374 protein-coding genes, 16 tRNA genes, 2 rRNA genes, 3 pseudogenes and 2 riboswitches (2 of these 397 cut by a window edge) are annotated in these 418631 nt (G+C 50.6%); of the genes and pseudogenes, 265 read left to right on the top strand and 130 right to left on the bottom strand.

What is annotated here, in order from left to right; genetic code table 11:
* Window positions 1-2811 (top strand): 23S ribosomal RNA (locus ACJJIO_RS03890); it begins 71 nt to the left of the window's first position.
* A 203-nt stretch (window positions 2812-3014) separates the two neighbouring features.
* Window positions 3015-3130: ribosomal RNA gene (gene rrf, locus ACJJIO_RS03885) — 5S ribosomal RNA — on the top strand.
* 924 nt (window positions 3131-4054) lie between these two features.
* Here rrf and ACJJIO_RS03880 read toward each other — a convergent pair.
* Window positions 4055-4192: a thiamine pyrophosphate-binding protein gene (locus ACJJIO_RS03880; RefSeq protein WP_444910973.1), complete on the bottom strand. Its 138-nt coding sequence runs from the start codon at window positions 4190-4192 to the stop codon at window positions 4055-4057.
* 414 nt (window positions 4193-4606) lie between these two features.
* Here ACJJIO_RS03880 and ACJJIO_RS03875 point away from each other — a divergent pair, with 414 nt between their 5' ends.
* A complete protein-coding gene (locus ACJJIO_RS03875; RefSeq protein WP_444910201.1) occupies window positions 4607-6175 on the top strand; it encodes a thioredoxin domain-containing protein in 1569 nt (522 codons plus the stop codon).
* A gap of 78 nt (window positions 6176-6253) precedes the next feature.
* Here the strand turns inward: ACJJIO_RS03875 and ACJJIO_RS03870 are convergent, their stop codons facing one another.
* Window positions 6254-7180 carry an SGNH/GDSL hydrolase family protein gene (locus tag ACJJIO_RS03870; RefSeq protein WP_444884140.1) on the bottom strand — a complete coding sequence of 309 codons (927 nt, stop codon included), beginning with the start codon at window positions 7178-7180 and terminating at the stop codon, window positions 6254-6256.
* 273 nt (window positions 7181-7453) lie between these two features.
* Window positions 7454-7552: riboswitch (TPP riboswitch) on the top strand.
* Between the two features lie 84 nt (window positions 7553-7636).
* Here ACJJIO_RS03870 and thiC point away from each other — a divergent pair.
* The 7 genes from thiC to ACJJIO_RS03835 all read left to right on the top strand — a co-directional run bounded on the left by thiC (window position 7637) and on the right by ACJJIO_RS03835 (window position 14860).
* The gene (gene thiC / locus ACJJIO_RS03865) at window positions 7637-9547 is read left to right on the top strand and encodes a phosphomethylpyrimidine synthase ThiC (protein ID WP_444910200.1); all 1911 of its coding nucleotides are present in this window, start codon (window positions 7637-7639) and stop codon (window positions 9545-9547) included.
* Window positions 9548-9653: 106 nt separating this feature from the next.
* The gene (thiO, locus tag ACJJIO_RS03860; RefSeq protein WP_444910199.1) at window positions 9654-10730 is read left to right on the top strand and encodes a glycine oxidase ThiO; all 1077 of its coding nucleotides are present in this window, start codon (window positions 9654-9656) and stop codon (window positions 10728-10730) included.
* Window positions 10730-10930, top strand: a complete 201-nt coding sequence (gene thiS / locus ACJJIO_RS03855; RefSeq protein WP_444910198.1) for a sulfur carrier protein ThiS — start codon at window positions 10730-10732, stop codon at window positions 10928-10930. The genes thiO and thiS overlap by 1 nt, the downstream gene beginning before the upstream one ends.
* A 2-nt stretch (window positions 10931-10932) precedes the next feature.
* Window positions 10933-11739: a thiazole synthase gene (locus tag ACJJIO_RS03850; protein WP_108734076.1), complete on the top strand. Its 807-nt coding sequence runs from the start codon at window positions 10933-10935 to the stop codon at window positions 11737-11739.
* 8 nt (window positions 11740-11747) lie between these two features.
* Window positions 11748-13301 (top strand): thiamine phosphate synthase, encoded by a 1554-nt coding sequence (thiE, locus tag ACJJIO_RS03845; protein ID WP_444910197.1) that lies wholly within the window; start codon window positions 11748-11750, stop codon window positions 13299-13301.
* Window positions 13295-14044, top strand: coding sequence for a HesA/MoeB/ThiF family protein (locus tag ACJJIO_RS03840; protein ID WP_444910196.1), 750 nt, complete (start codon window positions 13295-13297; stop codon window positions 14042-14044). The genes thiE and ACJJIO_RS03840 overlap by 7 nt, the downstream gene beginning before the upstream one ends.
* Window positions 14045-14386: 342 nt before the next feature.
* Window positions 14387-14860, top strand: coding sequence for a Dps family protein (locus ACJJIO_RS03835; protein ID WP_252082742.1), 474 nt, complete (start codon window positions 14387-14389; stop codon window positions 14858-14860).
* A 38-nt stretch (window positions 14861-14898) separates the two neighbouring features.
* On the opposite strand, the gene ACJJIO_RS03830 is transcribed toward ACJJIO_RS03835, so the two are convergent.
* Window positions 14899-15780: a LysR family transcriptional regulator gene (locus tag ACJJIO_RS03830; RefSeq protein ID WP_444910195.1), complete on the bottom strand. Its 882-nt coding sequence runs from the start codon at window positions 15778-15780 to the stop codon at window positions 14899-14901.
* 158 nt (window positions 15781-15938) lie between these two features.
* Between ACJJIO_RS03830 and ACJJIO_RS03825 the strand changes: the two genes are divergently transcribed.
* From ACJJIO_RS03825 to ACJJIO_RS03810, 4 genes are all read left to right on the top strand, one after another.
* Window positions 15939-17918 (top strand): acetoacetate--CoA ligase, encoded by a 1980-nt coding sequence (locus ACJJIO_RS03825; protein WP_444910194.1) that lies wholly within the window; start codon window positions 15939-15941, stop codon window positions 17916-17918.
* A 108-nt stretch (window positions 17919-18026) separates the two neighbouring features.
* Window positions 18027-18407 (top strand): hypothetical protein, encoded by a 381-nt coding sequence (locus tag ACJJIO_RS03820; RefSeq protein WP_252082736.1) that lies wholly within the window; start codon window positions 18027-18029, stop codon window positions 18405-18407.
* Between the two features lie 130 nt (window positions 18408-18537).
* The gene (locus ACJJIO_RS03815) at window positions 18538-20373 is read left to right on the top strand and encodes an autotransporter assembly complex protein TamA (RefSeq protein WP_444910193.1); all 1836 of its coding nucleotides are present in this window, start codon (window positions 18538-18540) and stop codon (window positions 20371-20373) included.
* On the top strand, window positions 20373-24401 hold the full coding sequence (locus ACJJIO_RS03810; protein WP_444910192.1) for a translocation/assembly module TamB domain-containing protein: 4029 nt from the start codon (window positions 20373-20375) through the stop codon (window positions 24399-24401). The genes ACJJIO_RS03815 and ACJJIO_RS03810 overlap by 1 nt, the downstream gene beginning before the upstream one ends.
* 237 nt (window positions 24402-24638) lie before the next feature.
* Here the strand turns inward: ACJJIO_RS03810 and ACJJIO_RS03805 are convergent, their stop codons facing one another.
* The 3 genes from ACJJIO_RS03805 to ACJJIO_RS03795 form a co-directional block, all read right to left on the bottom strand.
* The gene (locus ACJJIO_RS03805; protein WP_444910191.1) at window positions 24639-25241 is read right to left on the bottom strand and encodes a hypothetical protein; all 603 of its coding nucleotides are present in this window, start codon (window positions 25239-25241) and stop codon (window positions 24639-24641) included.
* A 351-nt stretch (window positions 25242-25592) separates the two neighbouring features.
* Window positions 25593-26171: an HD domain-containing protein gene (locus tag ACJJIO_RS03800; protein ID WP_444910190.1), complete on the bottom strand. Its 579-nt coding sequence runs from the start codon at window positions 26169-26171 to the stop codon at window positions 25593-25595.
* A gap of 106 nt (window positions 26172-26277) precedes the next feature.
* A complete protein-coding gene (locus ACJJIO_RS03795; protein ID WP_444910189.1) occupies window positions 26278-27135 on the bottom strand; it encodes a M90 family metallopeptidase in 858 nt (285 codons plus the stop codon).
* A gap of 738 nt (window positions 27136-27873) precedes the next feature.
* Between ACJJIO_RS03795 and ACJJIO_RS03790 the strand changes: the two genes are divergently transcribed.
* On the top strand, window positions 27874-28638 hold the full coding sequence (locus tag ACJJIO_RS03790; RefSeq protein ID WP_444889715.1) for a substrate-binding periplasmic protein: 765 nt from the start codon (window positions 27874-27876) through the stop codon (window positions 28636-28638).
* A 199-nt stretch (window positions 28639-28837) separates the two neighbouring features.
* On the opposite strand, the gene ACJJIO_RS03785 is transcribed toward ACJJIO_RS03790, so the two are convergent.
* Window positions 28838-28914 (bottom strand) — tRNA-Arg (locus tag ACJJIO_RS03785).
* 368 nt (window positions 28915-29282) lie between these two features.
* On the opposite strand from ACJJIO_RS03785, the gene ftsH reads away from it, so the two are divergent.
* The 3 genes from ftsH to ACJJIO_RS03770 all read left to right on the top strand — a co-directional run bounded on the left by ftsH (window position 29283) and on the right by ACJJIO_RS03770 (window position 35546).
* The gene (gene ftsH, locus ACJJIO_RS03780) at window positions 29283-31241 is read left to right on the top strand and encodes an ATP-dependent zinc metalloprotease FtsH (RefSeq protein WP_252082722.1); all 1959 of its coding nucleotides are present in this window, start codon (window positions 29283-29285) and stop codon (window positions 31239-31241) included.
* 786 nt (window positions 31242-32027) lie between these two features.
* The gene (locus ACJJIO_RS03775) at window positions 32028-34322 is read left to right on the top strand and encodes a TonB-dependent receptor (protein ID WP_444910188.1); all 2295 of its coding nucleotides are present in this window, start codon (window positions 32028-32030) and stop codon (window positions 34320-34322) included.
* A 246-nt stretch (window positions 34323-34568) separates the two neighbouring features.
* A complete protein-coding gene (locus ACJJIO_RS03770) occupies window positions 34569-35546 on the top strand; it encodes an NAD(P)H-quinone oxidoreductase (protein WP_444910187.1) in 978 nt (325 codons plus the stop codon).
* Window positions 35547-35571: 25 nt separating this feature from the next.
* Here the strand turns inward: ACJJIO_RS03770 and ACJJIO_RS03765 are convergent, their stop codons facing one another.
* The gene (locus ACJJIO_RS03765; RefSeq protein ID WP_444884156.1) at window positions 35572-37887 is read right to left on the bottom strand and encodes a transporter substrate-binding domain-containing protein; all 2316 of its coding nucleotides are present in this window, start codon (window positions 37885-37887) and stop codon (window positions 35572-35574) included.
* A 66-nt stretch (window positions 37888-37953) separates the two neighbouring features.
* On the bottom strand, window positions 37954-39306 hold the full coding sequence (xseA, locus tag ACJJIO_RS03760; RefSeq protein ID WP_444910186.1) for an exodeoxyribonuclease VII large subunit: 1353 nt from the start codon (window positions 39304-39306) through the stop codon (window positions 37954-37956).
* Between the two features lie 172 nt (window positions 39307-39478).
* On the opposite strand from xseA, the gene guaB reads away from it, so the two are divergent.
* Both guaB and guaA read left to right on the top strand, forming a co-directional pair.
* The gene (guaB, locus tag ACJJIO_RS03755) at window positions 39479-40966 is read left to right on the top strand and encodes an IMP dehydrogenase (RefSeq protein WP_444886843.1); all 1488 of its coding nucleotides are present in this window, start codon (window positions 39479-39481) and stop codon (window positions 40964-40966) included.
* A gap of 87 nt (window positions 40967-41053) precedes the next feature.
* Window positions 41054-42631, top strand: coding sequence for a glutamine-hydrolyzing GMP synthase (gene guaA / locus ACJJIO_RS03750; RefSeq protein ID WP_444910185.1), 1578 nt, complete (start codon window positions 41054-41056; stop codon window positions 42629-42631).
* A gap of 368 nt (window positions 42632-42999) precedes the next feature.
* Here the strand turns inward: guaA and rlmB are convergent, their stop codons facing one another.
* From rlmB to ACJJIO_RS03715, 7 genes are all read right to left on the bottom strand, one after another.
* On the bottom strand, window positions 43000-43770 hold the full coding sequence (gene rlmB / locus ACJJIO_RS03745; protein WP_444902818.1) for a 23S rRNA (guanosine(2251)-2'-O)-methyltransferase RlmB: 771 nt from the start codon (window positions 43768-43770) through the stop codon (window positions 43000-43002).
* A complete protein-coding gene (locus ACJJIO_RS03740; RefSeq protein ID WP_444902817.1) occupies window positions 43767-44636 on the bottom strand; it encodes a Rossmann-like and DUF2520 domain-containing protein in 870 nt (289 codons plus the stop codon). Before ACJJIO_RS03740 ends, rlmB begins: the two co-directional genes overlap by 4 nt.
* Entirely contained in the window at window positions 44636-45394 is a 759-nt protein-coding gene (locus tag ACJJIO_RS03735) for a pyridoxine 5'-phosphate synthase (RefSeq protein ID WP_444884162.1), read from the bottom strand. The genes ACJJIO_RS03740 and ACJJIO_RS03735 overlap by 1 nt, the downstream gene beginning before the upstream one ends.
* A 3-nt stretch (window positions 45395-45397) precedes the next feature.
* Window positions 45398-45991 carry a peptidylprolyl isomerase gene (locus ACJJIO_RS03730; protein ID WP_444910184.1) on the bottom strand — a complete coding sequence of 198 codons (594 nt, stop codon included), beginning with the start codon at window positions 45989-45991 and terminating at the stop codon, window positions 45398-45400.
* A gap of 125 nt (window positions 45992-46116) precedes the next feature.
* Window positions 46117-46797, bottom strand: a complete 681-nt coding sequence (locus tag ACJJIO_RS03725; RefSeq protein WP_252082703.1) for a TIGR04211 family SH3 domain-containing protein — start codon at window positions 46795-46797, stop codon at window positions 46117-46119.
* Between the two features lie 26 nt (window positions 46798-46823).
* On the bottom strand, window positions 46824-47123 hold the full coding sequence (locus ACJJIO_RS03720) for a YciI family protein (protein WP_444886839.1): 300 nt from the start codon (window positions 47121-47123) through the stop codon (window positions 46824-46826).
* 38 nt (window positions 47124-47161) lie between these two features.
* Entirely contained in the window at window positions 47162-47887 is a 726-nt protein-coding gene (locus ACJJIO_RS03715; RefSeq protein WP_252082700.1) for a VC0807 family protein, read from the bottom strand.
* A 192-nt stretch (window positions 47888-48079) separates the two neighbouring features.
* Between ACJJIO_RS03715 and ACJJIO_RS03710 the strand changes: the two genes are divergently transcribed.
* From ACJJIO_RS03710 to rluB, 5 genes and pseudogenes are all read left to right on the top strand, one after another.
* Window positions 48080-49153, top strand: a complete 1074-nt coding sequence (locus ACJJIO_RS03710) for a PHP domain-containing protein (RefSeq protein WP_444910183.1) — start codon at window positions 48080-48082, stop codon at window positions 49151-49153.
* 14 nt (window positions 49154-49167) lie between these two features.
* A complete protein-coding gene (locus tag ACJJIO_RS03705; protein WP_252082697.1) occupies window positions 49168-49791 on the top strand; it encodes an L-threonylcarbamoyladenylate synthase in 624 nt (207 codons plus the stop codon).
* Window positions 49792-49845: 54 nt separating this feature from the next.
* Window positions 49846-50745 (top strand): annotated as a pseudogene (locus ACJJIO_RS03700) (segregation and condensation protein A); the annotation flags it as partial.
* A 178-nt stretch (window positions 50746-50923) separates the two neighbouring features.
* A complete protein-coding gene (gene scpB / locus ACJJIO_RS03695) occupies window positions 50924-52102 on the top strand; it encodes an SMC-Scp complex subunit ScpB (protein ID WP_444910182.1) in 1179 nt (392 codons plus the stop codon).
* Complete coding sequence (gene rluB, locus ACJJIO_RS03690) at window positions 52099-52956, top strand: 23S rRNA pseudouridine(2605) synthase RluB (RefSeq protein WP_444902814.1); 858 nt, start codon at window positions 52099-52101, stop codon at window positions 52954-52956. Before scpB ends, rluB begins: the two co-directional genes overlap by 4 nt.
* 70 nt (window positions 52957-53026) lie before the next feature.
* On the opposite strand, the gene ACJJIO_RS03685 is transcribed toward rluB, so the two are convergent.
* The 3 genes from ACJJIO_RS03685 to ACJJIO_RS03675 all read right to left on the bottom strand — a co-directional run bounded on the left by ACJJIO_RS03685 (window position 53027) and on the right by ACJJIO_RS03675 (window position 55917).
* Window positions 53027-53734 carry an SRPBCC family protein gene (locus ACJJIO_RS03685; RefSeq protein WP_444910181.1) on the bottom strand — a complete coding sequence of 236 codons (708 nt, stop codon included), beginning with the start codon at window positions 53732-53734 and terminating at the stop codon, window positions 53027-53029.
* Window positions 53735-53824: 90 nt separating this feature from the next.
* The gene (locus tag ACJJIO_RS03680; RefSeq protein WP_444910180.1) at window positions 53825-55201 is read right to left on the bottom strand and encodes an ATP-binding protein; all 1377 of its coding nucleotides are present in this window, start codon (window positions 55199-55201) and stop codon (window positions 53825-53827) included.
* An 11-nt stretch (window positions 55202-55212) separates the two neighbouring features.
* Window positions 55213-55917, bottom strand: coding sequence for a response regulator (locus ACJJIO_RS03675; protein ID WP_444884168.1), 705 nt, complete (start codon window positions 55915-55917; stop codon window positions 55213-55215).
* Window positions 55918-56085: 168 nt separating this feature from the next.
* Here ACJJIO_RS03675 and ACJJIO_RS03670 point away from each other — a divergent pair, with 168 nt between their 5' ends.
* From ACJJIO_RS03670 to ACJJIO_RS03655, 4 genes are all read left to right on the top strand, one after another.
* Window positions 56086-56553, top strand: a complete 468-nt coding sequence (locus ACJJIO_RS03670) for a Spy/CpxP family protein refolding chaperone (protein ID WP_444910179.1) — start codon at window positions 56086-56088, stop codon at window positions 56551-56553.
* 215 nt (window positions 56554-56768) lie between these two features.
* Window positions 56769-57320 (top strand): flavodoxin, encoded by a 552-nt coding sequence (locus ACJJIO_RS03665; RefSeq protein WP_444910972.1) that lies wholly within the window; start codon window positions 56769-56771, stop codon window positions 57318-57320.
* A gap of 6 nt (window positions 57321-57326) precedes the next feature.
* Complete coding sequence (locus ACJJIO_RS03660) at window positions 57327-57704, top strand: hypothetical protein (RefSeq protein ID WP_444910178.1); 378 nt, start codon at window positions 57327-57329, stop codon at window positions 57702-57704.
* A 379-nt stretch (window positions 57705-58083) separates the two neighbouring features.
* The gene (locus ACJJIO_RS03655) at window positions 58084-59877 is read left to right on the top strand and encodes a hypothetical protein (protein ID WP_444910177.1); all 1794 of its coding nucleotides are present in this window, start codon (window positions 58084-58086) and stop codon (window positions 59875-59877) included.
* An 80-nt stretch (window positions 59878-59957) separates the two neighbouring features.
* On the opposite strand, the gene ACJJIO_RS03650 is transcribed toward ACJJIO_RS03655, so the two are convergent.
* The 8 genes from ACJJIO_RS03650 to map form a co-directional block, all read right to left on the bottom strand.
* Window positions 59958-62018 (bottom strand): alpha/beta hydrolase family protein, encoded by a 2061-nt coding sequence (locus ACJJIO_RS03650; protein ID WP_444910176.1) that lies wholly within the window; start codon window positions 62016-62018, stop codon window positions 59958-59960.
* A gap of 138 nt (window positions 62019-62156) precedes the next feature.
* Complete coding sequence (gene dapE / locus ACJJIO_RS03645; protein WP_444910175.1) at window positions 62157-63290, bottom strand: succinyl-diaminopimelate desuccinylase; 1134 nt, start codon at window positions 63288-63290, stop codon at window positions 62157-62159.
* A gap of 90 nt (window positions 63291-63380) precedes the next feature.
* A complete protein-coding gene (dapD, locus tag ACJJIO_RS03640; RefSeq protein WP_252082679.1) occupies window positions 63381-64412 on the bottom strand; it encodes a 2,3,4,5-tetrahydropyridine-2,6-dicarboxylate N-succinyltransferase in 1032 nt (343 codons plus the stop codon).
* A 9-nt stretch (window positions 64413-64421) separates the two neighbouring features.
* Window positions 64422-64775, bottom strand: a complete 354-nt coding sequence (locus ACJJIO_RS03635; RefSeq protein WP_444884175.1) for an ArsC family reductase — start codon at window positions 64773-64775, stop codon at window positions 64422-64424.
* A gap of 2 nt (window positions 64776-64777) precedes the next feature.
* Window positions 64778-65446 carry an endonuclease III gene (gene nth / locus ACJJIO_RS03630; RefSeq protein WP_444910174.1) on the bottom strand — a complete coding sequence of 223 codons (669 nt, stop codon included), beginning with the start codon at window positions 65444-65446 and terminating at the stop codon, window positions 64778-64780.
* A 59-nt stretch (window positions 65447-65505) separates the two neighbouring features.
* Entirely contained in the window at window positions 65506-66684 is a 1179-nt protein-coding gene (gene dapC, locus ACJJIO_RS03625; protein WP_444910173.1) for a succinyldiaminopimelate transaminase, read from the bottom strand.
* Window positions 66685-66714: 30 nt separating this feature from the next.
* The gene (locus tag ACJJIO_RS03620; RefSeq protein ID WP_444910172.1) at window positions 66715-69420 is read right to left on the bottom strand and encodes a [protein-PII] uridylyltransferase; all 2706 of its coding nucleotides are present in this window, start codon (window positions 69418-69420) and stop codon (window positions 66715-66717) included.
* A gap of 79 nt (window positions 69421-69499) precedes the next feature.
* Window positions 69500-70270, bottom strand: coding sequence for a type I methionyl aminopeptidase (gene map / locus ACJJIO_RS03615; RefSeq protein WP_252082672.1), 771 nt, complete (start codon window positions 70268-70270; stop codon window positions 69500-69502).
* 287 nt (window positions 70271-70557) lie between these two features.
* On the opposite strand from map, the gene rpsB reads away from it, so the two are divergent.
* The 16 genes and pseudogenes from rpsB to rnhB all read left to right on the top strand — a co-directional run bounded on the left by rpsB (window position 70558) and on the right by rnhB (window position 87144).
* On the top strand, window positions 70558-71304 hold the full coding sequence (gene rpsB / locus ACJJIO_RS03610) for a 30S ribosomal protein S2 (protein WP_252082670.1): 747 nt from the start codon (window positions 70558-70560) through the stop codon (window positions 71302-71304).
* 113 nt (window positions 71305-71417) lie between these two features.
* A complete protein-coding gene (gene tsf, locus ACJJIO_RS03605; RefSeq protein ID WP_444910171.1) occupies window positions 71418-72281 on the top strand; it encodes a translation elongation factor Ts in 864 nt (287 codons plus the stop codon).
* 162 nt (window positions 72282-72443) lie between these two features.
* Window positions 72444-73181, top strand: coding sequence for a UMP kinase (gene pyrH / locus ACJJIO_RS03600; RefSeq protein ID WP_152452478.1), 738 nt, complete (start codon window positions 72444-72446; stop codon window positions 73179-73181).
* Window positions 73178-73735: a ribosome recycling factor gene (gene frr, locus ACJJIO_RS03595; RefSeq protein ID WP_444886827.1), complete on the top strand. Its 558-nt coding sequence runs from the start codon at window positions 73178-73180 to the stop codon at window positions 73733-73735. Before pyrH ends, frr begins: the two co-directional genes overlap by 4 nt.
* Window positions 73735-74490: a polyprenyl diphosphate synthase gene (gene uppS / locus ACJJIO_RS03590; protein WP_444886826.1), complete on the top strand. Its 756-nt coding sequence runs from the start codon at window positions 73735-73737 to the stop codon at window positions 74488-74490. Before frr ends, uppS begins: the two co-directional genes overlap by 1 nt.
* Before the next feature lie 127 nt (window positions 74491-74617).
* A complete protein-coding gene (locus ACJJIO_RS03585; RefSeq protein WP_252082663.1) occupies window positions 74618-75463 on the top strand; it encodes a phosphatidate cytidylyltransferase in 846 nt (281 codons plus the stop codon).
* A gap of 108 nt (window positions 75464-75571) precedes the next feature.
* Entirely contained in the window at window positions 75572-76756 is a 1185-nt protein-coding gene (gene ispC / locus ACJJIO_RS03580) for a 1-deoxy-D-xylulose-5-phosphate reductoisomerase (protein WP_444910170.1), read from the top strand.
* Window positions 76757-76814: 58 nt separating this feature from the next.
* Window positions 76815-78170 (top strand): RIP metalloprotease RseP, encoded by a 1356-nt coding sequence (gene rseP, locus ACJJIO_RS03575; RefSeq protein ID WP_444884181.1) that lies wholly within the window; start codon window positions 76815-76817, stop codon window positions 78168-78170.
* A gap of 112 nt (window positions 78171-78282) precedes the next feature.
* A pseudogene (bamA, locus tag ACJJIO_RS03570) lies at window positions 78283-79560 on the top strand (outer membrane protein assembly factor BamA); the annotation flags it as partial.
* A gap of 63 nt (window positions 79561-79623) precedes the next feature.
* The gene (bamA, locus tag ACJJIO_RS03565) at window positions 79624-82176 is read left to right on the top strand and encodes an outer membrane protein assembly factor BamA (protein WP_444910169.1); all 2553 of its coding nucleotides are present in this window, start codon (window positions 79624-79626) and stop codon (window positions 82174-82176) included.
* 70 nt (window positions 82177-82246) lie between these two features.
* Window positions 82247-82762 (top strand): OmpH/Skp family outer membrane protein, encoded by a 516-nt coding sequence (locus tag ACJJIO_RS03560; protein WP_444910168.1) that lies wholly within the window; start codon window positions 82247-82249, stop codon window positions 82760-82762.
* 12 nt (window positions 82763-82774) lie between these two features.
* Entirely contained in the window at window positions 82775-83830 is a 1056-nt protein-coding gene (lpxD, locus tag ACJJIO_RS03555) for a UDP-3-O-(3-hydroxymyristoyl)glucosamine N-acyltransferase (RefSeq protein WP_444910167.1), read from the top strand.
* 85 nt (window positions 83831-83915) lie between these two features.
* Window positions 83916-84353 (top strand): 3-hydroxyacyl-ACP dehydratase FabZ, encoded by a 438-nt coding sequence (gene fabZ / locus ACJJIO_RS03550; RefSeq protein WP_444886822.1) that lies wholly within the window; start codon window positions 83916-83918, stop codon window positions 84351-84353.
* A gap of 115 nt (window positions 84354-84468) precedes the next feature.
* A complete protein-coding gene (lpxA, locus tag ACJJIO_RS03545; RefSeq protein WP_444884183.1) occupies window positions 84469-85248 on the top strand; it encodes an acyl-ACP--UDP-N-acetylglucosamine O-acyltransferase in 780 nt (259 codons plus the stop codon).
* A gap of 114 nt (window positions 85249-85362) precedes the next feature.
* Complete coding sequence (gene lpxB, locus ACJJIO_RS03540; RefSeq protein ID WP_252082646.1) at window positions 85363-86511, top strand: lipid-A-disaccharide synthase; 1149 nt, start codon at window positions 85363-85365, stop codon at window positions 86509-86511.
* Window positions 86512-86526: 15 nt separating this feature from the next.
* Window positions 86527-87144 carry a ribonuclease HII gene (gene rnhB / locus ACJJIO_RS03535; protein WP_444900206.1) on the top strand — a complete coding sequence of 206 codons (618 nt, stop codon included), beginning with the start codon at window positions 86527-86529 and terminating at the stop codon, window positions 87142-87144.
* Between the two features lie 23 nt (window positions 87145-87167).
* On the opposite strand, the gene ACJJIO_RS03530 is transcribed toward rnhB, so the two are convergent.
* Both ACJJIO_RS03530 and ACJJIO_RS03525 read right to left on the bottom strand, forming a co-directional pair.
* On the bottom strand, window positions 87168-88442 hold the full coding sequence (locus ACJJIO_RS03530; RefSeq protein ID WP_444884186.1) for an HlyC/CorC family transporter: 1275 nt from the start codon (window positions 88440-88442) through the stop codon (window positions 87168-87170).
* A gap of 219 nt (window positions 88443-88661) precedes the next feature.
* The gene (locus ACJJIO_RS03525) at window positions 88662-89462 is read right to left on the bottom strand and encodes a cytochrome C assembly family protein (RefSeq protein WP_444884187.1); all 801 of its coding nucleotides are present in this window, start codon (window positions 89460-89462) and stop codon (window positions 88662-88664) included.
* A gap of 206 nt (window positions 89463-89668) precedes the next feature.
* On the opposite strand from ACJJIO_RS03525, the gene ffh reads away from it, so the two are divergent.
* The 6 genes from ffh (at window position 89669) to ACJJIO_RS03495 (ending at window position 94354) form a co-directional block, all read left to right on the top strand.
* Window positions 89669-91087 carry a signal recognition particle protein gene (ffh, locus tag ACJJIO_RS03520; RefSeq protein WP_252082643.1) on the top strand — a complete coding sequence of 473 codons (1419 nt, stop codon included), beginning with the start codon at window positions 89669-89671 and terminating at the stop codon, window positions 91085-91087.
* 155 nt (window positions 91088-91242) lie between these two features.
* On the top strand, window positions 91243-91482 hold the full coding sequence (rpsP, locus tag ACJJIO_RS03515) for a 30S ribosomal protein S16 (protein WP_226648429.1): 240 nt from the start codon (window positions 91243-91245) through the stop codon (window positions 91480-91482).
* Window positions 91483-91504: 22 nt separating this feature from the next.
* A complete protein-coding gene (rimM, locus tag ACJJIO_RS03510; RefSeq protein ID WP_444886821.1) occupies window positions 91505-92044 on the top strand; it encodes a ribosome maturation factor RimM in 540 nt (179 codons plus the stop codon).
* A gap of 11 nt (window positions 92045-92055) precedes the next feature.
* Window positions 92056-92820 carry a tRNA (guanosine(37)-N1)-methyltransferase TrmD gene (gene trmD / locus ACJJIO_RS03505; protein WP_444910166.1) on the top strand — a complete coding sequence of 255 codons (765 nt, stop codon included), beginning with the start codon at window positions 92056-92058 and terminating at the stop codon, window positions 92818-92820.
* 74 nt (window positions 92821-92894) lie between these two features.
* Window positions 92895-93251, top strand: coding sequence for a 50S ribosomal protein L19 (rplS, locus tag ACJJIO_RS03500; protein ID WP_286037023.1), 357 nt, complete (start codon window positions 92895-92897; stop codon window positions 93249-93251).
* Between the two features lie 350 nt (window positions 93252-93601).
* On the top strand, window positions 93602-94354 hold the full coding sequence (locus ACJJIO_RS03495) for a DsbC family protein (protein ID WP_252082637.1): 753 nt from the start codon (window positions 93602-93604) through the stop codon (window positions 94352-94354).
* 45 nt (window positions 94355-94399) lie between these two features.
* Here the strand turns inward: ACJJIO_RS03495 and aspA are convergent, their stop codons facing one another.
* The 3 genes from aspA to ACJJIO_RS03480 form a co-directional block, all read right to left on the bottom strand.
* Window positions 94400-95866 carry an aspartate ammonia-lyase gene (gene aspA, locus ACJJIO_RS03490; RefSeq protein WP_444910165.1) on the bottom strand — a complete coding sequence of 489 codons (1467 nt, stop codon included), beginning with the start codon at window positions 95864-95866 and terminating at the stop codon, window positions 94400-94402.
* 128 nt (window positions 95867-95994) lie between these two features.
* Entirely contained in the window at window positions 95995-96807 is an 813-nt protein-coding gene (locus tag ACJJIO_RS03485; RefSeq protein WP_252082633.1) for a helix-turn-helix domain-containing protein, read from the bottom strand.
* Between the two features lie 161 nt (window positions 96808-96968).
* Window positions 96969-97976: an asparaginase gene (locus ACJJIO_RS03480; RefSeq protein ID WP_444910164.1), complete on the bottom strand. Its 1008-nt coding sequence runs from the start codon at window positions 97974-97976 to the stop codon at window positions 96969-96971.
* 384 nt (window positions 97977-98360) lie between these two features.
* Here ACJJIO_RS03480 and ACJJIO_RS03475 point away from each other — a divergent pair, with 384 nt between their 5' ends.
* The 16 genes from ACJJIO_RS03475 (at window position 98361) to ACJJIO_RS03400 (ending at window position 113969) form a co-directional block, all read left to right on the top strand.
* Window positions 98361-99683, top strand: a complete 1323-nt coding sequence (locus ACJJIO_RS03475) for a homoserine dehydrogenase (protein ID WP_444910971.1) — start codon at window positions 98361-98363, stop codon at window positions 99681-99683.
* Between the two features lie 90 nt (window positions 99684-99773).
* Window positions 99774-101186 carry a threonine synthase gene (gene thrC / locus ACJJIO_RS03470; RefSeq protein WP_444910970.1) on the top strand — a complete coding sequence of 471 codons (1413 nt, stop codon included), beginning with the start codon at window positions 99774-99776 and terminating at the stop codon, window positions 101184-101186.
* A gap of 49 nt (window positions 101187-101235) precedes the next feature.
* Window positions 101236-102963 carry a single-stranded-DNA-specific exonuclease RecJ gene (gene recJ, locus ACJJIO_RS03465; protein WP_444910163.1) on the top strand — a complete coding sequence of 576 codons (1728 nt, stop codon included), beginning with the start codon at window positions 101236-101238 and terminating at the stop codon, window positions 102961-102963.
* 77 nt (window positions 102964-103040) lie between these two features.
* Window positions 103041-103952 carry a DMT family transporter gene (locus ACJJIO_RS03460; protein ID WP_444884194.1) on the top strand — a complete coding sequence of 304 codons (912 nt, stop codon included), beginning with the start codon at window positions 103041-103043 and terminating at the stop codon, window positions 103950-103952.
* Between the two features lie 9 nt (window positions 103953-103961).
* Window positions 103962-104582, top strand: coding sequence for a LysE family translocator (locus tag ACJJIO_RS03455; RefSeq protein WP_444884195.1), 621 nt, complete (start codon window positions 103962-103964; stop codon window positions 104580-104582).
* Between the two features lie 33 nt (window positions 104583-104615).
* A complete protein-coding gene (locus ACJJIO_RS03450; protein ID WP_444884196.1) occupies window positions 104616-105065 on the top strand; it encodes a hypothetical protein in 450 nt (149 codons plus the stop codon).
* A gap of 37 nt (window positions 105066-105102) precedes the next feature.
* Window positions 105103-105498 (top strand): MerR family transcriptional regulator, encoded by a 396-nt coding sequence (locus ACJJIO_RS03445; RefSeq protein ID WP_444884197.1) that lies wholly within the window; start codon window positions 105103-105105, stop codon window positions 105496-105498.
* A gap of 100 nt (window positions 105499-105598) precedes the next feature.
* A protein-coding gene (gene prfB, locus ACJJIO_RS03440) for a peptide chain release factor 2 (RefSeq protein ID WP_157533496.1) occupies window positions 105599-106694 on the top strand; the annotation gives its coding sequence in 2 pieces (ribosomal slippage) (window positions 105599-105670 and window positions 105672-106694; 1095 coding nt in all).
* An 84-nt stretch (window positions 106695-106778) separates the two neighbouring features.
* A complete protein-coding gene (lysS, locus tag ACJJIO_RS03435; RefSeq protein WP_444910162.1) occupies window positions 106779-108263 on the top strand; it encodes a lysine--tRNA ligase in 1485 nt (494 codons plus the stop codon).
* Window positions 108264-108432: 169 nt separating this feature from the next.
* Window positions 108433-109299 carry a hypothetical protein gene (locus tag ACJJIO_RS03430; RefSeq protein WP_444910161.1) on the top strand — a complete coding sequence of 289 codons (867 nt, stop codon included), beginning with the start codon at window positions 108433-108435 and terminating at the stop codon, window positions 109297-109299.
* Window positions 109300-109588: 289 nt separating this feature from the next.
* A complete protein-coding gene (locus ACJJIO_RS03425; protein ID WP_444910160.1) occupies window positions 109589-109864 on the top strand; it encodes a hypothetical protein in 276 nt (91 codons plus the stop codon).
* Between the two features lie 977 nt (window positions 109865-110841).
* Window positions 110842-111366: a P-loop NTPase family protein gene (locus ACJJIO_RS03420; RefSeq protein WP_444910159.1), complete on the top strand. Its 525-nt coding sequence runs from the start codon at window positions 110842-110844 to the stop codon at window positions 111364-111366.
* Window positions 111367-111743: 377 nt separating this feature from the next.
* Complete coding sequence (locus ACJJIO_RS03415; protein WP_444910158.1) at window positions 111744-112115, top strand: VOC family protein; 372 nt, start codon at window positions 111744-111746, stop codon at window positions 112113-112115.
* A gap of 171 nt (window positions 112116-112286) precedes the next feature.
* Complete coding sequence (locus ACJJIO_RS03410; RefSeq protein ID WP_444910157.1) at window positions 112287-112625, top strand: hypothetical protein; 339 nt, start codon at window positions 112287-112289, stop codon at window positions 112623-112625.
* 184 nt (window positions 112626-112809) lie between these two features.
* On the top strand, window positions 112810-113553 hold the full coding sequence (locus ACJJIO_RS03405; protein WP_444910156.1) for a sporulation protein: 744 nt from the start codon (window positions 112810-112812) through the stop codon (window positions 113551-113553).
* Window positions 113554-113699: 146 nt separating this feature from the next.
* Window positions 113700-113969 carry a VOC family protein gene (locus ACJJIO_RS03400; RefSeq protein ID WP_444910155.1) on the top strand — a complete coding sequence of 90 codons (270 nt, stop codon included), beginning with the start codon at window positions 113700-113702 and terminating at the stop codon, window positions 113967-113969.
* Window positions 113970-114075: 106 nt separating this feature from the next.
* Here ACJJIO_RS03400 and ACJJIO_RS03395 read toward each other — a convergent pair whose 3' ends face one another.
* The 3 genes from ACJJIO_RS03395 to ACJJIO_RS03385 form a co-directional block, all read right to left on the bottom strand.
* Window positions 114076-115128, bottom strand: a complete 1053-nt coding sequence (locus ACJJIO_RS03395) for an NAD(P)H-dependent flavin oxidoreductase (protein WP_444910154.1) — start codon at window positions 115126-115128, stop codon at window positions 114076-114078.
* A 237-nt stretch (window positions 115129-115365) separates the two neighbouring features.
* Window positions 115366-116103 carry a TIGR04219 family outer membrane beta-barrel protein gene (locus ACJJIO_RS03390; RefSeq protein ID WP_444910153.1) on the bottom strand — a complete coding sequence of 246 codons (738 nt, stop codon included), beginning with the start codon at window positions 116101-116103 and terminating at the stop codon, window positions 115366-115368.
* Window positions 116104-116313: 210 nt separating this feature from the next.
* Window positions 116314-117186: a LysR family transcriptional regulator gene (locus ACJJIO_RS03385; protein WP_444910152.1), complete on the bottom strand. Its 873-nt coding sequence runs from the start codon at window positions 117184-117186 to the stop codon at window positions 116314-116316.
* Between the two features lie 154 nt (window positions 117187-117340).
* On the opposite strand from ACJJIO_RS03385, the gene leuC reads away from it, so the two are divergent.
* From leuC to ACJJIO_RS03280, 21 genes are all read left to right on the top strand, one after another.
* Window positions 117341-118789, top strand: coding sequence for a 3-isopropylmalate dehydratase large subunit (leuC, locus tag ACJJIO_RS03380; RefSeq protein WP_444885613.1), 1449 nt, complete (start codon window positions 117341-117343; stop codon window positions 118787-118789).
* Window positions 118789-119436 (top strand): 3-isopropylmalate dehydratase small subunit, encoded by a 648-nt coding sequence (gene leuD, locus ACJJIO_RS03375; protein WP_444888436.1) that lies wholly within the window; start codon window positions 118789-118791, stop codon window positions 119434-119436. The genes leuC and leuD overlap by 1 nt, the downstream gene beginning before the upstream one ends.
* Before the next feature lie 30 nt (window positions 119437-119466).
* Window positions 119467-120525 carry a 3-isopropylmalate dehydrogenase gene (leuB, locus tag ACJJIO_RS03370; protein WP_444910969.1) on the top strand — a complete coding sequence of 353 codons (1059 nt, stop codon included), beginning with the start codon at window positions 119467-119469 and terminating at the stop codon, window positions 120523-120525.
* An 87-nt stretch (window positions 120526-120612) separates the two neighbouring features.
* Window positions 120613-121728 carry an aspartate-semialdehyde dehydrogenase gene (gene asd, locus ACJJIO_RS03365; protein WP_444888437.1) on the top strand — a complete coding sequence of 372 codons (1116 nt, stop codon included), beginning with the start codon at window positions 120613-120615 and terminating at the stop codon, window positions 121726-121728.
* A 190-nt stretch (window positions 121729-121918) separates the two neighbouring features.
* Window positions 121919-122914 (top strand): Asd/ArgC dimerization domain-containing protein, encoded by a 996-nt coding sequence (locus tag ACJJIO_RS03360; RefSeq protein WP_444910151.1) that lies wholly within the window; start codon window positions 121919-121921, stop codon window positions 122912-122914.
* 197 nt (window positions 122915-123111) lie between these two features.
* On the top strand, window positions 123112-126549 hold the full coding sequence (locus tag ACJJIO_RS03355) for a motility hub landmark protein FimV (protein WP_444910150.1): 3438 nt from the start codon (window positions 123112-123114) through the stop codon (window positions 126547-126549).
* A 163-nt stretch (window positions 126550-126712) separates the two neighbouring features.
* Window positions 126713-127606 (top strand): tRNA pseudouridine(38-40) synthase TruA, encoded by an 894-nt coding sequence (gene truA, locus ACJJIO_RS03350; protein WP_444910149.1) that lies wholly within the window; start codon window positions 126713-126715, stop codon window positions 127604-127606.
* A gap of 138 nt (window positions 127607-127744) precedes the next feature.
* The gene (locus ACJJIO_RS03345) at window positions 127745-128356 is read left to right on the top strand and encodes a phosphoribosylanthranilate isomerase (protein ID WP_444890880.1); all 612 of its coding nucleotides are present in this window, start codon (window positions 127745-127747) and stop codon (window positions 128354-128356) included.
* A 322-nt stretch (window positions 128357-128678) separates the two neighbouring features.
* The gene (gene trpB / locus ACJJIO_RS03340) at window positions 128679-129902 is read left to right on the top strand and encodes a tryptophan synthase subunit beta (RefSeq protein WP_444910148.1); all 1224 of its coding nucleotides are present in this window, start codon (window positions 128679-128681) and stop codon (window positions 129900-129902) included.
* Window positions 129903-129994: 92 nt separating this feature from the next.
* Window positions 129995-130804 carry a tryptophan synthase subunit alpha gene (trpA, locus tag ACJJIO_RS03335; protein ID WP_444910147.1) on the top strand — a complete coding sequence of 270 codons (810 nt, stop codon included), beginning with the start codon at window positions 129995-129997 and terminating at the stop codon, window positions 130802-130804.
* 160 nt (window positions 130805-130964) lie between these two features.
* Complete coding sequence (accD, locus tag ACJJIO_RS03330) at window positions 130965-131819, top strand: acetyl-CoA carboxylase, carboxyltransferase subunit beta (RefSeq protein WP_252085167.1); 855 nt, start codon at window positions 130965-130967, stop codon at window positions 131817-131819.
* Between the two features lie 83 nt (window positions 131820-131902).
* Window positions 131903-133174 carry a bifunctional tetrahydrofolate synthase/dihydrofolate synthase gene (gene folC, locus ACJJIO_RS03325; protein WP_444910146.1) on the top strand — a complete coding sequence of 424 codons (1272 nt, stop codon included), beginning with the start codon at window positions 131903-131905 and terminating at the stop codon, window positions 133172-133174.
* A complete protein-coding gene (locus ACJJIO_RS03320) occupies window positions 133155-133814 on the top strand; it encodes an SPOR domain-containing protein (protein WP_444910145.1) in 660 nt (219 codons plus the stop codon). Before folC ends, ACJJIO_RS03320 begins: the two co-directional genes overlap by 20 nt.
* 365 nt (window positions 133815-134179) lie before the next feature.
* On the top strand, window positions 134180-134674 hold the full coding sequence (locus ACJJIO_RS03315; protein ID WP_252085170.1) for a CvpA family protein: 495 nt from the start codon (window positions 134180-134182) through the stop codon (window positions 134672-134674).
* A gap of 42 nt (window positions 134675-134716) precedes the next feature.
* The gene (purF, locus tag ACJJIO_RS03310; RefSeq protein WP_444885603.1) at window positions 134717-136204 is read left to right on the top strand and encodes an amidophosphoribosyltransferase; all 1488 of its coding nucleotides are present in this window, start codon (window positions 134717-134719) and stop codon (window positions 136202-136204) included.
* 102 nt (window positions 136205-136306) lie between these two features.
* On the top strand, window positions 136307-137488 hold the full coding sequence (locus tag ACJJIO_RS03305; protein ID WP_444898708.1) for an O-succinylhomoserine sulfhydrylase: 1182 nt from the start codon (window positions 136307-136309) through the stop codon (window positions 137486-137488).
* A gap of 178 nt (window positions 137489-137666) precedes the next feature.
* Window positions 137667-138578, top strand: a complete 912-nt coding sequence (locus ACJJIO_RS03300; protein ID WP_252085979.1) for an AAA family ATPase — start codon at window positions 137667-137669, stop codon at window positions 138576-138578.
* 4 nt (window positions 138579-138582) lie between these two features.
* Complete coding sequence (locus ACJJIO_RS03295) at window positions 138583-139584, top strand: DUF58 domain-containing protein (protein ID WP_444910144.1); 1002 nt, start codon at window positions 138583-138585, stop codon at window positions 139582-139584.
* Window positions 139584-141608: a transglutaminase TgpA family protein gene (locus ACJJIO_RS03290; protein ID WP_444910143.1), complete on the top strand. Its 2025-nt coding sequence runs from the start codon at window positions 139584-139586 to the stop codon at window positions 141606-141608. Before ACJJIO_RS03295 ends, ACJJIO_RS03290 begins: the two co-directional genes overlap by 1 nt.
* Window positions 141609-141632: 24 nt before the next feature.
* Entirely contained in the window at window positions 141633-142853 is a 1221-nt protein-coding gene (locus ACJJIO_RS03285; RefSeq protein ID WP_444910142.1) for an MFS transporter, read from the top strand.
* A 72-nt stretch (window positions 142854-142925) separates the two neighbouring features.
* The gene (locus ACJJIO_RS03280; protein WP_444910141.1) at window positions 142926-143219 is read left to right on the top strand and encodes a DUF3175 domain-containing protein; all 294 of its coding nucleotides are present in this window, start codon (window positions 142926-142928) and stop codon (window positions 143217-143219) included.
* Window positions 143220-143254: 35 nt separating this feature from the next.
* Here ACJJIO_RS03280 and sppA read toward each other — a convergent pair whose 3' ends face one another.
* The 4 genes from sppA to arsC form a co-directional block, all read right to left on the bottom strand.
* Window positions 143255-145123 carry a signal peptide peptidase SppA gene (gene sppA / locus ACJJIO_RS03275; protein WP_444910140.1) on the bottom strand — a complete coding sequence of 623 codons (1869 nt, stop codon included), beginning with the start codon at window positions 145121-145123 and terminating at the stop codon, window positions 143255-143257.
* Between the two features lie 83 nt (window positions 145124-145206).
* Window positions 145207-145554: a DUF2069 domain-containing protein gene (locus tag ACJJIO_RS03270; protein ID WP_444888451.1), complete on the bottom strand. Its 348-nt coding sequence runs from the start codon at window positions 145552-145554 to the stop codon at window positions 145207-145209.
* A gap of 10 nt (window positions 145555-145564) precedes the next feature.
* Window positions 145565-146179 (bottom strand): NAD(P)H:quinone oxidoreductase, encoded by a 615-nt coding sequence (gene wrbA, locus ACJJIO_RS03265; protein ID WP_444888452.1) that lies wholly within the window; start codon window positions 146177-146179, stop codon window positions 145565-145567.
* A complete protein-coding gene (arsC, locus tag ACJJIO_RS03260) occupies window positions 146180-146524 on the bottom strand; it encodes an arsenate reductase (glutaredoxin) (protein ID WP_252085180.1) in 345 nt (114 codons plus the stop codon). It abuts the gene before it with no gap.
* A 108-nt stretch (window positions 146525-146632) separates the two neighbouring features.
* Between arsC and ACJJIO_RS03255 the strand changes: the two genes are divergently transcribed.
* The 12 genes from ACJJIO_RS03255 to ACJJIO_RS03200 all read left to right on the top strand — a co-directional run bounded on the left by ACJJIO_RS03255 (window position 146633) and on the right by ACJJIO_RS03200 (window position 155412).
* Window positions 146633-148024, top strand: coding sequence for a YihY family inner membrane protein (locus ACJJIO_RS03255; protein ID WP_444910139.1), 1392 nt, complete (start codon window positions 146633-146635; stop codon window positions 148022-148024).
* Window positions 147942-148400 (top strand): TlpA family protein disulfide reductase, encoded by a 459-nt coding sequence (locus ACJJIO_RS03250; protein ID WP_444910138.1) that lies wholly within the window; start codon window positions 147942-147944, stop codon window positions 148398-148400. The genes ACJJIO_RS03255 and ACJJIO_RS03250 overlap by 83 nt, the downstream gene beginning before the upstream one ends.
* A 145-nt stretch (window positions 148401-148545) precedes the next feature.
* A complete protein-coding gene (locus ACJJIO_RS03245; RefSeq protein ID WP_444885593.1) occupies window positions 148546-149910 on the top strand; it encodes an L-cystine transporter in 1365 nt (454 codons plus the stop codon).
* Window positions 149911-150042: 132 nt separating this feature from the next.
* Window positions 150043-150489, top strand: a complete 447-nt coding sequence (locus ACJJIO_RS03240) for a hypothetical protein (RefSeq protein ID WP_444910137.1) — start codon at window positions 150043-150045, stop codon at window positions 150487-150489.
* A 120-nt stretch (window positions 150490-150609) separates the two neighbouring features.
* Window positions 150610-151149: an RNA polymerase sigma factor gene (locus ACJJIO_RS03235; protein ID WP_252085185.1), complete on the top strand. Its 540-nt coding sequence runs from the start codon at window positions 150610-150612 to the stop codon at window positions 151147-151149.
* Entirely contained in the window at window positions 151146-151511 is a 366-nt protein-coding gene (locus ACJJIO_RS03230) for a hypothetical protein (RefSeq protein ID WP_444910136.1), read from the top strand. The genes ACJJIO_RS03235 and ACJJIO_RS03230 overlap by 4 nt, the downstream gene beginning before the upstream one ends.
* A complete protein-coding gene (locus ACJJIO_RS03225) occupies window positions 151495-151779 on the top strand; it encodes a hypothetical protein (protein WP_444910135.1) in 285 nt (94 codons plus the stop codon). Before ACJJIO_RS03230 ends, ACJJIO_RS03225 begins: the two co-directional genes overlap by 17 nt.
* A complete protein-coding gene (locus ACJJIO_RS03220) occupies window positions 151772-152290 on the top strand; it encodes a DUF3106 domain-containing protein (protein WP_444910134.1) in 519 nt (172 codons plus the stop codon). The genes ACJJIO_RS03225 and ACJJIO_RS03220 overlap by 8 nt, the downstream gene beginning before the upstream one ends.
* A gap of 89 nt (window positions 152291-152379) precedes the next feature.
* On the top strand, window positions 152380-152952 hold the full coding sequence (locus ACJJIO_RS03215) for a glycine zipper 2TM domain-containing protein (protein WP_444888455.1): 573 nt from the start codon (window positions 152380-152382) through the stop codon (window positions 152950-152952).
* Window positions 152953-153015: 63 nt separating this feature from the next.
* Window positions 153016-153333 carry a PepSY domain-containing protein gene (locus ACJJIO_RS03210; protein WP_252085190.1) on the top strand — a complete coding sequence of 106 codons (318 nt, stop codon included), beginning with the start codon at window positions 153016-153018 and terminating at the stop codon, window positions 153331-153333.
* A 39-nt stretch (window positions 153334-153372) separates the two neighbouring features.
* The gene (locus ACJJIO_RS03205; protein ID WP_252085191.1) at window positions 153373-154047 is read left to right on the top strand and encodes a response regulator transcription factor; all 675 of its coding nucleotides are present in this window, start codon (window positions 153373-153375) and stop codon (window positions 154045-154047) included.
* A gap of 12 nt (window positions 154048-154059) precedes the next feature.
* Window positions 154060-155412: an ATP-binding protein gene (locus ACJJIO_RS03200; protein WP_444910133.1), complete on the top strand. Its 1353-nt coding sequence runs from the start codon at window positions 154060-154062 to the stop codon at window positions 155410-155412.
* Between the two features lie 31 nt (window positions 155413-155443).
* Here ACJJIO_RS03200 and ACJJIO_RS03195 read toward each other — a convergent pair whose 3' ends face one another.
* The 6 genes from ACJJIO_RS03195 to ACJJIO_RS03170 all read right to left on the bottom strand — a co-directional run bounded on the left by ACJJIO_RS03195 (window position 155444) and on the right by ACJJIO_RS03170 (window position 161188).
* Entirely contained in the window at window positions 155444-157246 is a 1803-nt protein-coding gene (locus ACJJIO_RS03195; RefSeq protein ID WP_444910132.1) for an acyl-CoA dehydrogenase, read from the bottom strand.
* Between the two features lie 299 nt (window positions 157247-157545).
* Window positions 157546-158619 (bottom strand): MJ1255/VC2487 family glycosyltransferase, encoded by a 1074-nt coding sequence (locus ACJJIO_RS03190; protein ID WP_444910131.1) that lies wholly within the window; start codon window positions 158617-158619, stop codon window positions 157546-157548.
* Window positions 158616-159122, bottom strand: a complete 507-nt coding sequence (locus ACJJIO_RS03185; RefSeq protein ID WP_444888459.1) for a phosphatase PAP2 family protein — start codon at window positions 159120-159122, stop codon at window positions 158616-158618. The genes ACJJIO_RS03190 and ACJJIO_RS03185 overlap by 4 nt, the downstream gene beginning before the upstream one ends.
* Before the next feature lie 253 nt (window positions 159123-159375).
* Window positions 159376-160443, bottom strand: coding sequence for a saccharopine dehydrogenase family protein (locus ACJJIO_RS03180; protein WP_444910130.1), 1068 nt, complete (start codon window positions 160441-160443; stop codon window positions 159376-159378).
* A gap of 161 nt (window positions 160444-160604) precedes the next feature.
* Window positions 160605-160853, bottom strand: coding sequence for a DUF1653 domain-containing protein (locus ACJJIO_RS03175; protein WP_252085197.1), 249 nt, complete (start codon window positions 160851-160853; stop codon window positions 160605-160607).
* A 14-nt stretch (window positions 160854-160867) separates the two neighbouring features.
* The gene (locus ACJJIO_RS03170) at window positions 160868-161188 is read right to left on the bottom strand and encodes a DUF3301 domain-containing protein (protein ID WP_444910129.1); all 321 of its coding nucleotides are present in this window, start codon (window positions 161186-161188) and stop codon (window positions 160868-160870) included.
* 54 nt (window positions 161189-161242) lie between these two features.
* Between ACJJIO_RS03170 and ACJJIO_RS03165 the strand changes: the two genes are divergently transcribed.
* From ACJJIO_RS03165 to tmpT, 3 genes are all read left to right on the top strand, one after another.
* A complete protein-coding gene (locus ACJJIO_RS03165; RefSeq protein WP_444910128.1) occupies window positions 161243-161938 on the top strand; it encodes an SDR family oxidoreductase in 696 nt (231 codons plus the stop codon).
* 290 nt (window positions 161939-162228) lie between these two features.
* Window positions 162229-162756 (top strand): DUF1097 domain-containing protein, encoded by a 528-nt coding sequence (locus tag ACJJIO_RS03160; RefSeq protein ID WP_444910127.1) that lies wholly within the window; start codon window positions 162229-162231, stop codon window positions 162754-162756.
* 274 nt (window positions 162757-163030) lie between these two features.
* Entirely contained in the window at window positions 163031-163669 is a 639-nt protein-coding gene (gene tmpT / locus ACJJIO_RS03155; RefSeq protein ID WP_444910126.1) for a thiopurine S-methyltransferase, read from the top strand.
* Window positions 163670-163700: 31 nt separating this feature from the next.
* Here tmpT and ACJJIO_RS03150 read toward each other — a convergent pair whose 3' ends face one another.
* Complete coding sequence (locus ACJJIO_RS03150; protein ID WP_444885578.1) at window positions 163701-163979, bottom strand: GIY-YIG nuclease family protein; 279 nt, start codon at window positions 163977-163979, stop codon at window positions 163701-163703.
* Between the two features lie 60 nt (window positions 163980-164039).
* The gene (locus tag ACJJIO_RS03145; protein ID WP_444910125.1) at window positions 164040-165128 is read right to left on the bottom strand and encodes a PA0069 family radical SAM protein; all 1089 of its coding nucleotides are present in this window, start codon (window positions 165126-165128) and stop codon (window positions 164040-164042) included.
* A gap of 128 nt (window positions 165129-165256) precedes the next feature.
* Between ACJJIO_RS03145 and ACJJIO_RS03140 the strand changes: the two genes are divergently transcribed.
* Window positions 165257-166405, top strand: a complete 1149-nt coding sequence (locus ACJJIO_RS03140) for an epoxide hydrolase family protein (RefSeq protein WP_444910124.1) — start codon at window positions 165257-165259, stop codon at window positions 166403-166405.
* Between the two features lie 258 nt (window positions 166406-166663).
* On the opposite strand, the gene ACJJIO_RS03135 is transcribed toward ACJJIO_RS03140, so the two are convergent.
* Window positions 166664-167125 carry a hypothetical protein gene (locus ACJJIO_RS03135; protein ID WP_444898689.1) on the bottom strand — a complete coding sequence of 154 codons (462 nt, stop codon included), beginning with the start codon at window positions 167123-167125 and terminating at the stop codon, window positions 166664-166666.
* Between the two features lie 46 nt (window positions 167126-167171).
* Window positions 167172-167642 carry a DUF6841 family protein gene (locus ACJJIO_RS03130; RefSeq protein WP_444910123.1) on the bottom strand — a complete coding sequence of 157 codons (471 nt, stop codon included), beginning with the start codon at window positions 167640-167642 and terminating at the stop codon, window positions 167172-167174.
* 134 nt (window positions 167643-167776) lie between these two features.
* Between ACJJIO_RS03130 and ACJJIO_RS03125 the strand changes: the two genes are divergently transcribed.
* The 4 genes from ACJJIO_RS03125 (at window position 167777) to ACJJIO_RS03110 (ending at window position 173354) form a co-directional block, all read left to right on the top strand.
* Window positions 167777-168376: a LysE family translocator gene (locus tag ACJJIO_RS03125; protein ID WP_444910122.1), complete on the top strand. Its 600-nt coding sequence runs from the start codon at window positions 167777-167779 to the stop codon at window positions 168374-168376.
* Between the two features lie 215 nt (window positions 168377-168591).
* Window positions 168592-169890 (top strand): condensation domain-containing protein, encoded by a 1299-nt coding sequence (locus ACJJIO_RS03120; RefSeq protein ID WP_444910121.1) that lies wholly within the window; start codon window positions 168592-168594, stop codon window positions 169888-169890.
* A 346-nt stretch (window positions 169891-170236) separates the two neighbouring features.
* The gene (locus ACJJIO_RS03115) at window positions 170237-171520 is read left to right on the top strand and encodes a hypothetical protein (protein WP_444910120.1); all 1284 of its coding nucleotides are present in this window, start codon (window positions 170237-170239) and stop codon (window positions 171518-171520) included.
* 589 nt (window positions 171521-172109) lie between these two features.
* Entirely contained in the window at window positions 172110-173354 is a 1245-nt protein-coding gene (locus ACJJIO_RS03110) for a cation:proton antiporter (RefSeq protein WP_444910119.1), read from the top strand.
* Between the two features lie 152 nt (window positions 173355-173506).
* Here the strand turns inward: ACJJIO_RS03110 and ACJJIO_RS03105 are convergent, their stop codons facing one another.
* From ACJJIO_RS03105 to ACJJIO_RS03070, 8 genes are all read right to left on the bottom strand, one after another.
* Window positions 173507-174418: an alpha/beta fold hydrolase gene (locus ACJJIO_RS03105; RefSeq protein ID WP_252085211.1), complete on the bottom strand. Its 912-nt coding sequence runs from the start codon at window positions 174416-174418 to the stop codon at window positions 173507-173509.
* A gap of 372 nt (window positions 174419-174790) precedes the next feature.
* A complete protein-coding gene (locus ACJJIO_RS03100) occupies window positions 174791-175408 on the bottom strand; it encodes a LysE family translocator (protein WP_444910118.1) in 618 nt (205 codons plus the stop codon).
* 118 nt (window positions 175409-175526) lie between these two features.
* The gene (locus ACJJIO_RS03095; protein ID WP_444910117.1) at window positions 175527-176345 is read right to left on the bottom strand and encodes an AraC family transcriptional regulator; all 819 of its coding nucleotides are present in this window, start codon (window positions 176343-176345) and stop codon (window positions 175527-175529) included.
* 158 nt (window positions 176346-176503) lie between these two features.
* A complete protein-coding gene (gene tdh / locus ACJJIO_RS03090; RefSeq protein ID WP_444885566.1) occupies window positions 176504-177529 on the bottom strand; it encodes an L-threonine 3-dehydrogenase, zinc-binding type in 1026 nt (341 codons plus the stop codon).
* Between the two features lie 87 nt (window positions 177530-177616).
* Window positions 177617-178816, bottom strand: coding sequence for a glycine C-acetyltransferase (locus tag ACJJIO_RS03085; RefSeq protein ID WP_444910116.1), 1200 nt, complete (start codon window positions 178814-178816; stop codon window positions 177617-177619).
* Window positions 178817-178896: 80 nt separating this feature from the next.
* Window positions 178897-179112 (bottom strand): hypothetical protein, encoded by a 216-nt coding sequence (locus tag ACJJIO_RS03080; RefSeq protein ID WP_152454298.1) that lies wholly within the window; start codon window positions 179110-179112, stop codon window positions 178897-178899.
* A 58-nt stretch (window positions 179113-179170) separates the two neighbouring features.
* A riboswitch (SAM-I-IV-variant riboswitch) is annotated at window positions 179171-179299 on the bottom strand.
* Between the two features lie 65 nt (window positions 179300-179364).
* Window positions 179365-180798: an aldehyde dehydrogenase family protein gene (locus ACJJIO_RS03075; protein WP_444904296.1), complete on the bottom strand. Its 1434-nt coding sequence runs from the start codon at window positions 180796-180798 to the stop codon at window positions 179365-179367.
* A gap of 1 nt (window position 180799) precedes the next feature.
* Complete coding sequence (locus tag ACJJIO_RS03070; protein ID WP_444910115.1) at window positions 180800-182428, bottom strand: 5-guanidino-2-oxopentanoate decarboxylase; 1629 nt, start codon at window positions 182426-182428, stop codon at window positions 180800-180802.
* A 277-nt stretch (window positions 182429-182705) separates the two neighbouring features.
* On the opposite strand from ACJJIO_RS03070, the gene pdxH reads away from it, so the two are divergent.
* Window positions 182706-183344, top strand: a complete 639-nt coding sequence (gene pdxH, locus ACJJIO_RS03065; RefSeq protein ID WP_444888478.1) for a pyridoxamine 5'-phosphate oxidase — start codon at window positions 182706-182708, stop codon at window positions 183342-183344.
* A gap of 219 nt (window positions 183345-183563) precedes the next feature.
* Here pdxH and ACJJIO_RS03060 read toward each other — a convergent pair whose 3' ends face one another.
* A complete protein-coding gene (locus ACJJIO_RS03060) occupies window positions 183564-185228 on the bottom strand; it encodes a SulP family inorganic anion transporter (protein ID WP_444910114.1) in 1665 nt (554 codons plus the stop codon).
* 260 nt (window positions 185229-185488) lie between these two features.
* On the opposite strand from ACJJIO_RS03060, the gene ACJJIO_RS03055 reads away from it, so the two are divergent.
* From ACJJIO_RS03055 to ACJJIO_RS03020, 8 genes are all read left to right on the top strand, one after another.
* Entirely contained in the window at window positions 185489-187180 is a 1692-nt protein-coding gene (locus tag ACJJIO_RS03055; protein WP_444910113.1) for an Hsp70 family protein, read from the top strand.
* Window positions 187180-188607, top strand: a complete 1428-nt coding sequence (locus ACJJIO_RS03050) for an RDD family protein (RefSeq protein ID WP_444910112.1) — start codon at window positions 187180-187182, stop codon at window positions 188605-188607. The genes ACJJIO_RS03055 and ACJJIO_RS03050 overlap by 1 nt, the downstream gene beginning before the upstream one ends.
* Window positions 188607-188948, top strand: coding sequence for a cupin domain-containing protein (locus ACJJIO_RS03045; RefSeq protein ID WP_444910111.1), 342 nt, complete (start codon window positions 188607-188609; stop codon window positions 188946-188948). The genes ACJJIO_RS03050 and ACJJIO_RS03045 overlap by 1 nt, the downstream gene beginning before the upstream one ends.
* Before the next feature lie 78 nt (window positions 188949-189026).
* Window positions 189027-189626: a hypothetical protein gene (locus ACJJIO_RS03040; protein WP_444910110.1), complete on the top strand. Its 600-nt coding sequence runs from the start codon at window positions 189027-189029 to the stop codon at window positions 189624-189626.
* Between the two features lie 129 nt (window positions 189627-189755).
* Window positions 189756-190184: a hypothetical protein gene (locus tag ACJJIO_RS03035; protein WP_444910109.1), complete on the top strand. Its 429-nt coding sequence runs from the start codon at window positions 189756-189758 to the stop codon at window positions 190182-190184.
* 1520 nt (window positions 190185-191704) lie between these two features.
* On the top strand, window positions 191705-192085 hold the full coding sequence (locus ACJJIO_RS03030) for a hypothetical protein (protein ID WP_444910108.1): 381 nt from the start codon (window positions 191705-191707) through the stop codon (window positions 192083-192085).
* Window positions 192086-193728: 1643 nt separating this feature from the next.
* Window positions 193729-201039 carry an FG-GAP-like repeat-containing protein gene (locus ACJJIO_RS03025; RefSeq protein WP_444910107.1) on the top strand — a complete coding sequence of 2437 codons (7311 nt, stop codon included), beginning with the start codon at window positions 193729-193731 and terminating at the stop codon, window positions 201037-201039.
* Window positions 201040-202127: 1088 nt separating this feature from the next.
* Window positions 202128-202376, top strand: coding sequence for a hypothetical protein (locus ACJJIO_RS03020; RefSeq protein ID WP_444910106.1), 249 nt, complete (start codon window positions 202128-202130; stop codon window positions 202374-202376).
* A 654-nt stretch (window positions 202377-203030) separates the two neighbouring features.
* Here ACJJIO_RS03020 and ACJJIO_RS03015 read toward each other — a convergent pair.
* Window positions 203031-203366: a hypothetical protein gene (locus tag ACJJIO_RS03015; protein WP_444910105.1), complete on the bottom strand. Its 336-nt coding sequence runs from the start codon at window positions 203364-203366 to the stop codon at window positions 203031-203033.
* Window positions 203367-203785: 419 nt separating this feature from the next.
* Between ACJJIO_RS03015 and ACJJIO_RS03010 the strand changes: the two genes are divergently transcribed.
* Both ACJJIO_RS03010 and ACJJIO_RS03005 read left to right on the top strand, forming a co-directional pair.
* Complete coding sequence (locus ACJJIO_RS03010; RefSeq protein ID WP_444910104.1) at window positions 203786-204097, top strand: hypothetical protein; 312 nt, start codon at window positions 203786-203788, stop codon at window positions 204095-204097.
* An 844-nt stretch (window positions 204098-204941) separates the two neighbouring features.
* Window positions 204942-205715, top strand: a pseudogene (locus ACJJIO_RS03005) (alpha/beta fold hydrolase); the annotation flags it as partial.
* A 70-nt stretch (window positions 205716-205785) separates the two neighbouring features.
* Here ACJJIO_RS03005 and ACJJIO_RS03000 read toward each other — a convergent pair.
* The 5 genes from ACJJIO_RS03000 to ACJJIO_RS02980 all read right to left on the bottom strand — a co-directional run bounded on the left by ACJJIO_RS03000 (window position 205786) and on the right by ACJJIO_RS02980 (window position 213295).
* Window positions 205786-206685, bottom strand: a complete 900-nt coding sequence (locus tag ACJJIO_RS03000; protein ID WP_444910103.1) for an alpha/beta hydrolase — start codon at window positions 206683-206685, stop codon at window positions 205786-205788.
* A gap of 231 nt (window positions 206686-206916) precedes the next feature.
* Window positions 206917-207837 carry an ROK family protein gene (locus tag ACJJIO_RS02995; protein ID WP_444910102.1) on the bottom strand — a complete coding sequence of 307 codons (921 nt, stop codon included), beginning with the start codon at window positions 207835-207837 and terminating at the stop codon, window positions 206917-206919.
* Window positions 207838-208042: 205 nt separating this feature from the next.
* Window positions 208043-210547 (bottom strand): TonB-dependent siderophore receptor, encoded by a 2505-nt coding sequence (locus ACJJIO_RS02990; protein WP_444910101.1) that lies wholly within the window; start codon window positions 210545-210547, stop codon window positions 208043-208045.
* A gap of 448 nt (window positions 210548-210995) precedes the next feature.
* A complete protein-coding gene (locus ACJJIO_RS02985; RefSeq protein ID WP_444885547.1) occupies window positions 210996-211979 on the bottom strand; it encodes a glycoside hydrolase family protein in 984 nt (327 codons plus the stop codon).
* Window positions 211980-212074: 95 nt separating this feature from the next.
* Entirely contained in the window at window positions 212075-213295 is a 1221-nt protein-coding gene (locus tag ACJJIO_RS02980) for an ROK family transcriptional regulator (protein ID WP_444910100.1), read from the bottom strand.
* Between the two features lie 263 nt (window positions 213296-213558).
* Here ACJJIO_RS02980 and ACJJIO_RS02975 point away from each other — a divergent pair, with 263 nt between their 5' ends.
* Window positions 213559-215145, top strand: a complete 1587-nt coding sequence (locus ACJJIO_RS02975; RefSeq protein ID WP_444910099.1) for a sodium:solute symporter — start codon at window positions 213559-213561, stop codon at window positions 215143-215145.
* 190 nt (window positions 215146-215335) lie between these two features.
* On the top strand, window positions 215336-216547 hold the full coding sequence (locus ACJJIO_RS02970) for a hypothetical protein (protein ID WP_444910098.1): 1212 nt from the start codon (window positions 215336-215338) through the stop codon (window positions 216545-216547).
* A 170-nt stretch (window positions 216548-216717) separates the two neighbouring features.
* On the opposite strand, the gene ACJJIO_RS02965 is transcribed toward ACJJIO_RS02970, so the two are convergent.
* From ACJJIO_RS02965 to ACJJIO_RS02955, 3 genes are all read right to left on the bottom strand, one after another.
* A complete protein-coding gene (locus tag ACJJIO_RS02965; RefSeq protein WP_444910097.1) occupies window positions 216718-217047 on the bottom strand; it encodes a hypothetical protein in 330 nt (109 codons plus the stop codon).
* Window positions 217048-217236: 189 nt separating this feature from the next.
* On the bottom strand, window positions 217237-217530 hold the full coding sequence (locus tag ACJJIO_RS02960) for a hypothetical protein (RefSeq protein ID WP_444910096.1): 294 nt from the start codon (window positions 217528-217530) through the stop codon (window positions 217237-217239).
* Window positions 217531-217544: 14 nt separating this feature from the next.
* Complete coding sequence (locus ACJJIO_RS02955; protein WP_444910095.1) at window positions 217545-219131, bottom strand: VCBS domain-containing protein; 1587 nt, start codon at window positions 219129-219131, stop codon at window positions 217545-217547.
* 304 nt (window positions 219132-219435) lie between these two features.
* Between ACJJIO_RS02955 and ACJJIO_RS02950 the strand changes: the two genes are divergently transcribed.
* From ACJJIO_RS02950 to ACJJIO_RS02900, 11 genes are all read left to right on the top strand, one after another.
* Window positions 219436-219669, top strand: a complete 234-nt coding sequence (locus ACJJIO_RS02950) for a hypothetical protein (protein WP_444910094.1) — start codon at window positions 219436-219438, stop codon at window positions 219667-219669.
* Window positions 219620-220798, top strand: a complete 1179-nt coding sequence (locus ACJJIO_RS02945) for a TonB-dependent receptor (RefSeq protein ID WP_444910093.1) — start codon at window positions 219620-219622, stop codon at window positions 220796-220798. Before ACJJIO_RS02950 ends, ACJJIO_RS02945 begins: the two co-directional genes overlap by 50 nt.
* Before the next feature lie 8 nt (window positions 220799-220806).
* The gene (locus tag ACJJIO_RS02940) at window positions 220807-221829 is read left to right on the top strand and encodes a sensor histidine kinase (protein WP_252085241.1); all 1023 of its coding nucleotides are present in this window, start codon (window positions 220807-220809) and stop codon (window positions 221827-221829) included.
* A complete protein-coding gene (locus ACJJIO_RS02935; RefSeq protein WP_444910092.1) occupies window positions 221817-222578 on the top strand; it encodes a LytR/AlgR family response regulator transcription factor in 762 nt (253 codons plus the stop codon). Before ACJJIO_RS02940 ends, ACJJIO_RS02935 begins: the two co-directional genes overlap by 13 nt.
* Window positions 222579-222700: 122 nt before the next feature.
* Window positions 222701-223762, top strand: a complete 1062-nt coding sequence (locus ACJJIO_RS02930) for an Ldh family oxidoreductase (protein WP_444910091.1) — start codon at window positions 222701-222703, stop codon at window positions 223760-223762.
* Between the two features lie 348 nt (window positions 223763-224110).
* Window positions 224111-224464: a glutaredoxin family protein gene (locus ACJJIO_RS02925; RefSeq protein WP_444885536.1), complete on the top strand. Its 354-nt coding sequence runs from the start codon at window positions 224111-224113 to the stop codon at window positions 224462-224464.
* A 12-nt stretch (window positions 224465-224476) separates the two neighbouring features.
* Window positions 224477-225805 carry a gluzincin family metallopeptidase gene (locus ACJJIO_RS02920; RefSeq protein ID WP_444910090.1) on the top strand — a complete coding sequence of 443 codons (1329 nt, stop codon included), beginning with the start codon at window positions 224477-224479 and terminating at the stop codon, window positions 225803-225805.
* Between the two features lie 335 nt (window positions 225806-226140).
* A complete protein-coding gene (locus ACJJIO_RS02915; RefSeq protein ID WP_444885534.1) occupies window positions 226141-226749 on the top strand; it encodes a hypothetical protein in 609 nt (202 codons plus the stop codon).
* 23 nt (window positions 226750-226772) lie between these two features.
* On the top strand, window positions 226773-227456 hold the full coding sequence (locus ACJJIO_RS02910) for an ABC transporter ATP-binding protein (protein ID WP_444910089.1): 684 nt from the start codon (window positions 226773-226775) through the stop codon (window positions 227454-227456).
* Window positions 227444-228658 (top strand): ABC transporter permease, encoded by a 1215-nt coding sequence (locus tag ACJJIO_RS02905; RefSeq protein ID WP_444910088.1) that lies wholly within the window; start codon window positions 227444-227446, stop codon window positions 228656-228658. Before ACJJIO_RS02910 ends, ACJJIO_RS02905 begins: the two co-directional genes overlap by 13 nt.
* 64 nt (window positions 228659-228722) lie before the next feature.
* Complete coding sequence (locus ACJJIO_RS02900; protein WP_444910087.1) at window positions 228723-229463, top strand: outer membrane lipoprotein-sorting protein; 741 nt, start codon at window positions 228723-228725, stop codon at window positions 229461-229463.
* Window positions 229464-229481: 18 nt separating this feature from the next.
* Here ACJJIO_RS02900 and ACJJIO_RS02895 read toward each other — a convergent pair whose 3' ends face one another.
* Complete coding sequence (locus ACJJIO_RS02895; protein WP_444910968.1) at window positions 229482-230501, bottom strand: tRNA dihydrouridine synthase; 1020 nt, start codon at window positions 230499-230501, stop codon at window positions 229482-229484.
* Window positions 230502-231092: 591 nt separating this feature from the next.
* Between ACJJIO_RS02895 and ACJJIO_RS02890 the strand changes: the two genes are divergently transcribed.
* The 4 genes from ACJJIO_RS02890 (at window position 231093) to ACJJIO_RS02875 (ending at window position 235293) form a co-directional block, all read left to right on the top strand.
* The gene (locus tag ACJJIO_RS02890; protein ID WP_252085251.1) at window positions 231093-231326 is read left to right on the top strand and encodes an OadG family protein; all 234 of its coding nucleotides are present in this window, start codon (window positions 231093-231095) and stop codon (window positions 231324-231326) included.
* A gap of 56 nt (window positions 231327-231382) precedes the next feature.
* Entirely contained in the window at window positions 231383-233170 is a 1788-nt protein-coding gene (gene oadA, locus ACJJIO_RS02885; protein WP_444910086.1) for a sodium-extruding oxaloacetate decarboxylase subunit alpha, read from the top strand.
* A 19-nt stretch (window positions 233171-233189) separates the two neighbouring features.
* Window positions 233190-234506, top strand: a complete 1317-nt coding sequence (locus ACJJIO_RS02880) for a sodium ion-translocating decarboxylase subunit beta (protein ID WP_444898650.1) — start codon at window positions 233190-233192, stop codon at window positions 234504-234506.
* A 325-nt stretch (window positions 234507-234831) separates the two neighbouring features.
* Complete coding sequence (locus tag ACJJIO_RS02875) at window positions 234832-235293, top strand: THO complex subunit 7 family protein (RefSeq protein WP_444910085.1); 462 nt, start codon at window positions 234832-234834, stop codon at window positions 235291-235293.
* Between the two features lie 107 nt (window positions 235294-235400).
* Here the strand turns inward: ACJJIO_RS02875 and ACJJIO_RS02870 are convergent, their stop codons facing one another.
* The 7 genes from ACJJIO_RS02870 to ACJJIO_RS02840 form a co-directional block, all read right to left on the bottom strand.
* On the bottom strand, window positions 235401-236126 hold the full coding sequence (locus tag ACJJIO_RS02870; RefSeq protein ID WP_444910084.1) for a YoaK family protein: 726 nt from the start codon (window positions 236124-236126) through the stop codon (window positions 235401-235403).
* Between the two features lie 190 nt (window positions 236127-236316).
* Window positions 236317-236616, bottom strand: coding sequence for an alcohol dehydrogenase catalytic domain-containing protein (locus tag ACJJIO_RS02865; RefSeq protein WP_444885525.1), 300 nt, complete (start codon window positions 236614-236616; stop codon window positions 236317-236319).
* A gap of 452 nt (window positions 236617-237068) precedes the next feature.
* Complete coding sequence (locus ACJJIO_RS02860; RefSeq protein WP_444910083.1) at window positions 237069-237602, bottom strand: hypothetical protein; 534 nt, start codon at window positions 237600-237602, stop codon at window positions 237069-237071.
* A 355-nt stretch (window positions 237603-237957) separates the two neighbouring features.
* Window positions 237958-238482, bottom strand: coding sequence for a hypothetical protein (locus ACJJIO_RS02855; protein ID WP_444910082.1), 525 nt, complete (start codon window positions 238480-238482; stop codon window positions 237958-237960).
* A 276-nt stretch (window positions 238483-238758) separates the two neighbouring features.
* Window positions 238759-239193, bottom strand: a complete 435-nt coding sequence (locus tag ACJJIO_RS02850) for a hypothetical protein (protein ID WP_444910081.1) — start codon at window positions 239191-239193, stop codon at window positions 238759-238761.
* Window positions 239194-239633: 440 nt separating this feature from the next.
* Window positions 239634-240281, bottom strand: a complete 648-nt coding sequence (locus ACJJIO_RS02845; protein WP_444885521.1) for a type 1 glutamine amidotransferase — start codon at window positions 240279-240281, stop codon at window positions 239634-239636.
* A 1-nt stretch (window position 240282) separates the two neighbouring features.
* The gene (locus ACJJIO_RS02840; RefSeq protein ID WP_444910080.1) at window positions 240283-240930 is read right to left on the bottom strand and encodes a hypothetical protein; all 648 of its coding nucleotides are present in this window, start codon (window positions 240928-240930) and stop codon (window positions 240283-240285) included.
* A 133-nt stretch (window positions 240931-241063) separates the two neighbouring features.
* Between ACJJIO_RS02840 and ACJJIO_RS02835 the strand changes: the two genes are divergently transcribed.
* Window positions 241064-241966: a LysR family transcriptional regulator gene (locus ACJJIO_RS02835; protein ID WP_444910079.1), complete on the top strand. Its 903-nt coding sequence runs from the start codon at window positions 241064-241066 to the stop codon at window positions 241964-241966.
* Between the two features lie 42 nt (window positions 241967-242008).
* Here the strand turns inward: ACJJIO_RS02835 and ACJJIO_RS02830 are convergent, their stop codons facing one another.
* On the bottom strand, window positions 242009-242626 hold the full coding sequence (locus ACJJIO_RS02830) for a hypothetical protein (RefSeq protein WP_444898639.1): 618 nt from the start codon (window positions 242624-242626) through the stop codon (window positions 242009-242011).
* Between the two features lie 238 nt (window positions 242627-242864).
* Here ACJJIO_RS02830 and djlA point away from each other — a divergent pair, with 238 nt between their 5' ends.
* The 3 genes from djlA to ACJJIO_RS02815 all read left to right on the top strand — a co-directional run bounded on the left by djlA (window position 242865) and on the right by ACJJIO_RS02815 (window position 245629).
* The gene (djlA, locus tag ACJJIO_RS02825; RefSeq protein WP_252085261.1) at window positions 242865-243647 is read left to right on the top strand and encodes a co-chaperone DjlA; all 783 of its coding nucleotides are present in this window, start codon (window positions 242865-242867) and stop codon (window positions 243645-243647) included.
* A 162-nt stretch (window positions 243648-243809) separates the two neighbouring features.
* A complete protein-coding gene (locus ACJJIO_RS02820; protein WP_444910078.1) occupies window positions 243810-244118 on the top strand; it encodes a BolA family protein in 309 nt (102 codons plus the stop codon).
* 611 nt (window positions 244119-244729) lie between these two features.
* Window positions 244730-245629 (top strand): OmpW/AlkL family protein, encoded by a 900-nt coding sequence (locus ACJJIO_RS02815; protein WP_444910077.1) that lies wholly within the window; start codon window positions 244730-244732, stop codon window positions 245627-245629.
* A 103-nt stretch (window positions 245630-245732) separates the two neighbouring features.
* Here ACJJIO_RS02815 and ACJJIO_RS02810 read toward each other — a convergent pair whose 3' ends face one another.
* The 3 genes from ACJJIO_RS02810 to recQ form a co-directional block, all read right to left on the bottom strand.
* Window positions 245733-246005, bottom strand: coding sequence for a hypothetical protein (locus ACJJIO_RS02810; RefSeq protein ID WP_444910076.1), 273 nt, complete (start codon window positions 246003-246005; stop codon window positions 245733-245735).
* Between the two features lie 123 nt (window positions 246006-246128).
* Window positions 246129-247640, bottom strand: coding sequence for a CoA-acylating methylmalonate-semialdehyde dehydrogenase (locus ACJJIO_RS02805; RefSeq protein ID WP_444910075.1), 1512 nt, complete (start codon window positions 247638-247640; stop codon window positions 246129-246131).
* Window positions 247641-247801: 161 nt separating this feature from the next.
* Entirely contained in the window at window positions 247802-249607 is a 1806-nt protein-coding gene (recQ, locus tag ACJJIO_RS02800; protein WP_444910074.1) for a DNA helicase RecQ, read from the bottom strand.
* Between the two features lie 163 nt (window positions 249608-249770).
* Between recQ and ACJJIO_RS02795 the strand changes: the two genes are divergently transcribed.
* Complete coding sequence (locus tag ACJJIO_RS02795) at window positions 249771-250202, top strand: hypothetical protein (RefSeq protein ID WP_444885514.1); 432 nt, start codon at window positions 249771-249773, stop codon at window positions 250200-250202.
* A 2-nt stretch (window positions 250203-250204) separates the two neighbouring features.
* Here ACJJIO_RS02795 and ACJJIO_RS02790 read toward each other — a convergent pair whose 3' ends face one another.
* The gene (locus ACJJIO_RS02790) at window positions 250205-250996 is read right to left on the bottom strand and encodes a glutaminyl-peptide cyclotransferase (protein ID WP_444910073.1); all 792 of its coding nucleotides are present in this window, start codon (window positions 250994-250996) and stop codon (window positions 250205-250207) included.
* Window positions 250997-251005: 9 nt separating this feature from the next.
* On the opposite strand from ACJJIO_RS02790, the gene ACJJIO_RS02785 reads away from it, so the two are divergent.
* Entirely contained in the window at window positions 251006-251638 is a 633-nt protein-coding gene (locus ACJJIO_RS02785) for a DUF502 domain-containing protein (RefSeq protein ID WP_444898634.1), read from the top strand.
* A 50-nt stretch (window positions 251639-251688) separates the two neighbouring features.
* On the opposite strand, the gene mnmC is transcribed toward ACJJIO_RS02785, so the two are convergent.
* The 4 genes from mnmC to ACJJIO_RS02765 all read right to left on the bottom strand — a co-directional run bounded on the left by mnmC (window position 251689) and on the right by ACJJIO_RS02765 (window position 255332).
* Complete coding sequence (gene mnmC, locus ACJJIO_RS02780; RefSeq protein ID WP_444910072.1) at window positions 251689-253668, bottom strand: bifunctional tRNA (5-methylaminomethyl-2-thiouridine)(34)-methyltransferase MnmC2/FAD-dependent 5-carboxymethylaminomethyl-2-thiouridine(34) oxidoreductase MnmC1; 1980 nt, start codon at window positions 253666-253668, stop codon at window positions 251689-251691.
* Between the two features lie 13 nt (window positions 253669-253681).
* Window positions 253682-254221, bottom strand: coding sequence for a flavodoxin FldB (fldB, locus tag ACJJIO_RS02775; protein WP_444885510.1), 540 nt, complete (start codon window positions 254219-254221; stop codon window positions 253682-253684).
* Window positions 254222-254233: 12 nt separating this feature from the next.
* Window positions 254234-254707 (bottom strand): tRNA (uridine(34)/cytosine(34)/5-carboxymethylaminomethyluridine(34)-2'-O)-methyltransferase TrmL, encoded by a 474-nt coding sequence (gene trmL, locus ACJJIO_RS02770; RefSeq protein ID WP_444910071.1) that lies wholly within the window; start codon window positions 254705-254707, stop codon window positions 254234-254236.
* A 94-nt stretch (window positions 254708-254801) separates the two neighbouring features.
* Entirely contained in the window at window positions 254802-255332 is a 531-nt protein-coding gene (locus ACJJIO_RS02765) for a glycine cleavage system transcriptional repressor (RefSeq protein ID WP_252085273.1), read from the bottom strand.
* A gap of 130 nt (window positions 255333-255462) precedes the next feature.
* On the opposite strand from ACJJIO_RS02765, the gene ACJJIO_RS02760 reads away from it, so the two are divergent.
* The 4 genes from ACJJIO_RS02760 (at window position 255463) to ACJJIO_RS02745 (ending at window position 257534) form a co-directional block, all read left to right on the top strand.
* Window positions 255463-255762: an MTH1187 family thiamine-binding protein gene (locus ACJJIO_RS02760; protein WP_252085274.1), complete on the top strand. Its 300-nt coding sequence runs from the start codon at window positions 255463-255465 to the stop codon at window positions 255760-255762.
* Window positions 255763-255784: 22 nt separating this feature from the next.
* Window positions 255785-256597 (top strand): class I SAM-dependent methyltransferase, encoded by an 813-nt coding sequence (locus ACJJIO_RS02755; RefSeq protein WP_252085275.1) that lies wholly within the window; start codon window positions 255785-255787, stop codon window positions 256595-256597.
* An 81-nt stretch (window positions 256598-256678) separates the two neighbouring features.
* The gene (locus ACJJIO_RS02750) at window positions 256679-256903 is read left to right on the top strand and encodes a YheU family protein (RefSeq protein WP_444910070.1); all 225 of its coding nucleotides are present in this window, start codon (window positions 256679-256681) and stop codon (window positions 256901-256903) included.
* The gene (locus tag ACJJIO_RS02745; RefSeq protein WP_444910069.1) at window positions 256896-257534 is read left to right on the top strand and encodes an alpha/beta family hydrolase; all 639 of its coding nucleotides are present in this window, start codon (window positions 256896-256898) and stop codon (window positions 257532-257534) included. The genes ACJJIO_RS02750 and ACJJIO_RS02745 overlap by 8 nt, the downstream gene beginning before the upstream one ends.
* On the opposite strand, the gene ACJJIO_RS02740 is transcribed toward ACJJIO_RS02745, so the two are convergent.
* Entirely contained in the window at window positions 257509-257799 is a 291-nt protein-coding gene (locus tag ACJJIO_RS02740) for an antibiotic biosynthesis monooxygenase family protein (RefSeq protein WP_444888536.1), read from the bottom strand. The two genes, ACJJIO_RS02745 and ACJJIO_RS02740, sit on opposite strands and share 26 nt — an antisense overlap.
* Before the next feature lie 110 nt (window positions 257800-257909).
* Between ACJJIO_RS02740 and tusA the strand changes: the two genes are divergently transcribed.
* Window positions 257910-258140: a sulfurtransferase TusA gene (gene tusA, locus ACJJIO_RS02735; protein ID WP_444885504.1), complete on the top strand. Its 231-nt coding sequence runs from the start codon at window positions 257910-257912 to the stop codon at window positions 258138-258140.
* A gap of 89 nt (window positions 258141-258229) precedes the next feature.
* Here the strand turns inward: tusA and ACJJIO_RS02730 are convergent, their stop codons facing one another.
* The gene (locus ACJJIO_RS02730; protein ID WP_252085280.1) at window positions 258230-258916 is read right to left on the bottom strand and encodes a hypothetical protein; all 687 of its coding nucleotides are present in this window, start codon (window positions 258914-258916) and stop codon (window positions 258230-258232) included.
* A 292-nt stretch (window positions 258917-259208) separates the two neighbouring features.
* Between ACJJIO_RS02730 and ACJJIO_RS02725 the strand changes: the two genes are divergently transcribed.
* The 5 genes from ACJJIO_RS02725 to ACJJIO_RS02705 are packed head-to-tail and all read left to right on the top strand — an operon-like array spanning window position 259209 to window position 263936.
* A complete protein-coding gene (locus ACJJIO_RS02725) occupies window positions 259209-259805 on the top strand; it encodes an elongation factor P hydroxylase (RefSeq protein WP_444910068.1) in 597 nt (198 codons plus the stop codon).
* Complete coding sequence (locus ACJJIO_RS02720) at window positions 259802-260695, top strand: 5'-3' exonuclease (RefSeq protein WP_444910067.1); 894 nt, start codon at window positions 259802-259804, stop codon at window positions 260693-260695. Before ACJJIO_RS02725 ends, ACJJIO_RS02720 begins: the two co-directional genes overlap by 4 nt.
* A complete protein-coding gene (locus ACJJIO_RS02715) occupies window positions 260692-261843 on the top strand; it encodes a 4-phosphoerythronate dehydrogenase (RefSeq protein ID WP_444910066.1) in 1152 nt (383 codons plus the stop codon). Before ACJJIO_RS02720 ends, ACJJIO_RS02715 begins: the two co-directional genes overlap by 4 nt.
* Window positions 261834-262997: an ATP-NAD kinase family protein gene (locus tag ACJJIO_RS02710; RefSeq protein ID WP_444910065.1), complete on the top strand. Its 1164-nt coding sequence runs from the start codon at window positions 261834-261836 to the stop codon at window positions 262995-262997. Before ACJJIO_RS02715 ends, ACJJIO_RS02710 begins: the two co-directional genes overlap by 10 nt.
* The gene (locus ACJJIO_RS02705; protein ID WP_444910064.1) at window positions 262998-263936 is read left to right on the top strand and encodes a class I SAM-dependent methyltransferase; all 939 of its coding nucleotides are present in this window, start codon (window positions 262998-263000) and stop codon (window positions 263934-263936) included.
* Between the two features lie 36 nt (window positions 263937-263972).
* Here ACJJIO_RS02705 and ACJJIO_RS02700 read toward each other — a convergent pair whose 3' ends face one another.
* Window positions 263973-264374: a hypothetical protein gene (locus tag ACJJIO_RS02700; RefSeq protein ID WP_252085286.1), complete on the bottom strand. Its 402-nt coding sequence runs from the start codon at window positions 264372-264374 to the stop codon at window positions 263973-263975.
* Complete coding sequence (locus ACJJIO_RS02695; protein WP_444885497.1) at window positions 264374-265588, bottom strand: pyridoxal phosphate-dependent aminotransferase; 1215 nt, start codon at window positions 265586-265588, stop codon at window positions 264374-264376. The genes ACJJIO_RS02700 and ACJJIO_RS02695 overlap by 1 nt, the downstream gene beginning before the upstream one ends.
* Before the next feature lie 126 nt (window positions 265589-265714).
* Here ACJJIO_RS02695 and msrB point away from each other — a divergent pair, with 126 nt between their 5' ends.
* From msrB to cyoD, 17 genes are all read left to right on the top strand, one after another.
* On the top strand, window positions 265715-266134 hold the full coding sequence (gene msrB / locus ACJJIO_RS02690) for a peptide-methionine (R)-S-oxide reductase MsrB (protein WP_252085288.1): 420 nt from the start codon (window positions 265715-265717) through the stop codon (window positions 266132-266134).
* Entirely contained in the window at window positions 266131-266907 is a 777-nt protein-coding gene (locus ACJJIO_RS02685) for a DUF1499 domain-containing protein (RefSeq protein ID WP_444910063.1), read from the top strand. Before msrB ends, ACJJIO_RS02685 begins: the two co-directional genes overlap by 4 nt.
* Before the next feature lie 161 nt (window positions 266908-267068).
* A tRNA-Glu gene (locus tag ACJJIO_RS02680) sits at window positions 267069-267144 on the top strand.
* A gap of 1 nt (window position 267145) precedes the next feature.
* Window positions 267146-267221 (top strand) — tRNA-Gly (locus ACJJIO_RS02675).
* Window positions 267222-267339: 118 nt separating this feature from the next.
* Window positions 267340-267415 (top strand) — tRNA-Glu (locus tag ACJJIO_RS02670).
* Window positions 267416-267449: 34 nt separating this feature from the next.
* Window positions 267450-267525: transfer RNA gene (locus ACJJIO_RS02665), tRNA-Gly, on the top strand.
* Between the two features lie 114 nt (window positions 267526-267639).
* A tRNA-Glu gene (locus tag ACJJIO_RS02660) sits at window positions 267640-267715 on the top strand.
* A 39-nt stretch (window positions 267716-267754) separates the two neighbouring features.
* Window positions 267755-267830: transfer RNA gene (locus tag ACJJIO_RS02655), tRNA-Gly, on the top strand.
* 200 nt (window positions 267831-268030) lie between these two features.
* Window positions 268031-268966, top strand: coding sequence for an ABC transporter ATP-binding protein (locus ACJJIO_RS02650; protein ID WP_252085290.1), 936 nt, complete (start codon window positions 268031-268033; stop codon window positions 268964-268966).
* On the top strand, window positions 268963-269736 hold the full coding sequence (locus tag ACJJIO_RS02645) for an ABC transporter permease (protein ID WP_444898621.1): 774 nt from the start codon (window positions 268963-268965) through the stop codon (window positions 269734-269736). Before ACJJIO_RS02650 ends, ACJJIO_RS02645 begins: the two co-directional genes overlap by 4 nt.
* A gap of 8 nt (window positions 269737-269744) precedes the next feature.
* Window positions 269745-270575: an NADPH-dependent 7-cyano-7-deazaguanine reductase QueF gene (gene queF, locus ACJJIO_RS02640; protein ID WP_444910062.1), complete on the top strand. Its 831-nt coding sequence runs from the start codon at window positions 269745-269747 to the stop codon at window positions 270573-270575.
* A 292-nt stretch (window positions 270576-270867) separates the two neighbouring features.
* On the top strand, window positions 270868-272430 hold the full coding sequence (locus tag ACJJIO_RS02635) for a hypothetical protein (protein ID WP_444910061.1): 1563 nt from the start codon (window positions 270868-270870) through the stop codon (window positions 272428-272430).
* 85 nt (window positions 272431-272515) lie between these two features.
* Window positions 272516-272992, top strand: coding sequence for a hypothetical protein (locus ACJJIO_RS02630; protein WP_444888547.1), 477 nt, complete (start codon window positions 272516-272518; stop codon window positions 272990-272992).
* 217 nt (window positions 272993-273209) lie between these two features.
* Window positions 273210-274244, top strand: a complete 1035-nt coding sequence (locus ACJJIO_RS02625) for a ubiquinol oxidase subunit II (protein WP_444910060.1) — start codon at window positions 273210-273212, stop codon at window positions 274242-274244.
* Window positions 274241-276316 (top strand): cbb3-type cytochrome c oxidase subunit I, encoded by a 2076-nt coding sequence (locus ACJJIO_RS02620; RefSeq protein WP_444888549.1) that lies wholly within the window; start codon window positions 274241-274243, stop codon window positions 276314-276316. The genes ACJJIO_RS02625 and ACJJIO_RS02620 overlap by 4 nt, the downstream gene beginning before the upstream one ends.
* A gap of 6 nt (window positions 276317-276322) precedes the next feature.
* Window positions 276323-276949: a cytochrome c oxidase subunit 3 gene (locus tag ACJJIO_RS02615; RefSeq protein WP_252085297.1), complete on the top strand. Its 627-nt coding sequence runs from the start codon at window positions 276323-276325 to the stop codon at window positions 276947-276949.
* Window positions 276942-277262: a cytochrome o ubiquinol oxidase subunit IV gene (cyoD, locus tag ACJJIO_RS02610; protein WP_252085298.1), complete on the top strand. Its 321-nt coding sequence runs from the start codon at window positions 276942-276944 to the stop codon at window positions 277260-277262. Before ACJJIO_RS02615 ends, cyoD begins: the two co-directional genes overlap by 8 nt.
* A 13-nt stretch (window positions 277263-277275) precedes the next feature.
* On the opposite strand, the gene ACJJIO_RS02605 is transcribed toward cyoD, so the two are convergent.
* Entirely contained in the window at window positions 277276-278670 is a 1395-nt protein-coding gene (locus ACJJIO_RS02605) for an adenylate/guanylate cyclase domain-containing protein (protein ID WP_252085299.1), read from the bottom strand.
* 241 nt (window positions 278671-278911) lie between these two features.
* On the opposite strand from ACJJIO_RS02605, the gene ACJJIO_RS02600 reads away from it, so the two are divergent.
* Window positions 278912-279478 (top strand): nitroreductase family protein, encoded by a 567-nt coding sequence (locus tag ACJJIO_RS02600; protein ID WP_444910059.1) that lies wholly within the window; start codon window positions 278912-278914, stop codon window positions 279476-279478.
* 140 nt (window positions 279479-279618) lie between these two features.
* Window positions 279619-279706, top strand: a tRNA-Ser gene (locus tag ACJJIO_RS02595).
* Window positions 279707-279856: 150 nt separating this feature from the next.
* On the opposite strand, the gene ACJJIO_RS02590 is transcribed toward ACJJIO_RS02595, so the two are convergent.
* Window positions 279857-280036, bottom strand: a complete 180-nt coding sequence (locus ACJJIO_RS02590) for an AlpA family phage regulatory protein (protein ID WP_444885486.1) — start codon at window positions 280034-280036, stop codon at window positions 279857-279859.
* Between the two features lie 605 nt (window positions 280037-280641).
* Window positions 280642-281253 carry a hypothetical protein gene (locus ACJJIO_RS02585; protein ID WP_444910058.1) on the bottom strand — a complete coding sequence of 204 codons (612 nt, stop codon included), beginning with the start codon at window positions 281251-281253 and terminating at the stop codon, window positions 280642-280644.
* A 433-nt stretch (window positions 281254-281686) separates the two neighbouring features.
* Here ACJJIO_RS02585 and ACJJIO_RS02580 point away from each other — a divergent pair, with 433 nt between their 5' ends.
* Window positions 281687-281971: a D-Ala-D-Ala carboxypeptidase family metallohydrolase gene (locus ACJJIO_RS02580; protein WP_444910057.1), complete on the top strand. Its 285-nt coding sequence runs from the start codon at window positions 281687-281689 to the stop codon at window positions 281969-281971.
* 49 nt (window positions 281972-282020) lie between these two features.
* A complete protein-coding gene (locus ACJJIO_RS02575) occupies window positions 282021-282506 on the top strand; it encodes a 3TM-type holin (RefSeq protein WP_444910056.1) in 486 nt (161 codons plus the stop codon).
* A gap of 28 nt (window positions 282507-282534) precedes the next feature.
* Here ACJJIO_RS02575 and ACJJIO_RS02570 read toward each other — a convergent pair whose 3' ends face one another.
* Window positions 282535-283215 carry a hypothetical protein gene (locus ACJJIO_RS02570; RefSeq protein WP_444910055.1) on the bottom strand — a complete coding sequence of 227 codons (681 nt, stop codon included), beginning with the start codon at window positions 283213-283215 and terminating at the stop codon, window positions 282535-282537.
* Between the two features lie 426 nt (window positions 283216-283641).
* Between ACJJIO_RS02570 and ACJJIO_RS02565 the strand changes: the two genes are divergently transcribed.
* Window positions 283642-283887, top strand: coding sequence for a hypothetical protein (locus ACJJIO_RS02565; protein ID WP_444910054.1), 246 nt, complete (start codon window positions 283642-283644; stop codon window positions 283885-283887).
* A 351-nt stretch (window positions 283888-284238) separates the two neighbouring features.
* Here the strand turns inward: ACJJIO_RS02565 and ACJJIO_RS02560 are convergent, their stop codons facing one another.
* Entirely contained in the window at window positions 284239-284478 is a 240-nt protein-coding gene (locus ACJJIO_RS02560; RefSeq protein WP_444910053.1) for a hypothetical protein, read from the bottom strand.
* 247 nt (window positions 284479-284725) lie between these two features.
* Between ACJJIO_RS02560 and ACJJIO_RS02555 the strand changes: the two genes are divergently transcribed.
* The 5 genes from ACJJIO_RS02555 to hdeA all read left to right on the top strand — a co-directional run bounded on the left by ACJJIO_RS02555 (window position 284726) and on the right by hdeA (window position 289790).
* On the top strand, window positions 284726-284899 hold the full coding sequence (locus ACJJIO_RS02555; protein ID WP_444910052.1) for a hypothetical protein: 174 nt from the start codon (window positions 284726-284728) through the stop codon (window positions 284897-284899).
* Window positions 284900-285321: 422 nt separating this feature from the next.
* Window positions 285322-287286, top strand: coding sequence for an aconitate hydratase (locus tag ACJJIO_RS02550; RefSeq protein WP_444910051.1), 1965 nt, complete (start codon window positions 285322-285324; stop codon window positions 287284-287286).
* A 164-nt stretch (window positions 287287-287450) separates the two neighbouring features.
* Window positions 287451-287885: an HNH endonuclease gene (locus tag ACJJIO_RS02545; RefSeq protein WP_444910050.1), complete on the top strand. Its 435-nt coding sequence runs from the start codon at window positions 287451-287453 to the stop codon at window positions 287883-287885.
* A 461-nt stretch (window positions 287886-288346) separates the two neighbouring features.
* A complete protein-coding gene (locus tag ACJJIO_RS02540; RefSeq protein WP_444910049.1) occupies window positions 288347-289018 on the top strand; it encodes a hypothetical protein in 672 nt (223 codons plus the stop codon).
* A gap of 289 nt (window positions 289019-289307) precedes the next feature.
* The gene (hdeA, locus tag ACJJIO_RS02535; RefSeq protein WP_444910048.1) at window positions 289308-289790 is read left to right on the top strand and encodes an acid-activated periplasmic chaperone HdeA; all 483 of its coding nucleotides are present in this window, start codon (window positions 289308-289310) and stop codon (window positions 289788-289790) included.
* 336 nt (window positions 289791-290126) lie between these two features.
* Here the strand turns inward: hdeA and ACJJIO_RS02530 are convergent.
* A tRNA-Arg gene (locus ACJJIO_RS02530) sits at window positions 290127-290202 on the bottom strand.
* A 432-nt stretch (window positions 290203-290634) separates the two neighbouring features.
* Here ACJJIO_RS02530 and ACJJIO_RS02525 point away from each other — a divergent pair.
* Window positions 290635-290817 (top strand): PA3496 family putative envelope integrity protein, encoded by a 183-nt coding sequence (locus ACJJIO_RS02525; protein ID WP_252085312.1) that lies wholly within the window; start codon window positions 290635-290637, stop codon window positions 290815-290817.
* Between the two features lie 390 nt (window positions 290818-291207).
* On the opposite strand, the gene ACJJIO_RS02520 is transcribed toward ACJJIO_RS02525, so the two are convergent.
* Window positions 291208-291915 carry a 2OG-Fe(II) oxygenase gene (locus ACJJIO_RS02520; RefSeq protein WP_444910047.1) on the bottom strand — a complete coding sequence of 236 codons (708 nt, stop codon included), beginning with the start codon at window positions 291913-291915 and terminating at the stop codon, window positions 291208-291210.
* 320 nt (window positions 291916-292235) lie between these two features.
* On the opposite strand from ACJJIO_RS02520, the gene ccmA reads away from it, so the two are divergent.
* The 8 genes from ccmA to ACJJIO_RS02480 all read left to right on the top strand — a co-directional run bounded on the left by ccmA (window position 292236) and on the right by ACJJIO_RS02480 (window position 298259).
* Window positions 292236-292904, top strand: coding sequence for a cytochrome c biogenesis heme-transporting ATPase CcmA (ccmA, locus tag ACJJIO_RS02515; protein WP_444910046.1), 669 nt, complete (start codon window positions 292236-292238; stop codon window positions 292902-292904).
* Window positions 292891-293604 (top strand): heme exporter protein CcmB, encoded by a 714-nt coding sequence (gene ccmB, locus ACJJIO_RS02510; protein WP_444885466.1) that lies wholly within the window; start codon window positions 292891-292893, stop codon window positions 293602-293604. The genes ccmA and ccmB overlap by 14 nt, the downstream gene beginning before the upstream one ends.
* A 13-nt stretch (window positions 293605-293617) precedes the next feature.
* Window positions 293618-294361: a heme ABC transporter permease gene (locus ACJJIO_RS02505; RefSeq protein ID WP_444885919.1), complete on the top strand. Its 744-nt coding sequence runs from the start codon at window positions 293618-293620 to the stop codon at window positions 294359-294361.
* 1 nt (window position 294362) lies between these two features.
* A complete protein-coding gene (ccmD, locus tag ACJJIO_RS02500) occupies window positions 294363-294587 on the top strand; it encodes a heme exporter protein CcmD (RefSeq protein ID WP_444910045.1) in 225 nt (74 codons plus the stop codon).
* 82 nt (window positions 294588-294669) lie between these two features.
* On the top strand, window positions 294670-295119 hold the full coding sequence (gene ccmE, locus ACJJIO_RS02495) for a cytochrome c maturation protein CcmE (RefSeq protein WP_252085318.1): 450 nt from the start codon (window positions 294670-294672) through the stop codon (window positions 295117-295119).
* Window positions 295116-297101, top strand: coding sequence for a heme lyase CcmF/NrfE family subunit (locus tag ACJJIO_RS02490; RefSeq protein WP_444910044.1), 1986 nt, complete (start codon window positions 295116-295118; stop codon window positions 297099-297101). Before ccmE ends, ACJJIO_RS02490 begins: the two co-directional genes overlap by 4 nt.
* A 17-nt stretch (window positions 297102-297118) precedes the next feature.
* Window positions 297119-297703, top strand: coding sequence for a DsbE family thiol:disulfide interchange protein (locus tag ACJJIO_RS02485; RefSeq protein WP_444885463.1), 585 nt, complete (start codon window positions 297119-297121; stop codon window positions 297701-297703).
* Window positions 297666-298259 carry an IMPACT family protein gene (locus ACJJIO_RS02480; protein WP_444910043.1) on the top strand — a complete coding sequence of 198 codons (594 nt, stop codon included), beginning with the start codon at window positions 297666-297668 and terminating at the stop codon, window positions 298257-298259. Before ACJJIO_RS02485 ends, ACJJIO_RS02480 begins: the two co-directional genes overlap by 38 nt.
* 56 nt (window positions 298260-298315) lie before the next feature.
* Here ACJJIO_RS02480 and ACJJIO_RS02475 read toward each other — a convergent pair whose 3' ends face one another.
* On the bottom strand, window positions 298316-299527 hold the full coding sequence (locus tag ACJJIO_RS02475; protein ID WP_444910042.1) for a CaiB/BaiF CoA transferase family protein: 1212 nt from the start codon (window positions 299525-299527) through the stop codon (window positions 298316-298318).
* A 200-nt stretch (window positions 299528-299727) separates the two neighbouring features.
* On the opposite strand from ACJJIO_RS02475, the gene ACJJIO_RS02470 reads away from it, so the two are divergent.
* From ACJJIO_RS02470 to ACJJIO_RS02460, 3 genes are read left to right on the top strand one after another with little or no spacing between them, the layout of a single operon-like run.
* Window positions 299728-300573, top strand: coding sequence for an HpcH/HpaI aldolase/citrate lyase family protein (locus ACJJIO_RS02470; RefSeq protein WP_444910041.1), 846 nt, complete (start codon window positions 299728-299730; stop codon window positions 300571-300573).
* A 45-nt stretch (window positions 300574-300618) separates the two neighbouring features.
* Window positions 300619-301146 (top strand): MaoC family dehydratase, encoded by a 528-nt coding sequence (locus ACJJIO_RS02465; RefSeq protein ID WP_444910040.1) that lies wholly within the window; start codon window positions 300619-300621, stop codon window positions 301144-301146.
* A gap of 25 nt (window positions 301147-301171) precedes the next feature.
* Window positions 301172-301690: a MaoC family dehydratase gene (locus ACJJIO_RS02460; RefSeq protein WP_444885459.1), complete on the top strand. Its 519-nt coding sequence runs from the start codon at window positions 301172-301174 to the stop codon at window positions 301688-301690.
* Between the two features lie 43 nt (window positions 301691-301733).
* Here the strand turns inward: ACJJIO_RS02460 and ACJJIO_RS02455 are convergent, their stop codons facing one another.
* Window positions 301734-302468 carry a 4'-phosphopantetheinyl transferase family protein gene (locus ACJJIO_RS02455; RefSeq protein WP_444910039.1) on the bottom strand — a complete coding sequence of 245 codons (735 nt, stop codon included), beginning with the start codon at window positions 302466-302468 and terminating at the stop codon, window positions 301734-301736.
* A gap of 214 nt (window positions 302469-302682) precedes the next feature.
* Entirely contained in the window at window positions 302683-303366 is a 684-nt protein-coding gene (locus ACJJIO_RS02450; RefSeq protein WP_444910038.1) for a glutathione S-transferase family protein, read from the bottom strand.
* 601 nt (window positions 303367-303967) lie between these two features.
* Between ACJJIO_RS02450 and ACJJIO_RS02445 the strand changes: the two genes are divergently transcribed.
* The 5 genes from ACJJIO_RS02445 (at window position 303968) to ACJJIO_RS02425 (ending at window position 311542) form a co-directional block, all read left to right on the top strand.
* Window positions 303968-304978 carry a tryptophan--tRNA ligase gene (locus tag ACJJIO_RS02445; RefSeq protein ID WP_444910037.1) on the top strand — a complete coding sequence of 337 codons (1011 nt, stop codon included), beginning with the start codon at window positions 303968-303970 and terminating at the stop codon, window positions 304976-304978.
* Between the two features lie 89 nt (window positions 304979-305067).
* Window positions 305068-306642: an AbgT family transporter gene (locus ACJJIO_RS02440; protein ID WP_444910036.1), complete on the top strand. Its 1575-nt coding sequence runs from the start codon at window positions 305068-305070 to the stop codon at window positions 306640-306642.
* A gap of 436 nt (window positions 306643-307078) precedes the next feature.
* Entirely contained in the window at window positions 307079-309310 is a 2232-nt protein-coding gene (locus ACJJIO_RS02435; protein WP_444910035.1) for a TonB-dependent siderophore receptor, read from the top strand.
* 38 nt (window positions 309311-309348) lie between these two features.
* On the top strand, window positions 309349-309987 hold the full coding sequence (locus ACJJIO_RS02430; protein WP_444910034.1) for a hypothetical protein: 639 nt from the start codon (window positions 309349-309351) through the stop codon (window positions 309985-309987).
* A 46-nt stretch (window positions 309988-310033) separates the two neighbouring features.
* Window positions 310034-311542, top strand: coding sequence for a PepSY-associated TM helix domain-containing protein (locus ACJJIO_RS02425; protein ID WP_444910033.1), 1509 nt, complete (start codon window positions 310034-310036; stop codon window positions 311540-311542).
* An 18-nt stretch (window positions 311543-311560) separates the two neighbouring features.
* Here the strand turns inward: ACJJIO_RS02425 and ACJJIO_RS02420 are convergent, their stop codons facing one another.
* From ACJJIO_RS02420 to ACJJIO_RS02410, 3 genes are all read right to left on the bottom strand, one after another.
* Window positions 311561-312022 carry a GNAT family N-acetyltransferase gene (locus ACJJIO_RS02420; RefSeq protein WP_252085333.1) on the bottom strand — a complete coding sequence of 154 codons (462 nt, stop codon included), beginning with the start codon at window positions 312020-312022 and terminating at the stop codon, window positions 311561-311563.
* 139 nt (window positions 312023-312161) lie between these two features.
* Entirely contained in the window at window positions 312162-312896 is a 735-nt protein-coding gene (locus ACJJIO_RS02415; RefSeq protein ID WP_444910032.1) for an esterase/lipase family protein, read from the bottom strand.
* 110 nt (window positions 312897-313006) lie between these two features.
* Window positions 313007-313504, bottom strand: coding sequence for a PH domain-containing protein (locus ACJJIO_RS02410; RefSeq protein WP_444888583.1), 498 nt, complete (start codon window positions 313502-313504; stop codon window positions 313007-313009).
* A 182-nt stretch (window positions 313505-313686) separates the two neighbouring features.
* Between ACJJIO_RS02410 and ACJJIO_RS02405 the strand changes: the two genes are divergently transcribed.
* Together ACJJIO_RS02405 and ACJJIO_RS02400 are read left to right on the top strand one after the other, a co-directional pair.
* Window positions 313687-314577 carry a patatin-like phospholipase family protein gene (locus tag ACJJIO_RS02405; RefSeq protein ID WP_444898590.1) on the top strand — a complete coding sequence of 297 codons (891 nt, stop codon included), beginning with the start codon at window positions 313687-313689 and terminating at the stop codon, window positions 314575-314577.
* A gap of 344 nt (window positions 314578-314921) precedes the next feature.
* A complete protein-coding gene (locus tag ACJJIO_RS02400) occupies window positions 314922-315380 on the top strand; it encodes a GFA family protein (RefSeq protein ID WP_252085337.1) in 459 nt (152 codons plus the stop codon).
* Between the two features lie 110 nt (window positions 315381-315490).
* On the opposite strand, the gene ACJJIO_RS02395 is transcribed toward ACJJIO_RS02400, so the two are convergent.
* The 6 genes from ACJJIO_RS02395 to ACJJIO_RS02370 form a co-directional block, all read right to left on the bottom strand.
* A tRNA-Asp gene (locus ACJJIO_RS02395) sits at window positions 315491-315567 on the bottom strand.
* Window positions 315568-315615: 48 nt separating this feature from the next.
* Window positions 315616-315691: transfer RNA gene (locus ACJJIO_RS02390), tRNA-Val, on the bottom strand.
* A gap of 471 nt (window positions 315692-316162) precedes the next feature.
* Window positions 316163-316239 (bottom strand) — tRNA-Asp (locus ACJJIO_RS02385).
* 48 nt (window positions 316240-316287) lie between these two features.
* A tRNA-Val gene (locus ACJJIO_RS02380) sits at window positions 316288-316363 on the bottom strand.
* A gap of 442 nt (window positions 316364-316805) precedes the next feature.
* Window positions 316806-316882, bottom strand: a tRNA-Asp gene (locus tag ACJJIO_RS02375).
* Window positions 316883-316930: 48 nt separating this feature from the next.
* Window positions 316931-317006 (bottom strand) — tRNA-Val (locus tag ACJJIO_RS02370).
* A 184-nt stretch (window positions 317007-317190) separates the two neighbouring features.
* Between ACJJIO_RS02370 and ACJJIO_RS02365 the strand changes: the two genes are divergently transcribed.
* From ACJJIO_RS02365 to ACJJIO_RS02305, 13 genes are all read left to right on the top strand, one after another.
* Window positions 317191-317709 carry a cytochrome c-type biogenesis protein gene (locus tag ACJJIO_RS02365; RefSeq protein WP_444888920.1) on the top strand — a complete coding sequence of 173 codons (519 nt, stop codon included), beginning with the start codon at window positions 317191-317193 and terminating at the stop codon, window positions 317707-317709.
* The gene (gene ccmI / locus ACJJIO_RS02360) at window positions 317706-318959 is read left to right on the top strand and encodes a c-type cytochrome biogenesis protein CcmI (protein WP_444910031.1); all 1254 of its coding nucleotides are present in this window, start codon (window positions 317706-317708) and stop codon (window positions 318957-318959) included. Before ACJJIO_RS02365 ends, ccmI begins: the two co-directional genes overlap by 4 nt.
* Before the next feature lie 328 nt (window positions 318960-319287).
* Entirely contained in the window at window positions 319288-322791 is a 3504-nt protein-coding gene (smc, locus tag ACJJIO_RS02355; protein ID WP_444910030.1) for a chromosome segregation protein SMC, read from the top strand.
* Window positions 322792-322814: 23 nt separating this feature from the next.
* On the top strand, window positions 322815-323849 hold the full coding sequence (zipA, locus tag ACJJIO_RS02350) for a cell division protein ZipA (protein ID WP_444910029.1): 1035 nt from the start codon (window positions 322815-322817) through the stop codon (window positions 323847-323849).
* Between the two features lie 155 nt (window positions 323850-324004).
* Window positions 324005-326056, top strand: coding sequence for an NAD-dependent DNA ligase LigA (gene ligA, locus ACJJIO_RS02345; RefSeq protein WP_444910028.1), 2052 nt, complete (start codon window positions 324005-324007; stop codon window positions 326054-326056).
* A gap of 211 nt (window positions 326057-326267) precedes the next feature.
* Window positions 326268-326702, top strand: a complete 435-nt coding sequence (locus ACJJIO_RS02340) for a hypothetical protein (protein WP_152456343.1) — start codon at window positions 326268-326270, stop codon at window positions 326700-326702.
* Window positions 326703-326996: 294 nt separating this feature from the next.
* Window positions 326997-327443, top strand: coding sequence for a DUF4399 domain-containing protein (locus ACJJIO_RS02335; protein ID WP_444885444.1), 447 nt, complete (start codon window positions 326997-326999; stop codon window positions 327441-327443).
* Between the two features lie 58 nt (window positions 327444-327501).
* Complete coding sequence (locus ACJJIO_RS02330) at window positions 327502-328890, top strand: class II fumarate hydratase (RefSeq protein ID WP_444888589.1); 1389 nt, start codon at window positions 327502-327504, stop codon at window positions 328888-328890.
* Between the two features lie 340 nt (window positions 328891-329230).
* Window positions 329231-329431 (top strand): hypothetical protein, encoded by a 201-nt coding sequence (locus ACJJIO_RS02325; RefSeq protein WP_252085344.1) that lies wholly within the window; start codon window positions 329231-329233, stop codon window positions 329429-329431.
* A 4-nt stretch (window positions 329432-329435) separates the two neighbouring features.
* On the top strand, window positions 329436-330506 hold the full coding sequence (locus ACJJIO_RS02320; RefSeq protein WP_252085345.1) for an AraC family transcriptional regulator: 1071 nt from the start codon (window positions 329436-329438) through the stop codon (window positions 330504-330506).
* Window positions 330507-330682: 176 nt separating this feature from the next.
* The gene (locus ACJJIO_RS02315) at window positions 330683-332476 is read left to right on the top strand and encodes an acyl-CoA dehydrogenase C-terminal domain-containing protein (protein ID WP_252085346.1); all 1794 of its coding nucleotides are present in this window, start codon (window positions 330683-330685) and stop codon (window positions 332474-332476) included.
* Between the two features lie 83 nt (window positions 332477-332559).
* Window positions 332560-332907: an SCP2 sterol-binding domain-containing protein gene (locus ACJJIO_RS02310; RefSeq protein ID WP_252085347.1), complete on the top strand. Its 348-nt coding sequence runs from the start codon at window positions 332560-332562 to the stop codon at window positions 332905-332907.
* 140 nt (window positions 332908-333047) lie between these two features.
* Entirely contained in the window at window positions 333048-334682 is a 1635-nt protein-coding gene (locus ACJJIO_RS02305) for an AMP-binding protein (protein WP_444910027.1), read from the top strand.
* Window positions 334683-335253: 571 nt separating this feature from the next.
* Here ACJJIO_RS02305 and ACJJIO_RS02300 read toward each other — a convergent pair.
* Complete coding sequence (locus ACJJIO_RS02300; protein ID WP_444910026.1) at window positions 335254-337017, bottom strand: M28 family metallopeptidase; 1764 nt, start codon at window positions 337015-337017, stop codon at window positions 335254-335256.
* Window positions 337018-337196: 179 nt separating this feature from the next.
* Complete coding sequence (locus ACJJIO_RS02295; protein ID WP_444910025.1) at window positions 337197-338399, bottom strand: phosphatidylinositol-specific phospholipase C domain-containing protein; 1203 nt, start codon at window positions 338397-338399, stop codon at window positions 337197-337199.
* Between the two features lie 545 nt (window positions 338400-338944).
* Here ACJJIO_RS02295 and ACJJIO_RS02290 point away from each other — a divergent pair.
* Together ACJJIO_RS02290 and ACJJIO_RS02285 are read left to right on the top strand one after the other, a co-directional pair.
* Complete coding sequence (locus tag ACJJIO_RS02290) at window positions 338945-340456, top strand: MFS transporter (protein WP_444910024.1); 1512 nt, start codon at window positions 338945-338947, stop codon at window positions 340454-340456.
* Window positions 340457-340645: 189 nt separating this feature from the next.
* Window positions 340646-341527: a hypothetical protein gene (locus tag ACJJIO_RS02285; RefSeq protein ID WP_444910023.1), complete on the top strand. Its 882-nt coding sequence runs from the start codon at window positions 340646-340648 to the stop codon at window positions 341525-341527.
* Between the two features lie 72 nt (window positions 341528-341599).
* Here the strand turns inward: ACJJIO_RS02285 and ACJJIO_RS02280 are convergent, their stop codons facing one another.
* Window positions 341600-342724 (bottom strand): M14 family metallopeptidase, encoded by a 1125-nt coding sequence (locus ACJJIO_RS02280; RefSeq protein WP_444910022.1) that lies wholly within the window; start codon window positions 342722-342724, stop codon window positions 341600-341602.
* A gap of 499 nt (window positions 342725-343223) precedes the next feature.
* Between ACJJIO_RS02280 and ACJJIO_RS02275 the strand changes: the two genes are divergently transcribed.
* Window positions 343224-343706, top strand: a complete 483-nt coding sequence (locus tag ACJJIO_RS02275; protein WP_252085352.1) for a hypothetical protein — start codon at window positions 343224-343226, stop codon at window positions 343704-343706.
* 85 nt (window positions 343707-343791) lie between these two features.
* Here ACJJIO_RS02275 and ACJJIO_RS02270 read toward each other — a convergent pair whose 3' ends face one another.
* Entirely contained in the window at window positions 343792-344424 is a 633-nt protein-coding gene (locus ACJJIO_RS02270) for a LysE family translocator (RefSeq protein WP_252085353.1), read from the bottom strand.
* Between the two features lie 32 nt (window positions 344425-344456).
* Between ACJJIO_RS02270 and ACJJIO_RS02265 the strand changes: the two genes are divergently transcribed.
* Both ACJJIO_RS02265 and ACJJIO_RS02260 read left to right on the top strand, forming a co-directional pair.
* Window positions 344457-345245: a TatD family hydrolase gene (locus ACJJIO_RS02265; RefSeq protein ID WP_444910021.1), complete on the top strand. Its 789-nt coding sequence runs from the start codon at window positions 344457-344459 to the stop codon at window positions 345243-345245.
* Window positions 345242-346906: an aminotransferase class V-fold PLP-dependent enzyme gene (locus ACJJIO_RS02260; protein ID WP_444910020.1), complete on the top strand. Its 1665-nt coding sequence runs from the start codon at window positions 345242-345244 to the stop codon at window positions 346904-346906. The genes ACJJIO_RS02265 and ACJJIO_RS02260 overlap by 4 nt, the downstream gene beginning before the upstream one ends.
* A 5-nt stretch (window positions 346907-346911) precedes the next feature.
* Here ACJJIO_RS02260 and ACJJIO_RS02255 read toward each other — a convergent pair whose 3' ends face one another.
* Complete coding sequence (locus ACJJIO_RS02255; RefSeq protein ID WP_444910019.1) at window positions 346912-348108, bottom strand: acyltransferase family protein; 1197 nt, start codon at window positions 348106-348108, stop codon at window positions 346912-346914.
* A 164-nt stretch (window positions 348109-348272) separates the two neighbouring features.
* Between ACJJIO_RS02255 and ACJJIO_RS02250 the strand changes: the two genes are divergently transcribed.
* Entirely contained in the window at window positions 348273-349124 is an 852-nt protein-coding gene (locus tag ACJJIO_RS02250) for a LytR/AlgR family response regulator transcription factor (RefSeq protein WP_444910018.1), read from the top strand.
* Here ACJJIO_RS02250 and tcdA read toward each other — a convergent pair.
* The 4 genes from tcdA to ACJJIO_RS02230 all read right to left on the bottom strand — a co-directional run bounded on the left by tcdA (window position 349121) and on the right by ACJJIO_RS02230 (window position 351360).
* Window positions 349121-349927: a tRNA cyclic N6-threonylcarbamoyladenosine(37) synthase TcdA gene (gene tcdA / locus ACJJIO_RS02245; protein WP_444910017.1), complete on the bottom strand. Its 807-nt coding sequence runs from the start codon at window positions 349925-349927 to the stop codon at window positions 349121-349123. The two genes, ACJJIO_RS02250 and tcdA, sit on opposite strands and share 4 nt — an antisense overlap.
* Window positions 349914-350369 carry a thiol-disulfide oxidoreductase DCC family protein gene (locus tag ACJJIO_RS02240; RefSeq protein ID WP_444910016.1) on the bottom strand — a complete coding sequence of 152 codons (456 nt, stop codon included), beginning with the start codon at window positions 350367-350369 and terminating at the stop codon, window positions 349914-349916. The genes tcdA and ACJJIO_RS02240 overlap by 14 nt, the downstream gene beginning before the upstream one ends.
* Window positions 350370-350404: 35 nt before the next feature.
* A complete protein-coding gene (locus tag ACJJIO_RS02235) occupies window positions 350405-350869 on the bottom strand; it encodes an FKBP-type peptidyl-prolyl cis-trans isomerase (RefSeq protein WP_252085360.1) in 465 nt (154 codons plus the stop codon).
* Between the two features lie 131 nt (window positions 350870-351000).
* On the bottom strand, window positions 351001-351360 hold the full coding sequence (locus ACJJIO_RS02230) for a globin family protein (RefSeq protein ID WP_252085361.1): 360 nt from the start codon (window positions 351358-351360) through the stop codon (window positions 351001-351003).
* Window positions 351361-351694: 334 nt separating this feature from the next.
* Between ACJJIO_RS02230 and ACJJIO_RS02225 the strand changes: the two genes are divergently transcribed.
* From ACJJIO_RS02225 to ACJJIO_RS02210, 4 genes are all read left to right on the top strand, one after another.
* Entirely contained in the window at window positions 351695-352123 is a 429-nt protein-coding gene (locus ACJJIO_RS02225) for an HIT family protein (RefSeq protein WP_252085362.1), read from the top strand.
* Window positions 352124-352256: 133 nt separating this feature from the next.
* A complete protein-coding gene (locus ACJJIO_RS02220) occupies window positions 352257-353066 on the top strand; it encodes a GIN domain-containing protein (RefSeq protein ID WP_444910015.1) in 810 nt (269 codons plus the stop codon).
* Window positions 353067-353170: 104 nt separating this feature from the next.
* Entirely contained in the window at window positions 353171-354640 is a 1470-nt protein-coding gene (locus ACJJIO_RS02215) for a YcjX family protein (protein ID WP_444910014.1), read from the top strand.
* Entirely contained in the window at window positions 354640-355776 is a 1137-nt protein-coding gene (locus ACJJIO_RS02210; RefSeq protein ID WP_444910013.1) for a TIGR01620 family protein, read from the top strand. Before ACJJIO_RS02215 ends, ACJJIO_RS02210 begins: the two co-directional genes overlap by 1 nt.
* 66 nt (window positions 355777-355842) lie before the next feature.
* Here ACJJIO_RS02210 and ACJJIO_RS02205 read toward each other — a convergent pair whose 3' ends face one another.
* Entirely contained in the window at window positions 355843-356355 is a 513-nt protein-coding gene (locus ACJJIO_RS02205; RefSeq protein ID WP_252085366.1) for a hypothetical protein, read from the bottom strand.
* Window positions 356356-356584: 229 nt separating this feature from the next.
* Between ACJJIO_RS02205 and gorA the strand changes: the two genes are divergently transcribed.
* The gene (gene gorA / locus ACJJIO_RS02200; RefSeq protein ID WP_444910012.1) at window positions 356585-357940 is read left to right on the top strand and encodes a glutathione-disulfide reductase; all 1356 of its coding nucleotides are present in this window, start codon (window positions 356585-356587) and stop codon (window positions 357938-357940) included.
* Window positions 357941-358106: 166 nt separating this feature from the next.
* Here the strand turns inward: gorA and ACJJIO_RS02195 are convergent, their stop codons facing one another.
* Entirely contained in the window at window positions 358107-358460 is a 354-nt protein-coding gene (locus tag ACJJIO_RS02195) for an HPF/RaiA family ribosome-associated protein (protein ID WP_252085368.1), read from the bottom strand.
* Between the two features lie 541 nt (window positions 358461-359001).
* Between ACJJIO_RS02195 and ACJJIO_RS02190 the strand changes: the two genes are divergently transcribed.
* Window positions 359002-359943 (top strand): hypothetical protein, encoded by a 942-nt coding sequence (locus tag ACJJIO_RS02190; RefSeq protein ID WP_444910011.1) that lies wholly within the window; start codon window positions 359002-359004, stop codon window positions 359941-359943.
* A 65-nt stretch (window positions 359944-360008) separates the two neighbouring features.
* On the opposite strand, the gene thpR is transcribed toward ACJJIO_RS02190, so the two are convergent.
* Window positions 360009-360599, bottom strand: a complete 591-nt coding sequence (gene thpR / locus ACJJIO_RS02185; protein ID WP_444910010.1) for an RNA 2',3'-cyclic phosphodiesterase — start codon at window positions 360597-360599, stop codon at window positions 360009-360011.
* Between the two features lie 147 nt (window positions 360600-360746).
* Here thpR and ACJJIO_RS02180 point away from each other — a divergent pair, with 147 nt between their 5' ends.
* Window positions 360747-361238 carry an Hsp20 family protein gene (locus tag ACJJIO_RS02180; protein WP_252085371.1) on the top strand — a complete coding sequence of 164 codons (492 nt, stop codon included), beginning with the start codon at window positions 360747-360749 and terminating at the stop codon, window positions 361236-361238.
* A gap of 1 nt (window position 361239) precedes the next feature.
* Window positions 361240-361893: a class I SAM-dependent methyltransferase gene (locus ACJJIO_RS02175; RefSeq protein WP_444910009.1), complete on the top strand. Its 654-nt coding sequence runs from the start codon at window positions 361240-361242 to the stop codon at window positions 361891-361893.
* On the opposite strand, the gene ACJJIO_RS02170 is transcribed toward ACJJIO_RS02175, so the two are convergent.
* On the bottom strand, window positions 361873-362859 hold the full coding sequence (locus ACJJIO_RS02170) for a GlxA family transcriptional regulator (protein WP_444885423.1): 987 nt from the start codon (window positions 362857-362859) through the stop codon (window positions 361873-361875). The two genes, ACJJIO_RS02175 and ACJJIO_RS02170, sit on opposite strands and share 21 nt — an antisense overlap.
* A 137-nt stretch (window positions 362860-362996) precedes the next feature.
* On the opposite strand from ACJJIO_RS02170, the gene ACJJIO_RS02165 reads away from it, so the two are divergent.
* The 11 genes from ACJJIO_RS02165 (at window position 362997) to ACJJIO_RS02115 (ending at window position 378442) form a co-directional block, all read left to right on the top strand.
* Entirely contained in the window at window positions 362997-364853 is a 1857-nt protein-coding gene (locus tag ACJJIO_RS02165; protein WP_444904395.1) for a beta-ketoacyl synthase, read from the top strand.
* A 93-nt stretch (window positions 364854-364946) separates the two neighbouring features.
* A complete protein-coding gene (locus tag ACJJIO_RS02160; RefSeq protein ID WP_444910008.1) occupies window positions 364947-365576 on the top strand; it encodes a helix-turn-helix domain-containing protein in 630 nt (209 codons plus the stop codon).
* A 279-nt stretch (window positions 365577-365855) separates the two neighbouring features.
* A complete protein-coding gene (gene fadB, locus ACJJIO_RS02155; RefSeq protein WP_444910007.1) occupies window positions 365856-368012 on the top strand; it encodes a fatty acid oxidation complex subunit alpha FadB in 2157 nt (718 codons plus the stop codon).
* Window positions 368013-368023: 11 nt separating this feature from the next.
* Window positions 368024-369199, top strand: a complete 1176-nt coding sequence (gene fadA / locus ACJJIO_RS02150) for an acetyl-CoA C-acyltransferase FadA (protein ID WP_444890727.1) — start codon at window positions 368024-368026, stop codon at window positions 369197-369199.
* Between the two features lie 169 nt (window positions 369200-369368).
* Window positions 369369-369453, top strand: a tRNA-Leu gene (locus ACJJIO_RS02145).
* A 183-nt stretch (window positions 369454-369636) separates the two neighbouring features.
* Window positions 369637-370950, top strand: coding sequence for a trigger factor (gene tig, locus ACJJIO_RS02140; RefSeq protein WP_444885418.1), 1314 nt, complete (start codon window positions 369637-369639; stop codon window positions 370948-370950).
* A 186-nt stretch (window positions 370951-371136) separates the two neighbouring features.
* A complete protein-coding gene (clpP, locus tag ACJJIO_RS02135) occupies window positions 371137-371778 on the top strand; it encodes an ATP-dependent Clp endopeptidase proteolytic subunit ClpP (RefSeq protein ID WP_252085379.1) in 642 nt (213 codons plus the stop codon).
* A gap of 164 nt (window positions 371779-371942) precedes the next feature.
* Window positions 371943-373229: an ATP-dependent Clp protease ATP-binding subunit ClpX gene (gene clpX / locus ACJJIO_RS02130; RefSeq protein WP_252085380.1), complete on the top strand. Its 1287-nt coding sequence runs from the start codon at window positions 371943-371945 to the stop codon at window positions 373227-373229.
* 274 nt (window positions 373230-373503) lie between these two features.
* Window positions 373504-375909, top strand: a complete 2406-nt coding sequence (gene lon, locus ACJJIO_RS02125) for an endopeptidase La (protein WP_252085381.1) — start codon at window positions 373504-373506, stop codon at window positions 375907-375909.
* A gap of 257 nt (window positions 375910-376166) precedes the next feature.
* The gene (gene hbs, locus ACJJIO_RS02120) at window positions 376167-376439 is read left to right on the top strand and encodes a non-specific DNA-binding protein Hbs (RefSeq protein WP_067086576.1); all 273 of its coding nucleotides are present in this window, start codon (window positions 376167-376169) and stop codon (window positions 376437-376439) included.
* A 119-nt stretch (window positions 376440-376558) separates the two neighbouring features.
* A complete protein-coding gene (locus tag ACJJIO_RS02115; RefSeq protein WP_444910006.1) occupies window positions 376559-378442 on the top strand; it encodes a SurA N-terminal domain-containing protein in 1884 nt (627 codons plus the stop codon).
* A gap of 93 nt (window positions 378443-378535) precedes the next feature.
* Here ACJJIO_RS02115 and ACJJIO_RS02110 read toward each other — a convergent pair whose 3' ends face one another.
* Both ACJJIO_RS02110 and gloB read right to left on the bottom strand, forming a co-directional pair.
* Window positions 378536-380092, bottom strand: coding sequence for a LysM peptidoglycan-binding domain-containing protein (locus ACJJIO_RS02110; RefSeq protein ID WP_444910005.1), 1557 nt, complete (start codon window positions 380090-380092; stop codon window positions 378536-378538).
* A gap of 203 nt (window positions 380093-380295) precedes the next feature.
* Window positions 380296-381078 carry a hydroxyacylglutathione hydrolase gene (gene gloB, locus ACJJIO_RS02105; RefSeq protein WP_444910004.1) on the bottom strand — a complete coding sequence of 261 codons (783 nt, stop codon included), beginning with the start codon at window positions 381076-381078 and terminating at the stop codon, window positions 380296-380298.
* Window positions 381079-381301: 223 nt separating this feature from the next.
* Between gloB and ACJJIO_RS02100 the strand changes: the two genes are divergently transcribed.
* Genes ACJJIO_RS02100 through dnaQ form a run of 3 tightly spaced genes read left to right on the top strand, consistent with a single transcriptional unit; the run spans window position 381302 to window position 383320 of the window.
* Complete coding sequence (locus ACJJIO_RS02100; RefSeq protein ID WP_444910003.1) at window positions 381302-382090, top strand: class I SAM-dependent methyltransferase; 789 nt, start codon at window positions 381302-381304, stop codon at window positions 382088-382090.
* Window positions 382091-382140: 50 nt separating this feature from the next.
* Window positions 382141-382572: a ribonuclease HI gene (rnhA, locus tag ACJJIO_RS02095; protein WP_252085386.1), complete on the top strand. Its 432-nt coding sequence runs from the start codon at window positions 382141-382143 to the stop codon at window positions 382570-382572.
* Between the two features lie 19 nt (window positions 382573-382591).
* Window positions 382592-383320: a DNA polymerase III subunit epsilon gene (gene dnaQ, locus ACJJIO_RS02090; RefSeq protein WP_252085387.1), complete on the top strand. Its 729-nt coding sequence runs from the start codon at window positions 382592-382594 to the stop codon at window positions 383318-383320.
* Between the two features lie 113 nt (window positions 383321-383433).
* Here dnaQ and nhaB read toward each other — a convergent pair whose 3' ends face one another.
* Window positions 383434-384969: a sodium/proton antiporter NhaB gene (gene nhaB, locus ACJJIO_RS02085; RefSeq protein WP_444888921.1), complete on the bottom strand. Its 1536-nt coding sequence runs from the start codon at window positions 384967-384969 to the stop codon at window positions 383434-383436.
* Window positions 384970-385341: 372 nt separating this feature from the next.
* On the opposite strand from nhaB, the gene ACJJIO_RS02080 reads away from it, so the two are divergent.
* From ACJJIO_RS02080 to ACJJIO_RS02055, 6 genes are all read left to right on the top strand, one after another.
* Window positions 385342-387051 carry a FimL-related protein gene (locus ACJJIO_RS02080; protein WP_444910002.1) on the top strand — a complete coding sequence of 570 codons (1710 nt, stop codon included), beginning with the start codon at window positions 385342-385344 and terminating at the stop codon, window positions 387049-387051.
* A 20-nt stretch (window positions 387052-387071) separates the two neighbouring features.
* Window positions 387072-387887 (top strand): NAD(+) diphosphatase, encoded by an 816-nt coding sequence (nudC, locus tag ACJJIO_RS02075; protein WP_444885409.1) that lies wholly within the window; start codon window positions 387072-387074, stop codon window positions 387885-387887.
* A gap of 45 nt (window positions 387888-387932) precedes the next feature.
* Window positions 387933-388583, top strand: coding sequence for a cation/multidrug efflux pump (locus ACJJIO_RS02070; protein ID WP_444910001.1), 651 nt, complete (start codon window positions 387933-387935; stop codon window positions 388581-388583).
* 47 nt (window positions 388584-388630) lie between these two features.
* Window positions 388631-389776 carry a protease SohB gene (gene sohB / locus ACJJIO_RS02065; protein WP_444885407.1) on the top strand — a complete coding sequence of 382 codons (1146 nt, stop codon included), beginning with the start codon at window positions 388631-388633 and terminating at the stop codon, window positions 389774-389776.
* Between the two features lie 54 nt (window positions 389777-389830).
* The gene (locus ACJJIO_RS02060) at window positions 389831-390844 is read left to right on the top strand and encodes a YhdH/YhfP family quinone oxidoreductase (RefSeq protein ID WP_444904402.1); all 1014 of its coding nucleotides are present in this window, start codon (window positions 389831-389833) and stop codon (window positions 390842-390844) included.
* Window positions 390845-391012: 168 nt separating this feature from the next.
* Window positions 391013-392278, top strand: a complete 1266-nt coding sequence (locus ACJJIO_RS02055; RefSeq protein WP_444888615.1) for a patatin-like phospholipase family protein — start codon at window positions 391013-391015, stop codon at window positions 392276-392278.
* A gap of 101 nt (window positions 392279-392379) precedes the next feature.
* Here the strand turns inward: ACJJIO_RS02055 and ACJJIO_RS02050 are convergent, their stop codons facing one another.
* Entirely contained in the window at window positions 392380-393120 is a 741-nt protein-coding gene (locus ACJJIO_RS02050) for a pseudouridine synthase (protein ID WP_444910000.1), read from the bottom strand.
* Between the two features lie 454 nt (window positions 393121-393574).
* On the opposite strand from ACJJIO_RS02050, the gene ACJJIO_RS02045 reads away from it, so the two are divergent.
* The gene (locus ACJJIO_RS02045; protein WP_444909999.1) at window positions 393575-394783 is read left to right on the top strand and encodes an RtcB family protein; all 1209 of its coding nucleotides are present in this window, start codon (window positions 393575-393577) and stop codon (window positions 394781-394783) included.
* A gap of 133 nt (window positions 394784-394916) precedes the next feature.
* A complete protein-coding gene (locus ACJJIO_RS02040) occupies window positions 394917-395141 on the top strand; it encodes a hypothetical protein (protein ID WP_444890714.1) in 225 nt (74 codons plus the stop codon).
* On the opposite strand, the gene ACJJIO_RS02035 is transcribed toward ACJJIO_RS02040, so the two are convergent.
* Window positions 395138-395533: a YchJ family protein gene (locus ACJJIO_RS02035; protein WP_444909998.1), complete on the bottom strand. Its 396-nt coding sequence runs from the start codon at window positions 395531-395533 to the stop codon at window positions 395138-395140. The two genes, ACJJIO_RS02040 and ACJJIO_RS02035, sit on opposite strands and share 4 nt — an antisense overlap.
* 172 nt (window positions 395534-395705) lie before the next feature.
* Here ACJJIO_RS02035 and ACJJIO_RS02030 point away from each other — a divergent pair, with 172 nt between their 5' ends.
* From ACJJIO_RS02030 to ACJJIO_RS02005, 6 genes are all read left to right on the top strand, one after another.
* Window positions 395706-396233, top strand: a complete 528-nt coding sequence (locus ACJJIO_RS02030) for a TetR/AcrR family transcriptional regulator (RefSeq protein ID WP_444909997.1) — start codon at window positions 395706-395708, stop codon at window positions 396231-396233.
* 34 nt (window positions 396234-396267) lie between these two features.
* Complete coding sequence (locus ACJJIO_RS02025) at window positions 396268-397332, top strand: efflux RND transporter periplasmic adaptor subunit (RefSeq protein WP_444909996.1); 1065 nt, start codon at window positions 396268-396270, stop codon at window positions 397330-397332.
* A 45-nt stretch (window positions 397333-397377) separates the two neighbouring features.
* Entirely contained in the window at window positions 397378-400485 is a 3108-nt protein-coding gene (locus ACJJIO_RS02020) for an efflux RND transporter permease subunit (RefSeq protein WP_444890713.1), read from the top strand.
* 258 nt (window positions 400486-400743) lie between these two features.
* Window positions 400744-401295, top strand: coding sequence for an HNH endonuclease family protein (locus ACJJIO_RS02015; protein ID WP_444909995.1), 552 nt, complete (start codon window positions 400744-400746; stop codon window positions 401293-401295).
* A gap of 97 nt (window positions 401296-401392) precedes the next feature.
* Complete coding sequence (locus ACJJIO_RS02010; RefSeq protein WP_444909994.1) at window positions 401393-404086, top strand: DEAD/DEAH box helicase; 2694 nt, start codon at window positions 401393-401395, stop codon at window positions 404084-404086.
* 104 nt (window positions 404087-404190) lie between these two features.
* Entirely contained in the window at window positions 404191-404493 is a 303-nt protein-coding gene (locus tag ACJJIO_RS02005) for a hypothetical protein (RefSeq protein ID WP_252085404.1), read from the top strand.
* A gap of 101 nt (window positions 404494-404594) precedes the next feature.
* Here the strand turns inward: ACJJIO_RS02005 and ACJJIO_RS02000 are convergent, their stop codons facing one another.
* Window positions 404595-404900: a DUF6471 domain-containing protein gene (locus ACJJIO_RS02000; RefSeq protein ID WP_252085405.1), complete on the bottom strand. Its 306-nt coding sequence runs from the start codon at window positions 404898-404900 to the stop codon at window positions 404595-404597.
* 148 nt (window positions 404901-405048) lie between these two features.
* On the opposite strand from ACJJIO_RS02000, the gene ACJJIO_RS01995 reads away from it, so the two are divergent.
* Genes ACJJIO_RS01995 through ACJJIO_RS01965 form a run of 7 tightly spaced genes read left to right on the top strand, consistent with a single transcriptional unit; the run spans window position 405049 to window position 410099 of the window.
* On the top strand, window positions 405049-405453 hold the full coding sequence (locus ACJJIO_RS01995) for a DUF2170 family protein (RefSeq protein ID WP_444885397.1): 405 nt from the start codon (window positions 405049-405051) through the stop codon (window positions 405451-405453).
* A complete protein-coding gene (locus tag ACJJIO_RS01990; RefSeq protein ID WP_252085407.1) occupies window positions 405450-406145 on the top strand; it encodes a PspA/IM30 family protein in 696 nt (231 codons plus the stop codon). The genes ACJJIO_RS01995 and ACJJIO_RS01990 overlap by 4 nt, the downstream gene beginning before the upstream one ends.
* A 4-nt stretch (window positions 406146-406149) precedes the next feature.
* Window positions 406150-407223 carry a potassium channel family protein gene (locus tag ACJJIO_RS01985; RefSeq protein ID WP_252085408.1) on the top strand — a complete coding sequence of 358 codons (1074 nt, stop codon included), beginning with the start codon at window positions 406150-406152 and terminating at the stop codon, window positions 407221-407223.
* Complete coding sequence (locus ACJJIO_RS01980; RefSeq protein ID WP_252085409.1) at window positions 407208-407861, top strand: YjfK family protein; 654 nt, start codon at window positions 407208-407210, stop codon at window positions 407859-407861. The genes ACJJIO_RS01985 and ACJJIO_RS01980 overlap by 16 nt, the downstream gene beginning before the upstream one ends.
* 15 nt (window positions 407862-407876) lie before the next feature.
* Window positions 407877-408293 carry a DUF350 domain-containing protein gene (locus ACJJIO_RS01975; RefSeq protein WP_252085410.1) on the top strand — a complete coding sequence of 139 codons (417 nt, stop codon included), beginning with the start codon at window positions 407877-407879 and terminating at the stop codon, window positions 408291-408293.
* A 12-nt stretch (window positions 408294-408305) separates the two neighbouring features.
* Window positions 408306-408929, top strand: a complete 624-nt coding sequence (locus ACJJIO_RS01970) for a DUF1190 domain-containing protein (protein WP_444888622.1) — start codon at window positions 408306-408308, stop codon at window positions 408927-408929.
* A 3-nt stretch (window positions 408930-408932) separates the two neighbouring features.
* Window positions 408933-410099: a glutathionylspermidine synthase family protein gene (locus ACJJIO_RS01965; RefSeq protein WP_444909993.1), complete on the top strand. Its 1167-nt coding sequence runs from the start codon at window positions 408933-408935 to the stop codon at window positions 410097-410099.
* A 101-nt stretch (window positions 410100-410200) separates the two neighbouring features.
* Here the strand turns inward: ACJJIO_RS01965 and ACJJIO_RS01960 are convergent, their stop codons facing one another.
* Window positions 410201-411835: a two-component system sensor histidine kinase NtrB gene (locus ACJJIO_RS01960; protein ID WP_444909992.1), complete on the bottom strand. Its 1635-nt coding sequence runs from the start codon at window positions 411833-411835 to the stop codon at window positions 410201-410203.
* 318 nt (window positions 411836-412153) lie between these two features.
* On the opposite strand from ACJJIO_RS01960, the gene ACJJIO_RS01955 reads away from it, so the two are divergent.
* The 3 genes from ACJJIO_RS01955 (at window position 412154) to ACJJIO_RS01945 (ending at window position 415415) form a co-directional block, all read left to right on the top strand.
* Entirely contained in the window at window positions 412154-413566 is a 1413-nt protein-coding gene (locus ACJJIO_RS01955) for an amidohydrolase (protein WP_444885393.1), read from the top strand.
* Window positions 413563-414864, top strand: a complete 1302-nt coding sequence (locus ACJJIO_RS01950; protein WP_444909991.1) for an amidohydrolase family protein — start codon at window positions 413563-413565, stop codon at window positions 414862-414864. Before ACJJIO_RS01955 ends, ACJJIO_RS01950 begins: the two co-directional genes overlap by 4 nt.
* 155 nt (window positions 414865-415019) lie before the next feature.
* On the top strand, window positions 415020-415415 hold the full coding sequence (locus ACJJIO_RS01945; protein ID WP_444909990.1) for an MAPEG family protein: 396 nt from the start codon (window positions 415020-415022) through the stop codon (window positions 415413-415415).
* 170 nt (window positions 415416-415585) lie between these two features.
* Here ACJJIO_RS01945 and ACJJIO_RS01940 read toward each other — a convergent pair whose 3' ends face one another.
* From ACJJIO_RS01940 to ACJJIO_RS01930, 3 genes are all read right to left on the bottom strand, one after another.
* Window positions 415586-415882, bottom strand: coding sequence for a YebG family protein (locus ACJJIO_RS01940; protein WP_252085417.1), 297 nt, complete (start codon window positions 415880-415882; stop codon window positions 415586-415588).
* 343 nt (window positions 415883-416225) lie between these two features.
* Window positions 416226-416843 carry a LysE family translocator gene (locus tag ACJJIO_RS01935; protein ID WP_444898548.1) on the bottom strand — a complete coding sequence of 206 codons (618 nt, stop codon included), beginning with the start codon at window positions 416841-416843 and terminating at the stop codon, window positions 416226-416228.
* Window positions 416843-417448: a DUF924 family protein gene (locus ACJJIO_RS01930; protein ID WP_444898547.1), complete on the bottom strand. Its 606-nt coding sequence runs from the start codon at window positions 417446-417448 to the stop codon at window positions 416843-416845. The genes ACJJIO_RS01935 and ACJJIO_RS01930 overlap by 1 nt, the downstream gene beginning before the upstream one ends.
* Window positions 417449-417625: 177 nt before the next feature.
* On the opposite strand from ACJJIO_RS01930, the gene ACJJIO_RS01925 reads away from it, so the two are divergent.
* Window positions 417626-417913 carry a hypothetical protein gene (locus ACJJIO_RS01925; protein WP_444898546.1) on the top strand — a complete coding sequence of 96 codons (288 nt, stop codon included), beginning with the start codon at window positions 417626-417628 and terminating at the stop codon, window positions 417911-417913.
* 65 nt (window positions 417914-417978) lie between these two features.
* Window positions 417979-418631: the 5' portion of a DUF6249 domain-containing protein gene (locus tag ACJJIO_RS01920; RefSeq protein WP_444909989.1), read on the top strand. 148 nt of this gene lie beyond the right edge of the window; the window shows 653 of its 801 coding nt (coding positions 1-653); it begins with the start codon at window positions 417979-417981; the stop codon falls past the right edge of the window.

Below are 418631 nucleotides of genomic sequence, written 5' to 3'. Positions count from 1 at the left end.
AAAGTCTAGGGGAGCTGGCACACAAGCTTTGATCCTAGAATGTCCGAATGGGGAAACCCACCTGTTTTACAGGTATCCATAACTGAATACATAGGTTATGGAGGCGAACCCGGGGAACTGAAACATCTAAGTACCCGGAGGAAAAGAAATCAACCGAGATTCCCTGAGTAGCGGCGAGCGAAAGGGGATTAGCCCTTAAGCTCTTTATGTTTTAGTGGAAGGTTCTGGAAAGTACCGCGATACAGGGTGATAGCCCCGTACACGAAAAGGCATTTAGAGTGAAATCGAGTAGGTCGGGACACGTGTTATCTTGACTGAATATGGGGGGACCATCCTCCAAGGCTAAATACTCCCAGCTGACCGATAGTGAACCAGTACCGTGAGGGAAAGGCGAAAAGAACCCCGGAGAGGGGAGTGAAATAGAACCTGAAACCGTATACGTACAAGCAGTAGGAGCCCTTCGGGGTGACTGCGTACCTTTTGTATAATGGGTCAGCGACTTATTGTCTGTAGCAAGGTTAACCGCTTAGGGGAGCCGTAGAGAAATCGAGTCTTAATAGGGCGTTTAGTTGCAGGCAATAGACCCGAAACCCGGCGATCTATCCATGGGCAGGTTGAAGGTTGAGTAACATCAACTGGAGGACCGAACCCACTAATGTTGAAAAATTAGGGGATGACCTGTGGATCGGAGTGAAAGGCTAATCAAGCCGGGAGATAGCTGGTTCTCCTCGAAAGCTATTTAGGTAGCGCCTCGCGTCTCACCCTCGGGGGTAGAGCACTGTTTGGGCTAGGGGGTCATCCCGACTTACCAACCCCATGCAAACTCCGAATACCGAGGAGTGCAATCGCGGGAGACACACGGCGGGTGCTAACGTCCGTCGTGGAAAGGGAAACAACCCAGACCGCCAGCTAAGGTCCCAAATACCAGTTAAGTGGGAAACGATGTGGGAAGGCCCAGACAGCTAGGAGGTTGGCTTAGAAGCAGCCATCCTTTAAAGAAAGCGTAATAGCTCACTAGTCGAGTCGGCCTGCGCGGAAGATATACCGGGGCTAAAACTGGTAACCGAAGCTGCGGATGCTCTTAGGAGCATGGTAGAGGAGCGTTGTGTAAGCCGTTGAAGGTGGATCGGGAGGTCTGCTGGAGGTATCACAAGTGCGAATGCTGACATGAGTAACGACAAGGGAGGTGAAAAACCTCCCCGCCGGAAGACCAAGGGTTCCTGTCCAACGCTAATCGGGACAGGGTTAGTCGACCCCTAAGGCGAGGGCGAAAGCCGTAGTCGATGGGAAACAGGTTAATATTCCTGTACTCGCTATTGCTGCGACGGAGTGACGGAGAAGGCTAGGCCGGCATGGCGATTGGTTGTCCATGTTTAAGGTTGTAGGCTGGGGACTTAGGCAAATCCGGGTCCCTAAGGCTGAGAACTGATGACGAAGCCCACTTAGTGGGTGAAGTGGTTGATGCCCTGCTTCCAGGAAAAACTTCTAAGCTTCAGGCAATAGTGAATCGTACTCTAAACCGACACAGGTGGTCAGGTAGAGAATACCAAGGCGCTTGAGAGAACTCTGGTGAAGGAACTAGGCAAAATGGTACCGTAACTTCGGGAGAAGGTACGCCGGTTTTGGTGATGGGACTTGCTCCCTAAGCTGAGGCCGGTCGAAGTGACCAGGTGGCTGCGACTGTTTATTAAAAACATAGCACTCTGCAAACTCGTAAGAGGACGTATAGGGTGTGACGCCTGCCCGGTGCCGGAAGGTTAATTGATGGGGTTAGCTTCGGCGAAGCTCTTGATCGAAGCCCCGGTAAACGGCGGCCGTAACTATAACGGTCCTAAGGTAGCGAAATTCCTTGTCGGGTAAGTTCCGACCTGCACGAATGGCGTAACGATGGCCACGCTGTCTCCACCAGAGACTCAGTGAAATTGAAATCGCTGTTAAGATGCAGTGTACCCGCGGCTAGACGGAAAGACCCCGTGAACCTTTACTACAGCTTTGCACTGAACTTTGAGCCTACTTGTGTAGGATAGGTGGGAGGCTTTGAAGCAGTAACGCTAGTTACTGTGGAGCCGTCCTTGAAATACCACCCTGGTATGTTTGAGGTTCTAACTCTGGTCCGTTATCCGGATCGAGGACAGTGTATGGTGGGTAGTTTGACTGGGGCGGTCTCCTCCCAAAGAGTAACGGAGGAGTACGAAGGTGCACTCAGCATGGTCGGAAATCATGCAATGAGCATAATGGTATAAGTGCGCTTGACTGCGAGACAGACATGTCGAGCAGGTACGAAAGTAGGTCATAGTGATCCGGTGGTTCTGTATGGAAGGGCCATCGCTCAACGGATAAAAGGTACTCCGGGGATAACAGGCTGATACCGCCCAAGAGTTCACATCGACGGCGGTGTTTGGCACCTCGATGTCGGCTCATCACATCCTGGGGCTGAAGCCGGTCCCAAGGGTATGGCTGTTCGCCATTTAAAGTGGTACGCGAGCTGGGTTTAGAACGTCGTGAGACAGTTCGGTCCCTATCTGCCGTGGGCGTTGGAAATTTGAGAAGAGTTGCTCCTAGTACGAGAGGACCGGAGTGAACGAACCTCTGGTGTTCGGGTTGTCACGCCAGTGGCATTGCCCGGTAGCTATGTTCGGACGGGATAACCGCTGAAAGCATCTAAGCGGGAAGCCTCCTTCAAGATTAGATTTCCCTGACTCCTTGAGAGTCCTAAAGGGCCGTGGAAGACTACCACGTTGATAGGCTGGGTGTGGAAGCGTTGTGAGGCGTTGAGCTAACCAGTACTAATTGCCCGTGCGGCTTGACCATACAACAGAGATGGTTACTAACGACTAGCTAAGCTAGCGGATTGTGGAATGAAAGACACACAATGATCGCTTGCGGTGTATTACTACAGATTGTTTTACCGACTTATTTGGGGTTATCGCCGGTCAACAGACCGAGGCAAACAGCGATAACACGGCAGGCCAAGCAGATTGCTTATAAGACCAACGCCAACCCAAGCCAGTTTGCCTGACGACAATAGAGTTGTGGAACCACCTGATCCCTTGCCGAACTCAGAAGTGAAACGCAACATCGCCGATGGTAGTGTGGGGCTTCCCCATGTGAGAGTAGGTCATCGTCAGGCTTCTAATCCGAAAGGGCCACCCAATAGGGTGGCCCTTTTTTTATGGGCAAAAAAAATATTGAATGCATCAAAAAATAAAAACAGAGAATAAAAAAATAAATTCAAAATACAGAAAAAATAAAAAGCCGAATCGAATTTTTACTCGCAACACTCCCGCCGAAAAATCCAACTCGGTAAAAGCCAATTAAACAAGCGCAGGCTCTAAAAAGTTCTGAGGAGCCTTCCCTCCTATAAATAAAGCGCTTTCTTAGATTTTTTCTGTAAGGAAAAAATGGAAATACAAAAAAATAACGCGCTTTATTTAATCTGCACCCCAAGCACCACCACAAAAACACCTGAAATTAAAAAGTGCTCTTTAGCCTAGAAAAATTATTGCGTTGAAAAAAACGGCGCAGAAATACCAATGAAAATACCGGTGATTTTTTGCACGTTTTAATGAACCTGTGCAACCACGGGGCCTGGCGCGGATATACCGCAGTTATGCACAAGTCTATCCAGACTTTCTGTTAATAACGCCAAGCGCTGGAAAGTGGATAAATGGCTGGTGTTTTTTTACCCGTTGAAAAGGCCTCCGCGGAAACAGGGGCCTGAGCGTGGATATCCCTGAGTTATACACAGCTCTATCCATTTTTGAGCCTTAGTGAATTGAATCAAGGCACCTTGGGTATTGGCTCAAACCGTGCCATGACACAAGGGAAAAATGTCTTCGGGAGCACATAGATAACAGGCTCCTGGCTGATCCTCCTATGAGGTTTAGAAAGCTGCACGTACCAGCTCGGAAGTGAATTCTGGATTTATAATCATTTTTGATGACTTGGTGATGAGCTCAAGCATCTTTACTAGAGCAATATATTGAGACGTTTCTTTATAAAGCCCCTCGATACCAGCTTGAGCACTGATGGGCACGAGAGGTGTGCTATCCGCTTACGTATCCGCGATTTCCACTAGCATATTAGTGGTTTCTGGTCCAAGTGTTCCATAGCAGGCACCGGCGTTCCCAGTTGCCAGGCCATACATAACTGTCATAAATAAAACGGTTTGTTCTGATAAACGAAAACAAATCGTAAGAGGGAGCTATTTTTTACATCGATAAAGCGTATATTTTTTCTGAGGGGATTCCAAATATAAATTTAATCCCTTCATTTTAAAAATAGGAAGTTATATGTTCTGAAACACTTATATGAATCTTATTCATAGATAATTTTTCAGCCAAGGTTTAAATAAGATAAATTTTTAATCTGGGAAGCTGGCCAGTTTCTCATTAAATGTCGATCAGTTTTGCAGGTGTTAGCCGAAGGTATTATCAGTGATGGCGCTAAACACATCTGTCCAGATAGATGTAGATCCATAAAGAAATTTCTGACAGGTAAATGAACAAGGATCCCAATTTTAGGGTGATTTTGGCGCTTATTTTGTAATTGTTAGGTCGCAGGTCGTGAGCTTGTTAGGATCGGCATGGAAGACAGGGGGATTATAATGAAAAATTTTAAGCTGAGATTTCGGCTGATTATATTGGTTATTTTTACCTGTGTTGTTTCTTCGTGTACAGAAGAAGGAAAAGAGGGCTTGCGGAGTCCTAAACCAGGTGTTGGCTCTGAAGTGGTGGCGCGTATTGGCAGTAATAATATTACATTGCAGGAGTTGGATAATGATTTACAGCTGTTTTTTTATGATATTGCAGAGCAAAAATATAATTTGCGTTTGGCTAGGCTGGATGCCTTGGTGAATGAAAAAGCTAATTTTAGTTCGAAGAGGGATGATATAGAGATTTATCTGAAGTTGCCCGAGCCGCCACGAATTCAATTGCCCGAGAGTTCTAAATTTATTAGGGGTAATCAGGATGCTCCAGTCACCTTGGAGATGTATTGTTCTTACCAGTCTCCACATTGCAAAACGATACAGCCTGTAATACGCCGTCTACTAGAGGTTTATAAGGGTTGGGTTCGTCAAACGCACTTTGATTTTCCGCTTAAATTTCATCGTGAAGGAATTCAAGCTGCATCTGCAGCGCGTTGTGCGGCGGTGCAGAATAAATTTTGGGAGTATCACGATGCCTTGTATGTTCTAACTCCTGAGTTTGATAGTGATACTTACCTTCAGTTGGCCAAGCAATTGCAATTAGATATTCATCTTTTTGAAGATTGCTTATCCAGTGATAGCCCAAAAGATTCCGTAGTAGGGTCCCGGGATCGTGCACTAGATCTTGGTCTTAAAAATGTACCGGTCATTTTTATTAATGGGTTGTATCTGAAAGGGGCGCGTAACTTTGAGCAGTATGCTTTTTGGGTGGATAAAGAACTGCAATCTATGGGGATAAAATCAAAAGAAAAGTATAGATGGAAGGATAGCGAAACGATTGATGATAGAAATCTACCGGCTACCAGATTGCCACTAATGTTACTGGGGGTTAGCGAATCAACTGTAGAAGGTAAGTCGAAAGCTTTGATTGCAGTAAAGGAAGCTACTGCGGAGTATTTCAGTGCAGGGCAAAAAATTTCAGACAATATTTTATTGTTGCGCATCCACTCTAATTTCGCAGTGATAGAGAGTAGAGGCGGACTGGAAAAGTTACCCTTAAAGGGGAGAGAGGGCGCTGAGGTTTTACTCACCTACATTCATGGACAAAGTGAGGAGTTGAAGCGACGTATAGAGCAGCCATTGGGCCCTGGAACCCGCAAGTTGATAGCCTCTTCTGGTGTGCTGACTCTAGGGCAGGCTTGGTTAAGTCGTCACTTGGAGCAGCGACAGGCTTTGGAGGCTAAGTTTACCAAGGCCGAATTGGAAGTTGAGGGACACCATTTGATGCGACTTGAAGGTGTCGCAGATAATGAGTTCTTCACTGCCTTGGGTTTTCAAGAAAATGATGTATTACTGAGAGTGAATGATAGTTGGGTACATAGCGGTCAAAATAAATTGTGGGATGCGCTTTCTAGTGGCCAGCTTATTGATGTGGTCTTTATGAGAAAGGGACTACCACAACGTATACAGTATGTAGTTGAAGAGTTTAGCTACTTTGAGAAAAATTCAAACACAGAAAGAGAATAGTTTAGGCTGTGAGATAAACTTGGGCTCTCATGAAAGCTCTAGTCAGAGAGCCCAATGTTCACCGATTAGGGAAGTTATTTACTTATCGGGATTACCCTGCCAAAAGATATCGGCAACGATATTTTGGCCTTGTACACTGGGATGGAAACAGTCTCCACCACCCACATCGTCCTTTCCAAACTGGAAAGTCCCAGCATTTACCTCATCTTCACCAGTGTATTCCGCTATAACCTCAACACCATTAACACCATTGTAACTTTCGGCTTCCTCGGCAAGAATCTCGTTGTAACGCCGCTGGGCTGCAGTAATCGCATTATAGCGGGTGGTGAAGTCCTCTCCGTTCATGATACCGCCGTTGGTTGCAATTCGGCAGATACCAAATGTTGACCAAACGTTTTCACAGTCTACTCGGGAGTTTTCCGCCTGCTTTTCCAGGCCTGCTCCACGAAGATCCTGTACCCTAGGTACAGATCCGAGCAGAATGGTGGAGCCATTGGGAAGGCCGTCGACGAGTTTATCCAAGCCGGCTTGAACAGCTGAGCGCCATTCATTGTCGGTATATAGTGGGTTATTACAGTTGGCTGGATCGGCACAATCTCGGTTGCAGATGTCATTCCCGCCAAGAACGATTTCAACATGATCTGCCACATTGGTTTGAGCCAAAATGCGATCGGCCTGCACTGCAAAATTCTTATTACCTCCACGCATCTCGGCACCGGATTCAGCCGCTTTTTTATTTGCAGCGATATTGGGTGAAATAATTTTATATCTATCGTAAATACTTTCTACAGAATTATTGTCACCATCAAACCAAGAGTGTTCCGGTTGATCTCCACCCAGGAGGCAAAATAGGTCCCAAAAATACTTATTGCGTGTACAGTCTGCACCGAATGCCATGGTAATGCTGTCTCCTGCAGCGACAGATTTTGACGGGGCTGCCATCACTGATGGCAGCGACATAACACTTAAAAAAAAGACTGCTATAACTCCGTATCTTTTCCACATTGTGATTTCTCCCACACCGACTCTCGTCGTAGATAGTTATTGTTTTAAAGCTATATCGGTGAACCTGAGGAGTTTAGGTTGGTGGGTGAGAGGTGCTACTGTGAATGCGCTAGACTAGTTGGTCAGATTTTAATAAGTTGAAGCATGTTGAAATTCTGTCGTCGAGAACATTAAGTGATTTTGGTTTCACCTCAAATGATGGTTGTTGTTAGACCTAGATACGGCTCTTTGATAGACCACCTATTCATATTCGATGGCTTCCTCTATACTGCGCATTACTTGTCGGAGTGCCTGTGGGCTGAGATCGCTGTTGCGAGATCCGTTGAACCTGATCGGGGTAACCCCCGCGTAGGGAACAAGATCTGAAGTCGCCTGTTTTTTACATTTTGGCGTCTTTTCTCTTTGTAACTGCCCTGGATGCTGCGACCTTTAAATTCCCAAGTTTTAAGGTTACGCATGTCTGAGATCATTGAACAATCCGGTAAAGCCGGAAAGTCCTCCCGCGCTGCCAGTCGCGATTCCGCTAAAGAATTTCTTGAGAATCTCACGGTTCAGTCTTTTCCCAATTCGCGCAAGGTGTTTTTGCCTAGTGAAACCCCTGGTATCCAGGTTGGCGCTCGCCAGATTTGTCTTGGGGATAGTGTGGTAGGTGGGGATGCCGATAACCCTATTTTAGAACCCAACGTGCCTCTCACCGTATACGATACCTCCGGGCCATATTCAGAGCCCAATTTTAAAGTCGATGTACGCCAAGGTCTGCCCAAGCTACGCAAAGGCTGGATAGAGGCACGAGGAGATACTGAGCAGCTGGACTCCCGTCAGGCGGCCTATAGTCAGCAGCGTATGGCGGCCCAGGGGCTGGACCACATTCGCTTCGAAAAGCTTCCCAGTCCGCGCCGAGCTAAGCCGGGAAGTAATGTATCGCAAATGCACTATGCCCGCCGTGGCGTTATCACGCCGGAGATGGAGTTTGTCGCAGTCCGCGAAAATATGGGACGCGTAAAGTTAGCGGCGGAGATGAGTGAGAGTGAATACCAAAAAGCACGTGATGGTATTTACATCCCGGAACAAATCACGCCGGAATTTGTTCGTAGGGAAGTTGCAGAAGGACGCGCAATTCTCCCAGCGAATATTAATCACCCGGAAGTGGAGCCGATGATTATCGGGCGCAACTTTCTGTGTAAGGTGAATGCAAATATCGGCAATTCCGCTGTGACTTCTTCCATTGAAGAGGAAGTGGAAAAACTGGTTTGGTCTACCAAGTGGGGGGCAGATACGGTAATGGATCTGTCTACCGGAGCCAATATCCACGAAACTCGCGAGTGGATTCTGCGCAACTCACCAGTCCCCATTGGTACCGTACCCATTTACCAAGCATTGGAAAAAGTAAATGGAATTGCTGAAGACCTCAACTGGGATGTTTTCCGAGATACCTTGATTGAGCAAGCGGAACAGGGAGTGGATTATTTCACTATTCATGCCGGCGTGCTCTTGCGCTATGTACCACTCACAGCCAAAAGAATGACCGGGATAGTGTCTCGTGGTGGTTCCATCATGGCGAAATGGTGTCTCGCTCATCACAAGGAGAATTTCCTCTATACCCACTTTGAGGAAATCTGCGAGATTATGAAAGCTTATGATGTGAGCTTTAGCCTTGGTGATGGCCTGCGTCCGGGCTCTATTGCCGATGCCAATGATGAAGCTCAGTTCGGTGAGCTGTATACGCTTGGTGAATTAACCGAAGTTGCCTGGAAGCACGATGTTCAGACGATGATCGAAGGCCCCGGTCATGTGGCTATCCATAAGATCAAAGAAAATATGGATGAGCAGCTGAAGCACTGCCACGGCGCACCTTTCTACACTCTAGGTCCATTGACCACGGATATTGCTCCAGGCTACGACCACATTACTTCCGGCATCGGCGCTGCACTTATCGGCACTTACGGTTGCGCCATGCTCTGCTATGTGACCCCCAAAGAGCACCTGGGCCTACCCAATAAAGAGGATGTTAAAGAAGGTCTGATGGCCTATAAGATTGCGGCTCATGCCGCAGACTTGGCCAAAGGGCATCCGCGGGCACAGAAGCGCGATGACGCCCTGTCAAAAGCCCGCTTTGAATTTCGCTGGGAAGACCAATTCAATCTCGGTTTGGACCCGGAGCGCGCACGCTCTTATCACGATGAAACCCTGCCGAAGGAATCCGGCAAGGTAGCGCATTTCTGCTCCATGTGTGGGCCTAAATTCTGTTCTATGAAGATTACCCAGGATGTGCGCGATTACGCAGCCAAACAGGAGGCGGAACGCGGGATGGAAGAGATGGCAGTTAAATTTAAGGATATGGGCAGCGAGATTTATCACAAGGGCTGATCGGGTGTTGGGGGAGGGTAACTCCCCCAACATATTAGAAATACAGTGATGTAAAAGGAGCTTGCTATCGCTGGTATCCAATTGGAATTGTGAAGATAGGTAAGCTGTGTCAAACAAAACTAAAGCTAAGGTGGCTATTGCCGGTGGCGGCCTGTTGGGGCGATTACTCGCCTGGAGGCTCTGCCAGCTTGATGTAGATATCACCCTGTTTGAGGCCGGTAACTTATCGGAATCAAAAGGCGGAGCCTGTTGGACAGCTGCGGGAATGATCTCGCCTTTATCGGAGCTGGTACACACTAACAAACACATTTATAGCCTGGGGTTAAAAAGTCTTGAGCTTTGGCCTGAGTGGGCCCGTCAGCTGGAGGAGCAGAGCGGGCAGGACGTGGAATACCGCAGGGCGGGCTCAGTCCTGGTGGCTCACGGCAAGGACAGAAGTGAGCTGCTGCAATTCCTGCGGGAACTACAGGGTAAGCTTGGCGAGTCTGCCAGGGTGCAGGTGCAGCCCCTCGATAGCAATACTTTAGCGAAATTAGAGCCTTGCTTACATGGCTTTGAACAAGGGCTTTACCTGCGGGGTGAGGCGGATATCAATAATCACCGCCTATTGCCCGCGTTACTCAGCGTATTGCACCGAGGTGCAGTCACTCTGCGAGAGCACAGCAAGGCAACTTGCGAAGCCGGGTATATCTCTGTGAACTCGGAGCGCGAACAATTTGATTGCGTGATCGACTGCCGTGGTCTCGGTGCCAAGGGGCAGATTGAAGGCTTACGCGGTGTCCGTGGTGAGGTGATGGTGGTGGAATCCCGGGAAGTGGTTTTGCAGCGTCCAGTGCGCCTGCTCCACCCACGCTATAAGCTCTACGCTGTACCCCGTAGCGATGGACGCACTGTAATCGGCGCCACAGAAATTGAGAGCGAAGATCTGTCGCCCATTTCCGTGCGCTCCAGTATGGAACTCTCTTCCGCGCTTTACTCCCTCAACCCGGCTTTTGCCGAGGCTCGTATTGTTGAGACCCGCGTAAATTGTCGCCCCGCCACTATGGATAATATGCCTTATATCCACGGCGAGTATGGGCTGATTCGAGTGAATGGTCTCTACCGTCACGGTTATCTTTTAGCGCCGGCAGTAGTGGAGCAAGTGGAGAATCAAGTGGCACAACAACTGTTACAGGGGGTTTGATGCAGGTACTAATTAATGGGGAAACACAGAGCCTTGAATCCCCGCTAAAACTCTCTGTGCTTTTACAGCAGCTCGGCTATCGCGGAGAAACGTTTGCCGTTGCGATCAACGGTGGATTTATTCCCCGTACGGAATATAGCAGTACACAGATAAATAACGGCGATAGCCTGGATATTGTTGCTCCGGTAGTGGGGGGGTAAAGGTGAGCGATCTATTAACACTTTACGGAAAAACATTTAACAGCCGACTTTTGGTGGGCACCGCCCTGTATCCCTCCCCAGCGATTATGCGCGAATCCGTGCAAGCTTCAGCTTCAGAAATTATTACTTTGTCTTTGCGCCGGCAAAATCCGGCACAGCAGCAGGACAATCGATTTTGGGATTATATTCGCGAGTCCGGCTGTCAGCTGTTGCCCAATACTGCCGGTTGTAAATCGCCGCGAGAAGCGGTGGAGCTGGCAAAAATGTCCCAGGAAATTTTCCAGACCGATTGGCTCAAGCTGGAGGTGATTGGCGATGATTACAATTTGCAGCCAGACCCCTTTGGTTTGGTAGAAGCTGCGCGGGAATTAATTCAGCTAGGCTTCAAGGTTTTGCCTTATTGCACGGATGACCTGGTGCTGTGTCGAAAACTCTTGGATGTGGGTTGCGAGGTATTAATGCCCTGGGGGGCTCCCATCGGTACCGGGCAGGGGCTGCTCAATAAATATAACCTGCAAACACTGCGCGAGCGCCTGAGTGATGTCCCGCTTATTATTGACGCCGGAATCGGTGCGCCATCACAGGCGGCAGAAGCACTGGAGATGGGCTTTGATGCGGTGTTATTGAATACCGCGATTGCAAAAGCCCAGGATCCGGTGCTGATGGCTAATGCTTTTAAACTGGCTGTGGAATCTGGGCGCGCCGCCTTTAATGCCGGCTTGATGCTCAGGCGTCAAACTGCCAGCCCCAGCACCCCCACCCTGGATATGCCTTTCTGGCAGCAGGCAGAGAGCATATTGCAGGATTAGTATTTTTTATGCGCGATCAACTCCAATTGAAAAAGCCAATTGTCTGGACCATTGCCGGCAGTGACTCCGGCGGTGGCGCCGGCATTCAGGCGGACCTGCTGACTTTTGCCGATCTAGGCTGCCATGGTTGCAGTGTTATCACGGCCAATACCGCACAGAATACGGTGGAAGTAACTGCAATTAATACAGTTTCCCTAGAGGTCTTGGCTTCACAATTGTGGGCCTTACAGTGGGATCTATTTCCTGCCGCAATTAAAATCGGTCTGCTAGCGAATGCTGAACAAGTTGTTGCGGTGACAGATTTCTTGCGCCAGCTGAAAGCGGTGCAGCCGGTTCCGGTTATTTACGACCCGGTTGCTGTTGCTACCAACGGAGCCGGGCTCACCGAAGGGGATATTACCGCAACGGTGTTGGCTCAGTTGATGCCACAGTGTGATCTGGTCACTCCCAATTTACATGAATTGGAATGGCTTACCGGAGCCAGTGTCACGGGTGCGGAATCTATTGTGCAGGCTGCGCGTCAGTTACACGCTCACGGCGGTACCGCAATTTTAGTTACCGGCGGCCATACGCAATTGCGTGCGGGAGAAGTTACCGACTTACTGTTGGATGGTGAAAAAGCCGATTGGTTTATTGGCCGGGAAGTGTCCAGTACAGGCACACATGGCACTGGCTGCACCCTGTCCTCCGCTATTGCCGCTTGTCGCGCTTTGGGCTATCCGTTGCGAGATGCCTGCGTTGTGGGTAAAGCCTATGTACAGCGGGGCTTGCGCCGGGGAAATAATGCACATATCGGCGCTGGTGCTGGACCTGTAGGCCACTGTGGCTGGCCCCTGGATTTAATCGACTTCCCGGAGATTTTGGTGCCGGGAGAAGAGCGTGCTCTGGATTATGGCTTTGATACTGTCCGACCTCTTGTTCGAGGGTTTGCTGAAACAGATACTCAAGCATTGGGCTTATATCCGGTTGTGGATACGGTGGAGTGGTTGCAGCGTCTGGCTGAGCTGGGGGTGCGTACTTTACAGTTGCGAATAAAGAATCCGGGTGGGGACCTGTGCGCACAGATTGAGCGTGCAGTGGCTATTGGCAGGACGTATAACCTGCGCCTGTTTATCAATGATTACTGGCAGTTGGCGATTGAGTGCGGCGCCTACGGTGTGCATTTGGGCCAGGAGGATTTGCAATCTGCTGATCTGAGGGCAATTCAAGCGGCAGGATTAAAACTGGGTATCAGTACCCACGGCTTCTATGAATTACTGTTGGCCTATCGTTATCGCCCCAGCTACTTAGCGATTGGTGCAATTTATGCGACCAACACCAAGGATATGTCGGATCAGTTGCAGGGCGTGCAGAAACTTGCGCGAATGGCAGCACTATTGCCCGATTATCCACTCGTGGCAATTGGTGGTATTAATATGCAACGGGCCAGTGAGGTTATCGCTAGCGGTGTTGGCAGTATCGCCGTGGTCAGCGCTATTACTAAAGCGGAAGATTACAAGCAGGCGGTTGCCGATTTTAATGTCCTGTTGAAAGGAAAGCATGCGGAAGTAGAGCCATGTTAAGTAGTAAGGAATTACAGCGTTACAGTCGCCAGATAATGTTGCCCCAAGTGGGTGAAGAGGGACAGAAAAAGCTGTCTTCTGCGCGAATTATGATTGTTGGTTTAGGTGGGCTCGGCAGCCCGGCAGCGATGTATCTGGCCGCAGCCGGTATTGGAGAGCTGCACCTGGTAGACGGTGATCATATCGACCTCTCCAATTTACAGCGCCAGGTTTTGTACAAAACCAATCACCAGGGAAAATCCAAAGCCATAGTGGCTGCACAACAATTGGCTGCAGCCAATCCAACTATTCGCATTCACCCCCACAGCCAAATGGCGAATGAATCCTGGCTGCGTGAGCAGGTAAAACAGGTGGATCTGGTGTTGGACTGCACCGATAACCTGGAAATCCGCCATACGATCAACCGGGTTTGTTATCAGGCAGGGTGTCCGGTGGTAATGGCATCGGTGCAGGGGTTTTCCGGCCAGCTGATTAGTTTTGATTTTTCTGAAGGAAACGGCCCCTGTTATGCCTGCCTGTTTCCGCCCCAGGAGCAGGCTGAAGTCCAGAACTGCGCTACAGCAGGGGTGATCGGTCCTGCATTGGGGGTCGTTGGCAGTATGCAGGCTCTGGAGGCCATGAAGTACCTGATGGATTTGCCGGTATCGAGCTTGAATAAATTGCACTTAATCGAGACGGAAACCTTAGCTCTGCAAACTTTGCAGCTGCCGAGTCATAGTAATTGCCAGGTTTGTAATACCTAGCTAACTTTGTTTTCTCTTAAATTTTTCTTTCCGTAGATTGATACAGTGCTAGCACTATAAGTGTATGCATAACCAACATGTTTTATTTATTTTTCCTTTTTGGCGGATTAATTAACTTTTCAGTTTGGACACACAGTTGTTCCAGGGCAGGATACCGCTAGATTCAAGGCATGTTCCGAGTTAGTTGCCAGGGTAAATATGTTTGTCTTTTTAGTGTCTTATAAACTTGGCTCGGCTATATAGATAAGCTATCAACCCGATAGCTTGTGGTAAAACCATAAAACTATCAGAATGGGAGTGTAACCATTTCGGTGGCAAAGTCTTGGAAGAAGGATTTGTTTAATGAAAAAAATTGATATTGGTATTAGTGAAAAGGATAGGGAAAAGATTGCTGGCGGCCTCAAGCACTTGCTGGCGGATAGCTACACTCTATACCTGCAAACGCACAACTTCCATTGGAATGTTACCGGGCCATTTTTTCGTGAACTACACCTGATGTTTGAGGAGCAGTACAACGAACTGGCTACGGCGGTAGATGACATTGCAGAGCGAATTCGCACTTTGGGTGTTTCTGCACCGGGCACCTATCAGGCTTTTGGACAGCTGAGTTCTATTGAAGAAGTTGTAGAAGTTCCCGCAGCAGAAGATATGGTGAAAATTCTCACCAAGGGCCATGAGCAGGTAATAAAAACTTGTCGCGATGTATTAAAGGCCGCGCAAAAGGGCGAGGATGAATCGACTATTGCCCTGGTATCTGACCGTATGCGTGTGCATGAAAAAACTGCCTGGATGCTGCGCGCTACCAGTAGTAAATAGTTACTGGCACTCTGGGTAAATGACTATTCCTGTAGTGACTACTGCCCGGTGAGTAATTCCAAGAAAGCGCTGGCGGGTGCAGAGAGGTTACCGCGGCTTTTAAATAGTGCGCCAACTTCTTGCATTACCGCCGGCGCGGTAAGAGGCAAGCAGATTAAACCGTACTCTCGCATTTGTGCCTCACAAAGGCTTGGTACAGCACTGATTCCCATGCCCGCTCTGACCAGCTGCCCGATAGTACTGAGCTGGTTAGCTTCACAAATATATTGAGCAGCTTGTCCACACTGGTCAAAGGCAGTATCCGTCCAGCGTCGCACTGCCGATCCACGGTTCATCGATATAAAAGGATGAGCGGCCAAGTCGCGCCAGCGTACGGCCTTCTTTTCCGCCAATATGTGCTCTTCGGGCATTATTGCGATAAAACGGTCGTGTTCAATGGGTGCGAACTCCATTCCACCCAGTTCGTCCGGGCGAAAGCTAATGCCCAGCTCCGCGCGTCCCTCCTGTACAGATTCTACAACCCGCTCCATAACCACATCTTCCAGCACAATATTGATTTGTGGATATGTCAGGTGAAAGTTAGCTAATAGAGCGGGTACTCGGTTTAAGGCGAAAGCGGGGATAACTGCCAGTTGCAGTTGTCCACGTTCCAGGCGGAAGCGCTGCTGTATAGCATCCAGTGATTGATCCCAGCTGTTAAGTAGTTGCTCCGCACGAACCAGGAACTCACGCCCTTCTGGGGTCAAGACCAGTTGGCGACTGTCGCGACTAAATAGGGGGCCTCCAGCGGCCTCTTCCAGATTGCGGATGGCCACGGAGAGCGCCGGCTGGGAAGTGTGTAATTGGGCACTGGCCTGCGCCAGACTGTGGCTGCGGGCTACAACAACGAAGGCGCGAAGCTGTTTAATGGTGGCGCTCACTATGGCTCCGGATGCATTCTATGAATGTTAAGTTTTATTTAATAAACCATCGAAAGATTAAAATAGTTTAAAGTTGTCGGGCAAGGCATGATTGCCGCTTTCGCCCTGGCGAAGGTCAAACAATCACCAAGAATAATGAATCTACAAGGTCTGCTGAGATGAAGGACAACGCACAAGCCCTTTGGCAACCGAGCCCCAAGGCCGTAGCCGCCACCCAGATGGATGAGTTTCGTCGCCTGGTTAATGTGAAACACCAGCTGCAGCTGGAAGGCTACAGTGCGCTTTACCAGTGGTCTGTAGAAGAGCGTGAGGTCTTCTGGAGCGACTTATGGGATTTCTGTGAAGTGCAGGCCAGTGCGCGTGGAGAAGAGATCTTGGGCCGCGACAACATGCCGGGTGCTGAGTGGTTCCCCGATGCACGACTCAATTTTGCCGAAAACCTGCTGCGCTACCGCGACGATAAGACGGCTTTGGTTGAGCGCCTGGAGAATGGCAGCCGCCGCCGGCTCAGCTACGCGCAGCTGTACGGTCGGGTAGAACGCTTGGCTTCAGCCCTGGCCAATCAAGGCATATCCGAAGGGGATCGTGTAGCTGGCTTTATGCCGAATGTGATGGATACCGTAGTGGCCATGCTGGCAACCACCAGTCTTGGCGCTATATGGACTTCCTGTTCGCCGGATTTTGGTATCAATGGCGTGTTTGATCGTTTCGGCCAAGTAGAACCGAAGGTGCTGATCGCCTGCGAAGGTTACTTCTACAACGGCAAAGTGATTGATTCCCTGCCGCGATTGCGCGAGATAGTGGCCCGTATCGACTCCATTGAGAAGCTGGTAGTGGTGCCTGTTGCCCGCTCGCAGGAAAAAGCGGCTCAGGTACTAGCAGCAGAGCCGCTGGATAAAGCGGTGTTGCTACAAGAGTTCGAAGCCACAGCACCTGAGCGCGAGCTTACCTTTGTTCAGACTGCTTTCGATCACCCCCTATACATCATGTATTCCTCAGGAACTACTGGGGTGCCGAAGTGTATTGTGCACGGGGTGGGTGGCACCTTGCTTCAACACCTGAAGGAGCATCGCCTGCATTGCGACTTGCGTCGTGAGGATTCCCTATTCTACTTCACCACCTGTGGCTGGATGATGTGGAACTGGCTGGTAAGTGGCTTGGCTTGTGGTGCAACCCTGGTGCTGTTCGATGGCTCTCCCTTCTATCCAGAGGCTAGGAGCCTGTGGGATATGGCGGATGAGGAGGGCATCAGCGTATTTGGCACCAGTGCCAAGTATATCGCCGCCTTGGAAAAGAGCGGATGTAAGCCCCGCGAAAGCCACAAATTGGAGAAGCTGCGCGTGGTACTGTCTACAGGCTCGCCACTGGCTCATGAAGGCTTTCTATATGTCTACCGAGATATAAAGGAGGATCTGTGCCTGTCTTCTATTTCTGGAGGCACGGATATTATTTCCTGCTTTGCCTTGGGTAACCCTGCGTTGCCAGTTTATGCGGGAGAACTTCAGTGTCGAGGATTGGGCATGGCTGTGGAAGTCTGGAATGACGATGGCAAGCCGGTAACTTCAGAGAAGGGGGAGCTCGTGTGTGCCAAATCTTTCCCTTGTATGCCGATCGGTTTCTGGAATGATCCCGATGGGGCGAAATATAACAGCGCTTACTTCGAAAATTGGCCGGGAGTTTGGGCACACGGCGACTATGCAGAAATTACTACCCATGGAGGAGTGATTATTTACGGTCGTTCCGATGCGGTACTGAATCCCGGTGGCGTGCGTATTGGTACTGCCGAGATCTATCGCCAGGTAGAGAAAGTTGAGGAGGTGCTTGATAGCATCTGTATTGGTCAGCAGTGGCAAGACGATGTACGGGTTGTACTGTTTGTGGTGTTGCGCGAGGGCGTAGAGCTGAATGATGATCTGGTGCAGAGAATCCGCTCCACCATTCGCGCTAATACGACCCCACGCCACGTACCCGCCAAGGTGATTCAGGTGGCCGATGTTCCGCGTACTATTAGTGGAAAAATTGTTGAGTTGGCGGTTCGCAATGTCGTGCATGGTAAGGCGGTTAAGAATAAAGAAGCTCTCGCCAACCCAGAGGCTCTGGCACTCTATGAAAATTTGCCAGCCTTGGCGGAAGACTAAAGAGATTAAGGGGGGAGGGCGCGTAGACGGGCGTCATTTTGTTTGACTCGGTTCTGCGCTACCCTTGCCCTGTAGTAATACCAATAAATTCAAGGCAGAAGAGCAAGTATGGTTACCTATCTCTACTGGGCAGCGGTTATCGCTCTGGTTATTCTCTCCCTCTTTGCTGGTAGCCGCATGGGCAGCTTGAAAATTGGCGCCATTGTGGCTGCAGTTTTCTTCTTTGCAGGCTGGCTGGCTTATTACTTCCACTATGAACAGGTCTTTGTAAAACGCTTCGGTGGTGTGATGCGTATTTCTGTACCTGACGGTTACCGGCATATTGGCGCCACCTGGAAAGAGGATAACCTCTGGATCGAGAACTACGACCCCAAAACCAATCAATGTATTTTTACTGAATACTCCAAGGGCAATATTCTCGAGGGACGGGTGATTATCAAAGACTGTAATCCGTTACTTGGCAGCCCGAGCACTAGCAGCCAGCCATAAACCATTTGCTTTCTCTCCGCCGGCGATTAAAACGGGACTATTAGCTATATCGTCTCTCGTCGGCAAACTCTACCCGGGCAATATCTGTACCGGGTCATTATCAGGTGTGAAGGGATGGATACCCGGGAGTATGCGGACTAGCCGCCGTAGTCAACGGATTAATATTTTGCGAGTTCTCTTTGCCTTCCTGCTTGTCGGTTTTGTATTACTGCCCTTCCAGCAGGCAGTAGCCATTCCTTTTTTTTCCAAACTTCCAGCTTTTTCACTGTATGTGCAGGGCGACCCGCAATTGCAGGAAAAATTGACTAAAGAGCTCAATGAGTTGCGTAAGAATAGTAGCGCCCTTGAGAGTTATGAAAACCTGCGGGATGTCGCTCATTATGAGCGTGGAAATCTGGAAAAATTACTGCGCGCTGAGGGGTATTACGATGCTACTGTACGGGAATCGGTGCAGGGTAGTGAAATTATTTACCAAGTAATTCCCGGTCCTCAGTATTTGATTAAGAGCCTGGATATTGAAATGCCCGCGAATCTGCGGGCGGGCTTTCCCGGCTTGCCTATTTCTATCGGCGATCCATTACAGGCAGATGAGGTACTCGAAGGTGTGCAGACCATCACCAGGTACCTTAATGAAAATGCCTGTCTGCTCAATGTCGATGTTACCTATCAAGCTACAGTGATTCACCAGGAGGCAGCTGCACGTTTGGTGTACCGTGTGGCACCCAGTCCAGAGGTGTTGGTGGGTGAGGTAGAAATCCTTGGTGCCACTTCTGTTGAAGAAGACTATTTGCGCAGTAAGTTGAATATTAACCCTGGGGATTGTTTCAGTCGCAGTAAGCTGGATGCGGCTCAATTGCGTTTATTGCGCACTAATTTAATTTCCAATGTAACTCACCAGATATCAGAGCCCTATAACGGTCTGGTTGATGTCATCTTTATTGTGCAGGAGCGCAACCACCGCACTATTACTTTGGGGGTGGGGTACACCTCTGATGAGGGCCCCGGTGTATCTGCCAGCTGGGAACATCGCAATATTTTTCACCGTGGCGAAAAGCTGGAAGTGGAAAGTAAAGTGAATAAGGTCAAGCAAACTCTGGAGAGTAAGTTGACCATACCGCGTTTTTTTAGGGATAAACAGCGCTTTACTGCGAGTGTGGCCTTAACCGGTGAGGATGTAGACTCCTACAGTTCCAAGGCCTTGACCCTTAAGGGGCTGGTATCGCGCAAGCTGAGTAAGCACCGTACCATCAGTGGTGGGGCTGAACTGAAATTCAGCCGTGTGGATGAAAAAGTAGATGGTGCTGTGGAGGATGGGGACCCGGATGAAAATTATCATTTATTGGCGTTCCCGTTGGGTTTTAAGTTAAACACAACAGATAAGCCTCTGGATGCCCGTCGTGGCGCCACCACAGCACTGGAGATTAAGCCCTATGTGGATCTCAAAAATAACAGTACTTCTTTTGTCAAAAATATCCTGCAGTTAACCGCTTATAAAACGGCGCTATCGGCGCGCTACGAACCAACTTTAGCATTGCGTATCAAGGCCGGCGCCATTACTGGCGCACCCAATTTGGAACTGCCGGCGGATGAACGCTTTTATGCAGGTGGGGGTGGTTCAGTACGAGGCTATGGGTACCAGGAGTTGGGTCCACGTATTGTTGAAATTAATGAGGACGGCCAGGAATCCCTGTCCGATGCGATCGGTGGGCGCGGCCTCAGCGAAATTTCAATTGAAGGGCGTTTCCGCTTTAGTGAAACTTGGGGCGGAGTCCTGTTTCTCGATGGAGGAAATGCCTATGAGAATCCACGCCCTAACTTCTCTAACCTCTTCTGGGGGGCGGGATTTGGTGTTCGCTACAATACCTCCTTCGCTCCTATCCGCTTTGACTTAGCCTTTCCTCTGGATAGGCGCGACGGAGTAGATGATCACTACCAGGTCTATGTCAGCCTGGGGCAGGCATTTTGATGTCCAGATGGAGTGTATTGGCTCTGGGCTTTGCTGGCGCACTGCTAGGTTTTTTGCGAGGCTTTTTGCGGGGGTTGTGGCGTTCCCTCGGAGCCGGGGGCTACCTGATCACGGGTCTGGTGCTATTTATTCTGCTTTCATTAATTTACTTTCTAGGCACAGAGCAGGGGCGGGTTAATTTGACCCGCACGGCTTTTTACGGTGCAGAACAGGTAATCAACGGCCTTACGATTGAGGCTGAAGGGATTGGCAGCGAGCGCCTCGGGGCCTGGTTTTTTGAACGTCTTCGGGTCGATTTTGAGAACAATACCCTGGCAGAGGGAAGCCAGCTGGAGTTTCAGCTACAGAGTTTTTCCAGTAATCCAGTCAATATTGAGCGTATCGCCGCCAAAGATTTTCTGCTGAATCTCGATGTGCTGGATGAATTACTTAAATCCTTGACTGAAGCAGAGCAAGAAACTGCACAAGTAGTAGAGGATGAGGCGGACACAGTAAAAACCTCCAGCTGGGAAGCCCTGTTGCCGAGTTTTCGCTTAGGAGAGTTAAAGCTTGAGCGATTGCAGTTAATTAGCAGCAAAGTCAGCGATATTCCAGCGCTCTCTGTATCCGCTAATAGCCTGTATCGCTGGGAGGGGCAGCCCACTCAGTTGCAGCTGGAAGTTCGCGAGTTAAAAGGCGGTGATCTGCAGTTTATTGCCGAGGGGCGGGAGCAGCAGCCGGGGCGGTTTGTTCTGGACTTTTCGGCCAGTGAAACAGCTCAGGGCTTTGTGGGTCGCCAGCTACACCTGCCGAAAGGGCAGGCATTGGATACACGTGGCACAATTGCTCTGCGCCGTCGCGATGAGCAGGTACAGATCGATATAGAGTCTATTTCCATTCCACTTTCCCAGCATCAATTGGCATTGACCGGTAGCCTGCTAATTGACCTTTTTCCCTGGCGCATTCACTCCGAAGGTATTTGGTTGCAGGTGGATGGGCGGCGCAGCACTGTTTCAGGCAGTATTGGTGCAAATGAGATCAGTGCTGAGCTTCACCTCAACCGCCTGCCAATTACCCTCTCCCGCCCTTGGCAAGAGCTATTACCCAGTGGCTGGTTTAGTGCTGATTTAACCCTATCCGGTACACTGCCACTACCCAGTATCTCTGGTCAGATTGAGCTGAATAGTCACTATCGGGAGCAGCCACTGAGTCTGCTGGGTGAGGTGAATACTGATCAGGGGGTTATTCTGTTGGAGTCCCTTCGACTGGCGTTTGCCGGTGCGCAAATTCGTACGGCGGGCGCTATTGATACCGACAACAAGTCCCTGGACATCAATGTAGCGGCGCAAGAGCTGGGGGTTGAAGAGATTCGTCGATTGCTATCTGCTTTACCGCAAACAGAAGCACTAAAAATCCCCGATGACTTCTCTGGGACCCTGCATCAACTTCAGCTACAGATAAAAGGGCCCTGGGATAAACCGGTTTTTGATGGGGATGTGAGTGCTGTTACCGCTTACCGAGGCCTACAAAATGAGTTGACGGGCAAGGTGAAGGGTAATTTACAGGGGCTGACAATTACTGATCTGAGCTTGGTGGGGGAAAAGCTGAATGTATTCGGTGGCGGCTCGGTGGATATCGAGGCAAAAATACTGAATTTGCAGCTGCATTTGGATATTCGCAACCTCAGCCCTTACGAAGATCTCGGATTTGTCTCTGCACAGGGGGTTAGCCTGGGTTTAAAGGGGCTGCTGGGTGTCGAGGGCCCTTGGTCTAATCCCTACTTGAATGCCAGCCTGGAATCCGATGGTCTGGTTCAAGAATACCGCTATAACCTGAAAGGTGATGCCAGCGGAAACCTGGAAAAAATTGACCTGCAAGGCTTGCGACTGGAACTCTTTGCCAACGGCACTATGAACTACTTTGGTTCACGACAGTTTCAGGGCCCGCAATCGCCAGTGATTATCCCCGGTATCGCCAAGGGCGCGGTACAGCCTGAGCAGAGCGCGAGTCGCCTGACAGCCCTGGCCGAGGAAGCACAGCGTCTGGGGAAGCAGGGCGTCGTATTGGTGGAGGCGCAGGGAGTAATTGAGCCTAAACAGGACCAGCTCCAGGTGGGAGTGAATGTGCGTAACTTACCCTTGAGCTTGGTGGAAGTGTTTGGAGCAGTATTGCCCAGTACTATGGAGGGTGAGCTGAGTCTGGATGGAGAAATTAGAGGGGCGCTTACTAACCCGGAGGTAAGGGCCAGTGTGCTAGCGCAGGGCGGTTACCGCTATGAGCCCTGGGTGCTGCAGGGCGCTCTGGATTATGCCGATAAGAGTTTGATTGTTGAGGGGCTGGAGTTTTTGTGGGCGGGACGTAACCAATTGTCGGTCCATGGCAGCCTCAATGAACAACGTCTGGACCTGCAAGTTTTAGGTAGGGCTTCTCTGGAAGATCTCTCCCGTGAGGTAGCATTTAATATCCCCGATCAAGGGGATATCTCCCTGCATGTGAGTATTACCGGTAGCCCACGTCAGCCACAGCTTGAGGGCGATCTGCGTCTCAGCGGCTATATGCCAGGCAGGGAAAAAGGGCGGGTTCAGGTACAGCCGCTCTCTATGGCCCTGGAGTGGTATACCGAGGGCGCTGAGTTGCAAGTGTCTCTGGTAGCTGATCATGGCAATCGACGCGCAGTAGATAGCAGCGCTAGCCTGCTTATTACACCCATCATGGAGCGATTGTTCGCAGATAACCCATCTGGACCTATAAGTGATGTTCCCCTGCAGTTAGTCAGTGATGGTACTGCAGACTTGTCTGTGGTTGCGGAGTTTATGGACCCCAGGGTAAATGTTATGCGGGGCCTGTTGAGTTTCTCTGCTGATGGTGCAGGCACGCTTGGCGCGCCCCGGCTCAATGGTGCGATAGAACTCAGCGGGGCCAGCTATGAGCACCGGCCCAGTCACACGCGCATTGCCGATATCGATTTTTATATGCGCCTTACACCAGAGGAATGGCGTATTGAGCGTGGCAGTGCCACTGTTGTGGATGGCGGTACGATTAACCTGGGAGGAGCGGTGTTCTTCCCTGAGCAGTCACCACCACAGATGAGCCTCAATTTAAACCTGAATAGAGCACACTTGTTAAATACTCCGGGGGTGCGCGGTGCCATCTCGGGAGAGGCAATTCTGTCCGGCTCCAGCCAGGATGCGGAAATTACCGGGCGCTTTACTTTACGTCCATTAGCGGTACAGATTGAACAGTGGATCGGTAGCAGTGTTCCGGAAATCCAGGTGGTAGAAGTCCAGGTGGATGGCCCACAAGTGGAGCGCGCTCCACCGCTACTCAGTAAGATTAGTTTGGGAGTGGAAGTGGTTTTAGACCAGCAATCTTATGTGCGTGGTCTGGGGCTCAATTCCCAACTGCGTGGTCAGGTGGATATTCGTGGAACTGCGGCCAAACCCGAGGCTTCAGGAAAGCTGACCATTGTGAGAGGTAGCTTTGATCTACTAGGTAAGAAATTTAATTTGCAGGAAGGGGAGATACGCTTTGAAAATAACGAAGTGGCTGTATTTGTCGAAGGCGTTTACAAATATAGCGACGGTGAAATCACAGCAAATATTTCTGGTTCTGCAACAGATATGGATATTACTTTCAGCTCTGATCCCTCAGCTTCCCAGGATGAAATCTTAGCTCAGCTGTTGTTTGGTAAGTCCTTGTCAGATATTTCTCCGCTGCAGGCGGTGCGTTTAGTGAGTGTGGTTCGCAGCTTGCAAACCGGACGTGCTGTGTTAGACCCGGTAGCCAAAACCCGGGAATTGTTGCGGCTGGATACTCTGAATATTGAGCAAGAGGAAGGTGATGAGGGGGATGAGTATGCTCTGAGCCTGGGAAAATATATTACCAACCGTATCTATGTAGAGTTGCAACGTAGTACTGATCCCCTAAGCCCCTGGCAGGCAGAAATGCAGATAGAGATAGGCGAAGACCTTAATCTGGAGTTTAAAACAGCGGACGAGGGCGATAGTGGCTCCGGTAGTGTGGAATTGCAATGGAAGAAGGATTATTAATTTACAATTATTAAAAGTTATCAATAAGAATGAAAGGGCTTGCTTTCGACTTGGCGGCTGATAACTCGCTTTATTTAAGTCTTTTCGTAAAAAGAACTTTTGGCTGGATCATAGAATGATTCAATTATTTTATCGGTTTTTTGAGATTTTGATATTCTCAAAGACTATATATAAATGGCTGAATTACTTTCTTTTTGCTTTTTTATGGGGAGTGGTAAGGGATGTTCAGAGTTGAGCCTACTCTTTAGAAGGCCTCAAGTGTTTAGTGATTAGCATATTTGTAACCTCTAAAGTGCAGCCCTCTCTTGGTGGGTGATTAACTCCCCAGTTGTCAATAACGATCATCATCGACTTATCAAAAATAGTCGGGCCTTTCTCGCGGTAAGCATGCCAGAGTTGATTAGTGTTTTCACACTTTGTCGCTGAAGGGGCACACACTCGAATGTCCCATTGATAAGTGCCGCTTTTGGGTCCTGAGAGAACTTGGCTGGAAGTAAAAGTGATATGCTGGCTAGTGCCACTATCGACTCTGATGGCGCCATGTTGGTTGATCCACTCTGCCTGCTTGGGGCGACCTCCCCAATTGGAGGCTAGGTCACCGGGGCCATTGGGGCCCATTGTTTCTACAAAGTCCACTTCTCGTTCCCCGCCGCTCCAACATCCCCCTGATTCTCCACACCAGGGGAACATGTATACAGCAATCCACTCGGTTGGGTTACATTTGCCCGCAGGAATAGAGATCTTGAAATCTATCGCAGCAATTTCCTCCATCTGTATGTTTTTATTGCCACATTGGACAGCTGTGGTATAGGCACAAGCCCCCTTGCTATTGCGCCGCATTATGATCGTTGCCGATCCGTCGATACTACTGGGTTGGAAGTCAATTTGGGTGCACCTATTGTATTGAGCAACCTTATCATCCTGATGGTTAAATAAGGGTTGGCAGTTAATAGGCGAATTGGCTGATGCGGTGTGGAGCAAAAAAAGAATAAAGGCTCCGAGGATTGGCAGGGCTACTTTTGGCACGATTTATATTCCAGAAGGAGTTGGAAACTATTCAGATATTGGTAGCAATCAGGGGAAGCTATACAAGAATGGTATTGATTGTAGAACAGGCTAAGGTAGTTGAGCATTACCCTGTGGGAAGCCCATGGCTCAAATTTATATGCTTGATCCTATTCAGGTAGGCCCTTACTTGAGGATGCCATCTTTGATTGCCCCCTCTAGCATGCTACTAATCTCAGACCAAAGTTTTTCACTACCCTTTCCAATACGTGCGTTTAAAGAAAATATTTGATCCTTGGTGATGCCGTATTGTTTCCAACTGTGTCCCTCACCATAAATGTTATGTAGTAGGGGAGGGATTCGGTCAATGGCCTTGGCAAATCGGGCGTCAGCCGTTTCTCCAGACTCGAATTCCTCCCATAATTTCATCAATTCTATATTCATACTTCCAGGTAATAATGATAATAGTCGTTCTAACCCTTTCTTTTCTTTAGTCTTTGTCTCGTTTGTTTCCCCTGAGTAGATTATGGTATCCCCTGTATCAATTTCCCCAAGATCATGTATTAGTAGCATTTTTAAAACCCGGTTTATATCAATTGGGTCATTTGAATAATCTTTCAAAATTAGCGCGCATAGACAGACATGCCAGCTGTGCTCTGCGGAGTTTTCGAAGCGATTCAATCCAACTGGTTTTGTTTTCCGTTGAACGTCTTTGAGCTTCTCTATTTCGATAATAAAGCTAAGCGCTTTCTCAATTGCTTCCATTGATACTTCCTGGTATTAGTTTTCTGGAATTATGCTCGATATCATTTTTCTTTTATAAGCTGCCACTAGCTTATTGTATTTCTATGTTGAATTTAACGAGAAAGAGTTATAGCCCTGGAGAACTATCTGCTTTTCCTCCGACCAGTGTTGCTGGGTCCAGTCGATAGAAGCGGCTCAGTTCCCTGTAGAGCTCTGGATGTAGGGAGCGCATAGCAATGGAGATGGTGTAAAAGCTCTCAGTGGCTACAGCAAAAAATTCAGCGGGCGATTGGGCTCCATATAAATCCAGCACGGAAGGACTGTCACCGGGGAGCTGGCCAAATTCAGCTTTTTGGCGCAAACGATGGAATTCCTGGCTCATTACTGCAGCCCAGTTGTCGCCATCGTTGGACTTCTCAAAGAGTGGGCGGCCATCAAAGTAGCCATCTTCCTCATCTACTTTATGGGCAAATTCATGTAAAGCGACATTGTGTCCTCGCTGAGGGAACTCTAAATCTTCCTCCAAATCACCCCAGGAGAGCACTACGGGGCCGCGATAGTGTGCCTCGCCTTCCCGTGCGCTGTGCTTGTGGGTCTCTATATAACCCTCTCTGTGAGTTTCCTGGGCAACGTAAGTGTCCGGATAGAGTAGTAAGGTGTAGAGGTTGGGGTAACACTCGTTTTTACGACCCAGTAGTAGAAGGCATGCATGGGCGGCGATCGTGACTCTCATTTTTTCATTCACTTGTAAGCCGTCGCAGCCGACAAATTCTTTGTCATGAAGAAAAAGTGCGATATTTCCACGTAGTTCTTTCTGCTGGCCACTATTTAGATAGTGATATAGAGGAAGTGCTTCCTTGAGAAGCTGTAACTGCTCCTGAGTCAGTACTTGTGCACGTCGATAGTTGATGCGCCAGCGGCGATAAAGAATCGGTATTAACCAAATTGCCAGGGCGAGCAGGATAATTGCAATAAAAGCGCTCATAGATTATGTGCCTGCTGTCTGGCTGAATTATTCTCGTCTATAGAAAAAGTTTCACAGGTCGTACCTTGGTGGTACTTTATTTGTTTCTGCCGTTTATTGAATACCCAAATAGAGGGTGGCTTGCAGAACTCATAGAAATTTTCCTGCCGATCGGTCCGATAAAGACGTAACCGAAGGGGGTCGGAGAGTGTTATGTATTTATGATCTTGACTGTGAGCTATCCACTTGCAGTTTTTCTCCATCTGTACCATTGAGGCTATCGATTTAACATTAAAGCTGCGACCAGACTTTCTTACTTCTCGAAACTCAATGTTCAATAGTGAGTCTAGGATTGTCAGATTATTGCGATTATCTGTATTGTGTAGAGTTCTTTTATATTTAGTGAGTTGTTTCTGAATCGATACCATACTGGCTGGCCTTTGCTTCAGTCTCTTTGGGATTCTAGCGGGGGGTATAAACCTGGTTGAGCAAAATACAAGTTTGACTTTGCAGTTCTCAGGAAAAAGATTGATGTTGAGAGTTTTTCAATAGGGGTCTATAGCCATACCGCTTTACTATTTTCTGAGTTGGGGGGATTACGTGCCGTTTTCAAGTTCTTTGGCTAGAAAATATGTCTGGCATAGGGGGTGGCTGAGTATGAGTCTGTTTCTATGGTGGAAAGATGCGACTTGATAAATAGCTATTCGGTGTCAACACTTAGGGCGTCTGGGTGATTTTTCTGTCGCTTTGGAGATGGTTATGCGTATGCGCTCCGTTGTTGTTTTTCTCGGGTTGATGTTCGGTGTTCTTGTTCAGGCGGTTGCCCAATCGGGCGGCACACCCTTAAAGGTGGCAATAGCTGGCGATGCTCCCCCCTATGTGATCAACAATGCTACCAGTGGCTTGGAGGTCGATATTGTACGGGAAGCGCTGCCTGGGTATTCGGTGCAGTTTGAACAGATGGGTTTTGCAGAGACAGCCCCAGCCCTTGAGCAGGGTAAAGTACAGGCAGCTGTTAATGTGATGAAGAAAGATGATGGTCTTTTTTACTCTAATAACATGATCAGTTTTGCCAATTACGCGATTACCAAAGCTACCGATAAAATGAAAATTGATAGCATTGCTGATTTGGCCGGTAAGAAGGTGATTACTTGGCAGGGAGGGCCTATGGATTTAGGGCCGGAATTTGAAAAGATGTATGGACCCAATGGTACGCAGCGCCAGAATATTATTCAGGCTCCAACAGCCCCCGATCTTGTCGCTCAATTTTGGAAAATGAAAGACGTGGTGGCGGTTGTAGATATGGAGCTGTTTAAGCATTTGAGTAATAAAATGGGACATAAAATGGATCAGGTTAATCTTTTCCCGATCTTCGTTCCAATGACCGATTTCCGTGTAGGGTTCCGTGATCAGAAGGTGCGCGATGATTTCAATAGTGGGCTTGCCAAGCTGTGCAGCAGTGGCCGCTATCAGGAGTTGTTGAAGAAATATGATGTTGTACAGAAGGAGAACATCTGCAAGTAAGCAGGTGTGAGAATCTCCGTATTGTACGGCGAGTGAAGGGGCCTCGGTTGTTATCAAGGCTCTTTCAATTTTTCAGGGACTAGCCAAGCTCGGCTATCTTGCCAGCTAACTTAGCTGAAGGTTGTTAGCTATAAGGTAGGTAAAAAGTCAGAAAAATAAAAAGGGCCTGTAACTTCTTGCGTTACAGGCCCTTTTTGTATGGCGCGCTCGGGAGGATTCGAACCTCCGACCGCCTGGTTCGTAGCCAGGTACTCTATCCAGCTGAGCTACGAGCGCGTTATGGGTGCGAACTATAGTCAGTTGATTTGCTTAAGTCAACTGCTTTTAAGGAAAATCCTTTAAAAATCCGCAACTTATCGAACTTTTTCGCCCCTTGGCGCAGGGCCAGAGAGTTCGACAGGGCGCGAATTTTGCCGCGTGGAACGAGAGTTTGCAAGTTCTTTTTAACAATAGTTGTTACAGGCCTTTAGGAGGGGTTGATTGAGACCGCTGAGCGCCGCCCTCATTCGTTAGCCCGAGGCTTTATGGGCCTATACATATGCCGGCTCAGCATAGTTGGCGGAGAACTATACTGATTGTTCCAGCATAAAGGGACTGCGCTTCAATTTTTGGATAGTAGGCTACCCCAATATCAGTGAGATCTTATGGCAATGGCGGATGAAGATGAGAAAGGGAAGAAGTTACCTGCCGAGGAGCCAGGTTCCCCTCTCTCTGGCCAGTCTCAGCAGAGTCCACTTGGTTGGCTGCAGTATGTCGTACTCCTTTTCCTGGTGATCCTCACTCTTCAATACTGTTCGAATGGGCAGTTTGGTTCAGAAAGAGAGGTTTTATCTTACAGTGACTTTAAGAGTGCGCTAAGCAAGGGGGAAATTGCCAGTGTACTTTTTGAAGGACAGCGTATCACTGGAGTCTTCAAACAAGTAGCCAGTAAGCAGCCCGAGGGAAAGAGTGAGACTAAAGATAAAGCCCAGAAGCCAGAAGAAAAACGCTTTGAGACGACCATACCCCCGGTGCAGGACCCAGAGTTAATGCCCTTACTGGAAAAGCAGCAGGTAATAATTGAAGCGGAATCATCCCAGGGCGGATTTTGGCAAAGGATGGCGATCTTGCTGTTGCCGTGGGTTTTGATAATTGCCTTGCTGGTTTGGTTGGGGCGCCGGATGCAGGCCCGAATGGGCGCCATGACCCCAGGCAATCCATTCAGTTTTGCCCGGTCACCGGCCAAACGCTATGAACGCAGTGAATCCGAAGTGACTTTTGCTGATGTGGCTGGCCTTGCCAATGCCAAGAGGGACTTGCAAGAAATAGCCGGATACCTAAAAGACCCTGAACACTACCGTAAACTCGGGGCAAAGATTCCTCGCGGTATTCTGCTGATGGGCCCCCCAGGTACAGGCAAAACATTGATGGCCAAGGCTTTGGCAGGAGAGAGTGATGCTCCCTTCTTCAGTATCAGTGGTTCGGAGTTTATAGAGATGTTTGTCGGTGTCGGGGCATCGCGGGTGCGGGATATGTTTGCTGAAGCCAAGAAAGAGGCTCCCGCAATCATTTTTATCGATGAAATTGATTCAGTAGGGCGGGCGCGCGGCACGGGTCTGGGAGGGGGACACGATGAACGTGAGCAAACCCTGAATCAGATTCTCGGCGAGATGGACGGCTTTGATCCCCAGGAGGCGGTGGTTGTGATAGCGGCAACCAACCGTCCCGATGTGTTGGATGCGGCACTGCTTCGCCCTGGACGCTTTGATCGCAAGATCACCCTGGATTTACCGGATAGGCCTGCTCGAAGGGACATCCTAAGTATTCATACTAAGAATGTCCCACTACATGGGGAGGTCGACCTGGAGCGCTTGGCTGCCTTAACGGCGGGTTTCGCCGGGGCGGACTTGGAAAACCTGATTAATGAAGCCGCGTTGTTGGCGGGAAGGCAAAATAGGACAGCCGTGGATATGGATTGTCTGCTACAGGCCAGGGACAAAGTAGTACTTGGTGGCGAACGGGAAGTGATAATGGGGGAGGAAGATCGAAAGACGGTTGCCTATCACGAGGCTGGCCACGCCCTCACTGCGATGCTACTACCCCATGCCGATCCGTTGGAGAAAGCCACTATTATTCCCAGGGGACACAGCCTCGGGGCAACAGAACAGATTCCACTAGAAAATCACCACAACATGAAAGTGAGCTACCTGCGTGATCGCATCGGTGTGATGTTGGGGGGTAGGGTGGCTGAGCAGGTCGTGTTTAATGAAGTCAGCAGTGGGGCAGAGTCCGATTTGAAGCAGGCCACCCGCTTGGCCCAGCATATGGTAACGCACTGGGGTATGAGTCAGAAACTTGGACCCGTGGCCTTTCGGCGCGGGGAGGAGCATATCTTTCTTGGTAAGGAAATGGCGCAGCAAAAAGATTTCAGTGAGCATACTTCTGAGATTATTGATGACGAAGTCATCGCCCTGGTCAGCGCAATAGAGGCGGAAGTCCAGAATCTTCTACAGGGCCATCGCAAGGAGCTCGATGCCCTGGCACAAGCGCTACTAGAAAAAGAAACCCTCGATGCTTCTGAGATGCATCAAGTAATCACACTTGGGGGCAAAGCAGACTCTTGATCTGCAAGCGGGTAAGGGACTGGATGCATCCTAGCGCTGAATTTGCAGTTGACGAATTGATAAGGCATTGCTGGCCAGCTTACCAGTGGGTCGTTTGCGATGTACTAATAAGGTGAAAATAATTTGTTACTTCTGGCAATAGAGTGGCTGGACTTAATGGTCAAATCTTTTTTTGTATCAAGTAGAGAAATTTGTAATTAGTGTTACACCTTTTTAACAGAATATTCATAAGTACCATTTCTCTGTATCCACACCCAGAAAAATCTAGTCTATTAACCGAGTAATTTTGCTGACTGCTAGGTCTTTTATGTTGAAGATAGAGAGGTTTGAATCTGTATTTCGCCGTTACTGCATTTTTTAAATTCATTAAGCTAGATTTAACTCACGTCTTGGCTGCTTTTAACAAAAATAAATTTTGATTCCTGACTTTTTAAGGGGGATTTTGGGTGTGGGTGAGTAAAAAGCTCGCACTTAAATAGTGCATGTTTAGCTCTATTTTTTTTAGTCAGGATTTAGTTTTCCCTCTTCCAACGAACTTTCCAGACTAATTGAGTTATTTTTATCGTTATCCGCGATAAATAGACTTCCACCGGACGTGGCTAGCCTGTAATCTGTTTGAGTCACAGAAAACATGCGAATTCTGTGCCTCTTTATCAGCGCGGTCTTGGATCGGAATCCCGCAAAGTCGGAATCTCCACAGAGAGAGTAGAGCGGCGGGATAAGGCAGTACCGATTGCGATAAGTCCGTTGTTGTAGATAAAAACAATAAAACAATGGAGAGAAAACATGGGAAGTCCGTCAAAACTTAAGCAGCACTCCGCTCTGCTTTCCGCCTGTTCTGTAGCGACTCTTTGGTTGGCCAGTGGTGCGACCCCCAGCTTTGCCGCTGAGGGTTCGGTAGGTACTCTAATGGAGGAAGTGCAAGTCACCGCCCGCAAACGCGCCGATGCAGAAATCCTGCAGGAGGTTCCCGTAGCGGCCACCGCCTATTCTGGCGATCAGTTAGAGGCACTGCACACCAAGGATCTGCAAAGCCTTTCCTTCAAAATGCCCAATGTTCAATTGGAAGATGTGGGCACGGTAAAAAATACCGCAAACTTCACGGTACGCGGCCTGGGTATCAATAGTTCTATTCCCTCTATTGATCCTACCGTCGGTGTGTTTGTGGACGGTATGTATCTGGGTGTGAACGCCGGTGTGGTGACCGACCTGTTCGACCTGGAAGGTGTTGAGGTCTTGCGGGGTCCACAGGGCCTGCTGTTTGGCCGCAATGTAACTGGTGGTGCAGTGGTCATAAAGACTGCCCGCCCCACAGATGAATTTTCTACACGCTTTAAAATATCCACCACCGACAATCTCGATACAGTCGCAGCCGGTTCCATTAACGGCGCCATTTCCGATACGGTCAACGGCCGTTTAACGGTTTATTACAACGACGACCGCGGATGGTTCGAAAACGTTGCCACTAACAACGACAATGCCGGCGCTTCCGACAGCTGGTTTATTCGGCCGAGTTTTAGTATCCAGCTGAACGACACAGCGGAGCTATTGGTGCGTATGGAGCACGGCCGTATGGATTCAGATGGTGTGGTGGCGCAGAACCGCGGTTCTGAGCCCTATTTCGAAATAACCGACGATGGGGTTGTCCCTTGGGGGAGTCCGACTCAGATAGCCGCCTCATTAGGCATTGATGACTGGGATAATGGCAAGGACTCTTTTGAGGTGGCCCAAAATGAGGAAGGTTACCAGAAAGATGAATGGAGCCAGATCATTACCGAGTTCAATAAGGATGTCGCTTTTGGTGATGGCACCATTACCAATATTCTCGCCTGGCGTGAGTATGAGGCTCACGGGCTGGGTGATATCGACTCTCTACCGGTCACGCTGTTCCATGCTGATTCCAGTGTGGACCAGAGCCAGCTCAGTAATGAGCTGCGTTACTCCGGCCGTTTTGGTCGCACCGCATTGACCACCGGTGTTTACTGGTTTAGCCAAGACGTCACCTATTTGGAAAATCGACTTCTGTTTCAGGGCTTATTCGATTGGACTGGGGGCGGTAAGCAGGACCACAGTACTTATGGCGTATTTGCCCAGGCGGATATCGACCTAAATGAGGCTTGGGTTTTGACCCTGGGGGGACGCTATTCCAGTGAGAAGAAAGATGCCAAGATAGCCTCTATTCCTCTAAATACCTGCACCCTCAGTGGTTGCTCATCTTATGACGAGGACGGTATAGATAGCGAGAGTTGGAATGCCTTTACACCCAAAATAGGTCTTCAGTGGAGTGTCTCTGATGATACCCAGTTGTATACCTTCTGGACCAAGGGCTTCCGTAGTGGTGGGTATAACTTCCGCAATGCTGGTATTAATCCTTTAACTGGAAAACCCTACCCTCCACAGGCTACCGATCAAGAGGAGCAGAGCAGCTTCGAGATTGGCGCAAAAGTGGATTGGCTGGATGGGCGTCTACGCACCAATATGGCGGTTTTCCACAACACTATTGATGACATGCAGCGCGAGGAAAATCTTCCTGATCCATTCAGTGGTGTTGCGCAGATAATTCGCAATACCGCCGATGCAACCATCCGCGGGGCCGAGTTGGAGGCTATGGCGGCCCTTAGTGAAAATCTGCTGTTTACCTTTAATGTTGGCTATGTTGACGGTGACTACGATAAGGTGCTGGGTGATCTGAATGGCGATGGCCTTGTAGATAGTACCGATCTCGGTCTAGAGATTCCCCGTCTGGCCCCCTGGACCTACGGTGTGGGCTTTATCCACGACTTGCAGTTAGGCGCCTACGGCACCCTGACTTCTCGTATGAATTTTAATCATCGAGACGAAGCCCCTTACACCGATGATAACCGCGGTATGTTGTCAGAAGTGGATATGCTGGATTTCAGCATCGGCTATACCCCGGACAATGGTAGCTACACCGTTTCATTATTCGGCAAAAATATGCTGGATGAAATGGCGGAGGGTAACAATACCCAGTTGCCTTACAAAATGGGTGGAGTGGGTGCCAGTTTCACACCACTGAATAAAGGGCGTGTAATGGGAGTGGAGTTCCTATACGAGCTCTAATTGCGGGACTTACCATTTGAATTAATTGAGATATTGGCTCTCAGTTAATGCATTTCTTGGCCGGGCCACTTGCTTACAGGATCTTTCGGTGATTTGTGCAAGTGTTCCCGGCCACATTGCTTTTACCCTCCTGTAATTCCCTCCTATTAGCGGTACAGTAGTGCTCAATATCTCTCTGATGGTTTCAGGGTTTGTCGCCATCACTGAATCGGGTTGTGAAGAATTTAAAGGATAAAGGAGCGAATAATGCGTGCTATTGATCTACCGGAATATGGAGGCCCCGAGGTCATGCAGTTGGCGGACCTGCCCAGACCGGAGGTCGCCCCAGGTGAAGTGTTGGTTGAGGTAGCTGCCGCTGGTGTCAATCGTCCCGATATTGTTCAGCGCAATGGTCATTACCCACCGCCTCCAGGTGCCTCTCCTATTCTTGGGCTTGAAGTTTCCGGTCTGGTGGCCGCAGTGGGTGAAGGCGTTGAACGCTGGCAAGTTGGCGATAAGATCTGTGCCCTAACTAATGGGGGCGGATATGCGGATTTTGTGGCGGTTCCAGAAGGGCAGTGCCTACCAATACCCGGTTCTTTATCTATGGTGGAGGCTGCGACATTACCGGAGACTTTCTTTACGGTTTGGGCCAATGTATTTGATCGGGCTCGTTTGCAAAGTGGAGAGATCTTCTTGGTACATGGTGGTAGCTCGGGTATTGGCACCACCGCTATTCAGTTGGCACACCAGCTGGGGGCCAGGGTTTTCGCCACAGCCGGTTCCGCAGAAAAATGTGTGGCTTGTGTGCAACTCGGCGCCGAGCAAGCAATAAATTACCGGGAAGAAGATTTTGTGCAGGCAGTAAAAGAAGCTACTTCAGGACATGGAGCGGATGTGATTCTGGATATGGTGGGTGGCAGCTACATTGATCGTAATATTCAAGTGGCTGCGAATGATGGCCGTATCGTGAATATCGCCTATCTGCAGGGAGCCAGAGTCGAAGTGAATATGTTACCGGTGATGTTGAAGCGGCTTTCCCTTACCGGCTCAACCTTAAGGCCAAGATCCACACAGGTTAAGGCCAGTATTGCACACTCTTTGGAATCACAAGTTTGGCCATTAATAGAAACTGGTAAAATTCACCCTCAGATTGCTGCGCGCTTCCCTTTGGAGGAGGTTGCCGAAGCACATCGGCTTCTTGAGTCTGGCAAGATCGTTGGGAAAATTGTGCTCACCTTGTGATCTTTGGAGAATCTACGTTATCAGCTTATGGAGCGGAGTAATTGGGTATCTGCTGGATAACCCCCTCTGGGGTGTGGAGTGGTGAGCAATAGCTGATACCCGGTGCTTTCTGTAGGGGCACAGCTACACTGGCATCGTCGCTCATCATTTCTACATAGGCCTTGTAGAGATTGCTGATGTTACGCACATATTGCACGGGCTCCGATCCCCGTACATAGCCATAACGCGCACGCTTAAAATACTGGGGCTGGGCCAGCTTTAACATCGCTACTTCTACATTGTCGAACCAGACGTTGGGGTCTAGGCCCAACTGTTTGGCGAGGCGCTGTGCATCGAGAAGGTGGCCATAACCAGCGTTGTATGAGGCTAGAGTGAACCAGAGCTTGTTTACCGTGGGCAGGGAGGGGTTAAACCGGTCTCTGACCCAGTCCATATATTTTACACCGGCTTTAATGGCGCGCTCAGGTTCAAACAGCGGGGGTGGAAAGCCCATTTCCTCTGCGGTTGCCGGCATTACCTGCATCAAACCTTGCGCACCAACCGGTGAAACCGCTTTCGGATTGAAATTACTTTCCTGCCACATTTGTGCAACGATCATGCGCCAGTCAAAATCATATTTATAAGCCGATTCTTTTACCAGGTCATCATAAGGGGAGAGGTTTTCCCCTGGTATTATTCGGGTGCTAACCCTCTGCATAAAGCGTTTGTTGGGCTCAAAGTAGGCCGCATACTGTTTTTTATACTTCGCAGTTTTTCTATAGCCCTCGATAAATTTATTGAGGTTCTTCAGTAGATGCCAGTTCTGGCGTAGAACCAGCCAGCCTTGGGGCTGGGGGTCTCCGAGTAACGTACCTAGTACCAAATTGGGCTGTACTGAAGCCTCAATTTTTGCGCGCCCAGAATTTGAAATGGTGGCATCGATTAGACCGTCCGAGATCAAAGAGAAAATTTGTGATTGGGACATATCCGGCGGTGCAACCTGAACTTCTACGTCAATACCTGCGTCTCGCAGAGTTTTAGCTGTGTCAATAAAAGAAGAGTAGGCACGTAGAGTGAGTTTTCGGCCGCTCAGGTCCTGAATTTTTTCGATTGGGGGTTTATTTTTGCTACTTATGATTTGCTCTGCCGACTCTACATAGGGCTTGGTGAATACCATCCCTTGTGGCTCATAGGATGGGGTGATATTGAGTTCCGATCCGGCAAAATCCCCGCGTCCGGCCCTGAGCCAGTCCGCTAAGCTCTCTTCATACGGCACCACAATAATTTGTAACTGCAGTTTGTGTTTGTCTGCGAAGGCTTTTGCCAACTCATAGTCAAACCCCATTAACAGACCTTTCCAAATAAAGTAGGTCGTGGGGCCGTTATAAGTAAGCAAGCGAATAACGCCAGATTTTTTAATGCCCTTCCAGTCGGTGATGCGCTCTTCCTGGGCCTTCACCAGATTTCGAGTAATAAAGTTATCCACGGTGGAGTTGAGTCGCTTAGTGTCTTTGCGCATTCCCCAGGCGATATTCTGCATCTCGCTAACATAAGCCCCTAGGCGTAAGTCGTCTCTGTAGTTGCGTAAATCCTCCGCAGAAAAGTTTTCGAGAATCGCGACCCGATTATTTTTCATATTGAGCACATCAATCAAACCATCGCGATTACCGTGAATAACAAATTCACGCACAGAAAGTTTTGCATCAGGATATTTGGCAATTAATTGCTGCGCAGCTTCTATATTGGCAGAGCCCTGCGGAACAATTAATTCAACATCGTTAAGTTTGCTCGGGTCGCTAATATCTGGTCCGGAAGGGCCTGTAACTAGCTGCAGGCGGGATTGACGCATGGGGACGCTGAAATCAATGATTTTCTTGCGCGCATCGGTCACTGTTAGGTTATAGGCAATGACATCAGCTTCACCTGCAATTAGCATTTCTACTGCTTTGTCGGGGGTTGGGGCCTTAATCCACTTGGCCTCCAGCTTTAATTGGTCGGCGAGTTTATTTCCCAGCTCGAAGTGACGTAGGCTGACTACTCCGTCTCTAGGTAATAGGTTTTCCGCTGCTCCGGTCAAGTTCACGAAGCGGATGGTGCCGTGTTTTTTTATTTCCTTGAGGTCTCCGGTTTCAATGTAATTGACCTGTTGTTCTTTTGCAGGAATAACAGTAGGACTTTTTTTCTCCTTGGTTGGGGTATTAGCCTGAGGGCTACTTTCTGAAGAGGCCGTAGGTTGTAAAGTACCTGACTTCTCTGAATCTTCGGGTACTTTTGGGGAGCATCCGGCAAGTGCGAGAATTAGTATAAAAAAGTATAAAAAAATCCAGCAATAGGGGCTGATAGCTTTATAACGGCACCTCATAGATAGCTCCAAAAGCTCTCTATGTGTGGATTATAGTGTCGTGCCTCTTCAGCCCATTTTCTGGTTTTAGTGACTGATGTTCTCTACCTTGGCGGAAAAGTGACCCCGGGCCAATTGAACTTCAATTTCCTGGTTTATTTCGAGCGTGTGGCTGTCTTTTAGAGGTTTACCTTGGGAATCCTTGGCAATAGCATAGCCGCGCTGTAAAACAGCCAGTGGGCTCACATTGTGAAGTAACTGTGCTTGGTGGTTGAGCCTGTCCGCTTTTTGCTGCAAAAGGCGCTCAGCCGCGCGTTGCAAAGTGCTTTGCACAAATTTCAGCTGTTCTCCTTTTTTCTGTAATTGCCTCTGGGGTTGGTAGTGGGTAAAGGCCCGCTGAGCTGCTGCCAATTGGTTGCGGCGCTGCTGAATTTGCTGCTGGCCTGCGGCCAATAGGCGCATCTCCAGGTGGTCCAGGCGTTGCGAGCGGTTTTGCAGTTGTTCGCGCGGGTGGCGTAAACGATTACGGCTCAACATAATTTTCTGCTGTAAGTGGCGAACCTGCTGCTGTATGGCCCTATATAATCGAAGCCTGCTATTTTCCAGCTGTTGATATAACTCAGCGGCATTTGCACTGGCAATTTCCGCTGCTGCTGAGGGGGTGGGTGCGCGTAGATCGGCAGCCAGATCGGAAACGGTCGTGTCTGTTTCGTGGCCTACCGCAGAAATTGTGGGAATGGGGCAGGTGGCCAAGGCTCGCGCAACAACCTCCTCATTGAAAGGCCAGAGATCCTCCAAAGAGCCGCCGCCACGCCCCACGATAAGTAGGTCGTGGCGACCGCTGCGGCCAGCTTTTTCAATAGCGCCGGCGATTTGTTGCGCCGCTCCCTGGCCTTGTACAGCCACTGGCCAGAGTTCAATTCGCGCTCCAGGGTGGCGTCGACCCAATACATGGATCATATCGCGAATCGCGGCACCAGTCGGGGAAGTGATAATGCCAATATTGGTGGGCAAATAGGGCAGCGCGCGTTTTCGGGCGCTGTCGAATAGCCCTTCGGCCTGTAATTTGGCTTTGAGTTGTTCCAGTTGGCGCATCAGGGCACCGAAGCCGGCTTCCTCCATATGTTCCACGATCAACTGGAATTCACCGCGGCCCTCATAGAGGCTAACCCGTGCGCGGATCAGCACTTCTCGGCCGTTTTGTGGGTGAAAAGCCACACTGCGGTTGCGCCCGCGAAACATGGCACAGCGCACCTGAGCGCGGGCATCTTTCAAACTAAAATACCAGTGGCCGGAGCTGGGCACAGTAAAATTGGAGATTTCCCCGCTGATCCACAGTAGTGGAATGCTGCCCTCCAGCAGCTGTTTCACCTCCCGGTTCAAATCGCTTACCGACAGGACACTGCGTTTGCTGTTGGGAGTTGCTGGGCTGGATTGCATCTGTGCCTCTCAAGTGAAAACTGGCGGAGCAATATTGCAGTATCCCCTTTATAGGTAAAGTGCTTTACTCGTTAAATCCGATTTTCTATGAAATGCCATTTGCGCTTTTATTCCTGAGAGGTATAATCGCGCCGATACCCAATCCCGCCTATTCGAGGTTTGAGTGTCAACAATGTCTGAATCCAATCTGCGCATCGCGCGCGAAGCCCTCACTTTCGACGACGTCCTACTTGTGCCCGGTTATTCCGAGGTGACCGCCAAGGATGTCAGCCTTAAAACCCAGCTGTCCCGCAATATCACCCTGAATATTCCCATTGTCTCCGCTGCTATGGATACAGTAACGGAAGCGCGCCTGGCAATTGCCCTGGCGCAGGAAGGTGGTATCGGCATTATCCACAAGAGCATGTCCATTGAAGAGCAGGCTCTTGCGGTGCGTGCGGTGAAGAAATTTGAAGCCGGTGTGGTAAAAGACCCGATTACGATCGAGTCGGATGCCACCGTGCGTGAATTGATCGCCCTGACAACCCATCACAATATTTCCGGTGTTCCGGTAATGGATAAAGGAGATCTGGTGGGTATTGTTACCAGCCGCGATGTTCGCTTCCTTACCGATCTGGATGTGAGTGTTGCCAGTGTCATGACGCCAAAGGAGCGCCTGGTAACTGCACACGAAGATGCCTCTTCTGATCATGTGCGCGAATTGCTGCACAAGCACCGCATCGAGAAAGTACTCGTTGTGAACGATGATTTTGAGTTGCGCGGCCTGATAACCGTTAAAGACTTTAATAAGGCAGAGCAGTACCCGAACTCCTGTAAAGATTCCGATGGCCGCCTGCGTGTTGGCGCATCAGTGGGCACTAGTCCTGACACCGATGACCGCGTAGCGGCTCTGGTAGAGGCCGGTGTGGATGTGTTGGTTGTGGATACTGCCCACGGCCATTCCCGCAACGTAATTGATCGCGTGCGTCGCATTAAGGAAATGCATCCTCAAGTGGATGTAATTGGCGGCAATATTGCCACTGGCGACGCCGCGCGCGCATTGGTTGAAGCTGGTGCGGATGCGGTGAAGGTAGGTATTGGCCCCGGCTCTATTTGCACCACCCGAATCGTGACGGGTATCGGTGTGCCCCAGGTAACGGCAATTGCTGAGGTTTCCACTGCGCTTAAAGGAACAGGGGTACCTATGATCGCCGATGGTGGTATCCGCTACTCCGGTGATATTTCCAAGGCAATTGTTGCGGGTGCATCTTCCGTAATGATGGGCTCTATGTTTGCCGGTACCGAAGAGGCGCCGGGTGAGGTGGAGCTATACCAGGGGCGTACTTACAAGTCCTATCGCGGTATGGGCTCCCTCGGTGCCATGGCGCGCACTCAGGGCTCCTCCGATCGCTACTTCCAGGATGCCAGCAAGGGCGCTGAAAAACTGGTCCCGGAAGGTATTGAAGGGCGCGTCCCTTATAAAGGCCCTCTGTCTGCCATTGTGCACCAGATGCTCGGTGGCCTGCGCTCTGCTATGGGGTATACCGGTAGTGTGGATATTGAAACTATGCGCACCCGTCCAGAATTTGTGCGGGTAACTGCCGCCGGCATGGGTGAGTCCCATGTACACGATGTGCAGATTACCAAAGAGGCGCCCAACTACCCGGTGGGCGGACGCTAAGCCTCTCGGTGAACAACTTTCAGTACCAAGCCGCAAACGGACCTTTCAGGTCCGTTTGCCGTTATTTATTCTGTTAATGAGTCAATCATGAGCCAAGATATCCACTCCAGTCGAATTCTGATCCTCGACTTTGGGTCCCAGTACACCCAATTGATCGCCCGCCGTGTGCGCGAGCTGGGTGTTTTTTCCGAAATTCGCGCCTTCGACATGAGCGAAGAAGAGATCCGCGAATATAACCCGAAAGGTATTATCCTGGCCGGTGGGCCCGAATCTGTACCGGAAGAGGGCTCTCCCCGCGCGCCAGAAGTGGTTTACAGCTTGGGCGTGCCTGTTCTGGGGATTTGCTATGGCATGCAGACCATGGCACACCAGCTAGGTGGTGCCGTACAGGGAAGTAACGTCCGCGAGTTTGGCTACGCCCAGGTAAAAGTAGAGGGCACTTCCAATCTGCTGCGCGATATCAAAGATCACCTCAACGATGAAGGTGAGGCGCTGCTGGATGTATGGATGAGCCACGGCGACAAAGTCGTGCAAATGCCGGAAGGCTTTGCGCTGATGGCCTCCACCGATTCCTGCCCCATTGCTGGTATGTACTCCGCCGACAAGAACTTCTTTGGGGTACAGTTCCACCCGGAAGTGACACATACCCTGCAGGGTATGCGCATCTATGAACACTTTGTCATTGATATCTGCGGTTGTGAAAAGCTCTGGACCCCGGCCAATATTATCGAGGACTCCATTGCCAAAGTGCGCGAACAGGTGGGTGATGGCAAGGTATTGCTGGGTCTCTCCGGGGGTGTCGACAGCTCTGTGGTGGCGGCACTGCTGCACAAGGCTATTGGCGATCAGCTGACCTGTGTTTTTGTGGACAACGGCTTGTTGCGCAAAAATGAGGGCGATCAGGTGATGCAAATGTTTGCCGATAATATGGGCGTGCGGGTTGTTCGCGCCGATGCGCAAGAGGATTTCCTCTCACGTCTGGCAGGTGTGGATGAGCCTGAAGCCAAGCGCAAAATTATCGGCAATACCTTTATCGAGATTTTCGATCGAGAAGCGTCCAAATTGCAGGATGTGAGGTTCCTGGCTCAGGGTACTATTTATCCAGATGTGATCGAATCTGCCGCCGCCAAAACGGGCAAAGCCCATGTAATCAAGTCTCACCACAACGTGGGCGGCTTACCGGAAGATATGCAGTTTGAACTGGTGGAACCACTGCGTGAGCTGTTTAAAGATGAAGTGCGCAAAATCGGCCTGGAGTTGGGCCTGCCTTACGATATGGTTTACCGCCACCCCTTCCCGGGACCGGGCCTGGGCGTTCGCATTCTCGGCGAGGTAAAGAGAGAGTACGCCGATATCTTACGCGAGGCAGACGCCATCTTTATCGAGGAGTTGCACAAGGCTGATTGGTACCACAAAACCAGTCAGGCATTTGTGGTATTCCTGCCGGTGAAATCGGTTGGTGTGGTGGGCGATGGCCGCCGCTATGAATATGTAGTGGCGCTTCGAGCCGTGGAAACCGTGGACTTTATGACGGCGCGTTGGGCGCATTTGCCCTACGAGTTGATTGAGAAAGTCTCCAACCGCATTATTAATGAGATAGAGCATATCTCCCGCGTGGCTTACGATGTATCGAGCAAGCCACCGGCTACCATCGAGTGGGAGTAAGCGCTTAATCTCACTTCTTTAATGGGGCGCTTGGCGCCCCATTTCTCTATTTTCCCCGCCAAGCGTGCCACTTTCCACAGCTGAGCCCTTTGCTTCAAATGGCGCTTAACTGGTGCGCACGTCTCTTGCTTTTATCTTGTAATTCACTGTAACTCGTTGATTTTTTGGGCGTTTCAAAAGCTGGTCATTTTTTCTTCAGATTGTCACATTGGCGCAACCATGGGCCTTTGCGACAGGGAAAGAATAGTTATCCTCAGAGATATCCACAGAATCTGTGGGTAGCCACTCTTCGAGAGGGGTGTAGTTGGTAATTAGGGGGTTGAAAGAGAAAGAAGGGGCACCTTTTGCACAGAGATGCCCTGGGCGGATTAAAGTTGGCGCCGGAAGCTGATCAGTGCCGCAGTAACTGCTACGTTGAGGCTCTCCACACCATTTTGCATGGGGATACGCACTAGCTCGTTACACTGCTTGGTGACCGCATCGCTAACCCCGCGGGTTTCATTACCCAGAACAAAAATAGTTGGTTTGTTACCGGGAACCTCTGCAAGGGTCATTGAGGCATGGGAGGACAGGCCACAGATACGTGCGCCGGAATCGCGAAAATCGCTTAGTGCATCGGTCAGGGTGTCGCACCGTAGTATCTGGGTTTTAAACAGAGTGCCGGTGCTGGCTTTGATCACCAGTGGGTCAATCTGTGCGCAGCCCTTTCTCGGCAGGAGAATACCATCCACACCGCCGGCACAGGCTGATCGGATAATCATGCCGAGATTTTGTGGATTGGTAATACCGTCCAGCGCTAAAAGTTCGTAGGTCTTAGCCTCATTCTTGGGCAGGAAGGCTTTGTAGTTGCCGTAGTTGGGTAGGGCCAGATCCAGCGCTACACCCTGGTCCTGGCGAGAATTTTTCGAGATGCGGGAGAGTTCTTTCCGATCCAAGTAGGAGATTTCTATCTGGCGCTCCTCGGCCAGAGACTCCATTCGACTGATCAGCTGGTCGCGTCGGTTGCTGCTAGCCAGGTGCAGCTTGTGTACCGGAAGTTCTGGGTCTTCCAGTGCTTCGAGCACGGGCTTGCGCCCATAAATAGTTAGTAGGCTGTCGAAAAAGGCCCTTTTTTTTAGGTATTCAGAGGAGTCTTTCACCGCATTGGCTCGCTCAGTAGTTCGATCAATTTGGCCGCGCTCTCATCGGATAGCTGGCCCCGCCGCGCCAACTCTACACAGGCGAGGCCCAGTTGGCGATAGTGGTGCGCGAGTTCCGGGGCTGTGGAGGTTAAGTCTTTCAGCTGGTTGGCTACTGTTTCCAGGTCGCCCCGGGCGATCGGGCCGGTGAGAGAATTCTCCGGTCCAAGAGCCATATTATTCTGTGCGGTCTGCAGAACAATTGGCTCCAGTAACTTGAGGGCACTATCGCGGTCGATACCCGCCGCAGCGAAACTGCTCAGGCTGAGATCTATGAGTACGGTGAGATAGTTGCACGCGATCACCGAACCGGCATGGTATAGAGACTTGTGCTGGGCTTCGATGTTGAGTATTTCACAGCCTATGGTAGTGAAAGCTTCTGCTAAAGCCTTTGTTGCAGAGCTTTCGCCCTCTAGGGCGACGCTACAGCCGGCGAAACTGTCGAGGGAGCGCAGCGGGTCGGCAAAGCTGTGCACCGGGTGGGCGCTGGCGATAGCGGCAGGGCGCAGCACTTCGAGCACTTGTGAGCTCAGGGCGCCACTGCAGTGGAAGGCTGCTATGTTTTCGCGTTCGCCAAGGTGGTTGGCGAGGCGTTCAACTGTTGCGGCAATCTCGCTATCGCTGCAAGCGATTAGCCAGAAGTCTGCGGGCTTCATCAATTCCAGCGCGGCTACTGCGTGCCCGGCGCCGATAAACTCGGCGGCAGCCTGTGCGCTTTCCAGACTGCGGTTAAAAATCGATTGAACTTGAAAAAAACCGGTCTGTTGCCACAAGCGCCCGAGAGTTTTCCCCAGGCGCCCGGCACCAATAATGTTGAGTGTCTTCATTAGTTGCCGGCGAGGCAGTCCAGGTAAGCTTTAACAGCATTCTCCAGCCCCATACCGATGGCGTCTACGGTGAGGGCGTGGCCGATTGAGACTTCCTGTAATCCTGGCAGGGTGCGGTAGCGGGGCAGGTTGACCAGGTTCAGGTCGTGGCCCGCATTTACCCCCAGCCCCAATTGGCGAGCATGCTCGGCGGCGGCGCAGTGAGCGCTGAAGATATCTTCCAGTTCCGCACTCTGTTTTGCGGCTGCTTCTGCATAGGGGCCTGTATACAGCTCAATGCGATCAGCACCCACATCCTTGGCCAGGCTGATCTGCTCTAGATCCGGATCCATAAACAAGCTAACTCGGACACCGGCGTCCTTGAGTCTGGCGATCAGGGGGACCAGGCGCGGGCCATCGAGTTTGAGGTTGAAGCCGTGATCGGAGGTTAGCTGGTCGTTGCTGTCGGGGACCAGGGTGCACTGGTCTGGTTGGGTTTCCAGTACTAACGGCATCAGGCCGGGATAGTCCCCCTGGTGCAGGGCAAAGGGATTGCCCTCAATATTGAACTCAATACCCTGGCGATCGCGGCACAGTGCAGCCAATTCGCGTACGTCATTGGGGCGGATATGGCGCTGATCTGGGCGTGGGTGTACGGTGATACCCTGCGCACCAGCGTCTAGGCATATCCGACCGTGGGCAGTGACATCGGGGAAGTTACCCTCGCGGGAATTGCGGATCAGGGCGATCTTGTTGAGATTAACACTGAGAGCGATCACAGCTTATTCTCCCTTGCTGTTGGTGGCGACGGCGTTGTCACCGGTGTCTATACGTTTGGCCTCAAGGATGCGGATGGGCGTGTTGGGGGCACTTGGGTGCTGTCGATAGAGGCCCCTTGGCTGCTCTACCATCTTTTCCACAATATCCATGCCGGCAATCACCCGGCCAAAAACGGCGTAGCCGGGCTTGTCTTCTTGGGCGTCGAGCCTGGTGTTATCGACCAGATTGATAAAAAACTGAGAGGTAGCGCTGTCTGGGTCGTTGGTTCTTGCCATAGAGAGGGTGCCGCGCAGGTTTTGCAGGCCGTTGGCGGATTCGTTGATGATGGGGTCTTGGGTTTCCTTTCTCTGGAAATCGAAAGTAAATCCGCCACCCTGAACAACGAAGCCCGGTACTATCCGGTGGAAGATGATCCCATTGTAAAAGCCGTTATCGGTATAAGTAAGGAAGTTCTGTACGGTGACCGGAGCTTCTTTGGCGAAGAGTTCGATCTGAATAATGCCCAAGTCGGTTTTAAGTTCCACGCGCGGGTTTTTGGCCAATGCGGGAAGGGCAAGGGTTGCACAGAGTAGCATTGCAAATAGTTTACGCATCATCCTAAGTCCTTTAGGTTTTACGGCAGTGTTTCGACACAGCCGCTTTTGAGTTGGATGTAGGGCCTGGGGGGATATCACTTCCCCCGGGGCTCAATAGTATGCGATTTCGACGAGAGTGGGCGAAATCAGTTCGCCCACTCTGAGTGGCGCTTGCGCGGGCGTAGGTGCGGGGCAATCATTGCAAGGAGGGCGCCCAGTAGTACAGACAGAGCGCCATACATATACCACTTGTGGCTTTCACTGCCGGATAAGCGCTGAATTTCCGCTTCTGCCATGGTCTTCTCCTGCTTGAGTAGTTCGTGCTGGTGCAGGAGCTTCTGGTGGCGCTCATTGAGTGCCAGGGCATCTGCTGATAACGCCTTTAGGGTTTTCAGCTCGGCTGCGAGCGTCTGGCTCTGTTGCTGGGCGGACTCCAGGGAGCTACTCAGCTTGCTATTTTCTTCCTCCAGGCGGCGGACTTCCCCACCGAGGTTGCCTTCCATTTTCTCAAAGCGTGCCAGGTTCGCTTCCGCTTGTTCCAGCTTGAGTTTGGCCACTGGGTCGGAGACCAGGTATTGGCGCCTCACCCACCCCTCTGTGCCACCCTGGGTGCGCACGCGGGTCCAACCCTCTTGCGGGGCATCTTCGAGAACACTGAGCTGGGTGCCGCTGGGCAAGCCGCGGTGCAGGATACGAAATCCATTGCCTTTACCGGCGCGCATGGGCACATGTAGCTGGTCGGTGATATAGCGAGTTTCGGCGGCGGCAGTTGCCGGGACTGCGTTGAGCAGTGTGGCGGCGATCAGGCCGCACAATAATTTCTTCATTGCGATACAGCTTGTGCTTGTTGTTATTAGGGCAGTACTAATTTGAATGGCTTGACAGAAGTTGAAGCGTAGACACCAGCAGCCACATAGGGGTCGCCGTCGGCCCAGGCCTGAGCCTCCTCAAGCGAGGGAAATTCGGCAACCACTAGGCTGCCGCTAAAGCCAGCCTCACCGGGTTCTTCGCTATCAACGGCGGGGTGTGGGCCTGCAACCAGCAGGCGCCCCTCGTCTTTAAGACGGTTGAGTCGGGCTAAATGGTCTGGACGCGCTTTTTTACGCAAAGGGAGACTATCGCTAACATCTTCACTGATGATTGCGTACCACATTGTGAATTTTGCTCTTGTTAGTTGATCAGGAAATTTTGTTATTGGGCAACCATGACTTCTTCCAGCTTCAGCCCGGTAAGCTTGCCGATACGGGAAAAGAGGAAAAAGAGAACCAGCATTAAAATAATGGTGGCCGGCAGGGCGATCACCGGATAGCTGAGTGCGGTCATTTTACCCAGTTCCTCATTGAAGGCTTCCGTACCCGGAGGGCTCTGTAAAATAACTTTCGCCAGTACGTAGTTGAGTACTGAGGAGAGGAAAAAAGAGGCGGCGATCATCCAGGATGCCTGTTGCAAGGTGCGCTCAAAGGCACCCTGGTTGCCTTTGTTGGCGAGACTTTGGGCAATCTTGGCGGTATCCAGTATCTGGTCGTTGTACAAAAGCGTCTTTACCAGTGGCCAGCGGGTGTAGAGGGAGGCAACGGTGGCGATACCCAGCAGGCCTGGAATGGCGGCTTCTTTAATGGCGATATACTGCGGATCCAACTCCAGCAGGCTGATGCCACCGGTGAGCAGGATGCTGATAGTTCCCAGGGCGGAGAAGAAGTTGACCTTGCCAGAGCGAATGAGGTCGCGCAGTCCGTAGCCGAGGGGGAAAGCCAGTGCGACCACTAGGGCCCATTTGGTGCCAAGCCAGTCGTCCCCGGAGAGTTTGGTCAGGACCAGGGTGGGGATAACGATGTTGAGAAGCAGATTGCCGAGAAGGCCCTCTTTCTTCTTGGGCTTCTGTTGGGCTACTGGGGTGGTCGAATTCGTTTCGGTCATACTCAATTCCGGTGATAATGCCCGCGGGAAGCTGGTTGAGAGGTCATATTGCAATGGCTCTCAAAGAAAATCGCTTCCCCACTGACAATACTGCTGTCAGACTCCGGTTCCTCGTGGCCGCCAAGGGAGACCTATGGTCCGGGCCCTATCCTTGAAAACACCGGTTGCGAGTAGGACAGCGCCACCGGATGATTGTTCCAAATAATAGATACTGCGACTTTTAACCCTAGAGAGAGTGAGAGCCTGCTGTTGAGTTTCCTGCCAGAAGATCTGAATACAGACCTTGTAGACCTTCACTGCCACAGTACCGCTTCCGACGGTATTTTAAGTCCTGCTGAGCTGGTGTCGAGGGCGAAATCTCAAGGTGTGACACTGATGGCACTCACTGACCACGATACGGTGGATGGTGTAGCTGAGGCACAGGCGGTTGGTGACCAATTAGGCATTACCGTGATGACGGGGATCGAATTCTCCAGCCTTTGGGGGCGGCGCTCGGTCCATGTAGTTGGATTGAATGTTGACCCGGCAGCCGAGTGCTTGCGGCAGGCAATTGCCCTGCGCGAGCGATTGCGCCAAGAGCGCGCCGAGCGGATTGCCGAGCGTCTAGAGAAGCGCGGTTTTCAGGGCGCTTTGCAGGGGGGGCGTGCGATTGCCGGTGATTCCGTACTGGGGCGGCCGCACTTCGCCCGTTGGCTGGTGCAAGCCGGGCACGTTGAGGACACAGCGCGGGCATTCAAGCGCTATCTGGGCGCCGGCAAGATCGGCGATGTGTGCGTGGAGTGGCCACAATTGCAAGAGACTGTAGAAACCATTCAGTCTGCTGGCGGCTCGGCAGTGTTGGCACACCCTCTCAAGTACAGTCTCACTCGAACCCAATTACTGCGTCTGATGACAGAGTTCTACCGCAGTGGCGGGAATGCTATAGAGCTGCTCTGCGGTCGGCAGAACCCCACGCAGACCAGAGAACTGCGCACCCTCATGGCGTTGGCCGTTGGCGATTCCTGCAAAGCTCCATTGTTGAGCTCTTTGGGGAGTGATTTCCACCAGCCGGAGCAGCCCTGGAGGGAGCTGGGCTGTGTGCGTTTACCCGAAGACGTCGAGCCGGTGTGGAATCTGTGGCACACTCTGCACCGGGATCGACCCGGGGAAGCAGTATCTGCCTCACAGTGTGAATTTTCACATCACACCAGAGGGGGAGTCGGCATTGGTCGAACCCTAATCCCCGGCGGGTATCAGAGCCCGCCGCAAGAGGTTTCAATTGATTAAAGCTTGGGGGCTTTGTGGCGCAGTTCTTTCAAATTCATCCGGACAATCCTCAAGGGCGGCTGATCAGTCAGGCCGCAGATATAGTGACTAGTGGTGGGGTGATTGTTTATCCCACTGATTCTGCCTACGCGATAGGCTGTCGATTAGGGGAGAAGCTAGCGGTTGAGCGGATTCGCGCTCTGCGTCAGCTGGATAAAAATCACAACTTTACCCTGATGTGTCGTGATCTTTCCGAGTTAGCCACTTACGCCAAGGTGGATAACCAGATGTTCCGCCTGCTAAAGAACCACACCCCGGGCTCCTATACCTTTATTATGCCGGCCACCGCAGAGGTGCCTCGCCGTCTAATCCACCCCAAGCGCAAAACCATTGGCATTCGCGTGCCCGACAACCCCATTGCTTTGGAGTTGATTGAGGCGGTGGGTGAGCCGTTGATGAGCTGCAGCCTGATTATGCCTGGCGATACGCAGCCGCTGACCGACCCCTATGATATTCGCGACACCCTTGAGCACCAGGTGGAGCTGGTGATCGATGGTGGCTTTTGTGGAATGGAAGCGACTACGGTAATTGACCTGACAGGCGATGAGCCCGAGCTAATTCGCCAGGGCTGTGGCGCCACAGATGAAATACTGGGCTGATTAGCGCCTCACTGGTGTATAATCGGCCGTTTGCGATTTTGAGGGTGGGGCAGGGTGTCCAGTGAAGAACTAATAGCCGAGGTGGAGGAACGGGTACTCGCCGATGTTGCAGCTACCGAATCTGCCGCCCCTGCTGATTCGCCCACGGAAAACCCGCTCTCCGAGGAGAGCGAAGAGGGCGAAGGCCCTCTCGCACTCGTGTTGGGGGAGGCATTTACCGACCTGCCCCCAGATCTCTTTATTCCACCAGATGCTCTGGAAGTTATCCTGGAAGCCTTCGAAGGCCCACTGGATCTGCTGCTTTACTTAATCCGCCGCCAGAACCTGGATATTTTGGAAATTAACGTCTCGGACATCACACGCCAATATATGGCTTATGTGGAGATGATGACGTCGATGCGCTTTGAGTTGGCGGCGGAATACTTGGTGATGGCGGCAATGCTCGCCGAGATCAAGTCGCGCATGCTGTTGCCGCGCCCGCCAGCAGCGGAAGAAGAAGAGGGTGAGGACCCTCGCGCTGCACTGATTCGCCGCCTGCAGGAATACGAACGCTTCAAAACTGCCGCCGAGGATCTTGATGAAATCCCGCGCATGGGCCGCGATATCCATCAGGCCAGTGCCGAAGGACCGGACCGTAATATTACCCGGCCCGACCCAGAGGTGGATCTCAAGGAGGTATTGGTCGCGCTGGCGGATGTGTTGCGCCGCGCCGATATGTTTGAGAGCCACCAAGTGGAACGCGAAAAGCTCTCTACCCGCGAGCGCATGACTCAGGTGCTGGATCAGATCCGCCACGGCCAGTTTGTGCCGTTCGTGAGTCTGTTCACTGCGGAAGAGGGGCGCCTTGGCGTGGTGGTGACTTTCCTGGCGGTGATGGAGTTGGTCAAAGAGTCTCTGGTCGAGCTGGTACAAAATGAAGCTTTTGGGCCCATTCATGTGCGCGCAGCTAGCCAGGGTAATGAAGCCGGTGATGATGAACTTGACGAAAGTACAGATGACTCCTACGCAGAAGAGCCGGGGGAAGCACCCCAGTTCTCCGATGCCGAAAGTGCCCTGAGTCACGACTTGAGTGATCAGGAGTCACATTCTGAGGGGCAGGTGGAGCCCAGAGAAGAAGAGTTGGAACAATAAGATGACAATCGCTCCGGAATTACTGCGCAGAATCCTGGAGGGCGCCTTGTTAGCTTCGGCTCAGCCCCTTAGTGAGGAAAAATTGTTGTCCTTGTTGGACGAGGAGGAGCGCCCCTCCGCCACAACCCTACGGGATGTGCTCGGTGAGATTGCCGAGAGTTGTGCCGGGCGCGGTTTTGAGCTGAAAAAAGTTGCCAGTGGTTGGCGCTTCCAGGTGCCGGAAGATCTGGCCCCCTGGGTGAACCGTCTATGGGAGGAAAAAGCGCAAAGGTATTCCCGCGCAACTCTGGAAACACTGGCGATTATTGCTTACCGTCAGCCGGTCACCCGTGGGGATATTGAGGAGATCCGCGGGGTTGCGGTCAGCTCCCAGATAGTGAGAACCCTGTTGGATAGAGGTTGGATCAAGGTGGTTGGTCACCGAGATGTGCCCGGCAAGCCCTCCCTCTACGCGACTACCAGGGATTTCCTAGATTATTTCAATCTGTCCTCCCTGGATGACTTGCCCACTTTGGCTGAAATCCGTGATATCGAGAGCTTGAATAAGATTCTCGAATCAGAGGGGCTCCCCCCCGAGGAAATCGCGGCTGCACTCGCCGCTGAGGGAGAGGAACTTTCAGAGGGCGAGCAGGTGAGTGTGGAAACGGAAGAGGAGGCCGGCGCACTGGAAAGTGAGGAGCAGCAGGAATCTGAAGATGCGGAAACGGATACCGATGCTGAGGAGGATGCCCGGGTCGCTGCAGCGCTTGAGGAAATCGCTGCGGAGGCCAATATACAGCTAGAGACCGATGGCGAGCAGCCCGAGATAGAGACCGAAGCTGCCGAAAGTGATGATGTGGCAGTAGCTGAGTTATCCACAGAGGCGCAAGAAGAGATCAAGGATGAGGCGCCGGAAGATGAATGGGAGTTGGCGCAGACGCAGTCTGAAAGCCCAGAGGCTTCTGAGCCTTTGAGTGTTGACGCCGAGGAGGGGTCAACTCCGGAAAAAGAACATGAAAGCGAAATTGAACAGGACGACGACGCTGGGGAGCCACAAGCCCCTATCGCGGCAACACTGCCCAAAAGCAGCCTGTTTGGTGATATCGACACTGAGGCTGCAACCGATCAAGAGGAGCCGGGAAGTAGCGATGTCGATGAAGATTCCCAAGAAGTAGTGCAAGCGGAAAACACCACCCCATGAGTGATGGCACCTCGCCAGCAGGCGAAAAATTGCAAAAAGTATTAGCGCGCAGCGGCCTGGGGTCGCGGCGTGAGATGGAGCGCGCGATCGATGCGGGTCGCGTGACCGTTAACGGAAAAGTAGCGGAACTCGGCGAACGGGTGACCAGTGCGGATCATATTGAATTTGATGGCCAGGGCTTGCCCTCCAGCGGGGAAAACCGCTGCCGGGTAATCCTATACAACAAACCTGTCGGCGAAATCTGCTCGCGCCACGATCCGGAAGGGCGCCCCACGGTTTACGACCGCCTGCCCCGGCTGAAAACCGGCCGCTGGATATCCGTTGGCCGCCTGGATTTCAACACCAGTGGTCTGCTGCTGTTTACCAATAGTGGCGAGCTGGCCAACAAGTTGATGCACCCCTCATCGGTGATCGATCGCGAATACCTTGTGCGCATCCAGGGAGATGTGGATGAGGAGATGAAGCGACGCCTGCTTAAAGGGGTGCTATTGGATGACGGCTCCGCGCGCTTTACCGATATTGTCGAAAGCGGCGGCGAGGGTAGAAACCGCTGGTTTTATTGCGTGGTGATGGAGGGGCGCAATCGCGAGGTGCGCCGTTTGTGGGAGTCCCAGGGGGTGCGCGTGAGCCGCCTGAAGCGGGTGCGCTATGGCAGTGTATTTATTCCATCCCACGTACGTGTGGGCCAGTGGATTGAGATGGAGCCCAGGGAAATTGACGACCTCTGTATCACCGCCGGTCTGCCCAAGCTGGGCCAGCGACCGCTAACCCAGGGGGAGAAACAGAACCTGGAGCGCCAGAGGCGCAAACTGCGCAAGTCACCGGTACCTGCGCAGCGTCGTAATAAGTCCTGATACAGTTAAGTTTTTTTACGAAAAAGCCCGCATCCTGCGGGCTTTTTCGTGCTTGGGTGCTAGCTTTAGCCTACGGCTGGTTCTCCTTTTGCTCTTCATTTTCAGGAGTTTCTCCAGCCTCTTCCTGCTGTTGATTCTGCATCTCAGCCTGTACGCCCTGCGGGCCACCACCCATGGCGTCGTCGACATCGGAGGGAATATCGGACACCGAATTACTGGTGTCATTAGTCTCCTCCTTATTGGCTCCCTCGGTTTTGGTGCTGGACTCCATCAGTTGCTTGAGCTTTGCCAGTCCTTGTTCGTAGGACTCCCCCACCATTTTCTTGATAGCCAGCCCCATCCAGCGCTCCCTTGGGCCGCCACCGGTGTCGGTATTAAAGCTCCAGACAACCTGGGTGCCGCCGTTTTGGGGCATTAACCTGAACTCCGCGGAGGCTTCACTGCCGTCACCAAAATTAAGCTTGTTGAGTACTGTTGAGTCCGGCGTGCTGGCGATGATGGTCTGGGTTCCGCTGCCCTCATTGGAGTTTTCGCCATGCCAACTCATGGTTGCCCCCACCCCCGTTTCTGGACCGCTGTATTTATATTCCATGGCGGGATCTATATGTCGCCAGGGGGACCAGCTGTTGAATTTTCGATAGTCGTTGACGTAAGGGAATATGGTTTGGGGTGGTTTGTCGATGTAGATACTGCGCTCCAAGGAGACTTCACGGGGAAACAGATAACCGGCTAGGAGCAGTAGTATCAGAAATACGAAGATATAGAGTATCCAGCGCATAGCGGGGCCCTTTGCTATTTTCGGGGTCGCTGACCCCGATTGCCGGCGAATAGCCGGCACTAGTCAAGGTTATAGCAGTTCCTCTGCGGTTTAATCGTCGCTGAGATGGATAAGTGGCAGCTTGATCTCGACACAGAGGCCGGCACCGGGGTGATTGCGCGCGGTAATGCTGCCACCGTGATGCAATATCGTGCGTTGGGCGATAGCTAGTCCCAGGCCAAAACCACCACTCTCGCGAGTGCGGGCACTATCTGTGCGGTAGAAGGGGCGGAATATGGCTTCTAGGTCGGATTCTTCCACGCCGGAGCCAGAGTCGATTACAGAGATACTGCAGCTGTCTGCGGACTCCTGTACCAGTACCCGCACGAGTCCGTGGCTGGGGCTGTATTTGATCGCATTGCGCAAGATATTCTCCAGCGCAGCGGTCAGGGAGCTGCCGCGAGTGGCGACAAGCAGCTCTTCACCACTCGCGCTCATATCAAAGCCGAGATGTTTATCCGTCGCTTCGATCTGCAGGTCGTCGATCAGCGCTGAGAGCAAACTGTTGAGCTCTACTACGTCATCCAGTGGGCGCTGCTCTTGGTTGCTGACCGGCAGGGAGAGAACGTCGGCGATAATATCTTCGAGATAGTCCGCCGCTTTGCCGATTTTATCCAGTTCAGTATCGAGCCCTACAACTTGCTTCTGGCGGGCGATGGCAAGGGCTACCTGCAATCGTGCCAGGGGCGAGCGCAATTCGTGGGACACATCTTTAATCAGGCGACGTTGTTCGGACATGGACTCCTGAAGCTGGGCGGTCATGGAGTCGAAGTCCAGCGCCAAGTCGGTCAATTCATCGTTGCGGGTGCGCAGGCTGGGGGCGACCCGGTAATCCAATTCGCCGGCGGCAACACGCTTGGTAGCGGCGCGCAGTTGTTCTAAAGGTCGGCTCAGGTAGCTGGCCAGCCAATAACAGGCAATGCCTGAGGCAATCATCGAGAGCAGCAGCATGGGCCAGAAGTTGCGCCAAAGGAATCGCAGTAGCAGCCCCTCTTTACTATCTCCGGCAACCAGGGCAATACGCAGAGGGTCGCCTGTGCGCAGTGGCAGGAAGAAGCCCACGGTAGGTTTGTTATCCACCAGCATATGGGCCTCGCGATTGCGGTAGTCGAGGCTGTTGATCAGCGGCGCCATGTTCTGCGGCAGTGGTCTCCCCAGCAGGTCGTTGCCTTCGCTATCTATTGCGTAAACCCGCCGCTTAACCTTCTTCGGCGCGCGTTCCAGCCAGTGCTGAAATTGCTCGGGCCCGTGGCGGCGAGCGATACGCATATTGCGCATGACCTCTCGAAACAGTGCGGGCCCCTCCCAGCGCTCTTCCTGGCGGGGGTCACCAAACTCGCCAAAATGGGTAATGTAAATGGCGGCAACCACCATCACCATGGCGGTGATCCATGCGCCAAAAAACATTTTCCAGAAGAGGCTGCGCATTTTGATACTACCTACTGCTTGGCCTGGGTGAGCATATAACCGGCGCCGCGTATATTGATAATCAGATCACGGCTGGCGCCTTTGTCCGCGAGCTTCTTGCGAATGTTGCTGACATGTACATCAATGGAGCGGTCGTAGGGCATCAGTTTACGCCCCAGGGCATTCTCGGTGAGTACCTCTTTGCCCACTACATCCCCAGCACTTTGCACTAACACCTTGAGCACAGAAAATTCGGCCCCTGTCAGGGATAGGGCTTGGTCACTCCAATAGGCCTGATGCTCGGTTGGTAGCAGGCGCAACGGGCCGCTGCTAAGGCTGTCGTCGTTATTTTCTACCTCAACCCGACCGCGACGCAAGATTGCGCGCAGGCGCGCTGCCAACTCGCGGGGATTACAGGGTTTGGGTAAGTAGTCGTCGGCACCCATTTCCAGGCCCACGATTCGGTCTACGGTGTCCCCTTTGGCGGTCAGCATAATAACCGGCAGGGAGCGGCTGGTGGGAGAGGCCTCCTCGCGCAGCTTGCGCAGTACATCAAAGCCATTGTGCACCGGTAGCATCACATCTAACACCAGGGCATCAAAGTGCTGGCTTTGGGCCAATTCCAATCCGCGGCCACCGTCGTTGGCGGCAGTTACATCAAAGCCCTCTCCGGTGAGGTACTCCCTCAGCAGATCAGTTAATTCTGTGTCGTCGTCGATTAGAAGGATGCGGCTCATGATGTTCTCTCAATTGCTGTGGGGCCATTATATGCAAAGCGTTGGCGCTAGTTATCACAGCTCTGCGGCCTTTTTACCGTTCTTAACAAATGTTTACCGGGGTTTGCCCCTGTTTACACAGGCCCGACTTACTATGAAATCACTGAATACAAACGTGAGGACGGAGTGATGAAAAACTGGAAGCTGGTGCTGAGTAGCCTGGCCTTGGCCGGAGTAATGGCTGCCCCTGTAGCTACTATGGCGTTTGGCGCTGAGGACGGCCATCACAAGCGCGGATTTGAGTATATGGCGCGCAAGCTGGAACTGACTGAGGGCCAGAAAGCGCAGTTGAAGGCTAACAGAGATAGCAATAGCGAAAGCAGGAATGCCCAGCGGCAGCAGTTACAAGAGCTGCGCAAGCAAATCCATACGGCTCTGGAGACTGGTGCAGACCAAGCCACCCTAGACCAGCTCGGGGCAGAATTAGGCAAGTTGCAGGTGCAAAAAATGCAGAGCCACTTCCAACTGCGCCAGCAGTTCGAGGCGTTACTCACAGATGAGCAGAAAGCAAAATTTGAAGAGTTGAAAGAGCAGCGCAAAGAGCGCCGCATGAAGTGGCGTGAAGAGCGCCTTGAGCGCCGCGCTACCGAGAGCTGATATCCCCAAATCGCAGACTCCTTGTGCGATCCACCGGGCGCACCCTTCCCCAGAGGCCCGGTCGGTTCATAACCCTTTGCCCCCACAATTATGGGGGCTTTTTTGTGCCGAGGTACAGCCTTGGTCAGCTTGCCGTGCCCCGCCTTTGCTGGGAGAATACGCCGCCCCGCCAATAGGTATCTAGTGTGGCCCGGATTGGGCGAAGAGGAATGACTGTGAGCAAAATCGGCTTGTTTTATGGCAGTGACGAAGGCAATACCGAATCTATAGCCCTGCGCATCCGTGCCCGCCTGGGTGAGGAGCGGGTAGACCTGTTTGATATAGCCGATGTCACACAGTTGGACATTGCCAACTACGAGCAGCTGATTTTTGGTATTCCCACCTGGGATTTCGGCCAGATCCAATCCGACTGGGAGGAGTTCTGGGAGGATGTGCAGGAAATCGACTTCAGCGGCAAGACGGTGGCCCTGTTTGGCCTGGGCGACCAGTTTGGTTATGGCGATTATTTCTTAGACGCTATGGGCATGTTGCACGATGTGATTGTCGGTCGGGGAGCGGCCATTGTCGGTTTGTGGTCGATCGAAGGCTATGAGTTTGAGGCCTCCAAAGCGGAGATCGAGGGCGAGGGCAAATTTATGGGGCTCGCTATTGATGAAGACCAACAGGAAGAGATGACTGCTGAGCGTCTCAACCTCTGGTGCAAACAAATCGCTGATGAGTTCACTCTCGCTGGCGGTGCCGCCAGTGTCGTCGAGCTGGATGACTAAATCTTCATGCCACAGACGATCCCCTTTAAAGATTTCTGGCCCTGGCTGGCCGAGCATCCCAACTGCATTCTCCGAGCTGGTACTCCAGAGAGCGTTGTTTACGATGATGATGACTACTACTGGCGCTTTGCAGAGGAGGATACCCGCACACTGCTTGTACAAGTGATGCGCGGCAAACGCCCGGTAGCGGAGTTCTTTATTGAGCCCTCACATATTGCTTCTGTACAGGTGGGCCCAGGGGAAAGGGGAGAGTATAACTTCGACCTGATGACAGAAATCCATGGGCAGATGCAGGTGATTTATTATTTTGTACTGTCACATGGCTTAGACGAGCCAGTGAGTCCCGTCGAGGAGCCCTCCCAGGCTTCAGGACAGCTCCACTAAAAGGTCGTTTCTTTGTGAAAGCACCAGTTGATAGCTCAACTGGTGCTGGAAAGTCCGGGGTGGTATTAGCTTACTACTAGTTTACAGCCGGCTGTTTTTCTACTGACCCAACACCGATATGCTTATCAATAAAGGCTAAAAGATCTGTATAAGATTTCATATTCTTCTCCTCAATGTAAAAGCTATGGCCTTGTTATCATAAGCGGAAATAAGGTTTTTCTAGCTTTTCTTTTCTCTCAAGTGGTACCAAGTTTAAATCGGAGAGTGATTCTTCCAGTTTATTCGAGACCCCCGACCTCTTGAGGTTGCTTCTTTGTGGGTCGTCTAATGGGTAATTTTAAATTTTATTTAACTTTAATAAGGCCTTTAAGGGATCTAAATGAGCGCCAAAATATTTCACAAGTTCTTATTTTTTAAACCTTTCCCTGTATTTCTTTTCTTTCTTGTTTTCTTTTTTGGAGGGTGTTCTGCTTCTCAAAAATTAATAAGCTCGAATTGGTATGAGGTGGAGACCGAGCATTTTCGCATTGTCACCAATGGGAAGCCGGACAAGGTAGAGAAGTTGGCTGATGATCTTGAAAGACTTAGAGTAGCAGCTACAAAGCATATTAATTTTATTCCAGATCAGCAAAAGTTAACTGTATATGCTCTTTCAGATAGATTGAGTTTTAAAGGAGTTACTGGTAGGGATGATACCCAGAGAGTTGTAGGTTTATTTCAAAATACCTCTCATGGTAGCTTTGCTTTAGTGAACCTATCTGGAAACCAATATTACCCTGGTAACCCGGCACGCCAGATTTTATTTCACGAATATATACATTTCCTTACTTATGGGCGTAACTCATCGAATCTTCCTTATTGGTTTAGTGAGGGTGTGGCGGAAGTCTTTTCAACTGTTAGTTTTCATGGGGAAGAATATGAGCTGGGGATGATACCAGTAAGTCGAGCAATTACTTTAAGTCATTTGGATGAGTTATCTTTAAAGGAACTCCTTACAGCAAAGAATGGCTCTTTAAGTAATAATGAGAGAGAAGCCTTATATGCTAACGGTTGGATGCTGGCGCATTGGCTGCTTTTTGATCCGCATCGTGTTAAAGCTTTGCAGCGGTATTTAGAAGGATATAGTAAGAGCTCAGATGAGGCGCGACCACTTTGGGATGAGTTGGGTATGAGTTTTGAAGAGTTAGAATCCCAATATCTTCGATTATCAAAGTCTGATTTTGGGTACTATACAATGCGCATGCCTAAAATGAATATGGCTAATTTTGCTAAGAGCGTAAGGCAGCTTTCCCAAGAAGATGCAATTTTAGAGATTGCGCAATTTATGGCGGTTTCAGGGCAGAAGTCTAACAAATTAAAAGAATTCATTGATTATGCCAAAGAGCAGGGTGTTCATAGTTATCAGTTAAATTCAGCGATGGCTTCTGCAGAGTTTCAGAGTGGAGATTATCTTCGGGCAAGAGAGTGGTTAAGCTCTATTCCCGCTGAATTTCACGATGAAAAATGGTTCCTGGAAGTTCAGACACGCATAAGGCTAGCTGAAGAACTCTCGAAAGCAGAGGGTCTCAATTTAAGCGTAGTAGCCGATATACGAGATGAGTATATTAAGCTTGTTAATTCCCATGATGATGTGCCTGTTTATTGGTATGAACTTGCAATTGCAATGCAGGTACTAGGGTATCCAAGAGAAAGTTATCTAGAAATGCTGGAGCAGGCTTATTTACGTGCGCCAAGGCACACAGGTATAGCATGGTGGTATGCCCATGAGCTTTATATTAGCCGTGAGAAAGAATATTTCTCTCAGGTTGTCAGCCCCCTAATGGTACAGCTATCCAATTTGGAAAGGGAGGCTCGCCTAAGTTCAATGCGCAGGGAAATTGAAAATGTTAGCAGCCCTCGTTTATCCGCTAAACCTGTGAAAGAAGGTCTGGGAGAAGGCATTACTAAATACCAGGGTATGTCAGGGGAAAAAGCCTTCGCGTTGGCTTTAGATTTTAGGGGGGCTTTTGTTGTGGGCTTTTCTGAGAAGAATGTTAATCAGGAATCTGCAAATGATGATGCCCTTAATCTCTGCGAGAAATCTCGGCAGCGTTATAAGGTTTATGGAAAATGCCGCCTTTATGCAGAGGGGAATAAAATTGTAGACTCAGGGGTGGCTAATAGGCAACTTTGATTCACCCTTAATTTTGTATTAGATGCATTGGTAGGAAAAGTGTGGGCTTTTTGCCCACACTTTTAGTTTAAGAATATTGGCTATTTACTAGCTAAGTTCTCATTTACTCTTTCTCTATCCGGCTTATGCTGATCAAACCAGTACAAAATAGAAGCCACTTTCGCAATCATCTGGCTGGGTCTTGCGGCAATACTGTGAGAGGCGCCTGGAATTCGTACCATTGCAGCTTCCACATCGTTCAACTTCAGTGCCTGGTAAAACTGCTCTGTTTCGGACATCGGTGTGCGGTAATCCTCCTCTCCGGTAAGCAGCATAGTGGGCGTAGTGACATTGCCCACATAAGTCAGCGGTGAGCGGCGTCGATACTCCTCCGGTTTTTCCCAGGGCATGCCTGAGAACCAGTATTTGGTAAAGAACCTGGAGTAATCTGCAGTTAAAACGAAGCTCTCCCAGTTGATTACCGGTTTGGCAACTACTGCTGCGCGGAATCGGTCAGTTTTGCCGATAATCCAGGCCGTTAGGGTGCCGCCGCCGCTGCCGCCGGTAACGAATAATTGCCCCTCATCGATATAACCTTGGTCGATTACTGCATCGACACCGGCCATTAAATCGTCGTAATCCTGGCTCGGGTAATTGTGATGAATCAGGTTGGCAAATTCATGCCCGTAGCTGGTGGAGCCCCGTGGGTTTGTGTAGAGAACTACATAGCCGGCGGCGGCAAAAAGTTGCACCTCGGCGGCAAACCGGGGGCCATAGTTAGAGAAGGGCCCGCCGTGAATTTCCAACAGCAGGGGATATTTTTTCTTCGGGTCGAAATTTGGCGGGTAGGCGACCCAGCCCTGTATATCGCGGCCATCAAAACTGGACTTGTAATTGATTTCCTCCACACGGGCCATATTGCGCAGCGGCATCACATCGTTATTGAGGCTGGTCAGCGCTTTTACTTTGCCATTTTGGGCCAAAGCCAGCTCTGCCGGATGTTGCGGATTGGTTTGCGTGTAAGCAATAGCTCCGCGCTTGGATGTGGCAAAGTGAGTGCCCGAGTAAGGTCGCCCCAGCGATAGACCGCCAGCATCACTGGCGACTACAGTGTCGCTACCACCAATTTTTTTAATGGCAATTTTTGTGGAGCCCTGATCGTCGTAGCTATAAGCGATACGTTTACTGTCGCCGAGCCAGTCGAAGCTGGAGATACTGCGGTCTTTAGCGGTTTGCACTTTGCGAGACTCGCCGCTGTCGAGATCGATGATGCGCAGGCTGTGTTGTTGGTACCCGAGCCGTTGATCCTCGAATCCCAGGTAGGCGAGCTTTTTACCATCGGGGGAAATCTGCGGATGGTGATCGGGCCCGAATCTTTCGGTGATCTGCTCGATTTTGCCATCCTTGAGATTTACTCTATAAATTTCAGAGTTCATCAATTCGATCTCGTGATCGGGGTGGCGGTTTGCAGAAAAGTAAATAGCGTCGTTGTTTTTACTCCAGGCGAGACTACTGCCGTGATCGAACTCACCGCTGGTAAGCTGACGCGGCGTGCCGCCCTCACGGGGGATGACAAATACCTGGGTGTGCCCCTGCTTGAGATAACCCATGCCGTCCGCACGATAAATACTGCGGTCGATAAACTGAGGTGGTTTTGCCCACTCTGCGCCCTCGGGGGCACCGGGTAGTTCAACCGGGAGCGGTTTGCTCTCTGGCACAAACATGGTGAAGGCAATTTGTTTGCCGTCTCGTGACCACTGAATATTTGAAGGGGATTTTGGCAGGTGGGAGATCTGCAGATTTTGGCCGTTGTCGAGCCACATTAGGTGTATCTGGGAGCTGCCGCTGCGGGAACTGATAAAGGCAATTGTTTTACCGTCCGGGGATAGGCGTGGCGAATAATCCGAGTAATCTCCTGAGGTCAGTGGGCGGTGGTCCTTGCCGTCGGCACTGATGCGCCATAGGTTTGCCCGCTTGTTGTCCGCCATTTTGTTCATGGAGTTGCGGACGTAGTAAATACTCTTTCCGTCGTTACTGAACTGAGGGTCGCTGGCATACTCGAGATTGAATACATCCTCATAGCTGAAGTTAGTGGGTTGCTCTTCAGCGAGGGCAGGACTGGCGATTAATATCGCCGCGGCTATTTTCAATAGTCTGTTCATGATCTGCGGGCTCCTCCATTTTGTTATCGGAAGGAGCATACCGCAGAGGCAGTTGGTTAGGAGGCGAATAAGCCGATCCGTGTATTTAGTGGGATAGTCCGTGCAATTAATAAATAATTATCGTCTGGGGCAGTAAGCTCAGGTTAGAAGCTCCCTAAGTACTTCCCGATAGATTTCCTTAAGTATATCCAAATCGTCGGCTTTGACTCTCTCATCAACTTTGTGAATAGTGGCATTGACCGGCCCCAGTTCCACTACTTGCGCTCCTGTTGGAGCGATAAAGCGGCCATCGGAAGTGCCCCCGGCCGTCGATAATTCTGTTTCCTTTCCTGTGATTTTTTGAATCGCTTGCTCTACAGCGTGGACCAGTGGACCCTCGGCAGTGAGGAAGGGGTGCCCGGACAAATTAAAGTTCGCTTCATATTTTAAGTTGTACTTATCCAGGATTGCTCGGGCACGGGCCTCCAGTTCTTCGGCGGTGGATTCTGTAGAAAAGCGCCAGTTACAGAGCAGATCCACCTCACCGGGAATCACATTGGTTGCTCCTGTACCTCCGCTAATGTTGGAAACTTGGAAGCTGGTGGCTGGGAAAAATTGGTTGCCCTGATCCCACTCTTCTGCGGCCAGTTCAGCGAGAGCTGGGGCCAAATTATGAATTGGGTTTTCCGCCAGATGTGGATAGGCCACATGTCCCTGTACACCGAAGACTTTTAATTCAAGGCCCAGGGAGCCGCGTCTTCCATTCTTGATAATATCGCCGACGCGCTCGCTGCTGGAGGGCTCACCGACAATACAGCAGTCTATTTTTTCTCCCTGCTCCTCAAGCCACTCAACGACTTTGACTGTGCCGTTGATTGCCGGCCCCTCTTCGTCGCTGGTGATCAAAAAGGCGATGCGACCGCTGTGATCGGGGTGCTGATGGATAAATTCCTCGCAGGCCACCACCATTGCTGCCAGTGAGCCCTTCATATCGGCCGCACCGCGACCATACAAAAAGTTATCGCGGATTTGTGGTTCGAAGGGTGGGCTGCTCCAGTTTTCCTCCGGCCCGCTCGGCACTACATCGGTGTGTCCGGCGAAGGCGAGCAGTGGGCCTATGCTTTGCCCGTTGCGCACCGCCCAAAAATTATCGGTATCGCCACGGCGCAACTTTGTCACCTTGAACCCAATTTTTTCCAGCCGCTCAATCATCTGATCCATACAGCCTGCGTCCTCGGGGGTTACGGAGCGACGGCGGATAAGGTCAAAGGCCAGTTGCAGTGTGGGGGTCACGGAATAATCCTTTTAGTTGATCAGGTGCGTTGTTATCGGAATTTATGCAGATGGAGAGCGGGCGGGGCCGGGGCCCCGCAGGGTCAGGTTTTAATTGCTGTGCAGAGCTGCATTCAACTCAATGGCACTCTTATTCGTTAAACATTCAACGGCGCCATTGGTGGAATTTCTGCGGAACAGGAGGTCGGACTTTCCGGCCAATTCGCGTGCTTTGATGTATTCGACCAGTTTGCCGCTGTCGTCCAGTAGGGCCACTTTGGTCCCAGCGGTGATATATAAACCCGCTTCCACGGTGCAGCGATCCCCCAGGGGGATGCCGATACCGGCGTTGGCACCCAGCAGGCAGTTGTCGCCCACGGAAATCACTATGTTTCCGCCGCCGGAGAGAGTACCCATGGTGGAGCTGCTGCCACCCAGATCGGAGCCAGCACCGACAAAAACGCCGGCCGAGATGCGGCCTTCGATCATGCCCGGTCCCTCGGTGCCCGCGTTAAAGTTGACGAAGCCCTCGTGCATGATCGTGGTGCCCTCACCGAGATAGGCGCCGAGACGCACACGCGCGGTGTGGGCGATACGCACGCCCGTGGGCACCACGTAGTTGGTCATCTTGGGAAATTTGTCGACACAGGCAACTTCCAAGTGCTCTCCGTTCAGGCGCGCTTCCAGTTGGCGCTGTGGCAGTTCTTCCAGGTCGATCGCGCCCTGATTGGTCCAGGCCACATTGACCAGTTTGCCGAAGATACCTTCGAGATTCGTTTCGTGGGGTTTCACCAGCCGGTGGGAAAGCAAATGTAATTTTAAATAGGCTTCAGGTACTGTCTGTGGCGCCTCGTCGCTGGAAAGTACGGCCACTACCAGAGGTCGGTGGCTGTTGGCGAACTGCTGTAGGATCTCCGCCTGTTCGCCCGCCCCGGCACTGTGCAGTTTTTCAGTGAGGCTGTGGAGCAGGGTCGCGTCGAGAGGCAGGCTGTGGTTGCCGCTTTCGATATGTAGGGTCTCGGTCACCGCTTTGGCTATTTCTGCACTGGGTTTGAACAGCGGTTTTGGATAGAAGACTTCCAGCCAGTCGCCCTTGCTATTACAGGTGCCAACGCCGAATCCAATGCTGTAGATATCGCTCATTTTTTTCTCCTAGTTGGCTTGGCCGGTAAGTGCGGCGAACTCTTGCTCTTTAAAACCGAAGTGGGTAGTGCCGCCTGAGCTGGTCACTGGACGCTTGATCAGGGTGGGGGTCTCGATGGCCAGGGTCAAAGCGCTGGCGTTGTCCATTGTGTTTTTCTGTGCTTCGCTCAGGGCGCGCCAACTGGTGGAGCGGCGATTCAGCACTTCCTGCCAGCCAAATTTATTCAGCCAGGCTTTTAGGGGCACATTGTCCATGCCGTCTTCACGGAAATCGTGAAACTGATAGTCGACCCCATTCTTTTCCAGCCATTTGCGGGCTTTTTTTACGGTGTCGCAGTTTTTAATGCCGTACAGAGTAATCACAGTTACGCCTTTTTGGTTTTCTTGGGGGTTTTGCGGTTGGGATAGCAGGTGGTGCAGATTTCGCAGACTGTGCCGTCGCAGCCGCGTGCCGAGCAGTACTCGCGGCCATAAAAAATAATCTGCAGGTGCAATTTATTCCACTTTTCTCTGGGGAATAGCCTTTTTAGATCTTTCTCGGTCTGGGTGACATTTTTACCGCTGGTGAGTCCCCAGCGCTGCGCCAGGCGGTGAATATGGGTGTCCACAGGGAAGGCCGGGTGACCAAATGCCTGGGACATTACCACACTTGCGGTCTTGTGGCCGACGCCGGGCAGGGTTTCCAGGGCGGCCATATTTTCCGGCACTTTACTGTGGTATTCGTTGACGAGAATTTGTGACAGCTTGCTGATGGCTTTGGATTTTTGCGGTGATAAACCGCAGGGGCGGATAACCGCTTGAATATCCTCCACGGGTACTAGAGCCATATCCTCCGGGTTGTCGGCCAACTGCCAGAGGGCGGGGGTGATCTGGTTTACGCGCTCATCGGTACACTGCGCCGAGAGTAGTACGGCGACTAACAAGGTGTAGGAGTCTTTGTGGTCGAGCGGAATCGGGGTCTGCGGATAGAGTTCTTCCAGGCGCTGTAGAATAAAATCCACGCGCTCTTGCTTGAGTAAATTTTTTACTGCCATTCTCGTCTGTGCCTGGGTGGGGCTCCTGGGTTACGGTGTCTGTTGGATTAGTTCGCCTGTCAGGTTTGCCGGCAAAATTCCTTGATGCGCTCTGCAGCCTCTATGCATTCTTCCAATGTGGCCACCAGGGCCATGCGTACATACTCGCGGCCTGGATTTACTCCCTCGCTATTGCGGGCGAGGAAAGAGCCCGGCAAAACCGTGATGTTTTGCTGGCGGTATAGCTCTCTGGCGAACTCCTCCCCGTTGCCGACTCGCGGCCACAGGTAAAAGCTGGCCTGTGGTTTTTGTACTTCTAAGCAGCCGTCGAGAATATCGAGCACCGCGTCGAACTTTTGTCGGTAGAGTGCGCGATTTTCGCGTACGTGCTCTTCATCCTGCCAGGCGGCAATAGAGGCGTATTGGTTGGGTAGCGGCATTGCGCAGCCGTGGTAGGTGCGATAGAGGAGGAATTTCTCCAGCAGCTGAGCGTCGCCGGCAACAAACCCGGAGCGCAGCCCAGCCAAATTGGAGCGCTTCGACAGGCTGTGAAAAACTACACAGCGGTGATAGTTGCTGCGGCCCATTTGCTCGCAGGCTTGCAGCAGCCCGGCCGGCGGCGCACTCTCATCGAAATAGAGTTCCGAGTAGCACTCATCTGAGGCGATGGTGAAGTTGAAGCGGTCTGCAAGCTTGATGAGTGATTGCAAATCGTCGATCCCTAGCAGGGCGCCTGTGGGATTGCCCGGTGAGCACAGGTAGAGCAGTTCACACTGCTGCCACACCGATTCGGACACCGAGCTGAAGTCTGGGTTAAAACTATTGTCGGCGAGACAGTTGATAAAGTGCGGCTCGGCGCCGGCGAGCAGGGCCGCCCCCTCGTAAATCTGGTAGAAGGGGTTGGGCATCAGTACTTTACTGCCCGGCGTGACTGTGGCCTGTGCGAAGGCGAATAACGCTTCGCGGGTGCCGTTTACTGGCAGCACCTGGGAATCGGCACTCACCTGTTTGAGTTGGAAGCGGGCGCCCAGCCAGTCGGCAATTGCCTGGCGCAGGGGTTCAAGGCCTATGGTGAGCGGGTAGGCGGAGATTTTATCCAGGTACGCGACTAGCGCTCTCTGTACGAATTTGGGCGGCTCGTGTTTCGGTTCGCCGATGGAGAGGGCGATATGGGGTTTGTTCGCCGGCTGCAGGCCCGCTTTCAGTGCCTGTAACTTGGAAAAAGGGTAGGGCTGCAGCTTGTCCAGGTTTGGATTCATGGCGTTCTTATCCGCTCGTCATTGGTGATATTACGGCGCTGTGTGGTCATCCAGCTCCCGGCAAATGGCCTGCTCCAGAGCGCGGTTGGTCTCGGCATTGCAGAGCGCGCGCCCCTCGGCGTCGGTGATATGGAAAATATCCTCCACCCTCTCCCCAAGAGTGGAGATCTTGGCATTGTGCAGGCGCAGATCGTGTGTGACAAAGGTGCGTGCAATCAGGGCCAGCAGGCCCGGTCTATCAGCACTGGTGATTTCCAGCGTGCTGTACTGATCTCCCGGTTCTGTGGATAGGTGCGCGCGGCTCTCCAGTGAAAACATCTTTAGGCGCCTCGGGGTGCGCCGTTGGATCACCTTGGAGTAATCCTCCACCAGTTGCAGCTCCTCTTGTAGGGTTTCGCGAATTTGCTGCAGGCGCTGGGGTTCGTCGAGCAGGGGTTGTCCAGATTCATCCAGTACATAAAAAGTATCCAGGGTATAACCTGAGGCCGAACTGTAAAGGCGCGCGTCGTGCACGTTCAGGTTGAGCATATCGAGTCCGGTGACTGCGGCGGCGAACACATTGGCGCGGTCGGGGGTATAGACGAAAACCTGGGTGGCGCCATCGTGCTCACCGGGGCCCGAGTTGCGCGTTAGTACCAGGGTGTCGCTCGGCAGCAGCGGGCTGTTGCTGTGCAGCTCATGGATGGCTGCTGTGTGCCAAACGATGTTGTCGGCGCTCTCGCGCACAAAGTAGTCCTCGCCCATTTGCGCCCAGATATTTTCTATGGAGGCCTCTGGCAGACCGAGGGCGCTCAGCTTTTCCAGTGCCAGGCTGCGGGTCTCCTCGATGATTTCCTCCCGATCGACGGGATTCTCCAAACCACGGCGCAGGGCGTGTTGGGTGGCCTGGTAGAGTTGGCGCATCAGGCTGGCGCGCCAGCTGTTCCAAAGCTCTGGGTTGGTGGCGTTGATATCGGCTACTGTGAGGGCGTAGAGGTAATCCAGGTGTTCGCGGTCGCCCACCTCGCGGGCGAAGGCATGCACCACCTCCGGGTCGCTGATGTCCTGTTTTTGGGATACCTGGCTCATCAATAGATGCTTTTCCACCAGCCAGCACACTAAGCGGCGGTCGCGTGCTGGCAGTTGGTGGCGCTGGCAGAATTCGGCGGCGTCCACCACGCCCAGCTTTGAGTGGTCGCCGCCGCGACCCTTGGCGATATCGTGGTAGAGACCGGCAATATACAGCAGCTCGGGCTGGCGCAACCGCTCGAGGATCTCCGCGGCGATCGGGAATTTCTCGCGTGCTTCGGGGCCGCGAAAACTGCGCATATTGCGCACCACCTGCAAGGTGTGAGCGTCCACAGTGTAGATATGGAAGAGATCGTGCTGCATTTGCCCGGTAACGCGGCCGAATTCTGGCAGGTAGCGCCCGAGAATACCGTAGCGGGTCATGCGCGACAGCTGTGTGGAGAGTCCGCGCGCAGAACGCAGCAGTTCCATAAACAGCTCGCTGTTGGCGGAGTCCGCGCGAAAGCGCTCATCGATCAAGTGGCGGTGCTCCCGGATCAGGCGGATAGTTGAGGCACGCACCCGGGTAATCTGCGGGTGCCTGGCCATCAACACAAAGATTTCCAATAGCGCAGAGGGGTGCTGATTAAACACCTGCGGATAGGCGGCTTCAATCGCGCCGCCGCGCAGTTGGAAGCGCTCATTGATGGGGGTGATAGCCTGCTCACCCCCTTGTTGGATCACCTCGCCTAAATACTGCAGCAATACATCGTTAAGCTCGCGTAGGGCCATTACGATGCGATAGTAGTTGTGCATAAATTGCTCAACTGCCAGCTGGGTGTCGCTGTCTTCATAGCCAAATTGTTTGGCTAGCTCCCTCTGGTAGTCGAACAGTAGTCGCTCCTCGGCGCGTCCGGCAAGCAGGTGAAGGCCGTAGCGCACACGCCAGAGGAAGCTTTCGCCGGACTGCAGGATGGCGAATTCTTCCTCAGTGAAAAAGGCCTTGCCCTGCAGTTGTCTGAGCGTGCGCACCCGAAAAAAGTACTTCGCTACCCAAGAGATAGTCTGGATATCGCGCAGCCCGCCGGGTGCGTTTTTGATATTGGGCTCGAGAATATATTCCGCTGCCTGCTGGCGGTTGTGGCGCTCATCCTGTTCCGCCAGCTTGGCTTTGAAGAAGTCCTCGGTGGACCAAAGTTTGCCACCCTCCATCCCGGCCGCAAGCCGTTCGCCGGGTTTGCTATCACCCACTACAGTACGGGACTCGGTGAGATTGGTGATGACGGTGATGTCCTCGGCGGCCAGCGCCAGGCACTCTTTTACGTTGCGCACTGAGTGACCGATCTCCAAGCCCAAATCCCAGAGGAAAGTAATAAGGCGCTCTATGTTGTCGACTGTTTCATTATCGGCCCGTTCTTCGGTGAGGATCAACAGGTCGATATCGGAATGGGGGTGTAGCTCCCCGCGCCCATAGCCTCCGACGGCCAGCAAGCTGGCGCCCGGTCTCCAGCTGTACTGATGCCAGGCGTAGTGCAACAGGCAGTCGATGAATAAGGCGCGCTCATGCACGAGGGTGGCCACATCTTCCCCCTCGCGAAAACGTTCAGCCATCTGGTGCTCGGCAGCGCCAATCGCATCTTTAAATACTTGCAAGGGCGGTTTTTCACGGGAAGCCAAGTCCCGGCGAAAGCGGGTTTGATCGAAGAAGAACAGGGGGCGCTCGAAGTAAGGGATATTGGCCGGCTGCATGACTGAAGTCCGTTTGGCAGTGTCCCGCCGCGCGGCAGCGGGACTGTGCATCTTTAATTGGAGCGGGGAGAGTTTGCGATTAAAACTTTTCCTCACCGCGTGCGGTCAGTACCTCAACCCCGTTGCTGGTGACCACCATGGTGTGCTCCCACTGCGCCGATAGGCGGCGGTCCTTGGTGACTGCCGTCCAGCCGTCGCCGAGAACGCGGGTTGCGGCTTTGCCGGCATTGATCATCGGCTCAATAGTGAAGGTCATGCCCTCCTGCAAAACTTCGCCAGTTCCGGGCTGGCCGTAGTGCAATATCTGAGGTTCTTCGTGGAAGACATCGCCGATACCGTGACCGCAGAAGTCGCGTACGACGGAGTAGTAATTCTTTTCGGCATGCTGCTGGATCACATGGCCAATATCACCGAGGCTGGTACCCGGGCGCACTATCTCAATAGCCTTGTACATGCATTCTTGGGTTACGCGCACCAGTCGCTCGGCGTGTGCAGCGGGCTTGCCGACAAAGAACATCTTGCTGGTGTCGCCGTACCATCCATCCTTGATCACGGTGACGTCAATATTAATGATGTCGCCCTTTTTGAGGACTTTGCTTTCAGAGGGTATTCCGTGGCAGACCACTTCATTGACCGAGGTGCAAATGGACTTTGGGAAGCCTCGATAGCCGAGGCAGGCGGGAATGGCTTTCTGCACATTGACAATATGGTCGTGGCAGCGGCGGTCCAGTTCTTCCGTTGTGACACCAGGGACCACATATTCGCCAATCATTTCCAGGACCTCTGCGGCGAGGCGGCCCGCGGTGCGCATTTTGGCAATTTGTTCCGGCGTCTTTATGGCTGAGGTCATGCGTGTCCTTAAGTCTATCTGTGAAGGCGGGCATTGTAGCGGATTGCCGGTGGTGGGGCATAGCGTCAGGGCTTGACACTATTCAGCGAGCGAATCGGCGCACTCATTCGCACCATATTTGTCCGCGTCCTTCACTCAGCTGTGCGATTGTGGTATAAAGCGCGCCGCTCCGGAATGCTTCCGGGGTGAAAATGCCGCACACGCATCGACACATGTGTCTGGGTGCCTCGATAGGGGTTGACGCATGGGATGTGTGGAGGACTAACCCGTATATATAGAGGTTTATTATGCCGCAAGTAAGCATGCGCGATATGCTGCAGGCTGGTGTTCACTTTGGTCACCAGACCCGCTACTGGAACCCGAAGATGGGTCAATTCATCTTTGGTGCCCGCAACAAGATTCACATCATCAACCTGGAGCACACTGTACCGGCCTTCAACGAAGCCCTGCAGGTGATCAAGGGGATGGCTGCTCAAAAGAAAAAGATTCTGTTCGTTGGCACCAAGCGTGCTGCACAGAAATCTATCAAAGAGCAGGCTGAGCGCTGTGGCCAGCCCTTCGTCAGCAACCGCTGGCTGGGCGGTATGCTCACCAACTACAAAACCATCCGCGCGTCCATCAAGCGTTTCCGTGAGCTGGAAGCCCAGTCTCAAGATGGCACTTTCGAAAAGCTGACCAAAAAAGAAGCTCTGATGCGCACCCGTATGATGGAAAAGCTTGACCGCTCCATCGGTGGTATCAAAGACATGGGCGGCCTGCCCGACGCGATTTTCGTAATCGACGTTGAGCACGAGCGCATCGCCATCCAGGAAGCTAACAAGCTTGGTATTCCGGTAATCGGTGTTGTCGATACCAATAGCGATCCCGCTGGTGTTGACTATGTAATTCCCGGTAACGACGACGCTATCCGTGCAATCAAGCTGTACACCACTGTTGCAGCTGACGCGGTGCTCGCCGGTGCAGCGGAAGCTGGCAGCGCGGTGAACAAAGACGAGTACGTCGAAGCTAGCGATGACGAAGCTGCTGCAGAGTAATTTGCAGGGCTAAGTGGTGTAACGGAGTAGCGTTACATTGCGAACTTAAAAAGGGGCCCGAATTACGGCCCCTTTTTTCTAATTTTTAGTGACAGAACCCCGAGGAAAAAATCATGGCGATTACCGCGTCAATGGTAAAAGAACTGCGCGAGCGTACTGGCCTGCCGATGATGGAGTGTAAGAAAGCACTTACCGCAGCGGATGGCGATATCGAGAAAGCGATCGAAGACCTGCGCAAAGCCTCCGGCCTGAAGGCTGCTAAAAAAGCTGGCCGCACCGCTGCAGACGGCGTTGTCGCTGCAAAAGTAGCCGAGGACGGCAGCTACGGTGTGTTGGTTGAAGTGAATTCTGAGACTGACTTCGTTGCCCGCGATGAAAACTTCCAGGCTTTTGTTGCCAAGGTGGTCGATAAGGCATTTGCTGAGCGTCAGCAGGACGTAGCAGCCCTGATGGAAGGTGATCTGGAAACTGCTCGCGAAGCACTGGTTCAGAAAATCGGTGAGAACATCGGTGTGCGTCGAATCCAGCTGGTTGAGGCTCCGGTTGTAGGTGCCTACGTACACTCCAATAATCGTATCGCCGCCCTGGTAGCTCTGAGCGCTGGTGAGGTTGAGCTGGCGAAAGACGTTGCTATGCACGTAACCGCGGTAAATCCCCAGGTGAATAAGCCTGAAGATATGCCTGCTGATGTTCTGGAAAAAGAGAAGGACATCATCAAGGCGCAGCCGGATATGGAAGGCAAGCCCGCTGAGATCGTTGAGAAAATGATGGGTGGCCGTATCAAGAAGTTCCTGAAAGAGAACAGCTTGGTCGAGCAGCCTTTCGTTAAGAATCCTGACGTGAGCATTGGCAAGCTGGTTAAAGATGCCGGCGCTGACGTAGCTTCTTTCGTTCGTTTTGAAGTGGGCGAAGGTATCGAGAAAGAAGAGGTGGACTTCGCTGCAGAAGTGGCTGCACAGGTTAAGTCCTCTTCTTAATTGATAATAGTGGGTGCCCTGTGCGCTCACTCGCGGTGGGGTGCCTTCGCTGGAGCCTATGTGCTTACAGCGGGGCACCCCTCTGTGTAAATGACTGAAAGTGTTGTAATGTTCGGCGGCAATACTTGGCCACTAAACAGGTACATTTGAGAGGACCGAAGAATGCCCGGTATTAAAGACCGCAAATATAAAAGAATTCTGTTGAAACTCAGCGGCGAAGAGCTGATGGGTGATCAGGGTTTTGGTATCAGCCCTAAAGTGCTGGACAAAATGGCCCTGGAGATTGGCCAGCTGGTAGGTATCGGCGTTCAGGTTGGATTAGTTGTGGGCGGCGGCAATTTGTTTCGCGGCGCGGCCCTGAGTGCAGCCGGACTCGATCGCGTGACCGGCGATCATATGGGAATGCTGGCTACGGTAATGAATGCCCTGGCCCTGCGAGATGCGCTGGAAAGGTCCAATATCTCCTCGCGGGTCATGTCCTCTATTCAGATGAGCGGAATTGTGGACCACTATGACCGCCGCGCGGCCATTCGCTACTTGGAGCGCGGTGAGGTACTGATTTTTGCCGCGGGTACCGGCAACCCATTTTTTACCACAGATTCTGCAGCCTGCCTGCGCGGTATTGAAATTGAGGCTGAGTTGGTGCTAAAAGCCACCAAGGTAGACGGTGTTTACTCGGCTGATCCGGTACTGGACCCTACCGCAACCCGCTATGACCAGCTGACTTATGACGAAGTGCTCGATAAAAAACTTGGCGTGATGGATTTGACTGCGATCTGCCTCTGCCGCGAGCACAATATGCCCGTTCGGGTGTTCCGTATGGATAAAACCGGTGCGCTGCTCAATATTGTCGTGGGCGGCGAGGAAGGCACGCTAATCGAAGAGGAAGTGAAATCGTGATTGAAGATATCAAAAAAGACGCTAAGACTCGCATGAGCAAGGCGCTCGACGCACTGGCCAATAATTTCAATAAAATTCGCACCGGCCGTGCGCATCCGAGTATTCTCGACGGTATTCATGTTTCCTATTACGGTTCAGATACTCCACTATCTCAGGTTGCCAATGTCACAGTTGAGGATGCGCGCACCTTATCGGTGACTCCCTGGGAGAAAAACCTGGTTCCAGACATCGAAAAGGCGATTATGAAATCGGATCTGGGCCTCAACCCAAGCACAGCGGGTGCGGTTATTCGTATACCGATGCCTATGCTGACCGAAGAGACTCGCAAGAACTTTATTCGCCAGGCTCGCGGTGAGGCTGAGACTGCGCGTGTGTCCATCCGAAATATTCGTCGCGATGCGCTGGCTGAGGTGAAATCTTTGGTCAAGGACAAGGAGATCTCCGAGGACGATGAGCGTCGTGCAGGTGATGATGTTCAGAAAATTACAGATCAGTTTGTAGCGGATGTCGATAAGGCGCTCACAGCTAAAGAAAAAGATCTGATGGAAATTTAATGGGTAATAGTGGTACCAGCTTGAGCTCCCCAGTCCCCCGACATATCGCCATTATTATGGATGGTAATGGGCGCTGGGCCGCCCGCAGAGGGCTCTCGCCCTCGGCTGGGCACAAGGCTGGAGTTGAGCGCATACGCGATCTCCTGTCTGCGTGTAGGAGTCGCGGTGTAGAGGTGCTGACATTGTTCGCTTTTTCCAGCGAAAATTGGCAGCGCCCTCCTAAGGAAGTGGAGCTGCTAATGACGCTGTTTCACTCCTATCTGCGCAAAGAAGCTAGGCGTATGCGTGATGAAGGCGTGCGCCTGAGAGTGGTAGGGCGCAGGGATCGTTTTTCGCCTCGCTTGCAGCGCGCCATTGCGGAAGCGGAAGAGATTACCCGAGGCTGTACCCAGGGCGACCTGGTTATTGCTGCGGACTATGGCGGTCGCTGGGATATTGCCCAGGCGGCAAAGCAGCTTGCCGAAGAGGTGGTCAATGGCCAGCGGTCCCTCGACTCCATTGATGAGGATGCGGTTGAAAGCCATATACAGCTCGCGGATTTGCCATCGGTGGATCTATTGATAAGATCCAGTGGCGAGCAGCGTATTAGTAACTTTATTCTCTGGCAGGCCGCCTATAGCGAGTTATTTTTTACCGATACGCTCTGGCCGGATTTTGATGAAAGCGCCCTTGATGAGGCGATAAAAGCATTTCAACAGCGCGACCGGCGATTCGGTGGGCGCGCTGAAGGTGATGGCACGGCTGTGCAGGCCTGACGGGGATCGGGCCAAATGCGCGGCCATTTTTTTGTCCGCGAATAATTTTTAGGAATATTACACCGGGGCGTTCAGGCTTGCTGTGCGATAGTAGGCTGAGTGTAGGTCCAGATGAAAGGGGTTTTCGGTGCTTAAACAAAGAATAATTACTGCGCTGGTATTGCTGGTACTTTTCGCTGGAGTTTTGTTCCTGCTACCAATTCAATGGTACACACTGATTTTCGTAGCCGTGATTTTGCTCGGTGGTTGGGAGTGGGCCAATCTTTCCAACCTCAATCGCGCACTGCGTTTTGTCTTTCTCGCCGCACTGGGCGGAACCCTGGTATTCACTGCGGAATATGTTTTTTCCATGGATTTCGGATCCCCGGATATTGATCGGGCCCGTCAAATCCTGGCAGTAGCCTGCGGTTGGTGGGCGCTTGCTTTTCACTGGGTCCAGAGCTACCCCGCCAGTGCCTCGCTGTGGGGCAATCGTTGGGTACGTGGACTGATTGGGCTAGTGGTTCTGGTGCCCAGCTGGTTGTCGCTGGTGGTTTTGCGTGGGCTCGATCACGGGGCCTGGCTGGTATTGTATGTCGTCGCTATTGTTGTCGCTGCCGATGTGGGCGCTTATTTTGTCGGGCGCAAGTTCGGAAAGCGCAAGTTGGCCCGCGAAGTGAGTCCCGGCAAATCCTGGGAGGGTTTTTTTGGCGGTTTGGGAGCCTGCTTGATACTCGCACTGGTTACTTCCTATCTGTTTGATCTTCCTCTGAAAAATACTGTGCTGTTCTCTTTTGGTGTACTGGTAACTGCGCTTGCCTCAGTCATTGGCGACCTGCTGGAGAGTATGTTCAAGCGGCACCGGGGTATCAAAGACAGTAGTCATATTCTGCCAGGGCATGGCGGTGTTATGGATCGGCTGGATAGTCTCACTGCGGCTTTACCGGTTTTCACCATGGCGGCCCTCGCTAGTGAGCTGCCTAAGTACTTATAACGGGTACGCCACACTTCAATTTATATCCAGTACTTGTGACCTGCGCCGCCATTGTCTGTCGGTGCTTTGGTCGAGTTACAAGAAGTTTCGTAGGTAAGTCGAGCACTTATGCAAAGGCAATCTCCACAAGTCGTCACTGTCCTAGGTTCTACGGGCTCTATTGGTGTAAGCACACTCGATGTGCTTTCCCGCCACCCCCAGCGCTATACCATCTATGCCCTGACAGCCCGCGAGCGTATCGCTGAGCTGGCCCAGCAGTGTCGTCAATATAACCCTCGCTTTGCGGTGGTGACTGGTGAAGAGGGGGCCGATCAATTGCGCAGTATGCTGGGGGAGGAAGTTTCTACTGAAGTCCTTTGGGGTTTGGAAGGGCTATGCCAGGTTGCCTCTGCGAATGAAGTGGATGTGGTTATGGCGGCAATTGTTGGTGCAGCTGGGCTGCGTCCAACTTTAGCAGCAGTTGAAGCTGGGAAGAAAGTGTTGCTCGCGAATAAAGAGGCTCTGGTGATGGCCGGCCCAGTTTTCCTGCAAGCTTTGCGTGCAGGAGGTGCCCAATTACTGCCCATTGACAGTGAGCACAATGCCATTTTCCAGTGTCTGCCCCAGCCGTTTGGCAGCTTGGAGGGGGCGGGAGTGGAAAAAATCTTGCTAACCGGTTCCGGCGGCCCTTTCCGCACACGCCTAGCCGGTGATTTACATCGAGTGACCCCCGAGGAAGCTTGCGCACACCCCAATTGGTCGATGGGACGGAAAATTTCAGTAGATTCGGCCACCATGATGAATAAGGGGTTGGAGTTTATTGAGGCCTGTTATTTGTTCAGCGCCAGCCCAGAGCAAATTGAAGTGGTCGTGCACCCACAGAGTATTGTGCATTCCATGGTGCAATATCGGGATGGCTCCCTGTTGGCGCAGATGGGTAACCCAGATATGCGCACCCCCATCGCTCACGCACTGGCCTTTCCCACCCGCATAGATGCTGGGGTTCCTGCACTCGACCTGATAGCGCAGGGCCGCCTGGATTTTGAAGCGCCAAACTATCAGCGATTCCCCTGCCTGCGTCTGGCACGCGAAGCTATGAATGCCGGCGGCAGTGCTCCCACGGTATTGAATGCGGCCAATGAAGTGGCTGTAGAGGCGTTTTTACAAGGACGGTTGGCATTTACTAGTATTGCTGCGGCTATAGAAAAAGTAATGAATAGCACTCCCACCGTTGAACTGACAGGGCTGGACGTAGTCGAAGCCATTGATCTCAATGCGCGGGAGCTGGCCCAACAAGCTGTTGGGGCCCTTTAATTTTGCTGCTGGGCATATAATGCCGGTGTTTGCGCATGAAAAGAGACTGTAACTGAGTATGGATCTGATTCAGACGGTAATCTGGGCCTTGGTAGCCCTCGGTATACTGGTTTCCTTCCACGAGTTTGGACACTTTCTCGTAGCACGGCTCTGTGGGGTCAAGGTGCTGCGTTTTTCTGTCGGCTTTGGCCGCCGCCTTTTCTCTCGCTATGACCGGCACGGCACTGAGTTTGCTATCTCAGCAATTCCCCTTGGTGGCTATGTCAAAATGCTAGATGAGCGGGAGGGGCCTGTCGCCGCTCACGAGCTGAATCAGGCATTTAACCGAAAGAGTGTTTGGGCGCGTATGGCGATTGCTGCAGCGGGTCCCGCAGCTAACTTCCTGTTGGCAATTGTACTGTTTTGGATTGTCTTTATGGGGGGCACGGCGGGTCCGGTGCCTGTCGTAGATTCCGTCAAGCCTGGAAGTATTGCTGAAGCTGCGGGATTGGAGTCCGGGCAGGAAATTATCGCGGTGGATGGCGAAGCTACACCCACTTGGCAAGCCCTCAACTGGCGCTTGGCTAACCGTTTGGGGGACAGTGGCTCTATAGAATTCTCAGTGCGCTACCCGGACTCTAACCTCGAATATCATATGGCGGCTGATATCGACCGTTGGCTCGCAGGGCAGGAAGTCCCTGACCCATTGGGGGAGATTGGCCTCGGCCTCTGGACGCCGCCCATTAGTATGACGTTGCATAAGGTTGTGGAGGGTAGCGCTGCTAGTGCAGCGGGGCTGCGTGCGGGCGATAAGATTGTGGCTACCGACGGGCGAATTTTTTCCGGCTGGGAAGAGTGGAGTCAGTATGTGCGCGCTCGTGCAGGCGAGCCCCTTCAGGTGGAAGTTGAACGACAGGGGCAACGGTTGACCCTGCCGGTTACGCCGGCGCAGGTGACGCTCGACAGTGGTGAGCGTGTCGGCCAGATCGGCGTACAGCCCGTCACCGAGCGCTGGCCCGAGGATCGCGTACGAGTTTTCCACTACGGTGTAGCTGGCGCTCTTTCTCAGGGGGTGCAAGAGACTTGGGATAAAACCCTGTTCACTCTGAACAGCTTGAAGAAATTGATTTTTGGTCAACTTTCGACCAAAAACTTGAGTGGCCCCATCACCATTGCTAAAGTGGCGGGTACTTCCGCAGAGAGGGGGTGGCAGTCTTTCCTGTCGCTTTTAGCTCTGCTTAGTATCAGTCTCGGTGTACTCAATCTGTTACCCATTCCGGTACTCGATGGTGGTCACCTTCTCTACTACGGTATTGAGGCGGTCAAGGGTTCTCCTGTGTCTGAGAGAGTGCAGGTGATCGGTTTACAAGTAGGTATGGCCTTAGTGCTTTGTATTATGGGGTTGGCTCTTTATAACGATATTTTACGTTTGTAGCCTCCTGGAGTGCATTTTCCTATGGCGTTTGGAGTGAGTAGATTTTAAGAGTGAGCGCGGTGCCGGTTACCTTGGGAACCTCTGCTCTTATCAGAAGCGGTTCGGAATTAGTATGAAATATTGGCTGTTAGCGATATCCCTGGGCTTGGTGCTGCCTCTCAGCGCTTTGGCTCAGTCATTCGTTCTCAGCGATATTCGTGTAGAAGGTTTGCAGCGTGTTTCTGCAGGCACCGTTTTTTCAGCTCTTCCGGTGCGGGTTGGCGATGAAATTGAGCTTGCGGATATTCAGGGGGCGACCCGAGAACTGTTTCAAACCGGTTATTTTGAGGATATTCAGATCGGTCGTGAAAGTAGCGTTTTAGTTGTTAACGTGAGAGAGCGGCCAGCCATATCTAAGATAGATATATCAGGAAACAAGGCGATTGCCTCGGAAGATCTGCTAAAGGCGCTGAAGGATTACGGTCTGGCCGAGGGACAGATTTTAAAGCGCTCGACCCTCAAAGGGTTGACCCGGGAGTTTGAGCGCCAGTATGTGGCACAGGGGCGCTATGGCGCTAGCGTCCAAGCAGAAGTTAAAGAGTTACCACGCAATCAGGTTGAATTGAAGGTTATTGTCGAGGAAGGGACCGTTGCTGCGATTAAACATATCAACATCGTAGGGAATCGCGTCTTTTCAGATCAAGAGCTCGGAGAAATTTTTGAGCTTAAAACCACTGGCTGGCTCTCTTGGTTGCGGAGTGATGATAAGTACTCCCGTGAGAAGCTCACTGGTGACCTGGAGCGTCTTGAATCTTATTATCTCGATCGCGGATATCTCGACTTCCAGATCGACTCTACCCAAGTATCTCTTGGGCCGGACAAGAAGAGCGTTTTCATCACTGTTAACGTGATTGAGGGTGATGTTTACACTGTTAGTGAAGTAGAACTTGCTGGAGACCCAGTCGTTCCAGAGGAAGAAATTAAGCGCTTGCTGCTAGTGCGTGAAGGGCAGACGTTCTCCCAGGTCAGGATGACAACGACTTCAGACTATATTTCCAAGCGTTTGGGCAATAAGGGTTACGCTTTTGCCGAAGTAAACGGTATTCCAGAAGCCAATAAAGAAGAGAACACGGTAAAAATCACTTTCTTTATTGACCCTGGCAAGCGCACCTACGTTAGGCGTATTACTTTTCGTGGAAACACTCGCACGGCAGATGAAGTTTTGCGGCGAGAGTTGCGCCAAATGGAGTCCGCTTTAGCTTCTTCGGCTCTTATTGAGCAATCTAAAGTTCGCCTTGAGCGACTTGGTTACTTGAAGGTGGTGAAAGTTGAAACGGTCAAGGTACCCGGGAACTCAGAACGGGTTGATGTCGATTACAAGGTAGAGGGGCAACCCTCAGGTTCCGGGGGAGCTGGGCGCTGAATAAAGCGCTGTAACTCCTGGATTGCGAATAAAAACACTCGGAATTAGTAGATGAAAGATTTCCTCAAAGCGGCCTCCCTCGGCCTGATGTTGCCTTTAAGTGCAATAGCGCAGTCGTTCGTGGTCAATGATATCCGCGTGGAAGGATTGCAACGCGTCTCTGCCGGTACAGTCTTCTCTGCCCTTCCCGTGCGAGTGGGTGATGAAATTGAATCCGTGGAAATCCAGAGCGCTACCCGGGCACTGTTCCGCACCGGCTACTTTGAAGATATCCAAATCGGCCGTGAAAATGGTGTTTTGGTGGTCACTGTTCGCGAGCGTCCAGCAATTTCCAAGATTGAGATCAGCGGTAATAAGGCCATCGCCACCGAAGATTTGCTCAAGGGCATGAAGGATAACGGTTTATCCGAGGGGCAGATCTTTAAACGTGCAACTCTGGAGGGGCTCGCCCAGGAGCTTGAGCGCCAATATGTGGCACAGGGGCGCTATGGTGCAAGTGTTAAGACCGAAGTGAAAGAATTGCCACGCAACCAGGTCGAGCTGCGGGTTATCGTCGACGAGGGCTCTGTTGCGGCTATCAAGCACATCAATGTTGTGGGTAACGAGGCATTTTCCGACGAAGAATTGGCAGAAATTTTCGAGCTGCAGACCACAGGTTGGTTGTCCTGGCTGCGCAGCGATGACAAATATTCCCGTGAGAAACTCACTGGTGACCTGGAGCGCCTAGAGTCCTACTATCTCGACCGCGGCTATCTGGATTTTCAAATAGAATCCACTCAGGTTTCCCTGAGCCCAGACAAGCAGAGTGTTTTTATCACAGTCAATGTGAGAGAGGGGAATGTTTACACCGTCAGTGAGGTGGATCTCGCCGGCGACCCGGTGGTTTCGGAAGAGGAAATCAAGCGTTTACTGTTGGTGCGTGAAGGGCAGACTTTCTCCCAGATTCGGATGACCACCACGTCTGACTATATTACTAAGCGTCTGGGCAATGAAGGTTATACCTTTGCCGAGGTGAATGGCATTCCCGAACCCAATAAAGAAGAGAATACGGTAAAAATTACCTTCTTTATCAACCCGGGTAAGCGCGCCTATGTGCGCCGAATCAATTTCCGTGGTAACACTCGTACTGCCGATGAGGTGTTGCGCCGTGAAATGCGTCAGATGGAATCTGCCTCGGCCTCCTCCGCAAGAATTGAGCAATCCAAGGTGCGCCTGGAACGCCTCGGTTACTTTAAAGAGGTGGAAGTAGAAACTGCAGAGGTGCCTGGTACTTCCGACCAGATCGATGTGGAATATACCGTAGAGGAGCAACCTTCAGGCTCTATTGGCGGCACTATCGGCTGGGCACAGAGTAGCGGCTTGGTACTCGGCGGTAATATCCAGGAAAATAACTGGCTGGGTACCGGCAAGCAGGTAGGTATAGGTTTAAACGTGTCTACCTACCAGACCGCACTGAACTTTTCCTATCTTGACCCTTACTTTACGCCTGACGGTGTGAGCCGCGGGTTTAACGTTTTTTATAGGGAAAATGACTACTCTGAGGTCAACCTGTCGGACTACAACACGACTAGTTATGGTGGTGGTGTTAGCTTCGGCTACCCGGTTTCAGAAATTTCCCGTGTGGGACTGAATGTTAATTTCAGTCATTTGGAGCTCTCGGCCTCGAGTGGTTCTGTACAGGAAATCCAATCCAGCCCATCTCTTTTGGATGACACCTCTCGTGAGGGGGTGACACTCATTGATGCCGAGACGATTGTTGCAGATCTCAATAATGGAGTGGCCAATAATCTTGCAATGACGATTGATCAGAACCAGTTTAATACTTCAGCAGATGGTTTTATCGATCGTTACGGTGATGCGTTTAACAACTTGGCTTTGACCGCTTCTTATGCCCGCTCCACTTTGAACCGCGGTATATTGGCGACTCGCGGGGCATCCCAGAATTTCTCCGCGGAATTTACCGTGCCCGGCAGTGATCTTGAATACTACAAATTTATTTATACTGGTCAGTATTTCCGCCCCCTAACGAAGAGTTTGACGCTACGTCTGCGTACGCGCCTGGGTTACGGGGATGGCTACGGCGATCTCGATCAACTGCCTTTCTTTGAAAATTTCTATGCCGGTGGTTTTGGCTCTGTGCGCGGTTTCAAGCGTAATACACTGGGTCCCCGTTCCACTCCTGCAGAGTTTTATACTCAACTCCCTTGTGCAACCGATGGTGAAAGCATTACACAAAACTGCTATCAGATAGATGAGAATGGGAACCTGGATATCCGTCAGAATGGGGATGCCGACCCCTTTGGTGGCAATATCTTAGTAGAAGGTAGTGCCGAGGTTATTTTCCCGCTGCCGTTTATCAAAGATCAGCGCTCTCTGCAGTCTGCCTTCTTTGTTGATGCGGGTAACGTCTTTGATACCAGTTGTGATGAAACCCAGATCAACTGTTACGATGTGGACTTCGGTAAAATGAATGTTTCCGCGGGCATTGGCTTGACATGGGTTACCGGTTTTGGACCATTGACTTTCAGTTTGGCTAAAGCCTTGAAGGAAAACGAGGATGATGAGACGGAAGTGTTCCAGTTTACCCTGGGTAATAGCTTTTAACTTTATCGAATATAAATGGATTGAGTGCAGCTGCTGCGCATAAAAAATAAAACCAATTGGAGAGACTAAAGTGCTTAAGAATGTAAAGATTTTCGCAATCCTGCTGGCTGGTATAACCCTGTCTGGCGCTGCAATGGCGCAGACCAAGGTTGCGGTATTTAACCTGCAGGCTGCGATTATGAGCACCGATGTGGCCAAGACCAAGGTCAATTCATTGAAGACCAGTTCCGAGTACTCCAAGCTGCAAAGTAGTGCCGAGTCTATTCGTTCAGAATTGCAAAAAATGGCAGAAGATGCGCAGAAAAACAGCGTTACCTGGTCCGATGAGAAGAAAACAGAATATCAGCGTAAGATGAACTTCAAGCGTTCAGACTTTGAAACTACTGTTAAAAAACTGCGCGCAATGGAGGCCCAGGTAGGCCAGGAAATTCAAACTTCTCTGGGGCCCAAGGCTAAAACAGCGCTGGAAGCGATCATTAAAGAGCAAAACCTGGACTTAGTGTTGGATGCCTCTACCGCTTACTTTGCAAATCCTTCGGTCAATCTGACTGAGGCTGTCGTAAAGCGTATGAATGCTGATAAGTAATCGATAGTCTGTATGAGTGACAATTTGTCGTTAACCCAGCTTGCAAATGCTCTGGGTGCTGAGCTGCGTCTGGCCCCCGGGGTAGACGCAGACTATGTAATTTCTGGTCTTAGCACTTTGCAAGATGCTGGGCCCGAGCAGTTGACCTTCCTGGCAAACCCTAATTATCGCCGCTTCCTCAAGACCACGTCAGCGGGCGCTGTATTGGTGACTGCTGAGTTTGTTGAGGAGACACCTGTTAGCGCACTTTGTGTGGATAACCCTTACTTGGCTTTTGCCAGGGCGAGTGCTTTGTTCAATACGGCTCCAACGATTGAGGCGGGTATTCACCCGAGCGCTGTAGTTCATCCGGACGCAGAAGTGGCCTCTAGTGCCTCTATTGCAGCTGGTGCGGTGATAGAGGCGTTTGCGAAAATTGGACCTCAGGCATCGGTTGGCGCCAACTGCTTTGTGGGAGAGGGCAGCACCCTTGGAGAAGGGAGCTGCCTTTATGCGGGTGCAATACTGCATCACGGTTGTCAGGTCGGGCGCGATGTTATCATCCACAGTCATGCGGTTATTGGTGCAGACGGCTTTGGTTTTGCGCTGCATCAGCGTGAATGGATTAAGATTTACCAGCTGGGTGGCGTGCAGGTTGGCGATGAGGTTGAAATAGGCGCCAATACTTGTGTGGATCGTGGGGCACTTGGTGACACTGTGATTGGTCGTGGTGTCAAGATCGACAATTTGGTCCAAATCGCGCACAATGTGCAGATTGGTGACTACTCAGCCATTGCTGCATGCACAGGAATTGCGGGCAGCGCAGTAATCGGTAAGCACTGTGCTTTGGGTGGCAGCTCCCGTATTGCCGGGCATGTAACCATTGCCGATGGCTGCCAAGTTACCGCTAATACTTTTGTGACCAAATCCATCGACAAGCCGGGAATTTACTCCGGCGCTTTACCCTTTGCCGATAGTCAGTCCTGGCGTCGCAACGCGGTGCGCTTCGGGCAGTTGGATAAGGTGGCACGAAGGGTGAAAGATTTGGAGAAGCAACTTAAAGCCCTGTCCCTCGATCGGGATAAATAGCTCACAGCTGCTTTAAGAAAAACAATTTTGATTTGATGTTTTCGGGGCGTTTAACGCCCCGAAGTGGTTTCTGGGGGCATTTGGAATGATGGATGTAACTGAGATTCGCGAGTACCTGCCACATCGCTATCCGTTTTTATTGGTCGATCGTGTCGTTGAACTCGAGGAAGGGAAGTTTATTAAGGGGTATAAAAATATCTCTATTAATGAGGAGCTGTTTAACGGTCACTTTCCACAGATGCCGATTTTCCCCGGTGTTATGATCGTTGAGGCTATGGCCCAGGTTTCAGGAATTCTTGGCTTCAAAACATTTGGCAAGAAGCCCGAGGATGGCTACCTGTACCTGTTTGGCGGTGTCGACAAGGCGCGTTTTAAGCGTCAGGTGGTCCCTGGGGACAGGCTGGACCTGATGTCCGAAGCAGTTTCAGTGCGCCGTAATATCTGGAAGTTTTCCTGTAAAGCGAGTGTCGATGGTGAGCTTGCGGCCTCTGCAGATCTTCTGTGTGCGGTGAAGCAGGTTTAATGCGCTTATTCGTCACTTGACGTGGCTGCTAAGGTGCTTTTGATAACTCTTCCAGTTGTTGTTTATTTGAAGTTGTAGTGTCCGAAGTGTCGCTACCTGAGGAGTAGATTCCAGAATGCAGACAAATATCCACCCCACAGCTATTATCGATCCGACGGCGGTTATCGGTTCCGGGGTGAGTATCGGAGCCTATTCCATAGTTGGCGCCGATGTGGAACTCGGTGATGGCTGTGAAATTGCTTCACATGTTGTATTGAGTGGGCCCACTAAGCTCGGAAAAAATAACCGTATTTACCAGTTTGCCTCGATAGGTCAAGATACGCCGGACAAAAAATATCAAGGTGAGCAGACCACCCTGGTAATTGGCGATAACAATGTTATTCGTGAGGGCGTAACCATCCACCGGGGCACTGTGCAGGATCGTGGGGAAACCACTATCGGCAGTGATAACCTGATTATGGCCTATGCCCATATCGGTCATGATAGTGTTGTCGGTAATCACACCATTCTCGTTAATAATGTGGGGCTCGCCGGCCACGTAATAGTAAAAGATTGGGCAATCCTCAGCGGGTATAGTCTTGTACATCAGCATTGCACCATTGGTGAGCACGCTTTCCTGGGGATGGGCGCAGCGATCGGCAAAGATGTGCCGGCTTATGTCATGGTGGCTGGGAATCCGGCAGAGGCCAAGACTATTAATGCGGAGGGGTTGCGTCGTAGAGGTTTTTCCCGCGAGGACATCTCTTTAATCAACAAGGCATACAAAACGGTTTACCGGCGTGGCCTTACTCTGCAAGAGGCTGTCCAGGCCCTTACGGAACTGCGAGAGCAGTCCCCTGTAATTCAGCCTTGGATTGATTCCCTGCAGACCTCCTCTCGCGGAATTGTCCGCTAAGCACAACCATTTGCGGGAAGTGCTGTTATTGTGCACTTCCTGATTTAGTCTTTTCATATCTTAATCGGTATCTATGAAAATTGAGCCATTTCCACTCTGGGGGAATTGTTAGGCGTGTCAGAAAATAATAAGCCGGTTCGTATTGGTATTGTTGTTGGTGAGGCCTCTGGAGATATCCTCGGTGCAGGTCTTATTGACTCCCTGCAAAAGCGCCTCCCGGGAATTCAGTTTGAAGGGATTGCCGGTCCGCGTATGCAGGCTTTGGGGGCGAAATCCCTTTTTCCAATGGAGCGCCTCTCGGTGATGGGATTGGTTGAGCCGCTAAAACGACTGCCAGAATTATTAAAAATTCGCCGCACTCTGCGCGAGCACTTCACTGAAAATCCGCCGGACCTTTTTATCGGTATCGACTCACCAGATTTTAACTTGTCTTTGGAGGAGTCCCTCAAGGCCGAAGGGGTTCGCACTGTGCATTATGTCAGCCCTTCAGTGTGGGCGTGGCGGCAGGGGCGAATAAAAAAGATTGCTCGTGCTATTGACCATATGCTCACCTTGCTGCCTTTTGAGGCTGCTTTTTATCGTGAAAACCACGTGCCGGTGACTTTTGTGGGGCATCCGTTAGCGGATGATATTCCTCTGCAGGTTAGCAATGTTGCAGAGCGCAAAGAGCTGGGTCTCACAGTTGATGACCGTGTTATTGCGCTGTTACCGGGTAGCCGAGGTGGAGAAGTGCGTTTGCTTGGGCCACTATTTTTGCAGACGGCTCGCTGGTGTTACCAGCGCCATCCCGATCTCAAATTTGTATTGCCGGCAGCAAATGAGCAGCGTTTAGCCGAATTGCGGGAGCAGCTAAAGGATTTTCCGGAACTGCCTGTCACGATATTAGAGGGAGATTCACACAAGGCGCTCAGTGTGTCGGATGCTGTGTTAATTGCTTCAGGAACGGCAACGTTAGAAACCATGCTACTGAAAAAGCCTATGGTAGTTGCCTATAAACTGGGCAAAATTACTTACGCTATCGTATCTCGTATGCTGCACACTCCCTGGGTTTCTCTGCCCAACTTGCTGGCACAAAGGGAGCTGGTGCCGGAAATCCTGCAGAGTGATGCGACCCCGGAGAATCTCGGAGCGGCGTTGATGCGCTATTTTGAAGATCCACTACTGGGTGATCAGTTGCAGCGCGAATTTGACGATCTTCACCAGCAATTGCGTCGAAATGCCTCTGAGCGGGCAGCCGATGCTATCTGTGCTCTTTTGAAGTAATCGGGTTTTTAAACCATGAGTGTTAAAAAAGAATTACCTCCGTACATCTGTCCTTATAAAGGTGATCTTCTCGCTGGAGTCGATGAGGTTGGCCGCGGCCCATTGGCTGGAGATGTAGTGGCGGCTGCAGTAATTCTCGATCCAGCAGAGCCCATTTTGGGGCTGGCTGACTCCAAAAAGCTTAGTGAGAAAAAACGAGAGTCGCTCTTTGAGGAAATTTGTGAGCGTGCGCTGAGTTTTTCTATTGCCCGTGCGACCGTCGAAGAAATTGATCAGATCAATATTCTGCAGGCGAGTTTATTGGCAATGCGCCGTGCAGTGGAGCAGTTGCCACTACAGCCTGAGTTTGTGTTAGTAGATGGTAATAAAAGACCGGACTGGTCTTATCCCTGCGATACTGTGATTAAGGGGGATGGTCGCGTTGCCGCCATTGCTGCGGCCTCAATTTTGGCCAAAGTGACCCGTGATCGAGAGATGGTGGAGTTGGATGCACACTATCCAGGTTATGGACTGGCCGGCCACAAAGGTTATCCAACTAAAGCTCATATGCAGGCCCTTGAAGAATTGGGCCCCAGCCCACTGCACCGGGTAAGTTTTGCCCCGGTAAGGAAGCTCTTAGAGGATATTGCTTAAGCTCAAGGTTGTAGAGCGCTTGACTAGCGCTCAATTTTTTTGATCCTGGCTCTGATAATCATTTTGTCGGAAACCTCTTCAATTTCCACTTGGTAATTATTGAGGATAAATAAACTGATATTACCATCTGGGATGCTTTCAAGGTGCTCCATAAGGAGACCGTTGAAGGTCTTTGGGCCGTCGGTGGTCAGGTCCCAATTTAGCGTGCGGTTGATATCCCGGATAGAGGTTCCACCCTCGATCATATACCAGCCGCTTTCCATGGCGACAATTTCCTCATCGTCGCTGGGAACTGGGCTCGCGGTGAAGTCGCCGACAATTTCCTCCAGTAGATCTTCTAGAGTTACTATCCCCATCACCTCCCCATATTCATCCACAACCAAGCCCATGCGGCGCTTGGTTTTCTGGAAGTTCATTAGCAGGGTGGGCAGTGGGGTGGCCTCGGGTACAAAGTAAGGTTCACCGGTAAAGGACTTGAGACGTTCAGCTGTGAGTTTGTCTGGGCCGTCTCGCAGTATCTGTGCGGCGCGACGCAGGTGCAAAATACCCACTACCTGATTGATATCTCCCCGGTATACCGGCAGGCGGGTGTAAGTACTCTCTGCCAGTTGTTGGAGAATCTGATCGGCGCTGTTTTCCAGGTCGATTCCCATGACCTCGTTGCGCGGGATCATAATGTCTTCCACTGTGGCCTGGTCCAGGTCCAGCACATTGAGAAGCATGCCTTTGTGCTTGCTGGGAAGCAGGGCGCCAGATTCGAACACCACTGTTCTAAGTTCCTCGGGCGCTAGGTGTTCTGCCTCGTTGCCAGCAGTTGCTTCAACGCCTACCAGGCGCGCAAGTCCATTGGATATGCTGCCGACGAGTAATACAAACGGTGTCAGAAGCCATTGCAGTGGGCGTAAAATTAGCGATGCAGGAAATGCCACTCTCTCCGGGTGAAGAGCGGCAATGGTTTTTGGGGTGACTTCCGCAAAAATAAGAATAACGATAGTGAGAGCGCCGGTAGCGTAGAAGAGGCCGGCATCGCCGTACAGTTGAGTAAAGACAGCACCGGCAATCACTGAGGCCAGGATATTGACCAGATTATTGCCAATCAGGATAACGCCGATCAGCTTGTCCGGCCGGGCAAGCAGTTCCATGGCCCGCTTGGCGCCGCGGTGGCCGCTCTTGGCCTGGTGGCGCAGGCGGTAGCGGTTCAGCGCCATCATGCTGGTTTCGGAGCTGGAAAAGAAAGCCGATATCACAATCAGCAGGGCAAGCAGGCTAAACAGCAGGCCCGGGGGCATCTCGTTCAAGGGAGAACTCTTTTTATTTCTGAGCGGAGATATTGAAACAGAACGGCCACCTCCGCAAGTTATCCGGTCACTTATAACCCAAAATAAACCCGGTAAAGGCTATAGGGGCGGTTGAGGAGATCAAGGAGTGTTCGGTCTCCTCCCTGAAAATGGCGCCTGCGAGCGAATGTCAGTGCCGTTTGCTTATAATCGACTTTAAACGGCTCCTCTTTAGTATTTTTAGCCGCGCTGAAGGATAACCTCAATAACCAACTTACTACCAAAGTAGGCCAGCATTAGTGCAGCAAAGGCACACAGAGTCCAACGCACGGCTGTGTTACCGCGCCAACCCCACTGCCAATGCCCCCAAAGAAGAATGCTGTAAAGCACCCAGGCGAGCAGAGAGAGCACTGTCTTGTGTAGGGGGCCCTGCTCAAAAAGGTTGCCCACAAAGATAAATCCGGTAATCAGGGAGGCAGTTAACAGTAATTGGCCGAAAGCGATTAACCCAAAGAGTAATGACTCCATGCTTTGCAGGGGGGGGAGCAGGCGCATGGCACCCACTGGCCGATGGTTGTGTAGCTGCTGGTTCAGATAATAAAGGTAGATGGCCTGTAGGGTTGCAAGAGTAAGTAGGGAGTAGGCGGAGATTGAAAGCAGCGCGTGTATGGCAATCCCAGAAGATAACTGTTGGTGTGGTGCAACGCCTCCCCAGGTGTGAGACGCGGTCAGTTCGGTGAGTGCTCCTAGCGGGGCAAAAATCAGTATTAACAGGGTTAGTGGTCGATTCACCGCTAGGATAAGCAGCAATAAGTTCACCACCCAGGTGATTAATGACAGCATTGCTAACAGATCAAAGCGATAGCCTGCTGAGGAAAACAGTGTCTGCGCAAGGGATATTGCGTGGGTGGCCAGGGCTCCGGCGAGCAGGCCCAGGAGCAGTTTACGATCGGGCTGTTGGGCGCGGGCAAGGGCCCTGGCCGCGACAATGGTGGTAGCTATATATAGCGCGATGGCCGTCCAGTGGGCGAATGCCGCCATTGGTTAGATCCGTATCTTCTAAGCAGTGGAGGAGGAGTGTGTCACAGCACGCTTTAACAGGGAAGATCTGGTGATATTTCGGCTGTGACGGGACCTGAGCTATACTGCCGCGCCTCAGAGTGGGAGTTTGGAGATACTCCCCAAAAAAATTTCGCGGCCCTCCGCACCGGGGTCCTGTCCGCAATCGGAGAAATCGAGACGAATTTATGTTCGATAACCTGAGTGACCGCTTATCGGCGGCCCTAAAAAAAGTCACCGGCAAGGCCCGTCTGACCGATGACAATATCCGCGATACCCTGCGTGAAGTGCGCAAAGCGCTGCTTGAGGCGGATGTCGCTCTGCCAGTCGTGAAGGCCTTTGTACAGCAAGTGCGCACAGCCGCTGTTGGGCAGAAGGTTAGCAAGGCCCTGAACCCAGGGCAGCAGTTCGTCAAGATTGTTCAGGATGAGCTGGTTAAGGTGATGGGTGCTGCTGCAGAGCCGCTCAACCTTGCAGTTCAGCCCCCCGCTGTGATTTTGATGGCGGGCCTTCAGGGGGCCGGTAAAACCACCAGTGTTGCCAAGCTAGCCAAATACCTGCAGGAGCGGGAAAAGAAGAAAGTTATGGTGGTGAGTGCGGACGTGTATCGCCCCGCAGCCATCAAGCAGCTGGAAACTCTGGCAGGTGAAGTGGGCGCACTGTTCCATGCTTCAACTCCTGATCAGAAGCCCCTGGATATTGCCAAGGGTGCAGTGGATGCGGCGCGAAAGCAATTTGCCGATGTACTGATTGTCGATACCGCGGGTCGTCTGCATATTGACAGTCAGCTGATGGATGAAATCCGCGAGCTGCACAGTGAGTTGGATCCCGCAGAAACCCTGTTTGTTATCGACGCAATGATCGGTCAGGATGCGGTAAATACCGCCAGCGCCTTCAATGAGGCCCTGCCACTGACCGGGGTTATTCTGACTAAGGCAGATGGTGATGCACGCGGTGGTGCGGCACTCTCTGTGCGCCATGTTACTGGCAAGCCGATCAAGTTTATCGGTGTTGGTGAAAAGACCGACGCCCTGGAAACCTTCCACCCGGACCGTATCGCCTCCCGTATCCTGGGTATGGGCGACATTCTGTCTCTGATTGAAGAAGCAGAGCAGAAGATCGATAAAGAGAAAGCCGAAAAGCTGGTTAAGAAGGTCCAGAAAGGTAAAGGCTTTGACCTGGAAGACTTGCGCGACCAGTTGCAGCAAATGCAAAACATGGGTGGCTTTGGCTCCCTGTTGGAGAAAATGCCCGGCATGGGTGGTGTGGCGCAGGCCGCACAACAGGCCGACATGGGTAAAGAATTTAAGCGTATGGACGCCCTGATTTCCTCCATGACGCCGGCCGAACGCCGCAATCCTGACCTTCTTAACGGTTCGCGCAAGCGCCGTATCGTCGCCGGCTCCGGCACCCAGCTGCAAGACCTCAATCGCTTGCTTAAACAGCATAAGCAGATGGGCAAGATGATGAAAAAGCTCAAGGGCGGCGGTATGGGCAAGATGATGCGCGGCCTCGGTGGAATGACCGGGGGTGGTGGTCTGCCCGGAGGTCTCGGCGGAATGGGCGGTATGCCCGGTGGCCTGCCCCCCGGATTCAAGAAAAAGTAAGGGTTTTCGGGGCTCTGAGGGCCCTAGGAATCGCTATACAAATCTCTGGCGGTACATTAGAATACGCCGCCTTTCAGCCGGGTGAGCTGCCGGCAGAGATGTTTGGGTGACAGCTTATTGCTGTCGCCAAGTGTTAAAAAATACAGGAAAGTTACATGGTAACCATTCGTTTGGCTCGTGGCGGTGCTAAAAAACGCCCGTTCTATCACCTGACCGTAACCGACAGCCGCAAGTCTCGCGACGGTCGATTCATTGAGCGTGTTGGCTTCTTCAACCCGGTTGCCCGTGGCCAGGAAGAGCGTCTGCGCATTGATCGTGAGCGTGTTGACTACTGGCTGGGTCACGGTGCTCAGGTTTCTGATCGCGTCAGCAAGCTGCTGAAAGAATCTGCTTAATTTGCGCGTAAGTGGTGCTCCTGTGACAGATAACGGAAAACCTTCCGAAGAGTTGGTCACGGTTGGGCGCGTTACTACCGTTTATGGTGTGCGCGGCTGGGTCAAGGTTCACTCCTATACCGAGCCGATGGACAACATCCTGCAGTTCCCTAATTGGCGCTTGCAGGGGCCGAAAGGTTGGGAAGCTCTCGAAATTGACGCTGGTAAGCGTCACGGTAAGGGCTTAATAGTACATGTGAAAGGCATTGATGACCGCGATTTGGCGGCTCGACTTTGCCAGCGCGATATAGCTGTAGCTCGTGAACTGATGCCTGAGCTTGAGCGGGGTGAGTATTACTGGCACCAGCTCGAGGGATTAAAGGTTGTCAGCCATTTCGATGGCGAAGATCACGACTTTGGTATCGTCGCTCGCATGATGGAAACTGGCGCCAACGATGTAATGGTGGTGCGCGGTGGAGCGGATAAGCGCGAGCGCTTGATTCCCTATCTGCCGGATCAGTTTATAACCAATATTGACCTGGAAGCCGGTGTAATAACCGTCGACTGGGACCCAGCTTTTTAAGGCGCTGAGCGATGACTAAAAAAATCGCTCTGGTAAGCATTTTTCCGGAGATGTTTGCTGCATTGACCGAGTATGGTGTCAGCGGTCGGGCCGTCAAAGATGGCCTGTTGGAAGTGCGCTGCTGGAACCCTCGGGATTTCACCAGTGACAAGCATCGCACTGTGGATGATCGCCCTTATGGCGGTGGTCCCGGAATGGTGATGATGGCTGAACCCCTTTATCAGTCCCTGCAGGCCGCGCGCGCCTGGGCTGGGGAAGAGGGCGAAGCTGTACGCACTATCTACCTGTCTCCGCAGGGACAGCAACTGGATCAGCGCGGGGTCGAAAACCTCTCTGGCGCTGGCAATCTGGTTTTGTTGGCCGGGCGTTACGAAGGGGTAGATGAGCGTATCGTCGAATCAATGATCGACGAGGAGTGGTCCATTGGTGACTATGTCCTAAGTGGTGGTGAACTGGCTGCTATGGTGTTGGTGGATACCATTACACGGCTGATTCCCGGCGCGCTAGGGCACGACCAGTCGGCGGTTGAGGATTCATTCTCCTCGGGTTTGCTCGACTGTCCCCACTATACCCGGCCCGAACAGTACCGGGGTGTGGCGGTACCGGAAGTGTTGCTCTCGGGCAACCACGAAAGAATACGCCGCTGGCGCCTGAAGCAGGCACTGGCGCGCACACAGCAGCGTCGACCCGACCTTTTGGATGGGCTGGAGCTGAACAAGGAGCAGAAGCAACTGTTGGAAGAAATTCGACAGGAGTGGAAATCCGATAAAACTTGATGCCGGATTCGCCGGGAGGCGGGAGTAGTTCGGTGAACTAGCTGAGAAGCTACATAAACTCTATTTGGGAGCAAATCCAAATGACTAACAAAATTATCCAGCAGCTGGAGCAGGAACAGCTGAAGAGCGAAGTACCTCCCTTCGCGCCGGGCGACACTGTAATCGTTCAAGTGAAAGTAAAAGAAGGTAACCGCGAGCGTCTGCAGGCGTTCGAAGGTGTGGTAATCGGCAAGCGCAACCGCGGCCTGAACTCCTCCTTTACCGTGCGTAAAATCTCCCACGGTGTTGGTGTTGAGCGTACTTTCCAGACTCACAGCCCGCTGGTTGACAGCATCAAGGTTAAGCGTCGTGGTGACGTACGCCAGGCTAAACTCTACTACCTGCGCAGCCTGACTGGTAAAGCCGCACGTATTAAAGAGAAGCTTAACTAAGCACCTCTCATACAGCTCGCAGAAAAGCCGGGGTTATTCTCCGGCTTTTTTGTATCCGTAGTCTTCCCTTTATGGCCAGTCATGTGCCAAGTCCGAAAGGCTGAATCGCTCATGGAAGTGCATTTGAACTTCTGGCATCACGCTTCTCCCTTTGTCCCCGACAGTTACGCTATCTACCCCTGTATCCTTTAGATCAGCGCACAACTTGGGAGTTTGTACGTAGTGTCCAGTGCCTGAATATGTTAAAACGCGCCATGTGGATCTGAAATGGCATATAGCTGCCATACTGGCTGGAACTGAAGGCCGACGTTTGAGTCGAACCTCATTGAGAATTTAAGGAGCAATCGGTAATGATGCTTATCAAGAAGCCGCTGGCGCTCGCTGGAGTGCTGCTCGGTCTGCTTGGCCCAGCGGCCCTTGCAGAGGTCGACGCAAACGTTGCGAAGACAATCAAAGCCCGCCTTGAGGCAAGTAACCCCAAGCCTACTTATGGTGAAGTGCGTGAGACCCCGATCGAGGGGCTCTACGAAGTAGAGCTTGACGGTGGTAGCAGTACTCTGTTTGTCTCAGCCGATGGCAACCATTTTATTCTGGGGGACCTGTTCCAGGCTAAGACTGGCGGAGGTTTTGCGAACCTCTCTGAGGGGCGCCGGGCAACTCGCCGGGCCAAGGTGATGGAAACCCAAAGCATCGACGATATGATCGTCTTCTCGCCCAAAGGCGAGACCAAAGCGCGTATCTATGTTTTCACCGATGTCGACTGTGGCTATTGCCGCAAGTTGCACCAGGATGTTCCTGAGCTGAACAAGCGCGGGATCGAAGTAAGATATTTGGCATTCCCGCGCGGCGGCCTGCAATCTCTGGGTTATCGCAAGCTCGCTACTGCCTGGTGTGCCGATGACACCAATAAAACGCTCACCGCATTGAAGAACCGCGAAAACGTGCCTTTGCAGGTCTGCAATAACAACCCGGTTGCCGCCCAATATAAATTGGGTAACGAGGTGATCGATGTACGCGGCACGCCCACTATTGTGATGGAGGATGGCAGGGTTGTGCCCGGTTATCTGCCTCCAGCCACTCTAATTAAAGAGCTGGGTATTTAAGATCAGCGGAAGAAAGCGGCCTCTCTAAAGCGGCCGCTTTTTTATCTAAGTCGGGCTCTTCAATGCTACTTTACGTGGCTGAGTCATATTCTCTGGAGCGAGAATATCATTTAACTCCTCCTCACTTAGTAACCCCTCATCCAAAATCAACTGCTTGACGCTCGCGCCCGTCATCAATGCTTGCTGGGCAATACGAGTGGCATTTTCGTAGCCGATAAACGGATTTACCGCGGTGATCAGGCCGATACTGTTTTCTACCAACTGCCGGCAATGCTCTTCATTCGCGCTGATGCCATTGACACAGCGTTGAGCCAAGGTATGCATGGCTTGGGTCATTAAGCGCATAGACTGTAGCAAGTTGAAGGCGATAACTGGTTCCATGACATTTAACTGCAGCTGGCCCGATTCCGCTGCCAAGGTGATTGTCAGGTCGTTACCGATTACTTGGTAGGCCACCTGGTTGACCACCTCGGGAATTACTGGATTTACCTTACCAGGCATAATGGAGGAGCCTGGCTGCATCGGTGGCAGATTGATTTCATTGAGACCTGCGCGAGGGCCGCTGGAGAGAAGGCGTAGGTCGCTGCAGATCTTTGAAATTTTTACTGCGATACGTTTCATTACCCCGGAAAACATGACGAAGGCACCCATATCAGAAGTGGCCTCTACTAGATTTTCCGCGCAGACAAAGTCGATGCTGGAAATTTCAGACAGTGCCGATACAACCAGTTGACGATATTGCGGGTCGGTATTAATACCTGTACCGATTGCGGTGCCGCCCATATTGATTTCTTTAAACAGGGCTACTAGCTCTTTAACCCGAGCGGCATCTTCACGAATGGTTGCAGCAAAAGCGGCAAACTCCTGCCCCAGGGTCATGGGTACTGCATCCTGTAGCTGGGTGCGGCCCATTTTAATAACCTGTGCAAATTCCTTGGCTTTGCCATCAAATTCGATACACAGCTCCTCCATAGACTGCACCAGGTCGTTGTAGCTGAGCAGGACTGCTAGGTTGATGGAGGAGGGGTAAACATCGTTGGTGGATTGCGATAGGTTTACATGGTTGTTGGGGTGAGCGTTTTTGTATTCACCCTTATTGTGGCCGAGCAATTCCAGCGCGCGATTGGCAATTACTTCATTGGCGTTCATATTGGTGGAGGTGCCGGCACCGCCTTGAATCATGTCCACCAGGAATTGATCGTGCAGCTTGCCTTCAATAATTTCATCGCAGGCTTTGGCAATTGCCACTTCCAGGTTCTTTTCTAAGTAGCCGAGTTCGCAGTTGGCATGAGCCGCAGCCTTCTTCACCATGGCCAGCGCTTTGACCAAGTTAGGGAAGTGGTTGAGGGTGATACCAGTAATTTGGAAGTTTTCCAGGGCGCGCAGGGTTTGAATGCCAAAATAGACATCGGCCGGTACTTCGCGCTCTCCGAGCAAATCTTTTTCGATGCGGTATTCACTACTGGTAGTGAATACCGGCATGGGTTTTAGGGTGTGGAAATCGTTTGTCATGGTACTTCTGCTTTCTCTTCATCTGCATAGGGGCAAGTGCACCAATAACCAGGATTAACCTGGGTTACGGGGTGCCCGTGGTTGTTATCATTTGGGCCTCTTGGTTGGGCCTTAATAGAAATTCATGCTTAAAGTGGAGTGGCAAAAAAACTCTGTGGACCTTCAGTGTTTGAGGCTCGGATATTTTCGCGAATACTGCGATTGATCTCATCGGAATCCGGGCCAAATACCCCGCACAGTTTTAATGCGTTTTTGATGCTGATATTACGTCCGAGAGATTCCAGCAATACTTTTGTACATACGGGTTCGCGCCGGTCACTGGCAGAGGCGCCCAGCTTGAGGCCGGATAAATAACTCACTCGGCTTTTATAGGTGGGATAGAGGATTGTCTGGGCGATTTCGTTGCGTGTCAGCGCTTCATAGCCAATCAAAAATATACGCTCCGAGAGAAAAAGCAGCATGCCTTTGTAGCGGGATTTGTACCACTCCTCCCTATCTGGATAGCGCATGCGCTCGAAGCGCTGGAAATAATATCCTTCCCCATCGGACTCGATATGCAGCAGGCTGCGAATAATATGATCGGGAAAAGTCATCGAGTAGTGATATTCAAAGTAAAAGCCCAGGTATTTATCAGCGCGCCCCTGTGACTCCCGCATTAGCAAGTCAATATCCATAGAGTAGGGGCGGGAGGATTCGACAGTCGTAGCGGTGCGGCGTACCCGAACAATTTGCTCAAACTGTTCGGCGGGCATCAGAATTTCATGGGGTTCAACACCAAAGAAGTGGCAGATTTTACTGAGAGTGTACTGTGAGGGCTGTGTATTACCGCTGAGGTATTTATTAAATTGTGCTCGGTTCACACCCATGCGCCGACACACCTCGGCGATGGAGCGATAGAAACTGCACAACAGGCGCAAGTTTTGTGAAAAATTATTGCTCATCAAGGAGTATCTGCTTCTGGTCTAAGTGCCCAGTATTTTCCTCTAAACTAATACCTGGCCACATTTGGTCGCCCGATAAAAAGCCGTCGGGATTTATATCTGCAACGATAAGCTGGCAGAATTTTTTCTGCGTATTGCTCAATAAATCCCGTTTGATTTTGTTAGGGGGTGCATTCCCCGCATAGCGGAGTTTCCATTAAGTCTTTAACTTCACTGTTTGTGAAGTTCATGGCTAACAGATGATTCAATTTGGCATAGCAGGCTTCGCTGGTCATATCCAGGCCACCGATCACCCCGGCGTGCAATAGTGCCGAGCCGGCAGCGTACTTGCCGAGATCCACATGGTTTTCCAGGCATTGTGATACCGCCACACAAATAATTCCCAGCTCTGTAGCTCTGGTAAGCTGCTCGGTAAATGCCTGATTGTCGGTGGGGGCATTGCCGGTACCGTAGGTTTCAATCACTATACCGCGTGGGCGTGCTTCAATAACTTTACTGAGAAACAGCGGAGTAATTCCGGGGAATAATTTCACCAATACAACGCTGCCATCGGCGTTGTTGGGGATTTCAAACTGCGGTGTGTCTCCGTGCATCAATAAAGCATTAGGATCGATATGCACCTGGATGCCCACTTCGCCGAGGCTTGGATAATTGGGGCTGGAGAAGGCATCCAGTGAGCCGGAGCTGACTTTTACCGCACGGTTGCCGCGGAGCAGCTTGCCGTTAAAGTAGAGGCAGACCTCACCGATACTATCTGAACCGCTCAACAGCAAGGCGGCGATTAAATTGTTATAAGCGTCGCTGCGCATTTCCCGCAAGGGGATCTGAGAGCCGGTTACCACTACCGGTTTGGCCAGTCCCTGCAGGGCGAAGGACAGCGCGGAGGCGGTATAAGCCATAGTATCGGTGCCGTGCAGCACAACGAAGCCTGTGTAGTGGCTATAGTTGTCGCGTATCAGGGCGGCGATGCGGTACCAGTCCTGGGGTTGCATATTGGCGCTGTCGAGGAGCGGGTCGAGGGCCTGGAAGTCATAGCTCGGTAGTTGGCCGATCACATCCTGTAGCAGGCGCTGCAGGGCACCTTCAAGATCGGCGTCCGGCACATAGCCGGATTCACTGCGGCGCATTCCCAGGGTTCCGCCAGTATAAAGGATAAGGGTTTTTTTCATCACTCGACCGCTATCTGAGTCCGTTTTTCAGTGCGCCCATTTTTTGGAAAAGGCGCGGTGGATGCAATTTCGCAGGTTGCTGGTACCTGATGCTAGTAGATGCACTTATAGCATCTACTGAGGATGGCTCCTATTTCAAGGAGTTCTTTTGGGTGACAAAAGTTTCGTTTACCCCATCGTTGAGGGTGGAGTCTGGCTGGCGCAATTTTATTGACTTTTTTGCTTTCAGCTCGGTAAGGTTGTCGATATTTTGTTAATTTTATTTGTTTTTATTGCGTCTTCTCCTGGTGTGGCATTTTAGGTTGGGGTGCATTGCCGGGGGCCTACGCGCGGAGGGAATTTGTGAGCGCAACAATTGAAGACGTCGCAGAGGCGGCGGATCAGATGCCTGCGGTAGAGCCGCAGCGTGCAGTGCGTATCGGTGTTTGCGGTTTGGGCACGGTGGGCAGCGGAACAATCAATGTCCTGGCGCGCAATGGAAACGAAGTGGCCGCGCGTTGTGGCCGCTCGGTAGTGATTGAGCAGGTCGGGGCCCGCCGCGACAACCCCGATTGCGATACCAGCGAGCTGGATGTTACCCGCGATATCTTCGATGTCGCCAACAACCCCAATGTTGATATTTTGGTGGAGCTGATTGGCGGCACCACGGTAGCGCGCGAGCTGGTCCTGGTGGCAATTGAAAACGGCAAGCATGTGGTGACCGCGAACAAGGCACTGATCGCCGAGCACGGTAATGAGCTGTTTGAACTGGCCGCACAAAAGGGGGTCACCATTGCCTATGAAGCGGCCGTGGCCGGTGGCATCCCTATTATTAAATCTCTGCGCGAGGGCCTGGTGGGCAACCGCATCGAATGGCTCGCCGGTATTATTAATGGCACAGGAAATTATATCCTCACTGAAATGCGCGAGAAGGGTCGCAGCTTTGATGAGGCTCTGGTTCAGGCGCAGGCTTTGGGATATGCAGAAGCAGACCCGACCTTCGATGTAGAGGGCATCGATGCTGCGCACAAGCTGGTAATTATGGCTTCCTTGGCTTTCACTATCCCGCTTGCCTTCGACAAGGCTTATACCGAGGGTATCAGCCGCATTTGTCCGGAAGATATCCGCTATGCCGATGAACTCGGCTATCGCATTAAACATCTGGGCATCGCGCGCCGCACAGAGCAGGGGGTGGAACTGAGGGTACATCCAACCTTGATTCCCCAGCGTCGCCTGATCGCCAATGTAAATGGTGTGATGAATGCGGTGCTGGTCAACGGCGATGCGGTGGGGCCAACGCTGTATTACGGCGCAGGCGCCGGTGCCGAAGCTACAGCCTCGGCAGTGATTGCCGATATTGTCGATGTGGCGCGCACCCTGGATGCCAAGCCGGATCAGCGGGTACCGGCTGCCGGGGTGGCCTTGGCAGAGCAGGGCGATACCCTGGTGTTGCCGGAGGAAGAAGTGGTCACCAGCTATTACCTGCGTATTTCCGCTCATGATAAGCCGGGTGTTATGTCCAAGGTGGCAACTATTTGTAGCGATCAGGGCATCAGCATTGAGGCCCTGATTCAGCACGAGCCGGTCGATGGGGAAGAGTTGGTCCCAGTGGTGATTCTCACCAGCCGTGCCAGGGAGGCCTGCCTGCGCGAGGCGGTCGCGCAAATTGAGGCCCTGGATACAGTCGAGGGGGAAGTGGTGCGCATTCGCGTGGAGAGCCTCGGCTGATCCTTACTCCCTTTGCTACATGGCGCCGTTCCATAGGAGTCGGTGCCAGTTTTCACTATTGCCCACGAGATCCAAGAGCGAAATAACATCGTGAAATTTGTCAGCACCCGCGGCCGCGCGCCGTCTCTCTCTTTTGCCGATACCGTCCTCACCGGGCTCGCCAGCGATGGCGGTCTCTATGTGCCCGAGTCACTGCCGCAATTTTCCCGAGTGGATATTGCGGCTATGGCGGGTATGGATTACCAGCAGTTGGCTTTTGAAATTATCCGGCCGTTTGTGGGAGAGGATCTCAGTAAGCGGGAGCTGCGGGATATTATCGGGCGCTCCTATGGTTTGGGGCAGGGTCAGTTTCGTCACAGGGCGGTAGCGCCTTTGGTACAGACCGATACCAATGAGTGGATTCTTGAGCTTTTCCACGGCCCGACTTTGGCCTTTAAAGATTTTGCCCTGCAGTTTCTCGGTCAGTTGTTCGACCACCTGCTGAAAAAGCGTGGTGAGCGCGTGGTGGTGATGGGGGCGACTTCCGGGGATACCGGTTCGGCGGCAATTGAAGGCTGCCGCCACTGCGACAATATCGATATTTTTATTTTGCATCCCCACAATCGGGTCTCAGAAGTACAGCGCCGGCAGATGACCACAGTGTTGTCAGACAATGTGTTCAATATTGCCATGGAAGGTAATTTCGACGATTGCCAGAATATGGTGAAGGCCAGCTTCGCCAACCAGTCATTTTTACCCGATGGGCGCCGTTTAGTGGCGGTGAACTCCATTAATTGGGCGCGCATTATGGCGCAGATTGTCTACTACTTTTACGCGGCCTTGCGCCTGGGCGCACCAGATAAGACGGTAAATTTCTCCGTGCCCACCGGCAATTTTGGCGATATTTTTGCCGGTTACCTGGCGAAGCAGATGGGTTTGCCAATCGACCAATTGGTGATCGCTACCAACGCCAACGATATCCTGCACCGCTGCATCAGCGATAACGACCACACGCCCAAGCCGCTGATACACAGCCTGTCGCCCAGCATGGATATCATGGTGTCGAGCAATTTTGAGCGCCTGCTGTTTGATCTCTACGGCCGCGATGGTGCCGCAGTGGCGGAGTTGCTGGCAGATCGCAGTGTACCTATGCACTTGAGCGAATCGGCCCTGGCGCAGGCCCAAAAGATATTTTCCAGCTATAGGGTCGACGATGCGCGTACTATTGAGGTGATTCGTGAACAGTACCTGGCGACCGGTTATCTGCTCGATCCCCATACCGCTATTGGTGTCGAGGCCGCAAGAAGAGTGCGCCGCTCCGCCGAGCAGCCAATGGTTTGCTTATCCACCGCACACCCGGCAAAATTCCCCGATGCTGTGGCGCAGGCACTGCCACAAACCGAAATTCCCCTGCCGGCCCATATGCAGGACCTCTGGCAACGCGAAGAGCGATTCAAGGTGCTGCCCAACGACTTGTCCCAGGTGCACGACTATATGGCGACCATGCTGTCCGAAGGGCACTAGCTGGCGCAGCGAGGGATTTGGCGGCCGGATTAAAAATAGCTGAGAGAGAATGAATACAACAATTCAGCGGCGGCCAGTGGATTTTTCCACTGGCCGTTTTGCTTCTGAAACCCCCAAAATTTTGCAGAGGGTACTGCTTGGTCGCGGTATCGTCAGCGAGGAAGCCCTGGACCACAGCCTCGCCAAGCTGCAACAACCACAGTCGATGCGGGGGCTGGATACAGCGGTGACACTGCTGGTGGAAGCCGTGCGGGCGCAACAGATGATCTTGATCGTCGGTGACTTCGATGCCGATGGTGCCACCAGCAGCACGCTCGCCGTGCTGGCACTGGGGGCCATGGGTGCGCCGGGCGTGGACTTCCTGGTGCCGAACCGCTTTGATTTTGGTTACGGCCTCACCCCGGAAATCGTAGAGGTGGCCAAGGATTACGCCCCGGATATGCTGATCACCGTGGATAACGGCATCAGCAGCATTGATGGGGTGGCGGCGGCCAAGGCCGCAGGCATGACAGTGATCGTAACCGATCACCACCTGCCCGGCAGTGAGCTGCCGGATGCCGATGCCATTGTGAACCCGAACCAGCCGAACTGTGATTTCCCCAGTAAGAATCTCGCCGGTGTGGGAGTTATCTTTTACCTGTTGAGTCGCCTACGCAGTGCCCTGCAGGAATGCGGTTGGTTTGCGCAGAGCGGTATCGCTCCGCCGAATATGGCTGAATATCTCGATTTGGTGGCGCTCGGCACTGTCGCTGACCTGGTGCCGCTGGATCACAACAACCGCATTCTGGTGCACCAGGGTATCGCCCGTATTCGTTCCGGGCGCTGCCGACCCGGTATTTCCGCTTTATTTGAGGTGGCCGGGCGAGACCAACGCAGGCTTTCCACCACCGATATTGGTTTTATCCTGGGGCCACGTATCAATGCGGCCGGGCGCCTGGATGATATTGGCACAGGCATCCGCTGCCTCCTGACCCGCGATCCCAGTGAAGCTCGTGAGTTGGCGGGGGAGCTGGATAGGCTCAACCGGGACCGCAAGGCCATAGAGCAGGGTATGCAGCGGGAAGCTCTAGCGGCGTTGGAAGAACTGCAGCTGGAGGGGGAAATTCCCTGGAGCCTGTGTCTCTACGATGCCAATTGGCATCAAGGGGTGGTGGGTATTCTTGCCAGTCGTATCAAGGAGAAATTCCACCGCCCGGTAATTGCCTTTGCCGAAGGGGATAACGACCTGGTAAAAGGCTCGGCGCGTTCCATACCCGGCTTGCATATCCGCGATGCCCTGAGCGATGTGGCCGCAGCCAATCCTGAGCTGATCAGTAAATTCGGCGGTCATGCCATGGCCGCAGGGTTGAGTCTGCCTGCACAAAACCTCGATGCTTTCCGGGCGGAGTTTGAACGAGTGGTGCGCAAGCGCCTGGATGAGAATCAATTGCAGGCCGTGATCGATTCCGATGGTGAATTGGATATTGCAGACTACACCCTGCAAACCGCGGCCCTGTTGCGTGCCTGTGCCCCCTGGGGGCAGGCGTTTCCCGAGCCGGTCTTCGATGGCGAGTTTCTATTGCTTCAGCAACGCATTGTCGGCGAGCGGCACCTGAAAATGGTGGTCGCTCCGCTGCAGGCGCCACAGCTGGCCCTTGATGCCATTGCTTTTAATATAGATACAGACCAGTGGCCGCAGCCCACCGAGCGAGTGCGCCTGGCTTACAAGTTAGACGTCAATGAATTTCGTGGGCGCGAATCCCTGCAATTAATGGTGAGCCTGCTGGAGGCTATATAGGAGCACCTTTCGGAAAGTTGTGAATTGCTTGGAGCTTGTTCACAACAGTAATAAAAAGTGGTTGGAAGTAAAAAGTAGTGAAACGTAAACAAGTCCAGGCCGAAGTCCTGCTGTTATTAGCCGCTCTTTTCTGGGGCGTCGCCTTTGTGCCACAAAAGATCGCCATGGCAGATATTGAGCCGTTGGCGTTCAATGCCTGGCGCTTTATCCTCGGCGGCCTTATTTTAGTGCCCATCGTTTATTGGCTATCTTCGCGCAGAGATGCCCAACCTGGCGAGGCGAACGGACATACCGTTAGCCACCGCTGGAGAGCCTGTTTACCCGGCGGTGCTCTACTCGGTTTTTGGTTGTTCCTAGGTGCGGCGCTGCAACAGATCAGCCTGCTCTACACCACTGCTGGCCGCGCTGGTTTTATCACCGGGTTTTACCTCCTGTTGGTGCCGGTTATCGGTTTGTCCCTCGGGCATAAAACCAATCGCTGGACTTGGGGCGGTATTGGTCTGGCTTTATTTGGCCTCTACTGGCTGGCGGACTTCAGTGAAGAATCTCAGTTAGTTGGCGACCTGATGGTGTTTGCCAGTGCTTTTGTCTTCGCCATCCAGGTGCTCTCTGCGGATCGCTTGGTGAAACGCTACGATGCACTGCGTCTGGCCTGTATTCAGTTTCTGGTCTGTGGTCTGTTGTCGGCCCTGGCATCCCTCTTCACCGAGCAGGCAACGATACAGTCCGCTGTGGATGCGGCCTGGCCGATCGCCTACATGATGATTTTCTCCACTGCGCTGGCATTTACTTTCCAGTTGTTGGCTCAGCGCCATGCGGCACCATCCCACGCCACGGTGATTATGAGCCTGGAGGCGGTGTTTGCTCTAGCGGCAGGCTGGTTATTCCTTAATGAGATGCTTAACACCACAGAATTGATTGGCTGTGGCCTGATGCTGGCTGGGATGCTGGTAAGCCATTATGGGAACCACAGTGGTACCCATCACTAGGAAAATACAATGGAATTGTCTGTACTCGCGCTTTTTGTCCCCGCCAGCTTTTTTGCCTCGGTAACCCCGGGACTGTGCATGATGCTGGCCCTAAGCCTTGGTATTACGGTGGGGGTGCGCCACACCCTGTGGATGATGGTTGGCGAGCTGGTAGGAGTAGCGCTAGTGGCCTTGGCTACGGTGCTCGGTGCGGCGGTGGTAATGGTGCAGTATCCCACTGTATTTCAGCTATTTAAATACTGCGGCGGTGCCTACCTCGCCTGGATGGGCATACAGATGTGGCGTTCCCGGGGGCAGCTGGCTTCTCTTGATGCGGCACAGGGGCGCGCCCGGCCCTCCGCAAAAGCGCTGATGGTTCAGGGGTTTATTACTGCGGTTGCAAATCCTAAGGGGTGGGCCTTCTTTATTGCTCTGTTGCCGCCCTTTATCAACCAAAGCAAGCCCTTGGCACCGCAGCTTTCTATGTTGATCGCCACCATACTGTTGCTGGAAACCTTGTGTTTGCTGATTTACGCTGGGGGTGGTCAGGCCCTCAGTCGCCTGCTGGAACGCGCTGAAAATGTACGTTTAATTAACCGTATTTCCGGTACTTTGATGTTACTGGTGGGAGCCTGGCTGGCGCTGTCTTAAGCTGGGTGGCCATTGCTTTATGGAGGAAGTGTGATGGTGAAAATAAAATTGTCTGCTTTGCTGGTGCTGACTTTACTGGCTATGGCGGCCTGCGGTGGAGCCAAGGAGGAAAAGGCTATGGAAAATCAGGTAGAGAATACCCCGGGCTCCAGTCAGCCAGAGGTGACGTCCAACCCTCCCGCAACTAGGTCGGGTGAACTGGTTTGGGTCTATCGCAAGAGTGGCCGCAAGCAGTGCGAGGGCGGTGGCATGACTTTACAGCAGAGTCAGGCCAAGTTACGGGAAAATGGTTTGATGGTGCAGGAATCCCGCTGCGGTGTGCGCACAGATCGAATGTTTCCGGCTGTCTGTGGTGCGCCCACAGGGGATATATTGTTGCACTTGATCAGTATGGACGCTCTGGATGCCGCCCTGGAGCTGGGTTACGACCCTGCCGAAAAGATGCAGTATCAATTTTCCCAGTGCCGGGATAACAGCGCTTAAGGGTAAACTCTAGTGGTCAATAGGTTGGGAGTTGGCAGTGAATATTTCTCAGGCGGCACAGCATTCGGGGCTCAGTAGTAAGGCCCTGCGCCACTATGAATCGATCGGTTTGGTGACTCCCGCGCGCAAGGCCAATGGCTACCGCCATTACACCGAGGACAATCTGGAGACCTTGCGCTTTATCCAGCGCGCTCGCGCCTGCGGCTTCTCCATAGAGGAGGTACGCACTCTGTTGGGGCTTAAGGGTAATCCCGAGCGACACAGCCGTGAAACCAAGCAGTTGGTGCACGAAAAACTCTCCATGCTAGAAACCCAGTTGCGCGATATGTTGGCAATGCGTGAAACCCTACATTCGTTTATCGACAGTTGTGCCGGTGATGACTCACCGGACTGCGCGATTTTGCAGAAGTTATCCGGTCAGTTCTGCAAATAGGGATTTTGCGCAATTTACAGCGGCTGGCTGACTGGAAGGACCCCCGCGCGCTGCGGTAGAATGCGCGCCGCTTTTTATTTTGTCCGGACACCGAAAGTTCATGGAAATCAATCCCCTCCTCAATCAATTAAAAGACCTCGAAGAGCGCACTGACGTTCTTAGGGGGTATCTTTGACTACGCCAGCAAGAAAGAACGTCTCACCGAAGTAGAGCTGGAGCTGGCTGAGCCAAGCGTTTGGGACGACCCCAACCGCGCACAGGAACTGGGGCGCGAGCGCTCTTCCCTGGAAACGGTGGTTAATACCATCGAAAACCTCGACTCCGGCATTGCCGATTGCCGCGAACTGTTGGAAATGGCAGTCGAGGAAAATGATGAGGACTCCGTAGGGGAGGTCTCCACTGAGATCGAAGGTCTCCAGCAGCAGCTGGGGATTCTGGAATTCCGCCGTATGTTCTCCGGAGAGAATGACGAGAACAATGCCTACCTGGATATTCAGGCTGGCTCCGGCGGTACCGAGGCCCAGGACTGGGCGGAAATGATCCTGCGTATGTACCTGCGCTGGGGTGAAGCCCACGGCTTCAAGACCACCCTGGAAGAGGTCTCCGCGGGGGAAGTGGCCGGTATCAAAAGTGCCACTGTGCATTTCGCCGGCGACCACGCGTTCGGATGGCTGCGCACAGAAACCGGTGTACATCGCCTGGTGCGCAAATCGCCGTTTGATTCCGGCAACCGCCGTCACACTTCTTTCAGCTCGGTATTTGTGTCACCGGAAATCGATGACAATATCGAGATTGAAATCGACAAATCCCAGGTGCGTGAAGACACCTATCGCGCGTCCGGCGCCGGTGGTCAGCACGTGAACAAAACCGATTCTGCGGTGCGTTTGACCCACACAGAATCCGGTATCGTCGTGCAGTGCCAGAGCGAGCGCTCCCAGCACCAGAACCGCGATAAAGCCTGGAAAATGCTGCGCGCAAAAATGTACGAGCAGGAAATGCTCAAGCGCAACGCAGAGAAGCAGGCCATGGAAGACAGCAAGGCCGACATCGGTTGGGGCAGCCAGATCCGCTCCTACGTGTTGGACGACCAGCGTATCAAGGACCTGCGCACCAGTGTCCAGACCAGCAACTGCCAGGCAGTACTGGATGGAGACCTGGACCAGTTTATCGAAGCCAGCCTCAAAGCCGGCCTCTGATTTAAAGACTCCACTCTCACCGCGCCCCTCGTCTCTCACTAATGGGACGAGGGGTAATATCACTCACAAAACTGATAGATCACCATGACTGATATCCAGCAAGACGAAAACAAACTGATCGCCGAGCGCCGCACCAAGCTTTCCGCTCTACGCGAGAAGGGCAATGCTTTCCCCAACAGTTTTCGCCGCGAGAACCTCGCTGCCGACCTGCAAACTGAGTTCGGCGATAAACAGAAAGAGGAGCTGGAAGAACTGGGTAAACGGGCGTGCGTAGCGGGGCGAATCCTGGCTAAACGCGGACCCTTTATGGTGATCCAGGATGTATCTGATCGCATCCAGCTCTATGCCGATAAAGCGGCACAAAAAGATATTAAAGAGCGCTTCGGTGCCTGGGATATCGGCGATATCGTCGGCGTAAAAGGCACACTGCACAAATCCGGCAAGGGCGATCTCTACGTCAACTGTGAAGAGTACAGCCTGCTAACCAAAGCGCTGCGCCCGCTGCCGGAAAAATTCCACGGCATCGCCGACCAGGAAATGCGTTATCGCCAGCGCTACGTGGACCTGATCGCCACGCCGGAAGCCCGCGAAGTGTTCCGAGTGCGCTCTAAAGTGATTGAGTACATCCGCGACTTCCTCAACGCCCAGCAGTTTATGGAAGTGGAAACACCCATGCTGCAAGTTATTCCCGGTGGTGCCAGCGCGCGTCCGTTCGTTACCCACCACAATGCGCTGGATATCGATATGTACCTGCGTATTGCCCCGGAGCTGTACCTGAAGCGTCTGGTTGTGGGTGGTTTTGAGCGGGTTTACGAGATCAACCGCAACTTCCGCAACGAGGGTCTGTCCACGCGCCACAACCCCGAATTCACCATGCTTGAGTTTTACCAGGCGTACGCGGACTACAATGACCTGATGGATCTCACCGAGAAGATGCTGCGCGGTATCTGTGAAGATGTACTGGGCTCCACCACTGTGGAATACCAGGACAGCAGCTACGACTTCTCCAAGCCGTTCGCGCGGTTGTCTGTGTTCGACTCCATCCTGCACTACAACCCGGAACTGACTGCGGCTGATATCGACAATATCGAATCCGCCCGCGCGGTAGCCGAGAAGCTGGAAATCCCGCTGAAAGATAGCTGGGGCCTGGGTAAGGTACAGATCGAGATCTTCGAGAAGACTGTAGAGCACCGTCTCGACCAGCCGACCTTTATCACTGAGTACCCAACCGAAGTGTCTCCGTTGGCTCGTCGCAACGATGACAATCCGTTTGTCACCGACCGCTTTGAATTCTTCGTTGGCGGCCGCGAGATTGCCAATGGTTTCTCCGAGTTGAACGACGCGGAAGATCAGGCTGAACGCTTCAAAGCCCAGGTTGCGGAGAAAGATGCCGGTGACGACGAAGCCATGCACTACGACGCCGACTATATCCGCGCGCTGGAATACGGCCTGCCGCCCACCGCTGGTGAGGGCATCGGTATCGACCGTCTGGTAATGCTGTTTACCAACTCTCCATCGATCCGCGACGTACTGCTGTTCCCGCATATGCGCCCTGAAGTGAACGACTAAGCGAGCAAAAACGTAAACCCTGCGCACTATCCCAAGTGCCTACAGCCACCGCGCCATTTCCGGCGCGGTGCTTTCCCTTCGGTCAATTCCCCGCCTGGCTATCGCTATCTATTCTTAATGGATGCTTATTGAGATTGAACCTCGGTAAAACCATTAAATGGAGATGCTCTTGTCAGTAATAAGGGCGGTGGCAATTATTTCTGGGTTAATAGCGCTTTTTTTTTCGTATGCAATTTCAGCCCAATATGCGCCTCAGAGCCGCCCCCCTGCGACAACCGTAGATGACTGGCGCTTTGCGGCCACCCCCTACATTTTTCTGCCACTTCGCACCAAAGGAAAGGCCACAGTGGCGGATACCACTGTGGATGTAGATCTGAACTTAAGAAAAACCCTAGAGCTCCTGAATGCGGCTTTTTCTGTACGTCTGGAAGCTTGGAGAGGACGCTTTGGCCTGGTTTCGGACCTCTATTATGTACACCTCAATTTAAATGAGGGCACAACGATTGCGCCACCCCGAAACCCCCAGTTGGATATAGATGTTGATATCGATGTGAATGTGGATGTTCATCAGGCGTGGGTGGCTGCATTTGGCGCTTACCGGGTACTGCAAGGCCATTTTGGCGAAAGCGAGCGGCGCTATTTTTGGGATATAGGCGTGGGTGTACGTTGGAATCGCCTGAGGCAGGAAGTGAAAGCCCGCGTGGGTATTGATATCGGCAGAATGCCAGAAATCCAAAATCGTTTGGGCGGCCGCAAAAGTTGGTGGGAGCCGACTATTGGTACCCGTATGGGTTTTGCTGTGAATGACTGCCTGACCCTGGGGGCGCGTACCGAAATCGGCGGTTTTGGAGCTGGCGGTGATGATTTGCAGTGGAATCTATTGGCAGGATTAGACTGGCGCGCCTGGAAAACCGCCTCATTGCGCCTGGGCTACCAATATTACAGTATTAATTATTCCGATCGACTTTCTGATGGTCGCTTTGCCTATGATATTACCCAGCATGGACCCTATCTGGCGGTGACTTGGCGCTGGTAAATAGAATAGTTTTTTGTTTCTGCGCTGAGCTTGGTTTCCCTTTATAAATACCTCTTATTAGTGATTAATATCTGTTAAATAATTTTCCGTGATTAATTTTTTAAAGTGGGCGGTGATGAAGGGGGGATATAACAAATGATTCTATTTGGTTCGGAATCTAACCCGCTTTTACACATACCTCCACCTAACTGGTATGGAGGTGTCTTATGGCATGAAGAAAGCACTAAGCGACACAACTCCGATGGCGGCTGATTAAGGTGTTATGCTTTTCTAAGTCAGTAGGTAATCTGTGAAAGAAGAGTTTAATGAAGTGATTTTCGAAGGGCTTCGGAAGGCCAAGGCTAGAGAATTAAATATCTATACTTTTGCCTTGTATCATTATCATGAGTCTCAAGTAGTTACTGTGTGCATTGATAAGATTGAGTCATCTTCTAGGTCTGTTAGGTCAAGCAATGAGTTCATAAAGCAGCAATTTACAAAGGCGATTGATGAAGGGGACCTACAATCAGTCATGTCTTGGATTTCAAACGCTGACAAGAGTTTTTCGTTGGGTAATTTTCATTAGAAGTTATGAAACAGCTTCTAGTGTTTTTAGTGCGCTTATAGTGTGTTCCGAAAAGGTAAGTTTAGTTTTTCAGAAAGTGTTTGCGGGAGGATTTACTGCACTTGCCCTAAAATTAGTGTTTAGCGAGAGGGCATAATAGGTAAAGGTACTCGACATCAAAATTTTTGTTTCATTCAGGTTTTGACGTAGGTGCTTTAGGATTAAAGCTGTAGAAATCTATTAATGGATAGTTTTCTTTGGTAAATTGGGGATTCTATATCTTCTACATGCCTAACTTGAAACTAAAACTTTTATTGAAGTCAAGCTTTCATAGTTACGATCAACTTCGAAGGGTAGATTACAATCTTAAGTCTTTGATTTTACGTTTCACCTGTTTGATAGGTGTGGTACGAGCTTTGAATACTCAAATTTGATCCAGTGAGATGATCTGAGCTTTTTACTTGGATTGTAGAAGGAAGATAACTGATTGGTTAAGGGTTTTGTTGAGTAGTTTTTTATAAGCTCTATATAAGCTATGAAATCACTAGCGCTGCTTGTATCGATTGTTTTTCTTTCAGTTTATGGGTAGGCATCTCCAATGCTTAGAGGCGAGGTGACCAATGAGCAGTCCAGTGAAGTCACTACGTACCTTAATAAAGGTACGATTGTTTAGTTAAGGGTCTTCCTCTTCGAGCACTGCCGGATAAATTGCGATACTAGAGTGTTCTGCCGAGGTTGTGACACGTAACCATTAGCTCCCTTCCATCTTATGGGTTTTATATATTTGAATTTTTTGTCAAGTAAGCGGTTGACATTGAGTGATGCTTAAATCAAGATGAGTAAATGAATACAATTTCAACGCAACCAACTGCTCGAATTATTCTTATCATTCCATAAGAATGGTGGGATTGTTGATGTGTTACTAATTTATCAAACCCGCCAAAGAGGCGGGTTTTTCGTTTCTGCCTCTGGGGGTTGCACTAGATGAAGGAACTGGAATGAAAAAAATAGCAATCTTTGGTAAGCCAGCTAATGGGAAATCTACTTTAGGTAAAAAGCTAGCGTCAGTAACCGGTATAAAATTGTATGCTTTGGATTCCATTTTATATCAGCAGAGTGGTCAAGAGGTAGATCTTCATAGCTATGAAGATACTCACGTGAATATTCTCGCTTCAGAAGAGTGGATTATTGAAGGCTTTGGGCCAATAAGCTCACTGGATTCTTTTTATAGGCGCTTAAGCGAAGCCGATACGCTTATCTATATAGATTTACCTTACTTTGTTACCTATTGGTTAGTGACGAAGCGGCTCTTTACAGGATTGTTTAAGAAACCAGAAGGCTGGCCTAATGGGAGTTCCATTTTAAAGGGAACGCTTGAGAGCTACAAAATATTAAGGTTCTGTCCAAAATTTTGGAATGATAGATTTTTACAAGGGTTGAAAAAACTATCGGAAAATAAAAAGTTGTATGTTATTCGATCGATTTCTGAGTTGAATAGCTTCGTTGAGAAAAATGTGCAATAAATCACATTTAGTAATGTGGTACAAAAATATCTATATCCGGATTCTCTGAAAGTATCAAAAATTTTTTCCTTCAGTAGGCTTCTGGTTGAGTTTGAAGCGACATCTGTGGGTAGGCCTGAGGTTGTCAGTGAGAGTATTCATTTATCAGTTTTCGAATTTTAAAGTGATGAAACCTATAAAATTAATGAAAACGATTGCTTGGATTTTCTGAATCTTAACTTATGTTTTATAAATGTTGATTTAACGAGCCCTTTTTTATGTGATTTCTATATAATTCCAGATAGAGTATACATTGTATTTATAGTACGCTTAATACAGAATTGTCTGCCACATGTTTATTTCGGATGTTTTGAAATCACAACTAAAGGTGTGTATTCATGATAAAGATCAGGAAGCCCAATTTACAGCTAATTTATGTTTCGGATATACAGCACTCCACTGAATTCTATCAGAATTTATTTAATTTTGAACCCTACTTTGTAAGCCCTAGATATGTAGTTTTTAAGGTTGATGGGGTTGCGGATTTTGCTATTTGGTCAGGTGGCGAGTCTCCAGAGCATGAGTCACCAAGATTTGCAGAGATTGGTATTAATCTTGAGACTGATAACGAAGTGAAAGAGCTTTATAAAGAGTGGAAGGCTGATGCTGGGATAAATATATATAAAGACTTATATACAGATGTCTTTGGTGAGACCTTCTTGGTTAAGGATCCTGATGGTCATGTTATCCGTGTATCTTCTGCGGACTAAATGCTACTGTTTGTGGGGTTAATGTGAACTCAATACACTGTCCATATATGTGAAAGATTTACCTGCGCTTTTATTGTCCGTAGTGATTTTTTCGAATGTATATTGGGGTTTATTGTGGTGGGCTAAGAGCCAATCAATATGCTGCTTTCAAATACATAGGTGGAGAAGTTTATGCTTCAAGCATTAATATCGGCAGGTGTGGTTTTTATCTTGTTAAAGTTCCTTGAGCGGGGTAAAAATCGAGGGTTGGATGGGTTTGCATCTATAGCTTTTGTTCTTGTGCCAGCACTACTGATCTTATTGGCCAATATTGGAGCTGGAATAATTGGAGTTGACAAGCGTTTTTTGATTCCGCTAGCGCTTTTGTATTTTATCGTGCCCTTATTTATGTTGCGTCTGCAGTTTGATTTATCTTGGGGGCGGTCATTTTTATATGGCTTTTTCGTTTTCTTGGTTGTGATAGTTGTTGATAGTTTATTTTATCTGATGATCGGTTTTATTCGTAGATGATAGTTTTTCATTGGTTTCTATTCTTATTTGAAAGGTTATTTATTTAAGTGAATATGCAGAGTAATCCTTATTAGGATAAGGAAGACTTTTTCTGCCGCTGTGCTCCACCTGTGTGATCCTGCTTGTTTTATCGTAGGTACTGTGTTTAGTATTGGTTGATGAGTTTTAATTGTTGGTAGAAATTATGTTGCAGAAGTTAAAGGCCTCTCTGGGAATTGGTGCGGCTAAGGTTGATACGGTACTGGAAAGCGCGAGTGTATTTCAGGGAGGGCTAATCACGGGGAATGTCCATGTTCAGGGGGGTGATACTGAACAGGCGATTGAAGCTATTAACTTAAAGCTTTGTACCGAAGTGAAAGTTGAAAATGACAATGGTACTAGCTATGTCAACATGATTTTGAGCGCTGTAAGAATTATGGAGCCATTTACCATTGGTGCCGGTGAGGGTAGAGAGATTCCCTTTGAATTCAAACTAAACGATGAGACACCCATCACTGCATTGGTGGCGAGAAAGAATCAGTGTCGGGTTTGGTTGGAAACGGCATTGGATATTGATTTTGCCATTGATCCTAAGGATCGAGATTATCTGGAAATAAAGCCCTTGCCGGTGGTGCAGTCTATTATTGCAATGATTGAGGGCGAAGGCTTTGATTTGGTGAAGACAGATGTTGAAAAGGGCTATTTGAATGGCGGCGCTTTTTCTTCTAAATCTGGGTGCTACCAAGAAATTGAATTTAAGGGTGGTGGCTTCTTCGGGGCGAAGGAAATAGAGCTTTCATTTATTTTGGATGGTGAAATGGTGCATTGCCTGGCCGAGATTGACCGTAGATTTGGCGGGAGCGGTGATGAATATCGGTCTTTCTGCCTCGGTATCAATGCCAGTGATAATGAGGTTCAAACTGCGGTTGGGGCAATTCTCTCCCGCTGACCTCGATTGTTATGTAACTTTCGGGTGATAGCCTCAGATGACCAACAATAAACCAAATGTTGCCGGGTAATAGCCCGGCTATATTTTGATTCGCTGCTCCTAAAAACAATATCTTACGTCAATTACCCTAAACAGGAGTGATTGTAGTGATTTCACATATTTCACTTGGTGCCAATAACCTGGAGCAGGCTCGCAGTTTTTATGGTCGGTTAATTAGCTTACTTGGGGGTAAGGAAATTTATGCGTCTGGTAGAGTGGTCTTTTGGGAATTTCTCAACGCCTCTACGAAACTCGCGCTCACTGTGCCGCTCAATAATGAGTCTGCCAACTTTGGTGATGGCACTATGGTTGCTCTTAAAGCCGAAAATAAAAAGGAGGTTGATCGTATTTTATGGCTCTTAGCTTGGGTGCTGTGAGCGAAGGTGAACTTGGCCATAGAGACCCTGGAGTCTTTTGAGGGGCTTATTTCCACGATCTGGATGGAAATAAGATAGCGATCTTTTCCCGCTGATGCCCTTCAGCTTATTTTGTGGCTTCCAGTTCGGCCACCAGGGTAGTAATCAGCTCTGCTGCGGGTAGTGCCCGGCATAGAGGGGCTCCCTGGCCGGCCCATTGCACGGCAAAGCTATCACTGTCTGCTGTACTTGAAGCGTTGGCGAGCGCTTTGCCAGCACTGTAGCAGATTGGGTAGTCAGGTCTTGTCGGGGCGTTGTGGTTTAGATCAGTGTAAAAGCGGTTGGAGATACCGCGAGCAGGGCGCCCAGAGATATTCGCAGTAACAGCAGTGTTATGGGCGTGCTCACTTTTAAGTGCTTTTCGGTAGTTTTCGTCAGCGGCGGACTCTGGGCAAAGTATAAATGCGGTTCCCATTTGCACAGCACTGGCGCCCAGGGAAAGAGCCGCATGTATTCCGGCTCCATCCATAATGCCTCCTGCAGCAATAATAGGCAGGTTGCTTTGGCAGCAAAGCAGGCGAACCAAAGCGAGTGTACCTATTTCCCGGTCTTCCTCAGGTACAAACACCCCTCTATGGCCACCGGCTTCTATACCTTGAGCAATTAAGGCATCCATTCCCGCTTCTTCTGCGGATATTGCTTCCTCTGGGGTTGTAACGGTGGCAATCAGGATGATACCAGCATTTTTTAAAGCATTGATTGTGGCTTGATCGGGTAATCCGAAATGAAAGCTTACCACGGCGGGCTTTTCCTGCAGGAGCATCTCAAGCATCTCGCGGTTGCCAAGAAAGCTTGGGTAGGGCTCGTGTAATGTTTGTGGAGGTGTTGTCTCTAATTCTGAGAAATACGGAGCCAGGAAATTGAGCCAGGTGTCCTCGCGTTGGGCATCTGCAACTGCAGGTTGATGACAAAAGACGTTGACGTTGAAAGGGTGCTGAGTAAGTGCACGGGTTTGTTGGATTTTTTCGGCGGCTTTTTGCGGGGAGTAGGGGCCGAGCCCGATGGCGCCGAGTCCGCCCGCATTGGAGACGGCCGCAGCCAATTCAGGGGTAGATACACCGGCCATTGGTGCTTGAAGAATGGGGTGGGAAATTCCTAGTGTTTGCAGAAAAGGTTGCACTGCCCGCTCGCCTCGCTGTTCATGCTCAAAGGAAACTCTGGAGAGTTTACTGTGTTTCTGCGGCCCTCAGGAATACCTAGCGGGATATTAAGCGGTGATGTTGAGAGAGGTTCGTGCTTCGCATTGCGGTATCTCAAGGGGCGAAATGATGAACCCACCTTAGGGGAATTCCGGCGCGCTAGCTATAGCGTGCCGGAAGTAATTTGCGAATCGATGTGAATGATTCAGGGCTTGGGCTTACAGGTGCAGGTTGAGACCAATATAGGCCCCTTTGATTTCAATATCGCTTTGCAGATCATCCAGCTCATCCAGATTTAAGGTCATTACGCGGTAGCCGGCTTCAATCGCCAGGTCCACAGCAGGTACGAAATCCCAGCGAACTTTTGCAGTGAAATCTGTGAGAGTATCGCCGCGATAAGCTGTGCCATTGCCCTGAGCAATAATGGACCAGCCGCTAAATGGCAAGTCAAACCGGGCCATTCCGTAAGCCATTGGCAGGTAGCCAGTTAGCTGGATATTTTCGGCGCGGTCTTCACTAATGGCGGTAAACTCACCTTCATACTTACGCGCGGTAATTCCCAAGTCCAGATTTACCCAGTTATCCAGAATTTCGTAGTAGAAGGTGGCGTCGGTATGGGTGAGGTCGAGATCGGTGTTGATGGTTGCGCCGATCTGGAAGGTTTCATCGTCGAAAGTCACAGTGCTTTGCAGTTCAGCGCTGCCATCGGTATCAATATTGCTGTGTGCAAGCATGATATTGGGTACTAAGGGGATCGGGTGCTCCAGTGCGGCCTGGATAAAGGTGATGTGGTCCTCGCTGAGGGAAAGCTCATCTACATTGAAATCATCTTTACCAATATCCCCGTTGTAATTTGGCAGCCAGGCACCGATGCTGGCATCAAAACCGAGAACTGTATCCGCGTTGGCGGTAGCGCTGCCGAGAAGGGCGCACAGTGCAATAGCAGATTTCTTCATGAGCTTCTCTCCGTGGTAAATTTGTCGCGGAGTGTACAGGGTTATTTTTTTTCTGTTGCTGTAAGTTGCACATTTTTACAAATTTGTCGGCCAATAGAGCGAACTGACGTTTATAAGATGTTTCTGTTTCCTTGAAAAAGTGTGAAGTCATGTCAGAAAAGTGGCATGAATTTAGAAAGAATCTCAATCAACCAATTGCCAAATAGAAATTCACGGGTTTGCTTCAAAAAGCATCTGCTGCAGTGCGTTGGCAGCATTGCTGAGCGTGCGGTCACGATGGCTGATCACGCCGAGGTTGCGCAGGACCTGCAATTTTTTTACCGGTAATACCGCCAAACTCTCATCCACCAAGGTTTGGGGTAAAACACTCCAGCCCAGTCCGACACAGGCCATCATTTTGATCGTCTCCAAAAAGTTGGTGGCGAGCTTGGCGGTGAGCTTTAAGCCCAGGGCGTCGAACTCCCGCTTGATCAGCCGCCCGGTATAGGTGTTGAGATCCGGCAAGATCGCGGGGTAGTTGGCTAGGTCAGCCAGTTCCAGCTCAGGGATTCTGGTGAGTGGGTGGCCGGGTGCAGCCACTACCACACAAGGGTCTGGCCAGATAACTTGTGCGTTTAGGTGGGGGTAATCCTTGAGGGCCAGGGTAACTACGGCCAGTTCGTACTTGGCGGCCATTAGGGCTTCGTAGGCCTGTTCAGAATCTACAAAGTCGATATCCAGGGCAACCTGTGGGTAGCGATTGCTGAATTCCTTCAGCACTGGCGGCAGATGGTGCAGGCCCACATGGTGGCTGGTGGCGATACGCAGGCTGCCGCTGACATTATTGCCAAGGGCGCGCAACTCCTGCTCGGTATCGCTGATTTCGTTGAGGATATGGCGAGCGCGGGGCAGTAGGGCGCGCCCGGCATCGGTTAGTTGCAGGCGCCGGCCGATGCGGTCAAACAGCGGGGCCTGCAACTGCTGCTCCAGGGCTGCGAGGCGCTTACTAGCCGCGGGCTGGGTCAGGTGCAGCTGTTCTGCAGCCCCGGATACCGAGCCCTGCTCGGCAATTGCCAGAAATGCCCTCAACCACTGAATTTCCAATGGGTATACCTCCTAATAAGGGAACTCTGGCCACGGAAGCGCCTCAGAGTAAAGTTCAAATTCCATAAAGGAATAGATTGAATAATAAATATAAATTGGTGTTATTTTCCAGGCCTAGTTAGACTCGGGGTCACAATTATTGAGAGGAACGGCTGTGGCAGGGCAAACACTCTACGACAAACTCTGGCAGGACCACCTGATCAAGACCCGTGACGATGGCTCCGCACTGATATATATCGACCGTCATCTGATTCATGAGGTGACTTCCCCCCAGGCCTTTGAAGGGCTGCGTCTGGCTGGCCGCAAACCCTGGCGCAGGGACTCCCTGGTCGCTACTCCTGATCACAATGTGCCATCCGAAAGCGCTGAACGCGCCGCCGGTGTCAGTGGTATCCGCGATGATATCTCCCGTATTCAGGTGCAGACCCTGGATGAGAACTGCCGGGATTTCGATGTGGTGCAGTTCGGTATCAACGAGCCGGGGCAGGGTATTGTGCATGTGATTGGCCCGGAAACCGGCGCCACTCTACCGGGGATGACGGTAGTATGCGGTGATTCCCACACCTCTACTCATGGTGCTCTGGGGGCTTTGGCCCACGGTATTGGCACCTCAGAGGTGGAGCATGTAATGGCCACTCAGTGCCTGATCCAGCGCAAGATGAAGAATATGCTGGTGCGTGTGGATGGGACTCTGCTTCCCGGTGTTACTGCCAAAGATGTGGTACTGGCGATTATCGGCAAGATCGGTACTGCTGGTGGTACCGGCTATGCCATCGAGTTCGGTGGCGAAGTCATCCGCAAGATGTCCATGGAAGGTCGCATGACCGTGTGCAATATGGCCATCGAAGCCGGTGCCCGCGCGGGCATGGTGGCGGTAGACCAGATCACCCTCGATTACGTGAAAGGCAAGCCCTACGCGCCAAAAGGCGAACAGTGGAATCGGGCAGTTGAGGCCTGGCGTCATCTGCATTCCGATGACGATGCGGATTTTGATCAGGTTGTAGTACTACAAGGTGAGGAAATTGAGCCCCAGGTGAGCTGGGGGACTTCGCCGGAAATGGTTGTGCCCATCAGCGCCAGTGTGCCGGACCCCGCCGCCGAAACTGATGCCACCAAGAGTACCGGCATGCTGAGAGCTTTAGAGTATATGGGTCTGAGTGCCGGGCAGAAGATCAGTGATATTCGCCTCGACCGTGTCTTTATCGGCTCCTGTACCAATTCCCGTATTGAAGACCTGCGCGCAGCAGCCGCTGTAGCCAAGGGCCGCAGCAAGGCCGACAGTGTTAAGCAGGTATTGATTGTACCGGGCTCCCAGGCGGTCAAGGCCCAGGCGGAGCGCGAGGGGCTGCACGAAATTTTTGTCGAAGCCGGTTTCGAGTGGCGCGAGCCCTCCTGTTCTATGTGTCTGGCAATGAATGCGGACAAATTAGGAGCTGGAGAGCACTGCGCTTCCACTTCCAACCGCAACTTTGAAGGGCGCCAGGGTTACGGCGGTCGCACGCATCTGGTTAGCCCAGCGATGGCAGCTGCGGCGGCGATTGCCGGACACTTTGTTGATGTGCGTGAGATGGCACCAGTGCAAGCGCAAGAGGAGATGGCCTGATGAGAGCATTTACCCAGCACCAGGGCCTCGTAGTGCCCATGGATCGCGCCAATGTGGATACGGATCTGATTATTCCCAAGCAATTTCTGAAGTCTATCAAGCGCACTGGCTTCGGCCCCAATCTGTTTGATGAATTGCGCTATCTGGATGAGGGTTTTCCCGGCCAGGACTGCTCGAACCGCCCGATCAACCCGGATTTTCCTCTGAACTTCCCCCGTTATGAGGGTGGCTCGGTGCTGCTGGCGCGGGAAAATTTTGGCTGCGGCTCCAGCCGTGAGCACGCCCCCTGGGCGCTGGAAGACCACGGTTTTCGTGCAATCATTGCACCCAGTTTTGCCGATATTTTCTTTAACAACTGCTTTAAAAATGGGTTGCTGCCAATCGTTTTGCCAGAAGAAGTCGTGCACCGCCTGTTCGAGGAAACTCACGCACAGGAAGGTTACACGCTTACGGTCGATCTTGAGCAGCAGCATATACATAAGCCCTGTGGTGAGGCGATTGCCTTTGAGGTAGATGCCTTCCACAAGCACTGCCTGATCAATGGCCTCGATCATATCGGCCTGACCCTGGAGCACGCTGATGATATCCGCTCTTATGAGTCGGCCCGACGTGAAAAAGCCCCGTGGCTTTTCGATGCGGTTCAATAATTAAAGGAAACTCCTGTGACAAAGAAAGTGATGATCTTGCCGGGTGACGGCATTGGCCCGGAAATTGTTGAACAGGCCATGGCAGTGCTGGAGGTCGTATCCGGTAAATACCATTTGGGCCTTAGTTTTGAGCAGGGTCTGATTGGTGGTGCCTCCATCGATGCGCATGGCGAGCCCCTAACCGACGAAACGCTCAAGGCTGCAGGCGAATGTGATGCGGTATTGCTCGGCGCTGTCGGTGGGCCCCAGTGGGATACCCTGGCGCGTGAAATTCGTCCGGAAAAGGGGTTGCTGAAAATTCGCAGCGGGCTCGGTCTCTATGCCAATCTGCGCCCGGCCATTCTCTATCCGCAACTGGCCGACGCCTCTTCGCTCAAGCCCGAAGTGGTGGCTGGGCTGGATATTCTGATTGTGCGCGAACTCACCGGTGGAATTTATTTTGGTGAACCCCGCGGAATTCGCACCCTGGAAAATGGTGAGCGCCAGGGTTACAACACCTACGTGTACAGCGAATCGGAAATCGAGCGTATCGCGCGCTCCGCATTTGAAGCGGCGCAAAAGCGCAATGGCAAGCTTTGCTCCGTCGATAAAGCGAATGTACTGGAAGTCACCGTGCTCTGGCGCGAAGTGCTGGACCGCCTGGCGCCGGAGTACCCGGATGTGGAGCTGACGCATATGTACGTTGACAATGCCGCGATGCAGTTGGTGCGTGCTCCCAAGCAGTTCGATGTCATGGTAACCGGCAATATGTTCGGTGATATCCTCTCCGATGCCGCTGCCATGCTCACCGGTTCTATCGGGATGCTGCCTTCTGCCTCCCTGAACGAAAATGGTTTTGGTCTGTATGAACCCTGTCATGGCTCCGCCCCGGATATTGCCGGGCAGGGCATTGCCAACCCCCTGGCCACTATCCTGTCTGCGGCGATGATGTTGCGTTACTCCCTGAATATGGGGGAGGCGGCGGATGCCATTGAGGCTGCGGTAAGTGAGGTACTGGAACAGGGGCTGCGTACCGCTGATATTTACACAGAAGGTTGCCGTAAAGTTTCCACAGCGGAGATGGGTGCCGCTGTTGTCGCCGCGCTGTAAGCACGCGGCGTCACACATTTACCTTTTTTACTATCGCGCCGCTTTCTCGGTGGCGCACGCTGATCACATCACTAACAGGACAAAGCAATGCAGAAAATAGGTTTTATCGGCTGGCGTGGAATGGTCGGCTCGGTATTACTGGAACGCATGAGCGCCGAGGACGACTTTGCGCATATCGCTGAACCGATTTTCTTCTCCACCTCTAATGCTGGCGGCAAGGCGCCGGATATTGGCCGCGATCTGCCGCCACTTGGAGATGCCTACGATATTGATGCGCTGGCAGGGCTGGATGCCATTGTCAGTTGCCAGGGCGGTGATTACACCAAAGAGGTTTTCCCTCGCCTGCGCGAGGCCGGCTGGCAGGGCTATTGGATCGATGCGGCATCCAGCTTGCGTATGCAGGAAGACGCGGTAATCGTACTGGACCCGGTCAACCGCGATGTGATCGACCGCGCAATTGCTGTCGGGCAGAAGAATTTTATCGGCGGCAACTGCACTGTCAGTCTGATGCTGATGGCTCTGGGCGGACTGTTCAAGGCCGGTCTGGTGGAGTGGGTGAGTGCCATGACCTACCAGGCCGCCAGCGGTGCCGGCGCCAAGAATATGCGTGAGCTGATTACACAGATGGGTGCGATCCGCGACGGCGTGGCAGCAGAGCTGGAAAACCCTGCCAGCGCCATTTTGGATATCGATCGCAAGGTGGTTGCGGACATGCGTTCGGCAGATTTCCCCACTGCGCAATTTGGCGCGCCTCTGGCCGGCAGCCTGTTGCCCTGGATTGATACTCAGTTGGAGAATGGCCAGAGCCGTGAGGAGTGGAAGGCCCAGGTGGAAGCCAACAAGATTCTGCAAACCCAGAGCCCAATTCCAGTAGATGGCACCTGTGTGCGTATCGGCGCGATGCGCTGCCATAGCCAGGCCTTTACCGTGAAGCTGAAAAAGGATTTGCCGCTGGTAGAAATCGAGCAGTTGCTGGACAGTGCTAACGATTGGGTCAATGTAGTACCCAATGAGCGTGAAGCCACTTTGCAACAGCTGACGCCTACGGCGGTTACCGGCAAGCTGGATATTCCGGTGGGGCGCCTGCGCAAGTTAAGCATGGGCCCAGAGTACCTGAATGCCTTTACTGTGGGCGATCAATTACTCTGGGGGGCGGCAGAACCGCTGCGCCGTATATTGCTGATTTTGCTGGGTAAGCTGTAACTGGTACAGTTTGGTATAAGTTATCTGGAGGCGCTTATTGCAGCACTTGTTAATAGAGGACATTTTGCCAAGCTGTGAACCCCATCAAGTAAAAAGCCGCTACTGGTTGTCATAGCGGCTTTTTCGATTTTTCCCCACGGGTATAATCGCCCCCTCATTTTTCCTTTCCAACTCAACGAAGTGAATAGCCATGTCCGAAGCCGCCCGCGAATTGGTCATCGTCGGTGTTGATAACGCCGCCTTTGCCCCTCTGCTTGAAATCCTGGAGGAGCGGGAAATTATTACCGCCGAGCAGCTGTGTTTGCTGGAGAGCGAGGAGCGCGAAGTGGACCCGCAGGTGTTCGCCAATCGCAGTATCTCTGTACAAGCCCTGGAAAAATTCGCTTTTGCCGAGGGGCAGGTGGTGATTTTGCTGGACTCCAGCGATGCCATTAACGCGGCGATGACCAGCGCTGAAAACAGTGGCGCCTGGGTGGTGGATGCGGCCAACAATACCCGCGGCGATGAGAGCGTTGCCCTGATCCATCCGGCATTCAATGCAGCGGAACTGGCTAACGCAGAGCGCCGTCTGGTGGCATTGCCCAGCGCCGGTGCGGCCATGGTAGCCGAAGCGCTATTTCCACTGGCAGAACAATTGCAGGGTGTACAGGTGCAACTCAATCAGCCTGTTTCCGCACTGGGTAAAGCCGCCATCGATGCCACAGCGGCGCAGACAGCGCGTATGTTCAGTGGTCAGGAAGCGGAAGTCGACTCGGCCATTGGGCACCGCCTCGCGTTTAATCAGCTCAGTGCCAGTGAAGCCCTGCTCGCCAGTGGCCACACGCTCGGCGAACTGACGTTGATACACGATTTGCGCCGTTTGCTCGGCGATAACGTCGCGGTGGATGCCAGCATTAACACCGTTTCTGTGTTTCACGGACAACTGGCCAATTTGGGTATCGTTTTACGCGAAGACGTGGACCTGGAAAAAATACGCGCATTGTTAGCCAATGGTGTGCGCCTTCAGTTGGCAGAGCAACCCTCGGCGGAAAACGCTGTGGGCAGTGACGTGACAATCATCGGTCGCCTGCGCCAAAGCCTTTTGGGCAAGCGTCAGATAAATCTTTGTGCGGTGTCGGATAATCTGCGCAAAGACGTTGCAATGAACTGTGCACAAATTGCTCACTTGTTGCTAAAAAACTACTGATACTTAATACTTAGCCGCCATAGTGAAGGTGTTATCTTAACTTTGGTCCGGCTGCAAATGGCGAAATAATCGCCAAGGTTGGTGGCCGCTTGCACGGCGGTCAAATAGTCGAACGATTACTGTTCAGTAATGGGGATTTTCTGAAGGCGCGCTTTTCAGATGCCCTGGGAAGATTCTAACAATAAAGGGAATCGGATATGCGTGTGCGTAAGTTGGCACTTGCAGTTGGTCTAGTCGGTGCACTGGGAAGCAATGCGGCTCTGGCGCTCGGACTGGGGGAGATCAAACTCAACTCCACCCTTAATCAGCCACTCGATGCGGAAATTGGCCTGCTGCAAACCCGCGGCCTGGACGATGCTGAGATCAAAGTGCGCCTCGCGGGGCCGGATGAATTTGACCGCGCAGGTGTGGAACGCTCTTACCTACTCACTTCACTGCGTTTTGATGTGGATTACTCCGGTGGCAAGCCGGTGGTCCGTATTACCAGCCGCGAACCAATCCGCGAGCCTTTCCTGAATTTCCTGGTGGAAACCCGCTGGCCCAGTGGCCGCTTACTGCGTGAATACACCCTATTAATGGACCTGCCGGCGTTTTCACCAAACAGCGCCCAACAGCCGGTGCGCGCCGCTGAGCGCGAGCGCCAGCAGGTACGCCGCGACACCCAAGTGCAGAGGCCCGCGCCGCGCCCGGTACAGCCTGCCCAGCAACCGGTTGCCCAGCCTGAAGTGGAGCAGCCTGCAGAAACGCCGGCGGCGCAACAGCCCGAGCCTGTGCGCCGTCAGCCGCAGCGCGCTGCCACAGATAGCAGCGACAGCAGCCAAGTTTACGGTCCGGTTTCCTCTGCCGATACCCTGTGGGAGATCGCCCTGGAAAATCGTGTGAGTCGTGATTTTTCCGTTCAGCAAACTATGTTGGCGATTCAGCGCCTGAACCCGGAAGCTTTTATCAACGGCAATATTAACCTGTTGAAAAAAGGTGCTGTGCTGCGTCTGCCAAACAGTGATGATCTGCGCAGCCTGAGCCTCACCGAGGCAATCTCAGAGGTCGCCCAACAGAATGATTCCTGGCGCCAACGCAGCAGTGTGGAGGAAGTCGCCACGGGTGCGCCGCTGGATGCGCGCCCGGTGGAGGAAGAACGCATTGTCAGCAATGAGGTTGAGGGGCGTGTCAGCCTGACTGCGCCCGGCGACAATGAGTCTGTAATTTCGGGTTCCGGAAGCGGTGCAGAAGACAGCGAGGCGCTGGAAGGCAATCTGACCGTGGCCGAGGAAGAGCTGGATAAATCGCAGCTGGAAAATACCGAGCTGCGCGAGCGTATCGCAGAACTCGATGAGCAGATCGATACCATGGAGGCCTTGGTAGAGGTTTCCAATGAGGAGATGCTTGCGGTGCAAGCCGCAGCCGAATTGTCTGATCCGCTCCTTGATACCAGTGATATTGACAGTACTGAGCTGGCAGATAATACGCTGGAAAGTGACGAGACGCAGCTGGATGAGTCCCTCGCCGCTGAGTCTCTGGATGACGCAACAGAACAGAATGATACGCAAGTCGCTGAAACTGAACCGCAGTCGCGCAATCGCGTAGTGTCTGTTCAGACCCAGCCCGAGCCCAGCCTGATGGAGAAGCTTGGCGACAATGCGCAATTGATTGGCATCGGTGCCGCGGGTTTGCTGGTGGGCCTGTTTGGCTTCTTTACTTGGCGTCGTCGCCAGGCTGAGCAGGAAGCAGAGCAGCAACTGGAGCAGCAGTTGGCCGCAGAGGAATCTCTGCAGGTGATGCCGGAAGAGACCGCTGAAGCTGATGAGACATTGGCTGCCGTAGAAAGCATGGAAGCCGATAACGCTTTTGACCTCGGTGATCTGGGTGATGTGGGCACCGATGACCCCATCTCCGAGGCCGAGATTCACCTGTCCCTTGGGCAGTACGAAGAGGCAGAAAGTAAATTGCTGCTGGGCCTGGAAAAAGATCCCCAGGTGGTAGATGCACGCCTGATGCTGATGGAAGTTTACGCCCACAATCAGGACGTTGAGAAGTTCGACGATCACTACATCCAATTGCTAGCTATCAGCGATGGCCCTGCGGCCGACCGCGCCGCGCGCCTGCGTGAAACTATTGCAGATGCTCCAGACTTTGAAGCCCCGGCGATGGATTTTTCCAGCGAGTCTCTGGAAGCGGCGCAACTGGATGATATCGGTGCTGCACTGGATCAGGATTTCTCCGCAGCAGAACCGGCTCAGTCCTCTATAGACGATTTTAATGGCGACAATTCACTGCTTGACGACCTCACCTTGGATCTCTCCTTGGACGGTGAGAAGCTGGATAGTGAGAAAGCAGATGGCGAATTAGCCTCTGAAGAACTGTCTCTCGATTTGGAGGATAGTTTTACAGAACCTGCGCTGGAGGCGGGTGAATCCCTCGATCTGGACAATGAGTTCAACCTTGATGACTTGGATCTCGATGGTGCTTTTGACAGCGAGCAGGATGGTTCCCAGCTGGCGTCCAACAATAATGAAGAACTAAACCTCGACGACCTCGATCTTGGTGAGTTGGATCTCGGCGATCTGAATACAGGTGAAACTTCGGAATTGGCATTGCAAGACTCGCCAGTAGAGGAAGTTGCCGCCGAGAATGCGTCAGACTTGGCGCCAATTGATTTCGATACCTCAGAATTAGATCTTGATTCCCTGGCGCTGGATAGCGCTGAGAGCCATGAGGTGGGTGCCGACGAGCTGGTAGCGGAGCCTGAAGAGCCTGAAGAGGCTGCAGTGGCGGCTGACAAGGCGAAGTCCGGTGGTTCCATTGGTGGTCTGGACTTCGAGTTGGATCTCTCCATGATGGAAGAGGCCGCGCAAGAGCCGCAAGCCGATGAGGCCCTGGCAATTGAGGAGAGCCTTGAGACCCAGGAGCTGGACTCTCTGGAGGCTGATCTCGATATTACGTCCAGCGCGGGTAGCGAAGATGAGCTCTCACTGGAGACTTTCTCCGAGAGTGACCTGGATATGATTGGTTCAGAGCTCGATGGGGAACTGGACCTCGATAGTATTAATCTCGATGATATTGCCGGGGACCTTGCCTCTACTGAGTCTCTGCAGAGTGAAGATGGCGCCGCTGTAGCGGATACGACTGTGCCCAATAGCCTGCCCCAGGAAGAGGATCTCGATTTTGATATGGCCTCTCTGGAAGCGACTGGAGAGGAGCTGTCTCTCGATGAGGCTTCAGTGGAAGAAGAGTTTTCTCTCGAGGAGGAGCTGGCCCTGATTGACGAGTCCACCGATGGGGATCTGTCTTCCGGTCTGGACCTCGAAAGTGACTTGGGGTTGGAGGCTATGGCAGACCAAGCGCAGGGACTCCCTGAGCAAGAGTCCCAGCAGCAAGCGGATGAGGCTGTTGCCACTCAGCAGCAGGAGACCGAGTCTGAATTTGCCGGCTTGGATTTCAATTTGGAGAATGATCTCAACTCCGAACTGAGCCTACTCGAAGGCGGCGATGAGATGGGCACCAAGCTGGAGTTGGCCCAGGCCTATATGGATATGGGTGACAAAGAGGGCGCCAAGGATATTCTCAAAGAAGTGGCCCAAGATGGCGGCGGCGAGCATAAGAGTCGCGCTGAGGAGTTGTTGGAGCGCATGGTTTAAGCGCTTCGCAACTCCGTCTGAAAAAACCTCGCACTGGATGCGAGGTTTTTTTATTTTGTCAGAGAATTCCCGGTTTCCCCCGGTTTGTATCCAGATAGTTGGATTTTGCTTTTTTACGCTCTCCTCGACTTTGAGGTGGCATCAATAGAGTAATTTTGCCGTTATGACGCAGGCAATTGAACGCGAATATATTTACAAGGCCAATGGCGAAGTTCCCCCTGGTGAGCAACTGCCCGAGGGGTTGCGTCGTATTGCGCTGGGAGTTGAGTACTGCGGTGCGCGGTTACACGGTTTTCAAAAGCAGAAGTCAGCGGCGGAAACTGTGCAGGCCCACCTGGAGCGTGCCCTGTCAAATATAGCGGCAGAGCCGGTCACCCTGGTCTGTGCTGGGCGCACTGATGCCGGCGTGCATGCCACCAATCAGGTGATTCATTTCGATACCCATGCCCAGCGCCCGGAGCGCGCCTGGGTTCAAGGGGTGAATACCAAGTTACCGGATTCTGTGCGTGTGCGCTGGGCTCGTGAGATGCCGGCGCAATTTCATGCGCGTTTTTCCGCCCATGCGCGGACTTATCGCTATCTGATTCACAGCGCCCCGACCCGCTCGGCGCACAGCTCGTCAGAGGTGACCTGGACCCAGCATCCACTGGATCTGGATGCCATGCGCGAGGGGGCGAAGCACTTGATTGGCCGCCAGGATTTCACCAGTTTCCGCGCTTCCCAGTGTCAGGCTAAAAGCCCTGTGCGGGAAATTACCCGCTTGGATATTGCCCGTGTTGGCCAGCTGATCGTGCTGGAAGTGAGCGCCAATGCGTTCTTGCATCATATGGTGCGCAATATTACCGGTGTGCTGATGGCGGTGGGCCGGGGTGAGCGCAGCTCGAGTTGGGTGGGAGAAGTGCTGGAGAAGCGCGACCGCTCCGCGGGTGGAGTTACCGCGCCGCCATTTGGTTTGTATCTGGTAGATGTGCAATACCCGAAGGAGTTTCAGTTGCCTAGCTGTGATCCGGGTCCTCTGCTGGTGCCTCTGCCTCTCGGCTCACTTGCACAGCCTTAACAGCTAGCTTTTGCTTCCCATGCAGCCGTGAGGCTGCTACGCCACTTGAATAGCACGCGTTTCGCCCCCGGTGTCAATCTGCTAGTATCCAGCGTTCCCTCATTTTTGTTGGCCGCTCGGCTGGCTCCAGGTTAAGCGATGCAAGTGAAAATTTGCGGCATCACCCGTGTAGAAGATGCCCTGATGGCGATTGATGCCGGTGCGGATGCACTGGGATTGGTTTTCTACAAGGCGAGTCCCCGCTATATCGATCCGCAGGTTGCGGCAGTGATTGCCGAGGCGGTTCCTCCCTTTGTTACCCTGACCGGCCTGTTTGTGGATGCTGCCCAGAGTGAAGTGGACCAGACTTTGGGGTTGGTTCCTCTTAATTTATTGCAATTTCACGGTGAGGAAGCTGCCCGTTACTGCGAACAGTTTCGCCGGCCCTATATCAAGGCCCTGCGTATGAAGGAGGGCTTGGATGTTGTCGCAGCAATGCAGGAGCACCCCAAAGCGCGCGGGTTTTTACTGGATGCCTATCGCCCTGGTGTTCCCGGTGGTACCGGTGAGACTTTTGACTGGGATAGGGTTCCTCAGGAAAGCGGCCGGTCCATAGTACTTGCCGGTGGACTGACAGCGGATAATGTTGCTGCAGCAATATCGGCAGCGCGGCCTCTGGGCGTGGATGTCAGCGGCGGCGTAGAGCAGGCGCCGGGTATCAAGGATCGGCAAAAAGTGAGTGCTTTTATTCGTGCAGCTAAGAACAACTAGCTGGCTAGACAGAATATTTTAGCGCCACAAGAATGTGTCGCTGCCGGCATTGCCGGCGCGAGCCAGTAAATACCAGCAGATCCACGCATCTGCGCCAGTATTTTCTGGCGATGCTTGAATGGTTCAGGAGGAACTATCGCTACATAGGATGAAAGCGGCACAGGGAAGTGCCGCCGCCGGCAGTGCCGGCGCGAGCCAGTAAATACCAGCAGATCCACGCATCTGCGGCAGTATTTTCTGGCGATGCTTGAATAGTTCAGGAGGAACTATTCAAGCATTAATAAATAGGCAAATAGTTTAAAAACCACGTGACCCACGGAGTATGAGTGTGAGTAAGCCAGGTGCTATCGATTTTTCCACCTTCCCGGATGCGAGCGGACATTTTGGTCCCTACGGCGGTCGCTTTGTATCGGAGACGCTGATCAGCGCACTGGATGAGCTTCAGGCAATGTATAGTCGCCTGAAAGATGATCCGGATTTCGTCGCTGCCTTTGATCACGATCTGGCGCACTACGTAGGCAGGCCATCGCCGCTGTATCTTGCTGAGCGACTGACTGAGCAGGCGGGCGGTGCGCGAATCTGGCTTAAGCGCGAAGATCTCAATCACACCGGTGCACACAAAGTAAATAACACCGTGGGCCAGGCGTTGTTGGCAAAGCACAGTGGTAAGAGTCGTGTTATTGCCGAAACCGGCGCAGGCCAGCACGGTGTGGCCACCGCTACCGTAGCCGCGCGTTTGGGGTTGCAGTGCACCGTTTATATGGGCGCTGAAGACGTCAAACGCCAGTCCCCCAATGTCTACCGCATGAAGTTGTTGGGTGCCGAAGTCGTACCGGTGGAGTCCGGTTCCAAGACCCTCAAAGACGCCATGAATGAGGCCATGCGTGACTGGGTAACGAATGTCGATAATACTTTTTACATTATTGGTACAGTGGCTGGCCCTCACCCCTATCCGCAATTGGTGCGGGATTTCAATTCTATTATCGGTCGCGAAGCGCGCCGTCAGAGTCTGGAGCGCTTTGGTCAGTTGCCCGACGCCCTGGTGGCGTGTGTAGGTGGTGGTTCCAATGCTATTGGTCTGTTCCACCACTTCCTCAATGATTCAGAGGTGAAGATGTTTGGCGTTGAAGCTGGTGGTGAAGGCCTGGCCTCTGGTAGGCACGCGGCGCCACTCAACGATGGTATTCCCGGTGTTCTGCACGGCAACCGTACCTACCTGATGGAAGATGAGGACGGCCAGATTATCGAAACCCACTCCGTTTCAGCGGGCCTCGATTACCCCGGTGTTGGCCCCGAGCACGCCTGGCTCAAAGATATCGGCCGTGTGGAGTATGTCACCGCCGATGATAAAGAAGCGCTCGATGCCTTCCGTCGCCTAACCCGCACCGAGGGTATTCTGCCGGCGTTGGAGTCTAGCCACGCGGTTGCTTATGCGATGAAGCTCGCAGCTGAAATGGCGCCTGAGCAAAATATCGTGGTGAACCTCTCCGGCCGGGGGGACAAAGATATTTTCACCGTTGCCGCTATTGATGGCATTGAGGTTTAGCGGCGTTCTGCCCACCTGCCCGGGTGGGCATATCGAAATAATCGTGACCAAGTGAGCTGGCACTAGGCCAGAAGTAGCTCAGGGAATACACAGTGACAGAACAAAATAGAATTGATCGCCGCTTTGCGAGACTGCGAGGTGAAGGCCGCAAGGCCCTGGTAACTTATATCGTCGCCGGCGATGGCGGCTTGGAAAATACCGTACCCTTGATGCATCAGTTGGTGGCCAGTGGTGCGGATATTATTGAACTGGGGGTGCCTTTCTCCGATCCCATGGCCGAAGGGCCGGTAATCCAGAAAGGGCATGAGCGCGCCCTGGCCAACGGCGCCTCTTTGCGTAAGTGCCTGGCGCTGGTGAAAGAGTTTCGCCAGGTGGATGCGGAGACCCCGGTTATCCTGATGGGGTATGCCAATCCGATCTTGCGAATGGGTGAGCGGGAGTTCGCCGATGCGGCGCTAGAGGCCGGAGTTGATGGCGCCCTTACGGTGGACCTGCCGGCGGAGGAGGCGGGGCCGCTCAACAAGCTCTTGGCGGAGCGCAACCTGCGCAATATCTTCCTGCTGACGCCCACCACCACCGAAGAGCGTATTCGCGAGATTACCGGCCTGGCCAGCGGTTTTGTGTATTACGTCTCCCTGAAAGGGGTCACCGGTGCTGGCCATTTGGACCTGGATTCTGTGCGCGATAACCTCGAACATATTCGCCGTTTCACCGATCTGCCCTTGTGTGTGGGTTTCGGTATCAAAGATGGCAACTCGGCGCACTCAGTCAGTGCCCATGGCGACGGGGCGGTAGTGGGCAGTGTACTGGTGTCCGCGGTGGATGAAGCTGCGGACCTAGTCGCAGCCAAGGCGAGGCTGGGGGAAATCGTCAGCGAGATGCGCCAGGCACTGGACCGCTAGGCTTTCACCCAAGTTTAAGCGAAAAACTGGCCAGATCACCAAAAATAGCGGCTGATCTGGCTCAGTTTGATGTTCAGCTTAGTGTTTTAATTCGTAGCCTGAAACTCACCGGTCGGTAAAATGCACCGGCCTACAGAAAGCATCCGGATTTGGAAACGAGATGAGCTGGTTAGAAAAAATTGTTCCCGCGGTAATTCGCACCGAGCGACGTGCCGGCAGCAGCAAGGTCCCAGAGGGGGTATGGAAGAAGTGCGTCAAGTGTGACGCCATGCTTTACCGCCCGGAGCTGGAGCGCAACCTGGATGTGTGCCCCAAGTGCGACCACCATTTGCGCATCGGCGCCCGCCGTCGCCTGGATATATTCCTCGATGAAGATGGACGCGAAGAGCTGGCTACCGATGTGTTGCCAGTGGACCGCCTGAAGTTTAAAGACGTCAAAAAGTACAAAGACCGTCTTTTGCAAGCACAAAAATCCACTGGCGAAAAAGATGCACTGATCGCCATGCAAGGTACCCTGAATGGAGAGCCCTTGGTAGCGGTGGCCTTCGAATTTGCCTTCCACGGCGGTTCCATGGGCTATGTGGTGGGTGAACGCTTTACCCGCGCGGCCCAACGCGCTTTGGAACAGCGTATTCCGCTGGTGTGCTTTTCTGCCACCGGTGGGGCGCGTATGCAGGAGGCCCTGATCTCTTTGATGCAGATGGCCAAGACCTCGGCGGTGTTGGAAAAAATGAAGATGGCGGGAGTACCCTATATCTCCATTATGACCGACCCAGTGTACGGCGGCGTTTCAGCCTCTTTGGCCCTGCTGGGCGATATCAATGCGGCCGAGCCAGGTGCGCGTGCCGGATTTGCCGGCCCCAATATTATCGAGCAGACCATCCGCCAGAAGTTGCCCAAGGGCTTCCAGCGCAGTGAATTTCTACTGGAACATGGCGCCATCGATATGATTATTCCACGCAAGGATATGCGTACCACCGTCTCGCGCTTATTGGGTAAACTGAGCGGTAATTAACTATTCCCCAATTCCCCGGAGGTCCTTAAGAGCAGTCGGTAAGAACATCTGGCTGCTGCCTCCCACCAGCGATCTATCCAATTATGTCCTCACTACAAGATTGGCTCACCCGCCTGGAGCGGTTGCACCCCTCTGAAATCGAACTCGGTCTTGAGCGTGTCTCTTCGGTTGCAGCTGCCCTGGGGGTAAAAAAACCCGCCCCTACGATGATTACCGTGGCTGGAACCAATGGCAAGGGCTCCTGCGTAGCGACTATGGAGGCACTCTTGTGCCGCGCCGGCTACTCCGTCGGCGCTTATAGTTCTCCACACCTATTGCGTTTTAATGAGCGGATACGCATCAATGGCGAGGAGGTATCCGATCAGCAGTTGGTGGAGTCCTTTGTCGCGGTGGAGGCTGCTCGCGGGGCGACCAGCCTTACCTATTTTGAGTTCACTACCCTGGCTGCACTGTGGTTATACCAGCGCGCGGGGGTGCAATATGCTTTGCTAGAAGTCGGTCTCGGTGGTCGGTTGGATGCAGTCAACTTGGTGGATGCCGACTTGGCGGTTATTACCAGCGTGGCAGTAGATCACGAGGATTGGCTTGGTAGCGATCGGGAAGTCATCGGCCGCGAGAAAGCGGGCATTCTGCGTCCCGGGGCTCCTTTTGTCTGTGCAGATAGCTCTCCACCCCAATCTGTGCTGTCTGCGTCAGAAAAGCAGGCCAGTTCCAGTTATTTTATCGGCCAGGATTTCAGTATCACTTCGAGTGGTGAGAGTGAGATTTATCACTTTGGCGATTTGGTTCTGTCAATACCGGATATCACTTTGCCGCGACCCAGTATTGCTGCTGGGCTTACCGCGCTGACACTTCTGGATGCGCTACCCCAGGAGGGAATAGAGGCTGCCTTGGCCCAAATAGCCCTGCCTGGGCGCTGTCAGCAAGTCTACTGGCGTGAGCGAAATCTGCTGTTGGATGTGGGGCATAATCCGGCGGCGGCTGAACACTTGGCTACTTGGTTGAAGGCCAATCCGGTGGAGGGGAAGACCCACGCCTTGGTTGCGGCGATGGAAGATAAAGATCTCGTCGGTCTATTCGCTCCTCTGCGCAAGTTGGTAGATCGCTGGCACCCGGCCATGCTGCCGGAAAATGGTCGTGCCGCAGAGGGTGAGGCACTCTGCACCGGCCTCCTAGAAGCTGGGATAGATGAGACGAATGTGGATCGTCGCTGTCCAACAGTGGCTGAAGGGTTGCGGCAACTGCTGCCAACCCTCAATCCACAGGATAGGTTGCTTGTATATGGATCCTTCTTTACTGTGGCGGAAGTTCTGCAGCAGATGCGAGACGAGGGTAATGGAGAATTGCGAGGATAAGGCCTCCCGCAGAGGGCGGCTGAACGACGGCTTTAAACAGCGTATTGTCGGTGCGCTGGTGCTGATTGCGCTCGCCGTGATTTTCCTGCCAAGTCTGCTGGACCGGGAGTCAAAGGGGCATATCAGCGAGGTAAGCCAGATCCCGGCAGAGCCGGATATCAGCCCTATTGAGATTGCTCAGCCGGAGCCTGTTGCCGGTGTGGCGCCAGCACCGGCGGCTGGGGAAATTTTTCAGCCGGAAGTACCCGAGAAGTTCTCTAACCCCGCAGAGGGTGCGGCAAAATTTGCTGTCTCCGATACACAGCCGGGGAAGGGAAAAGATACAAATGACTCGACTTCATCAGTGGAAGTTGATACTGCCAAGCAGGCGGCATCGCCATTGGTTGATGATCAGGGGCAACCGATGGCCTGGGTGGTTCAGGTGGCCTCCTACAAAGATGATTCCCGTGCACAGCAGCTGCGCATGCGTTTAATGGATGAGGGGTATCGCGCGTACACCCGTGCTGTGGAAACCGATAAGGGGCGCTTTGTGCGGGTCTTTGTAGGGCCGAAAGTGAATAAAGCCGACGCACAGACTATTAAGCGGGAGCTGGACGCACTACTGCAGGCGCAAACCCTGGTGCTTCGCTTCAAAGCTTGAGGTTTCTGTGGCTTGCGGCGGGCTGGCACTTCGGTAAAGAGGGTGGACCGGTCTGGTCACCAAAGTAGCGGCAACCTATCCAGCTTGTGCCAGTATTTCGCGGATGGCTGGGATATTGGCCTGGCTTCTTTCACTTCTTGCTCTGGTTGTTTGCCCCGTGGCTGTCCTCACGCAGAGGCACGTCTAAAGGGCAATTCATCTGCGCTTTTTTTGGCATAAATCCACTGCCGTAAGGTGATTAATCTACGGAGTTTTGCAGTTTGGAAAGGAAATTCCAATCGATTCGTCTACGGCTTCACGCGCTTAGTCCCTTAAGTTAGAATGCGCGCTCTTCGCGGCAGCAGCCGCCACGCAGGTAGGGTTGAATGAATTGGGCTGACTGGACCATTCTGGCTATTGTGGGTATCTCCACACTTATCGGCCTTAGTCGAGGTTTCGTGCGCGAAACCCTGTCACTGCTCACCTGGATTGCCGCTTTTGTGGTCGCGATGATGTTTCGCGAACAGCTGGCGCCACTGCTTTCAAACCTTGTCGACACCCCATCCCTCCAGGCGATTGCCGCCTTCGCCATTCTGTTCTTCGGAACGCTCCTGGCTGGGGCGCTTTTGAATATGATGCTCTCCGCTTTTGTTGAGGCCACTGGCTTATCGGGTACCGACAGGGTACTGGGCATGGTGTTTGGTCTGGCGCGTGGGGCCATTGTGGTGATGGCACTGCTGATTCTGGCTCCGGCACTGGTGCCGGTGGAGCAGGATAGTTGGTGGAGTGAGTCGGTGTTAATCCCCCATTTCCTCGAATTTGAGGGCAGTGCGCGGGAGCTGGCCAAGTCTGTGAAGGACTATTTCGTAGAGTTATTTTAATCGGGCGCTAGCGCCGCTTTTTCGATCAATAGGGTCAAATATATGTGTGGTATCGTCGGTATCGTCGGTAAGAGTGATGTCAATCTGCAGCTCTATGATGGGCTCACTCTGTTGCAGCACAGGGGGCAGGATGCTGCGGGCATCGTGACCTGTGACGATGATCGCCTGAACCAGCAAAAAGCCAACGGTCTGGTGCGCGATGTGTTCCGCGCGCGCCATATGGAGCGCCTGAAAGGTAACTTTGGTATCGGCCATGTGCGCTACCCCACTGCGGGCAGTTCCGGTCCCGCCCTGGCGCAGCCTTTCTATGTGAACTCTCCCTATGGCATTGCCATGGCACACAATGGCAATCTCACCAATGTGCGGGATGTGGTTGAAGAGATCTTCCAGCAGGATCTGCGCCACATTAATACGGATTCCGATTCCGAAGTGCTGCTCAATGTATTCGCTCATGAGCTGCATAAGTTACACAAGCTGCAGCCTAAGGCTGAAGATATCTTTACCGCCATGCGCGGTGTGCACAAACGTGTGCGCGGCGCCTATGCCTGTGTGGCCCTGATTGTGGGTTACGGTATCGTCGCCTTCCGCGATCCCAACGGTATTCGTCCGCTGGTTTACGGTAAACGTGAGACCGAGAAAGGCACCGAGTATATGGTGGCCTCTGAGTCTGTCGCCCTGGATGTACTGGGTTACACCCTGGTGCGCGATGTGGCCCCCGGTGAAGCGCTGTATATCGAGCTGGACGGTACTGTGCACTCTGAGCAGTGCGCGGAAAACCCGACCCTGACCCCCTGCATTTTTGAGCATGTGTACTTCGCCCGCCCGGATTCCATTATGGATGGCGTTTCCGTACACAAGGCGCGTTTGCGTCAGGGTGAGCACCTGGCAGACAAGATTCTGCGCTTACGCCCCGACCACGATATCGATGTAGTGATTCCCATTCCCGATTCCGCCCGCACCGCCGGCCAGACTGTGGCACACCGGCTGGGGGTGAAATTCCGTGAGGGGATGGTGAAGAACCGCTATATCGGCCGTACCTTTATCATGCCTGGGCAGAAACAGCGTAAGAAATCAGTGCGCCAAAAGCTGAATGCCATCGAGCTGGAATTCCGCGGTAAGAATGTGCTGTTAGTGGATGACTCCATTGTGCGCGGTACCACTTGTAAGCAGATCATTCAGATGGCTCGCGATGCGGGTGCCGCGAAAGTCTATTTCGCCAGTGCGGCGCCAGCTGTGAAGTACCCCAATGTGTATGGTATTGATATGCCGTCTGCCAGTGAGCTGGTGGCGCATGACCGCACGACTGAAGAGATCTGTGAAGAAATCGGTGCAGACTGGTTGATTTACCAAGACTTGGAAGACTTGGTCGTAAGTTCCAGCGGAGGTAAGCAGAAAATCGATCAGTTCGACTGCTCCGTTTTCGACGGTAACTATATTACCGGCGATGTTGACGAAGATTACCTCGATAGCCTTCACGCGGCGCGCAACGATGAGGCCAAGCACAAGAAGGCCGATACTAGCACCCTGTAAGTTATCTCCGGCGGCGCTCTGTTCACGGCAGAAGAGGGCGCCATGCACGACCGTTTCGGTTAATATGACCGCTTCCAAAAAATACTGACTAGGAAGCGGTATATGTTTGAAGACGACGGTTACGCTCTGGAAACTCTGGCCGTTCGCGCCGGGCAGGTCCGCTCGGAAGAGGGCGAGCACTCCGAAGCCCTCTATCTCACCTCCAGTTACGTATTCCCCTCTGCTGCAGAAGCCGCTGCGCGCTTTACCGGCGAGAGTGTCGGCAACGTTTACTCTCGCTACACCAACCCCACCGTTCGTATGTTCGAGCAGCGCATCGCCGCGCTCGAAGGTGGCGAGGCTGCGGTAGCCACGGCCAGTGGTATGGCCGCGATCCTCAGTATTTGTATGGCGCTGCTGAAAAGTGGCGACCGGGTGATTTGCTCTCGCAGTGTGTTTGGTACCACCACCGCGCTGTTTGGCCGCTATATGGAAAAATTCGGCGTGCGTGTGAGCTATGTGGATCTCACCGATATGGATGCCTGGAAGCAGGCGGTGGATGGCTCCACCAAGCTGCTGTTTATGGAAACCCCGTCCAACCCCCTGTGTGAAGTGGCGGATATCCGCGCGCTGGCGGAGGTGGCCCACAGCGCCGGCGCTCTATTGGTGGTGGATAACTGTTTCTGTACTCCGGCCCTGCAGCGCCCACTGGCGCTTGGCGCCGATATCGTGGTGCACTCCGCAACCAAATTCCTCGATGGCCAGGGGCGCGCCCTGGGCGGTGTCGCCGTGGGGCGCAAAGAGGTTATGGATGAGCTGGTGGTGTTCCTGCGTACTGCCGGCCCCAGTATGAGCCCGTTTAACGCCTGGGTTTTCCTTAAAGGCTTGGAAACGCTCAAGCTGCGTATGCAGGCCCACTGCACCAACGCCCTGGACCTGGCCTGGTGGCTTGATGAACAGGAGATGGTGGAAAAGGTCAACTACACCGGCCTGCCCAAACACCCCCAGCACCGCTTGGCCCGCGAACAACAGGATGCCTTTGGTGCGGTGTTGAGCTTTTGCGTGCGCGGTGGTCGCGAGGAAGCCTGGAAGGTGATCGACAACTGTAAAATCCTGTCTTGCACCGCCAACCTCGGCGATGCCAAGAGCACTATCGTACACCCGGCTACTACCACCCACGGGCGTCTCAGTGATGAGGACAAAGCCCGCGCGGGCATCACCGAAAACCTGATTCGTATTTCCGTCGGATTGGAGAATGCAGAAGACCTGAAGCGCGATCTGATGCGGGGGCTGTCTTTGTTGTAGGCGCTTTGCAGGGCCTTTGCTTAAACCAGGGCACTCCCTGTCTTCCTATGATTAATAGCGGGTGCCAAATTCGATTTTTGCGAGTTTGGCACCATAGCACCCGCCCCACAGCGTTGGCGGGTGCTTACACCGGGCCGCTCCTTGGCCTGAGAAAAAAATGAGCAGTAATGGATTTGCCGTGCAAAAAATAGTTTCCGCCATCGTTTCCGATATTGGCAGTGTTTTGCTGGGAAAAGAGCGTCAGGTGAAGTTGGCCTTGGCCTGCCTTTTGTCAAAAGGTCACCTGTTGATTGAAGACCTGCCAGGTATGGGCAAGACCACACTGGCCCATGCTCTGGCGCAGGTGTTCGGTCTCTCCTATAAACGCGTGCAATTTACCAGCGATATGCTGCCGGCGGATATTCTCGGTGTATCAATTTTTGAGCGGGAATCCGGGCAGTTTCATTTTCATGAGGGGCCGGTTTTCAGCCAGCTACTGCTGGCCGATGAGATCAATCGTTCCTCTCCCAAAACTCAGAGTGCTTTGCTTGAGGCAATGGAGGAGCGCCAGGTCAGTGTCGACGGCGAAACCCGCGCGTTGCCACAGCCTTTCTTTGTGATTGCCACCCAGAACCCATTGCAGCAGTCCGGTACTTTTGCCCTGCCGGAGTCACAACTGGACCGATTCCTGATGCGCATCAGCCTCGGTTACCCCAACCGCGAAGCTGAGCGGGCCCTGTATTTAGGCGCTGATCCCCGCCAACAGCTGGCCAAGCTAAAGCCGCGTATCGACCTCGCTACTCTGAAAAAAATGCAAAGTCTGGTGGGGCAGGTGAAGGCTTCTGACAGTCTGCTCGATTATTTAGAGCGTTTGGTGCTGCATACCCGCCAGAGCTCAGATTGTGCGGTGGGTTTATCGCCCCGAGGGGCATTGGCGCTGCTGCGTGCTGCCAAGGCCTGGGCGCTGATTCATAATCGCGGCCATGTCCTGCCGGAAGATATCCAGGCGGTGCTGCCCTCGGTGGCTGGGCACCGTTTGCAGAGTGATGGCGGCAATGGCGATCAGCTGGTAGAGCGCCTTATGCGCCAGGTGGATATTATCGCGGCCTAAACAGATGAGTGTGATCCGCGACCTTCCCCGACAGGCTTCCAGTACAAGCTCGCGCAATTTTTTTCGCAGGCTGGGTGAGCGCTGGCTCAGCCGACGAGCGCCTCGCTCACGGGACATCACCCTAAATCACAGCCGCCTATTTATCCTGCCCACCCGCGCGGGGCTTGGTTATTTATTGATAACCGCTTTGCTTTGGCTGCTGGCCACCAATTACGAGAACAATCTGGTTTTTGCCCTGACCTTTTTGCTGATCAGTGTCTTCGTTATCTTGCCTGTGCATACCTTCGCCAATTTGAGTGGACTGCGCCTGCAATTGCTGGGCACTGAAGCGGCCTTTGCCGGCGATTTCGCCGAGGCACAAATTAATCTGAGCCGAGCGGACAAACGCCAACGGGAGTGGATACAAATTTGTTGGCCACCGGAAGAGGGCGCATATGTGGATCTCTGTGAGGAGCCCTCGGCGGACTTCCGTATTGCGCTGCCAGCCCTGCAGCGGGGGCGAATTCAGGCGCCGCGCTTAAAAGTTGAGAGCCGCTTTCCACTGGGGCTATTTCGCTGCTGGAGCCGCATCGACCTGGATGTTGAATTCCTGGTGTATCCGCGACCACTCGCCGCTGGCCCCCTGCCGTTGGGAGAGGCCCAGGCAGAGGGTACATCCGGCCAGGTACGTCGCGGCGGGGATGATTATGCCTCTCTCAAACCCTACCAGCCCGGTGATTCCTTGCGCCATTTGGCTTGGAAGCAATATGCCGCCGGTCGCGATCTCTATAGCAAGGAGTATGAGAGCCGCACCGATACCCGTCTCTGGCTCGACTGGGAGTTGTTGGATGGGCGCGATGTAGAGACCCGCCTGAGCAACCTGTGTGATTGGGTCTTGCAGGCGGAGAAGCAGGGAATTGCCTATGGCCTGCGCATCCCCGGCACTACTTTGCCGCCCTCTCTCGGCACCGAGCACCAGCAGCGAGTGTTGTCAGCGCTGGCCCTGTTTCCCAAGTGGGGTGGCTGATGGCGAGCAACCGGGATCTATTGCCGCGCGAAAGCCTACTGTGGATTTTCGCTGCGCAGTTTGTCGCCCTGCTACCACAGCTGAGCCAGTTGCCACTGTGGATTGGTTTTGCCTGGGCGTTTGCGGTCTATTGGCGCTTGGAGGTCTTTCGCGGGCGCCGTGATCTGCCGGGGCGCGCCCTTAAACTATTGGTGATTGCGCTTACAGTGGCGGGTTTGGCGCAAACCTACCAGCGTTGGTTTGCACTGGAGCCGATGGTGGCGCTGCTGGCTCTGTCCTTTACCCTGAAAAACCTGGAATTAGTCAGCCGCCGCGATGCCTTTGTCAGTTTGTTGCTGGCCTATTTTGTTGCCGCGACCCTGTTTGTGCGTGAGCAATCGATTCCCTATGCCCTCTACGGATTGATCGCGACCCTGGTGATTACCGCTGCATTGGCAGCACAGCTGGGAAGCTTCAGTGCGCGGCCGCGTCGGGCCTTGGGGCTCTCCTTGAGATTGTTGGCGCAGGCTACGCCCTTGATGCTGCTGCTGTTTGTGGTTATGCCGCGCCTGGGCCCTCTGTGGAATGTGCCCCAGGATACTTCTGCCGGCCGCACTGGTGTGAGTGACTCTATGGCACCGGGTGATTTCACCCGTTTATCCAAATCCGCCAAGCCGGCACTGCGTATCTCTTTCGATGGACCCATACCGCCGCCGGAGCAACGTTATTGGCGAGGGCTGGTGTACTCCGAATTCGATGGGCGTACCTGGCGGCAGGGTTTTGGTGTGGACCCGCGCAATGGTGGCCGGGTGTACTGGAATAGTGGCGAGCGTCCACTGCCACAAGTCGGTCCACGCTACCGCTACCAGGTGATCCAGGAGGCGAGCCGCAGCCCTTGGTTGTTCGCCCTGGCAAGACCCGCCTCGGACAGTGCGGGAGTGGGAGAAACCACGGACGACCGGTTGGTAAAACGTTCCCCGGTATATAGTCGCTTTGCCTATGAGGTACGTTCCTGGCCCCGAGACTCCCAGGTTATTCAGTCCACACTCAGCGGTGCCGAGCGCCGTCGCAATCTGCAGCTACCGGCAGATGGAAACTTGCGCATCCGAGACTGGGTGGAGCGCCTGCGCCGCCGGGGGTTGAGCGGTGAGGAGATCTCGTCACAGTTACTGACCCTCTACAATCGCGAATTCACTTATACCTTGAGCCCACCGGCACTCGGCAGAGACAGTGTGGATGAATTCCTGTTTGACAGCCAAAAGGGATTCTGTGAGCACTTTGCCGGCAGCTATGTTTTTGCCATGCGCGCCGCCGGAGTGCCGGCACGGGTGGTAGCGGGTTACCAGGGTGGCGAGTGGGTGAGTGGTGAGGAGTACCTGCTGGTGCGCGAGTACGACGCCCATGCGTGGGCCGAGATCTGGCTCGATGGACGCGGCTGGCAGAGGGTGGACCCCACTGCTGCGGTTGCCCCGGAGCGGGTCCGGGATGGTCTGGAGAGCGCTGCAGGGGAGGAGTTTATGCGGGATTCGCTACTGCCGGTGCACCGCTTCGATATTCTGGTGAAGCTGCGCCTGCAGTGGGACATGATCAATTACCGCTGGTATCAGACCGTGATTAGTTTTGATAGTGAGAAGCAGCGGGACACCTTGCAGCGCCTGGTGGGAGAGCTTTCCCCCCTGCGGATGGCCCTTTTTTTTGCCACACCGGTGGCGGTTGTACTATTTGGCATTCTTCTGTGGACCCGTTTTACTGGGCGTGGACGAAAACAGCCTGTGGTAGAGCGCCTCTATGCGGTTTTCTGTAAGCGCATGGCTCGGGCAGGTATCACACGGCGACCCGGCGAGGCACCGCGGGACTTCGCCGAACGTATCGCACTGGAGAGTCCCCCATTGGCAGAGTTTTCCGGGCGTGCGACAGACGCCTTTGAGCGTGCCGCTTATGGCGGGGATAAAGAAGCATTGAATGAGCTGCGCCGACTACTACGCTGGCGCTTGGGGCTCTCTTTTAGGGTGTCGGCACGTAAAAACCGGCTGATGGGTCATTAACTCTTGGAAAGTCTATCGCGTAAGATGCCTCATAGGCTGCAAAAATTTCTGCTGGGCTACAGCGGCACTTCCCTGGCTACCGGGCTGCAGGTGATTCTCCTGCCCTGGATTGCGCTCACCGTGGTGGATTTGCCGGCTCTGCAACTGGGCTGGGTGCAGGCTTCGGTGCTTTTGCCCAATCTGGTGTTCCTGCTGTTCGGCGGTGCTCTGGCCGACCGCCGTGATCCGGCCACTGTCTCCGCACTGGCTTGCATTGGTCTGGTCCTCTGCCACACAACTCTGCTGCTGGTTTACCTCCTGTCCATGATCTCCCTGCCGATATTGATGCTCTACGGTATTTGCCTTGGGATTTGTAGCGCTTTCCTGCAACCGGCGCGGGACAATCTGGTACAGCGCAGTGCACGCCAAGGCGGTGGGCAAACCTCCGAGCGACGGGTGCAGAAAACTGTGACCTGGATGATGTTGGCCCAATACGGTGGTCAGGCTGTGGGGATGTTGCTGGCGAGCCGCTTCGAACACTGGGGGCTGCAAGCCCTGCTGTTAGTACAGATAGGGGTATTGCTGTTGGCGGCCACAGCCTTGATTAGTCTGCGCGCGAGTGGGGCCAGCCGCATGACTAAGGAAAAAATCACCCACAGCCTGATTCTCGATGGCTTATCCCAGGCCTGGCGGCACCCAGTATTGCGTGAGTTGACCGCGTTGATGGCCTTTAATGGGTTTGTGCATATCGGTGTTTTTCTGGTGGTACTGCCGCTGCTGGCGGAGGATTACGGTCGCGGCGCCGGTTATTACGCCACGCTGCAACTGGCCTTCGTAGCTGGTACCGTAATTGCTACGGTGACTATGTTGCGCCGTGGCCAGGGGGCTGAACCTGGGCGCGGTATTCTTATGTGCCTGCTCTATAGCGCAGCGCTGTTGATTGCCATCAGCCTCGGTCCTACGAAGTTTGGCCTAATCCTGCTTTGTCTGTGTTGGGGGGCGGTGGCGGCGGCTTCCGCTGGCCTCGGTCGCGGCATCGTACAGTTGCTCGCCCCAGCGGAATACCGCAGCCGCATCATCTCCATTTATCAGTTTGCGCTGTTTGGCTCCGCCGCTCTTGGGGCACTGGCCGCTGGAGTCTTGAGTGAATACGCTGCCCCCCTGACCACCTTGCTGTGGGCGGGGATTTTAAGTCTGTTCGCCTTTGCCCTGGTGGCTTTAAGTGGTGCCCTGCGCCGGGTCAAAATCACTGACAGCGAGGTCTGAGTTGCTTCGTGCGACCAACATAGACGCCGCCACCATATAGTTAGGTGGGTCAGCCAATGAGTGGAGGTGTTGGTGAGTCCCGCCAAAAAGGCCAATTGGTCGGAAGAGGTCACGCGCCACAGCCATGCCCTGGATTTGAGTGAGGGCCTCTTTAGCCTGGAGGACCCTAAAGCGATCGCACAGGGATTGAAAGCGGCTGCGGAATCCAGCCAGCGGCGCAAGTCTGACCCCTATCGCTCCGCTATGTCTATGCTGACGTTCTATATCAACCGGGCGGGACAGAGGCTGCCGGCGAAAAGGCGGCGGCTACTGGAAAAGGCCAAGGAAGAATTGCGCGGGCTTTACGGGCGTCCGCGCCGGCATTGAGCCGGCGGCGGAATGTGGTGTTGAGATGAAAAACTTTAGGGCGCTTGGCAGGGCAGGCAGCGCACATAGAGGGCGCGCGGGTCGCGATAGCTCTGCAGCTCGGCGATTGGCGCCAATACCGGCTGCACGCTGTTTAGCCAGGCGCCGAGTGGCAGATTGGCTTCAAGGCTCGCGGCAATTTTCGCGTCTACATTGTCGCTCAAAGCGCGCAGGAATTTTTCGCCGGGGCTCAGTTCACGCTGGATCTCTACTACGTCGTATTCTTCGATTTCAGCAAGCTGCGCGGCGTCGGCGATGGCGTCGCTGAGATTGCCGAGATCGTCTACCAATCCTAATTTCTTGGCGGCGCGACCGGTCCATACCTGCCCCTGGGCAATCTTGTGCACCTCTTTGGGAGTGCTGCCGCGGGCTTCGGCGACAATACGCAGGAAGCGTGCATAGGTGTTATCCACCCCTTGCTGCAGAATGCTGGCTGCTGCTGGCGACAGGGCGCGATCCAGGCGCATACTGCCGGCCAGGTCCGAGGTACCTACGCCATCGGTGTAAACACCGATATGCTCGAGGGAGTTCTCAAACGTTGGGAAGGCGCCAAATACACCGATAGAGCCAGTGAGCGTGGCCGGGGAGGCCCAGATGCGATCGCCGCCAGTGGCGATCCAGTAGCCACCGGAAGCAGCGAGACTGCCCATGGAAATCACCACTGGAATTTTTGCTGCACGGGTAGCCAGCAACTCCTGGCGAATGGCCTCGGAAGCAAAGGCGGAGCCGCCGCCGCTATCGATACGCAGTACCAGGGCATCCACTTCTTTTTCTCGGGCGCGTTGGATTAATTTGCCGAGACTTTCACTGCCGATGCGACCGGCAGGTGCCTGGCCGTCGACAATAGAACCACTGGCGGTGATCAGACCAATTTTCTTGGACTCCCGGATAGGTTTGGCCGCCTCGGCAAGTTTATGGCTGCGCAAGTAGGCGAGGGCGTCAATAAACTTGTACTCGCGCTTTTTACTATCATCTTCGCCGATGGTCTTTTTCAGCTCCTCCATTGCCTCAATGCGGCTGGCGAGCTGGTCCACGAGTTTATTGGCCAGTGCGGCTTCGGCCCAACTGCCCTGATGCTGTTGCAGTTTTTGCGGCAATTCATTGATAAACAGGTCGATGCTCTCGGCGGGCAGGTTGCGCAGGCCGGTTACCTGCTCGCTGTATTCTCCCCAGAGTTCATTCAGCCAGCGCTGGTTGTTTTCACGCGAGGCGGGGGACATATCGTCACGGGTGTAGGGCTCGATAAAGTCTTTGTAATCGCCCACGCGGAACACATGGAAGTTGACTTTGAGTTTCTCCAGGGCGCTCTTGTAATAGTTGCGATAAACACCGAAGCCGGTGAGCATCACTGAGCCCATAGGATTGAGGTACACCTTATCTGCGTGGCTGGCGAGGAAGTACTGAGGTTGGGTGAAGTTGTCACCCACAGCGTAAATAGGTTTGTCCGCAGCTTTAAAGCGTTGTAGAGCCGCGCCTATTTCATCGAGCTTGCTGAGACTGCCACCTACCATGTGGTCTAGCTCTAGCACCAGTGAGGAGATACGTTTATCCGTGGCGGCATTGTCGATAGCGTCTACCAGATCTTTGACGCGCACCTCTGCGGGGCCGCGGTTGCCGCCCAGGAAAATCGGTAAAGTGGCGGGCTGGGCCAGTTCATCCACAAGAAAGCCATGGGGCGCTACGCGCAGGGCCGCGCCCTGTGGAACCACTAAACGCTCGTCCTTGCTGAAAATGGCGATACCTAGAAACAGCAAAATCAGCAGGAAGACGATATTGGTGAATACTCGTCGTAACCAAGTGATGGAGCCGCCAATCGCAGCTAAAAAGCCTCGGGCAAACCCTTTTTTCTGGGGTGAATCAGTCAAACCTCAAAACTCCTCAGTGCGTGGAAAGCGCATGTTTCCACGCCTTTGTGTCTGGAACCATTGGCGGAAATTCCGTCATGGGGTTACTGCATGCGATGCCAGCGACTGCTCATCATTGCAGAAAAGAATAGGATAAGGCTCAAAACCATCATTACGCCATCCTCCCAGCCTCGTGTAGGCATCATTACGTCGACAATGCTGGTGGTAATGTACAAAAGCAGAATAAAACAGAGCCAGAGATAACTGCGATAACGTTGCTTGATCAGGCCCGGCAGCACCAGCAGTAACGGTACCGTCTGAATCAGCCAAAGGGAGAGAGAGCCCCCCTCGACAAACAGGTTCCGCACTGCAAACAGCACCAACAGGCCGATATAGCAAAACCAATTAATACGGAGCGCAATGTGTAGTTTGCGCTGAATAGTGTCGTTCACGTTGAATCCTTTATTTGGCAGCTGGAACCGCTAGGGTCTGGGCCAGTTGGCCGACACGTGTACCGAGCGCCCTGCACAGGGTGATTTCATCTTCGCTCAGGTCGCTGGTATGACCTTTATTCCAGTGAGAAGCGCCGTAGGGCGTACCGCCGGTACTGGTCCGCATGAGGGCCGCTTCAGAGTAGGGAATGCCAGCAATCAACATGCCGTGATGCAGAAGTGGCAGCATCATTGAGGTAAGTGTGGTCTCTTGCCCACCGTGTAGGCTGCCGGTGGCGGTAAATACCGCAGCCGGTTTGCCAGTGAGGCTGCCATCCAGCCAAATGTCGCTGGTCTGGTCGAGAAAATAGCGCAGCGGTGATGCCATATTGCCAAAGCGGGTGGGGCTGCCCATCAACAGGCCTGCACACTGACGCAGGTCGTCGAGGGTGCAGTAGGGCGCGCCCTCACTTGGCACAGGGGCCAGACTGGCCTCGGAGTCGGGAGACACTGCGGGTACGGTGCGCAGTCGCGCGGCGATACCGCTGGCTTCCACCCCCCGTGCTAGCTCAGCAGCCATGCGCGCAGTGGCGCCGCTGCGGCTGTAATAGAGAATCAGCACATAGGCTTCGCTTTCGGGCGACATTTAGAGCAGCTCCAGCGCATTTTCTGGTGGGCGGCCGATCGTGGCTTTGTCGTCTCTTACTACGATCGGGCGCTGGATCAGGATGGGATTTTCTACCATGGCCTTGATTAGCTGAGCTTCGTCAAGGTCCCCGTCTTTCAGGTTGAGTTGCTTATACGGCTCCTCTCCGGTGCGCAACAGGTCGCGTGCAGGGATGCCGAGTTTTTGCAGTACCTGGTTTAGCTCTTCAGCAGAAGGAGGGTTTTGCAGGTAGAGAATCACTTCCGGTTCCACACCGTTGTCCTGCAGCAATTGCAGGGTTTGACGGGATTTTGAGCAGCGCGGGTTGTGGTAGATCGTCCACATTATGTCGGTATCCTGTTACTGTTTGGCGTATTCTAACCGAATACCGTAGCGGAATTCTAAGGCGCAAGTCGAGTACTCGCTGCATTTGGCGGAGGTCGCACACAGGGAATGAAATTGAAATCAAGCGTGAAAGACTGGCTCGTTCAATGGCGGCGCTTTGCGACCTCTTTGTGGTCTTTATTTGTGGAGAAAAACTGCCAAAAAAGTGCGGCGGCTCTCACTTATATGACTCTGTTCGCCATAGTGCCGCTAGTGACAGTGAGTTTTGCGATGTTGTCGCTGTTCCCGGACTTTGCCGGCCTGCAAACTCGCTTGCAGGAACAGCTTTTTTCCCACTTTGTGCCGCAAAGTGGGCGTGAGGTTCAGGAATATATCAGCAGTTTTTCTGCCCAGGCGCAGCGGCTTACCGGGCTGGGTATTGCCATGCTGGTGGTAACTTCGGGACTTACACTGCGCAGCATTGAGGGCACCTTTAATTCTATCTGGGATGTATCCCGTGGGCGCAGTGGGGTTTCGAGCTTTCTATTGTACTGGGCCATTCTCAGTCTTGGGCCCATCTTATTAGGGGCAGGGCTTGCTGCCAGTACTTTCTTGCTCTCACAGAAGCTGTTTTTAGGCGGGGAAGAGGGTATCGGCATGATGGCTGTGGTGCTGCGGGTGCTGCCTTTTATTTTCACCACGATTGTTTTCACCCTGCTTTTTGTCGCTGTGCCTAACTGCTATGTGTCCCTGCGCCATGGTATTGAGGGAGGGGTGGTCACTTCAATTGCCTTTGAAATCATGAAATACCTGTTTGGTGCCATCGTTGCGCGCAGTTCTGTACAGGCTATTTATGGGGCCTTTGCCTTTGTGCCTTTGTTCCTGTTGTGGATTTATATGATGTGGATGTTGGTGCTGGCAGGCTGTGTACTGGTGCGAACCCTTTCTGTGTATCGCGCTGCAACCCAAGGCCGTCAGCATTCAGACCTGGTCGCCACTTTGATTGTCCTCTGGCAAATGTTTAAAGGTGGGTGGCATGGCAAACCTTTGCGCGAGCGTGATATTTCTTTGTTGGGAATTAAATTTGGCCAGTGGCGTCGCTTGCGGGACGTCTTACAAGCACATCGGGTGATTGCCCAGACCGATGGGAGTGATTATGTCCTACTGCGCGATCTTAATGCAGTATCGCTCATGGAGCTTTCCGGTTGGTTGAATCCTCAGTGGATTCCCAGTGGTAATCCAAGCGATTTACAAGGGTTCGAGTGGTATAGCGAAGTGGAGAGTCGTTTTGCCAAGGCGCGCGGGACTGCCGGGGAACAGCTGGGAATCACAATTGGATCTCTTTTTACCGCAGCCTTGGAAAAGGAGCAGGCCGAAGCCAGTGAAACGGAAATACCAAAACACTTAGAAAATGAAATTATGGAAGCGGAGGGTCAGGATGATGTTGCTGATAATAAAAAAAATGAAGAAAACTCTGGTAGTAACCTCTCTATTCTTGGTAAGCGTAATCGGCGCTTGTGAGAGTGACAGGCGTTTGCACTCCGTGAGTGGTGCGCCGGTTGTTACCGAGGGGAAAATAGTCCTGGTCAACTATTGGGCGGAGTGGTGCAAACCCTGTCGGGAAGAAGTGCCGGTACTTAATGAGTTGGCGCAAACCAATAGTGATGTGGTAGTGGTGGGGGTTAATTTTGATGGTTTGCCCACACCTGCAGCAATTGAGCAGGCGCAGAAACTGGGCATAGAATTTCCGCTGTTGGCCCAAGAGCCAGATGGCCGCTGGGGGCAACCCTGGCCTGAAGTACTGCCTACAACTTTAGTGATTGGTGAAGATGGTCGCTGGATAAAAACACTGGTTGGCCCTCAGACTGCTGAGGACTTAAAGGTGGCTCTCCAGTAAAGTTGTCTCTCTAAGATAATTAAAAAAAATTAATCAATATAACTATAACCAAAGTATCTATAACCAAGGTAACTATAGGGCATTGGCATATCGCTGATAGCATGCCGCCACTTTTTTAGTTTGCCCAGGGTGGGATTCTCATACCATGCACATCGGCGCTTTTGTTCTGCTTCTCGGTTTTGTGGTTTTAATGTTTGGCTTGTACCGCTGGCAGCGTGGCAGGGACACCCTTGCCCCTGGTGTGTTTGCTGGGCTGTTACTGGGTGTGGCTTTTGGGGCGCTTCTACAGCTATCGCGTAACTGGGGTGTTGCTCCGGGTGAGGTTCTGCCCTGGATTGAGATGTTGGGCGATAGCTATGTAAACCTATTGTATATGTTGGTTATGCCACTCGTACTCACTTCTATTCTGGTGGCAGTGGTAAAAGTGAGTCACACCCAGGCGCTGGGTAAAATTAGTGTGTCGGTGCTGGGGGTTTTACTCGGCACTACTGCAATTGCCGCCCTGATAGGTGTGGCCATGGCCGATTTGTTTGGGCTCTCTGCTGCGGGTCTTGTCGAAGGAACCCGTGAGGCGGCAAGGGTTGAAGTGCTCAATGAGCGAATTGGGCGGGTCAGCGATCTCTCGATTCCCGAAATTATCACCTCTTTTATTCCGCGCAATATTTTCCTGGATTTGACCGGGGCCCGCTCCACCTCTGTAATTTCAGTGGTTATTTTTGCTGTGCTATTGGGGCTTGCGGCCCTGGCTGTACGCCGTGAGTTTCCGCAGGAAGGTGCCGCTATCGAGCGCTTTGTGCATGTCGCACAAGTCTGGATTATGAAGTTGGTGCGTTTGGTTATGGCATTCACGCCCTACGGAGTTATGGCGCTGGTTGCTGGACTGATTGCCAAATCCAGCTGGGCGGATATTGCCAATCTGTTTGGTTTTGTCGTGGCTTCTTTCTGTGCGATAGGCCTAATGTTTTTGGTGCATGGTTTATTGCTGTTGGTAAATGGAGTGAATCCACTGCACTACTTCACCAAGGTCTGGCCGGTGCTGGTGTTTGCCTTTAGCTCCCGTTCCAGTGCCGCCACCATTCCCCTGAATGTGGAAACCCAGGTAGATGAACTGCGCAATTCACCGGCTATTGCCAACTTCTCTGCATCCTTCGGTGCCACTATTGGTCAAAATGGTTGCGCGGGAATTTATCCTGCGATGCTTGCCACCATGGTGGCGGTGCCGATGGGTATTAACGTGTGGGACCCAATGTGGTTGGGCACCCTGTTGGTAGTGGTGGTCATCAGCTCCTTCGGTATTGCCGGAGTGGGTGGTGGGGCAACTTTTGCCGCACTGGTGGTGCTGCCGGCAATGGGTTTGCCAGTTACCATCGCGGCGCTATTGATTTCTGTGGAGCCGCTGATTGATATGGCGCGAACTGCTCTCAACGTGAATGGCGCTATGACGGCGGGTACCTTGACCCAGCGCTGGCTTGGGGATGAGGTGCCCGGTCCAGAGGTCGTAGAAGGATAAGTAAGAGTCGCAGGCCTATGGAATAAGCACCTGAAAAAATAAAATTTCTTGTCAACCTCTGGTCCAGTAGAGCGTTCTAATCATTGCAGTTTAAACCTTATTGGTTTTCCTCAAATGGAAATGGAGTGATTTATGAAAAAACTGATTGGACTCTCGCTGTTGACTATTGGCCTGGCTTTTCCTTACTCCCTTTATGCACAGAGTGATGAGAGCGAACCGCATGACCACGGTGACCATGTTGAAGATCGTCTCGATCAAAAAGGCGATCGCATAGAGGCGAGATTGGATCAAAAGGGAGATCACATTGAAGAGCGCCTCGATAACAAGGGTGATCGCATCAATGAACGCTTGGATCAAAGAGCTGAGCAGGCTGCTGCTAATGGCAATGATAAATTGGCTGAGCGACTGGACCGCAAAGGGGATCGTATCGACAACCGGCTTGACCAGAAAGGCGAGCGAATTAACGAACGCTTGGATAACAAGGGTGCAAAAATCAATAACCGGCTAGACAAAAAAGGAGAGCGCACAGATCGCCGTATGGATCGACGTGCCAAGGCTCGCAAGCGTGAAGAGGGATGATCTCGAGAACTGGGGTGGCATAAATAAAAAAGTGCGGGCGAAGTCTTTGTATGACGACTTCAAAATCAATAAAAAGAATCTGGAAGAGTATTCTTTGCGCAAGGACTTCAGCCGGTTTCTATGAATCAGTTCCTCGCCCAGGTGGAGAAACGGGCATTCACCATGGCGAATTACGCTGTTGGCAATCGGGATGATGCACTGGATATCGTGCAGGATTCCATGTTGGCGTTGGTGAGGAAATATAGTGGCCGCGATCGGGCCGAGTGGCGGCCGTTGTTTTTCACTATTCTCAATAACCGGATTACCGATTGGCACCGGCGTAACAATAAGCTATCCCGCTGGCAACTATTTCGGGAAAAGCTACCGGCAAACAGCGATGAGCTAGATCCAGCGCCGCTGGAATGGGTCGATAGCCATAATCCCACCCCGGATAAGGTCCTTGCTGGCGAACGCCTATTGGAAGCCATCGATAGTGCTGTGGCCAAGTTGCCCCTGCGCCAACAGCAGGCCTTCCTGCTGCGCTGTGTCGAGGAATTCGATGTTGCCGAAACTGCGCGGGCAATGTCCTGCAGTCAGGGGAGTGTTAAGACCCATTTATCAAGAGCTATGCGCAGTTTGCGCAACCATCTAGAGGCATTCCAACTAGAGGCAACGCAATGAATAGTCGGCAAGAAAATCCAGTCGTGCAGAGTGATTCATTAAAGAAAGCTGCGCATCATGCAGTTGTCCGGCGGGAGCGTGATATTGATACAGAGACTCTGTCGCGGCTTGCTGCAGCCAGACAACGCGCAGTGGCAGCAAAGAAATCGTATTATCGTGACTCTCCCGGCTGGCTAGTTTTCACTGGCGCTTGTGCATCATTGTTGTTATTGCTGTTTTGGCCTGTATCCAGCGAGCAGGCCGCTACCGAATTGCTGAGTGCCACTGACTGGTATTTATATGAGGAAATGGATGTCGAAATGGTTGAGGATATGGAGTTCTACCAGTGGTTGGCGGAAGAGTTGAATGGGCAATCCTCCTAGTGATGAAAAAGTCCTTTTTCCTAAGAAAAGTATCGCTAAAGGCCTTTTCTATACGGTGCTCTTTTTTGCAGCCCCGCTACCGGCGCAGGATCTGCAGCCACTGGATGAGGACTTCCTGATGTTTGTCGGGGAGTGGGCCGATGAGCAGGGAGATATACAAGCGCCGGAAGCGCTGGAGATGTTGTTACCCAAGCCGGAAAAACCAGCCATAACAGGCAGACCAAATACCGGGGGAGGGGAGACCCACGAGGAGCTGAGCGATGAGTGAGCGAAGAACCATATTGATTGGTTGGCTGGCCGCCGTGTATTTATCGCTCTTTGTGAATGTTTCTCAGGCACAGGATTGGCAGAGTCTCAGTGACAGTGAGCGCCGACTTTTACAGAATTTTGAGACGCGCTGGTCACAATTGAGTCAAGATCGACGGGAACAATTGTTACGCGGGGCCAGGCGTTGGAGTGAAATGAACCCCGAGCAGCGCCAAGAAGCGCGTCAACAGTATAAGCGCTGGCAGGATATACCCAGGGAGCGGCGCACCCAGTTGCGGGACTCTTATCGCCGCTTTATGGACCTACCAGAGGAGGAGCGTCAGCGTATTCGCGAGGCGCGCAAGCGCTTCCGTCAGATGCCTCCCCAGCAGCGTAAACAGTTGCGGGAACAATGGGAGAAGGATAAACGCGGCCGTGCGGAGAATCGGGAAAGGCGGAACCAGCGGGAACGGCGCCGCAGGGAGAGACAGGAGCGGCGGCAGCAGAGGCGAGAGGAAACGGAGAGAACCTGATATTTCTTACCACCTCAGGTGTAATTCAGCGTCTATTCAGATGAATTTGACTACTCTGGCTCCCGTTGATGAATAACGGGAGATCGATTGTGCAACTCTTCAAGCAGTTTATCGCTGGCGCGGCAGTCGCCGCGCTGGTGGCCTTGAGTGCTACCGCCAAAGCGGGCCCCAATGGTTATACAGACCCCTACGGTGCGGATAGCTACGACTTTGCCCGCGTCACCGAGGTTACTCCCGTTTACACCGATATTCAGGTCCGTAACCCGCGCACTTACTGCCGGGATGAGCAGGTGGCCTACCGGGAGCCCGCTTCTCCGGCGGGTACTGTGGTTGGCGGGCTGATCGGTGCCGCTGTTGGCAACAGCTTGGGACGTGGCGGTCATCACGGTCGCTATCACCACCATCACGGCCAACGGGCTGGTGCCACTGTTGCGGGCGCACTAGTGGGAGCGCTGGTGGGTAACCAGATCAGTCGGGCCAACGCCCCAACTTATTACGCCACGGAATCTCGTTGCCAGGTTGTCGACGAGTTCAGTACACAGCGGGAATTAGTCGGATACGATGTGCGCTATCGGTATAATGGTCAGGTTTATCTGACTCGTACAGATTACCACCCGGGCGAGAGAATCCGGGTTCGTGTCGCAGTCTCGCCGGCGCCTTGAGCCGGCGGAAGGCGGTCGAAATAGTAAAAGGTGGAAAACCAGGACATCCACAGGAGCCGCACAGTGAAATCGAGCCGCACTTTTATTCGGCATTTTCTTTTCCTTATCGTTTTGTTTCCCGGTCTATGTGCTGCCTCCTGGCAGGGTGGGCCGGCTCCGCAGAGGGAAAACTTCCGGCATGAGTTCCGCTGGGTACAGGACGGGGGTGTTTCCCGGGAAAAGGCCGCTTCGATTGTGAAACGGCGTTTTGGCGGCAAAATATTATCGGTCTCTGAAACCCGCAAACAGGGCCAGGTGGTCTACCGGGTAAAGGGGCTGTCCGATAAGAGTCAGGTCTATGTAGTTTTTGTGGACAAGAAGAGCGGCAGGATCTCCCGTTAATCACCCGCTACCACAGACTCGCAGTACAAGGGAAAGAATATGCGCGCACTATTAGTCGAAGATGAAGTTTTACTGCGCCAGCAGCTGGCAGAATCACTGCGCGGCGCTGGCTATACCGTAGATGAGGCGCCGGATGGAGAAGAGGCGCTCTACCTGGGGCGTGAATATCCTTACGATGTCGCGGTTATGGATCTGGGGCTGCCAAAAATGGATGGCATTCAGGTTATTCAGACACTGCGTGGCGAAGACAAGCATTTCCCTATCCTGATTCTCACCGCTCGCGGCCACTGGCAGGAGCGTGTGGCCGGCTTGGAAGCTGGTGGTGACGACTATCTGGTAAAGCCCTTCCACACCGAGGAGTTACTGGCGAGATTGAATGCGCTGGTGCGGCGCTCCGCCGGGTTTTCTTCACCCACGATCAAAGCGGGCCCGATATTGCTGGATACCAGCTCTCAGCGGGTCACAGTCAACGACACCGAGCTGGAGTTGACCTCTTTCGAATACAAGGTGCTCGAATACCTGATGCTGCACCCGGATGAAGTAGTCTCCAAGACCACCCTCACCGAACATATCTATGAACAGGACTGCGACCGGGATAGCAATGTGATCGAAGTGTTTATCGGGCGCCTGCGCAAGAAATTTGATGCGGCGGCACAGCTTAAGCCCATCGAAACCCTGCGTGGCCGCGGATACCGCTTTATGGCTCCCAGTTGACCCTGATTTGTAATGCGACTGTTTTCCTTTTGGCTGAATTCCCTAAAAGGCCGCCTGGCACTGGTTACCAGCCTGGTGCTGGTGGCATTTGTGCTGTTGATTTCCGGGGTGCTGGAGCACGCTTATCGCACCTCTTTGAATGAGGCCAAACAGCGCGAGCTGCAGCTTTATATCTACACCCTGCTGGCACTGGCGGAACCTGAAGGCGAGAGTCTGGTGCTGCCGCCCGAACTGCCCGAACAGCGCTTCAACCAGCCAGATTCCGGCCTGATTGGCGCAGTTTTGGATGGGCAAGGGCGGGTAATTTGGCGTTCTGAATCGGCCCTGGCAATGCCAGAGGTGGAATTTTCCCCGCTGCCGCAAGGGCAGCAGTCTTTTATGCGTATTTCCCTGCCAGGTGGCGATGCCAATTACAGCAGCTTCCGCCAGGGAGTGGCTTGGGGTCTGGAAAATGAGCACCCTTTTACCTTTGTGGTGCTGGAGGATGCGGCGCCGCTACAGGCACAGGTCGGGCAGTTCCGTTCGACCATCTGGCAGTGGCTGGGGGTGGCGGCGCTGTTGCTGGTCTTGGCTCAATGGCTGGTATTGCGCTGGGGATTTGCGCCGTTAAGCGCACTGGCGCAGGCCCTGCGCGATATGCAGCAGGGTGGCAGCGATCGCCTGGAGGGAAACTTCCCGCTGGAGTTGCGCCCGCTTACCGACAACCTGAACCTGTTGATTGAAAATGAGCGGCGTCAGCGTGAGAAGACCCGCCATACCTTGGCGGACCTGGCCCACAGTCTGAAAACGCCACTGGCGGTACTCAAAGGGTTGAGCCTGGAAAAGGACCCCGATGCCGCCGGAAAAACCCTTGCGGATCAAGTACAGCGTATGGACAGTATTATTAGCTACCAACTTCAGCGCGCGGTTGCCAGCTCTCCCAAGTCTATCCTGCGCGGTATTGCCGTGGCGCCACTTCTGGAAAAGATCCTGGATGCCCTGGAAAAAGTCTATCGCAGCAGGCCCTGTGAAGTGCGAAGGGAGTGTACTGAGAACGCTCTGTTCTATGGGGATGAGGGCGATTTGATGGAGCTGCTTGGCAACCTGCTCGATAATGCTTACAAGTACGGTGCCGGCCAGGTTCGAGTTGTTATTGAGAACCCCGAGGAGGGGCGTAAGCTCTCTATCCAGGTCGCTGATAATGGGCCCGGCCTAGATAGCGATAAATGGCGCGAAGTAACCCAGCGCGGAGTACGTGCCGACCAGCAGCAGCCTGGCCAGGGTATTGGCCTGGCTGTTGTGGTGGACATTGTTGAGAGTTACCAGGGGCAAATCAGCGCTGAATCTCTTCCCGAGGGGGGCACGGAAATTACTGTACTGCTGTAGTTGCTACGTGGCCCCTCCTGATCGTCACTCGCTAAAACCAATCGACTCGCATATCGAACGGCAGGTTATTGCCACTTTGCAGCAGGCTTATTTGCGGCTGGATATTGGGTAGTTCCCATTCAAAATAAAAGAGGGCGGTGTGCAACTTGCCACGGTAAAAATTGCCATCTTCCTCGCTGGTAGTTCCTTCCAGGGCATTCGCGGCGATAACCGCCTGTCGCAGCCAGATCCAGGCCACCATAATGCAGCCGAAAACATCCAGATAGAGAGTGGCATTACTGAGCCCGCGATCCACATCCTCCTGTAATTGCGTAAACAGGGCCATGCCCGTTTCGTCGAGCTTTTGCAGGGATTCCTCCAGGGTATCGGCCATGCTAATCAAGCTCTCTTTCTGCCGTGCTTCCAATACCGTTTTACGGATTTCTGTTTGTAACAGCTGGTAGGCCTGGAAATTTTTGCTGGGCACTTTGCGCGCGAGTAGATCGAGGGCGTGGATACCTTCAGTGCCCTCGTGAATGGCGTTCAGGCGATTGTCCCGATAAAGCTGTTCCAGGGGGAATTCCCGAATATAACCGGCGCCGCCGAGTACCTGGATGGCCAGTTCATTGGCTTTCAGGCAGTATTTGGAGGGCCAGGATTTCACTACCGGAGTAATTAGGTCTAACAGAGTGGCTGCCAGCTGGCTCTCTTCTTCCGTGGGTGCGCTGTGCTGGTCTTCATAAAGAGAAGTGGCGTACATACTTAAGCCCAGGCCACCCTCGGCATAGGCCTTTTGCATCAGCAGCATACGGCGAATGTCTGCATGTTGAATAATGGGTACTTGCTTGGCGCTGGGGTCCTGGTTGGAAGGCAGGCGTCCCTGGGGGCGGTCCTTGGCATACTGCAAGGAGTAGGCATAGCCCTGATAACCCAGAATAGAGGCCCCTGCGCCGACACTGATCCGAGCCTCATTCATCATCTGGAACATATATTTGAGCCCCTGATGAGGCTCACCGATCAGGTAGCCCACTGCGCCCTGATCCTCACCAAAACTCAATACTGTAGAGGTCGTGTTGCGAAAGCCCATTTTATGCAGTAATCCCGCCAGTTTTACATCGTTGGGCTGGGCTACCTGGCCGTTTTCATCAAGGAGCATTTTAGGCACTAAAAATAGGGATATTCCCTTAACGCCGGCGGGAGCACCCTTGATTTTTGCCAATACCAGATGAACGATATTTTCTGTCAGAGACTGGTCGCCGCCGGAGATATACATCTTTTGTCCGCGGATACGGTAGCTGCCATCTTCGGCCTGTTCGGCACTGGTGCGGATATCGGCCAGAGCTGAGCCCTGATCGGGCTCTGTGAGGGCCATAGTGCCGGCGAAGCGGCCATCGAGCATCTGCGGCAAAAACTTTGCCTTTAGGCTGTCACTGGCAAAAGAGCGCAGCAGGTTGGCGGCGGCAATAGTCAGGAAGGGGTAGCAAGCGCTGGCAATATTTGCGGCACTAACATAGCCAAGGGCCGTGCTGATTATCGCTTTGGGCAGCTGCATACCGCCTTCATCAAAATTACAGTGCCCCGCGAGAAAACCGGCCTCCGAGAAGGCATCCCAAGATTGCTTGGTCTCTGCGATCATCTGTATTTTTTCGCCGTCAAAGTTGGGCTCATTGGCATCACCCTTGGCATTGTGGTTGGCGAAAAATTTTTCGGCAATGGTGCGTGCGGTTTTCAGTGTTGCATCGAAAACTTCCCTGGAATGCTCCTTGTAACGTGGTCGCTGTAGCAGCGCTTCGGTATCGAGAAATTCATAGAGTAGAAATTCGGTATCACGGTCGTTGAGCAATGAATTAGTCATGCTTACCTCATTATTTTTTTTATGGAGCAAATGTACATATTAGTCCGACTACAAAAATTTCAAATCCACTGCACTATTGCTGGAGATAGACTCTCGTGCCGTGCTGATCAAATATTTTTTTTGAGTGCTGGATAAATAAATGTCTAGTTGGCCACTGAATGGCAGATAAGTAAACGCTGAGGCTCAAAATTGGGCAATGACTTTTTGTGTGAATGCGCTTGGCGATATGGTGGTAGAAGGTCGTGGGCCATAGACTGGCAATGGTCTTTACAACTGCGGATAGCGCAAAAAAAGAAGGGTTAGTCGGTAGCGTTCTGGTAGGTGGGTGCAGACCCTTCGGTGGGGCGGGGGGTCACTTGTCGCCATAAACTGCGGGCGAGATCTGCGGGGTCTCGCTTGCAGCCCTGTGCTATCCAGGCAGCAATAGCTTGTGCGACATCTGGCCATTGGATACGTACAGATTTTGGCCCCTCCTGCAACCAGGTGTGAATACTATTGGCATCTATGGAGCGTACGATTTTCGCCAGCTTTAGTTGTTCCAGTGCTTGGGCATTGGCTTCCTGTTCAAATTGATAGGCCAGTGGTCGGCTTAGGATGGGTTTGCCTTGAGCCAGGGTCTCTGCCAGTAATTCAAAACCACTGTTACAGATTACTGCACGGGCATTGACCAAGTCCTGTTGGAATCCTAGTGTGGAAGGCGACTTTATCTGGATATTGTTTGCCGTGGGCAGATTTTCTGGCACACCGTAAACAATAAATTGCCGTTCTACTTTGGCCAGTTCCTCCAGCATGGGTATTGGGTGTTCAAAGGGCAGGTAGACCAGAATGTAATCTTCTGTGTCACTCACGGGTTTGGGTTGAGGGGGGACTATGGGCGGTAATATGGGGTTGCCAAAGTGATGCCAGTGCAAACCCAGGCTTTTTTTTGTGGGAGCAAAGATACGTAAAACGGTATGAAAAGGCCAGTTATACCTGGGCATGGGAATCGAGTGTAAAAAAGCGTATTGGTGACCGATACCCACACTGGGCTTTTTGCGCATTTTCGCCGCCCAGGCGGTGACAGGTTCATAGTCACTGATGATTAGGTCGTATTCGCTAACTGGCAGTTTGCGGACATCCTGGATTAATTGGCGCAATTTAGCCTGGGCAACCGTGGCCAAGCTTCTGAGGCGCCCCTCACTGTGGACAATGGTCATTCCCTCCCGCCACCAATAGTCGCCAAACAATTCCATGCCAAACAGGTTTTCCTTGGGTCTACCTGAAAACAGCCATTGGATTTCAAGTTCTGGATATTGTTGCAATGCCTTTGCCAATGTGCGTGAACGGGCAATATGTCCATTGCCGGTGGCCTGTACGCCATAGAGTATTTTCATAAAAGAACGGCGCCAGTGGCTAATGCGACACATGAACCGAGAAGGGCACCGGCGAAAATATCAGAAGGGAAATGTACCCCCAGGCCTACACGGGCGGCGCCTACCCCGGTCGCCCAGATATAACCTAGTCCCCACATTGGGCTGACTTGTTGAGTCATAAATGTAATAAAAAGAAAGGCTGCAGAGGTATGTCCCGAGGGCAGGCTGAAACGGTCATGGGCGATAATAATCGGGCGCATACCGGGGATAGCCTGAGGTGGACGCCTGCGGCGGGTCGTATTTTTGATTGTCCAATAGAGAGAGCGCTCTACCGCCAAGCCAGAGCATGCGGCAATAAAAAGCTGAGTGGCGGCGTTGGAAATAATATAACTGAGGAGTACGGCGACGGTGAGCCAGCCATCTCCAGATTTGGATAGCCAAAGGTACCGTCTGCGTGAAGTGGGACGTGACGCCCGTTCCGTGAGATACAGAACCAGGGACACATCAATACTCTTCAAATTCATGGATAAGTCTCGCATGCCGCAAACTTAAAAATTGATTATTGCACGGAGTTGACCAAATGATGTCGTAATAGTGAAATCTCAAAATAGATGTTATTTACGCCTACATACCGCTTTTAAAAGCGTGGCAGAAAATTGATCCAGGATAGGTGAACAAGGCGCTAAGAAAGGAATGGCTGGAAAGAGAGTCGGAGCAGCTGTCCGCGGCTCCATGATTTGCCCTTAGAAAAAAGCAGAAAGGTTTTGAGAACAGTGGCTAGGCCGATTTGATTTCGATCGTTCCAGAGCCGTGTAGATTCTCCACCAGCTTATGGCCGCAGAGTTTTGATGGCGTGAAATAGCCCCCTTCGCTCTGATAGTCGAGAAGATATTGCATGATTGCCAGGGAACCAGAGACGGTAACATCGTAGCCGTTGGCGGTGGTGAGTCGGCCAACTTTACGCTCACCGCGACGGTCATTGCGCACTTCTCCCCAAACCCAGGTTTTCTGGCCGGCACGACGCTCTTCACTGGGGCCTCGAACAGACTTGCTCACTTTTGCTTTCAGCCAGTTTTGTAGCCACTGGGTACGAAGCAGCCAACGAAATCCATTCAGGCGCTTTAGCTTCTTTGCCCTTGCAGGGCTCATGGGGATGTAGGCCTCAATGTTTTGAATACCGGTTGAGTGGAAGGCAGTGGAGATATCGCCCCAGGGAATTGCGACAGCAAACTTTTCACCTCGGCCAAAATCGATGGTGCGGGTAAGCTGCCCATGGCCAATGGTTTCGATTTTGCCATTGCGCCGAATGGCGCCTCCCATACCGAGGCTTTCGATAGAGGTCTTGGCTGTACCGGGGCTTAAACTCGACTCCGAGTCGAAGCCAAGCGCCAGGTGCGTGGCTGACGGTAGAGCCCTGTGTAATGCGGCAGCGAGGCAATCAGTAGGAATGACATCGAATCCCGCACCGGGGCAAAGTACGACTCCCTTGGCTTTGGCTTCATCATCAAGACGGTGTGCGGTCTCATAAACGGAAATTTCACCAGTGATATCCTGGTAGTGGGTACGGGTGTTGAGGCAGGCCCTCATCATGGATTCAGCGGTAGCAGAAAATGGACCGGCGCAGTGGATAACCAGATAAACGTCCCGCAAGCTGCGTTCCAAGACTTCCGTATTAGCCAAGTCGATGGCCATGGCCGGGAGAGTAAGGGCTTCTGCCAGAGGCTGTAATTTTTGAGCATTGCGACCAGCTAGAATGGGGCGATAACCCAGCGCTACAGCTTGGCGGGCAATCAGCTCACCAGTGTAACCATAGGCGCCATAGATCATAATATTCTTGTTGTTCACCGGTTTTCCTTGTGGGTTCGAGAGCGGGTTGTCCGAGAGGATCAAGCTTGTTTGTCGGGCGCCAAATTTTATCGATTAATATTGGCTTCTGTCTGACACGAGAGGTTATCCCTCTGGCATTAAATGGCGCAAGACAGGGATTGGAGACTGATTGGATTTATTTATTCTGGCGCTTTTTTTACGTGGGTGTTATCCATCATTTCGAAGGCTTTTTCGAGTTTAAAGCGGGGGAATGTTTTTCCATCCTCTGAGACTGTGTCGCTAAACATAGCGTAGGGCCTAGCCGAAACAATATAGTTTCCGTAGAGCGCGCGATAGATCACCAGGAGCTCTTCTGTTTCGCTATGGATAGCTGTGTGTAGGACTTCGTAAAGATTTCCTTTGTAGTGGCGATAAAGGCCGGGTTTCATCAACAAATACCAAGTTAACTCAAATGGTGTGGAGACAGCTGTAGCTGCTCAATTCGGCGGCCGTGGAGAATTGCCACACCGGAATAGCGGTGCTCTCCAGTGGAAGTAAATTCAAACTCATAACTGCGTTGCAGGCTGATCTGGCCTCGACGGTCACGTTTTAAGCGGATGCGTACCAGCACAACCGTATCGTCGAGAAGTTGCACTCCCAGTTGTTTGCAGTGATTGGCCGCAGCGCGCCTGACATGTTCTTTTGCTGCCATATTGGCCCAGATATACCAAGCCACGGAAGCTAATAGTAATAACCAAAGTAGATTGTCGGGTGAGTAGTACATTGTTCTACAGTTGCTATGATCGCGATCCGCAAGAATAACACTGAAGGAGAGGCGATGTCTGGCACCATAATGATCACCGGCTGTAATAGAGGCATAGGCCTGGAGTTGACTGCCCAGTTTGCCAAGGATGGATGGCGTGTATTCGCCTGTTGTAGAGATCTGAAAAAGGCCGATGAACTCAACGCCTTACAGGCTAAATACCCACTGATAGAGCCCATCCAGTTGGATGTAACCGACTATGAGCAAATGATTGCTCTCGGTAAGGCCTTGAAAGGGGAGCCTATCGATGTCTTGCTCAATAATGCGGGATATTACGGCCCAAAAGGCACTGGTTTTGGCAAAGTGGACCGGGAAGAATGGCGCCGCGTATTGGAGTCCAACACCATTGCGCCATATATGATGGCGGAAACTTTTTGCGATAACGTAGCGGCCAGCGACTACAAGCTGATAGCCATGATGAGCAGCAAGGTGGGCAGTATCGCCGATAACCGCTCTGGGGGTGGTTATATTTATCGAAGCTCCAAAACAGCACTCAACCAGATCGTTAAAAGCTTGTCGATTGATCTCCATGATCGCGGAATCACAGTTATGGCCCTGCACCCGGGCTGGGTGAAAACTGCGATGGGAGGTCCCGGTGCCCTGATTTCAACGGCACAAAGTGTGGCTGCACTGAAGAAACTGCTTACGCAAGCGGGTCAGGGTAAGAGTGGACGATTTTATAATTATGATGGCAGTGAAATCCCCTGGTAATCCCCATATCTCCTCAATTGGCCTCTGTTGATCACCTACTAAGAAAACGCCCTTTGGGTAGGTAGAACCACTCCTTGAATTTGCCGCATGTTTGTACCGATTGCAAGATTGGGCAAGGATGCGGAAGAAGTCTGCTACCCGCAAATTCAAAAGACGCGAGAAAATACACTTAATGGAGGGATGACTATAGCTCCTCCACTTATTGTTATCAGTAGTCAGCGTGGCGTAGAAAGCATTTAGGCAAGGAATTACCAGTCATTAATGCGTGCAGTGGAGATTGAGAGGAAGTAATGAATAGCGTAACTGAAAGTCTCGAACATAGTAACGGGCAATCTCAGGAACGTCTTTTTACTGGGTTGCTGATTTTTCTGAGTGCCTCTTTGGCGATTGTGGCAGCCCAGCTTGTTGGTGTGCCCAGCTGGGTGTCGGCCCTGGGTGCTGTTACCTATTTTGCCAGAGGCGGCAGTTTGCGTTCCGGTGGCTATAACCTGGCCTGTGCAGTTACAGGGCTTGGGCTAGGATTGGCCGCAATTGTGGGAACTGCAGGGTGGCAACTGGAACAACCATGGTTAGCTTTACCTATGGCCTTATTATTATCGGCCATTGGGGCCTGGGCAATGGGTTTGGTTACTGGGGTTGGCAATATTATTAGTTATGGGATTGGTATCTTGATCGCTTTCACAGCTCAGCAACCGATCTCTTTAGATGGTTATTTCCTGCTTATTACTGCTGCTGTACTTGGCGCGATAGTCGCGGGGTTGGTTGATTTTATTTGGCCGGGAAAACTCTTTATCTCTGGATCGACGAAAAGCAAATAACTTGTGGCTGTTGAAGAAAGAGAGAGTACTCCGGACTCCCACTAAATCTGTGAAAGAATTGTTCTGAGGTATCGGTAATGTTGAAGAGCATCCTATTTACAGGAGCCTTTGTTTTTTTAACTGCACTGGCTTTCACTGAGCCCGAGGATTCCGGTCCTGAAGTAGAGTCTGAACTGGAATACCTTTTATATTAGGTTTAGTGAGTGTGAAGGATCTCTGAATTATCCGTCAGAGTTATCAGAAATAACCGTTAGAATGCACATGGGGGTGCAACATGGAAGCGACATATTGGCATGAGAAGTGGAAGAAAAATAATATAGCTTTCCACGAAGCCTCTGGTAATTCCTTACTGTCGGAGTTCTTTTCACAGCTTTCTCTCTCCAAAGGCGATAGAGTATTTGTTCCACTATGTGGCAAAACCCGTGATATCGCCTGGTTGCTTTCTGGAGGTTATCGAGTCGTTGGTGCCGAGCTGAGTGAAATGGCGGTAGAGCAACTATTTCAAGAGATGGATAAAACCCCAGAAGTCGAGCAAATTGCCAACCTTAAGCGCTATAAGGCCAGTAATATTGATATTTATGTAGGGGATATTTTCGACCTGGATAAGGAAATACTACAGGAAGTTGATGGTATCTATGATCGTGCCGCCTTGGTGGCGTTGCCACAAGACATTCGCCCAGGGTATGCCCAGCACCTGATGGCGATGACAAAAGTGGCCCCTCAATTACTGATATCTTTTGAGTATGAGCAGTCTGAGTTAGCGGGTCCCCCCTTCTCCATCAGCTCTCAGGAGATTTTTGAGCGTTACAATGCGGATTACCACCTGAAGATGCTGGCCTCCAGGGATGTGCCAGGTGGCTTAAAAGGGCTGGTACCAGCGAGGGAAGTGGCTTGGCTGCTTACCAGGCGCTAGTCGCTTAGGGCTCACGAGGGCACAATGATGGTTAGCTGGGTAAATCAGGCAATGCCATTGTGCCGGCAATAAGCGCTTCTTTTTTATGCTTGGGCCACCTCTTGATGGCGATTTCCAATTTCAGTGCAGAAGATTTATCCTGAGTTTTTACCTGATATTCAAGTGTGAGAGGCCCTTTACCGCGAAGGGCCTTGGCCGCTTTGGCCCCGCCACCACAGTGCTCGGCAAAGCGTCGTTGAATATCTTTAGTTATCCCCGTATAGAGGGTACCGCTGGAAGTGCGGATTAAATACAAAAACCAGGCATCCATTAAAATCTTGTCCGCAAGGGATTTTTCTCAGTTTCTTGTAGGTTAAAACGCATAGCTCAGTTAAAAAAGAGACTGCTGCTCGCCGGCTAGGGGTGGTGCATTAAATTGGCTGCTATCCAGGGATAGGCGCCGGTGATTTAACCCCAATTTCCTAATGGCGACAATAAACCGCTGCCGCAGTAACTGAGCGAAAACCCCTGTACCGGTTCTGCGTTGGGAAAAGTCACTTTGATAGTCCCGCCCACCGCGGCTCTGTTGTATCAGACTCATTACATGGTCGGCCCTTTGTGGGTAATGTAGTGATAGCCACTCACGGAAAAGTGGCGCCACCTCATGGGGTAGCCGCAGGAGGATATAGGCCGCCCTCTCGGCACCTGAATCCCGCCCGGCCTTCAAAATAGCTTCCAGCTCACAGTCATTAAGTGCGGGGATCATTGGAGCTGCAAGTACGGCCGTGGGTATCCCAGCCTTGCTCAATTGTTCGATAGTACACAGGCGGGCAGAAGGCCCCGCTGTGCGAGGTTCCAATTTCCTTTTTAAATCCCTCTCCAGAGTAGTCACACTAATTGCCACCTGAGCAAGGTTGTCCTGTGCCATCTCAGCCAAGATGGGAAGATCCCGTAAAATCAGCTGGCTCTTGGTGACAATGGTGACCGGTTGTCGAAACTCCTGCATTACTGTAAGCAATGCCTGGGTTATGCCTTTCTCTTTCTCTAGAGGCTGATATGGGTCTGTATTCGCGCCTAGTGCTATGGGACTACAGGTGTAGCTTGGTTTGCGCAGCGTCTGCTCCAACAATACGGGCGCGTTAGCCTTAAAAAAGATCTTGCTTTCGAAGTCGAGCCCTGGGGAAAGATCCATATAGGCATGAGCTGGTCTCGCGTAGCAATAGACACAACCATGCTCACAGCCACGGTAAGGATTGATAGACTGAGTAAAGGGGATGTCGGGCGATTGATTGGTGGCGATAATCGACTTGCCCTTCTCTTCAATGGCGGTAGTCAGTAGTCGCTCCAGAGGCTCAGCCTCGGTTTGCCAACCATCGCTTTCCCGTGTACTGATGTGCTCGGCAAAACGACCATTGATATTACTGGCGGCTCCGCGCCCTTTATGTAAGGGCTGAGGATTGTTTGATTCTATCTTTTTCATCGGAACTAGGGTGCTGTATGTTTGTACAGTTTACGGTTTTGGTTCAGTACAAAGCAATGGCCAATCAATCTTTGTAATTGTCTATCCGCGGCTACTTAGTCAGCTCACTCAGGAGATGGAATCTACGAATGGCTCAGGTCCAACCTTTCAGGATTGATATACAAGAATCTCAGCTGGCTGATATGCACCGAAGGATACGGGAGGCACGTTGGCCTGAGGCAGAAACCGTAGATGGATGGGCGCAGGGAATCCCTTTGAATTATCTTAAGGATTTCTGTGATTATTGGCTAAATGACTATGACTGGTATGCCACTCAGCAGAGGCTGAATCAATATGACCAGTTCATAACAACCATTCACGACCTGGAAATTCATCTAATTCATGTCAAAAGCAGTCATAGAAGCGCCACGCCAATCGTAATAACCCATGGTTGGCCCAGTTCTTTTGTGGAATTTCTCAAAGTGATAAAGCCCCTGACTGAGCCGACTCAATATGGGGGGAGTGCTGAGGAGGCTTTCCATGTGGTATGCCCATCGCTCCCTGGTTTCGCTTTTTCGGGTAAGCCTGTAACGACGGGGTGGGGTATCCCAAGAATTGCCGCTGCCTGGGATACCCTAATGCATCGCCTGGGGTATCAATCGTACTTGGCTCAAGGGGGAGATTGGGGCCGGTCGGTGGCCACTGAAATTGGCATACAGAATCTGGGCGCGTGCAGGGCTATTCATATCAATAATCCCAAGGAAGAGCCAGCCGCTGAAGCCTTGCAGTGGCCCAGCGAGGAAGAGAAAGAGGCCCTGGCCGGAATACGATTCTTCAATTGTTGGGATTCCGGTTTTGCCAAGGAACAGAGTACCCGCCCTCAAACACTGGGGTATAGTCTTGCGGATTCTCCCATAGGACAGGCTGCCTGGATATTAGAGAAGTTTCATTTATGGAGCAATTGCCAGGGAACTTTGGAGAGTATTTTTACCAGGAATGAATTACTAGACAATATCATGCTTTATTGGCTGACAAATACAGCGGCCTCTTCTGCGCGACTATTTTGGGAAAGCTTCGATGCCCCCTATGGCCCCGATCAGGAAAAGGTAGTGCAATTGCCCACTGGAGTCAGTATTTATCCTGGAGAGATGGTAAGAATACCCCGCTCTTGGGCTGAGGGGCGTTATAAGAACATTTGTTATTGGAATCATTTGAAACGAGGAGGGCACTTTTCGGCTTTTGAACAGCCCGAATTATATGTCGAGGAAATAAGGGCCTGGAAGAGAAGCTTGCAGTAGAAGCTGGTAACTTCTCCCCATTAAGATAGCCCTCACCCTTCAAGGCGAGAGCCGGCCCCCCATAAAGTTCTCATCCATTGATAAGAGCCTCAGTGTTACGCAGACAGAAACTGGCATAACTTGGCCATATCAGAAATTGTTAGAATTTCTCTACTAATTGGCTATAGATTATTTGTTCCGTCTCCAATGCGTAAGGGTTTTATTGAGCTTAATGAATCTTATTTCCGAGATATCAATTATTCTGGGGCCAATTTGGGATTACGAGACACTTTCGGTCTCGGGGTTATATTTAGGTGGCATGGTTAGTCCGGGCCGCTCATCATCCCAAATCATATTGACTATTTTCCATGAATGCCCATCGTGATAAAGCTGAATGCTGTTTATCCCCCGCTTGATAAACTGGGTTTTATCACTATCTCTCCAGGCTTCGTAACTACTGAATGCGTGAGCGATATTGCCGAAAGACTCAATAATATTGTGAATTTCTACCTCATAAAAAGCGGCATCTCCAACCACCCTCTGAAAATTTTCAGGGTAATCCTGGATATTCATGACCAGCGCCTGGGGATTACCTTCACCATCTAAAGAGGTTCGAATGACTTTAGCGTAAGGTGTGAATAGCGATAATTGTTTTTTCCAGTCGCGCTTGAATCCTTCTGGGCCAGAAATCACTTGATACAATTCTGTAAGAAGCACTCTGATTTCACTATGAGATCTCATTTCTAAATCCCTCTAGGTTTTTTAGGGGCTACTACTGTTTTATTGTTTAACTTTTACCTGTAAAACATTTTGTATTACTTTCTGGCTCGGAAGGGAGCCAGGATAAGATTTTCCACCCTTCTTCAGTCTTGGCCAATGTATAAGTGCTGCATTGATGATCCAGAACCTGTCTTTCTGAGCTGTAGCGTTTAAGCAGTATTGTTGTAACTGACATATTCTCATTCTGAAAGAAAGACTTAAACTCAAGGATCTCAGAATTTTTATAACCTCGCTTGGCTAGACCATCACGTATTTTAGATAGTACTTCTTCTACTTGTGCTGAATCTTGTGGGGTTAAAATGTGTGGGCCAAAGATAAAGTGAGGTGATTCTGTGAAGAAGTGAGATGCGGAGCCTTTTATGTTGTTCGAAGAAAATTCATTAATGAAGCCTGTGATATGTTCTTCGACTGTGGGCTCTGCGAGTGATTGAAAGCTGGTACACATGAGCAAGATTGCTAGGAGAATAATTCTTTTCAACTTGATTTCCTTTAGTTAAGTTGGGGTAACTCTCTTAGGGTTCGCCATTCTCAGTAGCGCTTATTTATCTTGATTGCGTCCCAATAACAATCATTCTTTTAAGATGATAAATTAAATAATATTCGAGTGTAAATATGTCCTTGTTCTTAGCGATGTTTGGGTTTTCGCTCACTATGTCGATTACGCCAGGGCCTGTAAACATGGTAATCGTCTCATCTGGAGTGCAGTATGGTTTTGCTCGTACCATTCCATTTGTATCTGGGGCGACAATAGGATTTACCTTACTGCTTGCCATGATCGGCTTTGGACTTTACCAGGTACTGGAGCGTTATCCACAGGTGTTGCAGTATCTTGCTATCGCTGGATCACTCTATGTCATCTATCTAGGGTACAAGGTTGCCAGCGGGCCCACGGAAGAGATAGCTGTTGCTGAACGTACCCTGCCGCGCTTCCATGAGGGGTTTCTTCTGCAATGGTTAAATCCAAAGGCATGGATTGCCTGTGTATCTGGTGTTGCCTTGTTTTCAAGCCCTCAGAGTAACAGTTTATTTTATTTTGTGGGGATTTATTTTTTTGTCTGTTATTTGTCGTTAACCGCCTGGGCTCTTATGGGGGATAGAATCAGGCTGGTGTTAGGGACTGAAGTGAGAATTAAAATATTTAATAGAGTGATGGGGGCATTGTTAGCAACTTCCGCAATCTATCTACTATACAGTCAATTTCTTGAAAAATAGCGCCTTACAGCTAAGGTGCTTGGCTTGACTGGTGAGCCGGATCTCTTGCGACCATATCGTTACATATATTCATTGATTGTGGTTTCTAACCCTGTGAGATTGATGCTCGCAATGACATAGGGAAGCCGGGATGGGATATTGATTTATGATTAAGCCTTATATTATTTCTTTTCTATACTAATTGGCAGTAACCTCCCTTTAGGGGCGAGACTGCTATGAAAAAAACAAAACCTTTTCGTAAGCTTGGGGCTCAAGAATCACTTTTCATGGAGTTGGCCGAAAAGTCTAATGGTGCGGTACAGCTGCTTGTCTTCTTTAGGGCTTGTAAGCCCTTAGGCGTTGAAAGGCTATTAAAGGGGATGAAGTACTTACATAACCTGCACCCTATGCTGCGTTCTCGTATAGAAAAAATGGCTTATGCGCATTGGTTTTGTGATGTGGATTTTGAAGATATTCCTATTGAGATTCATAAAAATACACCCTCTATATGTTATCAAGTAGAGTTTAAGCGCTTGGCAATAAAAAAAATTGAATTAGATAAGTATAGCTATCGTTTGAACGTTTACCTTGACAAAAATGATAATGTAATTTGGGTTGCTTTCATTGTAAGTCATGCAGCTATTGATGGGCGTTCAGTATTGATCTTGATTCGTGATCTGGATAGGTACTTGAGAGGGCATGAAAGAAATAAAACTTCTGCTTCCATAATGGACAAATCAGTGGTGGAATATGTTTACTCAAGGAAAAATATTAAAAGATCACAGCTGACTGAAAGAATTAATGATTGCGCGCCCCTAAAATGGCCAGTAGAGAAAGCAGTAGCGGCCCCATATCGAAGAGGATGTTCTGTTTATCAAGTTCTTCCCAAAAAAAATTATGACCGCTTGCATCTACTTTTTCGGCAGAAAAACATTCAGGCTACATCGATCTATAGTGCTGTTGCTATTCTGGCTGCACGCTCACTTCCAAGCTTCCAGCCCAAGGTGGAATTGATGTTACCTATAAACGCTCAACAATTATGTAAACCTCTTATAGATAAAGAGGTTGTGGGTGAGTGTACAACTACGATAACTTTATCTTTATCCCCAGAGGATACCAGCCTTGATCTGCTTAGCCTTGCGCGCTTGATTCAAAAAAAAGTCTTTTTTCAATTAAAAAGTGGAATTTTTTATGAGTCGCCAATAGAGCCTAATTTCATCCCCAGTGAAATCGAAAACCTGGCCAAAAGTGCTGCCTCCCCAAAAAATCACTTCTCTTCAGGAATTTGTGTTTCTAATATGGGGGATGTGCATGAGATCACAGGTCCACTGAAGTTCTTCGATTTTGGCCTAGTTATGACGGTTCAGAATCATGGAGCACATCCCATAATGCTGGTTACCTATACACTAAATGAGCAGGAGTTTTTTGTTTTTGGCTATTGCGAGCCGCTTGTTAGTAGTGGTAGTGCCCTTAAATATGTGAAAACTTACATGGAATTAATTACCGATTTTTCCAATGGTTATGCTGTTGAATAAAGCTGCTTTAAAAGTATAGCAGTTCTTCCTAAGTTTATAGTTAATAGATGCATTCCTGAATCCCCCAGTTTTTCACTCTCATTTGAGTGGTTTCCAGAGTATAAGGTTTCTCAAGTTTGCGGTGATTGCCGACAGTAGAGGTTAGATAGGCTATTGATTGTAGATGAATAGATTTAAGGGTTTACAGGTATATTGACTGCACCTTGGATATCGGTCTCTTTTTGTTTAAAGAATTTTAAATGAAAATACGTTTTGGTGTGTCGATATTAAGTAATCTATTTACTTTTTCTATACTAATTGAATAGTCATCTTAACTTGTGATTTACATCTGTGCAGGATTGAAGCTATGCAATCAGAGCCATATTCACGAGAGTTAGGTGCGGTCGAGGCCTTGATGGTCGAGTTTGCCAGGGAGTGTCATGGGGGGACTCAAATTGTCTCCTTTATTAAGGTACTTCAACCATTAAATGTGAAGACTTTGCAAGACGGGCTGGCCTGGGTGCACCATTTGCATCCTATGTTGAGAGCAAGGGTTAAATTGGGGGCGAATTTCGAATGGCATTGTAATGTGGACTTTAGCTCAATCCCTTTAGAAATTTATGTTCTTGATCATGGTTTCAATTTTGAGTTGGAGTATGTGAGGCAGTCTAAAAAAATTATAGATATAGAAAAGTATACTTATATGATTACACTTTACATTGGTAATAACCAGTGTGTGGAATGGATTTCCTTAGTTGCAAATCATGCGGCTATTGACGGTAGATCAATAATGGTCTTGTTCTTTTATCTAGATTTATATTTGAATAAAGGTGGAAACCTAGAGCTAGAGCCGCTGCCATTATATAAGCCTATAGAGGAATATCTCAAGGAAGCGGGGTACAGTGGTGGTGATCATCTGCTTCTACCAGGTAAGGACTATCTTGCATGGCCGGTCGAGCAAACCGCAGACTTGGCCAGGCGTCAAAGTAGAGCAATCCTGCGTACTTTATGTTTCGATGATGTAGAAAAATTAGCCTTAATAATCAAAGAGAAAAAAATAAGTTTTACTGCGCTGTTCAGTGCTTTGGCAGTTGTTTCATCTCAGCAGTTGGCCAATCATCGTCCATGGACAGAGATCGTATTGCCAATGGATGTACGTGGTCTGTGTAAACCAAAGATAGGTTTAAATGTTATTGGGGCCTTTACCGCGATAACAACTGTGGAAGTTTCACCGCACAATTCTGGTGTGGGAGTTTTGGACTTGGCCATAGAAATACAAAATAATTTGAATGAAAGATTTAACCCCAGCGAGTTGAAAGGCTTGATTTTTGAGTCTAGTTGCAGGCTAAAAGATATCATGCAAGCTGCAAATGAATACTCCCATAAAAGAGAGTCATTTCCAGCGGGCATTTGTGTTTCCAATTTAGGCAGTATGAGAGGATTGTGTGGTGAATTGAAATATTTTGATATAGCTGCTGGTATGCTTGTTCAAAATCATGGTCACTACCCTATGATGGTGATTGCCTATACTACCAATCAAAATGGGGTATTTGTTTTTGGGTATTGTGAGCCACTTATTAGTAAAAATAGTGCGAAAGCTATGGCTGATCAGTATATGGAGTTATTGCAAGAGCTTGTTTGTTCCTCATGAGGTCTGAACTGATGAACCCTTGTTTGTTCAATTTTTAAATTGATATATTGCCGTTCATTTCCCCCCTTTCTCCTATACTGAATACTGATTGTGTAGCCTTTTTATACGACAACTTCCACCAATGTAGGGCTCAAACATGCACTTAGAGCCATTTTTTCTCGAGCGGCATTCCCAAGATACTAACTCTAAGAGGGTGACTGCCGGGTCGGATTTTGGGGGCCAAATTTCACTTTCTAAGCGGGGGAGCATCAAACCTCTGAGCAGTACTAGTGCTGACTTTCTATTGAGTAATATTGTCCGACAGGGTGAGAGATCCTTGTGATGTGGTTCGGTTGGATGAATATTAGTCATGAACTTTATCGGCATTTTTGATGAGTTATCGACCCTAATAAATTGTGATTGCTAGGAATTTTTACAAATTGATCAAAGTCATCAAATCATATGTAGCTAAGGCCTTGTGGTTATTTAGGAGTTTATTAATTAGCTGGCGGGAAAGAGTTAATTTCATAGTGCTTTATACAGATGATGGCACAAGGTTGTATCCTTCTGAAGAGATGGGTGATAGTACATTCCACTGGAGAGTAAACTTGTGAATGATGTGGTTGTCATTGTAGGGCAAGGGCTCTATTTGGCTGTGGCAGCAATCATTGGTTTGGGTATTTCCCGGATATTAAGAATTGATAATACACTAGGATGCTTATTGGCTGGTGTATTGGCTGCTTTTCTGTTACCGGTAATCGATTATGATACAGGGTTGAGGGCAACCAGCTTAAGGGAATTGGTTTTTTTTGTGATTTTGCCCGTTCTAATTTTTGAGTCTGCTTGGCAGCTTGAGCCAAGGATTTTAAAGCGCTGGATTGGTCCGATTCTATTATTTTCGACTCTAGGGCTAGTCATTTGTGCCTTCCTGATCGCAGCAATTACCTATTATGGAATTGGCCATCCGGCGGGATTTCCCTGGATAGCGGCATTGTTGACTGGTGCTATTCTGGCGGCTACCGATCCTGTAGCGGTAGTGAATAAGTTGCGACAAGAAAAAACTGGGGAAGATTTACTTTCTCTTATTGAAGGGGAAAGCTTATTTAATGATGCCGCAGCAGTAGTCCTTTATTCTCTGGTCCTAGGGCTGGCCACTTACTCAATTGTACAGGGGACAGGTGTAAGCGCTGAGGCTCCATCGCTGAGTGTTAGTTCAGTAACGCTGTATTTCTGCATGATATTCTTTGGTGGCGTTGCTGTAGGCTTGATCTTGGGGTTGCTGACAACACTGGTTATTTTGTTCCTACGAACACCAAGTGCAGCATTAATGACTCTAGTGATTGTGGCTTTTGGTAGCTTTTACCTTGCGGAAAGCATTTTGCATGTATCTGGTATTATTTCTGTTATGACCTGTGCCATAGTGGCTAGAGCCTGCTTGCGAAAACAAAGGAAAACCTATCTGGTAGATGCAGAAACCACTTGGGAGTGGTTGGGGCTTCTCTTTACTTCAATTATCTTTGTGATCATGGGGTTGGTCATTACTTTCGAAATGTTTACCCATCAATGGTTGGCGATGTTAATTGCCACGGCCGCAGCACTGGGCGCTCGGGCCCTGTCGGTGGTGCTGGTAGCACCATTAACGCGCTTCGTAGGTCCGCCAATTCCAAAGTCTTGGCGACTGCTGATGAGTTGGGGAGGGTTGCGTGGAGTGATTGCTGTAGCCCTGGTACTTTCTCTTCCCGTTGAATTGCCCTACTGGTGGACTATCCAATCTATGGTTTTTGGTGTAGTACTTTTTTCCTTGCTAGTGCAAGGAACTACCAGCGGGCGTTTAATCAGAAAGCTGGATATCTAAAGCTTAACTACTGGATGTTTTCTGTCCGATTTTCAGGCAGGAGTAATCTGGGAAAAAGTTTGAGAGATATTGATGATATTTCTGCTTAATTGTGTCGTGATTTGAGGTTTATCATTTGCTGTTGTGCTTTTCTATTTATGTTATGGCGGCTTTTAGTAAGAGTCTGCTTCAGGCAGGGATGATTTGAATGAGATAAACTGGTCGGCTGTAGTTTTCGGAGATTCAAGCATTGGTAAATGCCCAATGTCTTTGATCAGCTGTAGTTGGGAGTTAATAATTTCTCTTGATAGGATTGTGCCTGCGCTAGGATGAAGTATCCTATCCTTATCGCCCCAGGTAATTAAAGTAGGCTTGGAAAAGCCCTTTAATCTTCCCTCTAGTGGAGATGAAAATTTGATACTTCCATCTTTTATCTGATGAATGTCTTTAAATATCTTTTGGTACAGTGAAAAGTTATTTTCAGCTATTTTTGATAGCTCTGATATTGCAAAGCCTGGTATAAAAGGTCTTTTGTGGAAAACATTATCTAATAGCGATTCATACTCCTCTCTGTTCTTGGACAGAATAACAGGTAATTCATCGCGTAAAATTTGCTCAAACATTGGACTGCTGGGTGAACTTTCCACTCCAAGAGGGTTTAAAAGCCATAAGCTATTTATCTTTTCTGGAAACTCTACAGCATAGTTTCCAGCTATGTATCCACCCATTGAATTGCCCGCAAGGTGAAAGTGCTCTAAACCCATTGCATTCACAAAGCTGTTCAGGCGTTGAGTTTGGGGTAGGACATCATAGTTTAAATCTGGATCTTTAAAGCTCTCTCCAAATCCAGGTAAATCGGGAGCAATGATCTGAAAGTGTGGGGTTAAATATCTGGCTAAGCGAACCCAGTTATCTTTGTCAGCCCCGAAACCATGTAAGAGAACGAGCGGTGTGCCTGACCCACCCTGCAAGTAACTAATTTCCCCCTCTTCAATTTCAATTTTTTTGAGCTTTAGGCCCGATATTTTTCTTTCAGCAAAAGTTCCAAGCGTGAAAAGTGTATGGGTAATGGAAGTTAAATTCATTGTATTGGTTGTAGTGATTATAATTACTTAACTGAAAAATCGATGTTGCTCAGTAGGATATTGATCATTCATTGACCAGCCCATTTGATTGATATCCACATTGGTTAGAAATTTTGAGTCAACGATTTAGTTGTTTGAAGTTTGTATAATCCTTCAATACTAACAGGGCTGTAAAGGCTATCAAATTGGAATGTATGATATGGACCTATTTTGGCACATAATATTTCCTCAAGAGAAGATGTTGAATTTCTGCTAACTTGCAGAGAAAGGATGCCGGGTTCACTAGATATGTTATGAGCATATTGCTAGGTTGCCAATGCCAGCCAGTGTTGTTTTTCGTGTCTAAAGTATTTAATTGCCAATCACTATTTTTTAGATCAACATAATTGGATTGTCTAATGCTATCCATAACGCCACTGAGAGCAAGCTCAAAGAAAATAGCATTCCCTGTACTCTTTGGCTTCTATCATTAGTAGCGAATTTTGCGAGTGCACTTCCGAATACAATCCAGCAGAGGTGTGTTGATAGATTAAGGATAGTCATTAGTGCGATTAGTAATAGGATGGTTGTGGTGGGTTCGTGCTGAAGGTTGGGCGCAAAGATAGAAAACATGGTAAATGTTATAATCCAGCCTTTAACGTTTAGAATTTGAATCAACATTCCATTCCATATTGAAATCTTCGGCGCTTCACCCTGGCTCAGTGGTGACTTAGGTTTGGCGAAATGATAAGCGAGATAGATTAAATAGATAACACCGCCAGCCTGAAGTACTCTTAAGGCAACAGGGTAGTTGGTTAACCAAGTCATTAAGCCAAAGCCAACTAAGAACCCTTTCACAATAAAAATAAAATCTATTCCGGCCATTAGTGGCAATGACCTGCGGATACCCAAGCTTGCACCGGCTGCAGCGAAGGTGATATTGGCAGGACCAGGGCTAAAGATGAGCGGAAACATAACAGCCATCCACGCGAGAACAAATTTCATACTCATAAGACGTACCTATGCCAAACATTCAGAAGTTACCAGTTGAGGGTTGTGGAAACAGCTTTACTGGCGGTGAGGGATGAGTCTATAGAGAGAAGCTATTACTATCTTGTATAAAATTGCGCTATATCGATTTTAGATAACGCCCAGGAGTAATACCAAAAGTCTTTTTGAAGTTTCTACTCATATGGCTTTGATCAAAGAAACCACACTCGGATGCTACTGTGGCAGCATTTAGTCCTTGTTGTAGCAAAAGGCGGGCCTGATGAATTTTGTAAAGGACCAAAAATTGATGGGGAGCTATACCATAGTGCTTGCTAAAGCAGCGGATTAATTGGTATTGGCTCATTTCCGTGAGCTGACATAGTTGCTCAAGCGTTACGTTGTATTGCCAGTGATCACACAAATAGTTGCGGATTTTTATTGCGGCTGAGATATCTTTTGTATTTCGAGGGCTGAGGTTCTGGTCGCCATGATTGGCGAATAGCTTGGTAAGCGCCAACGTTAAAAGGCTATCTACGGCAAGCGGTAAGTGAGTACCATTCAGGCTACAGTGAAGTTGAAAGAGTAGCTTGAAAAGCTCAGGATCATGAATAATAGGGCCCTTAAGGAAAGGCATCGGAGTTTTACCAGGGCTACTATGTTGCCGCAATATTTGTGTAACCAGCTTTGTATCAAAATAAAACATCCGGTAATGCCAGCCTTGCTCGCTACCGCTGTAACCTGTATGTATTTCACCGGGGTTAATGGCGACAATGTTCCCCTGGGGGATGATATTACTTTGCCCGCGATAATCTAATTTCTCCGCGCCTGCCTGGATAATGCCAATGGCTAATTCATCGTGCCAATGTTTATTAAAGGCAAAACTGCGAAAGTGTGCATGAAATAGTTCTATGCCACTGTGTTTTGGGCTACGCCAAATCGCCGAAAATTCCTTTTGCATCTATAGGTCTAATTCATCAGTTCTTATTTATCAATACAGCTGTTTCAGCAGCGAGCATTACAAGATACAAAAAGAGGAAGAGCTGGGCAAAGAATCTTTTCAGTAGAGGGGAAAGTGGGAGGTAAGGCCGTGGAGTTATCCACGGCCAAGAGCAATAGTTATTGCCAGTTGAGGATCACTTTGCCGGACTCACCAGAGCCCATGGTGTCGAAGCCTTTCTGGAAATCGTCGATAGGGAACTGGTGGGTAATAATCGGGGTCAGGTCCAGACCGGATTGAATCAGGCTGGCCATCTTGTACCAGGTCTCGAACATTTCGCGGCCGTAGATCCCTTTTATGATCAAACCTTTGAAGATGACCTGGCTCCAGTCAATAGCCATTTCGCCGGCGGGAATACCGAGCATGGCGATCTTGCCACCGTGGTTCATTGCCTCGAGCATATCGCGGAAGGCAACGGGAACCCCGGACATTTCCAAGCCCACATCGAAGCCTTCGCTCATGCCCAATTCTGTCATCACATCTTTAAGGTTTTCCTTGGAGACATTCACGGCACGGGTGGCCCCCATCTTGCGGGCCAGATCCAGGCGATATTCGTTGATATCAGTGATGACCACATGGCGTGCGCCAACATGTTTGGCGACTGCTGCGGCCATAATGCCGATAGGACCGGCGCCGGTGATCAATACATCTTCGCCCACCAGATCGAAAGAGAGGGCGGTGTGTACGGCGTTACCGAGGGGGTCAAAAATGGAGGCCAGCTCATCAGAAATATTGTCTGGAATTTTAAAAGCGTTTAATGCCGGAATAACCAAGTATTCGGCAAAAGCGCCCTGGCGGTCTACACCAACACCGTAAGTGTTGCGGCAAAGGTGGCGGCGGCCTGCGCGGCAGTTGCGACAGTGGCCACAGGTGATATGCCCTTCGCCGGAAACGCGGTCGCCCACTTCAAAACCGGCAACTTCCTGACCCATACCAACGACTTCACCCACATATTCGTGTCCCACTACCATGGGCACTGGGATGGTCTTTTGCGACCACTCATCCCAGTTATAAATATGCATGTCGGTGCCGCAGATGGCGGTTTTGTGAATTTTGATCAGCAGGTCGTTATGGCCCGGCTCGGGGATTTCCACATCGGTAAGCCAAATACCCACTTCAGACTTCAGTTTAGAAAGTGCTTTCATTGTCATTAAAACTACAAAAAGAAAGGCGCAGCACCATCTGGCAATAGGATTGATCCGTTGTTAGACAGCGCGGCGATTAATTGGGAATTAAATAATTTTCAGCTCGCGGCCCACTTCAATGAAGGCATCAATGCACTGATCGAGCTGCTCGTGAGTGTGTGCCGCAGACATCTGGGTGCGAATACGGGCTTGGCCTTTAGGTACTACAGGGTAGAAGAAGCCCACTACATAAATGCCGCGCTCCAGCATCTTGTCTGCCATTTTCTGAGCCAGAGCGGCATCGCCGATCATGACCGGAATAATTGGATGGTCGGCACCGGCCAGGGTGAAGCCAGCTTCGGACATGCGCTTGCGGAAATACGCAGAGTTTTCGCGTAACTGCTCCCGCAGTTCGCCACCTTCCATTAGCATATCGAGCACTTTCAGGGAGGCAGTGACAATAGCTGGGGCTACTGAGTTGGAGAACAGGTAGGGGCGAGAGCGCTGGCGCAGCAGATCGATAATTTCCTTGCGGCCAGAGGTGAAACCGCCGGAAGCACCGCCCAGGGCCTTGCCCAGAGTGCCAGTAATAATATCGATACGATTGATGACATCACAGTATTCGTGGGTGCCGCGGCCGTGTTCACCGAGGAAGCCTACCGCGTGGGAGTCGTCGACCATCACCAGGGCATTGTAGCGGTCAGCCAGATCGCAAATCGCTTTTAGGTCGGCGATCACACCATCCATGGAGAAGACACCATCGGTAGCGATCAGCTTGGTTTTGGCGCCTTCGGCGTCAGCTGCCTGTAGCTGTTTCTCCAACTCCGCCATATTGTTGTTGGCGTAGCGGTAGCGCTTGGCCTTACACAGACGAACGCCGTCAATAATTGAAGCGTGGTTCAGGGCATCGGAGATTATTGCATCCTCTGGACCCAGCAGGGTTTCGAAAAGGCCACCATTGGCATCAAAACAGGAGGTGTAGAGGATGGTGTCTTCGGTGTGTAGGAATTCTGACAGGCGCGATTCCAGTGCCTTGTGGATGTCCTGGGTACCACAGATAAAGCGCACTGAGGCCATACCGAAACCGTACTGGTCCAGGCCTTCTTTGGCGGCTTTGATCAGGTCCGGGTGATCGGCCAGGCCCAGGTAGTTATTGGCACAGAAGTTCAGTACCTGGGTGTCGTTGTTCACCTGTATCTCGGCGGCCTGCTGGGAGGTAATGATCCGCTCCCGCTTATAGAGGCCGTCGGCTTCGATTTGTTTTAGCTCGTTGCGCAGGTGCTCAAAGAATTGTTCTGGCTTGGACATGATATTGTTTTTAGCTCCTGTCGGGTGCTCGTGGCACTAGGTATCTGGCGCGAATCAAAATGGCGCCACTGGATTCTCGTTTATCCCGCCAGCTCGCAGGCCTTGTGGGCAGTGATTGGCTGCTCGCTGGCACGGCAGCTGGTGGCGAATTTTAAAGCTTCTTCCGCGGTGTCGAACAGTAGTTGCCACAACAATTGCCGATCGGCCCGTCTCACGGCTCTTACCGCGGTGCGGCTGCGTTGGTTGGCAATTTGAATTTCTATAACGTCTTTACTGGATAACGGTGATTCGGACATGGTCCCTCCAAGGGTAAAACTTTGGAGGGCTGACGTGGAAGCGGCGAAAGGGTATTCGCTAATCCGGTTGGATTGCTCTTGTAGAGCCCCATCCTCCCCGCAGGCTTTGGTGTGCCAGCAGAGAGAGAACCACCTTGCCCCGGTCGGCAGGTTGGCGTTGGCGTCAGCCACTCTCGTGATGTGCGAGCAAAGATAGCGGGGAGGGGATTGGCAGTCAACTGCACCGCCCACGATTGCAGGCGGTGCAGAAGTTTATGCCGGCAGTTGCACAGATTTCAGTTCGATAAACTCGCCGAGGCCGGCCTCGCCAAATTCGCGCCCGTTGCCAGAGCGCTTGTAGCCGCCAAAGGGTGCGTCGTAATTAAACTCGCCGCCATTGACGAAACATAGGCCTGCCTCGATGCGGCGCACCAGAGGCATGGCGCTCTCTGCATCCTTTGCCCAAACACCGCTGGATAAGCCGTATTCGGTGTCATTGGCGATGGTAATTGCCTCATCCATATCCTTGTAAGGGATCAGGCAGGTCACAGGGCCAAAGATCTCTTCGCGGGCGATGCTCATATCGTTGTGTACATCGGCAAATACTGTGGGCTTCACATAAAAGCCCTTCTCCAGCCCAGAGGGCACCTCGGCGCCGCCAGTGACCAGGCGTGCACCCTCGTCGATACCCTTCTGGATATAGCCGCGCACTATCTCGCGCTGGCGCGCGGAAGAGAGTGGGCCCATAAAGGCATTTTCATTGGTGCCCATGGCGATGTCTTCGGCGACCTGGCGGGCGATTTCTACCGCTTCGTCATAGCGTTCGGCAGGTACCAGCATACGGGTGAGGGCGGTACAGGTTTGGCCACTGTTGATAAACACATCTTCGCAGCCCCAGCGTACGGCGGCTTCCAGATCTGCATCGGGGGTGATAATCAGAGGGGACTTACCACCTAATTCCTGGGTTACGCGCTTCACCGTGGGCGCAGCGGCCTTGGCCACTTCCACACCGGCGCGAGTGGAACCGGTGAAGGAGACCATATCGATACCCGGATGGGCAGAGAGCGCCGCACCCACTTCGGAGCCAGCACCGGGTACCAAGTTGAAGACGCCGGCGGGGACACCGGCCTCTTCAATAATTTCCGCCATCACAAAATCCTGCAGCGGCGTGATTTCAGCGGGTTTAGTGATCATGGTGCAGCCGGCGGCCAGGGCCGGAGCCACTTTGCCCACAAACTGGTGCAGAGGGTAGTTCCAGGGAGTGATAAAACCGCACACGCCCACGGGCTCGCGGAATAGAACGGAATGGCCGGCCTTCTCTGTTTTTTCCATTTCCGCGGTGCGCTCGGCGTAGTAGCGCATGGCATAGATAGGGCCATCCACATGCAACCAGCGGGTGATATGTTCGGGGCAGCCGAGTGTCTGGGACACGGCCTGAACCAGATCTTCCTTGCGTTTTTCCATACCGTCGGCAATGGCGTTGAGCAGTTCGCGGCGCATCTGTGCGGTGCTGTTGCGCCAGCTGTGGAAGGCTTGGCGCGCGGCTTCCACGGCGAGATCCACATCTTCGGCCGAGCCTTCGGCCACTTGGCAGATGAATTCTTCGGTGGCCGGGTTGATCACCGGGTGAGTCCCGGTACCCAGAGGCTCGCGCCATTCGCCGTTAATAAACAGCTTGCCCGTGGGCAGTTTGCTGAGATCTGTCATGTCACGCTTCCATTTGTTCTGCGCCTGAAGGCGCGCTGATTTCGATCAGGGTTGGGGTCTGGCGGCCCAGGGCATCGGCTACTGCTTGCGCCAATTGGCCGGGCTGGTCGATACGACAGCCCTCGGCACCAAAGGCCTTGGCCAGGGCAACAAAATCCGGGGTGCGCAGGTTTACACCTTCCTGCGGCACTTCCGCCGCATCCATAAAGTCGCGGATTTCTCCGTAGCCGGCGTTATTCCATACCAGGATAGGCAGAGGTAAACGTTGCTCAACAGCCACTGCCAATTCGCCCAGGGTAAACATCAGGCCGCCATCGCCGATCAGGGCGATTACATCCCGCTCGCTAGAGAGCTTGGCGCCAACTGCCGCAGGCAGGGCGAAGCCCAGGGTGCCATAACCGGTAGTACAGGTCACATGGCTACGCGGATGATATAGGGGCAGGGCGTGGTTAGTGTTATAGGCCAGCTGGGTGGAGTCTGTCACCAGGATACCGTTTTCCGGCAGGGCTTCGCGCAGGGCCTCAACCCAGGGGAAGCGTTGTTCTGAGCCATCCCACCATTCTTTGCGGCAGTCTTTCAGTAACTGGGAAACCTCTTTTTCAGAATGTTCGCCTGCTGTTGCATCGCGTTGGATCAGGGCGGCTTCCAATTGTTGCAGGCTCTCTTTGGCGTCAGCACAGATCGCCAGATCCGGTTGGGCGTTGCATACCAGCTGTGCAGCATCTATATCGATACGAATCAGTTTGCCGGAGAAGGCGTAATCGTCCCGCACCAGGTTGCGATCGGTTTCAGAGAGTTCGGTGCCCGCGGCCAGCACCACATCCGCATTCTCCACGCGGTTGCGTACACAATCGAAACTCAGGTTGGCACCGCCACACAGTGGATGGCGTTCATCTACAACGCCCTTGGCTGCCAGAGACAGAAATACAGGGGCCGCAATTTTTTCAGCAATTTGGGTAGCCGCTTCGCCGGCGCTCTGGGCACCGCCGCCGAGGAGGATGACCGGGCGCTGGGCGGATTGCAGCCATTCGGCGGCCGTGGCGATAGCAGCGCTATTTGCCGCCGGGGCCATAGCGGCTGGTGCAGCTTTGTAGTCTTCCAGTTGGCCGGGCATGGGAGCCGGGAACAGGTCGATGGGGATTTCGATATGCACAGGCCCCGGGCGGCTGGACTGCAGCAGCTGGAATGCCCGTGCCATCACCTCTGGTAATTGCTCTGCCTGGCTGAGCGTGTGCTGCCAGATACAGAAGCCGCGGCTGGCATCACTCTGTTGCGGCAGTTCATGTAGGCGACCGCGGCCCATGCCCAGGTCTTCGCGGCGATTGATTGCGGAGATCACCAGCATGGGAATCGAATCGGAATAGGCTTGCGCCATGGCGGTGGCGGCGTTGGTGAGACCGGGGCCGGTGATCAGGAAGCAGACACCAATCTTGCCACTGGCACGGGCATAGCCATCCGCCATAAAGGCGGCACCCTGTTCGTGGCGCGGAGTGATATGCATCAGGTCACTGCCGGGCAGACCTCGGTACAGTTCGATGGTGTGGACACCGGGGATGCCGAAGACTTTTTCCACCTGGTAGTCGCGCAGCAGGCGCATGAGCACCTGGGCGCATGTGGGCGCAGAGGACATAGCCACCATTTTCCTTATTTGTGTAAAAATGCCGTGAGCCTAGCGGCCCACTAAAAAGCACGCAAGCGCCCGCAGAGTCTGCACCTGCGAGGGGAAATACGCAGGAAAATTGAGATTCGTCCCGTATCGCGACAGGAAACTTGGCGCCCGAGCCGCATGATTCCTTGTGTAAAGGGAGTTGCGATACAAGAGGATTTGTCGCGTAGCTGGAGTAAAAATCGCTTTGCTTCAGCTGGCTGGATATATTTTGAGCTTGAATAACTTAGGAAGTAGCACCATGGAAATCGATCAATGGCGTCGTGAATACCTGCTTGGCGGTTTGCGCCGTTCGGAGTTAAAAGCCACCCCGGTGGAGCAGTTTCGCGAATGGCTTGAGGAGGCTCTGGCGGCCAAACTTTCTGACCCTAGTGCCATGTGTCTGGCCACGGCCGATAGCAGCGGCCAGCCCTCCCAGCGCATTGTATTGCTAAAAGGTTTTGACGAGCGCGGCTTTGTTTTTTACACAAACCTGCAGAGTAAAAAAGCGCATGATATGGAGAAGAACCCGCAGGTATCCCTGCTGTTCCCCTGGCACAGCCTGGAGCGCCAGGTCATTGTTAGCGGCAATGTGGAGTCGGTGACGCGTGAGGATGCCGAGCAGTATTTCCAGTCCCGCCCACTGGAAAGCCAGCTGGCCTCCTGGGCCTCGCGCCAGAGCCAGCCACTGTCATCCCGTGAGGAACTGCAAAAACAGTTTGACCAAGAAAAGGCGCGCTTTGCAGATGGACAAGTGCCGCTGCCAGATTTTTGGGGCGGTTATCGGGTAGTGCCACACTCGGTGGAATTTTGGCAGGGTGGTGCCAATCGCCTGCACGACCGCTTTATTTATCGCGCCGATGATAGCGGTTTGTGGACGCTGGATCGTTTGTCTCCCTAATGGCTGCAGAATTTTAGCTAAAGTGTGGCGTGGAAAATTTGAGCGGGGTTATGACTCCGCTTTTTGCTTTGATTTTTATCATTTTACATTCAGGCAAAATAGAAAAGGGTAATGAATATTTGCCAAATTAAAAAAGCGTACCCATTAAAATGTCATTTTAAGGCTGCAGGTTAAATAGATGTTTTATTCTATAAATACTGCATTTATTAGTAGGGCGGGTCAGGCCTTTTTTTCGCCTTCGCGATTGAGAAAGTCCAAGCCTTTGATGAGGGCCTCAACCCGGCTTTCTACAAAACAATCCTCGTCCATCCAATCCCGGATATGTAATTTCTCCAACCTGTCCAGTGTTGGCTCATTGGGGCAGTACAGATAGACTTTGCAGCCTAAACTAATGGCATCACGCATGGTATTTTCCAGTGCCAATGCCGCTGTTGTATCAATCATGGGTACTGTACTTAAATCCATAATGATGACTTTAAATTTACCCACTGCGGCTTGCTGTCGGGTAATGGCCTTGGATACCCCAAACAACATTGGGCCCGATAAAAAGAAAAACAGGATCTGTCCTTTTGACTGCCGCAGCATCTCCCGTTCCCGCCGATTGAGAGGGTCGCCTTCCTCGATACCGGAAATCGCTTTAACACTTTTTTCCTGAATACGGCTGAGCCGCTCAATGGTGATGATATTAACAAGGAATACACCAATGGCCACGGCGTAAATCAAGCCCACAAACACGGTCATCAACAGAACGCTGTACATAATAAAGGTTGGGAATATTGCCACCTGGTGATGGTGAACGCGTCGGATATAACTCCAGTCGAGAATATTAATGCCGACGAACACCGCGATACCGGCTAATACCGCCATAGGAATCGGCTGCGTTAGGGGGGCAAACCAGAGCACCACCAGCAGTAGAATCAGCGCACGCACTATACCGGCCAGAGGAGAGCGCGCCCCTACCTGAATATTCACCACGGTCCCCATGGTGGAACCCGCGCCGGGCAGCCCGCCAAACAAACCGGATACGGTGTTGGCGATGCCCTGGCCGATCAATTCCCGGCTGGGGTTGTGCTCCCTGCGCGTCAGGCTGTCCGCTATCACCGCAGTTAACAGGGTATCGAGACAGCCCAGAGTGCCGAGCACCAACGCTTCAATCAGCATGGTGGACAACATATCAAAAGTGATGTCGGGTAAAACCAGGGAGGGCAAGCCACTGGGAATTTCGCCGATGCGCCGGATCTCTTCGTTGTCGAACAACACCATGGAAAGCAAGGTAATGGTGACTAGTGCCACCAGTTGGGGGGGAACCAGCTGTTTGAGTTTCTTTGGTAAAAAAAACAGCATTCCGAGGGTGAGCAAACCGAGGAAGAGTTCCCCATAGTGGGTATTTCTGACTAGCTCCGGCAATTCCTGTACGGTTTCCATCGGCCCGCCAGGGGGCGTGGGTTGGCCGAGTAACGGACCAATCTGCAAAATTACCAGAATAATACCCACCCCGGACATAAATCCTGAGACCACGCTGTAGGGCATCAAGACAATATATTTGCCAAGCTTTAACGCCCCCAAAGCAATTTGAAAAATGCCCGCCATGATGACCACGGTAAAGGCCATTGCCAGTCCCTGGTCTGGGTGCTCTGCCATCATGGTGGTGATCACCGCAGCCATTACTACTGTCATGGCACCGGTAGGCTCAGAGATTAAGGTTCGGGTACCCCCAAACAAGGAGGCAAATAGCCCGATCAGAATGGCCCCCCACAGCCCTGCACTGGCTCCTGCCCCGGAAGCAACCCCAAACGCCAGTGCCATGGGTAGCGAAACCACGGCTGTGGTAACTCCACCAAAGAGATCCCCTTTGAGGTTCACTCCTTCAAATCTACCCGTCAACAAGGCCGCGCCTCTTCGTGAGTTTCGAATGACTCTAAGGATATGGCAGTTATGTGGAACTGCCAGAAGGAGGGTTGTTCTACGGCCAGTCTATTTGTGTGGTTTTCAGCACTTGCCTTTCGTGTGCTTGCACTCTCTGGCTATTTTTGTGCAGGGACGCTTAGAATATCGCGCCAACCAGATTGCGGGAAATACCGTATAAAAACCCGTTGGTACGACTGTGCTTGATCAAGTTTTGAGAAAAATAGGTAGGGGGATTTATGGCCATTATTGGTATTGACCTGGGTACCACCAATAGCGCCTGTGGGGTTTTAACGGAAGATGGCGTGAAGCTGATTCCCAATCGCCTTGGAGAGGCCTTGACCCCATCGGTGGTCGGTCTGGATGACACTGGCAAGCTGGTAGTTGGAAAAACCGCAAAAGAGCGCCTCATCAATCACAGTGATACCACCGTTGCCGCCTTTAAGCGCCTGATGGGCACCGACCATAAAGTCAAACTGGGCCGCCAGCAATTTACCGCTACCGAACTCTCCGCCTTGGTACTGCGCTCTCTCAAAGAGGATGCAGAGGCTTTCCTGGGGGAAGAGGTCAGCGAGGCGGTAATCAGTGTGCCCGCCTACTTTAACGATAACCAGCGCCAGGCGACAAAATTGGCTGGAGAGCTGGCAGGCCTCAAGGTAGAGCGCCTGATCAACGAGCCTACCGCTGCGGCAATTGCCTACGGCCTGCACGATAAGCGGGAGGGGAATTTCCTGGTGCTAGACCTGGGCGGTGGTACCTTCGATGTCTCCATCCTGGAATTCTTCGATGGCATTATGGAAGTACATGCCAGTGCTGGGGATAACTACCTGGGCGGTGAGGATTTTGTTGAGGCAATGATCGACAGCGTTCTGGAAGAATTGCAGTTGAAAAAATCTTCCCTGAAACCGCGCGAACTGCAGAATCTATATATGCAGATGGAAACGGCCAAGCGCCGTATCAGCCAGCAGGCAGAGCAGTTACTTAAATTAAACCTCGGTGGACGTGAACTCGAATGGAAAGCGACTCCCGAGTGGTTTGAGAAACTCAGCACTCCGTTGCTGCTGCGAGCCAAGCGCCCGATTGAGCGCACCATGCGCGATGCCGATTTGCCACCCGCTAAAATTGACGAAGTGGTATTGGTGGGTGGCTCCACCCGCCTGGCCCTGTTCCGCTCTATGGTGGGGCGTATGTTTGGCCGCTTACCCTCCTGCCACCTGGACCCAGATACTGTTGTCGCCATGGGAGCGGCTATTCAAGCCGGTCTCAAGGAAAAAAACTCCGCGCTGGATGATATCGTCCTCACCGATGTATGCCCCTACACCCTGGGTACCGGCATAGTGAACGAAGACAGCCCGCAGCTGGGCAATTACTTCCTGCCGATTATTGAGCGCAACACCGTGGTACCTGTGAGTATCGTGCGCAGCGTCTGCACTGCCCGAGATGATCAGGAGGAGGTCTGTATCGATATTTACCAGGGGGAAAATCGCCTGGTAAAGAAAAATGTTTATCTGGGCGAACTCACGGTGCCGGTACCCAAGAAACCCCGGGGCGAGGAAGTGGTGGAAGTGCGCTATAGCTATGATATGAACGGTTTGCTGGAAGTGGATGTCACTGTCATTTCCACCGGTAAAACATTTAATAAGTTAGTGGAATTTACGCCGGGCGCCCTGAATGAACAGGATAAAGCCCAAGCGTTGGAAAAACTGGCCAAGCTCAAATTTCATCCCCGTGAAGATGAGGAAAACCGGGCGCTGCTCGCCCGTGGTGAACGCTTGTATGAAGCGAGCCTCGGCGAGCAGCGCGATTATATAGCTAAATTGCTCGCCAGCTTTGATCGGGTTTTGGATAAACAAAACCTGGTGGAGATTGGCAAGGCGCGTGCCGAACTCACTGAAATCTTCGATAAGCTCGACGGTGAGGACTGGATTTAATGAGTCCTTGGGAGATACTCGAGCTAGCGCCCTGTGATGATGCGCGAGCCATCAAGCGTGCCTATGCAAAAAAACTGAAGCTAACTCGCCCGGATGAAAAGCCCGAAGAGTTTCAGCAGTTACACAGCGCCTATAAATGGGCCCTGAAAGCCGCCGAGGAGCTTAAAGAAGAGAAAAAGGAAAGTGAGGAACCACAAAGTACTGAGGTGCTTGCGGAAGTTGCTAGTGCTGAGGGGGCTGCACTTTCCCCTGAGGCCGTGCAATTACAGGGACAGGCAGAGCCCCAGGTGCAACAAAATAGTGAGCCGAATCATCAAGACCACTCCCCAGTCTCATCAGAAGCTATTGAGCAAGCTCAATCAAAAGTCTCTCTTGACCTGAACCAAGTCCAGGACCAGGAAGCTGGGGGTGAGAGACAACAGGAGACCTCTACAGAGAAAAATGCTGAAGAGCAGCATTCTGAAGGTAAGAATGCACAAGAAGATAATGTGCAAGAAAATCCTATTGAAGAGGATGACACTGAACAAGACCCACAGCGAACATTGCGAATTGGCGAGTACCATCGGGTGTTGGAGCAAGTGGATAGGCTGCTGCAAGAACCCAGTAACTTCAATGTAAAAGAAAATTGGCGTTTTCTCACCGATACACCTTATATGCTCGATGAGGAATATAATTGGAATCTGGGCCTCTCAATCTTCGAACGTTTTGCCAGAATAAATTTGCAGGCCAGTGAAGCTACCTCAAAAGGTAAAAAACAAGCTCAGATTTCTAACAATATTCTTCAGTACTGCAATAGCTTGTTCGACTGGAATGGTAATGCCTCCTATTTATACGGCGCCTTGGAAGAGTCCCTTTGTGATTGCATTTTTAATTCGCTGCACAGCGAAGAAGTAACTGTAGACCCCGCCCAAGGGCTTAGAGGTGGGCGCAAGCTGATCCGGCAGAAAATCACCCAGCCGGAAGAAACCTATGATCAATACTACTTTGGCCACTTGCTGGCCCGGGGCGTTGCTGTCTTACTGGATTTATTGTTGTTGTACGTCGTGGTTGGCTTTATCGCCTCGATTGTGATGATGAAGGTATATGATATGCCAGAAGGCGCCGCCACAACCATGGCGCTGGGGATCTGTTGCCTGGCCTATCTACTGATGGCCTGGATTGCAGAGAGCTCCCGCTTTCAGGCGACGCCGGGTAAATATTTGATGGGCTACAAAGTCACCAACAAAAAATTTGAGCGAATAGGCTATGGCCACGGCCTTTGGCGCCTACTGAGCTTCACTCTCACCCTACCTCTGGGAAAGATCGGTTGGTTGATTAACTGCTTCTTAGGCGGAAACCTGATGCACGACCGCCTCAGCTCAAGCCATGTCATCAATATGCGTAAATCCCGCGAGGAGTATTTGCGTAGATTGCGGGGGGAGGAGTGATGCCAGTAGTCTCAAAAGAAAATGCTGCGCACTACTCCTGGGGAGAGGGCTGCGATGGCTGGCACTTGGTACGAACCGATTCTCTCAGTGTGATTCAGGAGAGAGTGCCTCCTGGTTGCTCAGAAGTTCGACACCTGCACCGGCAATCTGAGCAGTTTTTCTTTGTACTAAAGGGCACGGCCACGATTGAATGTGGTGGCGAAGAGCATACCCTCACTCCCGTCCAGGGTTTGCATATAGCCGCAGGAATTCCTCATCAGTTGTTCAATAAGGCTGATGTAGACTTGATTTTAACCGTTACCTCAACACCGCCTAGCCATGGGGATCGGGTGGAGTTGTAGAGCTAATGTATTAGTGCAATAAAAATTGGATTTGCTGCCTGTTTATTTTCAGATGGTTTTGTTTTTTTTAGAGGTGATATGACATTTAAAGCAGATGTTCTTGCGGCAGCCAAGATGAAGGCGGAAGAACTTGAAGATTGGAAGTTTGTATCTAAACGGTATCGATATCGCCCAACAAAATTTTGTGATCTATTAATAGCTCCTTTCTGGAATTTTAGTGGCTCTCCTGCTTGGGTAACAACCCAGCCTGATGCAGGTGTATACATCAAAGAGGTGGAAGATATTTTTTCTCAACTTTCAGGTCTTCCTCTGAGTCAAACTGCTACTTTTTCAAGAAGAATTAAAATATCTGACCTGAAGAAACCTTTTAGTCGAACAGTTTATGCCGATGATTTCGAAAGTCGGGAGGAGGCTGTGGCGCAAGTTATGCGTGATCTGGATAATATAATCGAGTTTGGGCGGGCGTACTTAAGAAAGCAATATTGTCTAGACAGTAAAGAATCGTTTTACCTAAGTGTCCCTGAAGAAACGTGTGGTATCTGGGCTACATACTATTGTATTGTGCGTGGATTGCTTGGAGATACGGATTATATAAAACGGGTGCTTCGCAAAGAAATTGATCCTGAGGGTTATCAAGAACTAGAGCTTATTGGCAAGGTTTTGGATTATTTTTCTTGAAAATTAGTTGTAAGGCTGGGGGAGTTCACTTTTGTGGTGGGTTGTTATTTTTTTGATATGTAATTTTTGGTGAGTTTTCTTTTCTAGGCTTTTTTTGTGCGGCTGTAGATAGCAGATTTTAGGTTTAATATGAATGTTTTGTTAATAATTGGGGCTGTTGCTATATTGGTTGCACTTTACCGTGCAGCAACCAGTAAGAATATACCACAAAGCCCGGCGGCATGTGGTATAGCATTCTTTACCATTACTGCCGGTTTGGCCTCTTGGTTGTATCTATTATCTGCTATTCCTTTCTATTCCCTGTACTTACAGGTGAGTATTATCTCATTACCCTTGATATTGTTATTGGGTGGTGTTTTGGCTGCGCGTACAAGTGAGGATACTGCCTCAATGAATGCCAAAATTGTATTGGCTGTTGCGGCGGCCCCCTATTTGCTGGTTACCTTTATTGCTTTTATGAATTCTTCTGGGTGGGCCATTGTTTATGCATTAATAGTATATATTCCCTGTATTATTGGTGGGCGATATATTGGCAGTAAATATTTGCAAGTAAAATGATGTAGAGATGGGTGGCCTTGTCGCTTCTATTGTGATGGCAGGCTGGTAAGCGTAGACACCTACGGTACTAGTAATCCGTTACCTGGCTTATCTATTGATGGCCTGGATCGCAGTGAACTCCCGTATTAAAGCTGCTCCCAAAAAATACCTGAAGGGTTATAAGGTGGCTAGCAAAAAATTGAGTGGATAAGCTGTGACCACGGCCTCAGGAAATTACTGAGCCTCACTCTCACCATACCTCTGGACAAAGCGGTTAGTTGGCTAAATTTTTAAGTGGAAGTTGTGATGTATAGCTGCTTAAGCTGAAGCAATACCATCAATTTACATAAATTCTTGAGGAGTGCTTGCTAGGATGGCGGGGGGAGGGAAAGATGTCTGTAGCCTTATAAGGAAATGCCGGACAATTCTGCTGGAGGAAGGGCTGCGATGGCTGGCATCTGGTAAAAATCGGTTCACTCTGTATGATTCAGGAGGGGGTGCCCCTTAGCTGTTCAGAAGTTCAACACCTGTACCGGTAATCTGAATAGTTTCTCTTTGTGATAGCTATTATAGAGTGTTCCCTCTTACACGGCCTGCGGCTGCACATAGCCAATAGGATTTATCATCAGTTACTCAATAAGGTTTCTATAGATTTGTCTTTCAATTTTATTTCGACGCCACCTAGCCATAAGGGTTGAGAAGCTTTTCAAAGCCAGTATCTCTTTGTGTAATGAAAATTCGAATTGACACCAACTATGTGATGAATAATTATAATTTTCATGTGGGTTTTTCATGGATCCTTTGGTTTATTTGTAAGTTTCCAGGTTTGGGAGTTCTAGTTGGTGAAATGAATTACGGTGCTACTTATGAAGTACCTGGTGGTAATCTCTAATTCATGTAAAATATACTTATCTTCTAATGATGTGTGTATCCTTGATTTTTCCATTACTCTGTCAGACTTTTTTAAATTTGGTTATCCCTAGTAAAAAATATGATCAACCGCGCCCTTCTTTGTTGTTGAGGAAGAGTTTATATTGGTGGTCCCTAATAGAGTGACGATGATTGATGTAGTTGCTCCTTTCTGCTGACAATGGTTGGTTGTTCATCAAGGTTTCTGGAGTTAGTACGCCTTGCATACTTTGCAGTTGTATGTGTAAGGTAATTATCAAAGGGTGAGAGAGTTTATGTCTTGTATGCGAAATTGTGTGGGTCAGCACTCTAGGTCCCTTGAGGGCAAGATGTTGACATTGACATTGACATTGACATTGACATTGACATTGCTATTGCCTGAGATCCTTTGATAACTTTGGTCGACAGTTTCAATTATCTATCTACTTTAGTGTTGGCCTTGTTGATGAAATCTTATCTTAAGGCTGCTCTCACTAAAAAGTTTAGGGGTCATGTGAGAACTTGAGAGAGAATTTTCTCAAAAATTTATAGGGGGTGGATAATTTTGTAGATTGAAGATCGCCATCTTTGGTATATTTTGATTTTAGTTTGTAGTTCTATTTTTATTGATTATATTTCTAGGGAGTTCTATTGTGATCGGGAAGTCATTGGGTGTGACCAGATATTTATTGATATTTTTTGTTTTTTTTAGTGGGAAATCTTTTTCTTATGGTGTGGATAATAGCCCTATAGAGTACCTTCGTACCTACAAGACATATGCTGTTGCTACGCTAACAAATGAGGGGCCCAATCCTAATGGGTGTACGGCGACTTATAAGGATTGGGGTGCTGGTAGATATATCGCTATAGAGTTCGGAACCGAAGAGGGTCGGGAGATGTATAGTGCCTTATTGGCGGCCTATTTGAGTGGGAATCAAGTCGCCTTTGGTGTTTACGGTGAAGGTCGCTGTAAAGTTTGGAATGGATCAAATACCATTCCTGTTGCTTACCGAATAGACATTCTTCGCAAATAATATATCGTGAATCCTGGCTTTAGCCATTTAATTCATCACGGAAAGCTTATGCCCCTCATCCAAAAAATTAAATTTTGTTGGTGTGAAGGTTATGTCTGGAGGTTTTCTTTTCTTTGTTAAGGTCATTGCGACTGCTAACTTGCATAAGTATTATGTTTTATTTGGGTGGAATGATGAGATATATTTTAGCCTTATTTTTTATTCTAGGTTCCGCTGGCTGTCTGGCTGATTGGCATCATGGTGAGCTGGAGTATGTTGGGGTGGCTTATGATGGGGAAACAGTAACCTTTTCCCAGGTTGGTATTTCGAGAAGTAATTGTACCTGTTACCCAGCATGGCCCACTAGGAATTGTCTAGATAGAACTCGTAAGACTTTTGAGCAGGAATATGCTTTTTTATTGTCTGCAAAAGCTCGGGGGGTAAGTGTTTCGGTAAATATTGATGAGACCTCCTGTAAAGTTATTGGTATGTATGAGAAGTAGATGGATAACAAGATAATTTCTTGATTATTATACATTGATAAATGTCAAGAGGGGCTGCGGGCTAATTGATAAACAGTTAGCCCGTTTTTTTTAAGAAGTTTGAAATATTTTGGGCCTGGAGTCGAGTTTTTATAGTTGAGTGGTGCTGCTTTAGGGTGGACTTATCCTTTACTATTGCTGTCCTGGGTCCCAGTTTTACTTTTATTCTATAAATTCGGATCTAGCTTAACATATCGAATTTTAATGTCGATATGGTCATCAGAGTGTTAGCCGCTAGCATCAAATTCAAGCTCTATTTTTTCCTACTATATAGGCCGCTAGTAGTATGGAGAATTTTTGATTATTCTCAATTGAATAGGTGTTTCCCTTAAAACCTATCATTGGAGTATTTTCGATGCCTGCCACCCTGAATCTGACGCTTTCGATTCTTATTCTTGTAATAAGTTTAGATTCTCACCCTTATATTAATGGAGGTTTTCTGTGAAAGCGATAGTGATTAGTAGTATATCTCCTAGAAACATTGTAAATCAGCTTTTTGTTTTCAAGCGAATCCATATTTTTTATAAAATATAACCCTTTCAGCTTAAAGGGAGGTATTTAAAGTTTTAATGTTATACATGTTCCTGTCAAACTTGGATTCCCGCAGTACTTTTTGGTGTATGTCAAGGAGGGGCGGTTGCGCTGATTGAGATTTTGCTTTTAGTGGACTCTGGATGCAAGTGTTGTAAGGCTTATTGCTTTTATGTGTTCTGTGTCACTGATAAGTTAAGGGGGTTTTTTGTGTTGGTTTTATTTCCGATCAAAGTTTATTTTGACGATGTGAATAAATTTTTAGCGTGTACCTTAAGGCTTGGTTGCTGCTGAGGGGTTTTATGTGGTCTTTTTTTATGGTGTGGGGTTGTAAAGGGTGGTAATGCTTTCCGTGAAATTAAAGTGCAACTTTAGGTTGTTTAATTTTGGTACTATTGTTTTGTTGTTTGTGTAAATTTAAGCTTATCTTTGAAGTGTGTTCATGTTTGTGTTGTTTTTTGCGGTTATATTAAAAATTGCCTTGTAAGTATGCAGTTGTAAATGTAGATTGCTGTCACCTTCCTTCTGGAAGTGTTGGAGTTGTTAAGTAAATAATTAATTTGGGGCTTGCCTTTCCTGGGATCTTTCTCTATGCGTCTCATTCTTGCTTTTCTGTGTTTGATTATTGGTGGGGTATTTCCTGTAGTTACAGTTGCCTCTACTGGCGTCATGGATAAGGGGTATAAAATCTATAGTGGTGACATTAATAAAGATGGTTTTAATGATCTTTATTTTGAGTACCACCGTCCCATTATTATGCTGCATGGTGAAGTGATTACCCCGGTAGCAATGCCTGAACTTCCAAGTTTTGTGATGTATGGAGCACTTATTGGGGGGGGGCATAATTACACCTCTCCAGTTGCCACCACATTGAGTGATTCTGCAGTTAACGCTTTAGAATTACTGGCCGGCAATATTTCCCTAACCGGCGATTTTAATGGTGATGGTGCATCTGACCTTTTGGTGCTCTCATCTACGCCGCTAATTTTGCATGCAAATGGCAATGGTCTTCCTAGCCTGGCTCAGTCTTTTCCCATTGGAAGCAACACTTCAGAGGTGGCTGTCATCCTATCTAGTGCCAATCCGAACTATGTCAGGATTGAAGATATTGATGGCGATGGACGTGATGATATTTTAGTTGAGGGTGCTATTGACGCTTCTTTACTAGCAAATAGCTCTGGTAAGTTTGATAGTTATGGTGCCCCCGTAGTAACCGGCAGCCCCAATATGGCTGGTGTGACAGGAGGGCAGTTCCGGGTTAATGAGTCTGGTGCAGTGACCTACTCAGTACCACTTGCTGTGGCAACTGGTACCGCCGGCGTTGCCCCGGAAATATCTCTCAATTATACAAGTAATGGTGGCAATGGTCTTTTAGGTAAGGGCTGGTCCATTGGTGGTTTATCAGGAATATCTCGCTGTCGTCAGACCCTGTCTATTGATGGAAGTATGGCCCCGATTAAATGGACAGAGTCTGACCGGTTTTGCTTGGATGGACAGCGACTATTAAAAACAAGTGGCTCACAGTATGGGGCGGTTGGCGCTACTTATAAGACTGAGATGGATTCCTTTGCTAAGGTTGTTTCCATTGGTGGTAGCCTTGGTAAACCAGATTATTTTAAGGTTGAGCGCAAGGATGGTTCGGTAAGTTATTATGGCAATAGAGGCGATGCAAAATTACTAGCCGGCGGTCATACATTAGTTTGGGCTCTGGGACGTTTTGAAGATAGTGTCGGTAACCCTATCGAGTTCCACTATGAAGGGGATGCGAGTTCAGGCCACCGTATCCAGGAAATTCGCTTTGCCTATGGTTCTGGCGGTTACGATGCTGAAATTGAATTTAAATATGATGGTCGTCCCGATTACTTGAAAAGTTATACGGCCGGCTACGAATTTAAGACAACGAAGCGTTTACAAAAAGTTGTTTCCAAATCCAATGGCTCTGTAATCCGCGAGTATACTCTTGGATACCAACCTGTCCTGCCTTTCGGCTCGGGTCAAAAGTATATGGACAGAACTTCACTTCTGTCCACCTTGCAAGAATGTGTTGGTTCCAGCTGTCTTCCTGCAATAAATTTCGAATGGCTGCAAGTTTCTTTGAAGCACAATGGTAGTGGCCATGAAACCATTGATTTTTCTCCGGCCTCTTCGCGATTCCTGGTTGACTATAAATATGCCGATATTAATGGTGACGGCAAACAAGATATCGTTTGGATTGAAGGGGATGCGGACGGGGATGACACCGATACACGGGTTAAATACGCTATTTCTAATGGTGTAAAATTCACCCTGCAAAAATTTGCGGGCACTCGATTTAACCACAAAAACAATCATGGTATTTACTTTACCGGCACTAATGTCGGTAAGGACTTTGCGATCCGAGTTCTCGATTATAATGCTGATGGTCGTCAGGATTTAGCAATTTTTAATGAGCGTGGAGCTTATAACTATACTGGTGGGAAATGGCATATATTTCCCAGCCGTTATATTAATGGCGCCTGGCGATTAGACTCAGAAGGGATTAGCACTGGGCTGGGTGATAAAGATGCGATCTTTGCCGATTTCAATGGTGATGGACTCGCGGATTATATTTCCGCTGCCACCGATGGCAAAGTCAAGGTTCGCCTATTGCAACCATATGGTGCCTCGGTATCTTCTGATCACTACTATAAATTTAGCAGTACAGAAAAAACCTATCCGCTTAATGTGAGCGGAGCTACTATTGGCGATCCGGATAAGCGAGTCCCGGATACTCTCGGCGACTTCAATGGCGATGGTTCTATTGACCTGCTGGTGGCAACCTACTCACAGAGGTATGGTTGTGTCACGACCGGTACTGGCGGTGGCAATGATCCCCCCAGGCACGAGCCATTCTTGCCAAGGCAATTGCTAGGCGGCCCAGACAGCTGTGGAGTAAATCAACAATGGCGCTTTTTGGGCACCTATTTCGATGGCTATCGAGTAGCTGTATTTGATAAGCAGACAGAATCTTTTAACTCTCTGGAGCTGTTATCCTCAAGTAACGATTCGAAAACGCCGATTGCAGTAGATATCAATAGTGATGGGCTTACTGATGTTGCTTATGTTACCGGCACTGATAATCTGGTCATCAAGCTAAGTACCGGTAACGGCTTTACCAGCCTTGGTTTTTTTGCAGGCGGTGAAAAAGCAAATTTTGCCGACCTAAATAACGATGGTTATCCAGATCTGGTATGGCCGGACTTTAATACTGGCTATATCAAGGTGCGTTATTTCGATCAGAATAGTGGCACTTTTGTCAGCAACGCCATAAATTGGAAGTACATCGGCAAGGATAAAAAGGACTTCCCCTGGTTTGCCGATACCAATGGTGACGGTCAGGTTGATTATCATAAGTATGATCAGTCCAGCGGTAAGGTGTATACCTATATTGCCAATGACAATTATCCAGAGGAAAGAAATAAACCTCACAATGTTATTCATCGCATTGATAATGGCATTGGCAATATAACGGAAGTCACCTTTGAGAATATGGTGAATGACGGTGTTTACTCCCGTCTTGAAATGTCCACCAGCACCACGCAGAAATGTGTAACTCATATCGAGGATTTAGAGCGCCTGGATGCGCGATCCTCTGTGAATGTTAACCGCGAGACGATCTGCTACCCAGTGACGGTAGGCAATCCAGCCTCTCTTTACAGTGCCCTCAATGGCAGCTGGGTTTTGCCTTCAGGAAGCCACACATTAGGCAAAGACAAGCCAGTATTAGATATCCTCTCCCCCATGTTCCTGGTTTCCAAGGTGGAGAGTTCCGCGCCGGCTGCGGGTGTCAACCCGGGAGCGGTCAATCGATCTGCCACCAGCTCGGTGTCCTACCACTATCACCAGATGAAGTTACAGGCCGCCGGCCGCGGTATGTTAGGTTTCCAAAAGGTGAGCACCACCGATAACCAGACTGGCGTGGTGACAGAAACCACCTATCGCCAGGACTTCCCCTTTATCGGTATGCCGCTTTACACAGAAACCCGTACTTCCAAGGGGGCACTTCTGAATAGGGCATCCAACAACTGGCGCCTGCAGGGGTGGGGTGGCAGTGGCACACCTTCTAGGCCGTACAAACCCTATATCTACAATGCGGTCGAAGAAACCTATGACTTAAAAGATAACGGCAATAGTGCTGGAGAGCTGCTGCAAACGGTTAGTACCACTAACAGCTATGATGGCTACGGTAACGCTCTCACTATTAACGTGGTGACAAAGGATGGAGCATCCGGCCAGCAGTTCGTCAAAAAAACCGAGAATGTGTATGGCAGTACTACCTGGGAAAAAGAGAAGGGCCGCCTGAGCCATACCAAGGTTACTAGCACCCGCCCAGGGATGCCCAGCCATGTGCGTGAATCGGCCTTTACCTACTACACCTCTGGAGCCCACAAAGGGCTGCTGAAAACCGAGATCATCGAACCGAATAAGTCGGAATTTAAGCAGGTCACCAGCTACGAGTACGACGGCTTCGGCAATGTCAGCAAGAAAACACTCTCTGCCTCTGGCGAGACAAGCCGCAGCGCCAGAACGGTGTACGACCCCTCCGGTCGCTATGTCTCCGAGAGCTATAACGCCCTAGGGCACCTGACTGAGAAGGTCGTCTCCCGTAACCACTTTGGTTCCCCCCTGATAGTGGAGGGCCTGAATGGTCTGATCAGCTATGCCTCCTACGACGCCTTTGGCCGTGAAGGCTACAGCTGGAACAACGCCGGTGCGGATAAGAAGACTCTATATGAACGCTGTACCAGTGGCTGTCCTAGTGGCGCCAAGTACAGAGTGACCACCAGCAGCAGTACCGGCAGCTGGGGCAGGGAATACTTCGATGCCCTCGGCCGTTCCATGCGCACCGAAACCCAAGGGCTGCACAATAAAGTCTATGCAGATAAAGAGTACGATAACCTCGGCCGGGTGAAATTTGTCAGCGAGCCCTATTTCTCTGGGGACACTCGTATGTGGACCGAGACCCAGTACGATCTGCTCGGCCGTCCTATCCGGGTCATCGCCCCCGACAACTCGGACGCAACGATCACTTACGCCGGTCTGAAGACCATCACCACCAACGACAAGGGGCAGCCTAAGACCGAAGTCAAAAATGTCGCCGGTGAGTTGGTGGAAGTGATCGACGCAATGAATGGTCGCCTCACCTACGAGTATGATAGCCAGGGCAACCTGCACAAAGCGAAATCCTGGGGCAAGACTAATGCCTCCGGCAGCCATATTGATGAAGGCGACGGCCTCAGCTACCCCATCGTCGTCACCATCAACTACGACCATCTGGGTCGTAAGGAAAATATGGATGACCCCGATAAGGGCGCCTGGAGCTATGAATACACGGGCTATGGCGAGCTGAAAAAGCAGACCAATGCCAATGGTCACACCGTCGCCTTCACCTACGACAAGCTGGGTCGCAAGCTGACGCGTATGGAAAAAGCCGGAGGCAGCAGCCTCACCAGCAACGTAACCTGGCTCTACGATACCGCCCAAAATGGCCTCGGCCAGTTGGAAATGATCAGCGACAGCGTCACCGGCTACCAAGCCGTGTACCAGTACGACCAGCTGGGTCGCAACCATGCCCAAGCGGTAGACTTCGATGGAGCCGGCCCTCAGCCCGCCTACGTTACCACCACGCTATTTGATGATTACGGCCGGGTAGAGCGCAGTTACGACGCCCTCGACAGTCTGCTAAGCACCGGGCAATCAGGTGTGCGCAACTACTACAATGGCAATGGCTACCTGTACAAAGTGGTCGATCTTGCGACTGGAGACCTGATCCAGGAAGTCAAAGCCCAGACCGCCCGCGGCCAGCTGAAAGAGCAACTATTGGGGAACGGCGCCACCACCAGTTACAGCTACGAAGGGAGTACTGGTCGCCTGCTCAACCAGACCTCCACCGTACTGGGCACCTTTGGTATCCAGAATATTACCTACCAATGGGATACCCTCGGCAACCTCAGTAGCCGCCACAACCAAAGTGGTAGCAAGAATCTGCGCGAGAGTTTCTGTTACGACAGCCTCAATCGCCTGATCAAAACCCATATCGGCAGCAGCAACTACAACTGCAGTAGTCTCAGTAGTGCCAACCAGGATGTGCGTTATAACGCCATCGGCAATATCACCTATAAAGCCGGGGTTGGATCCTATGTGTACGGCGAGAATGGAGCCGGTCCCCACGCAGTGACCACTGCCGGCGGCGTGCGCTACAACTACGACGCCAATGGCAATATGACCTCGGATGGCTTTAACGGTGGCCGCACTATTCGCTATACCACCTTCGACAAAGCCTCCTGGATCAAGAAAGGTAATCACACGACTGAATTCCTTTACGGGCCCAGCCACAGCCGCTATTACCGCAAGGACACCAACAGCAGCAATGGCGAAGTCACGGAAACCTGGTATATCGGCGGCATCGAGCGTATCCAGAAATCCAGCGCCCCCAACGAAATCGAATGGAAGCGTCAACTGGGCACCGCCGTATATACGGTCAAGACCGACCTGGCCTATGCCGTACAGTCCACCGACAAACTGTTCCTGTATAAGGACCACCTGGGCTCTATGGACCTGATTACCGACAAAGCCGGTAATGTCAAACAGGAAATGTCCTTTGACGCCTGGGGTCAGCGCAGAAATACGGCCAACTGGAATGCGCTCTCTCTCAGCGCGCTGTCCAACTTCGATCACAGCCGCACCACCCGTGGTTACACCGGCCACGAAATGCTGGATGAAGTGGGCCTGATCCATATGAATGGCCGCATCTACGACCCGCGCCTGGGGCGCTTTATGCAGGCGGATCCCTTTATCCAGGCTGCAGCGGATACGCAGATGTATAACCGCTATAGCTATGTGCGAAATAATCCGCTGAATGCAACGGATCCCAGTGGCTACTTTTTCGAAAAGTTGTTACGGCCATTCAAAAAAGTAATTCGTGGCTTTATGAGGACTATTGGCCAGGATGCTAGCTCTTTCTTGGGGAATATAGTTTCTAGCTTTTGTGGCCCCTATAAAGCAGCCTGTCAAGCGGTGTGGAGCTATGACCAAGCTAGAGCTTTCGGAGCTGATCCAAAGCAGGCAAGGCAGGTCGCAGCAATCTCAGGTGCCTCAGCTTGGGCCTTCCAAAAGGCACCTCAGTGGGCGGGGGCAAATACTTTGGCCAAATCGACTGCAGACCAAACGATACGCGTGGGAGCGAATGCTTATGTAAATGGTACCCAGTTTGCCAAGCTCATTGCTATACATGGAGTAATAGGGGGTGTGCAGGCGGAGCTTTCAGGCGGGAAGTTTGGGCATGGTTTTGCGTCTGCGGGAGTTGTTAAAGCTTTTGCTCCTGTGATAGGGAATGTAGGCAATGAGGCAATGCAATTTGCTTCAACTGTCATCTTGGGTGGAACTGCCTCAAAAATATCGGGTGGTAAGTTTAGTAATGGTGCGCGAACTGCTGCTATGCAGTATGTATATAATTGGGCTTCGTCCGGAGATGAGCAGGAGGGGCAATCTTCCAGCAGAAACTCTTGTGCAAGTGGAGTTCTCATTTGTGAAATGCACAAAGAGCCTCAAGGTGGTCATGGAGGCTATGATGGGCGCATGAAAATATCGAGCAGATATTTTGGAGAGGATGTTAGGAAATCAGTTAGGTATGATTGTTTGTGTGAAGGTGATGATAAGAACATAGCTTTGTTTGTTGGTCCAGGCAGAAATAAAGATTATGGCTATGGACACAACGATCGTAGGTCTTATGATCAACAAATGCAGTTGAAAATTACACCTTATACAGTGAAGTTTTCAGTGGATCTAAATTCGGATTTCGATAAATGGTATTATAGGCCTGAATTTTTTGAGGCCTATAAGAATAATTACCAAAAAAACATGTGGAAAACCAATGAGTATTAAGAGGGTTTTACTGGATACATTAATAGTTATTTTCTCCATGTCTTTTGGTTGGTTAATTACCGGTCTATCCCAAAGCTGGATGTTGGAGGCATTCTCGGTGATTTCAGGAGGCGAAAAAAAATTTAATACGTTGAGTTTTGTTATATTTCTTATGTGTTCATCATTTTCCATGTGGGTTTTCTTCAGGAAGGTCCAGCTTATGTATGCTGGTGTGATATTTTCGACACTGGTTTCTTTGGCTGCTTTAATGAAATTTTCCTATGTCGTGGTGTCTGAGTTGGTTGGGGTTAAGTTTAGTTATAGTCAAGTTTACTTTGATGGGGTTGTCTCGAGTTTTTTTGTTCTTGTGCCGTGGTTGTTTTTGTGGCTTTTGGTGCGGTCTAATCTAAAGTTTCTATATCTCATAATTTTACAGTTATGCCTGTCATTCTGGTCTGTATTTGTTATAGCTTTCTAATATGCAGAGAGCATCCACTAGGGATGCACGATCTAAACGGGGGGTAATGTTTGATATTTTTTGAGAGGCGATTGAAACAGATGAGCGCACCTCTTCGCATGGGAGTGGGCAAGAAATTAAGGTTTCAATTAATTCTAAGTAGGGTGATTTGTTGAGTTGGATAAGGGGGGGATGATGTGACTACCTACACTAACTCTACTTGTCTGTCCTCTCATGCTTTAGTTCAAAATTATTTTGATGATTCTGAGCTTGTGTTGTTTGACTGCTGATATTTGGTAGATCAATGAATTAATGAGGGTACTCGGTTGTTATGAGTCTCCAAGTGGGGGGTGAAAAATCATGTGAGTTAGAGGGCCTGTATTTCAAGCTAAATACTGTCTTTGAGAGAGTTAAGTTGATGGCAGAAATAATGGAGGTGGGAGCTCTGCTAATCCTGGTGATGGTGGTTTTATAGGCATGTTTTGATCCTTTTTGGCGGAGGTTGAAAAAATTTTACTTTCTAGATGTGATTTTCCCGGAAATATTCTAGGGGTTCTTATAAAATATTTCTCTTTTCTCTTTTCTCTTTTCTCTTTTCTCTTTATTTTTATAGCTGTCCTCTTTTGCTTCTGCTACAACGACAATAGGTTATTTGGAAGTCGAAAAAATAGGTTGCCATCTAAATGATACTAACTGTTACGTTTATGTAAATGAAAGTGTTGGCCCTGCAGAGTGTGATAAGGCTACTCTTCGCTGCAACAAGGATGATGATGTCAACGGGAAGGAAGCGCTGTACCTGTTAACAGCCGCGCATTTTGCAGGTAAGAAAGTTCAGTTCAACCTTTTAGATAGCTGCTATGGCAGCTACCCCACTTTTGCTTGGCGCAATATTGGTAAGTAGCTGTTCTCAGGGGGAGAGCTTAGATGCTTTGCGGTGTAGGCATCTTGGAAGCCTCTGAATAATTCCCTTAATTACTCTGAAAATCCGTTGAGGGCCTCATCTGCTGCGTTGCAGCTCTTGTAAAGAGCTGGGTCGCGGTAAGCTGGGCCTAACATCTGTAGTCCTCAAAATCCGCAGAGATATTGCAGAGTTATTCATAGGCTCCTTAGAGTTATGTCTCCTTGGATATTTTTATTAAAATTCAAAGCTACTTGATGCAAGGCGCACTTTTTACTGTCTACGTATATGGCAAAGGAGCCCGTGAGGTTTAGTTACTATGATTGCACTGGCAGTGGCTCCAAAGTGTTGTTGTCTTCAGTTGTGCTTCCTGAATAGAATAAAAGTAATGATGCTATCGGGTTCTCTAATATATTTGTTAGGCTCAAGATATAATGGGACCTAATAATTCTGAGTTTGTTAACGGCTACGGTTTAGAGTTGGTAGAGTGGAGTGATTTATCTTTTGTGAGTTTCGCCCCCCCCTTGCATATATAAACCAGCATTCAAAATAGAGGGTGATCGAATAGAATGCCGGTTTATTGCGCAGAAAGAATATATTGCTTTAAGTTCGGTCGGCTTTAATAAGAATTAAGGTAAATCGATAGCTATATATTTTCTATGGCATAACAGACAGGTTTCTTAAGTCAGCAACATTTTGATAGGTTGTACAGTTATCGCTACTCTTCAAAGTAACAGTTTGCTGAGTGGTGAGAGCACTTAAAAGTAAACTGAGGTATATTTTACTTTCTTCTTCTTTCCCATCAAACGCAAAGCTATAGCTTGTGTTGGTTGAGCAGGAAACCTCCCCTGAAGGTATTCCCTGAACTTTAACAAAAATTTTACCTTGATACTGTGGGCCAGTATGAATTTGACTTAACTTTCCTGTAAAGACAAATTCGGCTAGGCATGAAGTGGGTAAGGCAATAAGCAGTATTGCTAATAGTTTTTTCATCTTGAAGGCTCGTGATCGTTGTCTGAGAGTGATTTTCTTCGCAATATAATCTTTAGGATTATACTACACTTACTACCTCAGTAAAATATTTATTTTTTATATGAATGTTTTCTAGGGCTGGATATCTCTTATTTTTTCCAGTCTTTACGTAATTTTTTAAGTTAAAAGATAAGGCTAGGTAAGGGGCTGTGTTAAAGGGGCGGCTTGTGCGCGAGACATTGTTTTAATTTTAGCAACTTACTAGCCGCATTCAGAGCAAGGTAGTTAATAATTGACCTGGAAGCTCAGAGATAACAGCGTTGATTGCCCACATGTACGATATTTGATAGGAATATTAAATTAGCAGGTTGCTGGCCAGCTGTTATGAATTACTAATTTTTCGAGGTGATAATGAACCCTTTAAAAGCTTAGGCTTTTTTATGATGCTCTTATCGGGCGATGTGCTGGCTCTAGGGGAGGCTAACGAATCCACAGTTCGCTATATAGAGGTGTTTTCGAGTGCCTCCTCAAGAGATGGCGAAGTGGTCGTGAAGTTGGACGCTGAAACTGAGAGTTGTCATCAGTATTGGATAAAGTCGAAAGAGAGTGTAGGCCAAAAAAACTCAGAGTCTTCCACCCTGGCGCCACTCCATGCCAAATCTACAGTGCGGATTGTTGGGGATGCTGACAGCCTTTGGAGTGGAAGCCGCGTCTTTAAGACCTGTGAGATTATTTCATTGCGTGTTCTGTAAAGGTTTTTGTAGTTTGAAAACTGGTGATGTCCTCTAGCTAGAGCAGCCCCACTTTTGCTTGGTACAACATTGGTAAGTAGCTGCTCTTAGGGGCGCGTTTGCCCGCATTGCGATGTAAGTAGCTTGTATTAGGTGGCTGTATTTATTATGCGGCCTTTTCAAATGATGGTATGAAGGGTAGAGTAACTTCTAGTTTCTTGGCTCAAAACACTTTTTCAGTTCTCTTATCCCCCCTTATATTGGATTATCCCTACTCCACAAATAGTCCTTTTGCAGATGCCTTTTTGTGTAAATTCTTCCTCTGCCTTCAGCTGAATCGTAATATCTTGACTTCATGAGCATTTCCCATGAGGTGTCGCGATACAGTGAGAAGGTTAAGATTGGTAAAGAGAAATGGTGCTCTTCTTATATGTGAAGCGAAGAATTCCTATTGAATGTTACTTTGCCCTGTCTTACCCCCATCTCGTCTCAAGGTTTGTATTTTTTGATGTATTTGTAATATAAGCTTCTTTAAGTTTGAATTTTTTTGGCTTTCTATAAATTTTATTGGACTTTTGTGTTTGATGAAGAGGTATCTTATTAATATTTTAAATCTTAAATCGGTGAGTATATGTTAAATCCATTATGGTTAAGATTTCTCCCTGACAGTTTTATTTTTGTTTTTTTCTGGTGGGGTGTTTGCTAATCAAGTCAATTTTAAAGGGGAGGTGCTAAGTGGTAGTGCAAAATTGCACCTTGAGGTATCTGGTCTAAACTTATCTAAACCTTTAATCCTTTTTCTACATGGCGGTCGGGGGATGTAGAGCTTGGGTTAGTCCCATTTCAGGTAACTGTTGGGCGGGCGCTCGAAGAAAGGTATTTAGTGGCTTATCTTCATCAAAGAGGGGCCGGCAAGTCTCTTAAGGTGAGCGAAGAAACATTAACGATAAAGAACAATATTCAAGATGTGCACAATGTTATTTCTTTTTTAAAAACGCACTATAAGAAAGATAAGGTTACCTTAGTTGGTCACTCTTGGGGCGGGGGGCTTGCAGCTCTCTATGCGAGTGAGCATCCTGAGACATTGGAGAGGTTGGTGTTTATCTCTTCCTTCCAGGATGCGCAGAAGCAGGCAGAAACCAGCTTAGAAGCAACTCTGAAATGGGCGGAAAGGGAAGGCAACCAATTAGCCATACAGGAGTTGAAGAAATATCAAGACTCTCCCTCTGAGCATTATTTGCTGCTATCCAAGTGGGCGAGTCGAGCGAATGGTGGTATCGCGAACGGAGTTGATATTCGAGGTTTTTTAGCCGCTGAAAAAATTGATGAAGAGTTCCCTGGATGGCAGGAGCGGCGTGGAATCTTAGTCGACAAGATGAACGATGAGCTTCAGGCGATGAGCGTTAATGGAGCTATCGATCATTTACAGATACCAGCGCAGTTCGTTGTCGGTGAGAATGATTCCATTACCACGCCTTTACAGGTAAAGGCAGATTATAAAAGGTATAGAGGGAGTAAATGTTTCTCGGTACTAAAGGATAGCCATCACTTGCCTTTTATGGACGCAGCAGAAAGTCTGGAGAAGACTATGTTGGTCTTTTTAGAGGGCGAGGAGTGTATTAGTGACGCGTATGAGTAATGGATAGCAAGCCTGGCGAGTAGTGTCCGGGCCCTATAGCGTTTCTCTGCTCTAGGGCCGGAAAGTTCGATTAAAACGAATACTTTCGTGGTAGCACTTTGCTTTTGAAAATCTGTTCTATCCCTTTATCGTAACCTGGATTAACTACGGTATCGTGGTTTTCACCCTTGATGACTCGCTTGCGTAGAGTCAAATTTTCATAATCTCGGGACTTGAGTCGCTGGGCTAGGTCCCTAAAATCTTGAACGCCGCAAACTTCCCCTTCTTCTAAGCAGATTTCCTCCCCACCGATAAACATATACACGCTTTTCGGTAAGTCAGTCTGGCGTTCGGCGTAGGTGAGTTCACTTTCTAGAATTTGCTTATCGGCCCACCAGATGCTGGGGCTGCCGATCACATAGCGGTCGAAGTTATCGGTGTGATTGAAGAGGGCGTGCAGGGCTAAGAGCCCGCCGAGGGAGTGGCCAGCCAGTGTTTCGTCACTTTCATCTCCCTTGAAAGAATTATTGATAAAAGGCTTGAGCTCGTTCTCCAAAAACGCCAGAAATTGGTTGGCGCCACCACCCAGAGTATTCCCCCTAATCTCTCCAGGTACTGGAGTAAAATCCGTTAAACGTAAGGTGAAGTTGGAACTATCCAGGGGGTGTGAGATACCAACCAGAATCACCGGTGGTAGCTTGGTATTGCCTTGCTCATCGGGTACCTGTTCGTGGATCAGGTTCGGGGCCACCATAGGGAAATTCATATACCCGTCGGTCATATAAATGACCGGATACCGGGTATTGTCTTCCGGGTTAAAGGAGAGCGGCAGTAGCACATCAATTACAAATCCACGCCCCAGTAAGTCGGAATGAAAGTTGTAAGAGAGAATGCCCTGGCGGGTAAATGTTGTGGGTTCAGCGGTGCCGGCTTGCACACACTGAGTGGCCAAAACCATTAAGCCTATAAACAATATTTTAATTATTTTCATCTTTATCCCTTAATGAGCCACGCTTAAGTGTGCTCAGCCGCGTCAGTGGGCGGTCAAGACTGACAAGCCTATCAGATCGGATACGAGACTAGCTACCTTGCGCTGTGCCAACAGTCGCAAAGATGAGTATATAAGTTGGAAAGGGAGTTGTGGGGCGCAGTTTGGCGGGTGGAGTGGCGCCAGGAATATACCCCTGGCGCTTCCACATCCTGTGAGGGAGGATTTGGTTATCTAATAGCTGGAGCAAAGTGCCTGGGCCATACGCAGAGAGCCGACCTCTCCGGAGCGGCCGGCGAGTTTTGGTGGGACTATAAAAGAGCGGATATTGCGCTGGGATACCTGGGGGAAATAACCACCCGCCAGGTCGAGAAACTTGTCGTGAATACGTGTAAACAGGTGCGCTTGTTCCATAACGCCGCCACCGAGGATGATTCGTACCGGTGAGTAGCAGCTGGTCAGGTTTATACACATGGTGGCTAGGTATTCCGCCTGTAAATCCCAGGCTGGATGATCACTGTCCATACTCTGGCCGCGCAGGCCCCAGCGGTCTTCAATAGCGGGGCCGCAGGCGAGGCCTTCCAGACAATTGCCATGGAAAGGGCAGTGACCAGGGTAGGGGTCCCGTTGTTGGTCTTGCGGCATCAGCATATGACCGATTTCCGGGTGCATGGCGCCGTTGACCAGTTTGCTATCTACCATTACCCCGGCGCCGATACCGGTGCCGATGGTGACGTAGACAAAATTCTTTACACCTACAGCGGCGCCGCACAGGTGTTCTCCCAGCGCTGCGCCATTGACATCAGTGTCGAAAGCTACAGGAATAGAGAGTGCCCCCTGTAACTGACCGGCCAGGTTGGTATTGGACCATCCATTTTTAGGGGTGTTAGTGATAAACCCGTACTGGCTGGATTGAGGATTCAAATCCACCGGGCCGAAGCTTGCGACACCCAGTGTGGAAATAGGGCCATGGCGTTGGGCGCCGGCCTGGAAGAATTCAATGACCTGACCGAGGGTTTCTTTCGGTGTGGTGGTTGGGAAGCTGGCCCTCTCCCAGACATCATTGGGACCTGCGGCGATTGCACAATTAAATTTCGTGCCGCCGGCTTCTATGCCTCCAAGCAAGGTATTTACTGCTTTGCCTTGCACTTCCATCCTAATTTGCTCCACTGGCTGGGTATTCTATTTAAAGAAATATTTGGTCGGTTAATTTTAACAGGCTACTCCTCTGGAGGAGTGGCTACAGTAAGTTTTTCGTCAAAGAAAAAGACCGGGTGCCAACGGGGAGGCTGGACCCCCGGTGTTTGCAAGCGGCCCTAAGCGGGCTGCAAACGACTTACTGGAGTAGGGAGGACAACGATCAAAAAGCGTAATTGAAGCTGACACTGGTGGAGCGGCCGCTGATGGCCCTGCCGCGAACAATATCTCCAGCTTTTGCGTAAGACTCTTCAACCTCAGTTACAACAAATTCATCAGTAAGGTTGTTTACATTAAAGGAGACGGTGAGATCCTCAGTGACATAATAAGAGCCGAACAGATTTACCAACACATAACCATCTTGTTTCAGTTTGTTGGAATCTGAAACGTAGTACTCAGTGGAGCCCTGCAGGCTGGCGCCGAAGGTTAGGCTGTCACCAAAATTATACTGAGGGGTAATGGTGTAAATAATATCTGCCTGACGGCGGGGAGTATTGCCCACTACCGATGGGTTATTCGCATCTTTGCTGATTTCGGCATCCGTCCAGGTCAGGTTGCCGTTAACCGAGAAATCGCCATAAATATAGGAGCCTTCCAGCTCTATACCTTGTGCTTCATACTCGCGTACGAAAGTTAGGCCGCTGGTGATTTCCGCATTGGTCTCTTCGGTGATGGTATTGAAATAGGTGGCAAAAATATCAAAGTCACCAGCGCTAAACTTGTAACCGATCTCCAGCTGGTCAACAGAATCAAAGCCATCGGTGGTGTCGCTGAGGCTGCCATCACTATTTAAAGCGCCGCTAATTTGCAGCAGGCGATCGGCAATTGCGCGGCCACCTTCACTGTAACGAGCAAATACCGCCATGCTGTCATTGATTGCATAGTTGCCGCCAAGGGAGAAGGAGGTGTTATCTGCATCATAGTCGACCAGTTGGGTATTGCCGTTAGCCATAGTGATAATGCCACCGGTAAAACCAAAGGCATCTGATGCGCTCGCATCTTCCACATCGCTGATAATGCCATCTCCGTTGATATCGTAATCGGTATCGCCACCACAGCAACTGGAAACCAGAGAGCCCTTTGCATTGACTATATCGTGGCGTGCACTGACGTCGAAGGTGAAGTCCCCAACATCGAAAGACACGTTCATATAAGGAGCGTAGGTTTCATATTCCAGATCCCAGGCATAGGACAGGAAGCTTGCCGACCAGAGGCCATCATCGACTAACAAATCTCCGTTGGCATTCGCTGTGATGGTTAGATTCTGGGAGTCACTGCCATCCACGCTTTGGATTAGGGCATTCCAACTATTCCAGCTGGTCTTGATATTTTGCTTGGAGTAGTAGAAGCCTGCGGAAACAACAATATTGTCATTAATTAGCTTATCGACTTTGAAATCGTTGACGATCAATCCCAGATCATGGATTTCTGTATCGAACAATAAGTTCAGATAGGCTAATTCATCGACCTCTCCGCCATTGGCGTAGGTCACAGTGGTTCCTGCACTACAGTCCACTGCAGAACCCTCTCCGCTAACGGCATTGGCACAGATCAGGTCTGCCATACTTTGTGCGGATTGTGGGCCGTAATTGCCAAAGGTGTCAGTAAAGGGGGAGATAAAGCTACCGCTTATATCGGAAATTCTGAACTTGTCAGTAATGGTCCAGCCATTCTCAAATTCAAATTGACTCTCAAATCCATAGGCTTCTACCAGGGATTCAATACCGTCGCTAAGATCCCGATTTACCGGGTTGCCATAGGCATCGAAAGTAGAAATATCGCGGTAATTGTCTGAGTGCAGGGTCTGGCTGCTGGCATCGAAGTTGGCTACAGTGCCGAACTCTCCATTGCCTTTATAAGTTACCGGGCCGGGTAGGTAAGTGGTCACCCGATCGTCCAGGTGTTTGTAGTAAAGGCGCACATAACCGTTGTCAAAATCTTTGGTGAGATTGGCCTTTAATTGGCCACCGGAATCGCCATCAAAGCCGGTTTCACGAACACCTTCCCCCTCGCGCAGGAAGCCGCCTACATAAAACCGCAGGGTATCGCTGAGGTGGTGCCCGTAGCCGAAGTTCAGGCGGGTTTCATCGTAATCTGCACCAAAGGAGAGGCCTATATTCCCGCCTTCCTCTTCTCCGGTCTTGCTGATCATGTTGATCACACCGCCGGGGGAGTTGCTGGCAAAGGTGGAGGCGGAGCCGCCGCGTACACTTTCAATGCGGGATAGGGAGGAATCGGCTCGAATAAAGTTGTCGGTATTGCCGAAATTGACATCGCCGTATTCGAGTACTGGCAGCCCATCCTCGTGGATCTGCATGTACTTGGAGCCGCCAGTGGCAAGCGGAATTCCCCTTACCGTGATATTGGCATTGCCACCACCACCAGAAGATTCAGCGCGTATACCTGGCAGGCTACGGAAAACTTCTGCGGTTGAGCGGGGAGCGTAGTGAGACAATTCTTCGGTATCTAGGGCGCTAACAGAGATGCTGGATTCCATTTTCGTTACGGGGCGGGCCGTAGCGGTAATGATGACTTCCTCAATCTCCAACTGCTCTTGGGCGGTTACCGCAGAGCTAACACTGGATGCCACAGCTATCGCCAGGGCGATTGAACTTGGTTTAAAACCTCTGACCCATTTGCAATCGGTTTGAAAGTCTTCTGCCTTCACGACGCTCTCCTCAATCATCACTTATGGTTATTAGTTTTCACTGGAGGCCCATTTAGGTTGGGCTCTTCTTTTTTCTTGATTCGCATGGCTGGATGGCCATTTTTTATTTATTAAACCACTGTGATTTAATGTGGGCAATAGAATTTTTCGGAAAATTTACCTGTTGATTTTAAGAGTTTAACTAAATCAATCAGTAAGAGTTACTCTTCAATGGAGGGAGCCCGGGTACTGCTTGGGTGCTGAAGAAAATTTGCTTGGATTGTGGGGGTGGGGCAAAGGGAAGGGTTTTTACTGGGATCTTGGGGATAAATATCTAAAGAAACTGCAATCAGTGGGAAGTTTTCAGCTATTGATTGCTTACAGGTTAGGTGAAGTCTTCGGCCCTGGTGGATATTTGGCAGGCGGCACGGCACCGGTACTTTCGCAAGATGCCGTTGGCCATCTATCGTTACTCTGCCAATGTGAGTTGCCCAGCCGCAAGGAGTTTGATCTTCTTGGGATCGCAAATCCCGCCGATAAAATTGCCTTGTGCATCGTTGCGGTTAAAGGCGAGCAGATACCAGTGTTGGTCTGGCCCCTGTATCACCCGACCGGAATATAGGCTGCCCTGCTCGTCAGCACTGAGGAATCCATCACCAATAACGGTGTATGGCCCATTTAGGGCATCGGAGACAAAATACTTGGTGCCGGTAAGTGGTTTTCCGCTCATAGACTGGCGGTGGGCTTGGCTGTGAAACTGAGTGGAGACAGAGCAGAAGAGATAGTAGCGGCCCTGGATTTTTTCAATCTGCGGGACTTCCATTTCTCCATACCAGCCCGGTGCCAGTATGGGCTCTCCAACTTTCCAGTGCAGGAGGTCGGTGGAGCTGGCATAACCCACTGCGCCGCGCCCGTCGGGACTGCCTTGATTACAACGGGCAGTGACATACATATGATAAAGGGCTTGATCGGGATCTTTGACAATCCAGGGGTCACGCCAGGAGGCATCATGCCAGTATTCCAGGTTTAGACCGTCATAAAACTTGGGGTCTAACTCCACCAGAGGATTTTCCGGACATTTTTGCCAGTTTAAAAGATCTTTGGAGGTAGCCAGGCAGACCCGCTGAATAAGCCCTTTTTCTGTGTGTTTGGTACCAGTGTAAAACATGTACCAGGTGTCGCCCTCTTTATGTACGCAGCCGGTCCAGGTTGTGTAGGAGTCTGCAGCCTCATCGATGTCACCCTCTTGATATTGGGAGGGTTTTATCGCGTCTTGCGTTGGGGCCCAATGAATCAGGTCGGTGGAAATGGCGTGACCGATCGAGACATGCCAATGGCGTAGCTCTGGATCGCCGAGGGATTTATCCGCTTGTAGATAAAACATATGGTATTGATCGCCATCAACGGCGAACCAAAAATCCCAAACCCATTTGTCTTTTAGGTTAAATGCCATCTCGCTGGTCACCTCACTGTTATGATTATGTAAAACGAACCAATACGGTTTTAATGTCTAATTAGTTGAGCCTTGATTTTCCGCTATATTTCAGGTTAAACCGGAACCCGCTCAGGAACTCCACCCTTCAATAGCACGGTCTTATCTGGTGCAAAATTGGAGTAAAAGGGCAGGATGGCACCGCCAATCGCGATGGCATCAATACCGATCTTACCGCTCATTATCTGGGGCTTGAAAACTCCGGACGGGGCGGCTTGCTGCATTCGCCTGGAGATGATTTCCACCAGCTCCTCCAGCAGGAATCGCGGGAGGTGCGCATCGATAATAACGGCCTCAAGGTCCAGTACGCTGACTGCGGAGAGAATGGCGTAAACCAGGGCATCAGCGCAGTCGTCCAGCCATTCCTGTATGAGTGGGCGGGCCTGATCCATCACCGACAATAAATCAGCAGAGTCATTGATATTAATTTGGTTGGCGCGCAGGTGTCGGCGCAAGCCAAATAGTGAGGCTCGATTAAGTAAGGTCTCGAAGACCCCTTCGGGTTCTGGGGTGCTACTGAGCTTGGAGGCAGGGACTGGCATGGTGGCCAGGTTGCCTGAGTTGCCATGTACACCAGTCTCCAGGCTGCTATTAAGCACCAGGCCGCCGCCGATAAAAGTGCCAACGAAGATATAAAGAAAATCGGAAACTTCAGTGCCTTTACCGAATTGCAGCTCGGCGACTGCTGCAGCAGAGCAGTCATTTTCAAAGAAGACGGGTAGGTGGGTGCCTTTGGAAACCTCTTCTGCGAAGTTAATTTCTCGCCATTCGTTCGCCAGGGTATTGCTCATTTCCAATTCTTTTGTCCAGGCACCGATAAACCAGGGCATGGCGATACCAACGCCGACGAGCTTGGATTGGTCTTTTTTGACTAATTCTGCACTTAAATTTTCGATACCCGATTCTATATTTCTGAGAAGAAAGTCGGGCTCAGGGCATTCAAATTCCTGGCATATTTTCTTCAAAATATTGCCGCCAAAATCCATTAACAATAATTCAATATTACGCCGCCCAACTTTAATGCCTATGGAGTAAGCACCGGTGGGGTTGATGGTGTACATGATGGAGGGCTGGCCTTTGCCGCCAAGCCTGCGCCCCTCACGCATAACCATGCCAGTACTCTCCAATTCATCCACGATGCGTGTAACGGCCTGGGGGGTGAGGTTGGTGAGGCGCGCCAGGTCAGACTTGGACGCAGTACCTGCTTTCCGCAGCGCGGTTAGCAAAACCCGTTCGTTATAGCGACGCAGGCCGCTGGAATTACTTCCCTTACCCATCTCTGTGCCCCTTTTGTAGAAAACGCGTATCCGAGAGTTTGATCTGAGACTATTTGTGACAAATAGGTCCATATAGGATTTTATTGCGTTTACCTAGCGTAAGCAATGAAAGTGAGATGAACGGTTTTTCCATAACTGATTGATTTTAAAGGATTTATTGATATTTTGATGGTTTGCTTTACTTAATTAAACCACTGTGATTTAATTTTTTGCAAGTTCCGCAAACCATAAAAAATACGCAGCTAGCGGTGAACGAGGAAGTTATGTCGGTCGATTTTGGTCTCCACCCCATCGATGCGATCATTTTGGTCGTCTATTTCGTTTTCACAATTGGCCTGGGGCTCTATCTCAGTCGTCGCCACGACACCGCTGAAGACTACTTCCTTGCTGGGCGAAAGATGGTTTGGCCGCTGATAGGGCTTTCCTTGTTCGCTTCCAATATCTCCAGTACTACCCTGATTGGTTTGGCAGGCGATGCCTATAGCACTGGCATAGCAGTCTTCAACTATGAGTGGATGGCTGCTGTCATCCTGGTTTTTTTCGCGATTTTTTATCTGCCGACAATACTTCGCTCCCGCATCTACACCATGCCCGAGATGCTGGAGCGGCGCTTTAATCGCACCGCCAGGACTTACTTTTCCGGTCTGACAATTTTCCTGAATATCGTGGTGGATACCGCCGGCAGCCTTTATGCCGGAGGCTTAGTGATGAAGCTGATTTTTCCTGAAATGCCGATGTCAGTGACCATTTCGATTTTGGCGGTGATCGCAGGTATTTACACGATTGCCGGCGGTTTGGCTGCGGTAATTTACACCGATACCATCCAGGCTCTATTGCTAATTTTTGGTTCAATTCTGATCAGTATCTTCGCTCTGGATCGCGCTGGTGGCTGGGAGAATGTGGTTTCCCAGGTATCCGCCCATCAATTGAGTTTGATTCGTCCAATCGGAGATCCCAGTGTGCCTTGGCTGGGGTTGGTTACAGGAGTGGCCTTACTGGGGTTCTATTTCTGGTGTACCAACCAATTCATGGTACAGCGGGTGCTGAGCGCCAAAGATATTAACCACGGACGCTGGGGAGCGTTGTTTGCAGGTCTTCTGAAATTGCCGGTGCTGTTTATTATGGTCCTGCCAGGCACTATGGCGATTGTCCTATTCCCCGAGCTGGAACGGGCAGACATGGTTTATCCAACCTTACTATTTGAATTGTTACCTGTGGGCATTTTGGGATTGGTCTTGGCTGGTTTTGTTGCAGCCCTTATGTCTCAGATTGACTCCACGCTGAACTCTGCATCTACATTGGTGACGATGGATTTCGTGCGACAGCGTTTTCCCTCTTTGAACCAGCATCAGCTGATGCGCGTGGGGCAACTGGTTACCTTCATCTTTATGGTTCTGGCTGTGCTGTGGGCGCCGCAGATAGAGAATTTTGGTTCTCTGTTCCAATATCTGCAAAAAGTACTTTCCTATGCCGTACCCCCTGTTTTGGCTCTATTCCTAATTGGCTTTTTTTGGCAGGGAGCGACCTCCAAGGGCGCAATGACCACTTTGGTTTTGGGCACTGCCGGAGGAGTAACTCTATTCCTCGCTAATGAGGTGCTGGGTTGGACTAATTTTCATTTCCTTTATATAGCGCCAATCCTCTTTGTTTTCTGCTCCATGGTGTTGGTGGCTTCCAGCTTGATAAGCCCGGCAAAGATTAGTGAGGAAGCCAGGCAGTTTGTTTGGTCTCGCAAAGACTTTGATGCGGAAACCGAGGCGCTGCGCAGTGAGCCCCTATGGCGAAATTATCGTGTACTTTCAGTATTACTGCTGATTACTACTGCCCTGGTGGTGGGCAGTTTCTGGTGATTGTTGAGTTTGTGTTCCAATGAATATAACCGATAAAAGCTATTCACTGATTTAAAAGAATCTCACACAGGATGGAACCCCTTAATAAGCAATTAAAGGAGGTGCGAAAAGAGAAAAGACTCAGGTGGTAGAGGTAATGAGGTAACTAACAATGACGGACTGATAGCACAATTAATAAAAGGGTAATGCCATGAGGTATATCTTTACAGTGGTGATCGGGTTTTTTCTTTCTGCCCCAGTTCTAGCAGCTACCAATATATTGGATCTCTATTTTAATGCCGCAGATAAAGACGGAACCTTACGATATGATGAAATATTCTCCTATGGTAAGAGTGGTAATGGCAGTGACTTTGACATGTGTGATAGCTATTCCACCAAGCGTGTACCGGGAGATAAAATAGCTGCTATTACCAGTTATAGCGGCGATGAACGCATCAAAGGCTTGAAGCTTGAATATCTATACGCTGATGATGACGAGGTGGGTAAAACGACTGGTTCAGGATTCCGCAAACTCCTTGGAGATATGGAATATATCCAGGGTTGGCGTTTTTATAAGAAACGCGATGGCAATATTTCTCGTATCCGTGTTTACTTAAAAGATATGTCAAATAACTCTACTAGAGAGATAACTTTTGGCAGTAATAATGGTTGGCATAAGTGGCAAGAGTATCAGCTAAGTATTGGTACCCGTTCAGTTGTGGGTTTTGCTGGTACCGCAGGAGATAGCAAGATTTGGAGTATTTACCCTTGTGTGGCTGACCGTTTTGATCTGGTTGAGAGTGGGGTTGAAATACACTGGGATCAAATTGTGGAAACCCCTGAGAATACAAAAACTTTCTTTGGTGAAAGATTGTTAGAGAATTTTTCTAGCGTAACTCAGAGTGATAGTACCGAAGTTTGGTATACGGATGGCAAGAGCGAAACTGATACCTGGACCAATACACTCGGCATCTCGGTGACTGCCGGCGTGAGCTTGACTGAGGGTTACAAGGTTGGAGTTCCGGGTACCGTTGAAAACAGTGGCTCGATCACGTTCAATTTTTCTGAAACTTTTTCAGTCTCAACTACGGTTGGAGAAACTTCGACGGTTAGTAATCAGAGAACCGTTAAGGAAGCGATGCCCGCGAGTGTACCCGCTTATAGCCTACTGGTGGCACGTATGATGGTAGAAAATAGCGAGGTTGAAATCCCTTATACCACTACTGTGACTAATCCCCATAACGGTGACGAATTCAATTTCACTGGTGTGATCAAAGGATCAAGTTATTCTAAATCTCGTAAACGCTGGGATGTGGTGGGTAAAGCTTTCCCAGACCGCTATGAAGTGTATGAAAGTTATTCTTGGGTTGTAGAGTATTATGGCCTGGAAAATGTCACGATAATCTCTGATCCCGTGATTTAAGCGCCGTAGGTTTATAAAGAAGGTCAGAGTGGCCTGTATAAGATCCGCTTAAATATTATGCGGGTCTTATACATTGAATTTGGTGAAATACTTCTTTAAGAGTTGAGTGGATACATCCATGTATCCTTCCAGATAAAATATTGTTATTCCAAACATCGTTTGATGGCGCTTCAGTCCCTGATTATGACGGAATACAAGCGGATTCTATCTTCATAGCATCCATAGTAACTCAGATTTACTGGGGTCTTTGACATAAAAGCAGACAATAAAAAAGAAACTTTGGTGTCATAGATTTGAGATTTATCATTCACTAGTACAAATGTCCTAGTGTCAGAGCATGCCACTTCAGCACTGGTATTTTCAAATCCTTTTAATCGAATGTCTACTCCTTGGCTGTGAACTTTGAGATAGTCAATGCGCGCCTGTTCAGTCCAGGCGGCACTTGCTGAAAGTGATTGAAATAGAGCGATACCCAGAACGATTGATACAACTGTTTTCATCCGTTACTCCCTGGCATGTGTATCGCCAACAAAAGGGGTTGGCAAATTCCTAGACATAACCAGTGAAATAATAGCAAAAACAGGGCGGCTTATTGCGTTGTGCTATCCGGTAGGTTTTTACGTCGCCAGGGCTAATTTGATGAAGTGTATGCCCTGGCGTAGATTTATAAGCGGCTGGATATTACGTGCTTATTCTTGGTAAATGATTCTCTCGGTTTCCTTGATATGAAGCCGACGACGCTCTTGTTTTTCTCCATGTATTCTGACTCGTTCACCAGATCTCATGCCATTTTTTTTGATTTCCTTGGCATCTATAAAATAATACTGCCCTGTGTTTTCATCTTTGATGGAAAAGCGATGATCAATTTTTCCTGTCTTAAAATTTTCTGAAACCTCTTCTTCCAGTACTCCCGTTATAGTTTCCTGACCAGAGGCGGTGGGAATTAACAGTAAGGTCGAAATTATTGTGAGTAAGTATCTCATTGCTATTTCTCTCTTTAATTTGTATAGCTTACTGAAATGGTGGCAGTATTCATTTCATCACTTCTGGATTTAAACTCTATGGTGACTCCAGCAGCCGAATCTGTGAAGCTGCTGCCGGGCTCTTCAAGAGTGGCCACTTGGTTGGCGGTGTCATCTTTCAGATAATGCACAGTTACGGCCTTATCTTGCTGTGAACGAGGGTTTAGGATGGGGTGGGAAATATGATATTCCACGAAATAGTGATTTTCTCGATTGCTGCTACCGTTACTCTCCACCTTTATAATCTGTGGCATTGTTTTATTTAATTCGCCGGCGGTAAGTTCGATAGCCTGAATTTGAACCTCTGAAGCATTCCCCATACTCTTAGAAACAGATTTGGAATAGCCAGGGAAGCTGTTGTACCAACCCATAAAGTCCCTATGAGCGCTGCCAAATAAGCGAGACTGCCAGCTATTGCCCATGAAGGCTGCGGCAGCGCCATATTCACTTTCCCCTCGGTCGCTGGTATCCCCATCGTTGTTGTTATCATTGCCTGCATGGCCTAAACCAATGTTATGACCCAGTTCATGCCCCATAATTAGTTGATCGCTATCTGCAGTAACGATACTCCAGCGGCCATTGACCGCCGCGACCCCTGTACCAACTAACCCGGCACTGTAAGCGGCGGTTGGGAATATAAATACTCGATGGCGCCATGCGTTGAGGTCTACTGGACGATTATTGGCATCGACAAAATTGCTTTCTACCCAGCGGCTTGCGTTATCTCTCCAAGTATAACCTCCATCGGAATATTGCCCATCCTGAGAGCTTGTGGCACGGTTCTGAGCATTTTGAACACTTAAAATCCCTCCGTTTTGATTGTCGGGGATGCTGTATATAAAGCAGTCAATAGAGCTTTCTTCTTTATTGTCCTCACCATAGCAGTATTGTGCCAGAGAATTATTACTGCTGAGATGGCGCTGGAACTTTAGCTGACCCAGTGAGTTTTCTTTGTAAGTGTTATCGAGGGAGTCGGTAGCGTTGAATGTCATATCCGCAAGCTGGGAGATGCTGACATCATCCGTAACGGCGGCATCGGAAAAATTAACCAATATAAAAACGATACTATTTTGGGTGGCTTCAATCGTTTGGATCGCAAAAGTTATGTTTAGCTGATCTCCGTTACTGAGAGAAAAAACGATAGTATCTTCTACCGAGGCGCCGCTGTTTAAATCGTTGGCATTGTTGTTCAGTTGGTATTCCCAATTGCCGCTGTCATATAGTTTGAAGTCACCATACTTTCCGGCATAATTCCCAGACTGAAAGGTGGGGCTGGTACTATCGGTATCCTCTAATTGCAGTGTACCCTGTGCATATTCACTAGTTCCTACCACTAATGTACTTAGCGGAGTGCTAGGATTGAATCTGTAGTCGCCAGTATCGGTGTTGCCCCCATCATTATCATTGTTGTTATCGGCATCTGTGCCGGTGTTAGATCCGCCATTTGTTTCATTATTAGGCTGATTATTATCAGAATTATTACTGCCTCCAGAGCCTCCACTACAAGCGGCCAGAATTACGGTTAATGTGAGAGCGCTAAACGTTTTAAGTGGACCAGGCATTGTTCCCCCAATTTATCTCTATAAGGTCATAGCCGGTGTTTAATGAGTTAAAAGATGGACTCCTATCAACTGGTACGGTTCCACCAATTGTGATTTAAAGAGTATTTTTTATTGATTTCGTCGCGGGAAGCTAAAAATTTTCACTTCTTATGTGCCTGTTTTGTGGTTTGGTGAGCACAGGAGGGTTCCAAGAGGAACACTTCTGATAGCCTGAAGTGAGAGACCTTTTGCACTGGGTGACAGAGCGTTTAGATATAGAGCGTTATGGCCCACCGATCACTTTGGTTGCTGTTCAGAATTGATGATGGTGGCCTCACTACTGATCTGTGAATTGGCCAGCTTTATTCGTCACTCGCTGGCCTGCACTAGCCGCTATCCACCATTTATCCCAACCATCTACGGCCTGTCCATCATGGAGACCACTCATCACTTGGGCTGGAGACAACAACTCGTGTTGCTAAATTGCTTCTATCAAGTTGGAGGTGATGATGAAAAGGAATACTTTTTGGCTGCTGTTGATGATGTCTCTGGTGGGTGAGCTCAATGCTCAGTCACTCTCTCAGCAGTGGGAGTTGGCAATGGCTGTTAGCGCTAAGAATCAATCGAAAAGTGCCCTCTTCGATTCTGGGTCAGGTTATGAGCGCCAAGTTAAATTACAAGGTGCGCTGCAGGTATCGGACTGGGAAGGACAGGTTTCCATGCTGCATGAGGCAGGTAGTGGCGCTGGTGAGGAATCAGAACTTGTTGTGGAGGAGTTATTTTGGCAGGGGGATAGGTTCGGGTGGGACCTGCTTGCAGGTAAGCGTCGCCTGGATTTTGGTGTTAGCTACGCTCACAGACCTTTGGATCTATTCCTGCCTATGGAGCGCAACCCGGTATCTCTGCGGGCTGATGAGGGCGTTGCCGTCGTATCAGCCAGCCGCTTCACAGCAAGTGGAGAGCTGAGCCTGATGTTGGTTGATGCTAATGCTAGTCAACTGATTAATGAAGAGCTTCCGAGAGGTTTGGCTGCACGTTGGTACCAGCTGAAAGGTGTGAGTGAATGGCAACTGCTCGGTTACCTGGATGATCAGCGTGGTTTGAATATCGGCGCCAGCTGGGTTACGACCTATGGGGAGTCTTGGGAGTTACATAGCGAAGGCCGTTACCAGCAGCGTTATCGTCAATGGCTAAAGCCTGGTTCTCCAAGAACTGGCACTTTACCCCGAGAGGGAGAACAGAGCGATGGCTGGCAGGCTCTGTTGGGCATGACCTGGACCCATAACGCAGGGCATACAATCATCGCTGAATACTGGTTTGATAGCAGGGCGTGGCATACTCGCGATTGGCAAAGGCTTGCAGACAATGCCAGCTGGTACAGTGAACAGGGGGAAGGATGGGATGCTAACAGATATGCTTCTGCTGCAGCTTTTTTAAGCGAAGCACGCAATCGCCATAGCCTGATGATGCACTGGAGCTTATCTAATCACAATTACAATCCCAAATTGGATATTTTATATTCCCCTGGCGATAGAGGCATGGTTTTGACTGCTGGTATTAACCATGAAATGAAGGGCGATTGGACTCTTGGCGCATCAATAAGGTATTTTGGCGGCGCTAAAAAATCATATTTTACACAATTGCCTAATGAAACCCTTGTTACTTTGACTGCGAACATGAAGATATAAAAGGAATCATGGTGAAGTTACTCAGTGAATATTTACGTATATTGATTCTTTGTATTGTTGTGGCTCTTATCACTAAACAAGTGTGGGGAGGGAGTTACTCTCTCAATTTTGGTATTTCTCTAACCTATGGCTTTGTTGCTTTTTCTACGCGCAAGCTTATGCTCCATCTAAAACCCAATTGGCCACATGTGCTCAAGTATGCAGTAACCATTTCGGCAACGACGGTGCTGGGTTCTATTAATGTTTGGTGGTGGGTCTCTGGCTTTGGAGTTTTTCCTGCGGTTAATGCCCTGATTTACTCACTAATTCTGGCTATCTTTTTGACGACTTTACTCTACCAGTTTTATCTTAATCGTGAGCAGTCCCACAAACTGGAGACTGAGCGCAAGGAAGCAGAGTTACTACAGGCCCAGCAACAAAAAACTCTGGTGCAAAGCCAGCTGAAAGTATTACAAAGTCAAATAGAACCTCACTTTCTGTTTAATACACTGGCCAATCTTAAGATGCTGATTAGGCACGATCCACAGAAGGCAGAGCTATTACTGGACAATTTTAGCGATCTCTTGCGCTTTAGTTTGAATAAATCGCGTTCTGACTATGTGTCCCTGAAAGATGAACTTCGCAGTCTTGAAAGCTATCTGGCTATTCAGCAAATCCGACTGGGTGAGCGCTTGCAGTATAGGGTCGAACTGGCAGAAACCGTTAACCCTTCAACGGAAGTTCCGCCCCTATTAATACAGCCATTGGTGGAAAATGCCATTTTCCATGGTATTGAACCTTCACAGAAAGGAGGGCTGGTCTGTCTCAGGGTGGCTACGAAAGCTAGTCAGTGGATCATAGAAGTGGAGGACAGTGGAATTGGGTTGCAGGCTGCAACCAATAAGTCAACGTCAAACAAGCACAATGGTTTGGCTTTAAATAATATCAAAGAGCGTCTTGCCACTCTATACCAGGAAAAAGGCAAGCTGCAGATAAGTAGTAATCAACTGGGCGGGGTTACCGCTAGATTGGAGTTTCCATGCGCGCAATAATTGCCGATGATGAACCCTTGTTGCGTCATCATCTGGATAAAATGTTGGCTGATGTTTTTCCGGAACTGGTGGTAGTTGGTAAAGCAGCTGATGGTCAGGAGGCATTAACCCTTTGCCAGCAAGAACAGCCTGATGTCATTTTTCTCGATATCCGTATGCCGGGTTTGGACGGTATTGCGGTTGCTTCCGCGCTTAACAAGCTGGAAATCAAACCCGTAGTGGTCTTTATTACTGCCTATGATGAATATGCAGTAAATGCTTTTGAGCAGGAAGCCGTAGATTATTTGTTGAAGCCCATTGATGATGAGCGACTTCAGCTAGCTTGTGAACGTATCAAGAAGCGTCTGGAAAGTAGAGCGGAAGAGCAGGCGCAAGTGAGTTCGAATATTGCGGCTTTATTGCAGCAACTCAATGTCGGTAAGCCGGAATATCTACGCTGGATCAGGGCTAGTAAGGGAGAGGATGTACACCTAATCTCCTGTGATGAAATTTCGGCTTTTGTCGCTGAGGACAAGTACATCACTGTTTACTCAGACCAGGGCCAGCATATTATACGCACACCGCTTAAGGAATTGATGACGCAGTTGGAGCCTGATCTTTTTTGGCAGATACACCGATCAACGATTGTTTGTATTAAGCGAATCGATAAGATTAACCGAGGGCTGACGGGCTCAGCTACGGTAATTATGGATGATGGGCAAAAGTTTTCTGTGAGCCGTAGGGCCGCAGCAATGTTTAAATCTATGTGAATGTATTTTTTGTTTGTTACATAGAGAGAATAAATTTAAGGTGGTAAGGCGGATTAATTATAACCGGTTCACAGTAAGCGCCGGTTCTTTATTGTCCTTACTAAGAATGACATGGAGTCAGGATGCAAGATTATTACTCTTCCACAGAATTAAGAGATTTTGCCAGTGCTTTATTCCAGCGTGTGGGGCTCGCTAAGGACAGGGCCGACATAATCGCTAATGTATTCTTGCAGGCAGACTTGCTCGGTTTTACCACCCATGGCTTGCACCGGGTTGTGAGCAATTTAGAGTGGTTACAAAGTGGTGAGTCCAAGCTTAGTGGTGAACCCAAAGTGTTGTCCGATAGGAGAAACTGCTTTAACTGGGATGCACAATTTTTACCTGGTCCCTGGGTGCTTAGCAAAGCCATAGAACAGGCATTGTCACGAGTATCTGAACAGGGTGTCGTTACCGCTACTATTCGCCGCAGCCAGCATATTGCCTGCCTAGCTGCCTATTTACCTCAGGTAATCGAAGCGGGTTATGTGGCGATCCTAACCTGTTCAACTCCGGGAGAAAATACTGTATCGCCTCAAGGGGGAATTGATCCATTGTTCTCTGCGAATCCCCTGGCATTTGCGGCTCCGGCCGGAGATTACCCTCTGTTGTTTGATGTGAGTATGTCTATCACAGCAGGTGCCTATGTGTCACGTGCAAAGCGAGAGGGTAGGAAAATGCCTTCAGCTTGCCTTAAAGATCATAATGGCAAGATTTCCGATGATCCCTCGGCGTTCAAAAATGGTGGCAGTATTTTACCGATTGGTGGTGCTGATCACGGTTACAAGGGGGCGGCACTAAGTGCGATGTTGGAGGTGTTGTCGATGGCACTTGGAGGCTATGGCCGTGGTGATGATTCAGCCAAGCGCGATAAAGAGGCCAACTCGGTTTTCTTACAGATAATTGATCCCCAGGCTTTTGGGGCAAAAGCAGACTTTCTTCGTCAAACCATTGCTTTAAGTAACCTCTGGGAGCAAAACCGCAGTGATAGCGATGAGCCTGTAAGAGTCCCTGGCCAGCGTGCTTGGGCGAATCGAACACGGCAATTGCGTGATGGGGTAGAGTTATATCCCTCTATTATCAAGGATCTTCAGCCCTGGGCTGAAAAATTACAGGTTCCCCTTCCCTCTGTATTAACTAAGAGCTAATTTTTAATGACAAATTCATTCTCTTAGAGTGATCACCTTAGTTACAACAAAAGCATCAGCTCAACACTACATTAAAGACGAAACCCTTGGTGCGCCTGATAGTGTGTCGGTGGGGGCGTTAAGAGGATGTAATAAAAAAGAATGGCTCAAGGGCTGATATTTGTAAGGATGTTATGAGTGAGGATGGAAAGTTGAAGGTAAACATCTTGCATAACCACCCTAGTAAGCCTTATAGATAAAATACTGAACCACCTAAGTTGGTACATATTGCGGACCTCTCATTTGCTTTCTAGCTGTTGAGCTGCTAAGAGGTTATTTGCCTGATTCTTTGAGTTTTAGGGGCTTTGCATGAGGAATGTGTTGATTTTGGCTGTAGTTCTGTTGATTTTTCAAAAGTGGGATAAGATAGAGCTGTATTTCAATCCGCTTCCGGATTACGCCTCTCTGCGGCCGGGTAAGGTTATTCTTTACGCTACCGAATGGTGCGGCTACTGCCAGAAGTCACGTGAATTGCTGGGAGAGTACAATATACCATTTTATGAGTATGATATTGAGAAGTCCCAGGAGGGCAGGTCTCAGTATGATCGCCTAGGTGGTAAAGGTGTTCCTGTCTTGCTTATCAATGGAGAGGTAATTCACGGATATAATGCTAAAAAAATATTAAGTGCTTATTCAAACGCTCAGAGTACAAGCTTTTTGTGATTAAGGTTGAGAATGATAATAAAAAAATCGTTTCGTACAATAGCCCTTGCAATTACTATGGCTGTGGTATGTAGCTGTTTAGGATTCAGCTCTATAGCAGTTGCAAATACTATTAGCACCAAGCTGGAAAAGAAGGGAAATGGCAACTGGTTTGTTACCTTTGTGTCAGAAAAGCCAATAAAGAAGCTCGCCTTTAAAAGCTCTCCGGATAACTCAAGAAGCAAGCGTTGGGCTCCTACTTCTAACGGGTATCAGTTTGAGTTTGTTGATGAGGTAGAGAGTTTAGTGCGTGAGGACGGTAGTGCCTTTACAGAAGCTACTTTTCATCTTACCCCTACTTATACGGCCCTCCCCAAGGAATATGCCCCTTTCTCCCCGTTTTCGGATGGAAGTTATTTATTGCATACGGGGAGATTTTTTGCCTGCGCAGATTCTTGTCAACCTAGCTTAAATAAGTGGTATTTGGCGATTGTTGCTCCCGAGTCTGACAATATTATCCTGCATGGCAGGATCTATCAGGGAAATATTGAGTGGGCGGCTTTCGATGAAGGCAGCAAGGTCTATATTGGTCATGGAGAACCGATACAAAGTGATCACTTTGTAAGTGTGATCGATGAACTTCTACCAGAGAAGCTGCAACATCAGATGAGCACTCAGTTGCCTGAGTTGATGGATTTCTTTGCTGATAAAATGGGCACACTTGGCTATAGGCCCGCGTTGTTTGCTTCTTTTAGTTCTACAGACGATGGTCGACATGGTCATCAAGGTGGAACTCTGCCAGGCCAGATATTTATGCATTGGTATGGTAAGAAGTCTGTTGTTGAGGCAATTGATGTCGATGAATTGTTTTGGCTTTTTTCCCATGAAGTTGCCCATTTATATCAGAGAGAGGGCGCAGATGTTATAGATGCAGCTGACTCCTGGCTTCATGAGGGAGCGGCTGATTATTTTGCCGGTTTGGCGTTCGAGAGTATCCTTTCTAAGGGTTATCTGTCACAGAAGATTAAGCAAGCAGAGCAGAAATGCCTTGCCAGCCTGGGGGAAAATCCGGTTTATCTGGATGCGTCACGTAAGAATCCACGCATTCACTATAATTGCGGTCTTCTGATTATAAATGCGATAGATACATACCTGAAAGAGCAGGGCTCTATTTCCATTTATGAATTATGGAATCTCTATTCTTCTAAGATTTCAACTGAATCACCGGCCGGGGCGGCTCAATTTCTGTTTGCAGCCAAGCCTTATCTACCGTCAGCAATGGTTAAAAATTTAGAAAAATTAAACACCCCTGGCTTCTCTGCTTTAAAATTTATTAGCAAGTTGGTAGCTGACAGTACCTAATAATCAATTTTTCAATACTAAGGTTTTCTTACAGATGGGTGAGTTTGGGCTTACCCTCTAAATATGTTGGACCTAATTTTTATATATGTGTTCGAGCTGATTTGATAGGTCGCTTAGGGACAATATCAATTAACTGGTTCTGCTGTACCACCTCCTAGGAAGTAACTTGCCAAAATAGTTTACGCCTCGCCATTTACCACTTATCTGTGGCTTCTAACTCCATTCAGCCCAAAGATTTCCCGTTTATCCCTCTCCTTCCCCTTTTGTCGCACGATCAAGATCCCCTCCATAACCAGCGCTAATCTGCTCCCAACCTAAACGCAAGGAGAGAAATCATGAAGAAGATTATTGCAGCGGCACTGATTCAACTGGGTATGTCTACTTCCGCTTTTGCTGCAGTGGATGCGCAGTTAGAAGGGCTATATAACAAGGCGGCGCAGCAGGGTGGGGATGCCATTGAAGTTTCTTACGAGGCTTTCAAAATTGCCCAGCAGCAAGATCCCACAGACCCTGCAGCCCTATTCTACCTGGGTGCCAGTGAGACTCTGATGGCCAAGGAGAGTTGGTTGCCGTGGAAGAAGGTGAGCTATGCAGAAAATGGGATCGCACGTATGGACAAAGCCCTATTGATGTTGGAGGAGCTTGAAAATCCTGGCCGCTCGGCTAGGGGGGTGCCCCGGGATTTGCTTTTTAAAGGGATTGCGGCCACCACTTTTACCAAGGTACCTGCTTTTTTCAATGCTTTTGATCGAGGATTTGAGCTCTATGGGGAGCTGATGAATGATCCGCGTCTGTCGCACATGCCGGTACAGGCAGTGAGTTGGATCTACTGTGGTGCCCTGGAGGCTGCGGATTTGGGTGAAAAGTCAGATCAGAAAAGTGAATGGCAGGCAAAGGTCAATACAAGAGGGGCTCTGGCACTTTGTAAGCTGGATATTGAGTAGTAATTGGGATTGGAGAAAGACCGATGTTGCAGCTGACACATATAGAAAAGACCTATACGACAGGTGAAATAAAGCACCAGGCTTTGCGAGATGTCAACCTGGCCATTCGCCCCGGTACTATGGTGGCCCTCTGTGGGCCTTCAGGCTCCGGTAAAAGTACCATGCTAAATATCTGTGGCTTATTGGACCAAGACTATTCCGGTGTGGTGCATTTTGCCGGTGAATTAATGACCAGGGACTACCAGCAGGCAATGAAGATACGTCGCACTCAGATGGGGTTTATTTTTCAGAAATTTAATTTGGTTCCGGTGATGAGTGCCTTTGAAAATGTCGCCTACCCATTACAGCTCAATGGTGTGGATTCTGCAGAGGTAAAACAGCGGGTAATGCAGATGTTGGATTATGTGGGTTTGGCCGAGTTTGCCCGATATCGCCCCGACCGCCTCTCCGGCGGCCAACAACAACGGGTGGCGATAGCTCGAGCACTGGTGCACAAGCCCAAATTGGTGATAGCTGATGAGCCCACCGCTAGCTTGGATAGTGTAACGGCTCAGCAGATTATTGAATTAATGAAACACCTTGGCAGGGAACAGAAAACAGCCTTTATTGTGGCCAGCCACGATGATCGTATGACTCAGCACTGTGACAGAGTGATCAATTTACAAGACGGTGTGATTTTGCAGGAGGAAGCCCCATGCGTCGCTTAAAACTGGCAGTTTTGAATTTATTACGCAACCGCCGCCGCAGCCTTTTGACCGTCGCAATTGTCGCTATTGTAGTGATAGCTCTGATGACTTCCGGGGGTTTTGGTCTATACACTTATAAATCCCTGAAAGAAGGCGCGGCGCGCAGTCAGGGGCATCTGGTGTTTACCCAGCCGGGATATTTCAATAGCGATGAAGAGTATCCATTACAAAATGGCTTGGAAAATGCCGATGAATTGAGAAAGCGCTTATTGACCGATAGCGAGGTTAAGGCGGTACAACCACGTATCTATTTGAATGGCTTGATCTCCAATGGAGATAAGTCGACCATATTTTTGGGGCAGGGGATTTTGCCGAGCGAGTTTCGGGTAAAAGGGCCTTTCTTAAATATGACCGAAGGTGGCATTCTGAGTAAGAATGAAGATCCTACCGATCCGCAGATTATGCTGGCCAAGGATCTGGCAAGAAATCTGAATGTAAAAACAGGGGACTATATCACCCTGATGTCGACTACTGTAGATGGGGCTCTTAACGCACTGGATTTTAAAGTGCAGGGAATTTTTGGAACTGGTGTTCCTGATATGGATAAGCGTCAGGTGTATCTCTCGATAAATTCTGCCCAGTTTATTCTCGATAGTGAAAAAGTCAGCACCATGCACCTGTACGGCTATGAGCTGGAAGACACCGAAGTATTAAAGGCGCGTCTGGCTGAGCAGGCTCCCGAGTTGGAAATTACCACCTGGGAGGATCGCGCCTTCTTTTACCAAGGGGTGAAAAGTCTTTACGACCGAATTTTTGGCCTGATGGGCGTGATCATGGCAATGGTCATTTTTGTTTCCCTCTTCAATACCTTGGCGATGTCGGTTACAGAAAGAACCCGTGAGATCGGCACTCTTTCCGCATTGGGTACGTCCCGCGCCGAATTACTGCTGGGCTTTGTGTTGGAGGCATTGGTGTTGTCCCTGGTAGGAGCGATCGTGGGCATCTTGCTGGCAGCTGCGGTGAGTATGGGTTTGATGGTGTTTGAAGTCACCATGCCGCCCCCTCCCGGTAAAACCGAGAGCTATCCCCTGGTGGTGTATTTCTCATTGAATCTTGCTTGGATGATCTCGTTAGCAGTAGCGGCAATCTGTGTTCTGTCTTCCTTTATAGCAGCGCGCAAAGGTGTAAACAAACCGATAATAGAGGCATTGGTACATGTATAAGTTAGCGAAATTAAAAACTGCTTGGAAAGTTTTGGGCAGCGCTCTGATAATAGCAATGGCTCCAATGGCATTGGCCAATTCACTAAATACCAATAGCGGGGCCAGCAACGAGATTATCTACACCACGCAGCAAGTGGAGGGCATGCTTGCCAAAGCCGATTTTTACCGTCTGCAAGAAAATTCCGCGCGAGTAGTCACTGAGGTGCAGGTCTACAAAAATGGCGATCTGGACAGTATGGACAATTACCATGTGTACACCCGCCCACAGCGCAAATCTCTAGTGGTATTCAAAGGCAAGGGAGAGGAGGGCACCAAAATGTTAATGCTGCAGGATAACTATTGGATGCTGATGCCGCGCAGCCGCCGCCCTATACGGATTACACCCATGCAAAAATTGTTGGGGGGGGCATCGGTGGGGGATGTGGCCACACTCACCTGGAGTGAGGATTATCAGGGCGTTTATGCCGGGCAGGAGACATTACAGGATCAGCTGGTAAACCGTTTGAGCCTTACCGCTAAAACCAAGGGGGCCAGTTATCAGCGTATTAACTTGTGGGTGGATAGCAAAAGTCATTTTCCGGTAAAAGCCGAGCTTTACCTGAAATCCGGCAAGTTGGCCAAGATTGCGCACTTTACCCCGGGGCAAAGAGAGGGACGGCAGGTAGTGGCGGAAATGCGGCTGCAGGATACGATCAATACTGGCACCGAGACGCGGGTTATTTATGAGAGTGTCCAGGCCCATGATTTGCCGGAAAAGTATTACAACCCGGCTTACCTAAGTCGCCAGTCAACCGCTGAGCTTTAACGAACTTTGCAGCCGCTATTAAGCGGCTGCAATAGCTTTCTGGTTAATGATTTCCTGGGGTGACTCCAATTCCTGGGAAAAAATGGCCTCAATAGCCTCAGCCTCGCGCAGGCGTTTAAGTTTCTCAAAAAATACCTGGGCCTCTGGAAACGCGAGCTTGAGATAGGCAAGCCACTGCTTGATCCGGTTGCCCAGATACTTGGCCGGGTAGACTTCCCGGGTAATTTGATAGTAACCCCAGAGTAACTCGACAATCTGCGGCCATGCCATCGGCTGATATTCTACTCCGGCGCAGAAGGCCTTGATTTGCAGCCCCAAATCAGGCCTTGCCAACAGGCTGCGGCCAAACATAAAGGCTTGGCAACCGGTTTGCTCGTGGCAGCGCTGAAATTCCGCCAGTGTCCAGATATCGCCATTGGCGACTACTGGAATCTGTAGTTTTTCCCGAATCTCACCGATATATTCCCAGTAGGCCGGAGGCTTGTAGCCATCGACTTTAGAGCGAGCGTGAACCGCCAACTCATTGGCTCCACCGGCGGCTGCGGCCAGGGCATTTTCCATATAGGTAGAGCGGTCGTTGAACCCCAGGCGGATTTTCGCGGTGACAGGGATGTGATCCGGTACGGCCTGGCGCACAGCGCCGACAATCGCCTCTACCCGATGCGGGCTTTGCAATAGGCAGGCGCCCCCATCGCTGTTATTGACCGACTTGGCTGGGCAACCAAAATTCAGATCGATCGCCTTTGCCCCCACGGCAACCGCTTTGGCGGCATTGATGCCCATGGCCTCGGGATTGCCGCCCAGAAGTTGCAAGCGTACCGGGACATCATTGGCCGTTTTGGCGCCCGCCAAGAGCTCCGGGCACAGACGTGTAAAAACCCTGCGGGGTAGGCGGGTATCGGTAACACGCACAAATTCGGTTACACAGATATCGACTCCGCCAATCGTTGAAAGCAGTTTGCGCACATGGTGGTCGATAACACCTTCCATGGGGGCCTGGTAAATCTTCGGCTGCAGGGAAATTGTCTTATCGGTCATAAAGTTGGAAATAGGAAAAATTGGTGTGATGGTTGGCGCATATTCTATCAGCAAGTGATCGCTATTCCGTAACAATGATCATTCGGCTGGTAGTTTTAATAGGAGATTTGAACTCAAATTCGAGTGTGTTTGCACCAATAAAGGGCGCAATGAACCATGCGCCACCGTTGCCACTGAAACCATTAAGTGTTTGATTTTAAAAGCAACTTGTATTGATAATAGAAAATTGACTGCACTTCCATGCTGCAGAAAAACCCTCTGGCAGTAGATAGTATGGTTACTTGTCGGGGTGGAGCCGCCAACGAGGTTGTATTTGCCCAGCTTGAAGACTAGATTGCCGGGCGTAAATGGGTTGCCAGTCAGGCAGGTTACCAATTAGATCACTGCGCTCAGTCGCAGAATTTTGGGGATTGCAGTTGGGGTGGCTTGGTGTTGGTCAAACTGGGAATTGTGCGGAAGTTAAGCGGAGCTGTTTGGCAGTTTTTATAGGCGCCCAAGCAAAGTGGCTGCTTAACATTAAACGGCCATAGGCCGAAGAATAATCGCCCGGATATTAACCTTTTATTATCCGAAGGCTTAGGGGGATACAGAGTGCAAGATACGCTACTTCAACAGGGGTTGGACATTACCCTGTTCGGTATGGGAATTGTTTTTACCTTCCTGCTGTTACTGGTGATAGGCACCGGTATCATGTCCCGAATTATTACTCGCCACTTTCCCGAAGCGGAGCCAGTCGCCACTCCGCCCGCTAGCGGTAACGATGACAATGCCCGCTTGCACGCCATTATCAAGGCGGCCATCGAACAACATCGAAAAAAACGTTAATCGCCAAATTTCGCTTCATTACAACATCCAATAATTTCTGCCGAGAGAGATAACCCATGACTGAGGTTAAAAAGCCATTGGGGATTACCGATGTAGTCCTGCGTGACGCCCACCAGTCACTATTCGCCACCCGCCTGCGACTGGACGATATGCTGCCGATTGCAGAAAAGCTCGATCAAGTCGGCTTTTGGTCGCTGGAATCCTGGGGGGGCGCCACCTTCGATGCCTGTATTCGCTATCTCGGCGAAGACCCCTGGGAGCGGATTCGCGAATTAAAAAAAGCCATGCCCAACACCCCGCAGCAAATGTTGTTCCGTGGGCAAAATATTCTGGGATATCGCCACTACGCCGATGATGTCGTGGAAAAATTTGTTGAGCGTGCCGCGGTCAACGGGGTGGATGTCTTCCGCGTATTCGATGCCATGAACGATATGCGCAACCTGAAGACGGCCCTGGCCGCGGTAAAAAAACAAGATAAGCACGCTCAGGGCACTATCTCCTATACCGTGAGCCCGGTACATACTATGGACTTGTGGGTAGAACTGGGGCGCCAGATTGAGGATATGGGGGCGGACTCCATTGCCATTAAGGATATGGCTGGCCTATTGCGCCCCTACGAAGGCTACGAGTTGGTAAAGCGCCTGAAAACGGCGGTGGATATTCCCATCCATCTGCATTGCCATGCGACCACGGGTCTTTCTATTGCCACCGCGCTCAAATGTATCGAGGCGGGAGTCGACAATGTGGATGCAGCCATCAGCTCCATGTCCATGACCTATGGCCACAGCCCCACGGAAACACTGGTTGCCATGCTTGAAGGTACCGAGCGGGATACTGGTCTGGATATTAATCTGCTCGAAGAAATTGCCGCGTATTTCCGCGAGGTGCGTAAAAAGTACGCGAAATTTGAAGGTTCCCTTAAAGGCGTGGACTCGCGCATTTTGGTGGCCCAAGTGCCCGGTGGCATGTTGACCAATATGGAAAACCAGCTGCGTGAGCAGGGTGCTGGTGAGCGACTGGATGAGGTACTCGAAGAGATTCCCCGCGTACGCCAGGATCTTGGTTATATCCCCCTGGTAACGCCCACCTCACAAATTGTAGGCACCCAGGCAGTATTAAATGTGCTGACCGGTGAGCGCTATAAATCTGTTTCTAAAGAAACAGCAGCCGTTTTGAAAGGGGAATATGGCGCGACCCCTGCCGAAGTGAATCAGGAGCTGCAGGTGAAGGTATTGGAAGGCGCAGCGCCAGTGACCTGTCGCCCTGCGGATTTGATCGCTGCAGAGTTGGACAGGCTCACCTTGGAGTTACAGGAAAAAGCCGGGGCAGAGGACATTGCCCTGACCAATGGCGAAGGTGAGATTGACGATGTGCTCACTTATTCACTCTTCCCACAAATCGGCCTCAAGTTCCTGAAAAATCGCGGCAACGCCGATGCCTTTGAGCCAGTGCCTACTGGCAATGAAAACGCCGCAGTGAAAAATGACAAAGGGGAAGAGGTGTATACGGTCACTGTGGAAGGCCAGAGCTACACCGTGACAGTGGCCGATGGTGGCGATCTGACCAATATTGCCCCGGTAGGTGCGGCCGCCCCTGCAGCCAGTTCAGCCAGTTCGGTTCCAGCCACTGGAGGTGAGCCGGTCAATGCGCCCCTAGCGGGCAATATCTTTAAGGTGATGGTGATGCCTGGTGACAAGGTCAGCGAGGGCCAGGCCATTATTGTGCTCGAAGCCATGAAGATGGAAACCGTAGTGAGTGCGCCGCGCAGTGGCAATGTTGCCAGCGTAGCGGTAAAAGAGGGCGATTCCGTGGCGGTGGGTGATGCCCTGCTGTCTATCGCATAGATTGGGGTAGGAGTCGCAAGTGGATAATTTACTCACGCTTTGGCAGTCCTCCGGCATCGCACAAATGATGCCGGGGCAGCTGGTCATGATCTTTGTTGGATTGGGGCTGCTGTTTCTGGCTATTCGCAAAAACTTTGAGCCACTGCTGCTGGTGCCAATTGGCTTCGGCGGTATCCTGGCCAATATTCCCGGAGCAGATCTGGCACTCTCTGCAGCAGAGACCGCATTGGCCCAGGGAAATGCAGCAGTTCTTGCCCAAATGGCCCAGATCTTGGGGTTGGATACTGTTGCCAGTCTCGAGGATTTAAAAGCTGCCCTGGGTGCTGCCCCGGCTGCGGTGCAGCTACAGGCCGCAGAGTTTGCCAGCGATGCCGGTTTCAGCAACGGCATGCTGTATAACTTTTATTCTGTGGCTATTGCTTCGGGTGTCGCGCCGTTGGTGATTTTTATGGGGGTGGGGGCCATGACCGATTTTGGCCCGCTGCTCGCTAATCCGCGTACCCTGTTCCTGGGGGCGGCGGCACAGTTCGGTATCTTTGCCACTGTACTGGGTGCTGTCGGACTCTCAGTTGCGGGGATTATGGACTTCTCCATCGCCGATGCCGCGGCTATCGGTATTATTGGCGGTGCAGATGGCCCCACAGCAATCTACGTTTCCAGCATTTTGGCCCCTGATTTGCTGGGTGCGATTGCGGTAGCAGCCTATTCCTATATGGCATTGGTGCCCATGATTCAGCCACCGATTATGCGCGCACTCACTACAGAGCAGGAGCGCAAAATTGAGATGGTGCAGCTGCGTCATGTAAGCAAGCGCGAGAAAATTACCTTTCCGCTGTTGCTGTTGATTCTGGTTGCCCTGTTTCTCCCCGCTGCAGCCCCTCTGTTGGGTATGTTCTGCTTCGGTAATCTGATGCGTGAGTGTGGTGTGGTGTCTCGCCTTTCGGATACTGCTCAGAATGCGTTGATCAATATCACCACGATTTTCCTAGGTCTCTCGGTCGGCTCGAAACTGGCCGCAGATAAATTCCTTGACCCAAAAACTCTGGGAATCCTCGCCCTGGGTATCGTGGCCTTTGCGATCGGTACTGCCGCAGGGGTATTGATGGCCAAGCTGCTCAATGTATTCAGTAAGCACAAGGTAAACCCACTGATCGGTTCTGCCGGTGTATCTGCCGTGCCCATGGCTGCACGGGTATCCAATAAAGTGGGGCTCGAATCCAATCCGCACAACTTCCTGCTGATGCACGCTATGGGCCCGAATGTGGCTGGGGTTATTGGCTCTGCGGTTGCTGCGGGAGTCATGATCAGCATGGTACGCAGTTTAACCGGCAGCTGACTTATCCCACAAAAGCGATTCCTGACAAGGCGAACTTCGGTTCGCCTTTTTCTTTGATAAAATTTAAAGTGGAATATGGCTGTATTTGCAAGGTATTTGTCAGGAATATCTATTTACCTGTTTGATTTTCGATGGATAGGCAAACAAAATACGGCTCCCTAGATCCCTGAATACTTTTAAATGGCTTCTTACTACATATTCTCTCAAGAGCTGCGTAGGTAGTATTAATGGGTGCTCGATACGATTCATTTTGAGTTAAGGTTTTTTGCGCTATATTCCTTCCCGATTTTGGCTTGTAATAAGAAATTTTACTGGAAGTAAGACCATGCGTAGTTTGCCGCTTTTAATTTCCCTTGCTCTGTTTTCCTCTCCTCTACTGGCCCACGACAATCATCGCACCGCTGAAGATCTGCACGAGATTAAAAGAGAGATGGTAAAACTTCGCAAAGAAGTACATGCCCTGAAGGATGAAAATCAAGAGGCGGATGAAATGCGCAAACTCAAGAAAGAGGTTGTCAGGTTGCGCAAAGATATTCGCTCCATGCAGGATCTGATTGTGGACCTACAGGCCCTGGTAGAAGGTCAATCTAACAATGCCCAACCAGATGTTGTTCTCCATCCAGTAAAGGAACGCCCCAGATGGGCCTGCTATATGAAAGATATGCGGGCTGGCGGTATGCACTCCAAAGGGTTTTCTGAGGTAGAGGCCAAAGGCAAACTACTGGAAACCTGTTCTACACGGGGCGGTGTTTGTTTTGAAAATAGAATTACCTGTTCAGCTGAGTAGTATTGGATTAACTTCAGTTTAAGGGGGCGGAGAGGGGGTTGTGCGCAATGGAGTTCCACAATACCGCCTCTTCAATCTTATTGGAAAAAGATCACTGGCTCACTACCTTATGAGTTGGCTTTAGGCGACCTATCATATCCCCTGCTTAATAGCGTCGCTAATAAAATCAGCAATACTGGTAATACCAGAGAGGGAAATCCCCATAACTGATAGCCGATAGTGCCGAGAGTGACACCGGAGATAAAGCTGAATATCACTCCGGAATAATATTTGGCTTTGGTGAATGCCTGAGGATAGGGTGTATCCTCCGACTGTCTTTTTGTTCGGTAGTTATCCAGTATTTCAAAAGCCGCAGCGAAGAAATTAGTGGCGTTCCCTGTCATAAAGTGCGTGGGTGCCTTCTTGTTGAGGACCCTGAAAAATATAGTGCTGTGAAGAGACAAAGCGGCAATTGCAAAAAAAGAAACAAGGAAAGTGTTTGCGGCGTATGGCGAGGTAAGTCTTCCTGCATAGCTGCCAATAACAAAGAAGAGAAATATCAGGCCGCTCTCTATAAAGAGCATAATAGTTGCTGTGTTCTTTTTTTGAAAATTTAATCTCTTAATCAGATAGATCCAGAAAATTTGCAGTACAATAAAAGCTGAAAGAATAAAGAGTTTAATAATGTAATTGGGGTTGTTGATGGCAAAGTCGGTAATCGATAGCACAATTGTGCCAGTAATAAAGGTAGTAAAGCTGGTAAATAGACCCAAAACGCAGATTGCTTCCGCAAAGCCTGCAACAAATGCGAGGATATGTTCGATATTTATTGTGACCTGAGGCGCTTCATCCATGCTGTAGTGATCTCCAGTTGCGTGATAAGTTTCGGCTGATGTTGCCTGTTTCTGGGGGCCTTTAGGTGCAAGCGCCAGGAAAATCTTACCGCCGGTTTTAATGTTAATTCCTTTTTACGTACTTTAACCACATTTTGTTCATTGGCTACGGCGTACTTACTAAAGGAAGATTGCCCAAGGGAACGGTCGTTTAGCGTCCTCCCCCGCTGGTCGGAAAACGCATGGCAACCATCGGTCCGAGGTCTATAAAAGTTCCGATCGAGAAAATTATATAGCAGGCTGGATGACCAGAAATACACTCCCTGCAACTACTGTATAAAAGAAAAATAAGGACGGCATGATCCTCCGGAGTCACTTTGATTATCCAATCTTCAACCGCTTCTACAATTCCCGCCCACTCATAACCGAATACAATAGGATGTGCTACTAAATAGTTTTGATCGCGGGCAATTGCGTCGGTGTGGCAGGTGCCAGTGGCGACAATTCTCACCAACCTTTACTTTTCAATTAGTTTTGTCGGTCTTGCCTGCTCTAAAACAAAAGGGCTGCCAGGCGATCTTCCCGCGGCCGCCGTAAATGCATTTCCCACTCGATCAGTCCCTGCCACTTCTTCCTCGTTTATTAAAGTGTCGCAATGCTTAAGAAGATTGTGTTAAGACGTGTCAGATTAATTGCCTAGTTTAAGGCTAGATTGGGAGAGTGCGGTGACCAAGGCAATAGGTGGCCAGTCATTACTTGGGGTTGGTCATAAATAGAGGGAAGCTTCAGTGAGTCACTTGAAAGGTTTTAACGCCTGATTTTTGAGGTGAAATCTATGTAATAAAAATTTATTGTCTGCTATTTGAATATGATGCGGCCCTTGCTGGTTGCCTAAGATCTAATGAACGCTAAATCCTAGCCAACGATAGAGGGCCGCTCAATCCGCATATTTTTACTATGCGTTTATTCTGCTGCTACCATAATTACCAGCGTACCCATAAAAGGGCTGTCAGCAGCTCTACCTTCCCACTGGGCGGGAGGGATGGCAATATCAAATCTTGCATTATCATTTGCACAATTATTGGCTTGAAGAAGATTCCCTGTTACGGGGACATCGGGCTGAACTAGCCCGCCTTGTCCTTGAGTGCTGTTTGAGAATGCAACTTCGTATAACATGGTGTTTGCACCGGCAGCACTGGGTGTGAGAAAAAAGTTAGGGTCTGAACCAGCATTGGCAAATGTAATACTAAAGGTTGTAAAAGTCCCAGTTCCTGCGACACAAAATGTATCTGAGCCAGTAGCATCCATTCCTGAATTAGGAGGAGGGGCTTGGATGGGTACATTATCTACATTTTCTATTTGAATGGCGTTTCCATAATTCAAGGTGATCGTGCTTTGTGCGCTGGCGGTTGCCTGAGATAGTGCAGATGTCGCTGAACAGAGCGTCAGGCTAAATAAAGCGGTCGATAAAAATGTCTTGGAGGTGAAGAGGTTCATCAGATACTTCCTTGCGTAAAAAACAGCAACACTTCTGTTGAGGAAAACCAAAACACATGACAAGCCTAGAAGCTTGGTGAGGAGGTCTTGGTTTAAAAATAATAGCTGCTAATCCTGGCGTGTGAATTGGAAAGGGGCGGTTTTAAAAGGTGAGGATGATGATTGTTAGTCGTTAGAGGCCGTTGTTTTTTTTTGGTGATTTTTCAAGGTGATACTGCACCAGGGGTGGTGCAGTATTATTTTGTATTCATGTTTGGAATAATTTATAGGTTGAGTTTGAGATTGGTTTCTTTCTGCTTGAAAAACGTTTGTTTAGGTTTATATCCTGCTTCGCTGTGCCAAATAACTATCGGATTTATTCCGATTCCACAGTGATCAATAACCTGCCCCTAAATGGCGCCATGCCTGCCACAGGTTCCCACTCTGAAGCAGGTACTAAAACGTTGAAAAGCGCATTGTTATTCATGCAGTTGTTTGCTTGGAGTGTATTGTTGGTGATAGGTACGCCAGGTAACGCTGTAATTGGTGCGCCCCCCGAGGTGGCATTTAGAAAATATACTTGATAGTTTAGTTCTGCTCCTTGCCTACCTCGCAGGGTAAATGGTGTTCCAGGGCCTGTGCCTAAACCTGTAAATATAATACTGAAGGCTGGGAATCCATCGCCGGCAACACAGAATAAATCTGTGCCCTGGGCGGGGGCTCCAGGAGTTGGGTTGAGGTTTATATTGTCTACATCTTCTATTGTAATGAATTCATTGATTGTGAAAGAGATTATACTTTGTCCGCTACCCTGTGCCTGTGATAGTGAATATGGGGATGAGGTGGCTGTGAAAAAAAATAAAATTGCTAGCATGGATTTTTTTAGGGTATAGAAGCTCATTGAGAATTCCCTTTAGTAAGAGCAGTGGCGTCTCTGTTATATTGACGGTTAATGATGAATAAGCACAGGGTTCGGCCAATAATGTGTATCTAAAGCTTTTGGTGGTTACTTTTAGAGAGTTTTGAGTGGGGTGTTTTTAAATGGTGCTTTTGAGTTTTTTGATAAATGTAGGTGGTGTTATTAATATTTTTCATGCGGGTCTAATCCAATCTTTCCTTATGGTCAATGGCTGCACCAGAAATGAGTCCTGGCGCAACCAACAGCAAAAAACGAAAATTATTCTGCAGTTACCGTTAACTGCAGCATGCCAGTAAATGGACCGTCTCCCTGTCTTAAATCCCATTCAAAAAAGGGAATTTCAATATCAAATTTCGCATTGTCATCCACGCCTGGGTTTGCGCAGACACTTGCTTGTAGCATGTTCCCTGGGATGGGCATATTGGGTGTGACGGGTATTCCAAAGCCAGGGCTCAGATCATTTTTAAAAAACACGTTGTAAAAAATTGGCCCAGTTGCATTGGCGCTTTCCAGTCTAAAGTCTGGGCCAGTGGTGGATGGGTTGAAAAACTCAATAGTAAAGTTGTTAAATCCAGTGCCGGCAACACAGAAGAAATCTACACCTACTGCTGGGTTCGGGGCTACGGGGTCTGCAATGGTGACAGGGTCAACAAAAGCAATATCAATTGTTTCCATAAAGGTCAGCGTGATCATGCTGATTTCGAAGTCTGTGGCTTGGGATAATGCCGTTGAGGAGGAGCCAAGCGCTATCCCAGCGGCGGCTATAGAGGCCAATAGTTTGGGGGTGAAAATCTTCATTTGTAACTTCCTTGTAAAAAACAATAACACTTATATCAAAGTGCCAAAGCAGTTTGCGAAAGAGATATAGTCAGGGTGCTTTGGCTAGAAAATGATAGCCATAAAAAATAAAAAGGTGGTGTTTTGGTTGTGCTTTTAGAAATAAATAGGGAAGTATTTACTAGTGGTTGAGAGTGTTTTCCTACTTTTTAAATATGGTTGTTAGCCATTTTAATAACGTTGGTCTTGGTTTGGTTGTGGTGGCAATCAGGTGGGAAGGGTTAACTAGTTTATAGGAAAAATTTCTTATTCTAAGAAATCGCCAGATATAATTTAGGCTGTAATCTATTTAAGAGTCATTTATTTGACAGTTCTTTAATAAAGTGCTGGTTTAGTAGCTTAAAGAGCGCCTTGCGACTGGCGCTGTGATTGTTCACGCTGGAACCGTGTTTCTGGAAGTGCTCTGGGAAAAGCCGTACGACCTGTTGTTGTGACCACTCCAAGTGGAATTGTAAACCGAGTACGTTTTCTCCATATAGAAATGCCTGATTCGGGCAGAGCGCAGAACTGGCCAAGTGCTTGGCGCTTTTAGGGATGTCAAAAAAATAGCTGTGTGCTTGGAATACTTTGTTTAAGGTTAGGGCTTCAAGTGTTGTCCAGTGGATTGGGTGCCAACCTAGTTCTTCCTGCTTCATTGGTTTGATATCGGCACCCAGTGCATGAGCAAGAATTTGTGCGCCAAGACAAATGCCCACAATGGGGACTTGCCGATTAATAATACTTTTTACCCAGTGTATTTCATCGGCAAGCCAAGGTAGAGAGATGTGATCTTTTACGTTCATCATACCTCCTAAAATAATCACTCCTCTAAAGCCCGTATTGGGTAATGTTGAGATCTGTGGGTTGATAAGAATTGTCGGAATCTGGCGTTGACTCGCCCAATCTGCAATATATCCAGGCCCTTCATGTTCTTCATGCTGGATAATAAGAATTGGCTCTTGCATTTTATTGGAAGTCCCGTGTTTCCAAATAAACTTGTCGACGAAAAGCAATACCTGCTTCTTTGAGAGCTTCAGGCCAATTTTTTTCTGATATAGGAAGTTTGCTGCCGGTATCTATGGATTTGGATACAGTTGCTTTTGCTGTAACTTCGACGATTTGGTCAAAACTTGGCGGGGAGGCTATTTCATGAATAAGTAGACTCGTGTCGCCCAGATGCACCAGGCGGTAATGACCATTCTTTTTACGGGAAAGGGGTAGGTCTAATAGCTTGTCGGTTACCGTGAATTCTATCGAGCTAAGCAGAATTTTGCCTTTTCGCTCAAAGTGGCCATTAAATACTTCGCCGCTAAAGAGGCCTAACTTACCGTTGCGCAAATGGTTTAAAGAGAAAACTTCAGGCTTGAGAGAGATAAGCGGCGTGTTCTGGGTCAGATTCATCATTTCTTTCTTATTTTTAGATTCCAAAGCAAGAATAAGCTGATGGCCGTGGCGTTTACCGTGAAGAGGCATATGCGATGCAATAAGTTGCCCGTTAACTGAAAATAACGCCATTCCGTGAGTGCCAATGGAATCGTCTGCATAACTGATTGTGGAGATCATGGTTAAGACAGCTGTGATGGTAATACTCCAGAGCCTATTAAGCGTGATCATAAATTATTCAGCTCCTGATCTTTACGGGTTAGCGGCAGGGTTTGCTATTAAACCTCTGCGTACTTGGCAGCAAGCGATTCTAGACGTACATTAGTTACGAATCGATTCATTTTGGGTGGCTTTTGATTCCAATATGGAAATAGAAGATCTTGAAAAATTCCTTGTTATTGCCGCGACAGAAAACCTGCAGCGCTCGGCAGACCGTTTAGATACAACGCCAGGGGCCTTAAGTAAGGTTTTACGTCGCCTGGAGACGGCGCTGAATACTCGTGTGTTCGATCGGGTAGGTAAGCAAATCCGACTCAATGATGCTGGTCGCCGGCTGCAAGATAAAGCGGCTGAAATCACTTCCATTGCACGCCAGGTGCACTTTGAACTGGGTGAGCTAGGAAAGTTTTCGGAGTGTCGGATAGCAGCTCCAGCAGTCTTGCAATTGACTTGGGCTGCTTTTATTCAAAGCAAGCTGGCAGAGGTCCACCCAAAAGCCTGCCTTTCATTAACTTCCGCCTATGAATCCTTGGCCCTGAGAATGTTGGTTAGGGGAGAGGTGGATTTGGCCATGATTACCGGTGCGCTGTTGGGGCAGGTCCCCGCCCAGATAGCAACGCGTAAGCTGGGTACAGAAAGCTTGTGTGTTGTCGCGGGCCCCGGCCACCGATTGGTTTCTGGGGAGTGGGCAAATGCGGAAGTGCCAATCGAAGTTGTCCAGCAGTATCCCTTTGCGGCCCCTAGAATCTCTCCTTTCTGTGGCGAGGAAAGGGGTATTGGCAGTGACGGGTGGGGGGATAACCTACCTGTACGTAAGGTCCAGGTTGTGGTAAATGATTACGGTGTATTGTGCGGCCTGGTAAAAACAGGACAGTTTCTTGCCTTATTGCCAGAGGGGCTGGCAGAGGATATCGGTGGGGCAAAAATCGATGTTGCTGGCAACTTTACTGAGCCCAGAGAAGAGATTTTTATTGCTTGGCGAGGGGTAAGTGATGGCTGGTTAGAGGATTTGGCTCAGGCCCTCTCAGGAATTGAGGGGCTCAATTAGCGCCCCTCTTATTTGGCTTTACCAGGGGTTAACTTTTAGGGGTTAACTAGAAGGTGCCTGGGGTGGGCAGGGCGTTCCCGCGGCTATCCAGCCTTTCAATGCCTCAACTAGCTTGCCGTGGGGGATATTGACGGGTTCTCGTTTACCCCCAGGGTTCCATCCCCATAAAGCTAGGGGGTTCTCACTCATAAACAGCATCAATTGCTCTGGGGAGCGACCGCCATTGTCCTGGGGAGTGGTTAACAGCGCACAGATTTGGGCCGAGGACATACGAGACCAATTAAGGGTTATTGGAGCCATGGCCCAACCGGGTGCACCGGGTGCGCCTGTCACGGGATTGTTCTGGTCAGAGTGACAGTTACTGCAGCGCATTGTCCCCATCCCCATATTTTCGGGTCCTCGCTCAACCCGGGGTACATGGGGGGAGCCCTGATTGATAAGTGGCAATTCCAGCTGGTGACAGTTTAAGCAGCGGGGGTGCAGGAGAACTTCGACAATCGTCTCCCAGTCTTGATGGCCAGTATTATCAACCTGGGAAGTTTGTGACTGGCTATCCTGACCGGTAGTGTCCTGTCGGTTTCCACATCCTGTAAATACCAGTAATAAAAGAAGACTTATTGTTATGTGGCGCAATAAGTCTACCTCTTGCCGCAGTTTCATTTAGCTGTTCCTCATTTCCTATGAGAATGCCCTGTACATCATTGTGGCAGATAGCGGGGGACTGTTAGGCAACTAAATGTACCTGGCAGTGATCGAAGTGACGGCTTAATGTGAGGCTCATTTGACCTTCTGGTCACGCCTATCCGTTGACGCTCTCTTACACGTGGTAAGATAGGCCGGATATAAATGTTTGATTTAGATGACAGTGGAGCGCTATTCGGCGCTCAGAGGAGAGAATATGTCCTGGTTAGGGGCGGGTATCGGTGCCGGATTTGGTTTTATGTTTGGGGGCCCTATTGGTGCGGCCTTGGGTGCCTGGATAGGTAGCTCCTTTGGTTCTGGCCTCAAACGCCTGGGTAATGCCGCAGCGGTTCTAAATAGGGAAGGGGCCCAGAAAGTTTTTATCGTTACCCTGTTTTCCATGCTGGCGAAGATGGCTAAGGCGGATGGCCAAGTATCCAAAGCAGAAGTTCAGCTGATTGAGGATTTTATTCAGAATAATCTTCGTCTGGGCGCTGAGGATCGCAAGCATGCCATCAAGATTTTTGAGAATGCGAAAACGGATAAGTACAGCATTTACGATTACGCCAAACAGTATCGGATGTTGGTGCAGAATCAGGCGATGCGGGAAATGGTTTATCGCCTTCTATTTGCAGTGGCGTATGCCGATGGTGAATTACATGCTTCTGAAGAGGTAATTCTCAGGAAAATTACCGCGGATCTTGGTTTACATGAATCGCTTTTTGATGCCATGCAAAATCAATTTGGGCATGGGAGGGGAGGCAGTGCTTCCGATCTTCAGCAGCATTACGCAGTGCTTGGTTGCACTGAGGAAACTAGCGATAAGGATTTAAAGCTGGCCTATCGCCGCAAGGCTGCTGAGTATCACCCTGATAAGATCGCTTCCAAGGGGCTTCCAGAGGAGTTTATGCGTCACGCTGAAGATCAGATGAAGAGTATCACCGTTGCGTATGAGGCGATTGTTGATGCACGAAAGAGTAAGGCAAAAGTTGTCAGTTAATCTTGACGTGACATTAGCGTATTAGAGCTTGCCAAGCAGCTGGATAATCTGTTGGTAATTTAGCGGTTTGCTCTGGCTAGATATTACATAGGTTGATTGTTTAAGCTCAATTTTTGAATCTAAAACCCTGCATTATTATCTGGAACACTGCGAAGAGAGTTTATGAGTCTTGCAAAGCAAATTGAAGAAAAGTTAACTGCCAATTTCCATCCCCAATTTATTGAGGTTCAATGCGAAAGTCATTTACATAATGTCCCGGCAGGATCTGAAATGCACTTTCGCGTGGTGCTTGTGAGTGAGGTTTTTGATTCCGTTCGAAAAGTCCAGCGTCATCAAAAGGTTTATGCGACGCTTGCGAGTGAAATGGCTGGCCCGATCCACGCCCTTGCTCTTCATACTTATGCGCCGGATGAGTGGGATGGTGATGCTCCACAAAGCCCTGAATGCCAGGGTGGCAGCAAGAAAGGGTAAGTAGCAGCAGAGTTTAGGTAGCAAACTATAGAGTTTTTTTGCGAATTTAACCTGCTATTTCTTGCAGGTTTTAGTGACGCTCCTTCCTCAGAAGTACACTATGGGTTGGGGCGTTTGAGATCAAAAAGTTGGCTGGAGTTCCACTGGATTGAATAGCCTGAATCACTTTCACCAGTAAAGTCACAATTTCCCTGTGTATCTGTTTGTTGTTTCTTATTTACCTTTTACCGGCTAATTAACCTCTGTGTGCGTCCAGTTGGATTTTACTTCTCCCGAAATATCATAACTTACGCTTTCCGGCGTCTTTGTCTTTTTCTTTGAGTGAGAATATTTCAGCTCCTGTTCAAAATAGGTTGTGGAATTTGAAGCAGTGGATGTTGTCCAAATTTGCAGTGCAGTAATAATGGGTGTCGTTGGTTTTCTTTTGGAAGCAATACCAATATGTAAATTTCAACGACAAAAGATATTTTGTGTGCCATAAAAACGTAGAATTATATTTGAGCGCCAACATTTGTTTGTTTTTTCTACATCTGTGATTTCGTGCGACTAGACTGACCATTGATTGGGCTGATTGCTGTTTGATCTGCTGAATATCAATGGAGTTACCACAAATGAAGATGACGCGTATTCTGATCCCCGTTATGACGCCCCTCGCCTTAGCAATCTCTAGTGTCGCTTCGGCAGGACCTGCTGGCTATGCCCCACCACCCCCTCCTCCTACCCAGGAGTTTAAGATACGGATTGGCGGTTCATACTGGTCACCAAACTCAGACAATGTAACCTTTGCTGATCGGTGGCTTGATTTTTATGATGATGATGACGATGACTATCATCGTTTCCGTGATTGGGGTGCCTTCCGAACCAATCTTGATCCAGATGGCGAGTGGGGTTGGTTTATTAATGCTGAATGGAAGCCTACCGATCACTGGAGTGTTTCACTGAGTTTCCAGCAAGGCGATCGCCATACTGGTGGTAGTCGTGACCCCTGGCTTTATCGTTTTTGGCATGATGACTGGGATGACGATATATTATTTGATCGTCGTCGTCGCGGTGATTTTGCTCGTTGGAAGCCCCAAACGACTGCTGCATATCTGAATTGGTATCCACTGGATCCCAGCTGTTTGGTGCAGCCTTATATGGGCATCGGTATTAACTATACCGACTTTAGTGATGAGCGCCTAAGACACTGGGGCTTCTGGCATCGTGATGATGACAATAATCTGGTTTTCCGTGACTGGGATGGCCGTGTGAATTTTGGCGATAGCTGGGGTTATACATGGCAAATTGGTGTTGATTTCACCTTTGGTCACGATAGTAGCTGGCTGATCAATCTGGCGGCTATTTACTATGATGTGACTACCGATGTTGAAGTTGATACCTTCTATCGCAACTTCCGTGATGATGATGATGACTTCGGTCGCTTTTGGGAGCACAGATTCGGTGGCGACTACGAGTTTGATCCCTGGGTGTTCCAAATCGGTGTAGGCTATAAGTTTGATTTCAACTGGTAATCACTCTTATCCTTTGAAAAGGGGCGCGTTGCGCCCTTTTTTAATGGTTTTATAAATATTTGGAGGGTGAAGTTGAGGTTATTCTGAGTTGTGTTTAGCGACTTTAACCTAACCTTCTTCCGTACCTGCTGCATTTATTTTTTCTAAATTTGTCTCGGTATTTTCGAATTTTTCCTTTCCATTCATCCATTTTTTTACCTGATCCGCCCTTTTTCCTTTTTTCCTGGTAGTGCTCAATTTTATTGCTCCAGCTTTGGCACTGTTTCAGCGTCGCACTCTGGGCTAGAGCTATAGAAGATGTAGAGAGCGTAAGCAAGAAAAAAGGTAAGGCTGAAAATACTTTTATTTTTATTTTTTTATGGGTTCTTTGAAACATATCTATCTCCTAAGATTGCTGGGCTTATGTTATTGCCGATACATCAAGGGAGGCTTGATTGTTTAGGTGGGGAAGGAGTGCTTAAACGGTTAAAGGGCGGGTATCCGCCCTTAACTTTAATAATTAGCCATTGCTAGGGAAACTGTATTGTGCACCCTCTCTCACCCCACTTGCCGGCCAGCGCTGGGTGATGGTCTTACGCTTGGTATAGAACCTTACAGAATCAGGTCCATAAGCGTGAAGGTCTCCAAATAAGGAGCGCTTCCAGCCGCCGAAGCTGTGGTGTGCAACAGGTACTGGTAAAGGCACATTGATGCCGACCATGCCTACTTTAATGTTGTCACTAAAGTAACGGGCTGCTTCCCCATCCCGAGTAAATAAACAAGTACCGTTACCGTACTCGTGAGCATCAATAATATTCATCGCTTCCTGCATGGTATCTACACGCATTACGCAGAGGACGGGACCAAAAATTTCACTGTGGTGTATCGCCATCTCCTCGGTAACACGATCAAATAGGCAGGCTCCCAGATAATTGCCACTTTCGTAGCCTGGAACCTTCATATTGCGGCCATCTACTACCAGCTCCGCGCCTTCTTCGATACCGGCACTGATTAAGCCTTCCACCTTGTTTAGGTGTGCTTGGGTAACCAAAGGTCCCATATCGTTTTGGTTGTTCATGCCATCGCCAATCTTTAGTTGGGCAATTTGCTCTTTAAGCTTTGCTACTAAAGTATTGGCTGTATCGTCGCCTACTGCGACGGCTACGGAAATTGCCATACAGCGCTCGCCACAGGAGCCATAGGCTGCGCCCATTAACGCAGCTACCGCATTGTCCAGGTCAGCATCCGGCATTATGATGGCGTGATTTTTTGCGCCACCGAAGGCCTGAACTCTTTTGCCGTGGGCAGTCCCCGTGGTGTAGACATATTCCGCAATAGGGGTTGAGCCAACAAAACTGACCGCTTGAATACGCTTGTCTGTCAGCAGTGTATCTACTGCCTCTTTGTCGCCGTTGACGATATTTAAAACCCCAGCTGGGATGCCAGCTTCGATACCCAGCTCGGCAATAAATAAGGCGCAAGAGGGGGTGCGTTCAGAAGGCTTTAAGATAAAGGTATTGCCGCAGGCAATCGCCATTGGCCACATCCATAGAGGCACCATGGCGGGAAAGTTAAATGGGGTGATTCCCGCACAGACGCCCAGAGGCTGGAATTCACTCCAGGAGTCAATAGCCGGGCCTACATTCTTACTATGCTCCCCTTTGAGCATCTCTGGGGCAGAGCAGACATATTCAATGTTCTCGATGCCCCGCTGCAGTTCACCCATGGCATCATTAAGTACTTTGCCGTGCTCCAGAGTGATCAGCTCGCAGATCTTCTCCGCATTTTCTTCCAGCAGGTCGCGCAAGCGGTACATGATGCGTACGCGCTTTGCTGTGGGTAGGTTGCGCCAGGCGGGGTAGGCAGCTTCTGCGGCAGAGATAGCCTCTTCAACGGTAGCTTTGCTGGCCAGCGCTACCTTGCCGATTATTTCATTAGTTGAGGGGTTGGTTAGGTCTTGTAGGCGAGGGTGCTGGGCTGAATCGTCGCTGGCAGATGGCTTGCCATTAATCAGGTGACCAATAACTTTCATGGTTTCCTCTCGTTGGGGATTTATACGTTATTTTTTACCTCTTTGTGCCTTTGTAACACAGGTAACCCCAGGTAGGAAAATTCATCAGTTGTTGCAGCCCGAAATAGAATGGACCTCTTGTACCACTTTAATTTCTTACTAATTTAATGAGTTTTTGGTCCTTAATCATGTTTGGGGAAGCCCCTAAGTACGGCGAGAAAAGCATCGCCGAAACGTTCCAATTTGCTATCGCCAACACCGGAGACGGCCAGGAGTTCACTGTGGGTTTGCGGGTGTGCTTTAACCATTCCGCGCAAGGTGGCATCGTGAAAGACGACATAAGGCGGCACCCCGCGCTCTTCGGCCAGTTGTTTACGGCAGCTGCGAAGTGCTAGCCAGAGGGGCTCCTCTTCTGGCTCTAGATCTTCCAGAACTGCCGTATTTCGGGTTTGCGCGCGAGGGACTTTCTTGGGGAGTTTGCGCAGTTGCAGTTTTTCCTCTCCGCGTAGTAATGGGCGGCAGTTTTCTGTGAGTTTGAGCCCCTGGAATTCACCTTCAACTTCCAAATAGCCTCTTACAATCAATTGGCGCACCACAGCCTTCCACTCACTGCCGCTGAAATCCTTGCCAATACCGTGGGTAGTGAGCTGGTCGTGGTTGAACTTGCGAACCTTTTCATTATCTGAGCCCCGCAGTACGTCAATGACATGACTGGCACCAAAGCGTTGTCCTGTGCGGTAAACGCAGGAAATCAACTTGATAGCGGCTTCGCTGCCATCCCAGGTAGCGGGTGGTTCCAGGCAGATATCACAGTTGCCACAGGGTTGCTCGAGAGTTTCAGCAAAATAATGCAATAGTGCCTGACGTCTGCAGCTGGTCATTTCGCATAGCCCTAGCATGGCATTGAGGCGTGTGCGTTCATGGCGTTTGTGCTCTTCACTACCTTCGGAAGATTCCACCATTTGTCCGAGTTTGACTACATCTTCCAGGCCATAGAGCAGTAATGCTATAGAGGCTTCTCCATCGCGTCCCGCTCGCCCGGTTTCCTGATAATAGGCCTCGACGCTTTTGGGCAGGTCTAGATGCACAACGAAGCGCACATCCGGCTTGTCGATACCCATACCGAAAGCAATGGTTGCGACTACGATTACCCCTTCCTCGCGTAAAAAGCGACGCTGATGTTCTGCGCGGGTTTCCGCCGGCAGGCCCGCATGATAAGGCAGGGCGGTATAGCCCTGCTGGTTGAGCCATTCGGCAGTATTTTCCACTTTGGCGCGGGACAAGCAGTACACGACGCCTGCTTGGCCTTCCTGTCCATTTTTTAGAAATTGCAGGAGCTGCCGTCGCTGGTTGTCCTTGGGCTCGATCCGGTATTGGATATTCGGCCGGTCGAAACTGCTCACAAAGTGCCGGGCGCTTTCCAAATCGAGGCGCAGGGCAATCTCCGCGCGGGTGCGTTTGTCCGCCGTAGCAGTCAGCGCTATGCGCGGTACTCTGGGAAACTGCTCGTGTAAACAGCTGAGTTGCAGGTAATCAGCGCGGAAGTCATGGCCCCATTGGGAGACACAGTGAGCCTCATCAATGGCAAACAATGAGAGTTCTACTCTCTGGAGAAGAGCCAAGGTTCTGGGTTGTAGCAGGCGCTCCGGGGCTAAATAGAGCAAGTCGAGTTCGCCGTAGAGCAACTGGCTCTCAATGGCCTGGGCCTCGTCATAGGAGATGGAGGAGTTGAGGTAGGCGGCTCGAATACCGGCTTCCTGCAGGGCTTCCACCTGATCCTGCATCAGGGCGATTAATGGAGAGATCACCACGCCGCAGCCGGGCCTGGCCAAGGCAGGAATCTGGTAGCACAGAGATTTGCCGCCTCCGGTGGGCATAAGTACCAGGGCGTCATCGCCGGCCATTAGTGTATTGATTACCGTTTCCTGAGGATCGCGGAAGTGGGTATAGCCGAAGACGTGTTCGAGAATATTTTGTGGGGAATTCATGGCGGCGGAGTATACCCCGCGTAGCGACTTTGTGCGGTGGGTTTTAGGATGGGGTTGCCTTGAAATACCGTGCAATGGCAGCTTAGGAGTTGTGACTGAATTCACGGGTTATAATCACATCTCACCCCGCATCTCATCACAGCGATCGCCTAAGGATAGGTCTATGCGCACATTGATCGTGCTTTTTGTGTTGTGGTTGACAGTTCTGGCCGGGCTTTCTGGCTGTTCCTCTAGTGCTCCGCGTAGTTTTGCGCAATCTGTTGTAGCGGATACTCATCTGGGCTGGCGGCCAGCACCGGAGAATCAGTTAGTTTTCTCCCTGGCGACAGTTTCCGGTGTCGCGCAGGTCGAGCTGCAGCCGTTACCGGAGCAATTTACTCTGGTAACTTTGGAGCTCCCCGGGATGCGCAATGTGGAGGGGATTCAATGGCAGGGTGAAGAGGGGGAATCCACCATGCTTTACGATGGGCAAGCCGGGCTTGATGGCGTCAGCTTGCAGAGTCGCGATCATGGCTTTCGGCTGCAGTTGCAGCTCTCCTCTATGGACTACTTGCGCAATGGTGGTGTGCTGACGGTGATAGACCGCAGGCGCTAACTTTATTGGACTGTGCTTTTTCTAAACCCCAGCCCTTCAGGCCGGATTAGGTAGAGTTGTTTCCAAAATTTTCCTGTTACCCAGAGCCCATTTCGCTTCTTATCCCAGGCGATCCCATTGGCAACCGTGTCAGGGTGTTTACGGACATCGGGATTTAACCGATTCAGGTCAACAGCACCGCGCACTTCTCCGCTTATGGGGTCTATGGCGATGATGCGGCTGTCTTGCCAGATATTGGCCCAGATCAGGCCCTCGGCGAATTCCAGCTCATTCAGATTCGACCAGACCTCCCCGGCGCCATGCACTTTGACCTGGCGCTTGACTTCAAAAGTATCTGGATCGCGGTAGGTCAGTTTATTACTACCGTTACTCATAATCAGGGACTCACCGTCACTGGTAAGGCCCCAACCCTCTCCGCTGTATTGCTTAACCTCCAAATGTTGTAGGTTGCTGGCATTGTAAATATGCAGCTCACCGGCTTTATAAGTCAGTAGGTAGAGCTTTTCGCCCAGAACAGTAAGACCTTCGGCAAATAGTCTGCCCGGCAACCACTTTCGCCTTACAGGTTTTTCACTGGGGTCGGTATACTCGGCAAGCCAGGAACGACGGTAGAGGCCACTGCTTTCCCACCAGCGCTGGCCATCGAAATAAAGCCCCTGGGTGAAATGATTCCCACCACGTTGACGCTCCTCCAGAATGGAGAAGGGGGTTGCCTTCAATTGTGCTTGTGCTGCTATTGGCAGCAGGCAGGATAAGAGCAGCAGTATGTAGCTGCGGATAGTAAGTCGGTACATCAATTATCTATGACCAGAGTAAAAACCTTTGTCACCTTGACCCTTTTGGGTGGTTTGGCGGTAGTGCTGCCCATCGCAATCTTAGTACTTTTATTCCAGTGGCTGTTTGGCCAGGTCAGTGAAATTGTCGCCCCCGCCGTTACTTGGCTGGAAGCCCATACGGAGTTTAAGGATACCCTCGCCAGACTTGTGGTGATAGCACTGATTCTTGGGGGCTGTTTCTTGATTGGTCTATTGGTAAAGACCAGCATTGGTAACTGGCTACACCGCCATGTTGACCACTGGCTTGGTCGCCTGGCACCTGGGTATAGCACTATTAAAGATTTGGTTGTGCAATTTATTGGCGGTGGTGGTGAGGGGGTGCTTTCCGGGCCTGTGGCTCGGGTGCGTATCCACGGTGCAGATAATCCGCTTGCGGTAACGGCGATAGTGACCTCTCAGCATGCCAATGGTGAGATGACGGTTTACGTGCCAACGGCTCCAGTACCCACTTCGGGTTTTGTTTTCCATGTGCCGGCGGAGTGTGTGGAAATACTGCCCGGTGTTAGCGTTGAGGCTGCCATGAAAACCATCGTGGCCTGTGGCGCCGGTAGCGCTAGCCTGCTGGCCCCACCGGGGAGGCCTCAGGCAGGCAAAGTTTAGGGAGGGGCGCTTAAAAGCTTTGCGATAAGAGGAGCCTAAGCCCCACTCGACTAGCGATTTTTACCCAGGTTGCGGATGGCAAAGCGCGCTGGATGCAGGGCTTTCGCCAGATCTGCGCTAACAGGTAGGGGCCCGCCCATAATCCAGCTGGCGAGTAATTCGGCGGTTAGCGGTGCGTAGGTAAAACCGCGGGAGCCCAGGCCGCCCATTACATAGAGTCCCGCCTGATAATCTGAGTGCTCGGGGATGAATAATTTGCGGTTTTTACGCAAACTTGCGTAAGTGTTGTCCATGGATGCCCAGTCGGGAATTGGTCCGGCAACTGGCAAGTAATCCGGTGTAGCGGCGCGCAGTGCGGCGCGGCCATTGAAATCCTGGCTGGAGAATTCCTCGGCAAAGTGTGGCAGCAGTTCTGCCAGTGTCTGCAGGTTCTCCTTGTGTTCACTTTCCCGTAACTCTGTGGCGGTTTCCTTGAGCTTGAAGGTGGCGCCGAAGCTTTGGCGCCCCTCGTGGGCCGGAGTGATATAGCCCTCGCCACAGAGGGCAATTTTTAATTTTGTGGAGGTCTCTGTGGCGCGCACTCGGGAGACCTGGCCGCGTATTGGCCGCAGGGGCAGGGCTTCAGCCGGTGCAAAGCTGCGAATATCATTGGCTCCACAGAGAATCAGCGCCTCCGTTTCTATCTCTTTTCCTTCTGTACGCAGCAGCCACTTGTCATCTTGGCGAGTCAGTGTTTCTACAGCGCGACCCTGATAACGGGTGATGTTTCGGTGTTCCAGTAGCGCAGCACATACCTTTTGGGGTTCCAGCCAGCCCGCATCGGGGAAGTAAAGCCCGTCAAAAGGAAGATCTACGCCGGCTAGCTGACTGGCCTCCTCACAAGAAGCCGTTCGAGCCAGGTTTTGTCCTTGGTGCTTAGCCAAGCTAGTGGCGATCTGCTCCTGTAGCAGCCTCTCCTTATCACTCTGAGCCAGTTGTAAGAGGCCGTTAAAATGTGCGAGCTGAGGGCATTGTTGCTTGTAATATCGCTGGGCGAACATCAGGGCATGCAGGTTGAAGTCTCCATTTGGGCCCGGTTTGGGGGAGAGCTTGCCGTAGAGTATGCCCTGGTCGTTGCCGGAGCCGCCGCTGCCGGGGGCAGGTCCGCGCTCAATAATTTGTACTTGTACACCGCGCTCTGCGAGTGCTCTGGCAATGGTGGCGCCGGAAATACCGCCACCGATCACTGTGGCAGATTGCGGATGCTGTGCTTCGGTGCTGGGTAGGTGCCAGGGGGTGCTGTGCTGCTGGCAGTCGTGTAACTGCTCCAGGGTGCCGCACAGCATTTCCCGCTTGCTGCCAAATCCCGCTACTTTGCGCAGGGCGAAGCCCGCCTCGCGCAGGCCACGCTTAACCAGCCCCGCACAGGTAAAGGTGGCGAAAGTGGCGCCAGGTTGACTCAGGCGGGCCATATTGGTGAATAGCTCTTCAGTCCACATGTCAGGGTTTTTGGCCGGCGCAAAACCATCCAGAAACCAGGCATCGACGTACCGATCGCGGTTCTCTTGTTGTAAGCGCAGGCTTTCTAAAGCCTGGCTGGCCTCCCCAATAATCAGGGTCAGTTTTACTGGACCGAACTGCAGGCGGTGAACACCTTCGGCCAATAATGGCGGGTAGGCTTCAATCAGTAGCTGGGAGTAGGGCTGCAGTTGTGGCCATAGTGCCAGGGCGCGCTGCAAATCCTGGGGGTGCAGGGGGAATTTCTCCACACTAATAAAGTGGAGCTGCGCATTTTTCGGAGCGGTTTTCTGCCATAGCTCCCAGGCGGCGAGAAAGTTTAAGCCGGTGCCAAAGCCAGTTTCGCCGATCGTAAAAGTGGCATTCTCGGGCAGGGTCGCCCAGCGCTTCGCCAGGGCATTTTGTTGTAGGAATACGTAGCGGGTTTCCTCCAGACCGGAGGCTGTGGAGAAATAGATATCGTCATAGGCGCGAGACAGGGGTTGACCGTCTTCGCGCCACTGGATGTCCGCGTGTTTGCCGGATTTGCTCACTTCACTACTATCCTCAGGCTCCGTCCTTAAGACCGAATTCATGCATTACCTGGTCACACCAGCGGCCAATACGCTCTTCACTGAGGTCAAATTCATTCTCTTCATCGAGGGCGAGGCCGACAAATTGGCTGCCATCTTCGGTCAGTCCTTTGGATTCCTCAAATTCATAGCCCTCGGCAGGCCAGTAACCTACGGCGCGGGCGCCGCAGGCGAGCAGTTGGGCATGCAAATAGCCCAGGGCATCCTGGAACCACTGTGGATAGCCTTCCTGGTCCCCGAGCCCAAACAGAGCAAAAGTCTTACCGCTCAGATCGAGCTCGGCCAGGTCGTCCCAGATATTCTCCCAGTCTTCCTGCAGTTCACCGTAATCCCAGGTGGGAATGCCAAATAGTAGGAAATCGTAGCTTTCGGCCAGGGCAATATCCGCTTCGGCTACGTTGTGTAGGTCGATCCACTGGGGGCCAATGTATTGGCGGATTTTTTCTGCAGCCATTTCGGTGTAGCAGGTGCTGGAACCGTAAAACAGGCCTATTGGAGCTTGGGAGCTTGGCATAACAAAAAATTCTTACTGCTGGTCTATGGCGCCGTTGAAGTCGAGCTGTCGCCAGGCTTCATAGATCACAATGGCGGCGGCGTTGGATAGGTTGATACTGCGGCTCTCTGCGCGCATAGGAATGCGCAGGGTGTTCTCTGGACCCACCACTTGTAGAAACTCCGCCGGCAGGCCGCGAGTTTCGGGGCCAAACACAATCGCATCGCCGTCTTGGTATTCCACTGAGGTATGGCTGTGGCTGCCTTTAGTGGACAGGGCCAACACCCGCGAAGGTTTCTCACTATCGACAAAAGCCTGCCAGTCTGGGTGTCGAACCACGCGGCTGTATTCACTGTAATCAAGCCCGGCGCGGCGCAGGCGTTTGTCGTCCATATCGAAGCCAAGGGGTTCGATTAGGTGTAACTCGGCGCCAGTATTGGCGCAAAGTCGAATAATATTGCCTGTGTTCGGGGCAATTTCCGGTTGGAATAGAACAATTTTGAACATTACTTGGCGGATGCCCTGGAGCGGTACTATCTAGCTTGAATGATTTGAGCCGGGCGGTGGGCCCGGCTCCGCATGGCAGCGGATTATTCCACAATTAGAGGGGGGTGGCGATCTCCTCGCAGTCGATCTCCACCCCCAGCTCATTGGCGATCTGGTCGAGTTCGTCGCGCAGGCCATCGAGATCCATATCTTCATCCACATTGATCTTGCACTCGGCAGTAAACAGAGGCTCGCCACTCCACGGAGTACTACTGTAAGTAGTTTCCAACTGATCCATATTGATATGGTGGGCGCTGAGTGCGCGGGATATTTCCCGCACAATACCGGGGCGGTCGTTGCCTACCAGCTTCAATGTCAGTGTCTGTTGAGGCTTAGTGGAAACGGCGATCGCGTCTTCAACGATCAGGTTATAGCCATCCTGGGCGAGGCTAGTGAGGGCGACCTTTAAGCCTTGGGTTTTGTCACCGGGAACAGCAACGCGCAATATACCGGCAAATTTTCCGGCAAAATGGGCCATATGGCTGTCTTCCCAGTTGCCACCGTTATCCGCAATGACTGCAGAAAGCTTTTCCACAACACCGGGCTTATCGTTGCAGATCATGGAGATAACGAGATGCTGTTGCATATAGTGTTCCTTTGCTTCAGTGGAGACGTATCATTTGCATTGTAATAGGATCTCGTCGGATAACTCTATCGTCCAATCTCAAAGCCATTTTTCTTTTCCCGGCAACAGGTAACTTAGCGAGGGACTGTCAATGAAGGTCATTGCCGATTTGTGCGTGATACCCATGGGTGTGGGGGTGTCTGTCAGTAGGTATGTTGCGGAGTGTGAAAAAGTACTGGTGGAAGCGGGACTGACACACCATCTACATGCCTATGGCACCAACATAGAAGGGGACTGGGATACGGTGATGGCTGCGGTAAAAACCTGCCATGAGCGAGTACACGCGATGGGCGCCGATCGCATCACTACCAGTCTGAAATTGGGAACCCGTATAGACCGGGAACAGTCATTACAGGATAAGATCGACAGTGTGCGATCGAAGCTGGATTAACGATAACAACACAGGAACGATTATGACGATCAATATCAAGAAATCTCTGCTCGCTATGGCCGGCGCTCTGGCCCTGGCTGGTGGCGCCCAGGCTGCCGACTTGAATTCTGTCATTCAGGGGGATCACCGCAGCAAAGAGTACGTTGCGCGAGACCAGTACCGTAACCCGGCAGAAACCCTGGAATTTTTGGGCATTAAGCCAGATATGACGGTAGTGGAGGTTACTCCTGGCGGTGGCTGGTACACCGAAATCCTAGGGCCCTACCTGGGCAAGAAGGGCAAGCTCTATGCAGCGCACTTCCCCGAGGATAGCGAGTCTTCTTACTATCAACGTTCTTTGAAAAGCTTTAAAGACAAGCTAGCTGCCGACAAGAAGGCCTATAAGAATGTCGTAGTGACCGAGTTTTCACCGCAAACCGGCCGTGAGATAGCCCCAGCAGGTAGTGCCGATGCGGTGGTGACTTTCCGCAACGTACACAACTGGATGTACCGCGGTTATGAAGATAAGGCTTTTGCCAGCTTTTACAGCGCTCTGAAACCCGGCGGTGTTCTCGGTGTGGTTGAGCATCGCGCCAAGCCTGGTACCAGTAAAGAGGATATGGTCAAGAGCGGTTATGTGACTCAGGAGTATGTTATCGAAGCAGCCAAGAAGGCTGGTTTTGAGTTGGAAGAGAGCAGTGAGGTCAACGCCAACCCGAAAGATAGCGCCAAGCACCCGAAAGGTGTCTGGACTTTGCCACCCTCTCTCCGCTTGGGCGATGAGGACAAAGACAAGTACCTGGCCATCGGCGAGAGCGACCGCATGACCCTACGCTTCCGCAAGCCAAAATCCTAAGTTTTAACAACCATTTACCAATACAGGTAAACACCGGGAGCGGCGTTCGTCGCTCCCATCTCACCCGGATATGAAAGTTGTATGATCATTCCCTTTGCGCAGTTGGATTCCAACACTTTGCAGAACCTATTGGAAGAGTATGCTACCCGTGAGGGCACCGAGTATGGTGAGCGCGAGGTGGAACTACAGGAGAAGGTGGCTAGCCTGCGCCGTCAGTTGCAGTCCGGTGACGTGGTAATTTGGTTCGATCCCGGCGAGGAGACCGTCAATCTGGTGCTGGCTGAGGATCTGCCTACCGATGTCTGAATACCTTATTGATGTGCCCCAAGCCCCTCAAGCGCGCTTTCTGTTTGCCCATGGTGCCGGTGCGCCCATGGACAGTGAATTTATGCAGACGTTGGCCGCTGGGTTGTGTGAGCAGGGTATCGAAGTGGTGCGTTTCGAGTTTCCCTATATGGCCCAGCGCCGCAGCGGAGGTGGCAAGCGGCCGCCTAACACTATGTCGCAGTTACAGGAGAACTTTAACGCCCAGATTGAGCAGTTTGCCGGTGATTTCCCCCTGTTTATTGGGGGCAAGTCGATGGGAGGGCGGGTAGCGAGCCTCCTGGCCAATGACAGCTATGCGCAGGGGGTGGTTGCCGGACTTATCTGCCTGGGGTATCCATTTCACCCCCAGGGCAAGCCGGAGAAGCTCCGCACTGAGCACCTGCTAGATTTTGCCTGCCCCACTTTGATTGTGCAGGGAGATCGCGATCCACTTGGCAGCCTTGCAGAGGTGAATACTTATGGATTGGCAGAGGCTATTGAGATTGAGTGGCTGGCCGATGGTGACCACGATTTTAAGCCCCGTCGCGCGAGTGGATTTACCCAAGCCCAACACTGGCAGACTGCGGTTGATAAAGTGGTGGGATTTATGCGGCGGTTTCCAGGATCGTGACGCGCTCTTCCCCCACTAGCAGTGGGGCCAACTGGGCCATTTGGGCGCGTCGCTCCTCGCTGGTGTACCAGTGTTGCCAATGCAGTTCTGACTGCCATTTAGACAGGGTAAAGCGGCGCAATGGATTGCCCTTTTCGATATAGGTCTGTCCCTCGATAAAACCGACGGTGCGGTAGGCACAGGTAAGGACTCTTCGTGCGGCCTCTTCGTAGCTGCTCTGCATTTCGGCGGCAATTTCTCGCTCTATCAATACATAGATCATCATCTCCCCACAATGCGATAGGGCCTAAATGGATTTTAGCGCGGCTGTCAGCGGAAGAGTCGGCAGCCAGTTTCTAGATGACGAAGTGCGCTAAATTGCGCACAATAAATACTATGAAGTTTGATCACACCCTCGATGCCCGTGGCCTGTTGTGCCCGGAACCTGTAATGATGCTGCACTCAGCGGTGAGAAATGTTGCCGATGGGGAAGTATTGAAAATGATGGCCACCGATCCCTCGACGCAGCGGGATGTGCCCAAGTTCTGCCAGTTTCTCGGCTATGAACTGGTACAGCACGCAGAGGAGAACGACGAGTTCGTGTATTGGATCAAGAAAGCGGAATAGTTGGTCAGATAGCGCCCCGGTCCCGCTTCGACGGCACCGGGGGCACACTCCCGAATAAGTTTTGTACTGACTCTATGGCCTGTTAACTCTTATGGCGCCGTTACTAGAGCGGCGATCGCGGCTAGTGCCTCAGGGTCCTCAGATTTGATCTTGTTGGCGATATGATGTTGGAAGAAGTAGCGAAAGCCTTCACTCTCCTGTGCTGGGTATAGACAGTGATCTCCCGGTAGTACCGGAGTGGTCTCAACGACATCGTGATCGATCAGCATACCGTGAATAACGCCGTCGGCGTGCAGCCTCCAGCTGATGACCTCGATCAGTGTCAGGTTCTCCCTGTCCTTATCCATAAACACCGCATGGGTGCCGATGGTATCGGGAATCTCCTGCAGAACTTCCTCTGGTTTGCTGCTCTCAAACTCAAAGTATTCCGCCGCAGTCTCCAACTCGACGACTTTGTGGATTGGGGGATGGTGGAAGATGTCTTCAATACCGGGATCGTAGTAGCCTTCGAAGCGTCCGTCCAAAGGGTCCTTGATATCTGGACAGGCCACTATAGTGTTTAACCAGGGAACGAGGCCTACGACCTCGCCATTCGCTTTAAGCCCCCAGCAGAGTATTTTTAAGCTGTATAGGTCTGTACCGCTGGAGTTGTTGGAGTAGAGCATTTCCAAGCCGTCTAGCTCCGGCGAAAGGCGAATAAAGCGCCTGTCCGCAGAAGTTTCGATCGGCTCGCCGGTGAAGAGGTCAACCACATTGTTGATGCTGTGGTCTGTCATGGAACACCTCCTGGCAGGGCCGGTTATATACCGTCTCCGATCAGATCAAGGTGCGACTGCCAAGGCCCTATCTCTGAAAGAAGACCGGGGCAGGAGGGTATTTGACTGCATTAGACCCCTCCTCGGGGAATACGCTGAAAAGGCAGGTGTTCAGCGGCCTCCCTGTGAGTAAAGGTATATGTTGATTTCCGGAAATACAACCGGCCCGCTAACGCCTGCAGAAGCGGCGCGGCTTTGATCGAGGCGCTCCCGTTGATATAGTCCCCGCCTTTGCGGTATCCCGGAGAATATCTTGCCCGTCACTCACTTAGAAATGGCTCCAGTTTCTAATACTCCCCTAGCAGCCAGATCCACTGCCGAGCGTATTGTGGCGGTCTTCAATTGCTGTTTTTCCAGTCCAGAAGGGCTAAATACCCGACTTTGCGGCGGTTTTTCCGAACCTTACTATCGGCCCGCCGGGGGCCAGCCGAGCCATCATCAGGTCGAGTTCACTCTCGACTATGCGGCCAGCGCACTGCACGAGGTGGCCCATTGGTGTGTGGCCGGTGAGGCCCGCCGGCAGTTGCCCGACTATGGCTATTGGTATGCTCCAGATGGGCGCAGTGCCGAGCAACAAGCAGAATTCGAGTTGGTGGAGGTCAAACCCCAGGCGCTGGAATGGATTTTCGCCCGTGCCTGTGGCCTCCGTTTCCGTGTCAGTGCGGACAACTTGGAGAGTGGACTTGGTCCCAGCACCAGTTTCAAAGAGGCTATTTGGCGCCAGGTTCAGCGCTATTGTGCGGAGGGGCCCAATGAGCGGGCGCGCACTTTCGCTCTTGCGCTCGCTGGGGCGTTTACTCAGCCAGATCCATTGAGCGGCGATGACTATCAGCTGCGGGAGCTGTCGTGAGCAGTTTTCTGGTCGACTCTTCTGTCTATATCTTTCGCTATTACTTCGCTTTGCCACCCAACTGGCAGAGTCGCAGTGGTTACGACACAGAAGCGGTCTACGGCTTCACCAACTTCCTGCTGGATCTTTTGGCGAGAAATCCACGTCATATCGCCTGCGCTTTCGATGAATCTCTCGGCAGTTGCTTCCGCAATACGCTTTACCCGGACTATAAATGCAGTCGCGCATTGCCAGATGAAGCCCTGGCCTTTCAGTTGGCGGCCTGCCGGGAGATGGCGGAAGCCCTGGGTATCGCCAGTTTCTCCAGTGAGCGTTATGAGGCGGACGATATTCTCGCCAGCTTGACGCGAAAACTGCGCAATCATGCCCCGATCATTGTGAGTCGGGATAAAGATCTGGGGCAGTTACTGGCTCGTGGAGCCTCCAGTCTTTGGGATTTTGCCGCAAACCAGCATATGGACAGCGCGGCCATTGAGCAGAAGTTTGGGGTAAAACCCGCGCAGATTGCCGACTACCTGGCGCTGGTGGGTGATAGCAGTGACGATATTCCCGGAGTACCCGGCATTGGGGCCAAGACTGCGGCGCGATTGCTGGGCGAGTTTGATGATGTCGAAGCGCTGTTGGCACAGCAAGAGAGAGTGACAACACTGCCCATTCGGGGTGCGAAAGGGCTCGCCCAGCGGCTGGGGGAATATTCCGACCAGCTGCGCTTGGCAAAACGCCTCGCAAGCCTGGTGGAGGATATCCCCCTTGGCATTAAGGTGAGTGATTTGCGTCCGCAACCTGTGGATGTTGAATTGGCCACGGCTCTTGCCAAGGAGTTCGGGATCGGCGGGCTGGCAGGAAAAATGGAGCGCACACTGGTGAGCGCTGAAGGAGAATCTACATGAGTAAAAGCCACGCACAGGGCGTTGGCCTCAAGATTGTTGCCGATGAGAATATACCGGCACTGGAGCAATATTTTGGCGATCTGGGTACGCTAGTACGCTATCCGGGCCGCACACTGACGCGCGAGCAATTGATTGATGCGGATATCCTACTGGTGCGCTCCGTCACACGAGTGAATCAGAGCCTGCTGGAGGGCACGCCGGTACGTTTCGTGGGTAGCTGTACCATCGGCACCGATCATCTGGATACCGATTGGATGGAGCGCAATGGTATTTACTGGAGCGCCGCGCCGGGCTGCAATGCCAACTCCGTGGTTGAATATGTATTTTGTACTTTGGCCGCCCTAGACGTGGACTGGCGCGGGCGCAGCTTTGGCATTGTCGGTTGTGGCAATGTGGGAGGGCTGCTGCAGAAGCGCTTGCATGCCCTGGGTGCGAGCTGTGCTGTCTACGACCCCTGGCTGCCAGATAACCCCGACTTTGCCCCCCTTGAGCACGTACTGAGTCAGGACATTGTGTGCTTGCACGCCCCTCTGGTTAAAGATGGGCCCTTCCCCAGTTTGCATATGATCGGTGCCGAGCATTTGGCACAGATTCGCGACGGCGCTGTTTTGATTAGTGCCGGTCGCGGTGCGGTGGTGGACAATCGCGCGTTATTACAGGTGTTACAGCGGGCAAAGCGTTTTATGACAGTGCTGGATGTCTGGGAGGGGGAGCCGGGAATCAACACTGAGCTGTTGGAGTTGGTGGACCTGGGGAGCCCGCATATTGCCGGCTATAGCCTGGATGGCAAGCTCACAGGCACCCGCATAATTCGCGAGGCGCTCTCCAATGCGCTGGATCTGGCCCAGCCAGAAAACACTGGCGCCACCTGCGATACGCAAGCTGAAGTCTCTAGAAGGCAACTTGAGCCGGTGATTAGTGGGGCGGCGCCAATAGCGAATTTGTTATTGCAAATGTATGACCCACGCGAAGATGATGCGCGCCTGCGCGACGCGGCTCGAGGGGTAGAACCTATGGCCAAGGCTTTCGACCGCCTGCGCCGTGAATATCCCGAGCGTTTGGAGTTTTCCCATTACCGCGCCGCAGCGCAGGCCCTGGGTAAAAAAGAGAGAGAAGAGTTGGCAGTACTGGGGCTCATGTGCGATTAGAAAAACAAGTTAAGAAGCTGGGTTTGATTATCAATCCTTGGGCCGGTGTTGGCGGCCCAGCGGGGCTTAAGGGCAGCGACGGAGCCGAGACAGTGGCGCAGGCCCTGGCGGCTGGTATTGAGCCGCAATCCCACAAGCGCGCCGCGATTGCCCTGAAGGCCTTGCTACCGTATCGGCAGCAGCTGGAGTTTTTGTGTTTTACCGGTGATATGGGGGCGGATACGGCTAGTGCACTGGGCTTTGCCGTGCGTGAGGTGGGTGCAGCCGAGTCCACCCCATCAACCCCCAAGGACACCGAGAGAGCGGCAATGGCGATCCGCGACGCCGGTGCCGACCTGATCGTCTTTATTGGCGGTGACGGCACTGCGCGCAATATGACCAACGCCCTGGGTGATCACTTTCCAGTACTGGGTATTCCCGCCGGTGTCAAAATGCACTCCGCTTGTTTCGCGATTTCCCCCAAGGCCGGTGGAGAAGTTTTGCGTAAATTACTGGCCGGTGAGCTGGTGGATTTGTGTGAGCGCGAGGTGCGTGATATCGATGAAAATAGCTTCCGCCAGGGGCGGGTGAGCACTCGCCACTACGGCGAGCTGCTGGTGCCCCAGGAGGGCCACTTCCTGCAGACAGTAAAGAACGCCGGGCGCGAGGTGGAAGAGCTGGCTGTGGCGGATATCGCCGCAGAGATTGTCGAGGAACTAGAGCCGGATACCTTGTATATCGTCGGTCCCGGTTCAACTACCTTAGCTGTCTTGAGTGAATTGGGGTGTGACGGCACCCTGCTGGGGGTGGACCTGCTCTGTGATGGCGCCCTCTTGCAAAAAGATGTGAGCGCGCCGCAGATTGAGGCAGCGATTGCCGCACACAAGAGTGTGAAAAAAAATGGTCAGGTAAAAATTATTCTCACTGCCATCGGAGGCCAGGGCCATCTGATCGGCCGCGGTAACCAGCAATTCTCCCCCAGAGTCCTAAGCCAAGTGGGTCGTGAAAACCTGGTGGTTGTCGCCACCAAAACCAAAATAACCGAACTCGGCGGGCGCCCCCTGTTAGTGGATAGTGGTGACCCCGAACTGGATCGGCAGTGGAGCGGCTTTATCCGTGTGGTAACCGGCTACCGCGATGCGATCCTCTACCCCTTAAGCAATGGAGAAGTCTGAGTGTCTACCGATTGGCAAGTGTTGCTGCAGCAAGTAGAGCCCAAGTTAGTTCAGGGCGGCGGTGACAGCCGGCGTTTGTTTCACGGGCGTGGTCGCTGTTTTACAGGCCTGGAGCAGGTTTGTGTCGATAGTTTTTCCCCTGCATTACTGGTTACTTTTTTTGAGGAGTACGAGGGGGAAGGGGAGTTGTGCGAGAAGCTCTGGCAGATGGCCGAATCATACGGTTATCAGGGGGTGGCCGCGCAGCGTCGCTATCTCCCCGGTGCACCATTGGAGTGGTTGTGTGGCGAATCGGTTGCCGCACCAGTGGCGCAGCGCAACGGTCTGCAGTTTCCACTGACCTTTGATCGCCAGAATGTTGGCTTCTTTCTGGATATCGAACCCGGCCGCGCCTGGCTTGAAGCGCAGGTGCGGGAGCGCTCGGAACGCGCATCGGTGAAGATGCTGAATTTGTTCGCGTTTACCTGTGCTTTTTCTGCCGTGGCTCGAGCCGCTGGGGATATTGAAATCGTCAATGTGGATGTGAATCGGGGCGTTTTGAATCGCGGCCGAGAAAACCACGAGGTGAATGGCCTGTCCCTGCGGGGCATTCAATTTTTGCAATTCGATGCGCTGCGCCAGTTCAAGCGTTTTGACCGCCGGGGGCCCTTTGATCTCGCTATCGTAGACCCACCCACACGCCAGAAAGGCCGCTTCGATGTGAGTCACAACTACGAAAAACTGCTGCAACAACTGCCTGCCTGCCTCGCGGATGAGGCAGACCTGCTGATGGTGATCAACTCCCCGCGCCACAGCGAAGCGCACTTTCGCGAGTTGATACTCGGTGCCGATAGCGGCTATGAAGTGGTAGAGCGGCTGGCGCAAAACCCGGATTTCCCCGATCGGGACCCGGATGCCGCCCTAAAAATGCTGCACGTTAAATATCGTCGTCAGAATTAGCGATACTAAATAGCGGTGATGCCCAAACCACTCTATTTACAGTGCGGCAAACTCCCGCATCAGGCGCTCCACCAGCGCCTGTAACTTTGCAGAGGAACCATCGCGCACGGCGCTGTTGAGCAGCTGTGCGTTACTCTGGCCAGAATTTTCCTCCTTGTTGATCAACAGCAGAAATCCCCGGTGGCTCAGTACCACTTCCTCCGCAGCTTCCTGGCGCACCAGCTGGGAGAAGTGAATGTAACCGCTCTGTTTTAACCAGCTGAGGGCACCCAGGCACGCCAGGTGCCGTGGCGAGTGCAGGCCGAATTCGTCGGGGGTGTCTGGCCCGGCAATGTCCTCTACGTAAATGGTGGAGGGCAGGGGGAACTGGCCAAACAGTGCCAGCAGAATTCTGCCGGCATCGCGATAAAAGTCGTGGATATGTAAATCGTCCAACATCAGCGGGTATATCGCTCCAAAAAGTAACCCAGCCGTTCAATTGCGTGGGAGAGGTCGTCGGCGCGGGGCAGAAAGACAATACGCAGGTGATCGGGCGCGTCCCAATGGAAAGCGCTGCCCTGTACCAGCAGGATTTTCTCCTGGCGCAGGAATTCCAATACCAGCTGTTCATCACTATCGATTTTGTGGTGGTCCAGGTGCAGCCTGGGGAACAGGTAGATGGCACCACTAGGTTTGACACAGCTGACACCGGGAATGTCGTTGAGCATGCGGTAGGCCAGATCGCGTTGCTGGCGCAAGCGGCCGCCGGGCAGTATCAAGTCGTTAATGCTCTGATAGCCCCCCAGTGCGGTTTGCACGGCATACATGGCCGGTACATTGCCGCACAGGCGCATAGAGGCGAGTATCTCCATCCCTTCAATAAAGCCTTTGGCGCGATGCTTGATCCCGCTGATGATCATCCACCCGGAGCGGAAGCCGGCCAAGCGGTACGATTTGGACAAGCCATTGAAGCTCAGGCAGAGCACATCCGGGGCCAGTTTGGCCATGGGGGTGAACTCGGCGTCGTCATAGAGGATCTTGCTATAGATTTCATCGGCAAAAATCACCAGATTGTGGCTGCGCGCCACCTCTACAATCTCTTCCAGCAAAGCCTTGGGATAAATAGCCCCGGTGGGGTTGTTGGGGTTGATCACGACAATGCCGCGGGTGCGAGGCGTGATTTTTGCTTTTATGTCCTCAATATCGGGCAGCCAGCCGGATTCCTCGTCACAGCGGTAGAGTACCGGGTTGGCACCAGCGAGATTGGTAGCGGCCATCCACAGGGGGTAGTTGGGCATGGGCAGCAGCAGCTCATCGCCATTGTTGAGCAGTGCCTGGGTGGCCATGGAGATTAACTCGGAGACACCGTTGCCCAGATAGATGTCATCAATTTCAACTCCCTGGATACCCAGGGTCTGGCACTCCTGCATAATAGCTTTGCGCGCGGCGAATAATCCCTTGGACTCCACATAGCCCTGGGCCTGGGAGAGATTGTGGATGACGTCCTGAATGATTTCATCGGGGGCGTTAAAGCCGAAGGGGGCGGGGTTGCCGATATTCAGCTTGAGGATACGGTGGCCTTCCTCCTCCATGCGATGGGCTTGCTCCATCACCGGGCCGCGAATCTCATAGCAGACGCCGTGCAGTTTTTCAGATTTATGGATGTCCTTCATGTTGGTGCGGCAGCCCTGTAGCTTGGCAGGAGCAGCCTCAGCCGCGAGCGAGCTGCGCGATAGGCGGGATGTCCACTGGCGGCGGTTACCGCTCCTGCGAGAACGATTAAAACGGAACGAGACAGTATGGCAAAAGCAAAAGACGATAACTACTGGCGAGATCAGCTGACAGATGAGGAGTTTGAGGTCTGTCGCAAAGGGGGGACAGAAGCGCCATTTAGCGGGGAATATTGGGATGTTTTTGACAAAGGTCTCTACCGCTGCCGCTGTTGTGGCGAGGTTTTGTTTGATGCGGGAGCAAAATTCCAGAGCTACTGTGGCTGGCCCAGCTTCGATGAGGAATTTAGCGTGGGGATTATTCGAGAGCTAGCCGATAATAGTTTTGGTATGGAACGTATCGAGATTCGCTGCAGTCAATGCGACAGTCATCTAGGGCATGTGTTCGATGATGGGCCTACTGAAACCGGCCTTCGCTACTGTGTCAATTCCTTGTCGGTGAGGCTGGACCAGGAGTTCAACGAAGACGGCGAAGAGGAGGGCAAGTGAGGAGAGTACACTGGAGCCGCTGGCTACTTAGGGTGCAGTGGGGGCTACTCGGGATTATTGTGCTCGCAGGCATGGCACTGCGGTTCGGATTGTTGCGCTTCGAATTGGTCTTCATGATATTTACTTACGCGGGTGGGGCGGCACTGACTGTCGCACTGGTGAGTTTACTGGTGTTTGTCTGGGGGTCGCGCAATCACAGGCCCCAGGCGCGCAGCAATGCCCTCTGGGCTGCGTTGCTGGGACTGCTGCCAGTAGCTGTGCCCCTCATTACGGTGGGCAAAGATAATTTCAATGCGCCAAAAATCCACGATATCACTACCGATACCCGCAACCCCCCGGCATACCAAGCAGTCCTCGACTTGCGTAAGCCAGGGGACAATAGTGCCGCATACGGCGGCGAGCCTGTGGCGAGCCTGCAGCGTGAAACCGATATCTATTCCGACATCTATCCACTGCATGTCCATATGCCTGTTGCCCGCACCACTGAGCTGGCGGCGGAGGTTGCCAAGAAGCTGGGCTGGAAGATTGTGTCTTACGAACCGGAGAAGGGGCATATCGAGGCAACCGACCGAACCCTGCTGTTAGGCTTTACCGACGACATCGTGGTGCGAGTACGGCCGGAAGATGATGGTGGCTCGCGGGTGGACGTGCGTTCCAGTTCCCGTGTGGGAGTCAGTGACCTAGGGGCCAACGCAAAGCGTATTCGTGAGTTTATTGAGGAGCTGCACCTGCGTGTACTCAGCGAGCAGTACGGAGAGCCCTCTGACGCCTAAATTATCTTCCCGCAACCGGCAGTGTTAGGTAAGTATTTGACAATAAAAGAAAAAAAATTCAATTCGGGTGTTGACAGTATCCCGAACGGTACATAGAATGCGCCCCACTTCTGACGCAGAGCTACACTTTAAAACGCAGCGAAACGACAGAAGGTTTCTGGGTCCCCATCGTCTAGAGGCCTAGGACACCGCCCTTTCACGGCGGTAACAGGGGTTCGACTCCCCTTGGGGATGCCACGCGGGAATAGCTCAGTTGGTAGAGCGCAACCTTGCCAAGGTTGAGGTCGCCGGTTCGAACCCGGTTTCCCGCTCCAAGTTTCCGCTTTGCGAGACGATCTCTAGTCAGCTCACAAAGCACGTCACCGAGAAATCAGTGGCATTGCCATGGGCAGCATGGCAGCACCGGACCATAAGGTCGAAGTGCAAGTTTCTGTCCCCATCGTCTAGAGGCCTAGGACACCGCCCTTTCACGGCGGTAACAGGGGTTCGACTCCCCTTGGGGATGCCAATACGACCCGGTAGCAATGCTACCGGGTCAAATTGCGGGAATAGCTCAGTTGGTAGAGCGCAACCTTGCCAAGGTTGAGGTCGCCGGTTCGAACCCGGTTTCCCGCTCCAATTTTATTTTTGGATGGATCTTTGGCCCCATTCAAAAGTAAAGTCACCGCGAGGTGGCAAAGCCATGGACAGCGTGGCAGCACGGGACCGAAGAGGTTGTAGTGCAAAGTTTCTGTCCCCATCGTCTAGAGGCCTAGGACACCGCCCTTTCACGGCGGTAACAGGGGTTCGACTCCCCTTGGGGATGCCAATACGGCCCGGCAGCAATGCTGCCGGGCCAACACAAAACGCGGGAATAGCTCAGTTGGTAGAGCGCAACCTTGCCAAGGTTGAGGTCGCCGGTTCGAACCCGGTTTCCCGCTCCAAAATAAAAAAGCCGCTCGATTGAGCGGCTTTTTTATTTTCCGATATATTGCTTCTAAGTTTATTACTTGCACTGGTATTGCCGGAGTGCGACTGTGCGCCTGGAATTCCGCCTCCGCGGCTTTGGGCTTCCCTGTGTTTCCGCCGGTTGAAATTATTCGGGCAAGCACGTTGAATGGCGCCTTCAGCATAGGAATTCACAATGACCGCCGCGTTATCTATCCATAACCTGCAAAAAACCTACGAAGGCGGCTTCCAAGCCCTGAAAGGGATCAGCTTCGAAGTGCAGCCGGGGGACTTCTTTGCTCTGCTGGGCCCCAATGGTGCAGGTAAGTCCACTACTATTGGCATTATCTGCTCATTGGTGCGCAAGACTGCCGGTAGCGTGTCGATTTTTGGTGTCGATATCGACAGTGATTTTGCCGCTGCCAAGCGTCTTTTAGGCGTGGTGCCGCAGGAGTTCAATTTCAGTCAGTTTGAAAAAGTCTTCGATATTGTGGCTACTCAGGGGGGATTCTATGGAATGCCGCGCAAGTTGGCAGAGGAGCGCACAGAGCAATATCTGAAGCAGTTGGGACTTTGGGATAAGCGACACACCCAGGCGCGTATGCTGTCTGGGGGGATGAAGCGCCGCCTGATGATTGCACGGGCACTGATTCACGAGCCAAAACTACTGATTCTGGATGAGCCTACTGCTGGGGTGGATATCGAGCTGCGTCGCTCCATGTGGAGCTTCCTGGAGGAAATTAACGCTCGGGGTACCACCATTATCCTCACTACCCATTACCTGGAGGAGGCGGAGAGCCTGTGCCGCAATATCGCCATTATCGATAAGGGCGTTATCGTTGAGAATACCTCTATCAAGTCCCTGCTGAAGACTCTCAACCGCGAGACATTTATTCTCGACTGCAGCGAATACCTAAGTAAGGCTCCGGAGCTTACGGGGTTTAAATGCTGCCTGTTGGATAATCATTCCCTGGAAATCACTGTAGAAAAAGGGCAGTCACTGACAGAGGTCTTTGTCGAGCTCAAGGCCCAGGGCGTTACCGTGACCAGTATGCGCAACCGTGCCAACCGCCTGGAAGAATTGTTTATTTCCATGTTGTCCGAGGAAAAAGAAGAGGGGTTGGATTCGTGAGCGGTAAGTTGACCTGGATATCCTTCAGCACCATTTTCCGCCGGGAGGTGCGCCGCTTTATGCGCATCTGGCCACAGACCCTGGTGCCGCCGGTGATCACCATGACGTTGTACTTTGTGATCTTCGGCTCTCTTATTGGCAGCCGTATCGGGGAAATGGGTGGATACCCTTATATGGAGTTTGTGGTACCTGGGCTGATTATGATGTCAGTGATCACCAACTCCTATGGCAATGTCGTGTCCTCTTTTTACAGTGCTAAGTTTCAGCGCAGTGTTGAGGAGCTGCTGGTATCGCCCACGCCAAATTGGGCGGTGATGGCTGGCTATGTACTGGGCGGTGTTGCGCGTGGCTTGGTTGTAGGCCTGATTGTCACTCTAGTAGCGATGTTTTTTACTTCTCTCAGAGTCGAACACCTGGGAGTCACCATCGCTATTGTGTTTCTCGCATCGGCGCTATTCTCCCTGGCGGGTTTTATCAATGCGATTTATGCCAACAGCTTTGACGCCATATCGATTATTCCCACTTTTGTTTTGACCCCGCTTACCTATCTGGGTGGTGTTTTCTACTCCATCGATCTGTTGTCACCCTTTTGGCAAGGATTGTCGAAATTGAACCCGATTCTCTATATGGTGAACTCCTTTCGCTATGGAATCCTGGGCGTTTCCGACATTAATGTGGCCTGGGCATTTGTTGGGGTCTTGGTTTTTATTGCGCTTCTCGCCAGCTGGGGACTTTACCTGATGAGTCACGGCAAGCGATTGAGGCACTGAGGTTGAGTATGAGCAGAGAAGATTGGCAGAACCTCCCGCTGGGTCGGGAAACCGTTTACGAATCCAGCTATAACCCAGAGCTACTGCACCCGATTCAGCGATCCATTTCCCGAGCCCAACTGGGGCTGTCCGTTGGCGCCCTGCCATTTTTTGGGGAAGATGAGTGGTGGGGATTTGAGCTCTCCTGGCTCAATACCAGGGGCAAACCCCAAGTGGCGGTGGCGCGCTTCAGCTTTCCCGCGGAAAGCCCCTGTATGGTGGAGTCCAAGTCCTTCAAATTGTACTTAAACTCCTTTAACCAAAGCCGCTTTGATTCCTGGCAGCTGGTTCAGGATACCCTGGTGCGAGATCTAAGCGCTGCGGTGGGTATGGCTGTGGAAGTGACCCTGCTGGAGGTGGAAGATATCTCCCTGGATGTGCAGAGGCCGCAAGGGTTCTGTCTCGACCAGCTGGATATTGCCGTAGAGCAATACCAGCCGGACTCGACACTGCTGGCGGTGGAAGAGAGTGGTGTGGAGGTTACTGAAACTCTCTACAGCCACTTGCTGCGCAGTAATTGCCCGGTTACCGGCCAGCCGGATTGGGCGACGGTAATGGTGGAATACAAGGGGCCGATGCTGCAGCGCGAAGCGCTATTGGCCTATATTATTTCCTTCCGTGAGCATCAGGATTTTCATGAACACTGCGTGGAGCGGATTTTTTGCGATCTGCAAAACCTTGCGGACTTTTCCGAGTTAACAGTTTGTGCCCGCTATACCCGCAGGGGAGGGCTGGATATCAACCCGCTGCGCTCCACCCGTATTGAGAAGCCTCTACCGCCGCGCTTCGCCCGTCAGTAAATTATTGCTAATACAGGTGATATTGGTCTCAGGTATTTCTGTGGCCAATATCGTCAAATCCCACAGCATTAAAACACTCCGGCCTTAAATCTTGTGTCACACGTGGCGCTGTTCCCGCTTGGGCTAAGCTTTCCTGGATAGCTTTTTGGGTGCAGGCGCATTGGATGTAGCCTATCGATGGGCCTGTGCAGTTACATTAGTGGCTATTCACTTTTCTTGGCTCGATAAAAAGTAAATAAGCTGCAATTGATGTATCGCCAATGATTTACACAGATCCATAGGCCCCCTAGATATGGAAATCCAAACACAGTCTCCAGCGCTACCCGCTGTGCTTGTGGTTTTCATCCAAATTATTTCCTCCACTCCCGCCAATGCCCAGGTTTATGTTGAAGCCGATCAGTTGATGAAGGTGATCGAGGCGCAGCAGCGCCAACTCGAGTCACAGGAAGCGCAAATCCGGCAGCAAAAGGCTGATCTAGAGGCTTTGCGGCAACAGGTGGAGGAGCTGCGCAGGGCGAGGCCCCCAGAAAATTCCCCGGCTGCGCCAGTTCCGGCAGTACCAATGCCGTCAGTTCCTCCATCGAGAGAATATAGTGAGCCCGTGGGTGGCATTGCGCTCGATGATTTGCGCGATCAATTAGAGCTCATACGTAAAGATATCCCGCCTGGCTCCCTACCGCCCCCTCGGGCCAGGGGAGACCCAAAGCATCCGGAACAGACGGATATCGAAGAAATCATTTCCAGTGTACCGACCGACTGGCCGGGGTCTATCCCTGTGCTCGGCAGTCGCACTCGAATAAAAATTAATGGCTTCGCCGAGCTGGATGCTAACTATGACACCGGCGCCATTGTCAGCCCGGCTGAGTTCACGACCAGTGCTATTGTCACCAGCAATAGAACCGCAGCGGAGGGTGAGGATGGTCAGACCAATGTTTCCGTTCAGGTATCGAGATTGGTGCTCAAGTCAAGAACGCCCTGGGGCGGCCGTTTAATCGAAAATGAATTTTCTATGGACTTCCTTCGGGATCCGACAGTCAGTGAGCCTCTGCTGCGCCTGCGCAAAGCATACGGCCAGGTCAGTGATATTTTGCTGGGCGGAGATTTACGGCTGGGCCTCGACTGGTCCACGTTCAGTAATTTAACCGCCTCACCAAACACCCTGGATTACGAAGGGCCCAACTCACTGTTAGCGCTCATGCGTCCGGTTGCACGTTGGAGCCGTAAATATGATCCAACTCTCACCCTACAAGTCTCCCTGGATGCGCCAACTGATCGGGTTTTTCAGAATGCACTGGAAGTGTCTCGCTGGCCGGACTTTGTGGTAGCGGTTATTTCCCAAACAGACCGCATTAACTTTCAGGGCAGTTTTATCCTGAGGGACCTGCGTGGCAGTGGGGAACCACAGTCTGCTGTTTCGGATACGGGATGGGGTATCAATTTAAGTGGCGTGATTGATATGCCCGGTAGGCTTGCGCCGGATTTTGCCTCCTACTCCTTTAGCTATGGCTATGGCTATGGAAGCCTTCTGGATGATGAGCCCCCCGACGCGAGTTATGACTTCGTCAATAATCGGCTGGAGGCGATTCCAACTCTGGGTTGGTATTTGGCTTATCAACACTGGTGGAGCCCGTGCCTCTATACCGTGGCAACCTATGGGCTGGTGCATCAGGACAATCTGGACTTCCAGCCGGGCTCCTCATTTTATCAAACCCAATACAGCAGTATTAATCTGACCTGGACCCCGACGCCGCATTGGCTGTTTGGCGTTGAGGCCCTTTATGGAACCAGGGAGGACAAAGATGGAGCCTATGGTTCAGTCTGGCGGACCCAGTTCACCAGCCGCATCTCGTTCTAGTGGTTTCAAATGTGCGATATCAATAATGTTGCGCTTTATTTTGCTATGCGGTTTTTTAACCTCCTGTAATTCACCGAGAACAGTGGTGACTGACACTTGGCATTCGCCGCTGGTTGCAGAGCGCTCGCTGGGAAAAACTTTGGTCCTGGCCTTTACCTTGGTTCCTCGCCCAATAGTTGGCATCTATGTGGAGAGTATTTGGGTGGAGCAGTTGGGCCGCTACGGCGTGAATGCCCTCTCATGGAGTGATGTTGCGGCCGATGGCAAGGTTCCCACGATGGGGGAGCTGGCTGACGTCCTGGCTGAATATCAATTTGACACGCTATTGGTGACACAGTTGATCAGCTTTAAACAACTGAATAGGAATGTTTCCAACTCTCAAGTGGCCATTGTCGAAACCCGTTTATATTTTGCGCCATCGGAAGAGGTGTATTGGTCTCTGGAATCCGAAAGTTTCCTGGCGAACTATATGATGGGGGAAATTCGCCGTCCCAGGGAGGGAGATGCCCTGGAATATGTGGAAACAGTTATTCAACAAATGATGAAGGATGGTGTTTTCTAGGCGCTGATGCCATCGTTTCATGGAGTTGGCCACCACAAACCATTTCCTACTGCGGGGTAGGTGAAGTTAAAACATAATTTGTTCAGCTATTCTGGTGAGAAGAGCCGTACGGAAGAGTGTGCTGAGCACCTGATGTGGTTTATGTGTACGGTGAATTTTTTGTGGCGGGTAATCTGATAGGAATGCCTGCTGAATCCTAAGGTCGGTAGGCATTGCAATGGATTGGAATACCGTGGCCCCTGTCAGGTTTGTGCAATACTGGGTTCGCTACTGGGGATGTATTGAGCACCGATCCTTCTGGTTAGTATTCCTTCTTTTCGCATTTCTTTTTCTTTTTTTGATTCCCTCTTCAAGCTCTGCCACTGAAAGTTTTCTGATGCCTTTGGGGCCCGTTGCCCATGAACAGAAAACCCATTTTTTCTGGGCGACAGCACTTACCATGGTAGCGGTGCTGCCCGTGTTTATTCTGGTGCCAGTTATTCTCTTTAAATATCGCCGTAAGAAGGGAAAAGGTATTTATGCGCCCAAGTGGGAATCTTACGGCCCTTTGGAAGTCGTCATGTGGGGTGTTCCCTTTATGGTGATTTTTGTTCTCTCTTTTATGCTTTGGCGCGCAACCATTGCTCTGGACCCCTATGAGGAAATAGAAGGCGTATTTCCTCCTGTCCAAGTGCAAGTGGTGGGACTGGACTGGAAGTGGTTGTTTATCTACCCAGACTTAAAAATTGCCACAGTAGGTGAACTGGTTGTTCCTGTACACACTCCGGTCTCCATGGTTTTAACCAGCGATACCGTGATGCAGTCTTTTTGGATTGCGGCGTTAGCGGGGCAGATCTATGTGATGCCGGGCATGACCACACGACTCAATTTTATTGCGACTAAGAATGGTAAAACCCAGGGTGAAAACACCCAATATACCGGCAAGGGATTTACCGAGCAGAAATTTGATGTATTGATTAAAAGTGAAGAGGATTTTCAGGCCTGGGTGGCGCAGGTCCGCGCCAGGGGGATTGAGCTGGATGCTCAGACCTATAATCGCCTGGCTGAAAGAAGTACCCGCAAAGAGATGCAGAAGCAGTTGGCCACGCCTCAAATGCCCAGCAATGCCCTCTATTTTACCATTGCCGATCCCGAGCTATTTCAAGGCATTGTTATGCGATATCACTCGGGCAAGCCCCTTAGTATGGAAGAGCAGCCCGGCACGGTGAAGTTTGGTCAGGGTGAGGATAAAACAGAGGGTGCGCAGCCATGAATATTACCGACTATGGCTGGCTGGGAAAGCTGGGCTGGGATTCTATCGTTTTCAGCAAGCTGTTTACCGATTTTTCGGTGAGTGAAGTGGTGGCCAGTACAGCTGGTGCCATTGTTGTTTTTGCCACCATCGCCATCCTCGCTCTACTGACCTGGTTTCGCGTATGGGGCACTTTGTGGTCTGAATGGCTGACCAGCACAGACCATAAAAGAATTGGCATCATGTACATAGTCTTTGCCCTGGTGATGATGACCAGAGGACTGCTGGAAGGCATGGTGATGCGGGCACAGCAGGCTGCTGCCCCAGATGGTTTCCTCTACGCAGATCACTTCGCTCAGCTATTTAGCACCCACGGCACTATTATGATTTTCTTTGTTGCCGTGCCTTTTGTTGTGGGTCTGGTCAACTTTGTAATGCCATTACAGATTGGTGCTCGCGATGTTGCTTTCCCAGTACTTAACCAGATTAGCCTGGCGGTCACCGTGTCTTCTGGGATTCTGTTGATGGTCTCGCTGGTGGTGGGGGAATTCTCTACTGGGGGCTGGTCTGCTTACCCGCCTTATACGGGGGCGGACTTTAATCCCGGCGTGGGACCAGACTACTGGGTGTGGGCGATTGTATTTTCCGGGGCCGGTACCACTCTTACGGGGATTAACTTTACCGTCACCATTTTAAAATGCCGTGCTGCGGGCATGAAATTTTTCCGTATGCCCATGTTTTGCTGGACGGTATTGTGTTCCTCCATCTTGATGATTTTTGCTATGCCGCCACTCAGTGTTGCGGCGTTAATGCTTGGTTTCGACCGCTATTTGGATTTTCACTTTTTCACCAATGATCTCGGTGGCAATATGATGAACTATGCCAATTTATTTTGGCTGTTCGGACACCCGGAGGTCTATTTGTTGGTACTGCCGGCATACGGTATTTTTTCTGAGGTGTTCTCCACTTACTCCGCCAAGCGCCTATATGGCTACAAGTCATTGGTAATTGCCACCATGTCTATTGCCGTATTGAGCTTTACCGTGTGGCTTCATCACTTCTTTACCATGGGGCAGAGTCCCACCATCAATATTGTATTTGGTATCGCCACCATGCTGATCGCGGTGCCAACCGGGGTCAAAGTCTACGATTGGATGGCGACGATGTATCGCGGGCGAATTCGTTTTACCACTCCAATGATTTACGCCATCGGATTTTTGATTTTATTCGTGATCGGTGGATTGTCTGGAGTGATTCTGGCGAACCCCACGGTAGATTTCCAAGTACACAATACCCTGTTTTTGGTGGCGCACTTCCATAATGTGCTAATTCCAGGAGTGCTATTTGGTTTGCTGGCCGGATATAACTACTGGTTCCCCAAGGCGTTTGGTTTTCGCCTGGATGAGCGCTTGGGTAAGTGGTCGGCATATCTTTGGGTAGCCGGGTTTATGCTCACTTTCTTTCCCCTTTATGGTGCAGGATTACTGGGGATGCCAAGGCGCTCATTCAGCTATATGGATCTGACTTTCAAGCCCTACATGGTGGTGGCTTTTATCGGGGCCATGGTGGTGTTATGCGCATTGATCAGCCTGGTATTGCAGTTGCTGGTCAGTTTACGGGATCGCAAGAAAAATCGTGTTCCTGTGGGGGACCCTTGGGATGGGCGCTCTCTGGAATGGTCGATCCCAGCCCCTGCACCTTCCTACAATTTTGCGGAACTGCCGAGGGTAACGGACCGGGATGAATTTAATGAGGCTAAGGAGCAGGGGCGTGCTTATTTACCGCCAAAAGTCTATCGGGATATAGAGATGCCCAAGAATAACCCTTTGGGATTTATTCTATGCGCTCTGAGCGGCATCCTGATGTTTGCATTGGTCTGGTACATGTGGTGGTTGGCCCTGATTTCTGTTCTGGCCATTATCATTGTGGTGATCGCCTCTACCTTCCGCTGGGACAGTGAGCAAATTATTCCGGCGAGCCAGGTACAGCAGGATACGGAGAAATGGCTGACGCTAGTGAAAAATACCGAACCGGTGGGCAGGGATCTGGAAAATACTCCGCAAAACCATGGCTACGCTAAGTTGGAGCATTAGTTACCGATGAACGGGAATTCATCAGCGCTAAATAAGGGGATGAGAGAGAGCCCTGGAGCCATTCATAAAGACCCGGATATGGTGATCTTTGGATTCTGGGTTTTTATGATGAGCGACCTGATTTTTTTCGGGGTCGTTTTCGCTATCTATATCACCATGATTGGTGCGACCGCAGGCGGCCCTGGTCCCAGAGAGCTATTTGATTTCGGCAGTCTTTTTGCGCAGACCATGTTGCTACTCACCAGCAGTCTCACTGTGGGGATAGCCACTATCACCATGAAGCACCAGCGCAGCCAGGGCAGTTTCCTGTTTTGGGTGGTGGTGACTTTACTGTTGGGGCTGGGCTTCTTAACTCTTGAGTTGCTCGATTTCTCTGAAATGGCAGCCAAGGGAGGGACGCCCCAGCGCAGCGGATATCTATCAGCCTTCTTTGGTTTGGTGCCCCTACATGGTTTACATGTCAGCTTTGGCTGCCTGTGGATGCTGGTCATGATCGCACAGGTACTTACAGTGGGCATGACTGATTTGGTGAAGTTGCGCTTTTTACGGTTGGCGCTGTTCTGGCATTTCCTGGATTTGATTTGGATTGGGATTTTCTCAGTAGTTTATTTTGGTGGCTGGGTCTATGGCTGAAAAATCCGGTTTTTCCGCACATTTGCGCACCTATCTTACCGGGTATGTGCTGTCGGTTGTGTTTACGTTGGCTGCATTCTGGGCGGTACTGGCTCTGGGTAAGGAATACAAGAGTGTACTTATATTGGTAGGTTTGCTTGGGGTAGCCCAATTGGCGGTACAGCTCAAATGCTTCTTGAATGTTACAACGCAAAAGGAAGGGCGGGATAACCTGGCTCTGATCCTTTTTTCAACGCTGATTTTACTGATTATTGTCTTGGGGACTGCCTGGATCATGGGGAACCTGGCAATGAGAATGCATACCACAATGTGACGGGTCCCTAAGCTCAGATAATCACTTTGCTTTTAAGGCTGGTTGTGGCTTTTTCCAGGGATTGCAGTACCTTGACCTTGTCGTAGTTGCGAATCTTATCCAGGTCTAGGTGCATAGAAAAGCCTGGGGCGTGCTCCTCCAGGTAACTCTGCTGTCCGCCGAGATTCTTGCGCAAGTCGGTGACTTGGTAGACTTTAACCGGGGTGCTGATGCCCTTCACCGTAATATGCCCTTTGTCTCGGCACATAACAGTGTGCTTGATCATTGCCCAGGTCTCATGGCTAATCAGGATTTCCCCCGGCTGTGCTGCGCCTTCCAGGCGGGAAGCCAGGTTCACGTGGGTGCCCATTACGGTGTAAGACTGGTAGTTGGCTGTGCCGAAGATACCCACGGTGCAATAGCCAGTGTTAATGCCCATGCGCACCTGCAAAGGGCGTGAGATCCCTTTGTTGTACCACTCCTGCTTCATTTCCCGCACCCGCTTGCGCATCGCCAAAGCCATAGCCACACAGCGTAGGGCGTCGGATTTGGGGCCCTTACTTTCATCATCCCCAAAGACCACCATCACCGCATCGCCGATAAATTTGTCGATGGTGCCCCCATACTGGCCTGCGATTCGGGCCATCTCCGAGAGGTAGTTGTTGAGTAGGAGGGTAAAGGTTTCCGCTTCGAGCTCTTCGGTCAACTGGCTGAAATCTTTGATATCGGAAAAGAACACCGTAAGCAGCTTGCGCTGGGTAGTCAGTGCTTCTTCATCGCCGGTGGTTACGGAGCGCCACAGGCGTTGTGGCAAATACTTGGAGAGTTTGTAAGAGCGCACCTTGCTTACGCGCTGCTCTGTTGCCAGGGCGTGGTTGGCTTCCTTGAGCTTGCCAATCTGGCGGTGAGTAAAAAAGGCATAGGCACAGAGGTAGACCAGGATACCAATCAGGCTCATGGTGCTTATGGTGAGGTCGGCGTTAATCAATAATGCCGGCCTGTGCATCAGGTAACCCAGTACCACGCCGACTAAAAGGCCGGTGTTGTGCTCAAACCACTGGCGCCCCCCTCCCAGGGAAAGCGCATTGAGTTGAACCATCGTAATGAATAACAGAGATGGCAGCATGCTGAAATTAGCCAGGGCAACGGTAATGCCTACCAATACGGTATCGGAAAATCTCAGGATGCGACGGGTTTTATAAGCCTTCTTATCGCGGGATCTGTAGAGTATGAATTGAGCAAAAGTGCAATAAACCAGCATAAAAGCCGCTGCACCAACATTGAGCAGTTTGTCCGGTTGCCAAGAAGATGACCACTCGATTGCAGTTACCAGGGTTCCCGCAGCCGCAAAAAGAATTAGGCAGCGAAAATAAGTCGAGTAATGAGGGCTGATATTTCGCCCTTTGTTCCCCTCAAGCTGGTCCTGCATTTGTGGTTATCTTTTTGTCCGTTAAGCAGTAATAAACAAACCGCAGGCAGGCCACAGATTGGTCCCGGAAAGTTCTGGGAGCAAGTGGTTGCGCAGTGATTTACTGGGCGAAGTGTACTCCTACAAAAGCCAGATTGCTAAAAAACCGATGCCTGTACAGGGTTTTTATGTAGGGCGTACGTATGCGCTGCGCAGATGGGTTAGGGTACACTCAGCGCTCAGTCAGTAAATGGAGAGAACGATGGATGCCCTGACCGCCCTGCATAATAGAGTTTCAACGGGCAAGCTGGTCGAGCCTGCACCCAATGAGCAGCAGCGGCAAAATATCTTTCGCGCAGCACTGCGAGCAGCGGATCACGCCTGCCTACGCCCCTGGCGGTTTCTAATGGTAGAGGGCCAAGAGCGCGAGCGCCTTGGGGAAATATTTCTAAAAGCGGCTGAGCAGTCTGAAGGTGATCCCCTAACTGAAGCTCAGCGTCAACGTACCTTGGCGATGCCCCTGCGCGCCCCCTTGATTATTGTGGCAATTACACGGTTACAGGAACACCCCAAGGTTCCCCACCTGGAGCAACATATGTCCACAGCAGGGGCGGTGCAGGCAATGCTCACAGCCGCCTATGCCGAAGGGGTGGGTGTTTACTGGCGCACCGGACCATTAGCCCATAATCCCCAGGTTGCCCAAGGTTTGGGTTTGGCTGAAAATGAGCGAATTGATGGGTTTATCTACTGTGGAACCCCCGATAAAGCGGCACGCCAGGCACCGGATTTACAAGTGGATGATTTTTTTTCACAGTGGAAAGCAAATTAGTACTTGCACAACCGGAAACATTTGGGTAAAGTGCGCGCTCTCTCGATGAGACAGCAGCTATCTTCCTGATTTCCTTGAAGATTTTGCTAAAGAGGGAGCTCCTCTGAAAAGAGGATTGCCCTCGCAGAGGGTGACAATTTGGTGAGGTGTCCGAGTGGCCGAAGGAGCACGCCTGGAAAGTGTGTATGTCGAAAGGCATCGAGGGTTCGAATCCCTCCCTCACCGCCATATTTTAAAGCCCGGCTGATGCCGGGCTTTTTCGTTTCAAGAATCTTCAGTCTCCTGTCAGGCCTTCGCTTTGCTCTTTAACAGGCAATTATTCAATGATGGCCGTAGATAGAGAGCAGCTCGGCTTCGACCTAGCATTATGTTCTGCTATTAAATCTTGATTTCCTGGCTTTTGCAGCCCACGGCTTCTGGGTCTATTTGTCGCTGATGAGGATAGCTGCCCTCTTTAATCATTCGGTAAATGCTGTTGCGCTTATAACCTGTAGGTCCTTCGACTTTATGTCTGCGAGGTATGCTGCGAGATTTTCTAGATATTAAGGTTGATGCCATTACATATCCCTCACCATAGTAATTTTTATTGCTCATGCCACAAATAAATGTAATTCCCTCTGTATATTGCGCATTGGGGCAGCAAGCGAAGGTGCCAAGTATTTGGGCAATTGTTGTTCTCGTGGCATACCAATCGCTGACATGCTAGGCAATGTAGGTTGTCAAGCAATAAAGGTAGAGCACATGGAAAAGTAATAGAAACCGCTCTACGAGTTACGCCGGAAGATAGCACTGAACATTCATATAGAGGCTGAAAGGGTTTATTTGGTAGAGATCCACAAATCAAAGAAGGTCCCGCTTATACAGTCCGCCTAAGAGCTTAAGCGAGTTCTCTTAGTGGCAGGCCAGGAGCAAGAAGTCGGTGCCCATCCTGAATACTTCCACGCTGGAAGGCCTGTGAAATGCAACTGATATAGCGTTCAAAATCTACACCCGCACTGCAGTGATAATCCAGAAGCAGCAGTTTTTTGTTATCACCCTGGCGATTAAAGAATAGCTGGGGAATCACCAAGTTCGTATAGAGGTATTGTCGGACTTAAAGGTGGCAGTTGTGAGGATTCAGCTGCTTTCCCTGAAGTTGGGAGGTAAGGTCAAAGGGCTAAAACTTATATTTGGGGTACAATGGATTGTCTATTATTAGAGTCTGGTTCGCCCTTCTCTGGCTTGGTTCTTGAATCAATAGTATGCATTATCATTCCTGCTGGCATTTCAGAGAACCAGTTGGCGATCCTATATGATTTGGATTTGTATAAGTTTTCGGATTTATGCCAGTTATTCTCTTCCATTTTCCAAGCTATAGCGGCAATAAGTAGTTTTCCTTCAATACCAAGTTTTGAGCCATAACCAGACACTACATACTCGGAGTTTTCGAGATCTAACTCTATATTGTAGTTCGCGCTAGCAACCCTGATGGTTATGTTAAGAAAGTCTGGGTTACTCTGAGATTTTTCTGTAATAAATCTTACTGATTGACCATCAACAGATAAATCTGCCTGTATGGATGCGTTAGATTCTTCTACTTGAAACTGCGCTCTATTTGTGAGTTGAACTAAGTCTGAGCGAGAAATATCTTTATTGGCTATTGAACGTTCGGATACGGATTTTAGCGAATTATAATTCGAATCCTCTAATATGTTATCCATGCTTTTATTGGCGAATGTATTACTTGAAGAAAATAAGTTAATTATTAATGTAAAAATTATCGGGTAGGTCCTCATTGGTCCTCTCCATTTTTTGATTAGGCGGCGATGTAAAATTTAATGTGAGGCGAAGTTAATATGTCAAGCGGTAAACCTATGCTGGCAGTTTAATAAGCAATAAAAGTTAATGTGGTGCCATATTGGCAAGTAGAAAACCTTTGGCTTTCTCTTTGTCAGAACTATATAGAAGCCCCATGCTGGGATAAGTACGAAATTCCTTTGCTAAATGTCCATAAATTCCCTGAATGCGGGATTTTTTGTGCCAGTTTGGCGAGTTGAAATTTAAGTCAGTGTATATGGTTGTATAAATATACAGTTGTATATATTGACAGTGTGTGAGGGCGGGGGTTACTATACCCATAGCTGCTCTGGTTTTCATGCAGCGACCGTTCATCCTTTCTTAAGCCGGCCCCCCAGCCGGTTTTTTTATGTCTAAAATTTGAGACTGCCAATGTCCCAAAAAGACTACTTCACAGAGCCGGAGTTCGCCTGTTGTTGTGGCAAAAACCATTTCAAAGATGAAACGCTCAATCGCCTGATTAAAGTCAGGGAGTGCCATGGCAAGCCAATAGTCATTAATTCCGGTTTCTGCTGCCCAGCACATAATGCCCGTGTTAATGCCACCATGACTCATGCTACCGGGCAGGTTGTCGATGTGCAGGTGGCTTTAGGAAGAGCCTACCGGTTAATCCAAATAACCCAACAGGAAGACTTCACCGGTATAGGGTTAAAGTAGAAGGGAGCATTTAAAAGGACGATTCCTTCACCTGGATGACCTTGAATCTATGCCAGGCGAGCGCACCTGCCTCACAGAGTGGAGTTACGATCCGCTAACAGCAATTTTTGATGCAGGCACAATGGCTATTGAGCGCAGTTGGCCTGACCCGGTTAAATGTGCTGGGGAAGTACAGAAGCTGAAGGAGCTCAAGCAAAGGGACAGCTTGGTAGAGCTAAATATTCAAATTCAATTGCTTCTCGGACAGCTGGAGGTCAACAAAGCCGAGGCCCAGCATAAAAGCATATTTGTCGCTGGCTGGCGTCCCTGGATTGGATGGGTTGGGGGCTTGGCCTTCGCTTATCAGTTTGTTTTATATCCATTGCTGTGTTGGGTCTGGGCCCTCTACAGTGCTAAGGGTTCAATACTTACAGGGGTGACTCCACCGCTAGTGCTAGAAACTGGTGCGCTGTTCTCGATGATAGCGGCCATGCTCGGAATGGGTGCCATGCGTTCATATGATAAAACGCATGGTGCTCAGACGGACAAACTATAAATAGTGATTTTTAAGGGTTGTCAGTTAATCAAGCTTCACTTTTTGGTTTATAGTTTTCCCAGATTTCAGGGTATCTTTCCCAAGGAGGAGCTTCAGGACTGAACGCGCTATCAGAGTTAGCGGCATCTTGATACCAAAACTGTATTCGTTTCATGAAATCTGCGTCATTCCTGTTTCTATAGATAAATCTAATTTCTGCATATGTAATTACACGGTTTTTTAAACCATTACCGAAGTCATACTGATACATTGTTTTTCTTTCAAATGGAAATTTTGCTTCTACTAAACCTTCACCTTGTCCTGGTTTGGTAATTACGGCATTCCAATCCATATCATAGTCTATTGCAAAATGTATGAAGTGATGGTGTTTTACTAAGAACTCGATTCCAGCTTTACTCTTTCTTCTGAACCTTTTGTTGTCTTCAGATTCCTCCCCTGTTTGGGGTGGCTCTGTACTGGAATCATCTGATACAACACATTTATATTTTTCTTTACTACGACAGAAATTATTAAAGTCTTCATTTAAGTAATTACAATCGTGTACAGCAGTGCCGGTTAGTAATTGATCAAGCCATGCGACCGTGTTTTTGCTGGCAAAATCCTGCATGGTTCTTTGCGTTAGCTGTTGAATTAGCCTCGCTCTACTTTCCGAAAACCCATAAAAAAAGTCTCCAGAACAGTATCTTCTCCATGGTTCAGCGAATGGCATAGTGACTCTCCTTGTAAAAGCACCACTAGGTGGCATGAGTAGACTTTTATACTAACTAAATAACCTTGCTCTAACATGAACAATCTACTTGGATATCGCTTGGCTGGTTTTAAGTTTTGGACATAAATTTTTAGATTTTGGACCTTTTTTAAAGCGAGGGATGTCGAAATATGGGCACTTAAAGGACTATAATCGAAGTCCCTTTTGCCCTCAAAGCAAACCTTCTATCAATCAAATTTCGTAGAAAATTAATTCTGCTTGGTAAATCCTATGACCCAAGCAGCAGAATGTTGGCATCTTAGCAAAAGCATAATTATTACCCAAATTGCCAGCATTATCTTATTGGTGGCTGGTTTTTTCATGTAGGGTTCTTATGTTGAGAAAGGGATAACCGCCAACACCCAGGCAATTCAGCATGAATCAGCTATGCACGTTCTGGGGCAAAAACACATGGTTGAGTTTAAGGGCGACATTCAAACCAGGCTCCAGCGCATTGATAGCAAGTTGGAGCGGTTGATTGAGCAGGCCACAAAGCTCATTGAATTGGTTCTGGCTGACAAAGAGCTAGGCCAATTCTTGAGGCAACACAGCAAACAATCAACAATTGGAAGAATAAGCATCCCGAACTTTTTGAGTCAAAAAAAGGGTAAGAATTTAGCTGATGCCAACTAGCGGAGAGCCTCTTTCGAATTATAGCTATGAGACCGTAAAGAACATGCAGTACAACAGCAATTCTATCATTCAGGAATATACAGAGTGCTACCCTCCAGACGCTACAGCTTGTTTAGTCTGGCCTCACAATCATTCATTGGGTGGCTCAGTTCCAGAATGAGCAGGCTGGTAAATAGTACAAGCCGATTCCCTGTGAGTGTGAAACTCCCAATAGATGTTTGAGGCTACAGCAGGTTTGTTACCTCACCTGCTTACATCAGCAGAGGTATTTGTCTTGGTTGGTAGCTTGAGGGGTTAAAGAAATAAGTCTTGGCGTGGCATTGAGGGTCAGCGAATATTTTACTGTCACTCTTACTTACCACAATACTCTTCAAAATCATCTGAGGTGTTTGGAAAATCAGCCTTCTCTGCCAGCTCCCATGGGCGTTCACACGCGTTTGTTTTTGCGCACCAAAGGTAGCCAGCTGAAGCTATACATCCATGTTTATCCTTATCTGAGCCTACACCAGGGCTAGGATCTCCAGAATTTTCTGAAGAACATCCCATTAAAAGTAGCATCAGAGTAAAGCTAGTAAGCTGCAAATATTTCAATATAAAAATCCTCGTTAAGTTAAAAATTGAGACACTGGTTAAATGTGTGTGGAAATCTAGGGTGAAGAAGTTTCTTATGATCATAAAATGATAGTTTTGTACTATTCCAGCCAATAGTAGCAGAAGTGTATCCAGATACCATTTAGTGGCTGGATGAACGGCAATCTACTTCTGTTAGAGGAATGTCTTGTGTATGACCAAGTATGCAATAGTGGTTGTATGTTCGATGAGCATGTAGGGGTTGCACTTGACTCTTGATTTGGGTGCTGAGATTGTGTTGGATTCTTTCTTTTTGCCCTTTACTGGCTGTCTGGTCAGCCTATCTAAAGTTTTTTTTATGATATTGATTTTCAGGCTCTTGCCAACTGATTATTGGCCAGCAGTTGAACGCTTGTTCTTCTTGGGGTTTGGTTCTTTATAAGCCTTCTTCTTAAGGTTAAATAGAATAATGATCTTTTTCTTAAGTTAGGAAGTGGAGGTTTGTTGAGACTTTTTTTATAAATTTATGGCTTTAAATATTTAAGGACGGTATTGCTAAGGTTTTCTATTTCTGATTTCGTTGATGAATGCTGATTATTTTAATTGGGTGAAGCTGCACATTGGTTTTTTGTGCTTGTAATGCCCATTTATTGGATTTTGGTTCTAGGTAATAGCTGCTGAATAGGTTGTTATATTTGTGATTTTAATTTAAGAAATTTCACATGGCTTATCTTTTAAATATCATTAGAGGTTCGCCTTTTACTTAATTTTCTCCAAAACTGCTAATTTCTATTCAAGCAGATTAATATCTAATTAAAGCGCTTTTGTTATTTCCAATTAGTCTTCTCGAAAGCGGGTGGTGGTTTGAGCAGGTTAAATCTTGCTGAAAAGTTGATTGAGAGTCATTTGATTAGTGGGAAAATGGTTCCAGGGGAGGTTTTGCAGCTCAAAATTGATCAGGTTCTCAGTGAAGATGCCACGGGTACATTGGTCATGCTAGAGCTTGAGGCTCTGGGGGCTAGATCTGTAAAAGCTGAGCTTTGTGCGCAGTATGTAGATCATAACCTTCTGAAGGCAGACCACAGAAATGGGGATGATCATGTTTTCCTGGAGAGCGCCTGTCGAAAATTTGGACTTTGGTATTCGCGCCCCGGAAACGGAATTAGTCACCCTGTACATATGTCTTGTTTTGGAATTCCTGGCAAAACAATGCTTGGAGCTGATAGTCATACCTGTGCTGCAGGTTCACTTTCCATGCTGGCAATGGGCGCAGGGGGAATTGAGATTGCTTTGGCGATGATAGGGTGTCCACTCACCTTGGTCATGCCGAAAGTTTTAGGGGTGTATTTGGAGGGTAATCTGCAGTCATGGGTAAGTGCAAAAGATATTATTTTGGAGCTTTTACGTAGATACACCGCTAGTGGCTGTTGGAATAAGATTGTTGAATATCACGGACCCGGATTAAAAAACCTAACCGCTATGGATCGGCATGTTATTGCCAATATGGGGCATGAGATGGGGGCTATAACCAGTGTTTTCCCGGCTGATGATCAAGTTAGGTTTTTTCTTCGCCAGCAGTCTAGAGAGGAAGATTTTACGGAGCTGAGCGCTGATGAAGGTGCTACTTATGATGAAGAGGCCTTTATTGATCTGTCCGAGCTCGAGCCAATGATTGCTTGCCCTTCGCGACCAGATAAGGTGGTGAAAGTTAAAGAAGTTAGCGGCAGACCAGTCTCCCAGAGCTATATTGGGTCTTCTGCAAATCCCGGATTACGTGACTTCTCTATACCGGCATTAATAGTGAGTGGTCGTCATGTGCCAGATAATATGTCTTTCGATATAAACCCCTCCTCACGCCAAGTGCTACATGGTCTGATCCAGAGCGGTGATCTCGAGAGGTTAATAGGGGCGGGTGCTAGCTTACATGATACCGGTTGCGGCGGTTGTATTGGGATGGGGCAGGCCCCAGCGAGTGGTCATAATAGCCTCAGAACGGTACCGCGCAACTTCCCTGGCCGCTCAGGGACCAAAGAGGACCAGGTTTATTTGTGCAGCCCAGAAACCGCTACTGTGAGTGCGCTCACTGGGAAAATTACAGACCCAAGAGAAATGGATATGGAATATCCCGTTTATGAAGAGCCGGAAACCTTGTTGGATATGCGACCGCTGATGGGGGCCCCGCAAGAAATTCCTGTAAAAGTGGAGTTAAAAAAAGGGCCCAATATTAAAAAGCTGCCAGTTATGGAGAAGATGCTTAGCGTGATTGATGGGCCGGTTATTTTGAAAGTAGAGGATAATGTCACTACGGATGACATTATTCCCGCTGGTGCTGAGGTATTGCCAATGTGGTCAAATATCCCAGAATTGAGTCGCCACACCTTTTCCAGAATTGATAACTCCTTTTATGAGCGAGCGAGAGAAATTGAAGAGGATCTATTTCTTGTAGCGGGGCACAATTTGGGGTATGGATCTGGACGAGAACATGCGGCAATTACTTTGCGCTATTTAGGTATTCGTTGCGTCATCGCTAAAAGTGTTACTTTGCCCTATAGGAAAAACCTTATTGATCACGGAGTATTGATATTGACCATGGGGAATGAGAGTGATTATCAGTTTTTTGGTGAGGGAGATAGGCTTCAGTTTTTTGATCTTGCGAGTCTCACTGGTGATAATACGTATTTGGAGCTTAAGAATCTTAGCCGTAATAAAACGATATGGTTAAGGAATGACTTATCTGATAGGGAAGTTGAGGTAATTAAGTTTGGCGGAAGGATTAACTACATCAAGGGTGTTTCTGGTGGATTATTAGAAGGTGGTGGAATATTTTAATTACAATTGTAGGTTTTGTTGGTAGGTTGGCTTATCAGAAAATTGTATACTTATCAGGATAAGCGTTTAGAAGTGTTGTTACTTTTTCGGGTTGTTTTTTGATGTTCCTACGTATTATATGCATGGTGTTGATATTTGTAATTGTTGGTTGCAATGAGGGTACATTGCAATCGCCATCCGGTTTGGCGGGGCCTATAGAAGGGGAGGCTTCAGAGGGTTGTGAAAGCAATCGGTATAAGTTGTTAGTCCGCCTTTCCCTGGCTCCAGTCACACTGGGCGGAGAAGATGGCTGCAAGGTAGTCTCAGGTTTGTGGATGGACCCCTATAGCGGTAAGTTTATTCAACAGGCTTCCGATCTGGATGTTGAGCCAGTTGTTCCTGAGTCGTGGGCTCTTCGTCATGGCGGGAGGGGCTGGAGTAGCAAGCAACGTAGGGTCTTTGCTGAAGACCCGGCCAATACCTGGTTGATTGGCAAGGGGCATGGCCTGAGCCGGAATGGCCGAGGGCCTGATAAGTGGTTACCTCCTTATCAGCCCGCTCGTACTATTTATATACAGCAGTTTAGAGCTATTGCCAGAAAGTACAGGCTCGCTCAGTAAAAAATTGAGAAGTACACCCCATAGCAAGCCACTTATTACTGGCTTGCTATAAAGTGATCTCTTACATTGCGTGTAATCATTTGCAATCAAATTATATTGTTTCAAGGCTACTAATTCTGTTATCGATCCTTCCTCTTCTTTTTTGAATTTCCAATATCCCATTTTACTTTCTTGGCTGGCTAATTTATTTACTGGTAGCTGGTTGTTGTATCTGAATTGCGGACATCAATAGAAATCTCTTTGGGGTTCTTAAAGAATTCTGACATTAATGTCAGTCTAGTGATAAGGGACACCTTCTACCTTTGGCTTAAAGGCTAGGTTCTGCGATCACTTGAACTTCTAGTGCGTTGGGGATTGTGGTAGTGGTTATTGAAGGCTGCATAATTGAAGATATTCTTGGTCCGTTAGGGATCATAAGTTGGTAAAGTAATTCCTTAAATCAGTTTCCAGTTGGAGGAGGCATGAATAGAATTGCAGGAGTTTCGGCCATAGGTATGGGGCTAATCTATATCGCTGCTTTTATATTTTTTGGTTTATTTTGGGCTTTCCCGTCCGCCGGAAGCCCTGCTGAAAAGATGAGATTTTTGGAGGAGAACCAATTACTTTTTAATATTGTATACACATTGATGTATTTAGTCTTTGCTGTCTTGTTGGGGTGTTTGGTAGTAGGTTTATATGAAGAGTTAAAAAATAAAAATGCTGGACTCACCATTTTGGCGTCGCTGTTTGGGGCAATCTGGGTGGGATTGGTGATTGCTAGCGGTATGATTGCCAATATTGGGCTTGCCTATGCCATTGGATTGATGGAGCTCAGCCCGGATAAGGCCTTTGAAGCTTGGGGTGTGATTTACCTGATGGTTGAAAGCCTGGGGGGTGGCAATGAGTTGGTGGGTGGCCTCTGGGTACTCATAATAAGTTCAGTCGCTTTGCGAGCGGGAGTGTTTTCAAGATACCTGAATCTAGTTGGCCTGCTCGTTGGTACTGCAGGTGTTGCCACTATTTATCCAGAGGAAATTTTTCAGGAAATATTTGGCGTAAGTCAGATCGTCTGGTTTATCTGGATTGGAATTTCCCTACTTGGGAAAGAGCAAGAGGGAAATGATTGGGAGGGAGCAGAGATAGTTAATAGGTAGCTGAGAGATCAAGAGAATTTTCCGACGGTTTTATGAATGGCACGCCAAAAAATGAAAAAAGCGTCTATCCTTTCATTGGGTCAGGTAGTCTTTCACGAGGTGCCTTGGCTAGTGTTTCCGCTGTTATGGAGCTGGAGTGAGGCCTGTAAGGTAGTAACTCGCTATATTGCGCACAGCCCAAAGTGACCAGCCGGTATCGGCTTGGTCTGCTCCTGGGAAGCGAGCGGATTGCATATTACCTGCTGTCAATTCACGGGGTAATGCCCCTGAAAACCTTGGAGATTTTATTGTGAAAAGCACGCATTACATCCTTCCCTTGGTAATTGCCAGTCTTGCTGCTTCTGCTGCCCTGGCAGACAAACACCCCAAGAAGCCAGCAAAGGACTGGACCTGTGCCGACTTCCTGGCTATTGATGATGAATTTAAGCCAAAGGCGGTGTACTGGGCTTCAGCTTACTCAAAGCGTGGTAAGGAAGAGGGTGACATGTTGGATATCGATGGCACTGAAAAGGTGACACCGATGATTATTACGGCTTGTACCAAGGCGCCGAAGGAGTCCTTTTGGGCCAAGTTTAAGGATGAATGGCATAAAATGGGGCGTCATCACGGCAAGGACAAGTCTGATAATAAGATGATGAATATGCAGGATGGTAGCGGTACTAATAATACAGGTACCAGCCCGAATGGCACTACGAATCCAGGCACAACCCCCAATGGCACTAATGATGGCAGCGGTAACAATAATATGCAGAAGCAAAAGCAGAAACAGTAGCGCCTATCAGCTAACTAAGGTGATACAAGCCCGGCTCAGCCCGGGCTCTGCTTGTTTGGGAGAGGGGCTTGGGGAGGCCTCTAAGCGTGCTGTTTTAAGGAGGAGCTGCTATTGTTGCCCGATAGTGCGTAACAAAGGGAGTTGAGTTATGACGAAGACGGCGAGGGAAGAGGCGAAGCGAGGCAGGAATATAAACCGCTCTGCTAGGATGTTTTGGGGTGGCCTTCTTCTGGCGGGGCTTTTTCTGGCGCTTTTTATGCATTCAGCTAAAGCACTGGTTTCATAAGCTGACAGAAGTGCTGAAGTAAAGCTGATGCGTTGCGGGGGAGTGATTAATGGCGCCCCCGGGTGGACTCGAACCACCAGTCCGGACTTAGGAGGTCCGTGGTTTATCCTGTTAACCGACGGGGGCAGATCGCAGTTGGTTGCGAAGGGCGGCCATTCTATCTGCTACGAGGACAAATGTCATGTCGTGTTTATCTTCTCTGTCTATCTGAGAGTGTCCCCTTACTTTTCCAGAAACCGCTAAAAATTTGAACCTTGTCACTTGAAGTAACATGATGGCGACAGGGTTACTGCACTTCCCGCCGTATCTCTTCTCTTTCACTTTCGGCAATTCTTGGTAATTTTCTCAACTTATCTTGTTAGCTTTGTAACATTTAATGGGTTAATTCGCGGATGATTTTGCATGACGGAATTTTAAAATATTCTGAAGTAAACCTGTCATAGTTGTCTTGTAAATTTCTGCTTGACCAGGATTGTTTGGCATCGCTAATCTGCCAATGCACCGTAAAGTGCGATAAGGATGTTTCTGCTTTCACGGATCAAGATTATGGAGTTTCGTATGGGTGTTAACGTAAACGAAAAGCACATGGTTTTTGATGATGTGGATATTCCACAAATTGCAAATGAAGTACTAAGGCAAGCTACATCTCAGCCGCCACGGGATGCTCGTCGCATGGTTGAGGATAAACTGGAGGAAAGACGCTTAAGTCGAGAATTAATGGATTACGACTTTGATGCCTAGTTAAAAAACAATTAACCAATAGTCTTAGGATAGTGCGGTGCCTGCCGAGTTGATGTAGGTGATATAAGAGCGTTAACAGGGTTCACCGCACAATTAAATTTTTCGCCTTTGCACTCTTTCTTGTTAATGCTTGGTTTGCATTAGTACCAGCTAATCGAAGCCAGCTGGATCTACGTAATAAGTATCTCGCCTATCTTCTTTCGACTATTTCAATTGATAAAAATCAAGCGGCCAACAACCTGTCATTGAGCTTTACGTTGACGGTTTTTGGAATTTTTAAACCATCTCTGGTGCTGATTTCTAAAATGGGAATTAATTTTGGGATTGGGTAGGAAGGGGGTGCCGGCCATAGGCCAGAACCCTCTGTGAAGCATGAATGGTCAGAACAATTTACATTTGTGTAACCGTATCTTCCTTGTCTTCTTTTTTCTTGCCGCCAAACCAGCCCATCAGCTGCTTGAGTTTGTAAGAAAACTTTCCTCGCTTGGCTTTGCGTTCTTTATCGGCAGCGCTTACCAGCCAGGCAACTTGAATAACCAGGCGCTGTCCCTCAAAGGGGAGGTGGCCATGGAAGGAATTCTCGGCGCGCTTAAAAGCAGCAAGTGTCCCGTAAGAAGGGGGAACTTCTGGGGCGACGGTATCTTCGAAGTCGTCAATGCGCTTTAGAAAGCGTAAGCAGCCGTTGCCATCCAGCGTCCATTCAGGATTGAGGTAGAGTAAGGCCGTGGCAATTTTCGATTTGCCATCGGTGTGAATTCTGCCATGACGCTTTTTCAGGGTGCGGCTGATAGATACATAGGTTGGATACTGGGAGAGTTTTTCTATTCCTAGATTATTCCCGATCGTATCGGCGAATTCTGGATGGGTAAATTCCTCAATCAGGGTATTGATGGAATCTCCACATTCATGCTTCTCGTAGGGGAGGTAACCGGCCCCCTTAAGGTGTGGAAAGTCCTTCAGGAAGGAGGGCATCATCTCCTTGGTTAAAACATCACGGGCAACAAAAAATGGGAAGGGTTGGCGATTGAGAAGGATATCGTCACCGCTTATGGCGCTGGTATCAAGCCAGCGTTTGGCATCCACAGCTAGGCTAGTCATTATTGTGTGTCCTTACAGGCTGGTCCGGTGCTTTTATTCAGCACCGGGTTACATCAAAAGTTTCTATTGATGTTGACTACTGAGTCTCCCTCGAATTCCTATGAGGGGTGGTACTGGGTACCAACTCACAACCCTCAGGAAAATATCAGAGCTTGGGCATGGGGCCAATACTGGCGTATAAAAACCCGCTGAATTCCTAAAGATTCTTGTTTGAGATCAAGTTAATGAGGTCAGGGGTGTTGAATATCATGCAATTAGCACAAGTGCCGGTATAATGCCGTTCAGATTTTCGTCAGAGCGGTTTTATCCAAGCAATGTCTGTGACTCCCAAGTCCCCAGCTGTATTGCAAGTGCGCGATCTCGCCTGTGAGCGAGATGGCCGGCGCTTGTTTGAGGGTCTTGATTTCTCGCTGGATGCCGGCGGGGCAATCCAGATCAAGGGAAGTAATGGTGCCGGTAAGACCACACTGTTACGTACCTTGATCGGCAGCACCAGTGATTTCAATGGGGAGATTCTCTGGCGCAATAGCCCCTTTCCCAAAGGACTGCGCGCTATGCGTGAGTCCCTTTTGTATATCGGCCACCGCGGTGGGGTTCGGGGAGGTCTTACTCCTCTGGAAAACCTTACTTGGTATGGGGCTACAGAGACTTCGGCGATGGAGGCTCTGGACAGGGTTGATCTATTCGGCTTTGAGGGTGCTCTTTGCAGCAGCTTATCGGCGGGCCAGAACCGCCGAGTGGCGCTGGCGCGACTCTTTCTTCCCCTGTCGCCCTGCCTGTGGATTCTCGATGAGCCTCTGACCGCTCTGGATGTCGCCGGTGTTGCGGCATTGGAAAAACAAATGGCTGACCATCTTGCATGTGGCGGCTCTCTCCTTCTGACCTCCCACCAGCCTCTCAACCTGCCTGGCTTGGACTTTGTCGATTTGTCTGACTATGCAGTTGAGGAATCTTTTAACGATATGGGGGGAGAGCATGTCTTTAACTGATGTCCAATTACAGTCCGTTGGAGTACGCGCTACCCCAGGTTTTGTGGCGCTCTTTAAAATTGAAATGCTCCTGGCATTGCGCAAGCGAGCAGATATTGCCAACCCACTATTATTTTTTGTAACGGTTCTCGCCCTCTTACCATTGGGAGTGGGACCAGAGCCTGAACTGTTGGCGAAAATGGCGCCGGGAATGATTTGGGTGATGGCGCTACTTGCCACCATGCTCTCTCAAGAGAGTTTGTTCCGTGGGGACTTTGAAGATGGCACTTTGGAGCAGTTAGCACTGTTGCCCCAGCCCCTGTATTTTGCCGTATTGGCTAAATCCCTGGTGCATTGGGTCGCAACGGGCCTGCCACTGGCACTTTTATCTCCGCTCCTGGCGTTGATGTTGAATTTGCCCTCTGAAGGGTATTTGTGTTTGTTCGTGTCGCTGTTTCTGGGGACCGCGAGCCTCAGCCTGATCGGCGCCATAGGTGCGGCGCTCACTGTGGCTCTGCGCCGCCCCGGGTTGTTGCTGGCGTTAATTGTTATGCCACTCTATGTGCCCGTGCTAATCTTCGGCACCGGCGCGGTGCAGGCGGCAATAGATGGCTATGCCTACAGCGCGCAGCTGGCGATTCTGGCCGCACTGTTGGCTGCTGCCGCAGCCCTGGCACCACTGGCGGCAGCGGGAGCAATACGTATCAGCCTGGATAATTGATTCGGAGGTCTTCTTGGCTTGGCAATGGTTTCACCGTTTGGGTTCACCGCGTTGGTTCTATCAAAAAACCACTGGGTGGTTGCCCTGGCTGGCACTGGCCAGCGTTGTTTTGTTGGTGACGGGTTCGGTATGGGGCCTGGGGTTTGCCCCTGAGGATGCCAAGCAGGGCAATAGCTACCGTATTATCTTTATCCATGTGCCGGCGGCCTTCCTGGCCCTGGCGGGCTATTACATTATGGCGATCAGCGGCGCCATAGGCCTTATCTGGAAGATGAAACTCTCCTTTGCGGTGATGCGCGCAGCGGCTCCAATCGGCGCGGTACTCACCTTTATATCCCTTTTTACTGGCGCGGTCTGGGGAAAGCCCACCTGGGGCACCTACTGGGTTTGGGATGCCAGGATTACCTCGATGTTGATCCTGCTGTTTCTTTATATCGGTGTGATGGCGCTGTCCCAAGCGGTTAGTCGCGAGCAGGTGGCGGACAAGGCCAGTGCGCTATTAGCCCTGGTCGGGACGGTGAATATCCCAATTATTTACAAGTCGGTAGATTGGTGGTTCACCCTTCATCAGCCGGCAACTATCCGCCTGACAGAATCCAGCAGTATCGATCCCAGTATGTTTTACCCGCTGCTGGTAATGATTATCGGTTTCTATTGTACCTATGCCTGGACCCTGCTTATGCATACTCGCGCGTTGATCCTACGCCGCGAGATGAAAACCCAATGGGTACAGCAGGAATTAGCTGGGGAGAAGTAAAGTGCAGTTTCAATTTGCCAATTTTGCAGACTTTCTGGCGATGGATGGCCACGGCATTTATGTGTGGATTTCCTTTGCTGTTACTTTTGCGGCCCTAGCAGCCTTAATCCTCTACCCGCAGTTGGCGCGGCGGCGTCTACAGCGGGAGTTGCTTAAGCAGCAGCGCATTGCACAGCGCCGGCGCAAGGCTAAGGCGCAGCAGGCAGATATGGAAGAGCCAGCCTAGCTGGTAATCGATAGGGTTTTTCGCCCGGTGGCTACTGCGGCTGGGCAGATAAGATCAAAAACTTATGGAGTTCACCTAAACAATGCATCCCGTACGCAAGCAACGTCTGATCCTGGTACTTGTTCTGGTCGCGCTTTCCAGTGCCGCAGTAGGTTTTGTCACCTATGCGATGCGAGAAAATATGGATTATTTCTATGCTCCCAGCGCATTTGCCGCAGGTGAGGTGCCTTTTGAGAAGCGCATCCGCGCCGGTGGTTGTGTCGTACCCGGTAGTGTTCAGCGCGCGGAAGACAGCCTGGATGTTCAGTTTGTTATTACCGATGGTGAGGCGGAATTGGCGGTCGTGTTCGATAAGATTCTGCCGGACCTATTTGCAGAAGGTGAAGCTGCAGTGATTAGCGGGCAGCTGATGCCCAGTGGCGTCTTGCGTGCCGATCAGGTACTAGCCAAGCACGATGAAAACTACACGCCTCCTGAAGTTGCGGAAAGCATGGTTTCCCACGAAGGCTGCACCGATGGAGCGAAGATATGATCCCTGAACTGGGCCATTTTGCGCTGATAGTCGGCTTGCTGCTGTCCCTTGCGCTTTCGATATTGCCAATAGCAGGCAGTTATAGTGCGCGTCCCCTGTGGATGGAGGCCGCCAGGCCACTGGCCTTGGGCGTCTTTGCGTTTGTTTTTATCGCTTATGTCTGCCTGACGGTCGCTTTTATCCAGAGCGACTTCACCGTTAACTATGTAGCGCAGAACTCCAACAGTATTCTCCCGATTTACTATAAGGTCACCGCGGTATGGGGTGGTCACGAGGGCTCTATTCTGCTGTGGCTGTTGATCCAGGCAGGCTGGGCTGCGGCTGTGGCGCTATTTGGCCGCCAGTTGCCGCCGGAGCTGTTAGCGCGAGTGCTCTCAGTGCTGGGTGTGGTACTGATCGGCTTTTTCCTCTTTATTATATTGACGTCTAATCCCTTCGATCGCACTTTGCCATTCCCGCCGATGGAGGGCTCCGACCTGAATCCGCTGCTGCAGGATCCAGGGATGATTTTCCATCCGCCTCTATTGTATATGGGCTACGTGGGATTCTCTGTCGCCTTCGCTTTCGCCATTGCTGCGCTCTTGGGCGGGCATTTGGATGCGGTTTGGGCTCGTTGGGCCAGACCTTGGACGGTAGTCGCTTGGGCTTTCCTCACTCTTGGAATCGCTCTGGGTAGTTGGTGGGCCTATTACGAATTGGGCTGGGGCGGTTGGTGGTTCTGGGACCCCGTGGAGAATGCCTCGCTGATGCCCTGGTTGGTGGGCACCGCACTAATGCACTCATTGGCAGTCACGGAAAAGCGCGGCTTGTTTAAAAGCTGGACTATTCTGCTGGCAATTTTTGCATTCAGTTTGAGCTTGTTGGGCACCTTCCTGGTGCGCTCCGGGGTGATTACTTCCGTGCATGCTTTCGCCACTGACCCGTTGCGCGGTAGCTTTATCCTCGGATTTCTGGCGGTGGTTGTGGGGATCTCACTGTTGTTGTTTGCGCTGCGTGCGCCAGCAGTGAGTGCTCGCAGTGTATTTTCCTTCCGCTCATTGGAGACCTTCCTGCTCGGTAACAATATCCTGCTGATCTTGATTATGGCGGTGGTGCTGACTGGCACTTTATATCCGCTGGTGGCAGATGCCTTGAACCTGGGCAAAATCAGTGTTGGTCCTCCCTTCTTCAACCTGTTCTTTGTGCCCTTGATGGTGGTGCTTTGCCTGCTGCTGGGGATGGGGGTGCGTGCGAACTGGAAAGACAGCCGCTGGGACAAGCTTCTCAGCGCCTGGCGCCTGCCATTCCTAGCAGCCCTGGTGGTGGCTCTGGTTTGGCCTCTGGCCTTTGACCATTACCACTGGGGTGCGGTACTCGGCCTCTTTATTGGTGCCTGGGTATTTTGCGCGAGTCTTGCAGATATCGTTTCCAAAACCCGCAATGCCAAATCTTTTGTCGCCGGCCTTAAGCGTCAGCGCGCCAGTTACTACGGGATGCATCTTGCCCATATAGGCTTGGCGGTGGCAGTGCTGGGGGTAGTGTTAACGACCGTATACAGCGTGGAAGAAGATTTGCGTATGGGGGCTGGCGACAGCCATCAGGTGGCTGGCTACGACTTTGATTTCGGTGGAGTACGCCTGGCACAAGGTCCAAATTACCGTGCTTTCGAGGGCGTGATCCACGTTAGCAAGAATGGCAAACCGGTTGCAGAGTTGTTTCCGCAGAAGCGCAATTATTTCTCTGGCGGCAACACGATGACCGAAGCGGCAATTGATACTGGCTTATTCCGTGATATTTACGTTGCCCTCGGCGAGCCATTGGACCGCAGTAATCCCAGTGGGGATTGGGCCGTGCGCCTGCAGTACAAGGCCTTTGTGGTGTGGATTTGGTTGGGTGCCTTGCTAATGGCTATTGGTGGTGGCATTGCCGTGGCGGATAAGCGTTACCGCAAAGCTAAGGCGGCGCGCGAGGCATCTCTTAGCGGTAATTTGGCGGCGGCCTAAGTTTCGGGAAGAATTAAATGTCGAGATTAAAACTCTTTTTACCCCTGATAATTTTTGTGGCCCTGGCGCTTTTGTTTTGGCGTGGTTTGTTTTTGAATCCCCAGGAAATGCCTTCGGCATTGCTGAATAAGCCAGTGCCAGAGTTTTCCCTGGAAAAGGTTGCTGATAACAAGCAAGTCATGCAAAAAGGCGACCTGCCCAAGGGGCCGCACCTTCTTAATGTTTGGGCCACCTGGTGTGTGGCCTGCCGTGTTGAGCACCCCTACCTCAACGCCCTTGCAGAGCAGGGCGTACCTATTATTGGTGTTAACCTCAAGGACGATGATTCAGCGGCCATAAAATGGCTGGATAAATTTCACAACCCCTATCTCTTTAGCGTTGCCGACAGGGACGGGCGACTGGCCCTGGACCTGGGCGTCTTTGGTGCTCCAGAAACCTTCCTGGTGGATGCCGAGGGCACTATCCGTTGTAAACACGTTGGCATCGTGGACGATAAGGTGTGGCAAACTAAACTACAGCCACTTTACGAAAAACTAAAAAGCCAGCACTGGGACGCATTTGCCGGTGACCTATCAGATTCCCTCATCTCCCGTTGTCAGTGAGACTGAAGAGAAGAAAAGCCGTTTTATCTGTTGGTTGGGACCAGTAACGGATAAAACGGCCTTTCAGCATCAACTCCAAGAAATTCGCCAGCAGTACCCGGATGCCAGTCACCACTGCACGGCGTTGATTATCGGCAATCCCGCCAACCCCACTATGATGCAAGCCGATGATGATGGTGAGCCCGGCGGCAGTGCAGGGCGCCCAATGCTGGAGCTGCTCCTCAAGCAGGGTGTTGGCAATGTGGGCGCTATAGTGACCCGCTATTTTGGTGGAACCAAATTAGGGGTTGGCGGCCTGATGCGTGCCTATCGGGGATCGGTGGGGGCTGCTTTACAGGCTATGCCTTTGGAGAGCTTTGTGCCGTTACAGCAGGCTTCTGTATGTTGTGATTTTGCCCAGGAATCCCGCTTGCGTTTTCTGGTGGCCCGTCATCAGGGTAGTTGCGGCCAGGCGGATTATGCCAGCAAGGTAACAGTGTCTATTTCTTTACCGCAAGATCAATGGCAGTCCCTACGAGAGCTGCTGCTAGCGGAGGCATTTGAGTTTCAGGACTAATTTTTCCAGCTTGCTCGAGGTGTTTAAATAATCTCGTAGAAGCTGAGCTATTTGGGCTAGATGATACCTTGTTTAGCGAATTTTCCGATCTCTTCGGCTGAGTAACCCAATTCTTGTAAGATAGACTCGTTATCTTCCCCCATATGTGGAGCTCGCCGGAATTCTACCGTTTCATCTCCACAGTGTATTGATGGCGCCAGGATTTTGATCTCGTTGCCCGCATCGCTAGTCATGGAGCGAATTCTGCCGGTTTCCGTAACAAAAGGATTATTCAGGGCTTGCTCAACATCATAAATAGGAGCTGCAGGCACCCGGCCGGTTAGTATAGTGAGCCACTCTGTTGTAGTTTTTTTTGAGAAAATTTTGTCCAGCTCAGCCGTTAGGCTGTCGCGGTGTTTTAAGCGCGCTTTAAAGTCAACAAATCTTGGGTCCTGGCACAGTTCTGGGTGCCCTACGGCATTGCACAGCTCAACCCAGAATTTTTCCTTGTTACACATCAAGTAAATCCAGTCATCTTTGGTGGTGTATAGCTGGCAGGGGGTTAGGGAAAAGTGTGCAGAGCGAGGCGGTCTCTGTTGATTGTGACCGGCATTTAATTGCCACATGGCGACGTAACAGAGGTTATACAGCGCGTTATCAAATAAACTGACATCTATATCGCGGCCGCGACCCGTTTCCCGGGCACTGAGGATACCGGATACCAGGGCCAGAGCCATAGCCACTCCCGTAGATAAGTCCACCAAAGAGAGCCCACAGCGTGTGGGGGGGCTGTCGGGTTCTCCTGTTAATTTGAAATATCCCGCCTCTGCTTGCATGGGGTAATCATAACCGGGCCAGGTTGCCCTGCTTCCACTTCTGCCATAGGCCGTAAGGTGGGCACACACAATTCGTGGATTAATTTTTCTTAAGGCTTGGTAGGTGATGCCTAGCTTTTTTGGGACATCGCCGCGAAGGTTACAGCTAACTCCATCGGCAGTGGCAATAAGTTTTTGCAGTATCTGCTGTCCCTCCTCGGTTCTGAGATTGAGTGACAGGCTTTTTTTGTTGTGATTAAACCCTTGGAAAAACAAACTGCTGTTATCCTTATTTTCCTCCTCCTCTTCGCCTTTTACAAAGTAAGGGCCAACTGTCCGGCCTACATCACCACCCAGAGAGACATCTTCCACCTTGATGATTTCCGCACCTAAATTGGCCAAATAGAGTGTGCCAAAAGGACCGGCACCATATTGCTCTACAGCAATCACGCGTACGTCTTTCAGGGGGAGCATAGAGTGACATTCCCGATGATTTCTATATTGGTGAGTGCAAGTTTAGGTTAGATATAAAGCGTATAGCGGGAAGGTTCTTTGTATAGGCAAGGTTATTGCTAAATCTAATGTACCTTTTATTTTAAGGCGGAGGTCGGCTGCTACTATGCATGGGTACTTGAACGGTCGGGGAATGGGTCCAATAAGTGAATACTACTGCCATGCATATAAAGAAGAGCTTTCTTTGTCGCAGCATTTTATTTGTGCCTGCCAGTCGACCGGATAGGTATCAAAAAGCTTTCACGAGTGGCGCAGATATAGCCTGCGTAGATTTAGAGGATGCCGTCGCCCCTGAGTTTAAAAAGGCGGCGCGACAGAATGTAGCAGAATTTTTTCCACCTCCAGACACTCAATCGTCCTTGAGAGCGCTACGTATCAATCAATTGTCATCAGAGGCAGGGTTAAGGGATGTTTTGTTACTGTTGGGGATGGGGTCAAAACCAGATATTGTAATTCTCCCCAAAGTGGAATCTGCCGAAGAAATCAGTTGGTTTAATGACTTGTTGGCGCCAGTTGAGCAATCAATCGGGCTTTTGCCGCTGGTTGAATCAGCAAAAGGCCTGCAGAACAGTTTGGATATCGCCAGTTCCGATAATGTACTGGCCATTGGTTTTGGTTTTGCAGACTTTTGTGCAGAAGTGGGGGCAGATATAAGCTGGGAATCTTTACGTTACGCTAGGGGGCGTATTCTACAGGCTGCGGCATACGCGAATATAGATGCTGTGGATGGCCCATATCTGGATCTAGAGGATATTGAGGGTTTGTTACGGGAAACCCAAAATGTAGCCGCATTAGGTTTTCGTGGAAAAATAGTTTTGCATCCAAGGCAAATCGACCCTGTTCACCAAGGGCTTTCCCCCACAGAAGAAACTGTGCAAAGAGCGCGAAAAATCGTGCAGGCGTTTAAAGAGAACCCCAGTGGTGTAGTGGTGGTTGATGGGCGCATGGTGGATCTACCAGTGGTAGAACGGGCGAGAAAATTGGTTGCCTTGGTAGATAGGCAGTAATTCAAGCAGGACTACTGGTATTAATGCCTAAAGCAGAGGGCTCTTATGGATCGATATCGTTTCCCCGCGTATATTTTTCTTGGCAATAATCGCTACCGGGAGCGTTATGGTTTGGATTTCGAGGATTTTAAGGTGGGGCAGGTTTTTCGTCACCGACCGGGGGTGACTATCAGTCAGCAAGATAATGTCGAAGAGTGTGTGAATACTTTTAACCAGGCGATGATTCATTTTGATGAGTACTATGCCGAACACACCGAATTTAAAACACCTCTCATTAATACAACTCTGATCGTTCAGCGTTTAATGGGTATGATTTGGAAAACTTACTACCGTCGCAAGAGAATTGTTGAGTGGGGTAGTATTGATATGCTGGCTCCGGTATTTGGAGGTGATACTTTATATGCCGAGAGTGAAGTGCTGTTTGTCGGTGCCAATCTGAAAGATTCGGAGTCTGGCCTGATTGAGATTTTACTGAGCGGCTCCAATCAAAAACAACAAAAAACTTGTGAGATACGTTGTACCATGCTGGTTTACAAGCGAGAACATCTGCCATTTTCCGCAAAAAATTATTGATTACTATTTTGCTTGGGAGAAAGTTGTGAAGGATTCGTTGCATTTTCTCAGGGAGGTTGAGCCAAATACCTATATCGAAACCTGTGGCGTTGACTTTGAAGATTTCGAAGAAGGGCAGGTATTCGAGCATCGGCCAGGTCATACTTTCTCTGAGGCTAGCTGCTTACGCTATGCACGCCACTCTTTTGATTTGAGCCCTGGATATTCTGACCAACGCTATGCTCGTAGAGTTTATGGTGACAGAGTTAGAGTGCCTGAGACCTTTGTTTTGAGTGCAATGGCTTTGACAACCCGGACATTTGGTAAAGTGGTTGCCAACTTGAGCATGGTAAATTGCAAAGTGGATGCGGTTTACGCTGGAGATACTTTATATTTGGAGTCGGAAGTATTGGGTAAGCGAAAATCCAAATCACGCCCCGATCAAGGTTTACTACATGTTAGTTCCCGTGCTCTCAACCAACATGGTGCCTGTGTGTGTTCTTTTGAGCGTAAGCTATTGATCTATCGACGCAATCTTGGGCCCTATGAAAGGGCTGGATATTAACTTCGATACAATCGAGAAGCTCCAGATTCTTGTCCAAGAGCGCCTACAAGAATTCCTGATGTTCAACCAGTGTAATAATGCCCTCCCTGTGGGACCTATAGGTTCCTGAAAACAGCTGCCCTTTACTGACAGCGGTACACAGATCGCGATTGATAGTTAATACTAATTTGCGGTTTTTGCAGTCAATATGCACTATTTCGGCATCGAGAAAATCGAAGTATTGCTTAACAGTAGGGTAGAGTGCCTTAAATAAGCTCTCTTTAGTAGAGAAGGCAATGGTTATCCACTGTCGGAAGGGTAACCCGCTTTTACTAAGGAGGGCTTCCTCTGCTCGGTTGATTATATGGCTTTTTATTTCATTCGCAGTGTTTATAGCGATTGTCGGCTCATAATCAATGCCTAGGGCCTGTGGCTTATTGTTTATGGCACATATGGCAAGGTTATCCGCATGGGTGATAGAGCCTGAGATATCTGCTGGCCATAGAGGGCTTCGGTTGGGGCCAATGGGTATAGGTATGTTCATAAGCCCAAAATAACTTAGTGCAAGGTGCGCACAATACCTGCCTGCAAGGAATTCGGCTTTGCGTTTTTTATAAGCGTGGGTGATTTCAGATGGGAATTGGATACCCAGCTTTGAAAACAAATCATCCTGATAATTGTCCTGGTCGAATTGGCATTCCAGTACCAGGCCTGAAAAATTCAGGGGTTTAATGGGTGAAGCATCTGTAATAAATCCAAATTTATAGTTTAAAGGTGCTTCTTGCTTGGTGTGTAACATTACGGCTATTGGTGCTTGTGGCTGCTGCCTCTACCTGCTTGTAGAGTGAGTTTTACAAAGTAAATTTTTGTAAGACATTCTGCCATAGAGCAGTTGCCGATGCAGCTGTACTTGGCTGCACCGGGGCATGTTGTATGAATGACTATGCTCCAGAACTAAAAATCAGTAATTTTTATGGGAGCCGGATGCATCTAATTAAAAAAGCCAGTAAGGGCTATTTTTGGCGTAAATCTGCCACAATCGTTCCAAAACTCCGGGCTTCCTCCTCATGAGCGGTCTCCCTCCAGGGTTCTTGAATCGCATCCGCTATCCACTTTTGCATTGAAGGAAGATTGTGAATCAGCTCAATATACTGCTTCGCGGTTTTGCTAACAGGTAAATGATAGTTTTTGGCCCTAATTGTTACTGGAGCAAAGAAGGCGTCGACAGTGGTAAATTCCTCGCCAGCCAAAAATGGTCCGCCGAATCTCTGGATACCTTCATTCCATAACTCATCAATCCGCTTGATATCTTTTTGCAGGGGCTCTGAAATTTCATGCAGCTCAACGCTTAGGCCGCAGTTCATTGGGCAGATATTTCTCAGCGCAGAAAAACCAGAATGCATTTCTGCGGAAGCGCTGCGTGACCAGGCTCGAGTTACTCGCTCACTCGGCCAGACCTGCGGGAAGTCTTCGGCAATGTACTCAGTAATCGCTAGGGAATCCCAAATCGTCACGTCTTCTGTTTTCAGGCAGGGCACTTGTCCGGTTGGAGAGAAGCCGTGAAATTTTTCCCAACTGCCGCCTTCCTCAAAGGTAACCAGCTTTTCATTAAAAGGTATCTCCAAATGGTGCATCAACAACCAAGGTCTAAGAGACCAGGAGGAGTAGTTTTTATTTCCAATAAACAATTGATACATAAGCTTCCTCTATATGTAGTTTTGGTGTTGGAGACATGGTTGGACAGCGGTTTTTGGCTTCCATCATCGCCGGACGATATCTGATCAATATTACTGCCTGAGGAATAGTATCCTCATAATTGCTATCCGCTGCGATTGGCCTGAAGGCCAATTAGCGCTAACTTTGCGCCAATGACGTTTTCTTTGTGGTTTAGTCGGAACGTGCAAGGAATTTGGTTATTAGGAGTGGAGACCAGCATGACAGGAAAGGGGGAGACTTTACACGTAGACATATTGGCACATAGTGAGGTTGCACAGGTTGAATTGGGGTGTCCTACATAGAAAGGCGCTGGAGTCGGTGAGTTATCAGCCCAGCTGGTCGGTTTTGAAAGTTGCACCACTTTCGCAGAGCCTTCTGGGTTTCAGCCAGTCAGTACCGCGGGAAGTTTTCTGCTGAAGTCGGGTTCTCTGGTGTTTTGGCGTTAGGGACAGCGATATACGTACTCCGGTATGGCTGGAGCAAGGCCTGGAAGTGGATGCCTTCGGCTGATACAACCTCGGGCGCGAACAGGTTATGATTCCTCCTTTATTGCCTGAACTCAGTACGGAAAACGAAGGATTTATGAGCAAACAGCGCGTATTGACCGGTATCACGACCACCGGTACTCCCCATCTGGGTAACTATGTTGGTGCGATTCGCCCGGCCATCGCCGCAAGCCAGGACGAGAACAACCAGTCTTTTTATTTCCTGGCGGATTATCACGCGTTGATTAAGTGCCAGGACCCGGAACAGGTGCATCAGTCCACCTTGGAGATTGCGGCAACCTGGCTGGCGCTGGGATTGAATACAGATAATGTGGTTTTCTATCGTCAATCGGATATCCATGAAATCCCCGAGTTGACCTGGCTGCTTACCTGTATGACTGGTAAAGGCTTGATGAATCGCGCCCATGCCTATAAGGCCGCCGTGGATGCCAACCGTGCAGATGGCGAAGACTCCGATTTTGGCGTCACTATGGGGCTCTATAGCTACCCGATCCTAATGGCCGCAGACATCTTGATGTTCAATGCCAATAAGGTGCCGGTGGGTAAAGACCAGGTGCAGCATATTGAGATGGCTCGCGATATCGCTCAGCGCTTCAATCATCACTATGGTGAGCATTTTGCCCTACCCGAGGCGGTAGTGGATGACCACGTGGCTGTTCTCCAGGGGCTCGATGGCCGCAAGATGAGCAAGAGCTACGGCAATACCATCCCCTTATTCCTGCCTGAGAAAAAACTGAAAAAGCATATCAACAAGATCAAGACCAATCTCCTGGAGCCGGGCGAGCCTAAAGACCCGGACACTTCCACGGTTTTTCAAATTTGGCAGGCATTCGCTACTCAGGAGCAAACCGCCGAAATGCGCAAAGCTTTTGCAGAGGGCATTGCCTGGGGCGAGGCCAAGAAGCAGCTATTCGAACTGGTCAATGGCCAGATTGGCGAGGCGCGTGAACGCTATAACGCTCTGCTTGAGAACCCCTCCCAAATTGAAGAGGAGCTGGAGAAAGGTGCAGCCAAGGCCCGTGCCTACTCGGCACCTTTTATCGAGAAATTGCGTCACGCGGTGGGTATTCGCAAGATTGGCCAGTAGTCATTTTTACAACGTGGGGAGCTACGGTTAAGAAGTTTTTCCCACGCCTTTCACTCTAATAACAAATAACGAAAGTACAGGGTTTCAATATGGAAAATGTTCAGGCAGGTCCCACTGGGGGCGATGATGCCAATAACAAAAATGGTTGGATCAACCGGGCACTGAATTTTATTGAGGTTGTGGGTAATAAACTGCCCGACCCGGCGGTGCTCTTCCTGGTATTGATGGTGGCCATTTGGGTGCTGTCCTGGCTGTTATCTGGTGTGAGTTTCGATACTTTACACCCAGCCACGGGAGAAGCGATTCAGGTAACCAATCTTCTCTCCAGTAGTGAGCTGGCCCGCTTTCTCTCTAGTATGGTGACAACCTTTACTGGCTTTGCGCCTCTCGGCGTCGTGTTGGTGGCTATGTTGGGTGTGGGTGTCGCGGAACAGAGTGGCTTTATCAATGCAGTGCTGAAAAAGCTGCTGGCGATAACGCCACAGATGCTGCTTACCCCCATGTTGATTCTGGTGGCGATTGTCAGTCACACCGCAGTGGATGCCGGCTATGTGCTGGTGATTCCCTTAGGTGGTGTGATTTTCTATGCGGCCGGTCGTCATCCACTGGCGGGAATTGCCGCCGCTTTTGCCGGCGTGTCAGGTGGTTTCTCGGCGAACTTTGTGCCCTCGGCAATTGATCCCTTACTCCAGGGCTTTACTCAAACCGCGGCACAGATCGTTGATCCGGAGATGCAGGTCAACCCGCTTAACAACTGGTTCTTCACCTCTGCGTCCTGCCTGGTGGTCACCATGTTGGGCTGGTGGCTGACCGATAAGGTGATCGAACCCCGCTTGAAGAATGTTGCCATTGATGGCGATAAAGAAGATATGCCGGTAATGCAGGAGCTGGGCGCCCGCGAGAAGAAGGCGATGTACCTGGCAGTTACCGTAATGGTTGCCGGTATTGTGGGCCTTATCGCCTGGATGTTGCCGGAGACCTCTGCATTGCGCGATTCCCAGGGGCAGCTCGCCTCCTTTGCTGCGCCGGTGATGAAGTCTATTGTGCCGCTGATCTTCCTGTTGTTCATTATCCCGGGAGTCGTTTTTGGCTTTGCCGCTGGGACTTTCCATAAGAGTAAGGATGTAATTGATGCGATGTCCAAGACCATGGGTTCCATGGCCTATTACATCGTGATGGCCTTTTTCTGTGCGTTGTTTATTTCCGAATTTGCCCGCTCAGGCCTAGGTACTCTGTTGTCGATTGAGGGGGGTGGTCTACTGGCGGCTATGAACCTGCCGGGCCCGATCACCCTGATGGGGATTATTGTATTGGTGGCGTTCATCAATCTGTTTGTGGGGTCTGCCTCCGCCAAGTGGGCGTTGCTCTCCCCGATTTTTGTGCCCATGCTGATGCAGATTGGATTCTCTCCGGATCTGACTCAGGCGGCTTACCGGGTTGGTGACTCCTCCACTAATATCATTACGCCATTGATGCCTTACTTCCCGCTGGTAGTGGTGTATTGTCAGCGCTATGTGAAGGGCACAGGTATAGGTACTCTGGTATCTATTATGCTGCCTTACTCGGTAGTGTTCCTGATCTGCTGGACCCTGTTCCTCGTTCTTTACTGGAACCTGGGTATGCCTTTGGGTCTGCAGGCCAGCTATACCTATCCAACGCCTTAGCAGTTGGCTCCGGTGAGGGTTAATCCGCGCTGGAGCATAAAATTATTTTGCCTTCAGAGGTGCCCGAGACTCAGGGCGCCTCACCTCCCGTGAAGTGCCGGTTGAAAATTAACCGAACACCTGCCAGCCTGCTCTGCACGCTCCCGCCAAAATATAAAAATATTGGCTAATTTCTGCTCTTACAGATTGGCTGTATTAGTTAGTGCCATCGTGCCTAGGGTTCTCAACTTATCATTTTTGGGGTGTCAGTTAAGTTTCTACCCCGGTTTAGTCCTGTCTGTTTACGAGCCTTTGTCTATTTGGCGAGTTGCACTAGTAAAAAAATGTTCTAATAATGTTGTAAGTGATAACGATTCCTATTAAGATCCGCGTCATCAAATGTCGGCAGCAGAAGCTGTGGCAACAAAAATCTTCCAATGATTGTTGAGGGATCCCCATGGGCACCGCTCGTTTCCAAGGTTTACGCCAAAACTCCTCTCCTGTTATCTCCGGCCTTAGCCGTTCTCTGTTGGCGCTGGCTGTTGCTGCAGTCAGTTCAGCAGCTTTTGCTGCCGAAGATAAAAATGAAATTCTTGAAGAGGTTAACGTAACCGGCGAGTTGAACCTGTCCCGCCAGACCTCTATTGGCAAATTGGATATTCCGGTTGACGAGACGCCTTACTCTATTTCTCTTCGTGACAAAGACTTCTTTGATGCTACAGGCTCCAAGTCTGTGCAAGATATCTTGCAGTATTCTGCCGGCGTGAATGGTGGTTTATTTGGTGTTGATGCCCGTGGTGATTGGTCCACCGTTCGTGCAGTAGAGCCGATCATGTTTGTAGATGGTCTTCAGTCAATTTTTGGAAGCTACACAAGTTCGAGGGCAAACCTCTTTGCCTTTGAGCGTGTAGAGATACTGAAAGGGCCTTCTTCTGTTCTATACGGACAAAGTTCTACAGGTGGCATCATCAACTTGGTTTCCAAGCGTCCCAAAGAGGAGTTTGGTGGCGAACTGATGGTGCAGGGCGGTGACTATGATCGTAAGGTAATTGCTGGCGACGTTACTGGAGCGCTAGATAATGATGGGGAGTGGCTCTATCGTGTAGTGGGTTATGCCCGCGATGCGGATGCCCAGGTTGATCATGTCGATGACAACAGCACCCTGTTTATGCCTTCTATATCCTGGCGCCCCAATGCGGATACTGAAATTACTTTCCTCGTTAATCATCAAGAAGACGAAACAGGTACTACCGCAGCCTTCTTACCTTGGGGCGGTACTATCGTCGATAACGTAAACGGTGAAATCCCAACCGATGTTTTTTTGAGTGAACCAGGTTGGGATAAATATGATACTACTCAAACAGCTTATAGCCTGTGGGTTGATCACCGCTTCAGCGATAACTGGGGAGTGAACGCTGGTCTTCGTTATTCTGAGGGTAAAGTTGATTACAACACCATGTATGCAGACTTTACTTCTGAGCTTCGTTTACAGAAAGATATCCGTGAAGTGTCGCGGACGGTCTATATGAAAGATGCGAAAAGCGATCTTTTGATTTTTGATCTACGCCTTTCTGGCGAAATTACAACAGGCCCATTTGAACACCAGATCTCCTTTGGTTTAGACAGTCAAGATGCTCGAATTAAAGATAGCATTATTAGGGTTAGGGGCCTCGGTGGAAAAATTGATATTTTCGATCCGGTCTATGGCTACGTGCCAGAAGGGTTGGAAGATCTAGATAGAACAAAAACTATAACGGATACTGAACAACTTGGCTTTTATTTTCAGGACCAAATCACTCTAGGTAACTTTATTTTTAATACAGGAATTCGCAAAGATAAAACTCGTAGTGAAGCCGACAGTAATGCAATTTGGGTTGATCAGCGCCCCCACAAAGAAGATGCCATCACCAAGCGTTTTGGTTTGATGTATGCATTTGAGAGTGGTATTTCACCTTATATTAGCTATTCAGAATCGTTTGAGCCCGTCGTGTCAGATCCCGATGGATTGGGGCGTTCATTTAAGCCTGTTGAGGGTGAGCAAGTTGAAGTCGGAGTTAAATACCAGCCAGAAGGCACAAATATCTTAATGACGGCTTCTGTCTTTGATATCGAACAGAAGAACCGCTTAACATATGGTGATGATGGTCTGTTCACTCAAGTTGGTGAAGTAGAGATTCAAGGTTTAGAGCTTGAAGCTAGTGGGAAGTGGGGTAACCTTACTTTAGTCGCTAATTACAGTCAGATAGGTAGTGATAATTCAGGGAGCAGTAATCCGTTTGAGTTGGGCACTGATATCGAAGGTGTACCAGAGAGGCAGTTTTCCGTTTGGGGCGACTATGATTTTGGGGAGTGGATTCCGGGGCTTACGTTTGGTGTAGGTGCACGCTATGTAGGTGAAAGCTATACCGGAATAGATAAGGTTCATGCAACGACAGTGGCACATCCACTCATAGCTAGTAATCCTGCTCTAGTTGCTTATTACGATAGTATTTTCGCGGATTTCCCCACAGAGAATCCATCTTACACCTTATATGACGCAACCATCGGTTACACCCTGGAAAGTTGGAAATTCCAGTTGAATGTGAAAAACCTGACCGATGAGGTTCACACCACCTCTTGTTTGAGCCGTGGTGATTGCTTCTACGGCGAGCGTCGTTACGTGACTGCTGAGGCACGTTACACTTTCTAAGTTAGAGTAGACTGGGAGTTTGTCCGCAGGGGGAGTCTGTGGGCAAGCTCCCTTTTTTGCGTTTCACTATCGGGCGGGAGCCGAAATCTCCCAGTGTGATATTTATGCCGAGTTCCTTCTATTTGATTGCCGGACTGGCCACTATTTTTGCCATTGCCGGTATTTTTAGTCTCTATTCAGCCTGGCTGCGTAGCGGCTCCCAGCCGTTGCGCCGCTGGAGTGGCTGGGGCCTGCTGTTGTTATCGGCATTCGCTTGGAGTGCAGTGGTGGGGGTGGAATATGGTGTGAGTATTGCCACTCTCCTGGCTATGCTGGCCGCCCTGACCTTGCTCGCATTAAAAGGTGATTGGCCGAGCGGCCCCCCTCGGCAGGAAAAACAGAGATCGGGCGGGGCGGCATCCAATGAGGCCTTGCTGCAATTATGGCTGCGAGGTGTTTTACGTTTCCTGGCTATCGCATTGTTACCAACAGCCAGTGGTCTTTTGGCCGGCCTTCTTTATTTTGGCTTCACCGGGTTTGGTGAGAGTGCCCGTCTTGTAGGGGGCGCTTTTGTTGCCGTTATTGTTTGGACCCTGGCGATGGTTTGGTGTAGTGCGGATAAGAAATTGCTGCGCCCCAGTGCAGCGCTAGTAGTTTTTTCACTGGCGAGTGGCTTTGCCGTAATGCCAGCGGCGTAAGCTAATAATGATTTTGAGATCAAAGAGACCTCACTAGGAATTCAACGTGAAATTTTCTCTAAAGCCAACCCCTGCTTTTGTGCGTGATATGACTGACGGACATTCAGTTCTCGGTCTGGCCATCTCCACTTTGCTCTATATCGTTTGTGTCAGTGGAACACTTGCGGTTTTTTACAATGAATTTGAACGCTGGGAGCAGGCTTCAGAGCTGGAAAACCTCGATGTCAGTCCCTCTGTATATCAGCTTGCTACTGAACAGGCGGTTGCCCTGGCGAAAGAGCAAAACGAAGAATTTGAATCAGTAAAATTTACCATCCCCAACTCAGATATGCCCAGGTTGACTGTGGAAGTGGGTGATATTGAGCGTTATGTCGACGAGGATGGTTCTTTATTGGGTGAGGTTCAGCACGAGTGGACGCACTTTCTCGCCTATTTGCATTTTGCACTAAATCTGCCCTTGGGGTTGGGGGTTCCTCTTGTAGGCTTGATCGGTGTATTGATGACCGCACTGATTATCTCTGGATTATTGGCACACCCGAAAATCATTAAGGATGCCTTCTCTCTGCGCCTGGCGGGTTCAAAGCGTTTGCAGCAAGTGGACTTGCACAATCGACTGGGCGTCTGGGCTGCACCATTTCACTTGGCGATTGCTATTACCGGCGCTTTTATTGGACTTTCACAGGTTGCGGCTTTTGCAATTGCTGGTGTTTTCTTTGCTGGGGATACCGAGAAAGTTGAGCATATGTTGTATCGCGAGCACCCGGTGATGAAAGAGAATGCCGCACAGGTGCCTCTTCCAGATTTTGCTGCGATTCTTGCGCAAATGGAGCAGATCGCACCGGGTGAGGAACGTACTAAGCTAGAGGTTGCCTTCCCTGGCCGCGAGGGGCAGGTAGTGGAGGTTTGGACGCGGGTTCCCGAAAAGCTGGTTTGGGGAGAGCGCTACCACTTTAATGGGGATGGCAGCCTGATAGAAAAAGAGGGGTGGTCTGAAGGTGATGCGGCCAAGCAAGTATACCTCTCCACATTCCGTCTGCACTTCGGGCATTTCTCCGGTTTCCCAGTAAAAATTGCCTATTTCTTACTGGGCATTGGCATGTGTGTGCTGGTGGTTTCAGGTATTAATATCTGGTTGGTGCGCAAGCGCCAGCGGGGGCAGCCAGCGGTGCGCCTTGAGCGTATTTGGATGGCTCAGGTCTGGGGAATTCCTTTTGCTATTGCATTCAGTGCTGTGACTTACCTGGCCTTTGCTATGCCTGCCGCTCAGGTATTCTGGTTGACCACAATCGTTTTAAGTGTGATAGCTGCTTTTGTGGGGACTGTTGCCGGTTGGTCTATGTTGCTCCGCGGAGCTACCACCGCAGCCTGTATTCTGGCTGTGGTTGTTCACGCTTCCCTGTATGGGGCGGATTCCTTTGTGAGGGCCTCACTGGTTGCCAATGCTGTGTGGCTGCTGATTGCTGCAGGTATCGCGGCCTCCTGCCTCTATACCTGGGTGCGCCACCGGGATGGCGCCTTTGCTTCCACTGTTGGTGGGGCAGTTGGAAGTAACTAAGCTGGTATAGCCCGGTATCTACTCCGATGCCGGGCGCAACATTTCGATATGAGGTATACCGTCTTCCTCGTAAGGGGTGGAGACCTGCTCAAAGCCAAAATCTCCATAAAACTTACGTAGGTGCTCTTGGGCGGAAATACGAATCCCCAAACCTGGATATTCATTCAGGGTTTGTTCTACCGCGCGGCGGATCAGTTCTTTGCCCAGCCCTGTGCCACGGCTAGACTCTGCGGTAAGCACACGGCCTATTGAGGGCTCGGAATATTTTTTGCCCGGAAATACCACTCGTAGGTAAGCCATCAATCGTGGGGATTGGCTTTCCTTGTCCCAGCAGATTAGGTGCCAGGCTTCTTGATCTTTGCCATCTGCATCTTGATAAGGGCAATCTTGCTCTACCGTAAAAACTTCCTGGCGTGCCCGCAAGATTTCATAAAGCTGATCGATAGAGAGTTGTTGAAAGCTACACCATTGCCACTGCACTTGTATTGCCTCTTGGTTTACTGGGTTTGTATTTTTTATTAGGAGTAGATTGGATATTAAACCGGCAGGTAGGGTAAAAAAAGTCAGTATGTAGTGGGCCTCTGATTTTTTCACAAAGGCCCAGTGGCTGGTTGCTATTTTAATTGAGAGGGGCTTCCTGAGTACCCCTTGCAAAGGAGCCATGCTCGAGATAATGGAGTACCTGCGCAATAACCTTTTTGTCCTTCATCATGAAGACATGGGTGACTGGCATTTCCAAGTGATCGTTCATGCCTTCCAGCTTGGTACTGGCAACCGAGACTTTTCCGTCATCAGTCTCAGGGATTAGTCGTGACAGTATCAGGTTGATACTGCGAGTACCCGCAATAATACCCACATCAAAATTAGCGCTGCCTAGTTTATTGGGGATACTCAGCTCGCCTGTACCTAGTTGTAGGCCGGCATATCCAAAGGCAAATTCAAACCCTGGGAAACTACCGAGCTTATCCACTACCTCACTGCCCTTATTGGGAGGGCCCAGCATAACCACTCGGTTGAGATTCTCAATCTTAACTTGGCTCAGATACTGGCGAACCAATATGCCCCCCATGGAGTGGGTAACAAAATTGATTTCGGTCTGTCCTGCGCAATGATCCAGTGCTGGGGCTATGGCCCTGCCGGCCAGTTCCTCAATGGGGAAGCGGGTAGAGGGGTAATCCACATTGACGGTCTTGTAGCCGGCGGCACTAATCGCTTGCTCCAGCTTTGTCATGGAACTATCCGATTTGGCCAGGCCGTGAAGCAATATTACACAGGCCGAGTGGGCGTTTACTGATGGTGCGCCCAGGAATACAGACCCAAGGCATAGCGATAGGGTGAGAAAAAACTTCTTCATTGATTTTCTTTCAGCAGTGGCTCTCGTGGCTGCAGTATGCTGCGGGGCCTGTAAAAATCCAAGATGCTCGCTCAATGAGGAGGGGAGCATCATTGAAGGGTACCGCTTAGTCATCTAATACGTTGGCGCAGTAATTCGGCCATGCGTTCGGGTTTGTCCGGGGTGATGACCAGAGTTTTACCGGGGAAATATAAAACAACAGCTTTCTCTTGATCCGTGACGAAGGCCCGATAACGACCCAGTTGCTGGTTTTGGAAGAGCCCGATGTAGCCAAAGAGGCCGGAGTTGCCAAAGATGCGGACCGATCCTTGCATGGCTGTTGGGTCGACTTTGACCTCCTGCAAGCCTTCTAGGGAGATGGAGGTTCTCCAGCCTGGCCTTAGTATCTGCAGGCAGTCGTTGGCGAGGGTATAACCGCGGATGGCAAACACGGCACCTAGTAGCAAAATGACCGCTGGCAGGGCAATAGCAACGCTATAGAGGAGGGAAGGGCTTTGCTGGGATTTTGCTATCAGCACGAAGGGGATTGCCAAAAGTAGAAAAGCACTCAGTGCGCTGATTATTTTCAGTTGGCGGCTCCAGGGGGCTTGAAAAACAACAAGAGGCATAAATTACTCAATAAGTAATGGACAGTTTGAATGTCTCAATCATAGTGCTGATGGAATCGGCTTGGCAAAGTCGCAGTCTATGTAATTGGCCCTTTATAAAAGGAGAGGCTAAATAGATTTAGCGCGGCTTAGGTTTTCAAAAATAGATTTTGAGCAACATCGATTTTCACAATGGATTAACTATGGCGAATCGGATTGAAGAGCGAGATAGCACGTCAGCCCTTGTGGTAGAGGGTGGCGCTATGCGCGGAATTTTTGCAGCCGGAGTCTTGGATGCTTTTATCGAGGTGGATTTTTGCCCCTTTGACTTCGCTATTGGCGTTTCTGCGGGGTCAACCAACCTGATTGGCTACCTGGCGGGAGACCATGGCCGCAGCCGCCAGATTTTACTTGACCATGCTACGCGCGCGGACTTTATTGACTGGCGGCGCTATTTGCGAGGGGGGCACTTTTGCGATATCAGTTGGTTATGGCATGCCTCTTACAATGATGTCCCTCTGAATATTGAGCGCTATACGGAAAATGGCGTGCCTCTCTATGCGGTGACAACTAGCATCAACAGCGGGCAGCCCCATTATGTATGCGTCACGCCCGAGAATATGCATGAAGTGTTCCCTGCATCCTGCGCTATCCCCATGGCTTACCGGGAGTTCCCTCCTGTTGCTGGGGAACCAATGACCGACGGTGGCCTGGCTGACTCAATCCCGGTTATTCGAGCATACGAGCAGGGGGCGCGGGATATTACTGTGATTCTGTCTCGCCCACTGGGTTATAGAAAACCAGTGGGTTCAGCCCCTAAGTTCATCAAGCAGTTTTTCCACGATCACGCCCGCCTGTTTGAAGCGGTCTTGGAGCGCGGAGAGCGCTACAACCGTGCTTTAGACTTTATCCAGGCGCCACCACCGGATTGCCGGGTGTCAGTGATAGCGCCTCCTGCGGACTTTCCCGTTAAGCGTTTTACTCAGGAGGTTGAGTTGCTGGAGAAGGGGTATTTGGTCGGCAGTGAGCTGGGTCGAAGCTTCCTGAGAAATTCAGGGGATAAGTTGCCGCCAATAGGACCTGATAGCCCGTAAAGGGCTGCGGGTGCTCACCACTAGGGTGGCAGCTGCATGTATACCAGTAAGGCTGGGGGGCGTGTTGGCTAGAGGCTTCACTGGAGTTTGCCTAGTATTGGCATTTACTTCTTCTTTGACCTGTAGGAGTCTTGTGTGAAGGGGGGAGAATGTTGCTAACCTAAGGAACCTTTGAATTTTCATAGTGTTTCTGCCGGCTTGAAGGGTTGCTTGGCTCGGGTTTATTAAGTTGCCCCTTCTTGCCGTGATGGGATGAGTTGTAGGGCTATAAGGAGAATGGTTCTGTGGCTCGTGGGATTCCAAGCAAAATTTTGAATAACAAACTTAAGGTAAAGGAGTAGATAATGAACGGAAAGTGCCTCTGCGGCGCTGTTGAGTTTCAGCTGGAAGAGCCGCTGCCCGGTCTCTATCAATGCCACTGCTCACTCTGCCGCAAGTTAAGTGGTTCCGCATCAGATACCGCATTATTCATCAGTCGTGAACAGTTTCGCTGGGTGCGTGGATTGGACAAAATTTCCTCTTATCGAAAACCTACCGGTTTTCGTTCCGACTTCTGTAGTGAATGCGGCAGCTCTGTTCCTCACCTGATGAGTAATACCACGCACTTTTGGGTGCCGGCTGGACTGCTAGACGGAGAGTTTCGCGGTAAGGTGATGGCCCACTTACACGTTGATTCTAAAGCGTACTGGGATGAGATTGGTGGTCAGGCCGAGCATTTTGCGGAGATGCCTGAAATGGATGAGCTGAGTAGACTGCTGCACGAAGTGATCGAAAGAGAAGAGGGTGAGTTACTGGAAAGTTGAGGCGCAGCAAACTCTAATAAGCCATTAGACAATTCTACTTTCCTCAATCTCTGTTGGTTATCGGCGCATACAAAAAAGCCCCACTCTTGCGAGCGGGGCTTTTTTGTATATGGCGGACCGGACGGGACTCGAACCCGCGACCTCCGGCGTGACAGGCCGGCATTCTAACCAACTGAACTACCGGTCCGCATTCCTGCTTCTCTTGATGGCTCTTGCCTGGCAAGAGTAAGAGAAGTGGTGGGTGGTACAGGGGTCGAACCTGTGACCTACGGCTTGTAAGGCCGTCGCTCTCCCAACTGAGCTAACCACCCCGTGTCAGGAGCTGCGTATCTTAATGATTTTTTTTCTGTGGTAAATAGCTTTAACAAAAAAAATTAAATAAAAATTTATTTAGATCGAAAAATCATCAATTCTCAATTATTTTTTTTAATTTACCTTTTTGCTGAATGTTTTTCCGGCAGATAAAGAGCTGTTCTGTCTTTGCTGGTCGTCAGTAAAAAATAAATCTAAAGAATATTTCGGTGTGGACTGGCAGATTATTTCATCGGGTGAAGTGATTGATTTGTGTGGTCCACAAAGGAAGCTTTTGGTAAGAATTTGCTTCGATGAGGTTTTCTGTAGCAGGCTGGCGATCACTCAGACTTGCGCCGTCCCTTTAACGGGTTGCCGGATATAGTTTCGAAATTTAATTAATTTTTTTAACAAAAATTTCTTTGGGCTGCTTATGGGATCGGAGCATATACAAAAAAGCCCCGCTCTTGCGAGCAGGGCTTTTTTGTATATGGCGGACCGGACGGGACTCGAACCCGCGACCTCCGGCGTGACAGGCCGGCATTCTAACCAACTGAACTACCGGTCCGCATTCCTGCTTCTCTTGATGGCTCTTACCTGGCAAGAGTAAGAGAAGTGGTGGGTGGTACAGGGGTCGAACCTGTGACCTACGGCTTGTAAGGCCGTCGCTCTCCCAACTGAGCTAACCACCCCGTGTCAGGAGCTGCGTATCTTAATGATATTTTTTTAGCGGTCAACAACTATGGCAAAAAAATTCTAAAAACTTGATTTAGGATAAAAAAACATCAGTTAGGTGGTGGATTTTCTTTCAGAGTTTTATCCGCTGAATTTATTTTACTTAAAAATAACTTGCTGGCTTTTTATCCTGCTGACAATTAAATGGTGCTGAAAGAAACCCGTTTCGGGTTGGGAATTGCTGGTTGCCTTGTTACTGGCGATTAAAATTGTGTGCACGTGAGGCTGTTAATAATGGTTGTGCGGGGAGGGGGATTTTTTACTGCCGTGTATTGTTGTTAATTGCTTGAGTTGCTGCAGGTGGGTGTGGCGCAGGAGCTTGGAGAAGGAGTTTTACAGGGTGTTAATGTCTGCACATACAAAAAAGCCCCGCTCTTGCGAGCAGGGCTTTTTTGTATGTGGCGGACCGGACGGGACTCGAACCCGCGACCTCCGGCGTGACAGGCCGGCATTCTAACCAACTGAACTACCGGTCCGCATTCCTGCTTCTCTTGATGGCTCTTGCCTGGCAAGAGTAAGAGAAGTGGTGGGTGGTACAGGGGTCGAACCTGTGACCTACGGCTTGTAAGGCCGTCGCTCTCCCAACTGAGCTAACCACCCCGTGTCAGGAGCTGCGTATCTTAATGATATTCTTTGCGGCGTCAACGCCTTTTTTGAATTTTTTTTTGTCTTTCAATGAGTTAAGGCGTTTAAGAACGAGATGGTGGGCGTGTCCGGCAAGTGGCGACACTGTTATAATCGCGTAAATTTCCAGGGTGTGAGCGTGGAGTAAGCCGTGAAACAGATGAGCTGGTTGGGGCAATTTCTACTTGCGTTTGGCCTCTTGTGCCTATCCGTAGTGGCACAGGCGGTGGTGGAGACGGAGAAGTTGTCCTCTCCGGAACTGGAGGCGCGCTACCGGGTACTGATCGAAGAAATGCGTTGTCCAAAATGCCAGAACCAGAACCTGGCCGACTCGGATGCGTCGATTTCCGCAGATTTGCGGCGGGAAATTCGCCGGCTACTGGAAGAGGGTTTTACAGACAAAGAAATTACCGACTACATGGTGGCCCGCTATGGGGACTTTGTTCTCTACAGGCCCCCGGTACAGCGCAATACTCTGGCGCTTTGGCTGGCTCCCGGCATCTTTGCCTTGGTGGGTCTACTAGCTTTGATTGTGATTGTGGTGCGTTCTCGCAGTGGCACTGGTGCCAGTCAGGACGATGACTCTGGAGAATTGACTGCAGAAGAGAGGCGCCGTCTGAAAAAACTGCTAGGTGATGACCTGGACGATTTGACTGATCCTGGGAAGAAGAGCAAATGACTGATATTTGGTTTGGTTTAGCGATCCTGTTATTGCTGTTGGCATTTATCTTCCTTTTACCGGGATTGCGTGGAGTCGGTGCCCGGCGTTCCGGTGGAGATAAGCGCGAAGCCCTGGCGCAGCTGTATCGAGAGCGCACGCGGGAGCTTCGCTCAGCGGTGCAAAGTGGCGCTATGGATGAGCGGCAATTTGCCCAGCTGGAAGCGGAGATGGCACGCGAATTATTGAGTGCCAAAGAAGAAGTGAATGCCGTAACCCCCTCGAGTAAAGGCTCCGGGTTGCTGATTGGTCTGGCCGTTCTTGTGCCTGCGATTGCAGTGGGGGCCTATGTCTTTTCTGAACGCCCCCAGGAAGTATCTCTGTACCGTGAAATGTTGGCCAGTCAGCAGGGGCAAACAGACTCCTCAGCTGAAGAGCGCATCACCCAGCAGTTAAAGCAGCGGGCAGAAACTCACCCTGAGGATTTGAGTAGTCGCTTTGTTCTGGCTCAACGGCTTCTGGTCACTGGTGATATCGCCGGAGCGGTAGAGGCCTATCGCTATGTGCTGGCACGCGAACCCGAGGCAGTTATGGTTAAGGCCGAGCTGGCGCAAGCGTTATTTTTTGCGGGCGGCTCTAAAATAACGGATGAAATTCGCACTCTGGTCGATCAGGTGCTAGAGGCCCAGCCCAGCAATGGGACAGCATTAGGCTTGGCGGGAATTGCAGCCTATGAGGACAAGGATTACCGCAAGGCGCGTGATCATTGGCAGGGTGCCCTTGCGCAGCTGGCTCCAGGGTCTGCGGCGGCAGAGGCATTGGCGGCGGGTGTTGCCCGCGCCGAAAAGGCCCTGGGCGAAGATGGTAAAGATGGTGCGGTTGAGATAGTTCAAGCCGCTGTAGAGGAAAATGCTGGAGTTGAGGGTGAGGCCGCAGCGGAAATTCGAGTGCAAGTGAGCTTGGGTGACCAAGTTAAAGCAGATCCGTCAACGCCGGTGTTCATTTATGCCCGCAGCACTGATAGCCCAATGCCTTTGGCGATTGTTCGGCTAACCGCTGGCCAGTTACCAGCCGAAGTGGTGTTGGATGAATCTCGGGCTATGATGCCAGGGCGCTCTATTTCAACCGTAGATACGGTGCAATTGGTCGCACGCTTGGCTTTGCGTGGTGACGCGCGCCCCGCGGCGGGCGATTGGCAGGGCTCTATCAAGACCCTACCTAAATCCAGCTGGAGTGAGTCGCAGTCTATCGTAATTGACCGGGAGCTTTAGGCCCTATTCAAGTATCGCGTTGGCAGGCTGCAGTGTTCAGGAGAGTGCTGCGGCCTGAGAACTATTTGGCGCCTGGGCGGTCACAGCCGCACTGGTAGAAATAGATTTTGTTTTGCCACTGGTGGTGATTTTGTGCCGCTTGAAATGTTGGCATTGGGTACCAGTTAAAGCCATTGCGCGATCTTGACTTGACCACTGGCCATTCCGGCCGATAATCCGCGTGAAAAGATACTGTGAAAAGCCGCGCTGAAAGCCCCGGTGGCGCCATGTACAATTGAGTGCTTGGTGATCGGGCCGGCAAAGATAAAAATACCGAGTTTAAGAATACATGCGTCTGAAGTGCATCAAGCTTGCGGGTTTCAAATCCTTTGTTGACCCCACCACTGTTTATTTCCCGACAAACCTCAACTCGGTGGTTGGCCCTAACGGCTGTGGTAAATCGAATACGATCGATGCTGTGCGCTGGGTAATGGGTGAGTCGTCCGCAAAAAATCTACGCGGCGACTCTATGACAGACGTTATCTTTAATGGCTCCAGTGGTCGTAAACCTGTAGGTCAGGCCTCTATTGAACTGGTATTTGATAATTCTGCCGGTAAATTAACTGGCGCCTACGCCGCATTCTCCGAAGTTTCGGTAAAACGTAAGGTCACGCGCGAAGGCCAGAATAACTATTACCTAAATGGGGAGAAGTGCCGTCGCCGCGATGTAACTGATCTGTTCCTGGGGACCGGTCTCGGTCCGCGTAGTTATGCGATTATCGAACAGGGCATGATTTCCAAGTTGATTGAGGCCAAGCCCGAGGAACTCAGGGTCTATATCGAAGAGGCTGCAGGTATATCCAAATACAAGGAGCGGCGGCGGGATACGGAAAACCGTATGCGCCGTACTTCTGAAAACCTAGAGCGTCTCACCGACATTCGCGATGAACTGGATCGGCAATTGTCTCGCTTGGAGCGACAGTCCGCCGCGGCAGAAAAATACAGCCGCTTTAAAGAGGAAGAGCGCAGCCATAAGGCAAATTTGCAAGCCCTAAAATACCGCGAACTCAATGAGCAGGCTGTCGCCAAGCAGCAACAGATTGGCGAACTGGAGCTTACCGTTGAGGAATTGGTAACCCGGCAGGTGAACTGTGATACCGGCATTGAGCAAAAGCGTGTTGGCTATCACGAGTTATCCGATGGCTTTAATGAAGTGCAGGGGCGCTTCTATGCGGTGGGTGCGGACATTGCCCGCCTGGAGCAGAGTATCGCCCATGCCCGCGAGCGCTCCACTCGCCTGCATTCCGATTTGGCCCAGACCGAGCAGGAGTTCCGCGAATCAGAGACCAACCTGGAAGTAGATCGCGAGAAGGCAGCCCAGTTTGAGGAAGAGCTAGAAGTAATTGTTCCAGATCTGGAAATGGTGCTCGCCGCAGAGGAGGATTCCGCCACCGGGCTACTCGAAGCCGAAGAGCAGATGCGCAACTGGCAAAACGAGTGGGATCAGTTTAATCAAGGGGCTTCTGGCTCTCGCCAGAAAGCAGAGGTGCAGCAGTCTCGCATCCAACATCTGGAGACTTCGGGGCAGCGACTACTGGAGCGGATTAACAAGCTCACCGCAGAGCAGTCCGGCCTTCAGGTTTCCGAGGATGATGAGGAAACCCAGCAGTTAAATGAACAGCTTGCCGAGCTGGAAATGCAGGTACAGGAGCGTCGCGAGGAAGTTGCCGAGCGAGCAGAATCCCTGCAGGAAATACGCAATCGCGAGCGGGAGCTGGCGACAGAGCTGGACCAGCTGCGCCTGCAGTTGCAAACCAGCCGGGGCCGCCAGGCTTCTCTTGAGGCGCTGCAACAGGCTGCGTTGGGGCAGGGCAAAGCGGTGGAAAATTGGCTGCAGCAGCAATCCCTGAGCGATCGCCCACGCCTGGCTGACCAAATCCAGGCACAAGCGGGCTGGGAAACAGCGGTGGAAACCGTTCTCGGTCAACAGTTACAGGCGGTCTGTGTCGAGCAGTTGGAAAGTCTGACTGAGAGCTTGGAGCAGCTGCAAAATGGCCAGGCTGTCTTTATCGATAGCACCGTGGTGGGAGCAGCGACCGTTGGGCAGCTGCCCACGTTGGCAAGCGTTGTACAGGGGCCGTCCTCTCTTACCGGCCTGCTCGCCGGCATCTATACCGCGGACACTCTCAATGAAGCGCTGGCACAGCGCACTGGCCTGCAACCCCATGAGTCTATTGTGACACGGGATGGGCTCTGGCTGGGTCCTAACTGGTTGCGAGTGAGCCGTGCCAGCGATGCCGAGACTGGGGTGCTCGCCCGCAAGCAGGATCTGGAAACTCTGTCCGCAGAGATATCCCTGTGCGAAGAGCAGATTGAGCAGTGCAGTGAGCAGCGTGAATCTCTGCGCGAACAAGTGACTGGTGTTGAGCGGGCGATTGAACAAGCCCGCAACGACTCCGAGCAGCTCGGGCGGCGCGAAGCCGAATTACGCAGCCAGCTCTCTGCTCGCCGCGCCCGCGCAGAGCAGATGAGTGAGCGCCGCAATCGCATCGAGCAGGAAATTGCCGAGGTGCGTGAGCAGCAGGAAATCGAAGGTGAGTCGCTTTCCGAGGCGCGCCTGATGCTGCAGGAAGCCGTGGAGGCCATGAGCGATGACACCGATCGTCGCGAAATGCTGATGGAGCGGCGCGAAGCCCTGCGCGAAGCCCTGGATGCCGCCAGACAGCGTGCGCGCGAGGACAAGGATCGCGCCCACGAGCTAGCTATGCGCGAACAGTCGGTGCGCACTCAGATGGTTTCTCTGGAGCGCACATTGCAAGTGATGAGTGAGCAGCTGGAGCGCTTGCGTAGCCGCCGGGCCCAGCTGCAGGAGCAGATGGCTGAAACCCAGGACCCCTCCCAGGATTTCCAAATGGAGCTGGAGGAGAAGCTGGGTGAGCGTATTGAGGTGGAAACGGAGCTGGCTGAAGCCCGTAAAAAACTCGAAGAGGTGGAGACGGGGCTGCGCGAACAGGAACAGGAGCGGCACAAGGTTGAGGCGGCTTTACAGGGGGTGCGTGCCCAGCTGGAGCAGGAACGTCTCTCCGCACAAACCCTCGAAGTGCAGCGCAACGGCCTGGTAGAACAGCTGCGCGAAGACGAACAGGATTTGGATCAGCTGCTCGAACAGCTACCCGGGGACTTGACGATTCCCCAGGTGCAGGAAGATCTGGAGTTGGTAGCCGCGCGTATCTCACGTTTGGGCCCGATCAACCTCGCCGCTATTGATGAATACAAACAGGAGTCTGAGCGTAAACATTATTTGGATCGCCAGTACGGTGACCTGATGGAGGCGCTGGAGACTCTGGAAAATGCAATTAAGAAAATCGACAAAGAGACGAGAAGCCGCTTTAAGGAGACCTTCGATCAGGTCAATGCGGGCTTGCAGGAACTCTTCCCGAAAGTTTTTGGGGGCGGTAACGCCTATCTGGAGCTGACTGGCGAGGACCTGCTTGATACTGGGATCGCGATCATGGCGCGCCCGCCGGGCAAGCGCAACAGCACGATTCACTTACTCTCCGGTGGGGAAAAAGCGCTGACGGCAATCGCCCTGGTATTCTCTATTTTCCGCTTGAATCCAGCACCTTTCTGTATGCTGGACGAAGTGGATGCTCCTCTCGATGACGCTAACGTAGGTCGCTACGCACGAATGGTTAAAGAAATGTCAGAACACGTTCAGTTCATCTATATTACCCACAACAAGATTGCGATGGAGATGGCGGATCAGCTGTTGGGTGTGACCATGCATGAGCCGGGTGTCTCTCGCCTGGTGTCGGTGAATGTAGAAGAAGCAGCAGAGCTGGCTTCTGCATAAGGCGTAAAAGGAGGAGCGCTTAAATGGATAACTGGCTGGTTACGATCCTCGTGGTAGTGCTGCTTGTAGTGGTGCTGGACGGCGTACGCCGCGCAATTTTACGGCAGAAAGCCGCGGTGAAGGTATCGCGAAATCTGTCCAAAGCGATGCAATCCGAAGTGGGGGGTGATGCGGACCCCCTTGTGCAGGAACCGGCTCGCCCGCCTGAAACAAGTGGGACCCCCGGAGATTCCCAGGAAGAGACAAAGCCGCGACCGGCAACCAGTGAATTGCCAGGTCAGGTGCGTGTTGTGCAGAGGCGTGCTATGGAAGATGCACTGCATGTGAACCGCCAAGTGCAGGAGAGCTTTATTTCCTCGCGCAAGCCCCTCGCAGGCAGTGCACCGCAGCGCAACGCCCATGAGCAGGGGGTGCTGGACCTGGAGGAGCAGGTGCCCACTTTGATGGATTCTGTGGGCGAGGAGCAGCGCTTTGAGCCGGCGCTGGATGAGTCTGAGAGCTTCAATGCGCTCACCGAAGAGCGCCCAGAGCCCATTTCCCCACGGGATGAACCCCAAGCCCGCGAAGCCGATACGGTTGTGTCGCCAAGCAAAGAATCCGCTGTAGAAAAAAGCTCGGTCCGCGATGAAGTGTTGGTTATTAATGTGATGGCACCCGAAGGCGATTACTTTGAGGGCAACGATCTTCTGCGGGTAATGGTGGCCTCTGGTATGCGTTTTGGAGAGATGAATATCTTCCATTACCACGAGGGAGGTGGTGCCGATGGTGCGGTGATATTTAGCCTGGCCAATATTGTGGTGCCGGGTGTTTTTGACCTGGCACAAATGGAGGAGTTTGCCACCCCGGGGGTCAGTATGTTCCTGGCGCTGCCGGTTGAGGGCGAGGCGATCCAGGCATTCAATCAGATGCTTTCTACCGCTTACAAAATTGCCGAGTTGCTCGGGGGCGAGTTGAAAGATGAAAATCGCAGTGTTTTCACTGCCCAGACTGCTGAGCACTATCGTCAGCGTGTCGTGGAGTATCAGCGTCGCCGGGCCCTGAGTAAGGCGCAAGGCTGATAACCTGCAACACTATTTGTTCGCATAGTTTTACAATTCTTACTTTGTAACAACGCGGCCCCAGGCCGCGGTTGAGCCTGAGGGCTTTTCCGCGAGCTGGGGCCGTTGTTGCATTTGAGTTTAATTTTTTTGATTTATTTTCACTCGAACTGTCGATGACCAAACAATCCATACCCCAGTCAATACGCGAGCGAGTAGAGGCTTTGCACGAGCTGCTCCTAAAAGCTAATTATCAATATTATGTGTTGGATAATCCGGAATTACCGGATGTGGAGTACGATCGCCGCCTAAGAGAGTTGCAGGATATAGAGCAACAATACCCAGAGTTGCTGAGCCCGGATTCGCCTACCCAACGGGTCGGCGCAGAGCCGCTATCCTCCTTTTCGGAAGTGCGCCACGAAGTGCCCATGCTTTCTCTGGATAATGCCTTTAGCGACGAGGAGCTGCTGGAGTTTGATCGGCGGGTGAGAGACCGCCTGAATAGCAAGGGCGCAATCGAATATGCCTGTGAGCCCAAGCTGGATGGTATCGCTATCAGTCTGCTCTATCGCAATGGCATTTTGGAGCGTGCGGCGACCCGTGGTGATGGCACCACTGGCGAAGATATAACGCAGAATGTACGCACTGTGGGCTCGGTGCCACTGCGTCTGCGTCGAGAAAAGGGGGTCACTGCGTATCCGACAGTGCTGGAGGTGCGCGGTGAAATCTATATGCCCAAGGCGGGCTTTGCCGAGTTAAATCGCAAGGCTGCCGCCGCGGGCGAGAAGCTGTTCGTCAATCCTCGCAATGCGGCGGCGGGCAGTCTTAGACAGCTCGATTCCCGCATTACCGCGCAGCGCCCGCTTGAGCTTTGTGTCTATGGTACTGGGCTGGTCGAGGGGGCCTCTCTGCCGGAAGAGCATCTGGCAACGCTCGAGTTACTGGGGCAGTGGGGATTTCGGGTGAATAGCGAAATGCGTTTGGCGGCGGATATTCAGGCCTGCATCGAATACCACCACGAGCTCGGCGATAAACGCGAGGGCTTACCCTACGATATCGATGGCATTGTGTTTAAGGTCAATAGTATCCCTTTGCAGCGCCGTTTGGGCTTTGTTGCCCGGGCGCCGCGCTGGGCCATGGCCTATAAATTTCCCGCTCAAGAAGAAATGACCGAGCTTCTGGATGTGGAGTTCCAGGTGGGACGCACTGGGGCAGTGACCCCAGTGGCGCGCCTTAAGCCGGTGTTTGTGGGCGGGGTAACCGTCTCCAATGCGACTTTGCACAATCGCGATGAAATCCAGCGCCTCGGTGTGATGATCGGCGATACCGTGGTAATTCGCCGTGCTGGGGATGTGATTCCCCAGGTGGTTTCGGTTGTGGAGAGTAAGCGCCCGAAAGATGCCCGTGTAATTGAATTTCCAGCGCACTGCCCGGTGTGTGATTCGCCGGTAGAATCCACTCCCGGAGAAGCCGTTGCCCGTTGCAGTGGTGGTTTGATTTGTAGCGCTCAGCGTAAGCAGGCGATCAAACACTTCGCTTCGCGCAAGGCGATGGATATTGATGGCCTGGGGGACAAATTAGTGGAGCAGTTGGTGGATGAGGGACTGCTGCACTCGGTTTCCGGCCTCTACCACCTCGATCTCGATCAGGTTGCCGGGCTCGAGCGTATGGGGCAGAAATCTGCACAAAATCTACTCGATGCCTTGGAGCGCAGCAAAGATACAACCCTGCCCAAATTCCTTTATGCACTGGGTATTCGCGAGGTGGGAGAGGCGACTGCGCGCAACCTAGCTCGCCATTTCGGCTCCCTGGAGGTATTGATGGCGGCCAGTGAAGAGGCACTACAGGAGGTGGAAGACGTGGGACCCGTTGTTGCCCATTTTGTTGCCGAGTTCTTCCAGCAATCCCACGCCCAGGAGGAGATCGAAGCCTTGCGCCAGGCTGGTGTGCACTGGGTGGTGGAAGAAGTCGCAGCAGAGGAGCAACCCCTGGCGGGCCAGACCTGGGTGCTGACCGGAAAATTGGAAACGCTGTCACGCAGCGAGGCCAAGGATTACCTGCAACGTCTCGGTGCCAAGGTGGCTGGTAGTGTCTCTGCAAAAACGCACCATGTAGTGGCGGGCCCCGGTGCCGGTTCAAAATTGAACAAGGCACGGGAGTTGGACATTCCGGTGATGGATGAAGAGGGTCTGATGGATATGTTGCGCCAACGGGGATTTGAAATTTAATCTGTCGCTGCGGGCACTGTGAATTGGTGCTCGCGCCTCCCGTTAAATCTCACAAGTAATTTATAAAAAAATTGGCGATGATTATGGTAATGCCAATGATCACCCGTGGAGTTATGGCTTTCTGGTCGCTTCGCCGTTAAAGTGCATCTCCTAGATCTTTTTTGCCCTGGGTACCTGATGTCCGGTGGCGCTGCGGTAAGGAAAGGAATTAATGCTTCAGGGCGATCAGGAATCCATAGTCTACGGTTGTATCAAAGACAGCAATAGCCTTGCCGGAGGTAGCGAACGCCGTCGCATTAACCGCAATGCGGTACTCGCTCTGCCCAGTGCCGACGAGTGGCCCTTTCTCTGTCGCGATATGTTTTCTATTCCCACCATTAAAATGAAGCAATCCCAATACCAAACGGATGTGATCCACTTTGGTGCCTCCTATCGTGCGGTAGAGTATGAATGGGATATGTGGATTCAGAAGTTTGAGGAATTGTTGAGAAGCATGTACTGGGTGTCCGCCACTGTACACTTGGAAACCGAGCTTTCTGGAGTGCATTCCTTTAGTTGGGAGGCTGCTGGCCTCTATCATGAACCCGGAAGTGGTGACATGCAGGTACGCTGTGAATGGACCCAGGAGGGGCGGGTGAGTGTCTAACTTGGCAAGCTCACTCTGCGCCTCAATCCCCGGTATCTTGGGTCTTTTCTTTTAGCTCTTAATACTTCCTTCTTTCAGAGGCTTCCTCTGCCTAAGGCTTTTCGCGAGGCGTCAGTCACAGATTTTGGCGCTCACCTTCGGTTCGGCAACTATATTCCCTGGAACCCCCTTTCAGTGGGACTTTGGTCTGGTAAAGTGCTGTTTGCCACCCCGCCGCAGAATGTGGGGTTGGTGGGCTGTTCAGCCAGATGATAAGAATTGGCGTCGTAGGCGCCTTATCAGGAAGCAAAGATTATGATCAAAGTGAACTCTCTACTTTTCGCCAGTGCCTTGATGTTGTCGCCGCTGTTACAAGCTGCGGAACACGGCAGCAAGACCGAAGCTGCGGAAAAGGCCCCGCAGCAAACCAAGCTCTATATTATCTCCCCGAAAGATGGCGAGAAGGTGCCACAGACTTTCACTGTGAAATTTGGCCTGTCTGGCATGGGTGTGGCTCCGGCGGGTGTAGAGCGTGAAAATACCGGCCACCACCACCTGCTGATTGATGTGGATGATATGCCGGACCTGAGTAAACCCCTGCCCGCGACTGAAAATATCATTCACTTTGGTGGTGGTCAGACAGAGACACAAGTCACCTTGCCGCCCGGTAAACATACGCTACAACTGGTGCTGGGCAACTATATGCATGTGCCCCACAAGAATCCGGTGGTATCGAAAAAGATTACCGTTGTAGTCGAGTAGATCCCGGGCAATTCCACATTTCTGAACGGTGCACAGGAGTGCACCCTGAGGGACACAAATGGGCGATAAATTCCGCATTGAAAAGGACAGTCTCGGCGAAATCCAAGTGCCACAGGAGGCGCTTTACGGGGCACAGACCCAGCGTGCCGTAGAGAACTTCCCTGTCAGTGGCAAGCCCCTACCCGCTGAATTTCTCCGGGCCATAGTGCTGATTAAAAAGTCTGCTGCCGAGGCCAACAGGGATCTGGGCTTGCTGGATAAGGCGAGGGCGACAGCGATTATCGACGCCTGTGATCGACTTGGCGATGAGGAGTTTGCGCGCCATTTTCCTGTGGATATTTACCAAACTGGTTCCGGCACCAGTTCAAATATGAATGTGAACGAGGTGTTGGCGCACCTCGCTGCAGAGGGCAATGGCTTGTCTATTAGCCCCAATGATCATGTCAATATGAGTCAAAGCAGTAATGACGTGATTCCCACGGCGATACATGTATCGGCTCTGCTGGCAGTGCGCGACAAGTTGCTGCCGGCGTTGCGTAATCTTCATACCGGAATATGCAATAAGAGCGTCGAGCTGGAGAGCGTGGTCAAGACAGGCCGAACCCATCTGATGGATGCTGTTCCTATCACTATGGCGCAGGAGCTGAGTGGTTGGGCGGCACAGGTTGAAGCTGGTCGAGAGCGCATCCGTGGCTGTATGCCGCGCCTGGCACAGTTGGCCCAAGGCGGCACGGCGGTGGGTACTGGTCTCAATGCCCACGCTGACTTTGCCGAGCTTTTTGCGCAAAAGTTGAGTGCACACACTTCTCAGCAATTCCGCCCAGCGGAGAATTTTTTTGAGGCGATTTCCAGCCAGGATACTTCAGTGGAGCTGTCTGGGCAGCTCAAGGTTTTGGCTGTATCCATGATGAAGATTGCCAATGACTTGCGTTGGATGAACAGTGGTCCCTTGGCAGGTCTCAAGGAGATTGAGCTCAAAGCCCTGCAGCCGGGCAGCAGTATTATGCCCGGCAAGGTGAACCCGGTAATTGCTGAGTCTGCCGCAATGGTGGCGGCAAGGGTGATGGGTAACGACGCAACCATCACAGTGGCCGGACAAAGTGGCAATTTCCAGTTAAATGTAATGCTGCCCCTGGTGGCCAGCACATTGTTGGAGAGCGTTCACTTGCTCGCCAATGCCGCGCAGTTGCTGGCGGATCGGGCTATCGCAAGCTTTACCGTGAATCGCGCCCATATTGACGAAACCCTGGGGCGGAACCCTATCTTGGTTACCGCCCTGAATCCGGTCATCGGGTATCTGAAGGCCGCTGAAATAGCTAAAGCGGCCTATAAAAGTGGTCGTCCGGTGATGGATGTGGCGCTGGAGATGACGGATTTGGATCGCAAAACTCTTGAGGGACTGCTGGACCCGGCACATCTGGCGAAGGGAGGATTGGTGGGGGAGTAGCGACTCTTTAAATAGGGGGGGGTTAGGCAAAGACCGCGATGCCCAGCATTATCAGGGTGACAATCAGTGTCATAAGTATCATCCAGCGGAAGAGGCGCAGCAGGGTAGCCTGATCTTCGGGTTCCAGCATTCTTCTGGGCATTTGCGCCTCCTGCGGCGTTGACAGATACCTGCCGATCCCTCACGATTCGACGCCGCGTCGGTAGCTGGGGAACATTTGATTAATTTCACAATGTTTCATGGGGGCTTTTTACAGGCTCTTAGGTGCCGACAATACAATGGTAGCGCCACAAGAAGTGGCTATCTCACCTGTTTTAAAAATCAATGTATCCAGATCACCATGGCCAATAAAAGTCGCCGCTCCTTTATTACCAGCGTGCTCGCCTGTGTCGCATTTGTTGCGGCGGCGATCTTTAGCTGGGACCTGCCTGTCAAGGATGTCCTTTATTACCTGGTCCTTTTGCTGTTAGCGCTGTTTGTCATTATTGCAGCTGCGTTGGGTTTTGGGGCCGTATTGAGCTGGTTACGCAGGCGAAAGTAGACAGATGGCGGCATCAGAAGAGGATATTCGTATACCCATTGCCTACCTGGAGCGATTGCTAGAGGAGGCGATACGCCACGGCTGCGACAAAGCCGAACTGCTCGAGTCGGTCGGTATTGATGAGCATGAGCTGGAGGGTGTGGCGGCATTTTCGGCGATAAAATACGGCCGTCTTTACCAGCGGGTTATGTGGCTGGCCCAAAATGAATGGTTTGGCATGCTCAGTGGCGGGCGAGTGCGTTCGGGCTCTTTCCGCTTGCTGTGTATGGCGGTGGTTAATTGCGCCACTCTGCGCCAGGCAATTACTTTGTGTGCCGAGTTTATGGAGATCTGTCGCGGCTTTAAAGTGAAGCCGGAGCTGCAGGATGGAGAAAATGGCCGCGTGCGGGTAGAAATCCACGGTATTAGCTCCCTGGAAAAAGGGGAGTTTGATCGGCTGTTGGCCGCCACTAGCCCCAGTGTGGTGCGCACTACCTTGGCAGTTTGGCACCGTTTCTACTGCTGGTTGGCAGGGCGTGAAATCCCGCTGGCACGTTTGCATTTTTCTTTCTCCTGTCCGGAAGAGTTTCGCAGCTTGGCTCAGAGCGAAGCGGGCGAACTGTCTTTTGAACAGCCATTCAATGCCCTCGAGTACGATGCACGTTATCTCGATTACCCGGTGGTGCAGAGCCCCCAGATGGTGGAGGATTTTATCCGCACCGCGCCTTATCATCTGGTGATTAGCGACGGCAGCGCCAACAGCATCAAAACCAAGGTTAAAACCATCCTCAACAGGGATGTCAGCGAGTCCATGCCCGCCGCCGAAGCTGTGGCAGAGCGGCTCAATATGTCGGTGACTACTCTGCGCCGCCGCCTGCAGCAAGAGGGCACTTCTTACCAGAAACTGAAAGATGAGTGCCGTATGGAAGCGGCATTCCATTACCTGAGTTGCCCGGATCTCTCCAATGGACAGATTGCCGAGATGCTCGGGTTTGATGAATCCAGTGCTTTTTTCCGCGCCTTTAAGAAGTGGACTGGGATCACGCCAGGCGAATACCGCCGCGGGGGTCGAGCCGCTGCTGGCCTGGATATTTGACTGGCCTGGTCACATTTTTTCGAATTCCCGCCTCGATTTGTCACCGCTTTGGACGGATTTCGCCATAGAGAGGGCTGTAGCCTTACTACTATGATGAACCAATCTTATTAATTAGTCACAAATATGACCGGGCAGTTTCTGGCTGGTCTTAACATAACCGAATTGAGGGTATCAGGATGACCGATATCAAAGTGCCACTGCGTGAAATGCGTTTCGTAATGCGCGAGATGCTGGACTCAGATAAGCATTACGAGTCTCTGGGTTTTGAGGAGGCCACTCCTGATGTCGTGGATGCCATCCTGGAAGAGGGTGCTAAGTTCTGTGAAAACGTACTGGCTCCGCTGAATCAGATCGGCGACCAGCAGGGCTGTACCTGGAAAGACGGTGAAGTCACCACTCCAGAAGGCTTTAAAGAGGCCTATCAGCAGTTTGTAGAAGCCGGCTGGCCGGCGCTGCCCCACGATCCCGAATACGGCGGTCAGGGCCTGCCGCCCTCTCTGGGCACCATCATGAGTGAAATGGTGGGTATTGCTAACTGGTCTTGGGGTATGTACCCCGGTCTTTCCCATGGTGCCATGAACACCCTGGAAGAGCACGGTACCGACGAACAGAAGGCGGTTTATCTGACCAAGCTGGTTGAAGGCAGCTGGACCGGCACCATGTGTCTGACCGAGCCTCACTGTGGTACCGACCTGGGTATCCTGCGCACCAAGGCTGAGCCCAACGACGACGGTTCTTACGCGATTACCGGTACTAAGATCTTTATCTCCGCCGGTGAGCACGACATGACCGACAACATCGTGCATATCGTGCTGGCTCGCCTCCCAGATGCGCCGGCTGGCACCAAGGGGATCTCCCTGTTCATCGTGCCCAAGTTTATGCCTAACGCTGATGGCTCTATCGGTGAGCGCAACGGTGTTGTATGTGGTTCTCTGGAACACAAGATGGGTATTCACGGTAATGCCACCGCAGTACTGAACTTTGACGGTGCTAAAGGCTTCCTGATTGGCGAGCCCAACAAAGGTCTGAACTACATGTTCACCTTTATGAATACTGCGCGTCTGGGTACCGCTTTGCAGGGCCTTGCCCACTCCGAAATCGGCTTCCAGAAGTCCTTGGCTTACGCTAAAGATCGCCTGCAAATGCGCTCCCTGTCTGGCGTTAAGAACCCAGAGGGTCCCGCTGACCCAATTATCGTGCACCCTGATGTACGTCGCATGCTGATGACCCAAAAGGCCATCTCTGAAGGCAGCCGTATGTTGGTTGTTACTTGTGCGCAACTGGTTGACATCACTCATAAAGGTGATGAGGAAGCGAAGAAAGAAGCGGAAGATCTGCTGGCATTCCTAACGCCGATCGCTAAAGCATTCATTACCGAAGCCGGTCTTGAGTCTGCCAACCTGGGCCTGCAGTGCTTCGGTGGCCACGGCTACATCGCCGAGTGGGGCATGGAGCAGAATGTACGCGATGCGCGTATCTCCACCATCTACGAAGGTACCACTGGCGTTCAAGCACTCGACCTGCTGGGTCGTAAGGTATTGATGAGTCAGGGTGAGCTGCTGCGCCACTTCACCAAGAAAGTGCACAAGTTCTGCCAGGCGGAAATTGATAATGAAGCGCTTGCGCCTTTTGTTACCAAGCTGCAAGAGCTGAACAAGCAGTGGGGCGACCTGACTCTGCACGTAGGCGGTAAGGCCATGGAGAATGCGGACGAAGTTGGTGCGGCTTCCGTGGATTACCTGATGTTCTCCGGCTACACCGTGCTGGGTTACCTGTGGGCGCGTGCTGCTAAAGTAGCTAACGAAAAGTTAGCTGAAGGCACTGCTGAAGTAGATTTCTATCAAGCCAAGCTGAAGACTGCCCGTTTCTATTTCGAGCGCATCCTTCCGCGTACCTCCAGCCATGCTGAAACCATGCTGAGCGGTGCGGCCAACCTGATGGATCTGGACGCAGAACATTTCGCGTTCTAAATCCAATCTCAATAAAAAACCGCCGGTCTTCACCGGCGGTTTTTTTTACCGGCGCCGAAGTGGCCAATGACGGAGACATTCCGATGCAATTGCCGGATTCAGTTCAGGAGCGCCTGCGGCGCATAGCTTGTTTGCACCCACTTGCTCGGGTACAGTTCCGCCTGCCGGATGCCTGTGACTTTTATGTTTACGTAAAAGGAGCTCCGAATGATCTCGAAGTGGTTTCTGAGTTCGGGCAAACGGAAGAACCGGCGCTAATATTGGAAATGGCTAATCACACTTTGAATGCGATTTTGGCTGGCCATTTAAACGCTAGACATGCTTTTTTGTTGGGAGATGTCCAATACTCTGGAGATAGAGAATTGGCCGCTGCGTTGGCAGGTTTGTTTCCTGCGCAGGGTAAAGAGGACGATGGGTTTGGAGAGGCATGAATAAGCCTCTTTTTTATTGTCTCGCAACATACTACAAACAATAAATAAATTCTCGCTGGCTCCGAAAAATGGCAGGTTTCGTCTATAAGGGCGAGAGATGTGAGCAAGCGATAACAACAATCAGGAATGGGAGAAGAGAGTTGGACATTGATCGCGGCATTCTCGATGTATTTAAAGGCGCTTGCGCCAAATTTGGTGACCGACCGGCTTTCACCTGCCTGGGGCGAACTCTGACTGTCGGTGATATCGACACCTTGAGCGCGAAGTTCGCATCTTATTTGCAAAATCACACCAACTTGAAGCCCGGTGATCGCATCGCTATCCAGCTGCCCAATGTACTGCAGTACCCTGTAGTTGTATTTGGTGCTTTGCGAGCTGGACTTGTGGTCGTCAATACCAATCCGCTGTATACCCAGCGTGAATTAAAGCACCAGTTGAATGACTCCGGTGCCAAAGCATTGGTTGTACTGGCGAATATCGCTGATACCGCTTCGGCTGTTGTTGCTGAAACTAGTGTTGAGAAAGTGATCGTTACTGAGATCGCAGACCTACACAGCCCTTTAAAGCGGGTTCTGATCAACGGCGTTGCCAAGCACATCAAAAAAATGGTGCCGGAATTCTCTTTTGCCCAGCAGGTAAATTTCCGTGAGGTACTGGCTCTCGGTGCACAGCAGGGCAGTGAGGATGTTGAGCGCGCACCAGAAGATATCGCCGTGTTGCAATACACCGGTGGCACCACCGGTGTTGCCAAGGGTGCGATGCTGACCAACCGCAACCTGGTTGCCAATATGCAGCAGGTTCTTGAAGCGTTTGGTAGTGGTATGAAAGAGGGGGAGGAGTTCTATATTGCGCCGCTGCCGCTCTACCATATTTACGCTTTCACCATCCATTGCATGTGCCTGTTCTCCACCGGCAACCACTCTCTGCTGATTCCAAACCCGCGCGATATTCCCGGCTTTGTGAAAACCCTGAAAGGGCAGCGCTTTACCGGCTTTGTTGGCCTGAACACCCTGTTTAACGGCTTGATGCTGAATAAAGATTTTGCCGAATTGGATTTCAGCAAACTGCACTCCACGGCTTCTGGTGGTATGGCTCTGACCAGAGATACTGCCAAGCGCTGGGAAGATATGACCGGCTGTGTGGTTATGGAAGGCTACGGTATGACCGAGACTTCTCCGGTTGTTTCTTTTAACCCCACCGAGGGCGTACAGCTGGGTACTGTGGGTATCCCGGTTCCGGGAACTGAAGTTAAAGTCGTGGATGAAAATGGCAATGATCTGCCGAATAATTCTCCCGGTGAGCTCTGTGTGCGTGGTCCCCAGGTAATGAAGGGATACTGGCAGCGCCCAGAAGCTACTGCCGATACCCTCGATAGTGAAGGTTGGTTGAACACCGGTGATATGGCGGTGATCCAGGATGATGGATACATCAAGATTGTGGATCGCAAGAAGGACATGATTATTGTGTCTGGCTTCAACGTATATCCCAACGAAATTGAAGATATCGTCAGTGCCCATCCGAAAGTGACCGAAGCCGCTGCAATTGGTATTCCCGATGAGAAAAGTGGTGAACAGGTGAAGCTTTTTGTTATCAAGGCTGACCCGTCTTTGACTGAGAAAGAAGTTATCGCTTTCTGTCGAGAGAATATGACGGCATACAAGGTGCCGAGAAGGGTCGAGTTCCGTGAAGATTTGCCAAAGACTAATGTCGGTAAAATCCTGCGTCGTGAACTGCGCGATGAAGAACTGAAGAAAAAGGATGCTATCGGCGCTTAGTTATAAGTTTATCCGGCAATTAATTGGCGGATAACTGCGACACAAGGATGTGTCGCCAACGATAGCCGTTTCCTAAATCCCGCCCCCTAGTAAGCCTGTTTAAATCTGCCATTCTCCGCTGGTCTCAACTGTTTCAATATATCTTCAGTTGCGACTAGAACACTTAAGTGCACCTTGAAAAAGTGCTCGGATCTTTCCGTTGTTAATACTTTCGTGGCCAACTTTTTTTATTGTTAATTTCCTTATCTTTTTTTGGGATAACCCATTGATGTTAAAGTGACCATTTATTAGTAGGCTGCCCTCACCCCGATGTACACAGGTCTAATGGAAGGGGCTCTCTATAACGCGTGACAATTATCTAGGATTTGCTTGGATATTTTTATCTTGTGTAGGGGGAGTTTAGCTTTTGTCCGATTGCCATGCCTCGCGATTAAAGTGACGGCAGGTGCTGCAAAACTGGATGAATCAATTTCCAAGGAGTTTACAGTGGTGGCAAGGTCGATGAGAAGGATATGGACTCTACGGCAGTAGTACCGATGGTATCACTGCCGCAGAGTGGCTGGAGAGGGGATTATTTACGGGCTTCGGCACTCGCATCGCGAATTGCGCGGAACTCGTTGCCCTCATACCAGTTGGGCCAATCGCGGTTGTTGGCCAGTTTCAGACCTAGTTTTAGGCCAAGCTGCAGGTCCATTGCCGAACCCTTCAGGTTCCAAGAGGGGTCGTATTCATCGCCAGGCTTGTGGTAATGCTGGCTAACATACTCAGCACCCTTTGCCTGGGCCCACTCGCGGCCATGCTCAAAGTTGTCGCTGCCGGAGTCGAAATACAGCATGGGCACGCCTTTCTTCGCCAGGCTGAAATGATCTGAACGATAGAAGTAGCCGCGCTCCGGGTGCTCTTCCGGGGCTAAATAGCGGCCTTGTCCTTTGGCGGATACCTCCAGCATTTGCTCCAGCTCACTGCTGCCATAACCAATTACAGTAATGTCGCGGGCTGGGCCCAATACGTTCATGGCATCAAAGTTAATACCAGCAACGGTTTTCTCCAAAGGAGCGACAGGTTTTTCGGCGTAGTACTTGGAGCCGAGCAGGCCTGACTCTTCTGCCGTTACGGCAACGAACAGCAGTGAGCGCTCTGGGCGATCCAGCTTCACCGCCTCAGCGGCCATAGCGATTAAGCCAGCGGTACCGGTGGCATTATCGACGGCACCGTTAAAGATCTGGTCCTCACCATCTGCATTTTTGTTAACGCCCAAGTGGTCCCAGTGCGCGGTGTAGACAATCACCTCGTCGGGGTGCTTGTTGCCCGAAAGCTTGGCAACCACGTTGCGAGAATTAGACTTCTTCAGGCTGTTTTTCAGTTGTACGCTGGCGGTTATCCCAAGAGCCTTGGGTTTGAAGCCCTGAGTTTTGGCTGCGTCCATTTCCTTTTGCAGATCGAGGCCGGCGGAGCGGAATAGCGTATTGGCGGCTTGATTGGTCATCCAAGCTTCAATAGCAACCCGGTCTGCATTCTTATTTTCGGCTTCGAGGCTGACTTGCGCACCGGACCAGGAGCCACTAACCACTTCCCATGGATAGCCCGCAGCACCGGTCTCATGAATGATAATCGCACCGTCAGCTCCTTGGCGGGCGGCTTCCTCGAACTTGTAGCTCCAACGGCCGTAATAGGTCATGGCATTTCCATTGAACAAGGCCTTGTCCTGGGTCGCGTAACCGGGGTCATTCACCAAAATAACCGCAGTCTTGCCTTTCATATCCAATCCGGCGTAATCGTTCCAGTTATTCTCTGGAGCGACAATGCCGTAGCCCACAAATACCAACTCGCTGTTCTCCAGGGAGGAGCCTGCGGTCTGTCTTTGGGAGAAGGCCACCATATCGTCTATTGGTTGCAGGTTTTGCTCGAAACCATCGCCCTTGAATGTCAGGGGAGTGGTTTCAATTTCCATTTCCACGATAGGGACTTGCTGGAACCAGCTGGGTTTGCCGGCCGCATCCATTGCCCCAGGCTCCAGGCCCAGCGCCTTGAATTGCTCTGCCAGGTAATTCACGGTGAGTTCTTCACCCTTGGTAGCGGGAGCGCGCCCTTCAAACTTGTCGGAAGCAAGGATCGCAATGTGTTTGTGTAGGTCTGCAGCTATGGCATCGACCTGAGCCTGTTCGGCTTCACCGAGAGATAACTTGGCACCGTCAGCATGGTGGTGTTCAGCATGGGCTGCGTTGTGATCAGCCTCCGGCTTGGCCGCTTCAGTGGTACTTTTGCCACAAGCGGTTAGTGCGCTGCCGACGGCAATGGTCAAACCGAGGCGACGCCAAAGAGTAGGGATTCGCATAATTATGTCCTGTGAGTCTTGCTCAGACACGGATTATGCACGATATAGAGCAAACTAACGACAATTCTTCGGTAGTCGGCTAGTCAAGCAGGCTGGTACCGCTGGAGGAGAAAAGGGAGAGCCCGCGCAAACTAACGCGGGCTCTAAAGGATGTTTGTAAGTGAAGAGTTGGGCTGGGATTACTCGCTGCGCAGCCACTGGCCTTCAGTGGATTGGTCTTGATAGTTAATCCAGACCTTGTCGTAGCCCGTGGCTTCCTTCGCTGCTTTTAGGGCTTGGTTGTCTTTGCTGTTGGTGGGTACCTCAAAGACGTACTGGCTGCCAAGGGCTTGGCAGTTGGCGTTACCGTAAGCCCAGGGTCCGGTAGAGGCAGTGGCGACCCAGCTACCGTCGGTTACATTCTTGCAGGCGAAGCTGTATTGACTGCTGCAGTTGGCATCATTCCAACGTCCGTTACCCCACTGCATTGCACAGTCTTCATTGTTGAGGTTATTGGGTTCGTTCTGATCCCAGGACCAGATTGCGGCGGCGATACGGCCGTCACTAGTATTCATATTGTCCAGGTTGATAATGTTATGACCCTGGGCAAAGCCATTGCGTACATCGTTAGCGGTGATCCTCTCAATACCGCCATTGAAGATTTCTCCAATGGTGCCGATAGTGGTGCTGTCTTCCCAGACGCGACCAATCTCACCGAGGCCGGTAAATGCCATATTTTTCATGCTGCTATTACCCGAGCATCCGCCATCTTTCCATACGACAACCTGTTTTCCGGCAGCCAGCACCTGATTCTTGGTCAAGGTGCTTGGAATACTCTGGCAGCCGCCGCTGTAGTAGATTCTGTTGCCAAAGCGGCTGGTAATCTGGTCGTAAAGATCCTGGTGGCGTCCGTCGGAGTGGTCTTCGATGTATAGGATAATAACCTCATCCTGATTGGCGCTGTCCTCAAGCCAGGCTTTCACCTCATTAAAGCCCTCGGTAGCATACTTGTCGTTCAGGCTGCACAATCCATGGCAAAGCAGCAGGCGTTTGGGGTAGGAGAAGAGGTTCTCCATTTTTGCCGTCCAGTGGACGTCCAGTTCAATAAATCTTGCTCCCATTCGCAGTTGATCCTTAATGGAGTATTCCTGCTGGGGGTCGAGATAGCGGCAACCAACGGAGAAATTACAGGCTCGATAGACCTCTGAGTTGTAGGTGTTGTGGGTACCGAGAATATTATTCTCACTCATTGGGGTGTGGTTATCGATTTTACGTTGCAGGTCCAGGGCTCTGCCTGTCCAGCTATTTTGAAAGTCGGAAACTGTGTCTGCCCATAGTGGTGAACAGATAAGCAGCGACAAAACGGCTGTAATCTGGATTGATTGCATGATATTGAGTTTCATTATTATTCTCCGGGGGCTTTCTGGATGGATAGCCTTTTCGTTCGTTTGGGGTTTTAAGATAAAGAAATAGTTTATTGATCTTTGTTATTCAAAATTTACGGGATCTTCATTGGTACCCTTTTAGGGTTTTATTTTTTTACTATGTGCAGGTTTTTCTGTCTAGATGAAGTGAAGTGATTTATCAGCTTTTGAGATGTTGGTTGGGATTGTTTGACTGGAAAGTTCCAATATAAATTTTCTAATTACTATGACTGGCTATTCTGCATTTTGTTAATTTAATACTTTCAAATGGTTGATAAGGGGTTTTTCTTTATTGAATTTATTTGGATGTTACTTGAGTGTAGGGGTTGATGTCAGAACATTGGAAGGCTTTGGCGTTATAGTTGCTGGTTTAGATGGGTTAAATATTGGATTTTTGGCGTGGGTTAAGCTTGGAGTCTGTATAAAAATAAGTCCTACACTTGTTGGTGCGCTGATGGAATTCTTGAATGCTGAGTAGGTGTCATTGGGGATTATACAGGTGAGAAACAAAGGAGTGTTGAACGATGAAACTACTCAATAAGTGGGTTATTTTGTTGGGCTCTTTTCCAGCGACCTTTATTTTGGGTCTTGACTATACCATTGTCAGCATTGCACTTCCCACAATTCAGCAGAGTCTTGGGGCTACATTTGTCCAGACTCAATGGGTTATGAATATCTTCACGCTAATGTTATGTGTCTTGATGGCAAGTATGGGGCGTTTGGGAGATATTGTCGGCTCATTAAAGATACTCAATATTGGTTGGCTATTACTTGTGTTGGCGTCCCTGCTGGCCGGTCTAGCAAGTGATCCGCTGTGGTTGATTGTTTGGCGTGGATTACAGGGTGTCGCTATAGCTATTATTGTGCCAAATAATATCGCACTGCTTTCTCACAGCTTTACAGAGAAGGAGGCGGGTTTTGCAATGGGTTGGTGGATGTCAGTTTTAGCTATAGGTTTTGCACTTGGCCCTGTATTGGGCGGGGTTATGTGTGAAATTTTTTCTTGGCGTTCCATTTTTTTTATCAATATTCCTTTTGTATTGGCTAGTGCATTGGTGGGGGTCTTTATGATGAAGAGCCCACAAAACCTGGATAAAGAAAAAAGCTATATTGATTGGGCTGGTATGGTTTTGCTCGCGGTAAGTGTTGGGTCATTGGTGTTGCTTGTGGTGGAAGGGCCGCAAATTGGCTGGATGAGTTGGCCTTCGCTATTTTTATTGACGGGGTCTGTTTTAAGCTTTTGGTTGCTGTATCGGGTGGAGAAGAGGCTTAAGCAGCCTTTGATCCACTTTTCATATTTCAAAAATACACTTTTCTCCGCCTGCGTCCTGACAAATTTTGGTTTGTTGGTGTTTTTGATCTCTGCATTTTTCTTGCTGCCATTTTATCTGCACATTGTTCGTCAAGATACAACAGTGATGTCTGGATTGATACTGTTGCCAATTACTTTGGTGATGGCATTGATTTCCCCTCTTGCGGGTAGGATGGCAGCAAGTTCATTGCCTGCAGTTCCGATACTAATTGGGGTGGTTTGTATCTTGATTGCTGCTATTGTCATGACGCAGTTTTCGATTAATACCAAGTTTGTCACTTTGCTATTGGCTTTTATTCCCTTTGGGGTTGCCTGGGGCTTTGTCTTTAGCGCCACTGCCCCCATTGCTATTAGTGCTTTGCCTGAGAATAGTGCAGGTATAGCTACGGGCATGTTGTGGGGTATTCAGAATATCGGTGCAGCGCTCGGCCTGGCTATGACTGGTACTGTTTTCCGGATTTTGGAGAAGAAAAATCTACTGTTCCTGATAAAGCAAGAGGGATTTACTATAACTCAAAGCATGGAGGACTACATTCGATCCCTGTTGATGAATCCTGAGCGAGTGGATCACAGTGCGTTTGGGGTGCCTAGTGATGTGCATGACCGAATGGTAGTTCTATTTGATCAGGCGTTTGCCAGTGCTTTTCAGTCAGTAATGTGGGGGTTGGTAGTTTTTATCTTCCTGCTGCTAGTAGCTATTGCTTTTTTGTTGAAAAAATCATGATGATGTGGAGTATTACTTTTTTATAATTCCAATAACGTATTTCTTTTGCTTTCGGTTCGGCCTGGATTTTCTGGGTTTCGTTGTTGTTCTTCAATCGAAGGTTAAAGGGAGGATGTAAATAATGCGTTTTCTAGTGGTTTATAAAAGTAGTTAAGTGGCTTGTCTTTTTAATATATGCCGGTGCTAAAAATGATAAAAATAAAGTGTTTGTTGATAAGTTTATTCTTTGGTTTTTCTGTTGCTGCCAATGCGTATCAGTCAGCGTATTGTGCCAATCCCATTCTGGAAATAGATTTTGATGGAGTTGTGATTGCTGGTTCCAAGCAGAGACTAGTGAATGTTGCCCTCAGTGGGGAACCGATGCGGGTGGGCTGGGATTTGGATTTCGATGGAGATAAACAATCAGATCTCACGCATTGGTCAGATGCACAATTTACTAGTGTGGTATCGGGAGAGGTGGCGACCAAGGTCCAGTCTGTACACCGACAAATTCCCAGACTTGAGGATGGAAAAATTGAGCTTTCCACAGATTTTGGGCAGTGGCATGGTCTGCTGGATAGTCGTGGGATTCTACTCGGGCGTTTTGAGCACTCCAAAAGAATAAATGAAGATCGCGTCCATTCAATCTGGTGCTTTACCGAGCCCACTCGTAAAACCTGGCAAATGGTGTTTCAACATGATCGCGCCGGTAACACTATCGAAGGTGAAAAGTCCCAGTTAGTGGATGCTGTGGAAGGAGGGTGGGCGATACGGCTTGGTAGGCTAGATTTGACAAAGGAAAAATTAGAAAAAGAAATTGCTACAAACAAAGTAGCGGAACTGGTACCTATCTCAGTGCAAATTTCACCTGAGGGAGAAGTCATTGCGCAATTACCGCAAACTTTTCTTCCAAAGCATTTCCTGGATTCCAGTATTAACCAATATGCAAATAGTAAGGTTCTTTGGGGGGCTAAAGTTAGTACTGCAGGTGAGCTTGATTTAATTTGGGAGGATTTACACAGCGGGCAGATCTCTCGTCAACGGCGCAGCCAGATGGGGCTGGCCTGGTTTGTTGAGCGACCTGTAAAGTGAATTGCTGATAGGCTCAGTTTCAATTGGGAGAATGCCCCGGCTTATTGGGCCGGGGCTCAAGCTGATTTGAAATTACTTCAGGATTTTTAGGGTCTCGCGTATTGGGAACAAAATATCGCGGGCCAATTGCTGGCTGCGGGCTGGGGACCACCCCTCTACAGGGTCAGGCAGGTTGTCGTTATCCTTAAATGGCATTTCCAGGGTCAATGCCAGAGTGCGGAACTGATGACCGGCCCAGGCGGTGCCAATGGTAAGGTTGGCTTCGCCAGGTTTGTCCAGCTCATAACCGTGCTCGGTTTGAAAGTCGGGGCTGATAGCCTCGTAGGCCTGTTTAAAGGTTTCTTCCAGTTTTGCGTGGCGCTCGTCATAGCCGGGAATACCTTCACAGGCAGCAACGAAGTTATAGGGAAGTGCTTCGTCTCCATGAATATCTAAGAAGATATCCCCGCCGATTTCCAACATCTTTTCCCGAACGAGGAATACTTCCGGGCTGCGATCCATGGTTGGATTGAGCCACTCGCGATTCAGGTTGGCACCAGCGGCATTGGTGCGCAGGTGGCCGCGAACGCTGCCGTCGGGGTTCATATTGGGGACTATGTAGAAAACGGTATCTGCCAGCAGTTTCTGGGCCTGAGGGTTGGCATCATCCAGTAGAGCCTCAAGGAAGCCCTCTACAAACCACTCCGCCATGGTTTCTCCGGGGTGCTGGCGTGCAATCATCCATACCCGATGCTTGGCGGTTTCGGCATCTCCGATAGTGAGCATGGTCATATCGCGTTGGTCGAGGGTTTTGCCAAGGGTTTGGATTTTTACCCGCTCATTGCTCTGAGCCCAGGCCAGCAGATCCAGGTGGCGCTCCCAGGAGTAAGGTGCGAAGTAAGCCAGGTAAATACTGGGCTCATCCAGGGTTACGGTAAAGTCGAGAGTCTTGCCATCGTAATTGGCGCCGATGCGGAACCAATTCTGACGGTCATAGGAAGCGCACACCCGATAGTTTTCCCAGCCTTCCGGGTAGGCGGATTTACCTGCATTGACAATACTCAGTGGATAGCTTGCGCCCACCTCACCTTCTAGTCGAAAGTGAAACCACTGGTAGAAATCGGAGTTATTATCCTGGCGTATAGCCAGCTGAATAGGGCTGCTTTCAGCGTTGATCACTTCGATATTGCCGCTGTCAAAGGCACTGGTTATGTACATGTAGTGAGCTCCACTCTTGTTGTTGGGCGCAGGATACAGCTCTGGAGGGATTTTTTCAGGGGGAGAGTGGGGGATTTCGCCACTTGAGGGTGCAATTTTGCGCTTTCTGAAATTAAAAAAGCACGGTACCGAATTCGATACCGTGCTTTAGCCATTCCATGGCGGCACCCGCTACGACTACTGCTCCCTGAAATTTCCGGTGTCGGACCCCTGGCGACTGCTCACTGCCCGGCCTGATCACAAGTGCGTCAATCCACACTGTCAGAAATCGACTACATCTCCTTAACATCCCGCAACAAGTGCTGGTTAAAGTTTAGGCAGTTCGATTGGGCAATTGTTGTACGTTGGTGCAGATAGGCGTAAATTTGCTTATCTTTCACCCCGTCGATAATGAGTTGATTGAGAGCTGTAGGGGAGAAACACGAAAGCTTGGCGGAGCCCATTACAGGGGAAGTATCCGCCTGGACAATATTATCAAAGTTAATAATAGAGGTAGGCCATGAATAGAAATCTAAAGCGTGGCATTGTATTCAGCGGTTTGCTGACCGTGGTGATCAATATGAGTGCTTGTGGTTACTTCCTGTATCCGGAGCGCAAAGGGCAGAGTGGTGGACGGGTTGACCCGGCTGTATTGATACTAGATGGGGCCGCACTGTTATTTGGCATCATCCCCGGTATTGTGGCTTTTGCGGTAGATATCACCAATGGCACCATTTATTTACCGCCGGGGAGTAGCTCTGTAATCGACCGTCACGTCAGTAGCCTGGATGGAGGCGAAGTGCGTCAGGTAATCGACGAAGAGGGGCAGGCCTGGCTTGAGATGCCGATAGAAACTTTCACCTCGCAAGAGAAGACCCTGCAAAGCCTGGGGAAAACCTTATCTGATGTCACCGAAAGCCAGATCGATGCCAGTGATATCGTTTGGCTAGAGGATTCCGCAGCCTTGCGGGCTGCAACTGCCACCCAGACCGCATCGCGCTAAATTTTTTCGCTTTCTTTCCTTCATTTATGGGGACTACAAGTTGGCACTTGTAGTCCCTTTTTCCTGCGTCTCAATGAGCGCTGGTTCAATACAGACCTTCTAGCGCCAAAGGAACCACGCTGGCTGCCAGTAAAAGGCCCATGGTGATATTAAACAGTCTCAGGTGGTTGGGTTTGGTCAGAAAGCGCTTTAGCCCTATACCAAAGAACAGCCAAACAGCGACACAGGGACCGCCTATGGCTATAAAGGCTAGGGCGATCTGCAATATGTCTTTCCACACTTCGCCATTTGGGCTTGTGAATGCTGCTAGGGCACCTATGGCCATAATCCAGCCTTTGGGGTTGACCCACTGAAAGGCGATGGCCTGAAAAAATGAAAAGGGGTGGCGATCGCTGGCGGAGTCTATCTCGCGTGTTGAAGCGATCAGCCAGGCCAGATATAGCAGATAGCCAATGCCTACCCAGCGGATAATCTCGTGAAGTACTGGAAATTGGCTGAAGACCGAGCCGAGGCCCAACCCTACAGCAATGACCATTGCGGGAAACCCAAGCCAGATACCCAGCAGGTGTGGTAAGGAGCGGCTGGCGCCGTGATTTAATCCAGAGGACATGATCATTAAGTTATTGGGGCCAGGGGTGATACTGGTGGAAAAGACAAAAAGGGCAATGGGTAACAGCGTTTCTATCAAGGGGGCCTCAGGGTCCATTGTGGGCATCATGCTAAGATGCAGGCAAAACCAGAGAAGCACAAGTGAAATTGATCGACAGCCATTGTCATTTAGATTTTCAAATTTTCGAGAACGATCGGGCTCAGGTCTGGCAGCGCTGTGTCGCCAAGGGGATCAGTCAACTGATTATCCCCGGTGTTTGTAAACCCCAGTGGCAAAAGCTTGCGCTATTGGTTGACGGTCAGCCCCATTGGCATGCGGCTGCTGGAGTCCATCCTTGGTGGGTGTCAAAAAACTGCCAGGAAGATGAAGAGTGCATCAATGAGGTGCAACTGAACAGTGCACTAGCCGAGCATTTGCAGCAGTATCGCTGTATTGCTGTCGGAGAGTGTGGCCTGGATGCCGCTATAGCAACTCCGTTGGAAAAACAAATTACTGTATTTAAAACACAGCTGGAAGTTGCCAGCGACTTACAGCTGCCACTGATTTTACATGTGCATCGGGCGCACAACGAAGTACTTAAGCTATTGAAGCAATACCCTCTACCAAGGGGAGGAGTGGTACATGCATTTAGTGGTAGTGAGCAGATGGCTATGGACTACTGGAAAATGGGCTTTTATTTGGGCGTTGGTGGCACTATCACTTACAGTCGCGCGGCCAAAACCCGCAAGACCGTTACACGTATGCCGTTAGAGAGCCTGATACTGGAATCCGATGCACCCGATATGCCACTGTCAGGGCGGCAGGGGCAGCGAAATAGCCCTGAAAATCTGCCATTAATAGCCGCCGAATTAGCGGCGCTGCGCGGTATTTCTTTACAAGAAATTGCCAGCGCAACACGAAAAAATACTGAGATATTATTTGCCCTATGAGTTTTTCTGCAGAGCAATTCAAGAAGCAGTTTCCACTTTTTGCCCAGGAGGAAAATGCAGGATTAGTCTACCTGGATAATGCAGCTACCACGCAAAAACCGCTATCCGTTATTAATGCGATGCGGGATTACTATATTCACAGTAGTGCCAACACTCATAGATCTAGTCATCGATTAGCGCGCAAGTCTACTGAAATAGTCGAGCAGGTGCGCTATGAAACCAAGCAGTTTGTGAATGCCGCTAGTACCAAAGAAATCATTTTTTGTCGCGGTGCAACTGAGGCCCTGAATCTGCTCGCCCATTGTCTTTGTAGTGAATTACAGCCTGGCGATGAGATAGTTATTTCCACCGCTGAACATCACGCGAATATCGTACCCTGGCAGATGATGGCCAAGCGCCATAATCTGATTCTGCGCTATGTGCCCCACTCTGCAGGAATTCCCCAGTTTGATCGACTGGGAGAGGTGTTGAACGATCGTACACGAGTGGTTTCTCTGACCGGTGGTTCCAACTCAATAGGTTTGCGTCCAGATCTCTCATTAATTCGAAAATTGTTAAGACCTTGGCAACTTAAGTGGATCGTGGATGGCGCTCAGTTGGCCGCTCATGAAGAAATTGATGTACAAAAAATTGGTTGTGATTTCTTTGTTTGTTCCGCACATAAGTTTTACGGCCCCAGTGGGATCGGTTTTCTCTACGGGCGCGAAACCCTTTTGGAGTCAATGCCTCCTTGGCACGGTGGGGGTGAGATGATCGCGGAAGTGGAATTCCAGCAGAGCCACTACGCCGAATTACCTCATAAATTTGAGGCGGGCACATCACCACTGGCTGCAATAGCCGGGCTGGGGGCGTCACTGGATTTCCTCTCCCGACAGGATCGTACCGCTATGGCCGAACATGAACAAAGACTGACACACTGGCTGCACCGGGAACTAAATGCATCCCCAAACTTTCGTTTGATCAGTCAAGCTAGTCACAACCTCGGAATAATTTCATTTGTGCCGCTCGAAGGCAGTGCTACGGATTTAATGCACTGGCTGGATGAGCGGGATATTGCCGTGCGGGTGGGGCATCACTGTGCGCAAATACTGGGGCGAACCAGTGGCAATCAGGTTACGGTGCGCGCCTCTGTAGCGGCTTATAACACCGACGATGATATCAGGGCATTTCTGCAGGCGTTAGAGGACTATTGCGAGGTCCAACAGCTGGTCACATCTGGGGTAGAGGTTCACTCCAAAAGCTGGGTAAGAGATGATTTTTCCCTGTTGCAACTTGAGTGTCTGGCCTCTCATCAAAATTGGCAGGGGCGTTATCGTGAGCTATTGCAGTGGAGTAAAGTGGTTACCCGTAAGCCCGAGATCCGCAATCCGGAGAATCTCGTTCGTGGCTGTGAATCTGAGGCCTGGTTAGTACACAGGGAAATAGATGGACGTCACTTCTTTGGACTCGACAGCGATAGCCGGGTTGTGAAGGGGCTCGGGGCACTGTTGCTTTCTCAGATAGATGGTTGCACTGCGGATGAGGTCCAAGCATTGGACCTGCCCCAACTATTTAATGAATTGGGGCTGAGTAAGCACTTGAGTCAGTCTCGCAGTAATGGGTTCTATGCTTTGATGCGCCGCGCATTACATCAGATAGAGAGCGGCGCAGAGCGGTCTTGATAAAGTTATACACCTTGGTTGGCAGGGCTGAGGCTTGGGACTCTACCGGGCGTTTTAGCTTTCAGGCCGAACAGTAATCGCAGCAATGGCACCCGCCGAATGATAAATTCATGAATAGCGAGACACCCTATCACCGTTATTAAAAAGACCAGTAGGGGCTCGATAACCGGCCCCAAGGAAAACTCTTTCAACTTAAAGAGCGCCGCAACGGTAATTGTCTGGTGCAGGATGTACCAGGGGTAAACTGCCTCTGTGGCATAGGGCAGCCATGTAAACGGGCGGTTGAGGCAGTAGTGTCCCCAAGCTAATACTGTAAGTAGCCAGAACCAACGATTGGCATAAATCACTATCAGTTGAATTAAAGACTGCCCAGGAATTATATCCTCTTCCAATACCCGATCGAACAGCAGGAATAGGCAAAAACAAAGCGGAGCTGCAATCAGCAGGAAGAAGCGCAGGCGCACTAGCAGTTTCCATGGAGCCTCATTGCTGACAAGCAGGTAGCCGAATAGAAAGAAAGTGAAAAATTGTGCATGGGTATACCAATCACCAACAACGGCGTAGTTAATTCCACCAAAAAGCGGGAAGAGATAGAGGCCGTATAAAGTGAGGGGTAGCAGCGGCATGAATAGAAGCTGCCAGGCTCTAAAGCGAGATAGCCAGTTTCCTAGTCCTGGCCCGTAGGTTTGCAGAAAATAAGATACTGGAATAATGGCTAGCGTGTAGCAGAGCAGGTAGGGTAAATACCAGAGGTGATTCCAGGTGAAGCCAACATGGCTACCTGCAAAGCTCTCGGCCGGCCAGGGTTGAAACGTAAAGTATTGCCAGAGGAAACTTAGGTAACCTGGCTCTATGACGCCGTTGGAGAGCGCCTCATAGTAAGCTTGTGGTGGCACTATAACCAGTATGCCGAAGAGAAGTGGGATAAGTAGCTGTCGCAATCGCCTCAGCAGAAACCGAGCGCTCCCAAGCTTAGCCAGCAGAAAGTATGTTGCGGCCCCAGAGATCAGGAACAGCAATGGCATTCGCCACTGGTTAACTGCCAGCATCAGGATCTGCAAAGGTTCACTCTGGTAAGTGCTCTTTACATGCCAGCCCCATTCAGCCACATAGGCCATCCCCAGGTGATACAAAATGAGTAGGGCAAAAGCGAGCACGCGCAGGGCATCAATGTCATGGCGGCGATGAATGTTTTTTTGCATGGCGTCCTTCATTTGGATTTGAAACAAGTTTCGCTATGTTCCTTGGGAAAATACCCTGTCTGCTATGCAAAGGACGTGAGATGCATTGCTAAAGGTGTGAATGGTGGTTTTCAGGGATGAGTTGAAGCTATGCTACCGGCAAAAATGCATGGGGATTGGAATAAATGACGGTACAAATGTACCTGGCGCGCAGGCGGCAATTTGAAATAGGGCTCTGCATTCTGTTCTTATTCGTACTATGGCTGGTGCAATTTACAGTAGTGTACCTGGAGCATCTCGGAGCGGATTCCAGATTCAAGCCTTGGGAGTTTTTGGTTTGGGAGGGCACCAGTATTCTGGTTGTGGGGCTGTTGTTCCCATTGATTCTGATCTGGGATCGTCGCTTTCCCCTAAGTAAGGAAACACTTGCTCGACATTTATTTATACATCTACTGCTGACCCTGCCTTGGTCGCTTTTACATGTTGTTGCTATGGTGGCACTGCGTACGGCGATCTACTACCTCGAAGGTGGCTCCTACAATTTTGGACACTGGGGAATTGAATTTTTCTATGAGTACCTGAAAGATTTTCGTACTTATGGCTTTCTACTGGGGGCTGTTTATTTATATCGTTTTCTCCTACGCTGCATACAAGGTGAGTCACTAGAACCCCCGGATGAAGGGCGACCTAAAGACTCTATTGAGCGCCCGGAGCGCCTTTTAATAAAGAAGCTGGGTAAAGAATTTCTGGTGAATGTAAAAGATATCGAGTGGGTGGAAGCCGCTGGGAATTATGTAAATTTGCATTTGGGAGAAAGAATTTATCCCCTTCGCGATACCATGGCAAAGTTACTGGAACGTTTAGACCCAGATGACTTTGTGCGGGTGCACCGCTCTTATATTGTGCGTTTGGATTCCATTGCCGAGATAGTTCCCCTTGAAAGTGGGGATGCGCGTATTTGCTTAAAAGGTGGCCAACAAATCCCTGTAAGTCGTCGCTACAGGGATCTGCTCAGGACTCAGTTGAGGTCGGCTTAGCTTGTGCTTTTTGCCTGAAGAAGCCTTTCTATAGCTCGGGAAGCTGCCACAAAGCCAAAAGTGCCGGTAACCATGGTGGCTGCACCAAAGCCACCACTGCAATCTAATTTAACCCCATTCTGCATGGCGCTTTTCTGCTGGCAAACGTCACCATCGGGTTTCGGGTAAACCATCGACTCGCGGGAGAAAATGGCGTCCACACCGAACTGCCGTTTGCTGCTCTTTTGGAAATTGTGAAAACGATAGAGATGCTGACGCACCTTGGCCAGCATGGGGTCGTTGATGGTGCGACCGAGATCCGCACACTCAATGGCCTGTGGGGAGCGCTTACCACCGGCGGAGCCAACGGTGATCAGACGCAATTTTCGCGCTTTGCAGTAGGCAACCAGCGAAGCTTTAACTCGCGCATTATCGATGGCGTCAATAACAATATCCAGAGAATCTCTATCGGGGTCGATCAGCTCGGCCAGATTGTCTGTGGCGATAAAGTCATCGATAGCGGTGACCTGAATCTCCGGGTTGATCTGCCTGAGTCGGTCGGCCATGACCTCGATCTTCATGTGTCCAACCGTTGAGGAGAGGGCATGGCACTGGCGATTAGTGTTGGTGATACATATATCGTCGAGATCAATTAGTGTCAGGGCGCCTACACCACTTCGGGCAAGTGCCTCAGCGATCCAGGTACCCACACCGCCGATGCCGATAACTAATATATGGGCCCGATTCAATATCTCCAGGGCATGGTTACCATACAGGCGGCCGATACCGCCAAAGCGTTGTAGGTATTGTTCAGACAGACTCATTGGGGCTCTTTTCCGATACTTCTTCCAGAAAGCGGTGCTTGTCTACTGCAGAGGGCAGTAAACAACTACTGCGCCGGCCAAACCAGCGGTAGCGATTGCGCGCTACCAAATCGTAGAGCCAATCCCGCACTGAGCGCGGAATGTAGCGCAAAACCACAAGATAACGCCAGTAGCCATCAAGGTTGGCTGAGATACGAAGGGCCGCCTCACTCTTATGGTATTGCTGGAAGCAATCTCCCTGTCGCTCTAATAGAATCACGCTCTCATAGGTTTCCAGGGGTAGCCCAAGCTTCCTCAAGTAGTGCTGGCCAGCCTGGGACTGTACTCTGCAGAGCGTGAAGCGACAATGAGGGTCGTACTTTATGAGCAGATGGCTCCAGCCGTTACAAAGGTTACACTGGCTGTCGAAGAGGACGATTTTTTCAGGAGGAGAGGGGGGCATGGGGGAAAATAGCGGCCCGGAGGCCGCCAATATCTTTAGTGAACGTGACCGTGATCGATTTCTTCCGCGGTTGCGTCGCGCACTGAGATAACTTCGATCTCAAAGTGCAGCTCCACTCCGGCCAGAGGGTGGTTGCCGTTAATAGTAACTTCATCGCCATCAATATCGATAATTTCGACTTCAATGGGGTGGCCATCGGTGCTCTGGGCGTGGAAAGCCATGCCAACTTCGAGCTCTTCTACACCGGAAAAGGCGCTGCGGGGCATTGTTTGGATCAGCTCTGGGTTTTGCACGCCGTAACCTTCCTCAGGAGAGATCACCGCAGTGAACTTGTCTCCTGGTGCTTTTTCCAGCATTTCCCGCTCAAGGCCAGGAATAATATTGCCCACGCCCTGTAAGTACTTAAGCGGCTCCCCATTTGCGGAGGAGTCGATGACCGTTCCGTCAGCATCTTTCAGGGTGTAGTTGATTTCCACAACTGTGTGGTTGGCAATCTTCATGGATAGTCTCTGATTGAAGAGTGAGTGAATTAGCGCTTACCGCTGCGCTGGAAAACGGGAGGTAAAGGCTGTGAGGATGCAATTGTATTGAGAGGTTACATACGCCGCAACTTGTGCGGCGCAAGTGGGGGTTAACAAGCGATGGAAAGGTCTTGCTCGCAGCCACCGTAAAGGCTACTCGCTGTTTGTATAAGACTTGTACTAAGCTGCCATGGAAACCCCAGCTCTTCCAAGCGCGCTTCCAGATATTCGAGCAGGGCGTCAAACAGAGCTGGATTCAGACCGCGAGCCAGGAAACTGGCGCGACTACTGCGATCAGGCTCGGGCTGTTCAGAAAAGGCGTGGTTTAGGAATTGTGCTTGGCGGCTTTGTTGTTTGCGATGATCACAGGTTTCGTAACTGGAAAGGTGGCGGCCTATGGTTTCGTAAAATTCATTGACTGTATGACAGACAAATTTAGCACCACCGACCTGTTCTAACAGGCTGTTCATATCTCTCCCCCCGGTGAGCAGTTGGTACTGAAATATAAAATTCCGCAGAGCCCAAAATATTGTGATAGAAAAAATGCACAGGATGCACTGGCTCATTAACGGTACAACATTAATTGCTCAGCAGCGTAAGTCATATTCTCTCGGACTGCCAACGTGCTTTAAGAAAATTGTCATTTTGTTCGACAGGTAGTAGTCCAGTTTGCCTTTATCTACGCCAAATAAAAAATTGCTTTTAAGATAGTGTTTTTTATCCCTTTATTCTGAGTTTTTTAGCGTAGATGTTAGACTGCACGCTTGAACTAAATAAAAAATTTGCAACTGATTGGATTAAATTATGGCAAGCATTTTTACTCAAATTTTGAATGGGGACTTACCGGGCCACTTTATCTGGAGGGATGAAAAAGCGATTGCAATCATGACCATTTCCCCCATTAAGCCGGGGCATTGCCTGGTAATCCCGGTTGAAGAAATTAACCACTGGGATGATGTGCCAGCCGAGCTTGCGGCACACTTAATGTTGGTTGCACAAAAAGTCGCCAAGGGACTAAAGGCTGTGTATTCACCCAAGCGTGTAGGTGTGATGATTGCAGGGCTGGAGGTACCGCACACCCATATTCACCTGATTCCTGTCGATGAATTGACAGATTTTGATTTTTCCCTGCAAAAGAGTGCAACATCTGAGCAGTTGGCTATTGAGGCTGAGAAAATTCGTAGCGCACTCGTTCAGCAGGGCTGTTCAGAGGCAGAGTGTGTCAGAGGTTAATTTCTGAACGCAATTTAGAGACTATTTGGTCACCCACTTTGTGCCTTCATAAATTTTCTGGAGGCACTGCATCCAATTCGTATACTCGGGTAGTCAAGTAATACGTAACAGTGATAATTACGAGAATTTTGCAATGGCAACCATGAAAAAAGCTTTTTTAGCCCCGCTGTTTGCTCTGCTGGCCCTTTTTGTCCTCAGCAGCGCCCAGGCTGAGGGAGATAAAAAAGAAACTAAAAGTTTCGATGTCAATGGCTTTACCCGGGTTTCTCTACGAGGCAGTTCTCACGTTGAAGTGATTCAGGGGGATCATTTTGCCGTGAATGCCAGTGGTCCGGCTGAAGTTATGCCCCATGTCAAAGCGGAGGTGAAGGGCAACACTCTGGAGCTGTATGTGGATGACAACACTCAACACTGGTTCGGTGTGATTACCATTACCCGTGATAGGGACCAGAAGGTGCACTTCACGGTCACCATGCCAAAGGTTGAGGCATTGGAGGTAGCTGGTTCCGGGCAGGCCGTGGCAGAAACCTTAGAAAGTGAAACCATTGACCTCGGAGTCACGGGTTCTGGTACTGTGCGTGTTGCCAAAGCTGCGGCAGAAAATCTCAGTGCTTACGTGACAGGCTCTGGGGACCTGATTCTCGATAAGGCACTATCGGTCAACAGCGAGATTGCTATCAGCGGTTCCGGCGATATTTTCCTCGGAGGCATCACTGGAGAGAAGCTCTCAGCGGAAATCAGGGGCTCCGGTGATATGCGAGTCGGTGGCCGTGTAGCAGATGTCAATATTCGTATCATGGGATCTGGTGACTTTGTCGGCCGCAGCCTGCGCGCAGATAATGCCAGTGGCGCGGTCATGGGATCAGGGGATATCGTTCTTAAACGCCCGCAAAGTGATTCTTTTTCCGTTATGGGGTCTGGTGATGTTGCACTGGTAGACTAACTGCTCTATTGATCTGCATAGTAGGCACTGCCACAGCGCAGTGCCCTCCTCATTAGGGCCAAACCTTCTTCGGCCCAGTTTTCTATTTTGGAAGTGAACTCCCCATGGAATCGCAGGCGACAGGGTCCGGGCAAGTGAGCCTGGAGTACCCTTCAGATCAAGTAGACAAACGCAGTAAGCGTCTCAAGGAAAAGTTGCGTCACTGGGGGCGGGGTGCGCAGGAAAAATCTCATTGGTTGGCAGAGCGCCTTATGGACCGCCGTGTCTGTGTTGGAGTGACAGGTTTGAGTGGGGCTGGTAAATCGACTCTGCTGACCAGCCTTATCTACCAGTTGAGTCACCCGCAGAAAGCACAACTACCGGGCTTTGCCCCAGCGTTAAATGGAGACCTTTTGGGGGCAGAGTTAAAGCCTGCTCTCGATTCTGGCCTGCCAGTCTTTGACTATGAAGGCTGCTTGAGTGCTTTGATGTCCCATCCACCGAGATGGCCACAAAGTACCCGAGATGTATCGGCAATGGAATTGCACATTCACTTGCGACGGCATCGTCGTTTAGGGCGGGGCGATCATAAAACCTTGATCCTGGAGCTGCGGGACTACCCAGGTGAGTGGTTGATGGACTTGCCGATGCTGAGAATGGATTTTCGCGACTGGTGTCGCCATCAAGCCCATATTATTGCGAGCGATACGCGCGCTGGGTTGGCCCCGGGGCTGCTAACACGCTTGGCAGCGCTCTCCCCCGAGGCTGAGGCAAAGGAGTCAGAGCTGCAGTCATTGTGGCGGGAATATCGTCAATTTCTATTGGACTGCCGCGAAAAGCGAAAACTCAGCTATCTGCAGCCGGGACGAGCATTGTTGGATGACGAGGATTATCAGCTATTACCTCTGCTGGATCTCAGAGGCTTTAGTGCCGATCAATTGAAACAGTTGCCTGACGGTAGTAATTATCAGGTTCTGCGTCGCCTTTATGAGGCTTATGTGGAGGGGAAGGTGGCCCCTTTTCTCGAGAGCCATTTTAAACACCTCGATCGGCAGCTGGTCCTGGTGGATATGATCGGCACCTTGTTTGCGGGTGAGCAGGCTTTGGAGGATATGCGTCTGGCTTTTACTCATATTGCCGATACTTTCCGCTATGGAGAGTCTGGGGTCCTGAGTAAGTTATGGCGTCCTAAGGTGAATCGCTTGCTCTTTGCCGCGACTAAGGTTGATCAGGTGCTTGCGGCTGATCACGATGCCTTGCGTCAGCTGCTTGGCCAGCAACTGCAGCAAACTTTTACCGGAGCGCGCCACCGTGGCTTGCCGATCTTTAGTGAAGCCATTGCTGCTGTGCGTTGTTCCCGCGAGGATCAGCGTAATGGGCGGCGTATGCTGGTTGGATATGACCTGGATGGTCGCTATCTGGGTTTTGAGAATGCCGAGATATTCTCGCGCCTGCCCAGTGAAGAGAGTGGCTGGGGTCATTATACCGGGGCTGCTCCACCCCAGTTGCGCCCCCCGCAAGGTATGGACTCAGGTTCCATTCCTCATATCCGCGTCGATGCGCTTTTGAATTTGTTGCTTGGAGATAAAGTTTGATGGGTGATGAGAATAAACAGGCTCCTCGCCGGGTAACGCGGATAGAGTCCCTGCAGGAACCAGAAAGTGAAGCCCCTCACCGGGATACTACGCGTGTAGAAACCCTGCAAGAGGAAGGGGAGGACATTCCGAGATCTATTACCACGGGAGAATCACTACCCGATAGGATTGCCTTTTCTGAGTTGCGCCTGCCTGTTTTTCGCCTGAAATGGTTAAAGCCGGCACTGCTTTCAAGCGTAGCACTAATAGTGGCTGTACTCGCTTGGGAATTACGCCAGATGTATACCTGGGCGGCAGATAAGCACTGGAGCCTTGGTATTCTCGCAGGAGTGGTGATAGCGAGCCTTGCAGCGGCAATAGCCAGTTCCCTGTGGGAATTTTTCCGTGCTGGTCGGCCACTGCGCAAGCTGCAAAAAACACAGGCAATGGCGGCCGACATGCGAGAGTGCCGCAGCCATGAAGAAGCGGAATCTCTCCGTAGACAGTTGCAGCTGCATTTTTCAGGAAAACCTCAGGGTATACTGCTCAACCGGGTACTGGATGAGGCGCCGGATTATTATGACAGTAGTGAGTTACTGCAGCACTTGGAAGTGACTTTTCTCGATGCACTCGACCAGGAGGCACAACGCCGCGTAGTTCGTCACGCGACAGCAACTGGGGCATTGGTAGGTCTCAGTCCTTTTGCCAGTATTGACATCCTTGTTGCCCTGCGCCAATCGTTACGAATGATTGATGATGTTGCACAAATTTATGGCATTCAACCTTCGCTTGTAGTGCGTTGGCGCCTTTTCAAGAAAGTACTTGCGCTGGTGGCTTATAGCGGTGCCAGTGAATATGCGATCAGCGAGATATGGCCAGATTTGGTCGGCGACAGTGTTGTTAGTACAGTTTCTACTCGTTTGGGGCAAGGTGTGGGCGCAAGTTTTTTTGTGGCGCGTATTGGACTTTCTGCGATGCAGAGCTGCAGACCCATCCCTTTTACTGAAAAACAGCGCCCGCGCCTGGGCGCATTGGTTAAACGCATTGGAATCGGGTTGAAAGAGCGGATGCCGGATGTTTTTTCTATGGTCGGGCTTGGCAGTCGGGCTGGCAGCTCCCCCGCTAAGCCCGCGACGAAGTTCACCAGAAAAAGCTGATTTCGTCGCTGCGACAAGGCCCGCAAGATACTGCGGGCCGAATGTTTTCAGGATGTAGTGACGGCCCTACTGGAACTGCTTTTTCATCAGCAGGCGTGTGTGGTGGCGATCCACCAATTCTGCCAGGGTGGCAAAGCGTCGTTTGATAAAGGGGGCGGGGTTGTTATTTCCAGCATCGTCCCGATATTCAACGCCTGAGCGGACATGTTGCAGTTCTCGAGTTAACTCGTTTATCGCCGAAAAAATATTTTGAGTATCGTCCTGGCTATGGAAAACGTAAGCGTTATTGGTATCCACCAAGTAGGCGTTACATTCATTTAGCCACTCAAGCCGCTGCTCTAGAAATCGAATTGTATTGCGGATACCGCCTTTATATTCTGGGTTGAAGTGCTCGTTTACATATTTGTCTAGGCTGCGCATGCCTGCCCCGACAAACTGCTCTACCACACTGCTGCAGTATTCTTTTGTGAGATAACTAGGATGGGTATTGGCATTGCTAAGGGAGCTTGAAATCAGCAAAGACAAAAGCCCCAAGGTTCGAAGGATGGCTAAAGAAGGAGAGTTCATTGTCTTGCCCATGGGTTACTCTTTCTAGTGGCTGTTATTCTATCCGCCAAACCTGCTCAGTTGTTCTAACACTTTGTTTAGCGAAGTATTTTTTGTGATAGTTGTCACATGAATATAGAAGCGACAAATAGGTGTCAACGGTTATTAAGTGCGGAGTGACAGCTCTGGCGCGAAAGGTGTGTTGTGGGGAAGTATCCCTTGCGTTGTAAGTTAGGTAATAAATTAAAGACAGAGGTTTGCTTTGGCTGAATATGAATTTGATCTATTTGTGATTGGGGCGGGCTCTGGTGGTGTACGAGCTTCGCGTATGGCTGCCGCCCAGGGAATGAAGGTAGCGGTGGCTGAAGATCGCTACATGGGGGGGACCTGCGTAAACGTCGGGTGCGTTCCCAAAAAATTATTCGTCTATGCCAGTGGATTTAATGAGGACTTCACCGATGCTAGAGCCTATGGTTGGAACAGTTCGCCGGCTGAATTTCACTGGCCAACATTGCGTGAAAATAATGCACGTGAAGTGTCCCGCCTCAACGATATTTATCGAAACCTATTAGCAAACTCAGATGTGACGGTCATTGACGGCCGTGCCAAAATTACTGGCGCCAATAAGGTGATGGTGAATGGTCGCGAATACACGGCACAGAGAATTCTGGTAGCAACAGGAGGTTGGCCCTTTGTCCCAGATATTCCTGGGAAAGAATTCATCCTGACCTCCAATGAGGTGTTTTCCATGGAAGCCTTCCCCAATAGAGTACTGGTTGTTGGTGGGGGGTATATTGCCGTTGAGTTTGCTGGGATATTTGCTGGTTTAGGTGCTGAGACACACCTCTCTTACCGGCGTGATTTATTCCTACGTGGCTTTGATCGCGATATTCGCCATTTTGTCCGTGATGAGATGGTAAAAAAGAATATTGATTTGAAGTTTAACCATCAAGTGAGTGCCATTGAAAAGTTGCAAGATGGTAGTTTTTTAGTACATGTCGAGGACGGCTCCAGTTTAAATGTGGATATGGTCCTCTATGCAACAGGCAGAGTTGCCAATACTGAAGGACTCGGTTTGCAGGAGCAAGGGGTCGTGTTGCATCGCGATGGCACAATCTCAGTGGATGACAATTTCCGCACGAATGTCCATTCTATCTATGCCCTTGGGGATGTTACCGGTGAGCCACAGTTGACGCCTGTGGCCCTTGCGGAGGCGATGGCTCTAGTAAAGCACTGGCGCACAGGAACAACTGCGGAGATTGATTATAACAACATTCCCACCGCAGTATTTTGTCAGCCCAATATTGGAACTGTAGGGTTGTCAGAAGAAGAGGCCAGGGACTCCGGAGTTAGAGTTACCATTTACAAGTCAGAATTCAGACCAATGCGTCATACAGTAAGTGGGAATACCGAGCGCACCCTAATGAAGTTAGTGGTCGATGCCGATACTGATAAGGTGATTGGTGTTCATATGGTTGGTGATGATGCTGGTGAGATTATCCAGGGCTTGGCTGTTGCTTTGAAAGCGGGGGCGACCAAAAAAGTCTTTGATGAAACCATCGGAATTCACCCAACGGCAGCAGAAGAGTTCGTCACTATGCGTACACCAGTGCAGTAAGGTGTTTATCTGGTAGTGGATATAATTTGTGGTGACTATGCTCGAGGCGCCTCTTGAGTATTTAGCTCTAAAATTGAGGGCTGCTAAAGAAAAATCTTAAAACCCCCCCGCTTTTAAAGCGGGGTTTAATGCAAAAACGGCGCTGGTGCGCCGTTTTTGCTCTCTTCTAGGATTCTTCTTCGACTTCATAAAGCGCCTGATGACGCTGCGCTTTTTTGCGCTCGCTACGCTCTTTTAGGCAGCGTTCTGCGGAGGCAAATGTGTCATTCACCGCTCGGTGGATAGACTCATTTTCATTACTGATGGTCACGGGATTGCCACTAATGGCAAGTTCAAGGGAGGCTTTGTATTGCTTGCCTTTGCTTTTGTGTTGGTGGGGAGCTTCCAGAACTACACGACTATGTATGATGTCGCCACAATAACGTTCCAGTTTGTGTAACTTTTTAGATACCGTATTTGACAGGGCAGCAGATTTGTCGATATCGCGGAACACAATGTTATCGTTAGGCGCTGATTTCATGGATAAATACCTCCGGTTATAGGAAACCATGCAGGCCGCTTGTGCGGTTTGCTATTCAAAGAAGGTAGGGCGCCCTAATGGGAGGGGTCGAGTCCGCAGTTGAATCGCCGAGTCGCCGGTAGCGCAACGAATAATTGCTGTCTGAGCAGCTCTGGGTGTTTTACGTCCGGGTCGGGTTTCCGCTGTGTTCAGCGATCGTCTCCCTGTTACCCATAATGCTTCCGCTAAAAAAAAAATCAAGCGCTATCGCTTGAAAATGTCACATAAAATTCGGCGAAGCGTCATTAAGACGACTTTAGTACTTAGGTTTAAGGGGATTATTCATCAAATGGGGGCAAAGGGTGGACGAGAGGTCATTGCTCGCGAGCTCAGGCCTGCGTAAAATTGACAATGCTGCGACAGAGTACATAAAGTTTTGAACAAAATTTAACCTCTGCGCTTTTATCTTACGAGTGTCGAAAAATCGAGAAACAGGTTCTGGACAATGGCGGTAAAGCGGTATTGCTCGCTCTTCTTGGCGGGCTTAGTAGTTTTTAGCGGAATGACAGCGCAGGCGCAGTCAAACCTCACTGTGGAAAAAAACCGACTGGCGCGCCTGGAGCAGTCCCTGGAAAACAGGCAGGTTGAGCTGGAAGATATTGAGAATGAACTGCTCTCTTATGAGTATAAGCTCGAGCGTGCGCAGGAATCTCTCAACGAGCTTCGCAAAGAGTATGAGGCGAGCCGTGTCGAGCTTGAGGAGGCGCGTAGGCTCCATGAATCCAATGGCACCTCAGATTCTGAGCGTCGCCTGACCAAAGCCAAGCACGGCTTTGCAATGGCCGAGCGAGGGGTGGATAGCCGCAGCCGACGCTTAGAGTTTATCAAGGTGAACCACCAAGAGCTTTTGGCTAGGCTTGACGAAGAGAAAAAAGGCATTGCCGAGACCAAGGCCAAGGTTTCTGCCCAGCAGGATAAGATTAGCCAGGTGGTGGATTCTATGCTGGCCAAGGCAGAGGCTTCTGAGAGGCGTGCCGCTTTGGCAAGAAGTGCTAAAGCTGAAGCAGCAAAGCAAAAGCCTCCTAAGCTGAAGACAGCGGCAATTGAGAAACCCCAGAAACGACAGGTGCAACCTGAGCCGGTTCCGACTGTTAAGAGAGATATTGACCCCGAGTTGCTTGCCTATGTGGAGCGGGAACAGAAACGTCTAAGTCTTTTACTTTCCGATAAAGAGGGGGAAAACAAACAGACTTTCCGCAGTTTGCTTCTGAAGCCGTCAAGTGGGGATCGCCAACCTTTTGAGTTCCTGGGGAAAAACCAATATCGTTTGGTGGCAACAGTTGAGGCGGGTAGGCAGACGTACAAAATCAATACTTGGAAGTTCCGTCGTACTATACCCGCAGAAGATGATGGCGAACGCTATGTTTTTATTTTTGATGCTCGGCGCCTTTCACGTCCCCGTTTGGTGATGTATCCAGAATATGCCTTAGACGCTCTCAAATAGGAAGCTCCAGCCTCTCAGGAGGATGCAAAAAGCCCGCTCAGTGCGGGCTTTTTTTATTCTGTGCTTTAGTCATTTAGTAAGGGTGCTTTGAGTAAGGAGTGGTAGTGACTTTTCCCTGCCTGGGGAACGCTCTCATAAAGAATGACATTTTCGACTAACACGGATGAGTTTAGGTTGCGCGGTGCAATGTGCCGAAAACCCTCTTTATTGCGACTGCGCGCTAAGGTGATATGGGGTCGATATTCCTGGCTTTCTGGTTCCATTCCAAGCTCGCCAATAAATTGCCGGCATTCCTCATGGAGTTTAGTTAAATTAGGATTTAGGGCTAATTCTACAGCAAGAATTTTGGAGTGCTGTTTTGGGAAAGGAGTTAAAGAACAAATCCTACTTTGAAAACTTCTTTTGCAGTGTGCAAGCTCAATAAGCCCCTGCTTAAGCTGGGGGATTCTTTCTTTCGGAGTGCTTCCAAGAAAAGCTAAGGTCAGGTGCCAGTTATTGGGGGTTGTCCAGCGTATATGGCTAGTAGATGTGCCTTTTAGCTGCTTTTGGCACTGAGTGGTTATCTCGTCTAGGAACGTTTGTGATGCCACATCAGGTTTAATACCAATAAATAATCTGCTAGTGGATTGATCTGGCAAATTTTCTTCTCTTTGCATTTTTTCCCTTTGGGGCCTTGAAATAAAACTTGTGGCCCATACCTATTGAGTACGGTTGGTAGCTTTGAGTGTGAAAGTGCCCCGTTAGCAATGCTCGTGCTTATTGGCGAGCAAAATTGAATATTGCTCTGAATTGAGGATATAACTATGCGTAATTTTGATTTTTCCCCTCTGTATCGATCTGCAATTGGTTTTGATCGTATGGCCAGCCTGCTGGATGCAATGAGCTCCAGTGAGCAAAAACAACCCTCATACCCTCCCTATGATATAGAACTTACTGGTGAAGATAGCTATAGAATTACTATGGCTGTGGCTGGGTTTGAGCAATCTGAACTCGATATTCAGGTTGAGCAAAATCGCTTAAGTGTGAGCGGTAAAAAACCAGAAGATATTGCACAAAGAAACTTTCTCCATCGAGGAATTGCTGCGAGAAATTTTGAGCGACGCTTCCAGCTAGCAGATCACGTCAAAGTGACTGATGCGAAGCTTGCCAACGGCCTGCTTCATATAGAGCTGGTTAGAGAAATACCTGAAGCGATGAAGCCTCGAAAAATCCAGATCAGTGAAGGCGCTTTACTGAATCATGAGCAGGCTGAAAGCGTCACGGCGAAAAAAAAGCCTGACACGGTAGCTGCATAAGTTGACACTTTCTTGCCCCCTGTGCCGCCATCGCGCGGCACAATTCTATTATCGAGATAAATTTCGCAGTTATTACCAATGTAATAACTGCGAATTGGTGTTTGTACCCGCAGAATATCATTTGACTCCAGTTGAAGAGCATGCCTATTACAATCTGCATGAAAATTCTATGGAGGATGAAGGGTATCGCCGTTTCCTAAGCCGTTGCGCCAAGCCCTTATTGAAAGAGCTTTCTGCTGCTAGTGTGGGGCTGGATTTTGGTTGTGGGCCAGCACCACTGTTGGCGCGAATTTTAGAGGAGCAGGGCCATAAAGTTGAGTTGTTCGACCGTTATTACTTCCCTGAGCGTCGGATGCAGGAAAAAAGCTACGACTTCATAGTGGCGACAGAAGTGGTGGAGCACTTGAGCGCGCCTGGCGATGAGTTGTCGGCTTTGTGGGCACGATTACGTTTTGGCGGTGTGCTGGCACTGATGACCAAGCTGGTTATTTCTCGAGAACGCTTTGCCAGCTGGCATTATATTCGCGACCCAACACATATTTCCTTCTTTTGTGTTGAAACCTTTCAATGGCTGTCGCGAAAATTAGGCGCGGAACTACACTTTGCAGATAGTGATGTTATCTTCCTGAAGAAATCAGGTATTGACCCGGAATAGCTTGGCTCTGACGGTGGCCCGATATTCGCTTGGTGTAGTAGCAAGGAATTTTTTGAACAGTGCAGTGAAGTGCCCCATATCCTGGTAGCCAACTTTTTCGGCAATTTCATTCACGGATAGATTACTGGATTGCAGCAGTTCCCGAGCCATATCTACGCGAACATTTTGCAAATATTGCAGCGGTGTCTGTCCTGTAGCTAATTTAAAGCGGCGGTTGAAGGAGCGCACACTCATGTCGAACATTTGTGCCACCTCACTGAGGCGCACCTCGGTATTGCAGTGCTCTTTTAGCCATGCCTGGGCCTGTACAATATCCTCGTCTGGGTGTAGATGCACGGAACCTTCTGAGTAAGCAATTTCCTCAAATGGCCGGCGAATTTCATGGGAGAAGTTACGCTCCACATGACTGGCTACAGCGGCTCCATAGAGCTGGCGAATCATATGAACCGTGACATCTGCCAAGGCATTTACGCTGGCGGCACAAAAAAGTTTGTCAGCCTGAGTGATAAAATACTGGCGCTTCAATTTAACTTTTGGGTAGTCCGCGCTGAACTGGTCGAAATAGTGCCAGTGTGTAGTGGCGGGTTTGCCATCAAGGAGGCCTGCCTCGGCTAGAAAGCAAACTCCAGTACCCACGGCGTTGATCGCAGCTCCACCTTCGGCCTGGCTCCGTAGCCATCTTAAAAGCTTTCCACTGCGCTTCAGGGCTGGGCGGGGATTGCGCCAAAGCGCAGGAATGTAGATCAAGTCGCTGTCTGGTGCCTCTTCCAAAGACACGTCAGGTTGAAAGGTAAAGCCGCAGCGGGTTTTTACCGCTTGTCCATCTATGCTGGCTGTTACTAGGCGCAAGGGCTCTGCCAGCCTTTCCACTCGGGCGCGGCTTTCGGCACCGCGCAGCATTTCTAAGGGCAGAACTGTGCCGGTGGCCAGCATTTGATCAATCAGAAGAAAGGTAACCGTTCGCATTACATACTCAGGCGGGGTTGCGCCATTGGCCAAAACACTCAATTTTGCTGGCCAGTATGCCCATAACTGGACGGAATCGCCAGCCCCTACACTCCCAAATATCAAATTTGTAGTGTTTAGCTTGGCTGGAGGTCAGGATGCAGCGCCTTCCCGTAATTACCGCGTTCGGTGGTTTTAACCCTGCAGGACGCAGCTCCTTTCACCGGGGCTATGCCCGCATGGTGCTCGACAAACTCGGACAGAGGGAGCGGACTGATACGCTTTCTGATCTCGCCGCATTGATGGGGTTGCGTACAGGCGTCGAGGCCAAAGGCCCCCTCGAGTCAGCGCTGGAGGAAAAGGTTCTCAAGGGCACCTTGGTGCGAGAATTGGAAGCGCGAATCTACGATTATCACAGGTGTCATTTTCACCAGGCGGCGAATCTTTCAAATCCCGCTGGTATTTCTTTTGAGATTTCTACCCGCCAACTGCCCCATCCACTGCCAGAAGGATGGCAAGTGGAGACTATTGGTAGTGGTAGGGTTCGTGTGGCTACATCAAGTTTGTCAGTCATGCTGGATAGCTTTCGCGAGATCCCAGTGGGGGCGGCAGGACAGCTGCCCACAGGCTTTGAGCCTGGTGAGCTTTACAATTCCCGATTCCACCCGAGGGGATTGCAGTTGGCAGTGTTGGGGGCATCTGATGCTGTTCTCTCTATGGGGGTGGATTGGCAGGATGTTGTTGCTGCAGCTGGTCCCGGTAATATTTCTGTTTACGCCTCCTCAGCGATGAGTCAACTCGACCCCTATGGAAACGGGGGCTTGATGCAGTCCCGCTTGCGCGGTTCCAGGGTTAGCTCCAAGCAGTTGGCGCTTGGGCTGAATAGTATGCCGGCAGACTTTGTGAACGCCTATGTGTTGGGTAATGTTGGATCTACTGGGGCGGTTACCGGAGCTTGTGCGAGCTATTTGTACAATTTGCGCGCAGGGGTAGAGGATATTCGCAGTGGTCGGGCCAGAGTGGCCGTTGTTGGTGCTACTGAAGCGCCATTGGTTCCCGAGATTGTTGATGGTTACTCTACCATGGGAGCGCTCGCTACCACTGAAAATCTGCGAAAGATTTCTTCGGGCGAAGTGGACTTCCGCCGCACTAGTCGCCCGTTTGGGGAGAATTGCGGTTTTACTTTGGGGGAGGGTACCCAGTGGGCCATCTTAATGGATGACGCTTTGGCTGTTGAACTGGGGGCGAGTGTCCACGGTGCAGTTACAGGGGTGTATATCAATGCTGATGGCTTCAAAAAGTCGATTTCCGCACCGGGGCCAGGTAATTATCTAACGATGGCCAGGGCGATGGCGGAGTCGAAAGCTATTGTCGGGGATGAAAGTCTGAAGAAGCGCAGTTTTGTTCAGGCCCATGGATCTAGCACACCGCAAAATCGCGTAACAGAGTCTGCGATCCTCGATCGCTTGGCTTCCGTTTTTGGTGTGCAGGAATGGCCGGTTTGTGCTGTTAAAGCTTATCTTGGGCACACGATAGCGGTGGCGAGTGGTGACCAGTTAATTTCGACCCTGGGAGTTTTTGATAGGGGAATTTTACCGGGTATCGTCACGATTGACAGAGTGGCAGATGATGTTCACCAGAATAACCTGCAGATCTCTTGTGAGCATGTGGAGAGAGATCCCGCTTCACTGGATCTCGCTTTCCTGAACTCTAAAGGTTTTGGGGGGAATAATGCGACTGCGGCTGTACTCTCTCCTCACTTGACCCGCTCAATGCTGGAAAAACGCTACGGGTCAAAAAAGATGCTTGCTCATCATAGAAAAAATGAGTCTGTCGTGGAGCATGCTGTAGCGTACGATGAAAAAGCAAGCAGAGGAGATTTACAAACTATCTACCGTTTTGGAGAGGGGCTGGTAGATGATGCTCAAATAGGTCTTTCTGTCGATAAGGTCTCATTTCCAGGGTTCCCTCCTGTAGAGCTCGATGTTGATAACCCCTTTACCGATATGGTTTAAAAGGCCCGTGCATCGGTAATGTATGATGCTTAAAATTTTTCCTGCCAATTAAGGGGGAAACCTCCTTTGGCAGTTGGCGGAGTGAGAGATTCAATGTCAGACATGGATGTTTGTAGTGAAGTTAGAGATGCCGGGGATCTTGGTGCCCGACTGAAGCTGGTGCGAAAAATTTATGGGATTTCCCAGCGACAACTTGCGCGGCAAGCGGGCGTTACCAATGCCACTGTGTCTTTTATAGAGCAGGGTCGGGTCAGCCCATCTGTGGGATCGCTTGAGAAGATATTGAATAGTGTGCCCATGTCTCTGGCTGAGTTTTTCTCCCTGGAACTTGTCGAGCCAGAACAAATTTTTTTTCGCGCCAATGAAATGCCCGATATTGGTAATGGTCGGGTTTTCTGTCATTTGCTCGGCGGCTCCCGCCAGGTTCGCGCCATGACAATCCTCCGTAAAGTGTTTCCCGCTGGGCAGGATACCGGTTCAGGCCAATTGCTACTCAATGGGGAGGTGGGGGGGATTGTTATTGCTGGAGAGCTGGAGGTTACAGCAGGATCAGAGTTTGCCCTGCTAGAGGAGGGGGATGGTTATTACTTAAATGCACGGCGCCCACATCGCTTCCGCAACCCCGGAAGTATTGACTGTGTGGTTTTCAGTGCCGTGGCTGCCACTCCCTCATCGAATATTCCCTGCGCTTCCCGTCCAAACGAGTCTTTCTATAAAGGGTGATTTACGCCACCGTGCTGAAAAGGTGGATTGATCCGCGATAGACTGGCTCCGCCTGTGTGACCAGCCTGTGAGATATGGCTGGTTGTTTTCTGTACTTTGGCGCTCTTGGTGCCAGTTCTTTTGTAAGAAATAGTATTCAAACAATCGTTTGAATCTGGCTATACTACGGCTGACCATATTGGGCCAAAGTGTCACCGCACACTGCGGGGCGGCCCTTGGTTGCAAAAAAATTCCGACCCCGGGTCCAGGATTGCGGCCCAGAATAAAAGAGGTCAATCAATGTTATTTAGTGGCAAAGCGCTCACGGTTCAGATGCTGGATAACGGCATCGCCGAGCTTAAATTCGACCTGCAAGGCGAATCCGTCAACAAGTTCAACCGCCAAACGGTTTCCGAATTCTCTCAGGCTCTGGATGCAATTGAAGCAGCAGATGGCATCAAAGGTGTGCTGCTGACCAGTGGCAAGAGCGTCTTTATTGTCGGTGCTGATATCACTGAGTTTGGCGGTGCTTTTTCTGCAGGCGCAGAGGGCGTTGCTGATCTGATGAATCAGAACAACGAAAATATCAACCGTCTGGAAGATCTGCCGGTACCGACTGCGGTGGCAATTAATGGCTACGCGCTCGGTGGTGGTTTTGAAGTGTGTCTTGGCTGTGACTTCCGCCTGATGGGCGAAGAGGCCAAAGTTGGCCTTCCGGAAGTTAAACTGGGCTTGATCCCGGGCTGGGGCGGCACCGTTCGCCTGCCGCGTGTAGTGGGTGTTGATGTCGCTGCTGAGTGGATTGCAGCAGGTAAAGAGCAGAAGCCGGCTGCCGCTCTGGAGGCTCACGCTGTTGATGCGGTGATCCCCACTGGCAAACTCAAAGATGCAGCGGTCAAGCTGCTTGAGCGCGCTATCAATGGCGAGCTGGACTACAAAGCCATTCGCGAACTCAAGAAATCTCCGATCCCCTTGAATGATACCGAAGCGCTGATGGCCTTCTTTACCACCAAGGCATTTGTGGGTCAGCAGGCGGGCAAAAACTACCCTTCTCCTGTAGCTGCGGTTGAGTCAATCGAGCAGGGCTACAAGCTGACTCGCGATGAAGCGCTGAAAATCGAGCAAGAGAAGTTTATTTTCTGCGCGCAGACTGGCACTGCGAAATCTTTGGTAGGGCTGTTCCTGGCTGACCAGGCAATCAGCAAGGTTGCCAAAGGTTGGGAGAAGAAAGCCGATAAGCCGATTGAGCGTGCGGCAGTATTGGGTGCTGGCATTATGGGTGGCGGTATCGCTTACCAGTCTGCCTACAAGGGCACTCCGATCAAGATGAAGGATATCGACCAGAAGGGTATCGACCTTGGTCTGAATGAGGCGAACAAGCTGCTGTCCAAGCTGGTTGATCGCAAGCGCCTGACCCCCGTTAAAATGGGTGAAGTGCTCAACCGTATCGAGCCTACCTTGAGCTACGACGGCTTCAACGATATCGATGTTGTTGTGGAAGCCGTGGTTGAAAATCCCAAGGTGAAGCACGCAGTATTGAAAGAAGTGGAAACCAAAGTAAGCGAAGACACTGTAATCGCTTCTAACACCTCCACTATTTCTATTAACCAGCTGGCTGAGCCGCTCTCCCGCCCGGAAAACTTCCTCGGCATGCACTTTTTCAACCCAGTGCACAAAATGCCGCTGGTTGAGGTGATTCGCGGAGAGAAAACTTCCGACACAGCTGTAGCTCGCGTTGTTGCCTACGCAAACAAGATGGGCAAGAAAGCTATTGTTGTACGCGACTGTCCGGGATTCCTGGTTAACCGCGTTCTCTTCCCTTACTTTGCCGGTTTCTCCATGCTGGTGCGCGATGGCGCTGACTTCCAGGCCGTTGACAAGGTGATGGAGCGCTGGGGTTGGCCGATGGGGCCCGCTTACCTGATGGATGTTGTCGGAATCGATACCGGTGTTCACGCGGAAAGCGTAATGGCTGAAGGCTTCCCCGATCGCATGGGTAAAACCTTTACCGCTGCTTCCGACGTTATGTATGAAGCGGGTCGTTACGGCCAGAAGAACAACAAAGGCTTCTACAACTACGAGCAGGACAAAAAAGGTCGCCCGAAGAAAGTGGCTACCGAAGAGTCCTACGCGCTGCTTAAGCCGCACGTGGCTGAGCGTCGCGAGTTTGAAAAAGACGAAATTATCGAGCGCATGATGGTGCCTATGGCCACCGAGCTGGCTCGCTGCTTGGAAGAGGGTATCGTTGATTCCCCGGCTGAAGCCGATATGGCGCTGATCTACGGCATTGGCTTCCCTCCATTCCGCGGTGGAATCTTCGCGTGGCTGGACAGTATTGGTCTGGATGAGTTCGTGAAGATTGCCGATAAGTACGCCGATCTGGGTGAGCTGTACAAGCCGACCGATCGCATGCGTGAAATGGCCGCAAGTGGCAAAACCTACTACGGCGACAAGTAAGGAGAATAGCGATGAGTTTAAATCCTAGAGATGCCGTAATCGTCGACTACGCGCGTACGGCCATGGGTCGCTCGAAGAATGGTGTATATCGCCATGTTCGCGCCGATGATATGTCCGCTGAACTGCTGAAAAAGTTCATGCAGCGCAATGACAAGCTCGATCCTGCCGAGATCGATGACCTGATCTGGGGCTGTGTTATGCAGCGCGATGAGCAGGGCTTTAACGTCGCTCGCTTTATCCTGCTGCGCGCAGGTCTGCCACACACTATCCCGGCGCAAACCGTCAACCGCCTGTGCGGCTCCTCTATGTCCTCCCTGCATACTGCAGCTGCCAACATCCAGGCTGGCGTTGGCGATGTGTACGTTGTGGGTGGTGTTGAGCACATGGGTCATCTGAACATGATGGAGCATGTTAGCCCCAACCCAATGCTGGGTCGCTATATGGCTAAAGCTGCCGGCTCCATGGGTATGACGGCTGAATACCTGGCGATGATGCACGGTATCCAGCGTCAGCAGATGGATGAGTTCGGCGCACGCTCTCACCATCGTGCCGCTGAGGCTACCAAGGCTGGCAAATTCAATCGCGAAATTATCGCTATTGAAGGCCATGACGATGACGGCGTACCTTTCCTGGTTGAGACGGACCAAACCATCCGTCCTGACACCACCGTGGAAGGTCTGGCTCAACTGAAGCCGGCATTCGACCCGAAGCACGGCCAGGTAACAGCTGGCACCTCCTCTCAGATCACCGACGGTGCTTCTGTGATGCTGGTAATGTCCGCTGAGCGTGCTCAGGCTTTGGGTATGACCCCTATTGCTCGCGTGAAGGAAATGGCGCTGGCCGGTGTTGATCCGTCCATTATGGGTTATGGCCCGGTGCCTTCCACCAAGAAGGCGCTCAAGAGAGCGGGTCTAACTGTCGGCGATATCGACAAGTTTGAGCTGAATGAGGCATTTGCAGCGCAGGCGCTGCCGGTGCTGAAGGACCTGGATCTGCTCGAGCAGATGGATGAGAAGGTCAACCTGTACGGTGGCGCTATCGCTCTTGGCCACCCCTTCGGTTGCTCAGGCGTTCGCATTACCGGTACCTTGTTGAGTGTTATGCAAAACGAGGGTGGAAACCTTGGTGTATCCACCATGTGTATCGGCTTGGGGCAGGGAATCACCACGATTGTTGAGCGAGTTTAATCTCCCTCACCCCACAAAAGGCGCCTTTCTGGCGCCTTTTTTATTTTTTTTCAGTAAAGTGTTGATGCCTTTAAAATGCTGTGGCACAATCTGCACCCCTTGTCGCGATGAGGTCTTAAAAAAGATCGAAACCCTATATATATCAATGGGTTAGCGGTAAGAGAGTTTCGGGGACGTGGTGAAATTGGTAGACACGCCAGATTTAGGTTCTGGTGCCGAAAGGTGTGGGAGTTCGAGTCTCCCCGTCCCCACCAAATCAAAAACCTTGAAGTCCGTGTGACTTACCCTGGAGGGGTGGGTGCGGGCTTCTTGTGTATTTGGCGGAAGCTCAAAATATTGTTTTGATGTTTCCCCATGAGGTTGCTGACTAAGTCTCGGTGACCCGGTATTCGTTGGCGCTGCGGCGCGATTAAAGAGATAGTCTCACGAGGATAAACATGCAGGTTTCCATCGAAACTACTTCCGGTCTGGAGCGTCGCTTAACGGTCAACTTGCCGGCGGAAGTCGTCGATAAAGAAGTGGACAAGCGCCTTCAGCAGGCGGCTAAGACTGTTCGTATAAACGGTTTCCGCAAAGGCAAGGTGCCGATGAAAGTTGTGCGTCAGCGCTTTGGTGCCGGCGTTCGCCAGGAAGTGCTCGGCGAGGTTATGAGCCGTTCCTTCTACGATGCGGTTCAGCAGGAAGAAGTTAAGCCTGCCGGTCAGCCAAGCATTGAGGCAAAGCAAACTGCAGCTGGCGAGAATCTGGAATACGTCGCCACTTTTGAAGTTTATCCAGAAGTAGAATTGGCCGATTTGGCTGAGGTTAGCGTTGAGCGTCCAGTTGCAGAAGTAACTGATGCGGATGTTAACAATATGGTTGATGTGCTGCGCAAACAGCAGTCTTCCTGGAAGGATACCAAGCGCAAGGCACAAAAAGGTGATCGTGTTGTGATCAACTTCTTGGGCCGTAAAGATGGCGAAGAGTTTGAAGGCGGTAAGGCCGAAGGTCACCAGTTGGTACTGGGCTCCGGCCAGATGATCCCCGGTTTTGAGGAAGGTATCCTCGGCATGAAGCCCGGTGAAGAGAAAGATCTGGACCTGACCTTCCCTGAAGACTACCAAGCTGAAGAGCTACGTGGTGCTGCGGTAACCTTCAATATTAAAGTTACCTCTTCTGAAAAGCCTGAGCTGCCCGAGCTGAATGAAGAATTCTTCGCTGCATATGGTGTTCAGGAGGGTGGAGAAGAGAAGTTCCGCGAAGAAGTTCGCGGTAACATGGAGCGTGAGCTGAAAAACGCAGCGCTGAACAAGGTTAAAACTCAGGTGATGGACCAGTTGTTTGAACAGCACCCGGTCGAATTGCCTTCTGCACTGGTCGCAGGTGAGGTTAGCACTCTGCGTGGACAAATGGTTCAGCAGTTTGGTGGCCAGATCAAAGCTGAAGATGCTGAGCGTATGTTGCCGGACACTATGTTCGAAGAACAGGCCAAGCGTCGTGTAGTTCTAGGTCTTGTTGTTGGTGAGATCGTTAAGAAAAACGAACTGTCTGTAGATGCTGACCTGGTGAAAGCTAAGGTTGAGGAGCTGGCTTCTACCTACCAGCAACCGGAAGAAGTGGTTGAATACTACTACAATAACCGCGAGCTACTCTCTGGAGTTGAATCGGTAGTTCTGGAAGATCAGGTTGTAGATTTTGTACTGAAGTCTGCAAAAGTCGAAGAAGTTAAAAGTACTTATGACGACGTGATCAAGCCGCAGAAGCAGGGTTAATTATCCCTTTATCTCCGAATGCATTGGCGCCCGCTTCAGTCGGGCGTCGTTGCATCTCCTTCCTTTTTACCGGCTGGCTTTATCCTGCCTGACCGGTTAAGCTCTGAAAACCTAATTTTCAGCACGGGCGCCTAGCGCTTGCATGCTGGCCTGCCGAACACGCCACAAAAGGAAGCAATGGTACCTATGGCACGAATCGATTATCCCCAAGCCTCAATTGACCCCTTAGCAACTGGTTTGGTGCCCATGGTGGTAGAACAAACTGCCAGGGGTGAGCGTTCCTTTGATATCTACTCACGTCTATTGAAGGAAAGGGTTATTTTCTTGGTTGGCCCTGTGGAAGACCACATGGCTAATCTGGTAGTTGCCCAGTTACTGTTTCTCGAAGCAGAAAATCCTGATAAAGACATTCATCTGTATATCAACTCCCCCGGTGGATCTGTAACTGCAGGTATGTCCATTTATGACACCATGCAGTTTATCAAGCCGGATGTGAGCACCATGTGTATTGGTCAGGCTTGCAGCATGGGAGCCTTCCTGTTGACGGCGGGAGCGCCAGGTAAGCGGTTTGCCACCCCTAACTCCCGGGTGATGATCCATCAGCCCAGTGGTGGCGCTCAAGGACAGGCTAGCGATATTCATATTCATGCTCAGGAAATCCTCAAAATTCGTCATCGCTTAAATGAGTTGATGGCCCACCATTCTGGCCGTCCGGTCAGTGATATTGAGAGAGATACTGAGCGTGACCACTTCCTGAGTGCCGATGAGGCGAAGGAGTATGGTCTAGTGGATGATGTACTTTCCCGCCGTCAGGCTCTTGAAAAGTAACACTATCAACAAAAATATTTTGCTAAAGGCGTGAAGAGAGAACCTGAGTTCTTTCAAAGTCATTTCTCAGGCAGAGGGGGCTTGAAAAAAACGCCAAGAGACAGCATCTTGCTGTAATAGCTGAATTAAAGGCCCTGGTAGGCCAGTGACCACGGAGTATTTTGATGACCGACAAAAGCAGCGGAGAAGATAGCGGCAAATTGCTGTACTGCTCCTTCTGTGGCAAAAGCCAGCAGGAGGTGCGGAAGCTGATTGCTGGGCCGTCAGTCTTTATCTGCGATGAGTGTGTCGAGCTCTGCACCGATATCATTCGCGAAGAGGTCCAGGAGACTGCGGAGGGCCCGGAGGGGCGCCTACCCACGCCGCGTGAAATCACCGAGATTTTGGATCAGTACGTGATTGGCCAGGAGAGGGCCAAGCGTGTCCTGGCGGTTGCGGTTTACAACCACTATAAGCGCCTGCGTAGTAAAACTGGCGTTAAAGGCAAAGATGATGTTGAGCTGAGCAAGTCCAACATTCTTCTGGTGGGTCCAACTGGTAGCGGTAAAACCCTGTTGGCTGAAACCCTTGCGCGGCTGCTGAACGTGCCGTTTACCATCGCCGATGCCACCACTCTTACTGAGGCTGGCTATGTCGGTGAGGATGTAGAAAATATCATCCAAAAGCTGCTGCAAAAGTGTGATTACGATGTTGAGAAGGCCCAGCAGGGAATTGTCTATATCGATGAAATTGACAAAATTTCACGTAAATCCGATAACCCATCCATCACCCGGGACGTCTCTGGTGAGGGTGTGCAGCAGGCACTGCTAAAACTGATTGAAGGTACTGTGGCTTCCGTTCCCCCTCAGGGCGGTCGTAAGCACCCGCAGCAGGAATTCCTGCAAGTGGATACCTCTAACATCCTGTTCATCTGTGGCGGTGCCTTTGCGGGCCTAGACAAGGTGATTCGCGATCGCTCAGAGAAGGGGGGGATTGGGTTTAGCGCTGAAGTGAAGTCTAAGGATGGAACCAGTAACTTTGGTGAAATTCTGCGTGACCTCGAACCAGAAGACCTGGTTCGCTATGGTCTTATACCAGAGTTTGTTGGGCGCCTGCCGGTTACCGCGACCCTGGAGGAGCTCGATCGCGAGGCTTTGGTGCAAATTCTCACTGAGCCGCGCAATGCTCTGACCAAGCAGTATGCAAAACTCTTCGAAATGGAAGATGTAGAGCTGGACTTCCGTCCAGACGCCTTGGATGCTGTGGCTACTAAGGCTATGGAGCGCAAAACTGGTGCCCGGGGACTTCGCTCTATCATGGAGTCGGTGTTACTGGAAACTATGTATGATATTCCATCTTCTGATGATGTCGCTAAGGTCGTTATCGATGAGGCGGTGATAAAGGGGGAGTCGGCACCGCTGTTGGTTTACGAAAGTGAAAGCCAGCCGCAAAAGGCGGCGCCAGAGGAATAACTCCCCATATTAAAAAGCCCCACTTGTGGGGCTTTTTTTATAGCCAATTGTTATTCAAATCTATCTTTTCTACCTGTTTGACATGCTTAACTACCAGCGGCCAGCCAGTATTCAGTTGAATTCGGCACAAATTGGTCGCGAGATTAGACTTGTATTCCGGGCTCTCCCCCCCCATCTCTAGCAACTGACGGGCGGTGGCCCAAATTAAGCTGTCAATTTCAACAGCAGCATGATGCCGCGCCAAATACCCAGTGATAGGGCCGAGAGGAGTTCTATGGATCAGTCATCCGACACCAAGCTTGAATATCCGTTATTGCCATTGCGCGATGTTGTTGTTTACCCCCACATGGTGATTCCGCTGTTCGTCGGCAGGGAAAAATCCATTGAGGCTCTGGAAGAGGCCATGCGCAGGGATAAGCAAGTGCTACTCGTAGCCCAGAGGAGAGCATCGGAAGATGACCCTGGCGCCGAGGACATCTATCGCGTTGGTACTATTGCCAGTGTTCTGCAGCTTCTCAAGCTTCCAGATGGCACTGTGAAAGTGCTTGTGGAAGGGGGGGAGAGGGTCAATATCCTCGATGTTGCCGAGCACGATAATCACTTTGAGGCTACTGTCGAGCCTATAGAAACTACTGAGCTGTCCGAGGGAGAGGCTGAAGCCTTGGTGCGCTCGGTTATGTCTCAGTTCGAGCAGTATGTCTCCATCAGTAAGAAGGTCCCCAATGAGGTTATTACCTCGCTGTCTGGCATTGATGAGCCGGGGCGCTTGGCGGATACCATCTCCGCGCACATGTCCCTCGAGCTGGCTCAGAAACAAGAGCTGCTGGAAACCTCCAATGTCAAAGAGCGGCTGGAGCATTTGCTCGGTTTGATGGATTCCGAGATCGACCTGATACAGGTGGAGAAGCGTATTCGCGGCCGTGTTAAGAAGCAGATGGAAAAGAGCCAGCGTGAGTACTACCTCAATGAGCAGATGAAGGCGATTCAAAAAGAATTGGGCGAAATTACCGAAGAGCCCAATGAAATTGAGGAGCTGGAAAACAAGATTGCAGATTCAGGAATGTCTGCAGAGGCGGAAAAGAAAACCCGTGCCGAACTGGCCAAGCTGAAAATGATGTCGCCCATGTCGGCAGAAGCATCGGTATTGCGTAGCTACATTGATTGGATGTTGAGCCTTCCTTGGAAAAAAGCTAGCCGCGTACGGCATGACTTGAAGAAAGCCGAAGAGATTCTCGAGAAGGAGCACTATGGCCTAGAAGAGGTGAAAGAGCGTATCCTCGAATATCTTGCTGTGCAAAAACGTGTCAAGAAAGTGAAGGGGCCGATCCTTTGTCTGGTTGGGCCTCCCGGGGTTGGTAAGACCTCACTCGGGCAGTCTATCGCTCGTGCGACTAACCGCCAGTATGTGCGTATGGCCCTTGGTGGCGTTCGTGATGAAGCAGAAATCCGCGGACATAGACGCACTTACATAGGTTCTCTACCAGGTAAGCTGGTACAGAAAATATCCAAAGTCGGCGTTAAGAATCCGCTTTTCCTGCTCGATGAGGTCGACAAAATGGGTATGGATCAGCGTGGTGACCCCGCGTCGGCCCTGCTCGAAGTACTTGATCCAGAGCAAAACAAGACATTTAACGACCATTACCTGGAAGTGGATTACGACCTTTCCGATGTGATGTTTGTGTGCACCTCAAACTCCATGAACATCCCCGGTCCCTTGCTGGATCGCATGGAGGTTATTCGTATCCCCGGTTATACCGAGGATGAGAAGCTCAACATTGCCCAGCGCTACCTGGTACCCAAGCAGCGTAAAGCCAATGGGTTGAAAGAGGATGAGCTGGAGCTTTCTGACCAGTCAATCCGGGATATCGTTCGTTACTACACTCGTGAAGCGGGTGTGCGGGGGCTCGACCGGGAAATTGCCAAAGTTTGCCGCAAGATTGTAACGGAGCATGTCCGTAATCCTTCGGACAAAAAAGCGATAGTGCAGCCTGAGGAACTGGAAGAGTTGTTGGGTGTGCGCAAGTTTGACTTTGGACGCGCCGAGGAAGAGAACAAGATCGGGATTGTTACCGGCCTAGCCTGGACAGAGGTGGGCGGTGAGCTTCTCAATATTGAGGCCTCTGCTGTTCCGGGTAAAGGGCGCATGATCAAGACCGGTTCTCTCGGCGATGTGATGCAGGAGTCTATTCAAGCTGCCTTGACAGTGGTGCGCTCGCGCTCCCAGGCGCTCGGTATTGGCCCTGATTTCCATGAAACAAGGGATATCCATATTCATGTTCCGGAAGGTGCAACGCCAAAAGATGGGCCCTCTGCGGGTATCGCCATGTGCACGGCGCTGGTTTCCGTACTGACCAATATTCCAGTTCGTTCGGATGTGGCAATGACCGGAGAAATCACCCTGAGGGGAGAAGTTTTACGAATTGGAGGTCTGAAGGAAAAGTTATTGGCAGCGCATCGGGGCGGTATAAAAACTGTGCTGATTCCTGCGGATAACGAGCGAGACTTGAAGGATATTCCCGACAATATTCTTCAGGATCTGGTGGTAAAACCGGTTAAATGGATTGATCAGGTTCTTGAGTTGGCGCTTGAGCACAAACCCGAGTCTCTTACTGATGAGGAATATTCTGCTTTGCAAAAGCAGGCTGAAGAGCGCTCACAGAGATCCGTTCAAACCCATTAATCGCATTCGGGGTGACAACTGTCACCCCGTAACAATTTACAAGACCAAAATCTAACCACAAAATTGATTTTTGTTGCCTGAGGTTTGTCTTACCGGCCGGAAACCCGCATGGTTCCTTGACCCGCTACCGGGCAGTTGGTATAAAACGGGCCTTATTTGGCCGGCGCTAAAATTGCCGGTGGTTAGAAAGTTACGAGTAGGGATGCCTTGCCTGAGGGCATGCCCTAAACATATTTAAAAGAACAGAGGGATTAAGCGTGAATAAGTCCGAACTGATTGAAGCTATTGCTGAGTCTGCAGATATTCCTAAAGCTGCAGCTGGCCGTGCTTTGGACGCAATGGTTGACAGCATTACTGATGCGCTTAAAAAAGGCGATCAGGTTGCCTTGGTGGGCTTTGGTACTTTTGCAGTAAAAGAGCGTGCAGCCCGCACTGGCCGCAACCCACGCACTGGCGACCCGATTGAAATTGCAGCGGCAAAAATTCCTAACTTCAAGGCCGGTAAAGCCCTGAAAGACGCCGTAAACTAAGTTTCGGTGAACTTCGAAACCTTGTAAAAGTCGAAGTGCAAAGAGGCGTGTCAATTTCGATACGCCTTTTTTGTATCTGCTAACAGTTGAACAATTAGAGTGAAAATTCGGAGCTGAGCATGCTTCAGTCCATGCGCGATAACCTGAAGGGAACGGCAGCCATTATTGTTGCGGCATTCTTTGGGTTCATTATGGTCATTGGGGGAATCGATTTTTTTACCGGTGCCAGTGGTGGTGCCACCGACGCGGTCGCCGAGGTCAATGGTGAAAAAATCACTAATATGGATTTGCAGCGGGCCATACAAAACCGCCGCAGTATGATCATGAGCCAATACGGAGAGGATGTTCCGGCGGACTTGATCAGTGATGAGCAGCTGCGTGAACCGGTTTTACGCCAATTGATTTCCACTTCAGTCATGCGCCAGGCTGCTCAGGAGAGTGGTATGGTGATGAGTACCGCTGCGGTTAATAAGGCGATTACCGATATTCCGGCCTTCCAGGTCAACGGTACCTTTAACACCCAGCTATATCGTGATGCCTTACGCCGTATGGGGTATAGCACAGCTAGTTTCCCGCAAATTGTTGAGGGCGATCTGTCTTTGCAACAATATGCGGATAGCGTTACTGCCAGTGCCTTTACCACCAAGGAAGACGCTGAGCAGATAGTTGCAGCCTCTATGGAAGAGCGCGACTTTTCCTACGTTGTGTTGCCTGTGCAGGAGTTATTGGCCTCTACAGACGTTAGTGATGCTGAAGTTGAGCAGTATTACCAAGCCAACCAGAGTCAATACCAGCGGCCTGAGCAGGTAGCGGTTGAGTATATTGAGCTGACTCCGGAGGTTTTTGCCTCCAACATTGATATCTCTGAAGAGGATGTTCGCGCTCAATATGACCTGGAGCTTGCTAATTTTGGTTCTGATCTTCGCCGTCGTGCAGCGCATATTCTTTTGGAAGATGCAGATCAGGAAAAATTGAATGAAATTCAGGTGAAACTCGACGCCGGTGAAGATTTTGCTGAACTGGCCAAAAGTTACTCGGAGGATATTGGTTCCCGTGATGAAGGGGGAGACCTCGGCTTCACTACTGGCGATGTATTCCCGCAAGCTTTTGAAGAGGCCCTTGCTTCTCTGGAAGTTGGTCAGGTTTCTGCTCCAGTTACCACTGATAGTGGCACTCATTTTATTAAGCTCTTAGAAGTGGAAGAGAGTGAGCCGCCGGTCTTTGAAGAGCGTAAGAGCGCTATTGAAAATCAGTTGCGTACTGCGGCAGCGGAAAGAGAGTTTCTGGATGCTCTGAGTCGCTTGGCAGATCTGGCCTACAATGCTGAAAGCTTGGCAGGCCCGGCTGAGGAATTAGGGGTATCCTTACAAACTAGCGGTCTTTTCTCTCGCTCAAATGGTAGTGGGGTACTGGCTAATGGCCAGGTAGTAGAGGCTGCTTTTTCTCCAGAGGTGATGGAGGACGGCAATACCTCTGATGTGCTGAATCTCAATAATGAGCATTCTGTCGTTTTGCGAGTGACTGACTCCAAGCCTGCAGGTATTTACCCGCTGGAAGAGGTGCGCCAGCAGATTGTTGACGTTCTGAAGCGTGACAAGGCGAGCGCTCAGCTTGCCCAAAAGGCGGAAAACTTGAAAGAAAGTTTGGCAGCTGGCGGTGATTTTGCTGAGCTGGCCCAGGAGCAGGGCTTGACACTGGAGGCTAGTGATAAGACTCGTCGAGGTGGTTTCGGTGAGCGCGCTGAGATCAATAGCAAAGCTTTCTCTATGCCTGTGCCTACGGCAGGTTCTGATGAGTTGGCTGTTTTTGCAGTGAGCAACGGCAACCAGATTGTTTTGGCATTGCGTGATGTGCGTCCAGGCGACCTCTCCCAGCAGAGTAAGGAGCAGCGCCGAGCTTTGATGCAGCAGTTAGCATCAGTGAATGGTGGTGCAGAATTGGCTGCAATTCGCCGTTACCTGTCTGATCAGGCCAAAGTGGAGCTTAGTTCTACAGGCGAATAGCAGGTAAGCCTGTATAGGCCGGTCAATTTGGCCAATAAAAAACCCGGCTTTTGCCGGGTTTTTTATTGGGGTTAATACCGCTTGGAAAAAAGATTAGCTGTTATGTGCACTATCGACGAAGAGAGTTAAACGCTGGCCGGGTTGTAGATATTTTGACTTGGGAATTTTGTTCCATCGCAAAATATCGTCGATTTTGATACTGAACTTATTGGCAATTCGGTAGAGGGAGTCTCCGCTTCTTACCTTGTATGAGAGTTTGCGAGTGGTACGGTTGCTGCTACCTGAATCCCCATTGTAGGCAACCAGTGTCCGGCCTGGGCGAAGGGTGTCCCCTGGCGCCATGCTATTCCAATGAGCGAGCTTCTTGACGCTCACTTTCAGTTTGCGCGAGATCGCCCAAAGGCTGTCACCGGGTTGTACTGTGTAGCTCGACCTCTGCCCTTGGCCAGTAGCTTGGCGCTGTTTCACTCTCTGGTCTACGGTATACGCATACTGGCCCTCTGGACCAGAGGCGCTAGGGATAAGTAGGGTTTTACCCGCGCGAATATTGTTGTTTCGCAGCTTGTTGGCTTCACGAATGGCTGAGATGGTTGTCTGATAGCGCCGCGCGATGGTAGAAAGTGTATCTCCCCGGGCGATAGTATAGCGTTCCCAGGTCACGCGTTGCTCTACGGGCAGTTCTTCCAAGGCCGACTCAAAGCGCTCTAGGCTTTCTACTGGAATAAGCAGGTGGTGATTGCCATTGGGGTCAGTGGCCCATCGGTTAAACCCGGGGTTGAGTAGATAAAGCTCATCCAGCTCGATTTGAGCAAGCTCTGCGGCTTGGGAAAGATCTATCTGGCTGCCAACGTTGACGCGGGCATAGTAGGGTTCGTTAGCGACTTCGTGTAGAGGTACCTTGTAATGCTCTGGGCGGGATACTACCTCAGCAAGTGCTAGGAGCTGTGGTACATAGCGTTTTGTTTCGCGCGGTAGCTTGATTTCCCAGAAAGAAGTTCCTTGTCCTCTGCGGCGGTTGCGCTCTATTGCGCGACGCACAGTTCCTTCCCCAGCATTGTAAGCTGCTAGAGTAAGCTCCCAGTCGCCATCAAAACGCTCGAATAAGTATTTGAAGTATTTTACGGCTGCGCGAGTCGATTCATGTACATCTCGGCGTCCGTCATACCACCAATTTTGCTGGAGGCCGAAAGAGCGACCGGTTGCGGGGATAAATTGCCACATTCCGGAGGCTTGTGCATGAGAGTAAGCAAAGGGATCGTAGGCGCTCTCCACTATAGGCAATAAGGCGAGCTCAAGAGGCATATTTGCCTGCTCTAACTCCTCTGCAACATGAAAGATATAGCGGCGAGACCTCTCTGTAACCCGCGACATATAGCCTTCATTACGAGAGAAATAAGCAATGTAATCCCGCACCTTCGGATCTTCGGTGCGGTGATTGAGGCGAAATCCCCGGCGCAGGCGCTCCCAGATATCTGTAGGGGGCGGGGTTGCTTCCGTGGAAATAGGGGAAGATATCTCAAGGTTATTTGCAGGGCTGGTTTCTTGCGTCTGCTGACTTTCGCTATCGGGAGATGAGCCAGTCTCAGGTATTTGCGAGCAAGCTCCAACCGTAGCGGCCAGCAATGCTGCGGCAAAATTCTTATGAACCATGTTTGATATCCGCGAGTAATTCTTTTAATTCCCACTCAGCTCGCGCGAAGGCGCTTATTTTTTGCTAACACTGAGCATTGGATCATAGCCTTCTGATTCTAATTAGTGGGAATAGTTTCGGTCAATGTAGATGGATAAAAAACAGACAGTATTTGAGGGCGCTAAGCTGCTGGTCGTGACTTATGGGGTTATGGCCACCTCTATTAGAAATGGTCTTTCCAGTCGCGAAGGCTGGAAAATATTTCAACTTCACTGAGCTCTTCGGAAGTTTCCCGCCCCAGATGATGGGCACCACTTTGAGCAACCTCTGGAAATTGGCAGCGCAAGAAAGGGTTTGTTGCCAGTTCCTCGGAAATGCTGGTAGGCAGGGTCGGCTCGCCGGATTGCCGCAAGGTTTGGGTGTGGGCTAGTCGTTCACTAACCGCAGTATTTCCAGGCTCTACAGTATGGGCAAACCGAAGGTTGCCGAGCGTGTATTCATGGGCACAGTAAACAAGGGTATGTTTTGGTAGTTTGGTTAGCATTTGTAGGGAATTGAGCATCTGCTCTGGGGTTCCCTCAAATATGCGGCCACAGCCGGCGGCAAAAAGTGTATCGCCACAAAATAGATGAGGCTGCTGACTGCCGCTGGCAGATTCCTCTTTCAGAATTATCGCTAAGTGGTCCAGGGTGTGGCCGGGAATACCCCAGACTTCAGCTGGTAGTCCTAGCAGTAAAAATGTATCCCCGTCGGCAATTGGATTGGTTACTCCTTTGATGGATTCGGGGCCGAACACTGGGCATTCATAATGCTTGTGCAGTGTTTTGATGCCGCCTGTATGATCATAATGATGATGAGTAATTAAAATGCCACTTAGGGGGGCTTCCCCTAAGGTCTTGATTACCGGCTCGGCTTCACCGGGATCGACGACCCAGTGCTCACCATCCTTCTCAAGATGCCAGATATAGTTGTCATTCAATGCGGGAATGGGGGTTACGGAGAGCATATTTGTTCTGCCTGCCAACTCAATGCCGGAACGATATCATGGATATTAACCGAAAGGTGTAGAGGAGGGTGCTTACCTAGCAGCAAGCTTTCTATAGTGTCTCGTAAATGAATGATCGACATGATGTTAAACTGCATAGCATTTAGAGCTAACCACCATAAAGGATGGCTACGGGAGTGCAGGATAATCAATTTGATTTCTGCCTGGTTCTTAAGGAGAGTGAATGACTGATAAGTCCAGTTCTCGTGAGTCGATAGAGTCATCGCTATTGCGCAAAGCCAGTCCGGCCCTTTCTCACTGGTTTTCAAGCAGTCTAGGGCAGGAGATTCTTTCTCAGCAATTGGCGCTGACCCAGCCTTTGGTTGAAGGATTCTTTGGTTATCATCTATTGCAGGCGGGGGTTACTGATGCCGTAGATTTTGCCGCTTCTAGCCGTATTAATCATTGCTTTCGCTTGGCGGTTTGCCCGGAGCAGCAAGGGGCGGCTATTGTAGAGATGGAACACCTGCCACTCCCCTCTGAGTCAATTGATGTGGTCCTTTTACATCATTTGCTGGACTTTTCCACTCATCCCCATCAAATTTTGCGTGAAGCGGCGCGAGTACTGATACCTGGCGGTCACATGCTGCTAATGGGATTCAATCCCTTTTCTTTGTTGGGTCTATCACGCCTGTTATTTTCACGTGGAGCCTATCAAAAAGGCAATCAATTGAGGGCAGCCAGGATTGCTGACTGGATGAACCTACTGGATCTCCAGGCTGAACAGATGCATCGAGGCTTCTTCCGCCTGCCTTTACAGCAACGTGAGCTACTCGCTAAGTCGGCCTGGATGGAGAGGCTCGCTAACCGCCTGCGCTTGCCTTGGGGTGGCTTTTACATCATAGTCGCGCGCAAAGAAGTGGCGCGGGTGCGGACAATCAAGATAGATTGGCGCACTGAGCGGAAGCCTGCCCTGGTAGCAACACCTACAAGTCCCCGTGTCGCTGCACGGGGAAAACATCAGAAGCGATAGCTCTGGGGTAGTCTCCAGAAGCTGATTTACTCCTATTTCTGGCACTGATTTTGAAACAAATTACTATCTACACAGATGGCGCCTGTCGTGGCAACCCGGGTCCAGGTGGCTGGGGAGCTCTACTGGTTTATGGCGAGCATGAAAAAGAGTTATGTGGAGGGGAGTCCCATACCACCAATAACCGTATGGAGCTGATGGCTGCGATCAAGGCATTGGAAGCCCTGAAGCAACCCTGTGAAGTTGAATTACATACCGATTCCCAATATCTAAGGCAGGGGATCACTGGTTGGATCAATAACTGGAAAAAGAATGGTTGGAAGACGGCGAGTAAAAAGCCAGTAAAAAATGCCGATCTCTGGCGTCAGTTGGATGAGGGTGTTGCCAGGCACCAGGTCGAGTGGCACTGGGTGAAGGGCCATGCTGGCCACCCTGGAAATGAGCGGGCTGACCAGTTAGCCAATCGTGGTATAGATGAGCTGTAATTCTGACGGGGAGTGAGTTATGCGCCAGGTTGTACTGGACACCGAAACTACCGGCCTAGACCCCAAGAATGGCCACCGAATTATTGAAATAGGCTGTGTGGAGCTTGAAAACCGTAAGCTTACAGGGCGTCATTATCATCAATATATAAACCCTCAGCGGCAGGTTGATGATGGGGCGATTGAAGTTCACGGTATCACCAACGAGTTCCTTGCGGATAAGCCCGTTTTTGCGCAGATCGCCGACGAATTTATGGCTTTCTGCGAGGGCGCTGAGCTCGTTATTCACAACGCCCCGTTTGATGTTGGCTTTATTAATGCCGAGCTAAAGTTGTTGGGCAGTCCACGCTGGCAGCATGTGAATGCTCATTGCAGTGTGTTGGATACTCTGGCCCTTGCGCGAGAAAAGCACCCTGGTCAAAAGAACAACCTGGATGCGTTGTGTAAACGTTATTTCGTCGATAATTCACAGCGAGATCTGCATGGCGCTCTGCTAGATGCGGAGATACTTGCTGACGTCTACCTGATGATGACTGGAGGCCAAACCGATTTGGGGTTGGCTCAGGGGGGCGATGGGCAAAGCTCTGAGGAGAGTGAGCAGGCAAAGGGGGAGAGTGTATCATCGGTAATTCGCAGGCTTCCGCAGAATCGGCCCTCTCTCAGGGTAATCCAGGCTTCGGGACATGAGCAGGAAGCGCACCTGTCTATGCTTGAACTGTTGCAGAAATCTGCTGGGAAGCACTTCTGGTAAACAATAAAAAAGCCCGCTAAGCGGGCTTTTTTATTGTTGGTTACTCTTCTTATCATTGGGCCATAGCTTTGGGGCTTCCGGCTAATACTGGGTATTTGCCGGCGAATTATTCTCTAGAGAGTGTAAACCACACAAAACAGGGCCACAGCACTGAGTACTAATGTATAGGGTAGGGCCATAATCACCATGCGGCCGTAGGATAGGCGGATGAGGGGCGCAAGGGCCGACGTCAGAAGAAATAGGAATGCCGCCTGGCCATTAGGTGTGGCAACACTCGGTAAGTTGGTGCCGGTATTGATGGCAATTGCTAGTTTGTCGAAGTGCTCCCGAGTTATATCGCCAGCAACGAGAGCCGATTTAACTTCATTGATATATACGGTGGCGACAAACACGTTATCACTGATCATGGATAGAATACCGTTGGCAACAAACAGTAAAGCCGGTTGTTGTTCAGGCTTTTGCGATAGTACGAAGTGAGTCACGGGTTCAAATAGATGTTGTTGATGAATGACTGCAACAATCGCGAAGAACACAACTAAAAGTGCAGTAAAAGGCAGCGCTTCTTCAAAGGCATGGCCGATACGAGCTTCTTGAACCACCCCATTAAAGGCCGTTAGCAATACAATAATCATCAGGCCAATCATGCCAACTTCTGCAACGTGGAAGGCCAGGGCGAATACTAGAACTAGTGCAACAATACCCTGTATCCAGAGCTCAGCAACCTGGGCGCTGGTACGTTTGCTTTCTTCTTCCTTGGAGAAGTTTACTAAAACTTCCCTAACCGCTAGGGGAAGCTGTACACCGTAACCGAATACCTTGGTTTTTTCCAAGACTACGCAAGTTATTAGTCCGGCAAACAGGGTGGGGATGGTCACTGGAGCCATTTGTAGGAAAAACTGCACAAATTCCCATCCGGCTTTCTCGGCAATGAGGAGATTTTGCGGCTCGCCCACTAAGGTACACACTCCGCCGAGTGCGGTACCGACAGCGCCGTGCATGATCAGGCTGCGCAAGTAGGCCCGGAACTGATCTAAATCCTCACGGTGATACTCGACCACATGCTCATCGTTGGAGTGATCGTGACTGTGGTGGTGATGGGGTTGTTGTGATGCAACCCGGTGGTATACCGAATAAAAGCCAACAGCAACGGCAATCAAAACAGCTGTTACGGTAAGTGCATCCAAAAAGGCGGAAAGCACAGCTGCCACTGCACAGAATAATAGTGACAATAGGCTTTTAGAATTTACATGAATAAGGATCTTGGTAAAGACAAATAGTAACAGGCTCTTCATAAAGTAGATGCCTGCCACCATAAACATTAGCAACAAGATAACTTCTATATTCTCTACTACCTCGTGGTAAACCGCATCAGTACTGGTCATGCCCATCAACACGGCTTCGATTGCAAGCAGTCCGCCTGGTTGCAATGGGTAGCATTTTAAAGCCATGGCCAGGGTAAAAATAAATTCCCCGATTAGCACCCAGCCGGTGATGAAGGGGCCGCTGACATAGAGTAGGAGAGGGTTTAAAAGTAGGAAGGCGGCGATGGTTAATTTGTACCAGTCCGGAGCCTCACCGAGAAAATTATCTGCAAAAGCCCGGCCAAAACCGCTTCCAGACGCGGTAATTGCATTGTTGTAGGTGTTCATCATTTACTTCCATGGTTTACCCAGTTAAGGGCCAAATTGGAGTGTTGGAATTGATTGGCGAATAGCAGTGATGTGCCTACTCCCCTGTCTCTTCCCCTTGCGGCAAAGCTGTTAATTTTTGTACTGGTTGTTTTTTGTGCGCAAGAACAAAATGCGTACAGACGCAAATATCAAAATAGCAAACGCTACTGGGTTTTCCGGAAAATTCAAGTAATTTAGGGCTGTCTGCCTTATTGCCGGGGGTTTTGTCGAATATTCGGTGGAATTTGTCTGCGGAAAGGTGGACTCTTTTCGCTATTGGTATAAATTGCCGTTTATTAGGCCTACTCCACAGGAGTTGGTTGTTTTTTGTTCGGTTACAGGAAGAATGTAGTGGTGCAGGCAAAAAGTGAATTGCGCAAGATCAACATCACTTCTGTCAATGTAGTCAAGGACGAGCTGGTTGTTGCAATAGACAATGCCGCCGCTCACCTGGATAAATTTGCAGCAGATACCACCCAGAAACAGTCTTTGGAGCAGTGTGTCGCTGTTCTTAGGCAAGTGAGTGGAGTGCTGCAAATGGTGCAACTCCATGCGGGTGAATTGCTAGCGCAGGAAAAGATCGCCGCTTTGACCGAGGTGCTGGAGGGGCGCCAACAGCCCACAGAAGAGCTGATGGAAGCCTTGGGTACGGGTTTTTATGTGCTGGGTCGTTATCTTGACTTCGTGCAAAACCGAGCGATTGCGCGCCCAGAGCTGTTAATACCTTTTATTAACAATTTACGTGCGGCGCGTTCCGAGCCTCCTGTGCCAGAGAGTCACTTTTTTAGCTGTAATCTAAGTGCTTCGATACCTGGCCTGGGGGCTTCGGCGGTAATGTCCGAAGACCTTCGCAGTTTTGTGCGCAGATTTCGTCATATGTACCAAGTTGGTTTATTGGCGCTGTTGCGTGGAAAGCCTAGGGGGCCCGCTTTCACGATGATGGCGCGAGCGCTAGAGCGTATTGCCAGTATTACCACAGGCCGCCCCAATGGGCGCCTGTGGCTGGTGGCTGGAGCGGCACTTGGCGGCATGGCTGCGGCTGAAATGCGGATCAGCCGTTCGCGGGTGATGGTTTTCAGTATGTTTGACCGCTGGCTGCGTGCATTACAGAAAGAGTGTGATACGGCCCTGGATCAACCGGCTCCGCCAATTCTTTTAAAAGAATGTATCTATTGGCTGGCTCTTTCACGCCCTGATAAAAGCGGAGAGAAACTGCTTGAAGCTTTTTCTGCGGAGGAACTCGAATACACTGAGGATGAACTGGAAAGAGAGCGCGCAAGCCTCGGCGGCCCTGGTGCAACGGCTATTGCTGCAGTTGCGGGTGCCCTTGATGAAGAATTGTCTAGTGTGCGGAGAATGCTCGATGATATCGAGATGATCGGTGGATCGGGTATTGATGAAGATGATGGCCTGACTACTACTCTGCAAAAGGTTGCCGGCACCTTACAAATGCTTAATTTCAGGCGGATTGGGGAGAGCCTGCGTAATGCCATAGCTGAATACCAGAGCGCAGCAGGTGCTGGTGGCTCCGTTGCGGATGCAGCGTTGCAAAAGCTCACAGGCCAAGTGCTAATGGTAGATAGTACTGTGCGGGCGCTCAAGCAAAGCACCAGTATTGATCTTGATGAGTACGGTCATGCGGATATTGCATTTGAGTGCAGCCAGTTGGCCGAGGCCGAGGTGGCAGTACTTAAAGAGGCGGAAGCGGGCCTTGCCCTCATCAAGCGAGCGCTGGCGGCCTATGCAGACTCTGGTTTTGATCACGGGCATATCCGCAATGTCTCCACCACTTTAAATTCCGTTCGAGGGGGGCTGATTGTGCTCAACCTCCGCCGTGCCGCAGCTGTGGTTGAAGGTTTGCTGAACTTTGTTGAAAGCTCGGTGGATAGGCATGATGCGGCTCCTGAGGTGGAGCAGCTGCTGGATATTTTTGCCGATGCGATTATTAGCCTGGAATACTACCTAGGCGAAGTAAAGCTACATCGACAGGCAGATGTTCAATCTCTGAATCTCGCAGTGGAGAGCTTGGCAGCGCTAGGTTGTCCTGTTGAAACGGCCTAACTTGAGAAAGGAGTCACTTTTTGGTTGATCGCTTTGAGCCTGCCGCAAATGTTTGGGAGGCTCCTGAGTTCTCCCAGCAAATTATTGTAGCGGAGGGCCTGGTTCTCTGTAGTGGAGACCGGTTCATTCACGAGGTGGATCAATTGCCACCTACTACTGCTATCTCAAGCCACTATCTCGGTGAGCTGGGAGGTCGCAGTTGCGGTGTTAGAGTACTTTCAGCTCAGTTTGAGATTCATGGGCATGACTGGCGTAACCTGCGTAGTCTGCTTACTTCGACAGAGGAGTATCTATTTGCTTTAGCTGGCCGAGCTCTGCAGGTGGCTTATTGGGATCGAGATCACCGCTTTTGCGGCCGCTGCGGCACAGAAACCCATTACCATTCTCTAGACCGGGCCAGGACTTGCCCAAATTGTCAGTTGACGGTTTACCCAAGAATTTCTCCTTGCGTAATCATGTTGGTTACCCGTGGGGAGGAGTGCCTACTCGCTCGCCATGCCAATCGAAGAAATATCACCTATACCGCGCTGGCTGGATTTATTGAACCAGGTGAAAGTGCAGAGCAAGCTTTAAGGCGAGAAGTCCGAGAGGAAGTTGGACTTGAGGTGGGAAAACTCAGGTACGTCGGTAGCCAACCCTGGCCTTTTCCGGGGCAGTTGATGTTGGGATATCTGGCAGAGTGGCAGGGGGGGGAGCTATGCCCCGATCCAAATGAGATTGAGGAGGCTCAGTGGTTCCACTATCGTTCGCTGCCAGCTATTCCGCCAGTGCAAACTTTATCTGGACAGTTGATTCATACGTTTTCCAATTTATTGGCAGGCGGATTGAAGCTGTAGACCTTCCGTTTTTAAGGAATTGGCAGAGAGGAGTTAAGTATCATCATGTATATCGTGATCACCTTCCTAATAGCGGTAGTGGCTCTGTTCCTCGTCTTTTGGGGAGCGAGGGTACTATTGAGTGGCTCTTGGGTGACAGGTTTTTTACGCGGCTCTTTAGGGCTGGTTTTCTTTGGTTTGGCCCTTTGGATCGTTTTGGTTGCTGCGGATGTATACAGTTATCGAAATCTAGGTAATGAGCATAGCGTTGGCGTTGTGTCATTTAAAAAGATCGCGGAGCAGCAGTTTGAAGTGAAGTTTTCTGATGCCGATGGTATTTCACAAAAATTTGAGCTGTATGGAGATCAGTGGCAATTGGATGCCCGTATGCTGAAGTGGCAAGGCCCATTGATACGCTGGGGTATCGAGCCAGCTTATCGCCTGGATCGCCTGAGTGGTCGTTATCTTACCTTGCAAGACGAAAGAGTACGCGAACGCTCTGTGCATCAAATTGATGGCACAAATTATGGGGTTGATATTTGGCAGTTTGTACGAGGGTTTGATAAAAATCTTCCTTTCGTTGATGCCGTCTACGGGAGCGCAACCTTTTTGCCCATGGAGGATGGTGCAGTTTATGAGGTGCGTATCAGTCACAGCGGCTTGTTGGCGCGACCATTAAATCAGCAGGCGACCACTGCCTTGGATGGTTGGCAGTAGGGCGGCTAAATAATTTTTAATTTGCATGGCAGCAATCTGGAGTATAAGTGGAATTTTTAATTGAATACGGCCTGTTCCTGGCAAAAATAGTAACTGTTATCGTTGCTCTGATGGTGTTGATAGGTTTTATTTTTGCTAATCGAGAGCAGCTTAAAGAGAGGGTGCAGGGACATATCAGTGTTACTCGATTGAATGACCGCTACGAGCAGTTTAAAGAAACTCTGCTCGAAGCCGTTATGGAAAAACACGAGTTTAATCAGCGTAAAAAGCAGCTGGCAAAGGATAAGAAAGCTGAGGAAAAAGCCCTGGCTAAAAAGCATAAAGCGGCGGCCAAAGAGAAAACCTCCAAAGAAGGCAATCTAGGCGGTGAGACGAAAGAGCCACAAGCTGATGCCCGTGAGGCAGAGAAAATCTCGGATTCGACAGATGAGCGCAAGCGTATTTTTGTCACCCACTTTAATGGCGACATCAAAGCCAGTGAGCTTTCGCGTTTGCGGGAGGAAATTACTGCAATTCTTCAAGTTGCAGAGGCTGGTGATGAGGTGCTGCTCTGTTTGGAAAGCCCCGGAGGAATGGTGGCCAACTATGGTCTGGCCGCAAGCCAGTTGGCACGTGTACGCAGTGCGGGCATTCAGCTCACTATTGCAGTGGATAAAGTGGCGGCAAGTGGCGGTTATATGATGGCCTGCGTGGCAGACAGAATTCTTGCCGCACCTTTTGCAATGTTGGGCTCTATCGGTGTTTTGGCACAGCTGCCTAACTTTAATCGCTTGCTAAAGCGTCACGATGTGGATTATGAGCTTTTCACTGCGGGTGAGTTCAAGCGCACAGTAACCATGTTCGGAGAAAATACTGAAGAAGGACGTGAGAAGTTCCAGAGTGATCTGGAGGAAATACATGTACTTTTCCAGCACTTTATCAGTGAGTACCGCCCCAACTTGGATGTTGCCAAGGTTGCGACAGGAGAAGTTTGGTTTGGGCAAAAGGCTCTGACAATGGGCCTTGTGGATGAGCTGAAAACATCTGATGAGTACCTGACAGATTGTGCTAAACATGCTGACCTGTTTCAGGTGGAATACAAAGAGAAGAAAAATATCGCCAAGAAAATGGGGTTGGCTGCTGAGGCCGGGGTAGAGTCGGCCCTGACACGTCTATTCTCAAGATTGAGCGCATGGCGTCATCACGCCCAGTAAGAGATGTCGACAAGGGCAATTTATAGGGAAGTTTGTCATTAGGATAAAGCAGGCATGAATAGTTCTCAGGAAAGGGAGTTTCGGGCCATTAGGGTGGAAGAGGTGGCCGCTGGAAAATTTGATCAACTACTGGTGAGGCGACATCTCCGAGATTTGCCCAGTAACCCCTTGTTGCTTAGAGTTTCCTATTCCTCTCTGAACTACAAGGATGCTATGTCTGCATTTGGAAACCGCAGTATTACCAGAGAGTACCCGCACACTCCAGGGATTGATGCCGTAGGCTCAGTGCTCGAAGACCAAAGTGGTAAATTCAGGCCAGGAACTGAACTCTTAGTCACAGGTTATGATTTAGGCATGAATACCCCAGGCGGCTTGGCGGAGGTTACTGCTGTTCCCTCTGAGTGGGCTCTACCGCTTCCAGAGGGGCTCAGCGCCAGGGAATCTATGGCGCTTGGTACTGCTGGGTTAACCGCTGCCCTCTGTGTGGACCGGCTACTGGAGGCTGGAGCCATGCCAGAAGATGGTGAAGTATTGGTCAGCGGTGCTACTGGCGGAGTCGGGTCAATTGCGGTGGCGCTGCTGGCAAAGTTGGGCTTTCGAGTAGCTGCGGTGACCGGGAAACTTGAAGCGGCAGACTTTCTCGCTGAATTGGGTGCTTGGAAGGTACTTGACCGAGATACTTTAGCGCCATTTGCCAACAAGGCCATGGCTAAGCCCTTATGGGCTTGGGCTGTAGATACAGTAGGCGGGGAAACCCTTTTTAATGTGGTTAAATCCCTAGCATACGGTGGTGGTGTAGCGGCATGTGGTATGGCTTCGGGCGCACAGTTTCATGCAAATGTATTCCCTTTTATTTTGCGAGGTATCAGTCTGCTGGGCGTTGATAGTGTAGAGCTGCCAGTAGAAAAGAAAGCCGCGGTTTGGCAAAAGCTAGCTGGCCCATGGTATATCGGCGATAAGCTAAAACTTATTGCGGAAGATATATCACTTGAACAGGCACCGGAATTTCTGGCACGGTTACACCGAGGCCATGGAATCGGCCGCTATGTCGTTAATATGGCACTTTAGATTTCTTGAGTATTTTAGAGTTTATTTGGAGAAAAAATTACAGCTGAACAGGCGAATGACAGTCATCTGCCTCTTTATATAAGTAATGGTGTTTGTCTGTGTCTGTGCTTTTCAATAGCCTTATAGCCAGTAGCGTGATTTATAGCCTGTTTCTGTTGGAAGATGACAGTGTCTCAAGGTAACGAAAAGTCCCTGATTCCGGTGCAGAACAGCGCGTTAGTGCTCTCGGGTGGTGGCGCCCGTGCTGCTTATCAGGCCGGGGTTCTCAAAGCCCTAGCAGAGGTTGTGCCTGAAGATAACCCGCGCCCTTTTAAAATTATTTGCGGCACATCTGCTGGCGCTATGAATGCCATGATGCTGGCCGCTCACCCAGGTACATTTAAAGAAGCGATCGAGAGTATGTGCTCGGTGTGGATGAACCTGAGTGTGGAGCGGGTGTACCGCACTAGCTGGTTTAGCTTAATTAGTAATTTATTGTCTATTAGCCGTTCGCTGTTTAATCAGGGTGTTGGGCGAGAAAAACCTCTTGCTCTTCTCGATAATTCCCCCTTGCGTCAGCTTTTACTGGATGTAATTAATTTCGATAATATCCAAAAAAATATCGACGCAGGCCATCTACACGCAACTTGCATTAATGCGCTTTCATATAGTGAGGGCGAGTCGGTGAGCTTTTATCAAGCTGCGGATGGTGTGAGAGGTTGGCAGCGCTTTCGCCGGTTTGGAGTTTCCACCCGCTTGACGGTGGATCACCTGCTCGCCTCATCTGCAATCCCCGCAATTTTTCCTGCAGTAAAAATCGACGATATTTACTACTGCGATGGTGCAATTCGTCAAATGGCTCCCATCAGCCCGGCCTTACACCTTGGAGCTAAGCGTGTCTTTATCGTAGGTGTTTCCGATAACCGCTCTCCAGTTCACTGGGGTAGTCGGCGTAGCAATAATCAGGTCCATTCTCCTTCAATGGCCCAGATTACTGCTCAGTGGTTCAATGCTGCTTTTATTGATAGCTTGGAAGGGGATTTGGAACATTTGGATAGGGTTAATACCTTACTGGATTCTGTGGAAGAAGATAAATTTGCCGATCTCTCTCCTCTTCGGCCAGTAGAATCCGTGGTTATTGAACCATCGCAGAGTCTCGCCAGATTGGGAGGGAGAAAATTAAAGTATCTACCGCCGGCGTTGCGTTGGTTATTTCGCTCCACAGGTGCGACGCGGTCTGGAGGCGGAGTCTCCGCGGCAAGTTACTTGCTTTTTGAGCGGCCCTATATTGAGGAGTTGATTGAGCTTGGCTACCAGGATGCAATGTGGGAGAAAGATAAATTGCGCTATTTCTTGAGGCCTCAGCCCAAACTTGAGGTGGAGCGAAGAGGTCTCTTTGGTTCACGTAAAAAGAGTATCGAGGATCAGCTTGGACAGGGAGATGTTTCGTCGTAATTTGGACTGCCTGCTAACGATTTGAATTAAGTGTGATTTCTATCTAGGATATCTCGCTCGAACACAGTGTTTCTTGGTTTTCTAATTTTATTCCCTTTGCTTCAGTGGTTGAGTGCATCAGACCAGCCAAATGTCTGCAGAAGCTTCATGAACTTTCCTCGTGGTTCGGCCTGTAATACTAATAATTTTTGACTAGCTGGGTGCTGTAATTCTAATTTTACGGCATGTAGTAGCAGTCTCCCACAATTAAACTGCTGAGAAAAAAAATGGTTGTGGGAAGATTTTCCATATTTGGGGCAACCAATTAAGGGGTGGTGAATATGCTTGAAGTGTCTGCGGATTTGATGTCGGCGACCAGTTTTCAGCTGAATTTCTACCAGTGAATATCGGCTGGTGGGATAGCGATCCACCTCATAAGGTAGTTCTATGGTGGCGAGCCGCTGAAAGAGGGTGATGGCCTCCTGGCGGGGAAGCTCTGACTTGGAGCGTTTCCTCTGGTGTTTAAAGTCTGCTACCGGTGGGAGTGGGTAATCAATGGTCTCCTGTTCGGGGCAATATCCGCGGCAAACAGCAAGATATTTCTTTAGGGAGCCCTTACCTTCCAGTTGATGTTGGAGCTGAGCGGCGACCGCACTACTTTTTCCAAAAATAATAACTCCAGATGTAGGCTTATCTAGTCTGTGAACTGGGTATAAATGATAACCACTTAGATTGCGGAGGTGCTGCAGGAAGATACGTGTCTCGTGACGGTCTATCTCGGAACGGTGAACGAGCCAGCCTTCAGGCTTATAAGCGGCAAGCAGGTGTTCGTCCTCATAGATAATCTCTGGTTCACAACTCATGGTTTGATCTGATACAGGCTCATATGTCGGCTGCTTAGTGTATTGCCGAAACGTAGTGATTGCATATAAAAAATGCCTCAGTTAATTGGTTATTAATACCTGATAGTAACTTGTTGAGAAAAAATACTAAAAAGTAGTTTAAATTTAGGTTGACTTATTACGGCTAGGCAATAAAATTTGTCACATAGTTTGTTGCCGGCATGAGTTGCTTAAAGCTGGCATTTTTTATTAGTTATTTCTTGATTGACGTGGAACGCAGCCACGAAGGAGCCATGAAATGCGAAATGTGGATATTAACAACCTGTTTTTTTGATCGCTTTTCATGTGCATCTGCTTGAAAAGTGATTGAGCTTTTCAAGCCAGAATTCTCTAGAGCCCTGGCATTTGCCGGGGCTTTTTTGTTTGGGCTTTGGAGAGCTTTTAATGATTTATTGGATCAATCCAAGGACTCTATATGCCTGTAAAAATTGTGCTAAATAAAAATGTACAGCAAGGTAGTGTGCCGGTAAAAATATATACCGATGAAATCGAGCCGCAGGCCTTGCAGCAGCTAAAAAATATTGCTCAGTTACCAATCGTACACTCCCATGTTGCGGCAATGCCGGATGTACATTTAGGAAAAGGGGCAACCGTTGGTTCTGTGATCCCAACAGTAGATGCGGTAATCCCATCAGCGGTAGGGGTGGATATTGGCTGCGGAATGAATGCAGTGCGAACTTCGTTACATGCCCATCAGTTGCCTGACAACCTGAAAGCATTGCGGGAGGCCATTGAGGTGAAAGTACCCATTGGACAGGGTCGTCACAAGATGATCAGTGCCAGGGAATCTGCCTGCAAACTTTTAGCTCCCGGTGTGGATAGGTTGTTTGGAAAACATCCTGGGCTACTAAAAAGGCTGCATCAGCCACAGAAAACTTGGGTTACCCAGATGGGGACCCTGGGTGGCGGCAATCATTTTATTGAAATTTGTCTGGATGAAAATAATGCGGTTTGGGTGATGCTGCACTCAGGCAGTCGAGGTGTTGGCAATGCTATTGGACAGCACTTTATCCAGTTGGCTCGAAAGGATATGGCAGGACATATACGTAATCTGCCAGATAAAGATTTGGCTTACTTTTCCGAAGGTAACCACCATCTTGATGATTACATCGAGGCGGTAAGCTGGGCCCAGGAGTACGCTAGAGTTAATCGGGAAGAAATGATGAAGTTGGTTTTGAATTGTCTCAAAAATCATCTGCCAAAATTTACGCTCACCAGTGAGGCAATCAATTGTCATCACAATTATGTAGTGCGCGAACGCCATTTTGAGAAGGATGTTTTTATTACCCGTAAAGGGGCGATCAGTGCGAAAAAAGATCAGCTGGGAATTATTCCAGGCTCAATGGGAGTCAAGTCCTATATTGTGCGTGGACGTGGTATTGCCGAATCATTCCACTCATGCGCTCATGGAGCTGGCCGCAAAATGAGTCGTAGCGCAGCGCGCCAGAGGTTTACCAGGCAGGATCTTGAAGAGCAGACTAGGGGTGTTCAATGCCGTAAAGATAAGGGAGTGATTGATGAAATTCCGGCGGCCTATAAAGATATAGATCAAGTTATGGATAATCAGTCAGACCTTGTCGAAGTGGAGCATACCCTGCGTCAGGTAATATGTATTAAGGGGTAGACTTCTAGTTTGTAGCAGTTTTGAAAAGGAGTTATTTGATGTGGCATAAGCCGGTTACTTGGCTGAGACTAGCAGGAAAATACCTTGACTGTTGGTACTTGGCTGCCAAAATTTTCGATAAAGGAGAATGTATATGAAAAAAAATCCACCTAAGGGGAGTGGGAAAATTCGCAATTATATCGCGCGTAATCCACTTATGGGGAAGGGTGGTGCGCACGTTAAAGCAAAGTCAGGAAAACGTTTTTTAAATAAACAAAAAATGAGGGAGGAGGTGCGGGAGTGGAGGGGCTCCCGCGATACTTACTCTCTTGTAGTTGCAGTTCGTTTTATTTTGCCACTGACTCTTGCCGGTTTTTAGGTTCTGCCTTCTTCAGGCCATCCGGGGAGCGCTTCCAGATACACCCACTTTTTTTTGTAGAGTTTGAACAGGGATACTTCATGAATTACATGTTCCTGCTCATTTTCTGAATACCACGCCTTAAACTCTACCACCGATCTCTTCAGGCCAGCTTTGCTTTTAATAACCTCCAGTCTCGTCCACTGGGTCTCCAGGTCCTCCTGGCGAAGATCTGGACAGGTGTCTGGATGCCAAGTTTTGCGCAGATAGGCCAGGTTTCCCATCGCATAAGCGCAATAACGGCTGCGCATCAGGTTCTCTGCAGTATTGGGATAGCCTTGCCCAGAGAGGAAGAGGTTGCAACAGCTCTGAAATTTCTTACCTGAGCCGCAGGGGCAGGCGTGATCCGTCATAAGTAACTCCGTAATCGGGGGCGCTCACTTTCACTGGTTCGGTCAGCGCGTTTCGTAAACACTTTTTAACCTTGCTTGACGGTGACAGAGGGTAGCATAGCTTGATCTTTTGCTGAGGAGCGTTAAGATACCGACCAGCCGGTTGGTTTATTGGGTAATCCCGGGAGGTCATGTGTCCAGAGTCGATAAATCTGCCATTGTCCGTGCTGCCGAAGAGGTGGTGCGAGAGAAGGGGGCACGCAAGCTCACTCTCGATGCAGTGGCTACCCAGTGCGGGTTAAGTAAGGGTGGTTTAATTCATCACTTCAGAACCAAACAGTCTCTTCTCAAAGCGATGTTGGAGGCAGCGATTGCCAGGGAAGATGCCAGTGCTGAAGCTTGCACCAAAGCTGGCGGTGACTTGTTGACCTCTCGGCTTAGTTCCATTTTTGAACTAATGGAAGATGATGAAGGCTTGCCCCGTTCATTGATTGCAGCAGTAGCCGAAGATCCGGCGCTCCTGGAACCAGTTAAGGTTAAGGAGGCTGAATTGCGCAGTGAAATCTCCCAAACCTACAAAGACTCCGAGTTTGCACAGCTGTTGATTCTCGCAGCCCAAGGTATGTTCTTTGGGCGTGTGTTGGGTGTGGTGGAGCCAGAAGATCCGATGCTCACCCGTTTACGCGAACGTTTGTTGATGCTTTCTGCAGATCTCACCTGATTTTTTTCTTAAACACGCTTTTTGGATGACGAATATGAAATTGTCGGTAAGTTCTCGTGCCCCACTAGCCCTGCTTATGGCAGCGGTGGTCATTCTTGCGGGTTGCTCCGGCTCGGAGAAAGAAGAGCAACGTGCTGAGCGGTTGTGGCCGGTGAAAGTGGCCACCGTTCAGAGCACCAATAAAGTAGCAGATCGCCAATTTGCAGGCAGGGTAAAAGCTGTGCAGAGCGTGGACCTTTCTTTTCAGGTTGGCGGTAAGCTCGATAAGCTAAATCTTCGAGAGGGCGAAATCATTCCTAAAGGCACTTTGATTGCCGAGCTTGACGATCGCGATTACCGACGCCGGGTAAAAGAAGCCCGGGTAAATGTAGAGCTTCTGGAGAAAACATTGAATCGACAGCGCTCACTGGCAAGTTCCAAAGTGATTTCCCAGCAGCAGCTCGATGAAACCGAGAGTAACTTTGACCTTGCCAAAGTAACCCTGGAAAGAGCGGAACAGGATTTAGCTTATACCAAGCTGACGGTTCCCTTTGATGCGTTGGCAACACGGCAGCTTGTCGAGAATTACACTAACGTTCAGCCAGGCCAGCCCATTGTGCGCTTACAGAATATTTCTGAGGTGCGTATACAAATTTCTGTGCCGGAAAAAATGTTGGCTACTGTCAACGAAGAGCAAATAAGCTCAGTGTTAGCGGAGTTTGAGTTTCTTCCGGGTGAGCAGTTTGCTTTGCAATACCGTGAACACCAAGCGGAAGCCGACAGTGTAACCCAGACCTACGCGGTGGAACTGGGGATGCCGCGACCGCAGAATGTTCAGATCCTTCCTGGTATGACTGCCCGAGTGACGGTCAAAATGAAAGAGAGCAGCGGAGATTTTTGGATTCCTCTGGCGGCGGTGCAGAGCAATAGTGAGGGGAAACCCTATGTCTGGCAAATTAATGAAGATCAATCGGTTTCCAGGGTTCAGGTGGCTCTTGGCCGTACCAATGGTGAAGCCGTACAGATCACTAAGGGCTTGTCAGCAGCGATGAAGTTGGTAGCCGCGGGCGGTCAGCATCTCTATGACGGTGCAAAAGTTCGCAATTATGTACAGCACTAATTTTTTGCTTGAGATCTCTGGCCCTGTAAACAGGGGGGAAATGTTGTGAAGATTTCTGACACATTTATCGAAAAGCCGGTTTATAGCTGGCTACTAATGTTGATTTGCCTGATCGGCGGACTCTGGGGGCTTTCGGATATTGGCCGCCTTGAAGACCCTGCCTTTACCATTAAAGAAGCGCGAGTGTATACCTTCTATCCCGGTGCCAGTGCACAAAGGGTGGAAGAAGAGGTTACGGAAAAGCTTGAGGTCGCTATCCAGCAAATGGGACAGTTGGATAAGGTTTCCTCTACCTCTAGTCCGGGAATGTCAGAAATCCGTGTAGAGATTAAGGATCAATACGCCTCCGCAGAACTGGCTCAGGTATGGGATGAGCTGCGTCGCAAAGTTAATGATGCCCAAAGTGACCTTCCTAGTGGGGCATATCCCTCGGTGGTCAATGATGACTTCGGTGAAGTCTACGGTATTTATTATGCGATTACCGGCGAGGGTTTTTCCCTGACCGAAATGCGTGAAATCACCAAAGCGATTCGTCGTGAACTGCTCGGTGTTGAGGGGGTGGCGAAAGTTTCCCGTTCTGGAATCATTGATGAAGTCGCCTATTTGGATATTGATGAGTCCCGACTCGCTCAGTTTGGTTTCTCTCTCGATGATCTAGCCCAGGTTCTGCAATCGGAAAGCTCCACGCAGAAAGTTGGAGAAATCGGTGGTCAGGATTTGCGCACCCGCATCGTAGTGGATAATCCTGCAAGTGACTTGGAAGCAATCCGTAATATTCTTGTGGGTGTACCTGGTTCAACGGCAATGTTGGCCATCAGAGATATCGCAGATATCTCCCTGGGTTATGATGAAAGCCCTAGCTTTATTGCCCGCTATGATGGAAATCAGGCGGTATTGCTTGGTATAGCGGGAGCTGAAAATACCAATATTGTTAATGTTGGTAAGGCTGTAGAGGCCAAGCTTGAGGAGATAAAACAGGCACTGCCGTTGGGGGTGGAAATTCACCCGGTTTATGCCCAGCACCAAGTGGTAGAAGAGAGTGTCGATGGCTTTCTGTTTAATCTCGTCTCTTCAGTTGTGATCGTTACCCTCGTACTCTGTGTATTTATGGGCTGGCGCTCTGGCGTGGTGGTGGGTACCGTGCTTGGTCTTACGGTTCTGGGTACCGTATTAATCATGAATTTGTTTGGTTTGAACCTGCAGAGGATTTCTCTTGGTGCCCTCATTATTGCCATGGGTATGTTGGTTGATAATGCTATCGTAGTTGCAGAAGGCATGTTGATGGGGGTTCAACGAAATGAGGAGCCCAAGAGTGCTGCCAGCCGGGTAGTGCGCCAAACATTCTGGCCGCTTTTGGGGGCCACTGTAATTGGTATTATGGCTTTCTCTGGTATTGGACTGTCTGATGATGCCACCGGTGAATTCCTTTTCTCTCTGTTTGCTGTGATTGGGATTTCATTGCTGCTCAGCTGGATTCTCGCTGTAACTGTAACGCCCTATTTGGGGTATCACCTGTTCAAACCCGGTAAGAATTCAGATTCTGAAGACCCCTATAATGGTCGTTTTTACAACATGTATTCCGGAGCCTTAGCAGGAGCATTAAGGCATCGTGGCCTCACCATCGGCTTACTCGTTGCCGTTACATTAGTAAGCTATTTTGCTTTTGGGTTTGTAAAGCAGGGATTCTTCCCCAACTCCAATGCACCGCTGTTTTATGTGAATTACTTCTTGCCACAGGGCAGTGACATTAACCGTACTGATAAGGCTCTTCAACAGGCAACAAAGTATTTTAAAGAGCAGGATGAGGTGGTTTCGGTAACGGCTGTAGCTGGTCGGGGAGCCGATCGCTTTATGCTCACTTATGCTCCTGAACCGCCCAATGCTTCCTATGGTCAGCTAATTGTTCGCACTGAGAATCGCGAGCAGATCGCTCAACTGATAGAGAGGGCAAAGGCGCAGTTACGTGAAGAGCAGCCTGAAGCATTGATTACCTTTAAGCGCCTGGTGTTTGGCCCTGGTGGTGGTGCCGATGTGGAAGTGCGAATTTCTGGTCAGGATTTTCAGACCTTGCGTGCGCTTGCCGTAGATGTTGAGCAACAGTTTCGCGAGAAGGGCCTGGAAGATATTCGCCATGATTGGCGCAGTAGAGAGCCGACTATCCATGCCCACCTTGATGATGAGCGTGCTCGCGTAGCTGGTGTCACGAATACCGATATTAGCCGGATGATTCAATTTGCCTCTGCCGGTTATACCGTGGGTGATTTTGAGAGCGGCGATCGTATTATCCCTATTATTGCGCGAATGCCGGAAGGGGATAGGAACCAAGTGGGTTCCCTTGAGGATCGTTTGGTCTGGAGCCCTAACGAGCAAGGGTATATTCCGGCGGGACAGTTGATCACGGATTTTGAGGTTACTGCAGACGAGGGCCTGATCCAAAGGCGCGATAGGGTTCCGACCATCACTATCAGTGCCGATGCTCCGGAAGGCGTTACTGCTATGGCCGCGTTTGGGAGAATTCGCCCCTGGGTAGAAAGTATGCAGTTACCACCAGGCTTTAAAGTGGAATTTGGTGGTGAGTATGAAAGCTCTACCGATGCACAGAAGTCTCTGGGTAAAGGCTTGCCACTTGGCTTCCTAATCATGATCCTGGTATCGATCTTGTTGTTCGGTACTGTACGTGAGCCCGTAATTATCTGGCTGGTAGTTCCCATGTGTTTGGTGGGCGTAGTTGTAGGCTTGTTGGCGACGGGGCTGCCTTTCGGATTTATGTCACTTCTTGGTGTATTGAGTTTATCTGGAATGCTGATTAAAAACGCTGTGGTTTTGGTCGATGAGATCGAAGTACAAACACATGCGGGCTTGCCCAGACTCACTGCTATTCAGCGTGCTAGCGTAAGTCGCTTGCGTCCGGTCTTCCTTGCAGCTGTGACCACTATTTTAGGAATGTCGCCACTGCTATTTGATGCTTTCTTTGCGGATATGGCCGTAACCATTATGGGGGGGCTAGGTTTTGCCACTGTGCTTACGCTGATTGCTATCCCTGTTTTCTACGCGGTCTTCCACAAGGTTAAACCTAATGAGGTGGAAGGTAATCTAGATGAGATGAATTTAAAGTCGCAGCCTGCCCCTGCTAAAGAGGTTGTCTCTGTATAGTGCGATGAGCCTGCGTTGATCGTGGGTAATTCGAGATCCTGCGCAATGCCTTTTTGAGTATTGCGTGGGATCATCCTTCCTTTCCCAGATACTAGTGGTTTCTAACTGCCTCCGTTGCGCCGGTTCATACACTTATCTTTTCTTTTCGCTGTTTGTAGGTAATTAATGGTTCCGTTTTTACCTCAGTTTGAACCGGTACATACAATCCCGATCAGTTTTCTAGTAATCTAAAGATCTGATTTGATTGGTAGTTGATGTATGAGTGTTCGGTCAATTTCAAGATTTTGTGTGTGCTTCTTTTTATTTTCTTTCAGCTTTTCTGCTCTGGCGATTAGTTATGAGAGATCAGAGTGGTTACCCAAGTGGTCTGATACAGATAGGGATTGCCAAGATACCCGACATGAGCTGTTGATACGGTACTCCCTTTCGCCAGTTACTTATACTCGCGCCAACGGCTGTAAGGTGGATACTGGGTTGTGGCTAGATCCTTATACCGGCAATTTTTACAGCAAAGCTTCTGATTTGGATGTGGAGCATATTGTGCCCCTTAAGTGGGCCCATGATCACGGAGGAGCTGGGTGGAGCCGCGCAAAGAAAAGGCGCTTTGCTGAGGATATCGATAACCTCTGGTTGGTGGATGATGGCCGCAATCAAAGTAAAGGGCACAAAGGGCCTGATGAGTGGATGCCACCCTATGCGCCCGTTGGTAAAATATATGTCCAGCGATTTATTTCTATCGTAGAGAAATATGGGCTGAGCCTGAGTCGAGATGAATCTCGCAAACTACGCTCAATAGCGAGTGAGGGCTAGCCAGTCTAAATGCCAACTGGCACATTGAGTGGGGAGTATCATCCCGGTGGTACAATTTCGGGCAGGGCTTTGCCTTTAATTGGAAATATGGATGGTTATGCGGGACTCCTCCAAATTGTTGGTCGAATATTTCAGACGCTGCTATCAGGCGGATAGTCATGATTTATCACTGAGTAATATTGCCCGGCTTGCGGGTAATCGCCGGGTATTTTTCAGAGAGCGGGACTTTTTAGCCAGTGGAGAGTTACCCAGAGTGCCATTGGTGGGGACCTCGGCTACTAAGCTCGTAGAGCTAACGGATGCTTACCGAAAAGAGCGCAGTTTAATCTATTCGGTGTTCTTGATCTCTGGTGAACTCCCGAGCCAGCTAGGGCTTAGTTCCAAGCGTCAATTGTGTGCCCCGCTACTGTATTTTCCTGCCCGTCTTTGTTCTGACGAAGAGTATTTTGTGGAGGTCAACTCGGCTGATCTCCATATCAACCTTCCACTGCTGCGCTTGATCCTTAAGCCGGATATAGACTCGAGAGTAACAGATAGCTTCCCTATACCGAGCTTTCCGCTGGATAGTCCCCAGGTGGCAGCTATGGGGCGCTGGCTGGAACAAAACAGTCGGTTAACCGGTATTGAAGAGATTAGTCGCTGGCCGAATCTACAGGCGGTTGATTGTGATGAGTTGGGTAGGGCTCCAGCTCTGGCAATAAGTAGTGCTTGCGCCCTCATTCTGGCTGATAGGTCGCGGGGATCGCGCGGTGTTCTTCATGAGCTGAAACTTCTAGGCCGAGAACGAAACTTTTCTGTTCCATTAAATTTGGCCCTCGGGGAGGAGGTTGTTGATTTCCGGCAAAGTGACAGTGAGCCGGAGATGTTGCCGGGACTTTTGAGTGAGGCTCAGGAAAGGGCATTGCAAAATGCTGCGAAGATGCCCTTGAGTCTGGTTTCCGGCCCGCCAGGCACCGGTAAGAGTTTTACCATTGCCGCAATGGCGATTGACCAAATGCTGCATGGCAATACTGTTTTGGTAGTTTCTAAAACTCCCCAGGCCATAGATGTTGTACGACAGAAGTTGCGTGAGGCCTATGACTTACAGGAAGGGTATGTACATGCGGGTGAAAAGGGTTTTATACCCAGCCTGAAATTTCATTTGGATTCTTTGCTCAAAGAGGGGGTTGCAGCTCCTGAGGTGAGCGCTGCCAACCAAAAGCGTGGTCTTAAAGTAATACTCAAATCAATGCGTAAAGCTGAGCGCCGCTTTAATGGAGCGTTAAGAGCTGCTCAGAAACTCGGTTCCGATGGTTTTGGTACTTGGTTGGTGGCATTGAGATTGCGTATTTTAGGTCGGCAACTGGATACGGAATCACTGTGGGAATTCCAGGAGGTAATCGGGACCTTGCGTAAGAATTTTGAGCGGCATGCGTCTCGATTTATTAATGCTTATCGAAAAGAGGCCCTTCTAAATCTTTTAAAGCATGAAAGAAGGCATTTATCGGCTTTCAATCAGGCTCTCAGGGCTAGAACCTCCAAAACGCAAGCAGAGCGTTTTGCTCAAACGAATATGCAGGTTGTTTTACAGGCGTACCCAATTTGGCTTGTGAGCCTGGATGAGCTAAATGAAGTATTGCCTCTCTCTCGTGAGCTCTTTGATCTCGTTATCTTTGATGAGTCCACCCAGTGTGATATCGCCAGCGCCCTACCAGCATTACACCGAGCAAAACGTGCGGTTGTCGTCGGGGATGGCAAGCAGCTGCGTCACGTCTCCTTTTTATCTGTGGCGCAACAACAACAGTTGTGGGAAGACCTAGGAAGCCCTGAAGAATTACCTATGAAGTTGAGTTACCGGGACCAGTCCTTGTTGGATATTGTCTCTGACTCCCTGGGTAGTCAGCAGGCCGTTACCTTACTGGATGAACACTATCGCAGTCAGCCGGAGTTAATTGCTTTTAGCAATAACGCTTTTTATACAGATCGACTCAAGGTAATGCAGGCTAGACCGGTAGCCTCCAGTGAAAGGACTTTAACTCTGCATTACTTGGAGGGAAAGCGAGCAAAAAATGGCAGAAATCGGCTGGAAAAGGATTGGATACTTGAGCAGCTGCGTGAACATACTCATCGCTATGCCGACTCACCACTCAAGCCAACGGTTGGAATTCTTTCTCCTTTCAGGGAGCAGGCGGATTATCTGGCATCCGAAGTGGATAAGGCCTTCCCGACAGATGTGCTGCGCAGTTTCTCCGTCTTGGTTGCAACCCCTTACGGATTTCAGGGAGAGGAGCGGGACCTGATGCTCCTGTCTTTTTCTGTAGACAATCAGTCCCTGCGTGCAGCGACTTATCTTAATCGTGCCGACATGTTTAATGTTGCTGTGACCCGGGCTAAAGAGAGGCAGTTGGTGGCTTATTCCATCAGCCCGGAATCCCTGTCACCTGAGCACTTGCTGCGCCGCTATGTTGATTTTGATCATGAGGCGGGCCTAAGTGCTCCACAAAAAGTTTTTCCCTGTGAGTTTGCCGAAGAGGTGAGCGCGAGCCTGCGGATGGCGGAGGTCAGACATTGGGTAGCATTCCCTATCGCCGGCCAGCGTGTTGATGTGGTCTGTGAATACCACGGTCGGGTCCTGGGGGTGGATTTGATCGGTTTTCCTGGGGAGTATCGGTATCACTTTACTACTCAGACTTATAAAGTGTTGCACAGGGCGGGGGTTACTGTTTTGCCATTACCCTTTGCCAGCTGGAAGCGTGACCCAGAGAACTGCCTTAGACGTATTCTTGCGGTTTTGAAGAGGGATCACCTTTAGGGTAGTGGGGGGCTCACTCTTAGAAGTGGATACACAAAATGAAAGTTGCGCCGGGGCTGCTAGGCTTTATAGGAGTTCAGCTTGCAGTTTAGCCGAGTACGCCTATGAAATTGTGGTTATTAATACCCTGCTTTTGGGTGACTGCCGTAGCAGCTGTGGATGTGATATTTGTGGATGCCCAGCAGCAACAGGGGGTGCGAAGCCCGACCTTAAGCTTTTGTCAGGCGCGATTCTATGAGGAGGATGACGGCCGCCTTTACTGTAACTGGGCAGTCAATTTTCGCTATGCCTGTTTTGTATGGTGGCCAACCAATAAAATAATACCGGCAGGAGCCAAACTCTCTGAACCAGAGGTTGTCGGTAAGTGTGGTAACGGTGAGCCGGTTTATAAGCTCCATCACTACTAGCTATTCAGCGGGCCTGGTTGCTAGATTTTATAGCATGCTCTGTCTTCGAGTTTAGCGATTTACTTCCTATTGGTACTGCGTGATAGAGCATGATAGCTTCTCTATTGTTCGGTATTGAGTCCTTGATCTTGCAGTTCTCGCGCTTGCTTAAGGATTTCAGGCATGGCGCTGTCTTCCACCGATAAGGCATCAATGATGGCTGCCAGTAGATCTGCAGAAAACATGCATTTGCTCACCTTGCTGCGCAGGTTTTCCGTGGTCATTGAAATCCCTCTTTCGGCCAGGGCCTGGGCGAGATCCCCGTAACGCATACCCCGCAAAGCCATAGATGCGCGCACATAGCGGGCGATAGCCTGTTTGTACGGAGCCAGTGCTTGCTGGTTACTGAGGCTTTGCTTGTGGTCCATGGGCTCGACTCCGTTACAGTTGATGTCACTTATGTGGTAAATATTATCTTTGTGTGTATTATTTGCAACATAAGTTTGAAATAAGTTATTGACCGCCTTTTTTTTGATGCTATATTTGTGACTAATATTCCACAGCGAGGGAGTCGAGATGACCTGGAACCATGAGAATCTACGCCATTTGGCGGAAAGCCACACCGGATGGGTGGTGGAATCTGAGGGAGAGTGCCTCAGTATTTCCAATGACGAAGGAGTCGATGCATTCGTTTATGTCGGTGAGAAGCAGATCGTTGTCGAGAGCATCTTGTTCCCGGTCAGCCAGGTAGCCGACGTGGTCGCCCTTAATGAGTTGATTCTCCAGACTCATCAACTGGTTCCCCTGACGTCGATCGCCATCACCATGATTGGCGGTGAGCGTTACTATGTCGCTTTTGGCGCTTTGTCTGTGTCCAGTAAGGACGAAGTGGTAATTGAAGAAGTTGAAACCCTGTTCTCCAATGTGGGTGACTTCCTGGATTTATATGCTGATCATTTTGAAATGGAGGGTGTAGCATGAGCCTGAGAAAAATTTGGACTGCCTTGAAAGGCGCGGTCAATGAAGGAACTGAAGCCGTTGCGGACAGCCAGTCTATCCGTATCCTCGATCAAGAACTGCGGGAGGCAAAGGCCGAATTGAAAGCTTGTGATGAGAACCTGACTAAAATCATGGCCAAGCGCAAGCTGGCAGAAAGTAAGGTAGAGTCTCTAAAAGCCGATATTGAGACTTACAGCAACCACGCAATCAGTGCCAGCGAGAAAGGTGATGATAGCCTGGCTTTGGAGTGTGCCGAGCGTGTTACTGAGCTGGAAGCTCAACTCGAAACGGAACAGAGCCTCTTGGATGGCTTCATCAACTCTGAGCGTACCCTGAAAGGGAATATCTCCAAGGCGAAAATTAATGTCCGCCGTATGGAGCAGCAGATTGACCAGATCAAGGCCACCGAATCTGTACAAAAGGCCCAAGTAGCCGTTTCCTCCCGCCATATGGGGGCTAACAGCAAAATCAAAACGGCCCTGGACAGCCTTGATCGTATCAAGACCAAGCAACAGGAGCGTGCTGCGGAGCTGGAAGCTGCTGAAGAGCTGGCAACAGAGGAAAGTGGCTCTGGTCTGGACGCCAAGCTGAAGGCGGCGGGCATTAAGCCCGGTGGCCAGGTCAGCGGCAGCGACAAGCTGGCCCAGCTACTGGCGAGCCGCCAAAAGGCCTGATCCAGTGCTACTTTATCGAGTGCGGCGCCTTCTGGCGTCGCTTTTTGTTAAGGCCAATATACTAACCATTCTTGTCGGCGTGCTGGGTTATGTAATGGGGAGTTACCTATTACTCAGTGCTGCAGGGGAGCATGAGATTGTTGACCCCGCCAACTTTATATATTGGCTGATAGTGACTGCTTCCACAGTAGGCTATGGCGATTTCTCGCCGGTAACGCCCGCAGGTAAAGTGGTTGTGGCAACCTGGGTGATCCCCTTTGGATTGAGTCTATTCGCTTTGGTGCTTACCAAGGTGGGCTTTGTAATTTCAGAGTTTGTGCATAGAGGAAAGAGAGGGTTGCGCATGACAAACCATGTAAATCACACGGTTATAATTGGCTGGAATGGAACGCGAACCCTTCGTTTGATAGAGCTGCTGTTATCGAAAACCAATGGTACAGCAACAGATATCGTGCTTTGTGTCGAGGCCGACATCGAGAATCCCATGCCGGGTAAAATTGATTTTGTCCGGGTTGAATCCTTTTCCCATATTGAGAGCATGCAGCGCGCCGCACTTGTCGATGCCGCGCGAATCATTATCGATAATCCCCTGGATGATGTCACGCTCACCACAGCTTTGTTCTGTGACAAACTCAGTCCCAATAGCCATAAAACAGCCTATTTCCAGGATGAAAATGTCGGTGAGCTATTGCGCTCACACTGCCCGAATATTGAATGCATCCCCTCAGTAGCGGTGGAATTACTGGCTAAATCCTCCCTGGACCCCGGTTCTGCCAGATTACACCGGCAGCTTCTGGATAGCACTTATGGAATGACTCAGTACAGTATTGAGTATCAGGGTGAACGGCCATTGTTATTTTCTGCTCTGTTTGATCATTTTAAAAAGAATTTGTCCGCAACCTTGATTGCGGTACGTCGTCAGGGAATAGTTAAAATTGATGTAAACCCCGCGTTGACCGATGAGGTGAACAGGGGGGATATGCTCTATTACATTTCTGCTAAGCGGCTTACAGAAAAGCGCTGCTTCGATATAAAAATGAATGAAGGAGAGGGGACAGGTACGTGTTTACCAAGCTGATTGACAAACTCAAAGGTAAAGATATTCCAAAGGTGAAAACCCCGGAAATTATGGGATTGCGACTCGGCGCAAGTTTTGAACTGGACCCATTGGCTATTCGCCTGATACTGGATGAACTCACTATTGAATCCTGTTCTCCAACGCAGATTATCAAAGCGGCCGGAATTGTAGAGCTCGATGGAGCCTGGGTTTATCGGTTTTATACTGATGACGATGCCTGGCTACAGGTTGTGGCAGAAGGCGGTCAAAGTGATGAGCATGTAGTAGACGTAAAGCTGTTTCACTTTTACGATACCCTCGATGTCGCTAATCAGCAGGTTTGGGACAGGCTTCTAAAGCAGGAAATCGGTGCAGCTAATTACCAATTGCAGGACCGTAACTATCAGAGAGTCTGGACTGCTACTGGTGATTATCACAACCCGGTGCATATGGCCGAGAAGACCTATGACGCCGATGGGGACTATTCCCTTACCGACCAATTCACCATGCTTTTTGAACGCGATTTGTCGGATCAGCGTACCGAATCCCTGTTCCTTTCAGCGGAAGAGAAAGAGGAGGACGCTGGTTACCTGAGTCGCAGCTTGGTGATTAGTACCGGTATAACTTTGACACCATCACAGCTGACTATTCACGGATAATAAGGAGATGTATTAATGGACCAGCCCTACGATTTGATGACTGGTATCCTCCATTTTGCGGCCTATTTTGGCCTGTCACTGGTATTTTTAATCGCGTTTAAATTTCTTTATGCACTAGTGACACCCCATGACGAATGGAAGTTGATCCGTGAAGACAAAAACGCAGCTGCTGCCATTGGATTTGGTGGTGCGGTGCTGGGTTTTGCCATTGCTGTTGGCGGCGCGGCCAGTAACTCTGTTTCCATTATTGACTTTGCCACTTGGGCAGTGGTTGCTCTAATCGCTCAGCTTATTGCCTTTGCGATTATTCGTTTTGGCTTTATGCCACGTATTGTTGAGCGTATTGAAGACGGTGAAGTTAGCGCGGGTATTATGCTGGCAGCTACCACTATTTCTGTTGGTGTCCTCAACGCGGCTTGCATGAGCTATTAAGCGGAGGTGAGGATGAAGCGTAGTAAAAATATTAATCTTGCGCGGATGCGCAAGGGCAGGGGGGCAAGTTTTGTTTTACGCCCCCTGGCTCTGGGTATCACCGTGGCTCTGGTGGGCTGCTCCTCCGATGAAGAGGTTAAGGTGGTGTCCTCTGTCGAGGACTGTGTGAATAATACACAGCTCGATGAAGCCCAATGTGAGGCGGCCTACCAGAAGGCCCTCGCGGAAGCTGAGCGGACTGGGCCCAAATATGCCAATTTGTCCCAGTGTGAGACGGAGTTCGGTAGTTGTCGCGAGAGTAGCAGCGGTTTTTGGATGCCACTGATGACCGGTTTTATGGTCGCCTCCATATTGAATGATAATGACCGGCGCTATCACTCCTACGGTCATTACAACCCGGTATACCGTTATTCTGCCTCCGGTTCCCGCTATTATGATCGCCTGATGACCGCTGATGGTCAGGTTATCGGCCGCTACGGTAAAAACTCCTATACCGTAGATAAAACTGCGATGGATCCCAAGCCCAAGGTTACCAAGACGGTTTCACGGGGGGGCTTTGGAGCGGTCGCTTCAGCCAAATCCAACTGGGGTGGCGGACGCTCTAGTAGCAGTCGCTCCCGAAGCTGGGGGGGCTGATTGGTGCTGAGGTTGCCGATCGGTGAGCGTCCGCGCTGGAAAGAGCGGGCGCAGGAGTTTGGTTTTCATTTTCACACCATGTATGGGGAGCCATACTGGGATGAAACTGCTTACTATCAGTTCACTTTGGAACAGATAGAGCAGGATATTGAGGATCCCACCGAAGAAATCCATGCAATGTGCCTGGATGTTGTCGCTAAGGTGCTTGAGGATGAGGCGTTGTTAAGGCGCTTCCGCATACCGGAGCAGCACTGGGATTTTGTCCGCGATTCCTGGAAAAATGGTGACCCCAGCCTTTATTCTCGCTTGGATTTTGCCTATTCGGGGCAGGGTCCGGCCAAACTTTATGAGAATAACGCCGACACGCCTACCAGCCTATATGAAACGGGATTTTGGCAGTGGCTTTGGTTGCAGGATAATGTAGATAGGCGGGCACTTCCCCTACAGTCTGATCAATTTAACAGCCTGCAGGAAAAGCTGGTTAATCGCTTTCGCGATGTACAGTTCCTGACCCCTGGTCGAGAACTACATTTTGCCTGTTGCAAAGATACGGTAGAAGACCGCGGTACGGTTCAATATTTGCAAGATTGTGCCAGTGAAGCCGGCATCACTAATCATTTTGTATTTATCGAAGATATTGGTTGTGATGCGCAGGGAGATTTTACCGATTTAGACGATCAGGTAATTACCTGGATGTTCAAGCTGTACCCTTGGGAGTTTATGTTCCGCGAGGAATTTGGCTCTCTGTTGGGGGGCAATAACGTACGTTGGTTGGAACCACCCTGGAAGGCGATATTATCCAATAAAGCACTCCTGCCCATGTTGTGGAAGTTGTTTCCCGGGCACCCCAACTTACTACCTTCATTTTTCGAAGATGAGCTGGATAAAGCTGAGGGCTATTCGGAGCTGGTTAAGAAGCCCATTTTCTCCCGTGAGGGAGCCAATATTTCAGTAGTACGCGGAGAAAATGTGCAATCGCTTTCGGATGGGCCCTATGGAGAAGAGGGCTTTATCTATCAGGCTATGCATCCACTGCCGAAGTTTGGTCAGAGTTTTACCCTGGTGGGTAGCTGGCTAGTGGATGATATGGCTGCGGGTATTTCAATTCGCGAGGATAGTAATCTTATAACTCAGGATATGAGTCGCTACCTTCCGCATATTATCCTTTAAAATACTTGCCAGAGTAATTTCTCTGGCAAGTATTCGTGTAAGTGTGCCACTTTCTTAAAGTAAGTGGCTTTTTGCTTTAAGACACAAGTCATTTTAGATATTCAAAACGCTGTTGTTATCAGTTGCCCGCTTAAAATCAATTCCTCAATTTTGTTGCTGAGCCTATCGTAAGTAAAAGGTTTTTGGATACAGTCGAGAACCCCATCTTTGATAACTTCCTGGACTTTGCTATCGACACTAAACCCGGTTGAAAGCAATGCTTTCACCTCCGGGTTGATGCGCTGCAGAAAGGCGAATAGTTCCTGGCCATCCATTCCGGGCATAATCATATCGAGAATCACCAGGTCTACCTGATCGTAATGCTGTCGGTAATAGGTGATCGCCTGTTCCGCCGAAGCGAAAGTGGTTACGCTGTGACCATTCATTTCAAAGAGTGTTTTCGAATAGCTGCGGACAATGGCTTCATCGTCCACCACCATAATACGAAGTTGGCGTTTGGCAGATTGCGGTACAGTTTGTTTTTGCTGTCTACTTACTTTTGCTTCGGCAATCGGCAGGTACAAATTAAAGGTGCTGCCCTCTCCCTCAATGCTATGGCATTGTATGGCCCCCTTATGCAAATGGATGGTGCCATGCACTGCGGCGAGACCCAGTCCGGCACCCCGGCCGCATTCCTTAGTGGTGAAGAAAGGCTCAAAAATTCTGCGGCGCACTTCAGGGGGCATACCTGTACCATTATCGCGAATGGTGATTAATAGGTAATGACCAGGTTGCACTTCAAAATCTGCGATAGTAGTAATTTTTTCAAAGGTAATATTGCTACTACTAAAACGCAGAGTGCCTCCACTCGGCATGGCATCCTTGGCGTTGATGCCGATATTTAATAATGCACTTTTCAACTGGGCGGGATCGCCGACTACATGAGGCCGGCCAGCTTCTAGTTGCTGTTCAACGCGAATACGCCGATCAATGGTGCGCTCAAGCATGGCACAGACATCGCGGGTGATTTCATGGGTATTGCAATCTTTCAGTTGATAGTTACCTTTGCGAGCAAAGGTAAGCAGCTGCTTAGTCAGCTCAGCGGCATGGCGGGCAGTAGTGAGTATATGATTAGTGTATTCGCTGATACGGGGATCTTCCGCTATCTGCTGGATAACCTCGGCATAACCACTGATTCCATGAATCATATTGTTGAAGTCATGTGCGATGCCGCCGGCTAGCTCGCCAATAGCCTGCATTTTTTGCGCTTGACGCAACTCCTCCTCCAGCAGGCGCTGTTTGGTGATATCGGTTCCAATACTGAGTATGCCTGTTGGGCAGCCACTTTCATCTGAAAGGATTTTATTAGTCCAGGCAATCCAAACCCTCTTGCCAGACTTGGTGATATTCTCGTTAATGTTGTAGCGATGTTCTTGTGGATTATCGCAAACATGTTGAATGAGTTGACGTAGATCCCGGCCGCTGGACTCGCAGGCGGGCACTATGGTGCCGATCAGATGCCGCCCAATAATTTCGGCTTCAGAGTAGCCAAAAAGTTGTTGAGCATACTCATTAAAAGAGGTGATTCGCCCGTGCCTGTCGCAGCGCATAATGATCGAATTCGCATGCTCAACCAGTTCGCGATAGCGCTCTTCACTTTTACGTAAAGCCTCATAGACTTGCTGGGAATCCCGGCTTTGGCTACTGGTGACATAAGTGGATGTGGGGAATACCGGCAGGCTGTTTTCCTTGATCACCTATTCTCCTCCGGAATAATTATTGAGTATTTTTTCACCAGAAACTGCATCATGTGGAAACAAAAAAGTATATAGGGAACCCGGGGCCTTTTAAGAGCTGGTTTGCAGTCTTTGCTGACATGCCGACATTTATAAACCCTTTTGTAATTGTGTGTTTATTCAAATGTGATGGGTATCCACTTGCAGAGCAGACGAGTTTCTCGGTAATTCTTTGGGGCTTTTCTTCTCAGAAGCGAACTTTTCTTCTCTAAGTAGTGGCTAAGGTCAGACAAACTGATAGCATTCACCGCCATCTTCAAAACCATTGGATGAATAACTATGCAGCTGCATTCTCGAGTTTTCGGGCGCGGCATCGCGGCTTTGCTTTGTGCCTCGCTGTTGGTGTCTGCCTGCGGAGAGAAGAAAGCCGGGAGTGAGCAGAGATCTCTGGATTTTGCTCGCCTGGATGCTTTCCCTTCAACTTATTCTGTTACTCAGTCCCGACCAGTGCTGATTCAGGATGCCACTTTGCTTACTGGGACTGGGGAGCAATTAGAGAACACAGACCTTTTATTGAAAGGCGGAAAGATTGCAAAGATCGGTCAAGATCTTGAGGCTCCCAAGGACGCCCTGGTGGTCGATGGCAAAGGTAAGTGGGTGACCCCCGGAATTATCGATGTACACTCTCACCTGGGAGATTATCCTGCCCCCTCTATTGAGTCCTCTCAGGATGGCAATGAGATGACATCCCCCAACACCGCGCAGGTATGGGCGGAACACTCTGTATGGACACAGGATCCCCAGTTCCCCTTAGCCCTGGCTGGCGGTGTGACCACATTGCAGATCCTACCGGGCTCTGCCAACTTGTTCGGTGGCCGCAGTGTAACCCTCAAAAATGTACCGGGTCGCAGCGTACAGGACATGAAATTTCCCGGTGCGCCCTACGGTTTGAAGATGGCCTGTGGCGAGAATCCGAAGCGTGTTTATGGTGGTAAAGGTACTTCCCCCTCAACCCGTATGGGTAATGTAGCTGGCTACCGCAACGCCTGGATTGAGGCCAGCAATTATAAGAAGAAGTGGGAGGAATATGTAGAGAAGGGTGGAGATGAACCAGAGCGAGACCTGGGCCTAGAGACCCTGGCGGGCGTTCTGAACGGCGATATCCTGGTACACAATCACTGCTATCGCGGAGAGGAAATGGCGGTGATGATGGATGTCGCCAAGGAGTTCGATTTCCAGATCTCTACGTTCCACCACGCAGTAGAAGCATACAAAGTCGCCGACCTGCTGGCGGAGAACAATGTATGTGCTGCGATGTGGGCTGACTGGTGGGGCTTTAAGCACGAAGCCTTCGATATGACAGAGGCAAATATTGCTATCGTCGATCAGGCCAAGGCCTGTGCAATGATTCACTCGGATTCCGGTGTGGGCGTTCAGCACCTGAATGAAGAAGTTGCTAAAGCGATGACTGCAGGTCAGCGCGCTGGTTTCGATATTCAGCCAAAGGATGCTGTGACCTGGATGACCATGAACCCCGCTAAGGCACTGGGTATCGATAAGCAAACCGGCAGCCTTGAGAAGGGTAAGATGGCCGATGTTGTTATTTGGTCTGGCAACCCGTTCAGTGTTTATACTCATGTTGATCAGGTCTTTATCGATGGGGAGTTGATGTACGATCGCTCCGATAAAAAGCGCCAACCGCGCAGTGATTTTGAGCTTGGTATTCTCAATGCAGAGGGAGAGCGACTGTGAAAAAAATAGCTGTATTCTATGCGCTGGCCCTGGGGGTTTTGACAGCAGGGGCTCAGGCGCAAAGTATCCTGATTAAGGGCGGTAAGGTACACACCCTGGCTGATATGGGTACACTGGAATCTGCCGATGTGCTGGTAGTGGACGGTAAAGTGGAGCAGGTGGCTCCCTCGCTGAATATACCTGCCGATCGGGTAATTGATGCGAAAGGCAAGGTGGTGACTCCTGGAGTTATTGCACCCATTTCTGAATTGGGGCTGGTGGAGATCAGCGCAGCCAGTGGCACCAACGACCATGCGGTAACTGGTGAGAGTATCGGCAGCGCCTTCAATCCTGTACCCGCATACAACCCCAAATCTACATTGATCCCTTTTAACCGGGCTGGTGGTGTTACCAGCGCCGTGGTGTTTCCAGCTATCAGTACTTGGGATAGCGCTGCGGTAGAGGCCCAGAGAGTGTTTGCCGGACGCGGCTTTGCCATCAAACTCAGTGGTGAGTTCGATAGTGTCGAGGCGGAAGATGTTGCCCAGAAGGCTTATTTGGGTGAGGCCGGTGCTCAACTGGCCGGTGGTAGCCGTGCAAACGCCTATGCGAAAATTGAGAATGCCTTGAATGAGGCTAAGGAGTACCGGGACAATCGTGCAGCGATTCGTCTGGGAGAGTGGCGAGAGCTGAATTATAGTCTTGCGGATCTCGAGGCCTTACAGCCGGTGATTAATGGAACGGAACCGCTATTAATTACAGCTAATCGTGCCAGCGATATCCTTGCGGCTATTGAGTTGGCTAAGGCTTACAATGTAAAGCTGGTGCTGCTTGGGGCGGCTGAAGGTTGGATGGTGGCGGAGCAGCTGGCCCAAGCTCAGGTGCCTGTCGTGATTGATGCGATTAACAACCTGCCCATTTCTTTCTCCAGCCTTGGCGCTCGCCTGGATAATGCTGCTTTGTTAACCAAAGCTGGTGTGAAAGTTGCCATTAGTGGTCCCGACTACGCTTCTACCCACAATGTATACCTCTCACGTCAGTCTGCTGGTAATGCTGTTGCCCACGGGTTGTCCTACGAGGAGGCTCTGAAGTCTATCAGTACAAATGTGGCAGATATCTTTAGCCTTAGTGGCGGTACCCTGGAGAAAGGGGCCGATGCTGATATTGTAGTTTGGAGCGGTGATCCACTGGAAGTAACCAGCTACCCTGAACAGGTACTGATTGAGGGAGAGCCCCAATCTTTGGTTACTCGTTCAACCCGCCTGCGCGATCGTCATCTTAAGCCGAGCAAGGGGCACGACTTTGGCTATCGCAATTAACTAGTGCTTAGTTTGTGAGCAGATGAAGAGCGGGCAAAGCCCGCTCTTTTTTTGTGTGACGAAAAATGAACAAAAAGGTCCAGCCACTTGTTTAGCATTGGTGTGGTGATAGGGATATATTTACATCTCGTATTAATAAGAAAAAGGAAAATGCCATGGTAAATATTACAGCGCTGTATGCCAGCCTCTGTGCAATCCTCATTATCTACTTGGCAGGCCGGGTCGTTCAATTTCGTCGCACTAAGCGAGTAGGTATTGGCACTGGCGAGGATCGTCATAATGAGATTCGTGTGCGCGTGCACGCGAATGCGGTTGAATATACCCCCATCGCATTACTGCTCTTGTTGCTTGCGGAGCTAGGGGGCTTATCTGCACTGTGGTTGCATGTCTTTGGAATCGCTTTTTTTCTATCCCGCATTTTCCACGCTTATGGCCTGACAGCGGGTAAGGGAGGTACCCATGCCGGACGCTTTTGGGGCACATTAATCAGTTGGCTGGTGATACTAATACTCGCAGTGATCAATATTGTGCTATCGATAAGATCTCTGTAAAAGCGCTTGTAGCAGTAAAGAATTTTTTAGGCGATCTGGAACGATTAACGATCTTTATGCGGTGGGAGGCTTCAGCTAAATACTGAAGCCCAGCAAAAAAGCCCGGTTGAACCGGGCAGAGTACAGGGATGAAACTTTAAACTACTACCAGAAACTTTCTTCAGGTAGTTTTACTGGTTTGCAGCAAAGGGAGTAACGGTCTCGTCGGAGGACTCTTCACCGCTCTCATCTTCCTCCAGCAGAACTTCTGGTTTGCCTTTGCAGGCTTTGGCCAGGGCATCGCGACGCTTGGCCAGCAACAGGCCGATCTCTTCGCTCACCTGCTCATCAATACCTTCAATACTGCGCTCAATGAGCGTGGTAATGTTGGCTGCAAGCTCCAGCATCTTATCGTGTTCTTCAGCATCTTTTTTGTTGTCGAACATTGCTCCGTCTCGATCGCATTTCCAAACAGCTACTACGGCCATGATATGCCTCCCAATTGCCTTTAAGACATTCCAGTTTGCTTGTATGGCTATACGGTAACTGTATAAATATTCAGTGTCAATGGTGGTTGGAACTGAAGTGGCGGCTGTTTCGTTGCGCTCAAGAGAGTGGCTATTGCGATAATTCGTCTTTAGGAAGCTGTCGTAACTGTCATAATGCGCCACTGCAGCCGGATGTACTCCCCCCAGGCATCCAGGCTGCAACCTCCGCACTGAGCAGGCCCGTTTGCGGGCCTGTTTTTTTGGAGTGCCTAATCATCATTCTTACGGGGGAAAGTTTCGATTTTGGCACGCCTCTACGGAGGTGGTGCTTAGGTCCTACCCACTAAATAGTGAATACCAAACGTGCGGCCAAGCCAATCAGGAGCAGACCAAACAGCTGCTGGATGCGGTGGCCGAGGTGCTTGCTAACCAGTTGACGTTTGCGGCTGGCATGAACTGCCAGGGCAACGATGCAATACCAGAGTGTATCGACTCCTGAAACCATGGCAGCCATTCCGAGCTTGGTGGTGAGAGCCTGCTGCTCAGATACGAACTGGCTAAATAGGGCAGTAAAGAATACCGCGATCTTGGGATTAAAGAAGGCCACCCCGAAACCTTGTACGATCGAGCGGCGAACACTCATGTGGGGGGCTTCCAACTGGGTTGTTCCCGAGCCGGGAGCCGGGGCTCGGAAGGCCTTCCAGCCCAGGTATACCAACATGGCTGCACCGGCCCATTGCAGAATACTGAATAGTAGTGGAGAGCTGGTAATCAGTACTGCGAGGCCAAAGGCTGTCAGCGCAGCGTAAACGGCAACGCCGGCGCCGTGCGCAATGGCGCTGGCGAGGCCTTGCTGAAGACCTGAGGCGGAACAGCGCATTACGATAAGCAGGCTAGGGCCTGGTGACATTGCGCCTAGGGCACAGATACCTGCAAGTGATAACCATCCGAGTAAATCCATTATTTAAAGCCGCCCCCTTGTGCCAGCCAGTGCTTTTCTTCTTCAGTGGAATTGCGGCCTAAGGCCGCATTGCGATGCGGATAGCGGCCAAACTGCTCGATAATCGCCTGGTGGGCCAGGGCGTATCGATAGTGGGTGGCGAGATAAGGGGCGATGGACTCATCATCCCCGTACTGCTTCTGCAACTGGGCGAAGTATGCCACGGAGCGCTGTTGGATAGCGGAGTTTTCACTGTGCTCAAGAGGCATGCCGACAAAAATCTGCTGAAACAGCCCAAGTTTTTGCTCATCTGCCCTCTGTAGAATCGACTCGGTGATATCGAGAGCCAGTGGGTCCCCCTTAAAGGCCAGAGAGTTACCGCGGTGGATATTGCGGGCGAATTGATCGCATAACAGTAACAGGGCCAGCTCGCCCTCCAGACTTTGACGCCAGTGATCCAGCTTTCCCTCAAGGGCCATATTGGTGATCTCGGTAAAGTCTTCAGCCATTTGCTTGTCCAGCTTTGGGTCTGCCGAAAACCACCGCTTCTGCCGTTCAGGTGTAGGGCGGTAATTTAAAGCGGGATCACCAAACCAAAAGATCAGTATTTCCTTAATACCGGTCATCTACGAGTTCCCCAATGGTTACAGGCCGATTATTGCGACTTTTGTACTTATTGGTCCAGTAGCTATAGGAAGAAGTCCTCTCACAAAATGTTTAAAAAAATATTTTTGCGCCTGCATCCAAAATCAATTCTGGCTCCGTCATAGAGGTGTACAAGGAAAAGCGATCTGGAGGTCACAATGTTTACTGCGGGATCATTTAAGAAGGTACAATTTTGCGCCGTACTGATTTTGGCGCTTGGCGGCATGCAGGCCGGAGCGGCGGAGCTGGGATTCTCGGTGGATGATATTCATCGTCAGCTCACTGAGAAAACAGACCAGCACTTTATGCAAAAGCTCAATGAATGTAAGTCAGGCAGTGAGGTTGAAGGCAGCGGGCTTCCCTACCCGGTGCGGATTGCGGAGGAGAGGGCTCCCCAAGGCGCCACCCCCGGACCTTACAGCCGAGGCCGCATAACAGTGATGTAGCGTGCAGGGCTTCCCCGGGCCGACGGTTAAACAGTACAAGAAAGACAACGATTAGAGAGTAACTAATGAGAGCGAGAAATTCACAATCCCTGCGGGTAGCTACCTACTGGTTGGCGGCGCTGGCAGCTACTTTTGCCGCGATGGGCAGCTGGGCACAGGATGACAGCAGCACAATACCCAACCCGCCAAAGCCGCCGGCAATGGAAAGTGAGGCATCTAAGCCAGATACGCGTGTACGCATCATGCGTGATGAGGAGGGTGTGCTCACCATTAAAACCCAGGGAGAGGACGGCGAGCGCAGTGAGGTCCAGGTGGACTTGGGAGCTGAGTTCGGAGGCCCTCTGAGCCAGCGCATTATCGAGAAACTGGAGCGCAAGGGGATTCTCGATGAGCGGGGGCAGGTGGCTGAAGAGGCTCTAGATAGTGTGCCAGACAATGTGCAGATTGGCCTGTCAAAAAAATATGACTCTTCACATGAGGGCTGGAAAGAGTCTCAATCAGATTCTGGTTTCCACCAAGTGGTGACTTTACCAATTCTGGCCTTACTTTGTGTGTTCGGTATGCCGGTGTTGATCGTGTGGCTGGTAACTCGCAATAGCTACAGGAAGAAACAGCTGGTGATGGAAAATATCAATAACATGGTGGCTGATGGTCGGGATGTGCCGCCTGAGATGTTGGATATGCTGGAAGATAGCAGCCCTAAGAATACTGGGGACAG

It is taken from the genome of Microbulbifer mixtoriginis (SeqCode), from assembly GCF_052467235.1.
Note: the sequence above shows the minus strand (reverse complement) of the source record. Positions and strands in the feature narration are given on the sequence as shown.

Excerpts from the sequence above, each read along its gene's own strand:
- cyoD (WP_252085298.1), top strand. The coding sequence starts at position 276,942 with ATGGCTGAAAAATCCGGTTTTTCCGCACATTTGCGCACCTATCTTACC.
- ACJJIO_RS02625 (WP_444910060.1), top strand. The coding sequence starts at position 273,210 with ATGGATTGGAATACCGTGGCCCCTGTCAGGTTTGTGCAATACTGGGTT.
- ACJJIO_RS03190 (WP_444910131.1), bottom strand. The coding sequence starts at position 158,619 with ATGAAAATACTCTATGGCGTACAGGCCACCGGCAATGGACATATTGCC.
- ACJJIO_RS02255 (WP_444910019.1), bottom strand. The coding sequence starts at position 348,108 with ATGCAAAAAAACATTCATCGCCGCCATGACATTGATGCCCTGCGCGTG.
- ACJJIO_RS03040 (WP_444910110.1), top strand. The coding sequence starts at position 189,027 with ATGACATTTAAAGCAGATGTTCTTGCGGCAGCCAAGATGAAGGCGGAA.
- ACJJIO_RS02740 (WP_444888536.1), bottom strand. The coding sequence starts at position 257,799 with ATGATGATCTATGTATTGATAGAGCGAGAAATTGCCGCCGAAATGCAG.
- ACJJIO_RS02320 (WP_252085345.1), top strand. The coding sequence starts at position 329,436 with ATGGCGGCATCAGAAGAGGATATTCGTATACCCATTGCCTACCTGGAG.
- ACJJIO_RS03285 (WP_444910142.1), top strand. The coding sequence starts at position 141,633 with ATGCCTCATAGGCTGCAAAAATTTCTGCTGGGCTACAGCGGCACTTCC.
- ACJJIO_RS02415 (WP_444910032.1), bottom strand. The coding sequence starts at position 312,896 with ATGAAGAAGTTTTTTCTCACCCTATCGCTATGCCTTGGGTCTGTATTC.
- fabZ (WP_444886822.1), top strand. The coding sequence starts at position 83,916 with ATGATGGATGTAACTGAGATTCGCGAGTACCTGCCACATCGCTATCCG.
- ACJJIO_RS03740 (WP_444902817.1), bottom strand. The coding sequence starts at position 44,636 with ATGAAGACACTCAACATTATTGGTGCCGGGCGCCTGGGGAAAACTCTC.
- ACJJIO_RS02635 (WP_444910061.1), top strand. The coding sequence starts at position 270,868 with ATGGAAATCCAAACACAGTCTCCAGCGCTACCCGCTGTGCTTGTGGTT.
- ACJJIO_RS02340 (WP_152456343.1), top strand. The coding sequence starts at position 326,268 with ATGCTTCAGGGCGATCAGGAATCCATAGTCTACGGTTGTATCAAAGAC.
- ACJJIO_RS03035 (WP_444910109.1), top strand. The coding sequence starts at position 189,756 with ATGAATGTTTTGTTAATAATTGGGGCTGTTGCTATATTGGTTGCACTT.
- ACJJIO_RS03245 (WP_444885593.1), top strand. The coding sequence starts at position 148,546 with ATGCACATCGGCGCTTTTGTTCTGCTTCTCGGTTTTGTGGTTTTAATG.
- ACJJIO_RS03205 (WP_252085191.1), top strand. The coding sequence starts at position 153,373 with ATGCGCGCACTATTAGTCGAAGATGAAGTTTTACTGCGCCAGCAGCTG.
- ccmB (WP_444885466.1), top strand. The coding sequence starts at position 292,891 with ATGTCTTTAACTGATGTCCAATTACAGTCCGTTGGAGTACGCGCTACC.
- trpB (WP_444910148.1), top strand. The coding sequence starts at position 128,679 with ATGAGTGTGAGTAAGCCAGGTGCTATCGATTTTTCCACCTTCCCGGAT.
- ACJJIO_RS02730 (WP_252085280.1), bottom strand. The coding sequence starts at position 258,916 with ATGACAGACCACAGCATCAACAATGTGGTTGACCTCTTCACCGGCGAG.
- ACJJIO_RS03360 (WP_444910151.1), top strand. The coding sequence starts at position 121,919 with ATGTCCGAAGCCGCCCGCGAATTGGTCATCGTCGGTGTTGATAACGCC.
- ACJJIO_RS02650 (WP_252085290.1), top strand. The coding sequence starts at position 268,031 with ATGACCGCCGCGTTATCTATCCATAACCTGCAAAAAACCTACGAAGGC.
- ACJJIO_RS02190 (WP_444910011.1), top strand. The coding sequence starts at position 359,002 with ATGACAGCGCAGGCGCAGTCAAACCTCACTGTGGAAAAAAACCGACTG.
- ACJJIO_RS02700 (WP_252085286.1), bottom strand. The coding sequence starts at position 264,374 with ATGTTGGACGATTTACATATCCACGACTTTTATCGCGATGCCGGCAGA.
- ACJJIO_RS02930 (WP_444910091.1), top strand. The coding sequence starts at position 222,701 with ATGCAAGATTATTACTCTTCCACAGAATTAAGAGATTTTGCCAGTGCT.
- ACJJIO_RS02180 (WP_252085371.1), top strand. The coding sequence starts at position 360,747 with ATGCGTAATTTTGATTTTTCCCCTCTGTATCGATCTGCAATTGGTTTT.
- ACJJIO_RS02470 (WP_444910041.1), top strand. The coding sequence starts at position 299,728 with ATGCATATAAAGAAGAGCTTTCTTTGTCGCAGCATTTTATTTGTGCCT.
- ACJJIO_RS02980 (WP_444910100.1), bottom strand. The coding sequence starts at position 213,295 with ATGGGTAAGGGAAGTAATTCCAGCGGCCTGCGTCGCTATAACGAACGG.
- ACJJIO_RS02115 (WP_444910006.1), top strand. The coding sequence starts at position 376,559 with ATGCTTCAGTCCATGCGCGATAACCTGAAGGGAACGGCAGCCATTATT.
- wrbA (WP_444888452.1), bottom strand. The coding sequence starts at position 146,179 with ATGTCGCCCGAAAGCGAAGCCTATGTGCTGATTCTCTATTACAGCCGC.
- ACJJIO_RS02295 (WP_444910025.1), bottom strand. The coding sequence starts at position 338,399 with ATGAAACTCAATATCATGCAATCAATCCAGATTACAGCCGTTTTGTCG.
- ACJJIO_RS02010 (WP_444909994.1), top strand. The coding sequence starts at position 401,393 with ATGCGGGACTCCTCCAAATTGTTGGTCGAATATTTCAGACGCTGCTAT.
- rpsP (WP_226648429.1), top strand. The coding sequence starts at position 91,243 with ATGGTAACCATTCGTTTGGCTCGTGGCGGTGCTAAAAAACGCCCGTTC.
- ACJJIO_RS03145 (WP_444910125.1), bottom strand. The coding sequence starts at position 165,128 with ATGAAAAAGATAGAATCAAACAATCCTCAGCCCTTACATAAAGGGCGC.
- nth (WP_444910174.1), bottom strand. The coding sequence starts at position 65,446 with ATGGCAGTAAAAAATTTACTCAAGCAAGAGCGCGTGGATTTTATTCTA.
- ACJJIO_RS02445 (WP_444910037.1), top strand. The coding sequence starts at position 303,968 with ATGAGCAAACAGCGCGTATTGACCGGTATCACGACCACCGGTACTCCC.
- ACJJIO_RS03815 (WP_444910193.1), top strand. The coding sequence starts at position 18,538 with ATGCGGACTAGCCGCCGTAGTCAACGGATTAATATTTTGCGAGTTCTC.
- ACJJIO_RS03655 (WP_444910177.1), top strand. The coding sequence starts at position 58,084 with ATGAGCGCCAAAATATTTCACAAGTTCTTATTTTTTAAACCTTTCCCT.
- bamA (WP_444910169.1), top strand. The coding sequence starts at position 79,624 with ATGAAAGATTTCCTCAAAGCGGCCTCCCTCGGCCTGATGTTGCCTTTA.
- lysS (WP_444910162.1), top strand. The coding sequence starts at position 106,779 with ATGACTGATATCCAGCAAGACGAAAACAAACTGATCGCCGAGCGCCGC.
- ACJJIO_RS02440 (WP_444910036.1), top strand. The coding sequence starts at position 305,068 with ATGGAAAATGTTCAGGCAGGTCCCACTGGGGGCGATGATGCCAATAAC.
- tcdA (WP_444910017.1), bottom strand. The coding sequence starts at position 349,927 with ATGAGTCTGTCTGAACAATACCTACAACGCTTTGGCGGTATCGGCCGC.
- ACJJIO_RS03680 (WP_444910180.1), bottom strand. The coding sequence starts at position 55,201 with ATGCGCAGCCTCTTCTGGAAAATGTTTTTTGGCGCATGGATCACCGCC.
- ACJJIO_RS02960 (WP_444910096.1), bottom strand. The coding sequence starts at position 217,530 with ATGAGATACTTACTCACAATAATTTCGACCTTACTGTTAATTCCCACC.
- ACJJIO_RS03730 (WP_444910184.1), bottom strand. The coding sequence starts at position 45,991 with ATGATGCGTAAACTATTTGCAATGCTACTCTGTGCAACCCTTGCCCTT.
- ACJJIO_RS02210 (WP_444910013.1), top strand. The coding sequence starts at position 354,640 with ATGGGTGATGAGAATAAACAGGCTCCTCGCCGGGTAACGCGGATAGAG.
- ACJJIO_RS02915 (WP_444885534.1), top strand. The coding sequence starts at position 226,141 with ATGAAGAAGATTATTGCAGCGGCACTGATTCAACTGGGTATGTCTACT.
- ACJJIO_RS01975 (WP_252085410.1), top strand. The coding sequence starts at position 407,877 with ATGGACCAGCCCTACGATTTGATGACTGGTATCCTCCATTTTGCGGCC.
- ACJJIO_RS03185 (WP_444888459.1), bottom strand. The coding sequence starts at position 159,122 with ATGAATTTGAAGAGTATTGATGTGTCCCTGGTTCTGTATCTCACGGAA.
- thiS (WP_444910198.1), top strand. The coding sequence starts at position 10,730 with ATGCAGGTACTAATTAATGGGGAAACACAGAGCCTTGAATCCCCGCTA.
- purF (WP_444885603.1), top strand. The coding sequence starts at position 134,717 with ATGTGTGGTATCGTCGGTATCGTCGGTAAGAGTGATGTCAATCTGCAG.
- ACJJIO_RS02875 (WP_444910085.1), top strand. The coding sequence starts at position 234,832 with ATGCGTAGTTTGCCGCTTTTAATTTCCCTTGCTCTGTTTTCCTCTCCT.
- ACJJIO_RS02605 (WP_252085299.1), bottom strand. The coding sequence starts at position 278,670 with ATGCAGGACCAGCTTGAGGGGAACAAAGGGCGAAATATCAGCCCTCAT.
- ACJJIO_RS02165 (WP_444904395.1), top strand. The coding sequence starts at position 362,997 with ATGCAGCGCCTTCCCGTAATTACCGCGTTCGGTGGTTTTAACCCTGCA.
- ACJJIO_RS02970 (WP_444910098.1), top strand. The coding sequence starts at position 215,336 with ATGAGGTATATCTTTACAGTGGTGATCGGGTTTTTTCTTTCTGCCCCA.
- ACJJIO_RS02935 (WP_444910092.1), top strand. The coding sequence starts at position 221,817 with ATGCGCGCAATAATTGCCGATGATGAACCCTTGTTGCGTCATCATCTG.
- ACJJIO_RS02215 (WP_444910014.1), top strand. The coding sequence starts at position 353,171 with ATGGAATCGCAGGCGACAGGGTCCGGGCAAGTGAGCCTGGAGTACCCT.
- ACJJIO_RS02975 (WP_444910099.1), top strand. The coding sequence starts at position 213,559 with ATGTCGGTCGATTTTGGTCTCCACCCCATCGATGCGATCATTTTGGTC.
- ACJJIO_RS02160 (WP_444910008.1), top strand. The coding sequence starts at position 364,947 with ATGTCAGACATGGATGTTTGTAGTGAAGTTAGAGATGCCGGGGATCTT.
- ACJJIO_RS03100 (WP_444910118.1), bottom strand. The coding sequence starts at position 175,408 with ATGAGTATGAAATTTGTTCTCGCGTGGATGGCTGTTATGTTTCCGCTC.
- ACJJIO_RS03525 (WP_444884187.1), bottom strand. The coding sequence starts at position 89,462 with ATGGCGGCATTCGCCCACTGGACGGCCATCGCGCTATATATAGCTACC.
- ACJJIO_RS02750 (WP_444910070.1), top strand. The coding sequence starts at position 256,679 with ATGATCATTCCCTTTGCGCAGTTGGATTCCAACACTTTGCAGAACCTA.
- ACJJIO_RS03290 (WP_444910143.1), top strand. The coding sequence starts at position 139,584 with ATGGCGAGCAACCGGGATCTATTGCCGCGCGAAAGCCTACTGTGGATT.
- ACJJIO_RS03235 (WP_252085185.1), top strand. The coding sequence starts at position 150,610 with ATGAATCAGTTCCTCGCCCAGGTGGAGAAACGGGCATTCACCATGGCG.
- ACJJIO_RS02015 (WP_444909995.1), top strand. The coding sequence starts at position 400,744 with ATGAGTGTTCGGTCAATTTCAAGATTTTGTGTGTGCTTCTTTTTATTT.
- aspA (WP_444910165.1), bottom strand. The coding sequence starts at position 95,866 with ATGACAAACGATTTCCACACCCTAAAACCCATGCCGGTATTCACTACC.
- ACJJIO_RS03355 (WP_444910150.1), top strand. The coding sequence starts at position 123,112 with ATGCGTGTGCGTAAGTTGGCACTTGCAGTTGGTCTAGTCGGTGCACTG.
- ACJJIO_RS02580 (WP_444910057.1), top strand. The coding sequence starts at position 281,687 with ATGTCCCAAAAAGACTACTTCACAGAGCCGGAGTTCGCCTGTTGTTGT.
- ACJJIO_RS03810 (WP_444910192.1), top strand. The coding sequence starts at position 20,373 with ATGTCCAGATGGAGTGTATTGGCTCTGGGCTTTGCTGGCGCACTGCTA.
- ACJJIO_RS03455 (WP_444884195.1), top strand. The coding sequence starts at position 103,962 with ATGGAATTGTCTGTACTCGCGCTTTTTGTCCCCGCCAGCTTTTTTGCC.
- ACJJIO_RS02540 (WP_444910049.1), top strand. The coding sequence starts at position 288,347 with ATGAATAGAATTGCAGGAGTTTCGGCCATAGGTATGGGGCTAATCTAT.
- accD (WP_252085167.1), top strand. The coding sequence starts at position 130,965 with ATGAGCTGGTTAGAAAAAATTGTTCCCGCGGTAATTCGCACCGAGCGA.
- ACJJIO_RS02280 (WP_444910022.1), bottom strand. The coding sequence starts at position 342,724 with ATGTACATAACCAGTGCCTTTGACAGCGGCAATATCGAAGTGATCAAC.
- ACJJIO_RS03220 (WP_444910134.1), top strand. The coding sequence starts at position 151,772 with ATGAGTGAGCGAAGAACCATATTGATTGGTTGGCTGGCCGCCGTGTAT.
- ACJJIO_RS02485 (WP_444885463.1), top strand. The coding sequence starts at position 297,119 with ATGTCGAGATTAAAACTCTTTTTACCCCTGATAATTTTTGTGGCCCTG.
- ACJJIO_RS02225 (WP_252085362.1), top strand. The coding sequence starts at position 351,695 with ATGGCAAGCATTTTTACTCAAATTTTGAATGGGGACTTACCGGGCCAC.
- ACJJIO_RS03095 (WP_444910117.1), bottom strand. The coding sequence starts at position 176,345 with ATGCAAAAGGAATTTTCGGCGATTTGGCGTAGCCCAAAACACAGTGGC.
- ACJJIO_RS02235 (WP_252085360.1), bottom strand. The coding sequence starts at position 350,869 with ATGAAGATTGCCAACCACACAGTTGTGGAAATCAACTACACCCTGAAA.
- ACJJIO_RS02290 (WP_444910024.1), top strand. The coding sequence starts at position 338,945 with ATGAAACTACTCAATAAGTGGGTTATTTTGTTGGGCTCTTTTCCAGCG.
- leuD (WP_444888436.1), top strand. The coding sequence starts at position 118,789 with ATGAGAGCATTTACCCAGCACCAGGGCCTCGTAGTGCCCATGGATCGC.
- ACJJIO_RS03200 (WP_444910133.1), top strand. The coding sequence starts at position 154,060 with ATGCGACTGTTTTCCTTTTGGCTGAATTCCCTAAAAGGCCGCCTGGCA.
- ACJJIO_RS03725 (WP_252082703.1), bottom strand. The coding sequence starts at position 46,797 with ATGAAGAAATTATTGTGCGGCCTGATCGCCGCCACACTGCTCAACGCA.
- ACJJIO_RS02910 (WP_444910089.1), top strand. The coding sequence starts at position 226,773 with ATGTTGCAGCTGACACATATAGAAAAGACCTATACGACAGGTGAAATA.
- ACJJIO_RS02745 (WP_444910069.1), top strand. The coding sequence starts at position 256,896 with ATGTCTGAATACCTTATTGATGTGCCCCAAGCCCCTCAAGCGCGCTTT.
- ACJJIO_RS02405 (WP_444898590.1), top strand. The coding sequence starts at position 313,687 with ATGGCGAATCGGATTGAAGAGCGAGATAGCACGTCAGCCCTTGTGGTA.
- ACJJIO_RS03135 (WP_444898689.1), bottom strand. The coding sequence starts at position 167,125 with ATGAGATCTCATAGTGAAATCAGAGTGCTTCTTACAGAATTGTATCAA.
- ACJJIO_RS03485 (WP_252082633.1), bottom strand. The coding sequence starts at position 96,807 with ATGAGCAATAATTTTTCACAAAACTTGCGCCTGTTGTGCAGTTTCTAT.
- ACJJIO_RS02590 (WP_444885486.1), bottom strand. The coding sequence starts at position 280,036 with ATGGCATCAACCTTAATATCTAGAAAATCTCGCAGCATACCTCGCAGA.
- ACJJIO_RS03820 (WP_252082736.1), top strand. The coding sequence starts at position 18,027 with ATGGTTACCTATCTCTACTGGGCAGCGGTTATCGCTCTGGTTATTCTC.
- nhaB (WP_444888921.1), bottom strand. The coding sequence starts at position 384,969 with ATGAACACCTACAACAATGCAATTACCGCGTCTGGAAGCGGTTTTGGC.
- ACJJIO_RS02525 (WP_252085312.1), top strand. The coding sequence starts at position 290,635 with ATGGGTGTTAACGTAAACGAAAAGCACATGGTTTTTGATGATGTGGAT.
- ACJJIO_RS03055 (WP_444910113.1), top strand. The coding sequence starts at position 185,489 with ATGGCCATTATTGGTATTGACCTGGGTACCACCAATAGCGCCTGTGGG.
- ACJJIO_RS03105 (WP_252085211.1), bottom strand. The coding sequence starts at position 174,418 with ATGAATTTAACTTCCATTACCCATACACTTTTCACGCTTGGAACTTTT.
- ACJJIO_RS03120 (WP_444910121.1), top strand. The coding sequence starts at position 168,592 with ATGAAAAAAACAAAACCTTTTCGTAAGCTTGGGGCTCAAGAATCACTT.
- ACJJIO_RS01925 (WP_444898546.1), top strand. The coding sequence starts at position 417,626 with ATGTTTACTGCGGGATCATTTAAGAAGGTACAATTTTGCGCCGTACTG.
- ACJJIO_RS02060 (WP_444904402.1), top strand. The coding sequence starts at position 389,831 with ATGAATAGTTCTCAGGAAAGGGAGTTTCGGGCCATTAGGGTGGAAGAG.
- ACJJIO_RS03660 (WP_444910178.1), top strand. The coding sequence starts at position 57,327 with ATGCCACAGACGATCCCCTTTAAAGATTTCTGGCCCTGGCTGGCCGAG.
- scpB (WP_444910182.1), top strand. The coding sequence starts at position 50,924 with ATGACAATCGCTCCGGAATTACTGCGCAGAATCCTGGAGGGCGCCTTG.
- ACJJIO_RS03480 (WP_444910164.1), bottom strand. The coding sequence starts at position 97,976 with ATGAAAAAAACCCTTATCCTTTATACTGGCGGAACCCTGGGAATGCGC.
- tusA (WP_444885504.1), top strand. The coding sequence starts at position 257,910 with ATGAAGTTTGATCACACCCTCGATGCCCGTGGCCTGTTGTGCCCGGAA.
- ACJJIO_RS03770 (WP_444910187.1), top strand. The coding sequence starts at position 34,569 with ATGCGTGCTATTGATCTACCGGAATATGGAGGCCCCGAGGTCATGCAG.
- ACJJIO_RS02520 (WP_444910047.1), bottom strand. The coding sequence starts at position 291,915 with ATGACTAGCCTAGCTGTGGATGCCAAACGCTGGCTTGATACCAGCGCC.
- ACJJIO_RS03775 (WP_444910188.1), top strand. The coding sequence starts at position 32,028 with ATGGGAAGTCCGTCAAAACTTAAGCAGCACTCCGCTCTGCTTTCCGCC.
- ACJJIO_RS03345 (WP_444890880.1), top strand. The coding sequence starts at position 127,745 with ATGCAAGTGAAAATTTGCGGCATCACCCGTGTAGAAGATGCCCTGATG.
- ACJJIO_RS02955 (WP_444910095.1), bottom strand. The coding sequence starts at position 219,131 with ATGCCTGGTCCACTTAAAACGTTTAGCGCTCTCACATTAACCGTAATT.
- clpX (WP_252085380.1), top strand. The coding sequence starts at position 371,943 with ATGACCGACAAAAGCAGCGGAGAAGATAGCGGCAAATTGCTGTACTGC.
- ACJJIO_RS02575 (WP_444910056.1), top strand. The coding sequence starts at position 282,021 with ATGCCAGGCGAGCGCACCTGCCTCACAGAGTGGAGTTACGATCCGCTA.
- pyrH (WP_152452478.1), top strand. The coding sequence starts at position 72,444 with ATGCCCGGTATTAAAGACCGCAAATATAAAAGAATTCTGTTGAAACTC.
- ACJJIO_RS02565 (WP_444910054.1), top strand. The coding sequence starts at position 283,642 with ATGCACGTTCTGGGGCAAAAACACATGGTTGAGTTTAAGGGCGACATT.
- tig (WP_444885418.1), top strand. The coding sequence starts at position 369,637 with ATGCAGGTTTCCATCGAAACTACTTCCGGTCTGGAGCGTCGCTTAACG.
- ACJJIO_RS03795 (WP_444910189.1), bottom strand. The coding sequence starts at position 27,135 with ATGAGCGCTTTTATTGCAATTATCCTGCTCGCCCTGGCAATTTGGTTA.
- ACJJIO_RS03650 (WP_444910176.1), bottom strand. The coding sequence starts at position 62,018 with ATGAACAGACTATTGAAAATAGCCGCGGCGATATTAATCGCCAGTCCT.
- ACJJIO_RS03195 (WP_444910132.1), bottom strand. The coding sequence starts at position 157,246 with ATGACTAATTCATTGCTCAACGACCGTGATACCGAATTTCTACTCTAT.
- ACJJIO_RS02035 (WP_444909998.1), bottom strand. The coding sequence starts at position 395,533 with ATGACGGATCACGCCTGCCCCTGCGGCTCAGGTAAGAAATTTCAGAGC.
- ACJJIO_RS02985 (WP_444885547.1), bottom strand. The coding sequence starts at position 211,979 with ATGGCATTTAACCTAAAAGACAAATGGGTTTGGGATTTTTGGTTCGCC.
- ACJJIO_RS02335 (WP_444885444.1), top strand. The coding sequence starts at position 326,997 with ATGATCAAAGTGAACTCTCTACTTTTCGCCAGTGCCTTGATGTTGTCG.
- ACJJIO_RS03050 (WP_444910112.1), top strand. The coding sequence starts at position 187,180 with ATGAGTCCTTGGGAGATACTCGAGCTAGCGCCCTGTGATGATGCGCGA.
- ACJJIO_RS02045 (WP_444909999.1), top strand. The coding sequence starts at position 393,575 with ATGCCTGTAAAAATTGTGCTAAATAAAAATGTACAGCAAGGTAGTGTG.
- ACJJIO_RS02365 (WP_444888920.1), top strand. The coding sequence starts at position 317,191 with ATGAGCTGGTTGGGGCAATTTCTACTTGCGTTTGGCCTCTTGTGCCTA.
- ACJJIO_RS02410 (WP_444888583.1), bottom strand. The coding sequence starts at position 313,504 with ATGCCTCTTGTTGTTTTTCAAGCCCCCTGGAGCCGCCAACTGAAAATA.
- ACJJIO_RS03125 (WP_444910122.1), top strand. The coding sequence starts at position 167,777 with ATGTCCTTGTTCTTAGCGATGTTTGGGTTTTCGCTCACTATGTCGATT.
- truA (WP_444910149.1), top strand. The coding sequence starts at position 126,713 with ATGACGCAGGCAATTGAACGCGAATATATTTACAAGGCCAATGGCGAA.
- ACJJIO_RS03315 (WP_252085170.1), top strand. The coding sequence starts at position 134,180 with ATGAATTGGGCTGACTGGACCATTCTGGCTATTGTGGGTATCTCCACA.
- ACJJIO_RS03800 (WP_444910190.1), bottom strand. The coding sequence starts at position 26,171 with ATGGAAGCAATTGAGAAAGCGCTTAGCTTTATTATCGAAATAGAGAAG.
- ACJJIO_RS03715 (WP_252082700.1), bottom strand. The coding sequence starts at position 47,887 with ATGACCGAAACGAATTCGACCACCCCAGTAGCCCAACAGAAGCCCAAG.
- ACJJIO_RS03415 (WP_444910158.1), top strand. The coding sequence starts at position 111,744 with ATGATAAAGATCAGGAAGCCCAATTTACAGCTAATTTATGTTTCGGAT.
- folC (WP_444910146.1), top strand. The coding sequence starts at position 131,903 with ATGTCCTCACTACAAGATTGGCTCACCCGCCTGGAGCGGTTGCACCCC.
- ACJJIO_RS02400 (WP_252085337.1), top strand. The coding sequence starts at position 314,922 with ATGAACGGAAAGTGCCTCTGCGGCGCTGTTGAGTTTCAGCTGGAAGAG.
- guaB (WP_444886843.1), top strand. The coding sequence starts at position 39,479 with ATGTCTGAATCCAATCTGCGCATCGCGCGCGAAGCCCTCACTTTCGAC.
- xseA (WP_444910186.1), bottom strand. The coding sequence starts at position 39,306 with ATGCAATCCAGCCCAGCAACTCCCAACAGCAAACGCAGTGTCCTGTCG.
- ACJJIO_RS02270 (WP_252085353.1), bottom strand. The coding sequence starts at position 344,424 with ATGATGCCCACAATGGACCCTGAGGCCCCCTTGATAGAAACGCTGTTA.
- ACJJIO_RS02895 (WP_444910968.1), bottom strand. The coding sequence starts at position 230,501 with ATGACCGATAAGACAATTTCCCTGCAGCCGAAGATTTACCAGGCCCCC.
- ACJJIO_RS03225 (WP_444910135.1), top strand. The coding sequence starts at position 151,495 with ATGGGCAATCCTCCTAGTGATGAAAAAGTCCTTTTTCCTAAGAAAAGT.
- ACJJIO_RS03170 (WP_444910129.1), bottom strand. The coding sequence starts at position 161,188 with ATGTACTACTCACCCGACAATCTACTTTGGTTATTACTATTAGCTTCC.
- ACJJIO_RS03410 (WP_444910157.1), top strand. The coding sequence starts at position 112,287 with ATGCTTCAAGCATTAATATCGGCAGGTGTGGTTTTTATCTTGTTAAAG.
- dnaQ (WP_252085387.1), top strand. The coding sequence starts at position 382,592 with ATGCGCCAGGTTGTACTGGACACCGAAACTACCGGCCTAGACCCCAAG.
- ACJJIO_RS02230 (WP_252085361.1), bottom strand. The coding sequence starts at position 351,360 with ATGAACAGCCTGTTAGAACAGGTCGGTGGTGCTAAATTTGTCTGTCAT.
- ACJJIO_RS02805 (WP_444910075.1), bottom strand. The coding sequence starts at position 247,640 with ATGAAAGTTATTGGTCACCTGATTAATGGCAAGCCATCTGCCAGCGAC.
- ACJJIO_RS02170 (WP_444885423.1), bottom strand. The coding sequence starts at position 362,859 with ATGCGAACGGTTACCTTTCTTCTGATTGATCAAATGCTGGCCACCGGC.
- ACJJIO_RS03075 (WP_444904296.1), bottom strand. The coding sequence starts at position 180,798 with ATGACAGATCTCAGCAAACTGCCCACGGGCAAGCTGTTTATTAACGGC.
- ACJJIO_RS03405 (WP_444910156.1), top strand. The coding sequence starts at position 112,810 with ATGTTGCAGAAGTTAAAGGCCTCTCTGGGAATTGGTGCGGCTAAGGTT.
- ACJJIO_RS03175 (WP_252085197.1), bottom strand. The coding sequence starts at position 160,853 with ATGAAACCCGGCCTTTATCGCCACTACAAAGGAAATCTTTACGAAGTC.
- ACJJIO_RS02830 (WP_444898639.1), bottom strand. The coding sequence starts at position 242,626 with ATGAAACTGCGGCAAGAGGTAGACTTATTGCGCCACATAACAATAAGT.
- dapC (WP_444910173.1), bottom strand. The coding sequence starts at position 66,684 with ATGAATCCAAACCTGGACAAGCTGCAGCCCTACCCTTTTTCCAAGTTA.
- ACJJIO_RS02300 (WP_444910026.1), bottom strand. The coding sequence starts at position 337,017 with ATGCGAATCCCTACTCTTTGGCGTCGCCTCGGTTTGACCATTGCCGTC.
- recJ (WP_444910163.1), top strand. The coding sequence starts at position 101,236 with ATGAATACAACAATTCAGCGGCGGCCAGTGGATTTTTCCACTGGCCGT.
- ACJJIO_RS03025 (WP_444910107.1), top strand. The coding sequence starts at position 193,729 with ATGCGTCTCATTCTTGCTTTTCTGTGTTTGATTATTGGTGGGGTATTT.
- ACJJIO_RS02315 (WP_252085346.1), top strand. The coding sequence starts at position 330,683 with ATGACCGATATCAAAGTGCCACTGCGTGAAATGCGTTTCGTAATGCGC.
- fldB (WP_444885510.1), bottom strand. The coding sequence starts at position 254,221 with ATGCCAAGCTCCCAAGCTCCAATAGGCCTGTTTTACGGTTCCAGCACC.
- rnhB (WP_444900206.1), top strand. The coding sequence starts at position 86,527 with ATGAGTGTTAAAAAAGAATTACCTCCGTACATCTGTCCTTATAAAGGT.
- ACJJIO_RS03295 (WP_444910144.1), top strand. The coding sequence starts at position 138,583 with ATGAGTGTGATCCGCGACCTTCCCCGACAGGCTTCCAGTACAAGCTCG.
- ACJJIO_RS01940 (WP_252085417.1), bottom strand. The coding sequence starts at position 415,882 with ATGGCCGTAGTAGCTGTTTGGAAATGCGATCGAGACGGAGCAATGTTC.
- dapD (WP_252082679.1), bottom strand. The coding sequence starts at position 64,412 with ATGAGCGATATCTACAGCATTGGATTCGGCGTTGGCACCTGTAATAGC.
- ACJJIO_RS01935 (WP_444898548.1), bottom strand. The coding sequence starts at position 416,843 with ATGGATTTACTCGGATGGTTATCACTTGCAGGTATCTGTGCCCTAGGC.
- ACJJIO_RS02205 (WP_252085366.1), bottom strand. The coding sequence starts at position 356,355 with ATGGGCAAGACAATGAACTCTCCTTCTTTAGCCATCCTTCGAACCTTG.
- trmD (WP_444910166.1), top strand. The coding sequence starts at position 92,056 with ATGACTAAAAAAATCGCTCTGGTAAGCATTTTTCCGGAGATGTTTGCT.
- ACJJIO_RS01995 (WP_444885397.1), top strand. The coding sequence starts at position 405,049 with ATGACCTGGAACCATGAGAATCTACGCCATTTGGCGGAAAGCCACACC.
- ACJJIO_RS02855 (WP_444910082.1), bottom strand. The coding sequence starts at position 238,482 with ATGAGCTTCTATACCCTAAAAAAATCCATGCTAGCAATTTTATTTTTT.
- ACJJIO_RS02465 (WP_444910040.1), top strand. The coding sequence starts at position 300,619 with ATGGATCGATATCGTTTCCCCGCGTATATTTTTCTTGGCAATAATCGC.
- thpR (WP_444910010.1), bottom strand. The coding sequence starts at position 360,599 with ATGCAAAGAGAAGAAAATTTGCCAGATCAATCCACTAGCAGATTATTT.
- ACJJIO_RS03840 (WP_444910196.1), top strand. The coding sequence starts at position 13,295 with ATGTTAAGTAGTAAGGAATTACAGCGTTACAGTCGCCAGATAATGTTG.
- ACJJIO_RS01930 (WP_444898547.1), bottom strand. The coding sequence starts at position 417,448 with ATGACCGGTATTAAGGAAATACTGATCTTTTGGTTTGGTGATCCCGCT.
- ACJJIO_RS03825 (WP_444910194.1), top strand. The coding sequence starts at position 15,939 with ATGAAGGACAACGCACAAGCCCTTTGGCAACCGAGCCCCAAGGCCGTA.
- ACJJIO_RS02620 (WP_444888549.1), top strand. The coding sequence starts at position 274,241 with ATGAATATTACCGACTATGGCTGGCTGGGAAAGCTGGGCTGGGATTCT.
- ACJJIO_RS02790 (WP_444910073.1), bottom strand. The coding sequence starts at position 250,996 with ATGTACCGACTTACTATCCGCAGCTACATACTGCTGCTCTTATCCTGC.
- clpP (WP_252085379.1), top strand. The coding sequence starts at position 371,137 with ATGGCACGAATCGATTATCCCCAAGCCTCAATTGACCCCTTAGCAACT.
- ACJJIO_RS02220 (WP_444910015.1), top strand. The coding sequence starts at position 352,257 with ATGGCAACCATGAAAAAAGCTTTTTTAGCCCCGCTGTTTGCTCTGCTG.
- ACJJIO_RS02025 (WP_444909996.1), top strand. The coding sequence starts at position 396,268 with ATGAAATTGTCGGTAAGTTCTCGTGCCCCACTAGCCCTGCTTATGGCA.
- leuB (WP_444910969.1), top strand. The coding sequence starts at position 119,467 with ATGATCTTGCCGGGTGACGGCATTGGCCCGGAAATTGTTGAACAGGCC.
- ACJJIO_RS02695 (WP_444885497.1), bottom strand. The coding sequence starts at position 265,588 with ATGAAGGACATCCATAAATCTGAAAAACTGCACGGCGTCTGCTATGAG.
- ffh (WP_252082643.1), top strand. The coding sequence starts at position 89,669 with ATGTTCGATAACCTGAGTGACCGCTTATCGGCGGCCCTAAAAAAAGTC.
- thiC (WP_444910200.1), top strand. The coding sequence starts at position 7,637 with ATGTCTGAGATCATTGAACAATCCGGTAAAGCCGGAAAGTCCTCCCGC.
- ACJJIO_RS02100 (WP_444910003.1), top strand. The coding sequence starts at position 381,302 with ATGACTGATAAGTCCAGTTCTCGTGAGTCGATAGAGTCATCGCTATTG.
- tsf (WP_444910171.1), top strand. The coding sequence starts at position 71,418 with ATGGCGATTACCGCGTCAATGGTAAAAGAACTGCGCGAGCGTACTGGC.
- ACJJIO_RS03390 (WP_444910153.1), bottom strand. The coding sequence starts at position 116,103 with ATGAAGAAATCTGCTATTGCACTGTGCGCCCTTCTCGGCAGCGCTACC.
- fadB (WP_444910007.1), top strand. The coding sequence starts at position 365,856 with ATGTTATTTAGTGGCAAAGCGCTCACGGTTCAGATGCTGGATAACGGC.
- ACJJIO_RS03250 (WP_444910138.1), top strand. The coding sequence starts at position 147,942 with ATGATGTTGCTGATAATAAAAAAAATGAAGAAAACTCTGGTAGTAACC.
- guaA (WP_444910185.1), top strand. The coding sequence starts at position 41,054 with ATGAGCCAAGATATCCACTCCAGTCGAATTCTGATCCTCGACTTTGGG.
- ACJJIO_RS01990 (WP_252085407.1), top strand. The coding sequence starts at position 405,450 with ATGAGCCTGAGAAAAATTTGGACTGCCTTGAAAGGCGCGGTCAATGAA.
- ACJJIO_RS02325 (WP_252085344.1), top strand. The coding sequence starts at position 329,231 with ATGGCCAATAAAAGTCGCCGCTCCTTTATTACCAGCGTGCTCGCCTGT.
- ACJJIO_RS02785 (WP_444898634.1), top strand. The coding sequence starts at position 251,006 with ATGACCAGAGTAAAAACCTTTGTCACCTTGACCCTTTTGGGTGGTTTG.
- ACJJIO_RS03115 (WP_444910120.1), top strand. The coding sequence starts at position 170,237 with ATGCAATCAGAGCCATATTCACGAGAGTTAGGTGCGGTCGAGGCCTTG.
- ACJJIO_RS02870 (WP_444910084.1), bottom strand. The coding sequence starts at position 236,126 with ATGGATGAAGCGCCTCAGGTCACAATAAATATCGAACATATCCTCGCA.
- ACJJIO_RS02820 (WP_444910078.1), top strand. The coding sequence starts at position 243,810 with ATGAGTCTTGCAAAGCAAATTGAAGAAAAGTTAACTGCCAATTTCCAT.
- fadA (WP_444890727.1), top strand. The coding sequence starts at position 368,024 with ATGAGTTTAAATCCTAGAGATGCCGTAATCGTCGACTACGCGCGTACG.
- ACJJIO_RS02945 (WP_444910093.1), top strand. The coding sequence starts at position 219,620 with ATGAAAAGGAATACTTTTTGGCTGCTGTTGATGATGTCTCTGGTGGGT.
- ACJJIO_RS02835 (WP_444910079.1), top strand. The coding sequence starts at position 241,064 with ATGGAAATAGAAGATCTTGAAAAATTCCTTGTTATTGCCGCGACAGAA.
- ftsH (WP_252082722.1), top strand. The coding sequence starts at position 29,283 with ATGGCAATGGCGGATGAAGATGAGAAAGGGAAGAAGTTACCTGCCGAG.
- ACJJIO_RS02615 (WP_252085297.1), top strand. The coding sequence starts at position 276,323 with ATGAACGGGAATTCATCAGCGCTAAATAAGGGGATGAGAGAGAGCCCT.
- ACJJIO_RS02000 (WP_252085405.1), bottom strand. The coding sequence starts at position 404,900 with ATGGACCACAAGCAAAGCCTCAGTAACCAGCAAGCACTGGCTCCGTAC.
- ACJJIO_RS03320 (WP_444910145.1), top strand. The coding sequence starts at position 133,155 with ATGGAGAATTGCGAGGATAAGGCCTCCCGCAGAGGGCGGCTGAACGAC.
- rpsB (WP_252082670.1), top strand. The coding sequence starts at position 70,558 with ATGCCGCAAGTAAGCATGCGCGATATGCTGCAGGCTGGTGTTCACTTT.
- uppS (WP_444886826.1), top strand. The coding sequence starts at position 73,735 with ATGGGTAATAGTGGTACCAGCTTGAGCTCCCCAGTCCCCCGACATATC.
- ACJJIO_RS02845 (WP_444885521.1), bottom strand. The coding sequence starts at position 240,281 with ATGCAAGAGCCAATTCTTATTATCCAGCATGAAGAACATGAAGGGCCT.
- ACJJIO_RS03475 (WP_444910971.1), top strand. The coding sequence starts at position 98,361 with ATGCCTGCGGTAGAGCCGCAGCGTGCAGTGCGTATCGGTGTTTGCGGT.
- ACJJIO_RS01955 (WP_444885393.1), top strand. The coding sequence starts at position 412,154 with ATGCAGCTGCATTCTCGAGTTTTCGGGCGCGGCATCGCGGCTTTGCTT.
- ACJJIO_RS03000 (WP_444910103.1), bottom strand. The coding sequence starts at position 206,685 with ATGAAAATAATTAAAATATTGTTTATAGGCTTAATGGTTTTGGCCACT.
- lon (WP_252085381.1), top strand. The coding sequence starts at position 373,504 with ATGGATCAGTCATCCGACACCAAGCTTGAATATCCGTTATTGCCATTG.
- ACJJIO_RS02920 (WP_444910090.1), top strand. The coding sequence starts at position 224,477 with ATGATAATAAAAAAATCGTTTCGTACAATAGCCCTTGCAATTACTATG.
- ACJJIO_RS03870 (WP_444884140.1), bottom strand. The coding sequence starts at position 7,180 with ATGTGGAAAAGATACGGAGTTATAGCAGTCTTTTTTTTAAGTGTTATG.
- ACJJIO_RS02905 (WP_444910088.1), top strand. The coding sequence starts at position 227,444 with ATGCGTCGCTTAAAACTGGCAGTTTTGAATTTATTACGCAACCGCCGC.
- gloB (WP_444910004.1), bottom strand. The coding sequence starts at position 381,078 with ATGCTCTCCGTAACCCCCATTCCCGCATTGAATGACAACTATATCTGG.
- ACJJIO_RS02925 (WP_444885536.1), top strand. The coding sequence starts at position 224,111 with ATGAGGAATGTGTTGATTTTGGCTGTAGTTCTGTTGATTTTTCAAAAG.
- tdh (WP_444885566.1), bottom strand. The coding sequence starts at position 177,529 with ATGAAAGCACTTTCTAAACTGAAGTCTGAAGTGGGTATTTGGCTTACC.
- ACJJIO_RS03150 (WP_444885578.1), bottom strand. The coding sequence starts at position 163,979 with ATGGATGCCTGGTTTTTGTATTTAATCCGCACTTCCAGCGGTACCCTC.
- ACJJIO_RS02940 (WP_252085241.1), top strand. The coding sequence starts at position 220,807 with ATGGTGAAGTTACTCAGTGAATATTTACGTATATTGATTCTTTGTATT.
- ACJJIO_RS02110 (WP_444910005.1), bottom strand. The coding sequence starts at position 380,092 with ATGGTTCATAAGAATTTTGCCGCAGCATTGCTGGCCGCTACGGTTGGA.
- ACJJIO_RS03805 (WP_444910191.1), bottom strand. The coding sequence starts at position 25,241 with ATGCGGCGCAATAGCAAGGGGGCTTGTGCCTATACCACAGCTGTCCAA.
- lpxD (WP_444910167.1), top strand. The coding sequence starts at position 82,775 with ATGAGTGACAATTTGTCGTTAACCCAGCTTGCAAATGCTCTGGGTGCT.
- ACJJIO_RS03015 (WP_444910105.1), bottom strand. The coding sequence starts at position 203,366 with ATGAAAAAACTATTAGCAATACTGCTTATTGCCTTACCCACTTCATGC.
- ACJJIO_RS02840 (WP_444910080.1), bottom strand. The coding sequence starts at position 240,930 with ATGATCACGCTTAATAGGCTCTGGAGTATTACCATCACAGCTGTCTTA.
- ACJJIO_RS03420 (WP_444910159.1), top strand. The coding sequence starts at position 110,842 with ATGAAAAAAATAGCAATCTTTGGTAAGCCAGCTAATGGGAAATCTACT.
- ccmE (WP_252085318.1), top strand. The coding sequence starts at position 294,670 with ATGCATCCCGTACGCAAGCAACGTCTGATCCTGGTACTTGTTCTGGTC.
- ACJJIO_RS03305 (WP_444898708.1), top strand. The coding sequence starts at position 136,307 with ATGTTTGAAGACGACGGTTACGCTCTGGAAACTCTGGCCGTTCGCGCC.
- ACJJIO_RS01970 (WP_444888622.1), top strand. The coding sequence starts at position 408,306 with ATGAAGCGTAGTAAAAATATTAATCTTGCGCGGATGCGCAAGGGCAGG.
- ACJJIO_RS03085 (WP_444910116.1), bottom strand. The coding sequence starts at position 178,816 with ATGTCCAAGCCAGAACAATTCTTTGAGCACCTGCGCAACGAGCTAAAA.
- ACJJIO_RS03450 (WP_444884196.1), top strand. The coding sequence starts at position 104,616 with ATGGTGAAAATAAAATTGTCTGCTTTGCTGGTGCTGACTTTACTGGCT.
- ACJJIO_RS03255 (WP_444910139.1), top strand. The coding sequence starts at position 146,633 with ATGAAATTGAAATCAAGCGTGAAAGACTGGCTCGTTCAATGGCGGCGC.
- ACJJIO_RS02585 (WP_444910058.1), bottom strand. The coding sequence starts at position 281,253 with ATGAGGACCTACCCGATAATTTTTACATTAATAATTAACTTATTTTCT.
- ACJJIO_RS03790 (WP_444889715.1), top strand. The coding sequence starts at position 27,874 with ATGCGTATGCGCTCCGTTGTTGTTTTTCTCGGGTTGATGTTCGGTGTT.
- ACJJIO_RS02275 (WP_252085352.1), top strand. The coding sequence starts at position 343,224 with ATGAATAGAAATCTAAAGCGTGGCATTGTATTCAGCGGTTTGCTGACC.
- ACJJIO_RS03230 (WP_444910136.1), top strand. The coding sequence starts at position 151,146 with ATGAATAGTCGGCAAGAAAATCCAGTCGTGCAGAGTGATTCATTAAAG.
- ACJJIO_RS03070 (WP_444910115.1), bottom strand. The coding sequence starts at position 182,428 with ATGTCCTCTGCGCCCACATGCGCCCAGGTGCTCATGCGCCTGCTGCGC.
- queF (WP_444910062.1), top strand. The coding sequence starts at position 269,745 with ATGAGCAGAGAAGATTGGCAGAACCTCCCGCTGGGTCGGGAAACCGTT.
- lpxA (WP_444884183.1), top strand. The coding sequence starts at position 84,469 with ATGCAGACAAATATCCACCCCACAGCTATTATCGATCCGACGGCGGTT.
- ACJJIO_RS02330 (WP_444888589.1), top strand. The coding sequence starts at position 327,502 with ATGGGCGATAAATTCCGCATTGAAAAGGACAGTCTCGGCGAAATCCAA.
- ACJJIO_RS02600 (WP_444910059.1), top strand. The coding sequence starts at position 278,912 with ATGGATGCCCTGACCGCCCTGCATAATAGAGTTTCAACGGGCAAGCTG.
- ACJJIO_RS03045 (WP_444910111.1), top strand. The coding sequence starts at position 188,607 with ATGCCAGTAGTCTCAAAAGAAAATGCTGCGCACTACTCCTGGGGAGAG.
- msrB (WP_252085288.1), top strand. The coding sequence starts at position 265,715 with ATGGCAAAAGCAAAAGACGATAACTACTGGCGAGATCAGCTGACAGAT.
- ACJJIO_RS02310 (WP_252085347.1), top strand. The coding sequence starts at position 332,560 with ATGCAATTGCCGGATTCAGTTCAGGAGCGCCTGCGGCGCATAGCTTGT.
- ACJJIO_RS02900 (WP_444910087.1), top strand. The coding sequence starts at position 228,723 with ATGGCATTGGCCAATTCACTAAATACCAATAGCGGGGCCAGCAACGAG.
- ACJJIO_RS02950 (WP_444910094.1), top strand. The coding sequence starts at position 219,436 with ATGGTGGCCTCACTACTGATCTGTGAATTGGCCAGCTTTATTCGTCAC.
- zipA (WP_444910029.1), top strand. The coding sequence starts at position 322,815 with ATGGATAACTGGCTGGTTACGATCCTCGTGGTAGTGCTGCTTGTAGTG.
- ACJJIO_RS02850 (WP_444910081.1), bottom strand. The coding sequence starts at position 239,193 with ATGATCACGCTGACCTTTATGGAAACAATTGATATTGCTTTTGTTGAC.
- ACJJIO_RS02490 (WP_444910044.1), top strand. The coding sequence starts at position 295,116 with ATGATCCCTGAACTGGGCCATTTTGCGCTGATAGTCGGCTTGCTGCTG.
- ACJJIO_RS03010 (WP_444910104.1), top strand. The coding sequence starts at position 203,786 with ATGATGCTCTTATCGGGCGATGTGCTGGCTCTAGGGGAGGCTAACGAA.
- ACJJIO_RS02810 (WP_444910076.1), bottom strand. The coding sequence starts at position 246,005 with ATGTTTCAAAGAACCCATAAAAAAATAAAAATAAAAGTATTTTCAGCC.
- ACJJIO_RS02260 (WP_444910020.1), top strand. The coding sequence starts at position 345,242 with ATGAGTTTTTCTGCAGAGCAATTCAAGAAGCAGTTTCCACTTTTTGCC.
- ACJJIO_RS03160 (WP_444910127.1), top strand. The coding sequence starts at position 162,229 with ATGAATAGCGTAACTGAAAGTCTCGAACATAGTAACGGGCAATCTCAG.
- ACJJIO_RS03620 (WP_444910172.1), bottom strand. The coding sequence starts at position 69,420 with ATGCAGCCGGCCAATATCCCTTACTTCGAGCGCCCCCTGTTCTTCTTC.
- ACJJIO_RS03670 (WP_444910179.1), top strand. The coding sequence starts at position 56,086 with ATGAAAAACTGGAAGCTGGTGCTGAGTAGCCTGGCCTTGGCCGGAGTA.
- trmL (WP_444910071.1), bottom strand. The coding sequence starts at position 254,707 with ATGTTCAAAATTGTTCTATTCCAACCGGAAATTGCCCCGAACACAGGC.
- ACJJIO_RS02760 (WP_252085274.1), top strand. The coding sequence starts at position 255,463 with ATGAAGGTCATTGCCGATTTGTGCGTGATACCCATGGGTGTGGGGGTG.
- ACJJIO_RS02715 (WP_444910066.1), top strand. The coding sequence starts at position 260,692 with ATGAGTAAAAGCCACGCACAGGGCGTTGGCCTCAAGATTGTTGCCGAT.
- ACJJIO_RS03835 (WP_252082742.1), top strand. The coding sequence starts at position 14,387 with ATGAAAAAAATTGATATTGGTATTAGTGAAAAGGATAGGGAAAAGATT.
- oadA (WP_444910086.1), top strand. The coding sequence starts at position 231,383 with ATGACTGAGGTTAAAAAGCCATTGGGGATTACCGATGTAGTCCTGCGT.
- asd (WP_444888437.1), top strand. The coding sequence starts at position 120,613 with ATGCAGAAAATAGGTTTTATCGGCTGGCGTGGAATGGTCGGCTCGGTA.
- map (WP_252082672.1), bottom strand. The coding sequence starts at position 70,270 with ATGACCTCAGCCATAAAGACGCCGGAACAAATTGCCAAAATGCGCACC.
- ACJJIO_RS02285 (WP_444910023.1), top strand. The coding sequence starts at position 340,646 with ATGATAAAAATAAAGTGTTTGTTGATAAGTTTATTCTTTGGTTTTTCT.
- tmpT (WP_444910126.1), top strand. The coding sequence starts at position 163,031 with ATGGAAGCGACATATTGGCATGAGAAGTGGAAGAAAAATAATATAGCT.
- ACJJIO_RS03080 (WP_152454298.1), bottom strand. The coding sequence starts at position 179,112 with ATGTCCGAATCACCGTTATCCAGTAAAGACGTTATAGAAATTCAAATT.
- ACJJIO_RS02765 (WP_252085273.1), bottom strand. The coding sequence starts at position 255,332 with ATGCAACAGCATCTCGTTATCTCCATGATCTGCAACGATAAGCCCGGT.
- arsC (WP_252085180.1), bottom strand. The coding sequence starts at position 146,524 with ATGTGGACGATCTACCACAACCCGCGCTGCTCAAAATCCCGTCAAACC.
- ACJJIO_RS03765 (WP_444884156.1), bottom strand. The coding sequence starts at position 37,887 with ATGAGGTGCCGTTATAAAGCTATCAGCCCCTATTGCTGGATTTTTTTA.
- ACJJIO_RS02455 (WP_444910039.1), bottom strand. The coding sequence starts at position 302,468 with ATGTTACACACCAAGCAAGAAGCACCTTTAAACTATAAATTTGGATTT.
- ACJJIO_RS02965 (WP_444910097.1), bottom strand. The coding sequence starts at position 217,047 with ATGAAAACAGTTGTATCAATCGTTCTGGGTATCGCTCTATTTCAATCA.
- smc (WP_444910030.1), top strand. The coding sequence starts at position 319,288 with ATGCGTCTGAAGTGCATCAAGCTTGCGGGTTTCAAATCCTTTGTTGAC.
- ACJJIO_RS02240 (WP_444910016.1), bottom strand. The coding sequence starts at position 350,369 with ATGCCCCCCTCTCCTCCTGAAAAAATCGTCCTCTTCGACAGCCAGTGT.
- ACJJIO_RS03720 (WP_444886839.1), bottom strand. The coding sequence starts at position 47,123 with ATGTGGTACGCAATCATCAGTGAAGATGTTAGCGATAGTCTCCCTTTG.
- ACJJIO_RS02995 (WP_444910102.1), bottom strand. The coding sequence starts at position 207,837 with ATGGAAGTGCAAGGCAAAGCAGTAAATACCTTGCTTGGAGGCATAGAA.
- ACJJIO_RS02040 (WP_444890714.1), top strand. The coding sequence starts at position 394,917 with ATGAAAAAAAATCCACCTAAGGGGAGTGGGAAAATTCGCAATTATATC.
- ACJJIO_RS03675 (WP_444884168.1), bottom strand. The coding sequence starts at position 55,917 with ATGAGCCGCATCCTTCTAATCGACGACGACACAGAATTAACTGATCTG.
- ACJJIO_RS02755 (WP_252085275.1), top strand. The coding sequence starts at position 255,785 with ATGACGATCAATATCAAGAAATCTCTGCTCGCTATGGCCGGCGCTCTG.
- ACJJIO_RS02195 (WP_252085368.1), bottom strand. The coding sequence starts at position 358,460 with ATGAAATCAGCGCCTAACGATAACATTGTGTTCCGCGATATCGACAAA.
- ACJJIO_RS02070 (WP_444910001.1), top strand. The coding sequence starts at position 387,933 with ATGTATATCGTGATCACCTTCCTAATAGCGGTAGTGGCTCTGTTCCTC.
- ACJJIO_RS02815 (WP_444910077.1), top strand. The coding sequence starts at position 244,730 with ATGAAGATGACGCGTATTCTGATCCCCGTTATGACGCCCCTCGCCTTA.
- thiE (WP_444910197.1), top strand. The coding sequence starts at position 11,748 with ATGCGCGATCAACTCCAATTGAAAAAGCCAATTGTCTGGACCATTGCC.
- ACJJIO_RS02005 (WP_252085404.1), top strand. The coding sequence starts at position 404,191 with ATGAAATTGTGGTTATTAATACCCTGCTTTTGGGTGACTGCCGTAGCA.
- ACJJIO_RS03875 (WP_444910201.1), top strand. The coding sequence starts at position 4,607 with ATGAAAAATTTTAAGCTGAGATTTCGGCTGATTATATTGGTTATTTTT.
- ccmI (WP_444910031.1), top strand. The coding sequence starts at position 317,706 with ATGACTGATATTTGGTTTGGTTTAGCGATCCTGTTATTGCTGTTGGCA.
- ACJJIO_RS02450 (WP_444910038.1), bottom strand. The coding sequence starts at position 303,366 with ATGTATCAATTGTTTATTGGAAATAAAAACTACTCCTCCTGGTCTCTT.
- ACJJIO_RS02570 (WP_444910055.1), bottom strand. The coding sequence starts at position 283,215 with ATGCCATTCGCTGAACCATGGAGAAGATACTGTTCTGGAGACTTTTTT.
- ACJJIO_RS02860 (WP_444910083.1), bottom strand. The coding sequence starts at position 237,602 with ATGAACCTCTTCACCTCCAAGACATTTTTATCGACCGCTTTATTTAGC.
- ACJJIO_RS03165 (WP_444910128.1), top strand. The coding sequence starts at position 161,243 with ATGTCTGGCACCATAATGATCACCGGCTGTAATAGAGGCATAGGCCTG.
- ACJJIO_RS03685 (WP_444910181.1), bottom strand. The coding sequence starts at position 53,734 with ATGCGCTGGATACTCTATATCTTCGTATTTCTGATACTACTGCTCCTA.
- ACJJIO_RS03495 (WP_252082637.1), top strand. The coding sequence starts at position 93,602 with ATGATGCTTATCAAGAAGCCGCTGGCGCTCGCTGGAGTGCTGCTCGGT.
- djlA (WP_252085261.1), top strand. The coding sequence starts at position 242,865 with ATGTCCTGGTTAGGGGCGGGTATCGGTGCCGGATTTGGTTTTATGTTT.
- ACJJIO_RS02435 (WP_444910035.1), top strand. The coding sequence starts at position 307,079 with ATGGGCACCGCTCGTTTCCAAGGTTTACGCCAAAACTCCTCTCCTGTT.
- ACJJIO_RS02795 (WP_444885514.1), top strand. The coding sequence starts at position 249,771 with ATGCGCACATTGATCGTGCTTTTTGTGTTGTGGTTGACAGTTCTGGCC.
- ACJJIO_RS02250 (WP_444910018.1), top strand. The coding sequence starts at position 348,273 with ATGACGGTACAAATGTACCTGGCGCGCAGGCGGCAATTTGAAATAGGG.
- ACJJIO_RS02050 (WP_444910000.1), bottom strand. The coding sequence starts at position 393,120 with ATGAGTTGTGAACCAGAGATTATCTATGAGGACGAACACCTGCTTGCC.
- recQ (WP_444910074.1), bottom strand. The coding sequence starts at position 249,607 with ATGAATTCCCCACAAAATATTCTCGAACACGTCTTCGGCTATACCCAC.
- ACJJIO_RS03140 (WP_444910124.1), top strand. The coding sequence starts at position 165,257 with ATGGCTCAGGTCCAACCTTTCAGGATTGATATACAAGAATCTCAGCTG.
- ispC (WP_444910170.1), top strand. The coding sequence starts at position 75,572 with ATGCAAAGGCAATCTCCACAAGTCGTCACTGTCCTAGGTTCTACGGGC.
- ACJJIO_RS02475 (WP_444910042.1), bottom strand. The coding sequence starts at position 299,527 with ATGCTCCCCCTGAAAGACGTACGCGTGATTGCTGTAGAGCAATATGGT.
- ACJJIO_RS01945 (WP_444909990.1), top strand. The coding sequence starts at position 415,020 with ATGGTAAATATTACAGCGCTGTATGCCAGCCTCTGTGCAATCCTCATT.
- rseP (WP_444884181.1), top strand. The coding sequence starts at position 76,815 with ATGGATCTGATTCAGACGGTAATCTGGGCCTTGGTAGCCCTCGGTATA.
- rluB (WP_444902814.1), top strand. The coding sequence starts at position 52,099 with ATGAGTGATGGCACCTCGCCAGCAGGCGAAAAATTGCAAAAAGTATTA.
- pdxH (WP_444888478.1), top strand. The coding sequence starts at position 182,706 with ATGGAAATCGATCAATGGCGTCGTGAATACCTGCTTGGCGGTTTGCGC.
- ACJJIO_RS03240 (WP_444910137.1), top strand. The coding sequence starts at position 150,043 with ATGAAAAAACTGATTGGACTCTCGCTGTTGACTATTGGCCTGGCTTTT.
- ligA (WP_444910028.1), top strand. The coding sequence starts at position 324,005 with ATGACCAAACAATCCATACCCCAGTCAATACGCGAGCGAGTAGAGGCT.